The 461,373-nt window shown below is 35.2% G+C and carries 414 protein-coding genes, 8 tRNA genes, 3 rRNA genes, 1 other RNA gene, 2 pseudogenes, 1 CRISPR repeat array and 1 riboswitch (2 of these 430 running past the window's edge); of the genes and pseudogenes, 207 read left to right on the forward strand and 221 right to left on the reverse strand.

Features of this window, described 5'->3' with window-relative positions:
* From D1J36_RS02915 to D1J36_RS02925, 3 genes are all read right to left on the reverse strand, one after another.
* Positions 1-410 carry the 5' portion of a hypothetical protein gene (locus D1J36_RS02915; protein ID WP_154137826.1) on the reverse strand. 28 nt of this gene lie to the left of the window's left edge, so only the first 410 of its 438 coding nucleotides appear in the window; the start codon lies at positions 408-410; its stop codon lies beyond the left edge, outside the window.
* Entirely contained in the window at positions 410-2,038 is a 1,629-nt protein-coding gene (locus D1J36_RS02920; protein WP_014938044.1) for an acyl-CoA carboxylase subunit beta, read from the reverse strand. Before D1J36_RS02920 ends, D1J36_RS02915 begins: the two co-directional genes overlap by 1 nt.
* Positions 2,039-2,144: 106 nt before the next feature.
* On the reverse strand, positions 2,145-3,338 hold the full coding sequence (locus D1J36_RS02925; RefSeq protein ID WP_154137824.1) for an endonuclease/exonuclease/phosphatase family protein: 1,194 nt from the start codon (positions 3,336-3,338) through the stop codon (positions 2,145-2,147).
* A gap of 248 nt (positions 3,339-3,586) precedes the next feature.
* On the opposite strand from D1J36_RS02925, the gene D1J36_RS02930 reads away from it, so the two are divergent.
* The gene (locus D1J36_RS02930; RefSeq protein WP_154137823.1) at positions 3,587-6,394 is read left to right on the forward strand and encodes a carboxypeptidase-like regulatory domain-containing protein; all 2,808 of its coding nucleotides are present in this window, start codon (positions 3,587-3,589) and stop codon (positions 6,392-6,394) included.
* 32 nt (positions 6,395-6,426) lie between these two features.
* Complete coding sequence (locus D1J36_RS02935; RefSeq protein ID WP_154137821.1) at positions 6,427-7,821, forward strand: DUF5689 domain-containing protein; 1,395 nt, start codon at positions 6,427-6,429, stop codon at positions 7,819-7,821.
* A gap of 821 nt (positions 7,822-8,642) precedes the next feature.
* Positions 8,643-9,068: a CRISPR direct-repeat array (repeat unit 46 nt; unit sequence GTTGTGAATTGCTTTCAAAATTACTATCTTTGTGATAGTTCGCAAC).
* A gap of 108 nt (positions 9,069-9,176) precedes the next feature.
* Here the strand turns inward: D1J36_RS02935 and cas2 are convergent.
* From cas2 to cas9, 3 genes are read right to left on the reverse strand one after another with little or no spacing between them, the layout of a single operon-like run.
* Positions 9,177-9,515 (reverse strand): CRISPR-associated endonuclease Cas2, encoded by a 339-nt coding sequence (cas2, locus tag D1J36_RS02940; RefSeq protein WP_004918211.1) that lies wholly within the window; start codon positions 9,513-9,515, stop codon positions 9,177-9,179.
* The gene (gene cas1, locus D1J36_RS02945; RefSeq protein ID WP_154137819.1) at positions 9,505-10,404 is read right to left on the reverse strand and encodes a type II CRISPR-associated endonuclease Cas1; all 900 of its coding nucleotides are present in this window, start codon (positions 10,402-10,404) and stop codon (positions 9,505-9,507) included. Before cas1 ends, cas2 begins: the two co-directional genes overlap by 11 nt.
* Before the next feature lie 12 nt (positions 10,405-10,416).
* Positions 10,417-14,682, reverse strand: coding sequence for a type II CRISPR RNA-guided endonuclease Cas9 (gene cas9, locus D1J36_RS02950; RefSeq protein WP_154137817.1), 4,266 nt, complete (start codon positions 14,680-14,682; stop codon positions 10,417-10,419).
* 253 nt (positions 14,683-14,935) lie between these two features.
* On the opposite strand from cas9, the gene D1J36_RS02955 reads away from it, so the two are divergent.
* The gene (locus D1J36_RS02955; protein WP_154137815.1) at positions 14,936-15,871 is read left to right on the forward strand and encodes an NAD(P)H-dependent flavin oxidoreductase; all 936 of its coding nucleotides are present in this window, start codon (positions 14,936-14,938) and stop codon (positions 15,869-15,871) included.
* A gap of 34 nt (positions 15,872-15,905) precedes the next feature.
* On the opposite strand, the gene D1J36_RS02960 is transcribed toward D1J36_RS02955, so the two are convergent.
* Positions 15,906-16,670: an enoyl-CoA hydratase/isomerase family protein gene (locus D1J36_RS02960; RefSeq protein WP_154137813.1), complete on the reverse strand. Its 765-nt coding sequence runs from the start codon at positions 16,668-16,670 to the stop codon at positions 15,906-15,908.
* 93 nt (positions 16,671-16,763) lie between these two features.
* Between D1J36_RS02960 and radA the strand changes: the two genes are divergently transcribed.
* The 3 genes from radA to D1J36_RS02975 are packed head-to-tail and all read left to right on the forward strand — an operon-like array spanning position 16,764 to position 20,276.
* Positions 16,764-18,113, forward strand: a complete 1,350-nt coding sequence (radA, locus tag D1J36_RS02965) for a DNA repair protein RadA (protein ID WP_079206950.1) — start codon at positions 16,764-16,766, stop codon at positions 18,111-18,113.
* Positions 18,114-18,159: 46 nt separating this feature from the next.
* Positions 18,160-19,812, forward strand: a complete 1,653-nt coding sequence (locus D1J36_RS02970; RefSeq protein ID WP_154137812.1) for an Ig-like domain-containing protein — start codon at positions 18,160-18,162, stop codon at positions 19,810-19,812.
* Positions 19,812-20,276 carry a heme-binding domain-containing protein gene (locus D1J36_RS02975; protein ID WP_154137811.1) on the forward strand — a complete coding sequence of 155 codons (465 nt, stop codon included), beginning with the start codon at positions 19,812-19,814 and terminating at the stop codon, positions 20,274-20,276. Before D1J36_RS02970 ends, D1J36_RS02975 begins: the two co-directional genes overlap by 1 nt.
* A gap of 4 nt (positions 20,277-20,280) precedes the next feature.
* On the opposite strand, the gene D1J36_RS02980 is transcribed toward D1J36_RS02975, so the two are convergent.
* Positions 20,281-21,126 (reverse strand): GLPGLI family protein, encoded by an 846-nt coding sequence (locus D1J36_RS02980; protein ID WP_154137810.1) that lies wholly within the window; start codon positions 21,124-21,126, stop codon positions 20,281-20,283.
* 215 nt (positions 21,127-21,341) lie between these two features.
* Here D1J36_RS02980 and D1J36_RS02985 point away from each other — a divergent pair, with 215 nt between their 5' ends.
* Positions 21,342-22,772 (forward strand): TlpA family protein disulfide reductase, encoded by a 1,431-nt coding sequence (locus D1J36_RS02985; RefSeq protein WP_154137809.1) that lies wholly within the window; start codon positions 21,342-21,344, stop codon positions 22,770-22,772.
* Positions 22,773-22,993: 221 nt separating this feature from the next.
* Positions 22,994-25,183: a TonB-dependent receptor family protein gene (locus D1J36_RS02990; RefSeq protein ID WP_154137808.1), complete on the forward strand. Its 2,190-nt coding sequence runs from the start codon at positions 22,994-22,996 to the stop codon at positions 25,181-25,183.
* Between the two features lie 79 nt (positions 25,184-25,262).
* Here the strand turns inward: D1J36_RS02990 and D1J36_RS02995 are convergent, their stop codons facing one another.
* Positions 25,263-26,126, reverse strand: a complete 864-nt coding sequence (locus tag D1J36_RS02995) for a glycoside hydrolase family 25 protein (protein WP_353954704.1) — start codon at positions 26,124-26,126, stop codon at positions 25,263-25,265.
* A gap of 64 nt (positions 26,127-26,190) precedes the next feature.
* Between D1J36_RS02995 and D1J36_RS03000 the strand changes: the two genes are divergently transcribed.
* Together D1J36_RS03000 and D1J36_RS03005 are read left to right on the forward strand one after the other, a co-directional pair.
* Positions 26,191-26,670 (forward strand): BON domain-containing protein, encoded by a 480-nt coding sequence (locus D1J36_RS03000; RefSeq protein ID WP_154137806.1) that lies wholly within the window; start codon positions 26,191-26,193, stop codon positions 26,668-26,670.
* Between the two features lie 10 nt (positions 26,671-26,680).
* Positions 26,681-27,097: an SH3 domain-containing protein gene (locus D1J36_RS03005; protein WP_004918173.1), complete on the forward strand. Its 417-nt coding sequence runs from the start codon at positions 26,681-26,683 to the stop codon at positions 27,095-27,097.
* A 76-nt stretch (positions 27,098-27,173) separates the two neighbouring features.
* Here the strand turns inward: D1J36_RS03005 and D1J36_RS03010 are convergent, their stop codons facing one another.
* Both D1J36_RS03010 and D1J36_RS03015 read right to left on the reverse strand, forming a co-directional pair.
* Positions 27,174-27,731, reverse strand: a complete 558-nt coding sequence (locus D1J36_RS03010) for a hypothetical protein (RefSeq protein WP_154137805.1) — start codon at positions 27,729-27,731, stop codon at positions 27,174-27,176.
* Positions 27,732-27,742: 11 nt separating this feature from the next.
* Entirely contained in the window at positions 27,743-30,136 is a 2,394-nt protein-coding gene (locus tag D1J36_RS03015) for a thrombospondin type 3 repeat-containing protein (protein ID WP_252339423.1), read from the reverse strand.
* Between the two features lie 115 nt (positions 30,137-30,251).
* Between D1J36_RS03015 and D1J36_RS03020 the strand changes: the two genes are divergently transcribed.
* From D1J36_RS03020 to D1J36_RS03030, 3 genes are read left to right on the forward strand one after another with little or no spacing between them, the layout of a single operon-like run.
* The gene (locus tag D1J36_RS03020) at positions 30,252-31,502 is read left to right on the forward strand and encodes a dicarboxylate/amino acid:cation symporter (RefSeq protein ID WP_154137804.1); all 1,251 of its coding nucleotides are present in this window, start codon (positions 30,252-30,254) and stop codon (positions 31,500-31,502) included.
* Positions 31,503-31,559: 57 nt separating this feature from the next.
* On the forward strand, positions 31,560-32,663 hold the full coding sequence (locus tag D1J36_RS03025; protein ID WP_154137803.1) for an Mrp/NBP35 family ATP-binding protein: 1,104 nt from the start codon (positions 31,560-31,562) through the stop codon (positions 32,661-32,663).
* 33 nt (positions 32,664-32,696) lie between these two features.
* Positions 32,697-32,933 (forward strand): NifU family protein, encoded by a 237-nt coding sequence (locus D1J36_RS03030; protein WP_004918179.1) that lies wholly within the window; start codon positions 32,697-32,699, stop codon positions 32,931-32,933.
* A 62-nt stretch (positions 32,934-32,995) separates the two neighbouring features.
* On the opposite strand, the gene D1J36_RS03035 is transcribed toward D1J36_RS03030, so the two are convergent.
* A complete protein-coding gene (locus D1J36_RS03035) occupies positions 32,996-33,430 on the reverse strand; it encodes an exosortase F system-associated membrane protein (protein ID WP_154137802.1) in 435 nt (144 codons plus the stop codon).
* The gene (gene xrtF, locus D1J36_RS03040; RefSeq protein WP_154137801.1) at positions 33,414-33,941 is read right to left on the reverse strand and encodes an exosortase family protein XrtF; all 528 of its coding nucleotides are present in this window, start codon (positions 33,939-33,941) and stop codon (positions 33,414-33,416) included. The genes D1J36_RS03035 and xrtF overlap by 17 nt, the downstream gene beginning before the upstream one ends.
* 187 nt (positions 33,942-34,128) lie before the next feature.
* Between xrtF and D1J36_RS03045 the strand changes: the two genes are divergently transcribed.
* From D1J36_RS03045 to D1J36_RS03060, 4 genes are all read left to right on the forward strand, one after another.
* Entirely contained in the window at positions 34,129-34,977 is an 849-nt protein-coding gene (locus tag D1J36_RS03045; RefSeq protein ID WP_154137800.1) for a hydroxymethylglutaryl-CoA lyase, read from the forward strand.
* 88 nt (positions 34,978-35,065) lie between these two features.
* Entirely contained in the window at positions 35,066-36,607 is a 1,542-nt protein-coding gene (locus D1J36_RS03050; RefSeq protein WP_154137799.1) for a glycine--tRNA ligase, read from the forward strand.
* Between the two features lie 115 nt (positions 36,608-36,722).
* Entirely contained in the window at positions 36,723-37,943 is a 1,221-nt protein-coding gene (locus tag D1J36_RS03055; RefSeq protein ID WP_154137798.1) for an aminotransferase class V-fold PLP-dependent enzyme, read from the forward strand.
* Positions 37,944-38,089: 146 nt separating this feature from the next.
* Positions 38,090-39,820 carry an erythromycin esterase family protein gene (locus D1J36_RS03060; RefSeq protein WP_154137797.1) on the forward strand — a complete coding sequence of 577 codons (1,731 nt, stop codon included), beginning with the start codon at positions 38,090-38,092 and terminating at the stop codon, positions 39,818-39,820.
* Positions 39,821-39,919: 99 nt separating this feature from the next.
* Here D1J36_RS03060 and D1J36_RS03065 read toward each other — a convergent pair whose 3' ends face one another.
* Positions 39,920-40,405, reverse strand: a complete 486-nt coding sequence (locus tag D1J36_RS03065) for a YkgJ family cysteine cluster protein (protein ID WP_154137796.1) — start codon at positions 40,403-40,405, stop codon at positions 39,920-39,922.
* A 52-nt stretch (positions 40,406-40,457) separates the two neighbouring features.
* Between D1J36_RS03065 and D1J36_RS03070 the strand changes: the two genes are divergently transcribed.
* On the forward strand, positions 40,458-40,907 hold the full coding sequence (locus D1J36_RS03070; protein WP_154137795.1) for a GNAT family N-acetyltransferase: 450 nt from the start codon (positions 40,458-40,460) through the stop codon (positions 40,905-40,907).
* 71 nt (positions 40,908-40,978) lie between these two features.
* Here D1J36_RS03070 and D1J36_RS03075 read toward each other — a convergent pair.
* The 4 genes from D1J36_RS03075 to D1J36_RS03090 form a co-directional block, all read right to left on the reverse strand.
* Positions 40,979-41,050 (reverse strand) — tRNA-Glu (locus D1J36_RS03075).
* A 12-nt stretch (positions 41,051-41,062) separates the two neighbouring features.
* Positions 41,063-41,317, reverse strand: coding sequence for a 30S ribosomal protein S20 (gene rpsT / locus D1J36_RS03080; RefSeq protein WP_038693773.1), 255 nt, complete (start codon positions 41,315-41,317; stop codon positions 41,063-41,065).
* A 79-nt stretch (positions 41,318-41,396) separates the two neighbouring features.
* Positions 41,397-41,468: transfer RNA gene (locus D1J36_RS03085), tRNA-Glu, on the reverse strand.
* Positions 41,469-41,526: 58 nt separating this feature from the next.
* Positions 41,527-42,819 (reverse strand): N-acetylmuramoyl-L-alanine amidase family protein, encoded by a 1,293-nt coding sequence (locus D1J36_RS03090; RefSeq protein WP_154137794.1) that lies wholly within the window; start codon positions 42,817-42,819, stop codon positions 41,527-41,529.
* Between the two features lie 21 nt (positions 42,820-42,840).
* Between D1J36_RS03090 and D1J36_RS03095 the strand changes: the two genes are divergently transcribed.
* From D1J36_RS03095 to D1J36_RS03125, 7 genes are all read left to right on the forward strand, one after another.
* A complete protein-coding gene (locus D1J36_RS03095; protein WP_154137793.1) occupies positions 42,841-45,450 on the forward strand; it encodes a putative LPS assembly protein LptD in 2,610 nt (869 codons plus the stop codon).
* 88 nt (positions 45,451-45,538) lie between these two features.
* Positions 45,539-45,919: a RidA family protein gene (locus tag D1J36_RS03100; RefSeq protein ID WP_014937958.1), complete on the forward strand. Its 381-nt coding sequence runs from the start codon at positions 45,539-45,541 to the stop codon at positions 45,917-45,919.
* Entirely contained in the window at positions 45,920-46,363 is a 444-nt protein-coding gene (locus tag D1J36_RS03105) for a hypothetical protein (protein WP_014937957.1), read from the forward strand.
* A gap of 107 nt (positions 46,364-46,470) precedes the next feature.
* Entirely contained in the window at positions 46,471-47,763 is a 1,293-nt protein-coding gene (gene eno, locus D1J36_RS03110) for a phosphopyruvate hydratase (RefSeq protein ID WP_013446939.1), read from the forward strand.
* Between the two features lie 104 nt (positions 47,764-47,867).
* Positions 47,868-49,154 (forward strand): citrate synthase, encoded by a 1,287-nt coding sequence (locus D1J36_RS03115; RefSeq protein ID WP_154137792.1) that lies wholly within the window; start codon positions 47,868-47,870, stop codon positions 49,152-49,154.
* 218 nt (positions 49,155-49,372) lie between these two features.
* Positions 49,373-50,287 carry a dimethylarginine dimethylaminohydrolase family protein gene (locus D1J36_RS03120; RefSeq protein WP_154137791.1) on the forward strand — a complete coding sequence of 305 codons (915 nt, stop codon included), beginning with the start codon at positions 49,373-49,375 and terminating at the stop codon, positions 50,285-50,287.
* Positions 50,288-50,379: 92 nt separating this feature from the next.
* Positions 50,380-51,462, forward strand: coding sequence for a baeRF3 domain-containing protein (locus D1J36_RS03125; RefSeq protein ID WP_154137790.1), 1,083 nt, complete (start codon positions 50,380-50,382; stop codon positions 51,460-51,462).
* A gap of 79 nt (positions 51,463-51,541) precedes the next feature.
* Here the strand turns inward: D1J36_RS03125 and rplQ are convergent, their stop codons facing one another.
* From rplQ to rplC, 28 genes are all read right to left on the reverse strand, one after another.
* A complete protein-coding gene (gene rplQ / locus D1J36_RS03130; RefSeq protein ID WP_154137789.1) occupies positions 51,542-52,036 on the reverse strand; it encodes a 50S ribosomal protein L17 in 495 nt (164 codons plus the stop codon).
* Between the two features lie 8 nt (positions 52,037-52,044).
* Positions 52,045-53,040 (reverse strand): DNA-directed RNA polymerase subunit alpha, encoded by a 996-nt coding sequence (locus D1J36_RS03135; RefSeq protein WP_004917361.1) that lies wholly within the window; start codon positions 53,038-53,040, stop codon positions 52,045-52,047.
* A gap of 28 nt (positions 53,041-53,068) precedes the next feature.
* Positions 53,069-53,677 (reverse strand): 30S ribosomal protein S4, encoded by a 609-nt coding sequence (gene rpsD / locus D1J36_RS03140; protein WP_154137788.1) that lies wholly within the window; start codon positions 53,675-53,677, stop codon positions 53,069-53,071.
* 19 nt (positions 53,678-53,696) lie between these two features.
* Positions 53,697-54,086, reverse strand: a complete 390-nt coding sequence (rpsK, locus tag D1J36_RS03145) for a 30S ribosomal protein S11 (protein ID WP_004917358.1) — start codon at positions 54,084-54,086, stop codon at positions 53,697-53,699.
* An 11-nt stretch (positions 54,087-54,097) separates the two neighbouring features.
* On the reverse strand, positions 54,098-54,475 hold the full coding sequence (gene rpsM / locus D1J36_RS03150; RefSeq protein ID WP_004917355.1) for a 30S ribosomal protein S13: 378 nt from the start codon (positions 54,473-54,475) through the stop codon (positions 54,098-54,100).
* 17 nt (positions 54,476-54,492) lie between these two features.
* Positions 54,493-54,609 (reverse strand): type B 50S ribosomal protein L36, encoded by a 117-nt coding sequence (gene ykgO / locus D1J36_RS03155; RefSeq protein ID WP_004917354.1) that lies wholly within the window; start codon positions 54,607-54,609, stop codon positions 54,493-54,495.
* A gap of 45 nt (positions 54,610-54,654) precedes the next feature.
* Positions 54,655-54,870: a translation initiation factor IF-1 gene (gene infA / locus D1J36_RS03160; RefSeq protein WP_004917349.1), complete on the reverse strand. Its 216-nt coding sequence runs from the start codon at positions 54,868-54,870 to the stop codon at positions 54,655-54,657.
* 12 nt (positions 54,871-54,882) lie between these two features.
* Entirely contained in the window at positions 54,883-56,262 is a 1,380-nt protein-coding gene (gene secY / locus D1J36_RS03165; RefSeq protein WP_154137787.1) for a preprotein translocase subunit SecY, read from the reverse strand.
* Between the two features lie 8 nt (positions 56,263-56,270).
* A complete protein-coding gene (gene rplO, locus D1J36_RS03170; protein WP_154137786.1) occupies positions 56,271-56,720 on the reverse strand; it encodes a 50S ribosomal protein L15 in 450 nt (149 codons plus the stop codon).
* Between the two features lie 80 nt (positions 56,721-56,800).
* Positions 56,801-56,977 (reverse strand): 50S ribosomal protein L30, encoded by a 177-nt coding sequence (gene rpmD / locus D1J36_RS03175; protein WP_004917345.1) that lies wholly within the window; start codon positions 56,975-56,977, stop codon positions 56,801-56,803.
* Positions 56,978-56,987: 10 nt separating this feature from the next.
* The gene (rpsE, locus tag D1J36_RS03180; RefSeq protein WP_004917344.1) at positions 56,988-57,509 is read right to left on the reverse strand and encodes a 30S ribosomal protein S5; all 522 of its coding nucleotides are present in this window, start codon (positions 57,507-57,509) and stop codon (positions 56,988-56,990) included.
* Between the two features lie 13 nt (positions 57,510-57,522).
* The gene (gene rplR, locus D1J36_RS03185; protein ID WP_052911414.1) at positions 57,523-57,876 is read right to left on the reverse strand and encodes a 50S ribosomal protein L18; all 354 of its coding nucleotides are present in this window, start codon (positions 57,874-57,876) and stop codon (positions 57,523-57,525) included.
* Positions 57,877-57,887: 11 nt separating this feature from the next.
* Positions 57,888-58,433: a 50S ribosomal protein L6 gene (gene rplF / locus D1J36_RS03190; protein ID WP_052911413.1), complete on the reverse strand. Its 546-nt coding sequence runs from the start codon at positions 58,431-58,433 to the stop codon at positions 57,888-57,890.
* 17 nt (positions 58,434-58,450) lie between these two features.
* Positions 58,451-58,849, reverse strand: coding sequence for a 30S ribosomal protein S8 (gene rpsH / locus D1J36_RS03195; RefSeq protein WP_004917338.1), 399 nt, complete (start codon positions 58,847-58,849; stop codon positions 58,451-58,453).
* A gap of 120 nt (positions 58,850-58,969) precedes the next feature.
* Positions 58,970-59,239: a 30S ribosomal protein S14 gene (gene rpsN, locus D1J36_RS03200; protein ID WP_004917337.1), complete on the reverse strand. Its 270-nt coding sequence runs from the start codon at positions 59,237-59,239 to the stop codon at positions 58,970-58,972.
* Between the two features lie 5 nt (positions 59,240-59,244).
* On the reverse strand, positions 59,245-59,796 hold the full coding sequence (rplE, locus tag D1J36_RS03205) for a 50S ribosomal protein L5 (RefSeq protein ID WP_004917335.1): 552 nt from the start codon (positions 59,794-59,796) through the stop codon (positions 59,245-59,247).
* Positions 59,797-59,805: 9 nt separating this feature from the next.
* Positions 59,806-60,126, reverse strand: coding sequence for a 50S ribosomal protein L24 (rplX, locus tag D1J36_RS03210; protein ID WP_014937950.1), 321 nt, complete (start codon positions 60,124-60,126; stop codon positions 59,806-59,808).
* Positions 60,127-60,145: 19 nt separating this feature from the next.
* The gene (rplN, locus tag D1J36_RS03215) at positions 60,146-60,514 is read right to left on the reverse strand and encodes a 50S ribosomal protein L14 (RefSeq protein ID WP_004917332.1); all 369 of its coding nucleotides are present in this window, start codon (positions 60,512-60,514) and stop codon (positions 60,146-60,148) included.
* Positions 60,514-60,768 carry a 30S ribosomal protein S17 gene (gene rpsQ, locus D1J36_RS03220; RefSeq protein WP_004917330.1) on the reverse strand — a complete coding sequence of 85 codons (255 nt, stop codon included), beginning with the start codon at positions 60,766-60,768 and terminating at the stop codon, positions 60,514-60,516. The genes rplN and rpsQ overlap by 1 nt, the downstream gene beginning before the upstream one ends.
* Before the next feature lie 15 nt (positions 60,769-60,783).
* Positions 60,784-60,969: a 50S ribosomal protein L29 gene (gene rpmC / locus D1J36_RS03225; RefSeq protein ID WP_004917328.1), complete on the reverse strand. Its 186-nt coding sequence runs from the start codon at positions 60,967-60,969 to the stop codon at positions 60,784-60,786.
* An 11-nt stretch (positions 60,970-60,980) separates the two neighbouring features.
* Entirely contained in the window at positions 60,981-61,406 is a 426-nt protein-coding gene (rplP, locus tag D1J36_RS03230; protein ID WP_004917326.1) for a 50S ribosomal protein L16, read from the reverse strand.
* 110 nt (positions 61,407-61,516) lie between these two features.
* On the reverse strand, positions 61,517-62,212 hold the full coding sequence (rpsC, locus tag D1J36_RS03235) for a 30S ribosomal protein S3 (protein ID WP_004917324.1): 696 nt from the start codon (positions 62,210-62,212) through the stop codon (positions 61,517-61,519).
* Positions 62,213-62,219: 7 nt separating this feature from the next.
* Complete coding sequence (gene rplV, locus D1J36_RS03240; protein ID WP_014937948.1) at positions 62,220-62,624, reverse strand: 50S ribosomal protein L22; 405 nt, start codon at positions 62,622-62,624, stop codon at positions 62,220-62,222.
* A gap of 5 nt (positions 62,625-62,629) precedes the next feature.
* The gene (rpsS, locus tag D1J36_RS03245) at positions 62,630-62,908 is read right to left on the reverse strand and encodes a 30S ribosomal protein S19 (RefSeq protein ID WP_004917321.1); all 279 of its coding nucleotides are present in this window, start codon (positions 62,906-62,908) and stop codon (positions 62,630-62,632) included.
* Between the two features lie 2 nt (positions 62,909-62,910).
* Positions 62,911-63,732, reverse strand: a complete 822-nt coding sequence (gene rplB, locus D1J36_RS03250; protein ID WP_004917319.1) for a 50S ribosomal protein L2 — start codon at positions 63,730-63,732, stop codon at positions 62,911-62,913.
* 19 nt (positions 63,733-63,751) lie between these two features.
* Entirely contained in the window at positions 63,752-64,042 is a 291-nt protein-coding gene (gene rplW, locus D1J36_RS03255) for a 50S ribosomal protein L23 (protein WP_004917317.1), read from the reverse strand.
* Positions 64,043-64,045: 3 nt separating this feature from the next.
* On the reverse strand, positions 64,046-64,675 hold the full coding sequence (rplD, locus tag D1J36_RS03260; protein WP_064970424.1) for a 50S ribosomal protein L4: 630 nt from the start codon (positions 64,673-64,675) through the stop codon (positions 64,046-64,048).
* Positions 64,666-65,289 (reverse strand): 50S ribosomal protein L3, encoded by a 624-nt coding sequence (gene rplC, locus D1J36_RS03265; protein ID WP_004917312.1) that lies wholly within the window; start codon positions 65,287-65,289, stop codon positions 64,666-64,668. The genes rplD and rplC overlap by 10 nt, the downstream gene beginning before the upstream one ends.
* A gap of 303 nt (positions 65,290-65,592) precedes the next feature.
* On the opposite strand from rplC, the gene D1J36_RS03270 reads away from it, so the two are divergent.
* The 3 genes from D1J36_RS03270 to dhaK all read left to right on the forward strand — a co-directional run bounded on the left by D1J36_RS03270 (position 65,593) and on the right by dhaK (position 68,806).
* Positions 65,593-66,345, forward strand: a complete 753-nt coding sequence (locus tag D1J36_RS03270) for a Rossmann-like and DUF2520 domain-containing protein (RefSeq protein ID WP_154137785.1) — start codon at positions 65,593-65,595, stop codon at positions 66,343-66,345.
* A complete protein-coding gene (locus tag D1J36_RS03275) occupies positions 66,335-66,853 on the forward strand; it encodes a KdsC family phosphatase (RefSeq protein WP_154137784.1) in 519 nt (172 codons plus the stop codon). The genes D1J36_RS03270 and D1J36_RS03275 overlap by 11 nt, the downstream gene beginning before the upstream one ends.
* 135 nt (positions 66,854-66,988) lie before the next feature.
* Complete coding sequence (gene dhaK / locus D1J36_RS03280) at positions 66,989-68,806, forward strand: dihydroxyacetone kinase subunit DhaK (protein ID WP_154137783.1); 1,818 nt, start codon at positions 66,989-66,991, stop codon at positions 68,804-68,806.
* 171 nt (positions 68,807-68,977) lie between these two features.
* On the opposite strand, the gene D1J36_RS03285 is transcribed toward dhaK, so the two are convergent.
* Together D1J36_RS03285 and D1J36_RS03290 are read right to left on the reverse strand one after the other, a co-directional pair.
* On the reverse strand, positions 68,978-70,180 hold the full coding sequence (locus tag D1J36_RS03285; RefSeq protein WP_154137782.1) for a PepSY-associated TM helix domain-containing protein: 1,203 nt from the start codon (positions 70,178-70,180) through the stop codon (positions 68,978-68,980).
* Positions 70,181-70,263: 83 nt separating this feature from the next.
* Positions 70,264-72,396: a TonB-dependent siderophore receptor gene (locus tag D1J36_RS03290; protein ID WP_154137781.1), complete on the reverse strand. Its 2,133-nt coding sequence runs from the start codon at positions 72,394-72,396 to the stop codon at positions 70,264-70,266.
* Positions 72,397-72,512: 116 nt separating this feature from the next.
* Between D1J36_RS03290 and D1J36_RS03295 the strand changes: the two genes are divergently transcribed.
* Positions 72,513-73,091 carry a Maf family protein gene (locus D1J36_RS03295; RefSeq protein WP_154137780.1) on the forward strand — a complete coding sequence of 193 codons (579 nt, stop codon included), beginning with the start codon at positions 72,513-72,515 and terminating at the stop codon, positions 73,089-73,091.
* Positions 73,092-73,155: 64 nt separating this feature from the next.
* Entirely contained in the window at positions 73,156-75,618 is a 2,463-nt protein-coding gene (locus D1J36_RS03300; protein WP_154137884.1) for a tetratricopeptide repeat protein, read from the forward strand.
* Positions 75,619-75,626: 8 nt separating this feature from the next.
* Here D1J36_RS03300 and tsaB read toward each other — a convergent pair whose 3' ends face one another.
* The 6 genes from tsaB to D1J36_RS03330 all read right to left on the reverse strand — a co-directional run bounded on the left by tsaB (position 75,627) and on the right by D1J36_RS03330 (position 81,177).
* Complete coding sequence (gene tsaB, locus D1J36_RS03305) at positions 75,627-76,301, reverse strand: tRNA (adenosine(37)-N6)-threonylcarbamoyltransferase complex dimerization subunit type 1 TsaB (protein ID WP_154137779.1); 675 nt, start codon at positions 76,299-76,301, stop codon at positions 75,627-75,629.
* A gap of 106 nt (positions 76,302-76,407) precedes the next feature.
* The gene (locus D1J36_RS03310) at positions 76,408-77,565 is read right to left on the reverse strand and encodes a porin (protein WP_154137778.1); all 1,158 of its coding nucleotides are present in this window, start codon (positions 77,563-77,565) and stop codon (positions 76,408-76,410) included.
* Between the two features lie 66 nt (positions 77,566-77,631).
* Positions 77,632-78,153 carry a DUF6973 domain-containing protein gene (locus D1J36_RS03315; protein WP_154137777.1) on the reverse strand — a complete coding sequence of 174 codons (522 nt, stop codon included), beginning with the start codon at positions 78,151-78,153 and terminating at the stop codon, positions 77,632-77,634.
* Positions 78,154-78,229: 76 nt separating this feature from the next.
* Complete coding sequence (accD, locus tag D1J36_RS03320; RefSeq protein ID WP_154137776.1) at positions 78,230-79,081, reverse strand: acetyl-CoA carboxylase, carboxyltransferase subunit beta; 852 nt, start codon at positions 79,079-79,081, stop codon at positions 78,230-78,232.
* Positions 79,082-79,192: 111 nt separating this feature from the next.
* Positions 79,193-80,263, reverse strand: a complete 1,071-nt coding sequence (gene fbaA, locus D1J36_RS03325; protein WP_064971212.1) for a class II fructose-bisphosphate aldolase — start codon at positions 80,261-80,263, stop codon at positions 79,193-79,195.
* Positions 80,264-80,310: 47 nt separating this feature from the next.
* Positions 80,311-81,177 (reverse strand): NAD kinase, encoded by an 867-nt coding sequence (locus D1J36_RS03330; protein WP_004917271.1) that lies wholly within the window; start codon positions 81,175-81,177, stop codon positions 80,311-80,313.
* Positions 81,178-81,350: 173 nt separating this feature from the next.
* Between D1J36_RS03330 and D1J36_RS03335 the strand changes: the two genes are divergently transcribed.
* The 4 genes from D1J36_RS03335 to D1J36_RS03350 all read left to right on the forward strand — a co-directional run bounded on the left by D1J36_RS03335 (position 81,351) and on the right by D1J36_RS03350 (position 89,569).
* On the forward strand, positions 81,351-84,026 hold the full coding sequence (locus D1J36_RS03335) for a carboxypeptidase regulatory-like domain-containing protein (protein WP_154137775.1): 2,676 nt from the start codon (positions 81,351-81,353) through the stop codon (positions 84,024-84,026).
* 663 nt (positions 84,027-84,689) lie between these two features.
* Positions 84,690-85,352 carry a hypothetical protein gene (locus D1J36_RS03340; RefSeq protein WP_154137774.1) on the forward strand — a complete coding sequence of 221 codons (663 nt, stop codon included), beginning with the start codon at positions 84,690-84,692 and terminating at the stop codon, positions 85,350-85,352.
* A 19-nt stretch (positions 85,353-85,371) separates the two neighbouring features.
* Positions 85,372-88,716: a hypothetical protein gene (locus tag D1J36_RS03345; protein WP_289202850.1), complete on the forward strand. Its 3,345-nt coding sequence runs from the start codon at positions 85,372-85,374 to the stop codon at positions 88,714-88,716.
* Positions 88,717-88,849: 133 nt separating this feature from the next.
* Positions 88,850-89,569 carry a DNA-binding domain-containing protein gene (locus tag D1J36_RS03350; RefSeq protein WP_154137773.1) on the forward strand — a complete coding sequence of 240 codons (720 nt, stop codon included), beginning with the start codon at positions 88,850-88,852 and terminating at the stop codon, positions 89,567-89,569.
* Positions 89,570-89,651: 82 nt separating this feature from the next.
* Here the strand turns inward: D1J36_RS03350 and D1J36_RS03355 are convergent, their stop codons facing one another.
* Positions 89,652-90,461 carry an alpha/beta hydrolase gene (locus tag D1J36_RS03355; RefSeq protein ID WP_154137772.1) on the reverse strand — a complete coding sequence of 270 codons (810 nt, stop codon included), beginning with the start codon at positions 90,459-90,461 and terminating at the stop codon, positions 89,652-89,654.
* Between the two features lie 355 nt (positions 90,462-90,816).
* On the opposite strand from D1J36_RS03355, the gene D1J36_RS03360 reads away from it, so the two are divergent.
* The 5 genes from D1J36_RS03360 (at position 90,817) to D1J36_RS03380 (ending at position 94,579) form a co-directional block, all read left to right on the forward strand.
* Positions 90,817-91,272, forward strand: coding sequence for a hypothetical protein (locus D1J36_RS03360; RefSeq protein WP_154137771.1), 456 nt, complete (start codon positions 90,817-90,819; stop codon positions 91,270-91,272).
* Between the two features lie 96 nt (positions 91,273-91,368).
* Positions 91,369-92,049: a MotA/TolQ/ExbB proton channel family protein gene (locus tag D1J36_RS03365; RefSeq protein ID WP_013446946.1), complete on the forward strand. Its 681-nt coding sequence runs from the start codon at positions 91,369-91,371 to the stop codon at positions 92,047-92,049.
* Positions 92,050-92,065: 16 nt separating this feature from the next.
* On the forward strand, positions 92,066-92,464 hold the full coding sequence (locus D1J36_RS03370) for an ExbD/TolR family protein (protein ID WP_154137770.1): 399 nt from the start codon (positions 92,066-92,068) through the stop codon (positions 92,462-92,464).
* 4 nt (positions 92,465-92,468) lie between these two features.
* Positions 92,469-93,329 (forward strand): ferric siderophore ABC transporter substrate-binding protein, encoded by an 861-nt coding sequence (locus tag D1J36_RS03375; RefSeq protein WP_154137769.1) that lies wholly within the window; start codon positions 92,469-92,471, stop codon positions 93,327-93,329.
* 41 nt (positions 93,330-93,370) lie between these two features.
* Entirely contained in the window at positions 93,371-94,579 is a 1,209-nt protein-coding gene (locus D1J36_RS03380; protein WP_154137768.1) for an NAD(P)/FAD-dependent oxidoreductase, read from the forward strand.
* Between the two features lie 61 nt (positions 94,580-94,640).
* On the opposite strand, the gene ccsA is transcribed toward D1J36_RS03380, so the two are convergent.
* From ccsA to nrfH, 4 genes are all read right to left on the reverse strand, one after another.
* Positions 94,641-95,435, reverse strand: a complete 795-nt coding sequence (gene ccsA, locus D1J36_RS03385; protein ID WP_154137767.1) for a cytochrome c biogenesis protein CcsA — start codon at positions 95,433-95,435, stop codon at positions 94,641-94,643.
* A 2-nt stretch (positions 95,436-95,437) separates the two neighbouring features.
* Complete coding sequence (locus tag D1J36_RS03390; protein WP_154137766.1) at positions 95,438-96,664, reverse strand: cytochrome c biogenesis protein ResB; 1,227 nt, start codon at positions 96,662-96,664, stop codon at positions 95,438-95,440.
* 77 nt (positions 96,665-96,741) lie between these two features.
* Entirely contained in the window at positions 96,742-98,208 is a 1,467-nt protein-coding gene (gene nrfA / locus D1J36_RS03395) for an ammonia-forming cytochrome c nitrite reductase (RefSeq protein ID WP_154137765.1), read from the reverse strand.
* Positions 98,209-98,230: 22 nt separating this feature from the next.
* Positions 98,231-98,836 (reverse strand): cytochrome c nitrite reductase small subunit, encoded by a 606-nt coding sequence (gene nrfH, locus D1J36_RS03400; RefSeq protein WP_064971004.1) that lies wholly within the window; start codon positions 98,834-98,836, stop codon positions 98,231-98,233.
* A gap of 227 nt (positions 98,837-99,063) precedes the next feature.
* Between nrfH and D1J36_RS03405 the strand changes: the two genes are divergently transcribed.
* The 3 genes from D1J36_RS03405 (at position 99,064) to D1J36_RS03415 (ending at position 102,805) form a co-directional block, all read left to right on the forward strand.
* Positions 99,064-100,386, forward strand: coding sequence for an alginate export family protein (locus D1J36_RS03405; protein WP_154137764.1), 1,323 nt, complete (start codon positions 99,064-99,066; stop codon positions 100,384-100,386).
* 225 nt (positions 100,387-100,611) lie between these two features.
* Positions 100,612-102,276 (forward strand): ABC transporter ATP-binding protein, encoded by a 1,665-nt coding sequence (locus D1J36_RS03410; protein WP_154137763.1) that lies wholly within the window; start codon positions 100,612-100,614, stop codon positions 102,274-102,276.
* A gap of 190 nt (positions 102,277-102,466) precedes the next feature.
* Complete coding sequence (locus tag D1J36_RS03415; protein WP_004917238.1) at positions 102,467-102,805, forward strand: DUF3276 family protein; 339 nt, start codon at positions 102,467-102,469, stop codon at positions 102,803-102,805.
* A 60-nt stretch (positions 102,806-102,865) separates the two neighbouring features.
* Here the strand turns inward: D1J36_RS03415 and D1J36_RS03420 are convergent.
* From D1J36_RS03420 to leuS, 10 genes are all read right to left on the reverse strand, one after another.
* Positions 102,866-102,939: transfer RNA gene (locus D1J36_RS03420), tRNA-His, on the reverse strand.
* 37 nt (positions 102,940-102,976) lie between these two features.
* Positions 102,977-103,696 carry a bacillithiol biosynthesis deacetylase BshB1 gene (bshB1, locus tag D1J36_RS03425; protein ID WP_154137762.1) on the reverse strand — a complete coding sequence of 240 codons (720 nt, stop codon included), beginning with the start codon at positions 103,694-103,696 and terminating at the stop codon, positions 102,977-102,979.
* A 93-nt stretch (positions 103,697-103,789) separates the two neighbouring features.
* Entirely contained in the window at positions 103,790-105,448 is a 1,659-nt protein-coding gene (locus D1J36_RS03430) for a tetratricopeptide repeat protein (protein WP_154137761.1), read from the reverse strand.
* Between the two features lie 86 nt (positions 105,449-105,534).
* Positions 105,535-106,404 (reverse strand): PstS family phosphate ABC transporter substrate-binding protein, encoded by an 870-nt coding sequence (locus tag D1J36_RS03435; protein ID WP_154137760.1) that lies wholly within the window; start codon positions 106,402-106,404, stop codon positions 105,535-105,537.
* Positions 106,397-106,591 carry a C4-dicarboxylate ABC transporter gene (locus tag D1J36_RS03440; RefSeq protein WP_154137759.1) on the reverse strand — a complete coding sequence of 65 codons (195 nt, stop codon included), beginning with the start codon at positions 106,589-106,591 and terminating at the stop codon, positions 106,397-106,399. The genes D1J36_RS03435 and D1J36_RS03440 overlap by 8 nt, the downstream gene beginning before the upstream one ends.
* Before the next feature lie 63 nt (positions 106,592-106,654).
* Positions 106,655-107,500 (reverse strand): energy transducer TonB, encoded by an 846-nt coding sequence (locus D1J36_RS03445; RefSeq protein WP_154137758.1) that lies wholly within the window; start codon positions 107,498-107,500, stop codon positions 106,655-106,657.
* Between the two features lie 28 nt (positions 107,501-107,528).
* The gene (locus D1J36_RS03450; RefSeq protein ID WP_004917230.1) at positions 107,529-108,077 is read right to left on the reverse strand and encodes an ExbD/TolR family protein; all 549 of its coding nucleotides are present in this window, start codon (positions 108,075-108,077) and stop codon (positions 107,529-107,531) included.
* A 9-nt stretch (positions 108,078-108,086) separates the two neighbouring features.
* Positions 108,087-108,689: an ExbD/TolR family protein gene (locus tag D1J36_RS03455; protein WP_153928771.1), complete on the reverse strand. Its 603-nt coding sequence runs from the start codon at positions 108,687-108,689 to the stop codon at positions 108,087-108,089.
* A 107-nt stretch (positions 108,690-108,796) separates the two neighbouring features.
* A complete protein-coding gene (locus tag D1J36_RS03460; RefSeq protein ID WP_064970503.1) occupies positions 108,797-109,663 on the reverse strand; it encodes a MotA/TolQ/ExbB proton channel family protein in 867 nt (288 codons plus the stop codon).
* 266 nt (positions 109,664-109,929) lie between these two features.
* Positions 109,930-112,764, reverse strand: a complete 2,835-nt coding sequence (gene leuS / locus D1J36_RS03465) for a leucine--tRNA ligase (RefSeq protein WP_154137757.1) — start codon at positions 112,762-112,764, stop codon at positions 109,930-109,932.
* Positions 112,765-112,954: 190 nt separating this feature from the next.
* Between leuS and D1J36_RS03470 the strand changes: the two genes are divergently transcribed.
* The 5 genes from D1J36_RS03470 (at position 112,955) to D1J36_RS03490 (ending at position 117,602) form a co-directional block, all read left to right on the forward strand.
* Positions 112,955-113,707 carry a glycosyltransferase family 2 protein gene (locus tag D1J36_RS03470; RefSeq protein ID WP_154137756.1) on the forward strand — a complete coding sequence of 251 codons (753 nt, stop codon included), beginning with the start codon at positions 112,955-112,957 and terminating at the stop codon, positions 113,705-113,707.
* Positions 113,708-113,900: 193 nt separating this feature from the next.
* Positions 113,901-115,424 (forward strand): Do family serine endopeptidase, encoded by a 1,524-nt coding sequence (locus D1J36_RS03475; protein ID WP_154137755.1) that lies wholly within the window; start codon positions 113,901-113,903, stop codon positions 115,422-115,424.
* 138 nt (positions 115,425-115,562) lie between these two features.
* Positions 115,563-116,807: a peptidase U32 family protein gene (locus D1J36_RS03480; RefSeq protein ID WP_154137754.1), complete on the forward strand. Its 1,245-nt coding sequence runs from the start codon at positions 115,563-115,565 to the stop codon at positions 116,805-116,807.
* A 3-nt stretch (positions 116,808-116,810) separates the two neighbouring features.
* Positions 116,811-117,041 (forward strand): ferredoxin, encoded by a 231-nt coding sequence (locus D1J36_RS03485; RefSeq protein WP_004917220.1) that lies wholly within the window; start codon positions 116,811-116,813, stop codon positions 117,039-117,041.
* Between the two features lie 3 nt (positions 117,042-117,044).
* A complete protein-coding gene (locus tag D1J36_RS03490; RefSeq protein WP_154137753.1) occupies positions 117,045-117,602 on the forward strand; it encodes a 5-formyltetrahydrofolate cyclo-ligase in 558 nt (185 codons plus the stop codon).
* Here the strand turns inward: D1J36_RS03490 and D1J36_RS03495 are convergent.
* Together D1J36_RS03495 and D1J36_RS03500 are read right to left on the reverse strand one after the other, a co-directional pair.
* Positions 117,566-118,138: a hypothetical protein gene (locus D1J36_RS03495; RefSeq protein WP_153928776.1), complete on the reverse strand. Its 573-nt coding sequence runs from the start codon at positions 118,136-118,138 to the stop codon at positions 117,566-117,568. The genes D1J36_RS03490 and D1J36_RS03495 overlap by 37 nt on opposite strands.
* 6 nt (positions 118,139-118,144) lie before the next feature.
* Positions 118,145-119,293, reverse strand: a complete 1,149-nt coding sequence (locus tag D1J36_RS03500) for a hypothetical protein (RefSeq protein ID WP_154137752.1) — start codon at positions 119,291-119,293, stop codon at positions 118,145-118,147.
* 125 nt (positions 119,294-119,418) lie between these two features.
* On the opposite strand from D1J36_RS03500, the gene D1J36_RS03505 reads away from it, so the two are divergent.
* Positions 119,419-119,766, forward strand: coding sequence for a hypothetical protein (locus tag D1J36_RS03505; RefSeq protein WP_154137751.1), 348 nt, complete (start codon positions 119,419-119,421; stop codon positions 119,764-119,766).
* A gap of 144 nt (positions 119,767-119,910) precedes the next feature.
* Here the strand turns inward: D1J36_RS03505 and serS are convergent, their stop codons facing one another.
* Together serS and D1J36_RS03515 are read right to left on the reverse strand one after the other, a co-directional pair.
* Positions 119,911-121,179 carry a serine--tRNA ligase gene (gene serS, locus D1J36_RS03510; protein ID WP_154137750.1) on the reverse strand — a complete coding sequence of 423 codons (1,269 nt, stop codon included), beginning with the start codon at positions 121,177-121,179 and terminating at the stop codon, positions 119,911-119,913.
* Positions 121,180-121,227: 48 nt separating this feature from the next.
* Positions 121,228-121,731: a hypothetical protein gene (locus D1J36_RS03515; protein ID WP_109475276.1), complete on the reverse strand. Its 504-nt coding sequence runs from the start codon at positions 121,729-121,731 to the stop codon at positions 121,228-121,230.
* A gap of 74 nt (positions 121,732-121,805) precedes the next feature.
* Here D1J36_RS03515 and tilS point away from each other — a divergent pair, with 74 nt between their 5' ends.
* The 6 genes from tilS to D1J36_RS03545 all read left to right on the forward strand — a co-directional run bounded on the left by tilS (position 121,806) and on the right by D1J36_RS03545 (position 128,836).
* Complete coding sequence (tilS, locus tag D1J36_RS03520) at positions 121,806-123,089, forward strand: tRNA lysidine(34) synthetase TilS (RefSeq protein ID WP_154137748.1); 1,284 nt, start codon at positions 121,806-121,808, stop codon at positions 123,087-123,089.
* Between the two features lie 10 nt (positions 123,090-123,099).
* Positions 123,100-125,172: a protein-disulfide reductase DsbD family protein gene (locus D1J36_RS03525; protein ID WP_154137747.1), complete on the forward strand. Its 2,073-nt coding sequence runs from the start codon at positions 123,100-123,102 to the stop codon at positions 125,170-125,172.
* 223 nt (positions 125,173-125,395) lie between these two features.
* Complete coding sequence (locus tag D1J36_RS03530; RefSeq protein ID WP_154137746.1) at positions 125,396-126,154, forward strand: alpha/beta fold hydrolase; 759 nt, start codon at positions 125,396-125,398, stop codon at positions 126,152-126,154.
* 135 nt (positions 126,155-126,289) lie between these two features.
* The gene (locus D1J36_RS03535; protein ID WP_154137745.1) at positions 126,290-126,766 is read left to right on the forward strand and encodes a hypothetical protein; all 477 of its coding nucleotides are present in this window, start codon (positions 126,290-126,292) and stop codon (positions 126,764-126,766) included.
* A 160-nt stretch (positions 126,767-126,926) separates the two neighbouring features.
* The gene (locus D1J36_RS03540; RefSeq protein WP_154137744.1) at positions 126,927-127,448 is read left to right on the forward strand and encodes a hypothetical protein; all 522 of its coding nucleotides are present in this window, start codon (positions 126,927-126,929) and stop codon (positions 127,446-127,448) included.
* Positions 127,449-127,552: 104 nt separating this feature from the next.
* A complete protein-coding gene (locus tag D1J36_RS03545; protein ID WP_154137743.1) occupies positions 127,553-128,836 on the forward strand; it encodes an NAD-dependent succinate-semialdehyde dehydrogenase in 1,284 nt (427 codons plus the stop codon).
* A 78-nt stretch (positions 128,837-128,914) separates the two neighbouring features.
* Here the strand turns inward: D1J36_RS03545 and pyk are convergent, their stop codons facing one another.
* From pyk to D1J36_RS03605, 12 genes are all read right to left on the reverse strand, one after another.
* The gene (pyk, locus tag D1J36_RS03550) at positions 128,915-130,360 is read right to left on the reverse strand and encodes a pyruvate kinase (protein WP_154137742.1); all 1,446 of its coding nucleotides are present in this window, start codon (positions 130,358-130,360) and stop codon (positions 128,915-128,917) included.
* On the reverse strand, positions 130,353-130,823 hold the full coding sequence (locus D1J36_RS03555) for an IPExxxVDY family protein (RefSeq protein WP_154137741.1): 471 nt from the start codon (positions 130,821-130,823) through the stop codon (positions 130,353-130,355). Before D1J36_RS03555 ends, pyk begins: the two co-directional genes overlap by 8 nt.
* Positions 130,810-131,553: a ribonuclease III family protein gene (locus D1J36_RS03560; RefSeq protein WP_153935636.1), complete on the reverse strand. Its 744-nt coding sequence runs from the start codon at positions 131,551-131,553 to the stop codon at positions 130,810-130,812. The genes D1J36_RS03555 and D1J36_RS03560 overlap by 14 nt, the downstream gene beginning before the upstream one ends.
* 3 nt (positions 131,554-131,556) lie before the next feature.
* A complete protein-coding gene (gene fabF / locus D1J36_RS03565) occupies positions 131,557-132,801 on the reverse strand; it encodes a beta-ketoacyl-ACP synthase II (protein ID WP_014937892.1) in 1,245 nt (414 codons plus the stop codon).
* Between the two features lie 28 nt (positions 132,802-132,829).
* Entirely contained in the window at positions 132,830-133,069 is a 240-nt protein-coding gene (locus tag D1J36_RS03570) for an acyl carrier protein (protein WP_004917181.1), read from the reverse strand.
* A 154-nt stretch (positions 133,070-133,223) separates the two neighbouring features.
* Positions 133,224-133,568 (reverse strand): hypothetical protein, encoded by a 345-nt coding sequence (locus D1J36_RS03575; protein WP_252339427.1) that lies wholly within the window; start codon positions 133,566-133,568, stop codon positions 133,224-133,226.
* A gap of 173 nt (positions 133,569-133,741) precedes the next feature.
* On the reverse strand, positions 133,742-134,113 hold the full coding sequence (locus D1J36_RS03580) for a hypothetical protein (protein ID WP_154137740.1): 372 nt from the start codon (positions 134,111-134,113) through the stop codon (positions 133,742-133,744).
* Positions 134,114-134,423: 310 nt separating this feature from the next.
* On the reverse strand, positions 134,424-134,768 hold the full coding sequence (locus D1J36_RS03585) for a hypothetical protein (RefSeq protein WP_154137739.1): 345 nt from the start codon (positions 134,766-134,768) through the stop codon (positions 134,424-134,426).
* Between the two features lie 305 nt (positions 134,769-135,073).
* Positions 135,074-136,000: a hypothetical protein gene (locus D1J36_RS03590; protein WP_185147748.1), complete on the reverse strand. Its 927-nt coding sequence runs from the start codon at positions 135,998-136,000 to the stop codon at positions 135,074-135,076.
* 32 nt (positions 136,001-136,032) lie between these two features.
* A complete protein-coding gene (locus D1J36_RS03595; protein ID WP_154137737.1) occupies positions 136,033-136,953 on the reverse strand; it encodes a hypothetical protein in 921 nt (306 codons plus the stop codon).
* Between the two features lie 291 nt (positions 136,954-137,244).
* On the reverse strand, positions 137,245-137,748 hold the full coding sequence (locus tag D1J36_RS03600) for a hypothetical protein (RefSeq protein ID WP_154137736.1): 504 nt from the start codon (positions 137,746-137,748) through the stop codon (positions 137,245-137,247).
* 235 nt (positions 137,749-137,983) lie between these two features.
* The gene (locus D1J36_RS03605; RefSeq protein WP_154137735.1) at positions 137,984-139,312 is read right to left on the reverse strand and encodes an oligosaccharide flippase family protein; all 1,329 of its coding nucleotides are present in this window, start codon (positions 139,310-139,312) and stop codon (positions 137,984-137,986) included.
* On the opposite strand from D1J36_RS03605, the gene D1J36_RS03610 reads away from it, so the two are divergent.
* Both D1J36_RS03610 and D1J36_RS03615 read left to right on the forward strand, forming a co-directional pair.
* Positions 139,279-139,776, forward strand: a complete 498-nt coding sequence (locus D1J36_RS03610) for a hypothetical protein (protein ID WP_154137734.1) — start codon at positions 139,279-139,281, stop codon at positions 139,774-139,776. The genes D1J36_RS03605 and D1J36_RS03610 overlap by 34 nt on opposite strands.
* Positions 139,777-139,885: 109 nt before the next feature.
* On the forward strand, positions 139,886-140,635 hold the full coding sequence (locus D1J36_RS03615; protein ID WP_252339429.1) for a GTP cyclohydrolase: 750 nt from the start codon (positions 139,886-139,888) through the stop codon (positions 140,633-140,635).
* Here the strand turns inward: D1J36_RS03615 and D1J36_RS03620 are convergent.
* From D1J36_RS03620 to D1J36_RS03640, 5 genes are all read right to left on the reverse strand, one after another.
* A complete protein-coding gene (locus D1J36_RS03620; protein ID WP_154137732.1) occupies positions 140,598-141,092 on the reverse strand; it encodes a hypothetical protein in 495 nt (164 codons plus the stop codon). The genes D1J36_RS03615 and D1J36_RS03620 overlap by 38 nt on opposite strands.
* 11 nt (positions 141,093-141,103) lie before the next feature.
* A complete protein-coding gene (locus D1J36_RS03625) occupies positions 141,104-141,889 on the reverse strand; it encodes a (Fe-S)-binding protein (RefSeq protein ID WP_154137731.1) in 786 nt (261 codons plus the stop codon).
* A 54-nt stretch (positions 141,890-141,943) separates the two neighbouring features.
* The gene (locus D1J36_RS03630; protein WP_154137730.1) at positions 141,944-143,281 is read right to left on the reverse strand and encodes a (Fe-S)-binding protein; all 1,338 of its coding nucleotides are present in this window, start codon (positions 143,279-143,281) and stop codon (positions 141,944-141,946) included.
* A gap of 14 nt (positions 143,282-143,295) precedes the next feature.
* Positions 143,296-144,234, reverse strand: coding sequence for an MlaD family protein (locus D1J36_RS03635; RefSeq protein ID WP_154137729.1), 939 nt, complete (start codon positions 144,232-144,234; stop codon positions 143,296-143,298).
* Between the two features lie 104 nt (positions 144,235-144,338).
* Entirely contained in the window at positions 144,339-146,465 is a 2,127-nt protein-coding gene (locus D1J36_RS03640; RefSeq protein ID WP_154137728.1) for a peptidylprolyl isomerase, read from the reverse strand.
* Positions 146,466-146,612: 147 nt separating this feature from the next.
* Between D1J36_RS03640 and D1J36_RS03645 the strand changes: the two genes are divergently transcribed.
* Genes D1J36_RS03645 through D1J36_RS03655 form a run of 3 tightly spaced genes read left to right on the forward strand, consistent with a single transcriptional unit; the run spans position 146,613 to position 148,743 of the window.
* Positions 146,613-146,954 carry a phosphomannose isomerase type II C-terminal cupin domain gene (locus tag D1J36_RS03645; protein ID WP_154137727.1) on the forward strand — a complete coding sequence of 114 codons (342 nt, stop codon included), beginning with the start codon at positions 146,613-146,615 and terminating at the stop codon, positions 146,952-146,954.
* 21 nt (positions 146,955-146,975) lie between these two features.
* Positions 146,976-147,734: a glycosyltransferase family 2 protein gene (locus tag D1J36_RS03650; protein WP_154137726.1), complete on the forward strand. Its 759-nt coding sequence runs from the start codon at positions 146,976-146,978 to the stop codon at positions 147,732-147,734.
* On the forward strand, positions 147,712-148,743 hold the full coding sequence (locus D1J36_RS03655) for a hypothetical protein (RefSeq protein WP_154137725.1): 1,032 nt from the start codon (positions 147,712-147,714) through the stop codon (positions 148,741-148,743). Before D1J36_RS03650 ends, D1J36_RS03655 begins: the two co-directional genes overlap by 23 nt.
* A gap of 55 nt (positions 148,744-148,798) precedes the next feature.
* Here the strand turns inward: D1J36_RS03655 and rocD are convergent, their stop codons facing one another.
* The 6 genes from rocD to pdxA all read right to left on the reverse strand — a co-directional run bounded on the left by rocD (position 148,799) and on the right by pdxA (position 154,157).
* Entirely contained in the window at positions 148,799-150,049 is a 1,251-nt protein-coding gene (gene rocD / locus D1J36_RS03660; protein WP_154137724.1) for an ornithine--oxo-acid transaminase, read from the reverse strand.
* A gap of 118 nt (positions 150,050-150,167) precedes the next feature.
* Positions 150,168-151,523: an acetyl-CoA carboxylase biotin carboxylase subunit gene (gene accC, locus D1J36_RS03665; protein WP_154137723.1), complete on the reverse strand. Its 1,356-nt coding sequence runs from the start codon at positions 151,521-151,523 to the stop codon at positions 150,168-150,170.
* An 86-nt stretch (positions 151,524-151,609) separates the two neighbouring features.
* Positions 151,610-152,101, reverse strand: a complete 492-nt coding sequence (gene accB, locus D1J36_RS03670; RefSeq protein ID WP_154137722.1) for an acetyl-CoA carboxylase biotin carboxyl carrier protein — start codon at positions 152,099-152,101, stop codon at positions 151,610-151,612.
* A gap of 94 nt (positions 152,102-152,195) precedes the next feature.
* Positions 152,196-152,399 (reverse strand): 50S ribosomal protein L32, encoded by a 204-nt coding sequence (gene rpmF / locus D1J36_RS03675; protein ID WP_004917152.1) that lies wholly within the window; start codon positions 152,397-152,399, stop codon positions 152,196-152,198.
* 43 nt (positions 152,400-152,442) lie between these two features.
* The gene (locus tag D1J36_RS03680) at positions 152,443-152,982 is read right to left on the reverse strand and encodes a YceD family protein (protein ID WP_154137883.1); all 540 of its coding nucleotides are present in this window, start codon (positions 152,980-152,982) and stop codon (positions 152,443-152,445) included.
* Positions 152,983-153,071: 89 nt separating this feature from the next.
* Positions 153,072-154,157, reverse strand: coding sequence for a 4-hydroxythreonine-4-phosphate dehydrogenase PdxA (pdxA, locus tag D1J36_RS03685; RefSeq protein WP_154137721.1), 1,086 nt, complete (start codon positions 154,155-154,157; stop codon positions 153,072-153,074).
* A gap of 49 nt (positions 154,158-154,206) precedes the next feature.
* On the opposite strand from pdxA, the gene D1J36_RS03690 reads away from it, so the two are divergent.
* From D1J36_RS03690 to D1J36_RS03700, 3 genes are read left to right on the forward strand one after another with little or no spacing between them, the layout of a single operon-like run.
* The gene (locus tag D1J36_RS03690) at positions 154,207-154,788 is read left to right on the forward strand and encodes a riboflavin synthase (protein ID WP_154137720.1); all 582 of its coding nucleotides are present in this window, start codon (positions 154,207-154,209) and stop codon (positions 154,786-154,788) included.
* Complete coding sequence (locus tag D1J36_RS03695; protein ID WP_154137719.1) at positions 154,789-156,243, forward strand: sensor histidine kinase; 1,455 nt, start codon at positions 154,789-154,791, stop codon at positions 156,241-156,243.
* Positions 156,244-156,247: 4 nt separating this feature from the next.
* Positions 156,248-156,955: a tRNA1(Val) (adenine(37)-N6)-methyltransferase gene (locus tag D1J36_RS03700; protein WP_154137718.1), complete on the forward strand. Its 708-nt coding sequence runs from the start codon at positions 156,248-156,250 to the stop codon at positions 156,953-156,955.
* Between the two features lie 9 nt (positions 156,956-156,964).
* On the opposite strand, the gene D1J36_RS03705 is transcribed toward D1J36_RS03700, so the two are convergent.
* Positions 156,965-157,675 (reverse strand): cell division ATP-binding protein FtsE, encoded by a 711-nt coding sequence (locus D1J36_RS03705; protein ID WP_153935618.1) that lies wholly within the window; start codon positions 157,673-157,675, stop codon positions 156,965-156,967.
* A 168-nt stretch (positions 157,676-157,843) separates the two neighbouring features.
* Positions 157,844-157,999, reverse strand: coding sequence for a 50S ribosomal protein L34 (gene rpmH / locus D1J36_RS03710; protein WP_004917131.1), 156 nt, complete (start codon positions 157,997-157,999; stop codon positions 157,844-157,846).
* Between the two features lie 171 nt (positions 158,000-158,170).
* Here rpmH and D1J36_RS03715 point away from each other — a divergent pair, with 171 nt between their 5' ends.
* A complete protein-coding gene (locus tag D1J36_RS03715) occupies positions 158,171-159,175 on the forward strand; it encodes a DHH family phosphoesterase (protein WP_154137717.1) in 1,005 nt (334 codons plus the stop codon).
* A gap of 74 nt (positions 159,176-159,249) precedes the next feature.
* On the opposite strand, the gene D1J36_RS03720 is transcribed toward D1J36_RS03715, so the two are convergent.
* On the reverse strand, positions 159,250-161,382 hold the full coding sequence (locus D1J36_RS03720; RefSeq protein WP_154137716.1) for a S46 family peptidase: 2,133 nt from the start codon (positions 161,380-161,382) through the stop codon (positions 159,250-159,252).
* A 90-nt stretch (positions 161,383-161,472) separates the two neighbouring features.
* Positions 161,473-163,146, reverse strand: coding sequence for a 2-succinyl-5-enolpyruvyl-6-hydroxy-3-cyclohexene-1-carboxylic-acid synthase (gene menD / locus D1J36_RS03725; RefSeq protein ID WP_154137715.1), 1,674 nt, complete (start codon positions 163,144-163,146; stop codon positions 161,473-161,475).
* A gap of 119 nt (positions 163,147-163,265) precedes the next feature.
* Here menD and D1J36_RS03730 point away from each other — a divergent pair, with 119 nt between their 5' ends.
* The gene (locus D1J36_RS03730; protein ID WP_154137714.1) at positions 163,266-163,766 is read left to right on the forward strand and encodes a superoxide dismutase family protein; all 501 of its coding nucleotides are present in this window, start codon (positions 163,266-163,268) and stop codon (positions 163,764-163,766) included.
* Between the two features lie 67 nt (positions 163,767-163,833).
* Positions 163,834-164,265: a nucleoside deaminase gene (locus tag D1J36_RS03735; RefSeq protein WP_154137713.1), complete on the forward strand. Its 432-nt coding sequence runs from the start codon at positions 163,834-163,836 to the stop codon at positions 164,263-164,265.
* Positions 164,266-164,269: 4 nt separating this feature from the next.
* On the opposite strand, the gene msrB is transcribed toward D1J36_RS03735, so the two are convergent.
* The 4 genes from msrB to ssrA all read right to left on the reverse strand — a co-directional run bounded on the left by msrB (position 164,270) and on the right by ssrA (position 170,383).
* Complete coding sequence (gene msrB, locus D1J36_RS03740; RefSeq protein ID WP_154137882.1) at positions 164,270-164,785, reverse strand: peptide-methionine (R)-S-oxide reductase MsrB; 516 nt, start codon at positions 164,783-164,785, stop codon at positions 164,270-164,272.
* Positions 164,786-164,824: 39 nt separating this feature from the next.
* On the reverse strand, positions 164,825-169,057 hold the full coding sequence (locus tag D1J36_RS03745; RefSeq protein ID WP_154137712.1) for a WD40/YVTN/BNR-like repeat-containing protein: 4,233 nt from the start codon (positions 169,055-169,057) through the stop codon (positions 164,825-164,827).
* Positions 169,058-169,070: 13 nt separating this feature from the next.
* On the reverse strand, positions 169,071-169,775 hold the full coding sequence (locus tag D1J36_RS03750; RefSeq protein WP_154137711.1) for a hypothetical protein: 705 nt from the start codon (positions 169,773-169,775) through the stop codon (positions 169,071-169,073).
* Positions 169,776-169,983: 208 nt separating this feature from the next.
* Positions 169,984-170,383: a transfer-messenger RNA gene (ssrA, locus tag D1J36_RS03755) on the reverse strand.
* A 174-nt stretch (positions 170,384-170,557) separates the two neighbouring features.
* Between ssrA and D1J36_RS03760 the strand changes: the two genes are divergently transcribed.
* Positions 170,558-171,298: a carboxypeptidase-like regulatory domain-containing protein gene (locus D1J36_RS03760; protein ID WP_185147747.1), complete on the forward strand. Its 741-nt coding sequence runs from the start codon at positions 170,558-170,560 to the stop codon at positions 171,296-171,298.
* 258 nt (positions 171,299-171,556) lie between these two features.
* Entirely contained in the window at positions 171,557-173,776 is a 2,220-nt protein-coding gene (locus D1J36_RS03765) for a TonB-dependent receptor domain-containing protein (protein WP_154137710.1), read from the forward strand.
* Positions 173,777-173,836: 60 nt separating this feature from the next.
* Here D1J36_RS03765 and D1J36_RS03770 read toward each other — a convergent pair whose 3' ends face one another.
* The 4 genes from D1J36_RS03770 to D1J36_RS03785 all read right to left on the reverse strand — a co-directional run bounded on the left by D1J36_RS03770 (position 173,837) and on the right by D1J36_RS03785 (position 180,069).
* A complete protein-coding gene (locus tag D1J36_RS03770) occupies positions 173,837-176,992 on the reverse strand; it encodes an efflux RND transporter permease subunit (protein ID WP_154137709.1) in 3,156 nt (1,051 codons plus the stop codon).
* Between the two features lie 64 nt (positions 176,993-177,056).
* Positions 177,057-178,112 (reverse strand): efflux RND transporter periplasmic adaptor subunit, encoded by a 1,056-nt coding sequence (locus D1J36_RS03775; RefSeq protein WP_154137708.1) that lies wholly within the window; start codon positions 178,110-178,112, stop codon positions 177,057-177,059.
* A 6-nt stretch (positions 178,113-178,118) separates the two neighbouring features.
* Positions 178,119-179,465 (reverse strand): TolC family protein, encoded by a 1,347-nt coding sequence (locus D1J36_RS03780; RefSeq protein ID WP_154137707.1) that lies wholly within the window; start codon positions 179,463-179,465, stop codon positions 178,119-178,121.
* Positions 179,455-180,069, reverse strand: a complete 615-nt coding sequence (locus D1J36_RS03785) for a TetR/AcrR family transcriptional regulator (RefSeq protein ID WP_154137706.1) — start codon at positions 180,067-180,069, stop codon at positions 179,455-179,457. The genes D1J36_RS03780 and D1J36_RS03785 overlap by 11 nt, the downstream gene beginning before the upstream one ends.
* A 131-nt stretch (positions 180,070-180,200) precedes the next feature.
* Between D1J36_RS03785 and ctlX the strand changes: the two genes are divergently transcribed.
* A complete protein-coding gene (ctlX, locus tag D1J36_RS03790) occupies positions 180,201-181,121 on the forward strand; it encodes a citrulline utilization hydrolase CtlX (protein WP_154137705.1) in 921 nt (306 codons plus the stop codon).
* Positions 181,122-181,183: 62 nt separating this feature from the next.
* Here ctlX and D1J36_RS03795 read toward each other — a convergent pair whose 3' ends face one another.
* From D1J36_RS03795 to prfA, 5 genes are all read right to left on the reverse strand, one after another.
* A complete protein-coding gene (locus D1J36_RS03795) occupies positions 181,184-181,678 on the reverse strand; it encodes a hypothetical protein (protein WP_154137704.1) in 495 nt (164 codons plus the stop codon).
* A gap of 72 nt (positions 181,679-181,750) precedes the next feature.
* On the reverse strand, positions 181,751-182,953 hold the full coding sequence (gene lysA / locus D1J36_RS03800) for a diaminopimelate decarboxylase (RefSeq protein WP_014937860.1): 1,203 nt from the start codon (positions 182,951-182,953) through the stop codon (positions 181,751-181,753).
* Positions 182,954-182,988: 35 nt separating this feature from the next.
* Complete coding sequence (locus D1J36_RS03805; RefSeq protein ID WP_154137703.1) at positions 182,989-183,894, reverse strand: DUF4835 family protein; 906 nt, start codon at positions 183,892-183,894, stop codon at positions 182,989-182,991.
* Between the two features lie 54 nt (positions 183,895-183,948).
* Complete coding sequence (locus tag D1J36_RS03810) at positions 183,949-184,362, reverse strand: RapZ C-terminal domain-containing protein (protein WP_154137702.1); 414 nt, start codon at positions 184,360-184,362, stop codon at positions 183,949-183,951.
* Positions 184,362-185,450 carry a peptide chain release factor 1 gene (gene prfA / locus D1J36_RS03815; RefSeq protein WP_013446962.1) on the reverse strand — a complete coding sequence of 363 codons (1,089 nt, stop codon included), beginning with the start codon at positions 185,448-185,450 and terminating at the stop codon, positions 184,362-184,364. Before prfA ends, D1J36_RS03810 begins: the two co-directional genes overlap by 1 nt.
* 121 nt (positions 185,451-185,571) lie before the next feature.
* On the opposite strand from prfA, the gene D1J36_RS03820 reads away from it, so the two are divergent.
* Positions 185,572-185,994 (forward strand): OsmC family protein, encoded by a 423-nt coding sequence (locus D1J36_RS03820; RefSeq protein WP_154137701.1) that lies wholly within the window; start codon positions 185,572-185,574, stop codon positions 185,992-185,994.
* Positions 185,995-186,043: 49 nt separating this feature from the next.
* On the opposite strand, the gene D1J36_RS03825 is transcribed toward D1J36_RS03820, so the two are convergent.
* From D1J36_RS03825 to smpB, 3 genes are all read right to left on the reverse strand, one after another.
* The gene (locus D1J36_RS03825; protein ID WP_154137700.1) at positions 186,044-186,784 is read right to left on the reverse strand and encodes a YebC/PmpR family DNA-binding transcriptional regulator; all 741 of its coding nucleotides are present in this window, start codon (positions 186,782-186,784) and stop codon (positions 186,044-186,046) included.
* Positions 186,785-186,890: 106 nt separating this feature from the next.
* Positions 186,891-188,357, reverse strand: coding sequence for an OmpA family protein (locus tag D1J36_RS03830; protein WP_154137699.1), 1,467 nt, complete (start codon positions 188,355-188,357; stop codon positions 186,891-186,893).
* Between the two features lie 76 nt (positions 188,358-188,433).
* Entirely contained in the window at positions 188,434-188,892 is a 459-nt protein-coding gene (gene smpB / locus D1J36_RS03835) for an SsrA-binding protein SmpB (protein ID WP_154137698.1), read from the reverse strand.
* A 98-nt stretch (positions 188,893-188,990) separates the two neighbouring features.
* On the opposite strand from smpB, the gene D1J36_RS03840 reads away from it, so the two are divergent.
* From D1J36_RS03840 to D1J36_RS03875, 8 genes are all read left to right on the forward strand, one after another.
* Entirely contained in the window at positions 188,991-190,613 is a 1,623-nt protein-coding gene (locus D1J36_RS03840; protein WP_154137697.1) for an ABC-F family ATP-binding cassette domain-containing protein, read from the forward strand.
* A gap of 84 nt (positions 190,614-190,697) precedes the next feature.
* Positions 190,698-191,228, forward strand: a complete 531-nt coding sequence (locus D1J36_RS03845; protein ID WP_154137696.1) for an RNA methyltransferase — start codon at positions 190,698-190,700, stop codon at positions 191,226-191,228.
* 40 nt (positions 191,229-191,268) lie between these two features.
* Positions 191,269-193,074, forward strand: a complete 1,806-nt coding sequence (locus tag D1J36_RS03850) for a DUF885 domain-containing protein (protein WP_154137695.1) — start codon at positions 191,269-191,271, stop codon at positions 193,072-193,074.
* Positions 193,075-193,172: 98 nt separating this feature from the next.
* Positions 193,173-198,152, forward strand: a complete 4,980-nt coding sequence (locus D1J36_RS03855; RefSeq protein ID WP_154137694.1) for a translocation/assembly module TamB domain-containing protein — start codon at positions 193,173-193,175, stop codon at positions 198,150-198,152.
* A gap of 17 nt (positions 198,153-198,169) precedes the next feature.
* Positions 198,170-200,491, forward strand: coding sequence for a BamA/TamA family outer membrane protein (locus tag D1J36_RS03860; protein WP_154137693.1), 2,322 nt, complete (start codon positions 198,170-198,172; stop codon positions 200,489-200,491).
* A gap of 22 nt (positions 200,492-200,513) precedes the next feature.
* The gene (locus D1J36_RS03865) at positions 200,514-201,422 is read left to right on the forward strand and encodes a YihY/virulence factor BrkB family protein (protein WP_154137692.1); all 909 of its coding nucleotides are present in this window, start codon (positions 200,514-200,516) and stop codon (positions 201,420-201,422) included.
* A 12-nt stretch (positions 201,423-201,434) separates the two neighbouring features.
* Positions 201,435-202,244 carry an SDR family oxidoreductase gene (locus tag D1J36_RS03870; RefSeq protein ID WP_154137691.1) on the forward strand — a complete coding sequence of 270 codons (810 nt, stop codon included), beginning with the start codon at positions 201,435-201,437 and terminating at the stop codon, positions 202,242-202,244.
* An 8-nt stretch (positions 202,245-202,252) separates the two neighbouring features.
* Positions 202,253-203,626, forward strand: coding sequence for an aldehyde dehydrogenase (locus D1J36_RS03875; RefSeq protein ID WP_154137690.1), 1,374 nt, complete (start codon positions 202,253-202,255; stop codon positions 203,624-203,626).
* An 81-nt stretch (positions 203,627-203,707) separates the two neighbouring features.
* On the opposite strand, the gene ftsZ is transcribed toward D1J36_RS03875, so the two are convergent.
* From ftsZ to mraZ, 13 genes are all read right to left on the reverse strand, one after another.
* The gene (gene ftsZ / locus D1J36_RS03880; RefSeq protein ID WP_154137689.1) at positions 203,708-205,513 is read right to left on the reverse strand and encodes a cell division protein FtsZ; all 1,806 of its coding nucleotides are present in this window, start codon (positions 205,511-205,513) and stop codon (positions 203,708-203,710) included.
* 30 nt (positions 205,514-205,543) lie between these two features.
* A complete protein-coding gene (ftsA, locus tag D1J36_RS03885; protein WP_004917047.1) occupies positions 205,544-206,911 on the reverse strand; it encodes a cell division protein FtsA in 1,368 nt (455 codons plus the stop codon).
* A 22-nt stretch (positions 206,912-206,933) separates the two neighbouring features.
* Positions 206,934-207,623, reverse strand: a complete 690-nt coding sequence (locus tag D1J36_RS03890) for a cell division protein FtsQ/DivIB (protein WP_154137688.1) — start codon at positions 207,621-207,623, stop codon at positions 206,934-206,936.
* Positions 207,624-207,704: 81 nt separating this feature from the next.
* On the reverse strand, positions 207,705-209,063 hold the full coding sequence (gene murC, locus D1J36_RS03895) for a UDP-N-acetylmuramate--L-alanine ligase (RefSeq protein ID WP_154137687.1): 1,359 nt from the start codon (positions 209,061-209,063) through the stop codon (positions 207,705-207,707).
* A 2-nt stretch (positions 209,064-209,065) separates the two neighbouring features.
* Entirely contained in the window at positions 209,066-210,193 is a 1,128-nt protein-coding gene (murG, locus tag D1J36_RS03900) for an undecaprenyldiphospho-muramoylpentapeptide beta-N-acetylglucosaminyltransferase (RefSeq protein ID WP_154137686.1), read from the reverse strand.
* Between the two features lie 26 nt (positions 210,194-210,219).
* Positions 210,220-211,461 carry an FtsW/RodA/SpoVE family cell cycle protein gene (locus tag D1J36_RS03905; RefSeq protein ID WP_154137685.1) on the reverse strand — a complete coding sequence of 414 codons (1,242 nt, stop codon included), beginning with the start codon at positions 211,459-211,461 and terminating at the stop codon, positions 210,220-210,222.
* A 6-nt stretch (positions 211,462-211,467) separates the two neighbouring features.
* Positions 211,468-212,793 (reverse strand): UDP-N-acetylmuramoyl-L-alanine--D-glutamate ligase, encoded by a 1,326-nt coding sequence (gene murD, locus D1J36_RS03910; RefSeq protein ID WP_154137684.1) that lies wholly within the window; start codon positions 212,791-212,793, stop codon positions 211,468-211,470.
* Positions 212,794-212,822: 29 nt separating this feature from the next.
* Positions 212,823-214,064: a phospho-N-acetylmuramoyl-pentapeptide-transferase gene (gene mraY / locus D1J36_RS03915; protein ID WP_154137683.1), complete on the reverse strand. Its 1,242-nt coding sequence runs from the start codon at positions 214,062-214,064 to the stop codon at positions 212,823-212,825.
* Positions 214,065-214,097: 33 nt separating this feature from the next.
* Positions 214,098-215,558 carry a UDP-N-acetylmuramoyl-L-alanyl-D-glutamate--2,6-diaminopimelate ligase gene (locus D1J36_RS03920; protein WP_154137682.1) on the reverse strand — a complete coding sequence of 487 codons (1,461 nt, stop codon included), beginning with the start codon at positions 215,556-215,558 and terminating at the stop codon, positions 214,098-214,100.
* 15 nt (positions 215,559-215,573) lie between these two features.
* Positions 215,574-217,565 (reverse strand): penicillin-binding protein, encoded by a 1,992-nt coding sequence (locus tag D1J36_RS03925; protein ID WP_154137681.1) that lies wholly within the window; start codon positions 217,563-217,565, stop codon positions 215,574-215,576.
* Positions 217,555-217,911: an FtsL-like putative cell division protein gene (locus D1J36_RS03930; RefSeq protein ID WP_052911302.1), complete on the reverse strand. Its 357-nt coding sequence runs from the start codon at positions 217,909-217,911 to the stop codon at positions 217,555-217,557. The genes D1J36_RS03925 and D1J36_RS03930 overlap by 11 nt, the downstream gene beginning before the upstream one ends.
* 21 nt (positions 217,912-217,932) lie before the next feature.
* Positions 217,933-218,826 (reverse strand): 16S rRNA (cytosine(1402)-N(4))-methyltransferase RsmH, encoded by an 894-nt coding sequence (gene rsmH / locus D1J36_RS03935; RefSeq protein WP_154137680.1) that lies wholly within the window; start codon positions 218,824-218,826, stop codon positions 217,933-217,935.
* Positions 218,827-218,845: 19 nt separating this feature from the next.
* On the reverse strand, positions 218,846-219,307 hold the full coding sequence (mraZ, locus tag D1J36_RS03940) for a division/cell wall cluster transcriptional repressor MraZ (RefSeq protein WP_154137679.1): 462 nt from the start codon (positions 219,305-219,307) through the stop codon (positions 218,846-218,848).
* Positions 219,308-219,563: 256 nt separating this feature from the next.
* On the opposite strand from mraZ, the gene D1J36_RS03945 reads away from it, so the two are divergent.
* From D1J36_RS03945 to D1J36_RS03955, 3 genes are all read left to right on the forward strand, one after another.
* Positions 219,564-220,328: an alpha/beta fold hydrolase gene (locus D1J36_RS03945; RefSeq protein ID WP_154137678.1), complete on the forward strand. Its 765-nt coding sequence runs from the start codon at positions 219,564-219,566 to the stop codon at positions 220,326-220,328.
* A gap of 67 nt (positions 220,329-220,395) precedes the next feature.
* Positions 220,396-221,022, forward strand: coding sequence for a ribosome biogenesis GTP-binding protein YihA/YsxC (gene yihA / locus D1J36_RS03950; RefSeq protein WP_154137677.1), 627 nt, complete (start codon positions 220,396-220,398; stop codon positions 221,020-221,022).
* Positions 221,015-221,482: a GNAT family N-acetyltransferase gene (locus D1J36_RS03955; RefSeq protein WP_154137676.1), complete on the forward strand. Its 468-nt coding sequence runs from the start codon at positions 221,015-221,017 to the stop codon at positions 221,480-221,482. The genes yihA and D1J36_RS03955 overlap by 8 nt, the downstream gene beginning before the upstream one ends.
* An 8-nt stretch (positions 221,483-221,490) precedes the next feature.
* Here the strand turns inward: D1J36_RS03955 and msrA are convergent, their stop codons facing one another.
* Positions 221,491-222,126: a peptide-methionine (S)-S-oxide reductase MsrA gene (gene msrA, locus D1J36_RS03960; RefSeq protein ID WP_154137675.1), complete on the reverse strand. Its 636-nt coding sequence runs from the start codon at positions 222,124-222,126 to the stop codon at positions 221,491-221,493.
* A gap of 194 nt (positions 222,127-222,320) precedes the next feature.
* On the opposite strand from msrA, the gene lon reads away from it, so the two are divergent.
* Entirely contained in the window at positions 222,321-224,711 is a 2,391-nt protein-coding gene (gene lon / locus D1J36_RS03965) for an endopeptidase La (protein WP_154137674.1), read from the forward strand.
* A gap of 274 nt (positions 224,712-224,985) precedes the next feature.
* Here the strand turns inward: lon and rrf are convergent.
* The 18 genes from rrf to D1J36_RS04055 all read right to left on the reverse strand — a co-directional run bounded on the left by rrf (position 224,986) and on the right by D1J36_RS04055 (position 243,272).
* A 5S ribosomal RNA gene (rrf, locus tag D1J36_RS03970) occupies positions 224,986-225,093 on the reverse strand.
* A gap of 182 nt (positions 225,094-225,275) precedes the next feature.
* Positions 225,276-228,024: ribosomal RNA gene (locus D1J36_RS03975) — 23S ribosomal RNA — on the reverse strand.
* 161 nt (positions 228,025-228,185) lie between these two features.
* A tRNA-Ala gene (locus D1J36_RS03980) sits at positions 228,186-228,259 on the reverse strand.
* Between the two features lie 92 nt (positions 228,260-228,351).
* Positions 228,352-228,425: transfer RNA gene (locus tag D1J36_RS03985), tRNA-Ile, on the reverse strand.
* A 198-nt stretch (positions 228,426-228,623) separates the two neighbouring features.
* A 16S ribosomal RNA gene (locus D1J36_RS03990) occupies positions 228,624-230,140 on the reverse strand.
* The 16S, 23S and 5S rRNA genes sit together here with 2 tRNA genes alongside, the layout of an rRNA operon.
* A gap of 408 nt (positions 230,141-230,548) precedes the next feature.
* Entirely contained in the window at positions 230,549-231,214 is a 666-nt protein-coding gene (locus D1J36_RS03995; RefSeq protein WP_052911020.1) for a hypothetical protein, read from the reverse strand.
* Positions 231,207-232,070, reverse strand: a complete 864-nt coding sequence (rfbD, locus tag D1J36_RS04000) for a dTDP-4-dehydrorhamnose reductase (protein ID WP_154137304.1) — start codon at positions 232,068-232,070, stop codon at positions 231,207-231,209. Before rfbD ends, D1J36_RS03995 begins: the two co-directional genes overlap by 8 nt.
* A gap of 20 nt (positions 232,071-232,090) precedes the next feature.
* Complete coding sequence (locus D1J36_RS04005) at positions 232,091-232,585, reverse strand: acyl-CoA thioesterase (RefSeq protein WP_154137305.1); 495 nt, start codon at positions 232,583-232,585, stop codon at positions 232,091-232,093.
* A gap of 63 nt (positions 232,586-232,648) precedes the next feature.
* Positions 232,649-233,149, reverse strand: a complete 501-nt coding sequence (locus D1J36_RS04010; RefSeq protein ID WP_154137306.1) for an OmpH family outer membrane protein — start codon at positions 233,147-233,149, stop codon at positions 232,649-232,651.
* A gap of 54 nt (positions 233,150-233,203) precedes the next feature.
* Positions 233,204-233,734 carry an OmpH family outer membrane protein gene (locus D1J36_RS04015; protein ID WP_107046632.1) on the reverse strand — a complete coding sequence of 177 codons (531 nt, stop codon included), beginning with the start codon at positions 233,732-233,734 and terminating at the stop codon, positions 233,204-233,206.
* 15 nt (positions 233,735-233,749) lie between these two features.
* On the reverse strand, positions 233,750-236,302 hold the full coding sequence (locus D1J36_RS04020) for a BamA/OMP85 family outer membrane protein (RefSeq protein ID WP_154137307.1): 2,553 nt from the start codon (positions 236,300-236,302) through the stop codon (positions 233,750-233,752).
* Positions 236,303-236,335: 33 nt separating this feature from the next.
* Positions 236,336-237,082, reverse strand: a complete 747-nt coding sequence (locus tag D1J36_RS04025) for an isoprenyl transferase (RefSeq protein ID WP_154137308.1) — start codon at positions 237,080-237,082, stop codon at positions 236,336-236,338.
* A 4-nt stretch (positions 237,083-237,086) separates the two neighbouring features.
* Positions 237,087-237,965, reverse strand: coding sequence for a DUF6089 family protein (locus D1J36_RS04030; RefSeq protein WP_154137309.1), 879 nt, complete (start codon positions 237,963-237,965; stop codon positions 237,087-237,089).
* Between the two features lie 81 nt (positions 237,966-238,046).
* Positions 238,047-239,351, reverse strand: a complete 1,305-nt coding sequence (locus D1J36_RS04035; protein ID WP_154137310.1) for a DUF389 domain-containing protein — start codon at positions 239,349-239,351, stop codon at positions 238,047-238,049.
* Entirely contained in the window at positions 239,351-240,004 is a 654-nt protein-coding gene (locus tag D1J36_RS04040; RefSeq protein WP_154137311.1) for a phosphatidylserine decarboxylase family protein, read from the reverse strand. Before D1J36_RS04040 ends, D1J36_RS04035 begins: the two co-directional genes overlap by 1 nt.
* A gap of 16 nt (positions 240,005-240,020) precedes the next feature.
* Positions 240,021-240,899, reverse strand: a complete 879-nt coding sequence (locus D1J36_RS04045) for a phosphatidate cytidylyltransferase (RefSeq protein WP_154137312.1) — start codon at positions 240,897-240,899, stop codon at positions 240,021-240,023.
* Between the two features lie 21 nt (positions 240,900-240,920).
* Positions 240,921-241,505 carry an LUD domain-containing protein gene (locus D1J36_RS04050; RefSeq protein WP_154137313.1) on the reverse strand — a complete coding sequence of 195 codons (585 nt, stop codon included), beginning with the start codon at positions 241,503-241,505 and terminating at the stop codon, positions 240,921-240,923.
* 105 nt (positions 241,506-241,610) lie between these two features.
* Complete coding sequence (locus tag D1J36_RS04055; RefSeq protein WP_154137314.1) at positions 241,611-243,272, reverse strand: DUF6909 family protein; 1,662 nt, start codon at positions 243,270-243,272, stop codon at positions 241,611-241,613.
* A 167-nt stretch (positions 243,273-243,439) separates the two neighbouring features.
* On the opposite strand from D1J36_RS04055, the gene rlmD reads away from it, so the two are divergent.
* From rlmD to D1J36_RS04070, 3 genes are read left to right on the forward strand one after another with little or no spacing between them, the layout of a single operon-like run.
* Entirely contained in the window at positions 243,440-244,849 is a 1,410-nt protein-coding gene (gene rlmD, locus D1J36_RS04060; RefSeq protein ID WP_154137315.1) for a 23S rRNA (uracil(1939)-C(5))-methyltransferase RlmD, read from the forward strand.
* A 1-nt stretch (position 244,850) separates the two neighbouring features.
* Positions 244,851-245,330 (forward strand): DUF6452 family protein, encoded by a 480-nt coding sequence (locus D1J36_RS04065; RefSeq protein WP_154137316.1) that lies wholly within the window; start codon positions 244,851-244,853, stop codon positions 245,328-245,330.
* Complete coding sequence (locus D1J36_RS04070; RefSeq protein WP_154137317.1) at positions 245,296-245,952, forward strand: DUF6048 family protein; 657 nt, start codon at positions 245,296-245,298, stop codon at positions 245,950-245,952. The genes D1J36_RS04065 and D1J36_RS04070 overlap by 35 nt, the downstream gene beginning before the upstream one ends.
* Positions 245,953-246,449: 497 nt before the next feature.
* Here D1J36_RS04070 and D1J36_RS04075 read toward each other — a convergent pair whose 3' ends face one another.
* Together D1J36_RS04075 and D1J36_RS04080 are read right to left on the reverse strand one after the other, a co-directional pair.
* Entirely contained in the window at positions 246,450-246,836 is a 387-nt protein-coding gene (locus D1J36_RS04075) for an HU family DNA-binding protein (RefSeq protein ID WP_064970029.1), read from the reverse strand.
* 82 nt (positions 246,837-246,918) lie between these two features.
* Complete coding sequence (locus D1J36_RS04080) at positions 246,919-249,003, reverse strand: hypothetical protein (RefSeq protein ID WP_154137318.1); 2,085 nt, start codon at positions 249,001-249,003, stop codon at positions 246,919-246,921.
* A gap of 53 nt (positions 249,004-249,056) precedes the next feature.
* Here D1J36_RS04080 and D1J36_RS04085 point away from each other — a divergent pair, with 53 nt between their 5' ends.
* The gene (locus tag D1J36_RS04085; RefSeq protein WP_154137319.1) at positions 249,057-249,269 is read left to right on the forward strand and encodes a hypothetical protein; all 213 of its coding nucleotides are present in this window, start codon (positions 249,057-249,059) and stop codon (positions 249,267-249,269) included.
* On the opposite strand, the gene D1J36_RS04090 is transcribed toward D1J36_RS04085, so the two are convergent.
* A complete protein-coding gene (locus tag D1J36_RS04090) occupies positions 249,262-249,456 on the reverse strand; it encodes a hypothetical protein (protein WP_153928969.1) in 195 nt (64 codons plus the stop codon). The two genes, D1J36_RS04085 and D1J36_RS04090, sit on opposite strands and share 8 nt — an antisense overlap.
* A gap of 307 nt (positions 249,457-249,763) precedes the next feature.
* Here D1J36_RS04090 and D1J36_RS04095 point away from each other — a divergent pair, with 307 nt between their 5' ends.
* The 5 genes from D1J36_RS04095 to D1J36_RS04115 all read left to right on the forward strand — a co-directional run bounded on the left by D1J36_RS04095 (position 249,764) and on the right by D1J36_RS04115 (position 251,914).
* Positions 249,764-250,387 carry a porin family protein gene (locus D1J36_RS04095; RefSeq protein ID WP_154137320.1) on the forward strand — a complete coding sequence of 208 codons (624 nt, stop codon included), beginning with the start codon at positions 249,764-249,766 and terminating at the stop codon, positions 250,385-250,387.
* A gap of 7 nt (positions 250,388-250,394) precedes the next feature.
* Positions 250,395-250,820, forward strand: coding sequence for a hypothetical protein (locus tag D1J36_RS04100; RefSeq protein ID WP_154137321.1), 426 nt, complete (start codon positions 250,395-250,397; stop codon positions 250,818-250,820).
* A 103-nt stretch (positions 250,821-250,923) separates the two neighbouring features.
* Positions 250,924-251,199: a hypothetical protein gene (locus tag D1J36_RS04105; protein WP_154137322.1), complete on the forward strand. Its 276-nt coding sequence runs from the start codon at positions 250,924-250,926 to the stop codon at positions 251,197-251,199.
* A 56-nt stretch (positions 251,200-251,255) separates the two neighbouring features.
* Positions 251,256-251,585, forward strand: coding sequence for a hypothetical protein (locus D1J36_RS04110; protein ID WP_154137323.1), 330 nt, complete (start codon positions 251,256-251,258; stop codon positions 251,583-251,585).
* Positions 251,586-251,656: 71 nt separating this feature from the next.
* A complete protein-coding gene (locus D1J36_RS04115) occupies positions 251,657-251,914 on the forward strand; it encodes a hypothetical protein (RefSeq protein ID WP_154137324.1) in 258 nt (85 codons plus the stop codon).
* Here D1J36_RS04115 and D1J36_RS04120 read toward each other — a convergent pair.
* Positions 251,898-252,203 (reverse strand): hypothetical protein, encoded by a 306-nt coding sequence (locus D1J36_RS04120; protein WP_154137325.1) that lies wholly within the window; start codon positions 252,201-252,203, stop codon positions 251,898-251,900. The genes D1J36_RS04115 and D1J36_RS04120 overlap by 17 nt on opposite strands.
* A gap of 39 nt (positions 252,204-252,242) precedes the next feature.
* On the opposite strand from D1J36_RS04120, the gene D1J36_RS04125 reads away from it, so the two are divergent.
* The 4 genes from D1J36_RS04125 to D1J36_RS04140 all read left to right on the forward strand — a co-directional run bounded on the left by D1J36_RS04125 (position 252,243) and on the right by D1J36_RS04140 (position 254,410).
* Entirely contained in the window at positions 252,243-253,235 is a 993-nt protein-coding gene (locus D1J36_RS04125; RefSeq protein ID WP_154137326.1) for an IS1595 family transposase, read from the forward strand.
* Entirely contained in the window at positions 253,220-253,450 is a 231-nt protein-coding gene (locus D1J36_RS04130; RefSeq protein WP_154137327.1) for a hypothetical protein, read from the forward strand. The genes D1J36_RS04125 and D1J36_RS04130 overlap by 16 nt, the downstream gene beginning before the upstream one ends.
* 192 nt (positions 253,451-253,642) lie before the next feature.
* The gene (locus D1J36_RS04135; RefSeq protein ID WP_154137328.1) at positions 253,643-254,182 is read left to right on the forward strand and encodes a DUF6934 family protein; all 540 of its coding nucleotides are present in this window, start codon (positions 253,643-253,645) and stop codon (positions 254,180-254,182) included.
* A gap of 66 nt (positions 254,183-254,248) precedes the next feature.
* Positions 254,249-254,410: a hypothetical protein gene (locus tag D1J36_RS04140; RefSeq protein WP_154137329.1), complete on the forward strand. Its 162-nt coding sequence runs from the start codon at positions 254,249-254,251 to the stop codon at positions 254,408-254,410.
* Between the two features lie 869 nt (positions 254,411-255,279).
* On the opposite strand, the gene asd is transcribed toward D1J36_RS04140, so the two are convergent.
* The 5 genes from asd to mutL all read right to left on the reverse strand — a co-directional run bounded on the left by asd (position 255,280) and on the right by mutL (position 260,461).
* Positions 255,280-256,287, reverse strand: coding sequence for an aspartate-semialdehyde dehydrogenase (gene asd, locus D1J36_RS04145; RefSeq protein WP_064968488.1), 1,008 nt, complete (start codon positions 256,285-256,287; stop codon positions 255,280-255,282).
* A 99-nt stretch (positions 256,288-256,386) separates the two neighbouring features.
* On the reverse strand, positions 256,387-256,824 hold the full coding sequence (locus D1J36_RS04150) for a hypothetical protein (RefSeq protein WP_052911005.1): 438 nt from the start codon (positions 256,822-256,824) through the stop codon (positions 256,387-256,389).
* A gap of 97 nt (positions 256,825-256,921) precedes the next feature.
* Complete coding sequence (locus D1J36_RS04155) at positions 256,922-257,902, reverse strand: endonuclease/exonuclease/phosphatase family protein (protein WP_154137330.1); 981 nt, start codon at positions 257,900-257,902, stop codon at positions 256,922-256,924.
* A 12-nt stretch (positions 257,903-257,914) separates the two neighbouring features.
* Positions 257,915-258,649, reverse strand: coding sequence for a rhomboid family intramembrane serine protease (locus tag D1J36_RS04160; RefSeq protein ID WP_052911027.1), 735 nt, complete (start codon positions 258,647-258,649; stop codon positions 257,915-257,917).
* 15 nt (positions 258,650-258,664) lie between these two features.
* The gene (gene mutL / locus D1J36_RS04165) at positions 258,665-260,461 is read right to left on the reverse strand and encodes a DNA mismatch repair endonuclease MutL (protein ID WP_154137331.1); all 1,797 of its coding nucleotides are present in this window, start codon (positions 260,459-260,461) and stop codon (positions 258,665-258,667) included.
* A 231-nt stretch (positions 260,462-260,692) separates the two neighbouring features.
* Here mutL and D1J36_RS04170 point away from each other — a divergent pair, with 231 nt between their 5' ends.
* Genes D1J36_RS04170 through D1J36_RS04180 form a run of 3 tightly spaced genes read left to right on the forward strand, consistent with a single transcriptional unit; the run spans position 260,693 to position 267,520 of the window.
* On the forward strand, positions 260,693-263,851 hold the full coding sequence (locus D1J36_RS04170) for a VPS10 domain-containing protein (protein ID WP_252339430.1): 3,159 nt from the start codon (positions 260,693-260,695) through the stop codon (positions 263,849-263,851).
* A gap of 11 nt (positions 263,852-263,862) precedes the next feature.
* A complete protein-coding gene (locus D1J36_RS04175) occupies positions 263,863-264,396 on the forward strand; it encodes a hypothetical protein (protein WP_154137332.1) in 534 nt (177 codons plus the stop codon).
* 25 nt (positions 264,397-264,421) lie between these two features.
* Positions 264,422-267,520, forward strand: coding sequence for a T9SS type A sorting domain-containing protein (locus D1J36_RS04180; RefSeq protein WP_185147740.1), 3,099 nt, complete (start codon positions 264,422-264,424; stop codon positions 267,518-267,520).
* A 77-nt stretch (positions 267,521-267,597) separates the two neighbouring features.
* On the opposite strand, the gene D1J36_RS04185 is transcribed toward D1J36_RS04180, so the two are convergent.
* Positions 267,598-268,500 (reverse strand): DUF3078 domain-containing protein, encoded by a 903-nt coding sequence (locus D1J36_RS04185; RefSeq protein ID WP_154137334.1) that lies wholly within the window; start codon positions 268,498-268,500, stop codon positions 267,598-267,600.
* 743 nt (positions 268,501-269,243) lie between these two features.
* Here D1J36_RS04185 and D1J36_RS04190 point away from each other — a divergent pair.
* Both D1J36_RS04190 and D1J36_RS04195 read left to right on the forward strand, forming a co-directional pair.
* Positions 269,244-270,434 (forward strand): phosphoglycerate kinase, encoded by a 1,191-nt coding sequence (locus tag D1J36_RS04190; RefSeq protein WP_154137335.1) that lies wholly within the window; start codon positions 269,244-269,246, stop codon positions 270,432-270,434.
* A gap of 59 nt (positions 270,435-270,493) precedes the next feature.
* Entirely contained in the window at positions 270,494-270,994 is a 501-nt protein-coding gene (locus D1J36_RS04195) for a hypothetical protein (RefSeq protein ID WP_014937801.1), read from the forward strand.
* A gap of 54 nt (positions 270,995-271,048) precedes the next feature.
* On the opposite strand, the gene D1J36_RS04200 is transcribed toward D1J36_RS04195, so the two are convergent.
* The gene (locus D1J36_RS04200) at positions 271,049-272,053 is read right to left on the reverse strand and encodes an adenosine deaminase (protein ID WP_154137336.1); all 1,005 of its coding nucleotides are present in this window, start codon (positions 272,051-272,053) and stop codon (positions 271,049-271,051) included.
* Positions 272,054-272,308: 255 nt separating this feature from the next.
* Here D1J36_RS04200 and D1J36_RS04205 point away from each other — a divergent pair, with 255 nt between their 5' ends.
* Together D1J36_RS04205 and D1J36_RS04210 are read left to right on the forward strand one after the other, a co-directional pair.
* Entirely contained in the window at positions 272,309-275,254 is a 2,946-nt protein-coding gene (locus D1J36_RS04205) for a SusC/RagA family TonB-linked outer membrane protein (RefSeq protein ID WP_154137337.1), read from the forward strand.
* Positions 275,255-275,275: 21 nt separating this feature from the next.
* On the forward strand, positions 275,276-276,739 hold the full coding sequence (locus D1J36_RS04210) for a RagB/SusD family nutrient uptake outer membrane protein (RefSeq protein ID WP_154137338.1): 1,464 nt from the start codon (positions 275,276-275,278) through the stop codon (positions 276,737-276,739).
* Positions 276,740-276,810: 71 nt separating this feature from the next.
* On the opposite strand, the gene D1J36_RS04215 is transcribed toward D1J36_RS04210, so the two are convergent.
* The 5 genes from D1J36_RS04215 to D1J36_RS04235 form a co-directional block, all read right to left on the reverse strand.
* Positions 276,811-278,364, reverse strand: coding sequence for a M20/M25/M40 family metallo-hydrolase (locus D1J36_RS04215; protein WP_154137339.1), 1,554 nt, complete (start codon positions 278,362-278,364; stop codon positions 276,811-276,813).
* Positions 278,365-278,501: 137 nt separating this feature from the next.
* On the reverse strand, positions 278,502-279,332 hold the full coding sequence (locus D1J36_RS04220) for a class I SAM-dependent methyltransferase (protein WP_154137340.1): 831 nt from the start codon (positions 279,330-279,332) through the stop codon (positions 278,502-278,504).
* A gap of 60 nt (positions 279,333-279,392) precedes the next feature.
* Entirely contained in the window at positions 279,393-281,255 is a 1,863-nt protein-coding gene (mnmG, locus tag D1J36_RS04225; RefSeq protein ID WP_154137341.1) for a tRNA uridine-5-carboxymethylaminomethyl(34) synthesis enzyme MnmG, read from the reverse strand.
* A 180-nt stretch (positions 281,256-281,435) separates the two neighbouring features.
* Entirely contained in the window at positions 281,436-281,849 is a 414-nt protein-coding gene (ybeY, locus tag D1J36_RS04230; protein WP_154137342.1) for an rRNA maturation RNase YbeY, read from the reverse strand.
* A gap of 14 nt (positions 281,850-281,863) precedes the next feature.
* Positions 281,864-284,029 carry a patatin-like phospholipase family protein gene (locus D1J36_RS04235; protein WP_154137343.1) on the reverse strand — a complete coding sequence of 722 codons (2,166 nt, stop codon included), beginning with the start codon at positions 284,027-284,029 and terminating at the stop codon, positions 281,864-281,866.
* 121 nt (positions 284,030-284,150) lie between these two features.
* Between D1J36_RS04235 and D1J36_RS04240 the strand changes: the two genes are divergently transcribed.
* Both D1J36_RS04240 and pckA read left to right on the forward strand, forming a co-directional pair.
* On the forward strand, positions 284,151-285,053 hold the full coding sequence (locus tag D1J36_RS04240; RefSeq protein WP_154137660.1) for a GYDIA family GHMP kinase: 903 nt from the start codon (positions 284,151-284,153) through the stop codon (positions 285,051-285,053).
* Between the two features lie 134 nt (positions 285,054-285,187).
* Positions 285,188-286,792, forward strand: coding sequence for a phosphoenolpyruvate carboxykinase (ATP) (pckA, locus tag D1J36_RS04245; protein WP_014937789.1), 1,605 nt, complete (start codon positions 285,188-285,190; stop codon positions 286,790-286,792).
* Positions 286,793-286,926: 134 nt separating this feature from the next.
* Here pckA and D1J36_RS04250 read toward each other — a convergent pair whose 3' ends face one another.
* Positions 286,927-287,196: a hypothetical protein gene (locus D1J36_RS04250; RefSeq protein WP_185147741.1), complete on the reverse strand. Its 270-nt coding sequence runs from the start codon at positions 287,194-287,196 to the stop codon at positions 286,927-286,929.
* A gap of 244 nt (positions 287,197-287,440) precedes the next feature.
* Here D1J36_RS04250 and D1J36_RS04255 point away from each other — a divergent pair, with 244 nt between their 5' ends.
* The 5 genes from D1J36_RS04255 (at position 287,441) to D1J36_RS04275 (ending at position 296,012) form a co-directional block, all read left to right on the forward strand.
* Positions 287,441-288,523, forward strand: coding sequence for an efflux RND transporter periplasmic adaptor subunit (locus D1J36_RS04255; protein ID WP_154137345.1), 1,083 nt, complete (start codon positions 287,441-287,443; stop codon positions 288,521-288,523).
* 11 nt (positions 288,524-288,534) lie between these two features.
* A complete protein-coding gene (locus tag D1J36_RS04260) occupies positions 288,535-291,702 on the forward strand; it encodes an efflux RND transporter permease subunit (protein WP_154137346.1) in 3,168 nt (1,055 codons plus the stop codon).
* A complete protein-coding gene (locus D1J36_RS04265) occupies positions 291,692-293,128 on the forward strand; it encodes a TolC family protein (RefSeq protein ID WP_154137347.1) in 1,437 nt (478 codons plus the stop codon). The genes D1J36_RS04260 and D1J36_RS04265 overlap by 11 nt, the downstream gene beginning before the upstream one ends.
* A 43-nt stretch (positions 293,129-293,171) precedes the next feature.
* Entirely contained in the window at positions 293,172-294,554 is a 1,383-nt protein-coding gene (gene glmM, locus D1J36_RS04270) for a phosphoglucosamine mutase (protein ID WP_154137348.1), read from the forward strand.
* Between the two features lie 78 nt (positions 294,555-294,632).
* The gene (locus D1J36_RS04275) at positions 294,633-296,012 is read left to right on the forward strand and encodes a tetratricopeptide repeat protein (protein ID WP_154137349.1); all 1,380 of its coding nucleotides are present in this window, start codon (positions 294,633-294,635) and stop codon (positions 296,010-296,012) included.
* Here the strand turns inward: D1J36_RS04275 and D1J36_RS04280 are convergent.
* Genes D1J36_RS04280 through D1J36_RS04290 form a run of 3 tightly spaced genes read right to left on the reverse strand, consistent with a single transcriptional unit; the run spans position 296,009 to position 298,098 of the window.
* On the reverse strand, positions 296,009-296,227 hold the full coding sequence (locus tag D1J36_RS04280; protein WP_014937782.1) for a DUF3820 family protein: 219 nt from the start codon (positions 296,225-296,227) through the stop codon (positions 296,009-296,011). The genes D1J36_RS04275 and D1J36_RS04280 overlap by 4 nt on opposite strands.
* Entirely contained in the window at positions 296,217-297,335 is a 1,119-nt protein-coding gene (locus tag D1J36_RS04285) for an AI-2E family transporter (RefSeq protein WP_154137350.1), read from the reverse strand. Before D1J36_RS04285 ends, D1J36_RS04280 begins: the two co-directional genes overlap by 11 nt.
* 22 nt (positions 297,336-297,357) lie before the next feature.
* On the reverse strand, positions 297,358-298,098 hold the full coding sequence (locus D1J36_RS04290; protein ID WP_154137351.1) for a hypothetical protein: 741 nt from the start codon (positions 298,096-298,098) through the stop codon (positions 297,358-297,360).
* Positions 298,099-298,142: 44 nt separating this feature from the next.
* Here D1J36_RS04290 and D1J36_RS04295 point away from each other — a divergent pair, with 44 nt between their 5' ends.
* Together D1J36_RS04295 and D1J36_RS04300 are read left to right on the forward strand one after the other, a co-directional pair.
* Positions 298,143-299,120 (forward strand): aminodeoxychorismate synthase component I, encoded by a 978-nt coding sequence (locus D1J36_RS04295; RefSeq protein WP_154137352.1) that lies wholly within the window; start codon positions 298,143-298,145, stop codon positions 299,118-299,120.
* Complete coding sequence (locus D1J36_RS04300) at positions 299,104-299,697, forward strand: aminotransferase class IV (protein WP_154137353.1); 594 nt, start codon at positions 299,104-299,106, stop codon at positions 299,695-299,697. Before D1J36_RS04295 ends, D1J36_RS04300 begins: the two co-directional genes overlap by 17 nt.
* A gap of 51 nt (positions 299,698-299,748) precedes the next feature.
* On the opposite strand, the pseudogene D1J36_RS09900 reads toward D1J36_RS04300, so the two are convergent.
* Together D1J36_RS09900 and D1J36_RS04305 are read right to left on the reverse strand one after the other, a co-directional pair.
* Positions 299,749-299,937: pseudogene (locus D1J36_RS09900) on the reverse strand (DUF6132 family protein).
* A 3-nt stretch (positions 299,938-299,940) separates the two neighbouring features.
* Positions 299,941-300,225: a heavy-metal-associated domain-containing protein gene (locus D1J36_RS04305; protein ID WP_004920483.1), complete on the reverse strand. Its 285-nt coding sequence runs from the start codon at positions 300,223-300,225 to the stop codon at positions 299,941-299,943.
* 117 nt (positions 300,226-300,342) lie between these two features.
* On the opposite strand from D1J36_RS04305, the gene D1J36_RS04310 reads away from it, so the two are divergent.
* Positions 300,343-302,544: a TonB-dependent receptor plug domain-containing protein gene (locus tag D1J36_RS04310; protein ID WP_154137354.1), complete on the forward strand. Its 2,202-nt coding sequence runs from the start codon at positions 300,343-300,345 to the stop codon at positions 302,542-302,544.
* Here the strand turns inward: D1J36_RS04310 and D1J36_RS09885 are convergent.
* From D1J36_RS09885 to D1J36_RS04320, 3 genes are all read right to left on the reverse strand, one after another.
* Positions 302,541-302,675, reverse strand: coding sequence for a hypothetical protein (locus tag D1J36_RS09885; protein ID WP_289202851.1), 135 nt, complete (start codon positions 302,673-302,675; stop codon positions 302,541-302,543). The genes D1J36_RS04310 and D1J36_RS09885 overlap by 4 nt on opposite strands.
* A 299-nt stretch (positions 302,676-302,974) precedes the next feature.
* Positions 302,975-304,249 (reverse strand): DUF6080 domain-containing protein, encoded by a 1,275-nt coding sequence (locus tag D1J36_RS04315; protein WP_154137355.1) that lies wholly within the window; start codon positions 304,247-304,249, stop codon positions 302,975-302,977.
* Positions 304,250-304,288: 39 nt separating this feature from the next.
* Positions 304,289-305,821 carry a protein adenylyltransferase SelO gene (locus tag D1J36_RS04320; protein ID WP_154137356.1) on the reverse strand — a complete coding sequence of 511 codons (1,533 nt, stop codon included), beginning with the start codon at positions 305,819-305,821 and terminating at the stop codon, positions 304,289-304,291.
* 194 nt (positions 305,822-306,015) lie between these two features.
* Between D1J36_RS04320 and D1J36_RS04325 the strand changes: the two genes are divergently transcribed.
* The 15 genes from D1J36_RS04325 to D1J36_RS04395 all read left to right on the forward strand — a co-directional run bounded on the left by D1J36_RS04325 (position 306,016) and on the right by D1J36_RS04395 (position 322,189).
* Complete coding sequence (locus D1J36_RS04325) at positions 306,016-307,212, forward strand: pyridoxal phosphate-dependent aminotransferase (protein WP_052910960.1); 1,197 nt, start codon at positions 306,016-306,018, stop codon at positions 307,210-307,212.
* A gap of 254 nt (positions 307,213-307,466) precedes the next feature.
* On the forward strand, positions 307,467-310,865 hold the full coding sequence (gene ileS, locus D1J36_RS04330) for an isoleucine--tRNA ligase (protein WP_154137357.1): 3,399 nt from the start codon (positions 307,467-307,469) through the stop codon (positions 310,863-310,865).
* 26 nt (positions 310,866-310,891) lie between these two features.
* Positions 310,892-311,272 (forward strand): TraR/DksA family transcriptional regulator, encoded by a 381-nt coding sequence (locus D1J36_RS04335; protein WP_052910958.1) that lies wholly within the window; start codon positions 310,892-310,894, stop codon positions 311,270-311,272.
* 82 nt (positions 311,273-311,354) lie between these two features.
* Positions 311,355-311,993 carry a lipoprotein signal peptidase gene (locus tag D1J36_RS04340; protein WP_154137358.1) on the forward strand — a complete coding sequence of 213 codons (639 nt, stop codon included), beginning with the start codon at positions 311,355-311,357 and terminating at the stop codon, positions 311,991-311,993.
* A gap of 4 nt (positions 311,994-311,997) precedes the next feature.
* Positions 311,998-312,642, forward strand: a complete 645-nt coding sequence (locus D1J36_RS04345; protein WP_154137359.1) for a SanA/YdcF family protein — start codon at positions 311,998-312,000, stop codon at positions 312,640-312,642.
* A gap of 88 nt (positions 312,643-312,730) precedes the next feature.
* Complete coding sequence (locus D1J36_RS04350; RefSeq protein ID WP_154137360.1) at positions 312,731-313,705, forward strand: c-type heme family protein; 975 nt, start codon at positions 312,731-312,733, stop codon at positions 313,703-313,705.
* Positions 313,706-313,908: 203 nt separating this feature from the next.
* Positions 313,909-315,705: a translation elongation factor 4 gene (gene lepA, locus D1J36_RS04355; protein ID WP_004920511.1), complete on the forward strand. Its 1,797-nt coding sequence runs from the start codon at positions 313,909-313,911 to the stop codon at positions 315,703-315,705.
* Between the two features lie 193 nt (positions 315,706-315,898).
* Positions 315,899-316,228, forward strand: a complete 330-nt coding sequence (locus D1J36_RS04360; RefSeq protein WP_038693659.1) for a HesB/IscA family protein — start codon at positions 315,899-315,901, stop codon at positions 316,226-316,228.
* Between the two features lie 33 nt (positions 316,229-316,261).
* Positions 316,262-317,710, forward strand: a complete 1,449-nt coding sequence (gene sufB / locus D1J36_RS04365; protein WP_154137361.1) for a Fe-S cluster assembly protein SufB — start codon at positions 316,262-316,264, stop codon at positions 317,708-317,710.
* A gap of 21 nt (positions 317,711-317,731) precedes the next feature.
* Entirely contained in the window at positions 317,732-318,457 is a 726-nt protein-coding gene (locus D1J36_RS04370) for a copper resistance protein NlpE (RefSeq protein WP_154137362.1), read from the forward strand.
* A gap of 55 nt (positions 318,458-318,512) precedes the next feature.
* A complete protein-coding gene (gene uraH, locus D1J36_RS04375) occupies positions 318,513-318,920 on the forward strand; it encodes a hydroxyisourate hydrolase (RefSeq protein ID WP_004920539.1) in 408 nt (135 codons plus the stop codon).
* Positions 318,921-318,990: 70 nt separating this feature from the next.
* Positions 318,991-319,482, forward strand: a complete 492-nt coding sequence (locus D1J36_RS04380; RefSeq protein WP_014937760.1) for a GlcG/HbpS family heme-binding protein — start codon at positions 318,991-318,993, stop codon at positions 319,480-319,482.
* A 14-nt stretch (positions 319,483-319,496) separates the two neighbouring features.
* A complete protein-coding gene (sufC, locus tag D1J36_RS04385; RefSeq protein ID WP_154137363.1) occupies positions 319,497-320,240 on the forward strand; it encodes a Fe-S cluster assembly ATPase SufC in 744 nt (247 codons plus the stop codon).
* Between the two features lie 47 nt (positions 320,241-320,287).
* Complete coding sequence (sufD, locus tag D1J36_RS04390; RefSeq protein WP_154137364.1) at positions 320,288-321,595, forward strand: Fe-S cluster assembly protein SufD; 1,308 nt, start codon at positions 320,288-320,290, stop codon at positions 321,593-321,595.
* A gap of 66 nt (positions 321,596-321,661) precedes the next feature.
* Positions 321,662-322,189: a hypothetical protein gene (locus D1J36_RS04395; protein ID WP_154137365.1), complete on the forward strand. Its 528-nt coding sequence runs from the start codon at positions 321,662-321,664 to the stop codon at positions 322,187-322,189.
* Here the strand turns inward: D1J36_RS04395 and D1J36_RS04400 are convergent.
* A complete protein-coding gene (locus D1J36_RS04400) occupies positions 322,152-322,913 on the reverse strand; it encodes a type III pantothenate kinase (protein WP_154137366.1) in 762 nt (253 codons plus the stop codon). The two genes, D1J36_RS04395 and D1J36_RS04400, sit on opposite strands and share 38 nt — an antisense overlap.
* Before the next feature lie 27 nt (positions 322,914-322,940).
* Entirely contained in the window at positions 322,941-324,803 is a 1,863-nt protein-coding gene (locus D1J36_RS04405; RefSeq protein WP_154137367.1) for a M1 family metallopeptidase, read from the reverse strand.
* 120 nt (positions 324,804-324,923) lie between these two features.
* Between D1J36_RS04405 and D1J36_RS04410 the strand changes: the two genes are divergently transcribed.
* From D1J36_RS04410 to D1J36_RS04445, 8 genes are all read left to right on the forward strand, one after another.
* The gene (locus D1J36_RS04410; RefSeq protein ID WP_154137368.1) at positions 324,924-325,280 is read left to right on the forward strand and encodes a hypothetical protein; all 357 of its coding nucleotides are present in this window, start codon (positions 324,924-324,926) and stop codon (positions 325,278-325,280) included.
* Between the two features lie 163 nt (positions 325,281-325,443).
* Positions 325,444-326,952: a sensor histidine kinase gene (locus D1J36_RS04415; RefSeq protein WP_154137661.1), complete on the forward strand. Its 1,509-nt coding sequence runs from the start codon at positions 325,444-325,446 to the stop codon at positions 326,950-326,952.
* 17 nt (positions 326,953-326,969) lie between these two features.
* Complete coding sequence (locus D1J36_RS04420; RefSeq protein WP_052910946.1) at positions 326,970-327,656, forward strand: response regulator transcription factor; 687 nt, start codon at positions 326,970-326,972, stop codon at positions 327,654-327,656.
* A gap of 158 nt (positions 327,657-327,814) precedes the next feature.
* A complete protein-coding gene (locus tag D1J36_RS04425; RefSeq protein ID WP_004920566.1) occupies positions 327,815-328,468 on the forward strand; it encodes a DUF4290 domain-containing protein in 654 nt (217 codons plus the stop codon).
* A complete protein-coding gene (gene murA / locus D1J36_RS04430) occupies positions 328,468-329,775 on the forward strand; it encodes a UDP-N-acetylglucosamine 1-carboxyvinyltransferase (protein WP_154137369.1) in 1,308 nt (435 codons plus the stop codon). Before D1J36_RS04425 ends, murA begins: the two co-directional genes overlap by 1 nt.
* 24 nt (positions 329,776-329,799) lie before the next feature.
* Positions 329,800-330,708, forward strand: a complete 909-nt coding sequence (miaA, locus tag D1J36_RS04435) for a tRNA (adenosine(37)-N6)-dimethylallyltransferase MiaA (RefSeq protein ID WP_154137370.1) — start codon at positions 329,800-329,802, stop codon at positions 330,706-330,708.
* A gap of 1 nt (position 330,709) precedes the next feature.
* Positions 330,710-331,267 carry a thioredoxin family protein gene (locus D1J36_RS04440; RefSeq protein ID WP_154137371.1) on the forward strand — a complete coding sequence of 186 codons (558 nt, stop codon included), beginning with the start codon at positions 330,710-330,712 and terminating at the stop codon, positions 331,265-331,267.
* A 28-nt stretch (positions 331,268-331,295) separates the two neighbouring features.
* The gene (locus D1J36_RS04445; protein ID WP_252339431.1) at positions 331,296-331,844 is read left to right on the forward strand and encodes a hypothetical protein; all 549 of its coding nucleotides are present in this window, start codon (positions 331,296-331,298) and stop codon (positions 331,842-331,844) included.
* A 132-nt stretch (positions 331,845-331,976) separates the two neighbouring features.
* On the opposite strand, the gene rpmA is transcribed toward D1J36_RS04445, so the two are convergent.
* Positions 331,977-332,234, reverse strand: a complete 258-nt coding sequence (gene rpmA / locus D1J36_RS04450; RefSeq protein WP_004920580.1) for a 50S ribosomal protein L27 — start codon at positions 332,232-332,234, stop codon at positions 331,977-331,979.
* A gap of 33 nt (positions 332,235-332,267) precedes the next feature.
* Positions 332,268-332,894 (reverse strand): 50S ribosomal protein L21, encoded by a 627-nt coding sequence (rplU, locus tag D1J36_RS04455; protein ID WP_154137372.1) that lies wholly within the window; start codon positions 332,892-332,894, stop codon positions 332,268-332,270.
* Between the two features lie 211 nt (positions 332,895-333,105).
* Here rplU and D1J36_RS04460 point away from each other — a divergent pair, with 211 nt between their 5' ends.
* Complete coding sequence (locus D1J36_RS04460) at positions 333,106-333,786, forward strand: hypothetical protein (RefSeq protein WP_154137373.1); 681 nt, start codon at positions 333,106-333,108, stop codon at positions 333,784-333,786.
* A gap of 71 nt (positions 333,787-333,857) precedes the next feature.
* Here D1J36_RS04460 and murB read toward each other — a convergent pair whose 3' ends face one another.
* From murB to D1J36_RS04490, 6 genes are all read right to left on the reverse strand, one after another.
* Positions 333,858-334,877, reverse strand: a complete 1,020-nt coding sequence (gene murB / locus D1J36_RS04465) for a UDP-N-acetylmuramate dehydrogenase (protein WP_154137374.1) — start codon at positions 334,875-334,877, stop codon at positions 333,858-333,860.
* Between the two features lie 70 nt (positions 334,878-334,947).
* Entirely contained in the window at positions 334,948-335,586 is a 639-nt protein-coding gene (locus D1J36_RS04470) for an MBL fold metallo-hydrolase (protein WP_154137375.1), read from the reverse strand.
* 14 nt (positions 335,587-335,600) lie between these two features.
* On the reverse strand, positions 335,601-337,010 hold the full coding sequence (locus D1J36_RS04475; protein ID WP_154137376.1) for a TolC family protein: 1,410 nt from the start codon (positions 337,008-337,010) through the stop codon (positions 335,601-335,603).
* Positions 336,991-338,295, reverse strand: a complete 1,305-nt coding sequence (locus tag D1J36_RS04480) for an HlyD family secretion protein (protein ID WP_154137377.1) — start codon at positions 338,293-338,295, stop codon at positions 336,991-336,993. The genes D1J36_RS04475 and D1J36_RS04480 overlap by 20 nt, the downstream gene beginning before the upstream one ends.
* Before the next feature lie 10 nt (positions 338,296-338,305).
* Positions 338,306-339,958 carry an ATP-binding cassette domain-containing protein gene (locus D1J36_RS04485; RefSeq protein WP_154137378.1) on the reverse strand — a complete coding sequence of 551 codons (1,653 nt, stop codon included), beginning with the start codon at positions 339,956-339,958 and terminating at the stop codon, positions 338,306-338,308.
* Positions 339,959-340,129: 171 nt separating this feature from the next.
* Positions 340,130-340,603: a glucosaminidase domain-containing protein gene (locus D1J36_RS04490; protein WP_154137379.1), complete on the reverse strand. Its 474-nt coding sequence runs from the start codon at positions 340,601-340,603 to the stop codon at positions 340,130-340,132.
* A gap of 264 nt (positions 340,604-340,867) precedes the next feature.
* Between D1J36_RS04490 and D1J36_RS04495 the strand changes: the two genes are divergently transcribed.
* The 3 genes from D1J36_RS04495 to D1J36_RS04505 are packed head-to-tail and all read left to right on the forward strand — an operon-like array spanning position 340,868 to position 345,108.
* Positions 340,868-342,133 carry a hypothetical protein gene (locus D1J36_RS04495; protein WP_252339432.1) on the forward strand — a complete coding sequence of 422 codons (1,266 nt, stop codon included), beginning with the start codon at positions 340,868-340,870 and terminating at the stop codon, positions 342,131-342,133.
* Positions 342,133-343,791: an MBOAT family O-acyltransferase gene (locus tag D1J36_RS04500; RefSeq protein ID WP_154137381.1), complete on the forward strand. Its 1,659-nt coding sequence runs from the start codon at positions 342,133-342,135 to the stop codon at positions 343,789-343,791. The genes D1J36_RS04495 and D1J36_RS04500 overlap by 1 nt, the downstream gene beginning before the upstream one ends.
* Before the next feature lie 9 nt (positions 343,792-343,800).
* The gene (locus tag D1J36_RS04505; protein ID WP_154137382.1) at positions 343,801-345,108 is read left to right on the forward strand and encodes a GDSL-type esterase/lipase family protein; all 1,308 of its coding nucleotides are present in this window, start codon (positions 343,801-343,803) and stop codon (positions 345,106-345,108) included.
* Between the two features lie 2 nt (positions 345,109-345,110).
* Here the strand turns inward: D1J36_RS04505 and D1J36_RS04510 are convergent, their stop codons facing one another.
* Both D1J36_RS04510 and D1J36_RS04515 read right to left on the reverse strand, forming a co-directional pair.
* Positions 345,111-347,555: a bifunctional UDP-N-acetylmuramoyl-tripeptide:D-alanyl-D-alanine ligase/alanine racemase gene (locus D1J36_RS04510; RefSeq protein ID WP_154137383.1), complete on the reverse strand. Its 2,445-nt coding sequence runs from the start codon at positions 347,553-347,555 to the stop codon at positions 345,111-345,113.
* A gap of 6 nt (positions 347,556-347,561) precedes the next feature.
* Positions 347,562-348,149: a thymidine kinase gene (locus D1J36_RS04515; RefSeq protein WP_004920607.1), complete on the reverse strand. Its 588-nt coding sequence runs from the start codon at positions 348,147-348,149 to the stop codon at positions 347,562-347,564.
* A gap of 63 nt (positions 348,150-348,212) precedes the next feature.
* Between D1J36_RS04515 and D1J36_RS04520 the strand changes: the two genes are divergently transcribed.
* The 4 genes from D1J36_RS04520 to D1J36_RS04535 all read left to right on the forward strand — a co-directional run bounded on the left by D1J36_RS04520 (position 348,213) and on the right by D1J36_RS04535 (position 351,178).
* Positions 348,213-349,067 (forward strand): hypothetical protein, encoded by an 855-nt coding sequence (locus D1J36_RS04520; RefSeq protein ID WP_154137384.1) that lies wholly within the window; start codon positions 348,213-348,215, stop codon positions 349,065-349,067.
* Between the two features lie 3 nt (positions 349,068-349,070).
* Positions 349,071-349,745, forward strand: coding sequence for a 16S rRNA (cytidine(1402)-2'-O)-methyltransferase (gene rsmI, locus D1J36_RS04525; protein WP_154137385.1), 675 nt, complete (start codon positions 349,071-349,073; stop codon positions 349,743-349,745).
* 45 nt (positions 349,746-349,790) lie between these two features.
* Positions 349,791-350,534, forward strand: a complete 744-nt coding sequence (fabG, locus tag D1J36_RS04530) for a 3-oxoacyl-[acyl-carrier-protein] reductase (protein WP_004920615.1) — start codon at positions 349,791-349,793, stop codon at positions 350,532-350,534.
* Positions 350,535-350,773: 239 nt separating this feature from the next.
* A complete protein-coding gene (locus D1J36_RS04535; protein ID WP_244314637.1) occupies positions 350,774-351,178 on the forward strand; it encodes a hypothetical protein in 405 nt (134 codons plus the stop codon).
* Positions 351,179-351,256: 78 nt separating this feature from the next.
* Here the strand turns inward: D1J36_RS04535 and rnr are convergent, their stop codons facing one another.
* The 4 genes from rnr to D1J36_RS04555 form a co-directional block, all read right to left on the reverse strand.
* Positions 351,257-353,422, reverse strand: coding sequence for a ribonuclease R (gene rnr / locus D1J36_RS04540; RefSeq protein WP_154137386.1), 2,166 nt, complete (start codon positions 353,420-353,422; stop codon positions 351,257-351,259).
* 65 nt (positions 353,423-353,487) lie between these two features.
* Positions 353,488-353,919 (reverse strand): ribose 5-phosphate isomerase B, encoded by a 432-nt coding sequence (gene rpiB / locus D1J36_RS04545; RefSeq protein WP_014937722.1) that lies wholly within the window; start codon positions 353,917-353,919, stop codon positions 353,488-353,490.
* An 83-nt stretch (positions 353,920-354,002) separates the two neighbouring features.
* Positions 354,003-355,106, reverse strand: coding sequence for a glycosyltransferase (locus tag D1J36_RS04550; RefSeq protein ID WP_154137387.1), 1,104 nt, complete (start codon positions 355,104-355,106; stop codon positions 354,003-354,005).
* A complete protein-coding gene (locus tag D1J36_RS04555; protein ID WP_154137388.1) occupies positions 355,103-355,315 on the reverse strand; it encodes a YgjV family protein in 213 nt (70 codons plus the stop codon). Before D1J36_RS04555 ends, D1J36_RS04550 begins: the two co-directional genes overlap by 4 nt.
* A gap of 147 nt (positions 355,316-355,462) precedes the next feature.
* On the opposite strand from D1J36_RS04555, the gene D1J36_RS04560 reads away from it, so the two are divergent.
* From D1J36_RS04560 to D1J36_RS04580, 5 genes are all read left to right on the forward strand, one after another.
* Positions 355,463-357,967, forward strand: coding sequence for an ATP-dependent Clp protease ATP-binding subunit (locus D1J36_RS04560; RefSeq protein ID WP_154137389.1), 2,505 nt, complete (start codon positions 355,463-355,465; stop codon positions 357,965-357,967).
* Between the two features lie 73 nt (positions 357,968-358,040).
* A complete protein-coding gene (locus D1J36_RS04565; RefSeq protein WP_154137390.1) occupies positions 358,041-359,006 on the forward strand; it encodes a Gfo/Idh/MocA family protein in 966 nt (321 codons plus the stop codon).
* 21 nt (positions 359,007-359,027) lie between these two features.
* The gene (locus D1J36_RS04570; RefSeq protein WP_154137391.1) at positions 359,028-359,447 is read left to right on the forward strand and encodes a SufE family protein; all 420 of its coding nucleotides are present in this window, start codon (positions 359,028-359,030) and stop codon (positions 359,445-359,447) included.
* Between the two features lie 9 nt (positions 359,448-359,456).
* Positions 359,457-360,419, forward strand: coding sequence for a glycosyltransferase family 9 protein (locus D1J36_RS04575; protein ID WP_154137392.1), 963 nt, complete (start codon positions 359,457-359,459; stop codon positions 360,417-360,419).
* Complete coding sequence (locus D1J36_RS04580) at positions 360,419-361,321, forward strand: glycosyltransferase family 2 protein (protein WP_154137393.1); 903 nt, start codon at positions 360,419-360,421, stop codon at positions 361,319-361,321. The genes D1J36_RS04575 and D1J36_RS04580 overlap by 1 nt, the downstream gene beginning before the upstream one ends.
* Positions 361,322-361,341: 20 nt before the next feature.
* Here the strand turns inward: D1J36_RS04580 and surE are convergent, their stop codons facing one another.
* Positions 361,342-362,109 carry a 5'/3'-nucleotidase SurE gene (gene surE / locus D1J36_RS04585; RefSeq protein WP_154137394.1) on the reverse strand — a complete coding sequence of 256 codons (768 nt, stop codon included), beginning with the start codon at positions 362,107-362,109 and terminating at the stop codon, positions 361,342-361,344.
* Between the two features lie 135 nt (positions 362,110-362,244).
* On the opposite strand from surE, the gene D1J36_RS04590 reads away from it, so the two are divergent.
* The 5 genes and pseudogenes from D1J36_RS04590 to D1J36_RS09905 form a co-directional block, all read left to right on the forward strand.
* The gene (locus D1J36_RS04590) at positions 362,245-364,365 is read left to right on the forward strand and encodes a carboxy terminal-processing peptidase (protein WP_154137395.1); all 2,121 of its coding nucleotides are present in this window, start codon (positions 362,245-362,247) and stop codon (positions 364,363-364,365) included.
* Between the two features lie 74 nt (positions 364,366-364,439).
* On the forward strand, positions 364,440-365,297 hold the full coding sequence (locus D1J36_RS04595) for a mechanosensitive ion channel family protein (RefSeq protein ID WP_154137396.1): 858 nt from the start codon (positions 364,440-364,442) through the stop codon (positions 365,295-365,297).
* 155 nt (positions 365,298-365,452) lie between these two features.
* Positions 365,453-365,833, forward strand: a complete 381-nt coding sequence (locus D1J36_RS04600; RefSeq protein ID WP_154137397.1) for a hypothetical protein — start codon at positions 365,453-365,455, stop codon at positions 365,831-365,833.
* Positions 365,834-366,035: 202 nt separating this feature from the next.
* Positions 366,036-367,643 carry an FISUMP domain-containing protein gene (locus D1J36_RS04605; RefSeq protein ID WP_154137398.1) on the forward strand — a complete coding sequence of 536 codons (1,608 nt, stop codon included), beginning with the start codon at positions 366,036-366,038 and terminating at the stop codon, positions 367,641-367,643.
* 431 nt (positions 367,644-368,074) lie between these two features.
* A pseudogene (locus D1J36_RS09905) lies at positions 368,075-368,410 on the forward strand (hypothetical protein); the annotation flags it as partial.
* Positions 368,411-369,068: 658 nt separating this feature from the next.
* Here D1J36_RS09905 and D1J36_RS04615 read toward each other — a convergent pair.
* The 3 genes from D1J36_RS04615 to D1J36_RS04625 are packed head-to-tail and all read right to left on the reverse strand — an operon-like array spanning position 369,069 to position 370,787.
* Positions 369,069-369,866, reverse strand: coding sequence for a GLPGLI family protein (locus D1J36_RS04615; RefSeq protein ID WP_154137400.1), 798 nt, complete (start codon positions 369,864-369,866; stop codon positions 369,069-369,071).
* A gap of 27 nt (positions 369,867-369,893) precedes the next feature.
* Positions 369,894-370,301, reverse strand: a complete 408-nt coding sequence (locus tag D1J36_RS04620) for a thiol-disulfide oxidoreductase DCC family protein (RefSeq protein WP_154137401.1) — start codon at positions 370,299-370,301, stop codon at positions 369,894-369,896.
* Between the two features lie 6 nt (positions 370,302-370,307).
* On the reverse strand, positions 370,308-370,787 hold the full coding sequence (locus D1J36_RS04625) for a heme-binding domain-containing protein (RefSeq protein ID WP_154137402.1): 480 nt from the start codon (positions 370,785-370,787) through the stop codon (positions 370,308-370,310).
* 104 nt (positions 370,788-370,891) lie between these two features.
* Here D1J36_RS04625 and aroQ point away from each other — a divergent pair, with 104 nt between their 5' ends.
* The 4 genes from aroQ (at position 370,892) to D1J36_RS04645 (ending at position 375,522) form a co-directional block, all read left to right on the forward strand.
* Positions 370,892-371,308: a type II 3-dehydroquinate dehydratase gene (gene aroQ, locus D1J36_RS04630; protein WP_154137403.1), complete on the forward strand. Its 417-nt coding sequence runs from the start codon at positions 370,892-370,894 to the stop codon at positions 371,306-371,308.
* A gap of 100 nt (positions 371,309-371,408) precedes the next feature.
* Positions 371,409-372,689, forward strand: coding sequence for a PSP1 domain-containing protein (locus D1J36_RS04635; protein WP_154137404.1), 1,281 nt, complete (start codon positions 371,409-371,411; stop codon positions 372,687-372,689).
* Positions 372,676-373,146 (forward strand): gliding motility lipoprotein GldH, encoded by a 471-nt coding sequence (locus tag D1J36_RS04640; protein WP_154137405.1) that lies wholly within the window; start codon positions 372,676-372,678, stop codon positions 373,144-373,146. The genes D1J36_RS04635 and D1J36_RS04640 overlap by 14 nt, the downstream gene beginning before the upstream one ends.
* Positions 373,147-373,158: 12 nt before the next feature.
* Complete coding sequence (locus D1J36_RS04645; protein WP_154137406.1) at positions 373,159-375,522, forward strand: penicillin-binding protein 1A; 2,364 nt, start codon at positions 373,159-373,161, stop codon at positions 375,520-375,522.
* A gap of 157 nt (positions 375,523-375,679) precedes the next feature.
* On the opposite strand, the gene D1J36_RS04650 is transcribed toward D1J36_RS04645, so the two are convergent.
* On the reverse strand, positions 375,680-376,216 hold the full coding sequence (locus D1J36_RS04650; RefSeq protein ID WP_154137407.1) for an SPOR domain-containing protein: 537 nt from the start codon (positions 376,214-376,216) through the stop codon (positions 375,680-375,682).
* 214 nt (positions 376,217-376,430) lie between these two features.
* Between D1J36_RS04650 and D1J36_RS04655 the strand changes: the two genes are divergently transcribed.
* From D1J36_RS04655 to D1J36_RS04820, 34 genes are all read left to right on the forward strand, one after another.
* Positions 376,431-377,780: a c-type cytochrome gene (locus D1J36_RS04655; protein ID WP_154137408.1), complete on the forward strand. Its 1,350-nt coding sequence runs from the start codon at positions 376,431-376,433 to the stop codon at positions 377,778-377,780.
* 24 nt (positions 377,781-377,804) lie between these two features.
* Positions 377,805-380,855 (forward strand): TAT-variant-translocated molybdopterin oxidoreductase, encoded by a 3,051-nt coding sequence (locus tag D1J36_RS04660; protein ID WP_154137409.1) that lies wholly within the window; start codon positions 377,805-377,807, stop codon positions 380,853-380,855.
* 17 nt (positions 380,856-380,872) lie between these two features.
* Positions 380,873-382,270, forward strand: coding sequence for an NrfD/PsrC family molybdoenzyme membrane anchor subunit (gene nrfD / locus D1J36_RS04665; RefSeq protein WP_154137410.1), 1,398 nt, complete (start codon positions 380,873-380,875; stop codon positions 382,268-382,270).
* Positions 382,257-382,778, forward strand: a complete 522-nt coding sequence (locus D1J36_RS04670; RefSeq protein ID WP_004916120.1) for a DUF3341 domain-containing protein — start codon at positions 382,257-382,259, stop codon at positions 382,776-382,778. The genes nrfD and D1J36_RS04670 overlap by 14 nt, the downstream gene beginning before the upstream one ends.
* Entirely contained in the window at positions 382,771-383,457 is a 687-nt protein-coding gene (locus tag D1J36_RS04675) for a c-type cytochrome (protein WP_064970138.1), read from the forward strand. The genes D1J36_RS04670 and D1J36_RS04675 overlap by 8 nt, the downstream gene beginning before the upstream one ends.
* A gap of 14 nt (positions 383,458-383,471) precedes the next feature.
* A complete protein-coding gene (locus D1J36_RS04680; RefSeq protein WP_154137411.1) occupies positions 383,472-384,803 on the forward strand; it encodes a quinol:cytochrome C oxidoreductase in 1,332 nt (443 codons plus the stop codon).
* Between the two features lie 85 nt (positions 384,804-384,888).
* Positions 384,889-386,061 carry a hypothetical protein gene (locus D1J36_RS04685; protein ID WP_154137412.1) on the forward strand — a complete coding sequence of 391 codons (1,173 nt, stop codon included), beginning with the start codon at positions 384,889-384,891 and terminating at the stop codon, positions 386,059-386,061.
* 5 nt (positions 386,062-386,066) lie between these two features.
* Complete coding sequence (locus tag D1J36_RS04690; RefSeq protein WP_154137413.1) at positions 386,067-386,603, forward strand: adenine phosphoribosyltransferase; 537 nt, start codon at positions 386,067-386,069, stop codon at positions 386,601-386,603.
* Positions 386,604-386,669: 66 nt separating this feature from the next.
* A complete protein-coding gene (locus D1J36_RS04695; protein WP_064964685.1) occupies positions 386,670-387,383 on the forward strand; it encodes a hypothetical protein in 714 nt (237 codons plus the stop codon).
* A gap of 29 nt (positions 387,384-387,412) precedes the next feature.
* Complete coding sequence (ribH, locus tag D1J36_RS04700; protein ID WP_154137414.1) at positions 387,413-387,898, forward strand: 6,7-dimethyl-8-ribityllumazine synthase; 486 nt, start codon at positions 387,413-387,415, stop codon at positions 387,896-387,898.
* A 17-nt stretch (positions 387,899-387,915) separates the two neighbouring features.
* On the forward strand, positions 387,916-388,770 hold the full coding sequence (gene ypfJ, locus D1J36_RS04705) for a KPN_02809 family neutral zinc metallopeptidase (protein ID WP_154137415.1): 855 nt from the start codon (positions 387,916-387,918) through the stop codon (positions 388,768-388,770).
* 85 nt (positions 388,771-388,855) lie between these two features.
* Positions 388,856-389,194, forward strand: coding sequence for a hypothetical protein (locus D1J36_RS04710; protein ID WP_154137416.1), 339 nt, complete (start codon positions 388,856-388,858; stop codon positions 389,192-389,194).
* Between the two features lie 121 nt (positions 389,195-389,315).
* Positions 389,316-390,410 (forward strand): acyltransferase family protein, encoded by a 1,095-nt coding sequence (locus D1J36_RS04715; RefSeq protein ID WP_154137417.1) that lies wholly within the window; start codon positions 389,316-389,318, stop codon positions 390,408-390,410.
* A gap of 55 nt (positions 390,411-390,465) precedes the next feature.
* Complete coding sequence (locus D1J36_RS04720; RefSeq protein WP_154137418.1) at positions 390,466-391,110, forward strand: DUF4271 domain-containing protein; 645 nt, start codon at positions 390,466-390,468, stop codon at positions 391,108-391,110.
* A gap of 21 nt (positions 391,111-391,131) precedes the next feature.
* Complete coding sequence (locus tag D1J36_RS04725) at positions 391,132-391,875, forward strand: uroporphyrinogen-III synthase (protein ID WP_154137419.1); 744 nt, start codon at positions 391,132-391,134, stop codon at positions 391,873-391,875.
* A 101-nt stretch (positions 391,876-391,976) separates the two neighbouring features.
* Positions 391,977-394,025 (forward strand): S9 family peptidase, encoded by a 2,049-nt coding sequence (locus D1J36_RS04730; protein WP_154137664.1) that lies wholly within the window; start codon positions 391,977-391,979, stop codon positions 394,023-394,025.
* A 274-nt stretch (positions 394,026-394,299) separates the two neighbouring features.
* On the forward strand, positions 394,300-394,536 hold the full coding sequence (rpmB, locus tag D1J36_RS04735; protein WP_004916140.1) for a 50S ribosomal protein L28: 237 nt from the start codon (positions 394,300-394,302) through the stop codon (positions 394,534-394,536).
* A 10-nt stretch (positions 394,537-394,546) separates the two neighbouring features.
* A complete protein-coding gene (rpmG, locus tag D1J36_RS04740) occupies positions 394,547-394,729 on the forward strand; it encodes a 50S ribosomal protein L33 (RefSeq protein ID WP_004916141.1) in 183 nt (60 codons plus the stop codon).
* A 22-nt stretch (positions 394,730-394,751) separates the two neighbouring features.
* On the forward strand, positions 394,752-394,901 hold the full coding sequence (locus D1J36_RS04745; protein WP_004916142.1) for a DUF4295 family protein: 150 nt from the start codon (positions 394,752-394,754) through the stop codon (positions 394,899-394,901).
* A 100-nt stretch (positions 394,902-395,001) separates the two neighbouring features.
* Entirely contained in the window at positions 395,002-395,958 is a 957-nt protein-coding gene (gene ftsY, locus D1J36_RS04750; protein WP_154137420.1) for a signal recognition particle-docking protein FtsY, read from the forward strand.
* Positions 395,959-395,998: 40 nt separating this feature from the next.
* Entirely contained in the window at positions 395,999-396,253 is a 255-nt protein-coding gene (locus D1J36_RS04755) for a GlsB/YeaQ/YmgE family stress response membrane protein (RefSeq protein WP_154137421.1), read from the forward strand.
* Between the two features lie 187 nt (positions 396,254-396,440).
* Entirely contained in the window at positions 396,441-398,960 is a 2,520-nt protein-coding gene (gene topA / locus D1J36_RS04760) for a type I DNA topoisomerase (RefSeq protein WP_154137422.1), read from the forward strand.
* An 11-nt stretch (positions 398,961-398,971) separates the two neighbouring features.
* Entirely contained in the window at positions 398,972-400,036 is a 1,065-nt protein-coding gene (locus D1J36_RS04765; protein WP_154137423.1) for a formimidoylglutamase, read from the forward strand.
* A gap of 1 nt (position 400,037) precedes the next feature.
* Positions 400,038-401,030 carry a glycosyltransferase family 2 protein gene (locus tag D1J36_RS04770; protein ID WP_154137424.1) on the forward strand — a complete coding sequence of 331 codons (993 nt, stop codon included), beginning with the start codon at positions 400,038-400,040 and terminating at the stop codon, positions 401,028-401,030.
* 9 nt (positions 401,031-401,039) lie between these two features.
* Positions 401,040-402,167, forward strand: a complete 1,128-nt coding sequence (locus D1J36_RS04775) for an EpsG family protein (RefSeq protein WP_154137425.1) — start codon at positions 401,040-401,042, stop codon at positions 402,165-402,167.
* A 16-nt stretch (positions 402,168-402,183) separates the two neighbouring features.
* Positions 402,184-403,287, forward strand: coding sequence for a glycosyltransferase family 4 protein (locus tag D1J36_RS04780; RefSeq protein ID WP_154137426.1), 1,104 nt, complete (start codon positions 402,184-402,186; stop codon positions 403,285-403,287).
* Positions 403,288-403,315: 28 nt separating this feature from the next.
* Positions 403,316-404,197, forward strand: coding sequence for a polysaccharide biosynthesis/export family protein (locus D1J36_RS04785; protein ID WP_154137427.1), 882 nt, complete (start codon positions 403,316-403,318; stop codon positions 404,195-404,197).
* Positions 404,198-404,199: 2 nt separating this feature from the next.
* On the forward strand, positions 404,200-406,677 hold the full coding sequence (locus D1J36_RS04790) for an exopolysaccharide transport family protein (RefSeq protein ID WP_154137428.1): 2,478 nt from the start codon (positions 404,200-404,202) through the stop codon (positions 406,675-406,677).
* An 86-nt stretch (positions 406,678-406,763) separates the two neighbouring features.
* Positions 406,764-409,355, forward strand: coding sequence for a DNA mismatch repair protein MutS (mutS, locus tag D1J36_RS04795; RefSeq protein WP_154137429.1), 2,592 nt, complete (start codon positions 406,764-406,766; stop codon positions 409,353-409,355).
* A 6-nt stretch (positions 409,356-409,361) separates the two neighbouring features.
* Complete coding sequence (locus tag D1J36_RS04800) at positions 409,362-409,739, forward strand: DUF2809 domain-containing protein (protein ID WP_154137430.1); 378 nt, start codon at positions 409,362-409,364, stop codon at positions 409,737-409,739.
* A gap of 78 nt (positions 409,740-409,817) precedes the next feature.
* Positions 409,818-410,534, forward strand: coding sequence for a polyprenol monophosphomannose synthase (locus D1J36_RS04805; protein ID WP_153936251.1), 717 nt, complete (start codon positions 409,818-409,820; stop codon positions 410,532-410,534).
* Positions 410,531-410,929 (forward strand): DUF4296 domain-containing protein, encoded by a 399-nt coding sequence (locus tag D1J36_RS04810; RefSeq protein WP_154137431.1) that lies wholly within the window; start codon positions 410,531-410,533, stop codon positions 410,927-410,929. The genes D1J36_RS04805 and D1J36_RS04810 overlap by 4 nt, the downstream gene beginning before the upstream one ends.
* Positions 410,930-410,936: 7 nt before the next feature.
* Positions 410,937-412,073, forward strand: a complete 1,137-nt coding sequence (tgt, locus tag D1J36_RS04815; protein ID WP_014937667.1) for a tRNA guanosine(34) transglycosylase Tgt — start codon at positions 410,937-410,939, stop codon at positions 412,071-412,073.
* Between the two features lie 199 nt (positions 412,074-412,272).
* Entirely contained in the window at positions 412,273-413,367 is a 1,095-nt protein-coding gene (locus tag D1J36_RS04820) for an LptF/LptG family permease (RefSeq protein WP_154137432.1), read from the forward strand.
* On the opposite strand, the gene D1J36_RS04825 is transcribed toward D1J36_RS04820, so the two are convergent.
* Entirely contained in the window at positions 413,361-414,071 is a 711-nt protein-coding gene (locus tag D1J36_RS04825; protein WP_154137433.1) for a biotin--[acetyl-CoA-carboxylase] ligase, read from the reverse strand. The two genes, D1J36_RS04820 and D1J36_RS04825, sit on opposite strands and share 7 nt — an antisense overlap.
* Positions 414,072-414,146: 75 nt before the next feature.
* On the opposite strand from D1J36_RS04825, the gene rsfS reads away from it, so the two are divergent.
* Both rsfS and ftsH read left to right on the forward strand, forming a co-directional pair.
* Entirely contained in the window at positions 414,147-414,515 is a 369-nt protein-coding gene (gene rsfS / locus D1J36_RS04830) for a ribosome silencing factor (RefSeq protein ID WP_014937664.1), read from the forward strand.
* Between the two features lie 15 nt (positions 414,516-414,530).
* The gene (gene ftsH / locus D1J36_RS04835) at positions 414,531-416,519 is read left to right on the forward strand and encodes an ATP-dependent zinc metalloprotease FtsH (protein WP_154137434.1); all 1,989 of its coding nucleotides are present in this window, start codon (positions 414,531-414,533) and stop codon (positions 416,517-416,519) included.
* 61 nt (positions 416,520-416,580) lie between these two features.
* Here ftsH and D1J36_RS04840 read toward each other — a convergent pair whose 3' ends face one another.
* On the reverse strand, positions 416,581-417,885 hold the full coding sequence (locus D1J36_RS04840) for a Na+/H+ antiporter NhaC family protein (protein WP_154137435.1): 1,305 nt from the start codon (positions 417,883-417,885) through the stop codon (positions 416,581-416,583).
* A gap of 74 nt (positions 417,886-417,959) precedes the next feature.
* A riboswitch (SAM-I-IV-variant riboswitch) is annotated at positions 417,960-418,058 on the reverse strand.
* Between the two features lie 136 nt (positions 418,059-418,194).
* Here D1J36_RS04840 and D1J36_RS04845 point away from each other — a divergent pair.
* Together D1J36_RS04845 and D1J36_RS04850 are read left to right on the forward strand one after the other, a co-directional pair.
* The gene (locus tag D1J36_RS04845; RefSeq protein ID WP_154137436.1) at positions 418,195-421,059 is read left to right on the forward strand and encodes a hypothetical protein; all 2,865 of its coding nucleotides are present in this window, start codon (positions 418,195-418,197) and stop codon (positions 421,057-421,059) included.
* A 26-nt stretch (positions 421,060-421,085) separates the two neighbouring features.
* On the forward strand, positions 421,086-421,637 hold the full coding sequence (locus D1J36_RS04850) for a hypothetical protein (protein WP_154137437.1): 552 nt from the start codon (positions 421,086-421,088) through the stop codon (positions 421,635-421,637).
* 72 nt (positions 421,638-421,709) lie between these two features.
* Here D1J36_RS04850 and D1J36_RS04855 read toward each other — a convergent pair whose 3' ends face one another.
* The 5 genes from D1J36_RS04855 to D1J36_RS04875 all read right to left on the reverse strand — a co-directional run bounded on the left by D1J36_RS04855 (position 421,710) and on the right by D1J36_RS04875 (position 427,798).
* The gene (locus D1J36_RS04855; RefSeq protein WP_154137438.1) at positions 421,710-422,066 is read right to left on the reverse strand and encodes a DUF4870 domain-containing protein; all 357 of its coding nucleotides are present in this window, start codon (positions 422,064-422,066) and stop codon (positions 421,710-421,712) included.
* A gap of 92 nt (positions 422,067-422,158) precedes the next feature.
* The gene (locus D1J36_RS04860) at positions 422,159-423,331 is read right to left on the reverse strand and encodes a CapA family protein (RefSeq protein WP_154137439.1); all 1,173 of its coding nucleotides are present in this window, start codon (positions 423,329-423,331) and stop codon (positions 422,159-422,161) included.
* A gap of 110 nt (positions 423,332-423,441) precedes the next feature.
* The gene (locus D1J36_RS04865) at positions 423,442-424,167 is read right to left on the reverse strand and encodes a C40 family peptidase (protein WP_154137440.1); all 726 of its coding nucleotides are present in this window, start codon (positions 424,165-424,167) and stop codon (positions 423,442-423,444) included.
* Positions 424,168-424,396: 229 nt separating this feature from the next.
* On the reverse strand, positions 424,397-426,592 hold the full coding sequence (locus D1J36_RS04870) for a glutamine synthetase III family protein (RefSeq protein WP_154137441.1): 2,196 nt from the start codon (positions 426,590-426,592) through the stop codon (positions 424,397-424,399).
* Positions 426,593-426,688: 96 nt separating this feature from the next.
* Positions 426,689-427,798 carry a DUF3078 domain-containing protein gene (locus tag D1J36_RS04875; RefSeq protein ID WP_154137442.1) on the reverse strand — a complete coding sequence of 370 codons (1,110 nt, stop codon included), beginning with the start codon at positions 427,796-427,798 and terminating at the stop codon, positions 426,689-426,691.
* Between the two features lie 106 nt (positions 427,799-427,904).
* On the opposite strand from D1J36_RS04875, the gene D1J36_RS04880 reads away from it, so the two are divergent.
* The gene (locus tag D1J36_RS04880; RefSeq protein WP_154137665.1) at positions 427,905-428,669 is read left to right on the forward strand and encodes a rhomboid family intramembrane serine protease; all 765 of its coding nucleotides are present in this window, start codon (positions 427,905-427,907) and stop codon (positions 428,667-428,669) included.
* Here the strand turns inward: D1J36_RS04880 and D1J36_RS04885 are convergent, their stop codons facing one another.
* Both D1J36_RS04885 and D1J36_RS04890 read right to left on the reverse strand, forming a co-directional pair.
* A complete protein-coding gene (locus tag D1J36_RS04885) occupies positions 428,670-429,140 on the reverse strand; it encodes a YdeI/OmpD-associated family protein (RefSeq protein WP_154137443.1) in 471 nt (156 codons plus the stop codon).
* Position 429,141: 1 nt separating this feature from the next.
* Positions 429,142-429,849: a DNA alkylation repair protein gene (locus D1J36_RS04890; RefSeq protein WP_154137444.1), complete on the reverse strand. Its 708-nt coding sequence runs from the start codon at positions 429,847-429,849 to the stop codon at positions 429,142-429,144.
* Between the two features lie 45 nt (positions 429,850-429,894).
* Here D1J36_RS04890 and D1J36_RS04895 point away from each other — a divergent pair, with 45 nt between their 5' ends.
* The gene (locus tag D1J36_RS04895) at positions 429,895-430,287 is read left to right on the forward strand and encodes a hypothetical protein (RefSeq protein WP_185147743.1); all 393 of its coding nucleotides are present in this window, start codon (positions 429,895-429,897) and stop codon (positions 430,285-430,287) included.
* 106 nt (positions 430,288-430,393) lie between these two features.
* Positions 430,394-432,760 carry a TonB-dependent receptor domain-containing protein gene (locus tag D1J36_RS04900; protein WP_154137445.1) on the forward strand — a complete coding sequence of 789 codons (2,367 nt, stop codon included), beginning with the start codon at positions 430,394-430,396 and terminating at the stop codon, positions 432,758-432,760.
* Between the two features lie 82 nt (positions 432,761-432,842).
* Here the strand turns inward: D1J36_RS04900 and D1J36_RS04905 are convergent, their stop codons facing one another.
* The 4 genes from D1J36_RS04905 to D1J36_RS04920 all read right to left on the reverse strand — a co-directional run bounded on the left by D1J36_RS04905 (position 432,843) and on the right by D1J36_RS04920 (position 440,772).
* Positions 432,843-436,154, reverse strand: coding sequence for a TonB-dependent receptor (locus tag D1J36_RS04905; RefSeq protein WP_252339335.1), 3,312 nt, complete (start codon positions 436,152-436,154; stop codon positions 432,843-432,845).
* Positions 436,155-436,467: 313 nt separating this feature from the next.
* On the reverse strand, positions 436,468-439,074 hold the full coding sequence (locus D1J36_RS04910) for a TonB-dependent receptor (RefSeq protein WP_154137447.1): 2,607 nt from the start codon (positions 439,072-439,074) through the stop codon (positions 436,468-436,470).
* Positions 439,075-439,301: 227 nt separating this feature from the next.
* Positions 439,302-440,129, reverse strand: coding sequence for a sulfurtransferase (locus tag D1J36_RS04915; protein WP_154137448.1), 828 nt, complete (start codon positions 440,127-440,129; stop codon positions 439,302-439,304).
* A gap of 10 nt (positions 440,130-440,139) precedes the next feature.
* Entirely contained in the window at positions 440,140-440,772 is a 633-nt protein-coding gene (locus D1J36_RS04920; RefSeq protein ID WP_154137449.1) for an NAD(P)H-dependent oxidoreductase, read from the reverse strand.
* Between the two features lie 85 nt (positions 440,773-440,857).
* Between D1J36_RS04920 and D1J36_RS04925 the strand changes: the two genes are divergently transcribed.
* Both D1J36_RS04925 and D1J36_RS04930 read left to right on the forward strand, forming a co-directional pair.
* Positions 440,858-442,468, forward strand: coding sequence for a hypothetical protein (locus tag D1J36_RS04925; protein ID WP_154137450.1), 1,611 nt, complete (start codon positions 440,858-440,860; stop codon positions 442,466-442,468).
* Positions 442,469-442,597: 129 nt separating this feature from the next.
* Entirely contained in the window at positions 442,598-443,368 is a 771-nt protein-coding gene (locus tag D1J36_RS04930) for an NUMOD4 domain-containing protein (protein ID WP_154137451.1), read from the forward strand.
* A 56-nt stretch (positions 443,369-443,424) separates the two neighbouring features.
* On the opposite strand, the gene hflX is transcribed toward D1J36_RS04930, so the two are convergent.
* Both hflX and mnmA read right to left on the reverse strand, forming a co-directional pair.
* Positions 443,425-444,645, reverse strand: a complete 1,221-nt coding sequence (gene hflX, locus D1J36_RS04935) for a GTPase HflX (RefSeq protein ID WP_154137452.1) — start codon at positions 444,643-444,645, stop codon at positions 443,425-443,427.
* A 16-nt stretch (positions 444,646-444,661) separates the two neighbouring features.
* Positions 444,662-445,849, reverse strand: coding sequence for a tRNA 2-thiouridine(34) synthase MnmA (gene mnmA, locus D1J36_RS04940; protein WP_154137453.1), 1,188 nt, complete (start codon positions 445,847-445,849; stop codon positions 444,662-444,664).
* A 146-nt stretch (positions 445,850-445,995) separates the two neighbouring features.
* Between mnmA and D1J36_RS04945 the strand changes: the two genes are divergently transcribed.
* The 3 genes from D1J36_RS04945 (at position 445,996) to feoB (ending at position 448,951) form a co-directional block, all read left to right on the forward strand.
* Positions 445,996-446,532 carry a hypothetical protein gene (locus tag D1J36_RS04945; protein ID WP_154137454.1) on the forward strand — a complete coding sequence of 179 codons (537 nt, stop codon included), beginning with the start codon at positions 445,996-445,998 and terminating at the stop codon, positions 446,530-446,532.
* Between the two features lie 95 nt (positions 446,533-446,627).
* On the forward strand, positions 446,628-446,879 hold the full coding sequence (locus D1J36_RS04950) for a FeoA family protein (protein WP_154137455.1): 252 nt from the start codon (positions 446,628-446,630) through the stop codon (positions 446,877-446,879).
* A 32-nt stretch (positions 446,880-446,911) separates the two neighbouring features.
* Complete coding sequence (feoB, locus tag D1J36_RS04955) at positions 446,912-448,951, forward strand: ferrous iron transport protein B (protein ID WP_154137667.1); 2,040 nt, start codon at positions 446,912-446,914, stop codon at positions 448,949-448,951.
* 271 nt (positions 448,952-449,222) lie between these two features.
* Here feoB and aat read toward each other — a convergent pair whose 3' ends face one another.
* Together aat and D1J36_RS04965 are read right to left on the reverse strand one after the other, a co-directional pair.
* Positions 449,223-449,906 carry a leucyl/phenylalanyl-tRNA--protein transferase gene (aat, locus tag D1J36_RS04960; RefSeq protein ID WP_154137668.1) on the reverse strand — a complete coding sequence of 228 codons (684 nt, stop codon included), beginning with the start codon at positions 449,904-449,906 and terminating at the stop codon, positions 449,223-449,225.
* Between the two features lie 72 nt (positions 449,907-449,978).
* Positions 449,979-450,359, reverse strand: coding sequence for a DUF3127 domain-containing protein (locus D1J36_RS04965; RefSeq protein ID WP_154137456.1), 381 nt, complete (start codon positions 450,357-450,359; stop codon positions 449,979-449,981).
* 249 nt (positions 450,360-450,608) lie between these two features.
* On the opposite strand from D1J36_RS04965, the gene D1J36_RS04970 reads away from it, so the two are divergent.
* From D1J36_RS04970 to D1J36_RS04985, 4 genes are all read left to right on the forward strand, one after another.
* A tRNA-Leu gene (locus D1J36_RS04970) sits at positions 450,609-450,690 on the forward strand.
* Positions 450,691-450,696: 6 nt separating this feature from the next.
* Positions 450,697-450,769, forward strand: a tRNA-Gly gene (locus D1J36_RS04975).
* 10 nt (positions 450,770-450,779) lie between these two features.
* Positions 450,780-450,863, forward strand: a tRNA-Leu gene (locus D1J36_RS04980).
* A gap of 98 nt (positions 450,864-450,961) precedes the next feature.
* Entirely contained in the window at positions 450,962-452,584 is a 1,623-nt protein-coding gene (locus D1J36_RS04985) for a S41 family peptidase (protein ID WP_154137457.1), read from the forward strand.
* A gap of 43 nt (positions 452,585-452,627) precedes the next feature.
* Here D1J36_RS04985 and D1J36_RS04990 read toward each other — a convergent pair whose 3' ends face one another.
* The 3 genes from D1J36_RS04990 to D1J36_RS05000 are packed head-to-tail and all read right to left on the reverse strand — an operon-like array spanning position 452,628 to position 455,124.
* A complete protein-coding gene (locus D1J36_RS04990) occupies positions 452,628-453,374 on the reverse strand; it encodes a LytR/AlgR family response regulator transcription factor (protein WP_154137458.1) in 747 nt (248 codons plus the stop codon).
* Positions 453,375-453,384: 10 nt separating this feature from the next.
* Positions 453,385-454,407: a sensor histidine kinase gene (locus D1J36_RS04995; protein ID WP_154137459.1), complete on the reverse strand. Its 1,023-nt coding sequence runs from the start codon at positions 454,405-454,407 to the stop codon at positions 453,385-453,387.
* A 57-nt stretch (positions 454,408-454,464) separates the two neighbouring features.
* Positions 454,465-455,124, reverse strand: coding sequence for a hypothetical protein (locus D1J36_RS05000; protein ID WP_154137460.1), 660 nt, complete (start codon positions 455,122-455,124; stop codon positions 454,465-454,467).
* 588 nt (positions 455,125-455,712) lie between these two features.
* Here D1J36_RS05000 and D1J36_RS05005 point away from each other — a divergent pair.
* On the forward strand, positions 455,713-455,916 hold the full coding sequence (locus tag D1J36_RS05005; protein ID WP_154137461.1) for a hypothetical protein: 204 nt from the start codon (positions 455,713-455,715) through the stop codon (positions 455,914-455,916).
* Between the two features lie 244 nt (positions 455,917-456,160).
* Here the strand turns inward: D1J36_RS05005 and D1J36_RS05010 are convergent, their stop codons facing one another.
* The 7 genes from D1J36_RS05010 to D1J36_RS05040 form a co-directional block, all read right to left on the reverse strand.
* Positions 456,161-456,829 (reverse strand): hypothetical protein, encoded by a 669-nt coding sequence (locus D1J36_RS05010; RefSeq protein ID WP_154137462.1) that lies wholly within the window; start codon positions 456,827-456,829, stop codon positions 456,161-456,163.
* Positions 456,830-457,178: 349 nt separating this feature from the next.
* Positions 457,179-457,370 carry a hypothetical protein gene (locus tag D1J36_RS05015; RefSeq protein ID WP_154137463.1) on the reverse strand — a complete coding sequence of 64 codons (192 nt, stop codon included), beginning with the start codon at positions 457,368-457,370 and terminating at the stop codon, positions 457,179-457,181.
* 170 nt (positions 457,371-457,540) lie between these two features.
* A complete protein-coding gene (locus D1J36_RS05020; protein ID WP_154137464.1) occupies positions 457,541-457,744 on the reverse strand; it encodes a hypothetical protein in 204 nt (67 codons plus the stop codon).
* On the reverse strand, positions 457,741-459,132 hold the full coding sequence (locus tag D1J36_RS05025) for a radical SAM protein (RefSeq protein ID WP_154137465.1): 1,392 nt from the start codon (positions 459,130-459,132) through the stop codon (positions 457,741-457,743). The genes D1J36_RS05020 and D1J36_RS05025 overlap by 4 nt, the downstream gene beginning before the upstream one ends.
* A complete protein-coding gene (locus D1J36_RS05030; protein ID WP_154137466.1) occupies positions 459,122-459,868 on the reverse strand; it encodes a prolipoprotein diacylglyceryl transferase family protein in 747 nt (248 codons plus the stop codon). Before D1J36_RS05030 ends, D1J36_RS05025 begins: the two co-directional genes overlap by 11 nt.
* A 410-nt stretch (positions 459,869-460,278) precedes the next feature.
* Positions 460,279-460,647, reverse strand: coding sequence for a YraN family protein (locus tag D1J36_RS05035; protein WP_014937641.1), 369 nt, complete (start codon positions 460,645-460,647; stop codon positions 460,279-460,281).
* Between the two features lie 3 nt (positions 460,648-460,650).
* Positions 460,651-461,373, reverse strand: the 3' portion of a protein-coding gene (locus tag D1J36_RS05040; RefSeq protein WP_154137467.1) for a S66 peptidase family protein. Its footprint extends 207 nt past the window's final position; only the last 723 of its 930 coding nucleotides appear in the window; the start codon falls outside the window, past its right edge — the gene reads right to left on this strand; the stop codon is at positions 460,651-460,653.

Below are 461,373 nucleotides of genomic sequence, written 5' to 3' on the forward strand. Positions count from 1 at the left end.
GTACAACAATTGCAAAATTTTTGCATATTAGATTTATTTAATTCGGGCGTACATTTTTGCAAAATATTGTTTTCATCAACAAATAAGCCCGAGAAATAACTAGACTCTCCTGTCCTCACAAAATCTTGCTTTTCATTCTCCGTTAGTGCCACCATCCAAAAGATAGGTTCAGTTTTATCAAGTCGTGATTTAGCCTCACTAAAAACACTATCCCAATCTGAACCTACCTTTGACAGCAAAAACCTAAAGAGCGGCGTATAGTCTAATCCTCTTTCTACGCCTCTCTTCATTTTTCCTTTACCATCTTGTTGACTTTCATATCTTCTATTATAATCTTGTCCAAAGTTATGACGAACACCGTAGGTAGTTGTATTTACTTTTCTAAACAGCTTTTTCTTTTCCTTATTCATTACACTTGAATAACCCCTAAATTAAATTTCTCTGTAATAGGCGAATGATTAGCTGCCTCTATCCCCATAGAAATCCATTTTCGAGTATCTAACGGACTAATGATAGCATCTGTCCACAACCTTGCAGCTGCATAAGTAGCTTCAGTTTGTTTTTGATATTTTTTAGATATTTCTTGTAAAATTTCGTTTCGGTCTTCTTCAGTAATTTCCTTACCTTTCTTTCTAAGTGTAGCTTCTTGTATTTGTGCTAATACTTTAGCCGCTTGAGCACCTCCCATTACCGCAAGGTCTGCCCAAGGCCAAGCCACGATAAGGCGAGGATCGTAAGCCTTACCGCACATAGCATAGTTACCTGCCCCATACGAATTACCTGTAATAATGGTAAACTTAGGCACCACAGAATTAGACACCGCATTTACCATTTTAGCACCATCTTTTATAATGCCACCGTGCTCTGATTTAGACCCCACCATAAAGCCCGTTACATCTTGTAAAAACACTAACGGGATTTTCCTTTGGTTACAGTTTGCAATAAATCGGGTTGCTTTGTCCGCCGAATCGGAATAGATAACACCCCCAAACTGCATTTCTCCCTTACCGCTTTTTACCAGTTTCCTTTGGTTAGCCACAATCCCCACACTCCAGCCATCTATTCTTGCCGTAGCACATATAATAGATTTACCATAATCTGGTTTATATTCCTCATACTCCGATTTGTCCACTAGACATTTTATAATCTCGTAAGTATCGTACTGCTCTGACCTAGCCGCAGGTATAATTCCAAATATATTTTCAGGATTTTCTTTCGGTAAAAAACTTTCCGTTCGGTCAAATCCTGCCTTTTCAAAATCTCCGATAGATTTCATTATGTTTTTAATTCTATCCAAGGCATCTTTATCATCTTTAGCTTTGTAGTCGGTAACTCCAGAAATAGAACAATGCGTAGTAGCTCCTCCCAAAGTTTCGTTATCTATACTTTCTCCTATCGCTGCTTTTACTAGGTAACTTCCCGCTAAAAATATAGAACCTGTTTTATCTACAATCATCGCTTCATCGCTCATAATAGGCAAATACGCCCCTCCTGCAACACAGCTCCCCATCACTGCAGAAATTTGGATAATCCCCATAGCACTCATTTTGGCATTATTTCTAAATATCCTTCCGAAATGCTCTTTATCAGGGAAAATTTCGTCTTGCATAGGCAGATAAACTCCTGCCGAATCTACCAAATAGATAATAGGCAAACGGTTTTCCATCGCAATTTCTTGAGCTCTAAGATTTTTCTTACCCGTAATTGGAAACCACGCTCCAGCCTTTACCGAAGCATCATTAGCCACTACAATACACTGCTTACCAGAAATGTACCCTATCTTAACCACTACACCAGCACTAGGACACCCCCCGTGTTCTTCATACATTTCAAACCCTGCGAAAGCCCCTATCTCTATGCTATCTTTATTATCATCTAAGAGGTAATCTATACGCTCTCTAGCCGTCATTTTACCTTCACTTCTGAGTTTTTCTAAGCGTTTTTCTCCCCCTCCTTTCTTTATTTTAGCTAATAACTGATTGATTTCTGAAAGTTTCAATCGGTTTAAATCTTCATTTTTATTGAATTGCAAATCCATAGGTTTCCTATTTTTTTAGTCCTTAAAGATAATAGTTTTTATGAAAACAAAAAAAGAGGTTGCCCTAAACTAAGACAACCTCTTATTTATTTATAAGATAAGTACTCTAATTAACTTCCTTGTAAAGTATTGTAAACACAGGAAAGTGATCGCTATATCCTCCTGTAAATTTATCCCCATTCCAAGAGCGGAATGGATACCCTTTAAAACTACCTTCCTTGTTGATAAGATAAGCAGGTGCATAAACTTCCGTTCTAAAAATAGAATAAGAAGCATCTTTTGGACTAACCAAATTTTCAGAAACTATAATTTGGTCGAACAAGTTAGGAGCATCGCGATATGCTAAAGACGCCACTCCCTTCTTATACAAAGGATACATTAAGTTTAGATAAGGATATTCTGGGCTTAGCTCTTTGGTACTTCCTACTGCTTTTAAGTAATTCTTCAAACTACTACTAATGGGATCATCATTAAAATCTCCCATAGCTACCAATTTGGTATTAGCATCTAAAGCCCTTACACTATCCATCTGTACTCTTAGCAACTGAGCCGCAGCATTTCTTTTAGGAAGAGAAACGGCTTCACCTCCTCTTCTAGACGGCCAGTGATTGACAAAAAAAGCAACTTTCTCTCCGTCTAAATATCCGGAAACCACCAACAAATCACGAGTATATTCTCTCTTTCCTTCCTCATTGTATATTTTGAGTTCTTTTTTAGTGCTATAAGTAGGGCTGAATCTTCTTTTCTGATAAATAAGTGCTACATCTATCCCCCTGTAATCATAGGAATTATAATGAATTACTCCATAATCAAATTTCTTTAACGCTGGTTGTTTTACCAAATCTTCCACTACTTGGCGATTCTCCACCTCAAGAAGCCCCACCACTACTGGAGCGGTCTTAGTAACCGAAGCTCCTAGCTCAGAAATAACTCTAGCAGCATTAGCTAATTTTTGATTGTAAATACTTGAGTTATAGTTTTTAGCACTCTTCGGCGTAAATTCGTCCGAAGAACCTTGAAAACGTACCACTTTTTTACCTATAAGTTTAGAATCCGACCACTCACCTCGATAATCCTCACGCTCCAAATACTTTACCGAATCTAGTGGTATACTTCTATGGAAACGAGGGTGATTAGGAGCTAGCGTTCCGTCTATATAATCTGCAGACTGAATGGTGTCCCAAAGGTTTTCTACATTATAGAACCCCACAGTTGCCATTCTTTTCAACTTTCCAGTTTGAGAAAAACCAGTAAAAAAAAGTCCCAATACTAATAAAGAGAATATCTTTTTCATCTTCATTTATTTTTTAAGTTTTAATATCAAAGCAAAGTTAGTGATTTTGAGGCGAACAGTAGATTAAAATTAATTTTAATTAACATCGCATAAGACACCAACATCGATAAACCCCTTATCCAATGGCTTATTTATTCAATCGTGATAAAAATCACATATTAAAAATTCTTAATTCTGTTAAAATTTACCAAAAAAATGGGTTAATTTTGTGGATTGAATAATCAACTTATTCAAAAACTAAAAATAAGAATGTTATGATTAAGAAATTATCATTAGTCTCTATGTTCTGTTTATTGCCTGCATCTTATTACTATGCACAAACCACAGTCTATGCGTATGTGAAAGATGCCGATGGAAAACCCATTGAAAATGCAGTAGCCGACCTAAGAGAAGCCAATGACGATGTAAAGGCAGACAAAATTGGATATTTCCAATTTGTAGATTTAAAACCTGGACATTACCAAATGGTAGTAACTCAACCTAACTACGAAACCAAAGTCCTAGAGTTTGATGTTTTTGAAAATGAAAAAAGAAAAGACTTGGGGATTATTACTCTTTTTTCTAACCTTAAAAATTCGGAATTAGGAGTAGTATTGCTAGATGACAATAGCAATATGGACGAATCTTCCTCACAAGCGACATTAGGACTATTACAATCTTCTAGAGATGTGTTTAGTAATATTGCTGCTTTTGATTTAGGTTTCTATTGGTTCAGACCTAGGGGTATAGACGGTAGAAGAAGTGAGGTTATGATGAATGGTATCTCTATGGAAAATGCTGATAATGGTAATGTAGATTATGGCAACTGGGGCGGTCTTAATGAAATTACAAGATACCCTGAAATTGCAGTAAACCACTCCCCTTCTGAATACGCTTTCGGAGGTATTGGCTCTGTGGTCTACAAAAATATGAAAGCAAGTGAATACCGCAAAGGGTTCCAATTTACCCAATCCCTTACCAACAGAAACTATCGTAACAGAACTTCCTTAAGATATTCTTCTGGAATGAATAAAAAAGGTTGGGCTTTTACCATAATGGGAGCTAGAAGATGGGCACAGGAAGGTATACAAGAAGGTACTTTCTATGATGCTTACGGAGCTTACCTAGGAATTGAGAAAAAAGTAAATGACAAACATACACTTACCTTAAACTTAATAGGCTCTCCTTACCGTAGAAGTACTGCTAGCCCTAATACCCAAGAGGTAATAGATTATAATGGCGTACATTACAATGCTTTCTGGGGATGGCAAGATGGCGAAAAGAGAAGTGAAAGAGTAAGACAAGGATTCCAGCCTATATTACAACTTACAGATTACTGGAAAATAAGCAGTAAATCTCAACTTTGGACTACTGTTTCTTACCAATTTGGTAAAGATAAGGTGTCCAGATTAGACTGGTACAACGCTCAGAACCCATCACCTCTATATTACAGAAATCTTCCTAGCTACTTCGCAGGGTTAGCTAATCCTACTGCGTCCGATATAGCTCAGCTGGATATAACTAAAAACAGATGGGAAAGTAACGACCAAAACTACACTCAAATAAACTGGGATAGACTTTATCTTGCTAATAGAAACAGAGAGCAAGCTGTTTACTTCCTAGTAAATGATGTTAATGATGACAAAGTTTGGAATGTAGGAACTCACTTTGTTCATAATTTTTCTGATAAGACGCAGCTATTCATCAACGCTTCTTACAGAAATTATTCATCAGACCAATACAGAGAAGTGAAAGATTTGTTAGGAGCACAATACGCTCTTAACGGAGATCCTTTTGCTGCTACTAACCAGCCTAAACTTTCAGGTTTATTCAACGAAGGTGAAGAAAATACTCATAAAAAAGTAGGAGATAAAATTGGCTACGATTATACCTTCCGAAGACAAGAAACCAAAATAAATCCAGCTCTAAAGTTTAGTGCAGGTAACTTTGATGTTTTTGTATCTGCACTCGCTGCACACATTACTAATAGCAGAGAGGGGCATTTCAACCATTACCTTTACAAAAATGCATTAGGAAAGTCTGAAAACCACGATTATTGGAACTTTGGTCTAAAAGGTCAATTAATCTACAAGTTAGACGGTAGACATTTCTTAGTGTATAACGGTGCTTACTATTCTCAGGCTCCTTACCTAAACAATTTATTCATCAATGCAAGAGCTAATAGTGCCATTGCACCTAACATTAGAAGTGCTGTAGTAGCCGCTAATGATATTAGCTATATGGTATCATCTCCTTTTGTTAAAGTGAGAGCAACAGCATTCCTTATTGACACTCAAAATGACACTAATGTACAACGTTTCTTTGCTGACGGAATCAAGCTAGATGGTGTAGATAGCGAAGGTAATGCTACTAGTGCTAGAAGTGCATTTGTAACCCAAGTAATGTCTAATGTAAACCGTAGAAACATGGGTGGTGAGTTAGGCATAGAGGTTAAAGTTACTCCAACAATTACTGTTAATGGTATCGCAAACTACGGTAAGTACATTTACACTAACAATCCTGAAGTGTATTTTGCTTCAGATGCGGTTGGACTATTCCCTAACGGTAAGTTATACACTAGTTACGGAACTTCTTATATTAAAAACTTTAGACAAGGAGGTACTCCTCAAGAGGCTTACTCTTTAGGTATAAAATATAGTTCTCCAAAGTATTGGTGGGTAGGTGCTAACTGGAACTATCTTGGCAATAACTTCCTTGACCCTTCACCTTTAATTCGTTCCGATTTCTTTGTTAACAACCCTGCAACAGGAACGCCTTACGCTGGTATATCTGAGCAAGAATATAGAAGAGTAAGCGCTCAAGTTAAACTTCCTGTAGCTTACTTCTTCAATATCAACGCTGGTAAGTCTTGGATGTTAGGTAAATATTATGTGCTTATTAGTGCTACCGTAAACAATGTGCTTGACAATACCAAGTATGCTACTGGTGGTTTTGAACAGACAAGAAATGTAAACTTTGCAGACTTTAGAAGAGACTACGATAGAGAGTATCCTAATTTTGCACCTAGATATTTCTTTACTCAAGGTAGAAACTATTTTATCAACCTACAGGTAAGATTCTAAATTTTATTTTTAACAATTTTAATACAATAAAAATGAAAACAACAACATACTTAAAAATTTCGTTAATAGCTTTATCTGGTTTTGGAGCATTAACTTCTTGCGTGCAAGATGACAAATTTGACACACCTGCAATCCAATGCAGCAATCAGTTTGCTGAAGCTAATATTACCATTAAAGATTTTAAAGCATTAGCACCAACTCCTGTTAACTTTGTAAGTAACTATGTTGTTCCTAATGGAACAGATGATGCTCCCGTAATCTTTGAAGGATATGTAGTTTCTTCTGACGAAGGTGGTAACTTCTACAAACAACTAACCATACAAGACAGCCCAGAAAACCCTACTGCAGGTATCCAAGTGGCTATCAATAAAACTTTTCTATACACAGACTATCCAGTGGGATCTCATGTAAGAGTTAAAGCTAATGGTCTTTCTGTAGGTATAGACAGAGGTGTTGTTAAATTAGGATATGTAAACCCTACTGGGCAAATACCAGAAGGTAACATGAGAAACTTCATTACTGGCGTTTGTGGTGGTAATACCATGGATATTAAAACTATTACTCCTAGAGTGGTAAATTCTATCGCAGATGCTATGAAAGATGAATATATTAACACTTTAGTTACTATTAAAAATGTACAGTTTGCTGAAGCTGATGGTAAGGTAACCTATGCGGACGCTGTTAATAACCAAACCGTTGATAGAACTTTAGTAGATAAACTAGACAACTCTGTAATCGTTAGAAACAGTGGGTTTGCACGCTTCGCAGGAACTACTTTACCTACCAAGAGCGGAGACATTACAGTAGTTGTTAGCAAATATAACTCTACATGGCAGTTCTACATCCGTGATTTAAACGATGTTAAGTTTGAACAAGATAGATTCGTAAGTGCTAAAAATGTTTTAGGCGGTGATGCACCTGTATATAGCAAAAGTATAGCAGAAACTTTTGATAATGTTACTACAGCTACCAATTTCAAGAGAATTGCAGATTCTAAATACGTCAACTACTCTGTACTTGGAAATCGTTTCTGGGAGCAAAAAGCATTTAGCGGTAATAACTATATCCAAATAAGTTCATTTAAATCTAACACAAATGTAACTGCTTATTTTATTGTTCCTGCTGAATTTACAGGAGCTTCTAAACTTTCTTTCCAAACGAAAGACGGCTACTACACTGGGGAGACTCTTAAAGTATATTACACAACAAAGTACACTCCTGGTGGAGAAGTAAACAAAGCAGACTTAGTAGATATTACTTCTAAATTTACTTTCTCAAAAGGAAATGTTAATGGCTACGCAGTAGATTGGGTAAACAGTGGGGAATTTACTATTCCTATTACAGGAAAAGGTTACATCATTTTTGAATATGCTGGAACGACTACTGTAACTACAACTATACAGCTAGACAACATTACTTTAAAATAATACATTAAACACTTTATTTTAAAAACTAAAGCTACTTCAATTGAAGTAGCTTTTTTCATTATCTTTGTAATAACCCAATGCTATTATTTTATATATTTGGAGTATGAAAACAAAAGCTTTACTTCTTGGGTTTCTAATTTTAGGAGTGATTGCCCTGTTAAATATCTTTTATATGATATTTACTAGAAAAGGCAGAGGAAAATATAATAGTTTAGACTAACTCCAAAAACAATCAATAATTTGCTTATGGTGTAATTGCTTTCAACTTTTACTATCTTTGTGATAGTTCACAACTTAAATTTGCTTTTTATGAAGTTAGATTTTGATTTCAAAATCAGTTTCAGAAGAATCAAAAAAGGCTTTAAGTTTGTTGCGAAACTTAAAGCCGAGATAAAACAGAAGCTTTTCGGTCTGTTATTCTGAAACAAAGGGGGCTTTATCCTCCTTACTACTAAAAGCAAATTTAGAAATATTTTTTTCAAATGAAGGAGTTTATAAAATTAATTAAAAACATTTTTTCAAAAGAACCATTTGAGCAAGATATAACTGTTAGATTTAGTTTATCTTTAGCGCAAATAATATTTATTATTTTAGCTTTAGCAGGAGTAATATACATCTTCTTAAAATAATCTTATGAGTATAGAAGATATAAATACCTCTTGGACAAAGGAACAGATGAAAGAGTTAAACAAAAAGACCTATTACTAGGTAAAAGCTATTTAAACCATCTGTTTTCTAGTGATGATAAACCATTGCTTTCAGTTTTTATTATCTTTGTGATAGTTCGCAACGGCGTTGTATTATTCATTTCCATAATCTAGGTTGTGAATTGCTTTCAAAATTACTATCTTTGTGATAGTTCGCAACTATTAACATTAACATTATTAACGGAATTTAGTTGTGAATTGCTTTCAAAATTACTATCTTTGTGATAGTTCGCAACGCATTTTGTGAATTTGTCAATATAAAGGTGGTTGTGAATTGCTTTCAAAATTACTATCTTTGTGATAGTTCGCAACAAACGCCCTGACCTGGATTATAATATTTGGGTTGTGAATTGCTTTCAAAATTACTATCTTTGTGATAGTTCGCAACTAAACTCTTCAATATCATTTTTGATAGCAGGTTGTGAATTGCTTTCAAAATTACTATCTTTGTGATAGTTCGCAACATTTTGATTCAATATCAATATCACTTAATTGTTGTGAATTGCTTTCAAAATTACTATCTTTGTGATAGTTCGCAACCTCAAAAAATAAACCCGTTGTTTTTCAATGGGTTTTGCTTTTTATTAGGATTAGATTTTTCACTATTTCTTGTCTATTTTTACTTTAGTAAATCCTTTTTTTCTGTTTCTAAAAAAGTTCTAATTGCTGATAGGTTGGTTTGGGTTCTTCTTTAGCTCTCGCAAAGAAAATTTCTATATCTCCAAACTGTTTATCTGTAATACTCATGATAGCCACCTTACCGTGCTTGGGAAGTATTGATTTTACTCTTTTGATGTGTACTTCTGCATTTTCACGACTTGGACAATGCCTTATATAAATGGAAAATTGGAAAAGGCTAAAGCCATCGTCCTCCAAGCGTTTTCTAAAAAGTTGAGCTGCTTTCCGCATCGCTTTAGTTTCTGTTGGTAAATCATATAGCACCATAACCCACATAACTCTATAAGCATTAAAACGATTAAACTTCATAAAACTCAGGTACAACTATTTGTCTTTTTTCTCCGGTATAACATTTATAAACAGAAACTACACTCGTTTTTACAGCTACGATTAAAGGTCTTAGCTTATTTTCAATTCTCACATCTAAAGTCGCTATATTTAGCATAAATGCTTTAAAATCTTTGGTTAACTCTTCACTTTCAGGGTGATTTTCTAACCATTCCATTACCAAAAAATCTACAAACGGACGGTAAGGTTCCATTAAATCGTCTGCCAAGCAGTAAGGATTATATTTATTCTTATGAAAAATCCCTAATACAGGCAACAGCCCCGTTTCTACTATCGCTCTTGCCACAATGCTTCTCAGCACCGCATAACCAAAGTTAAAAAATTGATTAGGCGAATCGCCAAATCGTTCTCTTAAAAAATCAGGGGCAATCAAATATTTCCAATAATGTTGTGCCGCGATCCCCTCCATATTAGTAGTATCTCCACTTTTCACTTGTTCTTTATACTCCAGCATAGGTTCGTAGTAGTTCCCTAAACGCTTTAAAACTTCTGATTGGTTATTGATTTTACTCTCAACAACTTGTTTCCAAAGGTTTTTCTTTAAAGGCTCGCTGGCTTCAAGCTGATATTTCACCCGTTCAGAATATTCGGAGTGTCCATACAAAGGCAACATAATGCCGTGAGGTAGATGATGAGCATCGCAACTGATAACCACCACATTATTCCCCATCAACTTTTGAATGAGCTGATGAGAAATAGTGATTTGAAAATGATCAAGCATCAATAATCCTAAATCTTCTACAGGGATGCTTCCTTTTTCTACTTTGGTTTCAGGGCAAATGATTTTCATTTGCTGATCTTTGAGCTTAAGGTAGGCAGGATTGCCAATGTAGATAGAACGATAAAGCATAATCCATTATTTTTAATATTCTCCCACTTGAACGATTTTGCCTATATGGTTAATACGAACTTTTTTGATATTCCTTAACCCTTCCAAACTTTTTAATTGAATGTAAGAAATATCTTTTAATTCTTTTTTTCTTTCAACAGTTGTTTCTATATGATGCCTGAAAATAATATCTCTAGCAAAACTATTGCCTACTGGAACCTTGGATATTGCTTGAACTCTGTATAAATGTTTACTGATTAATTCTGCATTATTGTCATCTAATAAATCAAAGTCATTTATATCAAAATCATCATTAGAAAAAACAAACATTTCATTTTGTTTTAAGGAAAACAAAAACTTCCATCCTAAATCTTTATTTAATCCTTTATCAACAACAGGTAACCCTTGACTTGTTCTCACTACTGCCTCATAAAAAGAAACTATATTGTCTTGTAACTTACCTTCTGAATCAAGATATACCGCCAAATGATGATTATTTCCTGTACTCACAAAATCCGCAGGTATAGGATTTCCTTTATCATCTAAAATTTCTTTACCTAAATGGTCTTTTTGGTGATGTAGCGCTTCGGCGTTACTTACTCCTGTAATGGTTACTCGCTTGATGCAAATTCCTTTTTCCTTGTTGAGCCATATCGGATTTTTATCCAAATCTGAAAAGGCTTCTTTGGTATTGCCTCCAAAATCACTTAGGCGTTTTTTCAAGATGGATTGTATGTTTTTATCGATTATTTTATTAATTGATTTAGTGTCAGGAACAATTTGTTTTGAGCTTGGATTAGAACCAACAATTTCTTTTCTGATCGTAAAAATTTCCTCAAAACACGACACTTCTTTCAAGAGTTCACCATTTTTAAGTAATGGTGTTTTTTTGAGTGTTTTTGTATCAAAAGCAACTGCTGGGTTGTTGTCAAATTGAGCTAAATGACAAAGCACCAATTCTTTTTCCTGTACATTGATAATAAGTTGAGCCTGTTCTAAACTAAAATTTTTATTGATTTTAGTAGGCTTATTCATCGGTCTTTTGGATTTCCCATAAACCGTTTCTTTATGCAATTGTCCTCGTGGCGTTAGTTGTTCTTTGGTATTGTGACCTGACTTTTTCTTGGTTTTATTGATGTTTTTGGTGTAAACCTTATTTTTATTTTTAATCGAAACTAAAATGGTTTCTATATGCTTTTTAGCTTCCTCTCTAAAGCTAGGCATTGGCGGAATAAATTTTCGTTTTTTATTTACCACTTCCGTAATGGTGTTTTTAAGTCCGTATAACTTACTCAATTCCAAATCCACCTCATCGCCCTTTAATGAATGTATCGTGTTTAGATTATTAAGATACTGTACATGACTATGGGTTGTAAAAGCCACCGTGAGCGCATCCATTGCATGATGCCTATGGTCGTTTCGTTTTGTCCAATCGGTAATAACTTCTACTTTTTTTGGTTTTTCTTGCCCTATATCATAACGCTCCTCTATCTCTGTCAGCCCTAAAGCTTTGTATTTAGGAAAATTCAATTCTTTCATCACATTGATTAAATCCCAATCTTCACGCAGTCTATCGGTAATACTTCCAGAGGTAACATTCACATCCTTAAATACTTGCTGTAACATCGCCTTTGCTTTTTTAGCAATGTATTGGCTATTACGCAAATCTCTTTCAATAAATCCATCGGGCAGATTTTTTTGAGTCATCAAGAGTTTATTTCTTTTACCTTTGGAAATAGTTCCTTTGGCGTTATTATAAAGCGTTTCTACCCGTTGAATATAATCATCAAGCGTCGTGTTATAATCACTTTCTATAAAATCATAAGCCGTTCGGTCTGCTTTTTTAAGATTGGTTTCCCTAAAAGCTAAAGTTTTATTAGAGAAAGAATCATCAAATAATAATGCCTTCGGAATAATGTGTTCTATATCTATTTTTGATGAAAATAAATCTTCCTTTTTAATTTGTTTACCAGTAAAAACATCTTTATAGGCTAAAGGTGCTAACTCTTCCCATAAACGATAACGAACCACATCGCTTTTAGTAGGATTGGGAATGCCGAAATCTTTAGTAATGAGTTTTTTAATATCTTCATTTCTTCGTGTGGCTTCGTTGATGCCTTTGGTCATTTCAGCTCGTTCCTCTGCACTTTTTTTCAGTTCTCTGGCTAATTCAATACGCACTTCATCAGGCTTGCCATAGGTTTCAATCACTTGATTAACTACATTAACCATTTGGTTAAGTATTTTTTCCACCACAGGATTGCGTAAACTGTTTTTAGGTAAAAGTTCTAATTTATCCAACAATTCTCTATTATCGTTTTCTTCTTTAGTCAAACTATTAGAATGATTATACCCTGCTAATGCACAGGCTTCCGAATAATCGTTTCCGTCTATAAGATACGGAATGATTTTACGCATCGCTTTGGTTGATAAATTTCCGTAATCATCTTGCAAGGACACATTCGCTATCCATTTGGCATATTCGGGAGTAAAGCCAAATTTTTCACAAAGTTTCTTTTTTAAACTGACTGCAGAGTTCCCGTAAATGATTTGGTCTTCTTCGTTGATTTTATCATCTTCCTCGGCAGAATACAACAAATGCCACAATTGATAAGAGGCTTGATTTTCAAATTCTTTTCCGTCTAACTCTGCATTAAAATCTAAAATATTAGCCTGAATACCTATTTGTGAAAACACGGCTTTTAATTCTTCCTTAATCTCTTGAGCGGATTTTTTAGACCAATCAAATCCATAGCCCTCATTCTCTGCAATTTGCTGATAGATATTGAATAAAGCGACATTGGTTCGGTTGCCTTCCAAACCTTCTAGAAAATTCGTTTTGCATTCTTTATCTTTTAAACCTAAAATCTGTAATACTTCTTTTTGTGAGAGATTTCCTCTTAGATTTAATTCCTCAAATAATAATTTTCGCTCATCATCACTTAAAGTCTCCTCTGTTTCCTTTTTATTTTTTGAATCCCTATCACTAATTTTTACTATCTCTAAATTATTGATATTCTGCCATATTTTAAACTCTTGAAACAAGGGTGATGATTTAGGAGCGACACGCCGACCTACCGTTTGCCTTTTGGGTAGTTGGGTGGATTTATTGAGAATAACATTGCCATTTTCGTCTTTTCGTTCTATTTCCCAACTTTCAAATTGGCAGAAACTCAGTAAACCTTTTTGAGATTTTAATTTTCGTTGATAAAAAATGACCACATCACGAATTTGCTCCTTCAAGGCAAGTGTTAATTGTGGGTGAAATTGAGCTTGTGTTTCCCAAATTTGCTCAAATTCATCTAAATAATCTTGACGATAGAAAACTTGGTTCTTTAGTGAAGTATGCGGATTTTTCTGTATTTGTTTCCAAAGGTTTTCGCCTACGGTTTCTTTATTAAAATACAATTCCTTGCTTCTATCTGAAATCGCTCCTAAATACCCGCTGGATTTATTTAAGTCGCTATTGATTTCCTGTAAAACAATCGCTAACAACTCCAAATCTAATTTTCGAGCTAAACCTTCTGCACGCAGTTGGTATTTTTTTAGTTTCAAATCAGCACCTTTTTCAGAGAGCTTAATTCCTTCAATAGCAAAGGGTTCTTTACAAATAGCCCAGGTTTGACTTTTATTTTTTCCTTTCAACTCTTTATACAGTTCATTTAAAAGAACATGAGAGTAAAACTGCCTTTGATATTCCCAAATGCTGTCAAATTCCGCTTGCAAATCCGAGCGATAGAAATCAGGCACATATTTTTTACCTTTTGATAGCAATTCATAGGCGTACTGCCCTGGTGTTAAGCTTTCATCATACAACTTTTTGGCTACAGCCATACCATCAACTGCTTGTCCTTCTTCTTCATTATTTACTTTTCTACTGCTTTTGTAGCCTCGCTTTTTATTAATTGCTAAAAACACACGGGCTAAATCTTCTAATTCTATTCGTTCTCTCGCTGCCTTGGCTCTTAACTCTAATGTTTGGTAAGTCGTGTTTTTACCAATTTCGGTTAGAGATGTATCTTTATCAATCAACTGATTTTTAATCAACAAGTCTATTAAATCTTTTCTTCTGAGTTTATAGCGCTGTAGATTTCTTCTTGCACTTCTTTTAGCTGTTCTATCGGCATTGGTAGATAAGGGTTTCCCTGCTTCAAAATTTGTTTTTTCATCTACTGTTAGAGGATTTACACGAACGCCTAACTTAATAATTTCAGATTTCTCATCCTTTTCTTTTGCTTCTCTAACCAACGCCCAACCGATAGAGTTAGTGCCTAAGTCTAATCCAAGTATGGTTTTCATTTTTAATATATTGATTTTTAAACAATAATAATCTTTATTTTCGTGTATAAAGTTAATAAATATTTTGTCATTATAATATTTATATCTAAATTTGTCGCTGAAAGCAATTCACAATAAGGATTATTCCGTTGTGAGAACATTTATTACGGGGTCTGATAACAGTACCTCGTTTTTTGTTATATGCCCTCCTATAAAAAATCAATTTAATAGATAACCTCAATTTTTGTAACTTTATCGACTAAACATAAAAAATATGAAAAATAGAATTTCAAATCTTTTCAATATACAATATCCTATCATACAAGGTGGTATGGTATGGCATAGCGGTTGGCGGTTAGCTTCTGCTGTTTCTAATGCTGGTGGTCTCGGACTGATTGGTGCCGGAAGTATGTACCCTGATGTTTTAAGAGAACACCTCCAAAAATGCAAAAAAGCCACCAACAAGCCTTTTGGTGTTAATATTCCTATGCTTTATCCTAACTTAGATGAAATCATCAACATCATTATGGAAGAGCAGATTAAAATCGTATTTACCTCAGCAGGAAACCCGAAAACTTACACCGAAACTTTACAAAAAGAAGGTATAAAAGTAGCTCACGTGGTTTCTTCTCTAAAATTTGCAATAAAATGTGAAGAAGCTGGTGTAGATGCTGTTGTTGCTGAAGGATTTGAAGCTGGAGGACATAACGGCAGAGACGAGACTACCACTTTCTGCCTTATCCCTAATGTGAGAAAACATATCAGTACTCCCCTTATTGCTGCAGGAGGCATCGCCACAGGACAACAGATAAAAGCTGCCATGATACTTGGAGCAGACGGTGTACAAATCGGTTCTAGATTTGCAGCCACAACAGAGGCGAGTTCTCATGAGGCATTTAAACAAAAAATAGTGGAGGCTAAAGAGGGAGACACTCAACTTACTTTGAAAGAACTTGCTCCCGTTAGGCTATTAAAAAACAAATTCTTCTACGACCTAGAAAAACTTTATGAAAATGGAAGGGATACAGAAGCTCTGAAACAAGCCTTAGGAAGAGCAAGAGCTAAGAAAGGTATGTTCGAAGGCGATTTAGACGAAGGCGAACTAGAAATAGGACAAGTTTCTGCTCTCATAGATGACATTATCTCGGTAGATGAAGTATTTAAAAGACTCATAAAAGAGTTCAACGAATGTACAGAACCTTTTTTATAGTAAATTTAAAGCTACCCTAGACAGGTAGCTTTTTTTATTTTTTAGCTAATCGTGCTTTAATATTTTGTATATTTTCTTTTGCAGTAGCCTCTAATACTAGACTTGCACTCATTAGAATTCGGTCAGGCATAATGCTGTCAAAATGCTCTGTACCTTCCCAAGATACTTTTTTAATGAGAGCCAATGCATCTGCGCTCCGTTCTGACAACTGCTTTAAAAACGCATCTAGTTTTTCGTCCATAGAAGTTATATTTTCCGAAATGTGATGGTAGATATGATTTCTTTCTGCCCATTCGGCACTTCTAAACTCTGTATCTAGAGACATTGCAGAAAACTGTGATTTCCCTATCTTTCGCTCCACAAACGGACCAATAACGAATGGACCAATACCTAAATTGATTTCTGTAAGTGCTAAGGCAGCTTCTTTTGTTGCGAAGCAATAGTCTGCCGCACAAGCGATGCCTACGCCACCGCCTGTAACCTTACCCTGAACTCTTACAACTACTATTTTGCCACAATTTTTCATTGCATTTAGTACCTTAGCAAATCCTCCAAAAAATCTTTTAGAAGCTTCTAAATTATCAATCTCTAGTAATTCATCAAAGCTCGCACCTGCACAAAACGCTTTTTCTCCGTGAGATTTAAGTAATATTGCCTTTACTTCTTCTTTCGCTCCTTCGGATAAAATAGTTTCAGCAAGTTGTTCTAAAATATGCCTTGGCAAAGAGTTGCTTTTAGGCGTCCCAAAAGTAATATGTGCAATATGATTTTTTATTTCTGAATTTACAAAAGCTTCCATTCTTTATTGACTTTAGATTTATATTCTACGCTCTGCTAATTTAAGAAAATTTATTTTGTAAATTGCGGTTTTATTTTTAATAGACATTCAGAAGTGGCTAAATTAAAAACAGTATATTATTGTCAGAATTGTGGTTCACAACATTCCAAATGGCACGGACAATGCCAAAATTGTGGACAATGGAACACTTTAGTGGAAGAGATTGCAGAAAAAACAACCTCTAAAAATTATGCAGGAGATTTTGGAAGACAACACCTCATCAATATCATAGAAGTAGAAACACAAGCTGAGCAACGCATTAAAACTCCAAGCGAAGAACTTAACAGAGTTTTGGGTGGTGGTATTGTTTTAGGTTCGGTAACTCTTATCGGAGGCGAACCAGGTATAGGGAAATCTACACTACTATTGCAATTAGCCCTTAAAATGAAGAAAAAAATCCTCTATGTTTCTGGGGAAGAAAGTGCCTCTCAAATCAAAATGAGAGCAGATAGACTAACGGAACTCCAAAATCCGAATTGTTTTTTATACACTGAAACTTCAATAGAGAAAATCTTACACGAAGCCAAAAAACTTCAGCCCGATTTTATGATTGTGGACTCTATACAAACCTTACATTCGCAGGTGATGGAGAGTTCCCCAGGCACAGTATCTCAAATTAGAGAATGTGCTTCAGAAGTTATAAAGTTTGCAAAAGCGACCAACACGCCTGTTTTCTTAGTGGGACATATTACTAAAGATGGACAAATAGCTGGACCAAAAGTATTGGAACATATGGTAGATGTAGTTCTTAATTTTGATGGTGATAGAAACCATTTGTTTAGACTTTTAAGAGCAAATAAAAATCGTTTTGGTTCTACTGCGGAGATTGGTATTTATGAGATGATTTCGGCGGGATTGAAAGAAATTAAAAATCCTTCGGAAGTGCTTATTACCAAAAAATCCGAAGAGTTTTCAGGTAATGCGGTGGCAGTAACGCTAGAAGGTAACCGCCCTATGTTGCTAGAAATACAAGCCCTCGTAAGTACAGCCGTGTATGGTACACCACAGAGAAGTTCTACGGGTTTTGATGCTAAAAGGCTCAATATGCTTTTGGCAGTTTTGGAGAAACGCTCTGGCTTTCAACTTGGGGCTAAAGATGTATTTTTAAATATTACTGGAGGTATTAAAACGGACGACCCCGCTCTAGATTTAGCTGTAGTTGCCGCTATCTTATCTTCCAACGAGGATATTGCAGTGTCGGAGCATTATTGTTTTGCAGGGGAAATTGGTCTTAGTGGAGAAATTCGTCCTGTGCCACAAATAGAAAAACGCATCTCCGAAGCCGAAAAACTAGGCTATCATAAAATATTTGTTTCTAAACAAAATAAGATACCAAAGAAAAAACACAATATAAAAATTGTGGAAGTTTCTAAAATAGAAGACTTTCACGAAGAGATATTTTAAGCATTCATCTTGTTTAAAAACCTTACTTTTGCCTAAATAAAAGAAAATGAAAAAAGTTTTTTTTCTGCTTATCCTTAGTCTTATAATGTACTCTTGTGCCAGAGTAGGTGCTCCTGTAGGTGGCAATAAGGATACTTTAGCCCCTCGTTTTTTAGGAGCTAATATAGACAGTTCTAGAACCAAAGTGCCTGTACTTATAAGAGAATTAAGACTAGATTTTGACGAATATGTCAATTTAAAAGATGTTCAGAAGCAGCTCATTATTTCGCCACCTATTAAAAACATAAAGAAGATTATCCCTTCTAATCTTGCTAATAAATATGTGTTGATACAGTGGGGAGATACTCTACAAGCCAATACCACTTACAGCTTTAATTTTGGTAATGCCATTGTAGATAACAACGAAGGTAATATTCTACCATATTTTAATTTTGCTTTTTCTACTGGGGAAAAATTAGATAGTCTCTACCTTGCAGGAACGGCACAAAACGCTCTATCTACGCCTAACAGTGAGGCTCAATCTAAATCTAATATAGTAGTGGGGCTTTATAAGGCTTCGGATAGCATCAATTTTAGAGAAAAACCTTACTACATTACTAAAGCTGATAAAGACGGCTATTTTGAGTTGGAGTATTTAGCTCAAGGCAAATATAAAGTCATCGCTTTTGATGATGAAAATATGAACTCGGTATATGATAAAAGCAAAGAAAATTTAAGCTTTATTAAAGATGAACTTAATGTTACTAAAGGTATTTCTGGGCTTAAACTCACGCTTTATCCACCTAAAAAAGAAGTAAAATATAAAGAAATAAAAGCCATAGACGGAGGTCTCCTTCTCCTTTTTGAAGGCAAACCCGAAAAAGTAGATGTAAAGGAAATTACAGGTCTAGTACAAGATTATAAAGTTTCTCATCAGAAGTTTTCAGATTCCGTAAGGGTTTGGTTTGATGCCCAAAAGGAAAATTTAAGCTCCACCCAAGGGACTAACCTCAAATTCAGTTACGATACAAAAGTTAAAAAAGATGCCGTCCAGATATTCTATCGTACCAATCCTAAGGAAGAATTTACTCTTAAAAATAATGAGGGGCATTTACTTCCGCCCAATCACCCATTTAAGATTACAGCTAATATGGAGTTAAAAGAACTCAACACCCAACAATGGGAACTAAAGGTAGATTCTACTCATCAACAACCTTTTAAAGCAAAAATAGCCGAAACTTCGCCCAATACCATCATTATTGAAAGTGATTTTCAGAAAGAAAAAAAATACCGCCTATTTATTCCAAAAGAAAGTGTAAGTTCTTTCTATAAATCTAATGCTAAACCTTATGTTTTTGAGTTCGAGGCAGACACGCCCCAAAACTATGGCTCTGTAACAATAAGGCTTAAAAATAAACCTTCTGTTCCCTTTTGGATAGAGCTTCTAGACCAACAAAACAAAGTATTATCTAGTAGAAAAACTACCGAAGCAGAACATAAATTCACAGAACTGAAACCTAGCACTTATTATATAAGAATCTTAGTGGATAATAACAGTAACGGTATTTGGGATACCGCCGACTTAGCGACTAATACTCCTGCCGAAGATTACTTTGTTTTCCCTAAGAAAATAGAAGCTAGACAGCTATGGGATTTGGTAGAAGATTGGGAATTGCCCACACAAGAAACTGCAACAGAAAACAATAATAAAGAAAACTAATGAAAAAAATATTTAAAATAGCATTGTGGATTATATTAGGTCTGTTACTGATACAACTTATCCCAATAGACCGCACTAACCCTCCAGTAAACGAAAAGGATAATTTTGTAAGGGTGGAAAATACGCCTAAAGAGATAGAAGTGCTTTTAAAAAAGGCTTGTTACGACTGCCATTCCAACGAAACTAAATACCCTAGTTACGCCTACATTGCACCTATATCTTGGAGCATAAAACACCATATTAACGAAGGAAGAAAGCATCTCAACTTCTCCGTGTGGAATACTTATAATGAGTATCTAAAAAAAGGAGCTTTGGAAGGAAGTATAGAAACTATAAAACGCCACGAAATGCCACTAAAAGGCTATGTAGCACAACACCCAGAAGCACAACTCACCCAAAAACAAAGACAGCTTTTGCAAGATTATTTCCAAAAACTACTAGATGAGGAGGTTTATAAAAAATAATGTATCAGTCTTCTAACTCAATAGGATTGTATCCCTTCTTTTCCGACTCATCTCTTTTTTGTTTTTCTCTCAATGCGGTGGTTTGTTCAGGCGAGAGAACTACACCATCATTTTTCATTGATTGTAATAAGTTCTTCCTAAAATTATCTTTCGTATCCTCTAATTCCTGCTTTGTAACAGATATAGAATTATCATAGCGTTTTTTGTTTATACCTACTATCTTTCCTTTTAAATCTCGACTGGGTAATGATTTTACTAACTCAAAATCGTACTCTTCTTTTTTGTCAGTCATTTTTATAATTAGACCTGGTAGCCCTCCAAACTTATAAGGTCCATAAGGGAAAGGAATTTCAGTAGAGTACCAAGCAATCCAATCTCTACCCTTAAATCTTAACTCTGCTTTTTTACAACTAAAAGAGCTAACTATCTTCGTTTCATTAACTAATTTCCAACTATTGATTTTAGGTTCTTGATAAGAAAGAACAGAAGTTCCTACAGTTCCATAAAAAATAGTTTTATCATTTTCTTGTACGACTAGAAATTTAGAATTTGTTTTTGGAAATGACTTACCACTAAAATTAATAGAATTTGAGCCGCTTCTCATAGCTGTATTCAGCTCACTAGTAAAAATAGAATCGTACTTTAGTAAATTTTCACTAATAAAAAATGAGCGATTATCACTAACCTGAAGAGAAAATAGCTCTTGATAAAGATTTTCAGGATAAAGATTATTAGGTTTAGACTTCAATAGATAAGTAAAACTTCCGCGTAACGAATCGTTTTTATATACTTGTGCATCAATGCATACAAATAACAGCAGTGTTATAGTGAAAATGTATTTTTTAAACATAAAATTAAATCCTTAATTGCTACAAAAATATATTTTATGAAAATAATCAAATACAATAATAGTTAATTTACTTTTGGTGAGTCTTTTTTATTGAAATTCCAAATCACTAATCAGGATAGTGTTCTGTTAAAATAAATGTTAATTTCCTTTACTTATTTTTTAACCGAGTTTTATTAACTACCTTTGTGATTGTAAAAAAATAATCATTTATATCTATGAAAAAATATCTTTTGTTAGTACTTTTTACCATTCTAATGGTATCTTGTTCTAAAAATGAAGTTCAAATTTCAGGAACGCTTAAAAATGCTTCTCCTTTGGACAGGATAGAACTCATCAATGTATCTAGTGCCAGCTCGTTGCCTATTATGAATATAGGAGTAGATGCTAAAGGCAATTTTTCCGCAACGCCAAAAATAGAGGAAGACGGCATCTATCTAATAACCTACGCAAGACAGATGAATTTTATTTATCTTAAAAAAGGAGATAATATCAAAATTACGGCTGACGCTACAGAATTTCCTAGAAAAATGAAAATCTTAGGAGATGGCGAAAAAAACAATGAATTCCTTACTCAAATGCAATCTTATATAGAGGACTACATGAGCAAAATAGATATGCAACTTATGTCTAAGTCTGAAAAAGAGTTCATTGCAGCAGTTAAAAAAATACAAACAGATGTAGATAAAAAAATAGAAGAGGTTAAGTCTAAAACAAAACCAGACTCCGAAGTGGTAGAATGGAAATCAAGCGAGATGAAAGTAACCCTTCTAATGATTACCGAACAATATGCGGCTATGCATGGTGCGGCTACTGGAAACCCTAATTTCAAGCCTTCGGCTGAATTTACAAAATATCAAGATAGTCTAAAAGGAGATGAGAAGAAATGGATAAAAACCTTGCCTACTTATAGAAGCTACCTGCTCATTAAGAATCAAGAAGGTTTTACCAACTTTATGAATACGCTTCAAAACAAAGAAATCTCTACTACAGAAGCCTTTGTTAAATATCTAGAAGGTAAAAAAGATATTGACCAGTACACGAAAGACCACCTAATTGCTTTCGTTGCAACACAATACGATTTACAACCTCAACACCCAAGAATTAAGCAAGTAATGGAAGTGGTTAATAAATCTATTAAAGACAGCCAGATAAAGAAAGAGTTAGAAAAAGTTAAACTCGCTATACAAGGTATTGAAGTTGGGCAGAAAGCTCCTAGCGTTGATTTAGTTAATAATAAAGGAGAAAAAGTTAGTTTATCTAAATATGAGGGTAAACCAAGCGTTTTAGTATTTTATGCTTCTTGGAATCCTTATGTATCCGAAAGTCTTACTCCTTCTGTAAAGCAACTTGCAACTCAATATGGAGGTAAGGTTAATTTGGTAATGATAAATCTAGATGATACTGAAGACCAGTTCAAAAAAACCGAAGTGGCTATGTTTAAAGGATTAAAAGTGGAAAGCCTGTATGCTAAAAACGGTATGAATTCTGAAGCTGCTGATAAATTTGGTATTTATGGATTTAAATTACCGAGTGCTATGGTAATAGATAAAGATGGTAAAGTGGCTAGTCCTGCAGCTATAGGTAATATAGATATGCAGATAGTAGATGCTTTAAACAAACTATCTCAACCTACTGCAAAGAAGTAAAATAATTTTATTTAAAAATAACAAAATCGGGCTATCTCTGTGAGATAGCCCGATTTTGTTATATAAAGATATGACAAAAATCATTGGTCAAAAATTCATTGATTTTCAACAAATTAAATATAACAAACTTTATTTATTTAGAATTATCCTAAATAAATTTTGTGTAATTACTCAGATATTATACCTTTGTCAAAACTTTTAACAATTCTAAATAAAGTGTAATGAAAAAACAACTTTTACCTCTTATAATGTTAGTTTCAGTAGCTTCATTCGCTCAGGAAACTGATTCTATAAAATCTAGAAATATAGATGAGGTTGTTATTCAATCTCAAACTATTTTTACCAATAAAGATAAGAACGAAAAAGCGAGTTCTTTTATCTATATTGGTACTAAAGAATTACAGAAATATAACTACTCTGATGCTAACCGTGTACTTATGGGTAAAACAGGGATACATGTAGTAGAAGAGGAAGGTTTTGGGTTGCGTCCTAACATTATTATTAGAGGAGCTTCTTCGCTTAGGAGTTCATCTATCAATTTAATGGAAGACGGTGTTTTAGCTGCACCTGCTCCTTATGTAGCTCCTGCGGCTTACTACTTCCCTACCATGGGAAGAATGGCTGGTGTAGAAATTCTTAAAAGTAGTGGACAAATCATGTATGGTCCCAATACCATCGGAGGGAGTATGAACATGCTTTCTACTCAAGTACCTAATAAATTTTCAGAGTTTTTAAATGCTTCTTACGGTAATTTTAACACCTATAAAGTGCATACTCATGTAGGAGATAAAATTGGCAAATTCGGATACTTGGTAGAGTATTTTACCAATAATTCAGATGGTTTTAAAGAACTTCCAAATGGTAAAAACACGGGGTTCACACTTAATGATGGTATGATAAAGTTGTTGTATGACAATTCTAATGCGGCTATCCCTAATAAACTTCAGTTTAAGCTTCAGGCTTCTAAACAAAACTCTAACGAAACCTATATGGGAATTTCTAAAGAGGACTTCAATAAAAATGCTTACCAGCGTTACTTATCATCAGAGTTAGATAATATAGAAATCAATCAGCGACAATATTTGCTATCTTATCAAATAGAACCTAGCAAAAAACTTCACTTAAATTTTGATGCTTATAGAAATGAAGTTACAAGAAATTGGTACAAAGTGAATGATGTTAAAGCTGGAGGTAACAAAGTAGGGCTTTCTAATGCTTTAGAAATGGCTGATAACTCTAACGAAATGTTAGCTTTAAAAGGAGCTTATAATGCAGATAATACCATCTATATAAGACATAACGATAGAGACTATATTTCACAAGGGCTTCAGTTCAATGGGCATTATCATTTAGGTAAAACGGGAATGGTTCGCTTTGGAGCGAGATACCACTATGATAGCCAAGACCGTTTTCAAGCAGATGATGAATATCTTTCCACATCACAAGGTTTAGCACTAAAAAAACGAGGAAGTGCAGGCTCTCAAGACAATAGAATAGAAGATGCTAATGCTACAGCCTCTTATGTTCAATATCAGCAAGAGTTTGGAGCTCTTGTTGCCACTGCGGGAGTAAGATATGAAAACATCACTCTAAGACAAATAAACTATGGGCGTTCTGATGCAGATAGAACGGGTAAAGATTTAAAAACTACGACTAACAAAGTAGAGTCTTGGATACCAGGGCTATCCTTACTTTATAAAATAAGTGATGGTTTAAAAGTATTTAGTAGTGTTCACAAAGGATTTTCGCCTCCAGGAATTCAACAAGGACAAAAGGAAGAAAGAAGCTGGAACTACGAACTAGGAACAAGGTTTAATAACAACTTTGTAGACGCTGAATTGATAGGCTACATCAACGATTATTCTAACCTACTAGGTGCAGATACCAATGTTATGGGCGGCAACACAGGGCAAGGCGATTTATACAATGCAGGTGAAGTATTGATAAGAGGTGTAGAAGCACAGTTAAGATATACTATCAGCGGAAAAGATAGTGAAATTAACTTCCCAGTTTCTGTCAATTATACTTACATAGATTCTTCCTTTAAGAAAGATTTCCAATCTCAAGTATTTGGAACAATTAAAGAAGGTGATGCTCTACCATTTATTCCTAAAGAACAACTAAGTATAGAAGCGGGAGCTAACATCAAAAACTTTAGACTTTCTGCTATCTGGAGATACAGAGGTGATTTTAGCAATAAGGTTTGGCAAGGGGCTATACCAGAAGCTAACCTAGTTCCATCTATGAACATACTAGATGCCTCTATTTCTTACAAGGTAAACAGAAATGCAACTGTTTATGCTAACGCTCAAAATTTACTTAACCAAACTTATTTATCTTCTCTTAACCCTTCAGGATATAGACCAGGTATGCCAAGGTTTGTAAATGTGGGTGTAAGAATCAGTCTATAATAAAACGAGCCAATCTAATATAGTTTTTCATTAAAAAGGAAGATAACTACATTGAGTTACCTTCCTTTTTTGATTGAAGCTAATCTAATTTCATTTTATCAAACTCCCAAGAATTTCCATTGAAAACATTGAGATCTACTTTTACATTGATACCTTTTACAATACCTTTTTCTGTAAACTGCCAAAACAACCAATTATCCTCTTCCGAAGGTACTAAGACATGATTGTAATTAGCTAGCCATAAGGGATAACCTTCAAAATCACCCCGTAAATAATCTTTATAAAAATGATAATAGGTGTAGATAATAGGTTTAGCTCCGTAGGCTTCTTCTACTATTTTAAGCCAAGTCTTTACGTCTTCTTTATACTGTTTTACAGATTTTCTTCTAGGTATTTTTTCTATATCTAGTACAGGGCGAAGATCTCCTTTTTCTAGCTTCACTTGGGCTAAAAAATGATTAGCTTGTAAAACAGGATCTTCATCTGGACGATAAAAATGATAAGCTCCTCTTGTATAGTTGTATTTTTTTGCTTGAGTCCAAAAATATTCAAAATGTTTGTCTTTAGAACTATTGCCCATCGTAGCTCTTAATACGATAAAATCAATATTTATAGCATCATTTGCAATACTTAGGCTATCCCACTCTATATCTTCTTTTCTTTGATAATGAGATATATCTATACCAAATACCTTATCCTGATACTCAGCAATGATGGTATTTATTCGTTTAGTCTCTGTAATGGAATTCTCTAGTTTTTTATGCTGATGTTTTTTAAAATACATAGCATAATAGAAAAAGACTTTATTTTTAACATAAATACCTGTACCAATAAGGGCTACAGACATTACAATTAGTAATATCCATCTATAATTTTTTTTTCTGTTTCTCTTACTTATGTTATTTTTTTTTCTAACTTTGGAGTTATATCTTCGTTTTGGCATAACACTTGCAAAACTAAGTATAAATTTGTTATAATTTGCAAACTTAAAAAATCATTAAAAATTTATGAAAAAAATTTTTCAAACAGTAGCATTAGCTATTTTAGTATCTTTTACGGCAGTTTCGTGTAAGAAAAAACCTAACGACGCAGAACTTTCTACCAAAGCTACAGAAGTAGTTAAAGCAAACCCTCAAGCTTCAGTTGAGGTAAAAGATGGGCAAGCTCATTTAAGTGGTGTATTTGCTAGTCAAGCAGAAAAAGACCAAATGATAGCGTCTTTAAAAGCAATACCTGGTATTAAAGATGTTCACGACATGACTACCATAGCAACGCCAGAGCCTGCAGTAGCAGTAAATCAAGTAGATGCAGTAGTTTTACAAAAAGTAAAAGATGCTACTAAAGATTTCCCTAGCGTGAAAGTAGAAGATGTAAATGGAGAACTTACACTAACAGGAAATGTATCTTCTTCAGATGCTAGAAAGATAAAAGAGTCTGTAGATGCTCTTAAAATAGGAAAATACAATAACCAACTTATCGTAAAATAATTAAAATACCATGTCATTAACTGATAAATATTCAAGTGTAGTAGCTGCTGCACAAAACGCAGGAGTACAAGACTTATCTGTAAAAGAGCAAGACGGAATTCTATACATTAGTGGTAGTACACAATCTACAGCAACTAAAGATTTAGTATGGAATGCCCTTGGTGCTATTGACCCAAGTTTCACAGCATCAGACATCAATATTGATGTTCAAGTAAAAGGTTTAGAAGTAGGGGCTAGCCTTACTGTAATCACAGAAAGCTCTAACCTTAACCTTCGCAAAGAACCTTCTACAGAAGCTGAAGTTGTAGGTAAAGCAGCAAAAGGAGAAGCCGTAACTTTAGTAGAGATGACTTCCAACGATTGGTGGAAAGTAAAAACTAAAGATGGTGAAGAAGGTTATGCTTACACAAGATACCTTAAAGCATAAATTTCCTATTTATATAAAAAAAGAAAGCAGTCCAAATTTTTGGACTGCTTTTTTTATTTACCATCATCATGATTGACTATTTCCAAGTCCAAAAACTCCATTCTGTACCATTATATACACAAAGTTGCTCTTTACCTGGTGTATCATCAAAAGCCATCATACCAGGAGCCGGATTTGTGATACTCTTCTGTACATCTCTAAACTTTGGTAACACCAATGCTTTAGTAGTACTTTCTAAAACCAACACTCCTTTAGCTGTACTAGAAGCCGCTCCCATAACAACCTGAGCTCCTGAATTCTCTACCCTACCCGTATTGGTATTAACAGGTATTGTGTTGGTATTATCTGCTAAATAACTCAAGTTTTGCCAGCTATTGTTAACCTTAACTTTTACAGCTTTGTCACTCCTATCTAAAACAAAAGTTCCATTTGGCGAAAACGTATTATCTGTTAAATTAGCTTCCGATACAGCATTAACCCACGGTAATATAATTCCTTTCTTTTCTGAATTATTAAACTCTAACAATACTGATGCTGCAGTAGAGCCTGTATTTAAATTTCCTGTGCCTATATTAACCTGTGCTTTCAAGCAAAAGCTTGAAACAACGGCTATTGTATATATTATCTTTTTCATATTGTGTTTCTCTATTTATTAAAGACTTCTCCTTGAGGGCATCCTTGCTTGTTCATACACTTCCATGCTCTGATAACACTAGGTGATGATTGTGTTTCCACATAAGCTTTTAGGCAGTTTTCGGTTGTATCGTACACCATCATACCTATAACAGGATTTACTATTGCTTGTATTTCAGTTGTACTCATTCTTGTAATTGTAAAGCCTTTGGTACTTGCTTCTAGTGCAATATGCCCTCCTTTTCTAGACATAGGCCAATTATCCGCATCTATATTACCTGATCTTCCTAAAGCAGTTATACCTACTTTAGTATCTAATGGATTTAATACTATTGTAGTATTCTTTAAAGTACAAAAGCATCTATCATTATTTGATACATCATAAGGCGCATTATTATTAACATCTTGCCCTACCGAAAGAGCATCTACATGAGCTACACCCTGTGTTCCGGAAGTATTATTGGTAGCTGTATTTACTATTTCAGGCACACCAAAAGCTGAGCTTAGTTTTGATACAATATCTGTCCCCGTAGTAGATACATTTCCTTTCGCGTTGGCTATGATAGACCATTTTCTAGCAAAAAAAGGTGTTGTCATATCTGCTGCTGCTAGATGAGTCATATTCACATTATCTGAGCCCTCTACTGCATCTGGACAACTATCACCATCTGAATCTAAATCTAAATAATTTGGTAAACCATCACCATCTATATCACAATAAGGTCTAATTGCAAAAGCAACTCCTTGTCCTCCAATCGCATTATTCATCCATTCTAATGTAACATTTAGCATCGTTGCTTCTGTAGTAAATAATGCATTACCATTAGCTGAGCCTGAATTGTTCTGCTTTTGTGTATCTGTATACACCAATGTGTTTGTACCCGCACCTGTTATTGTATAAGTAAGCCCATTGTCTTCTAAAAAAGTAAATGGTGTACCGTTTGTTACAAAAGTAATTTTTTCATTTCCCAAATAGGTAGCCTCTATATCCATGGGAATGATTTGAAATTTCAGCCTAGGATCTGAACTGGTAAATGTTATATTAAAAGATGCCTTTCTATTAACAGGATTTGCTCCATCTCCTTTAGAATATAACCCTTCTTGAAAATTACTACCATCTAAATTATACAAATCTTTTATACCTGAACCTGCCCATGTACTTATATCGTTACCAACAAAAGAAGCATTTCCTGTAAATCCTGAAATAGTTGCAGTATAAGTTACACCATTTAAAGTAGTAGATCTGCTTATAGTACCTGTAGTACTATCTAATGTAGCACCAGACCAATTAAAAAAGACTAATTGCCCTTTATATAAACCTTTCCCAGTAGCACTACTAGTAGGGTTATTGGGTAAATTACAAAAAGTTTTTTCAAGAGAATCAGGAATACCATCATTATCAGCATCTAAATCTATAACATCAGCAACACCATCACCATCTGTATCTACCCCTGGAACTGTAAAAGATTGGCTAGAACTAGAGTTACATACACCCTTACTAGCAACCACAGTATAAGTTGTTTCGTAAGAAATATTTGAAATAACTCCTCCCGCTCCTACTGTAGGACCACTTGGAGAAAAAGTATAGCTATAACTAGAATCGTAATTAGATATTGTTGCACTACCGTTATTATAATAAGTAGCAGGCGTTACTGAAACCACAGGTGTAGGAGGAACCACACAAGATACTTTAATTGCTACATATATCACTGCAGTTCTATTAGCTGGAGCATCATTAGGTGGTGTATAATTAATTGTTAATGTCTTAGTAGGAGCAGACGATTTTTTCCAGCTAATCCACTCTGTACCTTTACCATCTGAGCCACGATAAGTACCTGAAGAATAAGAGGAAGTTGTAATTGTGGCTCCTGCATATCCTCCTGCAACATTTCCTCCATTAGAAACTCCAAAAGCCACACTGCTAAAAGTAGCTCCACCATCCATAGATAAAGAAAAATCATCGTCCCACAACACTCCCGTTACAGTAGATTTATCAGCATCTGTAATTACCAATTCGTCTATCATAACTGCATTTGCGAAATTGAAGGTCACAGAGTTTAAATCATTATTGTAAGCAGAGCTTTCTATTTTAAGAACCTGAGTAGCAATATTAGCCCCATTGAAGTTATTTACTAACCCTCCCGAAGGTTGTATTAACCCTGAGTTGGCAGAAAAAATATTAGATCTACCATAGACAGCACCTTTCGTAACGCCTACATTTACTGCTCCTGTTATAGGGTTATTGGAAGCACTAGCCGTTGCAGTAGGGGTCCCTTCTGTACCTGCAGGTGGTAGCGTTGTAGAACCACTCCCCAAAATATCCCATGTAATCCAACTTTGTGCATTAACAGCTCCAAAAAATAATACTAAGAATAGTTTTAGAGTTAAATGTAAAGACTTTTTCATTTATATATAATTTATTGAACCCCAAGTACAATCAAAAACCTTGCCATAAAATAAAGACTATTTTTAAATCTTCAAAAAAGCCTATATTTGCATTTTAACCTAAAAAATACCATACATGAAAGGACAAAATAAACTCTTTATAGCAATATTACTAGGGCTTATTATAGGAATTGGATTAGGCGGTTTAGTTCACCTACAATATCCTGATAGTGCAGAGGTCTTTTCTAAAAATATAAAGTTACTAGGAACTATCTTTATCAGGCTTGTCCAAATGATTATTGCACCGCTTGTATTTACCACTTTGGTGGTGGGCATAGCCAAAATGAGCGATATAAAAATGATAGGCAGAGTAGGTACTAAAGCAATGCTATGGTTTTTAACGGCTTCTTTGGTTTCTCTAATGATAGGGCTTGTATTTGTAAATTGGCTAGAACCAGGTAAAGTAACTCAACTCCCAGTGCAAGATGTAAGTGCAGCGACAGAAATCGTAAATAATAGCAAAGGCTTCTCGTTAGAGGATTTTGTGAAGCATATCATTCCTAAAAGTTTATTTGAAGCTTTTGCTACTAATGAGGTACTGCAAATAGTGGTGTTTTCAATTATGTTTGGGGTAGCTCTTTCTCAGTTGGGAGAAGCTCATTCTAAACCAATTATTAAGGCTTTTGATATTTGCGCTCATGCTATTCTTAAAATGGTGGGGTATATTATGTGGGTAGCTCCATTGGGAGTACTGGGTGCTATTGCTGCAGTTGTTGCCACTAATGGTTTTGAGATATTTATGGTTTACGCTGTTTACCTAAGAGACTTTTTCTTTGCATTGGGTATCCTTTGGCTAGTCCTATGTGCCGTTGGTTATTTAATACTTGGGAACAGATTGTTTGATTTATTAAAAAGAATCAAAGAGCCATTACTTATTGCATTCTCAACTACCAGCTCTGAAGCTGTTTTTCCGAAACTTGTAGAAGAACTAGAGAAGTTTGGAGCAAACAATAGAATAGTCTCCTTTATCCTACCTTTAGGATATTCGTTTAATTTGGATGGGAGCATGATGTATATGACCTTTGCATCTATCTTTATTGCTCAAATTTATGGAGTAGATATGTCTATTGGGCAACAAATCACAATGCTTTTGGTTCTTATGCTTACTTCCAAAGGGATTGCAGGTGTGCCTCGAGCTAGTTTAGTAATTATTGTAGCTACCTGTTCTATGTTTGGAATTCCACCAGAAGGCATCGCTCTCATATTACCAATAGACCATTTTTGTGATATGGGAAGAAGTATGACTAATGTACTGGGTAATGCGCTAGCAACTTCCGCTGTCTCTAAATGGGAAGGACAGCTAGATGCTCCTACAGAAAACATATAAAAAGAAAAACACTTACAAAAAATAAATCCTTAAATTTGTATTTCTAAAAAGAAAATAATGATAAAAAAAGATAGAGTATTAGCTTTTTTAAAAGAGGTTGAGGTAGATGACTTGGTAAATAATGTCCAAGTTATGGGTAATGATGTCTACATTGATATGACGGCACATTCCCCAGCAATGCATGAGAAAAAAAAGCTAGAAGCAGCAATGAAACAGGCTTTTGCATCTGAGTTTGGGGAAGAGGTCGTTTTAAAGTTGAAAATCGTTTCTCCAGAACCATCTGAAGCTCAACTTAATCAAATTAAAGGGAAAGAAATCCCAGGCATAAAAAACATCATCGCTATTGCCTCTGGAAAAGGAGGTGTAGGAAAGTCTACAGTAGCTGCTAACCTTGCGATATCTTTGGTTAAAATGGGCTTTAAAGTAGGTTTACTAGATGCGGATATCTATGGCCCATCTGTACCTACCATGTTTGATACTGAAGGGCAAAAACCTATTTCTATTGAAGAAAACGGCAGAAATCTAATGAAGCCAATTGAAAATTATGGGGTTAAAATGCTATCCATCGGTTATTTTTCTGGAGCTAATCAAGCGGTAGTATGGAGAGGTCCTATGGCTGCAAAAGCTCTCAACCAAATGCTGAGAGATGCTGCGTGGGGCGAATTGGATTTCTTATTGATAGACCTACCTCCAGGAACGGGTGATATTCATCTTTCTATTATACAAGAAGTACCTGTAACAGGAGCTGTTATTGTAAGCACCCCACAACATATTGCTCTTGCAGATGTTAAGAAAGGTATTGCAATGTTCCAAATGGAAAGTATCAATATTCCAGTTTTAGGTTTAATAGAGAATATGGCTTATTTTACACCAGAAGAATTACCTGATAATAAGTATTATATCTTTGGTAAACAAGGAGCACAATATATGGCGGAAGACTTAGGCATACCTGTATTGGGCGAAATTCCTCTAATCCAAAGTATAAGAGAAGCTGGTGATATAGGAAGACCAGCAGCTTTGCAAGATGGTTCTAAAATTGCAGAAATCTATACAGAAACCACTCAGAAAATGGTAGAGAGCTTAGTGGAAAGAAATAAAAATCTACCTCCTACAGAAGCCGTTAAAATAACTACGATGGCAGGGTGTTCTCCAAAAAAATAATTACCATATTATATTTAAAGAATTAAAATAAAGATGGAAAATAATAGTCTAGAAGTAAGAGTAGAAAATGCACTAGAAAGCATTCGCCCTTTTCTTAACAAAGATGGTGGAGATATAGAGCTCATCAAAATAGAAGACACTGTAGTCTATGTGAAATTACTAGGTAACTGCTCTGGGTGTCCTGTAAGTTTCTCTACAATGAAGCTAGGCGTAGAAAATACAGTTAAAGAAAAGGTTCCTGAAATTACACGAGTAGAAAATGTAGAATAGTTTATAAATTATAAAAAAAGGCTTATCTGTAATAAATTAGATAAGCCTTTTTGTTTTGTAATTTAATTCTTGTTCTTCACATCCATATAATAAAACATTGGAATGATGAGCAATAAAATTATAGGTTGAATAACAAATCTACGAACATAAAAAGCTAAAAGCAATCCTGAGTCAAATTCCGTATAAACTAGATAGAGATAGATAGGAAAAGTAATTAAAAAAACTAATAACATTAAAACACAAGCTAACATTGTCTTTGTTTTATCTTTAAAAAGAAAATAAACAATGATTAGCGAAAAAAATAAATTAAGTATCAGCCTAAAAAGATGTCCTGAAACAAGTTTTCCCCACTGAAAAACAGGGAATACTTTAGCTCCATCCATAGTTTTGAAATAGATTAAAAAAGGGTCATAAAATAGAGTTTCTTCTAAAAAACGAACCCCTATCAAACCAATAATACCGAGTATAACAAATACAAGATTACCTTTGAACTTCATCTTTCAGTACAAAAAATTTAATCCAAATTATCCATAATACAACCACACTTCCGTAAATAATCGCAGGGAATATATAATCATGGGCAGCTTTACCATAAGATGGATATTCAAGTAGCACCACATTTATTCCAACAATCCTAAGTATATTTATGATATACAGAAATATAACTCCTGAAAAAACAAAAATAAAAGTCTTAAAACCTCTATAAAACGCAAAAATAAATGCTATAAAAAGTATTATTACAGATACAGCATTACAACCTTCTACCATTCTAGACACATACTCTCCACCTACATAATACCACAAAGTATTATGCTCTGGTTGAGGTATGGCTTGCGAAGGATAACCTATGTTATTCTGTATCAAAGTACATTGGTTGGCCACATGTACTGACAAGCCATCTAAACCTTCTTGAGTGTTCAAATAAAACTGATAAATTCCCAGCAAGGCTAAATAAACTAATAAAAATCTTAATAGGATTTTTAGTGTGGGTTTAAAATCTTCAAACATAATACACAAAGGTAAATATTATCAGACAAAAACCATTATATATCTTCAAAATTACATTGTAATCTTGAAAGTCAACCCAACTCTAAAATATAATAAATAAATGATTATCAAAATATTAAAATAAAATTTACTTTTAAAAAGTTTTTATTATATTTGGAAACTAGAGTTTATCTCCTAAACCCAAATTATGTTTCTAACAGAATGTCCGCGTGATGCCATGCAAGGTTGGAGTGAGTTTATTCCAACAGATACAAAAATCAATTACCTTAATACTTTAATGGAGGTAGGGTTTGATGTGTTGGACTGTGGTAGCTTTGTTTCTCCTAAAGCCATTCCGCAGATGGCAGACTCTGGGGAAGTACTGGATAATATAGATAAATCTTTATCAAACACCAAACTATCCGTTATTGTAGCTAACATAACAGGAGCAGAGAAAGCGCTTTCTCATTCTAATGTGGATATTTTAGGATTTCCTTTTTCTATATCCGAAACCTTTCAGTTTAGAAACACCAATAAAGACCAAGAAGAAGCATTTAATCAGGTAAAAACCATTTTAGAAATGGTAAAGTCTGAGAATAAAACGTTTAATCTTTACTTTTCTATGGCATTTGGAAATCCATACGGAGAAGATTGGAAATGGGAAGATGTTGCCTTTTGGGCGAACCGATTTTCGGAAATAGGAGTAAAAAATATATTACTTTCAGATACCACAGGGGTAGCCACTGCGGAAAGCATTGCACTTTTATTTGATAAAATTCCTGCGAATCACCCTGATATTAGTTTTGGTGCTCATTTTCATAACAGATACGAAGATTCTTACATTAAACTAAAAGCAGCGTACGATAAAGGTTGCAGACGATTTGATTCGGCTATAAAAGGGATAGGCGGTTGCCCAATGGCTAAAGATGACCTTGTGGGGAATATGCCCACGGAACAGCTTTTCAACTTTATGAATTTAGAAAAGATAGAGATTAAGCAGAATATGCTTCATTTTGAATCTGCTTGGAATATTGCCAAATCTATTTTCCATTTTTAAATATCAATCCATTTTTATCAAATAGAATTTGATTTTACCTCAAAATTAAAATTAAAAAAGTTATTTTTGCAGGTATATTCTAAATATTATGGCTAAGCAAGAAGACGATTTTAAGAAAGTGGTATCCCACGCTAAAGAATATGGGTTTATCTTTCCATCTAGTGAAATATACGACGGACTATCTGCTGTTTATGATTATGGGCAAAATGGTGCCGAACTAAAAAATAATATTAAGCAATATTGGTGGAAAGCCATGACTCAGCTTAATGAAAACATCGTTGGGTTAGACTCTGCTATCCTAATGCACCCTACTACATGGAAGGCTTCTGGGCATGTGGACGCCTTCAACGACCCTTTGATAGACAACAAAGATTCCAAGAAAAGATTTAGAGCCGATGTGCTTATAGAAGACTATTGTGCAAAATTAGAAGATAAGGCGCAGAAAGAAATAGCTAAAGCTCAAAAAAGATTTGGTGCTGATTTTGACGAAGAACAATTTGTAAATACCAACCCTAGAGTTCTAGAGTATAGAGAAAGACAGAAAAGTATTCTTACTAGAATGGCTAAATCTCTTGATAATAATGATTTAGCTGATGTTAAAGCCCTTATAGAAGAACTAGAAATTGCTGACCCTGACACAGGCTCTAAAAACTGGACAGAAGTAAGACAGTTTAACCTAATGTTTGGGACTAAACTAGGAGCTTCCGCGGAAAACGCTATGGAGCTTTACCTAAGACCAGAGACAGCACAAGGTATTTTTGTAAACTTCGCTAATGTACAGAAAACTTCTAGACATAAACTCCCTTTTGGGATTGCTCAAATTGGAAAAGCGTTTAGAAATGAAATTGTAGCTAGACAATTCATTTTCCGTATGAGAGAGTTTGAACAAATGGAAATGCAGTTTTTTGTAGCTCCAGGAACGGAATTGTCATTCTACGAAGAATGGAAACAAAAACGACTTAATTGGCATTTGGCACTTGGATTAGGTACGGAAAATTATAAGTTCCACGACCACGAAAAACTAGCTCATTATGCCAATGCAGCAGCCGATATAGAATTTAAATTCCCATTCGGATTTAAAGAGCTAGAAGGTATCCATTCAAGAACAGACTTTGACCTTTCTGCACACGAGAAATTCTCAGGTAGAAAACTACAATATTTTGACCCAGAAAGAGGCGAAAGCTATGTGCCTTATGTGGTAGAAACTTCTGTAGGATTAGACAGAATGTTCCTAGCCGTGTTCTCTAGCTCTCTTAAAGAAGAGGCTTTAGAAGATGGCTCTACAAGAACGGTATTGTCTTTACCTCCAGCTTTAGCTCCTGTAAAAGCGGCTATTTTGCCATTAGTGAAAAAAGACGGATTACCAGAATTTGCGGAAAAAATCTTCAACGAATTAAAGTACGATTTTAATGTCATATTTGAAGAAAAAGATAGTATTGGTAAGCGTTACAGAAGACAAGATGCCATAGGTACACCTTTCTGTATTACTGTAGACCACGATTCACTCAATGATAATACAGTAACTCTTAGAGAAAGAGATACAATGAAACAAGAAAGAGTATCTGTGGAAGACCTGAGAAAAATTATAGATGATAAAGTAAACTTTAGAACACTTTTATCTAAAATCTAAAATTTAAAATAAATAATTTTTGCATAAAAGCCTTGCCTAAATAATTTGGTAAGGCTTTTTTGTTGTAAACTTAATTCACTACCTTTGAACTTTAATTTAATCTAAATTAGTTAAAATGCTAGACATTAAATATATAAGAAGTCAATTTCCTATTTTATCTCAAAAAGTTAATGGTAAAGATTTGGTTTATTTAGATAACGGGGCATCTTCGCAAAAGCCTATTTCTGTTTTGCAGGCTTGGGAAAATTATTACAAAGAAATCAATGCTAATGTGCATAGAGGCATACATACTTTGAGCCAATTGGCAACCGAAGCTATGGAAAAGGCTCGTAAAAAAGTTCAAACTTTTATCAATTCGAAGCACGATTATGAAATTATTTTCACGAGAGGAACTACGGAATCCATCAACTTAGTCGCTTATGCCCTTACGCCTCATATCAAGCAAGGTGATGAAATCATTATTTCCTACCTAGAACATCACTCTAATATTGTACCTTGGCAGATGCTGTGCCAGAGAACAGGGGCTATACTAAGGGTAATTCCTATGGATGAAAATGGCATACTGCAAATAGATGTTTTAGATGAATGGCTTTCTGAAAAAACAAAATTAGTATCGGTAAATCAAGTATCTAATGCCTTGGGAGTCATCAATCCAATAGAGAAAATTATAGCAAAAACAAGACGATTATCAGACGCTTTAATATTGATAGACGGAGCACAATCAGTGCCACATTTTAAAATAGATGTTCAAAAATTAGACTGTGATTTTTTTGTATTTTCGGGACACAAAATGTACGCTCCTATGGGAACGGGTATTCTTTATGGTAAGGAGAAAGCTCTTAATTCTTTGGCTCCATTTCACGGTGGCGGAGAAATGATAGCCACTTGTTCCTTTGAAGAAACTACCTATGCCGAACTTCCGTTTAGGTTTGAAGCAGGAACGCCTAATGTAGGAGGTAATATTGCACTAGGAGCAGCCGTGGATTTTATGATGACAATAGGTCATAACGATATACAAAACCACGAAAATAAACTAATGCGATATGCTCAAAACCAACTAAAACAAATGGAAGGCGTACATATCTATGCAGAAAAAGCGCCTAGAGTTGGTGCTATTTCTTTCAATCTTGATGGCGTGGGTATAGCTTCTGATGTAGGTATGATTTTAGACAAAATGGGCATAGCCGTAAGAACGGGACACCATTGTACACAGCCTATCATGAAGTTTTTTGATATAGCTGGTACAGTAAGAGCTAGTTTTGCGGTTTATAATACCTTAGAAGAAATAGATATTTTTGTAGAAGGATTGAAAAAAGCACAAAAAATGTTGAGGTGATTTAAGAGTTAGCAGAAATGTTGCCAAATGTTCTCGCAAACATTAGCATTTTTTAACAAAGTTTAAATAAATTTTAAAGTAGGAAATAGAGAGGTTCTTAAAATATTATTTTTTCTTTGAAGCCTAAACTAAAATCAACTCAAATTATGAAGTCAAAAATCTTAATTCTTTCATTATTATCAAACCTTCTTTTTTCACAATCTAGAATGAACCTTGGTTTTGAAAATGTATCCGACAATAATAAAATGTTAAAATGGAGATCAAACAAAAAAAATCAAAGCATTGAAATTGATACTTTAGTTAAATTTGAAGGAAACAGAAGTTTGAAAATTACAGGAGAAAGTATATCATCAGATGATAAAAATGATTTTGCTGTAGTGATGCAAACGATTCCAAAAAAATATCTCAACGGAAAAGAATTTGTGCTTAAAGCAAGGATAAAATCAAAAAGTAATTTTGATGGTGTAGCCTTTCCCTATTTAAGAACATTAGATAAAGACAAAAAAAATGTTTCATTTCTCAATCAGCAAGACAAACCAGTAAAAGGAAATACAGATTGGCAAGAAGTAACAATAAAAATACCTATCCTAGAAAATGTGGAAAATCTAGACTTTGGATTTGTGTATAAAGGAAAAGGGATAGCTTGGTTTGATAAAGTTGAGATACTACTTGACGGAAAACCTATTGAGAAACCTGTAAAGGAATTAACTCCCGAACAGATTACAGCGATAAAAAAATATGTTTATCCGCTAAGTTCATTTGAACCAACTTCGAGTGATAATACTGATCTAGAAATATTAAAGACATTAGTAGGTAATTCTAAAGTAGTCGCTTTGGGAGAAGCGACGCACGGAACAAGCGAGATTTATAAAATGAAGGATAGACTAACTCGCTACTTGGTAAAAAATCACAAATTTGATATTTTTTCGCTCGAAGCATATATGCAACAAGCCTATCTTGCAAATGACTATACCATAAAAAATACTGCAACGCTCAATGAAGCATTGCAAAACCTTGTCTTCTTTGTTTGGAAAACCGAAGAGATGTCTACAATGTTACAATGGATGAAACAATATAATAATGGCTCTCAAAAAATTCTTTTCACAGGTTTTGATATGCAAGATGCTACTGAACCAATAAAGCAGTTATATGAAGCATTTTCGGAAGATAAAGATATTGTCAAAAAAATTGAGAAATTGTCTTCCACTGTTAAAGAATTTGCGTACGAGAATAGAGGAAATATAAAATCTTATATTCTTAAAAAAGAACAAGCAGATATTATTTATCCTATTATTGCAGAATTAAAAACTAAAATAAATGAAAATTCAAAATTTTCTACAAATGATAAATCTTGGCAAACCCAAAATGTTAGAATTATCGAGCAATTATTAGAAAAATCAAGTATTAATCGAGATAAATTTATGGCTGAAAATTTCTTATGGATAAAAGAACATAACCCAAACTCCAAATTCATAATTTCAGCACATAATGGACATGTTAATACTGTGAAAAATAGAATGGGCAAATTTTTGAAAGACAAGTTACAAAATGATTATAAAACTTTCGGATTTGCTTTTTTTGACGGAGAATATACAGCAAGAGGAACTAAAGATAAAATGCTAGCAACACAAACCGCACAAAAACCATATTTGGGAACTTATGAATATTGGATGAATTCTTTAAATGTCCCATACTTTATATTAGACCTAAATGAAATGAAAAAAGACAACGATCTAAGTTGGTTGGTTTCCGATTTGGACTTTAGATCAGTTGGCCACACAAAACCATTAAATGAATTTTATCAAACGGATATTTCTGATAATTATGACTATCTAATTTTCATTAATAAATCAACAAGTGCAAAACGACTTGAATAAAAAAACATTTCTGCCAACATAGCATTTGCAAAAGGAGGAGTAGGGAATGGTAGAAAATTTAGTAATTTTTCATCGAAAAATGCTTTTCCCAGAATGAAATTACTCTATTTTTTCTCGCATTTTCTCAACCCATTTAAAGGCTGCAGGACATATTTCTATATTTTTAATTGTAAGATGATTGATTTGGTAAATCTTCTTTCTATCCGTATGGGGAAACTCTCGGCAGGCTTTGGGACGGACTTCATAAATCATACAAGTATTATCAGAGAACAGAAATGGGCAAGGCAATTGTTGTAATACCCAATCATTATCTTCGTCTATCCTTAGATATTTTTCCTCAAACTGAGTAGGTTTTAGCTTTAAAAATTTGGAAATTCGCTCTATATCTTGTGTTGTAAAAAGAGGCCCCGTGGTTTTACAACAGTTAGCACAAGACAGACAGTCTATCTCATCAAATACTTCATCGTGAATTTCTTTGGTAAGATAATCTAGATTTTTAGGTGGTTTTTTCTTGAGTTTATCTAAGAATTTTTTATGTTCTTTATGCTTCTGTTGAGCATTTTGCCTATTAAGTTCCAAATCCATAGTGCAAATTTACTAAATTTGAACATCACAATTCATAGCATTGATATCAATAATGGAAAGCTTAATCATCAGAGAATATCAAGAAGGAGACAAAGATAATCTTCTCAGTATTTTAAAATTAAATATTCCTCATTTCTTTGCAGAGGAAGAACTAAATGATTTCAAAATATATCTCGAACAAAAAATTGAATACTACTTTGTGGCAGAATACAAGGGTAAAATAGTTGGTTCAGGAGGTATTAACTTAGAACATGCTTCTAAAATTGCAAAAATAAGTTGGGATTTTATAAACCCTCAATACCACGGTTTAGGTATAGGAAGAAAACTTTTAGAATACAGAATTGATATAATAAAAGCAATGCATAAAGATTATAAAATTATAGTGAGAACTTCACAATATGTTTATCCGTTTTATGAGAAGAATGGTTTTGTATTGGAAAGCATTATAAAAGATTACTGGTCACAAGGATTTGATTTGTACTTAATGCAATACAAATTCTAATTATCAATTCAGTTTAAAAACTTATATAAAACAAATAACCTGCAAACCAAATTGATTTGCAGGTTATTTAGTAGCCCGTAGGGGAATCGAACCCCTCTTGCAAGAATGAAAATCTTGAGTCCTAACCGATAGACGAACGGGCCGCTATAATTTCATTAAGCTAACTTGTTAACGTGCTTAGTTAACTTACTTTTTAAATTAGCCGCTTTATTCTTGTGAATAATATTTCTTTTAGCAAGCTTATCTATCAAAGAAATTACCTTAGGCAATTGCTCTGACGCAACTTTTTTATCTTCCTCATTTCTTAATACTTTCACAGCAGTTCTAGTAGTCTTGTGATAGTATCTGTTACGAAGTCTTCTAACTTCATTCTGTCTTATTCTCTTAAGTGCTGATTTATGATTTGCCATAACTTTCTAATAAACTTGGTTGCAAAAATATGCTTTTTTTTTAAATTACCAAAATTATTTTAAAAAAAATTAAATTTAGTAGCCTATAGGGGAATCGAACCCCTGTTGCAAGAATGAAAATCTTGAGTCCTAACCACTAGACGAATAGGCCATTTCAATTTTGGACTGCAAAAATACAGCTTTTTTTGAAATTACAAAATTTTCACCAACTATTTTATAACTTTTTCTACAACAATATTTTTAACACCCTTATTTTCAATAGATTTCATTTCAGAAATAGCTTCCTCCAAAGTAGAGAATTTACCATAGGTATAGTAAAATTTACCACCATTTCGGTTTCTTTCAACATTATTCAATGTTTTAAGTATATAAGAATCATTCCCTAATTTTTTGTCTGTAACAGCCACTTCTAAAGTATAATATCCTTGTGCTAACTTCTGATTAGGTACAAAACCTATAGCCACAGCATTTCTAAAACCGGCATCTTTTGCTGTTTTCACATTAGCATCTTTTATAGAAGCATAATTTGTAGTCCCATAATAATATTTATAGAAATTACCTTCCTTCATTGTAAAAACATAATTAAGCCCTTTCAAAGCAGGATCTCCATCATTAAACTTATCAGCAGAACTCATCAGCAGAACTCTAAAATCATTTTTTAGTGGTTGCTCTTTAGGTTTCTCTGGCACATCATTAAAGCTAGGTCTTCCGCTTGTTTTATCATGAAGCTTTTTATATGCTACTACTGCATTATATATACTTTGAACTATAGCTTTTTGTCCAGAATCTGAAGATAAATAGGCTGCCTCATCATAATTACTAATAAAACCCATCTCTATAAGTACCGAAGGCATAGCATTTAACCTTAATACATGAAGGTTTTTTTGTTTAACTCCCCTAGAAAATCTTTTATCTTTATTCACAAAGTTATCCTCTACAAAACTTCCGAAAATAAGACTTCTTTCCAAATATTTTTGTTGTTGAAGTTTAAGGGCTATCAAAGATTCTGGCGTTTTAGGGTCATAGGAAGCGAATGTTTGTTTGTCTTCTTCATCTAGAAAAATAACATCATTTTCAGACTTCGCTACCTCTAAATTAGCTGCATTTTGATCTGGCCCTTGCACAAAGGTTTCTGTACCATAGGCACTACTTTTTGCAGCGTTGCAATGTATAGAAATAAACAAATCAGCCTTAGAACGGTTAGCTAAATTGGTTCTAGAAGTTAAGTTAGGATATATATCTTCTTTTCTTGTATAAATTATTCTAAGATCTTTGTTTTTTTCTAGCATTTCACCTAACTTCAATACTACTGAAAGAGTAACATCTTTTTCTCTTACTGTCCCCAAATCACTATAACTTCTGTAAGCACCGTGGTCACTCCCACCATGCCCAGCATCGAGAACGATAGTGAATTTTTTCTGAGCCGTTATAGTTACGAATAAAACACTAAAAAAAAGTGCTAAATATTTTTTTATGGGAAATATATATTTAATCGTGTTCATTTTTGATAAATTTTACTAATTTTGAAGCCAAATTTTCAATATAAAGCATTGGCAAAAAACAGCTCCAAAAATACTTTACTTATTTTAATTATCCTAATTTTTAACAATTTTTTAGCACAAAATACTCCTCGTACAAACGCTAAAAATATTGAGGATAAATCTGTAAAAAAGGACAGCCTATCCCCTCGTAAAGAATCCCTCGAGGGTACCGTGAAAATGCAATCCGAAAACCAAAGGAATGACGTTCAAAAGAAAATGACTTACCTTAATAAAAAGGCTAAAGTACAGTATTTGGACATGACTATAGAAGCAGATTACATATCCATAAATTGGGAGAACGGAGATATTTTTGCAAGAGGGGAGCAAGACGAAAATGGGAAAATTATAACTCCCGCTTCCTCTACTCAAGCAGGTAAAAAATACGAATACAACGAGGTTAAGTTTAACTTTAAAAATAAAAAGGCTATTGCCTACAATGCTAGAACCGAAGAACAGGAAGGCGTTATTGTAGCTCAAAAAACAAAAAAGGTAAACGACTCTGTTTTCTTTATGCGAAACGGAGTTTACACTACTGATGAATATTTTTTAAAGAAAAAAGACAGTCTTGCAGACTATCATTTAGCAGCACCTAATATCAAATTGATTAAAGGGAAAAATGCCTCAAGGGTAATTACAGGACCTATACAAATGTACATAGAGCAAGTCCCTACCCCTCTAGTAATGCCATTTGCAATACTCCCCTTTTCTGATAAAAGAACCGCAGGCATCTTAATTCCGAGTTTTGGAGAAAGACAAGATGTAGGTTTTTTCCTGAATAACTTTGGTTATTACCAACCTATAGGTGAACACTTTGATTTAAAAGTCTTCTTAGATTTTTATACCAAAGGAAGTTGGAACATTCGTCCCGAGCTAGGTTATAAGAAAAACTACAAGTATAATGGTGTCTTCTCTGCAGATGTAGGTACTACAGTGCACGGTATAAAAGGACTCAGTACCTACTCTAAATCTAGTACTTATCGTATTACTTGGCGGCATACTCAAGATGCTAAAGCTAATCCATTTTTTAACTTTTCTGCCTCTGTAGATATGGTTAGTAATCGTTTTTACAACAATACAATCAATAACAATTATATCTTCAATCAAGATGTTCTTAGAACACAACAGAACTCCGCCATTAGCATTACCAAAAGATTTCTCAATCTACCTATAAGCATCACAGGAAGTGCCACTTACTCTCAAAATTTCGCCACAGGAGATGTTAATATCAGACTTCCTCAGCTTAATGTAATGATAAACCAATTCTACCTATTCAAGCCTAAAACAGGCGTAAGAACTGGTCTTCTAGAAAATATTTATGTGAACACAAGTCTATCATTGGATAACTACGTAAATACCACTCAAAAACAAGCCTTCACAAAAGATATGTGGAGCAATATGCAAACTGGCGTGAGAGTTCCTGTAGCATTAACTACTAATACTTCTGTAATGAAGTATTTTACACTCTCTTTGGGAGCAAACTTCAATAATGTATTAACTACAAAAACTCTAAACAAAAGCTACAACCCTATAAGTAACACCACAGTAAATACCTATCAAAATAATATTGCTGGGTACTCTACTTTTTCTACTTCTGCTGGTTTACAGACCGTAATTTATGGGCAAGCCAATTTTAGGAAAGGAGCAAGGATACAAGCCATAAGACATATGGTTTCTCCTAGTGTGAGCTTTTCTTATACACCTGACTTTGGTAAATCTAATTGGGGATATTACCGAAACTTTTACGGTGCAGATGGTTCTATAAATTCTTATTCTATATTTGAAGGAAGTATTTTTGGAACCCCCTCCCGTGGGCTATCTCAAACTATCAGCTTTAACATCAATAATAATATTGAAATGAAAGTTCGGTCTAAGACAGACTCTACTGGAGTTAAAAAGATTAAAATATTTGAAAATATCAATATTTCTGGAGGCTATAACTTTGCGGCTGAAAAATTCAAATGGTCAGCTTTCAATATCAGCTCTCAAAACTCACTCTTTAATAATAAGCTGAATATAAACTCTAGCCTTTCATTAGACCCTTATAAAATAGTGTTTAGTTCAGACTCCAACATAGGAGAACGAGTGGATAAGTTTGGATATTTTAACCTTCAAAATTTTAATATTCAACTATCTTATCCTCTAAGTAGTTCTTTATTCGCAAGTAAAGACAAGGACAGCCAAGCAAAGTATAAAACCAAAGGCAGTATAATGCAAGAGAAATATTCTTTTGATGATGATAACTATGCTCATTTTGAACAGCCTTGGACACTAAATATCAATGCCAATTACAACTACTCAAAAGCTCAAACAAGATTTGGTACTAGAGTAGCCTCTATAGGGCTAGATGGTAATATTAAACTAACGCCATTTTGGACCATCAGTGGAAGTACCCATTACGATTTGATCAGTAAAGAACTAGCCTATGGAAGACTAGGTTTCTCTAGAGACCAAAGGAGTTTTACTATCAACTTTAATTGGGTACCTTTCGGAAGATTTAAGGTCTATGATTTCTTCATCGGCATCAAAGCCAACATATTAAGAGACGCAGTAAAATACAGAGAACGTAGTTTCCCACAACAAAGCGATTTTTAATTTTTTAAACACTTCTTTTAACACCAAGAAAAAAACTTTTATATTTGCCCTCTCAAAATTTAAACTAATCCCAAACATCATAAATATCATGAAAACAATTATATCAACCAATAACGCTCCTGCTGCTATAGGTCCTTACTCACAGGCTAATATGGTAAATGGGGTTTTGTATATTTCAGGGCAAATCCCCATCAATCCTAGTAATGGCGAGTTGGTTACAGGAATAGAGAATGAGGCTCATCAAGTAATGAAAAACTTGGAAGCCATACTAAAAGAGGCAGGAATGTCTTTCTCTAATGTCGTAAAATCTACTATTTTCTTGAAAAATATGGATGATTTTGGCCTCGTTAATGATATCTATGCATCTTATCTAGACAGCACACAGCTCCCTGCTAGAGAAACTGTACAGGTAAGTAAATTACCTAAAGACGTGAATGTAGAAATTTCTATGATTGCACACCAATTTTAAATGGACTTTGTTAGAAATACCATAGGAGTTTTATTAGGTCTAACCGCCGCAGGGCTTATCATCACACTAGGAGTTAGGCTGAATCCTTCGTGGATAAATTATAGCACTTTTTCTCCCTTTGAACAATGGGAAAAGGTACTATATTCTGTAAAAAATAAAAACGGATTTTTTATTGCATTGCTTTTCTCCTCTGGTTTAGCTGCCACCATAGGTGGTGTAACCACAGCTATTGTTGTAAAATATGCCAAAGTGGCTTACGCCATTCTAATAGGCTTTATTCTTTTATTTCTAGCGATGCTAGACATCATTATCTTTCCATACCACCCTACTTTTTATAAGATAACTATATTTCTAGTATTCTTTCCATTCTCTTGGTTAGGAGGAAAAATAGTGGAAGTAATTTACAACAAAGGTAAAAAGAAGCGTAGAACTAACACAAACTAAAAACTAGCCTTAACCTCCTCTAAATCCATAAAAATAATCGAATTTATCTTCGCTTTTTTACTTAGAATTAGCTAAATTTGTAGAGTTATTTTTAAAAATATAATACAATGAGTTACATTTCTTACATTGAAGCAAGACAAATTTTAGATTCTCGTGGTAATCCTACTGTAGAGGTAGATGTATTCACAGAAAATGGTGCTATGGGTAGAGCGGCTGTTCCTTCTGGAGCCTCTACAGGAGAGCACGAAGCCGTAGAACTTCGTGATGGTGGTTCAGAATATGTTGGAAAAGGTGTTCTAAAGGCTGTAGAAAATGTAAGGGAAGTTATCGCTCCTGAACTTATAGGTCTTCCTGTTTTTGACCAAAACTTGATAGACCAAGTGATGATAGATTTAGACGGCACTGCTAATAAAGGTAAACTAGGCGCTAATGCTATACTAGGAGTTTCTCTTGCAGCTGCAAAAGCTGCCGCTACCGAGCTTAGAATGCCTCTTTATAAATACATCGGTGGTGTAAACGCAAATACACTACCTGTTCCTATGATGAATGTTATCAATGGGGGTTCTCACTCTGACGCTCCTATTGCATTCCAAGAGTTTATGATTATGCCTGTAAAAGCAGATTCTTTCTCTCATGCTCTAAGAAAAGGAACTGAAATATTCCATAGCTTAAAATCTATCCTTAAAGGAAGAGGATTGTCTACAGCAGTAGGAGACGAAGGTGGTTTTGCACCTACATTCAACGGTACAGAAGATGCTCTTGACACCCTTCTACAAGCAATAGAAAAAGCAGGGTACAAACCAGGTGATGATATTATGCTTGCACTAGACTGTGCTTCTTCAGAATTTTATGTAGATGGAACTTATGATTATAGAAAATTTGAAGGAGACAAAGGTGCTCACAGAAGCAGAGAAGAACAAGTATCTTACCTTGCTGAATTAACTCAAAAATACCCTATCATCTCTATAGAAGACGGTATGCATGAAGACGACTGGCAAGGTTGGAAAATGCTTACAGATAAGATAGGAGATAGAGTACAACTAGTAGGTGATGATTTATTTGTAACCAATGTAGAAAGACTTTCTAGAGGTATTAAAGAAGAGGTGGCTAATTCGATTTTAGTAAAAGTAAACCAAATCGGTTCTTTATCCGAAACTTTAGCAGCGGTACAGATGGCACAACACAACAAATACACTTCTGTAATGTCTCACCGCTCTGGAGAAACTGAAGATGCTACTATTGCTGATTTAGCGGTAGCTTGCAACTGCGGACAAATAAAAACAGGTTCAGCTTCTCGTTCTGATAGAATGGCTAAGTATAACCAACTTTTGAGGATAGAAGAAGCTCTTGGAGAAACAGCAATATTCCCAGGTCTTGATGCCTTTAAAGTAAAAAGATAATACATAAAAACAATCATTATTATAGCATTTATCTTTTGTGATAAGTGCTATTTTTTATTATCTTTATCGCAAAATTTAAGAAAAAAATATAAAATAATTAGATTATGTCTGACAATAAAGTTTTATTAAAGTACGATGGAAAGGAGTATGAATATCCTATCGTAGATAGTGTTTTAGGAGATAGAGGTATTGATATTTCTAAATTAAGAGATGAAACAGGACTTATAACCCTAGATAAAGGCTACAAAAATACAGGTGCTACTATTAGTAAAATCACTTTCCTAGATGGTGACCAAGGAGAGCTATTCTATAGAGGCTATCCTATAGAACAAATCGCAGAGAAGTCTAACTTTACAGAAGTAATGTACTTATTACTTCATGGAGAATTACCTACAGAAGAGCAATTCAAAACTTTTGAAGATAGTATCAAAAACTACAACTGGGTAGCAGAAGAAATGAAAAAGCTGATGGATGCATTCCCTCGCTCTGCGCACCCTATGGGAGTTTTATCTTCTCTTACTTCCGCTCTCACAGCGTTTAATCCTAGAGCAGTAGATGTTAAATCTAAGGAAGATTTAGACCATGCAGCGGTAATGCTTATTGCTAAGTTTTCTCACCTTGCTGCTTGGACTTACAGAAAAAAACAAGGGTTACCTCTTAATCACGGAGATAATAAGTTAAACTATGTAGAAAACTTCTACAAGATGTGTTTCCGTATGCCAAACCAAGAGTTTGAGATGGACCCTGTTATTGTAGATGCCTTAGATAAACTTCTTATTCTTCACGCAGACCATGAGCAAAACTGTTCTACTTCTACAGTAAGAATGGTGGGTTCTGCACACACAGGTTTATTTGCTTCTATTTCTGCTGGAGTTTCTGCCCTTTGGGGACCACTTCACGGTGGAGCTAACCAAGCCGTGATAGAAATGCTAGAGATGATAGAAAAAGATGGTGGAGATGTAGAAAAATATGTAAAGAAAGCTAAGGATAAAGAAGATAGCTTCCGTCTAATGGGCTTCGGACACAGAGTTTACAAAAACTTCGACCCTAGAGCGAAGATTATCAAGAAGGCAGCTGATGATATTCTTGGTAAATTAGGTATCCATGATAAAGCTCTGGATATCGCAATGCAACTTGAGAAAGTAGCTCTAGAAGACGATTACTTTGTAGAAAGAAAACTTTATCCAAACGTAGACTTCTACTCTGGTATCATATACAGAGCTTTAGGAATTCCTACTGAAATGTTTACAGTAATGTTTGCCTTAGGAAGACTACCAGGATGGATTTCTCAATGGAAAGAAATGAGACTTATGGAAGACCCTATCGGAAGACCTAGACAAGTTTACCAAGGTGCTGGAAAAAGAGATTACACTCCAATGAACCAAAGATAATAGTCGGTAAAATATCTCTAAAATATTAAATCTTTCCTTTTTTGTAAAAGGAAAGATTTTTTTATAATACCATAATGCAAATTCTACTATTAGTTTTACACCAACTTTTTCAATTCAACTTTTTTGTTTAAATTGGTTGCGTTAAAAGAGATTCACTCTCTTTGAAATTCTTTATCTCCTTTGAGATATTGATAAATAAACTCAAAAAATAATTCTATATGAAATTAAATATAAAAAACGAAACAGGTAGATTAAAATCAGTTGTTTTAGGGCAGCCACATTCTAATGGTCCAATTCCTACACTAGAAGAAAGCTATGATGCAAAATCTTATCACTCTATAGAAAATAATATTTATCCTAAAGAGGGTGACATCATTAACGAAATGGACGCTTTTGAAGCTGTTTTAAGAAAGTATGATGTAGAAGTTTTTCGTCCAGAAATTATTCAAGATTATAATCAGGTTTTTGCTAGAGATGTTGCTTTCGTTATAGAAGACAGAATGATTATCTCTAATGTAATCCCTGACAGAGCTGATGAACAAGAAGCTTACCGTAAAATATTTGAAAAGGTAGAGTGGCGTAAAATTATTAACCTTCCAGACACAGCTCATATAGAAGGTGGAGATGTTATTGTATGGAATAACTTTATCTTCATAGGAACTTGTTTCAGTGAAGACTACCGAAATTTTAAAACTGCTAGAACCAACGAATATGCTATAGAAACTCTCAAAGAGTACTTCCCTAAAAAAAGAATTTTAGACTTTGATTTAAAGAAAAACGACAGAGTACCATACCAAGGTATACTTCATTTGGACTGTACCTTTAATCCTGTAGGAAAAGACAAATGCATCATTTACAAAGATGGCTTTGTAGATGAGAGCGATTATCATTTAATCTTAGATATTTTTGGAAAAGAAAATTGCTTTGAGGTAACTTCTGAAGAAATGTTTGCAATGTTCCCTAATATTTTCTCTATATCTCCAGAAGTAGTGGTTTCTGATAAAGCTTTTACTAGAATGAATAACCATCTTCGCGACGAATGGGGACTTACAGTAGAAGAAATTCCTTACAGAGAGATTTCTAAAATGGGAGGGCTATTAAGATGCTCTACCATGCCTCTAGTAAGAGAGTAATATACTGCAAACAAACACTTTATGTTAAAAATCATGTGAAGTCACGGGAGTTTGGCACTAATTATGCATAGAATAACAAAAAAAATAAGTCTATGAATTTACAAGTAAAATTGCAAAAATTAGCCAGCGAAGTGTCAAACCCCTGTGTGACTTTATCTCTAAACACACATAGAACTTACCCTGATAACAGGCAAGATGAAATAGTTCTAAAAAACTTAGTAAGAGAAGCCAAAAACAGGTTAGAGGAAAAGTTTAGCAACTCTAGAGAAATCAAAGAAGTTTTAGACAAACTAGAGGCTGTACCTGAAAAGATAAACCATGATTATAATCTAGATGGGCTTCATATTTTTATTTCTAAAGATACAGAAGAAATCATAAAAACAGCCTTCCCTGTAACCAAACACGAGACCTATGTAGACAATACATTTGTGATAAGACCTTTAATACTAGCTGTAAATAGAAGTTTTGAATACCTTATCGTAGTTCTAAAAAAAGATGGAGTCCCATTATATAGAGCCACAAATGATGCCGTTTTAGAGGAAATTAAAAATGAGGATTTTCCATTCCATGAAACACCACTTCATCCTAAAAATGATAAAAGAAAAAGTGATAGTAGCCATGTAGATGATTTGGATAGAGAGTATTTTAATCATGTAGATAAAGCCATTTTAGAAGTGGCAAGAGCTCATTCATTAAAAGTAGTAGTAATCTCTACAGAAGACAATTACAGTAAGTTGCAACAAGTTGCTGATAATAAAGATATTTATTTAGGACATATCGATATAAATTATAATGAGCTAAAAGAACATCAAATAGCAGAAGAAGCTTATAAACTAGTGCGAGAGCATAAAATTCAGCTAAGAAAAAATGCTATTGAAGAGCTAAAAGAAGCTATTTCTCAGTCTCATGTACAAACTGATTTACAAGAGATTTATCGTTCAGCGATAGATGGTAGAGCTGAGCTACTAATTGTAAGAAAAGATTATGAACAACCCGTAAGAATGCTTAATGATAGAGAATTTGAATTAGTAGAAGACAGCAAAGAGGTAGGAGTTGAAGACGACATTATATCTAATATTTCTTGGGAAGTTCTAAGTAAAGGAGGTCGAGTAATATTTACTTCTGATTCATCTTTTGATGAGTTTGGAAATATAGCTTTAAAAGTAAGGTATTAGTAATAATTATAAAAATATAGTAACAAAAAAAACGCTTCCAAAAATTGGAAGCGTTTTTTTATCTTAGATGAATAAATCTTTATTCTTCTACTTTCTCATCATTAGCTGCAGGAGCTTCTTCTTGAGCAGCTACCTCTTCTTTTTTAGTAGCAGGAGCAGCCTTTCTACGACTTCTTCTAGTCGTTTTCTTTTCTACTTCGTTAGGATTGTAAAGCTCATTGAAATCTACAAGCTCTATCATTGCCATATCAGCAGAATCTCCTTGTCTAAATCCAGTTTTAATGATTCTACAATAACCACCGTTTCTCTCTGCAATTTTAGGAGCTATAGTTCTAAAAAGCTCACTAACAGCATATTTATTTTGTAAATAAGAGAAAACTACTCTTCTGTTATGTGTAGTATCTTCTTTAGATTTAGTAAGGATAGGCTCTACATATACTCTCAAAGCCTTAGCTTTAGCTACTGTAGTATTTATTCTTTTATGTTCAATTAGGGAACAAGCCATATTAGAAAGCATAGCTTTTCTATGAGAAGCAGTTCTACCTAAATGATTGAATTTTTTTCCGTGTCTCATTTTAAGGATTATTTATCAGCGTCTAACTTATATTTACTTACATCAAAACCGAAGTTAAGTCCCTTAGAATGAACAAGCTCTTCAAGTTCGGTTAATGATTTCTTTCCGAAGTTTCTAAATTTCATCAAATCAGATTTACTATAAGAAACTAGTTCACCTAGAGTCTCTACTTCAGCTGCTTTCAAGCAGTTAAGAGCCCTAACAGAAAGGTCCATCTCTGCTAGTTTAGACTTAAGTAATTGTCTAGTGTGTAATGTTTCTTCATCATACTGAATAGATGCCTTTACCGCTTCCGTTTCCAATGTAATTCTCTCATCAGAGAACAACATGAAGTGGTATATAAGGATTTTAGAAGCTTCTATTAAAGCATTCTGAGGAGAGATAGAACCGTCAGTTTCTATATCTAGAATTAATTTTTCATAATCCGTTTTCTGCTCTACACGATAGTTTTCTACGCTGTACTTAACCTTTTTTATTGGAGTATAAATAGAGTCAATAGCAATAGTACCGATAGGAGCATTATTTGATTTATTTTGTTCTGAAGGAACATAACCTCTACCTTTATTGATGCTAAAATTCATTTCTAAATTTACATCTTTTGTAAGATTACAAATCACCAATTCAGGATTTAAAACTTCAAAACCAGAAATAAATTTACCTAAATCTCCTGCTGTAAGCTGTTCTAAGTTAGCTATTTTAGCTGTAACTTGCTCAGACGGAGCATTCTCAGACTTAGCCTTTAAGCGAAGCTGTTTTAAGTTTAAAATAATTTCTGTTACATCTTCTATAACTCCTGGAATGGTGGAAAATTCGTGCTCTACGCCTTCTATTTTGATAGATGTAATAGCATAACCTTCTAAAGAAGAGAGCAATACTCTTCTTAAAGCATGACCGACAGTTAATCCATAACCTGGCTCCAAAGGTCTAAATTCAAACTGACCTTGAAACTCTGTGGAGTTAAGTAGGATTACTTTATCGGGTTTTATAAAATTTAAAATTGCCATAGTTTTGGGTTGAGCAAAAATTTGATGATTATTTAGAGTATAGTTCGACGATTAGCTGTTCCTTGATGTCTTCAGGAATTTGGATTCTCTCAGGTACTCCTACGAAAGTTCCTTCCTTAGTTTCATCATTGAACTGTAACCAGTCATAATTAGCTTTTGCAGAAAGAGCAGCCTCTATTACCTCAAGAGATTTAGACTTTTGTCTTACAGCTACTTTATCACCTGATTTTAAAGAGTAAGAAGGTATGTTTACTACCTCTCCATTCACAGTGATATGTCTATGAGATACTAACTGTCTTGCAGCAGCTCTAGTTTTAGCAAATCCTAATCTATAAACTACGTTATCTAATCTAGATTCACAAAGTTGAAGAAGAACTTCACCAGTTACTCCTTTGCTAGCGTGTGCTTTTTTAAACAAGTTAGAGAACTGTCTTTCTAAAATACCATAAGTATATTTAGCTTTTTGTTTTTCAGCTAACTGTACTGCGTATTCAGACTTTTTAGCACCTCTCCTTTTGTTAGGCCCATGCTGTCCTGGTGGCTGGTTTCTTCTCTTCTCGAAGTTTTTATCATCTCCATAGATTGCTGCACCAAACTTTCTAGCAATCTTTGTTTTAGGTCCAATATATCTTGCCATTATTTTTTAAAATTTCGGGTTATACTCTTCTTCTTTTCGGTGGTCTACATCCGTTGTGTGGCATAGGAGTCACATCAACGATTTCACTTACCTCTATTCCAGAGTTGTGAATAGTTCTTATAGCAGACTCTCTACCTGCACCTGGTCCTTTTACAAAAACTTTAACTCTTCTAAGACCAGCTTCGTGAGCTACCTGAGCGCAGTTTTCTGCAGCCATTTGTGCAGCGAAAGGAGTATTTTTCTTAGAACCTCTAAAACCCATTTTACCAGCAGAAGACCAAGAGATTACTTCGCCGTTTTTGTTAGTTAAAGAAATAATGATATTATTGAAAGTGGCTTGGATATGAGCCTCGCCAATCGCTTCAACTTTTACTTTTCTCTTTTTAGTTACTTTAGTTTGTTTTGCCATAATTCTAACGATTATTTACTTGCCTTCTTCTTGTTAGCAACAGTTTTTCTTTTTCCTTTACGGGTTCTAGAATTGTTTTTCGTTCTTTGGCCTCTTAAAGGTAATCCCAGTCTGTGACGTATTCCTCGTTGGCATCCTATGTCCATCAATCTCTTGATGTTCAATTGCACTTCAGAACGCAACTCTCCTTCTACTTTAATGTTTTCAGAGATGTAATTTCTGATTGCAGCCAATTCATCGTCATTCCATTCATTGACTTTCTTGTCTTCGCTGATTCCAGCGTTCTTCAAAATTTCTGACGCGGTGCTTTTTCCAATTCCGTAGATATAGGTAAGCCCTATCACGCCTCTTTTGTTTTTTGGTAAATCAATACCTGCAATTCTCGCCATAATTTAATTTTGCTAAATTAGCCTTGTCTTTGTTTAAATTTAGGGTTCTTTTTGTTAATAATGTACAATCTGCCTTTTCTTCTTACGATTTTGCAGTCTGCACTTCTCTTCTTAATTGATGCTCTTACTTTCATAATGTTTTCTTTATGCTATAGCCTCTAGCTATATAAGCTCTTAAATTAATATCTAAATGTAATTCTTCCTTTAGATAAGTCATACGGAGAAAGCTCCAATTTAACCTTATCACCTGGAAGAAGTTTTATATAATGCATCCTCATTTTACCAGAAATATGAGCTATCAAAACATGCCCATTTTCTAGCTCTACTCTAAACATGGCGTTAGATAGTGCTTCCACTATCACGCCATCTTGTTCTATATGTTTCTGTTTAGCCATAATACTTCTTTCCTATTGGTTAGATGTTCTAGACAACTTAGACTGCATTAACCCATCATAATGATGATTCAACAAATAGGTATTGATTTGCTGTACTGTATCTAGGATAACTCCCACCATAATAAGTAGTGAGGTACCACCAAAAAATAGAGCAAATCTATCTGTTTGAACCAAACTTCCATACACTAAAGCTGGAAGGACTGCAAAGATAGCTAAAAAAATTGCACCTGGCAAAGTAATTTTAGATAAAATATCATCTAAGTAATCTGCAGTCTCTTGTCCAGGTCTTACCTTTGGAATTAAACCTCCATTTCTTTTAAGGTCATCAGCCATCTGATTTACTGGAATTGTAATAGCTGTATAGAAGAATGAGAAGATAATGATAAGTATAGCAAACAATAAGTTGTATTGCCAGCTAAATACATTTTTAAATCCAGCTAGGAAAGTGTTTGTTTCATCTACTTTAGTTAAAAGCCCTGGTACAAACATCAATGCTTGCGCAAAGATAATTGGCATTACTCCAGAAGCATTAACTTTTAATGGAATCCACTGCCTTGCTCCCTGCATAAGGTTTCTTGTATTTCCTCCTCTTGCTTGAGCTCTACTTACATACTGAATAGGTATTTTTCTTACCGCAACAGAAAGTACAATAGCCAATAGAATCACAACTAACCAGAATAAGATTTCTATCAATATCATGATAGTCCCCATACCTCCTTTACCTGTTTGAGCCGTTACCTCTTGTATAAAAGCCATAGGTAAATCGGCTAAAATCCCTACCATAATTAGTATTGATATACCATTACCTATACCTTTATCTGTAATTTTCTCTCCTAACCACATTGCAAATACAGAACCTGCAACTAAAATTACAATACTAGGCAACCAAAACATAATAGAAGAAGGATCTACATAGTACGCTGATGCAAACTGAGAGTAAGGTAAGAATAGCCCCGTGATAGAACCCAAATAAGACGGTGCTTGAACCAAACATACCGCTATTGTTAACCAACGCGTAATTTGGTTAAGAGTATTTCTACCCGATTCACCATCTTTCTGTAATTTCTGTAAATACGGAATAGCCATCCCCATCAGCTGAACAATAATAGAAGCCGAGATATAAGGCATAATACCTAACGCCATAATGGAAGCACGGCTAAACGCACCTCCAGTAAATGACGATAGTAAGTCTAATAATCCCGCTCCCTGTTTACTACCACCTTGATTTTGGTATTGCTCTAAAAGAGTTCCCACCTCTGTCATGTTGATAGCTGGTAGAGATATATAGGATGCGAATCTATACACCAATATCATCCCTAAAGTAAAAAGAATTTTATCCTTTAGCTCTTTAAGGCTCCAAATGTTTTTAAGTGTTTGTATAAATTCTTTCATTGTAAAAATTAAAGGGTAACTACTTTACCTCCTGCTTTATTGATTAGTTCTTCTGCAGATTTAGTAAACTTATTTGCAGAGATAGACACTGCAGATTTAAGCTCTCCTCTTCCCATGATTTTGATTAAATCATTCTTAGAAGCCAAACCATTTTCCACTAAAACCTCTTTAGTGATATCACCTTTGATTCCTTTAGCATCTATAAGAGTTTGGATAGTATCTAAATTGATACCTCTGTAGTCTTTTCTGCTAATGTTGTTAAATCCAAATTTAGGAAGTCTTCTTTGTAAAGGCATTTGTCCTCCTTCAAATCCTATTTTCATAGAGTATCCAGAACGAGACTTTTGTCCTTTATGTCCTTTTGTAGAGGTACCTCCTTTTCCACTTCCTTGTCCTCTACCAATTCTTTTAGAATTATGTGTAGAACCTTTAGCTGGTTTTATGTTATTTAAATTCATTTGTTTTAAATTTAAGATTGAAGATTCAAAACTAGGAGGTCTCATTCAATCACAAAACCTCCTGTTTATTATCTAAATTTCTATTTTTGAACTTCTACTAAGTGCTGTACAGCAGCTACCATACCTAATATAGCAGGTGTAGCCTCGTGCTCTACTACTTGATGTAACTTTCTAAGACCTAAAGCTTCAAGGGTTCTCTTTTGGGTTTTAGTTCTACCAATAGCACTTCTTACTTGTTTTACTTTAATTGTTGCCATTTTTTCAAAATTAACCGTTAAATACTTTACTCAATGTTACACCTCTCATTCTTGCGATTTCTTCTGGTCTTCTGATATCTAACAAAGCTTTGAAAGTTGCCTTTACCACATTGTGTGGGTTAGAAGAACCTTTTGACTTTGAAAGAATGTCGTGTACACCAGCTGATTCTAACACAGCTCTTACCGCACCACCTGCGATAAGCCCTGTACCGTGAGAAGCAGGTCTCAAGAAGATATTAGCTCCACCATATCTAGCTGTAGTTTCGTGCGGAATTGTATGGTTTACAACAGGAACTTTTACTAAGTTTTTCTTAGCATCTTCTACTGCTTTAGAAATTGCAGAAGCCACCTCTTTAGATTTCCCTAGTCCGTAACCTATCACACCATCTTCATTTCCTACCACTACGATTGCTGAGAAGCCGAAAGCTCTACCTCCTTTAGTAACCTTAGTAACTCTATTAACAGCCACTAAACGATCTACTAACTCTAAACCTCCAGGTTTTACTCTTTCTATATTATCTAATCCTAACATAATTTTTTAACTTTTAAAATTTCAAACCTCCCTCTCTAGCACCATCAGCAAGAGCTTTTACTCTACCGTGATACACAAAACCATTTCTATCAAATACTACTTTCTCATACCCTGCAGCAATAGCTTTCTGCGCGATAGCTTTACCAACGGCTGTTGAAATTTCCACTTTTGTTCCTTTAGTATCAAAGCCTTTCTCTCTTGAAGAAGCTTGTACTAAAGTTTTACCTTCTTTATCATCAATAAGTTGAGCATAGATTTCTTTATTACTTTTGAATACAGATAATCTTGGTGCTGCTTGAGTTCCGGAAACTTTTCCTCTAACTCTTCTCTTTATTCTTAATCTTTTCTGTTCTTTACTTAGTGCCATTTTCTTAAATTTTAAGCAGATTTACCAGCCTTTCTTCTAATTTGTTCTCCTACAAATCTAACCCCTTTACCTTTGTATGGCTCAGGTTTTCTGAAAGATCTAATTTTTGCAGCTACCATACCCAATAATTGCTTATCATAAGATGATAAAGTAATGATAGGGTTCTTACCTTTTTCTGTTACAGTCTCTACCTGAACTTCAGAAGGAAGCTCTAGTACTATACCATGAGAGAAACCAAGAGCTAATTCTAATCTTTGTCCTTGATTAGATGCTCTATAACCAACTCCCACAAGCTCTAACTTCTTAGTAAAACCTTCAGAAGTTCCGACTACCATGTTGTTGATTAATGCTCTATAAAGCCCGTGTAGAGCTCTATGTTGTTTAGACTCAGACGGTCTGTTTACTGTAAGTACACCGTCATTTTGTTCTATAGTAATACCCCCTGTAAGTTCCTGAGTAAGTTCTCCTTTAGGACCTTTTACAGTTACCACACCGTCTTTCTCAGTGACAGTAACTCCAGAAGGAATTGTTATAATTGCTTTACCAATTCTTGACATTTTCCTTTTATTAAAAATTAATATACATAGCAGATTACCTCTCCACCTACTTTCTCTAATCTCGCTTTTTTGTCAGTCATTACTCCTTTAGAAGTAGATATAATAGCTACACCTAAGCCATTAAGTACTCTTGGAAGTTCTGCAGAACCTTTGTACTGTCTTAAACCAGGTCTAGAAGCTCTTTGGATAGACTTAATTGCTGGTTTACCAGTTTGTTTATCGTACTTTAAAGCGATTTTAATAGTTCCTTGAACTGCATTGTCTTCAAACTTGTAGTTCAAGATATAACCTTGATCAAATAAGATTTTAGTAATCTCCTTTTTGATTTTCGATGCAGGAATTTCCACCACTTTGTGGCCTGCGCTTTGTGCGTTCCTTACTCTAGTTAGGAAATCTGAAATTGGATCTGTTACCATTTTTCGTTTTTTAAAATTATTGGTTTATGATAATCAGTATTTGAAGGCTTTAAAGTTAAAGGCAAAAGCTAAATATCTTCAAAGCCCTCAAACTTAATTATCTTGATTTGTTAAAAATTATTACCAACTTGCTTTTTTAACTCCAGGTATTAAACCTTGGTTAGCCATTTCTCTAAAAGTTACTCTAGAGATACCGAAAGTTCTCATGTATCCTCTAGGTCTTCCTGTAAGCTTGCAACGGTTGTGCAATCTTACTGGCGAAGCATTTTTAGGTAATTTTTGTAATGCTTCATAATCTCCAGCTTCTTTTAGAGCTTTTCTTTTAGCAGCATATTTAGCAACTAGTGCTTCTCTTTTGCGCTCACGCGCTTTCATTGATTCTTTAGCCATTCTTCTTAGTTCTTTTTAAATGGTAAACCGAAATGAGTTAATAAGGCTTTAGCCTCTTTATCTGTTCTAGCACTTGTTACGAAAGTGATATCCATACCTTGGATTTTTTTCACTTTATCAATAACAATCTCGGGGAAGATAATTTGCTCAGTAATACCTAAGTTATAGTTCCCTCTACCGTCAAAACCATCAGCTTTGATTCCGTTAAAATCTCTAATTCTAGGTAGAGCAGAAGATGTAAGTCTATCTAAAAACTCGTACATTTTATCTGCTCTTAGCGTTACCTTTGCACCAATAGGCATACCTTTTCTTAGTTTGAAAGAAGCTTCATCTTTCTTAGAAAGAGTACCTACAGCTTTTTGTCCGGTAATTGCCGTTAATTCTTCCACTGCATAATCTACGATTTTTTTATCCGCAGTAGCAGCTCCTAAACCTTGGGATACAACGATTTTCTCTAATTTAGGTACTTGCATTACAGACTTATACCCAAACTCTTCCATCATTGCAGGAACAATTTTCTCTTTATATAATTTTTTAGGTCTTGCTATATATTCCATCGTTCTTTATTATAAAGTTTTACCAGTAGTTTTAGCTACTCTTACTTTCTTATCTCCTTCCATTTTATATCCCACTCTAGTAGCTTTTCCGTTTTCATCCATCAAAGCTACATTAGATATATGGAGAGAAGCTTCTTTCTCTACGATACCACCTTGAGGGTTTGCAGCTGAAGGTTTAGTATGTTTTTTAACAATATTTACACCTGCTACTACCACTCTAGGATCTTTACCTTCTTTTCTGATTACCTCAAGAACTTCTCCTTTGCTTCCTTTATTTTTTCCAGTGGTAACGATAACATTATCACCTCTTTTAATTTTAACTTTTGTCATTGTTTTAAAATTTTTAAAATTAAAGTACTTCAGGAGCTAATGAAATAATCTTCATATATTCCTTATCTCTTAATTCACGAGCAACTGGTCCGAAAACACGAGTTCCTCTCATCTCTCCAGCAGCATTTAAAAGAACGCAAGCATTATCATCAAAAGAGATGTAAGATCCATCTTTTCTTCTAACTGCTTTTTTAGTTCTCACTACTACTGCTTTAGATACTTGTCCTTTTTTAGCATTTCCTGTAGGAGTAGAATCTTTGATAGTCACTACGATTTTATCACCCACAGATGCATATCTTCTTTTGGTACCTCCCAAAACTCTGATTACTAATACTTCTTTAGCACCAGTATTATCAGCTACTTTTAATCTTGATTCTGTTTGTAACATTACTTAGCTCTTTCTATGATTCTTACTAATCTCCATCTTTTATTTTTGCTCAAAGGTCTTGTTTCTTGGATAAGAACAGTATCGCCTTCATTACACTCGTTGTTTTCATCGTGTGCGGTATATTTTTTCGTTTTCAAAACGAACTTACCGTACATTGGGTGCTTCATTTTCATAGTCTCACTAACAACAATGGTCTTTTCCATTTTATTGCTCGAAACTACTCCGATTCTTTCTTTTCTTAAATTTCTTTCCATAATAAAATGAAATTCTTATTGTTTGTTAGTTAGTTCAGTTTCAAGTCTTGCGATAGTCTTCCTCAAATCTCTGATTTGGATAGGATTTTCAATTGGGCTAATTCTGTGAGCTAATTTAAGTTTCCCATAAGTAGCTTTCACTTCTACCAATTTACTTTTTAAATCCTCTACGCTTAGATTTTTAATTTCAGCTTTTTTCATTTCTAAAAGATTTATTGAGGTTTAACAAAATCGTTTGCTACTACAAACTTAGTAACTACAGGAAGTTTCTGAGCTGCAAGTCTTAAAGCTTCTTTAGCTACTTCGTAAGGAACACCTCCTACTTCAAACATAATTTTACCTGGCTTCACTACAGCTACCCAATATTCTACAGCACCCTTACCTTTACCCATACGCACCTCTGCAGGTTTTTTAGTAACTGGTTTATCTGGGAATATTTTAATCCACAGCTGTCCTTCTCTCTTCATATATCTAGTTGCAGCGATACGAGCTGCCTCTATTTGTCTTGCAGTAATCCAAGCACCTTCTGTAGCTTTAATACCGAATGTTCCGTAAGCAAGCCTATGTCCTCTGTTGGCATTGCCTTTCATTTTCATTTTATGAACCTTACGGAATTTGGTTCTTCTTGGTTGTAACATAATTTTATATATTAGATGTTAGATGTTAGATGTTAGATTGAAAAAAATTAAATTCAGCTCTTGTAACGGAAGATCTAATTTCTAATTTCTATCTTCTAACTCTAATTAAATTATTTTCTTTCTCTTCTTTTATTACCAGAAGATTTTTTCTGAGTACCTACTAATGGAGAAAGCTCCCTCTTACCATATACTTCTCCTTTCATTATCCATACCTTAACGCCCAATCTACCATAAGTAGTGTGTGCTTCTGCGATATGGTAATCTATATCAGCTCTGAAAGTAGATAACGGAATTCTTCCTTCTTTGAAAGACTCACTTCTTGCCATTTCAGCACCGTTTAATCTTCCTGAAATTTGGATTTTAATTCCCTCTGCTCCCATTCTCATAGCTCCCGCGATAGCCATCTTAACAGCTCTTCTGTAAGAAATTCTGTTTTCAATTTGCTTAGCTACGCTATCTGCTACTAATACAGCATCTAACTCAGGTCTTTTAATTTCAAAGATATTGATTTGAACATCTTTACCAGTAAGTTTCTTTAACTCTTCTTTTAGTTTATCTACTTCCTGACCACCTTTACCGATGATAAGTCCTGGTCTAGCAGTAGTGATAGTTACAGTAACTAACTTAAGGGTTCTATCAATATAAATTCTTGAAATACCACCTTTAGATAATCTTGCCTCAAGATATCTTCTGATTTTGTAGTCTTCTGCGATTCTGTCTCCATAATCGTTTCCTCCAAACCAGTTAGAATCCCATCCTCTGATGATACCTAGTCTATTACCAATTGGATTTGTTTTCTGTCCCATATCTTGATTATTGATTATCTGTTTTTGAACCTAATACTAATGTTACATGGTTAGATCTTTTTCTAATTCTGTAACCTCTACCTTGTGGCGCAGGACGCAATCTTTTCAATTGTCTTGCACTATCTACATATATTTCCTTAATGAAAAGATTAGCTTCTTCTATATCAGCTCCTTCGTTTTTGTTTTGCCAGTTAGCAATTGCAGAAAGAAGAAGTTTTTCTAATTTATTAGAAGCCTCTTTTTTAGAATATCTAAGGATATATAGAGCTTTATCTACATTTTCTCCTCTAATGATATCAGCAACGAGTCTCATTTTTCTTGGAGAAGAAGGGCAATCATTGAGACGGGCTTTTACCACATCTTGATTTGCTGCTTTACGTGCTATTGCACTATCTTGTTTTCTTTTTCCCATAATGATTATCTGCTACCTTTATTTTTATTACCTGAGTGACCTCTAAAAGATCTCGTTGGAGAAAATTCACCTAACTTATGTCCTACCATATTTTCAGTTACATAAACAGGTATGAAAGACTTACCATTATGTACTGCTATAGTTTGACCCACCATGTCTGGAGAAATCATAGATGCTCTAGACCATGTTTTAATTACCGTTTTCTTTCCTGATTCTATATTCGCTTGAACCTTCTTCTCTAATGAATGGTGAATGAAAGGTCCTTTTTTAAGTGATCTTGCCATAATTATTTTCTTTTGGATACGATGTAACGGTTAGACACTTTATTTTTCTTTCTAGTCTTGTAACCTTTAGCTGGTTTACCGTTTCTAGATCTAGGGTGACCTCCTGAAGATCTACCTTCACCACCACCCATTGGGTGATCTACTGGGTTCATTGCTACAGCTCTAGTTCTTGGTCTTCTACCTAACCATCTGCTTCTACCTGCTTTACCAGATACAGTAAGCTGATGGTCTGAGTTAGACACAGAACCAATCATAGCCATACATTCTACTAGAATCATTCTAGATTCTCCTGAAGGCAATTTAACGATAGCAAACTTACCATCTCTAGAAGTAAGTTGTGCAGAAGAACCTGCACTTCTTGCTAAGATAGCTCCTTGTCCAGGTCTAAGCTCTATACAAGAGATAACAGTACCTAGAGGAATATCCTTTAATTTCATTGCATTACCTACATCAGGAGTAGCTGTTTGTCCAGAAACTACAGTTTGCCCTACTTTGATACCGTTAGGAGCAATCATGTATCTCTTTTCTCCATCAGCATACTCTAACAAAGCGATGAACGCAGTTCTGTTTGGATCGTATTCCACAGTTTTTACAGTTGCCTTAACATCAAATTTGTTTCTTTTGAAGTCAATAATTCTGTACTTTCTTTTGTGTCCACCTCCAGTGTAACGCATGGTCATCTTACCAGTATTGTTACGACCGCCTTTCTTTGAAAGACCTACAGTAAGGCTTTTCTCAGGTTTGTTGGTAGTAATCTCTTCAAAATTGTTTACAATTCTGAATCTCTGTCCTGGGGTGATAGGTTTTAATTTTCTAACAGACATTACTATTATTTATAAATTATTAATTAGTTGCAAATACATCAATAAATTCACCTTCTACAAGCTGAACCATTGCTTTTTTCAATTTGTTGGTTTTTCCAACTTGAAGCCCTTTTTTAGTGTACTTAGCAGAAACTTTAGGAGCATAAATCATTGTTCTTACATCTGCTACCTTTACACCATAAGCTTCTTCTACCGCTTGTTTGATTTGGATTTTATTCGCTTTAGTATCTACTAAGAAACTGTAAACGCCTCTCAAATCAGACAAATTAGAAGCCTTTTCCGAAATAATTGGTTTTATGATTACTGACATGATTTATTTTCTTAAATTTTCTTGAAACTTTTCTACTGCACCTTCTAAGAATACAACCTCTCCAGCATTTACTAAGTCATAAGAAGAAATTTCATTGAAATTCATTACTTTAGCCTTAGGTAAATTTCTTGAAGACAAGTACACATTCTTGTTAGCTTCTCCTAGTACAAATAAAGACTTCTTACCTTCTAATCCTAATGCATTTACCACATTGATAAACTCTTTAGTTTTAGGAGTTTCAAAAGAAAAATCTTCTAATACCTTAACACTGTTGTCTCTCATTTTTTGAGAAAGAACAGATTTTTTAGCTAATCTCTTAAGTGCTTTATTTAACTTAAATCTATAATCTCTTGGCTTAGGACCAAAAACTCTACCTCCACCTTTGAATACAGGAGACTTGATATCTCCGTATCTAGCAGAACCAGAACCTTTTTGCTTCTTAAGCTTTTTAGTAGAAGCTGTAATTTCGCTTCTTTCCTTAGCCTTATGAGTTCCTTGACGCTGTGCAGCAAGATACTGCTTTATCTCTAAGTAAACCGCGTGCTGATTTGGCTCTATTCCGAAGATAGCCTCATCTAAAGACACTTTTCTCCCGGTTTCTTTCCCTTGAATATTTAATACTACTAGTTCCATCTTCTGATAATTACATAAGAATTTTTAGCTCCCGGAACAGCACCTTTTACCACTAAAAGATTTTGTTCTTCATCTACTTTTAACACCTGAAGGTTCTGAACAGTTACCTGCTTACCTCCCATTCTACCAGCCATTCTTAAACCCTTGAATACTCTTGATGGGTCTGAACCCGCACCAATAGAACCTGGAGCTCTCAATCTGTTGTGCTGCCCGTGAGTAGCCTGCATTACACCGCCGAAACCATGTCTTTTAACTACCCCTTGAAATCCTTTACCTTTAGAAGTACCTGTAACATCTACATACTCTCCTTCTGAGAATAATTTAACAGTTACCTCATCTCCTACTTGCAAATTATCGAATCCATGGTGGAATTCGTGTAATTTAGCTTTAGGAGTCGAACCAGCCTTTTTAAAATGACCAGCCAATGCCTTACCGACATTCTTCTCACTCTTGTCATCGAAACCTAACTGATAGCCTACATAGCCATCTTTTTCTACGGTTCTGACCTGTAAAACCGAACATGGACCCGCTTGAATAACAGTACAAGGAATATTTTTCCCAGACTCGTCAAACAATGAAGTCATTCCGATTTTTTTTCCAATAATACCTGACATTATTAAAAATTAAAATTGTTATTATTTAATTAAATTTCAATTACTTAAATCAAAAACTCAATATTTACCAATGAGAAAAAGACATACTTTTCCCAAAAATTGAGTGTGCAAATATACAAAGATTTTTTTTACTGACAAACAATAAGTTAAATTTTTATCCCATCCTTAATTTATTTATTATAAAAGATTTACCTCATCGCAAAAACTCCGCTTAAAGTTCAAAAAAATCATTTATTCTGACATGTAATTTGATTACTAAATCTCACCTTTTATAATGTTTTTAGAAATCCTTATATTTGTTGAATGGAAATAGTAATTATAGGTTCTGGCAATGTGGCGTTCCACCTCAACAATGCTTTTCATGAAGCAAACATAAAGGTTTCTCAACTATTTGGACGAAACGAGGAAGCCTTAAAACTCATGTCTGAAACCACAAAAACTCCCTATTCCACCAATGCTCTACAAAATGCCGACCTATACATCATATGTGTAAAAGATGATGTTATAGCGGAAGTTTCACAAATCATTAAAGATGAAAATACATTGGTAGTACACACTTCTGGCTCTATGCCTAAAGATGTATTAGAAGGAAATTACAGAAAGGGGTGCTTTTATCCATTGCAAACTTTTTCTAAAAACAAAGTCCTAGATTACACAGAAATTCCGTTTTTTATAGAGGCTGAAAACATTCAAGATTTAGATATTCTGAAAAATTTAGCTCTCAGAATTTCCCCAAGAGTGCAAGAAGCAGATTATGAGAAAAGAAAATACATACACCTCACCGCCGTATTTGCATGCAACTTCGTTAACCACCTCTATGCTAGAGCAAAAGAGATAGCTGACAGCCAAAATATTCCGTTCAATTACTTCATTCCTCTTATAGAGGAGACTATGGACAAAATCTATTACCTAGACCCGAAGAAAGCCCAAACGGGTCCTGCGGTAAGAAATGATACTAGAGTTTTAGAACTTCACAAGCAATTGATAACAGATGAAACTCAATTAGAGATATACAATTTAATGAACCAATCTATAAAAAAAATGTATGAGTTATAAACAAAATTTAAGTAAAATAAAGGCATTTGTATTTGATGTAGATGGCGTTTTTACTGACGGTAGCGTCTATCTAATGCCCGACGGTAGCATGTGCCGTACAATGAATGTTCTTGATGGCTATGCGGTAGTAAAAGCTGTAAAAAAAGGATACAAAATAGGCATCATTACAGGCGGAGACGACCCTATGGTAAAACATCGCTTGCATTATCTAGGCATCGTAGATTATTACCCTAAAGCCTCAAAAAAAATAATAGATTATGAAGATTTCAAAATCAAACATAATTTAAAAGACGAGGAAGTTTTAACCATGGGGGACGATTTACCTGATATAGAAATGATGAAGGCTTCCGCTATAAGTACTTGCCCACCGAATGCGGTGCCAGAAGTGAAAGCTATTGCAGATTATATTTCGCCTGTTTATGGCGGCAAAGGTGCGGTAAGAGACGTTATAGAGCAAGTATTAAAAACTCAAGGAGATTGGCAAGAAGACGATACTCGTTCAATATAAAAATTACCTTTTGAAACATGAATGTATAAAAAGCTTTAAAGTTATCAGCTAAAATATATTTAATTTTAGACGAGACCTAAAAGAGTTACATTAAAGACATATAACTATAATTTATTAATCATAAATTTTATTTCTATGAAAAAAATTATTAACACACCAGAATCGTTTGTAGTAGAAATGTGCCAAGGTATGGCAAAAGCTCACCCTGAACTAGAGTTTGTAGAAAAGTATAAAATCATAAAGAAAAAAGAAATCAATCAAGAAAAAGTAACCTTGATTTCTGGAGGAGGCTCAGGACATGAACCTGCCCACGCTGGTTTTGTAGGTAATGGTATGTTAGATGCTGCTGTATGTGGGGACATTTTTGCATCACCTTCTCAAATACAGGTCTTTAATGCACTAAAATTAACACAATCTAAGAAAGGTACTCTTATGATTGTTAAAAACTACTCAGGGGATTTAATGAATTTTAATGATGCCGCAAGCCTTGCAAAAGATGAGGGAATAGAAGTAGAGGCCGTTTATGTAGCTGATGACATTGCAGTAAAAGACAGTTTATACACTGTGGGAAGAAGAGGTGTCGCAGGGACAGTATTAGTTCATAAAATAGCAGGTGCTAAAGCAGAACAAGGTGCTAACCTTAAAGAGGTTAAAAGAGTAGCCCAAAAAGTGGCAGATAATGTGAGAAGTTTTGGTTTTGCTTTAACCTCTTGTACTGTTCCAGCAGCAGGAACACCAACCTTTGAGTTAGGTAATGATGAAATGGAGTTTGGCGTAGGCATACATGGTGAACCAGGGAGAAAACGTGAGAAAATTTTAAGTGCTAATGAACTAGCTGAAAGAATAATTCCTGATATAATAGAAGACTTGAAGCTAGAAAAAGAAGAACAAATTGTTCTTTTAGTCAATGGTTTTGGAGGCACACCATTACAAGAATTATATTTATTTAATAACTCTGTAACCAATGTATTAGAGAAAAAAGGCATCAGCATTCATAAAACAATGGTAGGAAACTATATGACTTCTATTGATATGGCAGGTGCATCAATATCTCTTTTACGACTAGATCAAGAGTTATTAGATTTATTAGAGGCTCCTGTATCTACTCCAGCCTTAAACTGGGGCAATCAAATGTCAAATTATGAAAAGTCATGTGTAGATGCTATTGAAGGACTCGCCAAAGTCTTGGGCAACGCACTACCTAAAAACAAAGATACCATTCAAAAAAGCGCTCCCTCTTTGGAAGAAGAAAAAAATAAAGAGATACTCTATCAGGTGGAGGGAACACCAGTCATCAATAATATCATTAACACACCTGGTATGGTGAAACTTATAGACAAAATGGCTGATATTATTATCACTCATGAGGTAGATTTTTGTGAGGCCGACAGAAATGGTGATGGAGATTTTGGTATGAGTATAGCAAAGGGATTTAAACAATTAAAAAAAGATTGGGATACCAGAAAAAAAGGAAATATAGGGGAATTTTTAATGAGCTGCTCTGAAATAATTATGGAGTACTGCGGAGGGGCTTCTGGACCTCTTTGGGGCAACGCTTTTAGATATGCAGGAAAAGCCTCTATCGACAAACAAGAAATAGGCGTTAGCGAACTGGCTGAATTATTACAAGCAGCAGTCATTGGCATACAAGAAACAGGTGAGAGATCTTTTGGGAGAGGAGCAAAAGTGGGAGATAAGACATTGATAGATGCCTTAGTTCCTGCGGCTGATAGCCTAAAAGATTCTGCAGAAAAAAACATAGATTTAATAACTGCCATGAAACTTTCTGCCGATGCCGCAAAAGAAGGTGCTGAAAAAACAAAAGGTTTTGCAGCAAATCTAGGAAGAGCGGGAACCGTGGGAGATAGAAGTATTGGCTATCCAGATGCAGGGGCTTATGGCATTGGGGTTATTTTTTCAGAATTATATGAATTTGCTAAAGATTTTAAGTAAAGGCTCCTGCAGGTTACATTTCCCTATTTATGGTGGTAAAGATGCCGTGAGAGATGTTATAAAAAGGTATTGAAAATTCAAAGAAATTCTCAAAAAGACGATACATATTTAATATAAAAAACATTCAACCCTACCTAGAATTTATATTTCTAAGTAGGGTTGAATTTAGAATTAATTGGCGTTCTGTTTAGCATTTTTTTTCTTATTCCTCCCCCACCAAACTAGAAAGCCCGTAATTGGTAGAGAAGCACAAACAAGACTAACAACAAAAGCCAATATCTTACTCCAGATACCAAATATAGCTCCTACATGAATATCATAATTAGCAGCAATGACCTTTTCTCCCAAGTTTTTATCACTATGACGATGTACTTTTAGTAACTCTCCTGAATTTTCATCAAAAATTACTGAGTGATTTTTATGGTAAGAATATGAAAGTTCTTTCACAAAAACCGAAAAATTTTCATGCTCATGGTCGTCCATGTGTTCGTGTCCGAAATCTAAACTATAAACATACGCATTAGGAAATAACGCCTCCACTTGCTGTGCCATTTTGTCCAAAGTATGTTCGTTTCTCATTTCCTTAGGTGCTACGGTTTTATATTCTGCAAAATAAGGATACTCCGTTTCGCCTCCCGAAAATACAACATAAATTAACGCTTGTACAAAAAAGAAAGAATAAAACACACCCGTAACTGCAATAATGAGAGCCACCAAAGAGGAATAAAATCCTAAAATAGAGTGTAAATCATAGTTTTTTCTTCGCCACGATTTTATGTTTTTCCACTGGAACCAAATGCGTTGCTTTCTTGCTTTTTTGTTTTTGGGCCACCAGAGTATAATCCCCGATATCAGCATAAAAATAAATATCAAGACCGGAATCCCTACTACATAAGTTCCCCAATCTGATTTTAGAAGAAAACTCCAATGGATAAATTTAACGATATTAAAGAAACTGTATTTCTCATCGTAAACCTTTAAAACCTCTCCCGTAAACGGATTAACATAAGCCGTTTTATAGACCACCAACTCATCAAAATAATGCCAAGCCTTCGGATTTTTTTCATAATAGTTGAACTTATACGACTTGGTCTTGTCTAATGGTATTTCTGTCCAATGGATAGGGTAAGGTTCTTTGGTTTGTTCGTTTACCCTCTGTTCTAATACAGACAAAGAAAGCGTTGTTTTGTGTTCAATGTTTTTCTCGTTATGATGGATAACTTCTTTTCTTAGCAAGTTCTCTATTTCATCTTTAAATACATAAATAGCCCCAGTGATGGATACAATAAATACAACCATCCCAACCGATAATCCCAGCCACAAATGCAGTTTTCCTATAATTTTTTTGAAGGTGTTTTTAGATGCTTTTTTCATTCTTAAAGTTTAAAAAGGAAAAGCTAACGATAATAACCTCGCTAACCTTTCCCAAAAAGGATATTGATATGAAAAACTATTTTTTAAAATTTATAACTCAGAGATAGCCTATAGTTTCTAGGAGCTTCCGCCTGATAATAATAGTAACCTCCCCAACCATAATAAGCTCCACTATACAAATACTCATCAGATATATTAAAGGCATTGAGTGTAATTTTTACATTTTTATTTCCCCAGAAAATACCTGCGTCCCATTTACGATAATCTCCTAACTGAGCCTCTCCTTGATTATCCGACCAGCTCCAAGTGGTTCTACCTCCCATAAAAGTAAACCCCAACGATGCTCCAAAACCTCGTAAAACACCATCTTGAAATGCATAATTTAACCAAGTATTAAAGGTATGTTTAGCATATCCTGCTACTTTATCTCCTACTTTTAGGCTAGGCACATTAGATTGGGTTACTTCATTATCTGTCCATGCGTAATTGATGATGGCATTCATACCTTTAAAAAGTTCTCCTTTAACATCAAATTCTAATCCTTTGGCTACGCCCTGCCCTTTAACAATAGAAAATCTTTCTGAAGGACTATTATTAGGATCTGATACCAACTCATTATTTTTGGTAATCTTGTAAATGGAAAGTGTAGAATTCCACTTACCACCAAACCAATCTTTTTTTATCCCTAATTCTATATTTTCACCTGTGATAGGCTCCACTTTACCACCGTTGCGAAGCACTCCCGATTGTGGTAAGAACGACTGGTCGTACAATCCGTATAAAGTCATATTTTCTAATACCGTAGCACTAATCCCAATTCTTGGCGTAAACCTTTGTGCATTTTGCTCTACCCCGTACTGATTTTGCTTTATATCAGTATATCGTCCTGCAAAAGTCAGCCTCAATTTATCTTCCAATAGTCCCACTTCATCTTGAAAATATAGTGCAGAATAGGTTTCTCCCAATTTACTTCCTATTTGGGCTAAAGATTTAGAATGGTCATATACAGGATAACTAATATTGCCATATACAGGATTGTTAATATCAAAAGGCGTAGCGGCATCATCTAAATTTCCACCCTGACTCCAATCTGCCATATATTTTTTATCTGCCATATCCAAACCTGTCAGAATTTTATGTATTACATTGCCTGTTTGAACCGTTCCATTAAGGAATACTTGAGCAAATTTCATTTCATTCAATCCCTTCCAAAAGGTAAGTCTCCTCACCACTTTATCATCATCAGTTACAGCAGAAGGCCAAATACTACTCCCCATTTGGTCATCTCTCATATAAGAAACTTGAGAGGTTAATTTCCAATTATCTGATAGCTGACTTTGGAGATTGATATTCAAATAATGTTCATCTATTCTTGTAGGGTCAATCCCTGGATCTGTTAATGTTTTCTCTCTGTCATACTTAGCAAAACCTTTTTTAGAAAAAACATAAGCAGAACCTACTTCGGACATTTTGCCCTTTTGAAAAATGTACTCCGCCGTAAGAGATGTTTTATCAGAAAGCAAATAGGTTATAGAAGGGTTGATAACATAACGATTGTTAAACTCATGAGGTCTAAAAGAACCTCTATTCTGTGCCATTGTATTCACTCTCACGGCTAGTTTATCCGAAAGTTTAGCATTTACATCTGCATCTGCCCTGTACAGATTAAAACTCCCAGTAGTCAGCGTAAATTGTCCCTTAGGATTATTAGAGAATATAGGCTTTTTGGTTACTATATTATAAATACCGCTTGGCTCACCGTTAGAAATCATAAATCCCGCAGGACCTTTCATAAACTCTATCCTGTCCACATAGCTCATATCCTCCGCTAAAGGTCCCCAATTAGAAGTTACATTAACCCCATTGATAAACGCTGCTGCCCTAGCCCCTCTCATATTAACTCTAGCATACATATCACCCCAATGTTCTAGCCTCATCGCTCCACTAATATTTCTCAAAACGCCATCACTTATACCCAACACTTGCTGGTCTGATAACGCATCTGAAGTAATCACTTGAATATTCTGCGGAATGTCTAACAGTGGGGTATCTAATCTTAACGAACCTGACACATCTTTGGCAGTGTAGTTTTTATAATATTTACTTTTAATAACTACACCCTCTATACCTTTTTCTCTTATAGAATCTTTTGTCTGAGTTTGAGCATTAGAGAGAATACCTCCCACTAGCGAAATGCTTATGATAATTTTTTTCATTGTTAAAAATTTCGGCAAATATAATTATTTAGAATAAATAAAAACAAATAATTTTTATCATGTCTAATTTTATTTCTTAGAAATTTACTTATTATTGCGTACTACAAATCATATCTATGAAATTATATTTAGCATCACAATCTCCAAGAAGGAAAGAGCTTTTAAGCCAATTAGGTTTTGATTTTGATATTGTTTCTATAAATTGTGATGAAATCTATCCAAAAGATTTAGAAATAGACAAGGTAGCTGGTTACCTTTCGGAACTAAAAGCCAATGCATTTCGTCCTCTTTCCGAAGGAGAGGTTTTATTAACTGCAGACACTATTGTTACTTTTGATAATAAAGTTTTAGGGAAACCCAAAAATGAAGCCGAAGCACTAGAAATGCTCAAAAACCTTTCTGGTAATAGTCATGATGTTTATACTTCGGTTTGCATCAAAACTCCTACGAAGTCTTTAACTCTAACCGATAGAGCTACAGTATACTTTTCTCACCTGACCGATGAAGAAATTTCCTACTATATAGAAAACTATAAACCCTACGACAAAGCTGGAGCTTACGGCATACAAGAGTGGCTAGGTATGGCTAAAATAGAAAAGCTAGAAGGTAGTTTTTATACTATCATGGGGCTACCTACTCACTTGGTTTATCAACAATTAAGTGCTTTAAAACACTCTCCTTCTGTGAAAAAGTAGTATTTTTACACAAATTTTCTCAAAGCCTAACAATAAAAGAGGCTTTATGCAGTTAAAACATCAAATGAAAAAGTACAGCTATTTTTTAATTATATTGGCACTTGCCGTTGCATGTTCTCCTAGAAAGAATACTTTTGTTAATAGGAATTATCAAAACTTTTATGCCTATTACAACACCCTATTTAACAGTAAAGATGCTCTAGAAAATGAGCTAAATGCACGTAAAAACAAACATCAGGAGAATTTCTACCAACCTTACATTAAATTACTCACTTTTGATAATGACCACGAAGTAGAAAGTGAAAAAGGCACCTCAGACACACAAAACGCCCCATTTGCGGCAGGAGCTTCCTCTATATCTTATGGCTCCCCTAATAGTAAAAAAGGAATGTCTGTTCTTGAAATATCAGAAGCTAAAGCATTAAAAACTATAGAACAACATTCTATGCTTTTCGATGGGAAAGAAAAAAATAAAAGAATATTTGAGGCTCAACTTATGCTTGCAAAGGCAAGAATGTATCAAGAAAAGTACTTAGAAGCCTTAGACGCTCTTAACTATATTTTTTCTCACATGAAAGAGGACAAAAGATTGCCTCTCGCTAAAACATACGAAGCTAAAATTTTCTCTTTAATGAAGGACCATTACAAAGCCAATGAGATTTTTATGGCTTTAAAAGAGGAGAAACTAAGCAAAAGTAACAAGAAATTATTAAGTCTTTTCTATGCAGAAACTTTGCTTCAATCAGGGCAAAAAGAGGCTGCCGTAGAAGAGTTAGCCCAAGCCTATGCTCTAAATAAAAACAAAAACTTAAGAAGTCGTATCGCCTTTTTAAGAGGACAAATTTTATCTAAATTAGGACGCTACGAAGAAGCTAGAGAAAGCTTTGTAACTGCTTATCAAAAGGCTAATAATTTTGAATTTGAAGTAAAATCTCAAATAGAAATAGCCAAGACTTTCGACAATTCTAAAAAAGAAGACTACGAAAGTCTGAAAACTTATCTAGAAAAAATATCCAAAAAAGGAACTTACGCTTCTAGAAAAAACGAGTTCTACTACGCTTTAGGACTTATGGCAATGAAGGCAGGAAAAGAGGAAGAAGCCAATAAGTTCTTCCAAAAGTCGTTGAAAGAAAAAGTTTCCGATGGACAAATACGAGGGCTTACCTACTATGAAATCGGAAAGAAATATTTAGAAAAAGAGGATTATCTAAGTGCTGGCGTTTATTACGACAGTGCTGTTACCCAAATGACCTATGCTCCTCAAAGAGAAGAATTGAAAATACTTTCTACGGATATTAAAAAAATATCTAAAAACTATTACCTCATCAAAAAGAATGATAGCATCTTAGCTCTTACCAAAATGAATGAGCAACAGAGACTTGCTTACTTTAACCAACAAATAGAAAAACTAAAGGCTAAAGAAGCTAAAGAGGAAGCAGAAAAATTAAAAGCCTCTAAAGAAAAAGAGTTTAAAGTGGCTGATTTTGCTTTGGATAATACCTTTGGTAATAACACAAGAGGATTTGCTGATTTTGGTACTCCTACTAAAGGTTTTTACTTTGATAATCTTACAACCGTATCTAAAGGGCAAGCCAACTTTAAACAAATTTGGGGAGAAAGAGCTCTTGCTGATAATTGGCGTTATTCATCAAAAACCACTTCCATAGAAGACCTCAAAAACGAAGCTCTCGGTAAAACCGAGGTTAAAAATCCAAGAAGATTTGAACCTGAGTTTTATATAGAGAAAATTCCTACTAACGCCCAAGACATAGCTCAACTTAAGCAAGATAGAGATACCGCATCTCTAGGGTTAGGTATGATGTACGAAAATATTTTTTCTAATACCAAACTTGCCACTAAAACACTATTTGACTTAGTAAACGCTCAGCCAAAAGAAGATGTGAAACTTCAAGCGTTGTATCAAATATTTTCTATTAACTACGAGAAAAATCCGCAAGAGGCAGAAAAAGCCAAAAACATTATTATTAGTGAGTTCCCTTACACTCATTATGCAGAATTTGTGAAAAACCCTAAGCGTGGAGGTTTGGGTGTAGCTTCGTCGGAAGTAGAGAACATCTATAAACAAGCCTACCAACTCTACACAGAAGAAAAATATGAGGATAGCAAAGCTCTTATAGAAAAAACAATAGAAGCTTATCCTAAAGACGCTCTAGTACCAAAGTTATCTTTACTTAATGCATTTAACACAGGGAAAACAGTGGGTAAAGAAATCATGATTTTACAGTTGCAACAGATTTCCTTAAACTACGAAAAACTCCCCGAAGGCGAAAAAGCGAAACAAATGTTAGCTTATCTTAGTAGTGATTTAAAAACACCTATCACCGAACAAAGCAAGACAGCACAGCCGAGTGTAAATGTGGTAGTAACTGACGAAACGGCGAAAGACCATGAAGAGGAAGCTCCTAACCTCAATCTAGCCCCTTCTACCGTTCCACCACAAATTAATCTTAACGAACTTAGAAAACAAAAATTACAAAAAGAAAATATTAAAGTTAGTCCAAAATAGTAGGGAGTTTACTTTGCTTTTCGTTTTACACCTTGAAAATCTTTTAAATAAAAAGGTTCAAAGTAAGCAACATCTTCCCATTCTTTGTTCATAGCCTTATTTAAAGATTTCTTGATAAGGTATTCTGCCGAAGGGTAAACCTCTGCCTTATAAGAAGCATTGGGTAAGTTTAAAACTGTTTGTGCCTTGGTCGCCCCATCTCCAACGAAGAGAACTTTGTCGTCTTTATAATCTTCAAACGAAAACTCATCTAGGATTTTGGCTTCCGTTTCCGAAACTACTGCCCCTGTTTTGCCATCAAATACCGAAGTATAAACTTCCATTCTTCTAGCATCTACCATGGGGATTATAAAATCAAATCCTTGACCTATAAAAGGTTCTACCATTGTTTCTAAAGAGTTTACAGCAACCAACGGAATTTTAAGCCCGTAGCAAAACCCCTTAGCCGAAGCTGCCCCTATCCTTAGCCCCGTATAAGACCCAGGTCCCATACCTAATGAAACGGCTTCTATATCTTTTAGAGTTAGTTCTGCTCCTTCTAAAGCCCATTCCACGAAAGTATGCAAACTTTCACTTTGTTTATAATTTTCGGACACTTCTTCACATAAGCAAAGTAACTCTTCCTCTTTAGAGATAGCAACAGAGCAATTTTTAGATGATGTTTCAAGATGTAAAATAACCATCGACTATTTTTCCTACAAATATATGAAATGTCTTTGTGAGATATAAAAAAAGAGTTACTCTTTATTAAAAGCAACTCTTTTTTGTGTTATAAATATTATGATAAATTTACAATGCCTTTAAGAAGTACAGAACACCAACCGAAAACATATTTTGGCTTGTATTAGGCACGTAAGTTTTAACCATTTTATTATGCGTTATATTAGTATTGGAAAAATATCCAAAAAATTTAAAATCTTGGCTTGCAATAGGCTTGTACTCTAAACCTATCATATTAGTTTGATTCTGCCTTAAGCCATTGCCTAAACCATTTTCAGACCTATCATTTGCTCTTTCATAAATGCTTTTGCCTGTAATAATAAATTTTGGAGTTATCTTATAGTCTAATCTCAGTACAGCCGTTTGGAACTGAATATTTTTAGAGAAATAAGGCTCATAATCTGACACTATAGCGGCTCTATATTGGTTAATAACAGAAGAAGCAATATTAGTATAATCTACAGCCATATTGGTATGATGTAAGTCTAAGTAGACTTCTAGGTTATCCGTAACCAATTTATTCCCTAGTGCTACTTGGAAATTTCGCTCCCCTTTAGCAATTTGAGAAGTTGCTACCGAATAGAACGTTTTAAATGTTTTATTAAAAAAATCACCTCTCCAAGTTAAGTTAAATCCCATCGGAATTTTGGCTGCTACTAATCCATTGGTAATATAGTTTCTCTGCTCATGTAATGTTGAGAAGTTATGATTACTAGTATTAAAGGCTTGAACCCTTATACTATTGTTTTCATTTATCTGATAGGCTAGTTTAGCACCCATTGTAAATATATTCTGCTGATTACTAATATAATTAGAGTAAACGTACTCAAAGGTTGGGTTTTTCTCAAACTCCCAACTACCAAAATCATTAGCTTGCTTACCCAAAACTATATTCCACTTATTTGTTTTGCCAAATTTATAATCTATATAGGCAATATCTAAAGAGCTAGTTGCATTATCTAAACTCTGTTGAACTTGAGATCTATTCAATCTATACCTTACTCTGTATTTCAAATTTTCTACCACATTGCCTTGCATCTCAATTCTTGCCTCATTTAACTTAAGAGCATTTTGATTTTGATGAACATCTGTAAACTCTAATGCACTCCTAAAAAGAATATTAACTTCAGTATTCTTACTGAAGGTTTTTAGAATATTAGTAGAGTCTACCTGTCCAAATAAAAAGCTTGTTGGAAAGACTAGGAAGGATAAAAATTTTCTTTTCATTTTTATTTATCTAAAATTTTAATCACTACAAATATACCTCAGCTACAAAATTAATATTTATTATCTTTATGTATAACTTTTATCAATAACATAAACTAACCCATCACCAAAATCCTCTTCTAAACTAGTTATTAACCTTGCATTATTAGCCTTAACTTTCAGTTCTTCCACAAAAAAAGAAGTTTCAAAAAACTGACGATGAATTCCATCCAGCAAACTCATAAAATAATCTCTTCCCACTTTATTATTGTGCAAATCCATTGCTTTCTCTAGCGGTTCATTAGGAAAAAGTTCCTCGTGCATATCTGTAAAGGCTTCGCAAAACGCCAAAGCTTTTTGTGGAGAAGATATTTTACAACAATACATTAGCACCAAACAATTCCAAAAGGCGTGACGAAAGGCATTCCCTTTACCATTAGTACCTGCCGTAAGAGGATATTTTTTCTGAGCAATACGATACGCCTTTAAGCTCGCATAAACAGCCAAAACAAAAAACAACGGTTGCCTTATAAACAACCCTAAAACCTGTAATATTTTGGGGAAAGATAGTTGCCTAAAAGCACTTAAAAACAACAAAGGAGTTTTCATAATGTGTCAAATGTAAAAAATAAACCTCGTTAATTTCTAAAAGTTAACGAGGTTTATCAAAGTATAAACTCTAATTCTATTTATTCATTAGGAGATTCACGGTTTTAGAAACTAGTACTTTTGCTTCTTTCCTGTTTACTATGAAATCTACAAATCCCTTTTCCTTTAAAAACTCTGAAGTTTGGAATCCTTCTGGCAAATCTCTTCCTATAGTTTCTTTAATAACCCTAGGTCCAGCAAAGCCGATTAGAGCTCCTGGTTCAGCCATGATTACATCTGCCGTCATCGCAAACGAAGCTGTAATTCCACCAAAAGTAGGGTCGGTAAGATAAGCAATGTAAGGCAATCCTGCTTCCGAAAGATGCACCAGCTTAGCTTGTACCTTCGCCATTTGCATTAGAGAGTGAGCTGCTTCTTGCATTCTTGCACCTCCCGACTGGCAAATAAGCACATACGGAAGTTTGTTTTTAATAGCGTAATCTATCGCTCTAGTAATTTTTTCCCCCATTACAGAACCTAAAGACCCTCCAATAAAGGCAAAATCCATACAAGAAACCACCATCTCCGTGCCGTTTACTTTACCTACTGCATTTCGGATAGAATCGGTAAGTTTAGTCTTAGCTTTAGCTTCCTTAAGACGGTCAGTATAGGGTTTGGTATCTTTAAACTTAAGGATATCTATACTTTCTACCCTAGCGTCTAACTCCTTAAATTTACCCTCATCAAAAAGAATATCATAATACTCTTTACTTCCTATCCTTACATGGAAACCATCTTCTGGAGATACAAACTGATTGGCCTTAAGCTCATCATATTCTATAATTTTCCCTGTAGGTGTTTTGTGCCAAAGCCCTTTAGGAATGTCTTTTTTCTCCTCTGTAGAAGTAGTAATATTTTTAGCCTTTCTTCTGAACCAATCAAATGCCATAAGCGTTTTGTTTAAATTAAGTTTGATTTCATAACACCGTGTAGGAGTGTTTAATCATATCATTTACATTCCTACACGGTAAAATTGATGTTGCAAAAATACAAGATTTTTTTATTTCAATGTATTAACATTGTTTAAATCTTCAAATGCTTGTTCTAGACGGCTTCTGAAAGTTTCTTCTCCTTTTCTTAACCAAACTCTAGGGTCGTAGAATTTCTTGTTAGGAACATCGTCTCCCTCAGGGTTTCCTATTTGAGTTCTTAGATACTCTACTTTGTTTAACATATAATCTCTAATACCTTCGGTGTAAGCGAACTGAAGGTCAGTATCAATATTCATTTTGATAACACCATAGTCTATCGCTTCTCTTATTTCTTCTAAAGAAGACCCAGACCCTCCGTGGAATACGAAGTTAATTGGCTTTTCTACTGTACCGAATTTCTCTTGTACATATTTTTGTGAGTTCAATAAAATCTCTGGGGTTAATTTCACATTACCTGGCTTATACACACCGTGTACGTTACCAAATGCTGCCGCGATAGTGAATTTATCAGAAATTTGCTTTAAGATTTCGTAAGTATAAGCCACATCTTCTGGCTGAGTGTATAGCTTAGAGTTATCTACATCGGTATTATCTACACCATCTTCTTCTCCTCCTGTAACGCCTATTTCTACCTCTAGTGTCATATCCATTTTAGCCATTCTTTCGAAATACTTAGCTGATATTTCTAAGTTTTCCTCCAAGGTTTCTTCAGAAAGGTCTAACATATGAGAAGAGTAAAGCGACTTACCATTGGCTTTATAAAACGCCTCTCCTGCGTCTAATAGTCCATCTATCCAAGGTAATAATTTCTTAGCACAGTGGTCTGTATGAAGAATAACTGTAGCTCCGTAAGCCTCTGCCAAAGTATGGATATGTTTAGCACCTGCTACCGCTCCTAAGATAGCTGCTTTTTGTCCGTCATTACTAAGACCTTTACCTGCATTATACACCGCACCACCGTTAGAAAACTGAATGATTACGGGTGCATTAAGCTTAGCCGCTGTCTCCATAGTGGCGTTGATGTTACTAGAACCAATAACATTAACCGCTGGTAAAGCAAATTTATTTTCTTTAGCGTACTGAAAAATCTCGCTAACCATTGAACCTGTGGCAACTCCTGCCGGAAAAAGTTTACTCATAGTGTAATGTTTTTACTTTTAATTACTGATTTATTTTTAATTACTTTTTAATTTCGTTTATCTTTTCCCCACAATAGCTTTTGGCGAAGCGTTTCGTAGAAATTGATGCTTTTAGTCATCATTAGTGATACCTCAAAATTGGCTTTCTTCACTATAATTTCATCATCTATACCTACATTATAAAGCCTAGAATCTAAGGAAAATAAAAACTCTGGCACTCTACTTTCTACCGTGAGTTTTATTTCTACATCATCTTTAAGAATAATAGGTCGCACATTCAGGTTATGCGGAGCAATAGGTGTAAGCACAAAATTATCTGCTCTCGGTGAAATAATAGGTCCACCACAACTCAAATTATAAGCCGTAGAACCTGTAGGCGTAGAAACCACTAAACCATCTCCCCAAAATACAGTAAGAAACTCATCATTGATATGAGTATCTATCGTAATCATAGAGGTAGTTTCCTTCCTTGTGATACTCAAATCATTTAGAGCATAAGGGAAATCTATCACGGTATCTTTAGTAGAAACTTCTATCACAGACCTTCTGCTGATTAGCATTTCTCCTTTTAGGATTTTATCTATATTGAGGAAAATCTCCTCCTTTGAGAAACAAGCTAAAAATCCCAAACGACCTGTATTTACACCAATCACGGGAATTTCTAAGTCTTGTATAAAGATAAGGGCATTAAGAATGGTACCATCACCACCAAAACTGAAGAATAAATCTACTCCTGCATTCTTCAGACTTTCCTTATCATTAAAAGTTCTAAAGTTTTTAGAAAAAGCCAAATCTATTGATAAACCTTCGTGCAACACAGACTCTACCCCTCGCTTCTCTAACTCCGAAATAAACTTACTCAAATAAAGAAATGTATCTAAATCTTTCTTTTGGGAGTAAATGGCCGCTTTCATAGATGACTTTCTGAATTAAACTAAATTTGACCCTCCAAAAATACGATTATTTTTTTAATGATTCCTACAAAAAATAAGGCGTTTTCCTTGCGGTTTAAACTTTTTCTCTCATCTTTGTAACAAATCGTAGATGTAACGCTACTTATTACCCAACCACTTAAAACTATACACCAATGACAAGAATTTATTCATTAGTCTTATTCCTGTTTTTCAGTGCTGTACTTTGGGCTCAAATCAGCATCTCTGGGAAAATCACCAATACAGAAGGACAGCCCGTTCCTAGTGCCAGTGTTACCGTAGAAGAAATAGGAAAAAATGCCATTCTTACCTATGCTTTATCAGACAGCAAAGGGGCTTACAAAGTAACCATAAATTCCTCCACAGACAAGGTAAAGCTTACCGTAAAGGCGTTTAATCATCAAACCCAAGTCAAAGAAATTGCTAATAAAACCCAAACGCTTAATTTTAGTCTTTCTCCACAAGCTACGGAAATAAAGGAAGTAAAACTAAAGACGAGAATGATTACCAAAAAAGGCGACACTATTTCTTACGATTTAAAAGCCTTTGAAAGTAAAAACGACCGTACTCTAGCCGATGTTCTAAAGAAAATACCAGGTATAGAAGTTAATAAAGATGGTACTGTACTCTACCAAGGCGAAGCCATCAATAAGTTTTATGTAAATGGTAAAGACCTTATGGAAGGTGGCTACGGAACTATAAACAACGCTCTCCCAAAAGACGCTGTACAAAAGGTAGAAGTAATGGAAAACCATCAACCTGTAAAGATTCTACAAGATAAAATACCTTCGGAGAAAGCCGCCATCAACATCAAACTTAAAAATAAAGTTACCATGACTGGTAGAGGCGAGGTAGGCGTTGGGACTTCCCCTTTATTATGGAACACCAAACTTACACCTATGTTTTTTGGACAAAAGAACCAATGGGTAGTTAATTACAAAGCCAACAACACAGGCGAAAGTGTAGAAAAAGAAGGAAGAATACTCTCTTTCGGTAATCGTTGGGAAGGCGTAAGACGCAATGTAGACCAAGAAAGCTGGATTGGCGTAGAGACCGCTGCAATCCCTGATGTTCCTGAAAGACGCTACCTCTTTAACAATGTGCATTTCTTCTCCGCTAACCTACTTACCAACCCTTTCAAAAACAAAGAATGGGAGCTAAAGGCTAACGCCAGCTACACGAATAACGCCGTAGAAAGAGAAGATTTACAAGAGGTAACCTATGGCACCGAAACCTTTAGTGCTAGAAGGCTTAACCATTTCTACACCAATCAAGCGAAGGGAGAACTCATCTTCACTAAAAATGCCAGGAAAGGATTCTTTAAGAATGTAACGACTTGGAACAGCTTCTGGAGCGAAAGCAATGCCGATGTAAACAAAAAAGAAATCACAGGGAGTAGAGCCGCTATGCAAAATATCTATGCTCCTACCAACTCATTCCAAAACTCTTTAAGTTCTATTATTCCAGTCGGTGAAAAGTTGGTGAATGTGATGTCTTATATTAGTGTTAAAAATGATAGACAAACACTAGAATCTAGCCCTAGCAGCTACTCTCAAAAACTTTTCAATAGCCAAAATTATCAAAGGCTACAACAAAACCTAAACATCAAAAGTACCGAAATCAACCACAGTGCTTCCGTAGGATTTAGTGCAGGAAGATGGACTTTAACCCCAGAGGTAGGTTTAGACATCAATTTCAACCAAATGGAATCGGAGCTTTATGGCATCAATGGTAGTACGCTGTTCCCTTATAACATCAATTACCAAAACAATATGCAGTGGAACGAGCTAAGACCTTCCACCAAACTTTCGGCAAACTATAAAGGCGAACGCTTAAATATTTACCTTAATGCCCCTGTTAATTTCTATGGCATTTCCTACAAAGATTTCTTAAGAAATGGCAGAAATAGAGAGATTAACAAGACAGTGTTTGAGCCTAGTTTCTTTATGAACTACGATTTTGCTTCGTTTTGGAAGATTAGAGGGTACGGAAACCTTAACTATAGCTTTGGTGACTTTGGGTCTATCTACGAAGGAATTATGATGAACACGCCCGATTTCTTTGTAAACAGAGCGCCACAATCTAATGTAATGCCCGAAAATCTTTCCAAGAGCATCGGTTCTACATTAGAGTATAGAAACCCACTTAATAATTTGTTTTTCAACCTAAGATACAGCTATGGTACTCTTAAAAGAAATCTCATTACTTCTGTAACTAGAAATGCAGCCTCATTTATTTCCGAAGTCAAAGAGTTTGATAATACGGCGACCTCTCAATCACAAAGTGCAGAGATAGGAAAGTATTTCCCTAAGTTCAAATCTAACCTATCTTTCAACTTTAGAAATAGTGATTCCGAGAGTATTTCTATGCTCAACAGCAACCTCATCTATAACAAGAATAACAGCCAATCTTTAGGTGCTAAGTTTAACAATACCTTCTTCTCTTGGCTTAGTGTAGATTACAACATCTCTATGGGCTGGAACAAAAACCAAAATGCACAGACCAATACCACTTATAAGTTCTCTAACTGGTCGCATAATTTAGCTGCCTATATCTACCCTCTGGACAACCACACCATAGGTCTAGTTTGGGACGACAACACCTATAAAACATTGGGCGAAAGTGCCTTTAGAAACAGTTTCTATGACCTCTCTTACCAATATACTTGGGCTAAAAAGAAGATAGATTTTGAGCTAAAATGGCTTAACATTACCAACAACAAATTCTATGAAACAGTTACCATAAGTACCCAAGATAACAGTATCCGTAGAAGTTTAGTTTATATAAGACCTAGCCAAGTGATGTTTACCATAAAGTTTAATTTTAAATAAACATTTATACCATCTTAAACAAAGAATACTACCCTACTTTTGGGGTAGTATTTTTTTTATTTTTAACATAAAACATATCCAAAAACTTGCACACTTCCGCAAAAGGTTATAAGTTTGCTTCAGTTTTATGACACACGATACCAATTACATACAAACAAGTATAAAAAAGTACCCGAATTATTTGGCTATCTCAAATAATTTCGTAAACACACACACACACACACACACACACACACACACACACACAAATAGTTTCGTGGGTATGCGTCGTATTATCTAGAAAATCACTTCAACTTTTATCGTTAATTATAAATACAATTCCACCAACTTTCGTTGGGGGCTTTTGGCGTTTACACCATTCTAAATTTAGCTTTCATAAATATAGGCTAAAAGCACCATTGTTTTGTCTCATAACATGGTCGTTTTTGTTAGGTGCTTTTAGCATACAGGGGGGATGTCCTATTCTCTCTGTTTTAGCCTTCCCTCTCGTTTTGTGTGTGTTTAGAGGGGGGAGGCATTTTTTAAGGTTAGAGGTTAGATTTCAGAATTTAGAACTTAGTATAGCCTCATCCCCCCCTTAAACCGAACCTCTAACATCTAAAATCCAATATCTAACCTCTATAATCTTAAACAATTAAATATCAACTTTTAAAATTAAATGTTATGAACAAAAGTATGACCAAATTAAGTATTTTATCCTTTTTAGGATTAGGATTAGTAACTTATGCACAGAAGTATGACGGCAAAGTAGGGATTAATAACACTACTCCTCATGCGACTTTAGAAATCACAAGCAAATCAGCTAATGGAAGTATGACGCTAGAAGGGATTATTATTCCCAATGTAAGTAAGAATAAAGCCCTCCAAATGACTTTAAATACAGACCCAAACCCTAAGATTAAAGAATCAACTTTAATCTATGTGGATGATTTAAGCGACTACAAAGGAACAGATGAAAAGGTGGAAAGTATTGTAGTAAAAGGATACTATTTCTGGGACGGAAAAAAATGGGCAAGCCCAGGAGGAGGAACTTTTGTAAGAAACATCCGTAGAGATAACAGAGCCGTGATAACCGTAGATACCGATGAATTAGGGGAACCTGTAAAAACTCCAGATTATTTTGTGCATCTTACTGGTAATCCCACTCAGTTAAACTTACCACCTGCTAATACAAGTGTAGGAAGGACCTTATGTTTCTATAATCCGAGTTGGAATCTCATTACTATTAACCCTCAACCCATAGGTCAAATGCAAAGTCTAGATGCTGGTATGACTTCTTGTTATATCTCGGACGGAACCATATGGATAAACTCTACAGGTTACTAACAATAAAATACAATTAATTATGAGAAAAAAGATTATTCTTGCAGGGACAATGGTGATAAGTAGCCTTAGCTTTGCTCAAATTAAAACGAATGGTAATGTTTCAGCTAATACCATTCCCTCACAAACTCCATTTTTAGATGCTTCTTCTTCTATTTCGTGGAATAATTCTGTTAATATAGGTAAAGGTTTGGTATTTCCAAGAACCGACCTTACTAAGTTATCTAACTTAGTGGCTACCCCTAATGGGATAGGAGTATCTTACCCTCACCGTTTAGATGGAATGGTAGTATATAATATAGCAACTGGAAAATCTGCAATAGGAAATATAGATGTAGTCCCAGGTTTCTACTATTATGAAAACAAAAGTACTACGCTTAATGGCGGTACTTGGAAATCCTTAGGCAGTGCTACTACCCTAGCAGGAGCAGACGGTAAAAGTGTGCTTAATGGTACTGCAGAGCCATTATCTACTACAGGTACAGTAGGAGATTTCTACATCAATACAGCTACCAACCAAATTTTTGGACCTAAAACTGCTAGTGGTTGGGGGGCAGGAACTTCTCTTGTTGGGCTACAAGGTCCTAGAGGATTAACGGGTGCCACTGGACCTGCTGGTGCCATTGGACCTAAAGGAGATAAAGGGGATACTGGAGCTACTGGACCCGCTGGACCACAAGGTCCTAGAGGATTAACAGGTGCCACTGGTCCTGCCGGTGCCGTTGGACCTAAAGGAGACAAAGGGGATACTGGAGCTACTGGACCCGCTGGACCACAAGGTCCTAGAGGATTAACAGGTGCCACTGGTCCTGCTGGTGCCGTTGGACCTAAAGGAGACAAAGGGGATACTGGAGCTACTGGACCCGCTGGACCACAAGGTCCTAGAGGATTAACAGGTGCCACTGGTCCTGCTGGTGCCGTTGGACCTAAAGGAGACAAAGGGGATACTGGAGCTACTGGACCCGCTGGACCACAAGGTCCTAGAGGATTAACAGGTGCCACTGGTCCTAAAGGAGATACAGGGGTTGTAGGCGGTGTAAACGGTATTACTTATAACTCTAACACTAAGACGGTAGGTTTGCCTGCAGGAACCTCTACAAATCAAGTATTAAAGTGGAATGGTAAAGCTTGGACAGCGCAAACAGATGCAAATACTACTTATGCAAGCTCTACTACCAACACCATTGTTGGAAACCAAATACAAAGAGCAGCTTTAACGGGTGATGTTACAGCTGGAGCCAACAGTAATACTACTACAATAGCCCCTAATGCAGTAACCTCAGCTAAGATAGCCGATGGTACTATTACAGGAGCAGATATTGCGAATGGAACTATTACAGCTAATAAATTAGCACCAGGGGTAATACCAGCGAACACCAATATATACACTAATGATGGGACCTTGTCTGCTAATAGAACTGTAACAATGAATGGGAAAACTCTTAATTTTACAGGAGGTTTATCCACATTTGAAGCTAATTCTTATTATCCTTTAACAATTAATTCTACTAATAGATTAGGTGGTGGTTTACGAATAATGCCTAATGGAGATAATACAAAGAGAGTTGAGTTAAGTGTGAAAGAAAATGGGAATTTTAGAATTTGGGCAGAAGCAGATCGTTTATCAGTGGACAGAACTACGGGAAATGTAGGTATTGGTACTGGTACTCCAGCGGCGAAGTTAGATGTTAATGGAACTCTTCGTATTTCCAATAGTTCTTGGACGAGCAATCAGACTTCTACATTAGAGTTTAGTAATGGTTCTTATAAATCAGGTGCAACTTCACAAATTATAGATCAAATGAATGGTGCTGGAGATGGCGGAGCCAATTTACTATTCTCAACTCAAAGCCCTACACCAGGTACTAATCCAAATTTAACAGAGCCTACAGAGAAGATGAGAATTACAGCAGATGGTAATGTAGGTATTGGTACAGCTTCTCCATCAGAAAAACTACATGCAGTAGGAGGTATTAGGTCTACTGGCTCAACGAATATAGGAGGTTACATAGATTTAGAAAACACCTTGAAAACAGGAGAAACCGAAGGCGCGAGATGGAGAATTTATAATATGACAGATAAACAAACAGGATCTGTATATACTCCAGGCTTACACTTTTGGAATTATTCTCAGTCAAAAACACAGCCAAACTTAGGTTCTAAAATGATACTTTCCGATGAAGGTAATTTAGGGATAGGCTTACCTTCAAGAGAAGCTCCATCTGCAAAATTAGATGTAAATGGTACCACTAGGCTAAGAAATCTACCCAATGGAGATCCTGCAACAGATAAAGTCCTATTAGCAGATGCAAGTGGTAATATCAAACAAGTTGCTTCAACTAATTTTAAAGGACCTAAAGGTGATACTGGTGCTACAGGGGCTACTGGTGCAAGAGGTCCACAGGGACTGCAAGGACCTAAAGGAGACACAGGGGTTGTAGGCGGTGTAAACGGTATTACTTATAACTCTAATACTAAGACGGTAGGTTTGCCTACGGGAACCTCCACAAATCAAGTATTAAAGTGGAATGGTAAAGCTTGGACAGCGCAAACAGATGCAAATACTACTTATGCAAGCTCTACTACCAACACCATTGTTGGAAACCAAATACAAAGAGCAGCTTTAACGGGTGATGTTACAGCTAGAGCCAATAGCAATACTACCACAATAGCCCCTAATGCTGTAACCTCAGCTAAGATAGCCGATGGTACTATTACAGGAGCAGATATTGCGAATGGAACTATTACAGCTAATAAATTAGCACCAGGGGTGATACCTGCAAATACCAATATATACACTAACAATGGTACTTTGTCTGCTAATAGAACAGTAACAATGAATGGGAAAAGTTTAACCTTTAGTGGTAGCAACACTCAAATAAAAGTACCTAATATGCAAGAACGACCAGCAAATGAAAAAGTCTCTGGCGTGGTAATGGCTTCAGACGGTACCCTAAAAAAAGACACTGACTGGTGGAGGTTAGGAGATGGCGAGCCAGACATAGATCGAATTAATTACAAATCCATAGTTTATTTGGATACGGGCATTATGAGAGACAAATTTAATGACACATCATGGCGTTATGATGGTATTGTGTATGATACTGATATGAAAGCGAGGTTTGCTAGGGTACATTTTAGTAGTTTAGCCGATAAAAAAAATTATCTAAAGAAAGTATATGAAAGTATGCTTGATTTTGCTTCGGATGCAGAAGGTGTGGTTTTGCAATACAGCAGTACCTGTATGGAATCTAACCCAGGAAGTGTCCCTTCAGGAGGATATGGAGTAACAATGACTAAAGGGTCAAATGGGGTAAGATTTGGGTGCTATATTCCTGTAACAACTATTATCGCCATCAAATACTAATCTCCAAAAAAAGAAAACAAGCAACTAGACTTTTGGAAATAACGAACAAAAGTAAGTAAATCCTGCAAAGGTTTGCATATAAATACTTTACAGGCTTTTTATAAAAATATTTAACTTAAAAAAAGTATATATTATGAATACACTAAAAGCGTGGTTGCGTCCCAACCTATTGACTAAAGATGACCCTAGCGATTTTGTAGCGGTGCCACTTCTAGGCGGTAGCCTTGGCATTACAGAAATTATAGAAGCCCTCAAAAAAGAGGGTATGGAGATACAAACTGAAACCGCAGTAGATATTATCACCCGTTTTAACCGTAAAGCCTCAGAATTAGTGTTGAACGGTTACAATGTCAATACAGGACTGGTGTATATGCGTCCTGCCATTAAGGGTGTATTTTACGACAAGACTTGGGATAAAGAGAAGCACTCCGTTTATGTCAATGTAAACCAAGGTCTAGACCTTAGAAAGGCAGTAGCAGACACTAAAGTAGAAATCCTCGGTGAGCAATCCAGCCCAATGAGTGTGTTTAGCATCACTGATAAAGCCACAGGCAAGGCAGACGGCACACTTACCAAAGGTAAGAATGCCGAAATCAAAGGTACTTACATTAAAATAGATGGCGATAACCCTAAGAACGGTATCGTCTTCAAAAACCTAGACACTCAAAACGAGGTGAAGTTGGCTAAAGACAATATCGTGCTTAACGAGCCGTCAAGGGTGCTTATTCTTGTGCCTGCAGATTTAGAAACAGGAAATTATGAACTCAGCATCACCACGCAAAGAAGTAGTGGCAACGCCCTACTCAAAGACCCTAGAACCGAGATTTTAGCAACACCTGTGGTGATAGGATAATGGTTTTAATAACATCAATAAAGCCCACCACTCCTCTTTTAGTATCAAAGGAATGGTGGGCTAATTTATTTCAAGGAAACATTTACTTCTGATTTTTGTTTAACATTTTGTTTAGCTTTCCTATAATATTTTGCTCTTCTAGCTTCATACCTTGCATATGTTCTCCCTTTATTTCCATAAATTCTTTAGGCTCATTAGCATTATTAAAAACCACTTTAGCTTGTTCAAAAGGAACCTCTTTGTCTTCTGTACTATGAATTACAAGTACAGAAACCTTATTAATATTTTTTATATCTTCTTTAGAAGAATAAACGTTTACAAAACTACGCTCTAAAAAATCTTTGTACTGAGGTGCATAAGCTCCTGCAATATCACCGAAAGAAGACATACCTCCCTCAAGAATTAATCCTGTAATTTTTTTTGAATTCTCTCTTGTAATATGGGTAGCAATTTGAGTCCCAATAGATAATCCATAAACTAGAATAGGTGTTTTTTTAACTTCCTTCATTTTTAAATACTTTTCAAAGACTACTTTACCATCTTCTGCAATATTTTTATGAGTAGGAGTTCCTGTAGATTTACCGTAACCTCTAAAATCTACCATTACCACTTGAAAATTCGCCTTAACAAACTTTAAAGCGATAGGATAATAATAAGAGATATTTCCTCCCGCTCCATGAAAGAGAAAAATGGTTGCCTTTGGAGACTGCTCTGTTTTGAGCAAGACAGTGTTAATTGTATCTTTATCCACTACAATATTAAGCTCCGAAGTTTTTGTCCATTCGTTCGCACGAAGGTCTTTACGAGGAAAATAAAATTTATCTTCCATCTGAGCATTTACGAAAATGATTTTGGCAACGAGTAAAATCAATAATAAAAATTTTGTTTTCATACCTTTTCTTTTTTATGCAAATATGAATTGGTTTATCAAATATTAAAATTTTAATTACCCGAACTGTAATTTTCAGATGCTAAATCGTAATTAAAATATGCTCATTAGAAGGTAGAGCTACTAATGTCAGCACACCCGACACGGTAATGTCTATCATTCCGATATTAACAAGTCGTACCATACGACATGATAAAGTAGTCTATCCTTATATAAAACATCGTAATACACATCAATAGCCAACCTAGATATAAGGCATGATACTTATCAATCAGTTTTTTAATTGCTTTAGCTTTATTTTCTCTAAAAAAAATTATCTTTGCTAAAACAAAAAAACAGATTTAATTTTCATATCAAAATGAAAGGGATTTTAAAAATCTATCACCCAGAAGAAACACTGAAATATCACTTCAGTAAAACCTATTGCAAATCGGTTCTTAGTAACGATAAAATCTTATTAGAGGTAGAACTCATCACCAGCGAGGACATGGATCATGTAGAAGACGACTCTTTACAGTACCGTTTTCCTCAACTGGCACTTAATATTTCGGACTTCCCCATCGCATCAAAGGCTTTAGAAGGACAAACATTCAACATCAATAATGAAGAAGAACTCTACGCCGAAATCAATTTATACGACGATGATGAAGCAGAGCTTTTAGACAATCAACTTTCGTTTAGCCTTAATGACGAAGGGGTTTTACAACTTATATGGGAAGGCGAAGTTTCAGATTTTTACACTAATTCTGATGAACCGCTTTCCTTTAAACTAAAATGCCACTTTAAGGAGGACTCTATAGAGATAGAGGATTAACAAAAGTAATTCATAACATCACAAACAAGTTGAGAAATTAGCCTAAGTAATATCTCAGGGCTTTTTTCGTTAGTATAACATAAATTTATTTTAAAAATGAACGACAGCATACAAATGGTATCTCAAACCACAAATACAGAAAAGCAAGTCTTTTCTCTATGGGAAATATTATTCGGAGGTGGCATCATCTCTAATGTGATTATGATAGCTATATTCCTACTAGGGATACTCGCTCTGTATATCTTTCTAGAACGCTACTTTTTTATTCGTAGAGCGGCTAAGACCGACCCTAACTTCCTTAATAATATTAAAGATTTCGTCTATGAAGGTAAAATAGACACAGCCATAGATTTGTGCAAGACCTCTAACACCCCTGAAGCTAGAATGATAGAGAAAGGGCTTAGCAGAATAGGTCGCCCCATAAGTGATATTAGCAATGCGATGCAAAGCCAAGGTAACCTAGAAGTGTCTAAGCTTGAGAAAAACCTCAACTTATTAGCTTCTGCTTCTGGTGCTGCTCCTATGTTAGGCTTTTTGGGTACGGTAATCGGTATGATTATGGCGTTTTTTGAAATCTCTAATGTAACAGGAGCTGTAAGCCCTAAACTTTTAGCATCAGGTATTTATACCGCTATGGCAACCACTGCCGCAGGGCTTTTTGTGGGTATTCCAGCTTATTTCTTCTACAATATTCTCGTAACTAAAGTAGACCGTTTAGTGCTTAAAATACAAATTCATGCAGGGGAATTCCTAGATGCTATCAATAAGCCATTATAAACTAAAAATTTAATTTATGGAATTAAAACGCAGAAATAGAGCAAGTGCGGAGTTTAGTATGGCTTCTATGACGGATATTATTTTCCTCTTGCTGATATTTTTTATGATAACCTCCTCTGCTATTAGCCAAAGTGCTATCGAAGTGAAGTTACCACAAGCAGCAGAAGGCTCTCCTGCAGTACAAGACCCTGTTTCGGTTACCATTTCCCCAGAAGGCGACTACTTCATAAACGATAAAGCAGTAAATAAGGAAGCTCTAGAAACTACCCTTAATGCCTTATTGAAAAACGAAACCAAACCGTCTTTTACAATAAGAGCCGATGAAAATACGAGGCACAAAGATGTCGTTTTCGTAATGGAAATCGCCGAAAGAAACCGCTACAATATTGCTATTGCAACCGTACAAGAAAAGTAAACTTATGAGTCAAACCATGAATACATCTGAGAGAAAAGACCAAGTCAAAAGTGCCATCATCACATTTTTGATTAGCCTTTTGGTATTCTTAGCTTTGTATTTTTATTCGTTTACTAGAGAACTGCCAAAGGAGGAAGTCGTAAGCACAATGCTCATCAATTTTGGAGACCAAAACGAGGGTAACCTTCCTGAAGAACCCCAAAACCAAGAGGGTAGTCTATCCGCCACCGAGACTCCAACACCAATACAAGAAATACAACCTACACCTGTAGAACCTCAACCAAAAAAAGAAGTGGTTAAGGAGAAAATCATCACGGGGCAAAATACCAAAACAAGTGCTGAAAAGGTGGAAAAAGCAACTCCCAAACCTACAAAAGAAAGCACAACAAACACCCAAAAGAAAGAAACCACGATACCTAAAAAAAGCAGTACCACTGCACAAAATAAAACCGCGACCAACCAAGGTGATGGCAGAGGTAACGAGGCTATTGGCAACCTCATCAGAGGACGAGGTACCAACAAAGGAGCTCAAGGAAGTTCCCAAAATACTTCTGGAAACGCAGGAGACCCACTAGGTGGCGACAGCAATGGCGATAGTAAAATCGGCATAGACCGAAAGTTAATCGGTTTTATACCTGGAACTATGGGGCGTGGTGGTTCACAGCCGTCTCACCAGTGTTCTGCCTCAGGCACCATTAGCATCTCTTATGTGGTAGATAAAGCGGGCAATGTAATTTCGGCTAGACGAAGTGGGGGTATTACAGACCCTTGCGTTGTAAACACAACCATAGAGTGGGTAAAGAAATATGTGAAAGCCGAGAGAGCTAACACTTCTTCTACTGGCACTTACAAAATCACTTTCTAAAGCCTAATCAAAAGGGATTTTAGGATATAAGGAAATTCAAGATGAATAAACCCAATATAGTTATTATAGGAGGTGGAGCTTCGGGATTTTTTTCTGCAGCTAATATAGACACCTCAAAATACGATGTCTGCATACTAGAACAAAATGCAGAGGTTTTACAGAAAGTAAAAATATCAGGAGGCGGACGCTGTAATGTTACCCACGCTTGTTTTGATGCTAGAGATTTAGTTCAGTTTTACCCAAGAGGTCATAAGGAACTTAGAAGTGTTTTTAGTAAATTTCAACCTGGTGATACTATGGCTTGGTTTTCAGAACGAGGTATTTCGTTGAAGATTGAAAACGATAATAGAATCTTCCCAGAATCTAACCGCTCCCAAACTATTATCGATTGCCTACTTTCCTCTGTGAAAGAGAAAAATATTGAAATCCATACCAAAACTACAGTAAAATCTATCTCTAAGCAAGACCATCAATATCTTATTACTACTAATGGAGAATCTTTCTTAGCAGATATTGTGATTTTCTGCACAGGTAGCTCTCCTAAAGCATTAAGGCTAATGGAAAGCTTAGGACATACTATTGTAAAGCCCGTCCCTTCTTTATTTACCTTTAATATCAAAGACGACTTACTAGAAGGACTTTCAGGCACTAGCTTCCCATCGGCAGAAGTGAGAATACCAGAACTAAAATCCAAAGAAGCAGGCGCTTTACTTATTACCCATTGGGGACTTAGTGGACCTGCCATTTTAAAATTATCCGCTTGGGAAGCTAGAAGATTAAATGACTTAAACTATAACTTTAGTATTGAAGTTAATTTCGTTGGAATTCTACCTAACGATGCCGAAACTCTCATCCAAGAATTTAAACAAAACCACCCAAAGAAAACATTAAGCCAAGGAAAACCTTTTGATATTACCAACCGTTTTTGGCAAAGCGTTTTAGCTATTTCTCGTATCAACTCTGAAAAACAATGGGCTCACCTCTCTGCAAAAGAAATACAAACTATCATAGAAAATCTCTGTAAAAAGAAGCTTTCCGTAACAGGCAAATCTACATTTAAAGAAGAATTTGTAACCGCTGGAGGTGTTTATCTAAAAGAAATTGATTTTAAAAATATGAAATCTAAAATACTTCCTAATTTCTATATTGCAGGGGAAGTTTTAGATATAGATGCCGTTACTGGAGGATTCAACTTTCAGGCTTGTTGGAGCGAAGCATGGCTCATCGCACAAGACCTTAATTCAATATAAAACTAAAAGAACCGAGATGTATATTTTCTCGGTTCTTTTATTATCATTCTGTTCAAAAATTTTATCCTGTATAAGTATGTACACTATTCTGTGCAGTTGGCAGGTAATTAACTCCAAACCAACATACCAACAATAACAAGAATGCCACTATGATGATATAAAACGGCATTGTGCCTTCTTCATTTTTAAACTTAAATCTGTAGTGAATATACACCAAGTATCCTAACCAACTTATAAATGCCCAAGTTTCTTTAGGGTCCCAAGTCCAATAATGTCCCCATGCTTCCTTTGCCCATAATGCTCCAAACAGAAGTCCTAATGTTAAAAAGCTATAACCTACATTTACCAACTGGTTCATCAGCTGTACCGTCTCCCCTACTTGCTCTTTTTTGTAGTAACGGTAAAGCCCAAAAACAGCCACTAATGTTGCCATACCAAACATTGCATAAGCAAATATATACACCACCACATGCGGAATAAACCAAACGCTATGTAAAGCAGGCATCAAAGTTTTATTGATGGTATCAGGGTTAAAATAGGTAATCAGAGTAAAAACTCCTGCCATGACGATAGCATAGTGCAAAATCCATTTTTGTTTGTATAAAAAATACAATACCCAGCCTATTACCGAGATAAAAAAGGCATACCAAATTCTAGTTTCTGCCAAAGTACGCAAAGGCGGTCTCTCTAGGGTCATCCATAAATTGGAAATAAAATATCCTAAAACGATAATCCCCACCAAGTGAAGTCCTAATGCTAAATTAACCAATGGTTTCTTTTTGAAAAATAACAAAACCCCTGAGGTTACCCACAATATCAATAAAGAAAATACAATATAACTAAATACACTCCACATAACTACTTACGATTTTGAAATAAAAAACTAATAGTACCCAACATAAGTATAAAAATACCTATATACACCAACGGTAACCATGGGTCTAGCACCAATTCTAACACACTAATATCTGACCATCGCCCTAAGTTTTCGTTATAGCTCACTTGATAGATTTTCCAACCATTAACTTCTAGCGGCTGATTAACCAATATTTTACCTTCCTCTACTTTTGAGCTTTCTTTTTGGTAAATTAAAACATCGGATTGATATTTTTTAGACTCTGGTGGCGACATTACCAAAGTCCTATTTTCGCTTAATTTAATAGCTTTGGGTGGAAACATAAAGTTTCCACAAGAAATCCACTCTTCTTTTTGCTCCTGTGTTTTTTTATTTTTTACAATAACTTTAGCCGCATTAGTTGCTCCCCACATTGGGTTTTTAGCGTAAGTGTTCTCTCTAACAATAACTGCATTTTGTATGTATTCTACCAGTTTCACCTCCCAATCTTCAAAAGTGTGTTTTGCCCCTACTTTTTCTAACATAAAGCCGTCTGGTTTAGACTTTGGTAAAGTTTCCCCCTTTTCATCTATAAGGAATAGCTTGTTAGGATAAATCTCCATCTCAAACTTCTTGAGTTCAAGTGCTAGTGGTAGCTCTACCACATGTCCATTCTCATCTACTGCTCTCCATTCGGGACGACCATCTTGCAGAGTCATTTTAAGTTTCGTAAGGTCTCCCTGACCTAAAACTCCAGCAAATAAAGCTAACCATAACCCAAAATGATTGAGTAAAAAAGTAATGTTTTTCGCTTGAAAAACCAAGGCTCTCTTGAGAATACTCAACCACAAATTGATCAATAGAATAAAGAAAATCAAGGCAAAATACCATGTAGTCGTAATCTGATTAACCCCCAACTTGTTAAGTGTATTATAATAAGTAGATTCTGGAGCCACATTAAATACGCCCAAACCTATACTCAAAAAGCCTAAAACAATGGTAGTTACAATAGCAAACGGTGAGCTATCTAGCAAACTAATGATTTTCTTCTGCTTGAAGAAATAAAAAATAAGCGTCCATACCAATACAAAGCCTACCCCAGCCCCTATATTATACGGAAACGAAACATACTGCTTAGGAATATTTCCTAAAAAATACTGGAGAAGAACTCCCAGCACCAACAACCCTAAATTGATAATTAAGGCATCTCTAAACTGAGTTCTACTAGTTAATGTATTTTCAAATTTCATATCAATTCTATCTATTTCATAAACATAAAAACTCCCACAACTTCAACTAGAAATGTGGGAGCTTAATATTATTAGTCTTATTTATCTTTTACCAGAACTCCCTTAGCTTTTGCTTTCTTCAACCATTCTGGAACTACGGTTTTCATAAACTGTGCTTTAGCACCTGACTCTTTAGGTATATCTAAACCAATGAATTTTTGTGCTTTAGCTTTAGTACTTACATCTGGCATTACAAACTTACCACTAAGGTTTTTCTTGTTAGCAATATCATTCATCTTCGCTTCAGCTTGTACTGCTAAGTAAAGACCATCTCCCAAAATACGCTGAGATTCTAGTGGTGCATGGAACGCCGCTCCGTGTGATGCAGTAATGAAATCCCATCTCCATTGTGATTTTCTGATAAGGTCTAAAACAGGTTTCATCTCTTGCTCTGTAGCATTATTATCCCAAAGGAATTTAGCCATTAGGTGAACTTTTGCTAACTGCTTTTCTAATCTATTTCTAAGTTGGAATACCATATCTTGTCTTTCGTACACATTCTGAGCAAGAGTAGTTTCAGACTCTCTATGACAAACCTGACAAGTATTATTGATATTAGCCAATGGGCTAGAAATATGGTGGTCTGTATATTTAACTCCTCCTTCTGACTTATATGGCATGTGGCAATCCGCACAAGATACTCCTCTCTGAGCATGGATACCTAAATTATAAACCTCAAAATCTGGGTGCTGAGCTTTTAGAATAGGTGCTTTACTCAACTTATGTACAAAGTCTACATGTTTTGCATTATCATAATACTCCTCCATATTTTCTAGGGACATACCTTTATCCCAAGGGAAAGTAAGGTATTTATTATCTCCTTTAAAGTAATACTCCACATGGCACTGTGCACAGACTAAAGAACGCATCTCTTGGTGTGTTGCCTTCTTAATATCTTTACCCATTCTTTGATAAGCCTCTACCAATGCAGGACGAGTAATAGTTAAATTCATAGTCTTAGGGTCGTGGCAGTCCGCACAACCGATAGGGTTTACCACATCGCTTCCAAGTTGAGACCACTTAGCTTTATAGAAGTTTTCTACTCCCATTTGGTTCATCATTCTAGGCACATCAGGGCTTTTACAAGTCCAACAAGTACCTGGTTGCACATCTGGGTGATTAGCATCAGGAGCACCTGTTCTTAGAGTACCCACCACATCTTTCACTGAATAGAAGTGACCTCTAGGTGCTTTATAATCTTTTGCAAAAGCATATCCCGCCCAAAGGATTACCATTTCTGGTCTTTCTTCTAGCAAGTCATCATCGTTACTACTCATATGTTTAGATCTAAAAGTAGTGTCTGCTGTTTTTGCCCAAGATTCATACTCACGAGGGTAAGCATCTCCCCAAATTTCATTTCTAGACTCAAAATCTTTAATATTATTATTAGCTTTAGAAAGATGCATAGACTCTGCCTTTCTCTGCATAATAGAATTAGCAAGCATCCCCAAACCAAAAATAACCACTCCTAAAATTCCTACAATTAACCAACTCTTGCGTTTCATAACTTTATGTATTATTATTTTTCTACTTGTTTGCTTTTTCTTTTGTCATTTTATTAAGCCACTCAGGCACTGGAGTTTCTGCCAAAGGCACTCTAGCATGAGGTGCAGAATTAAGCCCTCTTACATTACCATGCGGCACATCTCTATGGCATTCCCAACATAGTTTACCTTCGTCTTTATGAGCCATACTTGCTGTTACAGAAGCCGTACCCACCACACTATTCAAATCATTATGACAACGGATACAATTCTCCTGAACTACTGTTTCCCCTGGTTTTCTGATTTTAATCACTTGAGGTTCCATTCTTAGAGAATACATACTGGCATGTCTCATACCGTCCATCGCTTTAAAATAGTACTTTCTGAAGACATTGTCGTGAGGCACATGACAATCATTACAATTAGTTACCCTACCATGAGAAGAGTGAAACCATGTAGAGTACTCCGGAGCCATAATATGGCAGTTTACACAGGCTTTAGGATCATCTGAAAGGTAAGAGTACGCTTTAGAAATGTAAAACACATACATAAATAACCCAAGTGCTACTCCTAATAGTACAGGAAATAACCATCTTTCCTTCCGTCTATTTGTTTTAGACTTACCTTCATAGTTTTCTCTCTTCATCATAGGGGTCTATTTTTAAATTACTAGACAAAGGTAAATAGTATTAAATATTTCTTCCTAATAAAACCACCTAATAATTATCATATTTTTAAAAATTAACCTTAATTAAATAATAAATATTAACTGATAAATATCATTATGACAAATATCACAACAAAATACACTTATTAGAAACTGATTTGATACTAATTTTGTCTAGCATTTGAATTATTAACTTAATAATAAATATTATGAAAACTTATTATTTACCTTTATTGAGTATTTTTCTATTATCTCATTCTCAAATATCAGCTCAGGATTCTTCAAACAAAGACAATACTTTCGACATGTCCTTGCAAATTCGTCCAAGAACCGAGTACAGAAACGGAGCCTACACTCCATTAAACCAAGGTGAGCAGAATGCTTTTCTCACACACAACAGAACAAGACTGAGCATGAATTACTCTAACAAAGACTTATTAAAGGTAAAATTCTCAGTACAAAACATCAATATTTGGGGGCAAGCTAACCAAGTACAGACCGTTGACCCAACAGGAGGAATGTCTATCTACGAAGCATATGCAGACTTAAAGTTATCCGAAAATCTAAGAACTAGAGTAGGACGCCAAATGATAGCTCTAGATGATGATAGAATTTTCGGAAGCCTTGACTGGCACCCTGCAGGAAGAAGCCACGACGCTTTAGCCATAGAATGGAATAAAAACAACACCAGCGTTATTACTTATGCCGCTTTTAACCAGAATTACAAAAACAACAACCTTAATGTAAATAATCCAATAGGTCAATTTTTTACCCCTACAGATGCGCAGCCGTACCAGCACCTTCAGTTGATTCATTTTAAACATCAACTATCCAAAACTTCTTATTTTTCAATATTATTGAATAACCTAGGCTACCGAAACGATTTATTACCTGATACCAAAACACATAACTTACAAACTTTTGGTATGAATTATTTTGGTAAGAAAAACGCTTGGAACGGACATTTCTCATCTTATTATCAAATGGGAAAAAACGCTCAGGGCATTAAAAAATCTGCCTATTTACTTTCTGGTTCATTAGGTTATCAAGTTGCAAAACCTCTCAATCTCAGCATTGGAGCAGATTATCTCTCTGGTGATGACACCAACAAAACCGATAACATTTCTAACTCATTCGACCCACTTTACGGAACTCACCATAAATTCTATGGTTTCATGGATTATTTTTATGTAGGGAACGCTCATAAAAATGTAGGATTGTTAGACACTCATGTTAAGCTATCTGCAAAGGTTAGCCCATCACTAAACCTAGGCTTAAATACTCATTTATTCTATTCTGGAGCTGACATTTACAATAATGATAAAAAGCTATCCTCTTATCTCGGTAACGAATGGGATTTCACTTTTGGATATAATGTAATGCCTAATGTAAGTGTTGTAGGAGGCTATTCTTTCTTCCTAAACACAGAATCATTGAGATATCTTAAAAATAAAAACACAGCCAACTCTTATCAAGATTGGTTCTGGGTAAGTCTAAATGTAAACCCTCAGATTTTAAAAGCTAAATTTTAAGTCAAAATAAAACTTAATACAATCCATAAAAAAGGAGACCTAATGTTAGGTCTCCTTTTATTTTACTTAAAATGATTTTACATCTTATTTCTTAATAAATTTAGAAGAATGTTTATACTAAAATACTATTCTTAACACATTATCTAATTAATGTCATATTTTATCTTTAAAAATAAGTTTCACACAAAATATTTATCATCATTTTTGTCTATTTTTGCCATATAAATGAACTCACTAAAAACACTCAACCCTTATTTTTGGAAACACAAGAAACTTCTTTCTTGGGGGATTTTTTTCATTATAGCAAGTAACTTCTTTGCCATCTACCAAATTCAGTTTATAGGCAAAACCGTGGATATTATTCAAGAGGTTATATCCCAAAAAGACACCACGCAAGAGATTCTTTTTCGCACACTTTTAATTAACGGAAGTATTATCATAGGAGCCTCTGTACTGTCTGGCATTTTTAGATTTATGATGAGACAAACCATTATTGTGGCATCTAGAAAAATAGAATATGAACTAAAAAATAATATCTACCGACAGTACGAAAAATTATCCTTAACTCAATACAAATCTACCACTATAGGAGATTTGCTTAATCGACTAAGTGAAGATGTCGTTGCAGTAAGAATGTATCTAGGTCCTGGGATTATGTATGTCATCAACCTAGTGATACTACTCATTATCACAAGTGTATATATGTTCCAAACCAATCTACAAATGACTCTTTGGACTCTTCTTCCCTTACCTATACTTTCATTCACTATTTACAAAGTAAGCTCTATTATCAATAAAAAGTCCAAAATCATGCAGAAAAGCCAATCCGCTATTTCTACATTTGTACAGGACAGCTTTTCTGGCATTAGAGTAATAAAGTTTTTCAATAAGGAAAAGTACATTCAACAGAATTACAACACTAAGGTAAAACACTATCAAGAAAAAGCATTAGACCTCGCCAAAACAGAAGCCTATTTTTTCACGATAATATTACTAGTCATTGGTTTACTCAATATTATTATACTATACATTGGGGGACAAAAATACATAAAAGGAGAAATGAGCATAGGTGCTATTGCAGATTTCTTTATGTATATCAATATCCTTATATGGCCTTTTTCCATGGTAGGCTGGGTAACCTCAGTAAACCAAAGAGCTGCAGCCTCCATGCAAAGGCTTAATGAGTTTCTTGACAAAAAATCCGAAATTACTAACAAAAATAAAAACCATTATAGCATAAAAGGAGATATAGAATTTCGTAATGTGAGTTACACATACCCTAATACAGGCATTAAAGCACTAAATAATATTAGCTTTAAAATAAAAGCAGGAGAATCTCTTGCTATTATGGGGAAAACAGGCACCGGAAAATCCACCATAGCTCTTCTTCTTTGCCGATTGATAGACCCAGACGAAGGAGATATTTTCATAGATGATATCAATTTAAAAGAACACAATCTAGAGGTTTACAGAAATGCTTTAGGCTACATTCCACAAGAAAGTTATTTATTTTCTGACACCATCGAGAACAATATAGGCTTCGCCATAGACAATCCCAACATAGAAACCATTGAGGAATACGCTAAAAAAGCGGATATTCATAAAAACATTATTGAATTTAAAGACCAATATCAAACCATGGTAGGAGAAAGAGGCGTAATGCTATCTGGAGGACAAAAGCAAAGAATTTGCATCGCTAGAGCTCTTATAAAGAAGCCCACCATACTTATATTTGATGATAGTCTTTCTGCACTAGACACAGAAACTGAAGAAAACATTCTAAAAAATCTAGAAACCCTAGAAACGGAGTGCACCAGAATCATTATCACCCATCGTACATCTAGTGCTAAAAATGCACATCATACATTACATCTTTCCCCGAGCAACTAATTTTCAATATCTTATACTACTTTTTAGCACTCTCAAAAAAGAGAAAAAACTTTATAAAAGTAAATACGAAAACACATAAAATACTGATTAACAAAAAGTAAAGCATAAAATTAAAGTTTTTAAATAATCCTTTGATGATTAGCAGATTTATTTTATATTTGTTACCTAAGATTTCTAAAAAATAGATGAAATGAGTGATTACAAGGAAAAACGAAATGAAAATGAAATTTTCACTAGAGTGTTAAAAGCAGGAAGAAGAACCTATTTCTTTGATGTTCGTGAGACTAAAGCTGGAGACTATTATCTTACCATTACCGAAAGTAAGAAACACTTCCAAGACGGAGGCGAAGCTACATTCGAAAAGCATAAGATTTACCTTTACAAAGAGGATTTCAAAAACTTTTCTGAGATGTTTAATGAAGCGTCAGAGTTTATTATTAGTGAAAAAGGAGAGGATGTAATCTCTGAAAAACACGATAAAGATTTCAAAGGAAGAAATTACACCTTAGATACCCACGAGGAGATTTAAAAACATAAACTTCATAAAAATAAAAAAAACATCTACATTGTGTAGATGTTTTTTTGTTAGGGTGACTGACCGGGATCGAACCGGCGACCTTCAGGACCACAATCTGACGCTCTAACCAACTGAGCTACAATCACCATTTTGTGGGTGCAAATATAGAAATATTTTATCTATTTACAAAATTATTGAATCAAAATTTTTAAAAGCTATCAGTTTTTCAGAAGTAAATCCTTCCGCGTAAGACACTCCAGACAACCTCCCTAAATCCTGAGCTCTATAAGTAAGACTTTCTAGAAAATCTTTAGTAGAGATTGGCGTCATCGGTTCTTCCGAATTAGGATTATAAAATTGCGTTTCGTAAGCTAAACAAGCCTCAATCTTTTTATCCATAAAATCAGATATATCTACCACAAAATCAGGCTTTATAGACTTCCACTGTATATAGTTAAAGATATGCTTAGGTCTCCATACTGGCTGAGTTTCACCAGTATCAACCGTTTCAATTTTAATAAGACCTGATAAAAAACAAGCATCTGAAACCAATTTAGCCGCTTTTGCATGATCTGGATGACGGTCATCTATTGCATTTGCAAAAATAATTTCAGGCTGATATTTCCTTACCATCTTTACAATACGCATTTGATACTCCTCTGTATTACTAAGAAAACCATCTTTCATACCCAAGTTTTCTCGTGCCACAACTCCTAAAATATTTGATGCTCTTTTAGCTTCTTTTGCTCTAGTTTCATTTGTCCCTCTCGTACCTAATTCTCCTTCTGTTAAGTCTACTATCGCTACTTTTTTACCTTGAGAAATAAACTTGGCTAAAGTTCCACCGCATCCTAGCTCAACATCATCAGGATGTGCTCCGATGGCTAAAATATCTACTTTCATATTACAAATATAAGGTTTATTCTAAAAAATAAGAGCTTCTTAAGAAACTAAGAAACTCTTATTTATAATCAATTAAATATTAAAAAACACTAATTATTGGCTAAGTAATTTCAATAAATTTTGAGCATCTTTATACTCAGGGTTTAGCTGAACAGATTTCAATGCGTATTCTTTAGCTTTCTCTTTATTTTTATCTTTTTCTAAATAAGCTACTGCAAAATAAGCATAAGAAAGTGTTTCTTTACCTTGCATTTGCTCCTCTGCAGGTTTCTTATTCATATTATCTATATAAGTCTGATAAGAAATTTTAGCCAACTCGTTATTACCCGCTTGTTGATACGCATACCCTTGGCTATAATAAGCTGGAGCCCAGTCAGGAATTAAGTCTATCATGTTCTGCCAAGTATAAGCTGCCCCATTCCAGTTTTTAGCATCTTGATAAGCCATCGCTAGCTTATAAATATTGTCTGTATTTTTAGGGTCTGCAGCAATAGACTTCTTCAACGCTTCTATCTCTGGATTAGTAGGACCTGCTTCTGCTGCTTTTTTAAGATCAACTCCTCCTGCCATAATTTTAGCCAACTCTGCATCCCATTGCATAGTTTCATCTTTTGCAGCCTTCGCTATTGCTATTTTTTCGCTAGACATTTTCATAAGATTAGCCTTTGTTGACTCATCCTGTGCTTTTTGAGATTGCCCTGCGTAGATTAACCCTAATAAACCTTGGTCTGCAGGCAGTACTCTAGATGCATCTGCCTTAGAAATAAATGTATCTAGATTTTGTTTAGCCTCATCATACTTTTGCTCTCCATATAAGAGATAGGCATTGAGCTTGTACTTAATAACATCTTCAACTTTATTAAAAACCTTATCTAAAACTTCTCTAGATTCTGTATAGTTTCCATTTGCGAAATAAAGCTTGGATACCTCTAACATCGTTACAGGGTCTTCATCAGCATATTTAAGATAATTCAACAAATTACTTGCCGCCGCATCATGCTTTTGATATCTAATGTTATAGTTAGCAAGAGCCTTATATGCTGGAGCATAGGTAGGGTCTACCGCTATAGCTTTGTTAAGATTATCTGTTGCTAATTGCCATTGATTAGCAGCCATCCACAAAGTCGCCATTCTAGTAAATACGGATGCTTTATTTCTAGCTACTACCGCTGCTTTATCATAAGCAGACATCGCTTTACCAGCATCTTTTTTAAGACGATAAGCATCGCCTAAAGAATAATAATAATTAGCGGGCACATTACCTTTCTTTTCTGCTTTTTCTATAGCTTGGCTAATAAATTCTACAGCTAAATCTGGAGCATTATTACTCTCAAACATTGTAAGAGCCTCACCTGCTCTAAATAACACCTCAGGATCTTTTCCTTTAGAATCATTTACAATTTCCTGTATTTCGTTAATTGCAGATTTATTTCCCTTTCCTAACTTAATAGAAGCCAAACCTATTCTATCTAAATATGCTTTTTTATCCAAAGCCAAACCTTTATCAAAGTATTCTTTAGCTTTATCAAAATTAGGTTCGTATTGAGTTAAATAAATGTTTCCTAAATAAAAATAATTTTCCGCAGAAGGAGATTTCTGAAGTAACTGATTGAACACCTCTTTAGCTTTTGCATATTTATGAGCATCCATATTCTGGAGACCTTCTTCTACTGTTTGTGCACCTGCAAAACCGAACATAAAAGCGGCCGCAGCACCTAATACCATTTTCTTTGTCATTTTTATATTTTTCATTTTTAAGGTTATTTATAATTTGGCTTACTTTATTATAAACAACTATCAAGCCATTTTTAAAGTAAAGAGTTGCTAATATAAGAATTTTATCTCATTTGAACTTCTCTTTTATAGATATTGTAAGGCTGTAACCCCTGCTTAGAAACCACTATTTGACCTATTTGAGTACAAGAAAATCTTATGAATCCGTTTCCCACTCCAAAAAAACCTTCATTTGTCAAGAAATAAAGAATCCTTGAGAACGGATACTCCATATTCCTTATATTTGAAAGTTCAGGCTTATATATTTTACCTTTATCATCCATTACTGGTAGTACTTTCACCTTCTCTCTTAACGCTATAGCCTCTGGAGAAAACTCTCTACTTATCGTATTAAGACTTATAACCCCTATTTTATTATTAAATTTATCTATACTGTTTACAATATTTTCATTCCCTTTAATAATAGAATACTTTAAAGCCGAAGGTTTAACCTGAAATTTCTGTGCTATAAAATTAAGATTACTTGCATTGGCTCCATCAAATATGAGGTTCTTATCATCAGAGTTAAGCATTTCTTTAATTTCAGAAACTTTGATATGCTCTCTACTTGAATTTTTAGAAACAACAAATACTACCGCATCTCCCGCAAATTTAGCTGGATTATATTCCAAATCTACTTTTTCTTTGTAAACTTCTTTTTCTTTTTTTGTAAGCTCTCTAGACATCACTATCACTCTAGCATTACCGTCCAGCAAGTCTATAAAAGCCGAATCTTCTTTTTTATAAACAACATCTAGCTTAGCCTCTGGATAAAATGCCATATATCTTTCTGCCAAAGCCTCAGTTACATTTTTAAACGAAGGGTCTGCCACCACCTGAATTTCTCCTTTTTGAGGGTTTTCCGCTTCTTTACCCTTTTTACAGGAAAGCACAACCACCAATAGAAATAATAAATAAACTATTTTTTTATACATCTTTCTTACTCTGCTTTATATTATAGATTGCCCTAAAGACCCTGAAGACACCATAAATTACCATCAAAATACCTAACGGATAGGCAACATAATCATCTAACTGAATTACAAAAAATTTATACACTAGTACCACAACACCTAAAGTAAGGTACATAACACCTGCTAAAATAGATAAATAATTAAACATAACAACAAATATAACAAAAAAGAGAAGCCCTAAAGCTTCTCTTATAATAATTTTAACAGAATTTTAATATTCAAAATTCATTGCCACTGGCATTCTAAATCTTGAACGAACTGGCTCCCCATTTACTTTACCAGGAGTCCATTTCTTTCTGATAGATTTTACAGCTCTTTCTGCCTCTCTGTTAAATGTAGAGTTAGAACCTGTAACTTTTACCTGAGAAAGCGAACCATCTCTCTCTACTACGAAAGTAACCTCAGCTTTTAAAGTACCTTCATCACCTTCCATTACCGAAGTATCAAAAGATTCTTGGAAAGCACTTCTAAATCCGTTAAGACCTCCTCCTGAGAACTCCGCTTCTTGGTCTACCGTTGTATATACTTCAGTAGTACTCACTTGAGGCTTTACCTCTACCGTTGTTCCTTTTCCTGTAGAAGGTGGTGGCGGTGGTGGTGAATAAGACGGTTTTTTAACACCCTCTTGATTTACTAAACCTGTAGTGGTTTCTAATTGCTTAGATATTGGCGGCGGTGGAGTTTCCACTTTAGGAGCTTTTACCGGCTCAGGAACCACATTCTGAATAATTTCAACCTTTTCCTCTTCTACCTTCGGTGGAGGTGGTGGAGGTGGTTCCTCCTCTTTAGGTTGTTCTATAATCTGTTCTTCTTCTGGAAGAATTTCTATAAGATTAGCCTCTACTTCTTGTTTAGGCGGAGCCGTTAACTGTTTAATTTTCATAACAATAAACGGAGTAGCCGCAGCTAAACAGAACAAAGTAGTACCTATAATCATAGACCTTGTAAGAATACTCTTATAGCTTTGTCTCAGGTCATAAGCACCATAGGCTTTATTTCTGTTTTCAAATACAATCTCATCCAAACTTGGATTGTACCCTAAATTTTCATCTGACATATAAAATATGAATTTTAAGGGTTAATTATTATTTTGCAGTTCCTACTTTCTTTTCATAAACAGCTTTCTCCCAGTCTTTAATATCGGTTACCCCATATTGTTCACTTTTAGTGACAGCCATTTCGTCAAGAACGTCTACAAAATTCTTATACACTGCATCATCCGTTGGCTTGATGATAACTGTAAATTTAGTTACATCTTTAGCCCTCTTCTTTGCATCTTCTATTACTTTCGTAATCCCATCTTTATCATAGGTTGTCTCCTGAAGTGTACCTTCATTAAGACCATCTTTATCCGTTTGATGATAAAAAATCTTATTATCCTTACCTATAATTAAAGATATAGAGTTGCTCAAATCAATCTCCGTAGGAGGCGGTTTAGGAGCATCTTTTTTAGGTTTCGCAGGAAGACCTAAATCCATCACATTTGGTTTACTAAAAGTAGTGGTAAACATAAAGAATGTAATGAGTAGAAAACCTAAGTCTACCATCGGAGTCATATCCACTCTAGTGGACTGCTTCTTGGAACGGACTTTGCCGCCCTTTTCGCCCTTATCCTGTACTTGTACTTCTGCCATTTCTATTCTCTATTTACCTCCCTCTTGGGTAGTGATTAACCAAAACTTGTAAAACTCAATATCTCTCAATCCTTCAAATAAATCTTTTACTTTTGGATAGTTAGTGTTGCCATCGCCTTTGATGGCTAACTTATAGTCAGGGTTTATTTTTAAACTTTGCTCTACCCAATCAATAACTTGTTTATTTGTACTGTCCATAGGAATCCCCGTAGGACTCTTAAACGCTTTCTGCTCATCTTCTGATAAGTTTAAGTAGCTTTTTAACTGTGTCATAGGTACTCCTACTGCCTGCACCTTTGTAAACGCTACTTTTTCCTTATCGGTAAAAGAAAGTCCGTACTTCTGTCCCATATTATCTAGAAGCTGAATTCTTTCAGTTCCGTTCTCTACAGGTTGGAAGTAAAATTTCCCATCTGGTGTTACATTTACCGTCATTAGACTGGCATCTGGTAACAATTTTTCAGATATAGAAGATGGCGGTTTTATCTGCTCTACATCAGGCTTTTTAAACTGTGTAGTCAAGATAAAGAAGGTAAGTAGTAAGAATGCAACATCACACATCGCTGTCATATCCGTTACTACACCATGTCTTTTTGGTTTGACTCTCGCCATATTATTAACTCTTTTTTATTTATTAAACTTCTTTTTTTTATTAGAGCTTCGCTAAAATTATTGTTTAGCAGAAGCTCTAAATTTCTCTTTATCAGAATACTAACTTATTAGTTAAACTCAGCGAAAGACTGCTGAATAGACATACCAATCTCGTCTATCTTATAAGTTAATCCGTCTATCTTAGATGTAAAGAAGTTGTAAAGGATAATTGCAATAGCTGATGTACCGATACCTAAAGCCGTGTTAATCAAGGCTTCTGAGATACCAATAGATAAAGCCGCAGCATCTGGAGTACCACCACCAGAACCTAAAGCGAAGAACGCCTTAATCATCCCGATTACCGTACCTAAAAGCGCTACTAATGTTGCTACTGTACCTAATGTAGAAAGAATCATCATATTTTTCTCTAACATAGGCATCTCTAATGTTGTAGCTTCTTCTAAAGCTTTAGTTAAAGCAACCATTTTCTTCTCTTTATCCATAGAGCTATCGTTAGCCAATGCCTTATAAGTAACTAGTCCTTCTTTTACCACATTACCTACAGAACCTTGTTGAGCATCACACTTCTCAATAGCTTCATCAATTTTATTCTGATTAAGAAGACCTCTTATCTCAAGTACAAATTTGTCAAGATTTCCTTTTCCTTGAGCTTTTTTAATAACGAAGAAACGCTCAAAAGAGAAAACGATTACTGTAATCATAAATAAAATTAGGATATGTACCACTGGACCTCCCATGTAGATAATCCCCATGAAAGACTCTGGATGCAATTCCTTAGATGGTATATCTGCAAAAGCTACAGACGCTTGTCCTGCAATCCTTGCATCTTCTTTAAAGTTACCTGGGTTACCTAATATAAAGATGTAAATACTTAACGCAATTACATACAAAATAGGTAGTACTACAGCTGGGTTAAGCCCGCTCTTCTGTCTAGCAATTACTTGCTCCTCTGTGTTTGAAACATTCATTTCCATATTAAACTAAAATTATAATTGTTATTTTTTTCAGGCTGTAAAGTAAAGTTAAAATATTGAAAAATCCAAATATTATCTTTAAACATGGTGTTTTTTTGACATTCTAGACCTTCTGCTTTCTTAAATTAGATTTACTTTTTTTCCTGATTTTTATCATTATTTCATTTATACACCTACTTTTGATTAACTCATAAGAAAAAACAGACCTTATTTTTTTCGATTTAGCAAGTGTTAAATTTTTATTAAAAAACTTATTTTTACTCTATTTAGAATACAATATTGATGATTTTTTTAGGTACTACAATGATTTTTTTGATACTATTACCATCTAAATACTGCAATACTTTATCATTTTCTATTGCTATTTTCTCAATTTCCTCCTTAGATAAATCTGCAGAAAGAGGTAATTTAAATCTCATTTTACCATTAAAACTTACCGGATACTCTATTTCGTCTTCTCTTAGATACTCTTCATTAAGAGCAGGAAACTCTACAAACTCAATAGACTCATTATATCCTAATAATTGCCATAGCTCTTCACAAATGTGAGGTGCGTAAGGAGATATAACAACCGCCAATGGCTCTAAAATCTTTCTTTTATTGGTTTTCAGCTTTTGTAATTCGTTCACTGCTATCATAAACGAAGACACGGAAGTATTAAATGAGAAGTTATCTATATCAAATTTTACTTTCTTTATTAAAGTATGTAGTACTTTGTACTCTTCTTTAGTTGGTTCTTCGTCTGATATATTGACCTCATCTCCATCAAAGTAAAGATTATAAAACTTCTTTAAAAAGCCATAAACTCCCGAAAGCCCTTGTGTATTCCATGGTTTACTTTGTTCTAAAGGACCAAGGAACATTTCGTAAAGTCTTAAACAATCCGCACCATATTCTTCGCAGATGTCGTCTGGATTTACCACATTATATTTAGACTTAGACATTTTTTCTACCTCTCGCTCTGTGATGTACTTATCGTCTTCCAAGATAAACTCTGCGTCTTTGAACTCTGGTCGCCATTGTTTGAAGGCATCAGTATCTAATTCATCGCTCGTTCCTTTTAATAAAGCTACATCTACATGGATTTTTTGAGTTTGATAATCTTTCGCCAAGTTTTTAGAAACAAACTGATTCGTCCCATCTACTCGGAAAACAAAGGCACTCATTCCCAAAATCATTCCTTGGTTGATTAGCTTTTGGAATGGTTCTTCGTGACTGATAAAACCTCTATCTTTTAAAAACATATTCCAAAAACGAGCATATAATAAATGTCCTGTAGCATGTTCGCTTCCTCCTATATATAAATCTACCTGCCCCCAATAGTCAGATTTTTCTTTAGCACAAAAAACTTCATCATTAGTAGAATCCATATACCTTAAGAAATACCACGAACTACCTGCCCAACCAGGCATCGTAGATAACTCCATTGGAAATACCGTTTTATTATCAATTAAATCCACAGAAGTTACTCGCTGATTAACTTCGTCCCACGCGAAATTCTTTGCATTTCCCAACGGTGGGTCTCCATCTTCAGTAGGTAAATATTTCTCTACCTCTGGCAACTCAAGTGGCAAGGCAGACAAAGGCAAAGTATACGGCATCTCCTCTTTATAGTAGATAGGCACTGGCTCTCCCCAATATCTCTGTCTAGAGAAAATAGCATCTCTCTGTCTATAGTTTGTAGTGCCTTTACCTATACCTAAATTTTCTATTTCTTGTATAACCCTCTGTTTTGCATCTTTGTAATTTAATCCATCTAAAAAGTCAGAATTAACACAAGTGCTTTCTTTAGAATCAAAAGACTCTTCTTGAACATCTATATCGGTAGCTACAACTTTTTTAATTGGCAATCCAAAATACTTTGCAAATCTATGGTCTCTATCATCGTGTGCAGGTACTGCCATTACCGCACCCGTACCATAACCCATAAGCACATAGTCTGATATATGTATAGGTATAAGTTCTTTAGTAAATGGGTGGGTTACATAACTCCCTGTAAAAGCCCCAGATACAGACTTGACATCTGCCATTCTATCTCTTTCCGTCTTTTTAGAAGTTTCTTCTATATACTGATTTATAGCATTTTTTTGTTCTTCTGTTGTTAGCTTTTCCACCAAATGATGTTCTGGCGCTAACACCATGAAGCTCACTCCAAAAATAGTGTCTGGACGAGTGGTAAAAACTTCTATACTCTCTCCTTCTAAAAAACCATCTACAGAAAACTGAACTAATGCTCCTTGAGATTTCCCAATCCAATACTCTTGGGAATCTTTAAGAGGTTGTGGCCAATCCAAAGTATTCAATCCTTGTAATAGTCTTTCAGAATATGCCGTAATCCTCATACTCCACTGCATCATTTTTTTCTGAAAGACAGGGTAACCACCTCTTTCGGACTTACCATCTTTTACTTCATCATTAGCTAAAACCGTTCCCAATGCAGGACACCAATTAACCGTAGTTTCTGCACGGTAGGCTAATCTATAATTTAAAAGTATATCTTGTTTATCTTGCTCCGATGCTGAATTCCACTCTTCTGATGTAAATGATAATTCATCGGTTTGCACTGCATTAAGTCCCTCAGTACCCTTAGTTTCAAATTGAGCTATAAGCGTATCAATAGACTCCGCTTTATCTGTATCTTTATTATACCACGAATGAAACAACTGAATAAATATCCATTGAGTCCACTTGTAGTAAGAAGCGTCTGATGTTCTCAGCTCTCTACTCCAATCAAATGAAAACCCAATTTTTCTCAATTGCTCTTCATACCTAGTGATGTTATTTTCCGTAGTTACCGCAGGGTGCTGCCCTGTCTGTATGGCGTATTGTTCCGCAGGAAGTCCAAAAGAGTCATAACCTATTGGGTGAAGTACATTATACCCCTGATGCCTTTTATATCTTGCGTAAATGTCCGATGCTATATACCCCAGTGGATGCCCCACGTGAAGACCCGCCCCAGAAGGATAAGGGAACATATCTAGCACATAAAATTTCGGCTTATTTTTTTCAACACCTGACTTCGGCTCTTGGCTTTTAAAAATTTGGTTATCGTCCCAATATTTTTGCCATTTCTTTTCTATTTCTTGATGATTATAAAACATTCTTCTAGGAGAATTAAAGGTTACAAATTATTTAAACGAACCACAAATTTAATAGTTTGAAATAGAAATAACGATTTTTCAATTAATATTTTTAATTGTATCACTAACAAATAATTTGAATTTACTCCAAAAAAGGCAATTTAAAACTCCCTTATCTTTACTTATCTTTGCAAAAATTAAAAAGTAGGTTATGCCCGAAGTCTCTATTATAACGCCTTGTTACAATGCTTCTAAGTTTTTAAAAGAAACTATAAACTCTGTGCTCAATCAAACCTTTACAAATTGGGAGTGGATTATTTCTGACGATAACTCCAAGGATAATTCAGTAGAGATTATAAAACAGATTAACGACCCAAGAATAAAACTGATAGAATCTAAACAAAACGGTGGAGCAGGAAAGGCTAGAAACCTAGCACTAGAACTAGCAACAGGCAGATATATTACCTTCCTAGATGCTGACGATTTATGGGAAACTAATTTTCTTGAAGAAATGGTATCCTTTATGAAAAGAGAAAATGCAGAACTTGCTTACTCTAACTATGCTAGATGTGATGAAAATTTGACGCCCATCATAGAAGACTTTAAGGCTGACAAAATAGTAACATTCAACAACCTACTAAAAACATGCAGACTTTCCTTACTATCTTCTATGTACGATAGCCAAAGAGTGGGCAAAGAATTCTTCCCTGAAGGCTCTAAAAGAGAAGACCATGTTATGTGGCTTAACCTATTAAAGAAAATTCCGCAAGGAAAGCCACTCCCTAAAACAATGGCAAAATATCGTATGCATAGTAATAGTGTCTCTAGAAAAAAGAGTAACATTATTAAGGACCAATACTTAGTTTATAAAGATTTTATGAATTTTTCTACCTTAAAATCACTCTACTATACGGCGCATTGGGCTTTTAATGGCTTTTTAAAGTACGCTAAATGGTTTAATTAAAATAATCAAACGGAAATTTTGTCATAAAAATTTAACATTATAAAAAATATAATTCCGTTATTTTCATTAAAAACACATAATTATAGTTAAAAATTAGTTAAATACAGGCGAAAAGATTACAAATTAAGAACGGTTTAGAGTATTTTTGCATAGTATTTGTTTAGTACACTTTGAATTTATAAAAATAAATAAAATGAAAAATAATCTAAAAAAACTCATACCTCTAGCTGCCGTAGGCGTAGTTTCTGCAGCAACTACTTTTGGAACTATTGAATATTTTAAAAACGATAACATTGCTGACTCTTCGTATTTCCATACTGCTAAAAATGACAGTCAGTTTACAGGACTTAATGCTGCCGCTTTAGGAGATGATTTCGTAAAAGCAGCCAAAACTACAGTACCTGCCGTGGTAACCATAAAAAATTATCAAAATAACACTAGAACTTCTAGAAGCTCTGAACAAGACCTACTTGACTTTTTCTTTGGCGACCCATTCAACAGAAGTCAAAGACAAAGACAACAACAGCAAGCACCACAAGATATGCCTACTGGTCTAGGTTCTGGGGTGATTATCTCTCCTGACGGATACATCATTTCTAATAATCACGTAGTAGCAGGAGCTAGTAAACTAGAAGTAACCCTAAGCAACAAAAAAACTTATGTAGCTAAGCTTATAGGAAGCGATCCTTCTACCGACATTGCACTATTAAAAATAGAAGATAGCGGACTACCTTACCTTAACTTCGCAAACTCAGATTTGCTAGAAGTGGGACAATGGGTAGTAGCTGTAGGAAATCCTCTAGGACTTAACTCTACCGTAACTGCAGGTATCGTTTCTGCAAAAGGAAGAAGCATTGACCTTTTAAGACAACAATCTAAAACCCCGATTGAAAGCTTTATACAAACAGATGCTGTAATTAACAGAGGTAATAGTGGCGGAGCTTTAGTAAATCTTAATGGAGATTTAGTGGGTATTAACTCTGCTATTTCCTCATCATCTGGATATTATGAAGGATATGGCTTCGCTGTTCCGTCTAACTTAGCAAGAAAAGTTGTAGAAGACATTAAGAAGTTTGGAATAGTACAAAGAGGGTTTCTAGGAATTAGTTCATTAGACTTATCTGACGAGACACAAGTAAAAATATACAACCAGCAGACTAAAAGCAACTTAAAATCAGGAAACGGAATCTACGTTACGGAAATCTCCAATAATAGTGGCGCCGAAGATGCTGGTCTTAAAAAAGGAGATGTCATCGTTCAAATAGATGATAGTAAAATTACTGATTTTGCTGACCTATCTCTAGCTATTGGTAGCAAAAGACCTGGAGATACCGTAATGGTAACTTACCTAAGAGACGGAAAAACTAAAACTGTAAGAGCCACACTAAAAGACCAAAGTGGAAATACAAAAACTAGAACTAAAGCTGACCTTACTGTCGTTGAAAAACTAGGAGCTAAATTCCAATCTTTAAGTGATGAAAACAAAGTCTATTACGGTCTTAGAAGTGGTGTAGTAGTTACAGATATAGACGAAAACAGCCTTCTTGCTAGCAAAACAGGTATTGATAACAACTATATCATCACAGAGGTTAATGGCAAACCCGTTAATTCTCAGAAGGATATAGAAAATATTTTAGAAAACTACAAAGGTATTGTCTCTATAAAATATTTAGATGTTTATGGACGTTTAACTAGTAGAGGATTTAATATGCCTTAGATAGAAAACCATTTAACTAATCCTTATTCTCCCTCTTTTCCTAATGGAAAGGAGGGATCTTTAATATTTATGCCACAACGATAGAACTTAATAGCCTATTATAAAAATTTCTATCTTTGCAAAAATTTTTTTGACCCAATGACTAAAAGCGGAAAAATAGAACTAATGTGTCCTGCAGGAGATTTCACTTCTCTTCAGGCAGCTTTAGATAATGGTGCAGACTCTGTCTATTTCGGTGTAGAACAGCTTAACATGAGAGCTAGAGCTTCTATGAACTTTACCATAGATGACTTACCCGAAATCAGCAGAAGATGCCAAGAAAAAGGTGTAAGAACATACCTTACCCTCAACACTATTATTTATGACCACGATTTATCAATCATAAAAACCCTTTTAGACAAGGCAAAAGAAGCCAACCTTACCGCCGTTATTGCTATGGATCAGGCTGTGATTGCTTACGCAAGGCAGATTGGTATGGAGGTGCATATTTCTACCCAAATTAACATTACCAATATAGAAACTGTAAAATTCTATGCAATGTTTGCAGACACTATGGTAATGAGTAGAGAATTAAGTATCAGCCAAGTAAAAAAGATTTGTACTCAAATAGAAAAGGAGCAAATTAAAGGTCCTTCTGGAAATTTAGTAGAAATAGAAATATTTGGACACGGAGCTTTATGTATGGCAGTTTCTGGGAAGTGTTATCTAAGTCTACATTCACATAATTCTTCTGCTAACCGTGGGGCTTGTAAGCAAAATTGCCGAAAAAAATATACTGTAATAGACCAAGAAAGCGGTTTTGAAATAGAACTTGACAACGAGTATATGATGTCTCCTAAAGACTTATGTACCATCAATTTCTTAGATCAAATTGTAGATGCAGGGGTTAAAGTTCTAAAAATAGAAGGCAGAGGGCGCGCTCCAGAGTATGTAGCCACCGTAACCAAGTGCTATAGAGAAGCCATAGACAGTATAGAAGACGGCTCTTTTTCTCAAGAGAAAGTAGCAGAATGGATGAGGCAGCTAGAAACCGTTTATAATAGAGGTTTTTGGAGTGGCTACTATTTAGGACAAGAACTAGGAGAATGGTCTCCAAACCCAGGCTCTAATGCTACACAAAAGAAACTTTACATAGGCAAAGGCAGACATTATTATCCAAAATCTAGTATTGCCGAGTTTTTAATCGAAGCATACGATTTGAATGTGGGCGATAAAGTTTTAATCCAAGGACCTACCACAGGTTCTCAAGAGTTAGAAATTACCGAAATGATGGTAGATGGAAAGGGCATTAGCGAAAAAGCTACTAAAAGTGAGGTCATCACATTCAAAACCGATTTCCGTGTAAGACCTAGTGACAAGCTTTATAAAATTGTTAAGGCATAACTTATGGTTATTGTTACGCTACAACGAGATAAATGCATTGGGTGCAACTACTGTGCGGAGTTTGCTCCAGAATACTTTAGAATGTCAAAGAAAGATGGTAAGTCTGTTCTGTTAAAATCCACCGATAAAAAAGGATTTCACACAATAAAAGTGCCTCTACCAGAAGCTTTTGAACCTTGCGATAAGGCAGCTAAGGCGTGTCCTGTAAAAATAATTTCTGTAAAAGAAATCTAACTTATGACCAAAGCGGAACTTAGAAAAATTTATCTAGAAAAAAGAAAACAACTTTCTGAAAATACCATAAATGAGCTATCAAAAAAAATAGCTCATTTATTCTTTTTACAATTTAACCCTACTGAAAATCAAAACATTCATTGTTTTATTCCTATAAAGAGGTTTAAGGAAGTTAATACTTTACCTCTTATAGAGTCTTGTTTTTCAAAAAAAATAAATGTATTTGTTCCAAAAATTATAGATACTGAAATGATAGCTATTGAACTGAAAGAAAGCACTCAGCTATCCGAAAACAAATGGGGAATATTGGAACCTTCTGAAAATACTAACGCGAATATAACTCACATTGATTATATCATCACACCTCTACTCTATTGTGATGATAAAGGCAACCGAGTAGGCTACGGAAAAGGCTTCTATGACCAACTTTTCACTACTATACCTCCTACTACAAAAATAGGAGTGAACTTTTTTTCACCTTTAGAAATCATAGACGATTTAAGAAACGAAGATATTTCGTTAGATTACCTTATAACACCTTCGGAGATACTATCTTTCTGAGGAGTGTAAAAATTGAGAAAATAAAACTTAAACTCTTTCTTAAACTTTTCTGGAAAAGGCTTTAGAATATATTGCACATTTCTTTCATAAACTCCTATTGAGGATTTTTTATTATCAAAATATTCTACTTTGACCACTGCCTGATTCAGTGTGTCTTTTTCACTATTTTTTTTCTTAATTTCTAAATTTTGCACCTTAACTGTCTTAACTCTTAGACTTTCTAATTCTTTAAACAGAGGTTTTAGCTTAAGAGTGTCAGGAGTCGCAAAATATTTAAGCAGCTGCGTATGGATTGTGGAGTCTATATCCGTATTCCTGTTACCAGACAAATAGAGAATAGACAAATCCATAACCTCCTGAACTTTTTGCTTAGTAATAGCATTTATAGCTTGTGCACTATCCATCTTAGCAACAGGATAAGAAGTAGCATTAGTTGTATTTCTTACTTTATCTAAATCACTGATTTCTTCCTTCTTTTCACAGGATAAAATCATCAATGCTATTAGAATGAATAATAAGTTTTTAAGTATTTTCATAAGTGTTTACTTTTCGTTATTTGTAATTCTAAATTTTATCATCACTATTTTACCATTCTTCATTTGAGTCCCTATAATTTCTAAATTTTTAAGAGAAGTTGTAGGGGTTGTCATCAAGGTTATATAGCGATCTTTTTCTAATATCTCCACCCCATAAGTTTCATTATCAAACACCTGATAAATTAAAGCATCGTTGCTTATAAGCCTACTTAACCTTTCTCTCTTCTTATTAACATCTTCATCTGCCTTCCTGGAATAATAGTTTAGCATAATAGCATAATCATCAGGCTTTAACTCTATAGTTTCATATTCTGGATAAGTAAGAGCATTCTCCAGATTTCTCACAATAGTATCTGTCTTATAATAAGGAGAAGATATTATCATCATGAGAGATTTTGATTTTGTAGTATATGTTAAAATATCATTCGGCTTTACCTTATGCAAGATAGGAGACTCACCTTCTTTTATGATTTTAACATCAAGGTAGTCGTTAATACTTGTATTTCTATCCGCATCAATAAACTTAAACGAATACTTTTTGGTCAAGATTAAGTCTGAAAAAATAATTCCCACAAGAACTAATAAAAGTATAAGTGTTGCCGAAATCCAAACATAAGAAGATTTAGTAAATTTTAAAGCTCTACTATTATTTTTCAACACCTCATCATTTTCAGCAACTACCTCTAAATCATAATTACTTTTTTGCAAAACAACATTTTTAACCTCATTAACATTATCAACAATTTCCTTAGAATTTATTGTTTTTTCTTGTTCCTGTTGATTATCTAAAACTGACTCATCAATACCATTTTGGAATACTTCCTCATTACTTTCGTCTATCTCACTAAGAATTTCATTAGCAAATAAATGATTTTTCTTAAAATCATACCAATTAGCATAACCCGCATAGCTAGAAAGAAGATTAAGCATATCTATTCTTGGTAATTTCTGTGTAGGAGAACTCTTAAAATAAGTATAAAAAGAGCGTTCACTAATATTTCCTTTCACCTTCTTTCTTAAATCTTCTTGAAAATAAACAATATCAATACCCTTCCATAAGGATATATCTTCCTCTGAAGGTGTATGAGACTCTAAAAAAACCTCCTGAATTTCCGCTTTAAGCTGTTCAAAGTGTAATAAATCTAAATCTGACAAATTTCAAAAATTTAACTTAAACCACTGATTTACAAAAATGTTTATTTGCAAAACTATTTTACAAAGATATTACAATAATTTTTCTAGCACAAATTTATTTCTCACCATATCTTTGCCTTGTTCAAATGAATGAACAGAGTAATAAACAAAAAAGAAACAAATTTAAAAAATTATTTAAAATTATGAAAAAGTCATTATTCGTAGCGGCTGTTGCTGCTTTAACTGTTGTAGCTTGTAAAAAAACTGAAAACGTTGAAACTGCTGCTGTAGATTCTACTGCTGTTGAGGCTGTTGATTCTGCTGCTGCTGTTGTTGATTCTGCTGCTACTGTTGTTGATTCTGCTGCTACTGTAGCTGCTGAAGGTGTTGGTGCTACTGCTGATGCTGCTGCTGACGCTGCTAAAGGTGCTGCTGATGCTGCTAAAGGTGCTGTTGACAACGCTGCTGATAAAGTAAAAGAAGCTGCTCACTAATCTAAAGTGATATACAGACAAACTAAGACACTCTAAATTTAGGGTGTCTTTTTATTTCATTTCAATATAATGATGTGATAAAATAATAGGCTATTTCTTTAATGAGATAGCCTATTTATTTTTTATATTTAAAATGAGTTTTTTTTATATACTCTCAAATCTTGTATACGCTCTTAGCTTTTCTGGAATTTTAATACCTTCTTCCGTTTGATTGTTCTCTAAAAGAGCTGCCATTACTCTAGGTAAAGCCATTGCAGAACCATTTAATGTATGTACTAACTGAGGTTTATCATCTCCTGATTTATATCTACATTTTAATCTATTAGCTTGAAAATTCTCAAAATTAGATACTGAAGATACCTCCAACCATCTCTGCTGAGCCGCACTCCACACCTCAAAATCGTAAGTAAGTGCAGAAGTAAAGCTCATATCACCACCACATAAACGCAAAATTCTAAATGGCAATTCCAAATCTTCTAAAATAGACTTTACATGAGCTACCATCTCATCTAGTGCAGCATAAGAATTTTCTGGCTTTTCTAGTCTTACTATCTCTACCTTTTCAAATTGATGAAGTCGGTTAAGCCCTCTTACATCAGCACCGTAGCTTCCTGCTTCCCTTCTGTAACATTGAGAAAAAGCCGTATTCTTTACAGGAAGTTTTTTCTCCTCCAAGATTACATCTCTATAAATATTGGTTACAGGCACTTCTGCTGTAGGAATAAGGTATAAATTATCCTCATTCACAAAATACATTTGCCCCTCTTTATCAGGAAGTTGCCCCGTACCATAACCAGAGGCTTCATTTACTACATGTGGCGGATTTACCTCTAGGTAACCTGCATCAGTATTTTTATCAAGAAAAAACTGCACCAAAGCCCTTTGTAACCTAGCTCCTTTACCTAAATAGACAGGAAAACCTGCTCCTGCTATTTTCACCCCCAGCTCAAAATCAATTAGATTGTGTTTTTTAGCGAGTTCCCAGTGTGGCAAAGCCTCTGTTCCCATTTCAAAAGTGTCACAAGACTGATACACCACCTCGTTATCATCTGCCGAACTACCTGCTTTTACAATATCTGCTGGTATGTTTGGGATTTGATAAAGAATATTCAGTAGAGATTCCTCCTTTTCTTTCAATAATTGTTGTAAATCCTGCGATTTCTGCTTAAACTCTCCTGTTTTAGTTTTAACCTCCTCTGCTTCTTGCTTCTTCCCTTCCTTCATTAGAAGACCTATCTCTTTGGAAATTTTATTCATTTGAGCTAAATTTTCATCTAACTCATACTGTATTTTCTTTCTTTCGTCATCAGTCGCTATTGCCTCATCTACAAGGTTTAGCTCCTTAAAATTTCTCTTTTTAAGCCCCTCTAAAACACGGCTTTTTTGCTCTCTTAAAAATTGAACTTGTAACATTGATATTTATTTAAAATAAGGAGTTTATATATTCCGCAAAAGTAAGCATTATTTTACGATTGTAATAACATTACTCGCCTGACTTTGCTTAGAAAAAATTTGATTATTATTCCAAAAAATTTCTTTGACTTGAAAAAGACTTGGCTGCCAAGAGTAAATAACTCTCATTGTATCTATTTCTGTGACGGAGGTAGAATCCGTTAGTTTTTTCTTCCAATTAAATGCAATATCCGATTGATAGTATTTTAAACTAGGAGACACCGAATCCTTTAAATTTCTAGTTGCTCCAGAAATATATTGAATATAATAGATAGAATCTACGCCCATCTTCCTAGAAAAACCCGAAGATAGATTAACCGAGCTATACGCTCCTCCCAAATCACTCAAAGTGAAACTAGCTCTATTTTGAGAAGTATTGGTATTAAGCAAATCTCTACCCGAAGTATCTTTTAGAAAAATATCTATCGTTTGGTCTATATACTGTACCTCAGCATCTTCCTTCCTACAAGAAAATACCAACAGTAAAATTATAAAAACTGTGTATCTTTTCATTATCACAAATATACTAAGTTTTAGTGGATTTAGACTTGCTTCTTCACTACCTAATTTTCTTGTATCTTTGGACAATGATTTCCGTGGATTTATTTAAAACTAAACTAAAGGAGCTACTACCTAACTACAGCAAACATCAATTTCTATTAGCAGTAAGTGGTGGAGCAGATTCTATGGTATTGGCTCATCTGATGAAACAAATAGATGCCAAAATAGAAATAGCTCACATCAACTATAAATTGCGAGGCGAAGATTCGGATAAAGACGCTGCATTAGTACAAGAATTCTGCGAGAAGCATCATATTCCGTTTCATTGTTATACCGTTTCGGATAAAGATGAAAAACCTTCGGGGTCTATTCAGCTATGGGCAAGAGAGCTTAGATATCAGTTCTTTAGAAATATTATGAAAAATCGGAGTCTAAGCTACCTCGTAACTGCTCACCACTTAAACGACCAACTAGAAACCTTTATCATCAATCTTTCTAGAGGTAGTGGCATCAAAGGATTAGTGGGTATTCCTAATAACGAAAACCATATTTTACGCCCTTTGCTAGATTTTAGCAAAGAGGAAATTTATCATTTTGCAGAAGCACATTCCGTAGCGTTTAGAGAAGATAAATCTAACCAAAAACAAGATTATCTTAGAAACAAGATAAGACATTCTGTTGTTCCAAAGCTAGGAGAAATCAATCCTGATTTTTTGGATAATTTTAGAAAGAGTATTGATTTTTTATCTGAAGCTAAATCCTTTATAAATCAACAAATTGAAGATAAAACAAAAGAGATTTCAATAAATACTGAAAACGAAACTATTATAAACCGACACGCTTTAGAAAAGGAATCTAGCTTTATTCAGTTTGAGATACTCAATAAATTTGGATTTAGCAATAAAGCGGAAATTAGTAAGATATTTACAGCAGAAACGGGGAAATCGTTTTATTCCAACGAGTACCAATTCCTCATCAATAGGGAACAACTTATTATTAGTAAAAAGGAAACTCTTTCTAATAATGATGAAGAAATCACGCTTCCCAGCGAAAAGGAAATAAAACTAGACCAATGGATAACCTACGAAAAAAAAGAGATTTTAGAATGGAACTTTGATGCAGATCAAATTTCCTTACCTCTAAAATTGAGGCATAAAGAGGCTGGCGACTTCTTTTATCCAAAAGGAATGATGGGGAGAAAAAAGGTTTCTAAATTTTTTAAAGACGAAAAATTGTCTATTTTAGCAAAATCAAAAATTTGGTTGCTGTGTGATAACGAAAATCGTGTTTTAGGCATTATACCTTTGAGACAAGACGGCAGATTTGCCTCTAACGACAAAACAGAAAAAAACATCAAAATTATTTTATAATTAAAAAGCTATGAAACTAAGATACTTATTACTTTTATGGTGGACTATGCTGGCCGTAAGCTTCTCGGCCCAAATAAAAGACCCCGTAAAATTCAAACTAAAAGTTAATGAATTGGGCAACCAAGAATATGAGGCTGTCCTTACCGCCACCCTAGAAAATGGTTGGCATATCTACTCCAAAGATTTACCCGAAGACAGTGGTATTCCTACTGAAATGAAAGTTTCAGGGACGAATATAGTTCCTGTGGGTAAAATTGTAGAAATTGGTAAAAAACACGACGAATTTTCAGAAGCCTTTGGTGCTAGGATTGTTTACTTCTCTAATACAGCCACATTCAAACAGAAATTTAAGCTAAAAGACGCTTCCAAACCTGCCAATGTAAACGTAGAAATTACTTATCAAACTTGTAACGACCGTGTATGTTTAGCTCCTAACACTTTAGAATTTGAGGAAAAAATTAAGGCTAATCTTACAGAAACCAACTCTAAAGAAAATGAACAAACACCATTACAAGAGGTTATTAAGGACACGGTAAATCAAAACACAAATCTAACCTCGGCAGAAAATATAACATCGTCCACACAAGCACTACAAGGAGAAAATTCTCTAAAGGTAGAATCTTTAAATCCTAAAGCACCGCTTACTGACTGCGGCGTAGCAACAGAAGAAGAAAGCTCTAGCAACTGGTGGATTCTTATTTTAGGCTTTATTGGAGGGCTTATTGCGTTATTAACACCTTGCGTTTTCCCTATGATTCCGCTCACGGTTTCATTCTTTACCAAAGGAGCTACCAATAAGGCTAAAGGTAAACGAGATGCTATTATCTATGGAATATTTATTTTGGTAATTTTTATTTTATTGAGTATCCCTTTCCATATTATAGACGGCATTTCTGGGAACATCTTTAATGATATTTCTACCAATGTTTGGCTTAACTTGTTCTTCTTTGGGATATTCTTATTCTTTGCGTTGAGCTTCTTTGGATATTACGATATTACACTCCCAAGCTGGATTGCCAACAAATCTTCAAAAGCGGAAGAAGCTGGTGGGCTAATTGGTATTTTCTTTATGGCTCTTACTTTGGTAATTGTATCATTCTCTTGTACAGGTCCTATACTTGGTAGCTTACTCGGTAGCGCCGTTACTGGTTCTAGTGATGTCCCAATGCTCCTCACCTTTGCTTTAGCTGGTTTTGGGCTGTCTTGGGCTATTGTATTCGGTGCGTTGGCATTGTTCCCTCAAGCGTTACAATCTTTACCAAAGTCTGGTGGCTGGATGAATACCGTAAAAGTAATACTCGGTTTTATAGAGTTAGCTTTGGCTCTTAAATTCCTTTCTAAAGCTGACCTTGTATCTAAAACTTTTTTATTAAAACGAGAGCTTTTCATTGTATTGTGGATTATCATCACCATAGGACTTGTATTATATCTATTTGGAAAAATAAGATTTCCGCACGATGATAAAAACGCCAAAATATCCACCACTCGTAAAGTTTTTGGAGTGCTCGGGATTGGGTTTGTTGTTTATTTAATCCAAGGGCTAGTTCCTTCGGACAGACCTAAATTACAGCTACTAAGTGGTATTTTGCCTCCTATCAATGTAAGCTACTTACACAACGAACAAGAAGGCATCTTGGGTATGCACCCAGAACACGACTTTTTCGTAGCTCTAGAACAAGCTAAAAAGGTAAACAAACCTATACTGATAGATTTCACAGGCTATGGTTGTGAAAACTGTAGAAAAATGGAGGAGTTTGTATGGTCTGAACCTGACATCTTACCTATCTTACAAAATGAAGTTGTCCTAGCGTCCTTATATGTAGATGATAAAGAGGAACTCCCTGAAAACGAACAAATAAAAATAGATATGGGTGGCGGTCAGAAGAAAAAAGTAAAAACAATAGGAGACCGCTGGAGCCTTTTCCAACAAGTGAATTTTAATAATAATTCTCAACCGCATTATGTTTTGGTAACGCCTGACGGAAAGGTCATCAATAAACCTGTATCGGGATATATGCCAAAAGAAGAGTTTAAACAATTCTTAGAATGTGGTGTAAATTGGTTCAAAAAAAATAAAAAGTAATTTAAAAACACAAAATCCCTTCATTAAACTCTAAAGAAGGGGTTTTGTTTGTATAAACGCCCACATTGCGTAAGGGATAGAGCGGATACCCCACAGGGAAGAAGCCGAGGAGCGACAATGACCGAGGAGTAGAAGCGATAGCCCGACCCTAGCCGTGGGAATAGCCTAGGCAAAGGGATACGCCCTTGTTTTTAGTATTATAAAAAATAATTTTCTGCTGAATATGCTTAATTACGAAATTTCTGGTAAGGGGCAAGAGCCTTTGGTCTTGTTGCACGGTTTTTTGGAAAACAATAGTATTTGGAACGATTTGGAGCCGTATTTATCCGAGCATTTTAGCCTAATCAAAATAGATTTACCAGGACACGGAAAATCGGAGGTGATGGGCGATGTCCATACGATGGAACTAATGGCGGAAGAAGTGAAAAAGGTAACTGACCACCTCAGTCTGTCTAAATTTCATATTTTGGGACATTCTATGGGCGGTTATGTAAGTCTTGCTTTTGCAGAAAAATGGCATACGCAACTTAAAAGCCTCACGCTTTTTTTCTCTACTTTCCAAGCTGATGACGATGCTAAAAAGGAACTGAGAAGAAAAAGCTTTAGAATCATACAAGAAAGTTTTTCTACTTATGTAGGAGCTGGCGTTCCGCTTTTGTTCAATCCGAACGAGAGAGAACAGCTGGATTCTAAAATAGAACAAGCTAAGAAAATAGCCCTAAGCACACCTACACAAGGGGCTCTAGCTGCCGTAAAAGGTATGATTGAACGAACAGATAAAAGAAATCTACTTGAACAGATAGAAACCAAAGTACTGGTATTAGCAGGGCGGTACGATGCCGCTGTAAACCACGAAGCATTGCTTAATCTTTTGCCACAAAGAGCATCTATAAAGCACTATCTCCTAGATTGTGGACACAACGGACATTGGGAACTCCCTAAAAATTGTGCGGAAATTATCAATAAAGAATTGATTTGCTAAAAAATTGCTAGTCTGATATTTTATATTTTGAAATACTATCCAGTAAAGTGTCTTCTGATACGCAAAAAAGCGTTAATGGCATTGAAAGCACCATGGCTTCCAAACTGAATGATATATAAATAATATACTTTAATAATGATTACTTTTTCAAAAAAAATTCGTTCTCTAAGAGAACTGGGACTAGCTACCATATTTTATATACTATTTCTGATGTTTATGTGGTGGTATATAGGTTATAATCCTTATTCTACTTTGGGAATATTCCTTTTATACTTTATAGTATATGCTTTACCTGTAATAGTTTTATTTTTCAACTATAAACAACACAGCTCCTACAAGACTTTTAACTTAAAGGAAATTAATAGTGCAGATATAGAAAAAGTACAACTAGTAGGAACAGGACATAAAATAAAAAACTCTCAGAATGCTTATACACTACCTTATTGTATGAACTTTTTTTACCTTAAAATCCATTTGAAAAATAGCTCGACCCCCATTATAATTACCAGTGTAGATGATTATAATGTAGAAAAAAACTTTCACAAACACTTCCCAAATATTAAAATAGAAAGGAAAATAGATGCATTCCCTTTATTACCGAACCAAAAATAAAAACTAATAATTTAACTACTGATAAAGTAATTTATGAGAAATAATCTAATCTATTGGGAACTCCTGCAAGAAAAATAATCCCTTATATACCAAAATACTATCACTAAATATGGAACCATTTTATCAACAATCATATTCGCAGAAATAAAAATAATATAGTATGGATTTAAAAATAACATTAAAAAGTCAACTCTATGCATTAAGAGAGCTTATTATAATAAGTATTGTTTATTTTGGACTTCTGTACTTGTTGTATTCAAATACAGAATTGGATTTGTTTAAAGTGTTGTTCCTATCAACATTTGCTTTTTATTTTATTGTTTTTCTTTTGCCTGTAATGGTATTGCATATTAATTATCTAAACAACAGCTATAAGCAGCTTAGTATTGAGCAAAATAAACTAACCATCAACAATACCGTTTATACAGAAAACGAGATTGATAAGATTAAGATTTATGCAACATCACAACATTTTAGCGATTCCGTTGGAGTATCTGCCTTACCATATAATGATTATTACTACTATATTAGGGTGGATTTAAAAAATGGAGAAAAAATAAATCTGTCCTCTTTGATAGATTATAAAATAGATAAAATAATTACAGAAAACTTTAAATCTATTAAAATAGATAAAAACTCTTCTTCTTTTGTTTCTCTACTAATAATTAAATCATACAGGTAAATAATTATACAGGTCAACTGGATAAACTATAAATCTAACTTTTTATACTTAAATTTGTAGCTTTCTCCCCTTAAATAGGGGCTTCAATTTAAAAATAAACAAGAATGATTGATAAAATTGACCTTGCTAACACCGAATTTAACCAATGGAAAAACCACTCTTTTCAAGAGAGACAAATATTATTTAAAAACTTAGCAGATATATTAGACGAGCAGAAAAACACTTATGCTAATATCATTACCACAGAAATGAATAAACCCATTTCTCAAGCCTTATCGGAGGTAGAAAAATCAGCAATGATGACTCGTTTCTACGCCAATATAGACGCTGATGTACTAGCTCCAGAACATATCGAAACAGACTTTAATATTAGCCAAGTTCACCATACGCCTCTAGGGGTAATTTTAGGTGTAATGCCTTGGAATTTTCCTTTTTGGCAGGTACTTCGTTTTGCAGTACCTACTATTTTAGCAGGAAATACCATTATCGTAAAACACGCGTCCATTTGTACCCAAAGTGGAGATGCCATAGAGGAGGCTTTTCTAAAAGCAGGTTTTCCTAAAGGTGTATTCCAACATTTAAAAGTAGGGCATCAAGACATCGAAACTATACTAAAGCACCCCGCTGTACAAGGTGTAAGCCTTACAGGCAGTGATTTAGCAGGGAGTAGTGTAGCTTCCATAGCGGGAAGAGAAATCAAAAAATCAGTTTTAGAACTTGGTGGTAGCGATGCGTTTATCGTTCTAGAAGGTGCTGATTTAGAACAAGCGGCAGAAGTAGGTGCTTTAGCAAGATTACAAAACTGTGGACAAACTTGTGTCGCTGCCAAAAGATTTATCATTCACCATAATATAGCCAATGCTTTCTTAGAATTGTTTACTAAAGCTTATCAAAAGTATCAACCATCAGACCCTCTAAATCCCAACACCATATTGTCGGGTATGGCAAGAAAAGACCTCGCTGATGAACTAGAACAACAATATCAAAAAGCTGTTGCTAACGGAGCAGAAATCATCATTCCCTTAGAACGATTGTCTGATAAAGAATTTAAACCAGGGCTTATCTTAGTAAAAAAAGGAAATCCTATTTTAGCCGAAGAATTATTTGGACCTCTCGGTATGGTAATGATAGCTCAAACCGATGATGAAGTTCTAGACTTAGCCAATGATATTCCATTTGGATTAGGAAACTCCGTCTGGACTAAAGACCAAAACAAAGCCCTTGATTTTGCTCTAAAACTAAATTCTGGCACTGTGGCTATCAATTCTATGACCAAATCCGACCCAAGACTTCCGTTTGGTGGAGCTAAAAAATCAGGCTATGGGACAGAATTATCTGCTTTAGCCCTTAAAGAGTTTACTTACCCTAAAACCATCGTAGGAAATTAAAATCAAATTTCATCATCTAAATAAAAAACCATCAGACATAAAATCTGATGGTTTATTTTTTATCCTTATAGCATTACTCTATATGGTAGAAAGCCTTAGTGTATTGGTTTTTCCACCATTATGTACTGGCATTGCATTAAGATTAACCACAAAATCTCCTTTTTCTACAAAACCATAATTGCAAGTAAGCATATTAACTTGTATCACGGTTTCGTCTGTAGTTTTCTCCATATCATAGTGGAATGCTCTAACGCCCCAAAGTAGGTTAAGCATCGTAAGCACCCTTCTATTGGCACTATAAACAATAATGTGTGAGTTTGGCCTATGTGCAGAAATTTGGAAAGCTGTATAACCAGAATGAGTAAGCGTAATAATAGCCTCTGCTCCTGAACTTTGTGCTATATTAACCGCTGATAAACAAATTTTATCCGTGATAAATCTTTCATCTAAACAACTTATCTGATTATCTAAAATACTATTTCTGTCGTAGTAGTAGTTAGTCGTTTCTATACTCTTTACTATTTTAGACATATTCTTCACCACATCTACAGGATAACGCCCTACGGAAGTTTCTCCAGACAGCATCACCGCATCAGCACCGTCTAACACCGAGTTTGCCACATCATTTACCTCCGCTCTAGTAGGTGTAAGGCTTGTAATCATAGTCTCCATCATTTGAGTAGCAATAATTACAGGCTTAGCATAGGCTCTTGCTTTTTTAACTAAAGTCTTTTGAATTACAGGAACTTCCTCCATAGGCACCTCTACACCTAAATCTCCACGAGCCACCATAATCCCATCACACTCCATGAGAATTTCGTCTATATTTTTCACCCCTTCAGGCTTCTCTATTTTAGCGATAATAGGTGTCTTAAAGTTATTTGTTGGGTGATTCTTAATAAGTTCCTTTAAATCTTTTATATCCTGCGCATGACGAACAAACGACAATGCAATCCAGTCTAACTCTAAGTCTAAAATAAAGTTAGCATCTTTAATATCCTTCTCTGTAAGGGCTGGAAGCGATACATTGGTATTAGGAAGGTTAACCCCTTTTTTAGAACTTAATGGTCCTCCTTGTATCGTTTTAGCACGAACAGTATCTTTTAGATTCGTTTCTATAACTTCAAGAACTAATTTACCATCATCTATTAAGATTCTTTCCCCTACTTTTACATCTTGTGGAAACTGTTGGTAAGTCATATATACCCTAGTTGAATCTCCTTCTACATTTTCATTAGTAAAAGTAAGAATATCCCCAGGATTAAGATAAGAGCCTTCTTTTACAACTCCTACTCTTAGTTTTGGACCTTGTAAATCTCCTAATATCGAAACTGAGTAACCATATTCCTGATTGATTTCTCTTATCAGCTCCACATTTCTTCTCACCAAATCATAATCTGCGTGAGAAAAATTTATTCTAAAAACATCTACACCTGCTTTAACCAACTCCAACATCGTTTCTTTGGAAGATGATGCCGGTCCTAATGTTGCTATTATTTTCGTTTTCTTTAATTTCTTATTCATAGTACTGAATGGTTTGATAGAGTTCTTGCTCTGGGCTTAATGATATTTCTTGTATAGGAAACACTAAGCTACTAGGCAACAAAATTACAGAAAAATCATATAAAAAATCCTTTGTTAACAGAATATAATCTACATCTCTATACTCTGGTAACAAATAGACCTCCTCCACTAGATTTGAAAACAAATCATAATGACCTCTGTCCTCTAGTCTAGTATCATAATATTTATTCGCTATAAAAGTGTATGTACATTTAGTAATTTCATCATAAGTTTGATACTGTACAAACAAATACAAGCGTCCTCCTTTTTTTAAAATAAAATCCTTCTCTCTGCTAAACTTAAAGCTATTTAGGAGGTTGATATTAAAAAACAATTCATAATCTTGTATTTTTCGAGAAAGTCTTAATAATCCTATTGAGATTTCTTCTTCCTCTAGATCAAGAAATATTTTATTGTCTTTCAATTATCTTTTCTTTTTTGTTTAATGTATAAAATGCTCTTTGTGCAGCCTTTTCTTCCGATTTTTTCTTAGAAGTTTCCGTAGCACTAGCCACTTTACTACCACCTACAAAAATATAGGTTTTAAACATCTTTACTTTACTTGGTAAAAACTCTTCCTCGGTTTTGTAGTCTATCTTAATTTTATTCTTTTGACTCCACTCTAACAACAAGCTCTTATAACTTATAATTTTATTTTCAAGTTTAAGCATTTCCGAATGAGTAAGAATCTTAGATAACACCACTTTTTGACATTTTTCGTAGCCAAAATCCATATAAATAGCTCCAACCAAAGCCTCTAAGAGATTTCCCGACAGGTCTGCTCCAAACTTAGAACCATTTTTCAAAACTAGAGAAGTCAAATTTAGCTTTTCTCCTATCTGATTAAGGTTCTTCCTATTAACAATCTTAGATTTCATCTGGGTTAGAAACCCCTCGCTCTCCTGTGGATACTGCCTGTAAAGATAATAGGAAACGATACTCCCCAAAACTGCATCTCCTAAGAACTCCAATCTATCATAATTGAGCTGACTAGAAGGGCTTTTGAGAGAAAAAGCCTCCTGATACCAAGAGACTTCTTTAGGCTGTATACCTAATATTTTTTTCAATTCTTTTACTATAAAAGTCTCTCTTTGTGTATATTTTGGCTTCTTTCGTCTAGCTAAAATCCTGTTGAAATAGCGTCCGATTTTCATTCTTTAGACTTTCTTGAATAGCACACACGCATTGTGTCCACCGAAGCCAAAAGTGTTGCTCATTGCAACATCAACCTTTTTTTCTACCGCTTTATTAAAAGTAAAATCAAGACGACTATCTATTTTTTCATCGTCTGTAAAATGGTTAATTGTAGGTGGAACAACATCGTGAATAATAGTTCCTATGGCAGCAATAGCTTCTACAACACCCGCAGCTCCTAGCAAATGCCCCGTCATAGACTTTGTAGAATTGATTTGTATATCAAAGGCGTGGTCGCCAAGTAATCTAGAAATTGCGTTAGATTCTGCAATATCTCCTAATGGCGTAGATGTCCCATGCATATTGATGTGATCTACCTCATCAGCAGTCACGCCTGCATCTTCTAAACAGTTCTTCATTACCAAATAAGCTCCCAATCCTTCTGGGTGTGGTGCCGTCATATGATGTGCATCTGCACTCATACCCCCACCTTTAAGCTCTGCATAGATGGTAGCCCCTCTTCTCTTAGCGTGTTCATACTCTTCTAAGATAATACACCCCGCACCTTCTCCTAGAACAAAACCATCTCTGTCTTTATCAAAAGGTCTAGAAGCTGTTTTAGGGTCGTCATTTCTTGTAGAAAGTGCCATCATCGCATTAAAGCCACCCACTCCACTTGCCGTTACTGCAGCCTCGGAACCTCCGCAAACAATAACATCAGCTTTACCAAGCTGGATTAACATTTTAGAGTCTATGATTGCATTAGCAGAAGACGCACAAGCCGATACCGTAGTATAGTTAGGTCCGTGGAAACCATATTCAATAGAAATATGCCCTGGTGTAATATCCGCAATCATTTTAGGAATAAAAAACGGATTAAATCTAGGAATATCCGACTTTGCCCAGTCTAAAACTTCCTTCTCAAAAGTTTCTAGTCCACCAATACCAGACCCCCATACAACCCCTACTCTGTTTTTATCAACCTCTGTACTAGTTATACCAGAGTGTTCTATAGCTTCTCTAGCGGCTACAATTCCCAATTGAGTATTTCTATCCATTTTCTTTGACTCTTTTCTGTCAAAAAAATCTAATGGATTGAAGTTTTTAACCTCGCAAGCAAATTTAGTTTTAAAATTAGTGGCATCGAAAAGAGTAATTGGAGCAGCACCGCTCTCACCTTTTACAAGGTTTTCCCAATATTCTTTAGCATTATTTCCAATAGGTGTAATAGCACCAAATCCGGTAACAACTACTCTTTTCAATTCCATAAATTTAAGTTTTTGATAAAAATACTAATTATTTATTTACCACTTCTTCTACATAAGCAATTGCGTGCCCTACTGTAGTGATTTTCTCCGCTTGATCATCAGGGATTTGGATATTGAATTCTTTTTCAAATTCCATAATAAGCTCCACAGTATCTAGCGAATCTGCTCCTAAATCATTAGTGAAACTAGCTTCTGGAGTTACTTCTGTTTCCTCCACATCTAACTTATCTGCGATAATCGCTTTTACTCTTGATGCAATGTCTGACATAATATTACGTTTTTAAAAATTATTATTCGGTGCAAATATATGAAATTTCATATCAAATTATATTCTTTTTGAAAAAATTTAAGGTAGTTTAGGTAGAGTAGGTGGGTGGATAGAAAGCCTCTATACCCTTGATGGAGAATATAGAGGCTGTGATTTAGAAACTGTAGCCCAACCTTAGATGGAGGTCTATCTCGCCATAGTTACGATTATTAAACTCGTGTCGGAAACCTAGCCCTGCTCCTACCTCATAATGCAAGTTGTTGCCTAAGTTACGCCTAATCCCCCATTTGGGAACAATAGAAATACTACTATAATCTGTGTAATTTGAACTAAAAGACTTTTCTGGTCTGTAAGATACCCCCACGGTTAGGAAATTAGCTGCATTGGACGAAGTATCTCGCCCTCTCTCCGCTCTTTTTTTGATGTTGTAGTAGTATCTTGATTCTACAGACGCATCTAGAAACCAGCCTGTACCTGTACCTACATACCATTTGGGCATTACTCCTAATTCGGTGCGTAGTGCGAGTTGGTCTGCCAGACCTATTTAGGTATTCACCCACGCTCCCACAAATCCTATCTGCACATTGTAGGCGGTGGGTTCTACTTTCCCTCCTTCTTGCCCAAAGCAAAGAGTGGAGGCTAATCCTATTAAAAGTGTTAATTATTGTCTTTTTAATCAATTATTGTCCTAAATATATGGTCTGCAGAATATAGTTTATAGTAATTACTCCCTATTTTCTTTACTATTATATAAACCTGTCTTCTATCTGCATTGTCATTTTTAATAATTTTTGACAAACAAGTTCTATTTATGATTTTTTTGTTGAATTTTTTAACTTTTTTTACATTATAGATACCATACTGAAAATGAATTTTCTTTGTATCATTTACATCTATTTCAAAATAATTTATCTTCTTTTTATGCTCATAATGCTTATCCTTCGTATTATCAAATTCTATATAAACTGTATCACTTACCTTTCTTTGAGAAGAGAAAAGCACAGGCATAATACCTATAATTATAATTATCAATCGCTTTTTCATTTTTCTTACATTTAAGGACAGCTTCGTGATGCTGAGTTATACCAATTATTATATGTATTCTGAACATTGAGTTGATTTGTAGCTCCAAGATTGTTCCAAGCAGTTGTTCCCTGCAAACCTACCCAAGCAATTGCCTCTGCTTGTGAATCCATGATAGAATTTATCAATTTATATAGATCCAAGACTATTTAAAGTTCTCATTCCAAATTAGTACATACAAATTTTCATTTCTATTATCACATCTAAACCCCACATATTCTTTTATTTCCTTATTTCTATATCTTAAAAAAAACTATATTAGCATAAGGTCTTAATTTATTGGAGTACCCAAATTTACATAATATTTTTTCTCAATTAAAAAATAGCCTCCACCATATCTTAAACTCTCAAAGTTACTAAACATTTTTCCTTTTTCTTTAGGTATTTTATGGTAATCTCTAATCCTATATATTTTATTATTAATTCTAGGGTTGTAAGAGACTCTTTTAACCTTATATACATATGTATTATTATCCAAATTTATTTTCAAATAGGAAGTTGATTTATTATTTATTAAACAAAAAATATCTTTTCTGTCTATTTTTATTATTTGTGATTTAACCCCCTGAATACTAAAAATTAATACAACACCTATATAAACTGCTATTTTTTCCATAGATTATATAATATAAATTTCTTTTTGTATCCAAAGAATACAAACTTTTATCTCCTTTAAGAACTGTACAAACTACTTGGCTTTATATTTCATATCAGAATATTTATTTCTTTTATTTTTCAAAACCATTATGGAACTGGCTCCATATATTTAAGTTAACAAATTCATCTTTAATTTTAAAGTAATTATTCCTAAATTCATAATACTTAAATTATTGAGAATTATTTTCATCTGATTGAATAAATGTGGTATAATTACTAGGCTTTAAGGACAATTTTACAAAATAAAAGCACGTGTATTGTGTATTATTTTTCCCATAACCAATAGTTTTCCACCCAAGTTGTTTCATATAAATCTCTCTCAGATTTTGGCAATAAATTCCAAGCTCTCGTATCTTTCAATCCCATCCAAACAACTGTTTTATATTCAATATCAGAATATTTATTTCCATAGACTTGCTTTAAGAAGTTAACCATTATTTCCACATAATGCTTTCCCATCATGTTATGTTGAGCAGCCGCATCATCTTTTGTATACCTCACATAATAATCAAAAAGTCCAGGATAATTATGATGAAGCAAATCAGATGTTATTTTATTTACGTCAATATTACCATGAGTTGAACCAAGTGATAATAATTTACGATAAATTTCTGCATGAATCATTTCGTGCATAAATGTATCCAAAATAATTATCTTAGGAATATTCTCCCAATCTTTGTCTCTATTAAAAATTATTTTTATCCAATAATTTGAAGGTGGTTCGGTTTCTGCAAGATGATTAGAATTACTTACTAAACCTACATCAAACATTAAGTGTGCCACAGAAGCATCTGTAATAAATTTTTTCAAATATTGTTGAAAATTAGTAGCAGTTTTTGCTTGATTATAAATATTATTTAATTTGATATTATTTTTAAATCTTAAAGTAGGTTTAACAATATTAGGATTATTCCAATCATTTAACAATTCAGAAAGAATAGAATGGTTTGTGTCTTCATATGGTAAAAGAATATTTTGAAAATCAAACCATGTAGTTGTAGGATTTATTTCAAATAATTTATCATAAAATGAATTGAATTTGTTAACAAGTATACCAGAGTTTGGTTTGGGATTCTTATACCATATTTCTCTTAAAAAGTTATAGAAAAATACTGCTTTATGACCATTACTATACTCTAGATTTTCCAAAATTGAATTAGTTACATCTGGATGAGACTGCATATAATCCATATGTTCCTTTTGAAGAACTATTCCATAATCTGTCACGCTTTAAAAACAGCTCTTGGATAAGTGTTATAAGAATAGATATTGATATTAGGATTCATTAGATACCAAGGAGTATTATTAGAGACACCACTACCACCACTATCTCCACTCCCCGGCCTACCACCTTCTCCACCACTACCTTCTCCGCTAGAAGCACCACCACCTCCAACATATATGTAAAAACATTTTGTAGATGTAATAGTACCATGGCAAGAACAATTAGGATCATCTATTTCGTAAATTAAACACATAAGCTCCAACATGCTATTAGGAGTTATATTTTTATTTGAATCATCTTCTACTAACTTTATTGTTTTGGTGGTTTTAGTAGAATCCAAAGGGATATCTGAAAACAAGTCGCCAGGAACATTAATGAACTTTTTAAAACCAAAAGCTCTATTATTGATAAAAATAATATTTGCCATTATATTCTCTCTAATGTCTTTTGAAATGGATTTATTGTAAACCATTCCGTATAATGTACTATTATCCATATTTTCTAAATAGGTAATTTCATTATTCCTGTTTATAGAAGCAACTATATAGGACGACATAAAGAAGCCATCTTGTGTAAGTGGAATAATAATTCTTTGTTCAGAATTAACAATATTATCCGAATCACCAAATACCCCCAAACCCATATTTTTTGGAACTTTATCTATTATTACCTTATCCCAAACTGGAACAGCTTTAGTGTCTTTAAGTTTTGCAACAAAACCTTTTTTCTCATTTTCCTCTTTTAAAATTTTCAACCATCTATCACCTCCTCTAACATTACTAAGTTTGGATTCCGCATTTAAAAAAAAATCGGACTTTTGTGCTGTATCATCTACATCATAAATTGTTAGCTCTTGCCTACACGAATTAACTATAAGAATCAAAATCACAAAGAGAAATAATAACACGTTTCTTTTCATTTTTACATTTTTATATTCTTTCCTACCCTATTTAGGTTTTCAGCTTTCCCTTTCTAGCATAGGCTCTTCGGATAGAGGGCACTGGTTTTATTTTACACCTTTTAGGGTCTAATTTACACCCTATAGGGTCTGTTTTGGAGGTTGCAGGGTCTAAAATAGAGCCTACAGGGTTCAGTTAAGACCTTACAGAGGTAAATCTAGTGGTGGTAAGGTCTAAATTAAAGCCTCCCAACTCTATTTTTAGCCTTGTAAGGTCTTCGTTTGCCCCTTTAGCCTTCATTATACTATTATCTAGGCTTTATTTTCTTCGTCTTTGGTATTGGTAGTACCGCTAGTGGCGACTGCTCTGGTCTGATAATGGGTGCTAAGATCTTTGTAAATACTGGTAGTCCCTGCTTGGTTTTGGGTGGCTAAGAATTTTACATAACGGTAGTAAGATACTGCAGCGGTGTAGTTGTCGTAATCCAAAAGTGTTTTGGTGTCTGTCATCATTTCTATCACTCGGTCTAGTTTCTTTAGAGGGGCTTCTAGCTGGGTTCTTGCGAGATAGTCTTTATCAAATTCTGCCTTGTCTATGGTAGGCGGCACTGTGCTAGGGTCTTGCTCCATATAGAGTTTGCATTTGTCTACCAGCACCTTGTTTTTGTCTGCTATACGCCCATATTGCCTTCTTTCTTCTGGAGAGAGGTTGATTGCCTTGGATTGGATAACGCCGAGTATCGCTCCGATGGCATCATCTATCGTTTTGAGTTCTTGTGCCGAAAATTCTACTGAAATTAAATTGTCAATTGCCATTTCTTTTGTTTTTTTGGTGTTAAAAATATACGAATTACACTATTTCTCAAATATAAAAATAACAATAAGTCAAAATCATTGCATTTCTATCGTTGAGTGTGAACCAAATTTACATACTTGCATTTATATACGCAATACCTCGCCGTATTTTTTTTAATATTAAGCACTCCAAACCGCTTAGACATTAAACCAAACGATAAAAAAAAGCGATAAATTGAACAAAAACTAAGACTTTTTAGCGTTTTATTAGATATTTTACAACCACTCCACTATAAAGAACTCCTGAAAAAAAGACGGCTAATAGGTGGGCGTACCCTACCCCTAAAATCCCCAAATAGGGTTGTAAGGCAAAGATGAGGAGGACGAGCAATACTACCGACAGCGTGGAAATGATAAGATGCAACCTCGTCTTTTCAATCGCAAAGACCAAATTGCTAAACAGCGTCCTAAGCATCATACCTATCACCGCCGCTCCTAAGAAAATATTAAATAAGTGAGTTTGCCCTAAATATTGAGTTCCAAAAAGACTCATAATCTCATTGGCATAAGCTGTTCCCAAGCCCAAAATCAATACTGATAGCGCCGAGAATAAGACTAAATATTGAGTAATGTACCTTTTGATAAATGCTTTATCTTGATGGCGTTTGCATAGTTTAGGGTAATCGTTATGAATGAACACTCGTGATAGGAAAATTAAATTTAACGGTATGAGCGAAGCCGTTTTGTATTCCGCCAAGACCCCCTCACTAAACAACACCCCAATCATAAATATATCCGTAAGCAAAAACAACTCTTGCATAAGGCTCGCAGCGGCGGTAGAAAGGTTAAATCGCCAAAGTGATTTTACCGAGAGTGGTTCCAGTTCTACTTTTCTGAACTTCCTAAACCCCAAAAAGAATATAAAGTAAGGCGACAAACACAAGGCTAAGACATAACCCCTAAGCCCTAACAACGGTGTAAGCCCCAATGCCAACGCCAACAAGGCAACACTACTGACAATCTCCAAAAGAGCAAATTTCCTATTACGGAAAGAGGCTCTACAAGAGGCTTTATACACTTCCAAAAAGAATAATCCCACAAGCCTTACCAAGAACCACAACACCAAAAAAAAGACTTCTAATCGTTGCCCAAACATTACCAATGCAAGTATGAAGACCAACGCATTTATAACCAACTGCCCCAACAAACCGTAGTATAATGAATAAGCTTCTAGGTTTTTAAAATCGGTTGAGTGGTCCAGCTGACTGCCGTATTTTAGCAATCCTTGATAAGTCCCCAACCCCACAAAAGGAATAAAAAAAGAAATAAAATTTTGAGCCTTAAACACCATTCCCAAATCTTCTTTCAGTAATACTCTAGCTACATAAATATTAACGATAAGCAATACTAATTTAGAAATTAGCATCGCTGAAGCCGTCCAAAAACCGTCGTTCTTGAAAAAAGATTTTAGAAAAAGTGTATTTGATTTTAAGACTTTTAATACTGACAAAATAGCTGTAATTTTGTTTCGGTAAAAATAATAACTTACAGATGACTTTCCTAAACATAGCCCATCAAAAATCAAAAAAGATGTATTATTTCTTTGTAGGGTTCATCGTACTCACTTTGATAAGCCATGTCTTTAGGACGAGTAGCATTCCATTTTTCATCTATGCAATGTACTCCGCTCCCGTCCCTATACAGAATGACTTTTCGTTTTTTGTGATAAAGAAAAGCGACGGCAAAATTTTCAATCATCCCGAAATATGGAATCATCATAAACGAATCGTGTTCTACTATTCGTCAAGAACTTGGGAGCAACTTTTAGGTCAAGACAGCCCAGAAATCGCATTCCACAAAAAAGTCTATCCTTCCGCTGATAAAAATTACTTAAATACACATTATCCCAAATGGCTCTTTAGATACGTACAACAAGTGGAAGGTAAGAAGTTAGACCACATCACTTTATACAAAGTAACTGTAAACTACGACGAACATAATAAATACTCCGTAAAAAATGTTGAAAAAATATTTACGCAAGGGCAATAGTTCCATTAGAGATTTAGCCAATTACCAGGCTTTAATTAAAAGAAGTATACTTTTATGCTTTGGTTTGTCGTTCTTATTTAGAAGTTACTCCTCTACATTAAATTTTCAGATGGAAAACCCTTCATTCCAAATTTCAGGAGGCGATTTTTTAACGAGTTTATATAATTATTTCGGCATCAATTATTTTGTCTTTGCACACCCTATTTATAGCATTGTATTTGCCGTTTTACTATTTATATTTTGGGTACTAAGTTTCATATTCCCCAATAAAAAAGCTATCCCTATTTTATTCTATATCTTTTTCTTGATTTATGCCATTGGGTTTAATTCAAATATGGGGTTTCTCTCTAGCTATCTTAAAGGGTTTATCATTATAGGCTTTATATTTTTTGTTATTTCTCCCATCAATTTTAATCTTATGTGGGAAGGATTAAGATATTATACTTGTTGGATTTACTTTTCTGCTTTCCTCTGGAAGTTTATACATAGAGCTATGTTTATGCCTAGATTTGGAGAAATGTCTTTTAAAGACAACTTCTCTTGGTATATCTTCACCAATCCTGATAGTATTTTAAGTAAATTCTACCTTTTCTGTATTGAACACTCTTGGATTCTCAACATTGGGGATAAACTTGTATTCTTATTTGAGGGTCTTTATTTTATTGGATTTTTTACAAAAAAATACGATGCCTTTTTAGGTTGGGGCATCGTAGGACTTCATTTATTTTTGTACTTTTTTAGCGATACGCTTTTTGTGGAAATATGGGTTTTAGGGCTGCTCTTTATTTCAAAATCGCAGTGGAGCAATATCTCTCAACTTCCTAAGACTCTACATAAACACCTGCCCAACTTCTCTTAAGCGGCAAAAGAAAGTCTGACAAAAAAGCCACATAAGTTGATTTAGAAAAGTCAAATACTTCTATCTCTTGAGAGAGTTTGCCCTCTTTTAACGCCGAACGGAACTCTTGTAATTTCATGGTTTTCACTTCGCCATTTTCCACGAAACAAGCCTTCATTCGGTCAAATAATCCTAGTTGATAAGTAGTATCTATCTCTCTCATCACACCATTAAGAGCATCTATAGAACACCCCGAAGCCACCTCTTGTTCCTCATCTATACTAATGATGATAAATTGATTTTTTTCAATTTTAAAAGACGATGACAATGGTTTACCGTGTGCCGCCCAAACGGAAAGAAAGTCAAAAAGTTTTTCTGTAATTTCTTTACTTTCCTTAGGTAAAAAAGGTCTAGAGGCTGGATAAATAAGCACTCTATAATCGTTAGTTTCTACTATATTAGATTCTTCTATTTTCATAAAACAAGTTTCTACAAATCCTCTGCTTCTGCTAAAAGCTCTACAATATCTTTAACTTCTACTTCGGTGTTTTTATTAAAATGCTTTACACCGTCCGTCATCATCGTATTACAGAAAGGACAACCCGTCGCAATAACATCAGGTGTTTTCGCTAAAGCCTCTTCTGTTCTTTCTATGTTTATGTCTTTGTTTCCTTTTTCTGGTTCTTTAAACATCTGTGCTCCTCCTGCTCCGCAACACAATCCGTTTTGTTTGCAACGCTTCATTTCAACCAACTCTGCATCTAATTTTTTAAGGAGTTCTCTAGGTGCTTCATACTCGTTATTGGCTCTACCGAGGTAACAAGGGTCGTGGAAAGTGATTTTCTTACCTTCAAACTTACCGCCTTCTATCTTCAGTCTTCCCTCCTCCATAAGCTGCTTTAAGAACTGTGTGTGATGTAGCACTTGATAGCTCCCGCCAAGGCTAGGATACTCATTCTTTAATGTATTAAAACAGTGCGGACAAGCCGTTACTATTTTCTTTACTTCATAAGCATTAAGGATTTCTATATTGGTAAGAGCCATCATTTGGAAAACAAACTCGTTCCCTGCTCTCTTAGCTGGGTCTCCCGTACAACTTTCCTCTTGCCCTAACACCGCAAACTCTACCCCTATTTTGTGGAGGATTTTACAAAAGGCTTTGGTGATTTTTTTAGCTCTATCATCAAAACTTCCTGCACAGCCTACCCAAAACAAAACTTCGGGAGCTTTACCTTCGGCAGCGTATTCTGCCATTGTTTTTATTTTGAATTCCATTTATTTGTAATCTAGATTAAAACTATTTTATTTTGCTTCTTGACGGTAGAACTATTAGTCCTCATTAGCCCAATTAAGTCTATCTGCCTGATTATATTGCCAAGGCGCGGCGTTGTTCTCCACATTGGTCATCATCAAATTAAGCTCTTGTGGTGCCGCTGACTGCTCCATTACCAAAAATCTTCTCATCTCAAAAATAATAGACAATGGGTCTATGAGTACAGGACAAGCCTCCACACAAGCATTACAAGAGGTACACGCCCAAAGTTCTTCACGAGTAATATAGTCGTCTAGTAATTTTTTACCATCATCTACAAACTTTCCATTCTTGTTGATGTTTTGTCCTACTTCTTCCAAACGATCTCTTGTAGACATCATTATTTTTCTAGGAGATAATTTTTTTCCCGTTAAATTAGCTGGACAAACCGCAGTACACCTTCCACACTCGGTACAGGTATAAGCATTTAGCAACTGTACTTGGTTTAAATCAAAAATATCCTCTGCTCCAAACTTCGCTGGTGGTTCAGCCCCATCTGGCGAAGCTGCATAAGGGTCTGCATTAGGATCCATCATTAGCTTAATTTCCTTCGTAACAGAATCCAAATTATTAAATGCTCCCTTAGGTTTAAGATTGGCAAACCAAGTATTAGGAAATGCAAAAATAATGTGCAAATGCTTGGAATAGTAAAGGTAATTCATAAAGAATAAAATCCCTAATATATGTACCCACCAAGCACTTCTTTCAACGAAAATAAGAAAAGAACTATCAAAACGAAACACCTCCATAATAGGTACTAAAAATGTTCCGCTCACAGGGAACGCTCCTAAATGATGATAACCTTCTACTCCACGAGTCTGTAAAATAGAGTCTGCTGCATTCATTTTAAGAAATGCCATCATAAGCACAAACTCAATTACTAAAATCCAGTTAGCGTCATTCTTAGGCCAACCTAACATTTCTTTCATATTGAAACGCTTTACAGACAACACATTCCTTCTTACAAAAAATATAGCTACTGCAACTAAGACCAGCAGAGCCATAATTTCTAAAGTGCCAGTAAACAGAGCATATAGCGTTTCTCCCATTACACTCGCTAGAAATCTGTGTGTCCCCAAAAGTCCATCAACTATTATTTCTAACATTTCCATATTGATGACCAAGAAGCCAACATATACCAAAACGTGCAGAGCCCCAGCCACTGGTCTTGCTCCCATTTTACTTTGACCTAAGGCTACATTTGCCATAGTACGCCATCTTTTAGGCTTATTATCAGTTCTATCAATGGCTTTACCAAGTTTGATATTACGATAAATCTCTTTTAAACTCTTAATAAATAGACCAAAGCCTACCACCAAACAAATAAGGAACAATATATTATCTATGTACTGCATTGTAACTGTTTTTTCTATTTCCCAAACACAGAGATGTTGATGTAGCGTTTCGGGTTATTTTTGATATCCTCTATCAACCCATTAAGGTTTTTTGAAGTCTGATTAAGATTATTATAGAGCTGTTCATCTTTAGCTATCTTACCTAAAGACCCCTCTCCGTTTTGTATTCCAGAAATTAACGTATTTAACTTATCAGAAGTAAGGCTTAACTTACTTATGGCATCATTCAACTTATTAACATCTAATTTCTCCGCTACATTGCCGTATTTGTCTAATGTTGTCTTTGCACTCACTGTTGCCAAATTTGCATTATCTAACATTTTTTGTATCTTAGGGTCTGTGCTAGAAAGCATTTGGTTGGTCTGAAGAGAGGTTTGCCTAAATGATTCTACTGTACGGTTAAGACTTTGTAACAACTGCTTGATTTCTCTCCTATTTTGCTCGTCCATAATTTTATTGGTACTCGCAAGAGTAGAGTCTAAGTTGGTTAGGACATGAGACAACTGGTCTTTAACAGGTTTAACTTCAGAAGATAGACTATTAAATACCGACTGCTGAAGCACTCCCATCAGAGTATCTCCATTCTTAGCTTGCTCACCATCATATACCAAATTAACCCTAACCTCCTTACCAGACATCAGTCCTGGTTCAAATATCTCTACCGTAGATTTTTTAGAGAAATCAAACTTATTATCTACCGTAATTTTAACTACAAAGTAAATATGTCCGTCAGCTGCTTTAACAGGCTTTATCTCTTTTACTTGTCCAACCTTCAGCCCATTTATGGATACCGCATTAGATGCAGAAAGCCCCTGTACATTGTCGTATTTCACATAATATATATCGTCTGTAGAAAACACATTCCTCCCTTTCATAAACTGATACAGGAGTACAAAACCTACAATAGCCAATATTGCAATAAGCCCCGCTTTTAATTCTTTAGAAAACTTCATTTTGTTACATTAGGTTCAACTAAGCAAAGATAAGATTTTTAATTTTTAACATCAAAAAAGCGACTATAAAGTCGCTTTTTAATCATATTTATATTAAATCTAAATTATTGCTCTTGAGTTTTATTATAAACTTCAATTCTATAATCTTTTATATCTGCATTATCCTGAAGGCTCTTCAGTAAGCTCTGTGTAAACATTTGAGCATTCTGTTGCTCTAACATTTGCACAAACTGCTTAGCATCTCCTGGCTGCTTATTCTCTGCCACCCTTTTCTTAACCACAACATAAACACCAGTATTACCTTCTATTGGTTTAGAAACTTTATTAGGAGCCACACCAAAAGCCGCACCCGCTACCTTAGGTTCCATTGCCATACCTAAACTAGGAGTTAGCATATTTATCTGTCCGCTCTCTTTAACCATTCCAAACTGTTTAGCTATTTGATCCAATGACGAAGACTTAGAAGCATTTAATTTTTCAACGATTTTCTTAGCCAATAACTGATTTCTTACTATTGGTTCTATTTGCTCTCTTACTGACTCTGGATCTGCCAATCCCGCTTCTTGTTTTCCATTAAGATAAGCTACTACATAATCTCCGTTACTTGTAGTAAAGATATTTGTATCTCCCTTATTCGTGTCTTTATTGAAAGCCCAAGCCAAAACTTCTTCATCTTTATCTGTACCTAAACCTTGTATCTGTCCTTGAAAACGACTTACCATTTTAGGATTAGCAAACTGATAGTTGCTCTTCTTAGCTAAATTAGCAAACTCATTAAAAGATTTACCTTGAATCTGCTGTATAAAATTATTTGCTTGTGCGTAAACTTTATTCTGTGTTTCTTTAGAAGCTCTTATATCTTTAGCTAAGTTAGCTATTTTATAAACAGGCATCTTATTTTCATTTACCATAACATGGTATCCAAATTGAGTCTCCACAACACCTACTGCACCTTTAGGATTAGACTCTACCCAATCTGCAAAAGGCTTTACAAAACCACTCTTACCAGGAAGAACCCATTGTAACATTCCCCCTTGTTGTGCAGACCCTTTATCAGCTGACAATGACACAAACTGAGCAAATTTAGCAGGATCCGCCTTTACTTGAGCAGCGATGCTATCCGCTAACTTTTTAGCTTCCTCTTTAGTTCTTTTTATCGAAGGATCTTGCTTAGCTACATCTGTACCTGCAAAAGCAATCAGAATATGCTTAGGTAAAGTTGCCTCACTTTTACCTGCTAATTTAGTCACATAGTATTTACCTCCTGATTTATATGGACCGTAAACTTGACCTACAGTAGCTGTCTTCACAAAAGCCTGCGCTTCTTGTGGCACTTCTTGCTCTGACACAAAACCATACTTAACGGGAGCTTCTGAATTTATTTCCACAAACATAGAGTCACTAGGAGAGTTTAAGAAGTTCTCTCCCTCGCCGTTATAAAGTTTTTTTAACTCTTTTAGTATCAAGCTATCATCCATCGCACTAGGTTTGGCAGGAAACAAAACTACTCCTAAATTTCTGCTTGCCTCTGCCTTAAATGCAACAGGGTGCTTCTTGATAAAATTAGCCAAATCTTCAGAGGTTACTTTTACAGGATTCTTTTGTGCAAATGTATTGTAATCTATTTTCACAAAATCTATATCCGCCACCTGATCTCTATTTTTCATGATAAGCTCAGCTTCTTTTTTGCCTACCGTAATACCATTAGTTACGTTAGCAAAAAGCTGACGAGCCATCATTCTGTACTCTATTGTTTTTCTGATATTAAGCCACTGATTATACTCCTGTACTCTACCACTTTCTCTAAGCCCTTCTATTTCCTTTTTAATTTCGGTTAGCTTAAAGTTTCCTTTAGCATCAAAATTTTGAGGATTTTGTGAAAACATTGGGTCGTACTGCAACTGATTCCAAAAGAAATCTTCAGTAAGTTCTAATCCCATTTTCTCAAACTGTTGTTTGATAAGTTTAGACTGTACCAAAGTTTGCCAAGCCTGCTCTTCCAATCCTACCAAAGGTTGACCTTGGCTTTCCGCTTGATTACGCATTAGCATAAGTTGCTCATTATACTCGTCCCTAGTAATTTCCTCACCATTTACTTTACCAAGAATGTTAGGATCTTTACCAAAAACCTTATCTAAACTATCTGGATTTACCAAAAATGCTAGTAGTGCAATAGCAATAAAACCTATCAATATCCAAGGTCTTTTTCTAATTTCTCCTAAAACTGCCATTTCTAATATTTAGTTTTTAAAATCAATTTGCGAAAATACACATTTTTAGAATAATATAAAACATTATTTTCTTTTATTTTTCTCCCAAAACTTTAGGAAATAAACAAATTTATTTACTTTTGTGTCTTCAATCTTAAAGAGAACTGTATGGAAATAGGAGAAAGACCTTGGGGAAAGTATTTTGTATTGGCTGATATGCCACATTACAAACTAAAACGTGTGGAAGTATTATCTGGACAGCGCCTCTCTTACCAATACCACAACAAGAGACAAGAAGCTTGGACTATTATACAAGGAACAGCTAAGGTAACTTTAGATGACATAGAAACTATTTATAAATATGGTGAAACCGTTGTTATACCTTTAGGAGCAAAACATAGAATAGAAAATACAGGTAATGATCTGCTTGTTTTCATAGAAGTACAAACAGGGACTTACTTTGGAGAGGACGATATTGTAAGACTACAAGACGATTACGCAAGAGAGTAAATTAAAATAGGGTAAAAAAACATGTTAAAGTCATTCAAAATTTCCGTAGTTCTTAATACTTATAACTCTGAGAAGTATTTAGACCGTGTTTTAAGTGCTGTTAGAGATGTTGATGAAATTTTGATATGTGACATGTATAGCCAAGATAACACCGTTGAAATTGCTAAAAAGTTTGGGGCTAAAATCATTTATCATGATAATACAGGGTATGTAGAGCCCGCAAGAAATTTTGCAATACAAAGTGCTAAAAATGAATGGGTTTTACTACTAGATTCAGACGAATTAATCACCCCTTATTTAAAGGATAAAATAAAATATTTAATAACTCATCCTGAATACTCAGCATATTATTTTCCTAGAAAAAATTATTTTTTGGGGAGGTGGATGAGATCTGTCTATCCAGATTATGTGTGTAGATTATTTAGAAAAAACGATATTGATTGGCCTAAAGAAATTCATTCTCAACCTAAAATTAACGGAAAAATAGAAAAACTCAGTTACAAAGATACAGCAAACGCTATAGAACATCTAGCCGACGAAAATGTCTCTTTGCTATTAAACAAGACAAACCAATATACAACTGCAGAAATCACTAAGAGAAAAGCTCAGAACATAACCCTACTAAAACTTATTTTTTCCCCTTCACTTTGGTTTTTTAAATTCTATTTTCTAAAAGGTGGTGTAAGAGATGGTATCCCAGGTTTTATTTTTTCAGTATTAAAAACCCATTATAAATTTATAACATTAGCAAAACTATATGAATCAAAATACAAAAGGTAAAACCATTCTTTTAGGAGCACCTAAAACATACAATATTAGCGTCCAAATTATAGAGAATTTAAAGGCTATTGGTTTTAATGTTATTGATGCATCTTTTGAACAAAAATACAAGTACAAATCTGTTAAGGACAGACTAGTTAATTTTTTTAGAAAGACATTTTTAAATGATAAAAATTACAAAAATATACTAAGATTTAATGTCCATAGAGATAAAATCATAAAAGAAATAAATGATGCAAAGCCTATAGACTACGCTTTATTCATTCGTCCAGATTTATTTCCAATAGACTTCATTCAAAGTATTCGCTCACAAGTAGGAACTTCGATAGCGTACCAATGGGATGGTATGAATCGATTCGAACATATCAAAAATTACATTCACTTATTTGACCGTTTTTTTGTTTTTGATGAAGTAGATTTAAAGGACGGTTTTTTACCTACTACTAACTTTTATTTTGACTATCATAATTTAGAAACAGCAAACGCTCCCTCCAATATTGTTTATTTTATCGGAACCTATGTAAAAGACAGATACCAAATTCTCCCTTCTATTGTAAAGGAAATTTACAAAGCTGGGTTCACGCCTAATATCAACATCTGTAATGGTGATAAAAAACAAATAGATGAACAAAAATATAAAGGTATCAAAGTGATTACTGATATAGTATCTTTTGAAGATAATTTAAAACAAGTAAAATCTTGCGATGTATTACTAGATTTACTCAACAACATACACAATGGACTTTCTTTTAGAGTATTTGAATCAATAGGCTATCAAAAAAAATTACTTACCAATAATCCATATGTAAAACAGTTTGATTTTTATAATGAAAATAACATTTTTGTATTTGATGAAAATAATCTAAATCTAATACCTGAATTTCTACAAAAACCATATCAACCTTTGCCTCATTCTATTAGAGAGAAGTACAGCTTTTCTAATTGGATTAGGTATATTTTAGATATAGAACCTTACCAATCCATAGATTTACCAAAGTTTATTCCATAAAAAAGACGAGGTTAACACTCGTCTTTTCTATATAAATACCTATCTAAACAGGTAATCAAAATTTAAACTCTAATACTGTTTTTTCTATAATAGCAACGCACTCCATTAGTTGCTCCTCTGTAATTACCAAAGGCGGAGCTAAACGGATAATATTACCATGTGTAGGCTTCGCTAGTAATCCATTTTTAGCTAAATCTAAACAAAGATTCCATGCTGTTGGACTATCTTGGCTATCGTTGATAAGAATAGCATTTAATAATCCTTTTCCTCTTACTTTATAGATTAAATCTGTTTTTGCTATAATTTTCTCTATTTCTGCTCGGAATATTTTACCCAACCTTTCTGCTCTTTCAGATAATTTCTCCTCCTGAACTACATCCAAAGCTGCTATTGCTACAGCACATGCCAAAGGGTTACCTCCAAAAGTAGAACCATGCTGCCCTGGGTGGATGACCTTCATAATATTATCATTCGCTAAAACAGCAGATACTGGATACATTCCTCCAGACAATGCTTTACCTAAGATTAAAATATCTGGCTGCACCTCTTCGTGATGACATGCTATTAGCTTACCCGTTCTAGCAATACCTGTTTGCACTTCGTCTGCAATAAACAATACATTATGCTTTTTACAAAGTTCTTGTGCTTTCTTCAAGAAACCTTCTGTAGGTACATATACCCCAGCTTCACCCTGTATAGGCTCTACCAAAAATCCAGCTATATTTTCAGCCTCTTCTTCTAATACTTTTTGTAAAGCATCTAAATCATCATAAGGTATTCTTATAAACCCTGGTGTAAATGGTCCATAATTACTATGTGCATCAGGGTCGTTAGAAAAAGAAACTATCGTTGTAGTTCTTCCGTGGAAATTATTCTCACAAACAATAATTTTAGCATTATTACCTTGAACGCCTTTTACTTCATAAGCCCATTTTCTCGCAAGTTTTATAGCTGTTTCTACGGCTTCTGCACCAGAGTTCATAGGCAATACTTTATCAAAACCTAAAAGCTTAGTTATCTTCTCTTCATAGATTCCTAGTTTAGAATTATAGAACGCACGAGAGGTTAATGACAGCACCTTAGCTTGTTCCACCAAAGCATTTACAATTTTAGGATGAGAATGCCCTTGATTAACTGCCGAATAAGCAGAAAGGAAATCATAATACTGTTTTCCTTCTACATCCCATACCAAAACACCCTCTCCTCTGTCTAAAACCACTGGTAGTGGATGATAGTTGTGAGCACCATGACGATCCTCCAAATCTATAAAATACTGAGCTGTTTTCAAATTTTTGTTATTTGACATATTACTATTTTTAAATAAATACAAGTATATCGGCAAATTTAATGATTTTTTATTTAAGTAGTTTTTGCCGCTCTTTATGAAAAAAACCCTAAAAAGTTATTTCTAGGGGCTAAACAAATTACATATTTTCGTAATCTTTATTCATTTTAAAGGTCTCCATAAACTTGGTAGTATAATTACCAGCTACAAAGTCTGGATCATCCATCAACTGCCTATGGAAGGATACTGTAGTTTTAACTCCCTCTATATAAAACTCTTCTAAAGCTCTCTTCATTTTAGCAATAGCTTCTTCTCTAGTTTGAGCCGTAGTAATTAGTTTAGCTATCATAGAGTCATAATTAGATGGTATGGTATAACCAGAGTAAACATGAGTATCTACTCTTATCCCGTGTCCTCCTGGAATATTAAGACTAGTAATTTTTCCTGGAGATGGTCTAAAGTCTTGATAAGGATCTTCCGCATTAATCCTACATTCTATTGAGTGTAGTTTAGGATAATGATTTACACCAGATATAGGCGCTCCTGCTGCTAGAAGAATTTGCTCTCTAATAAGGTCATAATCAATAACCTGTTCTGTAATAGGATGTTCTACTTGGATACGAGTATTCATCTCCATAAAGTAGAAATTCCTGTGTTTGTCTACCAAAAACTCTATAGTACCTACCCCTTCATAACCAATATATTCTGCTGCCTTTACAGCTGCTTCTCCCATTTTCTCACGAAGCTCATCAGTCATAAAAGGAGACGGCGTTTCCTCTGTTAATTTTTGATTTCTTCTTTGAATAGAACAATCTCTTTCAGAAAGATGACAAGCTTTACCATACTGGTCTCCTGCCACTTGTATTTCAATATGTCTAGGCTCTTCTATGAGTTTTTCCATGTACATACCGCCGTTACCGAAAGCAGCCACAGCCTCTTGCACAGCAGAATCCCAGTGGTTTCTAAGTTCTTCTGCTTTCCAAACGGCACGCATACCTTTACCACCTCCTCCAGCTGTTGCCTTTATCATTACTGGATAACCAATTTTTTCTGCAATTTTCGCTGCCTCTTCATAAGAGCCTATCAAACCATCAGAACCTGGTACACAAGGTATCCCCGCAGCCTTCATAGTTGCTTTAGCAGTAGCCTTGTCACCCATTTTTTCTATTTGCTCTGGGCTTGCCCCTATGAACTTGATATTATTTTTCTGACAAATTCTAGAAAAATTAGCGTTTTCTGACAAAAAACCATATCCTGGGTGGATAGCATCAGCATTAGTAATCTCGGCTGCAGCAAGTATATTAGGTATACTCAAGTAGGAGTCTTTACTAGTAGGAGGTCCTATACAAACCGCTTCATCTGCAAACCTCACATGCAGACTATCTTTATCTGCCGTAGAATAAACTGCAACGGTTTTAATCCCCATCTCTCTACAAGTACGGAGAATCCTCATTGCAATCTCTCCACGATTGGCTATTAATATTTTTTTAAACATTTTATTAAGAAACTTTAAATTAAAAATAAATTACCCCATATCAACAGAGCAAACTATGACACTTTTTTGACTTAAAATTTCTCTACTTAAGACGGATCAACAAGGAATAGTGGCTGATCATACTCCACAGGAGTTGCATCATCTACCAATATTTTAACTATCTTACCACTTACCTCACTCTCTATTTGGTTAAATAGTTTCATAGCTTCTATAACGCAAACTACCTTCCCTTCAGACACAGAATCTCCCACATTTACAAAAACATCTTTATCTGGCGATGGCTTTCTATAGAAAGTACCTATCATTGGTGATTTAATAGCGATATATTTACTATCATCATCTGCTTTACCCTCCTGAGCTACAGGAGCAGATGGTGAAGATACTGCCGCAGGAGCTACTGGCGATGCCACAGGCGAAACTGCAGGAGATTGTGGTAAAGATTGCTGAACGTAAGTTATATTCTCATTAGAGCCAGGATTTTTAATATTTATTTCGTAATCCTTTGTTTTGTATTTAACCTCAGCTACTTCCGACTTAGAAACAAACTTAATGAGGTTTTGTAAATCTTTTAAATCCATAAGATAATTTTTAGCACCCAAATATAATAACAAAAACCACTCAATCCAAAAAAAAGAGCGGTTTTATGCATAAAATAATTTCTACTACAGTAGTCTAGTTTTCTTCTGTAGTTTCTACATTTTTCTCCATTACTACCTTTCCTCTGTAGTAAAGTTTTCCTTCGTGCCAGTGAGCTCTATGATAAAGATGTAACTCTCCTGTAGTAGCATCTTTAGCTAACTGAGGAACTACTGCTTTGTAGTGAGTTCTTCTTTTATCTCTTCTGGTTGACGACTGTCTTCTCTTAGGATGTGCCATTATTACTGTTTTTTATTTTTCTATATTATGTTAATACTCTTCTCTATTTATTTTTCAACTTGCTTAATGCCTGCCATCTAGGATCTATATCTTCATCAGATTTTTCTTCTTCCAATTCATCTAAGACTTTAGGACTATACCTCTCTAACAAAGCCTCATACTCTTCATTCCCCTCTACCTCTGGTGAAATTTTCTTCATTGGAACAGATAAAATCACCGCCTCGTAAACTAATTGAGCCACATTAAAATGATAATCACTTGAAGGAATTGTAATAACTTCCTCGTTACTATCATCATACTCTTCTCCAAACTTCACTAAAACTTTGAGTTCATGTTCTATTTCATAAGGAAAATCATTTCCACTTATATCACAAATCAAAGTTACTTCTCCTGATACTTTCACCCAAAACTCTAAAAAAGTGGTATGTTTTTCTAATAAAACATCTACCAAAATCTTAGGTTCACTAAAATCTACATTTGCATTAAATAAGCTAAAGAACTCTTTATCTATCTCAAACTCAAACTGGTGTTTACCATTTTTTAAGCCCGAGAAAACAATATCATATTTTCTAAATTTATCCATAAAAATGGTCTGCAAAAATAAGTGTTTTTTTTTATATAACAAAATCTACATTACAAATTAAACAGAACCGATGTTTTTTCCTCTATTTTTTAAACATCTTCATCTGGCAAATCTTCGTCTACGCCATTATTTCCACTTCTTTTAACTTTCAGCTTATTCTCCATAAGAGATTGATATTCGCTCCTATTTTGGAAAATTTTTATCCCTGTAAATACAGCTTCCTCAAAAGAGCTATGATCAGCCATATTTTTTCCTGCTATATCATAAGCTGTCCCATGGTCTGGAGAAGTTCTTATAAAAGGTAAACCCGCCGTATAATTTACTCCCTCCTCATACGCCAAAGTTTTAAATGGTGCTAAACCTTGGTCATGATACATCGCTAAAACAGCATCAAAAGCTTTATATTTTTGTGGCTGAAAGAAACTATCTGCAGGATAAGGTCCGAACGCCAAAACACCATTATCAAAAGCCTCTTTTATTGCTGGAATGATAATTTCTTGCTCCTCTTTGCCTATCGCTCCACCGTCTCCAGCATGTGGATTAAGCCCTAAAACTGCTATTTTGGGTTTAGCAATACAAAAATCTTCCACCAATGTGGCATTTAATATATTTAGGTAGTTTTTTATCTTTTCTTTGCTAATGTTTTGAGCCACTTCCGAAATTGGGATATGATGCGTTACCACGGCTACTTTTAAATCTTCGGTTACTAAAAACATCAATCCTTTCTTCCCAAATTTATCTTCTAGAAAACCTGTATGCCCTGCATGCTTGAATCCATGTTTTAGCATTTCGTCTTTATTGATAGGTGCTGTTACTAAAACATCTACCTCTCCTTCCCTCAAAGCCTCTGTAGCCGCTTCCAAAGAATCTATCGCCATTCTTGTGGATTCCTCCGTAGGTTCTCCTAAATTTACATTAACATTATCTTTCCAAAGATTAACAATATTAATTTTACCAGCAGACGCTTCTGTGGCTTTATTGATATAATTAAAGTTAGTCTGAATTTTAAATATATTTTTTTGATAAGAAAAAAGTTTCCCTGAACCAAATATCACAGGAGTAAAAAAATCGGTAATAGATTTATCCTTTAATGTTTTTAGAATAATTTCAGGACCTATACCGTTAAAATCTCCTATGGAAATCCCTACTCTAGGTTTGTGATGTTTTACACTCATTTTACTTATCTTTGTTTTCTAAAGTTACAAATTTAATAAATTATTTAATATGTTCACAGGAATTATAGAGGCTACGGGAATTGTTGAAAAAATACGTAAAGAAGGGAATAATATACACTTTACCCTATCTTGTCCCTTTACGCAAGAACTCAAAATAGACCAAAGCCTTGCTCATAATGGTTGTTGCCTAACCGTGGTGGACATCAATGAAAACCTCTATACCGTAACAGCCATCAATGAAACTTTGGAAAAAACCAATCTTTCCCAGTGGCAAGAAGGCAGCATAATCAATCTAGAACGATGTACTATGATGAACGGAAGACTAGATGGACACATTGTGCAAGGACATGTAGATGGAGTAGGAACCGTAGAGTCCATAGAAGAAACTAACGGGAGCCACATCATTACAATATCTTATATTTCTGATTTTGTAACTGTTCCACAAGGTTCTATTACCATTAACGGCATTAGCCTAACAGTCGCCAAAAGTATGGATAAAAAATTCTCTGTCGCTATTATTCCTTACACTTGGGAACACACCAATCTAAAACATATTAAAACAGGAGAACTCGTTAATCTTGAGTTTGATATTATCGGAAAATATGTTGCTAAACTAATGAATTTAAAATAGATGTCACAAAAAAGCTATAGTGGTTTCAGTATAAGAAATAGAATTTTCTTCGGTTTTCTACTTATATGTATTTTAAGTATAGTAGGCTCTACCTTTATATCTTATATGATACTGAGACAAAGTGCTCTAACTCAAAACAAAATAGAAATACAGCAAACAGCAGAAGTACTTACCGCCTCTTTAGATTATGCTGTGAGTAGAGAAACCGTAACTCCAAAAAACATTAAAAAAGTTCTAGACAACAAAATCAAAGAGATTGCCGACATCAATAAGCACGATATCATTATCTATGATTTAGAAGGCAATTTTCTTTTGTCAAATAAAAATAGTTCCCTAGTAAAGGATAAAAGAATACCAAACGAGCTCTTAAAAAAAATTATTTCCTCTGATGCAAGAATAGATATACAAACCTACGATGACACTCTCAACAATCAAGTAACTTCATCTTATTTGGTCTTAAAGAATAATATTTTTGAACCTATTGGAATTGTCTACTACCCTTCCTATCACAGTAATATTTCTTACTATGATTTAATAGACAAATACATATATAATATATTTATCATCAATATATTACTAGTTCTAACCAGTATTATTCTTAGCTGGTTTATCTCTAGAAGAGTTACTAGAAGCCTTACTAAAATTTCTGAATTTCTATCTAAAATCAATCTATTTAATAAAGAACTAAAACCCATAAGATACAATAGAAATGACGAGTTAAGCATCTTAGTAAAATCCTACAACAGTATGATTTTCCAGATAGATGCTCAAAAAGAACGCCTTACACATATCGAAAAAGAAAGTGCATGGAGAGAAATGGCAAAACAAGTTGCCCATGAGGTTAAAAACCCACTAACTCCTATGAAACTGCTTATGCAAAGCTTTGAAAGAAGATTTGATGCCAATGCTCCTGATATAGAACAAAAGGTAAAAGAGCTCAGCGACTCTATGATTACTCAAATAGATATTATTTCCAAAGTAGCTACAGCTTTCTCTGAGTTTGCAAAACTACCTGAAAAAGAAGATCAACCTCTTAATTTAAACGAAGAAATCAAAAATATTATCACCATCTTTGATAGCAAGAACATTTTCTTCCATTCTAATAGACCTAATATTATTTTTCCTTTAGACAAGAGCTTCTTTACCAGAATATTAAACAACCTTATTACCAACGCCATACAAGCGGAATCTGAAAAAAGAAAGCTAATCATCAATATAGATTTAGAGGAGCGATATAATTACATAAGATTCACTGTAGAAGACAATGGGGAAGGAATGAGCGAGGAAAAAATGGGAAAAATTTTTGAACCAAATTTCACCTCTAAATCTAGCGGAATGGGACTAGGACTTACCATGGTAAAAAAAATGATTGAAGAGTACAAAGGAAATATTAAGGTAGAGTCTACGCTAGATAAAGGGACTAAATTTACCATTACTATTCCTAAAAACATTTAGTCTAATGCCAAAAGATTTAAAACCTTTTCGTTTCAAAAATTTCTCTATAAAACAAAATACTAGCGTTTTTAGAGTTGGTACGGACGCCGTTCTATTGGGAGCATTAGCAACAGTAGACAATATTAAAACCGCGCTTGAAGTAGGCTGCGGCACAGGTATTATCAGCCTAATGATAGCCCAACGAAACCCTAACTGCTCCATCATCGCCATTGATATTGACGAAAACGCCTCTAATCTAGCACAAGAAAACTTTGATAACTCCGTCTATCAAGAACGACTTAAATCCATCAATATTAATTTTAAGGAATATCAACCCAACCAAAAGTTTGAGCTTATCTTTTCTAATCCTCCATATTTTGAAACTAACACTTCTGATAAAGACAAAATAGCGAGGCAAAGGCTCACTCTAGATTTTGAAGATTTAATTAGAAAAAGCTCTCAACTTCTGTCAAAAGATGGGCTTTTCGCGGTCATTATTCCTAGCGAATATGAGAACCTTTTTATTGAAACTTGTAAAACACATTCGCTTTTCCTACAAAGAAGAGTTAACATAAAAGGAATCGAACACAATCCTAAAAAACGAGTTATATTAGAGTTTTCTTTTTCTAAAAATGAAATAAAAGATGAGGATTTTATTATAGAAAAAAGTCCGAGACAATACTCGGACCAATATTTAGAAGCCACAAAGGACTTTCACATTTTCAATTCTTAAGGATATATATTACTCAAACAACTCCTCTGTAGCCATTACTGAAACCTTACCTGCACTACATTTAATAGCCTCTCCAGGGAAATTTTGTATCATATGATAATCATGTGTTGCCATAAGTACCGCCGCCCCATTCTCTTGAGCCACTTGCTTCAGTAAAGTCATAATATCATTAGAGGTTTCTGGATCCAAATTCCCCGTAGGTTCATCAGCCAAAATAAGCTGCGGATGATTAAGCAAAGCTCTCGCTATCGCTACCCTCTGTTGCTCTCCACCAGATAATTCGTGTGGCATTTTATGCTTTTTGGTTTTCATACCCACACTCGCCAATACCTCATCTATTCTCACCTCCATCTTTGCCTTATCGCTCCAACCTGTTGCTTGAAGTACAAAACGAAGGTTTTTCTCTACGCTCCTATCCGTAAGAAGCTGGAAATCCTGAAATACAATCCCCAATTTTCTCCTAAGATTAGGAATATCCGATGTTTTAAGACTTGCCAAATCAAACCCTGCCACAGTCCCCTTACCTTCTTTTAGAGGAAGATGTCCGTAAAGAACCTTAAGTAAGGAGCTTTTGCCTGAACCCGTTTTACCTATAAGATAACAAAAACCACCTTTTTTAATTTCAAGGTCAACACCGTCTAAAACTGTAAAGTTTTTTTGGACTATTTTAGCATTCTTAAGACTTATGATACTACCTCCTTCTTCGTTTCTATGTGGCATTTTGGATATTTTTAATTTGAATCTCAAAAATAAATAAAACTTTTGAGGTTCAAACCAATTTTAGGAAATTTTAACAATAAAAAGTGCTTGAAAAAAGTTTTCAAGCACTTTTTATACAGTAAAGTAAAATAGCACAGACATCTGCATCAACAGATATCATACATACTACTATCTTTTAGCACGAGATACACTCACTGTTAATCTTTTTCTCCCTTTAGCTCTTCTAGCCGCTAATACGCGTCTACCATTAGGCGTTGACATTCTCTCACGGAATCCGTGCTTATTTCTCTTTTTTCTTTCTGATGGTTGAAATGTTCTTTTCATCACAGTCTTTATTATAGGTCAGTAATATTCTTTCTTTTTTGAGACTGCAAAGATAAATATTTTTTTAAAATATACAAACCTCAACACAAAAATATTTTTTTATTCTTGTATTTACATCTCATTTTAATTTGGCTTATCTATCTTTGCAATCTCATCAAAAAAGAACAAAAAATGTTTAATTCACAAGAAATTAAAGCTATACAAAACTTGATAACGCCTGATAATAAAATTGTTATCATCACTCATTATAACCCAGACGGAGATGCCATAGGCTCTAGTTTGGGACTAAAACATTTTTTAGCAACTCTAAATGTGGAGGCGGAAGTTATTGTCCCTAATGACTTTCCAAAATTTCTTAAATGGATGCCCGAAGCTAAAAAAATTACCATTGCAGAGTATAAAAAGAAAAAAGCTTTTGAACTGATAAGAGATGCTGATGTTATTTTTTGTCTAGATTTCAACACTCTTTCTCGTATTGATATTGTAGGAGAATGGGTAAGCAAATCTCCTGCTACTAAAATTTTAATAGACCACCATCAACAACCTGATGCTTTTGACTTCGTCTACTCTGATACGAGTATCCCCGCAACTTCTCAAATGGTATTTCATTTTATAGAGGCTTTAGAAGGCACTCAAAAACTCAACCAATCCATTGCAGAATGCCTCTACACAGGAATTATGACTGATACAGGCGGATTTAGGTTTAGATCTACCAGTGCTACCACTCATAGAATTATCGCTCAACTGATAGAACACGGTGCAGATCCTGCTAATATAACTTCAAACACTTGGGATACCAATACTATTTCAAGACTCAACCTATTATCTTTAATATTAGGTAGAATAGAATTGATAAAAAACGGAGAAATCGCCATTCTTTGGCTCAAACGCTCTGAATTACAAATGTATGGTTTCCAAAAGGGAGATACCGAAGGTTTTGTAAACTATGGACTTAGTTTACTTGGTGTAAAAGTTTCCGCTTTCTTTATGGAAGACCTTTATGAGGATTTTATAAAAATTTCATTTAGAAGTAAAGATACTGCTGATGTTAACCAGTTTGCTAGACAATATTTTAACGGAGGTGGACACATAAATGCTGCAGGAGGAAAATACCACAAAAGTATAGAAGACACCATACAAGACTTTAAAGAAATAGCCTTGCAATGGGATATTTAGCACATATAAAAAGCAGAACAAATATGAAAATTTGTTCTGCTTTTATTAAATTTAATCCGACTTTAGTAAGTAACTTATTTTACTAATTTCATTTCTTGTATTAGGTTTTTAGCACCTGCGTATTTATCTATTACCCAAAGTACAAATCTTACATCTACATTTATAGTTTTCTGTAATTTAGGCTCAAATACGATATCTCCACTTAGAGCTTCGCTATTTCCATCAAAGGCAATACCTATTAAATGTCCATTAGCATCTATCACTGGAGAACCTGAATTTCCTCCTGTAATATCATTATCAGATAAGAAGTTTACAGGCATATATCCTGCCTTATCTGCATAGATACCATAGTCTTTATTTTTGTATAGTTTTAATACTCTTTGTGGTAAATCAAACTCCTCGTCTCCTTTTTTGTACTTAGCGATAAGACCTTCCATATTAGTGTAGTAGTTACTAGTAACGCCGTGATAAAGTCTATCTGAACGGAACGGAAGTGTATCTACTTTACCATAAGTTAAACGCATCGTAGAGTTAGCATCTGGGTAATATTTTTTCTCTGGAAGAGCTTTTCTAAGACCGTCTAAGAATAGTCTAGTATTCTTATCAAAAGCCTCCTCTACTTTTACATAAGTTTCTGCTTGAAGTCTTTGGTCTGTAACATAAGCATTAGCCCATTGGTAGAGTTTATCTCCATCAATTTTAAATCTATCTGGGTTGTTAAGGAATTGAGTGGCAGATTGCTTATTAGCAAATATAGAAGCATAAGCTAGATTAGCAAGTTCAGAAGCATTAGCATCAGCTAAAGTTTTAGCTTGAGCCTCTTTTTTCACTCTTACTTGATATAGGCTTACGAGCTTACTAAGCATCTCTCCTTCTAGCTGAACATTAAAATGCTCGTAGTAACTATTTATTGCTTTTTCAAGCTCTGGTTTCATTTTGTCTTGTCCAGCTTTATCTTGGTCTGCATAAGTTTTAAATAAACTTCCTAAACGGTAAGCTACACCTATATACTTAGCATTTCTTTGAAGAATGGCATTGTAGTTTTTCTCTACATTTCTATCAGATACTTGGTTGTAGTAAGCCTTTATTTCGTTGAGTACATTACCATAAGTAGCATCATTTTCTGGCTGCACTGCCCATTGTAGGTATTTGTTTTCTAAATTTTGCTTTTCTCCGATAGTCCCATTTTTGTTAACAGCTTCTATAGTCCCAGCTCTGTTTTTCCAATAGTTGGCCACAGAAGCATATTGTGAAGCATAGCCTAATCTTGTAGCATCATCTTTATCCATATACTTTTTCATGATGTCCATAGCGGCTTTAGAGCCTTCTACCCACGCTGGATAATCTTTATTAACAAGTTGAGAGATACCGTAAGAAGTTAAATATCTATTAGTTCTCCCTGGGTAACCCATTATCATTGCAAAATCCCCTGGCTTCACTCCTTTTAGAGAGATAGGAAGGAAATGTTTTGGTTTAAGAGGAACATTATTCACGTTGTATTCAGATGGATTTCCGTTTTTGTCTGCATACACACGGAAGATACTAAAATCCGCTGTATGTCTAGGCCACTCCCAGTTGTCTGTATCTCCACCATATTTACCCAAAGATGCAGGAGGTGTACCTACCAAACGAACATCGGTATAATCTCTGTACACGAAGTAATAGAACTCGTTACCATTAAAGAAATCCTTAATAACAACAGTATATTTACCATTTTCAGAATTTTCTTTTTTGATAGCCTCATATTCAGCTTTTATAATAGCTTCTCTTTCAGAAGCAGTCATATCATTATTAAGTTTAGAGTTGATACGCTCTGTAGCATCTCCCATTCTTTCCAAAAATCTTACATAAAGCCCTTTAGCATTAAGTTCTTCAGACTTTTTCATTGCCCAAAAACCATTAGTTAAATGGTCTTTTTTAGGTGTAGAAAGTGCTGCTATAGCACCATATCCACAGTGGTGATTGGTAAAAATCATACCTTCTGGAGATACAATTTCACCTGTACAAAAACCTCCAAAACTTACAATAGCATCTTTAAGGCTGGAGTTATTAACAGAGTAAATTTCTTCAGGTGTTAAACGAAGCCCTTGCTTCTGCATATCCACACCATTTAATCTTTTAACTAGCATCAGAAGCCACATACCTTCGTCTGCTTTCGCTTGTAGGAAACTCAACAAAAATGTGAGTCCAAGAAACAATCTTTTCATGTTCGATTTATAATTTTAAATATTTAAAAAGTTCGATGGGCTAAAATTAAGCATTTCAAAATAAAACAACAAATTGAGGAAATACACTCATCAATCTAGTTTTAAACTTTTAAAATATGCTTTAAGCACCTCTTCCGAAGAAGCATTTTTGGTATAAATTTCCAATATTTTAGGCTTAGCATCAGGGGAGAAGAAATGAGGTAAACTTCGTTCTACGGTTACCAAATCTTCCGCTCTGAAATACGAAAACCCAAAATGTTTGGCAATAGTTTCGGCATTCTTAGAGTGTTTAGTAGCGATAAACTCGTCCATTGCATTAGTAGTATCAGGTCCTGGTATGATACGGAAAATATTACCCTCTCCATTATTGAGTATAATAATCCTAGTATAAGGCGGAATATAAGGGTTCCAAAGTCCATTGATGTCATAGAAAAAGCTAATATCTCCCGTGATGAGAAGCGTAGGCTTTTCGTTAGCAATAGCAAAACCCATAGCCGTAGAAGTACAACCATCTATACCGCTAGTTCCTCTGTTACAGTAGATTGTATTTTGATACTGAAAATCAAATAACTGAGCATACCTTATAGCTGAACTATTAGAAATGTGGATATTGTATTCTTTTGGTGTGTTTTGGGCGATAATTTCAAAGCATTTAAAATCGGAAAACGGTGCTAAAGAAACATATTCTTCATGCTTAGCATCTAATTTGTTTTTAAGACCTTCCCAAAGATTAAAATAGGTTCTTGGCTCTAGATTGATACCTTGTATAAGTTTTTTAAAGAACTCTTCTGCTTTGGTTTTAATTTTTCTATTAAGCACAAAGTAGGTATCTGGATGCCAATGTTCATCTATATGCCAATGGTTTTTGATTTGAGATTTTCGTAGAAAATGTTTTATCTTTTTAGAAACTACATTTTGCCCAATAGTAATAAGTAAATCTGGAGCATAGTTTGGAAAATCTTTCTCCTCTAAATTGAAAATATAACGGTCTATATGCCCAAAAAACTTCTCGTTGTGAAGGTTAGAGTTAACCTCCGTTAAAACCACCGCTGTATGATTTTTAACTAACTGAGAAAGATAGGTTTCTAGCTCTGGATTTTTATCTAAAGTCCCCGTAAGAATCATTATTTTTTTGGAAGTATTCCATTCTGCTACTAAAGTACTGTCTAGCTCAAAACTATTGTTTTTGCTCTCTTTTTCTACGGTAGGCATTACAGGAATTTCGGATACCAAATTGTACAAAGGTTCCTCTAAAGGAATGTTAATATGCACAGGACCTTGCTTCTCTAAGCAAAGTTCTATGGCCGTTTTAATGGTTTTAAAATTATGTTCATCGGCTTCTTCGTGGCTATCCTCCAAAAGTTGAAAATCACCATAAGAATGCTGTTGAAAAATCTGATTTTGTCTAATGGTTTGTCCATCAAAAATATCAGTATAATCAGAAGGTCTATCGGCGGTTAGCAATAATAAAGGAACATTTTGATAGAAAGCTTCTACCACCGCAGGGTAATAATTAGCCACCGCAGAACCACTAGTACAAGACAAAGCCACAGGCTTCTTCTGACTCTTTGCCATACCTAATGCTACAAATCCTGCACTTCTTTCATCCACTATGCTATAAGCATTAAATTCTTCAAACTCCGTAAAATGTATTGCCATTGGAGCATTTCTAGAACCAGGAGAAATTACAATGTTACTAATGCCATATTGAGATAGCAAATGTGCTAAAATTTGTATACTGCGTTTAGAGGTATATTGTTTCATAGAAAAACTTAAAAAACTTTATGCAAAGGTAAGGTATTTTTGAGGTAAGGAAGAATGTAGTGCCGTGTAAATATTATATTTATAATATTTTTTTTAACTTTATCAAAAAATTTAATCAAATGAAAAAACTAAGTTTGTTATTAGGAAGTGTTTTAGCTCTAACCTCTTGTGTTACAAGTAAAACCTATACCATACAATCTAAAAGTAATACCAATACAAAAGGTACAGCTACTTTTACCCAAAAAGCTAAAACAGTTACTTTGAATATAGATGTTCACAACCTAACGCCTGGTAAACACGCCATTCATATTCACGAGTTTGGAGATTGCTCAGCTAAAGATGGTTCTTCTGCTGGTGGACACTGGAACCCTACAGGACACCACCATGGGAAGTGGGATACCGAACATTTCCACATGGGAGATATAGGAAACCTCAATGCCGATAAAAACGGTCACGCAACGCTTACATTTAGCACAGATAAATGGTGTTTGGGCTGTAAAGACGAAACTAAAAACCTTTACAATAAATCTATTATCATCCACGCTGGAGAAGACGATTACCGTACTCAACCCACAGGTAATGCAGGTGGAAGAGTGGGCTGTGTAGAGATAAAGGAATAATTAGAATACAATATTTTTAGGCGAAGTGATAACAAAAGGATTACTTCGCCTTTTGTTTATAACAGATATGTTTACAGACGAATACTTTATGCGAATGGCCTTTCAGGAGGCTCTAAATGCGTTTGAAAAAGACGAAGTGCCTGTGGGCTGTGTAATTGTACACAATGAGAGAGTAATTGCTAGAGGTTACAATCTTACAGAAACTCTAAACGATGTTACTGCCCATGCAGAAATGCAGTCTATAACTTCTGCGGCTAACGCTCTGGGAGGTAAATATCTTAAAGACTGTACTATGTATGTTACACTAGAACCTTGTACTATGTGTGCGGGAGCTTTATTTTGGTCTCAAATTTCTAGAGTGGTTATAGGTGCTAGAGATGAGCATAGAGGTTTTCTAAATCAAAACATCAACCTTCATCCTAAAACCCAAATTACCATTGGTATTATGGAAGACGATTGCCGTAATCTAGTAAAAGAGTTTTTTAAATCTAAGAGGTAATAAGTTATTCTCCCTCAGGAACAAAATCTAAACTTATAGAATTCATACAATAGCGTATGCCTGTGGGCGGAGGTCCATCATTAAATACATGCCCTAAATGAGCTTCACATCTCTTGCATAAAACTTCGGTACGCTCCATACCGTGAGAAGAATCTCTTTTGTAGATAACCCCTTCTTTATTCACTTCAAAGAAACTTGGCCAGCCGCAGGAGGAGGCAAACTTATAGTCTGACTTAAACAAATGGTTGCCACAAGCTGCACAATAGTAGTTTCCCTTTTTATCAAAGTCGTTATATATACCTGTAAAAGGTCTTTCTGTTGCAGCTTCTCTAGCAATAGAATAAAGCTCTGACGAAAGTACCTTATGCCATTCTTCATTGGACAACTTTACTGGAGTAGAGTCTGTATGAGAATAGTAAGGATTATGCTTTATAGATTGTGGCTTTTCCATATTAGAGTTTTTGGGTAAACATTGTAGTAAAGAAAAAATCCCTACTAATGAGATAATTATTGATTTCATCATCACAAAAGTAGAGATTTTTAGTAATATATCACATCTTTATAAGCCAAACTTCTGCATAAGGTAAGTATTGACTTGCTGGACTTCCTCATCGCTTAGCTGTCGGTCGTAGATGAGCACTTCTCCGATTTCACCTTGCCAAACCCGCTTGGTGTCGTTGCGGTCTTTGGAGACTTTACTCACTTTGGCGGCGGGTTTTCCATTCGCCACCCTAAGGGTATAAAGGGTGAGTTGGGAGGTATTGAAATTGGTGGAGAAGTAGCTGGCCGGTTGGTTGTTAATCATGGTAAGTCCATCATCAAGTGGAAAAAACAATTCACTATCTCTCATAAAGGAAGAAGATAATATAGGACCTAATCTTCCGCCACTATGAAAATCGGTGGCATCGCTTCCCAAAATAAAGCTAAAGTTGCTTTTGGTATCCGCATGGAGCTTGGAAACCACAAAAAAGGTTTTGCCTTCATAGGTGGTGTTAAGCTGAATATGCGCATCGCTGTAATCCGATTTTATGTTGATTATCTTTTGGTTATTGTTCCCCGAATTTTTGATTTCAAAAGCGGAGGGATTGATGATATCATAAGCCGATTTTGCAGCATAGTCCAATACGACTTTATTGTTAAGGTCTGCTCCGTCGGCATTTATGCGGGCAATGAGCCCTGGTATGGAAGACGGAAGGTCTTGGACCTCGGTATTCAAGGCATACTTGGTCATAAGATAATCGTTCACTTGTGCCATTTCCTCATCGGTAAGGGATTTATCGAAAACAATCACCTCGGCGACTTCGCCTCTCCAAGTACGATCAGAAAATCCTCGGTCTTTGGAAATGTATCTTACCCTTGCTCCGGTTTTGCCATCGGCCACACGCATAGCGTACACGGAGAGCTTATCCGTATAAAAATTGGTGTTGAAAAAATTTCGGTTAATCCCGTTGATTTGGGTTCTTCCGTTATTAGCAGAATTGAACCGCTGTCTGTCGGACATATAGGCTGAACTAAAGATGCTGCCCAATCGTCCATTGCTATGAAAATCAGCGCTTCCATTATCCCCTAATAGGAAGTTGAAAGCATTATTGGCATTCGGGTTGAGCTTGGAAACCACAAAAAAGGTTTTGCCTTCGTAGGTTTTCCCTAAATCAATATAGCTGTTATTGGCTTTAAAACTTAGTACTGGCTTTCCGTTGTGGAGGTCGGGTGTTTTTTCCAAACTCATTCCAGCGGTATTAACGAGGCTATACACTTCGCCCGTTACTCGGTCGGTTACGGTTTGGTTTTGCATATTAGTTCTATCGGCATCTACCCATACGGATATATTGCCAATAAGCTCCTTCATCACATTTGGAGCATCACAAGCACAGTAAGGGTACACCGTGAAAAAATCGGGGAAGGTCTGGGTATAGTTTTGCCCTTCGCTATCGGTTAAAGTTAGTTTTACGCCAAACTTTCCGTATTTATTATAGACCACGGAAGGCTTATCGGTTTCGGCATTGTTTACTTGTGCTGCTCCGGGGAATTCCCACTGGCGGCTCACAATCGTTTTACCGTAATACAGTGAAATATTATTTGGTTCAAAAACAAAATCTTTAACCACGGTGGTTTTCTTCGGCGATTCGATGTTGATTTTAACCACGTTCATTTTAGCTAAAACATCATCAGGGAGTTTTCTGGTCCAAATCCCGCTTCCGCTGGTCGCCATAAAAAATTCGCCCGTACGGTATTGGATTTTGGGTTCCAAGATGTTGAGGTTAAAAGGCAAATCCTCACTGTATTCTTTCCAAGTACCATCAATATAATAATGCACTTTGGACTGGTTATTTCCGAAAAGAAAAATCACATCGGTTCCCCTTACATTTAGGATATGCTTGTAATTACGGTTAGTATTGGGGTTATCAATATTTTGAAAGGTGCTTCCGCCATCATTACTCACTTTTAAAACATTGTTTCCTGTAGTGTAGGTTCTCAACACATAAATGGTTTTGGGGTCGTTATCCACAATCGCCAAACTCATATTATTGGCAAAAGGCGTTGTTTTTTCTTCCCAATTTTTTCCTCCGTCGGTAGAAGCATACAACTTGTTATTCACTATTAAATACTGATACAAAGGATTAGAGAAAGACACCATATACTGCTGTGGGGCAGTGTCTTTCGAGGTAGTCATTTCCTTTAACAGATACACTTTATTATCCTTATAATTGTAAACTTGTAAGTTGAATTTACCCAAAACCTTTTCTTCTTTGGTCTGCGTAAAATAATACATATTCCCGTTGTGATCTCTTTGGGTATAGTAAGGGAGCCCTCTTCCCGCATAGGGTTCCGAAGGGATTGGGTCTAACTTATACGCTGGAGAGTAAGAGGTATTAACTTCGGGCGAAGCAATGATGCCCGAGAAATCCGAAAAGAAGAAATGCCTTTCGTCATTACCCGGAAGAACATACCCCGTAGAACTTTCGCCACCGCCTAAGTGCTTGAATACGCCTTTACCGTAGGTAGACACATGATAGCTGTCGCCGTTGTGGTACATACCGCCTCCCATATTGGTATTATACTCTCCAAGGTCAAAGCCCCAATAGTCGCCTCCCAGTCCGAAAGTTCGGACTTCGTCCATTGTTTCAAAGAAATCGTTGGAGTAGTTGATGCCTCCATCGGTAGTGAGCCAAGTATCCACGCTACCATCGGCGTTGGTCTGCTGATAAAAGGTCTGCATATCGGGGTGCAACGACTTAGGTCCCCAATAGCCTCCGAAATATTTAAACGTTTGCCCACCATCTCTCGAAATATAGGCATTAAGCCCTCCCACGATAATGGTATTGGCATTAGTTGGTGAGGCAATGATGGCACAGTTGTAAAACCCTTGCGTGTAGCTTCCCGTAGGCTGGAAAGGGAAAGTGGCTAAGTTGATATTGTTGGAGTTGTTGTAGCCTCTTGTTCCTGCTCCGGGACCGTTAGGGTTAGGGAGCGTCCAATTTTCCCCTGCATCATTGCTTCGGTACACGCCCCAATACCCATTATCTCTTGAGGTTTGGTTGGCAATAATGTACGCATACACCACTTGGTCATCAGCGGGGGTTATGGCAAGTCTTGCACCCCAAACATTAGCCATTTTTGTAGCAGGTTCGTACCAACCTTTTCCTTCGGTACCTTTTTTCACCCAAGTTTCGCCGCCGTCGGTGGACTTGTAGAAATACATAAAATTGGTGGCAGCATCATAGGCTACTGCATAAAACTCATTATCGGAGTTAGGGCGTTTAACAATATCCGTAACACAAAGCGGAAGTTTTACTTCGTACTGGTAGCTTACCGACGAGCCGCTTCCCGTTTGTTTTAGTTTTACAATCCCTCGGTTGGTTGCCATTAGGACATTGTCATTTATGGCGTTACCATCGGTAGCAACACTAATGATTTTAGACACATTATTCCCTATGCCTGCATATCGGGTTAGATTATTAAAGTTGGTAAGAATCGTCCAAGTAACGCCGCCGTCCCGTGAGATATAGAGCCCGTGAGCCCCTCCTACAAAAATGACCTTCTCGTCCGAAGCCGAAAAACTTAGGGCGCTAATTTCCTTAATATCGTAGCCTTTAGTGGCTAAGTGCCACATTTTGCCCTTGTTGTGAGAAATATAGACCGTGCCACTTTCTACTGCACACACAGTATGGTTGGGATTGGTGGGCGATTGGGCAAAGGCTCTTACATTGGCTTGGCTGACCACATTGTTCTGCCCCGTATTAGAAAGCAACTGAACGGGACCATAGTAGTGCCACCCCGAAAAAGTGGCGTGATAAGGTATTTCAGAACTGTCATAGATATTAGATGAGGTACTACTAGCTGCTATACCAAAACTCCTTAAAACTCTTCTTAGTAAAGGTGTTTTAGGTCTTTGTGAAAAAGTTTGGTTAAGCTCTTGAGTGGAAGGATAGTCTATATAACCCTTCTCATTGATGTAAGGTTGTATCTCTCTACGCCACTCGAGGTATTCTTTTTCATATTCACTACGGAATTCTTTTTTGATAGGACTACTCTCTTGTCTAGCGTTAGATAACCAAGGTGATTTTTGTACTTTATTTGGATTGGAAGCTTTCATTTTTTTGATTTCTTCCAAGGTCTCAGCATCAAAGTCTAAAGAGGTATTTGCTCTATAAATATCATATAAGGAATCTACAACGAATACATTAGGTTTGCTTTTCTGCATTTCTTTGTAAAATGCAGGAATTTCATCATTTTGTGCTTTTAAGATTCCTACCAAACATAGAAAGATAGAAAATAAATATCTAAACATGCTTCTTTATCTTTTATTTGTATTGAACTAATAGGCTTACAGGAGTATCATTACCTCCCACATCATAAGTGAAGTTGAAATTGCAACAGTCATTATAAGTTGCTACAATTTCTGCAGTGTAGCTACCTGCTGGAAGCTCTTTTATGGTTAATAGCTGCATATTGCCATAGTAGTCTGTAATACCATCAGATAAGAAGGTGTTAGATGCTTTATCTATAATTTCCGAAGTATTATCTGCAATCTTAGTAAGTTTCAACTTGAACAACGGAGCAAAAGCTGAACTTCTTCCTTTGAAGTTTATAGTGCCGTTAAACTGTACTTGCCTACTTTCATTTAGAGTAAATTGCACGGTAGTATTAGGTATAGTAGTCTCTACAGAGCCTTGAGTTACAGAAATACTGCTTGAACTCCTAGTATCCTTAAAATAGGCATAATTTTGAGCGGCAGGATTTCCCTGACTGATAGACACCCAAGAAGCTCCATTCCAAAAAAAGAATGCGTTTTCTTGAGTATTAAATATCAGTTGCCCTTTCTCATTTCCAGAAGTTGGATTTTGGGATACTCTAGGTACTAGAATACCAGCGGAAGAATCTGGTGCATCAGGATTTTTGGTTACAATATCTAAGGTAGCTTTAGGATAAGGTGTGTTAATTCCTACTTGAGAAAATGCACCTGTAGATATTGAGATTAAGAATAAAGAAAATGCATATTTTTTCATAGATTGTTTTTTTAAAAAAAGGGGTGCAAATTTATGACAAATAGTTTAAATAGGCTAAACCGAGCTTCTTTCATTTATCTGCTTGAAAAGATTTAATGCATGACACCTCTTGTAAAATAATTAACTTACGCATCCAAATACCCTAAAAATTTCTGCTAGAAATAGGAAATAAAAAAAGAGAACTTTAAAAAGTTCCCTTTAGTTTAATTAGTGGAGCTGGAGGGATTCGAACCCTCGTCCAAACAAGCAATACGCAAGCTTTCTACATGCTTAGTCTATTTTTAGTTTTCGTCATAAAGCAGACAACAGACCGCCAACTTTATGCTTATCTTTTAAGATTTTCGTCCTTTAGCCAAAGCTTCTAAAGGCTTATTTCTGCATTTCCTATGCCTCATACTCGGACGCCGCAGAACAGAGCTTCCGTGAGACATCTTGTTTCCTTACTATACTTCGGGAAAAGGCTTATCCTACTAATGCTTCGGATTAAGCAGCAAGAGCAAACTCTTCGTTGCCAGTTAAACTTTGTAGCAAGGGATTAAAGAGATCGCGCTACGGTTCTCTGCATGCTTACTTACCTACTGACCTTGCTGTCGAAACCAGTCAGCCCCCGTAAACTTTAGTCCGCAAAGATAGTAATTTTTCTGTTTAAGGAATAATCTTTAACCTAAGTTTATATGATAACCGTTAAATAGTCTTAAAGTCTATTAACCTGCTGTTAAACCAACAACTCTATATTACTTTTTGAATTACATTTGAAAACTACATAACTTTATATTAAAACGATGATGAAAACTCTATATGTTATCCTTCCTTTATTGCTCAATCAATCTTTGTTTTCTCAAAAGATAATCACTGGGAAAGTCGTTAATGAAAATCATATTCCTTTAGGCAATACGCTTGTCATCAATATAGCCACCAATCAGCAAAGCACTACGGATAACAATGGAGCCTTTAATATCCGTGCTTCCGAAGACGAAGAACTAAGATTTGTAAAATACGGCTATGAAAGGGTGGCTTATAAAGTATCTCCCAAAAGTTTTAACAACGAATTAAACATAACGCTACTCCCCTCCTACAAAGAAATAGAAGAAGTGAAGCTAAGTATAAAGACCACAGGCAACATAAAAGAAGACCTAAAACAATTTAAACCCAATAAAAATTTGGAGCAACTAAAGTTGGATTTATTTATTGACTATAAGAAAACACCTTACAGCTATTACCGAAAATCAAAACTAGAAAATCCTATGCTTTTTACCCAACCCAAAGGAGAAGGATTCTCTTTAGGGAAAGTAAATAATAAATGGACGCTACTAGATTTGCTTCAAATTCTGGATAAAGAGTTGGGAGAAGACTACTTTAAGGAACTCAATATAAACTATGACGAAAAAGATGCCTTCATTTATTTTGTGCTTAAAGATTTCGACACGAAAGATATTTTAAAATATGGGAGATTCACCCCTAACGACCTAGTTCAGTTTATGATTTTAGCAGAACAAAAACGACCTCTTTTTCAAAAAAAATAAGTATTCCCTAGGCAACCTTTTATAATTTCTTGCGTCTTACTCTATAGAAAGTCTAAACAGATTTATTTTTTTTACACAGATAATCAAATAGTTAAAATATATTACGCAAAATACATACTACTTTGTATTGCATAATAGTAATTTATTTATAATCTTTGTACCAGAAAATAAAACTAATAATCTTAAACAAAAGAGTCGAGTTTTACATTCATTTAAACTAATAACCACCACTCGGCTCTTTTTTAAAAAACAAAAGCTATGAAAAAGACTTATTTTTTACTCGGAATTTTGGTTTCTACAACCGTATTTTCACAAACTACTGCGAAAACCGATTCTACTAAAACTAAAAAACTAGAAGAAGTTACGCTCACTAAGAAATTTATTCAGCAAAAATCTGATAGAATGGTGTACAATGTAGCAGCATCTCCTGCAGCTAAAGGGAATACGGTTTTGGAACTTCTGCAAAAAACACCAACCGTTACTACTACAGATGGGAAAGAGTTTAAAATTTTAGGAAAGTCTAACACCACCATCTTCATCAACGGAAGAAAAGCAAATATGAATACTGATGCTTTGCTAGCTCTACTAAAAAACACTCCTTCTGAAAACATTTCTAAGATAGAAGTTATTAGCCTTCCTGGTAGCGAGTACAATGTGGAAGGAGACACAGGCATCATTAACATCGTTATGAAAAAGAAGAATACCGATGGTTTTAATGGAGTTCTAAGAATGGAAAACGAACAAGCATTTTATAATAATACTTCGTCTAACCTCAGCTTAAACTACAGAAAAAATAAACTCGGCATAAGCACAAGCTTAGGGTATGGCGAAGACAACTATAAACAAAAGTTTACGATAGAGAACGGAACCTCTATAACCAAAACTCTTAGCCTTGTGGATATTGATATGCCTTCTCAAAGAACTAATTTCAATATTACCGCAGATTATGAACTTACTGAAAAGAGTAACTTAAACTTCAGTTTTAATTCTGGGCTTTCTTTTCAGAAAGAAGGCAAAACTACTTCTAACAACCAAGACTTCATCAATGGAAATTTATTCCAAATACGCCCATCGGAAGGCCTAGAGAAAGAAAACACTCAAAATTTCTCTACCGCTCTTAACTATGATTTAAAAACAGATAAAAATGGGAGCACTCTAAAAATCAACCTATCTCACCTCAAGTTTAACCGAGAAAACAATAGCAATTTTCTATTTTATTCTGGAGTAGACAATAATGCCGTTTCTCTTAACTCGGCTATGAATCAAGAGGCACCTCAAAACATCAATAATACCTCTGGATTTTTAGATTATATTTGGAAACTCAAAGATAATTCTACTCTATCCATAGGTGGAAACTTTAGCACTACCAAAACAGATAACAATACTATTTTTGATATTGCCGCTTCGGATTTAGTATTTTATAGAAATAATGCACTGAGTAACCATTTTATTTATCAAGAAAATATAGGTGCTTTCTATACTAATTACGAGAGAAATTTTGGCGAAAAACTTTCTACAAAAGTAGGCTTACGATACGAAATGACTGCTACAAAAGGTGATGTGGAAGGAAAAAATGACCCTTATTATCATTTCAAAAATAATTACAGTAACTTACTTCCGTTCCTTAATTTAGCTTATCAGGCTAATGACAATCATTCTATCAGCTACTCTTTTTCTAGCCGAGTACGAAGACCTTCGTTTTGGGAGCTCAACCCTGTAAGAATGTACTCAACGGAAACTAACTTTGTGCAAAACAACCCCTTTATGAAAGCATCTACCAGCTACAACCAACAGCTAATGTATATGTTTAAAAGTACTTATTTCCTAAGTCTTAGCCAAAACTATACTAAAGATGCAACCACCCAAATACCTTTACAAAAAACCAATGGCAACATTACGGAGCTGAGATATATAAGAACTAACTATGGTAACAAAAACCAGCTATCTGCAAGTATAGGTATGCAAAAAGCTTTCTTTAATGGTAGATGGATGGGAAGTTTTAACGCTACTGGAGTTTATACTCGTTTTAGTGGTAGTGTAAGCAAAGACCCTTTAACTCAAGAAGTTTTCCCTACTTATATTGTGGATAGAACTACCGAATATCTAGTATTAAGTTCTAACAACCAAATTGCTCTTAACAAAGCCAAAAATCTTTGGTTAGATGTAGATTACTTTTGGGTTTCTAAACAAAAAATGGAAATAGGAACTATCGGTGCTCTACAAAGGCTAGACCTTTCCATAAAAAAGAATTGGGAAAACTGGACTTTTCGTTTTACGGTGAATGATGTTTTCAATACAATGGGATACATTCATATAAAAAACCAACAAGAGAATGGATATATCAGTGATGTTACCCAAAGACAATATAACCAAACTTATGCTCTTTCGGTTACTTATAATTTCGGAAACCAAAAGGTTAAGAAAGTAAAGAAAAACGAAAATTCTAATAATGACATTCAAAATAGAACTGGGAAATAAGTTTTATATTTAATCTTAAATAAAAAGAGGCTTCATGAATGAAGCCTCTTTTTTGTTATTTTAAAACTCTATCTCATCTTCTGGATGAAGGTGTTCATAATCCGCTTTCATTAAAGCGTCATAATCTTTTTTGTCTTCCTTAGCGAGTTTTCTTTCTATTTTTACTACAATTAAATATACCACTGGAACAATTACTAATGTAAGGAATAATGATGATAACAACCCTCCGATAATCACAATAGCCAAACCGTTATTCATCTCCGCTGCTGCTCCCGAAGCCATCGCGATAGGAAGCATACCAAACACCATCGCTATCGTAGTCATCAAAATAGGACGAAGTCTAGCGTGGTTGGCTTGTATTAAAGCATTTTCTATGGTTTCACCTTGCTCTAATCTATGGTTAGCAAAATCTACCAAGAGAATGGCATTCTTCGCTACCAAACCAATCAACATAATAATCCCTAAAATGGTAAAGATATTTAAACTCTGATTGGTAAGTGCCAATGCCCACAACGCTCCAATAAAGGAAAGAGGAATAGAAAATAATACAATAAACGGTTTTACAAAGTCGTCATAAAGCACCACCATAATCATATACACTAATAATATCGCCGCTAGTAATGCATATCCCAAAGAACCAAAACCTTCACTTTGGTTTTCCATATTACCACCCCATACCCATTTTACGCTGGCAGGTTTCTTTACATTCTCCAGCTTAGCAAGCCATTCGTTAGCCACAGCTCCCATACTTTTACCTATGGTCTGAGCTTGTATAGTAACGGCTGGAGAACGGTCGTATCTCTCCAAAACTGCAGGACCAGAAGAGAAATCAACCATAGCAAATTGTGATAGTTTTATTCTCTGTCCTTGAGCATTGGTAAACTCAATATTTCTCACATCATCTATGCTACCTCTTTTAGATTCGTCTAAGATGATATTGATGTCGTATTCACTATTTCCTGTACGGAATTTATTATCGGTATTTCCACTAAAAGCCGTTCTCAATGTCTGCCCTACGGTTGCCACATTAAGACCTAGAGCCGTCATTTTATCTCTATCCACACTCACCGAAATTTCTGGGTTACCTTCTTCTACACTCAGCTTTACTTCCGTAGCTCCTTCTATAGATTTCAGTACTTTTTCTGCTTCTTTAGCATAGCCTAGAGCTTCGTCTAATGTTGTACCCATTACTGTCATCTGCAGCGGCGCTTGTTCTGCTCCCATAAGCCCCATAGGCACAGTAGTTACTTTTGCACCAACCAAAATAGGCTCTAGTTCTCGTTTTATTTTTGCTGCAAAAACATTACTCGGCTCACTTCTTTTAGATTTATCTATAAGTTTAACATTAATTTCTGATTTATACGGCGTGGACTGTACTGCTCCCATACCACCACTAGATTGCCCCACCGTAGTAATCATCGTAGCTACATTAGAGTTTTTAGCAAGATAGTTTTCTGCCTTTTGAGTCATAAAGTTGGTTTGCTCTATAGAAACATCTTTTGGCATTTCTATTTGAACCAAAAACTCTCCTTTATCAGTTCTAGGGAAAAAGTCTGACCCAATATAGCCCATTACGAGCAAGGCGATAGAACTTACGAAAAGTAAAAAGGTTACAACAAAGGTTTTAATTTTATTATTAAGACACCATTTAAGTAAATCTGTTACAAAATGAGTGAACTTAGTTAAACCATCTTCAAATGTGTAAATCACCTTACCAAAGATAGAATCTTTGCTAATCAGCTCAAGTTTACCAAAACGAGAGAACAACCAAGGTACTACGGTGAACGATACTAATAAAGACAACATTGTAGCGATAACTACCGTTACACAAAACTGTCTAATAATATCGGATACCAAACCACTACTTAAGGCTATAGGTAAAAACACCACCACAATTACCAAAGTAATAGCGGTAACGGTAAAGCCTATTTCTTTAGCTCCATCATACGCTGCACGAACTTTATTTTTACCCATCTCCATATGACGGTGGATATTTTCTATTACCACAATGGCATCGTCTACCAATATCCCTACTACCAAAGATAACGCGAGTAAACTCATCAAGTTGAGGGAGAACCCAAACAACGCTATCCCTATAAATGTTGCAATAAGAGAGGTTGGAATAGCCACCATTACGATAAGAGCATTCCTAAAACTATGCAAGAAAAACAACATCACAAACGCCACCAACGCCACCGCAATAAGTAAATCCTTCAACACCGAATCCGCCGCCGCAAGTGTGAATACCGAAGTATCATTAGCCAAATTGATTTTAAGCCCTTGGTCTTTATATTGTTCTTCTATAACTTTCATTTTCTTCTGAACCAACTCACTCATTGTAACGGCGTTGGCATCAGTTTGTTTCTGAACTTGAAGTAACAAGGTGTTCTGTTGATTGATACGAGCAATTTTATCTACCTTTTTCTGAGTATCTTGTACTTCGGCAACATCAGAAAGTTTAATATTAATACCATTCATAGAAGCAATGGTAAGGTTTCTAAGTTCTTCTACCGAAGCTATTTTCCCTGAAAGACGGATAAGTGTAGAATTATCTCTAGTCTGCAAATTTCCTGTTGGGAAATCTAGGTTAGATGCCGTAATTATCTGAACCACCTGCGGAATGCTAAGCCCATAACCTTGTAATTTACTAGGGTCTAAATTGATACGAATTTCTCGCTCTTGCCCTCCTACAATATTTACCTTAGCGACACCTGAGATTCTAGAAAATTCTGGTTGAATTTTTTGGTCTATCAAATCATAAAGCTCATTTTCAGATAAGTTGGCAGTAACCCCCATACTTACAACAGGTAAGTCTGAAAGCGAAAACTGTGATAACGAAGGCTCTTTAACTCCATCAGGAAGATTTGACCTAATGGCATTGATTTTCCTTTGGGTATCATTCATTGCAAAGTCTGTATTGACATCATTATTAAACTGAATGATAACAATGGAAAGACTTTCGTAAGATTTAGTTTGTATTTTCTTCACCCCTTCTAGTGCAGAAACGGCATCTTCTATTTTTTTAGACACTGTATTCTCTACCTCGGTAGGAGATGCCCCTGGATATATGGTAGCCACAGTAACTACCTTTACTTCAAACTTAGGTACTAACTCATAATTAAGTTGTTTATAACTAAACAATCCTCCTATGAGAAGTAATGACAAGATTACAATAACTAGACTGGGTCTTTTTATGGATACTTCTGCTAATTTCATCTTATATTCCTCTATTAAGTCATTAAAAAATCAAAAAACGCATTGATTTCTTAAATCCAAATGATTATTTTAATACTTTAACTTTAGCACCATCTACTAAGTTGATTTGCCCACTAGTTACTACCATATCTCCTGCATTAAGTCCTCCTGTAACCTCTACTTTATCACCATAGTTAGCACCACTTTGGATTTTAGTAAGATGAGCGACACCGTTTCTTACCACAAAAACTAAATTATCACTCACACCACCTACAAAAGCATTTCTTGGAATACTCAAAATTTCTTTTGCTCCGGTTCTGTCAAATGTTGCCGTTCCGTACATTCCTGCTTTCAAAATATTAGAAGCATTATTGATTGTAATCTCTACAGGAAATTTAAGAGCTCCATTAGATGCAGGTGCAATAAAGGATACTTGTCCATCTATCTCGGTATCCACCACACTAGGTTTTACTTTTACTGTGTTACCAACCGATAGTTGTGTTACTTGAGACTCATCTACCTCTACTTTTAGTTTAAGTGATGAAATATCCACCACTTGTACAATAGGTGTTCCTACCCCCACAACGCTACCTAGTTCTACCATTTTTTGATTAACGATACCATTCACTTTAGACACGACATTAGTATCGCCAGACATAAGTTGAGCCGACTGTACCTGCGCTCTAGCATTTTTCACCTGCAATCTCGCTTGATCTAGTTGTAGTGCTGTTACTCCACCTGTTTTATAAGCGGCTTCAAAACGGTTAAGTGCCGAAATAGCTTGGTCTAAATTAGCTTGAGCATTGCTTACATTCACATTTATTTTATCTCCTTTGAGTTTGGCTATTACTTGCCCCACTCTCACATAGCTGCCTTCCTTTACATAAAGAGCTACCAACTGTCCCCCCATCTCTGCCGAAATATTAGCCTGTGTTTTTGCCAAAAAAGTACCATTAACACTAAAAGCACCTCCTATTTCCGCTCTTTTCACAGCTTCTGCTTTTACCGCTATTTCGTTATTTTTTTCTGCTACGATATTTACCTGTTCTTGGTTCTTAGCTTTATTTTTTTGAAGAATAAAGAAAAAGCCCACAGCTACGCCTACTACCGCTATAATAGATAATAATGTTTTTTTATTCATGATAATTTATTTTTCTGTTAAAGTTCTTAGTTTACCTTGTGATTTTAGGAGCTCTATTTCCGCTAATTTATAATCTAGCTTAGATTTTGTAAGGTTATTTTTCGCATCAGCCAAATCTCTTTCCGCTCCCAAAATATCGTTAAGCGTAGCCAAGCCATACTGATAATTTGCCCTTGTATTCGCCATAACTTCTTCTGCCAGCTTTACGTTATTCTCTTGGTTTTTAATGGTAATACTGCTATTTTCCAATTGAGTTTTTGCATTCTTATAAGCTAAATCTAATCCCAATTGCGTTTCCTTTAAGTCGGCTTGTGCCTTTTCAATATCTATTTTATCTTTTTCTATTTTTGATTTGGTGGAAAATCCATTAAAAACAGGAATACTAATATTGAGACCTATTGAGGCCATATCCGACCAATAGACCTTATCTTTTTCCCCGTGCCACCAAGGCATTTTAGCACCTTGCCCTAGCCAACCATAGTTGGCAATTAGAGTTGCCGTTGGATAATATTCAGATTCCGAAGCTTTTTTCTTCCAGTTAAGTAGTTCTAGCTGTTTCTTCAACACCTTAAGCTCTGTTCTTTCAGAAAAATCCGAGTTAGAACTTTCCGAAATAAGTACAGACGGCTCAAAACTCTGCTCTGGAAGCTCTATCTCTTGCTCCATCTGCATACCTATCATAAATTTAAGTGCATTTTTACTTAACTGCACAGCATTGATAAGCTGTTGCTGATTTGCCTTTACATTATTAAACGAAACCAAAGCCCTATCATAATCTATTTTCTTTACTAAACCAGCATCATATAATCCCTTAATAATCTTAACTGTTTGCTCTACAATTTTTAGGTTATCTTGCAGATTTTGCAACATTTGCTCCGTCTGATAAACTTGATAATAGGCATTAGCCACCTTTTCTATAATCTGCTCCTCCGTAAGTTGTGCATTGATGAGATAAAATTCTTTAGTAGATTTAGCCGCTTTTAACCCCGTAAAAACCGTTTGGTTAAAAAGCACTTGCTGAAGCTGAGCCATATGGGTAGATTGCCATCTTTGTCCTAATGTAAGCCTCATATTTTGAGTAGGATTCATAAAATTAGGCATAATAACCTCCTGTAACAAAGGGTTATAGGTTGTATTATTATTGATGGTTATCTTTGGAAAAGCATTCGCTTTAACCTCAGCAATTTCAGCATCACCTCTTTTTATGTTTAGCCTAGCCTTTTCGGCATCCGCTTTATGCTCCATAGCGTGATTTATAGCTTCAGACAGAGACAACATTCTTGACTCCTGAGCCGAAAAAGCACCCTGAAAAAATAAAGCCACAAGACCTATAATTTTAATGCTATTTTTCATTGTTATATGTTAGTTGATTTAAAAATTCTTTTCCTTTTGGTGTTACTATAGCGTTGAGATAAAACCTAACCACCCCCTGACAATAGTTACTCCTACCTATCTTTTGTTCCTCTTCAAAAAGAGGAGAGCTATCAAACGCAAACATCAGTTCTAAAAAATACTTAGCATAGGTTTCTATATCAAAGTCTTTTTCATAAAGCCCTTGTTCTCTGCCTTTAATAACATTATGCTTAAGTATCTCGTAAATACCTTTATAGACATTCACAATGTGTATATTGTAGATTTCTGGGTAATATTTGATGAGCTGTCTTACGAAAACAGTCCTGTTATTCTCAGAAATCTGCTCTATCTTAGTCTCTCTTAAAAGCATTTTTTCTATTGGGTTTAGACTTTTCTCTTCCTCTGCTTTAAGCTGCTCTAAAAGTTGCTTCAACAGAAAGTCTAACACCTCTTCCAGCAACACTTCCTTGTTCTTATAGTTTTGGTATAGTGTTTTTTTAGATATAGAAAATGCCTTAGCTATATCGTCCATAGTGAGGGATTTAGCTCCGTTCTGAACAAAAAGCTCTGAGACTTTTTTCAAAAAAATAATTCTATCTTCCATAATTTTAACGCTGCAAATATAGAATAAAAAACTAGAAAATAAAAAAAGTTTCCAAGTTTATTCACCTGCCTCATTTTAATTACATAGATTTTTCAGTCCTGAAAAAACATTATCTTTGTGAAAAATATTTTATGCAAACCACCAATACTGTTTTAATGATAGAGCCTGTGGCATTTGGCTACAATGCACAAACCGCAGAAAATAATTATTTTCAAGTTAATTCCGAAAATGCAGATACTCAATCTAAAGCTTTACAAGAGTTTAAAAATTTTGTGGAAAAACTTCGTTCTAAAGGTATCACTGTTGTAAGCATACAAGACACTTTAGAGCCACACACACCTGACTCTATTTTTCCAAACAACTGGGTAAGCTTTGGTGCAGATGGGAGAGTAACCCTCTACCCTATGTATGCTCCTAACAGAAGAGACGAACGCCGTATGGATATTTTAGAAAACCTTAAAAACCAAGGGTTCAAAATAAATGAAGTTGTAGATTTAACCTCTTCTGAAAAAGACAATGTTTTTCTAGAAGGTACCGGCAGTATTATTTTTGACCATGATAATAAATTGGCTTATGGCTCAGTTTCGCTAAGGTTAGACGAAAAGCTTTTCCGTGAGTTTTGTGAGAAGTTCGGTTATACGCCTATAGTTTTCCATTCTTACCAAACGGCTGGTACGGAGAGATTGCCTATCTACCACACTAATGTGATGATGTGTGTTGCAGACCGCTTTGTAGTTATCTGCCTAGATTGTATTGACGACCTTCAGGAACGCCAAAATGTAATAGATACAATAAAAAAATCAGGGAAAGAAATTATAGAAATATCTGAAGAGCAAATGCAAAATTTTGCTGGAAACATGCTTCAGGTACACAATGATGAAGGAAAGAAATTTTTGGTAATGAGCCAAAGTGCGTATCAATCTCTTTCTCCTAATCAGATAGAAAGTATAGAAAAATACTCAGAAATTATTTACTCTGACCTTAATACTATAGAAACCAACGGTGGCGGTAGTGCAAGATGTATGTTGGCAGAAGTTTTCTTACCCAAATAAAAACAAGAAGGTTATTAAAATAAATAAGGCGAAAATCTAGAGTTGATTTTCGCCTTATTTATTTATAACCCATAAGTATCGTAAGATTCTGGACTGAATAAAGTCTTAATTTTTATATTAGACTTAACTGGAATACCGTTACAGGTTGCTGGCTTCCAATTTTTTTTAACACGCTTTATTGCATACTTTATATCGGTTTGAAAATAATCGTCATTCTTTAATCTTGGAAGTACCTCTATTTTGCCTACTTTTCCTTTTTCATCTATTTCTAAATTGATAGAGAACAGCCCTTTGGCATAGTAAGTATCTTTATCCAAATAAGCCACCAAATACTTCGCTAAGTCTTTAGAAAAAAGTGCATCTCCTCCTTCAAATCTAGAATGTTCATAATTTAAAGAACACTTATTATCCGTTATAAATATTGGTTTACTTATTCTAACAAGAATGTGAGTATCTGTACCTCCAAAGAAATTATACCCTTCCTGCATATCCTCTATATCCTGTCCAAATGCAGCAGTTGAAATCAAATAAAATAATAATAGAACTAACTTTTTCATACATCCTTCTCTCTTCAAAATTCTTAGTGTAAAGGTACAAAAAATGCCGCTCTAAAAACGGCATTTTACTTATTAAATTACCTCTATTTGATTTCTTAATAAGTCTTCAAACTCATCTCTTTTTCTTATCAAGTGAGCCTTACCATCTAACCAAAATACCTCTGCAGGCTTAAGTCTAGAGTTAAAATTAGAACTCATCTCAAAACCATAAGCTCCTGCATTTCTGAATACTAAAATATCACCTTCTCTCACTTCGTTTATTTTCCTATCCCAAGCAAATGTATCCGTTTCGCAGATATTTCCTACCACAGTATAAATTCGCTCTGGTCCATTAGGATTGGACAAATTTTCTATTTTATGATAAGAATCATAAAACATTGGACGAATCAAATGGTTGAATCCAGAATTAACTCCAACAAACACCGTTGCTGTGGTTTGTTTAATTACATTAGATTTCACTAAGAAATGCCCACATTTCCCTACTAAAAATTTACCTGGTTCAAACCAAAGTTGAAGTTCTTTACCTTGCTCTTCGTTAAATTTAGCTAAAGCCTTTTCTACTTTTTTACCAAGGCTTTTAACATCAGTCTCCATATCTCCCTCTTGATAAGGAATTTTAAAACCGCTCCCCATATCTATATACTTAAGATTAGGGAAATGCTCTGCCAATTCAAACATAATTTCTAGACCTTGTAAGAATACATCAGGGTCTTTAATTTCGCTTCCTGTATGCATATGAAGCCCCTCTACATTAAGCCCTGTGGTCTTAGCTACTCTCTCAATATGACGCATCTGGTGAATAGAAATTCCAAATTTGGAATCTATATGACCTGTAGAAATTTTATAATTCCCTCCTGCAAAAATATGTGGATTTACCCTTACAAAAATAGGGTAAGAACCTCCAAATTTAGTTCCAAACTGCTCTAGGATAGAAATATTATCAATATTGATATGCACGCCTAATTCTACTGCCTCTTCTACCTCCGATATATCTACAGAGTTAGGTGTAAACAAAATCCTATCTTTAGAAAAACCTGCCTTCAAGCCTAGTTTAACTTCGTTAATAGACACACAATCTAAAGAAGCTCCTAACTTTTCTACATATTTAAGTATATTGATATTTGTAAGTGCCTTAGCTGCATAGAAAAATCTCGTTTTCTCCGAAAACGAAGAAGTTAATTTTTCATACTGTTGCTTAATAGACTCTGCATCATATACATACACAGGTGTACCGAATTCTTCTGCTACACTCAGCAAATTCTGATTAGTTATCATAACATTATAATTATTGTAAAGTTATTGTATTTGGTTTACTTCCATTTGTCCCACTTACCATCTATATCTTTGGGAGCAAATACAGACATAAGACTCTTAAGCTCTGTCATATTTACGGAAGCATTGTTACCACTATTGAAAATATTATAGATTTCGTCCTTTTTTGTATCAATAAAAATATTGAAAGGATAATTCATTTGAAACCCATTTTCATAAGTTCTAAGATTTAGCAAAGCGTCAGCCACAGCTTTTTTAGAATTACTATTGGTATTTAGGTTGTACATATTATCCAAGCCTTGACGATGATATTGATAAAACGCCTGTCTAAAAGCAGAAAAGTCTGATTTTAGGATATTATCTATTAATGCCCCTCGTGTCCTTTGCCCTTCCATCTGTGACCACCCTTTATAATTTTGATTTTGTGAATTTTGAGCAATTTTTTGTGATTTTTCAAACCAAGGTTCGCCACCTTTATTTTGGAAAGAATCTGCATCGTAACCCAAAATAAGGTAAACATAGAAGCTGACCACATCTATTAAATTTTTGCCTGAAAACTGTCTTTCATTAAAAATTAAATTCTCGTTTTCGGCATATTCAAAACTAAAGTTAGTGTCGTTGATATTGAGAAGAGGACTTTCGTATTGTGTACTAAACACGGGACGAGTAGATTGCACCACCAAACTACCTCTAAACGAATTATTACCCGTTCTTTCCGAGATAATAATGGCAAAGTTGCATTTTATTTTTTCAAAATTTTGAAGTTTTTTTCCTGTCCAGCTGGTATTGTTTATAAACTCTCTTAAGTTTTTTTCTAGCGTCTTAAATACTTGTGTATTGCTCCCTCCTACCTGTGCAAAATTAATCTGCACATTAGCTTGAAGCTCTTGCCCAAAAGCCAAAGCCCCAAAAAGAATTCCAAAAAAAGCGATTATTTTTTTCATATCAAAAACTTATAAACCAAGTATCTTTAACGCTTAAAAAGAGAATATATTTTCTTAGTTAAGGTGAGGTTGCTCGTTATGCCTCAAACACACTTCCGCTTGAGGATATTTTTCTCTGATGAAATCTGCGGTTTTAATCGCTGCATACACAGAACGATGTTGACCTCCCGTGCAACCAAATGAAACTTGTAAACTTTCGAATCCTCTTGCTAAATAATCTTCTATGTTTATAGAAATGATTTTTTGTGCCAAATCCAAAAACTGAGGCATTTTAGTTTTTTCTTCTAGATAGAGTTGTACCTCCTGCTCTGCTCCTGTTTTAGCCTTATACTCTTCTTGTCTACCAGGGTTTAAGATGCCTCTACAGTCAAACACAAAACCGCCTCCATTGTCTGTGTCATCTTTCGGGATGCCACCTTTTTTATAAGAAAAGCTATATACTTTTACCTTTAATTTGTTCTGTTCCATTACCCTATATTTTCTTCCTCGCCTTTCATTTTTTCTGCATTTTCTGCCATGATTAAGGCATCTAGCATCTCTTGAATATCACCATTCATAAAATTATCCAAGTTGTAAATAGACTTGTTAATTCTATGGTCTGTAACTCGCCCTTGAGGATAGTTATATGTTCTAATTTTAGCCGAACGGTCTCCCGTAGAAACCATCGTTTTTCTTTGAGCCGCAATATCTCCTTGTACTTTTTGCAACTCTATATCGTAAAGTTTTGTTCTAAGCATTTCCATTGCTAACTCTCTGTTTGCCAACTGAGAACGAGCTTGCTGACACACCACTACAATACCTGTAGGTTTGTGCGTAAGCTGTACCTTAGTTTCTACTTTGTTTACATTCTGCCCTCCAGCACCTCCAGAACGAGAAGTTTGCATTTCTATATCAGCAGGGTTGATTTCCACATCTACCTCTTCAGCTTCAGGCAATACCGCCACCGTAATTGCAGAAGTATGTACTCGCCCTTGAGATTCTGTCTCTGGAACTCTTTGCACACGGTGCACACCAGATTCAAACTTCATAATCCCGTAAACACCGTCTCCTTCCACTCGCATAATGAGTTCTTTATATCCTTTTGATGCTTCGTTAGAATCAGTTACTTCATGCTTCCACCCCTTAGATTTAAAATACATAGTGTACATTCTGTAAACATCTTCAACAAAGATAGCTGATTCATCTCCTCCTGTTCCCGCACGAAGTTCTACCATTACATTTTTATCATCTGCAGGATCTTTTGGAATGAGTAAATATTTTAACTCTTCCTCTATTGAAGGAATACGATCTATCGCCTCTTGCTTCTCCATTTTAGCAAGGTCTACCAAATCTTTATCAGAACCGTCAGCTATAATTTCATCTGCCTCTTTTATGGCATTGAGTGCAGTAGAATATTCATCAAAAACCTTTACTATTTTCCCCAAATCACTGTATTCTTTATTAAGTGAGGAATATCTTTTTTGGTCAGAAATTACATCAGGCTGAATAATCAAATCCGCTACTTCATTATAGCGTTGTTTTATGGCTTCTAATTTTGGTATTAAACTCTTTGACATTGTTCTCTAAACTATTAGTGAGCAAAGATAAGGATTTTTTTATGTAGTAAGAGATACTAAACACTATTACATTTCTAAGAAAAATAATTATCTTTACAAGCATAACTAATCATTTTGAAAAATGAAAATAACTCTCAACAGAATTAATGACGATTTTTTATTTGAATGTACTAATAGTGCGGGCAATAGTATACTTCTAGATAATACCTCTCAACCTAATCCCAAAGGCGTTTCTCCTATGGAAACCATGTTAATGGCAGTGGCAGGCTGTAGTGGAATAGATATGGTTTCTATCCTAAAAAAACAAAGACAAAATTTAACGAGTTTTAAAGCTGAAGTGGAAGGAACAAGAGTACCTATTGATGATGCTAAGCCTTTTAAAGCAATCTCCGTGAAATTTTTATTGGAAGGAGAAATCGACGAAAAGAAAGCTTTGAAAGCTGCTCAGCTTTCTTTTGAAAAGTATTGTTCAGTATCCAAAACTTTAGAACCCAATGTCAGCATTGATTATGAAGTTTATCTCAATGGCTCACTCCTTTCGTAAACGAGAAATAAAAAAGACTACCTATATTCTAAGTAGCCTTTTTTCTATTTTACAGTTTCTGCATTAGTTCATCTGTAATTTCCATATTATGATATACATTCTGTACATCGTCATCTTCCTCAAACCTTTGTAACATTTTCATATTCGCAATAAATTGCTCTTCTGATACAGATTTGCTAACATTAGGTATCCTCTGTAATTCTGCATTCTTAACTTCTATCCCCAGTTCATCTAACTTATGAGATAAAGATCCAAAATCCTCAAACGCTGTAGTTACTATAACTTCTGTTTCATCAGAGTCTATATCTTCTGCACCTCCGTCTATCATTTCCATCTCAAACTCTTCCCAATCCATCTTTATCAAAGATTTTTCTAGCGTAAATATCCCCTTTCTATCGAATAGGAAAGAAAGCTCTCCATTCTTCCCAAGGTTACCATCAAATTTATTAAAGATAGCTCTTACATTAGCCACAGTTCTAGTTGAGTTATTAGTAGTACATTCTACAAAAAATGCAACTCCACCTTGTCCGTATCCTTCGTAAGTAATCTCTTCGTAATTCTCAGCATCTGCACCACTTGCCTTTTTAATGGCTCTTTCTACATTATCTTTAGGCATATTAGCCCCTTTAGCATTTTGTATGCACCTTCTCAACGCAGGGTTAGAATCTGGATCTGGACCTCCTGCCTTTACAGCTAATGCAATATCTTTTCCTATTTTAGAAAAAGTTTTTGCCATTTTATCCCAACGAGCCATCTTAGAGGCTTTTCTATATTCAAATGCGCGTCCCATAATTATAATAACATTTAGATGTGCAAAAATACTAATTTTAATACAATAAAAAAACGCCCTCTTACAAGAAGAGGACGCTTTTCTATTTAAGATTAGAAAATACTAATTATTTTCTTTTCTTTTTTACTACTTTTTTCTTCACTACTGGAAGATCAGACTTCTGAAGAGCTCCCCAAGCAGCTGCATCAACAGCTTCTACAACAACCTTTCTGTCTTTCATTCTTTCTTCGTTAGAAGCAGATGCAGGAACTGTAGCTTCAGCAGAACCAACTCCTTTAGATTTTAACTGAGATGGGTTAACACCTCTAGCTTCTAAAGCAGCTACTACAGATGCAGCTCTTTCTCTAGAAAGTTTCAAGTTATAGTTAGCATTACCTTTAACATCTGTGTGACCTACCACTAAGAAAGTACCTCCGTTAGAAGACTTAATTACTTCAGCAGCTTGATCTAACTTAGGGTTAGACTCAGTTCTGATAGATGCTTTATTAAAGTTAAAGAATATTCCATTCAATGCTCCAGTAGCTTCAGTTGCAAATGCAGACTGTGGCTTAGGACAACCATCGTATTGTGGAAGACCAGGAACTGTAGGACATTTATCATCTTTATCTAGTACCCCATCTCCATCTGTATCTGGCCAAGGACAACCGTTATTTTCAGCTGGTCCCGCAACTTCTGGACATGCATCATCTTTATCTAGTACTCCATCTCCATCTGTATCTGGCCAAGGACAACCGTTGTTTTCAACTGGTCCTGCAACTTCTGGACACTTATCATCTTTATCAGCTATACCATCTCCATCTGTATCTGGACATCCTTTAAGTTCTGGTAAACCTGGTGTATCTGGACATGCATCATCTTTATCTAACACTCCATCTTTATCTCTATCTCTGTTACCAAATCTAAAGTTTAATGAAGCTGACGCTTGCCAAAAGTTAGCTAACCCAGATTTATCTGTTGGAGTAGATACATAATCTCCTTGGATACCAAGACCAAAGTTCTTAGTTAACCAAATGTTAGTACCTAAACCAGTTGCTAAAGCGAAATGATCTGCTCTTCTTTGAGTGTATGCCTTATTTTCGCTATAACCTGCATAAGTTACACCATTGTAATTATCAGTTACAGGGAATGTAACACCTGTATAGTCATGTCTCAAGTAGTTAGCACCTACTCTTACATATGGGTCAAACCAAGAATCTTCGTTTCCAAAAAGAAGACCAGCAAATTTAAGCTGAAGACCAAGACCAGTCATCAACATAAATTCTTTACCCATTCCAATTCTCTTATTGTCAACATTACCTACTGAAGTTTGCCAGTCAAGAACTAACGCCTTGTTTAAGTTTCTAGCAACTGTAAGTTTAGACAATGGTGGAGTGATTGTAAAGTTATTGATATTGTACAATCTCTTTCCTGTAAATGCTGTTTTAAAAACATCTCCAGCACTTCCTCCAGCAGCTACATGGTTCACTCCGTGAGCACCAACACCTATTAACCAAGGATTGCTAGTAGTCTGAGCAGAAACAGTAGTAGCAACAGTAAGTGCTAATGCTGAAATTCCTAATTTTAGATTTTTCATAGAATTAAATAATTAAATAATTGATAATGCAAATTAAATATATTTTTTTGTTACTGCCAAAATTTTAGCTATTTTTTTATTTTTTTTTGAATACACGATTCAATTTAACTTTTGTCTCTCTCTCCTTAATCGCTTCTCTTTTATCGTAAAGTTTTTTACCTCTTGCTAATGCAATCAAAACTTTAGCTTTACCTCTATCATTGATATAAACCTTCAATGGCACTATGGTATTCCCTATATCTTTCATCTTCTTACTCCACTTATCCAGCTCTCTTTTATGAAGAAGCAACTTTCGTTCTCGCTTTATTTTATGATTATAGAAAGTCCCTAATTTGTATTCATCTATTGTCATATTGATAATATAGAGTTCTCCTTCTATAAATTGACAAAAACTTTCTGTGATAGATGCCTTAGAAGACCTCAAGGCCTTAATCTCCGTACCTGTTAAAACAATTCCTGCTTCAATCTGTTCTAAAATTTCGTACTCAAAACGAGCTCTCTTATTGGAAATACTGACTGTCCTCTGAATCTTCATCTCGCCCTAATTAAATGCAATTACCATACCAATACACCAAAAACAAAAGGTTGTATTTTAAAAATTCTTCTTATTTTTGTGCAAATTTACAAAACTATATGTTAACAGTATCAAATCTATCTTTACAATTCGGGAAAAGAGTTCTTTTCGACGAGGTTAATATAAAATTCACTAAAGGAAATTGCTACGGTATCATCGGTGCTAATGGTGCCGGAAAATCTACTTTCCTAAAAATACTTAGCGGTAAACAAGACCCTACTACAGGTAATGTGTCTTTAGAACCAGGCAAGAGAATGTCGGTGCTAGAGCAAGATCACTTCGCATACGACCAATACACAGTGCTAGAAACCGTTTTAAGAGGTAATAAAAAACTCTTTGAAATCAAAGAGGAAATGGACGCTCTATATGCTAAACCTGACTTTTCTGATGAAGACGGTATAAAAGCTGGGGAACTAGGTGTTATTTATGATGAGATGGGTGGTTGGAATGCTGAAGCTGACGCCCAAACTATGCTTTCTAATGTTGGTATCAAAGAGGATATGCACTACCAAATGATGAGTGAGTTAGAAAACAAAGATAAAGTAAGAGTATTACTTGCTCAAGCTCTATTCGGTAGTCCTGATGTACTCATATTAGACGAGCCTACTAACGACTTAGATATTGATACTATATCTTGGCTAGAAGATTTCCTTGCTGATTATGAAAACACGGTCATCGTAGTATCTCACGACAGACACTTCCTAGATGCTGTTTGTACTCACATTGGAGATTTAGACTATTCTAAACTTAATCTTTATACAGGTAACTATTCATTTTGGTATCAAGCCTCTCAATTAGCTACGAAACAAAGACAACAAGCTAATAAAAAAGCAGAGGAAAAGAAAAAAGAACTTCAGGAATTTATTGCTAGATTCTCTTCCAATGTAGCTAAAGCAAAACAAGCTACCGCTAGAAAGAAAATGCTAGACAAACTTAACATTGAAGATATAAAACCTACTTCCAGAAGATACCCTGCCATTATTTTTGAACAAGAAAGAGAAGCAGGAGACCAAATTCTAGAAATTAAGGATTTAGAAAAAACCAAAGACGGAGAGTTACTATTCTCAGGGATAGACCTCAACTTAAAAAAAGGAGATAAGGTAGCGGTCTTATCTAAAAACTCTCTAGCTATTACTGAATTTTTCCAAATTATTTCTGGAAACTCTGAAGCGGATAAAGGTTCTTATCAATGGGGCGTAACCACTTCACAGTCCTATATGCCTTTGGATAATACTGAGTTTTTCCAAGAAGACATCAACCTAGTGGATTGGCTAAGACAGTTTACCAAAAACGACGAAGAAAGACACGAAGAATATATGAGAGGCTTCTTAGGAAAAATGCTTTTCTCTGGAGACGAGGCTCTTAAATCTTGTAAAGTTCTTTCTGGAGGAGAAAAGATGCGTTGTATGTTCAGTAGAATGATGCTTCAAAGAGCTAACATTTTACTATTAGACGAACCGACCAACCACTTAGACCTAGAGAGTATTACTACACTTAACAACTCTTTGGTAGCGTTTAAAGGAACATTACTTTTAGCATCTCATGACCACGAAATGCTAGAGACTGTTTGTAACCGCATCATAGAATTGACTCCTAAAGGTATTATCGATAGGCACATGACTTATGATGAATATCTTCAGGATAAAAAAGTAAAAGAACTAAGACAACAGATGTACTCTTAAGAGTAAAAAGGATAATGACAATAGGAAGAGAGGGCTGTAATTTGGTAGATTTCAGTCCTCTTTTTCAATAATAAAGATAGAACTATGACAAAAAAATTAAAACTAGAAGAACTAGGCAGAATTGATATAGAAACTTTTAAAAAAACTTCTAAAACACCTCTCGTGGTTGTTTTAGACAATATTAGAAGTATGCACAATGTTGGTGCTTTATTTAGAACTGCCGATGCGTTCTTAATAGAAAAAATCGTACTCTGTGGCATCACACCACAACCACCTCACAGAGAAATACACAAAGCCGCATTGGGTGCTACCGAAAGTGTAGATTGGATTTATCAAAAAGACATCTCAGAAGCTATAAAAGAACTAAAAACACAAGGTTATAACATCATTGGGGTAGAACAAACCACAGATAGTATCTCTCTATCCGATTTTGAAATAAATCCTAACCAAAAGTACGCTTTAGTCTTAGGAAACGAGGTTGAAGGTCTATCTGACGAAGCCCTTCCTTTATACGATAACTTTATAGAAATACCACAGCTCGGCACCAAACATTCGCTTAATGTAAGTGTTTGTGGAGGTATCGTAATATGGTCTTTTTTTAAAGCCTTAGTATAAAATTTTTAATTACTTTTGCTTGATATATAATTTATTAAATATGAATACCACAAAGTTTTTTTCAAAGTTTATCATATTATCCTCCGTTATACTAACTTTATTTTCATGTAAAAAAGGAGATACACCTTTTGTTGTAAATACCACACCTAAAACCAGCTTAGACAGCATAGCGGAGGAATACTATGAAGGTTACCTTCAGTTTCATCCATTAGAAGCCACCGCACAAGGCGACCCAAGATACAACGATAAATTACCTAGCTTGGAAAAAACTAAAATTACGGAAGAGATTGCTTTCTACAGTGATATGATTAAAAAGCTAGAAGCCGTAGATTATGAAGCTCTTCCTGATGATAAAAAAACAGTTTTTAATGTACTAGATTATTTATTAAAAGATTTAGTAGAAGGCTATGCCTATCATCCAGAATATATACCGTTTACACAATTTTCGGGACTTCCGTTAGACTTTCCTCTTTTGGGAAGTGGGAGCGGAAATCAGCCATTCAAAACGGTAGAAGACTATGATAACTGGCTAAAAAGAATGCAAGAATTTCCTAAATGGATGGAGATAGCTCAAGAGAATTTCAAACTAGGTATCAAAAATAATATTGTTTTACCAAAAAGTCTAGTGGTAAAGATGATTCCTCAAATGAGAGCAGAAGAAATTATATCTAAAGATTCCAACAAAAACATATTTTATAAGCCTCTTAAAAATTTCCCCATTAGCTTTAGTAATGCAGAGAGAAATCGTATTACTAAAAACTATCAGGAGGTAATTATATCCAAAATCATTCCTGCTTATCAGAAAATGGGCGATTTTCTTGAGCAAGAATATTTACCAAAAGCAAGAACTACAGACGGCTACAATACTCTACCAAAAGGTAAGGAAATCTACAATTATCATGTAAAACGCTGGACAACTACCAACCAAACACCAGAAGAAATACATAATACCGGATTAAAAGAAGTTGCTAGAATAAGAGGCGAAATGGAAAAAGTAAAAGAAGAACTGAAGTTCAATGGAACCTTAGAGGATTTTTTGATTCATTTAAAATCTGACCCTAAGGCAATGCCTTACCAAACGTCTCAAGAAATTTTAGATGGGTTTAATGCTATCTTATCAAAGATTGAGCCTAAGCTAAAAACGATGTTTAATAATGTTCCGAAGACAGGTTTTGAAATTAGACAAACCGAAAAATTTAGAGAGGCATCTGCTAGTGCAGAATATCAACCTGGAACTCCAGACGGAAAAAGAAACGGTATTTTCTACATTCCCATTCCGAATCCTAAAGCCTTTAATGTAACTTCTGGTATGGAGTCTCTTTTCCTTCACGAAGCTATTCCTGGGCATCATTATCAAATTGCTTTACAACAAGAGAATCTTAATTTACCAAAATTTATGCGTTTTGGTTGGATAGGTGCTTATGGCGAAGGTTGGGCGCTCTATTGTGAGGCTTTAGGAAAAGAATTGGGACTTTATACTAACCCTTATCAAAAAATGGGAGCTTTAAGTGATGAAATGATGAGAGCTATTAGGCTCGTTATAGACACTGGATTGCATACTGGAAAACTCAATAGAGAAGAGGCTATAAAATATTTTCTAAGTAATGTAGCATACGATGAAGCTGGTGCTACAGCGGAGGTAGAACGTTATATGTCTATGCCAGGACAAGCTCTAAGCTATAAGACTGGAGCATTAAAGATACAAGCACTAAGAGCTAAATATGAAAAAGATTTAGGCACTAAATTCAACTTAGCGAAATTCCATGATGAGCTCTTAAATCAAGGTTGTCTTCCTCTACAAGTTCTTGAAAGAAAAATGGAAGTCTGGGCAAAAAACCAAAAATAGAGGTGTAATGTATAAATAGAGGTTTGTATTTTTAAAGACTCTTACAACCATCATTTTTAACACAAAATTTAGTTAGAAACTTTATTAAATTTGATTCATTGAAAAATAGTATAAAAAACACACTTAGAATAGGAGCTATTATTTTAGGAAGCGTTGTTATAATATTAAGTATACTAGTACTTAGCCTTAATATTCCTGTCGTTCAGAACTTCGTTAAAGACCGTGTTGTAAGTTATGTTGAAACTAAAATAAAAACTCCTATAAGTCTAAAAAGAGTTTACATTAGCTTCCCTAATAAGTTAGGACTAGAAGAACTTTATTTAGAAGAAAAAAATAAGGATACACTAGTACATATCAACAAGTTAGATGTTGGTTTAGATATTTTTCAGCTTTTGCAAAACAAAGCAGACTTCACATCTATTGAATTAGATGGACTTAGAGCCAATGTAAAAAGAGACGAACAAGGGCGTTTTAATTTCGATTATATACTGGACGCTTTCGCTAGCAACAAAGACGAAGAAAAACAAGATTCTAAGCCTTTCATTCTATCTCTAAATAAAATAAAATTACAACGCGTTAATGTCAATTTTAATGATTTTCAGCAAGGAAACCATCTGAAAATAGAATTCAATAATTTCGAAACAAAAGTTAAAGACTTTAATCTTGAAGAAAATATTTATGCCCTCAATGGGCTTACTGCTGATGATCTCAAACTAAAATTAAAACAAGAGATATTAAAGGAAGCTATAAAAGAAACTGCAAAAACAATAGATAGTCTTTCAGCCAAAAAACCGATGCAGATAAAACTAGATTTTCTGCGTTTTACCAATTTTGATGTAGACTATGCAGACAATACTACTCAATCTTATTTCAAGGTTTTATTTAAAGAACTATCTGGGGATTTTAATAATATAGATTTACCTGAAAATAAATATGATATAGACCAAATTAAACTTCTAGGTGCCAAAATAAATGTGGATCTCAAAAGTTCCTCTCAAAACAAATCTTTACAAGATGAGCTTCCAGAAAACCCTGCAAAAGTCAAGAGTAAAACTCCCAATGTAAAACTTAATTTGTTCGCTTTAGATGATGTAATGTTATCCTATAATGATAATTCAAAAAAGCATCAACAAGGATTTGATGCTAATCATTTAAACTTCAAAAAACTCAATGTAAATATTAGAGATTTTAGAATGTTGAATGAAGAGCTGACTGGTTCCGTAAAAAAAGTAGAACTTTACGAAAAGAGCGGACTTGCAGTAAAGAATTTCAAAACCGACTTCGCGTACAAGAAAAATATAGCATACCTTAAAAATCTGCTTTTGGAAACCAACAACAGTATTCTTAGAGACGAAGCTGTAATTACCTATAATTCTCCGCAACAACTGTCTAGTAACATAGGCTCTGCTGGGCTAGCCATTAACCTTAGAAACTCTAAAATAGGCTTCAGTGATTTGTATTTATTTGCTCCTGATTTAAAGAAAAATGAGATACTTAAACAATATCCCAAATCAGTGCTAAACATAGATGCTAACTTAAGAGGTAAAGTAAATGATTTAAATATAAACACATTACACATTAGTGGTTTAGGTAGTACAATATTGGATATTTCGGGACAAATAAAAAATGTAACTAATCTTAATTTACTAAATTACAATATCGCCATTAACGAGTTAAAGACAACCCAAAAAGATATACAAAACTTAGCTCCTAGAAATAGTATCCCCTCAAACATTGAACTACCTCAAACTATTTCTTTAAAAGGCACTGCTAGAGGCAGTACTTCCTCTGTTTTATCCCACCTGAAGATAAATACCAGCTTAGGAGACCTTAGACTAGATGCCTATGCTAACCTTAAACCCAAAAATGGAGAAAAATACACCATCTTAGCAGAAGCGGAAAAACTCGTTCTAGGAAAATTATTAAGGAATAAAGATTTAGGAATATTTTCAGGAGAAATAAAAGCAAATGGAGTAGGGTTTAACCCTAAAACGTCCCAAACATCAATCAACGGAAATATTAAAAAATTTGACTTTAAAGGCTATCGCTATACAGGTGTTAATCTCAAAGGGAGTCTAATGACAGGGAGATTAACTGCTCATATTATGTCTAAAGACCCTAATGCTAATTTAGATCTTAAGCTAGCAGGCAACCTCAACAAAACTTCGAATATAAAACTCAACGGAAATATTGAATTGCTAAATCCATATAAGCTAAATTTATATAAAGAACCGCTAGCCATATCAGGTAAAATAGATAGTGATTTTAGTAATATTAACCCAGATTTTCTCAACGGCTATATTCTTTTAGAGAATTTTAAAATCACACACAAAGACCAAACTTTACCTTTACAAGAAATTAAACTTGAAGCATTATCTAACCCTAATGAAAACAAAGTAAATTTAAAATCTCAAGTTGTAGATGCCTCTATACAAGGCAAATATAAACTTACCCAAATTTCTGATGTTTTCCTAAAAACACTTAATAATTACTATGAATTTAGCCCTGCCTCTAAGTACAAAAAGAACTTAGAACCTAACCAGCACTTCACGTTGAATGCTAAAGTAAAAGATGACAATCTTCTAAGAATATTTGTACCTGATTTAAAATATTTTGATGGAGGAGATATAACAGGTGCTTTTGATTCAAATCAACAAAAGATAGAGTTTCAGGCGGATTTCCCAGTAGTAGAATATGCAGAATATAAACTTAGTGGGCTATCACTTAACATAAACAACAGTCAAGAAGAACTAAGATATAGACTCGGTCTAACAGAGGTAACTAATGAAAATTTAGCCTTACATCAACTCGATTTGAATGGAACCATTAACAATAATAATATCGGAATTAACTTTAGCACTAAAGACTCCAAAGGGACAGAGCAATATGCGTTAGCTGGTATATTTAGAAATGAAAAAAACATCAATAAATTTAGTTTTATTCCGCAAGGTTTAATGCTCAACTATGATAAATGGCAGGTAGAAGAGCAAAATGTTATCGGCTTTGGAAAGGAAGGTATATTTGCTGATAACTTTAATCTTACCAAAGGAAACTCTTCCATTTCGTTGCAAAGCCAAGAACAAAAATTAGGTAGCCCATTAAATATCTCCATCTCTAATTTTAAAGTAGAAGATATTACAGAGATGGTAAAAAAAGACAGTCTTATTGCTAGTGGCTCTGTTAATGGTAATGCATTAGTCTCTACTTTTAAGCCCAATTTAAAGGTAGATGCAGACCTAAATATATCTAACCTAAAGCTAAAAGGAAACAGAGTAGGAAATCTAGATATAAAAGCCAATACCAAAGTGATTGACTTAATTGATACCAAAATTGCTCTTACAGGAGAAGGCAATGATGTACAATTAGAAGGTAACTATCACCTCAAAAAAGGGGACTTAGGATTTATTTTAAACCTTAATAATCTTTCCACTAAAACTTTAGAGGCGTTTGCCTTAGGTAATATAAAAAATGGAGAGGGCTATTTTAGTGGAAAACTAAACATCAATGGTACGGCTCAAAAACCTCAAATAAGAGGTGGGATAAAATTCAATAATGTAGGGCTAGAGATTGCTAAAACAGGAACTGTTTTTAAAAATATTGAAGATGAAATAAGGTTTTCAGGACAAAATATTGTTTTTGAACAATTTAAATTGCGTGATACAGAAAATAACAATTTACTCATAAACGGAGATATACAAACCGAATATTTCAAGAAATATGCTTTCAATCTTGATGTTAATGCCAAAGATTTTAAGCTAGTAAATTCTGAAAAAGATAATGATAAAATGATGTACGGTGTACTCTCTCTAGATACCAATCTAAGGATAAGAGGTAATTTGGATTTGCCAAAAGTGGACGGGACATTATCTGTAACCGATGCCACAGATTTTACCTTTATACTCCCTCAAAGTACTCCTACGAAACAAGATAGAGAAGGTATTGTTGAATTTGTAGACAAAGCTAAATTTGGATTGGCTAAAAATGAGGCAGCAGACACTTTAAGCTCCAAAAATCAACTTAAAGGTATGGATATCTCGGTTAATATAGATATAGATAAAAATGCGAAAATGTCTCTAGTTATAGATAAAGCCAATGGCGATTTTGTAAAACTACAGGGGCAAGCACAGCTCACAGGAGGTGTATCTCCTTCCGGAAGAACCACTCTCGTAGGTGTCTATGAGGTACATTCTGGAGCCTATGAGATGTCCGTGAATATGCTCAGAAGAAAATTTGAAATAAAAAAAGGAAGTACCATTACATGGAACGGAGAACCTACTGAAGCCGATATGAATATAACTGCAATTTATACCACAGAAACGGCTCCTCTAGATTTGGTACAGCAACAGTTGGCAGGACTTAGCCCAAGAGAGCTTAATCAGTATAAACAACGTATTCCTTTTAATACCCACCTCATTATGAAAGGTGAACTCATGAAGCCCGAAATCTCTTTTGACATTACAACAGAGGATAAGAACGCCGCAGTAAGTTCTACCGTAATATTAAATACAGAGCAAAGACTAGCTCAGCTTCGTCAAGAAACTTCAGAGTTAAACAAACAGGTCTTTGCCCTTCTACTCCTCAATCGTTTTATTGGAGAAAACCCTTTTGAAACGAGTTCAGGAATATCCGCTGAATCAATGGCAAAACAAAGTGTTAGTAGAATTTTAAGCCAAAGTTTAAACGATTTAGCTGGAGATTTAATTGCTGGTGTAGAACTTAATTTTGATCTAGAATCGTCAGATGATTATTCTACTGGAGAAAGAACCTCAAGAACAGACCTAAATGTAGCTTTGAGTAAAAAATTACTTAATGATAGGCTCAAGGTATCTTTAGGTAGTAATTTTGGATTAGAAGGAGCTACTAGACCTGGAGAACAAGCCTCTAATATAGCAGGAGATATTATGGTAGATTATATGCTTTCTAAAGACGGTAGATATCTTCTAAGAACTTACAGAAAAAACCAATATCAAGTAGCTCTACAAGGGCAAGTTATAGAAACAGGATTAGGCTTTGTAATCACTCTGGATTACAACGACCTTAGAGAAATTTTAAAAAAGAAAAAGAATAAAAAACAATAGAATATCTTTCTTCAAAAATGAAACATATAATCAAACAATATTCAATATTCATACACATTGTTTATATCAGTATTTTTATAGTAGGCTGCTCTGGAGCTTCTACCCTTAAAGAAGGAGAAATTTTATATACTGGAGCTAAAATCAAAATAAAATCAGAACAATTGGACAAAAACGATATTTCTGAGCTGAAAAAAGGTACGGAGAGCAAACTTTCTCCTAAACCTAATGCTTCATTTTTAGGAATGCGTCCTAGATTGTATTTTTATAAATGGGCAGGAGAAACTAAACAAAATAAAGGTCTGCGATATTGGATTAAAAATAAACTAGGAGAAAAACCTATTCTTCTACAAGATGTAGATAGAGAGTTTAATAAAGAAATTACCGTTAATTATGCAGAAAATATTGGCTATTTTAATACTAAAGTAAGATATGATACCCTCACAAAAGGTAGAACTGCTAAGGTTTTATATACTATAACTCCTTACAATAGATATTTTATAGATACCGTAAACTTCCTGTCTTCCACCAATGAAGAGGTAGTAGAAGATATAAAAGCAACACAAAAACAAAGCCTAATAAAACCACAAGAACCCTATAATCTCGAAATAATAAAAAATGAGAGATTCCGTATAGATACTTATATGAAGGAGAATGGATATTATTATTTTAGTCCAGATAACATCATTATTCAAGCGGATAGCACTGTAGGAAACAATAAAGTTGCAGTCAATGTAAAACTAAAAGACCAAACTCCAGAACTTAGCAAAAAAAAGTTTAGTATAGATAAAGTAATTATTTACCCCGATTATAGCATACAAAATGTAGAGAAAGGAAATATTACCATTCCCACTACGACTGACGGTCTAGAAGTTTACAAAGACATGTACATTATAGACCCTGAAAAAAAATTTAAACCACAAGTTTTTGATAGGACTATGTACTTTCACTCAGGTGAAATTTATAACAGAAGAGACCATAACCTTACGCTTAAAAGACTTATAAATCTAGGTGTTTTTAAGTTTGTGAAAAATCAGTTTATCATTTCAGATTCTCTAAATAATAAGTTTGATGTGTACTATCTACTCACCCCAAACAATTTTCAATCACTCCGTATCGAAGCATTAGGTAAGACTAATTCTGCAAACTTTAACGGCGGAGAGATAAATATCAATTGGCTTCATAGAAACTTATTTAGAGGTGCTGAACAGCTAAGAATTACTTCTTATGGAGGTATGGACGTACAAGCTGGAGGTCCTAGAGCTTTCAGTAATATATTGAGATTTGGAGGCAACGCTCAACTTACTTTCCCAAGGATTATAGCTCCTTTTAAGTTTCATACCAGTTCAGAATTTGTTCCAAGGACACAAATAAATCTAGGATACGACTATCAGCGAAGAACAGGACAGTATACTCTACATAACTTTAGTACCTCTTTTGGCTATTTGTGGAAAGAAAATGCACAGAGAGAGCACGACCTTAAAATATTTAGTGCTACTTATGTTAACCCTCAGAATATTTCAGATGAATATAAATCCCTAGCAAAGAGCTATCCTAGTTTAGCTAGAGCAATAGAAAGACAGTTAGTTTTTGGACCTATGTACCAATATACATACACCAATACCATCATACCTAGAACACACCAATTCTACTTTCGTGGTATAGCCGACTTATCAGCCAATCTTACAGGATTACTGTCCAATGCAAATGCAAAAGAAGGAAGACAAAAAACCATACTAGGTGTACCCTTTAGCCAGTATGCAAAATTGGATACAGACTTTCGTTACTACTATAATATAAACTCTAAAAATGTTTTAGCTGCAAGGCTAATGATGGGATTAGCTTACCCTTACGGCAATTCTATTACAGTACCTTTTTCTAGACAATTTTTTGTAGGAGGAAGTAATAGTATCAGAGCCTTTAGAGCTAGAACACTAGGTCCAGGTAGTTATGACCCAAGAAACCAACAAGGTAGTTTCTTTTTAGACCAAGCTGGAGATATTAGACTGGAAACTAACCTAGAATATCGTTTAAACATCTATCGTTTTCTTAATTTAGGTTTATTTTTAGACGCTGGTAACATTTGGCTTATCAATGATGACCCTACTCGCCCAGGTGCCAAATTTAGTAAAGACTGGACTTCCGAAATTGCCGTAGGAGGAGGCTTAGGGCTTCGATTTGATTTTAATATATTTGTACTAAGGACAGATCTTGCCATTCCTTTAAGAGTACCTTATTATAGTAAAGATGAACGATGGAGGTTTAATCATATTGATTTTAACAACTCTTCTTGGAGAAGAGATAATCTAATCCTAAACATAGCCATCGGCTATCCTTTTTAGAAATTTAGATAAAAAGACCATTATGAAAAAGAATTTTAAATTTTATTGGGAAACTATAAAAAAAGCCGTTACAGAATGGAGTAGCTCTAACGCTGATAGAGATGCTGCAGGAATTGCCTACTATGCCATATTTTCCATACCTGGATTACTTATCATTTTAATTTGGCTTATGGGATTTATTTTTGGTGATGCTAATTTCCAACAGAAAATACAAGAAGAAGTAACCCAAGCTATGGGTTCAGACACTGCAAAAAGTTTAGATGATATTCTAAAATCCTCAATGATAGACCAAGACGGAATCATCATGAGAATTATTGGGGTTGCAACACTCATTTTTGGTGCTACCACTTTATTTTTTCAGCTTCAAAAATCACTCAATGAGTTATGGGATGTAAAAGCAGAGCCCAAAAGAGCTTTATTAAAATTCTTGACAGACCGCGCTAACTCGTTAGGCATGATACTCATTATTGGCTTTCTAATGATGATTACAATGATTTTATCTACACTTATAGGGCTAACTAATGATTTTATCTCTCAACACCTAGGGCTAGAGACCTACTATATTATACAAATCATAAATATACTTGTGGGTTTCCTTATTGTTGTTCTACTGTTTGCTCTTATGTTTAAAGTCCTTCCCGATGTCCAACTCTCTTGGCATTCTGTATGGGTAGGCTCATTCATTACTGCTTTTTTGTTTACCTTAGGTAAATCTCTATTAAGTCTTTACTTCAGCCATTTTAAACCTACATCTGCTTTCGGAGCAGCTGGTTCCGTTATTCTAATTATGATGTGGATAAATTATACTTGCAGACTCATCTTTTTTGGAGCAGTATTTACCAAAGTTTATACCTACCGTAAAGGACTAAAAATACAACCATCTCTACATGCCGAATGGACTTCTGACAGAAGAGAGCCTTCTTCATACTAACTATTTCAAGGTATGAACAAAAAATTTCAGCATAAAAATATCCTCATCACAGGAGGCGCTAGCGGCATCGGGAAAATTATGGCTAGGCTTTCGTTGGAGAAAGGTGCTAAAGTGATTATTTGGGATATTGACCAAGTAAAAATTGATGAAACTATCCTCCAGTTTTCATCACTAGGTTCTATCTTCGGATATAAGGTAGATGTTTCCAATTATGACGAAGTACAACACATCGCCACAAAAACTAAACAAAAGATTGGTAATATTGATATTCTAATTAACAATGCAGGGATTGTGGTAGGCAAATATTTCCACGAACATTCTCAAAAGGATATTTTAAAAACCATAGAAATCAATACCATTGCACCTATGGTAATTACTAATCTATTTTTACAGGATATGCTCACACAAAATTCAGGACATATCTGCAACATTGCCTCTTCGGCAGGATTGGTATCTAATCCCAAAATGTCCGTATATGCAGGGAGCAAATGGGCTGTTGTTGGTTGGTCTGACAGCCTTAGGTTAGAAATGAAACAGTTGAAAAAAAACATCAAAGTAACCACCATTATGCCTTACTACATCAACACTGGAATGTTTGATGGTGTAAAATCCGTTCTACCTATATTAGACCCTGAAAAAGCGGCTAAAACTATCATCAGTGCTATAGAAAATAACAGAAAAATGGTAACGCTTCCTAGGTATATCTATCGTTTAACTCGTATAGGTCAAGGACTATTTCCTCTTCGTTTTTTTGATTGGTTTGCAGGAAGTTTACTAGGAATCTATAAAACAATGGCTGACTTTAAAGGTCATAAAAAATAATTATACCAATGGAAACTTCAAAAGCCGAAATATCAGTACTCGTCCAAAAACAAAAAGCATTTTTTGCGACTCAACAAACCAAAGCTATTGATTTTAGACTAAAGCAATTATCTCTACTAAAACAAGCCATACTAAAGTATCAACCCGAAATAGAAGAAGCCTTATGGAAAGATTTACACAAATCTAAAGAAGAGGTTTACCTTACAGAAATTAGCATTGTTCTCAACGAAATTAATTATCATTTAAAAAAAATAAAAAATTGGGCTCGCCCTAAGAGGATTTGGTCGCCCATTTCGGTACTTCCTGCATCTAGCTGTATCATCTACGAACCTTTGGGTGTGACCCTTATTATCTCTCCGTGGAATTACCCATTCCAACTTCTTATCAATCCTCTTGTAGGAGCCATTTCCTCTGGCTGTTGTGCTTTACTAAAAACCTCTCCTGACGCTCCACATCTTGCTAATGTAGTGGAGAAAATGCTAACAGAATATTTTCCAAAAGAGTACATTACCCTCGTTAAAGGTGGACGAGAAACCAACACCTACTTGTTAGAGGAACGTTTTGATTTTATTTTCTTTACAGGAAGTCCATCTCTAGGAAAAGTGGTTATGAAAGCGGCGGCAGAAAATTTAACGCCCATTGTTTTAGAATTGGGTGGTAAAAGCCCTTGTATTGTGGATAAAGATGCAAACCTTAACCTTGCTGCTAAAAGAATTGCGTGGGGAAAACTCATCAATGCTGGACAAACTTGCATCGCCCCAGATTATCTTTGGGTACACCGTTCAGTAAAAAAAGAGCTTCTTGAAAAAATAGCTTACCACATTAAAGAAATGTATGGTTCTGATGTTAAATCTAGCCCTTTTTACCCTCGTATTGTAAATGATAAATCAGTAGAAAGGCTTTCTAAGTTTCTTAATGAAGGAAATATCTATTTAGGTGGAGAAGTAGATTCCAGCCAAAAATACATCGCTCCAACTATTATAGATAATGTAGAGCCTCACTTCGCTATTATGCAAGAGGAAATTTTTGGACCATTGTTACCTGTAATGACATTTGACCATATTGATGAACCTATCTCGTACATCAACCAACATGAAAAGCCATTAGCATTGTATTATTTTGGTAAAACTAAAACTGCTAAAGAGGTAATTTCAAAAACAAGTTCGGGTGGAGGTTGTATCAACGATACACTTATGCATATTGCCAATCATCATCTTCCTTTCGGTGGTGTTGGGAATAGTGGTATGGGCAAGTACCACGGAAAGTACAGTTTTCTAGCCTTCAGTAATGAAAGAGCTATCGTAAAAACGCCTACATTTTTAGACCTTCCGTTCAAGTATGTTCCATTTAAGTTTTTTGAATGGGTAAAGAAAATGATATAGTTTTGCTAATAAAAAAACCTCAGAATAAATATTTATTCTGAGGTTTTTAAAGAAGTCAATCAAGTATCAAAAATGTAGAAACTAATCTACATCTTTATTCAAAAATTTGTTTTCTCTAAGTTCTACTCTGCCATTGTTATCAGCTAAAAAACTACTGATACGCTCATCAGAAGGGCTATCATCTAACTTAATGTTTTTTCTTCTGAAAGCAGGTACTGTTTCAAAAGTATTTTCCTCATCTACATTTTGGTAACGAGAATTAAATTCTTTTAGCTTATTTCTTCTCTCCTGTACTTTAGAGTCTTCTACTTTTTTCTCTATAAAAGTAAAAAGCGTTTCCTCTTGAGCTATTTCTTCATTACGAAATATAGATTTTTCTTCTACTTCATGAATTACTTGAGGCTCTTGAGACGCAACAGTATTAGATACCGTTTTTACTTCCTCTTCAAAAGCAGGCTCTTCTTCTTTTATTTTAAAGCTGAACTCTACAGGTTTTTCATCTAAGAATAAAGATTTGGTAGGTTGTATGCTACTTTCGTCTTTTGATTCAAAAGTAAAAGATATTCCTTTTGGTTCTTCGTATCCTTCATCATAAGAGAATAAATCTAATTCATTACTTCCTTCTTCAAACTCTTCATTAACCTCTTCAACATAGGTCATTGGTTGCACTTCTTGAACCGCTAACTGCTCTCCGCTTAATCTATTTGCTGAAAATTGTGGTGAAGAAAAATCATCTTCTTCATCTAGCTTCACGATGTTTTTCTCTGTAGCAACAGAACCTAACCCTGCATTCTTAGCATCAGAAGAAATTTTAAATGGAGATTCTCTTCTAACTGAATTTGCCGTTTCGTGTAAAGGTACCTTAACTACTTCCGTAGGACCTGCATTGATGTGGTTTTCATTAGTAAATCCCGTAGCAATTACCAATACTCTAATAGCATCACCAAGTTCTTCATCTGTACCTACACCAAAGATAATGTTAGCTGTATTTCCTGCCTCGTTTTGGATATAATCGTTGATAAGACCAATTTCGTCCATCGTAGCTTCAGAAGCCTCATCAGAACCACTCTGAATAAGAAGCAACACATCTTGAGCTCCTGTAATTTTGTTATCATTAAGAAGCGGAGAGTCTAATGCCTTTTTAACAGCTTCTTCTGCTCTCTTCTCACCTGTAGCACTTCCTGTGGACATCAAGGCTGTACCTGAATTCTGCAATACTGATTTAGCATCACGGAAGTCAATATTGATAACAAAAGACCCCGTAATTACCTCTGCCATACCTTTGGCTGCATTGGTAAGCACCTCATCTGCCTTAGAAAAACCTTGTTTAAATCCTAAGTTACCAAACTGTTGTCTTAGTTTATCGTTGTTTATCACAATGAGAGAATCCACATTATTTCTTAGTTTCTCTAGTCCTGCTTCAGCTTGGTCTAACCTTCTTTTTCCTTCGAAAGAAAACGGAACTGTAACGATAGCGACCGTCAAAATCCCCATTTCCTTCGCCGCCTTAGCAATAATAGGTGCTGCACCCGTACCTGTACCACCGCCCATACCAGCGGTAATGAACACCATTTTGGTATTTTGTCCTAGAGTGCTTTTTATCTCGTCTATACTTTCTATTGCAGCCTTTTCTCCCACTTCTGGGTCTGCACCAGCACCTAAGCCTTCTGTAGTTGTGATACCTAACTGAACTTTATTAGAAACGGGATTGTTATTTAGTGTTTGTGCATCTGTATTACAAATGACAAAATCTACACCGTGAATCCCTCTTTCATACATATGTTTTAAGGCATTGTTTCCTCCACCACCTACACCTATCACCTTGATAATAGATGAGTTGCCTTTTGGTAAATCAAATTCAAAACCTGTTTTATTGGTATTTTCCATTACTTCATTTTAAATGACTAAATTACTTAATTATTCCGATTCCTCAAAGAATTTTTTTATCTTTTCTAAGATGTTTTGCCCTATAGTAGGCTTTTTAGAGGCATTTTGCTGAACCACAGTCTCATTATGAGTTGGTTTATCACTATCTAAAATTTTATCTTCTTGGTTGGTTTCATCAGAAACTGTTTGGCTAGAAACAGATACTTCTTCCTGAACTAAAGAATTAGTTTTTTTATCTCTAATAGACAAACTTTCCATTAAAAGCCCTATAGATGTTGCAAATTCAGGGCTTTTTAAATGCTGGTTTTTATCGTTCGAAATATATTCATTAGCGTAACCTATACGGCTATCAAACCCTGTGATATAATTTGCGAGTTGTCTCAGATGTTTTAGATTAGAACCACCACCTGTAAGCACAATCCCTGCAATGAGTTTTCTTTTTTTCTCGTGTGCTCCATAGGCTTTAAGTTCAGTGTTTACCATCTCCAAAATTTCTTCCACTCTAGCATGAATAATTTTAGCCAATGTTTTTAGAGAAATTTCTTTTTCAGTTCTTCCATGAAGCCCAGGAATGGTAACAAAAGTACTCTCCTTCTCCAATTCTGGAACAGCAGACCCAAAACGAACTTTAAGTTGCTCCGCGTGTTTTTCTATAATAGAACAGCCATCTTTAATATCTTCGGTAATAATACCTCCTCCGTAAGGGATAACACAAGTATGACGGATAATATTATCCTTAAATATTGCAATATCAGTAGTACCACCACCTATATCTACAATAGCTACTCCAGCCTCCTTTTCTTCCTTAGTCAAAACCGCTTCGGACGATGCTAACGGTTCCAAAGTAAGCGACTCCATCTCTAGCCCAGCTTCTTTAACGCATCTGCTGATATTTTTAATGCTACTCATCTGCCCTACCACCACATGGAAATTAGCTTCAAGGCGTTTCCCGTGCATTCCTATTGGCTCTTGGATTTCGCCCTCCGAGTCTACCTTATATTCTTGTGGAAGTACATGGATAATCTCTTCGCCAGGAAGCATCACCAATTTCTTAACTTGATTTTTAAGCTCTTCTATATCCTCCTCTGTGATGTATTGGTCTGGATTTTCTCGCATAATATAATCCGAGTGTTGCAAAGAACGGATATGTTTACCTGCAATCCCCACCGTTACCTTAGTAATAGGTACGCCTGCACTTTTTTGAGCCTCGCTAACAGCTGTTTTAATGGAATTGATGGTTTGGGCAATGTTGTTTACAATCCCTTTATGTACACCTAAACTAGGTGCCACACCTACTCCCATAACCTCTATCTTACCGTACTGATTACGACGACCAACGATAGCAACAATCTTGGTGGTCCCAATGTCTAATCCTACTGAATACTCTTGGCTTTCCATTTATTTTGATTTGAATTTGATTTTATTTGTTCTTTTCTTCTTCTTTATCTGTTTCTTCTTTGTAACCTTTACTAAGTGTAGTTACAATCTGATTATCATATTTCAATGATATTTTGGTGTATTTATCAGATGGTTGATAAACCAAATACTTTTCTACAAACGCTTTGAAACCTTTTACTTTGAAATCTATATTTTCCAAGCTTCCTAGTTCTACTCTGTAGTTTTCTTCATTGGCAATAAGATAATAATTTTCTCTCTCTTTTACAATACCAATGAAAAACTTCTTACTAAAGTCGTCTTGATTTATCTTTTTTACCAGTTCTATCAATTGAGGATATTCCTCTGGTTGCACATTACCACTTATGAGCATACACGATGCTGAATAGTTACGATTGATAGGAAATTCCACCCCTTTCTCATCTACATAAAACTCTTTCTTCCCTTTGCTTAGCCTAAACACAGGAACTCTTTGCACAATATCTAAATGTAATATACCATCAAGGCTAAGATAAACATTGGCACTATCTACCGCGGAATATTCTGTGATTTTTCGTTCCAATTTGGGTATATCAATATCTCCAACTTTATTGGTAGTATTGGCTTTTTTAACAATGCTTTCTATTTCTTTCTCATCAATAAAATAGACTGGTTTTTCTCCTTGAATAATATTAACAGCCACTTTATCCATAGAGGCATTATTAAATCTTTTCATTGAAAAGTTTAACAAAAATCCCAGTAGGATAATCGTAACAGCTATTTTTAATATTCTGTATTTGTTTTTCATTTTAAAGTTCTATGCTTCCTTTAACCAGCTTACAATACCATCATAAAGCGTGTCTATATCTCCTGCACCTACCGTAAGTAAAATATCAAAGTTTTTATTTTTAATTTTACCAAAAGCCTCCGACAAACTAGAAACCTCTTTGTCTGCCAATGTTACTTTTTCTAACAACCAATCTGAACTAACACCCTCAAAATCCTTCTGTAGTTCTCTCGCAGGATAAATATCTAAAAGCACCAACTCGTCTCCTTGCGACAGACTTTTAGCAAAGTCATCTGCAAAATCTCGCGTTCTACTGAACAAGTGCGGTTGGAACACTACCAAAAGTTTCTTATCTGGATAGAATGTTCGTATAGAGCCAATTACCGCATTAAGCTCCGTAGGATGATGGGCATAATCGTCTATATAAATCTTTCCGTTAGGGAAAATATGCTTGGTATATCTCCTTTTAATGCCTTTAAATTTAGCCAAAGCCTCTTTTAAATCTTCTAAAGAAACACCTATTTTATGCAAAACAGCCAGTGCTGCCGTGGCATTTTCCACATTATGAATGCCTGGTATTTCCCAACTAAAGCGTTGAGTTTCCCCATCTGGAGTATAGAAATTAAACGATATAGAGTCTCCCTCCAATCTCAACTCATCTGAATAATAGTCAGCCTTTTCGTTCACAGCATAGGTAGTCGCGTTTCTATCCAAGTTTATACTTTTTCGTACAAAAAGCTGACGCTCCTCCGATACCAAATGAGCAAAATCTCTAAAGCCTTTTTCTATGGTGGTTTTATCCCCATAAATGTCCAAATGGTCTGCATCTGTAGAAGTTATAATTGCCCAATCTGGAGCCAAGTTAAGAAAACTTCTATCATATTCATCGGCTTCCACTACAGAATAATCGTTACCATTAAATATAAAATTAGACCCAAAGTTTTCGGCAATACCTCCCAAAAATCCAGAAAATGACAAATTAACTTCCTTACAAAGATGGGCTACCAAGCTAGAAGTAGTGGTTTTACCGTGAGTTCCTGCAACAGCGATGCACTCGGTTTCACTAGTAATAAGTCCTAAAACCTTCGCTCGTTTAAGTACCGTAAAGCCTTTTTCTTGGAAAAAATCTAAAATGCCTAATTGTTTAATTGCTGGCGTATAAATTACTAAAGTGTCTTCGGGTTTAAAGACTTTTATTTGCTCATCAATACTATCTTCAAAACTGATTTTTATCCCTTCCGAAATAAGTGCTGAAGTTAGTTTAGTAGAAGTTTTATCATAGCCTAAAACCGTTTTCCCAATGGAATGGAAATATCTCGCCAAAGCAGACATACCTATCCCTCCAATGCCTATGAAATAAAAATTTTGATATGTACTAATATTTTGCATTTCTATTTAAAAACTTTAATTATTTCATCTACAATTTCCTCTGTCGCCTTTGGTTTTGCGAAATAAGATAGGTTTTGCCCCATTTCCTTTCGTAAATTTTCGTTGCTACAAATTTCTGAAAGTGTATTCCAAAAACGCTCTTTCATCTCCACATCTTTTACCATTCTTGCTGCATTTTTCTCAACTAAAACCATTGCATTTTTGGTCTGATGATCCTCTGCTGCGAAGGGAAGAGGCACCAATAAAATAGGCTTCTTAACTACCGCTAACTCCGAAATAGCAATCGCACCTGCTCTGGACACAATCACATCTGCCGCAGAATAAGCTAATGCCATATCTGTGATAAATTCCTTTAGTTGGATTGTATCTTCTTCTAAATTAACCTTATCTTTAATCGTTTGATATTCTGTTTTTCCTGTTTGCCAAATCAGTTGCCAACCTTCCTTTTTAATCCTTTCCAAATTTTCTAACCAGCCATTATTAAGTGTTCTAGACCCCAACGAGCCTCCTACGGAAAGAATACTCAATTTATTAGGGTCTAACCCTAACTTTTCTTTAGCCGTAGCAGTATCTGTAAGCCCTTCCATTAAAGATTGTCTAATAGGATTTCCTGAAAAAACAGTTTGGGTTTTTGGAAAAAAGTGAGCCATATCAGGATACGCCGTAAAAACAACCTTAGCTTTCTTTCCTAAGAAAAGATTTGTTTTCCCAGGTAGAGAGTTTTGCTCCTGAACAAAAGTAGGCACCCCCAAACGAGAAGCCATATATAAAGCTGGACCACTGGCAAATCCGCCTGTACCTATTGCCACATGAGGTTTAAAATCTTTTATTATGCGATTAGCTTTTCTAACACTAGAAATAATCTTGAAAGGTAGTTTAAAATTTGCTAAAAGGCTACTCCTATTAAATCCTGAAATATTAAGTCCTTCTATTCTAAACCCAGCTTGAGGCACTTTCTCCATCTCCATCTTATTCTCTGCCCCAATGAACAAAAATTCCGCTTTAGGAAATCGTCTTTGTATCTCTTGAGCAATGGCTATCGCAGGGAAAATATGCCCTCCCGTACCACCACCACTCATTAAAACTCGAGGTGCAAAATCTTGATTGATATGATGTATATTTTCTGACATTTTATTCTTTAATATTAAATTAGCTTTTAGGCAATATCATTTATTTCCTCGATGTTTTGTTTTTTACCAATGCCTTCTTCATCATAAATTTGTATCCTAGAGCTAATATTGAGTATTAAACCTAATTGAGCGTAAGTTACTAACATAGAAGTACCTCCGTAACTTATCAGTGGTAAAGGCTGTCCCGTTACAGGAATGAGATTAAGTGCCACCATAATATTAGCACTGAGCTGAATGAAAATCATAATTCCTAAAGAAATAACCAATAGAGAACCAAAGAAAGCCCTAGTTCTACTCGCTATAATTAGTATTCTTATAATGATAATAAAATACATACCTAGTAAAACCATTGCTCCTATCACACCATATTCTTCTACAATAATGGCAAAAATAAAGTCTGATGCCGACTGCGGTAACCTCTGTTTAAGAGCACTTTTGCCTGGTCCTTTACCTGTAATACCTCCGTGTACTATAGCTGCCTTAGCGTGCATCACTTGATAATTTTTAGCCTTTACTGCATCTCTTTCGGCACTATCTAATTGTGCGTCTTTTGAGGAGGAGAAAGATTCTACCCTACTTATCCAAGTATGAACACGGTTGTTAGGCATTAAATTAGTGTTCAATGCTACCAAAATAAAAATAATAGACGCTAGGCCCGACAAAGAGACAAACCCTGCAATATATTTCCAAGGGAATTGCCCTATTATAAGGACAATTAGTGAAGTAGCTAAAATCATCAGTGCTGTAGAACCATTATCTTTAGCCACTAAAATAAATACCAATAGTATAGGTCCAAAAACATACATAATGTTTTCTATGGGAAGCCTCTGTCTTTGAATATTTTTAGTTAAATAACGGCATAGATAGATAACTAACATCAAAGCTGCCAACGCTGACGGCTGAAATGAAATTGCAGTACCTGGTATTTTAAGCCATCTAGAAGCACTCGCCCCATCTATGGTTTGCCCTGTAAAAATAGTAACTCCTAAAAGAATTACGGAAATTACAAGAAGTATGGAACTCAACTTTCCTATGAATTCATATTTTATCGCTCCGATGACTCTCATCAAAAATAACCCTAAAGCAATGAACATCACATGCTTGATAAGGTGGCTGGTGGTTGTTCCTGTATTTACAATGTACTCTAAATTAGAACTCGCCGAATAAACAGGAAGTATAGAGAATACAGAAATAAGAATTACTGTAATCCACAGCACTCTGTCTCCTTTTAGATATTCTATTTTTTTATTTACTTCTGTATGCTCCATTATTTATTATTTTAAAACCTCAGCTTTAAACTTTTCACCTCTATCTTCGTAATTTTCAAATAAATCAAAACTTGCACAACACGGCGAAAGCAGTACAGCATCTCCTGCCTCTGCTATGGATTTTGAAATTTTAATAGCTTCCTCCATACTAGAGGTATTATAGATAAACTCTTTTTTATCTCTAAAGAAATCTATAATCTTTTGGTTATCTATACCTAAACAAACAATTGCTTTTACTTTCTTCTTAACTAATTCTTCTATTTCGGTGTAATCATTGCCTTTATCCACTCCTCCTACAATCCAAACGGTAGGCTGTGTCATACTTTCTAAAGCGTAATAAGTAGCGTTTACATTAGTCGCTTTACTATCGTTGATAAATTTAACTCCATTCAGATTAGCTATTTCCTGTAACCTATGGTCTACAGCTTGGAAAGTCATCAATGAATTTCTAATACTTTCATTGCTAATATTAAGTATTTTACCCGCTATAGATGCTGCTAAGCTATTAGCCACATTATGATTTCCGATAAGAGCTAAATCTCTAATTTTCATAGTAAACTCATCTTGAAGTTTTACCACAATGTTTTCATCGTCCATATATCCACCCTCTGCTAGAGTTTCTTTTATGGAGAATGGCACTTTTTTAACCTTTAAATCTAACTCTTGAAGAATTTTTTGACTCATTTCATCATCTTTATTATAGATGAAAAAATTATCATATTCTTGATTTTCAGTAATTCGGAATTTAGCTAAAGCGTACTCCTCATAATTATAATTGTATTGGTCTAAATGGTCTTGACTCAAATTAAGAAGCAACGAAATGTATGGTCTAAAATTTTGAATATCATCTAACTGAAAACTACTGATTTCCAAAACATAATAATCAAAAGATTCATCGGCTACTTGTTTAGCAAAACTCTTCCCTATATTGCCTCCCAAACCTACATTCATCCCATTATCTTTAAGGATATGATAGATGAGAGAAGTAGTAGTAGTTTTACCATTACTACCCGTAATTGCCACAATTTTGGCATTAGTAAATTCCGATGCAAATTCTATTTCGGAAGACAGCCTTATTCCTTTCTGATTGATTTTAAATACAATATCTGCCTTTTTAGGAATACCTGGGCTTTTGACCACCCAATCGGCATTTAAAATTCGCTCTTCATCGTGCTGACCTTCTTCAAATTCTATATTGTTCTCTATCAGTTGTTTTTTGTATTCTTCTTTTATGCTTCCTCTATCGGATACAAAAACCTCCATACCTTTCTTTTTAGCAAGGTAGGCTGCCCCAAAACCACTTTCTCCAGCTCCTAAAACTACTATTTTCATAGATTCCTTAATGTTTTTATTGAAAATATTTATCTGATTTTAAGTGTAATTAAACATATAATTGCTAAAACTACCCCTATGATTATCATTCTATTAACAATCTTACTTTCGTGGTAACCACTCTTTTGATAATGATGATGAAGAGGAGACATTTTAAACAATCGGTTATTTTGAGCATATTCTAATCCATACTTTTTCTTTCTGTATTTGAATACTGCTACCTGAAGCATTACCGATAAGTTTTCAATTAAAAAGATTCCACATAGCACAGGTATCAATAATTCTTTTCTTAGAATAACGGATAAAACCGCAATAACTCCGCCTAACATTAAACTCCCCGTATCACCCATAAATACTTGAGCAGGATAGGTATTATACCAAAAGAAACCAATAACCGCTCCTACCATCGCTACCGCAAAAATGGTAGTTTCTCCCATATTAGGCAGGAACATAATATTGAGATAATCTGCAAAGATGATATTCCCCGAAACATACGCAAAGAAAGCTAATGTGAGTAAAATAACCGCACTCGTACCTGCGGCTAAACCATCTATCCCATCGGTAATATTAGCTCCATTGGAAACAGCTGTAACAATAAATATCGCCATCGGAATGAAAACCACCCAAGCCCATTCTTCCGCCTCTTGCTCATCCATCCAGAAGAGAATACCACTATAATCAAACTCGTTATTTTTAATCATTGGTACGGTAGAAATCACTTTTTTTTCTTCCTTCATAAAGTTCTGTTCTACATTGTTGCGATTAATCTCTTTTGCGTCTGCATATTTTCTTTTAACGGTAATATCAGAATTAAAAAACATTGTAACACCAACAATTAGTCCTAAACCAACTTGACCTATGACTTTAAATTTACCACTTAAACCGTCTTTATTCTTTTTTATTTTCTTAAGATAATCATCTATAAAGCCTATTGCTCCCATCCAAAGCACAGATACAATGAGTAGAATAATGTAAATATTCGTAATCTTAGTAAAAAGTAATACAGGTATTAAGGTGGCTATAATGATGATAAGCCCTCCCATAGTAGGAGTGCCTTCTTTTTGTTTTTGCCCATCTAACCCTAAATCTCTCACCAACTCTCCCATCTGTTTTCTACGAAGAAAATTGATGATTTTTTTACCATAAACCAATGCAATAATAAGCGACAACAGAACCGCCATAGCAGCCCTAAAAGAAATGTACCTCAACAGGTTAAGACCTGGTATATGTATGCCGTTAGCCGTAAGATATTCGTATAAGTAGTATAACATATTTGTATTTCTTATTTTTAAATTATTGTTTTTCTATTTACTCATCATTTTACACAATTCTAATATCACCTCTTTATCATCAAAGTGATGTTTTACCCCATTAACCTCCTGATAAGTTTCGTGACCTTTCCCCGCCACGAGTATAATATCTTTTGGCTCTGCAAATTTTATAGCCATTTTAATAGCTTCTCTTCTGTCTGGAACTACCGTATATTTACTAAAACATTGTGGCTCCACGCCCGCCTCTATCTCTTGGATAATGGTGTTAGGGTCTTCTGTTCTAGGATTATCTGATGTAATAATTGCTAGAGTAGATTTCTGTGTGGCTATTTTACCCATTTCTGGGCGTTTGCTATGGTCTCTATCACCACCACAACCAAACACACTAATCAACCTTTCGTTTTTAGTTCGTATTTCGTTGATGGAATCTAGAATATTCTCTAAAGCATCTGGCGTGTGTGCATAATCTACCACAAAAAAGATTCCTCCTTCTGACTTTATCGTTTCAAACCTACCATTAACTCTTTTCAGTTGGGAAATTGCCGTAAGTATTTCCACTTCATCAAACCCTAGCTCTCTCGCTATACCGAATACTAAAAGCAAATTATAGACATTAAACTTCCCTGTCAGGCTCGTCCAAACTTCTTTACCATTAAAATTGAGCAACATTCCGTTAAAATCCACCTCTAACAATCGCCCATGATAATCGCTTAAAGTTTTTAACGCATAGGTTTTCTTTTTAGCCTTGGTGTTTTGGAGCATTACCAATCCGTTTTTATCATCTAAATTAGTAATTGCCACCGCAGAATCTGGCAAGTTATCAAAAAATAATTTTTTGGTATTAAGGTATTCCAAAAAAGTTTTATGATAGTCTAAATGGTCATGAGTAATATTGGTAAAACCTGCCACTTTAAAATGTAAACCTTCCGTTCTATTTTGATGAATACCGTGAGAAGAAACTTCCATAAAGGCATACTCACAACCCTGTGCCACGGCTTTTGCCAATAGTTCATTAAGTTTAACCACATCTGGTGTAGTGTGTGTAGATGGGAAAACTTCGTCACCAATCCTATACTCCACCGTAGAAATAAGTGCAGACGAATAGCCCAAATTCTTAAACACATCAAAAAGCAAGGTAGATACAGATGTTTTACCATTAGTCCCTGTAACTCCTACCAGATTAAGCTTTTCCGAAGGATTACCATAGAAATTAGATGCTAATTGCCCCAATGCTTTAGACGAATTTTTCACTTTAATATAAGTGATGGTTTCATCTAAAACTTCAGGTAAATCTTCCAATACAATAACTTTAGTTTCTTTTTCTATTGCAGAGCCAATAAACTGGTGCCCATCTGAAACACTCCCTTTGATAGCTACATAAAGGCTTTTTGCTTCTGCCTTTCTACTATCAAAAATAATAGAGTTTACCTCAATGTCTAATGCACCGATGGTTTCTAAAACTGGTATATTATGTAATAACTCTCTGAGTAACATTTTTATTTTCAATTTTTATTTTTGTAGTGTAAGATAAATTTTTTGGTCTTTTTTTATGATAGTTCCCTCTTTAGGAAACTGCTCCAAAACTTTACCTACACCTTTATAATCTACACGATACCCCAAATTCTCCAACTGAGGGATAACTTCTCTACCTGCCATACCCACTAATGCAGGCATCTGCTGACGGTTTATTGCTATCTTTACCTTAGGAGCGGTCATCTTATTTAAATTCACTTTTTTATCTTGGAGCATTTCTTTTTCCACATTCAGTGGTGTTTTTAAGAAAGTTTTTCCTGCTATTTCCTTAAACACCGGAGCCGCCACCGTACCTCCATAAAACCCAATAGAAGTATCAGGCTGGTTAACCATAACAATACAAGTATATTTTGGATTATCCGAAGGATAAAACCCTGCAAAAGATGCCTGATATTTCATTGGTCCAGCTTTCCAGTATTCAAATCTTGCCGTGCCTGTTTTTCCTGCCATTTTAAGGTTAGGTGTAAAGATACTTTTTGCTGTACCTTTTTCTACCGCTTTAGTAAGAGCATCTGTCATCATTTTTATGGCTTTATCTGATGCCATCTTATTTACCATTACCTCTGGTTTGGCTTCGTATGTAATCTTACCGTCTTTCATTATTTTGTCTATGAAAAGAGGCTTTACCATTTTACCATTATTAGCAATACCATTATAAAATGTAGCTAACTGCAACAATGTAAAGTTGGACGAATATCCATAAGACAAAGACGCCAAAGTAGCTTTGTTCCACCTCTTATCTTCTGGAGTAACTATCTTTGGTTTTGTAATCCCTGGAAGTTCTATATCCATCTTATCAAACATCTTCCATCTTTTAAGATGATTAAGGAATACCTCTGGCTTATCCGCATAATATTTAGTAATGAGTTTTGCCGTACCCACATTACTTGATTTTGCCAAAACATCACTAATCTCATAAGTTCCTCCACCGTGTCCGTCAGAAATTCTTTGCTTAGCGTAAGTCCATACTCCACCACCTACATTTACGGTTGTATTTTCATCTATAAAACCGTCGTCCATCGCTGCCAAAAGAGACACTACCTTGAAAGTAGAACCTGGTTCCGTAGCATTTTTTATAGCATAGTTATATGAATCTACATAAACCCCACTTTCTTTTTTTCTGAGATTTACCATTGCTCTTACCTTTCCCGTTTGGGTTTCCATAACGATGACCGTCCCATGGTCTGCATTAAAACTTATTAGCTGCTTCTCCAGTGCAGAATGAGCAATATCTTGTATCCTTAAATCAAGAGTAGTATAGACATCTTGCCCATCAACAGGTTCTTTAGCCTTCCAATGGTCAATAGGTTTCCACTGGGTGGAATTAACCCTTTGTTCCAGTCTTGAACCGTCTTTGCCCGATAGATATTCGCTAAACGCTCCTTCTAGTCCAGATTTATAGGCTTCGTTATCCATACCTATAGTTCCAGAACCTATTTTTGCGGTAGCCAATTCTCGCTTGTATTTTCTATCAATGATAAAACCGCCCTTATTTTTACCCTTATTAAAGATAGGAAACTTTCTTATACGGTCGTACTCATCAAAATCTAAATCTCTTTTAAGAGAATAATACTGATTACCTTTTTTCCTTTGAGCATCAAAATTTTCCCTAAAGTAATGCTTAGGTTTCCCAAACATTTTGCTTAAAGAATCGGTAAGAGCTCCTATATTTTTACTATACAGAGTATCTTTTATAGTCTTAAAATCTATATAAACATCATACCTCATAACTGTAGTAGCAAGTATAGAACCATCTGATGCATACAAATTTCCTCGTGCCGCCTTTAACGTTGCTTCTCTATAGTTTTTGTTAATATAATCCTCTTCTATCTCCTGAACATTAGTATTTTGCAATAAGAAAATACGAATAATAAAAGTGATAAACAAAAAGAAGGCAGCACCTCCAAAAAGATACCCCCACACTAAAGTTTTATTTCTTTTCTTATCAAATTCGTTCTTAGTTTGCATTAGTAGAATCTAATTTTATAATCAATTTATGAGGATGATTTTCTAATGGTACTAAAGAATCCTTAACTACTTCTTTCCCCAATTCGCTCTCTAATTTTATTTTGATTAATTTACTTTGTGCATACGCATTTCTAGATTTATACTCCTCTGTTTGCTCTTTCAAAGTATTAATTTGCTTTATTTTTTTGCTCGCTAAATGGTTGGTATAGATAATCCCTGCCATCATTACAGCTAATAATATAAAATACTTGTAATGAGCCTGTATCTCATCACGATTTAAGAAATTACCCTTAACAATATCACTAAAGGTTAGTTTCTTTTTTTTATATGTTTGTTTTTTAGCCATCTCTAACTTTCAAAAAAACATTTATACCTTAATACCTACCCTCATTTTAGCACTTCTCGCTCTAGAGTTAGCCTCAATTTCTTCCTCCGTAGGAACAAATGCTTTGGATTGTAACAATTCAAACGCTTTGGTATAATTCCCATAAATATCTCTTTCAGGCTCACCATCAAACATTCCATTCTTCAAGAAACGCTTTACCAACCTATCTTCCAAAGAATGGTAAGATATTACGACTAATCTTCCACCAGGTTTTAGAATTCTGTAAGCCTGTTCTAACATTTCCTTTAAAGCCTCCAATTCTTGATTAACCTCAATTCTTATCGCTTGAAATAACTGCGCAAAAAATTTATTCTGCTTATGTGGAGGAATATATTTAAAAACACTTTTTAAATCTTCTGTTGTCTTAATCGGTTTTGATTTTCTGTAATGAACTAACTCTCTCGCCAATCTTCTCGCTTCCCTTAACTCTCCATAATGATAAAATATATCAGCTAAATGCTCTTCCTCGTACTCATTAACCACCTTTTGAGCGTTTAAACCTTGCATTACATTCATTCTCATATCTAGCGGCGCATCACTCCTTGTAGAGAACCCTCTTTCCGCTGCATCAAACTGATGAGAAGACACTCCCAAATCAGCCAATATCCCATCTACTTGGGTAACCCCATACAACATAAGAGAGTTTTCTAAAAATCTAAAATTTTGATTGATAAGTGTAAAACGCTCATCGTCTAATTTATTTTCTAAAGCATCTAAGTCTTGATCAAAACCAAAGTGCCTCCCAGCAGGAGACAACCTAGAAATAATTTCCCTAGAGTGTCCACCACCTCCAAAAGTACAATCTATATAAACCCCATCTGCATTTTGCACAAGAGCATCTACACTTTCCTTTAATAAAACCGACTGATGATACATCTTCTTAATTTACTATAATTTACAAACCTTCCCAATCACTCCCCATTACTTCCTCTGCCAAGCTAGCAAAGTCTTCTTCTTTTATTGCTATATTTTCTTCGTAGGATTTTTTATCCCATATTTCAAAAAAATCTCCCACACCAGAAATCACTATTTCTTTTTCCATACCAGCAAAGTCTTTTAAATCTTTAGGTATCTGCACTCTATCCGATTTATCCACCTCCACCGCCTTTACTCCCGCAGTGAAAACTCTTATGAAATCTACATTTTTCTTTACAAACCTATTCAGTTTATTTAGTCGCCCCATTAGAGACTCCCAAGTACTCACAGGATAAACTTCTAAACATTTCTGAAACACCGCTCTCTTTATCACAAAATCCTTCCCATGAGTTTCCGACAAAAGCTTCGCCAACGCTGAAGGCAACTTTATTCTGCCCTTATCGTCTATCTTACACTCATATGTTTCAAAGAAATAATTCATCGGATACAAAAATAGATAATATTTTCTAAAAATTTCCACTTTTTACCACTTTTTAACTCATTGTGGATAAGTTTTATCTAATCCAACAAATCCACATAACCATCTGATTATCTAAATATAACAAAACATTTCATACATCTCTAATAAAACCTCAATCACACAGAAATTTCTAAGTATAAAAAAGTAAAACATTATGATTTTTATATCGTTTGTTTAATCTTTAATTTGTATTTTTGCAAGGCTTAGTAGTGTTTTTATGATTTTTAAAACTAAAAAAGAAAAGAAGTTCAATTTTATTGAAGAGGGAGAGGGACACCCTTTGGTACTCCTGCATGGACTTATGGGAGGACTGAGCAATTTTGATGATATGGTAAAATTCTTTTCTGAAAAAGGGTATAAAGTCTATGTCCCAGAACTACCTATATATGACCTTCCTGTTCTGAACACGAATTTAACTGCTATTTCAAAATTCGTTGCAAAGTTTATAAAAGAGGAAGTTAAAGAGCCTGTTACTATTGTAGGCAACTCTATGGGAGGACATATAGGGCTTATCCTTACACTATCAAAACCTGAACTTGTTAAAAACTTAGTTCTTACAGGAAGTTCAGGATTGTACGAAAAATCTTTTGGAGATAGTTTCCCTAGAAAAGGAGATAAAGAGTATATTAGAAAAAAAACACAAGAAGTTTTCTATGACCCTGTCGTAGCTACAGACCAACTAGTAGATGAGGTATTTTCTGTAGTTAATGATAGAATGAAAGGTATTAAAACCGTAATGCTAGCCAGAAGTGCTATAAAGCACAATATGATAAAAGATTTACCTAAGATTACTTGTCCAACCTGCATTATTTGGGGCAAACAAGACAATGTAACTCCTCCGGAGGTAGCGGTTGATATGCACAAATATATCCCTAATTCAGATTTGTACTGGATAGATAAATGCGGACACGCAGCTATGATGGAAAAACCACAAGAGTTCAACGAAATTCTCCTCTCTTGGCTCAAGAAGGTTAATAAATAAGAACTAAAAAAATAGAGGAAGCCTAAATGCTTCCTTTTTTATTATTTAAAATTTAATACTAATAAAAATGATTTCTATAAAAAATGCCGAGTTTGTTAAAAGTAGCCAAAAGTGGCAAGAATGCCCCGAAGCTAATCTTCCAGAATATGCATTTATAGGGCGTTCTAATGTGGGAAAATCCTCACTAATCAATGCCATTACAGGAAATAAAAATTTAGCTAAAACCTCCCAAACTCCTGGAAAAACTCAACTCATCAATCATTTCATTATCAACGAAGAGTGGTATTTAACCGATCTTCCAGGTTATGGCTACGCCAAAGTTTCTAAAACCCAAAGAAAAGATTTTGAAAAACTAATTACCAATTATATCCTCAACCGAAAAAATTTGGTAAATCTTTTCATTCTTGTAGATATAAGACATACGCCTCAAAAAATAGATTTGGAATTTATTGAATGGTGTGGCGAAAGTGGCATTCCGTTTTCTATTGTTTTCACAAAAGAAGACAAACTAAAGCCTAATGCCGCTAAAAGAAATGTAGAAGACTACACCAAAAAACTACTAGAAAATTGGGAAGAAGCTCCACAAATGTACATTACTTCCGCCGAAAAGAAAACAGGCACAGAAGCTATTCTAGAATACATAGAACAAACTAACCTATTTTTACAGCAGAATAAAGTTAACTTTAATGAATAATATCAATACTACAGATTTGACTTGGCATATTAAAGCCTTTGATGAGCTTTCTGCTTTGGTGCTTTATAAAATCATGGTTGCTAGGCAAGAGGTGTTTATTATAGAGCAAGATGTAAAATATCAAGACGCTGATAACACAGACCAAAAAGCCTTTCATATATGGGCAGAGAATAGTGAAGGGCAACTATTAGCTTATTGTAGAATCTTCCCTGAAGGTGTAAAATACAACGAAACCTCAATAGGAAGAGTACTCACTACCTCTCTTGGAAGAGGAAAAGGCATAGGAAGACAACTCGTATCTTACGCCATAGAAGCCATAGAGAATATATATAAAACTTCCCGAATCAGAATATCTGCCCAAGACTATCTTTTGAAATTCTATTCAGAATACGGTTTTTCTGATACTGGTAAAAAATATTTAGAAGATAATTTACCACATACAGAAATGGTTCGACAGTAATTTTAATATTACTTCAACCAACCTAAAGCTTCGAAATGAGCTTTAAATTTAGCTACTTTTGGTCCCACCACGGCACTACAATAAGGCTGGGTGGGATTTTCTTTATAGTACCCTTGATGATAACTTTCTGCTTTCCAAAACTTTTTAAAAGGAGCAAGTTCTGTAACATAAGTACCACTCCATTTTCCTGTTGTCTCAGATGTTTTTATAGCCTGTTCCGCTTTTTGTTTTTCCTCTTCTGAACGATAGAAAATCACCGAACGATATTGTGTTCCTATGTCCTCCCCTTGTCGGTTAAGTTGAGTTGGGTCGTGTAGAAAAAAGAATACCTCCATCAGTTGTTCAAAAGAGATTTCATTAGGTCTATAAGCTATCTGTACCACTTCCGCATGTCCTGTTTCTCCTGTACACACCTCTTCATAAGTTGGGTTTTCTTTATGACCTCCTGAGTAGCCAGACTCTACCATTTCTACTCCTTTTAGCATATTGAAACAACTTTCCACACACCAAAAACAACCACCTCCTATGGTTAAGTATTCTATATTTTCCATATTCTCCTTTTTATTTAAAGAAACTTGTGTTTGGTTATTTTTACAATCAACCAAACTTATAAAACTCACCAAAAGTATTAAAAAATTCTTCATCAAAACAAGTTTTCATTTTGTTAATAGCCAATTTCTATCTTAAAACCTATACCCAAAATTGGCATAGGAATTGGGACTATAAAGCACTGCTTTAATTCTACTTATTTAAAAGCAAATTAAAGACAAAAATAACTAGTACAAAAACAAAAAAGCGACAGTTTGTCACTTTTAACATTTATTGAAGCCATAAAGATATGATTGATATTGAAGAACTTTCTCTAGACGGACTTTTAAATGAAAATTTCAGTTTCGTAACTGAAGAAATTCAAGAAAAAGCAGAAAATACAGAGCAAAACTTATTTCCTATCCTTCCTGTAAGAGATATGGTGATGTTTCCTAAAATTATTATGCCTATTACTGCAGGGAGAGAAAAATCTATAAAATTATTACAAGATGCACAGCTTAATAACGAAGTTATAGGCATCATTTCTCAAAAAAATGCTAAAGAGCAAAATCCTACCGAGAAAGACTTATACAAAGTAGGAACTACTGCCAAAATACTTAAAATCATTAAACTTCCCGATGGTAATATCACCGCAATTATGCGAGGTGTCGGAAGGTTTAAACTAAATAAACTTGTACAAAAAGAGCCTTTCTTAAAAGCTGAAATAGAAAAACTAAACGAAACTTCTACCAAAAGCAAAGAAGAGTACGAAGCTCTTATAGAAAACATTAAAGAGTTAGCTCTTAAAATTATAGAGCTAGACCCACAAATTCCTAACTCGGCAAGGTTTGCAATTACAAATATTGAATCTCAAGAGGAACTCCTCAATTACATCTGTGCTAATGCAAAATTTACCGCAGAGGAAAAACAAAAGTTATTAGAAACCAAGAGCTTTTTAGTTCGTGCAAAAAAATGTTACGAACTGATGCACGATGAGTTTAATAAATTAGAACTCCGCAACATTATCCATCAAAAAACTACAAGGGAGATGGATAAAAACCAAAGAGAATATTTTCTGAATCAACAAATAAAAGCCATACAAGAAGAGCTTGGCGGTGGTCCAGAAAACGATGCCGCAGAACTCCAAGAGAAAGCAAAAAAAATAAAGTGGAGTGAGGAGATAGAACAACATTTCCAAAAAGAAATACATCGCCTTAACAGACAAAACCCTCATTCTCCAGACTACAATGTACAAAGGAACTATCTTGATTTTTTCACAGATTTACCTTGGGAACACTACTCCAAAGATATATTTGATTTGAATAGAGCCGAAAATGTACTCAACTCCGAACATTTCGGTATGGAAGATGTTAAAAAACGGATTCTAGAATACATTGCCGTTCTCAAGTTAAAAAACAATATGAAATCGCCTATCCTTTGCCTTGTAGGACCTCCAGGCGTGGGGAAAACCTCATTAGGAAAATCCGTAGCAGATGCTTTGGGAAGAAAATACATCAGAATTTCTCTAGGAGGACTACATGACGAAAGCGAAATTAGAGGACACCGAAAAACCTACATCGGTGCTATGGCAGGACGCATACTCCAATCCATCAAAAAGGCAAGCACCTCTAATCCAGTTATCGTATTAGACGAAATAGATAAAATAGGTCAAGGCATACACGGAGATCCTTCCTCTGCCCTGCTAGAAGTCCTAGATCCAGAACAAAACAAAACCTTCTACGATAACTTCCTAGAGATAGGGTATGATTTGTCTAAAGTCATGTTTATTGCAACTGCCAATAGTCTAAATACCATTCAAAGACCACTATTGGATAGAATGGAGGTCATTCAGCTTTCAGGCTATACCGTAGAAGAAAAAGTACAAATTGCAAAAAAACACTTAATAAAAAAGCAAATCGCAGAAAACGGATTAAAAAACACCCAACTAAAACTAGGAGTTAAAGAAATCACTCATATCATAGAATCTCACACTAGAGAAAGTGGTGTGAGAAATTTAGAGAAAAAAATAGCCAAAATAGCACGATGGGTTGCTCTACAAATTACAATGGAAAAAGAGTATAATCCTAGAATCAACATTGCTACCATTGACGAAATATTAGGCGTTCCTATCAAAAAAAATCTATCTGAAATGCTAGATGTTCCTGGTGTAGTTACAGGTCTAGCGTGGACGAGCGTAGGAGGCGATATTCTTTTTATCGAAAGTATTTTATCCGAAGGAAAAGGAAATCTCACTATGACGGGTAATCTAGGAAATGTAATGAAAGAATCTGCCACCATTGCACTAGAATACATCAAAGCAAAGCACCAAAGCCTAGGAATAGAACAAGAAACTCTATCCAAAAACAACATACACCTACACATTCCCGAAGGAGCCACACCAAAAGACGGTCCTTCAGCAGGTATAGCTATGCTGACCTCAATGGTCTCTAGCTTCAAAAATAAAAAAGTAAGACCTCATATCGCTATGACAGGCGAAATTACACTAAGAGGTAAAGTGCTCCCAGTAGGAGGTATTAAAGAAAAGCTATTAGCCGCATCTAGGTCAGGCATCAAAGAAGTTATCTTATGTGAAGACAATAAGAAAGACTACGAAGAGATAAAGGATAAGTCTTTAAATAGCCTAAAAATTCATTATGTAAACACAATGGAGCAAGTCATTACCCTTGCATTAGAAAGTTAAAATTAGAGGTAAAGTTTATATTATTTTAGCATAAAAACTCGTTCCATCATTCTGTGGAGTGAGTTTTTTTTTTGGCGTGTCCCTTGTCCAAGGCTAAAGCCCTTGCTAAGGTCGGTCTACGGGCAGTCGCTATCTCACAAAGCCCACACCTATCCCTTACACCTTTGTAAGATGAGCTCCAACAATGCCCTTCGCCCTCACGCAACATTACCTATCACAACACTCCAACAAAAAAAGCCTCTAGCAGTATTGCTAGAGGCTTTTCAAAAATAAAAACTGGCGGCGACCTACTCTCCCACTTTCGTAGTACCATCGGCGCTGGTGGGCTTAACTTCTGTGTTCGGAATGGGAACAGGTGAGCCCCACCGCTAAAACCACCCTAAAGGTCTTTATAAGAGATTAGAGGTTCGATATTAGAACTTAGAGTTTGAAAACGGTTGTTGTAACCATTTCTATTATACTAACGTCCAATATCTTTAATCTAACGTCTATTTTATCGGTAATTTTCATCACAAAGACAAAACCTTGCTCGCACTTATAAGGCTTCTTTAACATAACCCATTAGGCTATAAATCTACGGGTAATTAGTACTACTCGGCTATGCTGTTACCAACTTTACACCTGTAGCCTATCAACGTGGTCATCTCCCACGACCCTTAAAAGATGTCTCATCTTGAGGCAGGTTTCGCACTTATATGCCTTCAGTGCTTATCCTTACCAAACTTAGCTACTCTGCGGTGCGCCTGGCGGCACAACAGATACACCAGAGGTTTGTTCAAATCGGTCCTCTCGTACTAGATTCAAGCCCTCTCAAACATCTAACGCCCGCAATAGATAGAGACCGAACTGTCTCACGACGTTCTGAACCCAGCTCGCGTGCCACTTTAATGGGCGAACAGCCCAACCCTTGGGACCTTCTCCAGCCCCAGGATGTGACGAGCCGACATCGAGGTGCCGAACCTCCCCGTCGATGTGAGCTCTTGGGGGAGACTAGCCTGTTATCCCCGGAGTACCTTTTATCCTATGAGCGATGGCCCTTCCATACGGAACCACCGGATCACTATGTCCTGCTTTCGCACCTGATCGACTTGTAGGTCTCACAGTCAAGCACCCTTATGCCATTACACTCTACGCACGGTTACCAAGCGTGCTGAGGGTACCTTTGAAAGCCTCCGTTACTCTTTTGGAGGCGACCACCCCAGTCAAACTACCCACCACGCAATGTCCTCGTTTCCGAGTTAGGCTCTAAGTAAACAAAGGGTGGTATTTCAACAACGGCTCCACCAACACTAGCGTGCCAGCTTCATAGCCTCCCACCTATCCTACACATTGTTTACTCAAAGTCAATACGAAGTTATAGTAAAGGTTCACAGGGTCTTTTCGTCCCATTGCGGGTAATCGGCATCTTCACCGATACTACAATTTCACCGAGCTCGTGGCTGAGACAGTGCCCAGATCGTTACACCATTCGTGCAGGTCGGAACTTACCCGACAAGGAATTTCGCTACCTTAGGACCGTTATAGTTACGGCCGCCGTTTACTGGGGCTTCAGTTAATGCCTTCGCTTACGCTAAGCACCTTCCTTAACCTTCCAGCACCGGGCAGGTGTCAGACCCTATACAGCATCTTTCGATTTAGCAGAGTCCTGTGTTTTTGATAAACAGTCGCCTGGGCCTCTTCACTGCGGCCAACATTACTGTTGGCGTCTCTTCTTCCGAAGTTACGAGACTATTTTGCCTAGTTCCTTAGCCACGACTCACTCGAGCACCTTAGGATTCTCTCCTCGACTACCTGTGTCGGTTTTGGTACGGGTTGCTTCACTTCGGCTTTTCTTGGAACTGCTTTCCCTACAACAACTTCGCCCGTAGGCTAGGTCTCAACTATTCCGTCAGTCTTCAGTAAGTACGGCAATCCGTCCCCTTTTAGTGTGAGCAAGTATGGGAATATTAACCCATTGTCCATCCACTTCCCCTTTCGGGTACGCGTTAGGTCCCGACTAACCCTCAGCTGATTAGCATGGCTGAGGAAACCTTAGTCTTTCGGTGAGGGGGTTTCTCGCCCCCTTTATCGTTACTTATGCCTACATTTTCTTTTCTATAAGCTCCACAATACCTCACGATACTGCTTCTGCGCCGATAGAATGCTCTCCTACCGATGTATTAATACATCCCATAGCTTCGGTAATATGCTTATGCCCGATTATTATCCATGCCGGACCGCTCGACTAGTGAGCTGTTACGCACTCTTTAAATGAATGGCTGCTTCCAAGCCAACATCCTAGCTGTCAATGCAGTCCAACCGCGTTATTTCAACTTAGCATATATTTAGGGACCTTAGCTGTTGGTCCGGGTTCTTTCCCTCTCGGACATGGACCTTAGCACCCATGCCCTCACTGCTGATGAACATTTATTAGCATTCGGAGTTTGTCAGGAATTGGTAGGCGGTGAAACCCCCGCATCCAATCAGTAGCTCTACCTCTAATAAACTTAACATCAACGCTGCACCTAAATGCATTTCGGAGAGTACGAGCTATCTCCCAGTTTGATTGGCCTTTCACCCCTACCCACAGGTCATCCGAAGACTTTTCAACGTCAACCGGTTCGGTCCTCCACTTTGTGTTACCAAAGCTTCAACCTGCCCATGGGTAGATCACAAGGTTTCGCGTCTAATCCTACTAACTATTCGCCCTATTCAGACTCGCTTTCGCTTCGGCTCCGTAACTTAATTACTTAACCTCGCTAGTAAAATTAACTCGTAGGCTCATTATGCAAAAGGCACGCCGTCACAGCACTAAGCTGCTCCGACCGCTTGTAGGCGTACGGTTTCAGGTTCTCTTTCACCCTTCTATTCGAAGTGCTTTTCACCTTTCCTTCACAGTACTTGTTCACTATCGGTCTTTCAGGAGTATTTAGCCTTGGAGGATGGTCCCCCCATATTCAGACAGGATTTCACGTGTCCCGCCCTACTCTTTTATCACTTATGTATGCCTTTCATGTACGGGGCTATCACCCTCTATGGCCACTCTTTCCAAAGTGTTCTATTAAACATATAAAAGCTTTTGGGCTAATCCGCTTTCGCTCGCCACTACTTACGGAATCTCTTCGATTTCTTTTCCTCCGGGTACTTAGATGTTTCAGTTCTCCGGGTTTGCTCTGCTTACGCAGTAATACATCTTCAATGTATTGGGTTGCCCCATTCGGATATCTACGGATCAATTCGTGTGTGCCAATCCCCGTAGCTTTTCGCAGCTTACCACGTCCTTCGTCGCCTCTGAAAGCCTAGGCATCCGCCATACGCCCTTAACGATTTCTTTCCTAATATTTTTGGTTACTCAAGCACTTATAAGTGCTCGGTTTTCTCTTTGTGATGTCTTTTACCGTTAATGTCAATGTGCTTTACGCTCGCTAAATATTTAATGAACTGATGTTGTGTTTGGCTCCATCTGTCACTTTTAAATTAAATATCTAACCCTAGTGGAGAATAAGGGAGTCGAACCCTTGACCTCCTGCGTGCAAGGCAGGCGCTCTAGCCAGCTGAGCTAATTCCCCCATTAGTGTAGATGTTAGATTTCAGATGTTAGATTTTAGACATTCAACTTCTTCTAAATTCTAACTTCTAGTATCCAACCTCTATTAATTAGTAGTCTCGGGCAGGCTCGAACTGCCGACCTCTACATTATCAGTGTAGCGCTCTAACCAGCTGAGCTACGAGACTGTCTTAGATGTCAGAGTTTAGATTGTTAGAATTTAGATTCTCATCCTTATTTCTAACTTCCAACTTCTAGTTTCTAATCTCTTTCTTATCCCTGATACTAATCTTAGGGGTTATTTCTTTATATACCAACCAGTAAAAAAACCAAAGCTACTTTAAGTAAGCTTTCTTATTTTTGTTTATACTCCAAATGAGTCTCTAAAATGAGATGTTCCAGCCGCACCTTCCGGTACGGCTACCTTGTTACGACTTAGCCCTAGTTACTAGTTTTACCCTAGGCAGCTCCTTTTACGGTCACCGACTTCAGGTACCCCCAGCTTCCATGGCTTGACGGGCGGTGTGTACAAGGCCCGGGAACGTATTCACCGCGCCATGGCTGATGCGCGATTACTAGCGATTCCAGCTTCATAGAGTCGAGTTGCAGACTCCAATCCGAACTGAGACCGGCTTTCGAGATTTGCATCACTTCGCAGTGTAGCTGCCCTCTGTACCGGCCATTGTATCACGTGTGTGGCCCAAGGCGTAAGGGCCGTGATGATTTGACGTCATCCCCACCTTCCTCTCTACTTGCGTAGGCAGTCTCACTAGAGTCCCCAACTTAATGATGGCAACTAGTGACAGGGGTTGCGCTCGTTGCAGGACTTAACCTAACACCTCACGGCACGAGCTGACGACAACCATGCAGCACCTTGAAAATTGTCCGAAGAAAACCGTATTTCTACAGCTGTCAATTCCCATTTAAGCCTTGGTAAGGTTCCTCGCGTATCATCGAATTAAACCACATGATCCACCGCTTGTGCGGGCCCCCGTCAATTCCTTTGAGTTTCAACCTTGCGGTCGTACTCCCCAGGTGGCTAACTTATCACTTTCGCTTAGTCTCTGAACCCTAAAGCCCAAAAACGAGTTAGCATCGTTTACGGCGTGGACTACCAGGGTATCTAATCCTGTTCGCTCCCCACGCTTTCGTCCCTCAGCGTCAGTTATAACTTGGTAACCTGCCTTCGCAATCGGTGTTCTGAGTAATATCTATGCATTTCACCGCTACACTACTCATTCCAGCTACCTCAACTATACTCAAGACTAGCAGTATCAACGGCAGTTCTACAGTTAAGCTGTAGGCTTTCACCACTGACTTACTAGCCCGCCTGCGGACCCTTTAAACCCAATAAATCCGGATAACGCTCGCACCCTCCGTATTACCGCGGCTGCTGGCACGGAGTTAGCCGGTGCTTATTCGTACAGTACCTTCAGCTACCCTCACGAGGGTAGGTTTATCCCTGTACAAAAGAAGTTTACAACCCATAGGGCCGTCGTCCTTCACGCGGGATGGCTGGATCAGGCTTGCACCCATTGTCCAATATTCCTCACTGCTGCCTCCCGTAGGAGTCTGGTCCGTGTCTCAGTACCAGTGTGGGGGATCACCCTCTCAGGCCCCCTAAAGATCATTGACTTGGTGAGCCGTTACCTCACCAACTATCTAATCTTGCGCGTGCCCATCCTTATCCACCGGAGTTTTCAATATTAACTGATGCCAATCAATATATTATGGGGTATTAATCTTCCTTTCGAAAGGCTATCCCCCAGATAAGGGCAGGTTGCACACGTGTTCCGCACCCGTACGCCGCTCTCAAGTATCCGAAGATACTCTACCGCTCGGCTTGCATGTGTTAGGCCTCCCGCTAGCGTTCATCCTGAGCCAGGATCAAACTCTCCATTGTATATTTTTCCTGTCTCACTCAAAGTTTTGTTACGCTTTGGTTTTTTCCTTACTTGGTTGTTATAGTATCTTTCAATGTTCTCTATTCTTCTCGCTAAATCCCTCACTGATTACCTCAGTTCCGATTTGCGAGTGCAAAAGTAAAAAGTTTTTTTTAATTGACCAAATGTTTTTTGAAAAAATTTTTAAATATTTTTTCTCAACACCGCTAAACACCTCTCGCAACACTCCTCCTTATTCTTAAGGCTTATTACTACTAAGTATTTAATCTAATCAATCTACTCCTACTCTCTCGTATCGAGGCTGCAAAAATACATATTCTTCGGAATTAACTCCAAATGTTTTATACACTTTTTTTATCTATCATATATAATTATCTGATATACAAATTGAAAAAATTTTAGAAACTCTAATAAGATGTATAGAAATTTAATAAATAATTGGCATAAGCCTCATCTAATCTTTCTAAATCTCCTGTCTTTAGATTGAGAAAACCGTCTTTTCCCCTAAGTGAAGTATCGGATACATTAAAATATAATGAGTTATTAGTTCCTGTTTTCGTTGGAAGTTTTATCCTAGAACCAAGAAATCCACCTACTGAAACATCTATTGGCTTTTCTGTTAAATTTATTTTATAATAAGATTTTGGTAAAAGCGTTAATTTTTTATCTTCTATTTTTAATTTCTGAGCTTTGTCTCCTATATTAAATAGATAAACTTCATCATGAACCCTTGTTATATTTTCTACATTTATAGAGTATAATAATACTGTATAGTATTGTTTATTTTTAGCTTTTAGCCCATCTATAGTTTCAGGAAATATAATTTGATAAGCATTAGCTCCTATAAATTTAGCCTTATTGTATATTGCTACATAATTAACTTTGTCGTCCGTAGATGCATTAGCTACTTCTAGTTTACCTAAATAATGTGCTTTTTCAATATCTTCTTGGATAAGTCTAAAGAATGATTTATCTGTACTTTCTATTTTATCTTTAATTTCCACTAGGTCGTATCGTTGAGAAAAACCAGCGACTGATAAACATAGACTAAGAGCTAAAATAATTTTATTCATCTTCTTTAAGGATTTCTATACAAGCCTCTAAACTGGGTTGCCAATACTTTATTTCTATTTGATAATCTTTTTCTATTTTATCTAAAGCAAAGGTACTTCTATGTGGTCTCTTAGCTGGAGTAGGATATTCCTCTGTTGGAATAGGATTTAGTTTAATATTACTTTTTGAGAATTCTTTAATTTTTGTAGCAAACTCGTACCAAGTAGTCTCTGAATAGTTAGAGAAATGATAGATACCCATTTTTTTTGAAGGTGTTTCTATGATTTTCATTACAGCTTCTGCCAAATCATTGGCATTAGTTGGCTGACCGAATTGGTCGTTTACTATATTTAATTCATCTTTTTGAGAAAAAAGGTGAAGCATTGTTTTTACAAAGTTTTTATTAAACTCAGAGTAAAGCCAAGAAGTACGAATGACTATTGTATTAGGATTATTCTCTAAAGCCAATTCCTCCCCTCTAAGTTTAGACTTCCCATAAACTCCAAGAGGATTGGTAAAATCATCTTCTGAATAAGGCAAATTTGTGTCTCCATCAAAAACATAATCGGTGCTGATGTGTATCAATAATACTTGATTTTCCTGACAAACTTTTGCTAGATTTCCCACTCCATTAGCGTTGATATTATAGGCTTTTTCTTGCTCCTGCTCCGCCAAATCTACAGCAGTGTATGCCGCAGCATTGATACAGACCGATGGTTTTTCCTCATTAAAAATATCTAAAACAGCTCCTTCATCTGTTATATCCAACTCTTTTGAAGTTTTAAATACAAAGTTATATTGTGGATAGTTCTCTTCTAACTTTTTGAAACAATTACCTAATTGTCCTCCTGCTCCTGTAACTAAAATTTTACTCATATCTTATCTAATATATTACACTATATCCCCACAAATTTATTTATTTTTCTCAAGTTATCAACTCTTTCTTGGAATGTTTTTTCCGATATTTCTACCAAGAATTCACCAAACTGTTCCATAATTTCTGGAGTGTGTTCTTGTGATTTTCTTGTTTTAAGATTAAAGTGAATAACCTTTACCCATAATACAGCGTAAACTAAATCAGAATCCAAAGCTTTCATTAAAATTTCTACTAAAGCTGTTCTTTTATCCATCATAATGGTTTTACTTGTAATTTTAGCTTTAGTATTAGCTTTTATTTCTCTTAGATATGCTATTTGATTTTCTATAGCAATCCAAGTGCAGCCCGTTTTTTGTGCATATTCTTGATAGGTAAATCCGTAGTTATCTTCCACATGATCTTCTCTTGCATTGAGCATATACTCCAAATATTTTACATTATTAAGATGCCCTATTGGATCACAATCTGCGAAACGAATTTTAACTATACTCTCAAACTCTTTTAATTCTCCCATATTTATATATTTAAATAAAAAAACCACTCAAAAAGAGTGGCTTTATAGATATTTTCAACTTAATTAAAGTCCTAATTCTTTTTTAACAGCTGCAGTAGCATCAGCTCCTCCTTTATAGATTAACCCCATAGTGTTAGAGTCAAAAATAAAGTCCCAACCATTAGCTTTAGCTGCTTTTTCTGTAGCTTCCATAAATTTCTTATCTATAGGAGCGTAAGCTGCTTGTTGCTTCTCTGTATAATCTTTCTGAGCAGCTTCTGACATTTGCTGAATATTCTGTTGTTTCTTCTGCAACTCTCCTTCTTTAGCTGTTCTCTGAGCTTCAGTCATTGTAGCTGCTGCTTTTTGGTAAGCTGCAACCTCTTCTTGCCAAGCTTGTGCTTGTTTCTGAATTTCTACTTGTTTTGCCTTAAATACACTTAATAATTGTTCATCTGCTTTTTTCTTTTCAGGCATCATGCTCAAAATAGCTTCTACATCTACTGTAGCTATTTTTTGTGCCTTTGCAACTCCCATAGATACAAACATCATTACCGCTGCAAACAATACGCTTAATTTTTTCATAATAATAAATAAAGTTTAATTTTTATAGTTTTTTATTTCTCTCTGCAATTATACTTATTTTTTTTGATTTTTAAGTAAAATATCCAATACTTTATCGGTATAATCGTACTTTTTATCAGTAAAGAGTATATTTGCGTCGTTACCTTTATCAAGAACTATGCCTAAACCATTTTTATCACTAACTTGCTTTATAGCATTCCAAATTTGATCTTGAAAAGGCTTAGTTAGAGATGTTCTCAACTTATTAACCTCTCCATCCGTTCCAAATCTTTTAGAGATAAGTCCTTTAAGCTCTTTTTCTAAATCTAAGACTTCTTTTTCTCTTGTCTTTAGTTGCTCTCCTACAAGAAGTACTTTTTCATTTTCAAATGATGTTTTTTTAGCTTCGTAATTGGTCTGCATTTGGCTAATTTCAGTTTGCCAAGTTTGCACTTGTGTTTCCAATCTTTTTTCTGCCTCTTTATATTGAGGAAACTTCTCCAAAATATATCGTGTATCTACAACTCCTATCTTCTGTGCTTTAATACCAAAGCTTAGAAACAACAGACTGAGAACAAAAGCTATTTTTTTAAAAAAACTTATCATCTTTTCAATATTGAATTATAATGGTTGGTTCATTAAGAAGTGGGTATTCCAACCCGAAGGTTGTGTACCTCCTATAGTTTTGTCAAATCCGTAAGCAAAGTCGAATCCAATCAAACCAAAAGCTCCCATAAATACTCTAATACCAACACCTACAGAGCGTTTCAACTGGAATGGATTGTAAGTTGAAAAGTTATTCCAAGTATTACCTCCTTCAGCAAAAGTAAGTGCATAGATTTTAGCTGTTTGGTTCATTGAGATTGGATACCTTAATTCTACCGCAAAACGGTTATATAAAGTACCTCCACCTGTTGGGGTAACATCTTCTGTTAATCCACCTGTCATAGATGCGTTCTGATAACCACGCAATGGTATAAGTTCTCTACCGTCAAACCTTCCCGCAAAAAGCCCCACACCACCTAAATAAAATCTCTCAAAAGGAGGTGCTCCTAATTGTCTATTGTATCCGTCCATAAAGCCCATTTCTGCAGTAGAACGTAATACTAGTTTACCAACAACCGTATTATAGGTTTCGGCTCTAAGTTTTACTTTGTAAAATTCTAACCAATTGTATTTTGCCGCAGTGGACATAGTACTATAATCTTTATTCGAAAATAAAGAATATGGTGGTGTAAACTTTACAGAAGCTTCTATATTAGACCCTTGCGTAGGGAAATGAGGATCAAATCCTGCTGAGTTCCTACTAAGTGATATATTAAATGCAAAGTTGTTTGCAGAACCATTATTTACTTGCTCTGACCCGAACTGGAATGGGAAGTTATTAAAATTATAGCCCTGATAAGAAATCCCTGTATAAAGAGAGAAATTATAATCTGGCCATAATAGTCTTCTTGTTAAACCTACATTCGCAGAGAATATATTTAACCTTTGACTACCTCCTGTGAGATCTGCATATTTTACTATGGAGTTATTTAAACTTATAGATAAAGCAGTTGGACGGCTACCAAACAACCAAGGTTCTGTAAAAGCAAAACTATAATTTTGGAAGAATTGCCCTGCCTGTGCTTGTAACGATAATACTTGCCCATCTCCTTGAGGAACAGGTTTAAAATCTTTACCTCTCAAGAAATTTCTAAGAGAAAAGTTATTAAACGTTAGCCCCAAAGTCCCTATAAATGAGTTACCTCCATAACCTGCTTGTAGCTGTACTTGCGAAGAACCTTTTTCTACCAAATTCCAAGCAACATCTACAGTATTATTTTGTGGATTTGGTTTGATGTCATATTTAATTTGTTGAGGGTCAAAAAACTGCATCCCTGCTAAATCAAAGTAAGTTCCTTTAATATCTCTTTTGGAAAATAAATTCCCTGGTCTTGTTTGTAGAGAACGAAGCACTACATGGTCATGTGTAGTCGTATTACCACTCCATGTTACCCTATCCCAAGAGGCTTTTTCGCCCTCCTTAATTCTTATTTCTAAGTCTATAGAGTCTCCCTTGATTGCTTTTTCTACAGGCGTTACTTGGGAGAAAAGATAACCATTGTTAAGGTATAAAGACTTGATATCTGAATCATCTTCTTTACCACCATCTTCACCTACTTTTTTATTAAATCCTACGGCATCATAAATATCTCCTTTTTTATACCCTAATACCTTTTGTAAAAACTCTGTACTATAAGCTGTATTTCCAATGAAATTAATGTCTCCGATATAGTATTTTTTACCTTCGTTGAGTTTTACATTGATTTCATAATTGTTGTTTTTATTTCTCCAAACCGAATCAGAAACAATTACCGCATCACGATAACCTAAAGAGTTATAATAGGTTACTAAGTTTTTCTTATCTTCTTCGTATTTCTCTTTAACAAACTTAGATGATTTTAATATTCCTAATAAAAATCTCTTTTGCTTAGTCTCTTTAAATGCTTTTTTTCTAAGTTTTTTAGATGAAATATTCTCGTTTCCTTCAAAAGTAATACGGTCTATTTTTATACGCTTCCCCCTTTGTACCTCTATCGTCCAGTCCATCATATTAGGGTCTTTAGGGTTTGCAGTATTCTTTACATTCACCTTAGCGTCAGAGAAACCTTTATCTATCTGCTGTTTGGCAATATTGTGTTTTACCGAGTTTATTAAGTCATTAGTGATTTTTACCCCAGGTTTTAAATCATTATCTTTTATGATTTTTTCAGCCTTAGATTTACTAACTTTCTTATCTATCCCTACTACTTTTACTTCTCCTAAATCTTTTAGGTCTTCTAATAAAAACCTAAGTACAATATTTTGTCCATCTACACTTTGTACATAGACTTCTACTTCGGAGAAATATTTAGAGTTCCAAAGTTTTTTTATAGCCTCACTAATCTTTTGCCCAGGCACTTCTATCTGCTCTCCTTTTCTAAGTCCTGTAAATCTTAAAACCTGATCTGCACTATATTTTTTGACGCCATCTACCACTATATCTTTCAAAATATAGTTTCCTTGTAAGTCATCTACCTGAGTTGTACTCTCACTTTGTACTCCTTGTTGAGGATTTGTCTTAGGCACCTCTTGTCCAAATAAATGAGCTGACGCTGCAAATAAAAGAACTGGTAAAAATTTATATCTCATTATATAAAATCTATTCTTTTTTCAATTAAAATATTAAGGAGCTACCTGCTCACTAGTTTTGCCGTATCGTCTCTCCTTGTTTTGGTAATCTACGATACATTGGAAGAAGTCGTCTTTAGAGAAATCTGGCCATAGAATATCTAAAAACTGTAGTTCTGCATAAGCTATTTGCCATAAAAGGAAATTGCTTATCCTCACTTCTCCACTCGTTCTAATCAATAAATCTACATCTGGAATGTCTTTAGTAAACAAGTTCTGACTTATAGTTTCTTCTGAGATAGCCTCTACCGATAACTCTCCATTTTTAACTTCAGTAGCAATTTTTTTCACCGCCGTTAAAATCTCATGTCTAGAACCGTAGCTCAGAGCCAAAACTAAATTTCCGTTAGTATTATTCTTGGTTAAATCTACTACATTTAGCAACTGATCTTTAACCAAAGAAGGCAATCTTTCCACATCGCCTATAACATGCATTCTCAACCCTTTATTGAATATATCTTCCGCCTCTGCTAATAAAGTTTCTGATAACAAATTCATAAGCGTATCTACCTCATCGGAAGGTCGACCCCAATTTTCCGTAGAAAAGGTGTATAATGTAAGGTAAGGTACACCTATCTCATTACAGGCATTGATAGCATTTCTCACCGCTTCAATAGCACTCTTATGCCCAAAGGTTCTTTCTTGTCCCTTAGATTTTGCCCATCTCCCATTGCCATCCATTATAATGGCGATGTGTTGAGGCAGTTGATTTTTATCAATTTTATTCTTTATTTCTGACATTTTCTTAATCACAATAACATGGTGGACGTCCAAAAGAGTAGGATATACCTACAGTAACTGTATTTACCCAATCGTTAGAATTTAAATTCCCTACTCTTTTCGATTCCACATAAGGTTTTATAATTGCATTTATTTCTTCTTCTGAAAGCACTGTATTTCCTCCTCTTATCGCTTTTACTGCTTCTTTATCGTAAAGAACTCTTACTTGGCTTTCTTTCATATTGCTGTAATCAATATTATCCGTAAAGGTAGGACGGAAAGTTACCTCTCCAAACAAAGCCCAATTATAGTTAAACTTATACTTTAATCCTATCCCAAAAGGAATAGACATTGTCAATTTATTAGCTACAGCCCGTTGCCCTTCAGGATAATCTTCGATTGCAGGAGGCATAAAAGTTCCTGTAGCATCTACTAGCTGATAATCAGAAAAATCTAATGTAGTATTAACACTTGAATAAAGCATAGCTCCTATACCACCGAAGATGTAAGGACTGAGCATAGGTGATTTCTGCTCGTTATTAACTGGTAAAAACTGATACTCAAAAACGGATTCTAAGGATAGTACTGTGTTATTACCTGAATTATTTCTAATTCTACGATATTCCTCTTTCGCTAAATGGTCTTGAAACTTAACATTTGAATAAGATAAATTAAATCTAAGCCCTTGATAAGGATTAAAATTCATCTTATAAAAACCTCCTAAATTAACTGGAGGCCCATAAATATCACTAAAAGTTGAAAAATCTGAAAGTAAATAATTAGTCTTACCAATATCCCCCACAAGGTTACTCACCCCCGCATAAATACCAATCTCATGCTTTTGAGCAAAAGATAGGGTAGACGTTGTAAAAGTACATAACAGACCGAAAATTATTTTCTTCATAATTTATTGTTTTTGAGTAAAACAATGTGCAAATATAAACCTTTTTAAAGTTAAGCCAATCTTAAAGAAGCGTTAAAAAAACTATTGGGTATTGTAAATAATTTCTAGTTTTGGATTATTAACTCTCACTTTAAGCCATTCGTTAATTTTGGTCTTCTCCGCTTCTCTAATAGGAGCTTCTGCACTTATAAGCATCACATTCTTTTTAATTATAGACGAATCCGTAACCTCATCCATAATGCTGAACGCAAACTTCTTTATATTATTATTTTGAACCTTAAGCTCTTTAAATATTTGCTCGGTTTCTTTTTTATGAGCGTTGATACTATCACTCCTCATTACTAAAAACTTTTTGAGCTGTTGCTCCGAATCATTAGCAGGAACAATATTATTCTGCCCATTAGCCGATGGCACAAAATTAAACCCTTGTTTTATAACTAATTTCACACCCTCCAAGTCGTAATTATTAGCCTTCTTTTTGAGTGCTTTCATACTCTCTTCACTTAGCTTTTCTCCACCGTAAGTTAGTTCTATTTCGCCATTCTCATAACTAATTTTCTTACTTAAAAGAAAATTGTTTTGAAATACAGCCTCACCGCTAATAAAGCGAGAGGCATTTCGTTCAAACTTGTTTTTATTTACCATCACATAACCAAAGTAAGTGCTTGGTATCAAAGTAAGAACGACTAAAAACCACATGATTTTCCTAGAGCGTTTCTCTATCCTCTCATCTTTGAAATGATAACGAGGAAAATCCACTACCTTAAGCACAATAAAGGTTGCTAAAGCGATATAAACCGTATTGATGAGATATAAATATAAAGCTCCAAAAAAATACGAAAACTGCAATGTTGCCAGCCCATATCCTGCCGTACACAAAGGAGGCATAAGTGCCGTAGCAATGGCTACTCCTGGTATTACATTACCTTTGAGTTTGCTATAAGTAGCCACAATACCTGCTAAACCTCCGAAAAAGGCTATAAGTACATCGTAAATATTAGGAGAAGTTCTCGCCAATATTTCCGAATAGGCATCACTAATAGGAGAAACTAGAAAATAAATCGTGGAAGTTACCAAGCCAACACCAGAAGCGAAAGCATAGTTTTTAATTGCTGTTTTCAGCATCCAAGGGTCGTTAATCCCAACGGAAAAACCAATCCCCATAATAGGACCCATAAGTGGTGATATAAGCATCGCTCCTATAATCACCGCAGTAGAGTTCATATTAAGCCCCAAACAAACTATAAATATGGCAAAAATTAAAATCCACAGATTAGTCCCTTTAAAAGGAATATTTGTAGCTATGTTTTCTTTAACATTATTAAATGTCTCTTGCTGAGAAAGAAGGCTGAAAACTTCTTTTAGTTTAGTTAGTTTTTCTAACATTAGCTTTTTAGTTTGGCAATAACATCTAAACCTCCCTTGGTTTTATCTCCTATTTTGCAAAGTATCTCCGTATCTAGTGGTAAAAATACATCCATACGAGAACCAAATTTAATAAATCCAAACTCGTGCCCTGCTTTGGCTGCATCTCCTTCGTTACAGTAGAATACAATCCTCCTTGCAACATAACCCGCAATCTGACGGAACACAACATTAGACCCTAAAAGAGTTTTAACAGCAACCGTAGTTCTCTCGTTTTCGGTAGAAGATTTCTCGTGCCACGCTACCAAATATTTACCTGGGTGGTATTTTTTGTAAACCACCTCTCCGCTTACGGGATAACGACAAATATGTACATTAAGTGGCGACATAAATATAGAGACCTGAATGCACTTCCCTTTTAAGAATTCATTTTCTTCTACTTCTTTTATCATTACTACTTTACCGTCCACAGGTGCTATTACATTTTCTCTGTGTTCTAAAATAGTTCTACTAGGCACTCTAAAAAACCATAAAACCAATCCTAAAATAACCAAAAGAGGAAGTATAATAACCAGAGCCCAACCCTTTAAAAAATAAATAGACAAGCCGCTTACTATAGCCACCACGCTTCCCACCACAAGTAATGTTCCTTTAGATTCTTTGTGTAATTTCATTATTATCAGTTTATTATTAAAATAACTTTTCTATCGCAAAATATAAATATAATACTGGTGCACATACCATAAAGCTGTCCAGCCTATCTAAAATTCCTCCATGCCCCGGAATGATATTCCCACTATCTTTAACTCCGAAAGTTCGTTTTAATTGACTTTCCAACAAATCTCCCATAGGTGCAAATACAGAGACTAACACTCCCACCAATATCCAATTACCTCTAAGTTCCGTATAATTTTGCTCTATAAAAAAACCTAACAACATTGTGGATAATACTCCGCCAATAAAGCCTTCCCAAGTCTTCTTAGGACTTATCTTAGGAGCCATTTTATGTCTACCCAATAATCTTCCAAAAACATAAGCAAAGGAATCACTGCTCCAAATAAGAACAAACATCCAAAATACTTCCATAGAAAAGGATTCTGGTAAACCTTTAATAAAGGTAGGTAAACCCAATGCAAAAGAAAACGGTATCACGGTATAAATAACAGCAAAGATGAGTTTGCCATTTTCATAGTAAAGTTCTTTAGGATAACGGAACAATGTTACCGCCGCAATAGGCAGTAATGATAATCCTAGTATTTCCGATAGTGTAATATTAGCATAAAAACTATTATAGAAGTATTTCATACTAAAGCGATAATACACAAGAAGAACGGCTGGGAAAACCAACCATTTCCAAAAAGTATTATCAAACTTCATCATTCTCACACATTCCCACACGCCTACAAATAATAGAAATGTGATTAGTCCAAAATAGAGTTGCTCCGCGCCTACCACATATTTACCTAATAAATTATTGATAGTAATAGCTCCATAAGGCGTTGTACAAGCAATTATCACAAGTGCATAAACACCACCAAATATTATACGGAGTAATAAATTTTTATCCAAAACAGAATTGATTTAGTTAATTTAATCTTCCAGCAAAAGAAGAAAAAGTTTAGTATTCTTTTTTTGAGGGTCATCTAAGTGTGATTGTCCTCCACTTATTGAAGTTAGATTTTTAAGAGTACTCTTTCTTCTCTTTACTTTCATCATTGCTTCGTTAAGATTGGTTACTATCTGAGAAACAGTTGCCATAATAACAATTTTCTCTGGAAGTCTAGAAGAATTATAGTGTAAGATATTATTGTGAGAAAGCATTATTTTACCATCATAAGCGATAAGATATTCACAAGTGATAAAAGCGGCATCGTTAAAAAGCTCTAAACTTTCCGTAGAAGATACCCCTATCACATTTAAGAAATCTCTAAGGTTTTCATCGCAACAGAAAATAGAGGACATACCCTCCAACTTTACAATTTGATTGAGTGTTTTAAGAGCTTCCGCCTCGTCTGCACAATAATTGAAAATTCCTCCAGAATGTGTAAACAACTGGGCAAATTTATAATCTAAATCTGCAGAACTAAGCTTATCACCTAATTTTATAACATCAGGCTTTGCTGTTTCTTCTTCCGTATTAAAAATTTTACCGACAATGTTCTTAAACCAACTCAAATCAACAGAGGCTTTTTTAATTTAATTAACAAAAATAGTAAATATTTATTATATATAGCATTAAAAATTAAATTCTCAATCTTTAATGAAACTATACTAAAAGCCTTAATTCAATATTTTTTCTAAAATCCTCAATGTGATAAGGTAGGTAGGCTTAACACCTGTAAGCCCCAATCCTCCCGAAGAAAGGGTACTACCAGTTTCTAAAGGGTTATCCGAAGCATAGTAAGCATAACATACAAACAAATCTGGACTGATATGATTTCTTATTTTAGAAGCCACCTGTATAGCTTTTTGATAATGAGCTCCTTCCATCTCAAGACCTATGGCTTTCCAAGAGGTAGTCATAAAGAATGAAAGAATATCCTTATTTTGCAGCGAAGTCCCTAATACCGTAATCATAGACCCTTGAAATGCCTTTAGTTCATCATCTTGAAAATCGGAGAGGCTTAATGCGTTTTCAAAAGGGTAATTATCTGCTGTTCCTTCAAAAATATGAGAGGTAGGTATCATAATATCCCCTTTTTTGCCTTCCAAAATCCCTGCTTTACCCATAATAGAAATGGAACGAACTGGCATAAAACACATTTCGTCTCCTACTTTAAAAGGTTTTAAAAGTTCGTCCATAACTTCAAAGGCTTGTTCGCCAAAGGCATAATCAAACACCAAAATCACATCTTCTTTACCGATAGCTTTTCCTTGAAAAGGCGTATTCTCCGAAGAAAATTTCTTTAAATCTATAATTTGAACATCTATATTACTTCCACTTTGGTCGTCTATATAGATAAGCCCTTTTGATAAGGCATAGTCCGAAACTTTTTTTCTTAGATTGGCATCGTTGCTAATGCTTTCGTATAGAGAATAATCTACACTACCTTTATTCTTGATATTAAGAGCATCATTGGCGTAAAGCATATTTTTAACACTGTGCATATTGGCACTGATGATATGCAAAGGTCTTTTGTGTAAGTTGTTATTTACCAAAACTTCCTTAACCTTGTTCGCCCATTTTTCGCCAAAGAAATGATGCCCCACACGCTCCTGAAGTATCGCACTAAAGAAGATTTCTCTCGCTCGTTCTTGTCGCCAATCTGCTAAACTTACCTCACCCATGTTATAGATGATTTTGAATAATCGGTCTGGATTTTTCTCATCACCAAACTTTTCGTAGGCATCTAAAGTTTCCTCAAAGGTTCTTCCCAAAAAGGCAGAAAGCTGTATCAAAGCGACTTCTTTTTCTTTTCGTGTAAATTTCTTTTCGCCTTTGGCTACCTCTTCTATTGCCTTCCAAATACGGCGAGGTGTACCTCCTTTTTCTAAATCAAAGCCGATGTTTCTTATTTTATCTGCCTCTATGTAGAAGAAAGTTAAGTGGGTGAGTATATCGTAAATTTCCGACCTTCCTAGAAGTACCTCAATATTCATTTGATGAGCATCTATCCTATAGCAGTTTCGCCTTCTCTTTTTAGGAACGATAGGCTGAAAACTTGCTTTGTGAAAGCCCTCATCTGAAGTTAAATGTATAAAAGCACATTCTTCTATACCTTCTGGTAAACGGTCTAGCACATAGAGTAACCCATCTAGCTCCACCTTTTTAGGCGAAGACATAGAACCGTAAATTTCGGGCTGTATAACCATCAACAAATCTCTAAGGCTTTCTCCTGACACGCCTCCTGGCTTGAAAAAACCTCTGTAAAATAAGTGTCTCATACTCACAAACAACCTCTCAATAGCCTCCGTTGTTTCTCTTGCTCTAGACTTTACCATAGTGTTAAAAAAAGAATAAATTAAACTGCAAACTTACATAATTTTCCAAATTTATAAGTCTTTAGCTTAATTATCCACAGTAATATTGGTCTCTGTATGCCTTTTTTGATTTTCTTTTTAGCAGTCTATTTTAAAACCTTATTTTTGCATCAATTAGTTTTATAATTATGGGGAGAAAGCATAAAAACATCATTATAGAAAACCTAAAGTTAGTATCAGCAGGAGCTAAAGGCGTTGCTGTGGGAAAAACCACCGAGGGCAAAACGGTGTTGGTTTCGGGAGCAGTCCCAGGTGATACGGTAAACGCTAGAGTAAAAAAATCTAAAAAGCAATACTACGAAGCCGAAGCTGTAGAGATTGTAGAATTTTCTCAAGATAGGGTAGAGGCTCAATGCAAACACTTTGGGGTATGTGGTGGTTGCAAATGGCAAAACTTGTCTTACGAAAAACAACTGGAATTTAAGCAGTCCGAAGTTCTTAATAATCTCAAAAGAATTGGTGGATTAACCGATTTTGAGTCTTTACCGATTTTAGGCTCTCCGCAAGAGTATTTCTATAGAAACAAGATGGAATTTTCTTTCTCTAATGCGAGATGGCTGACTTCCGAAGAGATACTTAATGGAGCGGATATTGACAATAAAAACGCTTTAGGTTTCCATATTCCTGGTATGTGGAGTAAGATTTTGGATTTAAAAGAATGTGTCCTACAAGAAACACCTTCTAACGAAATAAGACTTGCTGTAAAAAATTATGCCGATGCCCACCAGCTAGAGTTTTTTGATGTTAAAAATCAAGAAGGATTTTTAAGAACGCTAATGCTAAGACAAAACTCCAAAGGCGAGTGGATGGTGCTGTTTCAATTCTACAAAGAACAAAAGGAAGAACGAGAAGCCTTATTTGAATATCTCCTCAACGCTTTCCCTCAAATCAAAACTTTGGTGTATGCCATTAACCCTAAACCTAACGACTCCATCTATGACCTAGAGGTGGAAACCTACTACGGCGATGGTTTTTTAATCGAAGAAATGGAAGATTTACAATTTAAAATAGGTCCTAAATCTTTCTTTCAAACCAATTACCAACAAGCCTTAGCCCTTTACCAAAAGACACTAGAATTTGCCGATTTAAAAGGGAACGAAGTGGTGTACGACCTCTACACAGGCACAGGGACTATTGCACAGTTTGTAGCGAGAAAATCCAAGCAAGTGATTGGGATTGAGTCTGTACCAGAAGCCATAGCTGCCGCTAAGGAACACGCTAAGCATAACGGTCTAGACAACTGCACCTTCTACTGTGGGGATATGAAAGATATTTTTACTGATGAATTTTTAGCTCAACACCCTAAGGCAGATGTCTTAATTACCGACCCTCCTAGAGACGGAATGCATCAAAAGGTAGTAGAACAAATCCTAAAATTAGCTCCAGATAAAATAGTCTATGTAAGTTGTAACTCTGCCACACAAGCAAGAGATTTGGCTCTAATGAAAGAACATTATCGTGTGGAGAAAATCCTTCCTGTGGATATGTTCCCACAAACGCATCACATAGAAAATATTGCCCTACTAAAAAAGATTTAAAATGAAATTATTCAAACTTGTTTTTATTTTAGGAATGGTACTTTCTCTCGCCTCTTGTGGAAGCGATGACGATATTTGTGAAAGTGGACTAAGCTCTCCTAGAATGAAACTTAAATTTAAAGACAGCTCTAACAAACTCTACCAACCAGATACCCTTATTATTGGGGTAAAACTGACAGGGGAGGAGAACATTAAAACGGTGGTTTCTGCTCTAAAACCAGATTCGGTACTCGTGCCATTGAGAGTAGATGACACCAATTTTACAGACCTCTACATTAGTACCAGTACCAAAGGAACGCCCTCTAAAGTAAGGGTGCTTTACACACCAGTTTCAGAATATGTTTCTCCTGCTTGTGGTATGCGAAGGCTCTACAACGACCTTTCGGCTGTTTTGGAAAATGCCACCCCTGTTAAAAATATAGAACTCAACGAAAAGAATGTCCACGATGAAAATAAAACCCATCTTTATCTTATTTTTTAGTGTTTTTTTCCTAAACCTATCTGCCCAAGACAAAGACAGCCTAAAAACAAAATGGAAATATCAGCCTAACGCTATGGTGGGTGTTAATGTTTTAGGGGCTGGGCTTTCAGTATTTTCTAAGCAAAAGAACATTCAGTTTTTTGTTTCAAGCGAAATTAAAGGCAAGCTCAACGGAATTATAGAAGGTGGCTACGCCCAAAACATCTATGATAAAAATGCTTATAATGCGACTACTTCGGGGATTTTTGGCAAGCTAGGAGCCTTCTATATGATGGTAACCGATGCCGAAGACCGTCGTAATGGATTCTATGCAGGAGGTAAACTCGCTACTGCTTTTTATCAACAAACCTACCTCGCCATTCCGACCAAAGGCTCTCTAGGGCAAGTCTTTACAACTAGTTTGCCCACTTCTCGGCAATCCTCTTATTGGGTAGAGGCTACCGTGGGCGGAAGGGTAAGGCTTTTTAATTCTAACTTCTTTATAGATGTTAATGCACAACCTAAATATCTGCTTTATACCACAAAACAAGACGGCGTTTTCCCTATGGTTGTCCCTGGATTTGGGCGAAGCTCTGGCAAGTTTAATATGGGATTTGCGTGGAATTTAGCGTATTATTTTTAGACCTACTCCCGACCTAAGGAAACGAAGATGTTAAGAAAACGACATTGTTCTTTTGTCTTGAAACAAAAGAAGCAAAAATTCAAGACTGTAACCCCTTTGGCTAAACCTCATTACTAAAGGCTAAAATCCCCAAAACTCGCTCCAACGCTTTTGTCCACATCTTTGCTCAAACAATGGGTATTTTTTTAACGCCTTCGTTTTCTAGTCTTGACCTTTTGGTACTTTTAAGGTCAAGCTAAAAGTATAGACAGAAAGATAAATAATATTGTTCTTTTGCCTTGAAACAAAAGTACAAGCATATACATATACAGTGCTTCTGCTTTGCCCTCACTACTGATGTTCTCTTAAAGTATAGTTGAGACTACTAAAAAACATAGCTAGGTTTTAACAAAAACATCACTAGGTTTTAAGCAAAACATAGCTACCTTTTGGGTAAAAGATAGCTATGTTTTTTAATACTCCTAAATATAAGTAGTTCAGGGGGCTTGTAAAAAGACTTATTTCTTCTTCTCAAAACCCGCTGCCTTCATACTGTCTAAAATGCGTTTACCAGGGCGGTAGTTTACACCTACCGATTTAATAAGACTTTGATTAAAATCTTTCTCTGTTGCCGCACCACCACTGCTTAGAGTAGGATAAAGCGTTCCCAATTTCTCCAAACGAACGATTTTGCTATCTGCCAAAGCATTTTGTATCACATTCTCTAAAGCGATGATGACCGCCTTAATATCTGCCTCACTTAGAGCAGAAAATTTCTCGATTTGCTTGGTAAGGTCGTCTATACCTACCTCTCCGTCGGTAGTAACACTGGCATACCATTTTTTATCACCTCCACCAGCAACTCCTGGTTGAACTCTTTCAATAACTTTGTACTTGATTGACATATCTTTTATTTTATGGTTTATTTTTTCTCTGTTAAAAAAATCCCCCATCGTGCTAAAACACACAATAGGGGAAAGTGTTAAACTATTTTACTAATAAAGCTTCTAGCTTCTGTAAACGAGCCTCCAACTCCTTATTTTTATTTTCCAAGGTTTCTATTCTTGCATCTTTCGCTTTTAAGACCTTGTCTTGCTCTATACTATGCAGGTACAATTCCTCTATCTTTTCTACATTGGTAAGTTGTGTTGCCATAAGGTCTATATAACCTTGTTTTTTGATAGCTTCCGCAGACTGATACCCTGGCAAATGCCCGTTAGTTTTTACAAAATTTTCTACTTGGCTAAGGGTTTTAAAGCTGTAATCTGCTTTAATGCTAGAAGTACCTGTATAATACTTTTGGAAGACATAGTCTGGGAAAAGAGTAGCCCCATTGGTTCCCATAAAAGCGGTAGCTTTTACTTTACCTGCAACTTCTAGTTTTTCGGTTGGAGCATTTACCCCAATACCCACATTGCCATCAGCTGAAATTCTCATTTTTTCTGTAGGTAATGTGAGGTTAGGGTCTGTACCTGATATTGGGCTTTGTGTTTTGAAAACCAAATTAGAACCTCCAGCTCCGCCTCCGTTCATTTGATCTACAATTTGGCTGGTTGCTATATTACTGTTAATCTTGAGACTTCCGTTCATAAACTGAAAAATAGTTTCTTGATTCCCAGACCACTTCATATTTCTCACCGTTACAGTATCCCCAAAAGAGTTTTCTCCAAAATTGGTGTAGATAGCATAGTTATTATTCTGTGCATTACGAACATTAGATATGTACAATCCGTATAAATCTTTCACTACAGCATTGGTATCCAAATTAGTATATATATCTATTCCTCTTAAATTTTCTACACTACCTTCTGATTCAACACTAATAGCAGAACGAAAACCATATAAATTCTTTGAAGTAGATTTGCTACGAGCATAAGTATAGTTAAAGTTACCATATACATTATTTGCATTTCCGTAATGCCCTATTGCATTGGACGAACCTACCAAATTTTGTGTTACTGTTACATTTGCAGGAATTGTAATTCCTGAAGAAACCCCATACAAATCCGTTATATTTGCTGTACCAGTAGTATCCCCCATCGCATTTACCGTTGTTCTCATACCCATCAAGGTACCTACACTAGAACCATTATTTGTGGTTCCTATAACACTACCGTACATAGTATTAGCTACACCATCATTTACAGCTGCTACAGATATCCCTCTAATAGTGTTTGTTACCGTAGGCGTTATATTATCCGTACTTGAGCCATTCTGAGCTCCAAAAAGCCCTCCTATTATACTGCTTATATTCGCATTAGAACCATGATAAGCCCGTGAATATGTAGCTGTAATAGAATTCAATTCAGAGGTTACATCTTGGTTGGTTTCTAGAAAAGTGAGGTTACCATGATAAGCATTTTTTAGTGTAGGATTACTAGCAACATGAGACTCTAATACTTCAAAACCATTGTTTTTAAAGTAATACACATCTGTATTGCTACTAGCAGATATTTGTGTACTTGTTTTAGGCAATGCATCTGAAGTAGCTAAAAACTGAAAAGGAGTGGAATCACCATCTACATGATATCTTGAGGAACCAAATTCAGGTGTTGTAGGCCATACCGCATGTTCTTTAGTATAGTTACCTAAATTGAAATTAAACTTACGATTTCTATAAGTAATAGAATCATTTTGTGTAGATGCTGGTATCAAATAAGTTTCCGTATCACTTCCATTAACTCTCTGAGCCCAAAGGTTATTTCCTATAGTACTCCCAGCACTTTTAACCCACTTGGTTCCATTCCAAAAATAATAACCTTTCTCTGTAATATCTGCTACTTTAGCATCTACTGGTGTGGTAGTATAATCTGCCAAGTTATCCACATAGATAAGAGTAGATTCCTTAATATTGGTATTTCCTCCCATTTGAAAGGCTTTGTTCTTACTTACATTTGGGATAATCAGTCCCTCTAAAGTGTTGTTAGAATTAGCAGATTTGCTTTTAATATCTAAGGTAGCATCGGGAAAATTAGTATTAATACCTACCTTTCCGCTGTAATCTTGTCCGTAAGCCACTAGACCTAGACCTAAAAAGGCGAGTACGCTTAATTTTGTTGTTCTTGTTGTCATAAAATTTAATTTTAGGTAACTATATAGATTTTTACACTAAAAGAAATAGTAAAATGATAAATGATAAAAAACAAAGAGTAGAAAAAGCGATTAACCTTTTATTAGAAGAGTTAAAAGGTCTTAATATTGAAACAGCAAAGTATGTACTTCAGGTTATCGAAGTACACTTAAATAGAAATTCAACAGTAAATACTGAAATATCAGATATTGATAAAGTGAAAATACTTGATGAAGATATGGATTATTTTAAAAACTGTTTTAAATAGGAATTCTGTCTCTCAAAATTGAAAGTGTATTTTGATTTTCTTTTAGTAATTTTTTCAATTCTTTCATGTCAGAATCATGCATTGGTTTTTGTAGAAGTAATTTTTTCACTTCCATATTGATAGCTTGATTTTGATGAAGAACTGCTGAAATCATTCGTAAAAGTTCATCCATTTCTTTTTTATCCATAAGTTAAAATATTTACCACAAAAGTATAAAAATAAATCACAAATTTTATATCTTTGCAGGAGTTAATTATCGGAAAAGAAAGCGTTAGCTTTTATTTTGTTGTCCTGAAATCTGGAAAATTTCACAATACAACGCAAAATAAACAGACTGACCTTACACCTCTGTATGGTGTGGGTTTGTCTCGTTTATGTTGTATTGGCATTCCAGAGCCACAGGGCAGTAAACTAAGACTATCAACCCACACTTTCTTAATTTAAAATCATTATTAAACTTCTGCTAGGGTTGGGTGGATTTAAAAATTCATCTTATGAAAAAAGTATTATTGTTAGCAGCAGCTATCACAGCAAATTTTTATTCTGCACAAACGGATAGCTACGGATTGAAAGCGGGATTGAACATATCATCGCTAAGTACAAATATCGGAAATGAGTATAATTCATTTTACTCAGTAGAACTTGATAGTAGAAGTAAGGTAGGAGTTTATTTAGGAGCTTATATTGAGAGGAAATATACTGAGAAAAGCTCTTTAAATGCAGAAGCTCTTTTGTCTTTTCAAGGTGCGAGATTATCACAAACACAAAAAATTTCTATACCTAGTTTTGGATATGGAAGCTCTAAATATAATAATTCTATGGTAATGAGTGTAAATTTTACTCAACTCAATATCCCAGTTTATTATAAGTATAAGACCAACGAGAGATTTGCAATTCACGGAGGAGGATATTTAGGGCTAACATTATCTTCCAGTATTGAAGGATTAACACTAAAGAATAACACTCTTGATTTGGGACTAATTGCAGGAGCATCTTATGCTATTAACAATAAGTTCAGTGCTGAAGCTAGATATAATTTAGGATTACTAAATCTGGATGAATACTATAAATTTAAGAATAGAACTTTTCAATTAGGAATTTCATATCAATTAAAATAATAGAACTATGAGAAAAATACTATTTTTATTTGTTGCGATAGCCTTGTTACAAAATTGTAGCAGAGATAGGGAAAACGAAACTTCTAATCCAATAAAAAAATCGCAGTTTTTCAATCCACCAAGTTGGATACACGGAAAATGGGGAAATGGTAATGTGGTATTATTCAAATTTACTAATGATGATTTCTTTACAAGTTCAATAAGTTATAAAGGGCTACTGCAATCAACTCGTAGCATTGGAGGTACAGCAGTAGTAGATGAAGATATTTCTAATAGTCATTATGATTTTACAATAAAGCTGGGAAATCCTGGAGGAAGTGGACCTGTATCCGAAGGAGAATATCAGTTTAGAAGAGTTTCTTCTACAAAAATAGAATGGGTGAATAATCCCGCAGGTAATGATGATTCTTATTATTTAACCAAAATACAATAATTTCTTTTATTTAATGAAAAAGTTAGTTTTAGCAATAGGATTTGCAGTTTTGTGTGCTTCCTGTGAAAAAGAAAACCATACGTCAACTGAGGAAGATTTCGATATGGTAGAAGTAGAAAATATAAGTAGTCAGGAAAATGGAGATGAATTAGAAGACGGGACTTATTCTTCTGACATTGATTGCTATAATCCAAATACAGGACATTCTTCAACTTACACATTAGATGTAAAAGTAAGAAATGGAAGATTGACAGAAATAGAATGGGAAAATGGTGGTTGGTTAGATGAATCTCATTTTACTGCCCCAGATATTTCAGACGGCACAGCATCTTTCACGGATGATGAAGGACGAGAATTTACGGTAACACTAACAGAATAAAATTTATGAAACAGTTTATTACATTTACAATTTGTTTAATAGGTTTATCGCTGACATTGTTTTCCTGCAAAAATAACGATGATGACATTGAATCTACTCCATTAGAGGGCGTATGGAAGTTGCAAAATATACCAAGTGGGTCAAGACTTACATTTGAAAAACAAAATTGGAAATTAGAATCAGGAACAGTCAGAATTACAGGAACTTTTACTTTGTCTGGAAATACAATAAATGCCGTTGTTGTAAATCGTTCTGGTTCTGGCAGTAGTGCATTACAACCAGATGAATTTACTGGTAATATCGCAATTGAAGGTAATAAAGCAACCTTTACTAACTTTAGTGGTAATTGGTATGCTATATTTTCAACTTGGTATCAGAAGCAATAAATAATTATAATAAAATCTTGAGAGAGGAGTAATAGTTGGTATTCCTTTCTTTTTATCACAAAAAATAAATTATGAATATAGAAGGATTTTTAACATTTTTCAAAGGGGATAAGGAATATAAATCCCCATCTACATCTGAAATAATAGAAACACTAGACAGGATGGGTATAAATACAGACCATCATTGTCTTATTAGAAAACAAGTGTCAGTTATAGTAAATGATGCTTCAAACTTAAATTTAGATGAAAATGAATCAGATTCAGAGTTTGAAAAAACTTTAAAGAAAGAAATAAAAGAAGGTAAAAGATCTATTACTTTGGTAGTTTAAACTGTTTGCTAAAATGTAAGTATAGCTTTTGTTCTTCTATATACTCTTGCGAATTTAAATTTAACTTGATAAAATTTTTAGGTTCATCAGAGAAGGCGTGTATTAATTCAACAGCTTCATCAATATTCTTTATAGGAATGGTTAAATCACATTCAGTATAAATATTATTATTTATCAGCCATATATAGCTATAATCTTTTGATGAAATTCCAACAAAATTTGGTAACTCTTTATGAAGAACTATATCTGTTAATTTTCTTAAGTAATTTGAAATTTGATCTTTTGTCATAAAAGTTTCTATTAAATAAGCCACAAAGATATAACAATTATGTTAGGTTTAAACATAAAATCGGTACTTGAATTGATACAAACCTTTTCTTCTGAAGAGGTTTGTATTCGGTATTTAGAAACTTTAAGGTGGGGTAATGTCCCTATAAGCCCTTTTGACGAAACCTCAAAAGTTTATAAATGTAAAAACAATCAGTACACTAGTAAGTATTTTAATGTTAAAACTGATACAATGTTTGAGAACTCAAAAATCAAATTACAAAAGTGGTTTTTAGCTATATGGTTGGTAACTTCTCATAAGAGAGGTATTAGTTCAGTACAGTTAGCAAAGGATATTGGAGTTACTCAAAAAACAGCTTGGTTTATGTTACATAGAATTAGAGCGTGTTTTAGAATTGAGAATGATAATGAGCTAGAGGGTATTGTAGAAGCAGATGAGACCTTTATAGGAGGTAAAAATAAAAACCGACACAAAGACAAAAAAGTACAACACTCACAAGGCAGAAGTTTCAAAGACAAAGTTCCTGTTATGGGGATACTTGAAAGAGGAGAACACGAAATAGTAGAAAGACCTCACAAGGTTATTCCAAACAAAACTATTAAAGAAAAAGTAGTTTACAGAATAAGTAAAATAAATGCTTATGTGGTAGATGATACTAAAAGAAAAAGTATTCAACCAATTATTTACAACTATGTAAAGTCAAATACAAAGTTGATAACAGATGAATGGTGGGCATATCAAGGATTAAATACCGAATACAATCATAAAATAGTAGACCATTCCAAAAAAGAGTATGTAAGTTGGCAAGATAATACAGTACATACCAACAATATTGAGGGGAGTTGGCGTTTACTGAAAGGTGCGGTTAGTGGCACATACAATCATGTATCTAAAAAACATCTTCAAAAGTATGTTGATGAATTTGTTTACAGATTTAATTTGAGAAGAGTCTCAGATCAAGAAAAATTCAGATATTTGCTGTTAAATTCAAATGTTAGGACGAAGTACGAAGAATTATGTCAAAAAGTGTAAAACTTAAAGAAAAGAATATAAGACATACTGTTATAGATGGTAAAGAGTATTTCTATGTAGAAGACATCAAAAAACATAATGACATTGCAATAATAGACTTTGGTAAAACTATCTATGTAAATAATATACTACTCATCAAAGCAGAATTTGTTAAAGCTTTATCAGATTTTGATATAAAGATAAAAAGAGCATTGAACTTTAAACCTAAATCTTAATCTAAAAATTAATGTTTTTGCGTATATCAAAAGTTAGTTTTATCTTTGTTGGTAGATAATTTGGTAGCATTAAGATTGAGCTGAATTGAAATTAAGGTTTATTTCAGTTTCAACTTCTCACAGGGTCTGCCATTGTAGGATTTTTTTTCTAATTTTTTTTAATTTTGCCACCGTTCATTAAATTTAAACAGATTGCAAAATAATAACCACTACAAAACAGAATTAACTTTAAACGAAGAAAGACTACAATATTTATTCGTGAGTACAGGTACTAGAAGTATAATCAAAGCGATTGAATATTCCCCAATAACCATTATAGGAAAACAAACAGTTTATAATTTAGGTTTTGGTGATTATGACGAAGCAACCAAAAATATTATTGATGATTCTAACAGTAATAATGGTGATATGTATACAGTATTTAATACTGTACTTCAAACTGTTCCAATGTTTTTTAAAACAAAACCAGATTGCGTTCTTTATGTCTGTGGAAGTGATTCAACAGATGACTTTACAAAAAAATGTAAACCTAATTGTAAAAAGAAATGTGTCGACTCTTGTAAATTAGAGAACCGAAGGATCAAAATATATCGTTATTTTGTTGATAAACACTTTATTCAATTAAGTAAAGAATATATTTTTTTTGGAAAAAATCGCAAAGAAGGAAATTCTTTTGTCCAATATATTCCAGGTAAAGAATATCACGATATTTTGGTTTACAAGAAAAAATAAGTAACTTTGCACATTGAATTGATATATTTTATATATTTGATTAGTTAATCATTAAAGTTAGCAGTTATGAAAACAATAAAAAAAGAAAAAAAGATTGTTAGCAGTCCATCAGATCTAAAAGTTAAGCTAAAATCAGTGGCTGCTAATATCAGAGATAAACAATTATTTCAAACTAAAATTGAAGCTGCTAGGAGATCTCTAGAAGGGTTTAATACGTTACCAATTTAAAAATACAAGATAAATAGAATTTAGGTAGTCTATTTAGTATTATTTTTTATTATTAATGACGAACAAAAACCTCCTATAATATCCGTTCGGTAAATAGCAGATTAAAAATTGTAATTTAAAAAGAGGACTAAAAAATTTAGCCCTCTTTTATTTTTTTAAGTAAGTTTGTGTAAAGATATATATAGTTACCTAATTTTAAATTGTTTGTAATAAGTTTAAAAATTGTTGTTGTACCTTATATTAAAAGTAGCTTTCCTTATATATTGATTATCTTGAGGCATAGAACAAAAAGAGGTTTTATTCAAAACATCTATTGAATGAGTTTTGATATAAAAATGCCTTCCCCCTCTAAACACACACAAAACGAGGAGGAAGGCTAAAACAGAAAGAAAGCGAAAACTCTCTATCTGAATACTAAAAGCACCTAACAAGAACGACCATGTTATGAGACAAAACAATGGTGCTTTTAGCATGTATTTATGAAAGCTAAATTTAGAATAGGATAAACGCAAAAAGCCCCCAACAAAAGTTGGCGGAACTCTATTTGTAATTAACGATAAAAGTCTAAAAAATTTTCTAGATAATAGGACGCATATACACGAAACTATCTGTGTGTGTTTACACAATTATTTGGAACTACCAAATTTTTGTGTAAGTTTTTTTCACTTTTTTGTATGTAGCTGGTATTGCGAGTCATAAAACTGTGACAAACATATCACCTTTTGTGGAAGTATGCAAGTTTTTAGAACATTTTTAAATATTTAGTAACTCAATTGTAAGTTTATCGGCTTTAATCTTATGGCCAATCGGCATAAAAAAATCTTTTAGCAAACCGCTAAAAGATTTTTTTATCACTTTGTATTTATCATCTAAACCAACTGATGTTTTACCAAATATTCTGCAATTTGTACCGCGTTGGTAGCCGCTCCTTTTCTTAGGTTATCTGCTACAATCCAACAGTTAAGCGTGTTAGGTTGAGAGCTATCTCTTCTTAATCTACCCACAAAAACATCATCTTTACCTTCGGAGTATCTTGCCATAGGATACAGATTTTGGCTCAAATCGTCCTGAAGCGTTACGCCGCTAGTGTTGGCTAGTATTTGTTTTACCTCATCTAAATCAAAATCGTTTTCAAACTCTATGTTTACGCTTTCAGAATGTCCACCTTGCACAGGCACTCTTACCGCTGTAGCCGTGAGGTTAAAGCTATCATCTCCCATAATTTTCTTAGGCTCACGCATTAGTTTAAGCTCTTCTTTGGTGTAGCCTTCATCAGAAAACACATCGCAATGTGGCAAAGCATTTTTGAATATTTCATAAGGGTAAACCTTCGGAACTGATGCTTCCCCACCTTCTACGGAAGTTCTAATTTCATCATTAAGCTGGTCAACCGCCGCCTTACCTGTCCCTGTAACCGACTGATAGGTGGATACCACCACTCTCTTTATTTTGTACTTTTTATGCAACGGATTAAGCACCATTACCAACTGAATTGTAGAACAGTTTGGATTAGCAATAATCTTATCGTCTTTGGTTAAAACCTCTGCATTTATTTCTGGAACTACCAATTTTTTAGTAGGGTCCATTCGCCACGCTGAAGAGTTATCCACCACAAAAGAACCCACTTCTGCAAACTTAGGAGCCCACTCCAAAGAAGTACCACCACCTGCGGAAAATATCGCAATGGCAGGTTGCTTTGCTACGGCATCTTCCATAGACACAATAGGATATTCTGCTCCTTTAAATTTTATCTTTTTTCCAACTGATTTTTCAGACGCTACGGGAATAAGCTCCGTTACAGGAAAATCTCTTTCTTCCAACACTTTAAGCATCACTTGTCCCACCATACCTGTAGCACCTACTACTGCTATTTTCATATCTAATTTATTCTTTATTTGTTTTAGCACCAACGCTCTAAAACACCGTAATTATTGATTTTTTAGAGCGTTGATTTAATTATTTTTAAACCTAACTTTTTACCCCAAAAGTCTATCAAAAGGGAACCTCAACAAGAATAAAACTACCGCTAACAGCCCCATAATAACAATACCAAAGTTAAGAGTTTCAGAAGTTTTAATTTTCTTGTTTACTATCGTCATCAGTACAGCGGCTACCAACATCGTTACAGGGTGTTCTACATAAGAAAACCTTAAAACGGCATCTTTCATAATGCCTCCCATACCTATTTCTTTAAGGTAGAACAAAAACTGGGATTTAAAAAACAACATTCCCAAACCTATAAGAAACTGTGTGTGAAACAAAATCATTGTAAATAAGCTGGACTTTCTAAGTAACTTGGATACTTTACCAGAATAGCCAAACATAGCCACCAAAAGTGCTACCACAAATACTGCCGCCGCTAATAAAACTAAATAAGCAAACCCTCTATGAGCGTGCAAAATCATATTTTCCATAACTATCTATTTTTCGGTAGCAAATATAGAAAAAAATCCCAACGAATACCGCTGAGATTTAGTAGAATTGGTGGTTATTCTTCTTATCAAAAATATTTTAGTAACTAAATTCTCCAATGATAGGGTAGTGGTCAGACAGTTCTCTGCTTCTATTCGTTTTCAGAGAAACAGGTTTTATTTCTTTAGTTGAAAAGAGATAATCTATCCTTATCGGAAATTTATAATCGTGAAAAGTAGTTCCTAAGCCTTTGCCTACTTCTAAGAAGCTGTCCGTCATATTTTGGCTTAGATAATAATACTCATAAGAATTAGGAACGGCATTAAAATCACCACCTAAAATCACAGGATAAGGCGATTTTTCTACTGCGTGTCTTATCTGCTCTACTTGAGTCTGGTGAGCTTTAAAGACAGGTAAAAATCGTGCTATTAAACTTTTGGCTTTTTCTTCGGAAACAGTAAGATTCGTGCTTGGTTTTACCATATCTTTATTTAACTCAAAAGGCTTTAAATAAACATTTATAAATCTTATCCGTTTGCCTTTAATTTCGGTGTCTATATAACCCGCATAGCCATTATCTGCATCAATTAGAATTCTCCCAGATTCTATTATCGGTGTTTTAGAATAGAACTCCAAAATGTCTATTTCTTTTCTGTAAGGCATACTTTCTATCTCTTCTTTAAAATCTCCTTTCTCTTGTATTAGAATAATATCAGGAGAGAAAGATTCTAGATGATAGTCTATATTAGCGATACCAGCTTCTGCGGCTTTAATATTAAAACTAACCACCTTGAAATCAAAAGCGTTTTTATTTTCTGTGGAATAGTTAACCCATCTCCTGATAGGCGTTAAAAGCAATGCTAAAGCCAATAGAAAAAATAAACCTCTCTTTTTCCAACTCAAAATCCAAAACAAACATAACAGACAATAGCCTAAAACTAAAATAGGGAAGGCTAAAGACAAAAAATTAAGTTCTGCAAATATTCTTGGCGGAATGTAGGCATTCATCATACACAAATAGAGCAATGCCAAAAGCCCTAAATGTATAATAAATACAATTATTCTAAGAATTTTCATCATTTATCGGGGCTATTACTGTATTCTGAAACGGTTTCTACTCCACATTTTTATAAGAATATATCCTACTAATGCTCCGCCTAAATGGGCAAAATGTGCCACATTATCTCCCGCCATTTGGGTAAACCCTAAATAAATAGACCCTGCTATAATGATTGGAAATAGTATTTTAGCCTTTATTGGGAATGGTATAAACAAAATCATAATCCCTGCATTAGGGTAAGCCACTGCGAAAGCCGCTAACACACCAAATATCGCTCCAGAAGCACCTACCATTGGCGTTATTAAAAATTGTTGTAATTGTGCTACCTCATCACTTCTTCCGAAAATAGCTCCTATGTTTAAAGAAGGATTGTTAAGATTAGCTCCTCTAAACACCGAGGCTAAATCTACACCTTGCTGATGCAGACTGCTCGTAAGCTGATAGAAGTGATAATAGTTCCAAACATTAAATAGAATGAACGCTCCCAACCCACTAAAAAAGTAGAGTGTAAGGTATTTCTTCTCACCTAAAACCCTTTCTAAAACAGAACCAAAGCTCCATAAACCTATCATATTAAACAAAAGATGCGTAAACCCTCCGTGCATAAACATATGTGTAATGATTTGCCAAGACCTAAAGTTAGGCGACAAAGGGAAATAGGCAGGTAAGAAATTCTCTATTCCTGCTGGTAAAAAGTAACCTAGTATAAATACAACCACATTGATGATGATAAGGTTTCTAGTGATTGGTGGTATATTCTGAAACATCATTTTTTAGTTTTATCAATTTTTAATTTTATTCTTCAAGTCTTCCAGTGGCAGGGCAATGTAACATTTTTTTCCTGATGATGTATATTCAGGAAACCCCAAATCCGAGAAGTCTTTTATCATCTGCTCTACTTCGGTTTTATAGAAGAAATCAAAGCGAGATTTAGCGTTAAGCTTCGTCCATTGATTTTCATAGTAAGCCATAAACTCTTCCTCGGTTTTATAGTCTAACACTTCAAATAGTTTCTCCAAAAACTCATTGACTTGCTTCTCCTTCAATCCGTTAGGTACGGCGTTTATTCTCAAAACATTGTCGTCCCCAAGTTCCATTTCAAAGCCTAATTGCGGCAAATATTTCTTTATGGAACGGTATTTATTTTTCTCCATTTCGTTGAGCAGATACTCTATGGAAAAAAGTAATTTTTGACCTACGCCTGTTTCTTTTTTCTGTTTTCTTCGCTCGCTAACAACCACAGAGTGCATTCTCCCCAAATCTAGCATAAGCGTATCTTCTCCTCGGTTATAAAGCCAATAGCCATTAGGTAATCTCATTAAATCCTCATCAAAGTCTTCATCTTCAAATAAATTGATTTTAGAAGGCTCTGCCGTGGTAATATTTTGGCTATAAAACTCTGTAAGAGCAATGCTTTCAGAAGGTTTTACACGCTCTTGCTGAAACGGATTATAATCTCTATCTACCTGTATAGACGGTGCTTTGTAGGTACTATTACTAATGGACGGCGTAGCTTTAGGATAATGACTTTGCAAACCTAAAAGCTGACTTTGGTTTTCATCTTTATCAAAATCTAAACTAGGGGACACATTATAAACACCCAAAGATTTTTTTATCGTAGAGCGAATAAGAGCGAAAATAAGGGCTTCGTCCTCAAATTTAATTTCGGTTTTTTGTGGGTGTATGTTTACATCTATTTTCTCTGGGTCTATTTCTAAATATAAGAAAAACGACGGATTGTAGCCCTGCTGAAGTAGCCCATCAAACGCTTCCTGAACTGCCTTGTTAAGATAAGCACTTCTAAAAAACCGACCATTAACAAAGAAAAATTGCTCTCCTCTTGATTTCTTAGCTCCTTCTGGTTTTGCAACATAACCATTAAGTTTTACCCAATCTAAATCTTCTTTTATAGGAATAAGTAAAGGCTGAAGTTTCCTACCAAATATATCTACAATTCTCTGTAAAAGACTTGCCTTTCTGAGTTTGAAGATTTCCTCATCGTTATGATAAAGCGAAAATTCTATATCCTCATGAGCCAATGCCACTCTATGAAATTCATCTATAATATGTCTAAACTCTACATTGTTAGACTTTAAAAATTTACGCCTAGCAGGTACATTATAAAATAAATTTTTAACTGCAAAATTAGACCCTTCCGAAGTTTGTACAGCCTCCTGAAATTGCAATTCTCCGCCTTCTATATAGATATTAGTACCTACAACATCTTCCTCTTTTTTAGTTTTCAGCTCTACTTGTGCCACCGCCGCTATGGAGGCTAAGGCTTCGCCTCTAAAACCCTTAGTAGCAATCTTAAAAATATCTTCGGTAGCGTAGATTTTAGAAGTGGCGTGGCGTTCAAAAGCCATTCTTGCGTCAGTTTCGGACATTCCCACACCATTATCTACTACTTGTATCAAGTTTTTGCCAGCTTCTCTTATGATGAGTTCTACCTTAGTTGCCTTAGCATCTATAGCATTCTCTATCAACTCCTTTACTACAGAAGCTGGTCTTTGCACCACCTCACCTGCTGCAATTTGGTTGGCTACATAATCTGGTAAAAGTCTAATAATATCTGCCATAAACTCACTTTATCCGCCCCAAAAATAGGCATAAGATTTTTAGCAAAAAAACGTATTTATTTTGATTTTTATTATTTAATAATAATATTAAGTATTTAATATTAAATCATCAAAATGAATTATATAAAATATAAAAAGTAAAAAATCTTTTATGAATAGGGAATTATTATCATATTTTACCTCTAAAAAAATCTTTAATAAAATTACTAACTTTGTAAAAAATTACAAAGAATGCATTATAAAAACTATTTTCTAATAGCAAGTCTTTGTGCTATTACACTTTTCAAAGCTCAAAATCAAGCAGAACTCTACGACCCTTACACTCCAGAAAATTTCTCTGTGAGCAAGGAAGACCCTGCGTGGTTACAACTTATTATAGATAACCCTAGTGGTATTAATTTTTTTGAAATGGAAAAAAAGTTTGGCGAATGGCTAGACAACGACCCTGATGCTAGAAGAAAAACTCCAGAGAAAAAACCTGCCGTAAACTTCTACAGAAGATGGCAAAGAGCTTACAGACCTTTTGTAAATAGCAATGGCGAGATTGTACTTCCTACCAAAAAAGATTATTTCGCCAGATTAGATAAGCAAAATCTAGGAAATAATCAAAAACAAATCAGGAGAAGTAAACGAGAGCTAACCACTTTTAACACCAGCTATACCTCAACAAAAAAATGGCGTAATATAGGTCCTAATTCTACTGCAAGAAACACGCCTAATCCTGACTCAGAAGGAAGATATTATGTAGAATCTTATGATTACCATGCTAATGTTTTTAGAATAGATGTATTCAAAAAAGACCCTAATATACTCTATTCTGGAGCGGAAACTGGAGCCGTATTCAAAACCATAGACAAAGGGCTAAATTGGACAGCTTGCGCTCCCTCTTATAACTTCGGAACTAATATCACTGCCATTAGAATAGACCCACAAGATTCAAACACCGTATGGGTAGGCTCTACTTCTGGATTGTTTGTAAGTAGTGATGGAGGAAATAATTTTAGAAGAATAGAAAATATTACTACTACTGTAAACAGTATAAGAATCAGTGATGATAGGAAAACCGTAACTGTAACTACAGGAGAACAACATAAATTTAATGGTAGTCGCCCTAATACAAAAGTAGATGGTTTCTTTATTTCGGAAGACGGAGGGGTATCATTCCGCAAAGTCATGAGTGGGATTTTCTACGATCATGCACTAAAGCCTAATAATTCTAACACAGTTTATCTCTATGGAAGAAAAAATACCAATTGGCACTCCATGTTATATATTTCTTATGATGGTGGTAGAAATTTCGCAACAGAGGTAGAAGTAGCTCCATTAGCCAGACCAGGACGATTAGCTGTAAGCGATGCAACTGGGGGAGAAGACTATCTTTACGCTTTAGTTAATGTGGATATGGCTGGGTATAACTATGGGCAACCGCGTATTTTACAAAGTAAAAATGGAGGACTAAGTTGGACTGATAAAACCACAATTACAGGCAACCGTAATGAATATCAAAATACCTTCTGCCCATCACTTGACGGAAGACAAGGTGGACAAGGCTACTACGATATGATGATAGGTGTTTCTGGAACTAATCCTGAACATGTTATTTTTGGATTATGTAGTGCTTATCGCTCATTAGATGGAGGGTCTGGAGGATACTATGAAAATGCCATTGGTGGTTACTGTTTCGGAAATTTTAGAATACATGCCGATATGCAAGACATTGCTATCTCAGGGGACGAAGTTTGGATTGCCAACGATGGAGGTATTAAATACTCTAATAATTTCTTTAAAAAAGATAGTAATGGCAAGATCACAGGAGAAGACCGAATAAAAGGTATTTATGCGAGTGATTATTATGGGTTTGGACAAGGTTGGAATGAGGATGTAATGGTAGGAGGCAGATGGCACAATGGAGATGCCGTAATGATGGAAAACTATGAAAACGGAAAAGCGGTCTATGTAGGAGGCGTAGAGCAAGCTACAGGTTATGTGATGGTAAGCAACCCTAAAAAAGTCTATTTCTCTGATGCAGGGATGTTTATTATGCCTGATAGAATAAATGGTCGCGTAGAAAATCCTCCTCTTATTTTTCTCAAACAACCTTACGAAACTTTGAGGGCTAATGGATTTTTTGGAACAGATCCTCGCTATGCCAAAAGGATTTTATACCATCCTAAAAAAGATGTTTGGAATGCCTCTATGCAAATTTGGGAAACACCTGATGAAGGGCAGACCTTTAAAATGTTACATGATGCCAAAGACAACATATCTAATGTAGAATTTGCCCGTTCTAACCCCAATGTCATCTATGCTTGTGGACAAAATTTCATTTATAAATCTATAGATAATGGTATTACATGGAAGCAAATCAATATGCCTCAGTTAAATGGTTTTTTTCCAAATATTACCATAGATCCTAAAGACGAAAATAAAATATGGATAGTACAAAGCTATACTTCAGGTGGAGTAGCTTATAGCGAAAACGGTGGAGAAACTTGGGTAAAACCATTAGAAAATAATCCCACTATGAATAAAATCGCCTTCCGTTGGGTAGTATTAGCAGGCGATGAAACCAATGGCGTTTATTTAGGATCTGATGAAGGCTCTTATGTCTATTACAAAGATGATACTATGAACGATTGGATAGATTACTCACAAGGATTGCCACCAGCAGCAAGGCTCACTCGTTTGGTACCCTTCTTCAAAGAAGGAAAACTAAGAGCAGCGACCTCTCAAGGTATATGGGAAATTCCTCTATATAGAGAAACCTTTAAGCCTATAGCACAACCAATAGCAGTAGACCTGTCCAACGGAAATTTAACCAACTCCAATCTACCTGTTCAGTTTGAATCTTACTCTATTGTCAACCAGAATGGTGCTACTTGGGAGTGGTCGTTTAATCCAGAACCTTACTCTGTGAGTAATAAAACAGCGAGAAATCCAAGAGTAGTATTTAAATATAACGGAAACTATGATGTTACTTTAAAAGTAAAAACACTTCAAGGAGAACATTCACGTACTATACCTAGTATGATTACCGTAACCAATGGAGAAACTAGACCTATTGTACCAGAAACTCCTGTTGCACCAGAAAAGAAAGTATGCATAAAACCACCATACCTCAGTATCGGTCTGCCTACTAAAGTCATGATTTCTACTCTTAATCATGGTGATCAAACACCAAAGGATTCCAAAGGCGGATTTATAAAACTAATGTCAACCAATAAACCTTTTGTTATTACAAGGCTCACAACGGAAGAAAGAGACCAAATAACCGATCCTAAAGAGGGTATGCTCATATGGAACATCTCTAAGCAATGCTTGGAGCTGTATAAAGACTTTGGTTCCGGCGTAATGAAATGGGAATGTATTACCCAAGGTTGTAACGAATAAAAAATAATGATATGAAGATAGTATTTACCGGCATTGTATCTATTTTGTTAAATCATTGGTCTATTGCACAAGTGGCGATAGACAAAAGCACTTTAAGAAGTACAAGCTCTATTTTGGAGTTCAACGATATGAAAGAAACTAATGGCTCTGCTAAAGGCATTATACTACCAACATTATCAGACCATTCTTTGGTACAGCAGGGCGCTTTATGGTTTGATTTACAAAACCAAAAAGTGATGTATAAATCTGCTACAGCAAATGTCCCCCTTACAACTGCAGCTCCTAATCCAGCAGTTGTTTCTACCTATACAGGAACAGAAAATACGGGAATAGAAGGAGTGATCATTAGACGTACTACAGAAAATTCTTCCTCTGACGACCCTGCGGTTTTGAAATTAGACAGTAAAAGTACTGCTTTACTACTACCTTATATCAACGATGTAACTACCGATTTGGCAAGCCCCGAAGCGGGTACTATTGCTTACGATGGAAAGAGCAAATCTTTAGCTATTTTCAATGGTGAACATTGGTATTTTTGGAATTAATATTAAACCCTATAATATAAATTATATGTACAAAAAAGTATTATTATTAACCTGTTTTTATGCCTCATTACTGATGGGGCAGCAGCAAGAACTCTACGACCCCTACACCCCAGAGTATTTCTCGGTAGGTAAGGACGACCCTGCATGGTTGAAACTCATTGTAGATAACCCAAGTGGGGTAAATTTCTTTGAAATGGAGAAAAAGTTTGGCGAGTGGCTAGAAAAAGATCCTGATGCTAGAAGAAAAACTCCAGAGAAAAAACCAGCTGTAAACTTTTACAGAAGATGGCAAAAGGCATACAGACCTTTTGTAAATGGCAACGGTGAGATTGTACTCCCTACCCAAAAGGATTATTTCGCAAGATTAGACAGGCAAAACCAAAGAAGTAATCAACTACATGTTAAAAACCAACGAGGTGGTTTAACTACTTTGGGAACAACTCCCACAAATACAAAAAAGTGGCGTAGCGTAGGACCATTTACTACTGCTAGAAATACACCAAATCCTGATACACAGGGAAGATATTATGTAGAATCTTATGACTCTCATGCTAATGTCTTTAGGATAGATGTTTCTAAAAGCAACCCTAACGTTCTCTATTCTGGAGCAGAAACTGGAGCAGTATTTAAAACAGTAGATAAAGGACTAAATTGGACGGCCTGTGCCCCCGATTACAACTTTGGTGAGAATATAACCGCTATCAGAATAGATCCTAACAATGCAGATATTGTATGGGTAGGTTCTACTTCAGGACTATTTGTAAGTAAAGATGGAGGAAATTCTTTTGAAAGAATTAGTAATATTACAACTACTGTAAATAGTATAAGAGTAAGCGATGACAGCAAAATAATTACTGTTGCTACAGGAGAACAACATAAATTTGGAGGAAGTAACATCAACAGACAAAAAGATGGTTTTTACATATCGGAAAATGGAGGCTCTACTTTCCGTAAAGTAATAAACGGTATTTTCTATGACCATGAGTTAAAACCCAAAGACTCTAAAGTAGTCTATCTACTCGGAAGGAAAGATTTCAATTGGTATTCTACACTTCATATATCCTACGATGGTGGAAAAACCTTTAATAAAGAAGTTACCATAATACCCTCGGCTAAGATAGGTCGTTTGGCTGTAAGCGATGCCCCAAACGGAGAAAGCTATCTCTATGCACTTATTAATATAGAAAAACAAAACTATTCTTATGGTCAGCCTCATATTTTACAAAGCAAGGATAGTGGGCTCAATTGGACGGATAAAACAACCATAACAGATGAAAGATACGACTATAAAAACACTTTTTGCCCATCGATAGACGGAAAACAAGGGGGGCAAGGTTACTATGATATGATGATAGGCGTTTCAGGAAACAATCCCGAACATGTCATATATGGTATTTGTAGTGCTTATCGTTCTCTAGACGGAGGAGCAGGAGGTTACAAGGATATTACCATAGGAGGTTACTGTAATGGTAATTTTTCTATACACCCAGATATGCAGGACATTGCTATTGCGGGAGATGAAGTTTGGATAGCCAACGATGGAGGTATTAAATATTCCAACAACTTCTTTAAAAAAGATGATAATGGTAAAATCACAGGAGAAAATCGTGTTAAAGGTATCTATGCTAGTGATTATTATGGATTTGGACAAGGGTGGAACGAAGATGTGATGGTTGGTGGAAGATGGCATAATGGCGATGCAGTGATGATGAAAAGTTATGGTGAAGGTAAAGCCGTTTATGTAGGAGGAGTAGAGCAGGCGACAGGTTATGTGATGGTAAGTAACCCTAAAAAAGTTTATTTTTCTGATGCTGGTATGTTTACTATGCCAAGCAATATTGATGGTAAAGTAGTTTCACATTGGTCAGTATTTAATCAAAAAGCTCCTTATGAAACATTAAGATCTAATGGATTCTTTGGTACAGATCCTCGCTACGCACAAAGAATTTTATATCACCCTAAGCGAGATGTATGGAATGCTTCCATGCAAATTTGGGAAACACCAGATGAAGGGCAAACATTTAACTTAATTTTTGATGCTAACGATAATATTTCCAATGTAGAATTTGCCCGCTCTAATCCAAATGTCATCTACGCTTGTGGACAGTATCACATACACAAATCTGTAGATAATGGGAAAAATTGGGAACAATTACAAATGCCTACTTATGATGGTTTTTTCCCAAACATTACGATAGATCCTAAAGACGAAAATAAAATATGGCTAGTAAAAGCCTACAATCCTGGTCTCGTATATCATAGCTCAGACGGCGGACAAACTTGGAAAAATGCCTTAGAAAACGATGCAGAAATGAAAAATATAGCTTTCCGTTGGGTAGTATTAGCAGGCGATGAATATAATGGCGTTTATTTAGGCACAGATGTAGGTTCTGCCGTTTACTACAAAGACGACACTATGGATAAATGGATCAACTATTCCGATGGTTTACCTCCTGCGGCAAGGCTTACCCGTTTAGTGCCTTTTTTTAAAGAGGGGAAACTAAGAGCGGCAACCTCTCAAGGAATATGGGAAATACCTTTATATAGAGAAAATTTTGTACCTGTGGCTCAACCATTAGCCACCAATATCAGTAAGGCTCAATTAGCAAATGCCGATATGACGGTAGAGTTTGAATCTTATTCTATTGTGAACCAAAATGGAGCTACTTGGGAATGGTCATTTAATCCTCAACCTCATTATGTGAGTGATAAAAATGCCAGAAACCCTAAAGTGATTTTCAAATACAACGGCGAGTATGATGTTACTCTAAAAGTAACTACTCCTGAAGGCACACACAGCAAAACCATCGAAAAAATGATTGTGGTAAACAATGGAGTTCTTGGGACTAACGAAACGCAAGAAGCAAGCACCCCTAAGAAAATCACAGTGTATCCTACCTTATTGAACCAAGGTGAGGCGCTTCGCGTTAAATTAGGCGAACCGAGAGAGAAAGCCCAATTCCAGATTTACAGTGCCAGCGGTGCTTTGGTGAAAACGGTAGAAATAGACGCCAACGCTTCTAAGGAAATCACCGTTCCAACGCAAGGATTACAAAAGGGAGTTTACCTCTTCCAATATTCTACTTACAGCTATGTACAGCGTGGTAAATTTATTGTAAAATAAATATCCATATAGTAGTAAAATCGCCCTCTATTATGATAACAGAGGGCGATTTAATTATAAACTTAGCCTTATAATATTTATTTCCAACTTCTGTTGTCTTTAATATCAGATCTTTTTACTCCTTTATTGATATTATAAGCAAAACCAACACCTAAAGTTTGTCTCATCTGAGTTTTTCTGATTTGATTGTGGTCGTATAATAAATCAAGTGTAATTACTGAAGAAACATACTTATTAATCTTCATATTAAGTACTCCGTTGTATCCTAACACCAATCTTTCAGGGTGATTAAGGTAATCAGAAAATACAGAAGCTGTATTAATAAGCGACATATTCTCCATCAGTTGTATCTTATAAATAGCTGTTCCCAAGAAACCAAACTGGAATAGAGAAGAATCTCCATCATGTTTTAAACCAAAATTACCTGCTCTTTGTAAATCTTTATCCAATACCAAAGTCCATCTTGCGTTAGCAGGTCTTAATGTTGCTGTAAAGTTTTCATTAGGTCTGTAAGTAAAACCTGCACCAACCATTACATAACCTGGCGCCATAAAATTAGATATTTTTTTAGCAGAAGGGTCATTACCATTCTCATATCCAGGAGCAAACTGAGTTTGTAAACTAGCTCCAGCAGATGCATACCAATTTTGAGAAATCTTTCTACCATAGTTAGAAGAAAGGTTGATAACATCTTGAGTTTTTCTAGTACCTACACCTTTAGTATTATTTTGTCCATAACCTAATACCACTATGTTCTCCCAAAGGTCTTTACCTTTTTCATAAGTCATATTATAGTTAGTACCTGCTAGCCAACCCACATTATTAGCTCCACCACCTACCCAGTTAGAGAAGGCCGCTTGGTTAAGCATAAGTGTGTTTTGCCCTACTATAGACCAATGTTTAGTACTATCTGATACCGTTTCTTGTGCTGATGCTACCGTACTCACAACAGCCAACGCCATAAAAAGTGTCTTTTTCATTCTGTATTATTTTCGAGGAGGCAAAAGTACAAAAACCTTTTTTAAAATATACAATTGTATTTTATTTTCAACTACTTAGCTAATATATTTTTAAAATTTTATTATACTAATCACACTTGTATGACCTGTAAAAATTCATATTTTAATTTTACTCACAATTACAAATAGGTTATATCTAATATTATCAATATTGATAATCAGTCATATAAATAATTCATACACCTGTAAATATCACAATTACAAATAAATATTTCTATATGGATAAGTATGTTAATATCTTTTAATTCTATTGTGGATAAGATATAAAAACTAAGTCTTAGAATTTTAAAATATTTTTCATATTGCTACATTTTGAAACATTATCCAAATCAAATTTTATTTTTTTGAGGGAAGATTTTTAAAGTTTTTCCATGTAATAATTATCCCAAACCATACTAGTTTATAATTATCCACATTATGTTAGTAAGCACTCAAAAAGGTTAATTTATAAGTCTTTACATTGTCTATAAAATGTTAATTAAGTACCTATGATGTGTGATGAAAAATAAGCGAAATATTTATCCACAAAATCACAACACTTAACAACATACAACAATCTTCTTTTTATAAATATATATCTAAAAAATAATGTTATTGATGAATGTTGCTCGTGTGGATTGTGAAATATTTGTGGCTAAAATTTTAGTTTTTCAGACAGATAAATCTTAAATTTGTGAGTCGTTAAAAATTAAATAGAAGTAATTATGAAAACCATTAAAGACTATAATTTCCAAGGGAAAAGAGCCGTTATAAGAGTGGATTTTAATGTACCTCAAAACGAAAAACTAGAAGTTACAGATAATACTAGAATACAAGCCGCAAAGCCTAGTATAGATAAAATACTTAACGATGGTGGTTCGGTGGTTATCCTAACCCATCTAGGGCGCCCTAAAGGACAAGCAAACGAGCAGTTTTCTCTAAAACATATTCTTCCAGAAGTTTCTAAAGTATTAGGTAGAGAAGTTAAGTTTTGTCCCGTAACAGTAGGAGAGGAGGCAGAAAAAATGACCGCCGAATTAAAAGCAGGAGAAGTATTATTGATGGAGAATGTGCGTTTCTACGAAGGAGAAGAAAAAGGAGATAAAGCCTTTGCAGAATCACTTTCTAAATTAGGAGATGCTTATGTAAATGATGCCTTTGGTACTGCCCACAGAGAACATGCTTCTACGGCGGTTATTGCAGAGTTTTTTCCTTCAACTAAGTTTTTCGGTTTGTTGATGGAGAAGGAGCTAGAAGCTATAGATAAAGTATTAGGTTCTGGAGAAAGACCAGTAACTGCTATACTTGGAGGTTCTAAAGTTTCTACCAAAATTACCATTATAGAAAATATATTACCAGCCGTAGATAACCTTATTATAGGAGGAGGTATGGCATTTACATTTATTAAAGCCCAAGGAGGACAAATAGGAAATTCTTTGGTAGAAGAAGATAAGATGAGCCTAGCTTTAGAAATTTTACAAAAAGCAGAACAGCAGAATGTAAAAGTTTATCTACCCGTAGATGTGATAGCTGCGGATAGTTTTAGCAACGAGGCAGAAACTCAAGAAGTAGATTCTAACGAAATACTAGAAGGTTGGATGGGCTTAGATGTAGGAGCAAGAACTAGAGCACTTAATAATGATGTTATTATGAATTCTAGAACGATACTTTGGAATGGTCCATTAGGAGTATTTGAAATGTCTAATTTCTCTGCGGGTACAGAAGCCTTAGGAGACAGCATTGCAGAGGCAACTAAACAAGGTGCATTCTCATTAGTAGGTGGAGGAGATAGTGTGGCATTCGTAAAGCAGTTTAATTATTCTGATAAAGTATCTTATGTTTCTACAGGAGGCGGAGCTATGTTAGAGTCATTAGAAGGGTTAGAGCTTCCAGGGGTAGCAGCTATCAATAAATAATAAAAAAGGAATACTTTTTGTAATAACAGAGACAAATTAATTTAATTAAATAAAAAACTATGAAAAAATCAATTTTAAGTTTAGTATTGGTAGGAGCAGCATTAGCTTTCACTTCTTGTTGTAAAGATAAATGTGAAAAAAGTTGCAAAGAAACTTGCGAAAAGAAAGAAGCTGTTGCTAGTGATAGCGCTAAAGTAGAAAACCAAGAAGTTGCTACAGTAGTTGCTGAAAATGTTTTAACTCAAAATGTAGGTAAGTATCCTAAAGATTTAGGACTTCTTGATAAGAGTGATTTATCTGAAAGAATTAAAACATTAACAGGAGATAAATACGCTGAAATTGTAGCTAACTTTAATGTAGAAACACCAGTAGTATCTGAAAATGATGTATATAAAACTACAGGTTGTAAAAAGAATAGTTGTTCGGATTATATGACTACTATTTTATACGATAAGAAAAATGATAACCTTAATGTACTAGTTACAAGCAACGATGCTGTAGTTAAAGAATACAATGAGAAAGGAAAAATAAATTATACAGAAACATTAAAGTCTAAATAATTTATCTTATCACTGAAAATAAAATAGACCTCAGAAATGAGGTCTATTGTGTTATTAAACACTAAAATTCTCTACTTGGGAAAGATATTTATGTTTTTCAGTTTCTGGGAGGAAAGAGTATTTAAAACTATTACTTACTAGAGTTTTAATATCATTTTGGTTTAAATCTAAGGCATTTGCAGTTTGTATAAAGTTTTCGTTGAGATAACCTCCAAAGTAAGCAGGGTCATCAGAATTAACGGTAACTTTAAGCCCTAACTCAAGCATTTTTTTAAGTGGGTGGCTATCTAGATTTTCTACCACTTTAAGCTCCAAGTTAGAGAGCGGACATACCGTGAGAGCCATTTCGGTTTCTACCAATCTATTTATCAACTTTTCATCAGATAAGCAGTTATTTCCGTGGTCTATTCTTTTTATTTTGATAAGGTCTAGAGCTTCCCATATATATTCAGCTGGACCTTCCTCTCCAGCGTGAGCTACAGGGATATAACCTTCCTTTACAGAGGCTTCAAAAACTCTTTGGAATTTAGAAGGTGGGTTACCTCTTTCCGAAGAATCTAATCCCACAGCAGTGATTAGAGGTTTGTAAGGAAGAGATTGCTCCAGAGTTTCAAAAGCATCTTCTTCAGAAAGATGTCTTAGATAACTCATTATGAGTAGGGAAGAGATGCCATATTTGCTTTGAGCTTCCTCTCTTGCTTTTTGGATACCACCGATAACTGTCCCAAACGAAACGCCTCTTTTAGTGTGGGTTTGAGGGTCGAACATAATTTCTGTATGCACAATGTTTTCTTCTGCACACTTATTAAAATAAGCCATTGTAAGTTCGTAGAAGTCTTGCTCGTGGAGAAGCACACTTGCCCCTGCATAATAAATATCTAAAAAGTCTTGAAGACAAGAAAACTGATAGGCTTTCTTGACTTCCTCTACCGTTTGATAAGGAATTTTAACTTGGTTTCTTTGGGCTATTTTGAACATTAGTTCTGGTTGAAAACTTCCTTCGATATGGAGGTGAAGTTCTGCCTTGGGTATTTTTTTAATGTATTCTGTGATGTTCATAATATTTTATTTTAAATAAAAAAGGGAACAAATGTAGTGATTTTGAGTATTTATATTATTAAAAAACTGATATTATTACTTTATTTCACTGACTTTTGTACTTGTTTTTTTGGAAAAATTAAATAGTGATGAGCGAAAGTATTGTAAGTACAGTGATTTAGCGATAAATAAAAATTTGCATAATAGACACATAATGTATAAATTGCGACAGCTTAATTTTATAATAGGAACTGTATTAACATAAATTTTGACATTATGAAGAAAACAATTATTACTGTTTTTTCTTTGTCGTTGGTGCTTTGTGGAAACGAAGTCTATGGACAAAGGAAAAAAGATTCTACGAAAACAAGAGAAATTGAGGAAGTAGTAGTAGTGGCTTATGGTAAGCAAAGGAAAGAAACGGTAGTAGGAGCAAATGCCGAAATTAAAGCAAAAGATTTAGCTCAAAGGTCTTTAACTAACGTGGCTCAAGCTCTAGATGGGGCTACACCTGGGGTGCAAGTTTCTACAAGTACGGGACAACCTGGAAGTGGTCCAGCAATTACAATCAGAGGATTTAGTTCTATAGGCTCAAATAATAGTCCTTTGTTTATAGTAGATGGAACTGTTTATAACGGAAATATAGCCAATATAAACCCTGATGATATAGAATCATTAAATATATTAAAAGATGCGGCTTCAACTTCTTTATATGGATCTAGTGCGGCTAATGGAGTAGTTATGATTACTACTAAAAAGGGAAAAAGAGGAAAATCTCAGTTTAATTTTAGTGCAAGTACTGGTATCTCTATGAGGTCTATTCCTGAATATGATCGATTGAATGCAGCTCAGTATTATCCAATAGTATGGGAAGCTATAAGAAATGGGCAAATTTATAGCCCTAGTAATTCAATGTCATTAGCGGATGCTAATGCGTACGCTTCTAGAACATTGATACCTGATGTTCTGAAGAATAATGTATATAATGTTGCTGATGATCAATTAGTAATAGATGGAGTTTTAAACCCTAATGCATCTTTAAAATATGATGATTTAGATTGGCAAAAGGAATTTTTTAAGGTAGGTATGAGACAAAACTATGATTTCAATTATAGTGGAGGAACAGATAAAACTACTTACTATGCATCATTTGGATATCTTAAGGAAGATGCTTACGCTTTGAGTTCAGACTATGAAAGAATTTCAGCTAGATTAAATATAGATACTCAAGTTAAAGATTGGTTTAAGGTAGGTACTAATTTGGCTTATTCAAATTCATTTTCTAACCAAGCTATAGATGGAGTAGATAATAATAATTCTTATGTTAATCCATTTAATTGGACTAGAAATATAGGACCTATTTATAGTGTTTATGCCCATGACCCAATCACTGGAGGATATATATATGATAAAGAAGGTAATCGTATCTATGATGCAGGAGATAAGAGAGGAGCAGGTGCAGCTGGAGGTAGACATGTCATTCAAGAAACATTACTGAATAGAAATTATGATAAAATATATAATGTTAACTCAAGGTTTTTTGGAGAGTTTAAATTGTTACCAGAATTAACATTTACTACCAATGTAGGTTATGACTTGAGAAATTATAAAGGAATAGCCTATCGTAATAAAATTATAGGTGATGCAGTACCTAATGGGGCGGCATCAAGAACTGTTACAGAATCACGTACAATTACCTTTAATCAGTTACTTAATTATGATAAATCTTTTGGACGTCATAATTTGAATGTATTATTGGGACACGAAAATATTTCTTACAAATATGAGTATGTTTATGGTCGTAAGACAAATCAGGTAGTTGATGGGAATGATGAGTTAGTTAATTTTGTAACACCTACCAATTTAACTTCTTATGATATGATTTTACCTAAGGAATCCTACTTTTCTAGGTTAAACTATGATTATAGCAGAAAGTATTTACTTTCTGCCTCTATTAGAAGGGATGGATCTGCTAGATTTCATAAAGATATCCGTTGGGCTACATTTTGGTCATTAGGGGCAGGATGGAGAATAGACCAAGAGAATTTCTTAAAGGGTAATTCTACAATAAGTCAATTAAAGCTTAGAGGATCTTATGGGCAAGTGGGTAATGATGGTAGTTATAGTACAGATGTATCTTATTATGCTTGGCAACCTCTCTATAGTTTAGGTTATAACAATGGAGATTATGCAGGAGTAATGATAAATAGTGTAGGTAATCCACAGTTAACATGGGAGAGCAATACACAATTAGATTTTGCTTTAGAGTTTGGTTTATTTAATAATAGAGTAACAGGTAGTGTAGAATATTATAAGAGAGGAACAGATGGCCTTATCTTATCTGTGCCAAAACCAGAATCTTCAGGTATTAGTACTCGAGATGAAAATACAGGAGCTTTAGTAAACTCGGGGATAGAGATAGCACTTAATATGGATATCATTAGAACAAATAACTTCAAATGGAATCTAAATATTAATGCTTCCACTCTAAATAATGAAATTACTAAATTTCCTCAGGAGGAAAGAATAGTTGGAACTAAAAAATATATGGTAGGAAAATCTATATATGACTACTGGTTAAGACAATGGTATGGAGTAGATCCTGCCGATGGTATGGGGTTATTCTATGCTTCCGATGAAGCTATAGCTAAAGGAGGAACTACTCTTAGAGAAATAAATGGAGTAAAAGTAACTACAAACCATAATGATGCAAAGTATGACTATTCGGGAAGTGCTATTCCTAAGCTTTTCGGTAGTTTCGGAACTATGTTTAAGTATAAATCAGTCTCTTTATCAGCATTATTCACTTACCAATTAGGGGGTAAGACTTATGATACTAATTATGCAGGTCTTATGAGTGCTTATCCTCAGGGAGATGCACTTAGTACAGATATACTTAGGAGATGGCAAAATCCAGGAGATATAACAGATGTACCTAGATTAGATGCATCTAATTATCAAAGTGTAGGAGTAGGTTCTAGCAGATGGTTAGTTAGTTCAGATTATATTACTTTAAGACAAGTAACATTATCTTATGATATGCCTAGAGAGATTGTAAATCCGATAGGAGTTAACAATCTTAAGATATTTGTTAATGGAGAAAATATATGGTCGAAAACGGCTAGAAAAGGTTTAGAACCCGCACAAAGTTTTACAGGTGTCACAGCTAATAGATTCACACCTGCTAGAATTATTAGTTTTGGTTTTTCTACTAATTTTTAATTTTTTAATAAGCATACAACAATGAAAAAATTTTTAATATATACGTGTTTTTTAGGAGCATTTTTAACTGCAGAATCTTGTAGAGACTCTTATCTTGACACAGTTCCTACTAGTGATATTTCAGCAGAAAGCATTACTCAAACAGCAGATAACATGATGCTTTCTATAAATGGTATGCATAGAAGTATGTATACTAGACAGGATAGCCAAGGACAATCAGGGCAATCAGGTATTATGATTATAATGGATGCCTTAGGGGATGATTTAGTATTTCCTAGCGTGGGTAATAGTTGGTATATATCTTCTGTAAGATGGTTGGGTCATCAAGATGAAAATTCTTCTGATGCTCTATATCCTTGGAAGTTTTATTATAAACTTATAAGAAATGCTAATGTTTTGATAAAAGATGGTAATGATGCTTCAGGGAGTGAAGTTACTAAAAAGAACGCTCTAGGTCAAGCTTATGCCTTTAGAGCATTTTGTCATTTTCAATTAGTACAATTATATGCTAAGAGATATGATGGAACACCCAATCCTAAGGGTATTCCATTAAGATTAGAACCTACTGATGATCCACTAGCAAGATCTTCAGTAGAGGAAGTTTATAAACAAATTAATGCTGATTTAGATAAATCAATAGAGCTTTTAAACGGAATTAGTAGAGTACATAAGTCACACTTTAATGTTGAAGTAGTAAGAGGTATCAAAGCAAGAGTAGCACTGGTTTTAGGAAATTACAAAGAGGCTGCCGAGCAGGCAAAACTAGCAAGACAAGGTTTTACTTTAATGAGCAATAGTACTTACAAGGCTGGTTTTAACAGCTTAGATAATCCAGAATGGATTTGGGGTAGCTCTATTAAAGAAGATCAAACAGCCTATTTTGCTAATTTCGGGGCTTATATGTCTAGAAATTTTAGTTCTACTAATATCAGACAGAATCCAAAGGCTATGAATAAGTTGCTTTACAGCAAATTTCCTAGCACAGATGTGAGAACGCAAGTAGTGGATCCTACAGGAAAACACCTAAGTTTAAGTTTACCTTCCAATTTTGCTAAGTACCCTTATACCAGTCAAAAATTCTTAGCAGTAGGTACTGGAGATAGTAGAATGGATGTGCCTTATATGAGAGCTGCTGAAATGTATTTAATAGAAGCAGAGGCTCTAGCAAGATTAGGCAAAGAACCTGAATCTAAGGTTGTATTTACCGAATTTTCTAAAAACAGAAATCCAGCTTATGTAGCTACTACTGCTACAGGAGAAGCTTATATCAACGAAATATTAGACAGCCGCCGTATAGAACTGTGGGGAGAAGGCTTTAGATTTTTAGATTTAAAGAGACTTAACCAACCTCTTAACAGAACAGGCAGCAATCATAATAGTGTTGTAGTTAATAATGTATTTGAGGTATCAGCAGGGGACTCTCGTTGGACTTTCTTGATACCTAGAAGGGAGTTAAATGCAAATCCTCTTCTCGAACAGAATTAATGTTATAAAAAAACACCCTAAATTTTTAGGGTGTTTTTATTTTATAACACTTATAAAAGCTATGATTATCGTTAAAACCCTCCTTTACGAGTAGGCTCTTTAATTTCAGGCCATTCGTATTGTTTTCCTGTAGTTGGGTTGATTGGTAAAACCATCTTTTCACGATTGCTTTGTTCAGGGTCTTCACTCGCCATATAGGTCATTGTAGCGATGAGTGCCACATTGTGCTTTAAATCATCAAAAACTATTTTATCGTAAGTATCTCTATTGGTATGCCAAGTATAAGTACCGTATGACCAGTTTAAAGAGCCTAGCATAAAGGCTGGTACACCAGCGGCTACAAAAGAAACATGGTCGCTACTTCCGCCACTTGCAGAGCCAGGGAAGGTGTATTTTAATTCCTTTTTGATGTATTCAGGTGCAGGAGCAATCCATTTTTGGAGGTAATTGTAGGCGTGCACAAAGCCCGAACCATTGATGTATTGTATCCTACCAGTACCGTTGTCTTGGTTAAAAACAGCTTGTATTTTAGGTAATTTATCTTTGTTATCCGATACGAAAGCACGGCTGCCATTTAGCCCTTGTTCCTCGCTTCCCCATAGACCAACTATAATAGTTCTTTTAGGGTTAGGATAGTATTTTTTGAGGATACGAGCTACCTCCATCATAGTAATAACGCCAGTACCATTATCCACCGCACCAGATGCACCGTCCCAAGAATCTATGTGGGCAGACAAGATAACATATTCGTCTTTATGAGTAGTACCAGGGAGCTCTGCTATTGTATTGAAAGTTTTAGCAGTGCCGTGGTTTTTACTTTGAACATTTAGATTGATTTTAGGGCGGTCGCCATATTGTACCATTCTGTAAAGCTGACCATAATCTTCTAACGCAATATCTACAACAGGAATTTTAGATGTGGTAGCATTGAAAATTCTACTAACCCCAAACCCACCACTCCAAGTGGAGGTAACGATGCCTACTGCACCTGCTTCCTCGATAGGTTTCTGAATAGTGCGTGCTGTATGGTCAATGGTTTTCATAGAAGCAGCCCACTCTTTATTTCTTTTTTCAGATTCTTCCTTATATTTTTTGTAGGATTCTTCTGTAGCATATTCTTTCCAGTTATAATCAGGTCTTCCGCTAGGTTCGTATGGGCTAATCATTACAATTTTTCCCTTTACCCCTTTTAAAAAAGTATCAAACTCGGCTTTGGTTTTAAATACAGGCATTGTAATAAGTTCTGCTTCCACTCCATTTTTTGTTGTAGCAGGGCTGAATGCCAGTTGTCTCCCTTCCAAAGATTTGATGTAAGGCTGTGTAAGGGTGATTTGAGAAGTACCTCTTTCCCAAGAACGCCACTCGCCCCAAGGTTCATTTTTTGCTGAAATTCCCCAAGATTTGAATTGGTTTACCGCCCAATTGTGAGCTTGTTGCATTTTTGGGCTTCCTACCAATCTTGGTCCTATTTTATCAATTAGCTCGTATCCTAGTTTTTCTAATTGAGAATTTTGATAGGTTTCATTTATCATTTTTTCTACAATAGGGTGGGAGGTTTGAGCGAAGGCTACTGTCGTGATAGAAAACAACAAAGTAGCACTCATAGATTTTAAAGTACACTTCATAGTCTTTAGTTTAAAATTACTCCGTGAAAATAAGAATTATTTTTTAGAGGTTATAATAGCTTCTGCATAATAAATTTTAAACTAAACCAAAAAACGGCAAAAAAACGACTTTAATAAATAGGGTAAAAATCCATTTTCTAATTTTTTTTGACTATATATATCAAACTAGAAAAACCTCCCGTTTTTGATGCTTTAAAATTAGAAATTGCTCCGTAGATACCTCCAAAAAGCCAAAAAAGTTTATTTTTTTTGTATTTTTCGCTAAGTATAGAAATATAAAACGCATCAAGTAGGAGAGGTGCTATTTTTTTTATTTTAAGTTGTTCTTGTTGCATTAGTGTTTCCATTCCTTCTCTTGAGAAATGAAATAGGTGTCTAGGTACATCATAAGCAGCCCAAAAATCTTGGTATCTTTCGGCATCGTAAGATTTATAATTGGGAACAGCAATAATGAGTGTTCCATCAGGTTTTAATTTTTGCTTGAATAAATCTAGTATTTCTTTCTGATTTTCTATATGTTCAAATACGTGCCATAGGCTTATAATGTCTAATGTATTATCTTCTATTTCGTTCAGAGAGTCTATAAATTTTGTTTTAGAACTTTTTTTCTTAGCGAAGTTTCTAGCTTTTTCGTTGGGTTCGTATCCGTAAGTAATGTATTTATTTTCTAGGGATTTTATAAATTCACCTGCTCCACAACCGTAGTCTAAAATTTTACAGTCTTTAGAATCAGGGGAGGAAAGATTTTCCCTGACAATTCTAGCTTTGTATTTAATGTTGAAACTTTGTATAAATTTATAAACAAATTCCTTTAAACTACCACTGTCCTGATGATGGGAAATGTACTTATCACTCTCATAATATTTACCGATGTTTTCAGGTACGGGATATGTTTTTAAGATACCTTTGATAGAGGTTTCTTTAATTTCAAAAATCTCTTGAGAAAGAAAATGGTCTTTTATCTTCATATAAATTCTAATAAAAACTCGTTGAATGTTTCACGTGAAACATTCAACGAATGTAAATATCTATCTTCCTAAAAATATAAGTAACACATTGATGTCAGCAGGAGAAACGCCACTTATTCTAGAGGCTTGTGCTATGGTTTTAGGTCTTATATTATTGAGTTTTTGTTTAGCTTCGGCAGAAAGACTATTGATTTTTGTAAAATCAAAATCTTCGGGGATTTTGATGTTTTCCAATCTGTGTAATTTGGCTACATTTTCTTTTTCTTTTTCTATGTAACCTCTATACTTTATATTGATTTCTGCTTGTTCTCTTACTTCGTCCGAATAGTTTTTGCTTGTATTTTTTATATCTTCTATCTCTTCCAAAAGCTCTAACTTCATATTAGGTCTGGTAAGAATTTGTGAGGCACGGTAGGCTTGGTCTACAGGAGAAGATTCTATACTTTCAAGTATAGGGTTAATTTGTTTTGGTTTTAAGGAATAATCCTTTAAGAAGTCTTCTAATTCTTCGCTTTTCTTTATTTTATCTTCAACTTTTTGTAGTCTTTCTTCTTTTGCAAGACCTAGTTTATAAGATTTTTCTGTTAAACGAATGTCTGCATTGTCTTGTCTAAGTAACAATCTATATTCTGCACGAGAGGTAAACATTCTATAAGGTTCCTCTGTACCTTTGGTGATGAGGTCGTCTATAAGTACACCTATATAAGCCTCATCTCTGTTGAGAATAAAGGCTTCTTTTTCGTGTACTTTATTGTGAGCGTTGATACCTGCTATAAGCCCTTGTCCTGCGGCTTCTTCGTAACCAGTAGTTCCATTGATTTGCCCTGCAAAATAAAGGTTTTCTATGATTTTGGTTTCTAGGGTATGATTAAGTTGTGTAGGAGGGAAATAGTCGTATTCTATAGCATATCCTGGACGGAATACTTTTACATTCTCAAAACCAGGAATGTGTTTCATAGCCTTTATTTGTATGTCTTCGGGTAGGGAAGAGCTGAAACCGTTTACATAGATTTCAATGGTTTTCCAACCTTCGGGTTCTACAAATAGTTGATGTCTGTTTCGTTCTGCAAAACGATTGATTTTATCCTCTATACTTGGGCAATATCTAGGTCCGAGGCTTTGTATAGTCCCGTTGAACATAGGGCTTCTGTCAAACCCTGAACGGAGTATATCGTGTACAATTTCGTTGGTGTAAGTAATGTGGCAAGAGCGTTGTTTGGTAAGTTTTGGCGTGTCTAGATAGGAGAATTTTTGAGGATTTTCATCTCCGGGTTGTTCTTCCATTTTGGAGTAATCCAGTGTTCTTCCGTCCACTCTAGGAGGAGTTCCTGTTTTCATTCTTCCTGCGGTAAATCCTAAATCTACAAGCTGCTCGGTAATGCCGAAGGCTTTTGGTTCGCCCATTCTTCCGCCGCCGAGTTGTTTGTCGCCAACGTGGATAAGTCCATTAAGGAATGTGCCATTGGTTAATACTACGGATTTTCCTTTTATCTCTATCCCAAGTGAAGTGATGACCCCTGCAACTTTGTTCCCTTCTATGATGAGCTGTTTTACCATATCTTGGAAGAAGTCTAGGTTAGGTGTGTTTTCTAGGGCTAATCTCCATTCTTCTGCGAAGAGCATACGGTCGTTTTGAGTTCTAGGCGACCACATTGCAGGTCCTTTGGATAGGTTGAGCATTTTGAATTGTATGGCAGATTTATCTGCTACAATACCACTATAACCTCCCATAGCGTCTATTTCTCTTACGATTTGCCCTTTGGCGATACCTCCCATAGCTGGGTTGCAACTCATTTTGCCTATGGTTTCCATATTCATCGTAATGAGGAGTGTTTTGGAGCCTAGATTGGCTGCTGCTGCGGCTGCTTCGCAACCTGCGTGTCCTGCTCCTACTACTATAACATCATATACTTCGTTTATCATTATATGTATTTGTTTCTTATCTAAATTTAAAATGTTTCACGTGAAACATTTTTGTTTTTCACAGTTTTTGTAACTAGCCCCGATGGTAGCGGATACCCCGCAGTGAAGCCGCGGAACGAAGTGGAGCGGCGAAGCGAGGAGTATGAGCGTACAGCGGGAAATAGCTTCTAAAAAAGACAATTATTTTAAAAATAGATTGATATAATGGTCTTCTTTGTTTCGCATTTCTTTGATGTCTTCTTCTGTTTTGTCTTTGTATCCGCAGAGATGTAGAACGCCGTGAGCTAATACTCTCAGGAATTCTGACTGATAGTCTTTGGATAGGGTAGAGGCATTGTCTGAAATGCGCGGCAAAGATACAAAAATATCGCCTGATATGGTGTTTCCTCTAACATAGTCGAAAGTAATAATATCAGTGTAATAATCGTGTTGTAAATGTTCTTGATTTATTTTGAGTAGATACTCGTCATCACAAAATATATAGTTTATCTTACCTAGTTTTTTGTGTTCTGATAAGATGATTTGCTCTAACCATTTGCTGATGTCAGTAGATATACTAATGGGCTCTATTTCTTCAAAAAAGAATTGTATCATTTTTAATTAAGTTTTTAAAACCAATGTCCTAATATGACATTAAACACTCCTTTGTTTTTGTTTAGTGGATTGCTGTAATTTATTTTTATTTGTCCAAAAGGTGATTTGTATCCTGCAGTAATACCTAATCCTTTATGATTGATATTAAGCATATCCTTCAGATTGATTTCATTGAAAAGATTGGCCATACCGAAATGAGCGATAATGAAATAGCTTTTCTGTATCTTAAACTGAAAATTATTGGTTGCAGTTAATAGATTTGGGCTACTTGTATATCCGAAATAATGCCCTTGCATTTGTGCAAAATTACCTAGTTTTTGTTCAAAAATACCACCTATACGGTACTGATAGAAGTAAGATAAATCCTCGTGGTTTGTCGTAAATCCTCCAAAAAGACTTAGATTATAGGTAAGCCAACTGCTGATAGGGAAATTCATTCTAAGGTCTGCCTTTACTTGTATGGGAGTAATTTCGGAGTTTTTGTCGCTAAATAGATTTAATATTTTACCTTCAGCATCTAGGTAGAAACCTCTGGTAGGGAAGTTTTTGTCGTCCTGTGTATCACTCTTTATGAAAAAGTAAGGGTTGATAAAGTTTTTTATTTCGTTAATATAGGGATTATTCGTTTTAAAATAATCGTGGCTAAGCCCTCCCCCTATAGCATATCTGTCCCTCCATATAGAGTGGATAAATACTTCGTTTCTTAGCCAAGTCCAATCCTCCGTAATAGTACCCGTATTGTTTTTGAGGTTTAGTTTCATTCCTGAAGAGGAAACTCCAAGCCCTGGTATATAGCCATTATCCATAAAATAGTTAAAGTAATATCTAGGGCTATCTCCCACTACAACATCTAATGATACAGTAGAGTTGGGAAGTAGTAGTCTTCTAGCAGTAGCATTGATGAGTAGCCCTGTTTTAAATAACTCATCGTAGTGTAACCCAAACTTTAGATAATATCTGCTTTGGTCTTCATCTACTGTAACTTGGAGTGTATTTTTGCCGTTATTTTGGATAATATCATAATTGATGAGGTTATAATTATTGGTAGCATATAGTTTATCTATCATTTTATTGATGCTTCCATAAGATTGCAACGATGGTACCTTCAGATTCATTTTACCCTGTAAATACGAACGGCTAAATACCTTATTATTTATCACCTCCAAACTATCTATTTTGTAAATGTTAGAATAAATAGGGCTAGATGCTACTCTTAGTTGGGTGTGTTTCCGTTTAGGGAGTTTAGATAGTATATCGATATATTTTTGAGCTTCTTCGTAGCCTAGTTTTAGTATTTTTTCTTTATCTCCGTAGCTGGTGGCATTCATACCGTCTAGCTTTGGGTGTATGTTGATGTCAATGTATTGATATTGATTTTTAGTTTCATTCTGTATCCCAAAATCTATCACTTGGTTGAGGATACTAATGGCACTTTGCAAATCTTCCCTTTTAGCTAAACCTTGACTTAAATCTACCCCTATGATAATATCCATTCCTTTCTCTTTGAGAGGTTGTGCAGGGTAGTTGATGGTCATAGCACCATCTATATAAAGGCTATCACCTATCTTAACAGGGTCCATAAGCGAAGGATAGGCAGAACTCGCCATAATAGCTTTAATTAAATCTCCTTTTTCAAAGATTTTCATCTTACCACTTTCAAGGTTTGTGGTAACACACATAAATGGAATAGGAAGTTGAGCAAAGTCTTCTACATTAGAAACATTCTTAAATAAATCTTTAAGCATATAAATGTTCTTCTGTCCTGTAGAAATAGCCTTAGGGAGTACATTTATTTTACCATTTTTTATGGGGATATTCAGAAGGTATTTGTCTGTGGTTTTGCTGAAAAAGGAAGTTTCTTTTCTGTTTTTTTCGTTAGCAATGATGTCGTAAAAATCGGTATTGGTTATTATTTTCTCAATATCGTTTCCTGTATATCCAGAAGCGTATAGTCCACCCACAATAGCTCCCATACTCGTCCCTGAGATATAATCTACCTTTACACCTAACGAGTCTAAAACTTTAAGAACCCCCACGTGAGCAAAACCTTTAGCGCCGCCACCTGCCAAAACAAGCCCTATTTTTGGCTTTTTTGGAGTGTTTAGATTATCCTTTACTTGAGATTTGTAAGTAAAAAATGTAAGTAGTAAACTCAGCCATAATACTTTTTTCATAAGCATAAAGGTTATGTGTTAGATAATAAACCAATGAACAAATATAACAATATATCAACTAATAATTGAGGCAAAATAAAGTTTACTTGTTTTAAAACTGGATAATTAGAATTAACTTTGCCTTATGATGGAACATTATTTTTCACCAGGAAAATTACTCATCACTTCCGAATATGTTGTTTTAGACGGTGCTAAAGCTCTGGCATTGCCTACCAAAATGGGGCAAGATTTGTGGGTGGAAGAAAAAGAGGATAACAATGCTAAAATCTTTTGGGAAACTTATCATCAAAACCAGTTGTGGCTGTCTATAGAGATAGACTATCGTAAGTGGAAAATTATTTCTACCAATTTAAGGACTAATGCCGAATTTATTCTAAAGGTATTAAAGTATCTAGAATCTATTTCGTTAGAAAAGTTTAAAAAAGGAGTTTCCTATCATATCAAAACTAATCTTCAGTTTCCTGCCAATTATGGTCTGGGGAGTAGCTCTACGCTTATGGCTAACTTAGCAAAATGGGCAAAAGTAGATGCTTTTCTTCTTAACGAGAAGACATTGGGAGGTAGTGGCTACGATGTAGCAGTAGCGTTAGAAGAACAATCTATATTGTACCAGCTAAAGCCTTTTAGGGAAGTTGTACCTGTGCTTTTTTCACCTAAATTTAAAGACGATTTACTCTTCGTACATCTAAACCAAAAGCAAGATAGTAGAGAAGGTATTGCTCTGTATAAAACAAGAGAAAAGTCTAAAAAGAATATAGACTTTTTTTCAGAACTTACTGATGCGGTGCTAGAAGCAGATAGTTTAGCAGAGTTCTCAAAATTGATGAAAGTACACGAGCAAAAACTTTCTGAATTTTTAGGGATACCTACGGTAAGAGAACTCTATTTTTCGGATTATCCAGGGTTCATAAAAAGTTTAGGAGCTTGGGGTGGAGATTTTATTATGGCAGAGAATTTTTCTAGGGCAGAGACTTACTTTAGGGAGAAAGGTTTTTCTGATATTTTTAATTTTTCGGATATAATTTTATGATAATCAGTAGTTTATTTTTAAGTTGCATTTTCTGACTAATATCATTATCTTTAACGCACCGTTCCTCTTACGGAATAAGTAAATTTGTGAACCGAAAAATAAAATCATAAATTATATATAATTACACATCACCTATGAAAAATTTAAAGATTATCCAAGAGTTGCACAATTTAGGGATTACAGGTTATCATGAAGTCGTGTATAATCCTAGTTACGAAGAACTGCATAAAGCAGAGGTTTCTGATAAGAACAAAGGCTTTGAAAAAGGAGCTCAAACAGAATCAGGAGCAGTAGCCGTTAAAACAGGAATTTTTACAGGAAGATCTCCTAAGGATAGATATATCGTATTAGATGATACCACTAAAGATACAATACATTGGGATGGTAATGTTAATAGACCTACCTCTCCAGAGGTTTTTGCACATTGTAAAGATTTGGTACTTCAGCAGCTTTCTACCTCTAAAAAACTTTATGTAGTAGATGCTTTCTGTGGAACTAACCCTGATACTAGACTTAAAGTAAGATTTGTAATGGAGGTGGCTTGGCAAGCACACTTTGTTACCAATATGTTCATCAGACCATCTGTTCACGAGTTAGAAAACTTCGGAGAGCCTGATTTTGTTGTGATGAACGGTTCTAAAACAACTAACCCTGATTGGGAAAAGCAAGGTCTAAACTCTGAAAACTTCGTGATGTTTAACCTTACAGAAAAAATCCAAATTATAGGAGGTACTTGGTACGGTGGAGAGATGAAAAAAGGTATGTTTGCGATGATGAACTACTACCTACCACTTAAAGGTATGGCATCTATGCACTGTTCTGCCAATGTGGGAGAAAAAGGAGATGTAGCATTATTCTTTGGTCTTTCTGGAACAGGTAAAACAACGCTTTCTGCAGACCCAAAAAGATATCTAATAGGTGATGATGAGCACGGTTGGGATAACAACGGAGTGTTCAACTACGAAGGTGGTTGCTATGCTAAAGTTATCGACCTTACAGAAGAAAAAGAGCCAGACATCTTTAGAGCTATTAAAAGAGATGCATTGCTAGAGAATGTTGTGGTAAATGAATACGGTGAGATAGATTACAAAGACGGTTCTATTACAGAAAATACTAGAGTTTCTTATCCTATCTACCATATCAATAAGATAGTACTTCCTTCTAAAGCAGGACACGCTAGTAAGATTATTTATCTATCTGCTGATGCCTTTGGAGTATTGCCTCCAGTATCTATACTTTCAGAAGACCAAGCGCAATATCACTTCTTGTGTGGATATACTTCTAAACTAGCAGGAACAGAGAGAGGTATTACAGAACCTACACCTTCGTTCTCGCCAGCGTTTGGGGAAGCATTCCTTACTTTACACCCAACAATGTATTCTAAAACATTGATTAGCAAAATGAAAGAACATGGTGCTAAGGCTTATTTAGTAAACACTGGGTGGAATGGTACAGGTAAGAGAATTTCATTAAAAGATACAAGAGCTATCATTGATGCTATTTTAGATGGTTCCATAGATAATGCACCTAAGAGCGTAGTTCCTGTAATGAATTTAGAAATTCCTACTTCGTTACCTAATGTTTCTGAAGGTATCCTAGACCCAAGAGATACTTACGCTACACCAGCAGAATGGGAAGAAAAAGCAAAATCTCTAGCAGCTAAGTATATTAAGAATTTTGAACAATATACAGATACCGAAGAAGGTAAGAGATTAGTAGCGGCAGGACCTCAGTTATAAATTTTTACTAGAAATATTTTGAGTGAGAATAGAGTGGTTAATCTAATTGGCCACTCTATTTTCTTGTTATTAAAATATCAATAGTCAATTATGATATGTTAAAGTTTGTTAATACACATTGTAATAAGAAATCTCTAATTACCTTTGCTCACTGAAATGAAAAAGTATTTAGCCCTTTTATTAGTCGTTTTGATTACTTTATTTTCCTCGTGGAAGATAGAGGCAAACTCTATGATGCTACCAATTGGTAAAGAGGTAGGTACAACATTGGCTAAATTTTCTAAAAAACACACATCTCTTATTGAGAAAGACTTATCCGAGGATACCGTTAGTTTAATAGCCTCTTTAGTGGAGATAGATGAAGATTTCAGCTCTTTTATTTCCAGTACGATTAAGGAAGTCATTTTTTACGTTCTACTTTCTGTAGTTCTCTTTAAGATAGCTAAAATACTGTACAGAGATACCTCTGTTTTTTCTTATCTAAAGGTAAAACGCTATATCTTCATTCGTTCTATTAGAATTTGATTTGTTTTTTTATTGTAAAAATTATCGTGTATACCCGTATTTTGATATACGGATATACTCTCTTTCTATCAAACCAAGTTTGATGAGAATCATAATTTTCTAATAACTTAACAAATTAACGAAATGAATAAAATCACACTTTTATCAGTACTAATAATTTTAAATCTATCCTCTTGCAAGTCAGAAGATAAAGATAAAAAAGAAGAGATGCCTATTTATCCAACAACTCAACCCCTAAAAATGGATACTAATATCTCCAAAGATTTTGTAGCTCAAATACAATCCCAAAAAAATATAGAAATAAGAGCTCAAGGGAAGGGTTTTTTGGATAAAATCTATGTGGACGAAGGTCAGTATGTAAAAGCAGGACAAGTTCTGTTCAGAATAATGCCACAAGTCTATGAAGCTGAATTCATGAAAACAAGAGCTGAGGTAGAACAAGCTAGAATAGAATACCAAAACGCAAGTATTTTGGCTGGGAATAATATTGTTTCCAAAAATGAAAAAGCTTTGGCTAAAGCTAAACTAGATGCCGCGAGTGCAGAAATGAGAATGGCTCAGTTACATTTGTCTTTTACCACTATCAGAGCACCATTTTCTGGGGTTATCAATAGAATTCCTCTCAAATTAGGAAGTCTTATAGAAGAAGGAGATTTATTAACGAGTCTTTCAGATAATACCAATGTCTATGCTTATTTTAATGTTTCTGAACCAGAATATTTGAGTTATCAAACCAATGCTGATGAGAGAAGCAAGCAGCAAGTAACTCTAGTTATGGCAAATGGTCAAGAGCACCCAGAGAAAGGTTTTATCCAAAATATAGAAGGAGAGTTTAATAATGAAACAGGTAACATAGCCTTCCGTGCTAAGTTTCCTAACTCGGATTTGCTTTTAAGAAACGGACAAACAGGAAAAGTAAGAATGGAGATTCCCGTGAAGAATGCACTTATTATCCCACAAAAGGCAACCTATGAAATTCAGGATCAGAAATATGTTTTTGTTGTAGATAAAAATGGTAAAGTAGAATCTAGAAATATTAAAGTTACTTATTCTTTACCAGATATTTATGTGGTGAGTTCAGGGCTTTCTGCGGGTGACAAAATATTATTAGAAGGAGTACAAAAGGTAAGAGATAATGATGTTGTAAAAACTCAGTTTCAAAATCCTAGAGAGGTATTAAAAACTCTAAAACTTAATGCCAACTAAAATATTAAGCTATGTTTAAAACATTCATAAAGAGACCTGTACTATCAATAGTAATTTCTCTTATTATAGTATTTTTGGGGGTATTATCTCTATTAAGTTTACCTATTACCCAATTTCCGTCTATCTCGCCACCTAAAGTAAATATTACGGCAGAGTATCCAGGTGCTAATAATGAACTTTTGGTAAAATCAGTAGTAATCCCTTTAGAACAAGCTCTAAATGGGGTGCAAGGTATGAAATACATTACCTCTGATGCAGGGAATGATGGGGTAGCCTCCATACAAGTAGTTTTTAATTTGGGTACAGACCCTAACTTAGCTGCTGTAAATGTGCAGAATAGAGTTTCTTCTGCCATTAACAAATTGCCTCCTTTGGTGGTACGAGAAGGGGTTAAAATTACGAGGGAAGAACCTAATATGTTGATGTATGTTAACCTCTATAGCGATGACCCTAAAGCCGACCAAAAGTTTTTATTCAACTATGCAGATATTAACATTCTACCAGAATTAAGAAGGGTTAATGGTGTTGGTTTTGCTGATATACTTGGGACAAGAGAGTATGCGATGCGTATTTGGCTAAAACCTGACAGACTTACTGCATATAATATTTCTACTGATGAGGTGATGGAAGCTCTTAGTTCTCAAAGTTTAGAAGCTTCTCCAGGTAGAACAGGAGAAAGTTCTGGGAAGCGTTCACAAGCATTTGAGTATGTACTAAAGTATCCTGGGCGTTTTGATAATGAAAAAGACTATGGTAATATCATTGTAAAAGCAAATTCTAATGGAGAGTTTGTAAGATTGAAAGATGTAGCAGATGTAGAATTCGGAAGTTCAATGTATGATATCTACTCTACTCTTAATGGTAAACCTTCTGCAGCAATTACAATTAAGCAATCTTACGGTTCTAATGCCAGTGAGGTAATTAAAAATGTAAAAACATTGCTAGAAGAACTCAATAAAACCTCTTTCCCTAAAGGAATGCATTATGAGATAAGTTATGATGTTTCTCGTTTCTTAGATGCCTCTATGGAGAAGGTAGTTCATACCTTATTCGAAGCCTTTGTATTAGTAGGGATAGTTGTTTTTATCTTTTTGGGTGATTGGCGTTCTACACTTATACCAGCTTTGGCAGTACCAGTGTCTTTAATAGGTGCTTTTGCAGTGATGTCCTCCTTTGGGATAACGGTAAATATGATTACTCTTTTCGCATTAGTAATGGCGATAGGTGTGGTAGTAGATGATGCCATTGTGGTTATAGAAGCTGTACACGCAAAGATGGAAGAAAAGCACTTATCACCATTAGAAGCGACGCAAGAAGCAATGGGAGAAATAAGTGGAGCTATTATAGCAATTACTTTGGTTATGGCAGCGGTATTTATTCCTGTGGCGTTTATGAGTGGTCCGGTAGGGGTATTTTATCGACAGTTTTCTATCACTATGGCATCGTCTATCATTCTTTCTGGGATAGTGGCTCTTACACTTACGCCGGCATTATGTGCTTTAATTCTTAAAAATAATCATGGTAAAGAGAGAAAGAAGACGCCTATCAATAGATTTATAGATGGATTTAATAGAGTATTTGCCAAAGGAACAAAAAGATATGAAAACCTTTTGTATAAGACTGTAAGTAAAAAATGGATTACATTAGGCGGATTATCAGTATTTTGTTTTTTGGTATATTTCCTTAATAATGGGCTTCCGTCAGGATTTATACCTAACGAAGACCAAGGAATGATTTATGCCATCGTGCAAACACCTCCAGGCTCTACCATAGAAAGAACCAACCAACAGGCTCTAAAAATACAGAAAATAGCAGAAGGAATAGACGGGGTAAAATCTGTATCATCATTAGCTGGATATGAAATTTTATCCGAAGGTACAGGAGCTAACTCAGGAACTTGTTTAATCAACCTTAAAAATTGGGACGAAAGAGATAAATCTGCTACCGAAATTATAGAAGAACTAGAGGAGAAATGTAAAGATATAGGTGGTTCTAATATTGAGTTTTTTCAGCCACCATCTATACCAGGTTATGGTGCAGCAGGAGGATTTGAATTGAGATTGCTGGATAAAACAGGAAGTAACGATTATGCCAAAATGGAGGAGGTCAGTCGTAATTTTGTAAAGGAGCTAAGTAAAAGACCAGAACTTGCGTCTGTATTTACATTTTACTCTGCTAGTTTCCCACAATATATGTTGAGAGTAGATAATGATATTGCAGAACAAAAAGGGGTAAGTATAGGCAATGCAATGGATAATCTATCCACTCTAATAGGGTCTAACTACGAAACAGGATTTATCCGTTTTGGTAAACCTTATAAGGTTATTGTTCAGGCTGCACCTCAGTACAGAGCTTTACCTCAGGATATTATGAATCTTTATGTTAAAAATGATAAAGAGGAAATGGTACCTTACTCAGATTTCATGCATATGGAGAAAGTTTATGGTATGAGTGAGATTACGAGACATAATATGTACAATTCTGCACAGATAAGTGGCTATCCTTCGGAAGGTTACAGTAGTGGACAAGCCATAGAAGCTATAAAAGAAACAGCAGATAAAACCCTGCCTAGAGGTTATGGGATAGATTGGGCTGGGATATCCAAAGATGAGGTAGGTAGAGGTAATGAGGCGGTTTACATATTTCTAATTTGTTTAGGATTTGTATATCTCATATTATCAGCTCAGTATGAGAGTTTTATTCTTCCATTACCTGTAATATTGTGTTTACCAGCAGGTATTTTTGGAGCGTTTTTATTCCTTAAACTTTTTGGTTTAGAAAATAATATCTATGCACAAGTTGCTCTAGTAATGTTGATAGGTTTATTGGGTAAAAATGCAGTACTTATAGTAGAATATGCAGTGCAGAGAAAAAACGAAGGTGCTACAATATTCAAAGCGGCTATAGAAGGAGCTGTGATGCGTTTTCGTCCTATTTTAATGACATCTTTTGCATTTATTGCGGGGCTTATTCCTTTAGCTTTGGCAACGGGTCCAGGAGCAATAGGTAATAGAACGATAGGAACTGCAGCGGCAGGAGGTATGTTTATTGGGACAATATTTGGCGTAGTACTTATCCCTGGCTTATATCTTATTTTTGGTAAAATAGCAAGAAAAAATGAGTTGGCAGAATATGAAGACCTTAATCCATTAACAGAAGAAATTGAAGATGAAAACTAAACTAAAATATATATCATTGGTAGTCGGTAGCTTAGTGCTAGTTAATTGTAAAGCGCCGACGCCATTACAAGTAAAAGATAATGTAAAAGAGACTCTACCAGAAAGTTATACAAAAGATGAAGTTTCTAATAAAAGTACAGGGACTCCACCTTGGAGAGAATTTTTTACGGATCCTCATTTAGTTTCTTTAATAGAAACGGCTCTTAATAACAATCAAGAGTTACTAATTACATTACAAGAGATAGAAAAAGCCAAAAGTAGTGTAATGTATAGAAACGGAAGATTGCTTCCCTCAGTTTCTGTGGAGGCAGCTGCTGGCGTTAAAAAAGTAGGGCGTTACACTAGTGAAGGTGCAGGAGATGCATCTACACAAATGGAAGAAGGAAAGCCAATTCCAGACCCATTGGGTAATTTTGGAATAGGTTTACAAGCAGATTGGGAGGTGGATATTTGGAATAAACTCAGAACAGAAAAAAAATCTGCAATAGCTCACTATTTAGCTACAGTAGAAGGTAAGAATTTTGTGCTTTCAAGTTTGATAGCAGAAGTGGCACAAAGCTATTATGAACTTTTAGCTTTGGATAGTCAATACTCTTACCTTAAAAAATATATTGAGCTTCAAAGAAAAGCCTTGGAGGTTTCTAAAATTCAGAAACAGGCGGCTGCAACTACAGAGTTATCAGTTAAAAAATTTGAAGCTGAATTAGCAAAATCATCAGCGAATTTATACACAGTTCAGCAAAGCATTTTAGAGAAAGAAAATGACATCAATTTGTTACTAGGAAGATTTTACCAGCCTATTCCTCGTTCAAGTTCAGAATTTTTAGATCTTGTACCACAGTCTATTAAAACAGGTATTCCTTCGGAGTTACTGGCTAATAGGCCAGATGTTAAACAAGCAGAGCTAGAGTTAGAGGCAGCCAAGTTAGATGTAGAAGCTGCTAGAAAAGAGTTTTACCCTTCTTTAAATATTACTTTTGGAGCTGGTTTAGAGGCTTTTAAACCGAGTTACTTCACTCATTTTCCAGAGTCTTTAGCTTATAATATAGTGGGAGATTTGGTTGGACCGCTAATTAACAAATCAGCGATAAAAGCAAAATTTAATACGGCGAATGCATCTCAACTACAGGCTTTGTATGAGTATAATAAAACGCTTATTAAAGCTTATATGGAAGTCTCTAATAATTTGAATAAAATTAAAAATTACCAACAGTATTTTGATTTAAAACACACTCAAAGCAAAGATTTAGACGAGGCGATAGGGATTTCAAACCTTCTGTTTACTAATGCTAGGGCAGATTATATGGAGGTTTTGATGACGCAAAGAGATGCCTTAGATGCCAAAATGGAACTCATAGAAGCTAAAAATACACAACTGAATGCAACGGTATACCTCTACAAAAGTTTGGGAGGTGGATGGAAATAAGGCTTAATATTTTTATTATCTTTGCAGGTATAAAATTTAGGCTATGGCACTTATAAAATCTATATCAGGAATTAGAGGTACAATTGGCGGAAAAATAGATGAAAACTTAACGCCACTAGATGTCGTAAAGTTCACTTCCGCTTTCGGAACTTGGCTTCAGAATACCAAACATAAGAAAGACTTAACCTTAGTCTTAGGTCGAGATGCTAGGATTTCTGGAGGTATGGTATCCTCTTTGGTTACAGCCACTTTGCAAGGGTTGGGGATTCATGTTGTAGATTTAGGACTTTCTACTACGCCTACAGTGGAGGTTATGGTGCCAGAGTTGAATGCAGATGGAGGTATTATTCTTACCGCTTCCCATAATCCAAAACAATGGAATGCCCTTAAATTACTTAACGAAAAGGGAGAGTTCATTAGTGGTAAAGATGGAGCAGAGGTACTTTCGATAGCAGAAAGAGAAGATTTCAATTATGCTGATGTGGATAGTTTAGGAAGCTATGAAACTCGTGATGACGCGTTTGATATTCACATCAAAAAAATATTGGCATTACCAATGGTAGATGCACAAGCAGTTAAAGCTAAGAAGTTTAAAGTAGTTTTAGATGCCGTTAATTCTACGGGCGGAATAGCCATTCCACTTCTTTTAGAGGAGTTGGGTTGCGAAGTTGTAAAACTCTATTGTGAACCTAATGGGCATTTTCCTCATAATCCTGAGCCTTTAAAAGAACATCTCACCGATATATGTGAATTGGTTAAAAAGGAAGGAGCGGATTTAGGAATTGTAGTTGACCCAGATGTAGATAGATTAGCTCTTATAGACGAGAATGGGGAAATGTTTGGAGAAGAATACACGCTAGTAGCCGTGGCAGATTATCTTTTAAGAAAGAAAAAAGGAGTAGCTATTTCTAACCTTTCTTCTAGTCGTGCATTGAGAGATGTGGCTCAAAGTTTAGGGTCTTCTTATTTTGCGAGTGCTGTGGGAGAGGTTAATGTAGTTACTTTAATGAAAGAGAAAAATGCCGTAATAGGTGGAGAAGGTAACGGCGGAATAATCTATCCAGATTTACATTATGGTAGAGATTCTTTGGTAGGAGTAGCTTTATTTTTAACTCACTTGGCTAAAGAGAATAAAACAGTATCTGAGCTTAGACAAACCTATCCTGCCTATTTTATGGGTAAAAAGAAGATAGAACTTACACCAGATATCAATGTAGATGCTCTTTTGGAACAAATGACGGAGCGTTATAAAAATGAAGAAATATCCACTGTAGATGGTGTTAAAATAGATTTCCCTAATAATTGGGTACACCTAAGAAAATCTAATACAGAGCCTATCATTAGAATCTATACAGAAGCTCAATCTCAACAAGAAGCAGATGAATTAGCAGATAGAATTATAGAGGAGATTAAAGGTTTGATATAAAGAAGATTAAATAAAGTTAAATTATTTATTGGTTTAGCATTCTTTTTGATAAGGAAAACAACAAAGTTTTAAATTAATTTGGAAGAGTTTTTTGAAAATGAACTGGCAAAGCAGTTCGAAGAAATGATAGAAAATAACGAGGAACGCTACTTCGATACGGATGACTTAGAGGAAATCATCATCCACTATTTGGAGTTGGGTGATACCACCTATGCTGAACTTGCCGTTAATTTTGCATTAAAAATTCATCCTAATTCCTTAGATATTAAGACTAAAAAACTAGAAGTTCTTTTAGAATTACAACAGTATAGAGAGGCTAAAGAGCTTATTAACGAACTAAGGGAAGCGTCTTTAGAAAATACAGATTTCTTAGTTTGTTGTGCTAAATATTATTCTAATTTAGGCAATCCTAGAAGGGCGATAGATTACTGTCTTAAGGCTTTAGTACTGAAAGAAGAGGAGAATTTTCTGCATAATTTCATCGCTGATGAATATGTAAATTTAGAGGACCCTTCTAATGCTTTAATACATTATAAAAAAGCCCTCAACCACGACCCTTATGACGACTATGCTTTAGAAAATGTAATGATTTGTTTTTATAAGTTAAATAAAAATGATGATGCTATAAAATTCCTTAACCATTACATAGAAGAATTTCCTTTTTCAGAAACGGCTTGGTTTGAGTATGGTCAGTTTTATTTTAATAGAAAAAACTACGAAGAAGCCATACGAGGGTTTGATTATCTTTTAGCCATTAATTCTAATTCTGTTGGGGTTTATGCCAATAAGGCAGCCTGTTATGAGGCGATGCAAGAGTGGGATAAAGCTGTAGAGGTGTATGAAGAAATGCTAGAGTTAGAATATACTAAGGCGTATACTTACTACAAAATAGGTTTGTGTCATAAGGAAAACAAAAAGCCTTTGCAAGCTCTAAAATCCTTTCAGAAATCTTTAGTAGAAGACCCTCAGTTTTACCTTTCTATGATGGAACAATCTTTCTTATATGAAGAAATGGGGCAGATGAAAGAGGCGCTTCATTTCGCTAAAGAGGCGACCGCTCTTAATGAAACCAATGTAGACTATCAGAAAAGGTTGGCATTTTTGTATATAGATTCGGAGCTTTTTGAAGAAAGTTTGCCATGTTTAGAAAAAATGGTAGAGGCAGAATCTGATAGATTTTATAATTGGTATGCTTATACCGAAGTACTGATGTTGGTAGGACAGTATAATAAAGCCTTAGAAACCTTACAAAAAGCTATTTCTTTACACAAAGATAGAGCCGAGTTTTACTATCAAATGAGTAATGTGTTATTTAATCTTGGTAGAGAGGAGGAGGCTAGAGATTATTTAGCTACGGCATTGGTAATGGAGCCAAGTCTCGCGCAAGATATGTTACAAAAATACCCATTTATTCGAGATGAGGTAAAAAGGGTAAAAGCCAATAAGAAAGAAAGCTAGAGGCTCTTTCTTATTGGTTTTAGTAGTTCTTCTAATCCATTGATTTTAATTTCATAAACGGTAGCTAGTTGCATACCTAGTTTATTCTTAGGAAAACCACCATTTCTCATAAACCACTCTAAATAGGCCACGGGGAGATCTGCTAAGATGTAGTTCTTATATTTACCAAAAGGCATTTTAGTAAGGCAGATTTCTTTTAGAATTTCAGGATTCATTGGTGGTAGTTTCAGTGTTTTTATTTTCTGTGGGAGATATACCTGCTAGAGCTTCTTCATCGGAAGCGATAACTACGTTATCCTCATCAGAAAATTCATCTCTATATATTTGTATTAGAAGTAAAGTTACAGAGACTAAAATTGGTCCAAACACCAATCCCATAAACCCAAAAAGATTCATTCCTAAGATGATGCCAAACACCGTATTAAGGGGGTGTATATCTTCTAATTTTTTGAGTAATGTAAATCTTAGTACATTATCTATAAGTCCCACTACAACAAGACAATAGATCGCCAATCCTACACCCGAAACAGTGTCGCCTTCAGCAATCATAAACAGAGCTACAGGAACATAAATAAGAGCACCACCAACAATAGGTATCATAGAGGCAATGGTGGTAAGAGCAAATAAAAGTATAACGCTAGGAGCTCCAAAGATAAGATAGCCTATCAATGCTGCAAGACCTTGCCCAAAAGCCACAACAGGAATTCCTATGGCGTTGGCAATAATCATTTTTCTTATTTTTTCGCTGATGAGGTTAATATTGGCTCTTTTAAGAGGGGCCGCATTGGTTAAAATACGCTCAAAAATTCTAGGTTTTACTAACATAAAATAGAGAAGGAAGTAGGTAGAGGCAACAACGGTAACAGTATTGAGTGTACTGCTAAGAATAGTAGTAGATAATTGTCCTGCTGTTTCTTTTACTTTATCTAGATTTTCTTTACTTAGAATATCTATTTGTACTTCAGAAAGGATATAAGAGTGTATTTTGTCTAAAAAATCATTAAACCTGCCCATATAGGCTTGAGCATTACCCAATTTTTCTATAAGAGTATCAATTAAAAAATAGAGAGGTAAGATAAGGATAACTACCGTAGCTAGCATAATAACTAAGGCAGAAGCCCAAGGTTTCCAATTCTTTTTTTCTATGAGATAAAGATTGTATTTCCGTGAAATTACATAAAGCGTTATAGCACCTAATAAAGAAGGTAGGAACATTGCTAACTGATAGGCCATCAATAAAAATAATGTGACGATGATGATGATGAGGGCTATTTGTTTAATTTTAGTATTGCTTATAGCATCATTATATTTATTGTTACTCATTGATTATTATTTATATAATTAGTTATGATTGATGTATTACTTTAATTTTAAATATCTGTTTATATAGAGTATAAATCATTGCATTCCAAAAAGGGAAGGTTAATAAGCCTCCTATACCTAATGCGAAAAACCCTGCGTAGCTAAATATAAATGCAACTAAAGCTCCTACAAATACAGTAGTGAAATTAGCTTTAAAAGCCATAAAATTAAGATGAATACTAGTAAAAATACCCACCCTTAGAAAATACATCAGGGGAGCTGCAAATAGTGTAAGAAATACCCAAAGTACAGGTAAAGGCTGAAGCATTCCTGCATAAGAATAAATCATGGACCAAAATAAATGATAGCCAAAAAATCTAAAGAAAGAATAGCCATTATAGCCAATAGTTAAATCTGATGTGGAAGGGATTTCTCCTAAATCAATCTTTTTATAAATTTCGTAAAAGCCTATATTCAAAGGATATAATAGTGATTTTACTATCATTATAGAAAATACAAAATGCTGGAAAGAAGTATTCTCCATCAGCTCCGCTAGAGTTTGGGAAATTAAGGTATAATTTCCAGAAAATAACTTTCGGAAAGATTCCATTTCAGTTTCCAAACCAAAATAGCTAAATAGTCCAACAGCAAAAGTCATCAGTAGTCCAAAATACAAAACAGAAAATAGTATTTGGAAGCCTATGGTTTTTTGCCAATAGCCGAAAGCGTCCTGTAAAATCTGGCTGATGTTATTCACTTTATTAAACTCTGGGCTAGAACTCATATAATTTATTTTGCACAAAAATAAGCATTCTTTATTTTTGCCAAATGTTTTCTACAGAAAATCAGTTCGCTTTGATGGATAAACTCTCTTTGGAGAGTATTCCATTCTTTTTCATCATAGATTTTATGATGACTAGAATAGAAGTATTTACTTTAGAAAATTTGGAACAATCAGGGCTTAATGTGGATTTTCCAAACTTTAAAATAAAATCAATTCCCAATATTCCCAAACCTTATCATTATGATTGGGAAGTGTTTCCAGAAACGAAAGAAGAGTATCTCAAAGGTTTTCGTATAGTGCAGGAGCATTTAAAAAAAGGAAATTCCTATTTGACTAATTACACTAGAAAAACTGAAATAAAAACCAATCTTTCTTTAGAAGAAATTTTCTATTTCTCTAATGCCAAATACAAAATACTTTATCCCAATCAGTTTGTTTGTTTTTCTCCTGAAACTTTTGTGGAGGTAAAGAATAATAAAATAGTCACTCACCCAATGAAAGGAACGATAGACGCTTCCTTAGAAAACGCTGCAGAGATTTTAAAAAACGATATTAAAGAAAAGGCAGAGCATTACACGGTGGTAGATTTACTTAGAAATGACCTAAGTCAAGTAGCGGATAATGTTCAGGTTAAAGAGTTTCAGCGGATAGATTTTATTAAAACTCAACAGCGAAATTTATATGCAATGAGTTCCGAGATAGAAGGTGTGCTAAAACCTCAATTTAGAAATAAAATAGGCAGTTTAATGCAGAAACTACTTCCCGCGGGCTCTATATTAGGAGCTCCAAAGCCTAAAACAAAAGAAATTATATTAGAGGCAGAAGGCTACAACAGAGGTTTCTATACTGGTATTTGCGGTTGGTTTGATGGGACGGATTTGGACTCTTGTGTGATGATAAGATTTATAGAAGCGGAAGGAGAAACTTTATTTTTTAAAAGTGGCGGAGGTATTACTCACTTAAGCAATCCTGACGACGAATATCAAGAGATGAAAAACAAAATTTATGTGCCAATTTATTGAAAGCATTTGTTGGGAACACGGTAAGTTCTACCTAGTTGATTTACACCAAGAAAGAGTGGATAGTTCTTTTCAGAGGTTTAATAGAAGTTCGGTTGTTGATTTGGAGAAAATCCTTAGAAGTGTGGAGATTAAAACTCCACAGAAGCATAAAATAAGAGTGGTTTATGATTTAGAAGGGTATTATGAGGTAGAGGCTCTTCCTTATCAACCGCCTAAACTTAGCTCTTTTGAAATAGTGGAAGCTCCCGAAATAGATTATAGTCTTAAATATAAAGATAGGAGTAGTTTAAATCAATTAAAGGAAAATTCTAATGCTTCAGAAATTATTATTACTCAAAAAGGACATATTACAGATACTACTTTTTCCAATCTTATTTTCCTTAAAAATGAGGAATGGTTTACTCCAAAATCTTACTTGTTGAATGGTGTTCAGAGACAGAATTTGCTTCAAAAAAAACAGGCTAAAGAAGTAGAAATAACTTTAGATAATCTATCAGAATATTCTTATTTTAAAATAATTAATGCTATGAATTGTTTTGAAAAAGCTCCGATGTTTTCAATAGATTTAATAAAATAAAGCCTTGCAATTTCTGTTTAGAGATTTCAAGGCTTTGGGATTAATATGGATTTATTTTTTGAATAGAGATAGAAACAAAGCTCCCATTACTCCTCCATACAGCGTACTGTTGATAGGCTTAGAGGTAATAGCACAAGTGCCAGTACTACAGCCTACAAACTTTCAATACAGATAGCCACCTACGGCACCTATTATTGCTCCTATAATGCTTAGCTTATGCTTTTTAATAAAATCTATCATTTCTTACTCTACAGGGTCGCTCATTCTACCAATGGCACAGCTTACAAAAGATTTGGCTTTCTTTAGTATAGTATTATTTCCTTTTTCAGGATAGCCTAAACTAGACAATTTATCAACAAGAGAAGCACGGTCTATTGCTCCCGTAACTGTAACCGTTTCGGTATCTTTATCTATGGTAATAGTTTCTATGTTTTCTATTTTAAGAATGGCTTTTTTAATACTGTTCATACAGCCACCGCATTTTATGTTTTCTACTTCTATGTTGTGGGTTGTTGTGTTGTTTGACATCGCTTTATTTTTTTATTAGGTTAATAAATAATTCCAAATCGGTCTTAGGAGAGATGCTATTATAGCAAGGTTCTAAAGTTTTTAATTTTAAAAATCTTAAGCAAAGATAGGATTTTAATGATTATAAATTTATTAAATGGACTTTTTTCTCTACGGAAATCCTTTTTAAATCATTTAAAAAAAAATTTTATTTTCGTCAAAATAAAAATTATAGTAGGTATTCTTAAATTAAAAAGTAAAATGAAAAAGAAACTAATAACGCCGTGTGTATTATTTGTAAGTACATTTGGTTTTACACAAGAACTCAAGACAGATTCTGTTGCAAAAGCTAAGGAAATTCAAGAAGTTATTATTAAATCTCAACGCAAGAAGCAGTATAATGACCACGCTGCCTATACCTTTGATAAAGCAGCTCTGGAGAAAGCTAATAATGCTAAGGATTTGTTGGTAACACTTCCAGAGTTGGTACACGACCCTGTAAGTAATTCTACCCAAAGTATCCGTGGTGGGAAAACCTTGTTCCTCATCAATGGTATAGAAGCTACTGAAGCCCAAATAAGGAGTGTTGCCCCAACTAATGTGGTACGAGTGGAGTACTATGATATTCCTCCTGCTCGTTGGGCAAACCGTGCCGATGTGGTCGTAAATATGATTACTAGAAATCCAGAATTAGGCTACTCTTACGGGGCAGATGTTACTTCTGCTCTTACTACGGGTTTCTTGAACGGAATGGTCTATGCCAATTATACCAAAGGTAAAAATGATTTTGGGCTAGAATATAATCTGAATGTTAGGGAGTATAATAACAGACGGACAAAAAAGCTACGAAATTATAGCATCAATGGTGTAGATTATTCTTCGGAGGGCTTAGGAAGAGATGCTTTTGGTTATACAAACCAAGATATAGCCTTGCGTTATACCCGTGTAGAACCAGAGAAATACACTTTCCAAGCTAAGTTTAATATTAATCCATTTACTTATCACAATCAAGGAGAGACCTCTAATATATTTACTCAAGGTGGTGTGGTAAATAGGCATCAAGCGGTGGAGCATTCTAATCAAAAATATACTAATCCAACTTTAGACCTCTATTATTCTAGAAATTTGGGTGCAAAAGATGAATTGATAGTCAATTTTGTGGGCTCTCATTACAAGACGAACTCTACAAAGTATAATAGAGAATGGAATGTAGCTACCAATGCTGAAGTTTTCCTCAATGAAATGAAACTGAATGCCTCACAAACAGGAATTGTAGGAGAGATTGCCCATAGCCATCAGTTTGAAAAGGGTAAATTAACGAGTGGTTACCGTTTAACCAATACTAATGTGGATAATCAGCTTAATAATATACTAGGAGCTTCTCAATTTGAAGTAAACTATTTGGAGCAGTATTTTTATACAGAGTATAATGGGAAATGGGATAAATTCAGCTATCGTTTGGGTATAGGTGCTAATAATATACAGAATAAAACAGCCACTAATTTTACTAATGATTGGGCATTAACGCCAAAGTTGGTTCTGTCTTATGCGTTAGGCAAACAGGCGTTCCGTTTTTCTAGTAGTTATAAAAATGCGAACCCAGATGGAGAAATGATGAGCCCTAACTTGGTGCAGAGTGCACCTAACTTATTCCATTCGGGAAATCCTGACTTAAAGCCTCAAAGGCAGTTTAATAACCAACTGAATTATTCCTTTAATACTAATTATTTTGATTTGAATACTAAAGCATTTTATAATGTTGTTAAAGGGTATTTTGCTTCTGTTTATAAAGAAAATACAGCATTCAATGGCTATGTTCTTAACTATCAAAACGCACCGTATTACAGAGAGGCAGGTCTTGGGATTACAGGTTCTATTAAGCCCTTTGCTAGTGATTTGTTGGTGATACATTTGTATTTTCAGCCTACTTCTATGCTAATGGAAACACAGGAAGGGCACAAGGCAAAGGTAAGCTATGTACGGAATAATTTCACACTCACTTCTAAGTATAAACAATGGAGTTTGTTTTATCAATTTAATGTTCCTGTGTATAGGATCAGTGGTTCTTTTCTTAGCAAAAACGAGAATTCTAACCATTTTTCCTTGTCTTATCAGTTAGGAAATTGGAAACTATCTACAGGAATGTATTTTATGGGAATGCCTGCACAATATGAAACGAAAGCATTAGATTTTAGCCCAGTACAGAGCGAGGCTAAAACCCAGATTTTTGATAATAAAAATATGTTTGTGCTAGGAGCGTCTTATGATTTTTCTTTAGGGAAGAAACTACAAATACAAAAGAAACTAGATAACCAGACCAGCGGAGCGGTAACTTTCTAGAGAGGGCGATAGAATGCTTTAAAGTTAGGGTAGCGAAGTTGGTTTTGCTGCCCTAATTTTTGTTGGGGGGTTCTTGTTCCGCTGAAATGCGTGAGGTGTGCTGTAATGATGGCGATTTTTGGGTGTTTCAATGCGGTGTATTAAATTATTCTCAAAAAAATGAGTTCCTACTGTTCATTCTTCTATTCCTACGGGCTGTTTTTGTGTTCCTCCAGGTTTTTTTGCGTTCCTCATTGCTATTCTTGCATTCCTCAGAGTCGTTTTTGTATTCCTACTGCCCATTCTTCTATTCCTCATTACTATTCTTGTCTTCCTCAGAGCCGTTGTTTAGCTCCTCACCGTTGTTTTTGTCTTCTTACGGACTGTTTTTATGTTCCTACTAGTTATGGGCGGATTTTCTTGCGTTGATTTTTGGGCTTTTTATTCTAAGCTACTTCTCACTATAGTACATTTCTAAGAATGAGAGGAACTCGTTCATTCTATAAAAGTTATTGAGGGCTAAAAAGAGTATCATCACCCCTAAAAACAACTGAAGCCCTAGGGTGGCATTGGTATTTTTTCGGTAAGAATGTAAAAGCCACCCCAAAATTAGAGGAATAACGAATACAAAATGCCCTCCGTAGATGTAGGAGGTATGCAGCCCGAATTTTAGGACACAATGTATCATAATATCTACAAGAAAAGACAACATCAGAACTTGAACGAGCGGCTTCTTGAACCCTCTTAAATATCCCCAAAGAACGAGTACAAACAGCAACCCCACAAATATATAAGAGAAGTAGGTGGTATAGACTTCCATAAATAAGGCTTTGTAGTGGAAGTTATGTTTGTTGTGATAATCTCTGATAATAAAACTAGGGAATAACACATTGCCACCCCAAAACCAAGAAACTACCATATCCCAAATAGGCACGAGTTTCGGTTGCGAAAATTTTTCGTACTGTTGTCCTGTTTTATCTAAAAATGCAGAAAACTGAAAATTCATTCGGTACATAAAAAGTAGTAAAAATACCCCTACCGAAAGTCCTACCTTTGCCACCGCATTCGCTAAGTGTTTGATGTTGTTGTACCATTTCCTTTCAAACAAAATAGGAATGTAGACTTTAACAATATTGGTAATGGTAAGCCCTCCTATCGCCAAGCTACTTAGGCATAGCATTCCCCAAGAGAGCGTTCTTCTTTGTGTGAGCCTCAAGGCAGCATAGTAGGTAAATCCGCTTAGAAACAAAAGACTGTAAGTGTAGGTTTCTGGCGTGAAGGACAGCATAATATTGGTACTAAACAAGCCAAAAAATACCACTAAAATAAGACTACTAGCCAATGATAGCTGAATGATGTTTTTAAGATATTTAAAAATAAAAACCATTGTCCAACTAATGGCTAGGCTACTCAATAGAGCAAGGCTTAGCCTAAAGAGATGATTTTTATGTCCGCTAGAAACCCAAAGGGAGAACTCTCTAATGGCATCAAAAAAATAGTTGGATAGAGGGTGTCTTTCGTACCCGCCACCTGTCATTACAATAGCTCTATTGTCAAAACTAAAATAGGCGTCCCAAGGGATTCTGTCATCAAATACAATGGTGGAAGTTAAGGCAATATGCCCCGCCAAAATACCATACGCCACAAGAAAGAAAATAAACAAAGCCCACTCCACCCACGAGCTAGGGCAACTTTGTTTTAGAATGCCATAAAATTTAGATTTCATTACAGTTTTACCAAAATTTCCGCAAAAATACTCTAATTGTTAAGAACTGCAAGACAAAGTAGAGCAACCTACCACCTCGTCGTATTTTTTTGGTCTTTTAACGCTCCATTCTGGGAATGTTTCTTGGTAAGGATTTTTAAGAGCGGTAAGGAGTTGGTTAAAGTAGCTGATGTTCCCTTTATTAAGTTCCTCTATACACTCGTGTAGGAGGTAGTTTCTAAGGGTAAATTTGGGGTTGTTTTGGCTCATTAGAGCAAGTCTTTCGTTGGGAGAAATTTTGTTTAAAGCCAATCGGTTTTGGTAGGAATTTATCCATTGATTGAGGCGTTGTAGGTCTTCCGTATGGAGAGATTTATAAGAAATATCCTGCCAGTTGATTAGATGAACATCTTTCTCCAATGCATTGAAAAATAAAGTGTAGTCCAACTTTAGCGAAGCCATTAGATTTTGCCAATCTGTAAAGAAATCTACATCGGTATCTTTCATAAAAGTATCCAATCCCATTTTAGAACACATCATTTGGTCGTATTGATTCCAAAAATCAGTGCCAAAATCTTCTAAAGTTTGCTCAATAAAATCTACATCGTTTATTAGAGGAAATAAAGCATTGCCTAGTTGCCAAAGATTCCATTGTGCCATTTCGGCTTGTCTTCCAAAAGCATAACGCCTATTGGGTAAATCGGTAGTATTGGGTGTAAAGTTCAAATCGTATTCATCTAACATAGAGAATGGTCCGTAGTCTATACTAAGCCCGAGGATACTCATATTATCGGTATTCATCACACCGTGGGTAAAGCCTACTCTTTGCCATTCTACCATAAGGTTGGCGGTTGTTTCAGCAATTTTTTTGAAAAACTGATGATAAGGTTGAGGTTCATCTGTTTTTATTTCACAGAAATAGTGTTGAATACAGAAGTCGGCTAGATTTTTCAGAGTATCTATTTCGTTTTGGGCAGCCAATAGCTGGAAGTGTCCAAATCTTACAAATGAGGGAGCGGTGCGTATAACTACTGCTCCTTTCTCTTGTTTAGGGTTGCCATTGTAGAGTATATCTCTTGTTACCATTTCTCCTGTTTCGGCGAGAGAGAGGGCTCTAGTAGTAGGCACACCTAGATGATGCATTGCTTCGCTCATTAGATATTCTCTCACAGAGGAACGAAGTACGGCTCGCCCATCTGCAAATCTAGAGTAGGGCGTTGCTCCTGCACCTTTCCATTGGATTTCGGTGGTTTCTCCGCTAGTGTTTTGTATCTCTCCAGCCAATATTGCTCTGCCGTCCCCCAGTTGCCCTGCCCATTGCCCAAACTGATGCCCAGCGTAAGCAGTAGCATAGGTTCTGATGTTTTTGGGTAAATCTTGGGCAGCTAAAAAAGCCTCGTCTTCGGGTTCAAAAGAACCTAAACCTATGTCGTTAGAAAGCTCTTGATTGAAAGCGATAGTTTTGTAGTTAGTAAATAAGGCAGGTTCTACCGTAGCAAAAAGCATTTTTGGAGTTTGTCTTTGCATGGTATCACCAGAAAAATCGCCAGGGAATTGGTCTAAAAAAGGTTGAGTGATGAGGTGTATGTTCATTTAATTTATATCAAAAATAATGGGGTAAAGTTAAGGGATTTAATTATTTTTTTTAATCTCCCTAACATTTTAGTTGATTAGTTATTTTTTGCCAGAGGTTGTAAAGTCGTTAATTAAAAGCAAAAACGCCACTCTGTCTATTTCATAAATCATCAGTAAATGCTTACTTTTGTGGCAAAAATAAATCATTAGCAATGCCAAAAATATCAAACAGAGCAGCCAATATGCCTGCTTCCCCTATCCGAAAATTAGTACCTTACGCTTTAGCAGCAAAACAAAGAGGAACTAAAGTCTATCACCTTAATATAGGACAGCCCGATATAGAAACGCCAGAAACAGCACTCGCAGAACTGCAAAAGATTGACTTAAAGGTGCTAGAATATTCACTTTCAGAGGGTAACTTAGAGTATAGAAAGGCTTTAGAGAACTATTACCATAGCTTGGGTTTTACAGACTTAACAACAGATAATTTTATTGTTACCAATGGTGGTTCGGAAGCGTTGAACTTCGCACTTTCTACTTTATGTGATGAGGGAGATGAAATCATCATTCCAGAGCCTTATTATGCCAATTATAACGGTTTTTCTAACCATATCAATGCTAAAGTAGTAGCGGTGCCGTCTTCCATAGAGAGCGGTTTTGCACTACCGAGCATAGAAGAATTTGAGAAAAAAATTACCGATAAAACCAGAGCGATACTTATTTGTAACCCAGGCAACCCAACAGGTTATCTTTACACCAAAGAAGAGTTGAAAAGATTAGCCGAAATTGCCCTTAAACACGACATTGTAGTTATTTCCGATGAGGTGTACCGTGAATATGTTTATGATGGAGAGAAACAGACTTCGATGTTGGAGTTTCCTGAACTAGCAGAGAATTGTATCATCATAGACTCCGAGTCTAAAAGATACTCTATGTGTGGGGTAAGGATTGGTTTTATGGTTACTCGCTCTAAAGTGATTAAAGACGCTGCGATGAAGTTTGCTCAAGCAAGGTTAAGTCCTGTATTGCTAGGACAGATTATTGCAGCGAAGGCTCACCAGAACGACACGGCTTATATCCAAAGTGTGAGAGAAGAATACACTAAAAGAAGAAACCTTTTAGTACAACTACTTAACGAGATACCTGGGGTTAATTGTCCGATGCCAAAAGGAGCGTTTTATTGTATGGCAGAACTTCCTATAGACGATGCCGATAAATTTGCACAATGGCTATTAGAGTCTTACTCTCATAACAACGAAACCATTATGGTGGCTCCAGCTGGAGGGTTTTATTCTAACCCAGAGTTAGGTAAAAAACAAGTGAGAATAGCCTATGTTCTCAAAGAAGAAGATTTGAAGAGAAGTGCAGAATTGCTTAAAGATGCGCTAGAAAAATACCAAGCTTTATAGATAAGATTTTAGTTTACAAAAGCCGAGAGTTGTTCAGACTTTCGGCTTTTTTATTTTATCTTCCTTAGATTGAAAATAGGAGGAAATTGAATTTGAACTCGTCTAAGTGTTTTACTAGGGTGTTAGGGTGTTTTTCAATCGGTAGTAACTTTTTTATAAATAATGAGAAACGGCAGGTCTTGTATAGATTTTATTATCAGTATTTTTTTGTATTTTAGCGAACTATTTTTAGAAAAAGCAAATTTTTTATTGAGATGAGTAAATTTACAGAATACAAAGGGCTTAATCTTACGGATATATCAGCACAAGTAGCCGATTTTTGGAAAAAGGATAATACATTTCAGAAGTCGGTGGAGATTAGAAAGGGTAAACCAGAGTTCGTGTTTTACGAAGGACCACCTTCCGCTAACGGTATGCCAGGAATTCACCACGTAATGGCGAGAGCCTTAAAAGACATTTTCTGTAGATACCAAACTCAAAAAGGGAAACAAGTATTTCGTAAAGCGGGTTGGGATACTCACGGACTGCCAGTAGAGCTGGGGGTAGAGAAAGAATTAGGTATTACCAAAGAAGATATAGGTAAGAAAATTTCGGTGGAAGACTACAATCAGGCGTGCCGAAATGCCGTAATGAAGTACACCGATGTTTGGAACGACCTAACTGAAAAGATAGGCTATTGGGTAGATTTAGAAGACCCATACATTACCTATAAGCCTAAGTATATGGAGACGGTTTGGTGGCTTTTAAAGCAGCTTTACACCAAAAATTTGCTTTATAAAGGCTATACCATTCAGCCATATTCCCCTAAGGCGGGTACAGGGCTTTCATCTCACGAGCTTAATCAGCCGGGGACTTACCGTGATGTAAGTGATACCACCATTGTGGCTCAATTCAAAGTAAAACAACTTTCGGATAGCGTGGCTTCTAAGATAGGTCAGCAAAGTGGGGATATCCACATTCTTGCTTGGACGACCACGCCTTGGACGCTTCCGTCTAATACGGCTTTGGCAGTAGGTAAAGAGGTAGAATATGTCTTGGTGAAAACCTTTAATCAATACACTTTTGAACCAATCCAAATCGTTCTTGCAAAGGTACTTCTTGAGAAAAACTTTGGTAAAAAATATTTTGAAGCTACAGATGAAGATTTGGCTAAATATCAATCCGAAGATAAACAAATCCCTTATCAAGTGTTAGGGCATTTTTCGGGTGCAGATTTAGCAGGAACGCAATACGAACAGTTGGTGCCGTGGTTTTTACCATACGAAAATCCAGACCAAGCCTTCCGTGTGATTGTAGGGGATTTTGTAACCACAGAGGACGGGACAGGGATAGTACACATTGCACCTACCTTTGGTGCTGATGACGCCCGTGTCGCAAAAGAAAACGGAATACCTCCGATGCTCATCAAAGATGAAAACGATAACCTAGTGCCTTTAGTAGATTTACAAGGGAAATTTGTTAAAGGAGAGGCGGTGCCAGAGCTATTTAGTGGTAAATACATCAAAAATGAATACTATGATAATGGTGCTGCCCCAGAGAAATCTTGGGACGTAGAAATGGCAATCCTCCTTAAAACAGAAAATAAAGCATTTAAGGTAGAGAAATACCTCCACTCTTATCCTCACTGTTGGAGAACGGATAAACCAGTATTGTACTATCCGTTAGACTCTTGGTTTGTTAAGATGACTTCGGTTAAGGAGCGTCTAGTAGAACTAAATAAAGAAATCAATTGGAAGCCGAAAGCTACTGGAGAGGGGCGTTTTGCCAACTGGCTAGAAAATGTGAACGATTGGAACCTCTCTCGTTCTAGATATTGGGGAATCCCGTTGCCGATATGGAGAACAGAAGACCTAAAGGAAGAGAAAATCATAGGTTCGGTAGAAGAGTTGGTAAATGAAATCAACAAGTCCGTAGCAGCAGGAGTGATGGCGGAAAACCCTTTCAAAGATTTTGAAATAGGGAATATAAGTGAAGAAAACTATGCTAAGATAGATTTACACAAAAATATTGTGGACGAGGTGGTGCTAGTGTCCGAAACGGGTAAACCGATGAGAAGAGAATCCGACTTGATAGATGTTTGGTTTGATTCTGGGGCGATGCCTTATGCACAGCTACACTATCCTTTTGAAAATAAGGAACTCATAGAGCAGAACAAAGCGTTCCCTGCAGATTTTATCGCGGAAGGGGTGGACCAAACTCGTGGTTGGTTCTACACACTACACGCCATTGCAACTAGCGTTTTTGACTCTGTGGCGTACAAAAATGTGGTGTCCAATGGTCTTGTGTTAGACAAAAACGGACAAAAAATGTCTAAACGATTGGGAAATGCAGTAGACCCATTTGATACTTTAGCGAAGTACGGTCCAGACGCCACCAGATGGTATATGATTTCCAATGCAAACCCTTGGGAAAACCTTAAATTTGATATTGATGGTGTAGATGAGGTGAGAAGAAAGTTCTTCGGAACACTTTACAATACTTATTCATTCTTTGCACTTTACGCCAATGTAGATGGCTTTAAATATGCCGAGAAAGAGGTGGAAAACAGACCAGAGATAGACCGTTGGATTCTTTCGGAACTTAATATATTAGTAAAAGAAGTTACCGAGTTCTATAACGATTACGAGCCAACCAAAGTCGCTAGAGCCATCAATACCTTTGTTAATGATAATTTGAGTAACTGGTATGTAAGGCTTTGTCGCCGTCGTTTCTGGAAAGGAGATTATACCGAAGATAAAATTTCGGCTTATCAAACGCTTTACACTTGTTTAGAAACAGTGGCGAAAATATCAGCACCAATCGCTCCATTCTTTATGGATAGGCTTTATCAAGACTTGAATAAAGTGACCCAAAGAGATACGGCAGAAAGCGTGCATCTTACGGATTTCCCTGTAGCTAATGAAGGTGCGATAGACATCAATTTAGTAGAAAAAACACACTTAGCACAACAGATTACCTCGATGGTATTTTCACTAAGAAAGAAAGAAAATATCAAGGTAAGACAGCCATTGCAGAAAGTAATGGTGCCTGTTCTAGATAAGAAAACGGAAGAGCAGATTGTGGCTGTTTCGGACTTAATTAAACAAGAGGTGAATGTAAAAGAGCTGCAAATCATCAATGATAAAGAGGCAGAGGGACTTATCGTAAAACAAATAAAGCCTAACTTTAAGACTTTAGGTCCTAAATTGGGTAAAGATATGAAGACGGTAGCCCAAGAGATTTCAGCGTTTGATAATGCTCAAATTTCCACTTTGGAGAAGGAAGGTAAGGTAATGGTTGGAGCTTATGAGATTTGCCTAGAAGATGTGGAAATATCGACTAAAGATATTCCAGGTTGGACGGTAGCTAGCGAAGGTAAAATCACAGTAGCGTTAGATTTAACGATAACCGACGAGCTTAGGTCCGAAGGTGTAGCTAGGGAGTTTATCAATCGTATTCAGAACCTTAGAAAAGAAAAAGAGTTTGAGCTCACAGATAAAATTAAGATACAGTTAACACAAGATTGTCCATATTTGCAGGAAATTTTGAACAACGAGCAGTACATCGCTTCGGAAGTGCTTTCTGAAAAAATAGAAGTTTTAGAAGCGTTAAACACAGGTGATGAGCTAGAAATAGACGAAGTGAAGTTCACTGTAAATATTGAAAGAAATTAGAATACTTACATCATATTTTGATTATTATGGAACAAGAAAGACAAAGATATAGCGATGCCGATTTGAAAGAGTTTAAAGAACTTATAGAAGGCAAAATAGAAAAGGCAGAGAAGGATTTGGCGTTGATTAGACAAAACTTTATCAACGACCAAAATAATGGTACAGATGATACTTCGCCTACATTTAAGGCTTTTGAAGAAGGGGCAGAGACTTTAAGCAAAGAACAAAACGCTATTCTTGCGGTAAGACAGGAGAAATTTATCAGAGACCTTAGGAATGCTCTTGTTAGAATAGAAAACAAAACCTACGGAATTTGTAGAGTTACAGGTAACCTAATAGGTAAGGAAAGACTGAAAGCTGTGCCTCACGCCACTTTAAGCATAGAGGCTAAAAATATGCAACGGTAATTGCAGAAAAGTTAAACACTAGCTGTGTATCACAAGAAATCTTTTTTGTGATACACGGCATTTTTGATTAAATAAAACATAAATGAAGAAGATAGTATTCGTAACCATTTTGGTATTGCTTTTAGACCAACTCTCCAAAATCTATATTAAAACTAATTTTGAACTCAACGAATCTGTGAGGGTTTTGCCAGGTTTTAGATTGACCTTTGTAGAAAATCCAGGTATGGCATATGGTTTACAATTCGGAGGACTTATTGGTAAATATTTTTTGGTAATTACTAGAGTAGTTCTTATTGGAGTGATGGTTCATATCTTTAGAAAATGGCTTAAAGAGGGGGCGTCTAGTTACAGACTTATACCTATGGCAATGATATTTGCAGGAGCGATAGGGAACTTAATAGATGGCATGTTTTATGGGCTTATCTTTGATACAGGAACGGTGTTTGATGACAGTATAGGGCGATGGATAGGCTACGATGGGGTTTCTCATATCATTGCTTTTGGGCAAGGTTATTCTCATTTTATGAAAGGCTGTGTGGTAGATATGTTTCATTTTGATATGATTGATTGGTATGTGCCAGAAAATTATCCTGTAATTGGTGGCACTAGAATTCAGTTTTTTAAATATATTTTCAATGTGGCAGATGCTGCTATTACAGTTGGTGTGAGTATATTGTTTTTGTTCAGAAGAAAAGCCTTTCCTAACGGATTAGAGTTTTAAGTAGATGAAAAAACTAGGGAAAGTTCTACTGGTTACATGTGTTTTATCCATCGTTAGTATAGTAACGGTAATATTGTGGTGTAATTATATTATTAAAAGCCAGTCCGAAAATTATATCTTCAACAATATTTCTGATGTACCAACTAAAAAAGTTGGACTTGTTCTAGGAACGAGCAAATATCTCCAAAACGGTATTCCTAACTATTACTTTAAATACAGAATAGATGCGGCAGCGGAGCTTTATAAAAATGGCAAAGTACAGTATTTTATTGTAAGTGGAGACAATTCTCGTAAAGACTACAACGAAACCGAAGATATGAAGCTAGATTTAATGGCTCACGGCATTCCTGAAAATCATATTTATCAAGACTTCGCGGGATTTAGAACGTTAGATTCCGTAATAAGAGCAGAAGATATCTTTGGTCAAAAGACATTTATCATCATTTCACAAAAATTTCATAACGAACGAGCGGTTTATTTGGCTAGAAAAAACGGCTTAGAAGCGTATGGGTATAATGCTCAAGATGTAAATACCTATGCAGGATTTAAAACCCAAGTCAGAGAATACTTCGCAAGGGTAAAAGTCTTTTATGATTTACTATTGGGGGTAGAGCCTAAATTCAGTGGAGATAAAGAGTTGATTCCGTAGTATTTAGTTTGTGTAACATAGGTTACATTGGGAATCGTATTTTATTGTTACCTTTGAGGATAAGTTTAATTTATCAAAAGGTAAAATAATGAGAAAAATAGGTGGTTATATAGGTGTTGTACTCTTGGCTTTAGTGGTAAGTTGTGATTCCAAAAACAGCAGTAAAGAACTTGATAAACCAGATTTAGCTAGTAATAATACTAAAGATGAGGTAGCAGAAGCATATAATTTAATGAAAACAAATTGCTACTCGTGCCATCACCCATCTGCTTTGCCTACGGAGAGAGTGGCACCACCTATGTTAGCGGTAAAGGCTCATTATATGGAAGCTACTGGTAGTAGAGAGCAATTTATAGCAAAAATGCAGGAATTTATTGCTAAGCCCTCTGCGGAGGCTTCTATAATGCCAAATGCGGTAGAGAAATTCGGATTAATGCCTTACCAAGAATATAAAAAGGAAGATATAGAGAAAATAGCAGGTTTCTTGTTTGATTATAAAATTCCCGAACCAGAATGGTTTAAAGAGCATTATCAGAAAGAAAAAGGTAAAGTTTTTGAGCAAAAAGGATTGGATATTCCAGCCACAGCGAAAACCCAACAAGAAATAGGTTTGGAGTATGCCCTAGAAACCAAGCAACTCTTAGGGAAAAATCTACAGCAAAAACTTAAACAAGAAGGAGCTGAACAAGCCTTGGATTTTTGCAATATCAATGCTATTCCCTTAACACAACAAGTGGCGGATAAGCACAATATTTTCATAAAAAGAGCATCAGATAAACCAAGGAATCCAAATAATAAAGCTACAAAAGAAGAGCTTAAAGTGATTATGGATTATAAAAAACAATTGGCAAATGAAAAGACTTTAGCTCCTGTGATGGAAGGTAATCATCTGTATGTGCCAATACTTACTAATGAGATGTGTCTTAAATGCCACGGAGTGCAGTCCTCTGATATAGCTCCTAAAGTGTCTGATAAAATAAAAAAGCTATACCCAAAAGATATGGCTACAGGATATAAACAGAATGAATTGAGGGGTGTTTTTAGTATAAAACTTTCAGAATAATAATTTTTTCATAGTACTATAATGGGAGGCCAGAGACATTTTAATCACTTTTTGTCTTTGGCTTTTTTGTTTGGTTTTTACAGAAAAATAATTTAGGAATTTCTCTTAGAGAAACAAAGTCGCAGAAGACTCATACTAAAGAAGTACTTTTTTTGAGAAAATTGATATAAATCAATATCTTTGCAGACTACGAATTCGTTTTCATGAAGAATATAAGAAACTTTTGCATTATAGCCCATATAGACCACGGTAAATCTACCTTGGCAGATAGGCTTTTAGAATATACCAATACAGTAACACAAAGAGAACTCCAAGCCCAAACCCTAGACGATATGGATTTGGAGAAAGAGCGAGGAATTACCATAAAATCTCACGCCATACAAATGGACTACGAATATAAGGGTGAAAAATATGTTCTTAACCTTATTGATACGCCAGGGCACGTGGATTTTTCCTACGAAGTATCTAGGTCTATAGCAGCGTGTGAGGGGGCATTACTGATTGTAGATGCGGCACAGAGCATTCAGGCACAAACAATTTCTAATCTTTATTTGGCGTTAGAAAATGATTTGGAGATTATCCCTGTACTTAATAAAATTGACTTGCCATCTGCAAACCCAGAAGAAGTTACAGATGAAATAATGAATTTATTGGGCTGTGAGTACGAAGATGTTCTAAGAGTTTCAGGGAAAACAGGAGAAGGCGTACACGAGCTTTTAGAGCAGATTGTGGAAAGGATACCAGCTCCTAAGGGAGAGCCAGATGCTCCGCTACAAGCCCTAATTTTTGATTCCGTTTATAACCCTTTTAGAGGGATAGAAGCCTATTTTAAGGTAGTTAATGGCAAGATAAGAAAAGGCGAGAAAGTTAAGTTTATGGCTACCGATAAAACCTACGAGGCAGATGAGGTAGGGACACTAAAACTGAAACAACAGCCAAAACAAGAAATCAAGTGTGGAGATGTAGGCTATATTATTTCTGGGATTAAAGATGCCAGAGAGGTTAAAGTGGGAGATACTATTACAAGTGTAGAAAATCCTGCTACTGCTCCGATAGAAGGTTTTGAAGAGGTGAAACCAATGGTTTTTGCTGGGATTTATCCAGTAGAAAGTGAGGATTTTGAAGAACTAAGAACCTCCTTAGAAAAACTTAGGTTAAATGATGCTTCTTTAGTTTTTGAACCAGAAAGTTCAGCGGCTTTAGGATTTGGTTTTAGATGTGGATTCTTGGGTATGCTCCATATGGAAATTGTTCAGGAAAGGTTAGATAGAGAATTCAATATGAATGTTATCACTACGGTTCCCAACGTATCCTATCACGGATATAGCAAGAAAGAACCGGAAGTGCCAATCCTTATCAATAATCCTTCGGAAATGATGGACCCAACGGTAATGGATAGAGTGGAAGAACCTTATATTAAAGCTTCTATCATTACCAAATCCGATTTCGTAGGAGCGGTGATGACGCTTTGTATAGAAAAACGAGGAGAAATTGTTAATCAAAGCTATCTAACTTCCGATAGAGTAGAGCTTGTCTTTAATATGCCTCTTGCAGAGGTGGTTTTTGATTTCTATGACAGATTAAAATCCATTTCTAAAGGTTATGCTTCCTTTGATTATCACCCAATAGGTTTCCGTGCTTCTAAATTAGTTAAGATGGATATTCTTATCAACGGAGATATGGTAGATGCATTGTCTTCTCTCATACACCAAGACAATGCCTATGGTATTGGTAAAAAAATGTGTGAGAAGCTGAGAGAGCTTATACCGAGACAACAGTTTGATATAGCAGTACAAGCGGCTTTAGGAACAAAAGTTATTGCTAGAGAAACCATAAAAGCCTTAAGAAAAGATGTAACAGCAAAATGTTATGGAGGAGATATTTCAAGAAAAAGAAAACTCTTAGAGAAGCAGAAGGAAGGTAAAAAGAAAATGAAGCAGATAGGAAGAGTAGAAGTTCCACAATCAGCGTTTATGGCGGTACTAAAACTGAATGATTAAACTTCATTAAGGATAGTTTAAAATAGAACCTAACTTAGCTATTTATAATAAGCTGGTTAGGTTTTTTTATTTTGAATAATCTGAATTTTAAGAAATCATCAATCAAGGTAATAGTCAAAAAGGAAAAATGATTTTTGTCAGTCCATAAATTAGTTCGTATTTTTGTTGGCGAAAATCATTCTAAATAAATACAATGATAAAAGTATCAGACCAAGCTAAAGATAAAGCTGTTCAGCTTATGGCAGAAGATGGGTTTAATCCTAGTGAAGATTTCATTAGGGTAGGCGTTAAGAGTGGAGGCTGTTCAGGGTTAGAATATGTGTTGAAATTCGATAATCAGACCACGGATACAGACCAAATATTTGAAGATAACGGAATTAAAATAGTAATAGACAAAAAATCAATTCTCTATTTAGCAGGGACAACTTTGGAATATTCTGGAGGTCTTAACGGGAAAGGGTTTGTGTTTAACAATCCAAATGCTGCTAGAACTTGTGGTTGTGGAGAGAGTTTTTCGCTTTAGAAAAGAAAAAATAGGAGTAATTTTATAGAAATTATGGCAAAATATACAGAAGACGATTTAAGGGAAGACCTTAAAAATAAAGAATACGAAGCAGGTTTTTATACGGATATAGAATACGAAGATTTCCCTACGGGGCTTAATGAAGATATTATTCGTCAGATTTCAGCAAAGAAAAATGAACCAGAATGGATGACAGAATGGAGGCTGGAGTCTTTCCGTATTTGGCAAAAAATGGAAGAGCCAGACTGGGCAAATGTAAAGTATGAAAAGCCAGACTTCCAAGCCATAAAATATTATGCCGCTCCTAAAAAGAAACCGGAATTAGCAAGTCTAGATGAGGTAGATCCAGAGTTATTAAAAACTTTTGAGAAGTTAGGCATCTCTTTAGATGAGCAGAAAAGACTTACAGGTGTTGCTGTAGATGTGGTGATGGATTCCGTTTCGGTAAAGACCACTTTCCAAGAAACTTTAAAAGAAAAGGGTATTATTTTTTGTTCCATATCAGAAGCGATACAGGAGTATCCTGACCTAGTTAAAAAGTATATTGGTAAAGTAGTGCCAAGAGGAGATAATTTCTATGTGGCACTTAACTCGGCGGTGTTTTCAGATGGCTCTTTCTGTTACATACCTAAAGGCGTAAAATGTCCTATGGAACTTTCCACTTATTTCCGTATCAACCAAGCGGGAACAGGGCAGTTTGAAAGAACTTTAGTAGTGGCAGATGAGGGAAGTTATGTATCTTATTTGGAAGGATGTACCGCACCGTCTAGAGATGAAAATCAGCTCCACGCTGCGGTGGTAGAGCTTATCGCGATGGAAGGTGCTGAAATCAAGTACTCTACTGTTCAAAACTGGTATCCAGGAGACGAAAACGGCAAAGGAGGAGTGTTCAACTTTGTTACTAAAAGAGGACTTTGTGAGAAAAACGCTAAAATCTCTTGGACACAAGTAGAAACAGGTTCGGCGGTAACTTGGAAATATCCTAGTTGTATTTTGAAGGGTGATAATTCTATCGGAGAATTTTATTCTATCGCCGTAACCAACAATCATCAGTGGGCAGATACAGGGACGAAGATGATACACATCGGGAAGAATACTAAATCTACCATCATCTCTAAAGGAATTTCCGCAGGTAAGTCCAACAATTCTTACAGAGGATTAGTAAAAGTAATGCCTTCGGCAAAAGGAGCTAGAAATTTCTCCCAGTGCGACTCCCTTTTAATGGGTAACGAATGTGGTGCGCACACCTTCCCTTATATTGAAATTAAAGACCCTTCGGCACAGCTAGAACACGAGGCTACCACCAGCAAAATAGGCGAAGACCAAATTTTCTATTGTAACCAAAGAGGTTTGGATACTGAAAAAGCTATCGCCCTTATCGTAAACGGATTTAGCAAAGAGGTACTTAACAAACTCCCGATGGAGTTTGCTATAGAAGCTCAAAAGCTTCTAGAAATTAGTTTAGAGGGTAGTGTAGGATAATTCATTTATATATTGAGTAAAATGAAATATATTATAGGAACTAGTTTTTTAGTTTTAGCTTTATTTTCAAGTTGTAATAAGACTGAAAAGGCAGCTAATCAAGAAACTGTAGAAAAACAAAAAACAGATACTCTAACTTCAATTTCGAGCGAAATGTATCAGGGGATAATCCCTTGTGCAGATTGTGACGGTATCTTTACTACCATTACTTTGGCTCCAGACCAAACCTTTGATAAAACCGACTATTACTTAGGTAAAAATGAATATTTCACCGAAGAAGGCTCCTACACCGTAGATGCTTCCACGGGGATTTATGCGTTATCTTCTAACAATGATAAGGCTACTCAACATTATCAAAGGGAAGAAGGTAAGTTAGTCCTTTTAAACGATAAAAAGGAGAAAAACACAGGAGCTAATGCTCATACTTATGAGTTAGAACAACTTTCTAACGATGATTACCACTTTACCCCAACTCCCGTGGAGGGCTTCCTCATCATAGGGCACGAGGTGAGCTCTTTCAGACCAGCCAATTCGGCTAAAGTCTATTGGATAGAAGACCCTTCGGGCGAGTTACAGAAGAGATATGAAGCAATAGTAAAGGATAAAAAGATACCTTACTTTCCTGTAAAGGCAAATTTGGTTTTAGAAAAAGATACCAAAAAAGCGGAGGGCTTTGCCGAAGATTATGATGGGGTAGTAGTAGTGAAGAAACTACTAGATTTAAAGCTGATTTCTGTGGGAAATTAGGATAGGAAAGACGATGATAATTAAATAAACAAAAATTAAATTAAAACATTACATTATGAAAAAAGTAGCGTTATGGTTAGCATTCCTATTTACAGGAATTCTTTTCGCACAAGAAGTCAAGTATCAGTTGTCTAGTCATATTTTAGACATTACTCAAGGAAAACCAGCTCCAGGAGTAAGCATTACCTTGTCTAAACAAAATAAAAATGGTGTTTGGGTAAAGGTAGATGAAAAGGTAACAGATGAAAACGGGAGGATTAAGAATTTTCTAAAAGAAGAAAAAGGAGTAAGCCATCAGGGGATATACAAACTTACCTATCATACTACACCGTATTTTGAGAAGTTAGGGCAGCAGAGTTTTTATCCGTTTGTAGAAGTTGTTTTTGAGCTAAAGGACAACAGCCACTATCATGTACCTATTACCTTAAGCCCTTACGGATATTCTACTTATAGAGGAAACTAAAACAAAGAGCAGAAGCTCATTAGAAAAGTTAATCCTTACTTCAATATTGCAGATTATGAAAAAAAGTATAATGGTTTTAGTAGGTTTATTGTTGGTTCAGTTTTCTTTAGCACAATATACCGAACAAGGGACTTCGCTCAATCAAGAGGGAGCTTTAGAACTGGCAAAGCAAGCCCACATAGAAGCTCGTAAATTAGGTAAAAAGGTATCCGTAGCAGTCCTAAACAATTCGGGCGTAAGTCTTTTATTATTGAAAGGCGACCAAGTAGGACCTCATAATACCGAAGCCTCTAGGAGAAAGGCTTACACTTCGCTTTCCACCAAAACCCCTAGTTTTGAATTGATGCAGAAGGCAGCCAGTAATCCTACGGCACAAAACTTAAATACTTTGCCAGAGCTTCTACTTTTAGGAGGAGGCGTACCCGTTTGGAAAGATGGGGAGCTGATTGGGAGTCTAGGGGTTTCTGGAGCTGGTGGTGGAGAGCAAGACCATAATGTGGCCAAGAAGGCGGTTGAGAATATGGGCTACGAGATAACCAATATAAAAATTAACAATAAATAAAATTATATATAGAAATGTTAAATATAAAAAACTTATATGCTAGGATAGAGGACGGAGCGGAAATCCTTAAAGGGATTAACTTAGAAATAAAACCGGGTGAGGTACACGCCATTATGGGACCTAACGGAGCTGGGAAATCTACCCTTTCTTCTGTAATTGCAGGAAAGGAAGACTACGAAGTTACCGATGGAGAAATTCTTTTTGAAGGGGAAAATATAGTAGAAGATGCTCCAGAAGAGAGAGCTCATAAGGGGATTTTCCTTTCGTTCCAGTATCCAGTAGAGATACCAGGAGTTTCGGTAACCAATTTCATCAAGGCAGCCATCAACGAAACCAGAAAGGCTAACGGGCTGGAGGATATGCCTGCGAAAGAAATGTTGGCTCTTATCCGTGAAAAATCAGAACTTTTAGGGATAAAGAAAGACTTCCTTTCTCGCTCCCTTAACGAAGGTTTCTCTGGAGGAGAGAAGAAAAGAAACGAAATTTTCCAAATGATGATGCTTAATCCTAAACTTGCCATCTTAGATGAAACCGATTCTGGACTAGATATTGATGCGTTAAGAATTGTATCCGAAGGGGTTAATCATTTCAAAAATGAGGGGAATGCCGTGCTTCTAATCACTCATTATCAGAGATTGCTTAACTACATTCAGCCAGATTTTGTGCATGTGTTGGCAGACGGTAAGATTATTAAAACGGGAGATAAAACTTTAGCTTTAGAGTTAGAAGAAAAAGGATACGATTGGTTATTAGGTTAATCCTAAAGAGCTTTAAAATCAAAGTTTTAATCTAAAAAAAATAGACTATGTCTTTATACGAACAAATAAAAGAAAATCACCATATCTTTTCCGAAAAAAAGCCTTTATCACAATGGGAAGATACTAGGCGTAATGCTTTATCTCAGTTTGATAAGTTAGGGTTTCCTTCCAAGAAAGATGAGGAATATAAATATACCAATCTAAAGGAAATTATAGAAAAGCAATATCAGTTTTTACCACAAGAGGAACATCATATTTCTGAAGAAGAGCTGAAAGCTTTGCATCTAGGTGAAGAAGATTTTGACTGGGTGGTTCTCGTTAATGGGAAATTGCGTCCGGAACTTTCTAAGATTTCAGATAAAAATATTAAGGTACTTGCCCTAGACGAGGCTCTTTCTAATGGAGAGAGTGAGGCTTTATTCCGTCCTTATTTTAATACTATTGCCAATGAGAGTTGGGCGTTTCCAAATCTTAATTTAGCATTTGCTCATTTGGGAGTAGCACTTTATGTGCCTAAAAATACGGTGGTAGAAAAGCCTATACATATTTTCTATATTTCGCAAAATCAATCGGAAAACACCTTCTATAATCCGAGAAATATACTGGTGGTAGAAGCGGGTAGCCAAATAGAGGTTATAGAAAGTCATCATAATTTTGATACTTCGTTTACCTTTACCAATAGTCTTACTGAAATTTTTACTAAACCTAACGCTAAAGCAGATTGGCATAAGTTACAGAACGATACAGATACTTCGTATCTGGTAGACCATACCTTTGTGAAGCAAGAGAAGGATAGTTTAGCTACGGTAAATACTTTCTCTTTCGGAGGGAAGTTGGTACGTAACAACCTAGATTTTATTCAGGAAGGAGAAAATATCAACTCTTTTATGAATGGAATTACCATTATTGGTAAAGACCAGCTAGTTGACCATCATACCGCAGTACACCATAATCAGCCTAATTGCGAAAGCTATCAGAATTACAAGGGTGTATTTAAGGATAATGCTCACGGAGTGTTTAATGGGAAAGTATTTGTAGATAAAATAGCTCAAAAAACCAATGCTTATCAGCAGAATAATAATATTCTACTAAGCGAGGGTGCTACTATAGATTCTAAACCTCAGTTGGAGATTTTTGCAGATGATGTTAAATGTTCTCACGGTTGTACGGTGGGGCAGCTTAATGAAGATGCTTTGTTCTACCTTCGTGCTAGAGGAATTTCTAAAAATGAGGCACAAGCATTATTGCTTTACGCCTTTGCAAATGATGCAATGGAAAACATAGATATAGAGCCTCTAAAACTAAAAATATCCAAGCTCTTAGCTGAAAAATTAGAAGTGAATATAGAGTTCTAAAAATAAACAAAGGTCTTATCAAAATATTTTGATAAGGCTTTTTTCTAATAAGTATAAGAAACAAGAATGGACTTAAATAAAATAGAATTTCACATAGATGCTTACAAAACACATGGGCAGATTTTAGATGCGGCATCTTTTGTAGTTAGAGCATTTGGGTTAGAGCATTTTAATTTTGCAGGATTTGATTTTAGAGAAGAGATGGACGCTAGGTCTATTGTACTTACTACGGAGGGAGAACTGTCCCAACCACAGAAAGTTAAAATACCTAAAAATCTTTTTGATTTTGATTTTAATTTAGTTCTCAATCTTATAGCACATGAAATGCTACATGTGAGACAAAAGGCACAGGAAACATTAGTAGAGGATAAAAATGAAAGGGAATTCCAAGCCTATTATGAAACTTTATTTCATAAAGTATTTCCCCAGATACCTGATGCACCAGACTTCAATAGGAAACAATTTGCTGATAAAGCACTAGAGTACTACCGAAGAATGGGAGAAGGCTCGGCTTTACAAGAAAAATATTATTCCCAAAAAGAAGAGGTGGAAGCTCTTAAGAGAGAGCTTTCCCAAGAAAATAAAGACCTTTAAGGGTATGCAACCTATCGGCTATATGGATTTTGTCTGATAAAGGCTTATAGACATGAGAAACGCCGCCTGTAGCTATTACAAAGGCCTCTTCTCCTATTTCTCGGTTGATTCTCTCTATAAAACCTTCTACCATACCTAGATACCCATACACCATACCACTTTGCATACAACTTACAGTATCTAATCCTAGAACGGATTTAGGAGCTTGTAGCTCTATCTCTGGGAGCTGTGCAGTATCTTGTATTAAACTTTTAAGAGAGGTAATAATTCCAGGAGCAATAATAGCACCCAAAGTTTCACCATTGTGAGAAATACAACTAGCCGTAAGTGCAGTGCCAAAATCAAAAATTATCTTTGATTTATTAGGATAGAGATGATGAGCTGCAACTAAATTTGCGTAGATGTCGGTACCCATTTGTTTGGACTTTGGTTTAACTTCAGAGGGTGTATTTCTATCTACCAAAATAGGTTTTAGCTGGTGTATCTTTTCTAATGCCCTTACAATATCGTTGGTCATTTGTGGTACAACGGAGCCTATTATCAGTTGGTCTATTTCTTCAGGTTTGATGTCATAAGATTGATAATGCATCAGAAACTGAACAAAAAGTTCGTCTTTAGTTCGGTAGGGTTTAGTGTTAATAACCCACGAGAGGCTACATTCTTCATTATTAAATAACCCAAAACGGATATTGGTATTTCCTATGTTGACTACAATGGTTTTCATAATGATAATTATTTTTCAGCAGAGAAACTATTTTACTTCTAAAAAGTTATCTTCTGGATTTACATCTGCTAATCTTTGTGAAAAATCAATACCTAGAACGGAAATCTGTTCTTTGGTAAAAGGTATTTCAAAAGTATATTCTAAGGAAGTCCAATTCCAATAATCCAAAGTAGTGAAATTGCCTAAAAAGTCAGATTTTTTAGGTGTTCTCATCATATTTAATGGGATATGGTAAGAAGTTATCTTTTTATCTTTGGTAAGTACTCCAAAATCTATAGGCATAGGAACTCCGCCTTTTTTTACTAAAGTAATGGTAGTAGAGTTTGGGTTATACTTTACTTCTTTTATGGCGTAGTCTATGGTTTTGGTGGTGTTAATCCAGTAATGTTTAAACCATTTTAAATCCATACCAGATATTTTTTGAGCAAGATGGAGAAAATCTCTATCAGTAGGGTGTTTTAGATGCCATTCATCATAGTATTTTAGTAGTGTGGTCTTCAGAAGGTCTTCTCCCATAATATAGCCTAGCTGCACTAAGAAAAGCTCTCCTTTAGTATAGGACGCTACGGAGTAGGCTGTGCCGTCGTCGTGATGGTCAGCAAACCAAACAGCAGGTTCTTCTTTTCCTGTTTTTACAAACTTTCTATAACCTTCTAAAGCACCTACAAAAGGGTTTGGCCAAGCCTCTTTAGGAGGGAAAAGCTGATACATAGCAAAGTCTTCGGCGTAAGAAGTAAAACCTTCGTCTAGCCAAGGTGTAGTACTTTCGTTGGTTGCTAACATCTGCTGATACCAAGAGTGTGCACCTTCGTGAGCCATTAGCCCAACTAGGCTTTCTAAACTTTTGGCTTCTCCTAATATCATAGTACACATACCATACTCCATACCACCATCGCCACCTTGAACGAACGAATAGCTAGGGTAAACATAGCGACCGAAGTTAGCATTCATAATTTGAAAGAACTTATTAACATAAGGTTTAGCTTGTTTCCAATACTCGGTTTTTTCATTTTTTTGATAAACGAAATAGACTTTCGGTCCATCAGGTACAATAAATTCCTCTACGGAATAGTCTGGGTCTGCTGCCCAAGCAAAGTCTAGAATATTTTTTGCTGTCCAATTCCAAGTCGCTTTACCATTAGCATCTGTTTTAGGTTTAGACTGCAAAGAGTAACCTTTAACTTCGGTAGGGTTTGTAAGTGTTCCGCCTGCACCTATAACATAGCTAGGGTCTATTTTGATATTGATGTTATAATCCGAAAAAGGAGCGTGGAATTCTCTCCCGATATAATCAAAAGTTGCCCAGCCATCGTAATCGTATTCTGCTAGTTTTGGGTACCATTGGGTCATAGTCATTTCTACGCCTTCTCTGTTTTGTCTTCCAGCTCTTCGGATTTGATAAGGGATATTAGCGTCCCAATCCATAGTGAAAGTAGTCGTAGAGTTTGGCTTTATAGGTTGATTAAGATAGACCTTCATAATGGTTTCTTGAACTTCAAACTGGAGTTCCTTTCCATTTTGTTTAATCCAATTTATTTTTTGGTTGCCCTCTTTCCCTTCGGGAATAGAAGCTAATCTAGAAACTACTTTTCCTGCTTTATTTTTTTCTACTAGCCTTTTATCGGCATTATCGCCTTGGTTTCTCACTCTTTCATCCATCATAGAGTTTGGTTTAAAGGCATTCCAATAGAGATGAAAGTAAACCTCCTTTAGCTCATCAGGAGAATTGTTGGTATAAGTAACGGACTGCTTGCCGTGGTAAGTGTAGCTATTAACATCTACATCAATATCCATATTGTAGCTAGCGTATTGCTGGTAATATTTACCTTTTTGTGCATATCCCAACGAGGTTAAAAAAAGCGATAATGATAGAAAAAAAAATTTTTTCATTTTTCCGATAATTTTTTAGTCTTCAAATATAACAAAATCTCATTTATTCATTATTTGAATGGATTTTTAGTGAAAAAAGGTAACTTTGCAAGCGTAATAAAGACAACAAAATATTAAATTATGGCTACAGAACAAGAGCTTTGGGGTAGGGTGGAACAGTTTTTTGTAGAGCATTTTCAGAGTGAACGCAATCCGCCATTAGAAACGATATTATTTCTTATAGGCGTTCAGGAATTGGGTGGTGGAAAACAAAAATATACCAAAGACGATAAGCTAAATCTTCTCCACATAGCGGTGTGTAGACTATTGGAGCCGTTTGGTTATTATAAATTTAAAGAGTACGATGCGGAAGGCTGGCCTCACTACGATGAGTTAGAGCCTCTGCCTGAGCTAAAACCTAATGAGCAAAGTATTCTTATGAAAAAAGCAATTATACAATATTTTATAGATGAGAATTTGCTAGAACAAGAAAGTTAGAGGTGCGAAACTCATAATAATCTGTTAAAAAACTCGTTTTTAAGATAAAATTTCTAAAAAACGAGTTTTATTGTTTTTTTGTTGATAAGAAATATTTAATTTTAACATCTGAAAAATAACCTGAAAAGTGCGTAACAAATTTATTCCTATTATATCTATTTTGATGACGATTTCTCTATTGGTGTTCGTCAGTTTTCAATTTTATTGGCTTAAGGAATATTATAGCTCTATTGAAGAAGAATTCGCAGGCAAGGTGCAGAAAGTTTTGGAACGCTCCACGCAAGATATTTCTAATATCGAGATAGATAAATATTTAAAGGAATATGAAGGCTTCCAAGCTTCTATAAATGAGGATAAAAACAAGCCTACTCTAAATATTATCAGGCAAGTACAAGATTCGGCAGATAAAAAACTTATTTCCTTTAGTAGAAGTATTATAGAACCTCAGAAAATACCAGTTTCCTCTAAAGGGGACACTTTGGAAAGGGTTAAAGTCTATGCCGATGAAGGTATTTATCGTTTGAAAGGAGCAGGGCGTACAACAGAATTGCTTACGGCACAACTGAGTAAAGACATCAATGATAATACTTTTACTTTCAGAGATTTTGCTAAACTAAATGCGAGTAATTTGCCCATACACAAAAGGGTAAGCGGTAAGGAGATAGATTCGGTACTCTCTAAGGAGTTTCAAAAAATAGGTATTAGTGCTAAGTTTGGTTATGGTGTGCTAGATAAAAATAAAAAACTAACCACTATTGCTGATGAGGTTTACCTTGAAAATCAGTCTAAAGCTAATTATAGTTTTCCACTTTTTACCGATAAAGAGGAGCAACCTATTTACACCTTGTCGCTTGTTTTTCCAGATAAAAAATACTCTTTACTAAGAGATAATCTGCCATTACTTTTAGGAACTGTTTTTTCACTTTTAACTATTGTATTTATTTACATTATTTCCATCAACTATATGTTGAGACAGAAAAAAATAGCAGAAGTAAAAACAGACTTTCTTAATAATATGTCTCATGAGTTCAAAACGCCTTTAGCTACAATTTCGGTAGCTACGGACTCTTTAGCAAACGATAAAATAGCGAGTGATCCAATTAAAGTGAAATATTACTCTGGACTCATAAAGCAAGAAAATCTCCGAATGAAAAAACAGGTGGAGAATGTCCTCAATATGTCAAAGTTAGAGAGGAACGAAATGAAACTTTTCTTGCGAGAAACCAATTTGAGAGAGTTGATAAGAAACATTGCTAATTCTGTTAGGTTGATAGTAAACGAAAGAGGCGGAACGCTTACAGAAGATTTTAAGGCGGAGCGCTATAATCTAAAAGTAGATGAGTTCCATTTATCTAATACGCTTATCAATCTGTTGGATAACGCAAATAAATATTCGCCAGATAAGCCCGAAATTAAAATTGCTACCCGCAACGAGGGAAATTATTATGTGATAGAAATTTCGGATAAAGGTATGGGAATGGAGCCTCAAAATAAAACCAAAATATTTGAGAAGTTCTTTAGAGAAGAAACAGGGAATGTACATAATGTAAAAGGTCAAGGTTTGGGGCTTTCCTATGTTAAGAAAATAATAGAACTTCACAAAGGACAAATTAGTGTAGAAACCCAAAAAGGAAAAGGAAGTACCTTTATTGTAAAACTTCCAATGATTTAATTATAAAAAATTAAGCTATGAGCAACAGGATATTACTAGTAGAAGATGACCAAAGTTTCGGAGCGGTGCTTAAAGATTACCTAAGCATAAACAACTTTGAAGTTACCCTTGCTACAGACGGTGAGGAAGGTCTTAAAGAATATACAAATAACGATTTTGATATTTGTATATTTGATGTTATGATGCCTAAAAAAGACGGCTTCACATTAGCAGAAGATGTTAAGAAATTAGGGAAAAATATTCCAATTATCTTCCTAACAGCACGAAATTTAAGAGAGGACATCTTGAAGGGTTATCAGTTAGGAGCAGACGATTATATAACAAAACCTTTTGATACAGAGTTGTTACTTTATAAAATCAAGGCGATTTTATCCAGAAGTACTTCTTTGGAAGAAGAAGAGCAAGAGCAATTTAGCATTAGCAATATAGAGTTTGACTCTATGTTGAGACAGCTTAAAGTACACGATAAAGAATATAAACTTTCTCCAAAAGAGAACGAGCTTTTGAAGTTGCTTTGTCTCCACAGAAATGACTTTATGCCTAGAGATTTAGCACTTCGTAAAATATGGAAAAAAGAAAACTATTTTACCGCTAGAAGTATGGATGTATATATCGCTAAATTAAGAAAATTGCTTAAAGATGATGATGGTCTAGAAATCATCAATGTACACGGAGAAGGGTTTAGGCTTCTAGTTAAAAATTAAATTAAATAGCTGGTTCAAAATAATTGTGAATCAGCTTTTTTGTTAAAGCAAATAGAGTTCTGCGGGTGATAAATAAAGTAGTTAATCATCGCCTCATAAAACTCGCTCAGACATAAAAAGAGATTTATATCAATACAAAATTTCATTATCTTTGCGAAATGGAATACAATACCCAAAAGACAAACTTACAATTACCCGAATATGGGAGAATTATACAAGAACTTGTAGAATATTGCAAGACACTCCCTTCCAAGGAAGAAAGAAATAAAGTTGCCAAAGCTATTGTTGATTTTATGGGGCAGAGAAATCCGCAACTTCGAGACGAGGAAAACTACGCACACAAGCTTTGGGATCATTTGTATATTATTTCAGGTTACGATTTAGATGTAGATGCACCATATCCTTTTCCTACGCCAGAGGAAATCAATCAGAAACCTAAAAAGATGGATTACCCTAAGCTACAAGGAGACTATAAATTCTATGGTAAAAGCATTTTGCAACTTATAGAAAGAGCTTTAGAACTAGAAGATGGTGATGAGAAAGAGGCTCTTATAGAGGTAATTGCTAATAACATGAAAAAGTCTTACAATGTTTATAATAAAGAACATGTACAAGACGATGTTATCTTCCGCCATTTAAAGGAACTTTCTGAAAATAGATTAGATTTAACAGGGATAGATTCTTTAGAAAAGAGTAAAATCTATTATAACTCTAATAAGAATAACCCTAAATATCAAAATAAACATCAGAATAATAACGGGAATAATAGAAGAAAATATAACTCTAACAATAAATACAAAAGAAAATCATAATGAGTGGTGCTTTTCAAATCAGAGGCGGTAAAAGACTTCATGGCGAAATTACGCCCCAAGGAGCTAAAAATGAAGCTCTACAAATATTATGTGCTGTTTTATTAACAGATCAAGAAGTAAGAATAAAAAATATACCTGATATACAAGATGTTAATAAGCTAATTGGTATATTGGGAGACCTAGGTGTTAAGGTAACCAAAAATGGAAAAGGGGACTATACCTTCAAGGCTGATAGTCTTAATTTAGATTATCTTAAATCCGAAGAATTTAAAAAAGAAGGAGCTAGACTTAGAGGCTCTATTATGCTTTTAGGTCCTATGTTGGCGAGGTTTGGGGAAGGTTATATGCCAACTCCAGGAGGAGACAAGATAGGAAGAAGAAGATTAGATACTCATTTTCAAGGATTTGTTGAGCTTGGCGCAGAGTTTCACTTTAATGATGTAGAGAGTTTTTATAGTTTAAAAGCAAAGTCTTTACAAGGAAAATTTATCCTTTTAGAAGAAGCATCAGTAACAGGTACGGCTAATATTATTATGGCGGCTGTATTAGCGAAAGGTAAAACTAGAATCTACAATGCCGCTTGTGAGCCTTATTTACAACAGCTTTGTAAAATGCTCAACCGAATGGGAGCTCAAATTTCGGGTATCGGCTCGAATTTATTAACCATAGAAGGTGTTTCATATTTACATGGTACAGAACACACTATGTTGCCGGATATGGTAGAAATAGGCTCTTGGATAGGGTTGGCAGCAATGACGAAGTCCGAAATCACCATTAAAGATGTTCATTGGAACCAGTTGGGGATTATTCCAAATACTTTTAGAAAATTGGGTATTCAGCTAGAGAAAAGCGGCGAAGATATTTATATCCCAGCACAAGAACATTACAAAATACAGAAGTTTATAGACGGCTCTATTTTAACCATTTCTGATGCACCTTGGCCAGGTTTTACACCAGATTTGCTGTCTATTATGTTGGTGGTAGCAACCCAAGCTAAAGGAAGTGTATTGATACATCAAAAAATGTTTGAATCTCGATTGTTCTTTGTGGACAAACTGATAGATATGGGAGCTCAGATTATCCTTTGCGACCCACACCGAGCTACGGTTATCGGTCTTAATCAAGAAACACCACTTAGAGGTACAGTGATGACTTCCCCTGATATTCGTGCAGGAAATGCACTTTTGGTAGCGGCACTTTCGGCGGAAGGTAAATCTATCATTCATAACATAGAGCAGATAGACCGAGGTTACGAAAATATAGATGGCAGACTTAAAGCCTTAGGAGCAGATATAGAGCGTATATAATAGTCAGAAAATACTTTTGTCATCTTGGCTAGAACACTTATATCTGTTGTAGGTCCTACGGGAATAGGTAAAACCGAATTGGCAATAAAAATAGCCCAGTTTTTCGGTACTGAAATTTTATCCTGCGACTCACGACAGTTTTTTAAAGAAATGCCCATTGGTACAGCCGCTCCTTCTAAGGAGGAGTTAGCTGTTGTGCCACATCATTTTATAGGGCATTTATCTATTACAGAAGATTATTCTATCGGTCGATACGAAAAGGAAGCCTTGGCTTTATTAGATAAGCTGTTTCAGCAATATAAAGTCGTGGTAATGGTAGGCGGTAGTGGTATGTACGAGAAGGCGGTAGTGGAAGGTCTTAATGATTTGCCAGAAGCTAACGAAGATTATATTAAAGAACTTGAACAAATCCTTAATAAAGAAGGGATAGAAGCCTTACAGAAACAGTTAGAAGTACAAGATGAGGTCTATTATCAGCAAGTGGATAAAGATAACCCTAGACGCTTGATAAGGGCTTTAGATATTATTAAACAAACAGGGAAACCTTATTCTGAAATTATAGCAGAAACCAAGCCTCAAAGAAACTTTAATACTATTAGGATTGTACTCACGGCACCCAGAGAAATTATCTATGAAAGAATCAACCAAAGGGTCGATAGAATGATGGAGAAGGGCTTGCTAGATGAGGTTAAAGGTTTACTTCAATATCAAGATAGAGTAGCTTTAAATACAGTGGGTTATACAGAGTTGTTTAATTACTTGAATGGCGATTGGGAATTAGATTTTGCCGTTTCCGAAATTAAGAAAAACTCTAGACGCTACGCAAAACGCCAAATGACTTGGAACCGAAAACTTCCTCATCTGATAGAACTTCCGTACCAATATTCTAACGAGGAATTAGTATCTTTGCTTAATAACTTAAATTTAAAATAAAATGGCTAGAACACCGTCTAATATGTTGGATTTAGGCACTAAAGCTCCTTTTTTTGAGCTTCCTAATCCTGCTAAAAATAACGAATTACAATCTTTAGAAAATTTAAAAGGAGAGAAAGGGACATTGGTAGTTTTTATGTGTAACCACTGCCCGTTTGTGATTCATATGATAGATAAATTGGCAGAACTTTATGAAGATTATAAAGCTAAAGGAATCGAGTTTATTGCAATTAATTCTAATGATATAGAGAACTATCCTGCGGATTCACCAGAGCTAATGATTGATTTTGCTGAAGAGCACGGCGTTAATTTCCCTTATTTATTTGACGAAAGTCAAGCTATTGCTAAAGCCTACGATGCAGCGTGTACTCCAGATTTTTATTTCTTTGATGAAAAATTAGACTTAGTATATAGAGGTCAGATGGACGACTCACGCCCAGGCAATCAGCACGAAGTAACTGGAGAGGATTTAATTCTTGCTTTTGAAAACCTTTTAGCAGAACAACCACAGGAAGAACTGCAAAAACCTAGTTTAGGTTGTAATATTAAATGGAAGTAAAATATTAGTTTAGAAAGCATCTGTAAAAGTGAAAAATCGAAGCAGAGTAATTGCGTTGGGATTGTTATTTCTAGTTGTGGGAGGATTTATTGTTTATAAATTAAATAAAGACTTTTTGCTTTTGTGGAATAGTAATTCAATAAAAGTAACTACTGACAGTCCATTAACAAAGGATAAGGTGAAAATTGAATTTGGTAATGGTGTTAATTCAATTAATCGTACAACAGATGCTGAACTTTTCAGTAGGAGAGAGAAATACACTGTTTTGTATGATGGTAAGATTAAAGATAAAATGATGAATGAATATGGAGAGAATGATTTTTTAATAACCTATGATAACAAGTATTATTTCTCTTTCCGACAGTTTAAACTTAATAGAAGACACCAACACGACTATAAGTTCCATTTTTACCCTAAAGGCGATAAAATATACATTGCTGTTGATATAAAAGGGCAAGATGCAATGCAATTTGAGAGACCTATGATTGATATTAAATTAGAGGATAAATATATATGTAATACTCCAATTGATAGTGCTGGAGGTATTTATAATATGACTGAGCTAGAAAAAGAGTAGATATTAAGTGCTAGTTTCAAGGTGATTTTTATTTTTTAATACTCTCATAATTACAAAGCAAAAACCCGATTCAAAAACTTTGAATCGGGTTTTTTAACAAATTAAAACTTTATAAAAAAGTTATTTTTCTTATTAAGCGTTAGGCTCTACAGATACAAAAGATCTGTTGTTAGCTTTTTTCTTAAATACCACTGTACCATCTACTAATGCAAACAAAGTGTGGTCTTTACCAATCCCTACATTTTCTCCAGGGTGGTGTTGTGTACCTCTTTGTCTTACAATAATATTTCCAGCGATAGCTTCTTGCCCTCCGAAAATCTTCACACCTAATCTTTTAGAGTGAGATTCTCTACCGTTTTTGGAACTACCAACTCCTTTCTTGTGTGCCATTTTGTTTTAAAGTTTTTTAGGTTGAAAAAATACTTAGGCTTTTCCGCCTTTTAGTTGTCCTTTAAGAGCTTCTAACTCTTCAAACTTTCCATCAGCAGCTAGTTGTGCTTGTTGAGGCCAAGTTGTAGGATCCATAGCTGCATATACAGCACCGTTAGGATCTAAGATGGCTTCTAGCTCCTCTTTAGTTTTCTTTGCTAAATCAGCAAAAGAAGTAATACCTGCTCCTGCGAAAAGCTCCGCTACTTTAGGACCAATACCCTCAATTAGAGTAAGGTCATCTCCTTTTTTAGAAGATTTTTTTGCAGTAGCTTTGGTTTCTGTTTTTGCAGAAGATTTTTTAGCACCATCAAAACCTGTTATAGAAACAATTTTGATTTGAGTAAGAGATTGTCTATGCCCGTTTTTCTTAGCATAACCTTTTCTTCTTTTCTTTTTGAAAACGATAACTTTATCAGCTTTCAAATGCTCAATAATTTCCGCTTCTACAGCGATACCACTTACAGCTGGGGCGCCTACTACTGTTGCTCCGTTTACGGTAAGAAGTACTTTATCAAAAGTTACTTTGTCTCCTTTCTCACCAGAAAGACGGTTTACAAACAATTTTTGGTCTTGCTCAACTTTGTATTGAAGCCCTGCTATCTCTACGATTGCAAACATTGTTATAAATATTTATTAGTTAGTTAAGGGTGCAAAATTAAGTATTTTTTTTGAAATATAGATGTTTAACTCAAAAAAAGTGAGAGTTAACTTTAAAATAAGTTTGCAATATAAATATTAAATCTACTGATAGGATAAAAAAATGAGTGTGAGAAGATAATGATATTGCTAAATAATTATAAATTTGTGTCGGAGAAAATAAAAAAAAGTTATGTCTAAACTGGCGAAAATTTTAAAGGGTTTGCTGGCTTTGCTAGTTCTAAACTCGTGTGCGTCTATGATGTTGAATGACAAAAGTATTCAGCCGAGTGAAATTAGTAATCTAGGAAATTTTGAAACTATTTCAATGATTAGGTTGATTAAGAAAGGTAACCAATCTGAGCCGAGCGATTCGTTGTCAAACTTGTCTTCAAAAATTATGGATTCGATTATTTGGAGTTCAAGTAGCCCCAAAATTACAACTAAGTTTAATCTAACTGATGAAAAATTAAAGAAGAGAGTTGAGGATGATATTCTAAAAACAATGCTTCATATTAGAGATACCCGAAAGTTAGACCATATCAAGACGACCCCAGCTATGGATTCTATTGTGAAAGCACAAAATCAAAGATTTGCGTTATGTGTGGTTAATACAGGCTTTGATAGAAGGAAAGGTAATTATGGTAACCAAATTGCGAAAGGGGTAGGGATAGGTATTTTAACTATGGGAATGTACACACCCGTTCCTATAAAAGCTAATACTGCCGTATATGCAATGATATTTGATGCGGAAAAAAGTACAGTTGTATTCTATAATACGATACCTTTTGTTGAAAAATCGCCAACGGATAAAAAGAATTTGGGTCAACTATACAGCAAACTTTTTGAAGGTTTCTTCTACAAAAAAGAATAAAAAGTATTATTCTTATATAAAGAAAAGGTGTTTTTAGAATTTTCTAAAACACCTTTTTGTTTTTTATGCTATTAGATAATATTAACCTCTCGTTCTAGAGTAATCCCAAAGGTGTTTTTTACAGAAGAGATGATTTCAGATGAAAAATGATAGATTTCTTCACCTGTAGCATTTCCTGTGGCGTTGATGATGACAAGTGCTTGCAAATGATGGGTCGCTACATTGCCTACTTGTTTGCCTTTCCAACCTGTTTGTTCTATTAGCCAACCTGCAGGAACTTTGGTGTGGCTACCTTGTGGATAACCGGGAAGGTTAGGAAATTGTTTTTGTAAATTTTGATAATCCTCTGTGCTGATACTCGGGTTTTTGAAAAAACTACCTGCATTACCTATCTCTTTAGGGTTAGGAAGTTTAGATGTCCTGATGTTTATGACTGCCTGTGCCACTTCTTGTATGTTAGGCTGGGTAACATTTAGACTAGAAAGCTTTTGTTGTATAGCGCCGTAGTCTGTTCTAATGATGTGGTTTCTTTTTGTTAGTCTAAAGCTGACTTCTAGTATAACATACTTCCCCTTGCCCTCTCGTTTAAAAAAGGAATCTCTATATCCAAAATTGCATTTCTCCTTATTAAAGGTTTCTACCTCTAGGGTTTCTAGGTTGAGAACTTGGCAAGACTCAAAATGGTCTTTAATTTCCACGCCGTATGCCCCTATGTTTTGGATAGGGCAAGTGCCTACATTACCTGGTATTAGAGAGAGGTTCTCCAGCCCACCATAGTTTTTCTCTAGGCTGTATTGTACAAACTGATGCCAATTTTCTCCTGCTTGTGCTGTGAGTAATACTTCATTATCGTTTAGGTGTTGTTCTTTGATACCTTTTAGGTTGAGTAAGATGGTAAGTCCATTAAAATCCTTTGTTAATAAGATATTACTCCCACCACCTAAGAATAATATAGGTAAACCTTTAATCTCATCTAGCTTTAGGACAGAGGTTAGCTCCTCCAAACTACCGACTTCTGCAAAGTATTTAGAAAATGCTTCTACCCCAAAGGTGTTATGGTTTTTAAGAGAATAATTGGTCTTAAGTTGCATAATTAAAAGTTTACAATCCTTTCACAAAGATATTAAAACTACATTAAACCATCGGTTGTTTGTAGTAAACTTACTTTAAAAACGGATTGTATTGTTGTTCAAAACCGATGTTGGTACTCGGTCCGTGTCCGCTATAAACTTGGGTGTTTGGTGGTAAGGTGAGTAGTTTGGTTTTAATGCTTTCAATGAGTTGTTCGTAATTGCCTTTATATAAATCGGTTCTACCAATGCTACCTTGGAAAAGTACATCGCCAGAAATTACCCAGTTTTGCTCCTTGTGGTAGAAGCTAATGCTCCCAGGTGAATGCCCAGGCGTATGTAATATGTGTAGAGTATCAGCTCCTAGGTGGAGTGTTTCGTCTTCATCTAGGAAGATTACTTGTCCTACAAAGGGTAGCATATTAAATCCATACTGCCTTGCGGTAAGAGGGGCTCTATCTAGAAGTTCTTGGTCTAACTGGTGCATTAGCACAGGTACTTGGTAGGTGTCAAATGCCCACTGTAATCCTGCGATATGGTCTATATGAGCGTGGGTGAGCAGAATGTTTTTAACCGTTAAGTTCTGTGAGGTTATAAATTCGGATAACGCTAAAGTTTCGTTTGCGGTGAAATTACCTGGGTCTATAATGAAGGCTTGTCTATCTTCGTTATAAACTACATAGGTGTTTTCTGAAAAGGGATTGAAGGTAAATGTTTTGATATTAAGCATAATGAAATTTGTTTTTAGGGTTGAGTATTCATATTCATTTGGAATAGTTTAACCCCGTTATAGGATTTCATAATTTTGTTTTCGGTGTTGTAAATTTTCTTTTGGATATCCAAAAGCTTAGACTCTCTAGAGTTGAGTATAAATAATGAACTTTCTCCGTTTTTAAATTTAATCTCTTCTCCTTTTACCAGTTTGTTGTAATTGTCGTAATACTCTTTGTAGAGCTCTAGCTGTTTGGTATAGCCTTCAAAATCATTCTTATAAACTTCTAACTTGGTAAAGAGTTCTTGTTTTTTCATTTTCAAATCTTCCTCGTTTTGGAGTTTTTTTAGTTTGATGATTTCGTAGTCTGCTCTAGCCTCTCTCATAAAAATAGGGACTTCTAGCTTGAGACCGTATTGGAAATTATTATTAAATAGAGGGAATACCTCGGCAGGCTTGCTAGGTTTATTAAAGAGATTATAGCTGAAGTCTATCTTTGGGAGGAAGCTCTGCCACTTTAATTTTTTCTCTACATTTAGAAACTCATCTTTGTGTAGATAGTACTTTAGGGCTCTATGTTGCGAACTAAGGTTTTCCTCTATATAGTTTTTCATCATAGGGTAGTCTGCTACTTTTTCTGAACTAAATACCTCTAGAGGATATACAGACGGAGGTAATGTTACCGATTGGTTATCTTTCCAGAGAAAAAGCTCAAGCTGTTCCATAGTGTTTTTATAATCCAATGATGCCTGCTGATAACCTAGTAGAAATTCTTGATACAGAGTTTTGGCTTCGGTTACGCCTATGGACGCCATTTCGCCATAGTCATAAGATTTTTTTATCATTTCTAACCTTTCCTCGCTTATATTGAGTCTTTCTTTATAAACAGTAATGATTTGATATTGCTTTACCCACTCCCAATACATATTTTCGGCATCTACCAAAATCTCGTTGATGAGAGTGGTTTGTTCAGCTTCTGTCATTTTATACAGGGCTTCGGCTTGGTGCAAAACGGCTCTTCTTTTATCATAAACAAGCCCTTTGCCTAAAGGTATATTAACGCCTACATTGTATAGCTCGCCAGAGGTTGTGCTGTTGTCTAGTTTTTTTCCAGAGATATTGCTCACGCCACCTACTACATTCATTCCGTACCATAGTGGGATATCTACTTCAAGCCCTTTTTTATCATAATAGATGGTATTGTCAATATTTTTTTGTCCTAAAGCTCCCGACAATATAGGGTCAAAATTTCCTTTGGCTTTTAGGATTTCGTTTTTAGCTATTTCTTTACCATAGCGGTATCTTTTGATAACAGGGTGATGTGTAGACACGGCGGAGAGATATTCGCCTAATGAAAATGAGAGACTACCTCCTTGTGCAGACAAGCAATAGGAGAAAACCCAAAAAACAAGATATAGTGTTTTATTTTTTATTTTTTTCATCTTTTTGTTTGTTTGCGATGTAGTAATCAGGAGGGAAGCCGTTGATGTTACGCCATATCTCGTACCAGATAGGTACATCGTTTAGGAGGATAATACCTTTTGAACCTGCTCCCATTTTGATATTTGGTGGCCACTTTTTGTCGCCACTTTCTACCACTACCACTTTGAACATTCCGTTTTGGGAAATATTGTTTTCTACAGCGATTATTTTACCAGGGAAAGTCCCATAACTTGAATTGGGCCACCCAGAGAATACAATGGCAGGGAAGCCATCAAAGGTACAGCGGATTTTCTGCCCTTCCTGTAATAGCGGTAAATCTACTGGAGATACATAAAATTCTACGGCGTACTTTACCGATTTTGGAACAATAATACCTATGTTTTCGCCCTCTTTTATAATCTCGCCAATCCCTGTTTTGCTGAGCTGGGTAATTTGTCCGTCTTGAGTAGCAATAATGTAGTACTGCCCCTGTCTTACTTTATAGTTGGTAACTTGGGTTTGTAGTTTGGCTATTTCGCCATCACTTCCTGCTACCTGTCCCATACTTTGGAAACGCTCGCCTTCTAGTTTGCTTATTTTTTCGTTATAGTCTTGTATAGTCGCATTTTGCTCTACTTGTAGAGAAAGGATTTCTTGCTGAGCTTCGGCAAGTTTGTTTTCTATACTATTTTTCTTTGCTAGGGCATTTTGGTAAGATACATTTCTCCTTTGGAAATCTGTTAAAGAGACAAGCCCTTGTTTGTACATTTCTTCTTGTCTTCTGTACTGGTCTTCTGCTATTCTAAACTCATTGTTAGCGGCTTGAAGTTCAGCATTGGTTGCATTGATTTTAAAGTTGAGCTGTTGCAGTTTTATTCTGATTTGGTTCAGTTTGAGTTCTCTAGCAGCATTCATAGCATCTAGCTGCCCTCCAATGGTTTTTATTTTTGCAGAGTAGTAATCTCTTACATTGTCTTTCGCATTGATTTGGTCTTCTGCTCTTTGAACCAATAGAGGGTCCATATAGTCTTCCTTTATTTCGGAAATTCTAAGAAGGGTATCTCCTTTTTTTACTTGGTCACCGTTTTTTACATACCAGTGTATAATTTTCCCAGGTATTGGAGATTGTATGCTTTGGGGTCTTTGTTCTTGGTAAAGCCCACTTACATAGCCATTGGTATGGATATTCTGTGTCCATGGGAGTAATAGTAATAAAAGCAGAATGCCAAGCCCAATAAAAAACCATTTTTTGATGTTGGTTTTTTGGTGTATTCGGTAGATTTTATCGTGAGATTTGTAGTTCATCTTTGCGTTTTTATTTTATGACTTCTAGTTTCCCTTTATTCATAGATAAATGATGTTGGCTTGCTTTAATCAAATATTTATCTTGAGAGATGATAATATAGGTTCTGTGCTGAGCTGTTTTTTGGATATATTCTATCAGTTTAGGTTTAATGTTCTCGCCTAAGCCTTCTAATGGCTCTTTTAGAAGCACTAATTTTTTATCTCCAATTAAAGCTCTTAGAAGCATAATGATTTTTTTTGTACTGTAAGGGAGCTGATAATTAACATCATTAACTACACTAAGTAAGTCGTTTGAGAAGTAATGGCTGTCTATACCTATTTCTTTTGCCAATGCGACTACATCATCTAGTTTTATATTTTCATTGCCTACGGATATGTTTTCAAAAATAGTTCCTTTAAAAATACCTCGTTCGTCTATCATTAGCCCTAGTTTACTTCGGTAGATATTCATATCGATGTTTTCTATCCCTACACCATTGATGAAAATATTCCCTTGAGTAGGAATATAAAAACCTGCTATTAAGTTAAGGAGTAAGCTCTTACCAGAAGCGGTGTCTCCAGAAATTACGGTAATGGCATTAGCTGTAACATCAAAGCTTATATTTTCTAGTTTATTGGTTTTGCCATCAAAGGAATAGTTAACTCTATTGAAACTAATATCAACTCCAGCATTGCTGTTGTGGTAGATGTTGTGTTTACCACTGTTTTCCGTCTTTAATTCGGTAATTTTATCTAGCTTTGCTAGGGCTGTAATGGTGTCATAATAACTTTCTAAACTTTTTATTAGTTTTTCTACTGCGCTTAATAGTAGCAAAATAACAATTTCTACTGCCATAAATGCACCAATGTTCAGTTTTTGGTTGATGAGTAAATACACGCCAATAGACAACATTACTAGTGTAATGATAACCTTAAAAAATATAACTAATTTGTACTGGAATTTTAGAACATGAAAATGTTGTGTACGGTAGTCTAAATACGGCAATACCCTTTTATCAGTTTCTTCTAAATGAATATTTGAGTTAGAACTTACTTTAAATATTTTAATTGCTGATGATAAATCCTCCAGCCAAGCTGCTAGATGATATTTGCTATCGCTTTCTTTGAGGCTGGTTTCTATACCTTGTTTCATTGTAAGTTTAAATAAAACAACAATGCCTATGATGAGAAAAATACCAAAGACCAAAAACCAAACATGATAAAGAGATAATAGTATAACTCCAAAAATAATCTGTATAATAGATGTAGGAATGCTCAATAGCATTTTGGAGAATGATTTTTGTAAATTCTGTGTATCAAAAAAACGATTGATAAGCTCAGGAAGATGATAATTGTTTACCGAATAGAGGTCTATATCGGGTAATTTTTTAGCGATTTTGAAAGTATAGTCCACAAATATCTTTTGTTGGATTTTCTCTATAATCATCATTACCTTTATTTGAAAGTAGCCAGTCAGCCAAGTGCCTAACACTACAAACGCAATCAGTAGATAGATAGAGGTAACCATAGTAGCTCCGAAGGCATAGCTAATAATGGCTTGTATGCCTAGAGGAATACTCAAATATACCAGTCCGCTAAGGATACCATATAAATAAATATTGACAATATCTTTCCTTTCTAGCTTTATTAGGTTGAGTAATAGTTCGTTTAGTTTTTTATTCATAAACTACTTTATTTATTTTTAATAAAAATTAAAGGCTCATTTATAAAAAAACATCCTAAAAATAATAATTCGGATGTTTTTGTTTGTTATTTATTTTATCTAAAAATTAAGTGGCTAATATATGTCTTAGCCAATAAATTACCAAATAAATAATTAGAATTTAGAAGTCTCTTAAAGATCTGATAGATTAAACTTGTTATACACAAGCGTTATTCTGCGAATCCATTCTTTAGGCTGGGTAGAATAACCGTTGTTAGCAATGGTTTTTACCCAAAGAGAGAAGTCGTTTTTACCTTTTAAGTCTGAATAGTATTTTTTTCGCGTTAGCATTTTACAAAAGGCATCAAAGCTCTCCTCTTTAGAACTGAATTGTTTGTACTTAGAGGCTTTCTGATGATTTTTACCTACAATCCCAAAATGGTTGTTGAGTTGCTTTGAGTTTTTGCAACTACCACCACCAGTTTCTACAAATGCGATGGACATAATTACAGAGGCAGGAATTTCATACTTTTTTGATAACTCAGTTACCAAGTTTTTGTTGCTTTTAATGTACTGATGTGTAGCTTGTGCTTTCACAGGAAATGAGAATAGACACAGTAATACACCAACAATAATAGTTCTAATATAAGAAGTGTGTTGTTTCATAATTATAAATAATTTGTGGGCAAATTTACAAATCAAAATTATAAGAGGGTGATTTTTAACAAAAAATAACATTTTTAGATTAGAGAAAAAGTTTATGATTTTTAGTGAAAATATTCTTATTTTAAGTTGTGTAGCGATTAAAAAAAAGCATTACTTTAGCGGCGTTTTTTTAAAGAAAAATTCACCTTGAAATCAAACAAAAATTATAGAGTTTTTAGATTAGTTTTTTCAAGTTTTGTAATCTATTTGTCGGCTTCGGTAGTTATGAAAATCACAGGTTTTCATTGGCAGCCTTTGGATAATATAAACTTGGTTTCGGAGTTGTTCCGTTCTGAAAAAACAACAGAGCGTGTGGGACAAAAGGAAGTCCATCATTCGCCGGCGGCCACTCCGCAAATACAAGAAGTGAATTTGGATTTGTATCAAAAGCCAGATTTAATTACTAATTTTTTAGCCAACTCTCCTCAACCAGCACTCCCAAAGTTTGTGGAAAAATTGGAGAAACTGAAGAAACAAAAGAAAGGCAAAGTAAGAATTGCGTTCTTTGGGGATAGTATGATAGAGGGAGATCTAATGACACAGACTTTAAGGAGGCTTCTACAAACCGAGTTCGGAGGTAAAGGTGTAGGCTTTGTGCCAATGTACTCCAATGTTGCAGGGTTCAGAACAACGGCAATGGTGTCTGGAAAAGGCTGGAAAGACACTCATTTTATGATTAAAGGAGCGGATAACCTCTACTTATCGGGGCATAGGTTCGAAGGATTAGGTACGGGTTCCTACGAGGATAAAACAATACAAAGTACCGATGTAGTAACCAAGGCGTTGCTATTTGGGAAAATAAATGATGCTGCTATAGTTGCCAACGGTACTCCATTAGTGTTGTCTGGAATAGATAAGGTCAATCGTATAGTGCTTTCTAATGATAACAATAGTAGAGTATCGGTACAGTCTAAAACAAGTTCTTTGCCTTTATTCGGGGTTAGTTTTGAGTCCGAAAATGGTGTTTTTGTAGATAACTTCTCGTTTAGAGGGATTACTGGGGTTGAGCTTGGGAAGATAGATAAGGAAATATATAATGCCGTTCAGAAGAATAATCCTTATGATTTGGTAATTCTTCAATATGGAGTGAATTTAATGTTCCGCCCAAAGGATACCAATTATGAATATTACGAGAAAATGATGTCGCCTGTATTAGAAAAACTGAAAAAAGAGATGCCTAATACCGAGTTTCTGTTAATAGGTAGTGCCGACAGAGCGTTTAGGTATAATGGGGAGTACAAAACAGCGGTGGGATTGCCTAACTTGCTGAAACTTCAGGCAGAACTCGCTTTAAAGTACAATATGGCTTTCTATAATAATTTTGCGACTATGGGGGGCGAAAATAGTATTGTTAAGTGGGCTAATGCCACACCACCGCTGGCAAACAAAGATTATATACACCCTAATGCTAAAGGTGCAGAAGTATTGGGACAAAAGCTATATGATGCCATTATAAAAGATTATCAAAAAAATAGAAAAAGGGATAAATAATGAATGTAGAACAGTTTTTAGCGTCCTTTGATTGGGCTGCTTTTGGGAATCAATTTTTATACGATAGTAAAAATCCGCTCCTGTTTAATAATGGGTTTTTCGTTTACTTTTTCTCATTATTTATACTCTTGTTCTTTGCTCTAAGGCATCAGCATCAAGCAAGGCGTTATGTATTTTGTTTGTTTTCTTTATACTTTTTCTATAAAGCCAGTGGTTGGTTTGTAGGGTTGGTTATTTTGTCTGCTATTGTAGATTTTTTCTTGTCTAATGCTATTTACAAAGCGAAACAGAAGTCGGCTAAAACAGGTTTACTTGTTCTTAGTATTATATTCAATTTAGGAATGTTGTTTTACTTTAAGTACACCAATTTCTTTATTAGTATTTCTAATGAATGGCTTAATACAGACTTTAATCCGCTGAATATTTTGCTTCCCATAGGGATTTCTTTTTATACTTTTGAAAACCTTAGTTATACCATAGATGTTTATAGAGGCGATTTTAAACCAGCCTCCAAATTTTCGGATTACCTTTTGTTTTTGGCATTTTTCCCAAAACTGATGATGGGACCTATTGTAAGAGCTCACGATTTTGTACCACAAATCAACGAGCCTTATGTAATTTCCGAGAAAGACTTTGCTAAAGGCTTTTATTTGATTATTTCTGGATTGATAAAAAAACTAATCATTTCAGATTTTATCACGCTAAATTTTGTAGATTATGTCTTTGATAATCCTGCACTGCATACAGGGTTAGAAAACCTTTTTGCGGTCTATGGTTACGCTATGGTTATCTATTGTGATTTTAGCGGATATAGTGATATTGCCATAGGAATAGCCTTGTGGCTAGGCTTTAAGATACCACCGAATTTCCTATCGCCTTATCAAAGTAAAAATATTACAGAGTTCTGGAGACGTTGGCATATGTCCCTTTCCTCTTGGCTTAAAGATTATCTTTATATCCCGTTGGGTGGTAATCGTAAGTTTTCCGTAGCATCGTTTCTATTTGTTTCGTTGTTTTTGGTAGGAGTCTTTCTAATGGGGGTGAATTTATTCCACTTATCTTATGCTTATTCCGGTGGATTATCCGCAGCGATGTTACTCATCTTTTTGTTGCCTGCACTCATTACTCGAGATTCTAAGGGTATTGCGGCTAACTTTAATCTATTGACCACAATGCTTTTAGGGGGATTTTGGCACGGAGCGAGTTGGAACTTTATTATCTGGGGAGCCATTCACGGAGTAGGTTTGGGTATTCATAAAATATGGATGTTACTTACAGGCAAAGCTCTTAAAAAGGTTAATAATACCTTTATCTATAAGGTAATTATGGGGCTGGTAACTTTCCATTTTGTGTGTTTTGGTTGGGTGTTTTTTAAGGCGGAAGACTTTGAAATCGCAAAGGCGATGTTATCCCAAATCTTCTATAATTTTGATGTTTCTGTCTTTATGCCTTTCTATGAAAATTATCAAGAAGTGCTTTGGATGATTGGCTTTGCAATGCTCATTCATCTAATACCTGATGGGTTGGTAGATAAGTTGCTAGACAAGCCCAAAACAATTCCTTTGGTGTTTTATATAATGGTGTTTTTCTGCTTTCTGTTGCTTTATGGCTTTTTTAAATCCTCGGAGCAGGTAATGCCGATTTATTTACAATTTTAAAGACAGAAAATGAGTAAAAATAAAAATCGTTTTTTATACCTTTTGTGTGCTATTTCAATATGGTTTGGGGCAAACGCCCAAATAACCAATGCTGAAAATTTAGAACCTTTTGTAACCAAACTAAAACGAAACGAAGCCGTAACACAGATTTTATTTATCGGTGATTCGCATATACAAGCCGATTGGCTCACAGGATACCTTCGTAATAAATTTCAAGAAGAATATGGCAATGCAGGGCGAGGTCTGGTGTTTCCCTATGCGGTAGCTAATTCTAATGGACCAGAAGATATATCGGCGTACAGTAATACAACTTGGGAGAACTTTAGATTGGTTTATGAACAAGATATTTTTCCGAAAATGGGAGCTTCAGGATTTGTGATTGGGAATAAAGTTCCTTCCATTTTGGAAATAAATCTCGGCCCCGAAGATACATTCACTAAGGTAGTTATTTTCAATGATAGTATAATGAAGGGAGAGCCTTTTGAACTAATGAAATCTAACGAAAGTTTAAAAGGTTTTATAAAAAAGGATAAAAAAGTATTCTCTTATATTGTAAAAGCAGAGGATACATTTCCAGAGATAGCTTCTAAATTCTATACCACCACCACAAGGTTAAATCAGCTCAATCAATCCAAAAAGCCTATTGCTAATCAGCCCTATTCTGTGGAACAAGTAGAGATTAGCTATGACTTTTCCTTTGAAAACCAGTTAAAAAGTTTATCAAAGTCTACCTTTTGTGAACTAAATACAGTCGTGAATTTGTCTGAACCAAATACTCGCCTTTTGTTGAAAACGAATGCTAAAAATGGTAATGTTTTCTATGGCTTTCAATTTTTGAATAACAATACCAAAGGGGTTGTATTTAATACGGTAGGCGTTAATGGAGCTACCTATGCTGATTTTTTAAAATATCCGTTACAGTTGCAACAGTTAAAGTCGATTCAACCAGATATTGCGATTATAGCTTTGGGTACTAATGAGTCTTTAGGAGCTATAGGTGAGGAAGAGTTTAAGCGAAATGCAATAAATCTTATTTCCGAGCTAAGAAAAGACACGCAGCTCCCAATCTTGTTAATATCACCACCAGACAATAAACTGAAAGGTGATAAAGCAGAACTTATCACTAAGTGGATTGTTCAAGTTGCTACTCAAGAAAAAGTAGCGTTTTACGATTTGAATAAAGCGTTGGGCGGAAGAGGCTATTTTCAAAAAGCACTGAACAATAAAGATGCTAATAAAGACGGCGTACACTTTTTGAAGGCGGGTTACGAAAAGCAAGCACAAAAGATTTACGCAGCTTTAAAAGCATTGTTTTAGAGTTAATCTTTAATATAAACTCTTTTCACTCGTCTAGAAATAGAGGTGAGTACTTCGTAAGGTATCGTTTGTGAATACATTGCGAAGTCTTCTAGAGAAGGCTTTTCGTGGAAGATAATCACCTCGTCGCCCTCTTTGGCAGGGAGGTCAGAAATATCCACCATCATCATATCCATACAAACACTGCCTACAATAGGGCATAAAGTGTTTTTAATACCAATGTAGCCCACGCCATTGCTTAACAGGCGAGGGACGCCGTCTGCATAACCAACAGGTATGGTGGCTATCCTTGTATTTTTAGAGGCTTTATAGCGTCTGCCGTAGCTTACACTATCGTTAGGTTGGATTTCTGAAATTTGAGAAATAACAGATTTGAATGCCACTACAGGATTTAATAAAGGCTGAATTTCGGGCGAAGCGGAAATGCCCATCATACCGATGCCAATTCTTACCATATCCATTTGATAATCTGTGTAGTTGGTAATTCCTGCCGAATTGAGGATATGCCTTAGTGGTTTATAGTTTAAGTCCTTGATGATGTTTTGTGAAAGTCTATCAAATTTTTGGCACTGTCCTAGAGTATAGTCTTTTTCCTGAGGAATGTCAGAACTAGAAAGATGGCTGAAAATACTTTCTACCTTTACATTCATTTGGTTTAAGTATTCTTTTAATTGGTCTATCTCATCTTCTTTAAAACCAAGACGATGCATGCCTGTTTCTAGTTTGATGTGAATAGGATACCTTCCCTCGTAACCGTTTTGTTTTAGCTGCTTATGAAATAGTTCTAAAACTCTGAAGCTGTATATATTAGGCTCTAGATTATATTCTATAATGGTATTATAACTATGTTGTTCTGGATTCATTACCACGATGGGAATCGTAATTCCGTTTTTACGAAGCTCTACACCTTCGTCTGCAACGGCAACGCCTAAATAATCTATGTGGTGATGTTGTAGAAACTCTGCTATTTCGTGACCACCTAGTCCGTAAGAGTAAGCTTTAACCATTGCCATAATTTTAGTTTCGGGCTTTAGCAATGATTTGTGAACATTGATGTTATGGAGTAGGTTGTTTAGATTGACCTCTAGTATCGTATCGTGCTTTTGTAGTTCTAGATAAGTTTTTACTTGTTCTATTTCAAACTTTCTTGCTCCTTTGAGGAGGATAAGCTCATTTTCTAAATCTTTAAAATCTTGATTGTTAAATAATTCATTAGTAGTATTAAAACTAAAACTTTCAGTATTTAGAAACTGTTGATACTGACTAATTTCCTCACCAATTAAGAAAACTTTATTAAAGTTTTGCTCATTGATAAGACTTGCGACTTCTTGGTATAGATTGTCTGCGTCTGATTTTTCTGTAAAATCAGTGATGATTAAAGATTTCTTTGGTTTTTGGTAACTTTTAATAAATTCAAAAGCGATTTTGAGAGAGTCTAAATCTAGATTAAAAGAATCGTTGATGATGAGGTTATTTTTAATGCCATTAACGCTTTCTAGCCTCATTTCCACCGCTTTTAGATTGTTAATTTTTTCTATCATTTTCTCTGTAGAGAATCCCAACAGATGCATCACGGCTATGATGGCTAAAACGTTGGATAAAGTTGCCTCGTCTCTTTGCTGAGCTGGGAAAGAGAAAGATTTATCAAAGCATTGAACAGTAATGGGTTGTTGTCGGTCCTTCCAATTAGAAGAAATGTAGATATTGTTATCCTTATTAAATCCGTATGATATTAAATTTTTACTTGAATATAGTGTGTTTATTTTATTACTAACTAGAGTATTATCGCCATTAAATATGATGCTTTCAGAATCTTTAAAAAGACTTATTTTCTCGTCTACGAGATGCTCTTCAGATTTAAAATTAGAAATATGAGCCGAGCCAATATGAGTTAAAACGCCTATTTTAGGAGAAAAGATGCTTTCTAGAGTTTTCATTTCATTGGGTTCGGAAATTCCCACTTCAAAAATCCCTACTTTGTGTTCTGGTTTTATATTTAGGAGAGATAAAGGCAGACCAATTTGAGAGTTAAAACTCTTTGGGCTTTTAACGCATCTAATGTCTTCGGATAGGCATTGGTAGAGCCATTCTTTAACGATGGTTTTGCCGTTGCTACCTGTAATCCCGATGGTTTGTATATTGTGAGATTTAAGATGTAGATGGGCTAATTTTTGTAAAAATTTTACGGTGTCATCTACAATGAGCCACGAGAGATGTTCGTTATCCAAAGTTTTATGTTCAGAAACAATGAGGTCTATGCCCTTTTCTATCGCAGAAGCAATATATTTTTCGCCGTTATTTTTTTTTGTTTTAATGGCTACGAATCCTGTGTTTTTAGGAGAATAGATAATGCGGCTATCAAAGGCAAAATGTTTAATAATTTTGTTGCCATCACCAATAAGTTTTGCTCCTGTGATTTCGGCAATTTGCTTCGCAGTGTAGTTCATAAGCTGTTAGGATTTCTTATTTAAAAACTCATCTACAAAAACGCGTCTGCTTACGGCTTCGTAGCTTTCAGTTTCACCTAGTTCTACTAAATCTTGACTAGTAGAAGTTCTCATAGAGTAATTAGCAAGGTTGCCTGTTCTTTTACAGATGGCGTGTACTTTAGTAACATATTCTGCTGTTGCCATAAGATAGGGCATAGGTCCAAAAGGTCTGCCTTTAAAATCCATATCAAGCCCCGCAATTACTACCCTAACTCCGTTGTTTGCTAGTTGGTTGGCTACTTCCACGATGCCTTGGTCAAAAAACTGAGCTTCATCTATACCTACCACATCACAATTAGAACCTAGTAATAAGATTTCGTTAGGCGTATCCACCGCTGTACTTCTTATTTTATTTCTGTTATGGGAAACCACATCTTCCTCGGAATATCGGGTATCTAGTTTAGGTTTAAAAATCTCCACATTAAGTCCTGCCATCTCTGCCCTACGAAGCCTACGAATGAGTTCTTCGGTCTTTCCAGAAAACATAGAACCGCAGATGACCTCCATCCATCCACTTTGTTTTGCGTGATTGATTGTATTTTCTAAAAACATTTGTTATTTTAGCCGTAAAAATAAAGCACCCCAAAATTAAGGATTTTTTAATAACGAAACATTATGGTAAACTTCAATTATACGGAAGAAAAAGTGTGGGAAGAATGTAAAGCCTTGTTAGATAATCTATCAGCAATAAATAATTCCGAAGATTTTTTAGAAAAAGAAAACTTAGTATCTTCTCTCTATGAGAATCTTATTTTTCTTAAAAAACTTAAAGATTATGAGGTAGAATTAAGTTTAAATGAGGTTAATAAAATTGATGATAATCAAGAGGAAAAAACTATTTTTGAAGAGTTGCCTGTTATAGAAGATAAAACTAATCATCATACAGAAATAGAGGAGTTACACGAAGTAGAGTTAGAAATAAAAACACCAGCTTCTACTGAAGTTGTAGAAGAATTAAAATTTGAATTTGCTAATGCCAAGGAAGAAGAACTTGAAGTATTGGAGTTAAAGCCAATGCAAGAAGAGCCAGTGGAAGAGGTAGAGACACAAAGTACAGAAGAGCAACAAGAGGAAAATCAAGAAACAGCAGAGGAAATATCCGAAGAACAAGATAAAAAAATAAAGTTAGCACATATTAAGGGGCTTTCGGTACAGTCTCTATTTGATGAAGAAACTATTACAGAACCCAAACAAGAAGCTGTGGTTTCAGAAGAAGTAGAACCTTTGGTAACACCGAGTAAACCTAGACAAGATTTTAAACTTGATTTTAACGACCGATTGGCTTTCCTAAAGGTATTATTTGATAATAGCCAAGTGGATATGAACGAAGTCATCAAAAAGTTGAATTCTTTTGATAATATAGAACAAGCTAGAGAATACCTTAGTGATGTTTACTACGAAAGAAATTGGGGTAAGGTAGATGAGTATGCTCAGAGGTTGTGGGCATTGGTAGAGAATAAATTTTTGTAGTGTATGTCAGGTACTTTATATTTTGTTCCTACGCCTGTTGGGAATTTGGAGGACATGACTTTTAGGGCAATTAAAACACTCAAAGAGATAGACTATATCCTCTGCGAAGACACCCGAACTTCGGGAGTGTTGCTGAAACATTACGAGATAGCCAAACCACTAAAATCCTACCATTTACACAACGAACATCAAGCGACTGATAAAGTGATACAAGACTTACAAAATGGCGTGAATATCGCTTTGATAACGGATGCGGGAACGCCAGGTATATCAGACCCAGGCTATCTTTTAGCAAAAGCCTGTGCTGACAATGATATAGAAATGATTTGTCTGCCAGGAGCAACAGCACTTGTCCCCGCTTTGGTAGTGTCTGGTTTGCCTAATAATGAATTTGTATTCGCGGGTTTTCTTCCACCTAAAAAAGGAAGGCAAACTAAACTCAAGCAATTAGCAGAGGAAAAAAGAACAGTAGTATTGTACGAAAGTCCACATAAAATTAACACCACATTAGAACAGATTAAAACCTTTTTTGGTGAACATACGAGGGTAAGCCTCAGTAGAGAAATTTCCAAAAAATTCGAGGAAACTAAAAGAGGCAGTATAGACGAACTAATTGCATTCTCTCAATCTAAAACTTTAAAGGGAGAAATCGTTTTAGTGATTAATAATAGCATTTAGAAAAATATCATTACTTTTGACTAGAAACAAAAAATAAAATTATATATGAGATTATTAGAAGGAAAAGTAGCCCTTATTACAGGAGCTACCAGAGGTATAGGAAAAGGCATTGCTGAGATTTTCGCAGCACAAGGAGCACAGGTAGCATTCACTTATGCAGGGTCTGTGGATAAGGCACAAGCCCTAGAGGCAGAACTTAATAAGACAACCAAAGCTAAGGCTTACCAAAGTGATGCTTCGGATTACGAAGGTTCTCAAAAGCTCGTAGAAGAAGTTTTAGCAGAATTTGGTAAAATAGATATTTTGGTTAATAATGCAGGGATTACCAAAGACAACCTAATGTTGCGTATGTCCAAAGAAGATTGGGATACCATTATCAAGGTTAATTTAGACTCGGTATTCAACCTAACGAAAGCTGTTATCAAACCAATGATGAAAGCAAGAGGAGGCTCTATCATCAATATGACTTCCGTGGTGGGTATCAAAGGAAATGCAGGTCAGGCGAATTATGCAGCCTCTAAAGCTGGAGTAATCGGATTTACTAAATCTATTGCGTTAGAGTTAGGCTCTAGAAATATCCGTTGCAACGCTATCGCTCCAGGTTTTATAGAAACAGAAATGACGGCAGCGTTAGACGAAAAAACAGTGCAAGGCTGGAGAGAAACCATTCCGTTGAAAAGAGGAGGTCAGCCAGAAGATGTGGCTAATGCGTGCGTATTTCTAGGCAGCGAGTTATCTAGTTATGTTACAGGGCAGGTGCTTAATGTAGATGGCGGAATGCTTACTTAGAAAGTTATTTTGTAAATAAATTTTGGGCGTGCCCCTCTCCTTAGCTTTACCCTAGGCTAGGGTCGGTCTTCGGGCAGTCGCTATTTTACGATAAAGGTTCGGAGCGAAGCCCCGAACCTTTATCGTAAAATGAGCTCCCACAATGCCCTTCGCCCTCACGCAAAAAAAGTGAAATTATAGTTAATTAGAAGTGATAATTATTATATTTGTGGGTGAAAGTGTTTGATATATTTTGGTTTATGAAGTTTATTATACTATTATTCACAATACTTAGTTGTACTTCGCCAAGTAAATTTGAGCAGTCGGTAATTGGAGAATACGCCTCACCTAAGAATGGTTATTTCAATAAAGTGAGGTATGGTAGTTTTGTGCTAGACCTTAATCTCGAGCTGAAACAAGATGGCACTTATATATTAACTTCGTGTGCTCAAATTACCACAGGAAAATGGAGGCAAGAAGGTAATTTTATCCTTTTAGAATGTTTAGATAGAAAATTCATTATAGATAGTGTGAACCATAACGAAGCCTACGCTAAAGGAAAAATCTGTAACGATATAGAAAAATATGAAATTAAAGATTTTGGTTTGTACAAGGAGGAATTGGTGGGTAATAGACTAGTTAAGTTTGTATTGCTCAAAAAATAGACGTAGAAGAAACTTGGGATATATTTAAAGTAAAAAGGGCTATCTTATTATTGGAGAGATAACCCTTTAGTATTAAAATTAGTTTTCAGCCTTTTTTATGATTTTAAAATCTAATTGTTTTTGGATGAGATTAGCTTTCATCACTTTAATTTTAACGGTGTCTCCTAGTTGATAACTATTGCCTGTTCTACCACCATAGACAGCGTGGGTTTTGGCATCGTACTGATAAGAATCATCCATTAAATCTCTTAGTTTTATTAAGCCCTCGGCACCATTTTCAGGAATTTGAACCCAGAAACCAAATTCGGCAACGCCAGAAATAACGCCAGTAAACACTTCGCCAAGATGTTTCTCCATAAACTTAACTTGCATAAATTTAATAGAATCTCTTTCGGCATCTGCAGCTAGGCGTTCCATTGCAGAACAGTGTTTAGATTTTTCTTCGTATTCTGCTTTGTCGGGAGATTTGCCTTGGTCTAGATAATGCTGTAATAGTCGGTGGGCTATAAGGTCGGGGTAACGGCGGATAGGAGAAGTAAAGTGGGTATAATACTCAAACCCTAAACCATAGTGTCCTATTGGCTCGGTAGAATAAACGGCTTTACTCATAGAACGCATTGCGAGGGTTTCAATCATATTTTCTTCGCCTTTACCTTTAACAGATTTTAAAAGCTCGTTCATACTCTCCGCTACCTTTTGAGAGTTAGCAAGGTTCATTTTATAACCAAAAGTGGCTACAAAATCCCTTAGTGCTTCTAATTTGGTTGGGTCTGGGTCGTCGTGTACTCTATAAATAAAGGTTTTGCCAGTAGGGCTCCCTTTTTTGTTAAGAGAAATAAACTCAGATACTTTTCTGTTGGCGAGGAGCATAAATTCTTCTATAAGATGATTGGAGTCTTTGCTTACCTTGAAATAAACGCCTATAGGTTCGTTGTTTTTGTCTAAGTTAAATCTGACTTCACTTCGGTCAAAAGTAATTGCCCCTTTTCTAATACGCTCTTCTCTAAGGATTTTAGCGAGTTTGTCTAGGGTTAAAATTTCATCAGCCAAATCTCCTTTGCCTGTTTCTATACGTTCTTGAGCTTCTTCGTAGGTAAACCTTCTGTCAGAGTGTATTACGGTGCGTCCAAACCATTGTTTCTTTATTTCAGCCTTATCATTGAGTTCAAACACGGCGGAGAAGGTGTATTTGTCCTCATTAGGACGAAGTGAGCAAACCTCATTACTAAGTACTTCAGGAAGCATAGGTACCACTCTATCTACTAAATATACAGAAGTGGCTCTCTGATAGGCTTCTTGGTCTAGTAATGTGTTGGGAACAACATAATGAGATACATCGGCAATATGTACCCCAATTTCCCAGTTTCCATTCTCTAACTTTCTTATGGAAAGAGCATCGTCAAAGTCTTTAGCATCTTTTGGGTCTATGGTAAAGGTACAAATACCTCTCATATCCCATCTTTTTTTTACCTCGTCGTCTCTTATCTCTCGGTCTATGGCATCTGCTTCTTGCTCTACTTCCTCTGGGAAAGCATAAGGAAGACCATATTCTGCTAATATAGAATGTATTTCGGTTTCATGGCTACCAGGAGTTCCTAACACTTTAACGATTTCTCCGTGAGGATTTTTCTCGGTAGGGTTCCATTCTACCATTTTTACCACTACTTTATCGCCATCTTTAGCTCCGTTGATTTTGTTTCGTGGTACAAAAATATCTGTGTTGATTTGCTTTTTATCACAAACCACAAATCCAAAATCTTTATGCTTTATAAACTCGAAAGTTCCTACAAATTCTTTACGGTTTCTTTCTAGTACTTCTATTACGGAGCCTTCTAGCTTTTTTGATTTGAAGTGATAGGTTACAATAAGAACTTTGTCTCCTTGTAGGGCATCTTTTACATTTTTGGAGTGGATAAAAATATCCTCCTCTAAACCTTCTACTCTCACATAGGCATTGCCAGAGTGGTTAAAATCTATAAATCCTGTAAGAGTGTCTTTTATTTTAAGGTCTATAATATACTTGCCTTTTTCTACTTCTTTTATTCTCTCGTCTGCTAAGAGTTTGTGTAAGGCTTGTATAACCTGTTCTCTCTGGCGAGGGTTTTTGTAGTCTATACCATCAGCTATCTGCTTATAATTATATATTTTAGCAGATTGTTTGTTCATAAAACTAAGGATTTGCCTTCCTAAATCCTTTAATTTTCCCTCATTTTTTTTTGATATGTATTTTTTTTTCTTTGCCATTTTTGATATATATTTTTATGATTAAGAACTTGTTAGAGGGGCGTGATGGTAAATTTTGTTAAACTTTAGCAAGATGCTATTTTAGACACTCTATTCTGGTGTCTCCCTCCTTCAAACTCGGTATTTAAAAATGTTTTGATGATTTCTAGTGCCAGTTCTTTTGAAATAAAACGAGCTGGAACGGCTACCATATTGCAATTATTATGCTGTCTAGCTAAGGCTCCAAGTTCTGGCATCCAACACAACGCACATCTGATGCCTTGGTGTTTGTTAGCAGTAAGCTGTACACCTTGCCCACTACCACAAATGAGTATGCCCATTTCGTTTTCACCGTTTTCTACAGAACTTGCTGCAGGATGTACAAAATCTGGATAATCTACGGAGTCGGCAGAATTTGTGCCAAAGTCGGTAATATGGTATTCGTTGGCTAATTCTTTTTTGATAAACTCCTTGTATTCAAACCCAGCGTGGTCGCAAGCGATAGCAATTTTTTTCATTTTTAAAATAAATTTTTATTAGACTTCCCACAAAAATAGCATTTAAAAATGAAAACTTACGAATTTATATCGTACAAATGTTTTTATACGAAATTTGATTCTGTAATTACCTGATGATAAAGTGAAAGGATTTTCTCCTCGTCCTTTTCCCAACATAGGGCTTCGGCGGCTTTTTCTAGTTCAGATTGATAGTGTAGTCGTCCCTTTTCTAGCACACGGGTTATGGCTTCGGCAAGTACTTTTGGGTCGTGAGAATCTATCATTTCTCCCACTTTAAAATTGTTATAAACTCTCTTCATTTCGGGGAAGTTTATCATCACGAGCGGAACTCTACTCTGTATATAATCTGCCACTTTGTTTGGTAGAGAGTAGAGGTAGCTTACGCCTCCGTTTTCTTCAATACTAAGACCGACATCTGCCGTTTGAGTGAGTTTCCTTAGCTCTGTGGGGTGTAATTTTCCTAGAAACGAAACTTTATGGTTTAGATTTAATTTTTTTGCCAATGCTTCATATTCTTCCCTTTTGGGGCCATCTCCAGCAATTTTAAAAATGACATTATCAAGATAGTTTAAAGCTCGTATAGCTTTATCTATGCCTCTAGACTGGTTGATGGCTCCTTGATATAAAATCACTTTTGGAGTGTTTTGAGGTATGGTGATAGGTGTAGTGATTTTTCTAGGTATATTTCTCACTACAACAGGATTTACAGGATAGCGTTCTCTAAACCATTGGACGTAGCTTTCGCTTTCTGTCATCATATATTTGATTTTAGGAAGCGAATATCGTTCTACCAATTGCCAAATTTTTTGCGTCCATCTTCCTTTAATGGCTGGCATTTCGGTGAAAATTTCGTGACTATCAAAAATAAGAGGAATACTTAATTTTTTGGAAACCCAAAGGTTGGGGAGTATGGCATCTATATCGTTAGCGTGTAAGATGGTATTTTTGTCCGCTTTTTTTAGTAATTCGGTATAAAGTTTTTTATTGAACTCAAGGTATGCTCCACGGAGATTTTTCGATTTGATGTGTATCCTACTAAAAGGATAAGGGCGCTCCATTGCTCCATTTTCTCCCCAATCATTTCCGATGAGCTCTATTTTGTAGTTGTTGTCATGAAGGGTCTGACAAACTTTTTCTATCCTTTGGTCCGTGTATAAATTACTGAAAGCAGAAACAATTACTTTCATTGTTTTTTCGCTAGAAAAAGGTAGTATATCTGAACTAGGGAAATAAGGATGTTGGTAATAGTAACAGGTAAGCTGTCTATTAGGAAACCATACGCTACGAATAGTAGGCAGCCAATTAGGTTTACCAATCTTATCTTGTTAATTTCTTTTAGTAAAAAACTGATAGCAACAAAGGCAGACGCTAAATAGCCTATATATTCAGGATTCATAGTTTTATTTTTTTTGCAAAATTAAGAAAAATATGCCATAAAGTCATTTTTTATCTTTGGTAAAGTATTTGTAACTTTGGACGAGTCTAAATAAACATTTTGACAAATATATCACAGGGTTTGTTTAGGAATCAATGACGAACAATTATGATGAGTAATAAATTTTCGGGAGGATTGGATAAAGTCCTCAAAGCGAGTGCTAAAGAAGCAAAAAGATTAGAAAGCGAATTTCTTAATACCGAACATCTCCTTTTAGGGATTATCAAAACGGATAATTCTGCTAAGGAAATCTTACAGAATTTACAGGTAGATTTAACCCAGATAAGAAGAAAGATAGAGGCTTTAAACTCCTTAGGTTCCAATGTGTTTCCACCAAAAGAAATGGAGGTAATACCATTTACTAAAATGGCAGATTATGCACTTAAAAGAGCGGATTTAGAAAGTAAAAGTTATCGTTCAGAACATATCAATACCGTTCATTTACTATTGGGTATTCTTTACAAAATGGAAGACCCTACAACCCAAATTCTAGAAAGTTATGATGTGGACTATGAGGCGGTTACTAAAGAATATCGCACAATGTTGGAGCAAAACGGGATTTTGCCTAAAATGAGTAGTGCCTATGACGATAATGAAGAAAGAGAGAGTTTTGGGCAATCTAATAAACCGACTAGTAATATCGGAACTGCAAAAAGTAAAACACCTACCTTAGATAATTTCGGTAGAGATTTAACGGCTTTAGCTAAAGAAGGAAGGCTAGACCCAGTAATTGGCAGAGAAAAAGAGATTGAACGAGTATCACAAATTCTGTCCAGAAGAAAGAAAAATAATCCACTTCTCATTGGGGAGCCTGGTGTGGGGAAATCTGCTATTGCGGAAGGTTTGGCATTAAGGATACATCAGAAAAGAGTTTCTCGTGTGTTGTATAACAAGCGTGTAATTACCTTAGATTTAGCTAGTTTGGTGGCAGGGACTAAGTACAGAGGTCAGTTTGAGGAAAGAATGAAAGCAATTATGACAGAGCTTGAAAAAAATAGAGATGTCATTTTGTTCATAGACGAGTTGCATACTATTGTAGGAGCGGGAGGTTCTACGGGAAGTTTAGATGCGTCTAATATGTTCAAACCTGCGTTGGCAAGGGGAGAAATACAATGCATTGGAGCCACTACTTTAGATGAATATAGACAGCATATAGAGAAAGATGGTGCTTTGGAAAGGCGTTTCCAAAAAGTAATGGTAGAGCCGACTTCCATAGAAGAAACCATTCAGATTTTGTATCAAATTAAAGATAAGTACGAAGAACATCACAATGTAATTTATACAGATGATGCCATCAAGGCTTGTGTTAATCTTACTTCTAGATACATCACAGATAGATTTTTACCAGACAAAGCCATAGATGCTATGGATGAAGCGGGTTCTAGGGTTTACATTAAAAATATGAAAGTCCCTACCGAACTTGTAGATTTTGAAGCCAAAATAGAAGAAGTTAAAGACCTTAAACAAAAAGCAGTTAAGGCTCAAGACTATCTAGAAGCGAGAAGGCTTAAAGATGAAGAAGAGCGTTTACAGATAGAGCTTAATTTGGTTCAGGAAGAATGGGATAGACATGTAAAAGAGATGAAAGAAACGGTTACGGAGGAGAATGTAGCAGAAGTAGTATCAATGATGAGTGGCGTTCCTGTAACTAAAGTCGGCAAAAATGAACTTGATAAACTTGCCGAAATGGACAAAAATCTTAATGGCAAGGTAATCGGTCAAGAAGAAGCCGTTAAAAAAGTAGTAAAATCTATCCAAAGAAATAGAACAGGACTAAAAGACCCTAACCGACCTATTGGTACTTTTATTTTCCTAGGAACTACAGGAGTTGGTAAAACAGAGTTAGCAAAAGTAATGGCGAAAGAATTGTTCAACTCCGAAGATGCACTCATAAGAATAGATATGAGCGAATATATGGAGAAATTTGCGGTGTCTAGACTTGTAGGTGCGCCTCCAGGATATGTGGGTTACGAAGAAGGCGGACAACTTACAGAAGCTGTTAGAAGAAAGCCTTATTCGGTAGTGCTTTTAGATGAGATAGAAAAAGCTCATTCTGATGTATTTAATCTATTGTTACAGATTTTAGATGAAGGGTTCGTAACCGATAGTTTGGGTAGAAAAATAGACTTTAGAAACACGATTGTAATTCTGACCTCTAACATTGGTACTCGCCAACTGAAAGACTTTGGTGATGGTGTAGGCTTCGGAACTTCGGCAAAGAAATCCAGCACCGATGCTCACGCAAGAAGCACGATAGAATCGGCTCTTAAAAAGGCATTTGCTCCAGAGTTTTTAAATAGAATAGATGATATTATTATTTTCAACGCTTTAGAGAAAGAAGATATTAAGAAAATTATAGATCTAGAACTTAATAAACTTTACCAAAGATTAAGCAAACTAGGTTATACCGTAAGTCTTACAGAGGAAGCCAAGGACTTTATTGCTGAGAAAGGTTGGGATAAAGACTTCGGTGCTAGACCACTGAAAAGAGCGGTGCAAAAGTACATAGAAGATTTACTAGCCGAACTTTTGGTAACAAAACAATTAAGCGAAGGCGAAAGTGTAGTCTTAAAACTAAATGAAGCTAAAGACGCTTTAGAAAAACAAAATTAAATAATTGATGTAGGTAAAATCCACTAAACACAAGGTTTAGTGGATTTTGCTTTTTGAAATTTGAAATAGAGCTATGATAAATATTGCTATTCTTGGGCTAGGGTTTATGGGAAAAAAATACCTCACGGCCATTGAGGGAATTGATGAAGCACAAGTTTCTGCAATCATAGACGATTCGGCTACTGAAAACATAGAGAATATACCTTATTTTAAATCTTTAGATGATTTTTTATGCTCAGAAATTAAGATGGATTTAGTGGTAATATCAACACCAAACTATCTGCATTTTTCCCAAGCAAAAATACTGTTAGAACACGGTTATCATATTTTAATAGAGAAGCCGTTTTGTCTAAAAGGTTCTGAGATGGAAACCTTAATTAAAATTGCTCAAGAAAAGCAACTGAAAATATTTTTTTCCACTCCTAATAGGTTTTCTCCTGCTTTGGCGTGGTTGAAAAAGATTCAGTCCGAAAATATTCTAGGACAACCGTACCTTGTTCAAGTCAATTGCTTTTGGAATAGAGACCAAAGATACTACACGCCACAATCGTGGAAGGGTAGAAAAGAGTTAGATGGAGGAACTTTATATACTCAGTTTTTTCATTTTTTAGACTTAATACTTTTTACCTTCGGAAAGGCAGAACTACTATCAAGCTATATGGATACTTTTAGACATTGCTCTCTGGTGGAGATAGAAGATACAGGGGTACTCACTCTAAAGTTAGCAACGGGAGGTTTAGTTAATCTTAATTTCACTACGGCAGTTTGGGATAAAAATATGGAAACCTCTATGAGTATTATCGCTGAAAATGGGAGTGTTAAAATTTCTGGGCAGTACTTTGATGAAGTAAGTATTTGTAATCTTAAAAACTATAAATTTAGTTTAAATGAGATTGTTGATAATGAGTGCTCTAATTTGCAATTAAATTTAAAATGTGCATTAAAAAAACTTTCCGATACAGAATGTGATTTGGAAGAAATGCTTTATCATCAGAATTTAATTTCTTTGGTGGAGGATATATATAGAAACTCAAAATAAAAAACTTCTTATCTTTGTGATATGACTATAAAGGAAAAACAACAAGAATTGATAGAAGAGTTAGCTTTCTTAGATGATTGGGAGCAAAAATACGAGTATATTATAGATTTAGGCAAAGAGCTTAAAGGGCTTTCCGAAGATAAAAAGCAGGAAGAAAATTTGATAAAAGGTTGTCAGTCCAAAGTATGGTTAGATGCGTCTTTCAGAGATGGAAAGGTATCTTTTGAGGCGGACTCAGATGGTATTTTGCCTAAAGGGATTATAGCAATGTTACTTTCTGTGTATAATGAACACTCTCCTCAAGAAATTCTAGATTCCGATTTTGAATTTATTTCAGAGATAGGACTTCAGGAGTTTCTGTCTCCTTCTCGTGCCAATGGTCTAGCCTCAATGATAAAACAAATTAAATTCTATGCTTTGGCATTCCAAGCCAAGGTCTAATAAAAAGAGATGACGATACTAGCTTACCGTTTTTCTGCCTTTGGAGATGTGGCGATGATAGTGCCTGTGCTTAGAGAATTTTTAGAGCAAAATCCTCAGGTAGAGGTAATTATGGTCTCTCGTAAAAACTTCGCTGATTTATTTAACGGAATAGAGAGGCTTAAATTTCACGGAGCAAATTTAGAAGAATATAAAGGTTTTTGGGGGTTAAAGAAGCTTCACAGAGAGCTGTTGAGTATTTACAAAATAGATGTAGTTGCTGATTTGCACGATGTTATTAGGTCTAAAATCTTGAACCGATTTTTTAGACTAAAAGGAACTCCTGTATTCAAGATAGATAAAGGTAAGGAGCAAAAGAAAAAACTTACAGATGTTTGGAATTTAGATAAACGACAACTCAAATTAACCACAGAACGCTATGCAGATGTTTTTAGAGCTATAGGATTTGAGGTTAAATTATCTCATCAGTATCAAGTTCAAGTGGTTGATAAAAGAGGTGTTGGTTTTGCACCGTTTGCACAGCATCAAGGGAAAATGCTTCCGTTAGAAAAATCTTTTGAGCTAGCAAAGATGATAGCAAAACAAAAGCCACTTTTCTTATTCGGAGGAGGAGCAAAGGAAGTGGAAATTTTGAGCCAATGGGAAAAAGAAATCCCAAATACAAAAAGCGTTGCAGGACAACTTTCATTAAAGGAAGAATTAGAGAAAATTGCAGGGTTAGAAGTGATGATTTCCATGGATTCTGCTAATATGCACTTAGCAAGTTTGGTGGGGACTCGTTGCATTTCGGTGTGGGCGGCTACACATCCTTTTGCAGGCTTTTTAGGGTATGGTCAAAAGGAAGAAGATGTTGTTCAAGTGAAAGACCTTACTTGTCGACCTTGTTCGATTTTTGGAGATAAAGCCTGTTATAGAGGCGATTGGGCTTGTTTGGAAGAAATAGATGTACAAAAAATTATAGATAAAATTTAATGATATCTATCTGTATCCCTATCTACAATACCGAAGTTACCACGTTAGTAACCGCTTTGAAATCCGAAATAAAAGAGAACTATCTAAATGCAGAAATCGTTTTAATAGACGATGCTTCTGATGAGCGTTACAGAGAGCTAAATAAACCTCTGGAAACTGTTGTGGATACAATGGTTTGGCTTCCTAAAAATATGGGAAGAGCTAGAATAAGAAATTTGTTTTTGAAGTATGCTAAAGGGAAGTATTTGTTATTTTTAGATGGCGATGGCAAGGTCGTATCTAATCAATTCATTCGGAATTATCAAAAATTCATTGCTGAAAAAAAAGATGCAAAAGTAGTCTATGGAGGAAGGTGTATTCAAAAAGAAGAACCTTCAGTAGAGAGATATTTGAGGTGGAAATTCGCTAATGAAAGGGAGAACTTGCCTTTATTTCAACGAGAAAAAAATAGATATTTGTCTTTTCAGACCAATAATTTCCTTATAGAAATAGATACTTTTTCACAATGTTTGTTTGATGAACAACTTACAGGCTATGGCTATGAAGATTTAGTTTTTGCGAAAGATTTAAAGGATAAAGGCGTAGATGTTTTCCATATAGATAATCCTATCTTAAATATTGATTTAGAAACTAATGATGTTTATCTAAAAAAAGTGGAAGACTCTATAAACAACCTTTGTCTTTTGTTGAAAAAATCTCCTAAAAAAGTAGAAGATATTAAACTTATCAAAGCGTATCATGTGGTAAAGAAACTAAAATTAAACTCCATTTTATCAAGACTTTTTTCATCTCTTGGAAAAGAGTTTCTCCGAGAAAAATTGCTTAACGGAAAGGCTAGTCTCAGGTACTTAGATGTGTATAAATTGGGATTATTATTAGAAAAAATAAATCCCTCCGTTTAAGAAGGGATTATTTATGAAGTTTAGGAATTTAGTATTTCTTTCAGATGTTCCAAATGTTCGTAAGCGGTAAGGTCAAATTTCACAGGAACTACAGAAATATAACCTTCGGCTAGAGCGTTTTCATCGGCATCCTTGTTGGTATCCATATTATTAAAATAACCAGTAAGCCAATAATATTTTTTACCGTGAGGGTTTACTCTTTCATCAAAACTTTCTTCCCATTTTGCGTGGGCTTGTTTACAAACTTTAATACCTTTTATATCCTCCTTTTTCAGATTGGGTATGTTTACATTCAGCACCATACCTTTAGGCATAGGGTTTTCTAAGGATTTTCTAACGATGGTTTGGATAAATTCTTTGGCTTGAGAAAAATCTGCTTCCCAACTGAAATCTAAAAGTGAAAACCCAATAGCAGGAAGTCCCTCCACACCAGCCTCTACAGCAGCAGACATAGTCCCTGAATATATTACATTGATGGAAGAATTAGCTCCGTGATTGATGCCCGAAACTACAATATCAGGTTTGCGGGTAAGGATCTTATCCAATGCGAATTTTACGCAGTCCACAGGAGTACCGCTAAGAGCATAGTCTTTCTGTGGTCCTTCCATGGAAATTTCTTCGTAGGTAAGGGTAGAGTTGATGGTGATGGCGTGTCCTTTTCCAGATTGAGGAGAGTTAGGTGCTACCACAACTACATCTCCAATTTCGTTCATAAACGAAACGAGGTTGCGTATGCCAGGAGCGGTAATTCCATCGTCATTGGTAACCAATATAAGAGGCTTTTTCATAATTTGTAACAAATTTTCACAAAAATAACCAAAAAAAATAGAGCAATGAAAAATAAGTATTAAATTTGGCATTCCTATTGCGTTTCAGTAGCGGAAAAAAGGGTTGTTTTAATTATTAAAATAAAGTATAGTTTTATGTTTAAAAAAATAAAAATTAATACACTATTATTATTTGTTCCACTTACCACTTTAATATTTTGCTTTAACTCACCTAAGAATGATGATGAGAAAATGCAGACTATTATGATGAGTGTTCGTAATACACTGTCTTACCTACATTATAGCCCAAAGCCTATCAATGATGCGTATTCGCAAGATGTTTACAATAAATATTTTGAAAAGATAGACCCATTTAAGCGTTACTTCCTGAAGTCTGATATGCAGGAGTTTGAAAAACATAAAACCAAATTAGACGACTATCTTAACCAAGGAGATTTAACTTTTTATAAACTTACTACCGACCGTCTTTACCAGCGTATGGAGGAGCTAGATGGCATTACTCAAGAAATTTTTAGTAAGCCTATTGATTTGAACGAAGATGAGGTATTGGTTTTAGAACCAAAAGATAAAGAGTCTCCAGTTGATAAGGCAGATTTAACCAAGGAGTGGAAGAGGTATATTAAATACAATATTCTACAAGAAATGGAAGTGATGAGCAATAGAGAGGAGCGAAGAAAAAAACTCAAAGACTCTCTTATTGCTAATAAACTGAAGGATACTGTAACACTAAAAATTCTTTCTCCAGAAGAGAAAAAAATAAAAGCGACTGAGGAGATTAAAGACTTGATGTCTAATATGTTCAAGAGATTCCAAAAGAGAAAAAAAATGGATTGGTTCTCTGTTTATATGAATGCTTACACAGAAGTTTTTGACCCGCATACTAACTACTATTCTCCTAAGGATAAAGAAGATTTTGATATGCAGTTTAAAGGTTCATTTATAGGGATAGGGGCGGTGATACAAGAGAAAAAAGGAGGTATATTCCTTGGTGCTCTTACCGTAGGAGCTCCTGCTTGGAAGTCTAAACAACTCACCGAAGGCGATAAACTCATTAAAGTAAAACCTTCTCCTAAAGAGGAAGCTATTAGTGTCAATGGTATGTTGGTGGACGAGGTAGTAAGATACATAAGAGGTAAAAAAGACACACCTGTTACGCTTACTGTAATAAAGAAAGACGGAACGATAAAAGATGTTACCCTTATTAGAGATGAGGTACAGATAGAGGACACATTTGCTAGAAGTTTAGTTATCAATACAGCTAAAGGCGAGAAAATAGGTTATATTTATTTACCGAGCTTTAATGCCGATTTTGGAGATGCTAAGGGCAGAAATGCATCTGATGATGTAAAAGCCGAAATAACAAAACTCAAGAAAGAAGGGGTGGCTCGTCTTATTTTGGATTTGAGAAATAATGGAGGAGGCTCACTTTCTGAAGTGGTAGATATGATGGGATTGTTTATGAACAATGGTCCTGTAGTACAAATAAAAGATGGAAATGGTAAGACGGAAGTCTATAAAAATAAAACAAACGCTCCTGTATGGGACGGACCTTTGTTAATTATGCAAAACGAGTTGTCGGCTTCGGCATCTGAAATTTTGGCAGGAGCAATGAAGGCTTACGGTAGAGCAGTTATCTTTGGCTCGCCTAGTTCTTACGGAAAGGGAACGGTGCAAACTTTTGTAGATTTGAATAGATTTTTAAACACTTCTGACGATTTTGGAGCATTGAAACTTACCATACAGAAGTTTTATGGTATAGACGGAGCATCTAATCAGCGTAAGGGGATTACTTCGGATATTAGCCTTAAAGACTTCTTCTCTTATGCCGAAATAGGGGAGCGTTATCAGGACTATGCTTTGGCGTGGGATAAAATTGGGACTACAGATTTTAAACCACTTAACCAGCTTAATATCGCGGCTTTAGTTAAACGAAGCCAAGAGAGAATGGCTAATAACAGCACCTATCAGTTGTTACAAGAGTCTGCTCAATGGAAAGAAAGTTTGGATAAAGAGAAATCTATTACCATCAATCAATCTAAGTTTAGTGATTTGATGAAGAAAAGAAAGCAGGAAATCGAGCGTTTTAAAGCATTGGATAAGTATAATAATGGACTGAAATTTACCCTCCATAAAGAAGAACTAATGAGAGGGAAAAAAGATACCGCTTTTGCTCATAAGAGTAATGCGTGGCTCAAAGGTTTAAAGAAAGACCTCTTTTTGCAAGAGGGAGTTAATGTCGTTTTGGATATAAAATAAATTTTTTGAGGATAATTGCTATGGGGGAGTATTATATCATTTTACTCCCCTATGCTTTTATAAAAATATAAAATATGAGAGAAAATGTCAATCAAATTACAGACGATGTAAATCTTACACTCAAACAAATTTTAGAATACGAGATTTTTTCTTTAGGAAAGTACAGTTTAAGCGTTTACGAAATTGCGGCAGCAGTTATCGTGATACTTATCGGGATTCTGATAGTTAAAGTTACCCGTAAGGTGATTTATAGGTCGGATAGGTTAGATTTGGGTAAGAAATTTGCGTTTTCGCAGATATTGCAGTATGCGATTTTTATCATTACATTTTTTATTGCGATGAAGGCTTTAGGCATCAATATTTCTCCTTTGCTGGTAGGTTCTGGGGCGATATTGGTGGGGATAGGTTTGGGGCTTCAGAATTTGTTTTTGGATTTTATTTCTGGGGTCATTATACTAGTGGACAGGACGATAAAGGTGGGAGATGTAATAGATATAGATGGTATTGTAGGGCGAGTGGACCAAATACATATGAGAACGACCTCCATTATTACAAGAGATAATAAGAGTATGATTTTTCCTAACTCGGTGCTTACCAAAGAAAAGCTAATTAATTTTTCGCACACAGATGAGATGGTTCGTTTTGATATAGAGGTGGGGGTGCATTACGATACGGATATAGACCTTGCAACCCGTATTCTTATGGAAGCAGCTATGGAAAACGATTTTGTTTTCAAAAATGAGTTATATCAACCCGTAGTTCGGTTAGAAAACTTTGGGGACAGCTCATTGGATTTAAAATTATTCTACTTTTCTAAAGAGTTGTTCAGAGCTCCACAAACCAAAAACGAAATCAGAAGGCTTATTTTAGCCAAGTTTAGAGAGAACGGTATTGTCATTCCTTATCCTATTAGGACAGTGGAGTTTCCTTAATATATTATGAAATGTAAAATTTTTCTCCAAAATTTGCACAGTGTATAGAATGTTATAATTTTGTGTCGTGTATTCTGTTTGGTTACCAACGATATAGAAGATATAGTTTGTTAATATTTTACTGAGTATAATACTTATAAATTTCAATTTATTTTATGAAAATAAATAAAATAGTTTTAGGAGCTTTTTTAGGCTTTGGTCTGTCGGTATACGGGCAGTACAACGGGCGTGTAGGGATTAACACCATAGAGCCGCAGGCGACTTTAGACATCTCTAAAGTAGCTTTGGCGAATTTGCCCAAGGGGCGGGCACAAGGCGTGATGCTTCCCAACATTAAGACCTCGGAGCGAAACGTTTTTACTGGAGTAAAGGCGGGTACTATGATTTATAATACCACTAAAAATTGTATTGATTGGTACAATGGCACTCAATGGTCTTGTTTGGACGGCTCTCAAGCCGATATTCCGCCGGTTGTATCGTCCGCTTTTGAGAGTGGAGACAAACAGAGGATTTCGGTTCCTGATGCAAAACGATAGCTGTATTTGCGGAATTTTAGCTTCCTCTTACGGCAAGCAATTATAACGGTCAGACGAGTAGCATCGGTGTGCGTAGCATTAAGGATTAGCGTGGCGTTTTCGGAGGTTGGCTATGGTCTTACCGTAGGAGTTCCTAAACGGCACGCGTGAAAAAACAGCAAGCAAGAAAATAAAGTATAAACCATAAATAAAGAATAGAAAAATGAAAATAAAAATACCCTTAGGCGTTTTGGCTTTTTTAGGCTTTGGTCTGTCGGTGTATGGGCAGTACGAGAAGCGTGTGGGCATTAACACACCCACACCTCAAGCCACTTTGGAAATAGCTAAAATAGAGTTGGGAAATTTGCCCAGTGGTCAGGTGCAGGGCGTGATATTTCCCAAGTTAGAAACCTCAGAACGCAATACCTTTACCAGCAATGCAAAGGTAGGAATGATGATTTACAACCTCACCAAAAAGTGCATTGATTGGTACAATGGCACCCAATGGTCTTGCACGGACGGCACTCAAGCCGATATTCCGCCTACGGTGGTTGAGGTTCCGTCCAGTCTCCAAATTAAAGGCACTGATAAGCGGATTGCATCGGTTTACGATGCAGATTTTCTCCCGTTCACTACCCCTACGCAAGCGGCGAATTGGAACACCTCAATCCCTGCGGACGGAGCGTCCGAAACTATGACGATTGATTATCAAGGGAAGCTAACGACCAGCGGCTACGAGGTTCAGATTCCTGTGGTAGCTACGGGCTCGGGAACTTTGCCGGCTTATAGTGTTGGGACTTGGGTTTCTCCTGCGTACACTCAAAACGGAGTGGGGCGAATGGTGGTTCTATCTTGGGGAGAGCAGTCTTTTACTACGAGTACCCGTTGGATTACGGCTTCGGTGAAGGCGTTGGGTGGCGATTTATTGGTGAAGAAGTTGGACATCAACGGTGGATTGGGAGCGGATATGAGCGGTAATTTGATGGCGTCTTTTCCGCTTCCGGGGACAACGGAAACATTTGAACTAAGGGCGATAGCCGCCGTTCCAGATAGGTATTTTGATAAGAAAACCAATACATATGCAGGAGACGATGCAAGCAGTTCTACTTGGGCAGCCAATGAATACGAGCATCAGATGCTGTATGTCCCGATAAAGGGCTGGGACGGCAAAATATGGTTGAATATGAACTTAGGAGCCGACTATGCCAAGGCTGGAGGAAGCGACTTTGATTTGAACGCTGCCTACACTAAGACCGACCATAAAGCCTACGGCTCCCTCTTCCAATGGCAGCGGAAAGCAGACGGGCACGAGCTTATCAACTGGACCTCTTCCACAAGTGGTACGCCTAAATATAATACTCCCACCTCTGCTTTATCTAATTCTTGGACGAACCCAGGTAGCAGGAATTTTATCGTAGGTCATGGTTCAAATTATTATAGTTGGGTAGATATTACCTTAAATAATGCAGATACTCAAAAAGATTTATGGCAGTCAGGGCAATCCAATAACCCTTGTCCTGTGGGGTATCATGTGCCTACGCACAACGAGCAAATCGCTTTACATAATGCCATTACGGGACAGAGTTTAGGTAATAGTTCCTCTTATTCTTCGGCGATGTGGAACGAGCAAGTGCTCCGCCTGCCTGCCAGTGGTTTCTACGGCTACGGCTATGGCTTGCTCAGCAGTCATAGCAGCGGCGGCCACTTGTGGAGCAGCGAGCAGAGGTATAGCGACAGCTCGTGGGAGCTATCGTTCAGTAGCGACTATAGCACCGCGGGCTACCACAAAGGTCGTGCCCACGGCTATGGCGTCCGTTGTATCAAGGATTAGCTGGGAGCGTTTCTTGTCTTGTGAGGGGCATTGCCCAAAACGGGACGCGTGAAAACAATTTGCAGGAAGCGGTTGCCTAACCGCACACCTGCAGGAGTGCCAAACAAGAAATAGTATAAATGTTAAAACAGAAATAGACAATGAAAATAAAGAAACACTTCAGCCTTTTGGCTTTCTTAGGCTTTGCCCTATGGGCATACGGGCAGTACGAAAAGCGTGTGGGCATTAACACCACCCAACCCAAAGCCACTTTGGAGGTGGCAGAGGTGCCGATTGATGAGAATAATAAGAAAAAACCTCAAGGCGTTATTTTCCCTCATATCAGTACCGCAGAACGGAACACCTTTACAAATGTACCCGAAGGCACAATGATTTATAACACCACCAAAAACTGCATCGACTGGTACGATGGGGCGGTATGGAAATGCACCAACGGCACACAGGTAGATGTGGCGTTTACTCCTTCGGAAAAGTGTTTAAGCCTCGTGTACGACCGCTGTTTCGGGAAGACCACTTTGGAATGTTTGGGCTACGGAGCCGATGTAAGGGAACACGATTTTATATACTGTGAAATTCAAGGACCGGACGGCAGAAGATGGCTCAACAATAACCTCGGAGCAGAATATGCACGAGTGGGTTCTTCGGTATTTGACCCGACAAAACAAGCGACTTCTAAAACCGACCATAATGCGTACGGCTCTTTGTTCCAGTGGCAGCGTAAACCAGACGGGCACGAGTTGGTTAATTGGAGTGGAGCAGTAAGTGGGACTATGAAGTATGGGTATAACCCTATGCCTTCTGCCTCGTGGACTACACCTGGGGACAACCGCTCAATGGGAAATGCTGGGATTGTGTCGTGGGTTAAAGATGCGGTTAATACATCAGGAATTATGAATTTATGGAATGCAGATGGCGAGAACAATCCCTGCCCCGACGGCTATCGTGTGCCTACCAATACAGAGCATCAGACTTTAGTAACATTTATTCCTGACCTATGGAGTGAAACCACGATGAAATTGCCTGCAGCGGGGTATCGTGGCTGGGGCATTTCGTCCATTGCTTTAGGAAGTACGGGGGCAGTAGGGCATTATTGGAGCAATAAAGGTAATATTGATACTTCTTATAGCCTCAAATTTACTTCAACTGGCACAGAGGGTAGCCGTTCAGAATATAGAGCTAATGGTTTCAGCGTAAGATGTATCAAAAATTAGAACAGGGGGTATTAATACCCTATCAATTTGGGTAGATTTATGTCTTTTTTTAAGAGAGATTGAACCCAATTTACAACCCCTCTCAAAGTGCCTATAATAGAGGTATTAAAAAACGTAAGCATCTTTTTGGTAAAAGATGCTTACGTTTTGCCCAAAACCTAGTTACGTTTTTGTGAAAACCTGCTTATGTTTTTACAGAAACTTGGGCAGGAGTTTATTTTAGTTCTATCGGGTTGTTATTTTTTGCAGATTCTTCTTTGCTTTTTTCTTCCATTCTTCTTTTTGTGTTGGCGTCCATTTCAATCCTTATTGGTCCGCCACTTCTGTTAATGAACGAGAGAGGGTCTTCTTTAAACCTTTGTTCTATTTTTTGATAATCTTTCTTTTTAACCTCTATCGGTGCTGAACGATAGGAGAAAGAGGCAGGAGCTGCTATCTTCTTACTTTCTTTAAGGTCAAAGCTATAATCTCCTTTGGTATCTTCTACCTTTACAATAAGACCAGGAAGACCAAAAAATTTGTAAGGTCCGTCGGGCATTGGGATTTCTGTAGTAAACCAAGCGAGCCAAGTCCTGCCACCGTAGGTGGTTTTTGCCTTTTGGGTTTCATAATTACCTATTTTAGCGGTCTCGGGTAAAATTTCCCAAGTGGTAGGGTTGTTTTCTGTATAGCTGTAAGTATCGGCAGCAATACGGTTTTTAAAGGTGATGTTTTGGGAGGTATAATTTTTTTCTATGGAAAAATTGACGGCGGTGCGGTAGTTATCCATAGCTCCTCTATCAAAATTGAAATTTCTAGTTTCTCTCATTCTAGAAAATAGAGAGTCTCTTTGCATTCTTTTTTCGGAATAGAAGATGGATTTTTGAGCCTCAACATCTAGAAATACAGTTTCTGTCTTAGTTTGCGTTCTATTGGTAGAATCTGGCTTGAAACTCATTTCATAAACAAAACGAGTGGCTTGTGCTGCTAAAACCTGAGTGGCTAGTGCTAGAATTAAAAAGTAAAATCTCATAATGTGTAATTGTGATTTAAGTTTGTGCTATTTGATGAATTTCTTTTGTTCTTCGCTAGAAAGGAGCAAACAATGCTTACGGGCAATATTCATTCTGTTTTTGGCAACGAGGTCGTACATTTTGTTCCTAACGAATGTGGGAACAGCCTTGCCAATATTTAACAGCCTAAACTTACCGCCCAAAATACGACCTATTTTAATAACGGCATCAGACTTAGTAAGGTAAAATGCATTGGGTTTCCAAAGATAAAGCGTTGAAAAGTTAGAGGTAGGCAGATTTCTGTCCTTTAAAAAACTTTGCCCAAAGGAAGATTGCAGTGCCACAAACCTAAAGTTATCATTTTTGTCATTCTTAAGTACCCATTGCACCCATCGGTTACAGACGCCACAATCTCCGTCGTAAAAAAGGTAATATTTAGAAAAATCTAAATTCATATCGTTTTAATCTTCGTCCTCGTTTCCATTTGTGTTGGTATCAGAGGTCTTACCAATAGACTGCTTTAGGAAGTTTAGCAACTCTTGCTTTTGCCCATCAGAAAGTTTTGCTTCAGAATGTACCAGTAGGTAAGACTCTAGTGGCATACCTCCCTTTTCTATTTCTTCTATAGACTCTTCTATTTTTTCAGCTTGCTTTTCTGGGCTATAGGTTGCAAATGTAGAGAAATTAAGGCGCTTTCTTCCGTCATCTATATGCTCTTTTACAAACCAAGCTACAGGTTGTATATTGGTGTACCAAGGGTATTTGGTTTCGTTAGAATGGCAGTCATAACAAGCACTTTTAAGGATGTTTGCGGTAGACTCTGGCATTTTTTTAATTTGAACAAAATCCATCCCTTTGTCTACAGGCGGATTGGTTTTATCTATTTGAAAGAATTGGAGAATTACTCCAGCGGCTAATAAAGCCAACGCTACTTTTTTCATTTTATAAGTTTTATAAGTTGAGGAAGTAAAGTTATAAAAAATATGCCGTAAAATGATTTTTATGAAAACTTTTTGTAAGTTTATCCCCAATAATTAGAATGATGATGAAAATATTAATTATTAATGGAGCAAACCTCAATCTTTTAGGAACTAGAGAACCAGATATTTACGGATATATTTCTATGGAAGAAGTGTTGGCTAATTTGAAAGAAAAATTTGTGAAATATAAAATTGATTATTTTCAATCCAATCTAGAAGGTGAAATCATCAATAGAATTCAGAATGAAGACTACGATGCTTTGGTGATTAACCCTGGGGCATTCACGCACTACTCTTATGCTATTGCCGATGCACTTAAAAATCTTAAGAAACCTAAAGTAGAAATACATATTAGTAATATTTACCAAAGAGAAGAGTTTAGGCAGAAGTCTGTTACAGCAGCTTATACAGATGGTATTCTATCAGGTTTTGGTATTAAAGGTTACCAGTTAGCAGTAGCTGCAGTCGTAGATTTGATGTAACTTACTTTAGTATTTCACCAAAAATATAGTAGGCTATTAGCTGAAATAGTGCTATGAAATAAATTTATATTAAATTTGCAAGAATTAAAAAATGTAAATTATGAGTTGTGGATGTGGAGCATCTGGAAACTCTACTCATACTTGTGGGACAAAATCAGCCTCAGGGTGTGCTAGTGTAGACACCTGCGGCAATAGTTATAAATTAAGTGTTTTTGATTGGCTTTCAAATATAAAGCCGCCAGCACCTTCCCAAAATGAATTTGTAGAGGTAAGATTTAAAAACGAAAGGAAATGCTTTTTTAGGAATGTTCATAACCTTCCGCTTAGTATAGGGAGTGTGGTAACGGTAGAAGCAAATCCAGGTCATGATGTAGGGGTTGTAAGCCTTACTGGCGAATTGGTAAAAATCCAAATGAAGAAGAAAAAGGCAAATTCTGAAGAATGTCTTAAGATATATAGAGTAGCCAATCAGAAGGATATAGATGCGTGGCAAGCTATTAGAAACAAAGAGGAAGAAGTAAAGTTAGAAGCAAGAAAAATAGCGAGAAACCTTAACCTACAAATGAAAATTTCTGATGTGGAATTTCAGGGTGATGGTACTAAAGCTACCTTTTACTATACTGCTGAAGGCAGAGTAGACTTTAGACAACTGATTAAGGAGTACGCCACAATGTTCCGTACTAAAATAGATATGAAGCAGATTGGCTACCGTCAAGAAGCTTCTAAAGTTGGAGGAATAGGTTCTTGCGGAAGAGAGCTTTGTTGTTCTACTTGGCTTACAGATTTTCGTTCGGTGAATACCAATGCGGCTCGTTATCAACAGTTGAGTATCAATCCTCAAAAGTTGGCTGGGCAATGTGGTAAGCTTAAATGTTGTCTCAATTTTGAGCTAGATAGCTACCTAGATGCCTTAGATGCATTTCCTTCTACTAATACTACCATCAATACCGAAAAAGGTAAAGCGTTTTGCATCAAAATAGATGTTTTCAAAAAGAAAATGTGGTTTGCTTATGTAGAAAACTCTATGATGTGGTATGATTTAGATGTAGATGAAGTGAAAAAACTTATTAAGCAGAATAAAGAAGGTAAACAAGCTCAGCCTTTAGAAGAACTTAAAAGTCAAACGCTTCCAAAAGAGGTGCAGAGTGTGGATCTTATTCAAGAAGATAGCATAGATAGATTTGAGAAAAAAGATAATGCTAAGAGAAAAAATAGAAGGAGAAATAGTAATAATGAAGGAGGAAAATCTCAGAGCAATAATAAAAACCCTCAGAATAATCCAAATAAAGAGGCTGGAAGTGGTGAGACTAAGAAGCCTCGTCCAAAATATAAAAATAAAAGAAAACCTAACCCAAGAAATACAGATAATGACAAAGGTTAATGTTTTTTGGATAATGTTAGCGTTGTTCTCTTTAACTTCTTGCTCATCGTTTGGAGATGAAGAGGTTAAGATGAATGACCTTAATGGAGTGTGGCATAAAAATAACCCGCAAAAATTTGAGTTTGAAATAAAAGATGCTCAGAATCCTAAAAATATTATCTTTGTTATACGAAATAATAATGATTATCCTTTCAGTAACCTCTATCTCATTAGTAAGATAAGTAAGGGGAATAAGGTTTTAGGGAAGATAGACACCCTAAACTATGTGTTAGCAATGCCAAATGGAGAGTGGGTAGGCCGTGGTTTTGGTTCTACAAAGGAGGCATTATTTCAATATAAGGTTAATTATAAATTTCCTGAAAATGGAGTCTACAACATAGAGCTTAAACAAGCGATGAGAAAAGATACTTTAAAGGGAATAGAAGATATAGGGGTAACAATCCAATCATTAAAATAGAATTTAATTAAGATGACTTCTGATAAAAATCAAAAACAAACCTTTCCTCTTCCTCCTAAAAAGAAGAAGAATAACGGATATAAAAAATGGATTAAGCTAATATGGCTAGGTTTAGTAGGCTTTGTAGTAGGTGTAGCAGCTTTGTTTTTTGCAACCTCTCAAGGTCTTTTAGGAGAAATGCCAGATGTACAAGATTTGGAGAATCCTGATATTTATGTAGCTTCGGAGATTATCTCTTCAGATGGGGTAACTTTAGGTAAATTTGAAATGGAGAAAACAGATCCTATTACCTATAAGGATATGCCTCCTCATTTAATTTATGCTCTACAAGCTAAAGAAGATGAGAGATTTAAGGAGCATTCAGGGATAGATTTAAAGTCCATACTTAGGGCTATTCGTTTTGGAGGGGATAGAGGTGGAGGTTCTACCATTACTCAGCAGTTAGCGAAACTTTTATTTACTAAAAAAGCATCTACTAATAAGTTTAGAAGGGTTACTCAAAAACTTAAAGAATGGGTAGTAGCAGTAAGTCTTGAAAAGCGTTATACCAAAGAGGAAATCATTACGATGTACTTCAATAAGTTTGATTTTACATACAACGCTCATGGTATAGAAATGGCGTCAAAGATTTATTTTAATAAGAAAACAAAAGATTTAACACTTCCTGAAGCTGCTATGTTTGTAGCGATGTTGGAAGCACCTGTGGCTAATAATCCGCTTCGTAATGAGGAACGAGCTAAGAAGAGGAGAGATGTGGTACTTAAGCAGATGCTAGAAACAGGCTACATAGACCAAGCAACTTACGAAAAGGCAATAGCACAGCCATTGGTGGTGAATTATACTCCAATTAAAAATATTACAGAAGGAAATTCTGCTTATTATAAGTATTATCTTAGAAAAGAAATCGCTCAGTATCTAAAAGATTATGAGAAAAAGACAGGTAAGTCGGTTAATTTGTTTAGAGATGGGCTCAAGATTTATGTAACATTAGATTCTAGAATGCAGAAGTATGCAGAGGAAGCTATTAAAGAGCATTTAACTCAACTACAAAAATCTTTTGATGCAGAGCAGAGAAGAAACCCTAGCCGACCGTTCTATAAGGTAAGTAAAGACCGTCAAAATAGAATTATGATGAGGGCAGTTAAGCGCACGGGGCGCTATCAGCAGCTTTTAGCATCAGGTATGCCAGAAGACTCTATCATTATGGAGTTTCATAAGCCTACTAAGCTAACTAGATTTACTTGGGATGGAGAGGAAGAAGTTGAAATGTCTCCTTGGGACTCAATTCGTTACCATAAACAAATTGCACAGGCTGGATTAATGTCTATGGATCCATCTACGGGAGATATTAAAGCTTGGGTAGGAGGTATAGATTGGCAACATTTTCAGTATGACCATGTAAGACAAGGCAAAAGACAGGTGGGGTCAACATTCAAACCATTTGTTTATGCTGCTGCTATTATGAATTTGGGAATGACACCTTGTACACCTATTTCTAATGCAACATATACCAAGGGAAGCTGGAGAGTTTTAGGTTCTGGAGGTTCGCTTACTCTTAGAGATGCTTTAGCTCATTCTAAAAACCCTGTAGCTGCAAGGCTTATAGAATCTGTGGGAGTAGATAATGTAATTCAGTTAGCTAGAGATTTAGGAGTTGAGAGTGATATTCCTAGAAATAATACAATTGCATTAGGTTCTTCTGAGATTACAATATACGAAATGCTCGGAGCTTACAGTACTTTTGCTAACTTTGGTAACTATGTAAAACCTGAGATGATATGGCGTATAGAAGATGCCAATGGTAGAGTAATAACAGAAGTGAAATCTGAGTTAAAAGAAATAATGAATGAGAAGTATGCTTATTCTATGATTGATTTGATGAAAGGTGTGTCTGCTTACGGTACGGCATCGGGAGAGTTAAGAAGAAAAGGCATTAGTGCAGGTGTTGAAATCGCCGCTAAAACAGGTACAACTAACGATAACTCAGATGGTTGGTTTATAGGAATGGTGCCGAAATTAGCCACAGGTGTTTGGGTTGGTTGGGAAGATAGAGATACCCACTTCTGGAGTACAGGTGAGGGGCAAGGTGCTAAGATGGCATTACCGATATGGGCTTTATTTATGAAGAAAGTATGGGCGAATAAGAGCTTAAATATATCTCCAGAGGAAAAATTTGTAAAACCTTCGGATTGGACTAACGGTTGTGATGACCTTAGAGGTATGGGAGGCTATGGCGACGAAGGAGGCTTACAGACAATAGACCAGCTGAGAAATCCTAAACCGGTGGAATCTAAACCTAAAGGCTCTTCTACAGGACGGGAAGAAAATATAAATGAAAAGCTGAATACTTCCGAGGAAATAGATTTTAATCAATAAGAACATCTTAAAAAAACGCTCCTTTTTAGGAGCGTTTTTTTATTGATTGCTATAACAATTTTACTTTACACAATATTATCATTAGAGTATTAAAAAAGTAAAAACCCGTTTTGAAGTTCATTCAAACGGGTTTTTATTTATTTGTTATTACCTTTTTTTAAAGGGCATCAGTACAGAAAATCATGTATCTCACAGGAGTGGCAGATTTAAAGTAACTTCTTATATTTCTTAAATCACTTGCAGCAGCTTCTTTAGTAAAATAACTACCTGCTAATACTTTGTAATTTGGTCTAAGAGAAGCATCTAGTTGTACTTTTATATATGGGAATCTTCTTCTAAAGTATTGAGCAACTTCGTCCGCTTCATCCTTACTTTTTACTACCACGAGTTGTATTTTGTAACCTAATATTCTAGGATTCTTTCTGCAAATTTCAGCGTTAGATAAATTTTTATTAACGTTTGTTGTGTTAGAAGAAACAGTATAGTCAGATTTCTCTGTTTTCTTCACCGTACCTTCTTTTGTAGCACATCCTTTTTCTAAATTATCTAGCAGAGAGCTAATGTTTTTATCAGTAGTAATACTAAGCTCTATGCCTTCTAGTGTATCTTTTTTTATAACGGTATTTTGTGCATTACAAAAAGAAAAGGCTAGAAAGAATAAAGCATAAAAATTTGAGTTTATTAATTTTTTCATTTGAAAGTGTTAAAAATATTCGGCAAAAATACTAAAAGTAAAAAATATACCAAGTGCCAAAATTTAAAAAGATGATCTAATAGTTTAGAATAATTATAAATTAGTTAAATATGATAATTTACACCCATTCTAGTCTGTTAAATTTGTGTTAATGTCTTATTTTTGCCCAACTGAATATAAAATTCATTTTTATTAATAACCCAAGATTATATAAATGATTAGTTGGAGAAAGCATTACAAAAAGGGATTGATAGCTATAGGATTATTGCTATCAACTAGTGCTTCTGTGTACTCACAGGATGCTGCAAGTGGCGACCCAAAGAATGGGGAAACGCTTTTTAAAACCAATTGTGCTGCCTGTCATGCGTTAGATAAACAAATGGTAGGTCCTGCTCTGGGAGGTGTAGTTGATAGACTTAAAACCGAACAAGGGTTAGGTACAGATTGGTTACATAAGTGGATAAAAGACAACAAGGCTCTCAGGACATCGGGAGACAAGTACGCTAATGAAGTCTTTGAAAAGTTCAACAAGACGGAAATGACTACATTTCCAGGGCTTTCAGAAAAAGATATTGATGATATCTTAGCGTATACAACCAATCCACCTGTTGCTGAGCAACCTGCTGCTGATGCGGCAACGGAGGCTAATAATCTAGATGCTATAAAGAAAGCTCAACAAGAGCGTAGTAATACTACTATTGTTTTAGTGTCATTATTGTTTATTGCGGCACTACTAGTTTGGTTATTGCTAAGACTTAGACAGTTGGTTAAACTTAGCCAAAGTGATGAGCTGTCAGAGCTTAACGCTACAAGAACCCAATCTTTTGGTGAACTTTATCAGAAGTATCACTATGTAGGTAAGGGTATTTTAGCAGTATTGGCTGTATTGGCGGTTTATGGTGTTTGGAACTGGCTGATGTGGGTAGGTGTTTATAAAGGGTATAAGCCTGAGCAGCCTATCTATTTCTCTCACAAAATTCATGCGGGTGAAAATAAGATAGACTGTCAGTTGTGTCACTCAAGTGCTAAGTATGGTAAGGTTTCAGAAATTCCATCACTTAATGTTTGTATGAACTGTCATAAGAACATTTCAGAATATAAAGGTAGCTACATTGAACCTGGTAAATCTAAAGAATTCTATACTGCTGAGATTAAAAAGATTTACGCTGCAGTAGGTTGGGATGAAACTACTCAGTCTTATACAGGTAAAACTCAACCTGTGGAATGGGTAAGAATCCACAATATGCCTGATTTTGTTTACTTTAATCACGCACAGCACGTGGTAGCTGGAGAGGCGGCTATTAAAAAGGCTAAAAATGTAGATGTGGTTTGTAAGGCTTGTCACGGTGCTATAGATACTATGAATGTGGCTAAAATGGCAAATGATTTCACTATGGGATGGTGTATCGACTGTCATAGAAGTACAGAAGTAGATATGAATAACGATTACAACAAAGAGTATTTCAAAAACTTACATGATAAGTTGAAAAAACAGTACGGCGAAGGCACTAAAATTACAGTAGATGCTATCGGTGGACTAGAGTGTGGTAAATGTCATTATTAATAACAGAAAACTAGAAGTATCAAAATGGCTTCAAATAAAATACAATTCAGAAGTATTCACGAATTAAAAGACCCAACGCTTAATAATAAGTTGGCTCAAAAGGAGTTTCAGAACGAAATTCCAGTAGATGAGTTCTTAGGCAATGATGATAAGATGAATAATTCCGGAACGAGTAGAAGAGACTTTCTTAAGCTATTAGGATTCTCTACTGCTGCGGTTACTTTAGCTGCGTGTGAGTCTCCGGTAATCAAAACAATTCCTTATGTTGTAAAACCTCATAATATTATTCCAGGGGTGCCTAACTACTTTGCGTCTTCATTCTTTGATGGGTATGATTTTGCGAGTGTTTTGGTGAAAACAAGAGAAGGAAGGCCTATCAAAATAGAACCGAATCCAGTAGCTGGTTCTTTGGGTAAAACTAACGCTAGAGTTCAGGCAGGATTACTATCACTATATGATAATGATAAATTAAAACAGCCGAAACTAGACGGTAAAGATGAAACTTTTGATAAAGTAGATGATTTTGTTATCAAAGGATTGGAGGAAGCTAAGGCTTCAAACAAGAAAATTGTTTTATTATCTCACTCTTTTGCAAGTCCTACTTTTAAGAAGTTATTTGGAGATTTCAAAGCAAAATATCCTAACGCAGAGTTAGTAACATATGATGCTATACCTTACGCTTCAGCTTTAGATGCAGCAGAGGAAGTTTTCGGACAAAGAGCGTTACCTGTTTATGATTTGTCTCAGACTGAATTGGTGGTATCTTTCCAAGCAGACTTCTTGGGCGATTATAATGCGGGGTCTTTAGAAACTTCTTATGCGGCTGCTAGAAAACCAGGTGCCAATATGCTTCGTCATATTCAAGTGGAGTCTAACATGTCTCTTACTGGAGCTAATGCAGATACTAGGTTGAGAATGAAGCCTAGTGAGGTGTATAAGACATTGGTAGAGGTTTACAATGGGCTTAATGGTTCTACTTCTAACCAAGTAGCTGCTAAGATTGTTGCAGAACTTAAGGCAAAAGGAAGCAAAGCTGTTGTATTTGCAGATGGTTCTAAAGCTGCTTATGTTTTAGCTCATTTGATTAATCAGAAATTAGCTTCTGTAGCGTTTACAGGAAAGGCTAATTATCTAAAAGAATATAACGCTCAGAGATTTAACGAGTTTATAACTTGGCTTAACTCTGGTCAGGTAGGAGTACTTATTTCTAATAATGTTAACCCTATCTATTCTCACAAAACAGGTGCTAAGCTTAAGGAAGCTATTAAGAAAGTACCTTATCATGTAGCTGTAACACAGAAGAAAGATGAGATGTATCAAGTAGCTAAAGCAGCTATTCCTGTTGCTAATTGGCTAGAGTCTTGGGGAGATATAATGCCTGAGACAGGAGCATACTCTTTAATGCAGCCTACAATTCAGAAAATTTATAAATCAAGACAGATAGAAGAGTCTTTATTGGTTTGGACTAATGGTAAAAACCATCCTGCTAATAACTATTATGCTTATCTTAAAGCTAATGCTTCTACCATTTTAGGAGAGACTTCTTTCAATAAAGGTTTATATAATGCATTTAATAGTGTTGCTGCAGGTAGTACTTTATCGTATGCAGGAGGTAATGCAGGTGGAGCAGTAGCAGAATTATCACAATTCAAATCAAGTGATTTAGAATTGGTGCTTTATACAAAAACTTCTATGGGAGACGGTACTCAAGCCAATAACCCTTGGCTACAAGAGTTACCAGACCCTATTTCTAGATTATCGTGGGATAACTATTTAACGGTATCTCCTAAAGACGCGGAAAGACTAGGGTTAGAAAACGAGCTTAACGGAAGAATGCAGTTAGATGGTTCCAAAGTTAATGTTACCGTTAATGGAGTTACTATAGAAAATGTACCTGTATTCATTCAACCAGGACAAGCAGATGGTTCTGTTGGGTTGGCTTTAGGATACGGTAAAAAAGACTCAGGAAAGGTAGCTGAGACAGGTGTTAATGCTTATCCTTTATTTGATGGATATAACTTAGCAGTTTCTAATGTTAAAATAGAGAAAGTTTTTGGTGAGCACGAATTTGCTGGAATGCAGCTTCAAAACACTCTAATGGGTCGTTATGAAATTGCTAGAGAAGTTTCTTTAGATACTTTCCTTAATGTTCCTTTTGATGATCACCTTAAAGGTTGGAATAAACCTTTGGAATACCACACTATCAATGGTGCTTTACCAGCAGGTAAAATTACGCTTTGGGATGCTTATGATGATACAGATGGTCCACACTTTAATTTATCAGTAGACTTAAATGCTTGTACTGGTTGTGGAGCTTGTGTAATTGCATGTCAAGCAGAAAACAATACGCCAGTAGTAGGTAAAGAAGAGGTAAGAATGTCTAGAGATATGTACTGGTTGAGAATAGACCGTTACTACTCTGCAAAAGAGAAAATTGAGGTTAAAGAAGGTATAGACAGAGGTCTAGATGTTCCTAACCTTTATGATATTCTTATCCAGCCAAATGAAAGTCCAGATGTGATTTTCCAACCAGTGATGTGTCAGCACTGTAACCATGCACCTTGTGAAACGGTTTGTCCAGTAGCTGCGACTTCTCATGGTAAACAAGGGCAAAACCAAATGGCTTACAACAGATGTATTGGTACTAGATATTGTGCAAACAACTGTCCGTACAAAGTAAGAAGATTCAACTGGTTTACTTACAACTTGAACGATAAGTTTGACTTCAATATGAATAATGACTTAGGAAGAATGGTACTTAATCCAGATGTTGTAGTAAGAACTAGAGGGGTTATGGAGAAGTGTTCTATGTGTATCCAAATGACACAAAGTACAATTCTAGAAGCTAAGAAAGATGGCAGAAAAGTACAAGATGGAGAGTTCCAGACAGCTTGTTCTAAGGCTTGTTCTACAGGAGCAATGACTTTCGGTGATATGAATGATAAGTCTTCTAAAGTAAGAGAGTTATTCAAAGATGAAAGAAGATACTTCTTACTAGAGGAGATAGGAACTAAACCGAATGTATTCTATCATACTAAAGTTAGAAATAGAAAAGAAGAAGAAAATAAAATTTAATTATAAATAGGTAAAAAATGTCAGGACATTACGAAGCTCCAATTAGGGAACCTTTAATTATAGGGCATAAGACTTATCACGATATTACAGAAGATATCATAAAGCCTATAGAAGAAAGAGCAGGTAAGTTATGGTGGGCGTCTTTATACGCAGCCTTAGTGTTATTCATTTATGGGTTTGGCTGTATAGCTTATACCATTGGTACTGGTATCGGTGCTTGGGGACTCAACAGAACTATCAACTGGGGTTGGGATATTACCAACTTCGTATGGTGGGTAGGTATCGGGCACGCAGGTACACTTATATCAGCTGTACTCTTACTATTTAGACAAAGATGGAGAATGTCTGTAAACCGTTCCGCTGAAGCGATGACTATCTTCGCGGTAGTTCAGGCAGCTATTTTCCCAGTGATACATATGGGTAGAGTTTGGGTTGGTTATTGGGTGTTCCCGTTACCTAACCAGTTTGGTTCTCTTTGGACAAACTTTAACTCTCCTTTACTTTGGGACGTATTTGCTATCTCTACTTATTTCTCTGTATCGGTAGTATTCTGGTTTATGGGACTTATTCCTGACTTTGCAATGATTAGAGATAGAGCTAAAACCCCATTTACTAAGAAAATATATACAATATTGGCTTTTGGTTGGGGTGGTAAAGCTAAGCACTGGCAAAGATTTGAAGAACTATCACTTGTGTTAGCAGGTTTGGCAACACCTTTGGTATTCTCGGTACACACTACGGTATCTTTTGACTTTGCTACTTCGGTAATTAAAGGTTGGCACTCCACTATTTATCCTCCTTACTTTGTAGCAGGAGCTATCTTCTCAGGATTTGCAATGGTACAAACTCTATTATTAGTAGCTAGAAAAGTATGCCACTTAGAGGAATATATCACAATGTATCATATCGAGATAATGAACATCGTTATCATTGTAACAGGTGGTATGGTAACTGTAGCTTATGCAGCAGAATATTTCATCGCTTGGTATTCTGGAAGCCGTTACGAAGACTTTGCATACTTAACACCAGGAGCAGCTACAGGACCTTATTGGTGGGCGTTCTGGGCACTAATTATATGTAACTTAGTGATTCCTGCATTATTCTGGTTCAAGAGAGTAAGAACTAATATTTTTGCAACATTTATTATTGCATTAGTAATTAACATAGGTATGTGGTTTGAGCGTTTTGATATCATTGTTATTAACCTTTCTAGAGACTATCTACCTGGTTCTTGGACAATGTTTAAACCAACCATTATTGATGTGGGCGTTTATTTAGGAACTATCGGGTTCTTCTCTGTATTGTTCTTATTATACGCTAGAACATTCCCTGTAATTGCACAGGCTGAATTGAAGAGTATTTTGAAAATTTCAGGTGAAACTTATAAAGCAAAAGAAGGAGATGAGCACCACTAAAAGAATATATGGACTTTACGGCGATGATGATGATTTAATGCACGGCGTAAAGGCTTTCAGAGAAAGAGGTATTGAAATAGAGGAGGTTTATACCCCTTTTCCAGTACACGGTTTAGATAAGGCACTAGGTTTAAAGAAAACTAGAATTTCAGATGCCGCATTCATCTACGCAGTTTATGGTGTGATGATAGGAGCTCTTACAACATGGTATACTATGAACCATGATTGGCCTCAAAACATAGGTGGTAAGCCAGCTTTTGACTGGGCTCATAACATGCCAGCTTTTGTGGTACCAATGTTTGAGTTAATGGTATTTTGTTCGGCTCACTTGATGTCTCTTACTTTCTTATTTAGAAATAAGATGTACCCAGGAGCTAAGCCACAAAACCCAGATCCAAGAACTACAGATGATAAGTTTATGATGGAGTTTGTGTCTTCTGATGTAGAGACTATTAAACAACTTCTTATAGACACAGGAGTAGAAGAAATAACTGTAAAAGATGCTTAAAATGAAGAAAAATATTTTTAAATTATCAGGTATCTTTGGTGTGTTAGCAATAGTTTTGAATTCTTGCGGACCTAAAGAAAATCCACCATTGGTGTATTTCCCAGATATGTATTTTCCAGTGGCCTATGATCCGCTAATGAAAGCAGCAGATCCTTATTCTAAGCATGAGAATGAAATTCCTGCTTTTGTTAAGAATAATGGTGCTACGGCTTTAACAACAGTAGAGGGAACTGTATCTCAGAATCCAGAAGGTTTAGCAGAAAGCACTCCTGGTGCTACAATGACAGCAGATGAATATAATGCAGGGTATGATGCATCAAAAGCAATAGTGGAGTCTCCACTAAATCCAGCAAATAAAGCTAAAGATTTAGCAAGAGGGAAGCATTTATATGAAATAACTTGTGCTGCTTGTCATGGTACAGCTGGAGATGGACAAGGACCAATAGTTCAGTCTGGAGCTTACTTGGGAGTGCCTAAATACGCAGATAGACAAATTACAGTAGGATCTGTTCACTATGTATTAACTTATGGTAGAAATGCTATGGGATCTTATGCAGGGCAGCTAAAGCCAGGTGATAGATGGAGAGTTTCTATGTATGTAATGGATGCATTTAAAGGAGCAGCATTGCCTGCACCTGCAACAGCATCTGCAGATCAAACAAAAAACAATACTAAATAATAAAACTAAAGAAAATGTATAGTTTTTCACCAAAATTAAGATTATATTCTATCGTATTCATCATTTTGGGATTGGTGCTTTTCGGTGCGGGGTATTTTATGAATCATGGAATAGATGATGCTAAAATAGAGCATATGATGGAAGCAGTACATGCTTCAGGACACCATAATCCTACTCATTCTAGTGAACTTGTAGGTCCTCAGGATCATGCAGCTCATTTGGAACACGCAAAAATGCAAGTGCACAATCAGCCTTTAGCAGCTATTCACTCTGTGGCGGTTTTCTTCTTCGGACTTAGTTGCTGTGTAATGTTTTTCTACTCAGTTCAGCATGCGGCTCATGCAGGGTGGTCTATTATCATTACTAGAGTAATGGAGGCGATTGGAGCTTACATTCCTTACGGTGGAGCGATTCTTATCATTATAATGATTTTAAATGTAACTCATAATGGGCATCTTTTCCATTGGATGGATCCTGAACTTACAGATCCAAACAGCCCTCATTTTGATGTTATTTTATACGAAAAGAAGAAGTTTTTAAATATTCCTTTCTATGTTGTAAGAAATATTGTATATGTACTTGGAGCTTCTTTCTTCGCTTGGAAACTTAGATCTATGTCTAAGAAAGTAGATGAAACTAAATCTTTAAGAGACTACCAAATGCTTTATAGATGGAGTGTGGGGTATATTGCTTTCTTTGGATTTGCTTCTGCTTTATGGGCATGGGATTGGTTGATGTCTATAGACCCTCACTGGTACTCTACTATGTATATTTGGTATTCTATGGTGAGTTGTTTAGCAAGTGCTATAGCTGCTATTATCCTTGTGAGTGTTTATCTTAAGAAAAATGGTTTCTTACCTCAGTTTAATGATAATCATTTACATGATTTAGGTAAGTATCTTTTTGCTACGAGTATGCTATGGACTTATACTTGGTTTGCACAGTTTATGCTTTATTGGTATGCAAACGTACCTGAAGAAGTAAACTATTTCTTTGGAAGATTTGAGTACTATGCGCCAACTTTCTTACCAATGTTAATCCTTAACTTCTTAATACCTCTATTAGTAATGGTAAGTAGTAGTATTAAGAGAAACTATAAAGTGGTAACTACTATGGCGGTGATTGTAATTATTGGGCACATTGTAGATTACTTCAATATGGTAATGCCAGGAACAGTAGGTCCTCACTGGAATAACTTTACAGTTCTATTGCTAGTTTTAGGTTCTGTTTTGTTTGTAGTAGGTTTATTCGTATTCGTAACTATGACACAACTTTCTAAAATGAAGCTTATTCCTAAAGGAAACCCATACCTACATGAATCTGAAATTTATGAATATCCTTTCTAATTAGGAAAAGACTATAAAATAAAATTAAAATCCCGATGTATTTGTCGGGATTTTATTATTTTTGTGAAGATATAAATATTAAATAATGAATAGATTAAAACTATTACCAATACTTTTCTTGCTCTTCTTTACAGGTTGTAAAAAAGATCAGGTAGATGGTAGTAATATAAGAGCATTTCAGTCAAGTATCAATGATATGTCTTCGTCTTTAACTACGCTTGAGCAAGTCAAGTTTAATGAAGCTCTTTACATTCTCAAAACATTTGGAGTAGAGGCAGATGGAGATATACAAGAGTTGAATGCATTGTCAAAATTACTTGATGGTAAAAAAGTGCCTGAAATTTTAGCGATGGCTAATGAAGTAGCAGCTAAAAATGAGTTAGAATGGTCTAGTACCTCGCCACCATCTTTAGGAAATATGAATATTTTTCAAAGTCAAGAGCCTGCGGCTATAGACCCCAACGATGTTAAGGCTTCGTCTATTAGCTTACAGATAAATCCTGTTTCTGTTGATAGTGTATTAGGAGCTAAGGCTTTACAAGTTGTTCCAAGGTTGCTAGATACAAGAGGTAATTTAGTAGACTTTTCTAATGCGGGGTTAGAGACAACATTGGAGATTTACAGCAATGATATAAAGCTATTAACTTCTAAAAGGCTGATGACGGATAATAATTTTAAAGGTTTTTACGTAAACCTAGCATCTATCCCTCAAGAAAAAGTAACAGGTGGAGTAATAGATATTAAAGTAACTGTAAGAACGGCACAGAAGTTTTTACAAATGGCAAGACGAGGAATGTCTATAAATTCTAAAGTTTTAAAACAGCCGGTAGTTGATGAAACTACACCTACAGAAAGTATAGATGGAGAAATACAAGAACAACAAGATGAAACAATAATTCAACCAAAAGAAAATACTTCCAAAGTTAAGGCTGAGCCTAAGTCTGTAGTTAGCAAATTTTTAAATAATTTGGGGAGTAATAATTTAAGAGCAGCTTATGAGATTTCTTCAAATCCAAAATGGGGTTCTTATGACCAGTTTTCTAATCCAACATCTGGTTTTGGATCTGTGAAAAATATTACAGTAAAAAGTATTTCAACCCAATCTAGCTCTGATAACTCTGCAATAGTAAATGCAAGTTACAATGTAACTGATAATAATGGTAATACTTCGGCATTAGAGGTTACTTATACACTTAAATCAGATGGAAATAGTTGGAAAATTACAAACTATAAAATTAATTCTACACAAAAACAATAGTGCTAATGGCAACTCAAGAACTCATTAAAAAATTAGAACAAACCATTGATAATATTCCAAACTTCCCTAAAGAAGGGATACAGTTTAAGGATATCACACCTATTTTTCTTAATCCAGAACTTTATGAAGAAGTCATAGATGATTTGGTAGAGTTCAGTAAAGGTAAGGTAGATGTAGTTTGTGGTATAGAGAGCAGGGGCTTCCTTTTTGGGATAGCTGTGGCGGTAAAGCTAGGAGTTCCTTTTGTTTTAATTCGTAAGAAGGGTAAGCTTCCTCCACCTTTTATTTCTCAAAAATACGATTTAGAGTACGGCTCATCAGAGATAGAAATGAAAGAGGGACAGTTAAAAGCTGGTGATAGAGTTCTAATTCACGATGACCTTTTAGCAACAGGTGGAACTACTGAAGCTGCAGCAAAACTAGTGGAGAAACAAGGGGCAAAAGCAGTACAATTTAGTTTCTTAATTGGGCTTAAAGCTCTTGGAGGAGAGGCAAAATTAAAGAAATTCAATTCAGAAATTTATCAGTTGTTAGAATACTAAAGCACAGATTAAGTTTTGTGTATCAGAAAAGAAAAAACTAAATTTGCGGACTAAATAATAATCAAAATGTCAGGAAAATACAATAAATTAAGTGAAGAGCAGATAAAAGAAGGAAAAGAAACTGTGGAGATATTTCAGGAGCTAGATCAAACTGCACTAAAATCTGAAAAATTTTTGGAGAAGTATTCTAAATACTTGGTTGGTGTATTTGCTTTGGTGTTAGTGTCTATATTGGGATATTTTGCTTATCAACAATTTATAGTAGCTCCTAAAAATGAGGAAGCTACAAAAGGATATTTAGCAGCGCAGAAAAACCTATCGGAGGGGAATAATGAGCTTGCATTAGGTGGTAAATCTGCGGCTAATCCAGGTTTTTTAGGAACCTACCAAGAGTTTTCAGGTACTAAGGCAGGAAAACTTTCAGCATATAATGCAGGTCTTCTTAAATTTAAAGAAGGGAAATATCAAGAAGCTTACGATTTGTTAGATGCATTCAAGTCAGATAATAAAATATTGATGGCACTAAAATACGGTGCTATGGGAGATTGCTTGTCTAACCTTAATAAAGCTGATGATGCTATGGCACAGTATGATAAAGCATCATCTACATCTGATGACCCATTCACATCTTATTACTTCACAAGAAAAGCAGGCTTGGTGGCAATTTCTCTAAAGAAAAATGCTGATGCTAAAAAATATTTTGAAGCCATTGATGAGAAATATCAAGACTATGATGGTGGTGCTTCAGATGCTTATATAGAAATGGTAAAATATTACTAAATTTACATCATAACTCTAAAATAAAAAATATGGCAACTATTAATCTTTCTGATTATAAGCCACTCGATATTAAAAATGCCGATGAGTTCAACATCGGCATTGTTGTCTCTGAGTGGAACGATTTTGTAACTTTCAATCTCCGCGATGCAGCTGTAGAAACCCTACTTAAAGAAGGAGTGAAGAAAGACAAAATAAAAATTTACTATGTACCAGGTGCTTTTGAACTTAGTTATGCAGCCATGAGACTTTGTGCTAAACAACGCTACTTTGATGCTATTATAGCAATAGGGTGCATTATCAGAGGAGAAACACCTCATTTTGATTATGTTTGCCAAGGCGTTACACAAGGCATTACAGCATGTAATACACAAACAGATACCCCAACAATATTCTGTGTGCTTACAGATGATACCAAAGAACAATCTATAGCACGAAGTGGAGGGAATTTGGGTAACAAAGGTGTAGAGGCTGCTGTTACAGCTCTAAAAATGGTAGATTTTAAGAAAAATATTTAATCTAGATTAGCACTAAAATGAGATGGACTAATAATAGAGGTGATAATGTAGAGGACCGAAGAGGGAGAGGAGGTATGGTTGTAGGCGGTGGTCTAGGCATAGGAACCTTAATCATAGCTGCTATTGTATTTTTTCTAGGGGGCGACCCTTCTTCAATTATAGGAAGCGGTGGTCTGGGAAGTACTCAACAAACGGAGCAGAGAGAATTAACCCAAGAGGAATTACAAGTAAGAGAATTTATTGAGATGTTAATTTTTGAAAATGATACTACTTGGCAGAAAATTTTTTCGGAAAATGGAATGCAATATAGGAAGCCTAAAGTAGTACTTTTTGAAAGCGTAACACAATCAGGGTGTGGGACAGCACAGTCTGAAATGGGACCTTTCTACTGTCCTGCTGATGAAACTATCTATATGGATATGAGTTTTTTCTCAGAGCTTCAGAGTAGATTTGGTGCTAAGGTTACCGAATTTTCTGTAGCCTATGTTTTGGCACATGAGGTAGGGCATCATGTACAGACCATTTTAGGAACTACTGAAAAAGTAAATTCACTTAGAGCTAGTGGAAAGTACTCGGAAGCAGAGATGAATAGAGTATCTGTGGCTACAGAGCTTCAAGCTGATTTCTATGCAGGGCTTTGGGCAAAAAAAACAGATGAAAGAGAAGGTATTTTAACGCCAGGAGATATAGAAAGTGCAATTAGTGCTGCTGAAGCTGTGGGAGACGATAATATTCAAAAAAGAGGACAAGGTTATGTTAACCAAGAAAGCTTTACTCATGGTAGTTCTGCTCAAAGGAAAGAATGGTTTATGAAAGGGTATGAGACTGGTGATATTCGTCAAGGAAATACCTTTGATGTCTTGCTAAAGTAATTTATGAAAACATTAACTAAATTTTAGTATTGTTTGGGTAAAGTAGGTCTGGTTTTTGATATTATACTAAACAAATAATATTAAAATGAAAAAAATACTTATCGCAATGTCATTCGTACTAGGATTGAGTACAGCTTACTCTCAACAAGTACAAGGTTCAGTAACATCTAAAGCTCAAGAAAAAGTTATAAAAAAGGAGCAAAAGATGCAAAGTCAGAAAAAAGATTTCAAAAAGGAATACTCTGAATCTGCTGAAAAAGGTAAAGAAGGGAAAGAGGCTTTTGAAAAAGGTGAAAAAGGAGAACATAAAGGGAGGTTAAAAGCTGATGGTACACCAGATAAACGCTACAAAGAAAACCGTAAACTTAAAAAAGACGGTACCCCAGATAAGCGTTTTAAAGGTAAAGAAAATGATAAAGAATAGGGAGCTATTTCTTTAAAAAGAGTAAGGTTCGGTTGTGAAACAGCCGAACTTTTTTGTGTGCATATATTTCATTCCTGTATTTTTAAGATGTATCTTTGAGGTGTTAATTAAATGCTGGAAAATGAAAAGAGATTTATATATTGATTTTGCAAAAGGCTTAGCAACTTTATCCATTATCTTTATCCATACCACTTTTTGGAGCGGTCAGTATTATATTCCTACGGAACTTAGAGTGTTGTCATTGTTATTTGATGTTCCTATTTTCTTTGCACTTAGTGGTCTTACCTCTGGCGGGAATGTAGAAAAAACACTTTATAGGCTACTTAAACTCCAGGTAACCTATATGATTTTTGTAACACTGCTATTTTTTGTAGACTATTTTTTTAAAGTTTTTGGGCTTTACTTTTTTGGTTTAGAGAGTTTGAAAAACTTTTATGCTACTTTTGGGAGCAAGTTTGCACCACAGTCTATAGCTTATTTTCCTCAATGGGAAAATTTAGGGAACTGGTATTTGCACCAATATTCTACTTGTGATACTTTTCCAGTGGTGATGGGTAGCTTTTGGTATCTTAAAGTCTATTATATTTTAACGGTACTTGGGGTGCTAATACTCAGGTTTTTCCATCAACATATCAATTGGTTTATAGCCCTATGTTTTGGCTTAACTTTATTGTTTAATGTCTTTCCGTATTATTATCCAACAGGTCAGGTAGGGTATGTTTCTTTTTATCTTGGTGTATTTCTCGTGGCTTATAAAATGAGAGGCAAAAGAATAAAAAATAGTCATATTCCTCTACTGTATGGAGCTTTAGCACTAGTTTTAGTTTGGCTGTTTTGGTTCTATGGAACGGATATTTTCTATAAAATAAATAAACAAAAATTCCCGCCAAAAATACCGTATATTGTATGGTCTTTTCTTTCGTTAATAACGGTGTTTGTACTTTATAATAGGCTTAAGATTACTAAAGATAATTTTATAAACTATATTGGTAAGAATGCTATTTTCTACTATTTTGCACAAGGTATTAGTTCATCGTTGGTTTATTTTATGGTAGTTCCTTTGCAGGATAATATCCACTGGGGAGTTTTAATTTTAATGGTTTATTTGGTTAATGTAGTTTTGGCTATACTCATTGCAGAGCTGCTTAAAAAAATAGATGCTTTAGGCTGGAATACTTTAACTTGGCTGAGAAGAAAGACGGCAAGTGCTGGTTAGATAAAATTTACTTTTGTGGAAATCTAATAAAGAGTATTTTTGCAAAAAAATAATCTTGATAAGAATTGTAGAAAATAAAGATTGGATTATATACTCTCTTTTAGGAGTTGGTTTTTTGTATGTAGTGATGTTTCGTGTTCTTTTAAGAGATATAAGTTTAATTAAATTTTTCACTCTTAAAGAAGAATTTGCTAATAATACCATTCAATCTTGGGTTGTAACTAGTGTGGGGTTTATTATTTTAGTGACTGTAGCGTTATCTAATATTCTTCCTATAAACCCACGCTTATTTGCTGAATATTTTAATGTTTTTGGGTATACTCCTAATAAAGTAGGTAGTATTATTTTAGCATTAGTTTTTCTATTTTTTTTTAGAACCGTATCTACCTATTTCTTTTTGGCAAGTATAGGAGAGGTAGAGAGATGGAAGAGTTTTTATTTTTTAGCTACAAAATTCTTTTTAGGCTATAGTTTAGCTCTAATAGTACTGGTACTCGTGCAGAATTATTTCCCCATAGAAACAGAATGGATGATATACGTGTATGCCGTCTTTTTCTGTATGTCTTTTATTTTTAAAAACTTGGTCTATCTGTTTCATCATAAGACCATCTTGCCAGATGAATGGTATTATAAAATTTTGTATATTTGCACGCTCCAAATTTTACCTTTTTTGGTAGTTGGGAAATTTTTATTCTTTTAATCAATTTTTAGGATTTTAAAAATGTCAAAAATTAAATCTATTCTAATATCTCAGCCTCAACCTGCGGAATCATCTCCTTATTTAGAACTTGCGAAAAAGGAAAAAATAGAAATAGATTTTCGTCCATTCATTTATGTTCAGGGGGCAGATGCCAAAGATTTGAGAACACAAAAAATAGATCTCTCTAAGTATACAGGAATTATTTTTACTAGTAGAAATGCAATAGACCACTACTTTCGTTTAGCTGAAGAGATGCGTTTTTCGGTTCCTGATTCTATGCGATATATTTGCCAGTCAGAGGCTATCGCTAATTATTTGCAGAAACACATCGTTTATAGAAAAAGGAAAATTAGTTTTGGTGAAAAATTGCCTACAGATATAATTCCTTTACTCAAGAAATATCCATCAGAGAAGTATCTTTTACCTTCTTCTGATATTCTCAATGATGGGATAACTAAGGTTTTGGACGAATCTGGAGTGGATTGGACCAGAGCTATTATGTACCGTACGGTTAATAGCGATTTGTCTGATTTGAATATAAATAACTATGATGTATTAGTGTTTTTCAGCCCACAAGGAATAAAATCTTTGGTAGAGAACTTTAAAGATTATAAAAAATCTAAGTTTAAAGTAGCTGTTTTTGGTAACTCTACTAAAGCAGAAGCGGAAAAAGCTGGATTAACGGTAGATATTATGGCTCCTACCAAAGAAAATCCGTCTATGACAATGGCGATAGAAAACTTCATCAAAAAAGCCAATAAGTAGGAGATAAAATAGATAATATAACATATTAAACCCATTATAAAAGGTCATCATCTTTCAATGTAACGAAATGAAGATGACCTTTTTAGTAAAAATATAAAATGATGCAACCACCTAAAGCAATAAAAAAAACACAGAAGTTAGTTATTCATAACGATGAAAGGATAGACCCTTATTTTTGGTTAAACCAGAGAGATACTCCAGAGGTTTTAGAATATCTTGAGCAAGAAAATGCTTATACAGAATTTATATTAAAGGATACCGAAGATTTTCAAAAAGAACTTTTTGAGGAAATGAAAGCGAGGTATAAAGAAGAAGATGCCTCGTTGCCGTATTTTTTTAATGAGTATTGGTATATTGTAAGATTTGAAAAAGGGAAAGATTATCCACTCTTTTTCAGAAAGTATCAAACATTGGAAGCGAAGGAAGAACTTTTGCTAGATGCTAATCAACTAGCGGAAGGTAAGAAGTTTTTAGATGTGGGGAGTATGGTGGTGAGTCCTAATAACCAATTAGCTACTTATTCTACAGACGAAACAGGGAGACGTATTTACAGTATTTTTATTAAAAATTTGGAAACGGGAGCAGTCTCCAACGAAGTTATAGAAAACACCACAGGTAAAGCTGTTTGGGCTAATGATAACGAGCATTTTTTCTATATCAGAAAAGATAAAAGTCTTAGAGCATATCAAATTTTTAGACATAAACTAGGCACTTCTCCTAGCGAGGACGTTTTAGTTTTCCACGAAAAAGATACTTCATTTGATATTAATTTATTTAAAACTAAATCTTTAGAATATATATTTATTGCCAGTTCTAGTACGGTTTCAGATGAGCATCGTTTTATTCCAGCTGATGATGTGTTTGCACCGTGGCAAATTGTTCAAACTAGGGAAGAAGGCTTAGAGTATGCGGTAGAGCATTATCAGAATCATTTTTATATCATTACCAATGAGGGAGAAGCAACCAATTTTAAATTAGTGAAAACACCAGTAGCTAAGCCGCAGAAAGAAAATTGGCAAACGATAATTCCTCACAGAGAGGATACTTTGTTAGAAGGTTTTGAAATTTTCAAAGATTACCTCGTGGTGGAAGAGCGTAGAGAAGGTTTGCTTCAAATTAGCATCAGGCATTGGGAAACGGGTGAACAATACTATCTTCCGTTTCAAGAGGAAACCTATACGGCGTATATTGGATTGAATTTAGATTTTAATTCAACAAAATTAAGATATGGGTATTCATCTCTTGTTCAGCCATCTGCTACTTTTGAATTTGATATGACGCATCAAACCCAAATACTTCTTAAAGAGCAAGAAATTTTGGGTGGTAAATTCTTGAAAGAAAACTATACTTCGGAGAGGTTATGGGCGTCTTCAAGAGATGGTGTTACTAAAATACCTATATCTTTAGTTTATAGAAAAGATACGGTGCTTTCTCAGGATACACCATTATTACTTTATGGTTATGGAAGTTATGGTCATACCATAGATGCTTCATTTTCTAGAGGGAGATTGTCGTTACTAGATAGAGGTTTTGTGTTTGCTATTGCGCACATTAGAGGAGGAGAATATTTGGGTAGAGAATGGTATGAAAAAGGAAAGTTACTTCACAAAAAAAATACCTTTTACGATTTTATAGACTGTGCCAAATTTTTAATTGAGAAAAACTACACTTCTTCAAAACATCTTTACGCTATGGGAGGTAGTGCAGGAGGATTATTGGTAGGGACAGTTATTAACGAAGAACCTAACCTTTTTAATGGGGCGGTTGCACAAGTTCCGTTTGTAGATGTGGTTACCACGATGCTAGACGAAGAAATCCCTTTAACAACAGGTGAGTTTGACGAATGGGGAAATCCTAAAGAAGAGCAGTATTATCATTATATGAAGTCTTACTCTCCATATGATAATGTCAAGGCTCAAAGTTATCCGCATTTGCTAGTAACTACAGGATACCACGATAGTCAGGTGCAATATTGGGAGCCTGCAAAGTGGGTGGCAAAACTGCGAGATATGAAAAAAGACCAAAATCTTTTGGTTTTTAAAACTGATTTTTCTTCGGGGCACGGAGGGGCTAGTGGTCGATTTGAATCACTAAAGGAAGATGCTTTAGAGTATGCTTTTTTAATGAAGTTAGAAGGCTTGAGTAAATAAACTATATAATAAAAAAACCTTCGGAATATTTTATCTGAAGGTTATTAGTGTGTATAATATCATTTTGTTGTACTAAACTTACTGAAAACTTTGGTTTAGAATTTAGAATGTGCATTTAACATAGCATTTTTTGTGCCAAAAAAATATGCAGATGAGTAAAATCTAATGAAAGTGCTGGTTTTGAGAATTAATTTAGAAAAATATTTGGCTATGTCAAAAAAACTTCTTTATTTTGCACTCTCAAATATTTAGTAGTAAAAAAGAACATCGAGATATGTCAAGAATTTGCCAAATAACAGGAAAGCGTGCAATGGTAGGAAACCATGTTTCTCACGCTAATAACAAAACGAAGCGTCGTTTTGAGATTAACTTATTAGAGAAGAAGTTTTACCTTCCTGAGCAAGAGAAACATATTACACTTAAAGTTTCTGCTCACGGATTGAGAGTAATTAACAAGATTGGAATTGAGGAGGCTGTGGAAAGAGCAACTCGTAACGGATTTATCAAATAATTAAGAAATCATGGCAAAAAAAGGGAATAGAGTCCAAGTGATTTTGGAATGTACAGAGCATAAAGAAAGTGGTGTTGCTGGAATGAGCAGATACATCACGACTAAGAATAAGAAGAATACAACAGAAAGATTAGAGCTTAAAAAGTATAATCCTGTTCTTAAAAAGTATACACTTCATAAAGAAATCAAGTAATCATCTTTAAAGATATTTTACAATGGCAAAAAAAGTAGTAGCAACCCTACAAACATCTTCTAAGAAGATGACAAAAGTAGTGAAAATGGTAAAGTCTCCTAAAACAGGAGCTTATGTTTTCGAAGAGAAAGTAATGAATGCAGATGATGTAGATGCTTATTTAAAAAAATAAGTATTATTCATTCTAGTATAAGAAATATAAAAGCTATCCAAATAATTTATTTGGGTAGTTTTTTTATATATTTGTTTCTGTTAATCGTACACAAAAATATATGAGTTGGTTTAAAAAAATATTCAAAAAAGAAGAGAAAGAAACTTTAGATAGAGGGTTAGAAAAGTCAAGTCAAGGCTTTTTTGAAAAAATATCCAAAGCAGTCATAGGGAAAAGTAAGGTAGATGATGAAGTTTTAGATGATTTGGAAGAGGTTCTTATTGCATCAGATGTAGGAGCTCAGACAACTATCAAGATTATCGAACGAATTGAAGATAGAGTTGCTAGGGATAAGTATGTTGGTGTAGATGAACTACATAAGCTTCTTAAAGAAGAAATTACAGCATTGCTTTTAGAAAATCCTCATGCTGATACGGGGAATATAGATGAGGCTAAAAAACCTTACGTAATAATGGTGGTGGGAGTCAATGGAGTAGGTAAAACAACTACGATAGGTAAATTAGCACATCAGTTTAAAACACAGGGTAAAAAAGTGGTGCTAGGAGCAGCAGATACTTTTAGAGCGGCGGCGGTGGACCAGCTGGTGATATGGAGTGAGCGAGTAGGTGTACCTATTGTAAAGCAAAATATGGGTTCTGACCCCGCTTCTGTTGCCTTTGATACAGTGCAATCCGCAGTAGCTCAAAATGCTGATGTAGTACTTATAGATACAGCTGGGAGGCTTCATAATAAAGTAAACCTAATGAATGAACTGTCTAAGATAAAAAGAGTAATGCAGAAATTAATTCCTGATGCTCCACATGAGGTTTTGTTGGTGTTAGACGGTTCTACAGGGCAAAATGCATTTGAACAAGCTAAGCAGTTTACTGCGGCAACAGAAGTTAATGCTCTTGCGGTTACAAAATTAGATGGTACAGCAAAAGGAGGAGTGGTTATTGGTATTTCTGATCAATTTCAAGTTCCTGTAAAATATATAGGGGTGGGAGAGAAGATGGAAGACTTGCAGTTATTTAATGGCACGGAGTTTGTTGACTCTTTCTTCAAGAAAAAGAGTTGATACTCAAAAAATAAACACTAAATCTTAAAACTATTAAATTATGGGAATTTTATCTTGGCTATTATTTGGTCTTATTGCAGGTGCTATTGCTAAAGCTATTCATCCGGGGGAGGATCCTGGAGGGTGGTTAGTAACTATTGTTATTGGTATTTTGGGAAGTATGTTAGGAGGCTGGTTGGGCTCTATGCTTTTTAACATAGATGTTACAGGCTTTAATCTTAAAAGTTTCTTTGTAGCAGTAGGAGGAGCATTAATTTTATTAATGTTTTATTCAAAAGTGATAGCTAAAAAGTAGAAATACTTGTCTAAAGTTGTATAATTATATTTTGATATAGTTAATTATTGAATGCCTGCTAAAGCAGGCATTTTTTGATATTCATATGAATTTTAATTTAAAATAAGAGAATATTGTATAGTAATTAAGCAGTAATAAGTAGCTATTTATTAAAAAGTTTATACTTTTGCAAAAAAATAAAAAACACATGCCCAAAAACTTAGTCATCGTAGAGTCTCCTGCAAAGGCGAAAACTATCCAAAAATATTTAGGTAAAGATTTTGAAGTATTGTCTAGTTTTGGACACATTAGGGATTTGCCTAAAAAAGGGATGGGGGTTAACCTTAATACCTTTACTCCAGAGTATGAGGTGTCTACGGACAAAAAGAAGTTGGTATCGGATTTAAAAGCAGCAGCGAAGAAAGCGGATATGGTATGGCTAGCATCTGATGAGGACCGAGAGGGAGAAGCTATTGCTTGGCATTTGGCTCAAGAGCTTAAGTTAAAGGATGAAAAAATAAAAAGAATTGTATTCCACGAAATTACTAAAAATGCAATTCTAAAAGCTATAGAAAATCCTAGAAATATAGACAAAAACTTAGTGAATGCTCAACAGGCTAGGCGTGTTTTGGACAGGATAGTAGGTTTTGAAATGTCTCCCGTGCTTTGGAAGAAAGTAAAAACGGGGCTTTCAGCAGGCAGGGTTCAGTCGGTTGCGGTTAGGCTTATTGTCGAAAAAGAAAAGGAAATACAAGACTTTGTTCCTAATTCCTATTATAAAACAGAAGGGAAATTTTTGAACGCTGATAATCAAGAAATATCAGCTCAGTTGAAAAAAAGCTTTTTTGAAGAGTCAGAGGCAAAAGAATTTTTAACCTTATCAAAGAATACAGAGTTTAAAGTCCTCAATATAGAAAAAAAACCAGGTAAAAGAACCGCTTCTGCACCTTTTACGACTTCAACTTTACAACAAGAAGCGAGTAACCGTCTAGGTTATGGGGTTACTACTACGATGAGGGTGGCTCAGCGATTATATGAGGAAGGATATATTACCTATATGAGAACCGACTCGGTTAATTTATCTCAAGAGGCTATAGAGGGAGCCAAAGAACAAATTATCAAAGAATTTGGGCAGGAATACTCTGAGCCGAGAAACTATACTACTAAATCATCTTCTGCACAGGAAGCTCACGAGGCTATTCGTCCTACGGATTTCAAACTAAAAACAGTTGCGGGAGATACTCAACTTAATAGACTTTATCAGCTTATCTATAAGAGAACGCTGGCTAGCCAAATGGCAAATGCTCAAATAGAAAAAACCGTTATAGAGATAGGTAATCCAAAGTTGCCGTATAATTTTGAAGCTCAGGGGGAGGTTATTGTATTTGATGGTTTTTTAAAGGTTTATGGTATATTAAAATCGGAGGAAGAAGATGCAGAGGATACCGAAAAAACTTTACCAAAGGTAAGTGTTGGGGAGAGTTTAACTTATCAAAATATCATTTCCGTTCAGAAATTCACTCGCCCACCTGCACGATATACAGAGGCGGGGCTTGTGAAGAAACTTGAAGAATTGGGTATTGGTAGGCCTTCTACTTACGCTCCAACCATACAAACCATACAAAATAGAGAGTATGTAGATAAAAAAGAGATTGCTCCGCAGGAAAGGGAAGTGATTAAACTTAGCCTTACTTCAAATAAGATAGATAGAAAGGTTTTAACCGAAAATTACGGTGGAGATAAAAATAAATTTGTACCTACGGATATAGGTATTGTAGTTAATGATTTCTTGACTGAAAATTTTGCGGAAGTTTTAGACTACGGTTTTACCGCTAAAGTTGAACAAGATTTTGATGATATTGCAAATGGTGATGAAAAATGGAAGGAGGTGCTTTCAGGGTTTTATGAAAAATTCCATCATAAAATAGAAGATGTAGAGGAAAATGCAGAGAGAGCAAATGGGGAAAGAATTTTAGGGGAAGACCCTAAAACGGGAAAGACTGTTTTAGTAAGAATTGGTAGATATGGGGCAATGGCCCAGTTAGGAGATAGCGATGATAACCCTCCTGTTTATTCTTCTTTATTGCCTCACCAAAATATCAATACAATTACATTAGAAGAGGCTTTAGACTTATTTAAAGTACCTTTTGATTTAGAGAAGGTAGATGGTAAGGCTGTTTCCGTAGGGGTAGGGCGTTTTGGACCTTATGTGAAGTGGGGCGAAACTTACATTAGTATTCCTAAAGATGAAGACCCATTATCTGTAAATCAAAAAAGAGCTGAAGAGCTGATTAGAGAAAAACAGAAAGCAGATGCTCCTATAGCAACATTTAAAGGAGAGCTGGTAACTAAAGGGACAGGGCGTTTTGGACCTTTCTTGAAGTATAAAAATATTTTTGTAAATGTTCCTAAAAAATATGATTTTGAAAATCTTACTCAAGATGATATTGTGGAACTCATAGAGGCTAAGTTAGAGAAAGAAGCCAACCGTTACATTAAACAATGGGAAAAAGAAGGTATTTCTATAGAAAACGGAAGGTGGGGACCATTTATCAAATTTAACAAAACTAATTTCAAAATTCCTAAAAACGGAGATGAGAAATATACTGCTGAAGAGCTTAAAGAAATATCTTTAGAGGAGGTTAAGAAATGGATTGTAGCACAGGATAAAAATGCCTTTGCAGAGAAAAAAACAACTATAAAGAAAACCGTAACTAAGAAAAAATAGCATAAATACTAATGACTATTGAAGAGATTGTAAAGCCTTTTCCTTTAGGAGATTATAAACCTTGGCAACTGGGTAGTTTGGTATGTAGTGAGATAAAAGAAGGTGGAGTTGTGCTATTATTTTGCTCTGATGATAGAGGGGCAGGTGGTTCTGCGGTGGCGAAGGATTTTAGTGCAGTAAGAAAATGCTTATATCAACTTTCTAAGAATGATTTTGGTTTTCCCATTTGTGATTTAGGAGATTTAATATCAGGAAAATCATTGGAAGACACTCAGTATATTGTTGCTGAAATTGTTTCTAAATGTATCGCTGAAGGTGCATTACCTATAATTATTGGGGGGAGCAATGATTTGGCTCTTTCGTTATATACTGCGGTAAAAAATCATAAAGAGAAAATTTCTTATACACAAATTAACTCGTTTATACATTTAGAAGATGTGAAAGAAAGTATCAACGAGCGAAATTTTGTATCAAAAATATTGAGCGAACCTTCACTGAAGAATTATTATCATTTAGGCTATCAAAAACATTTGAATGAACCTCATTCGGTTTCTGTACTTAAAGAGATAGATTTTGAAGTGTTAAGGCTAGCTGATATGATGAATAGCACAGATTTGGCGGAGCCTTTCTTAAGAAGGGCAGAAGTGGTAAGTCTTAGTGCTGATGCGGTGGAGAGTTTTAGTGGAGAGTTTTCTTTTCACGCTCAAGTTAACGGGTTGAATAAGAGGGAAATTTGTGCCTATATGAAAGAAATAGGCTTAGGTGAAAACTTAAGGGCTTTTGGTTTGTTTAATGTAAATATAGAGGCCTCTCATTTAATTTACAATCAACTTATTGCCCAAATGATTTGGTATTTTTTAGAAGGTCTTAGCATACAGAAAACTCACCCTAGAGAACGCCAGTACGAAAATTATTTAGTGGTAATCAATAACCAGGATTATACCTTTAAGAGAGATACTTTTAGTGGATTATGGTATTTTGGAAATAACAATGATATTTTAAAATGTTTGCCTTGTGCTGAGAAGGATTATCATAATGCTAAAAAGGGGCTTTTAAACCCTAGGTTTTTAAAATAGTATGAAGAAAGTTTCCGTTATTGTTCCTGTTTATAATGTCGAACGCTTTTTAAAAAAGTGTTTGAATTCTTTGGTCAACCAAACATTAGAGGATATTGAAATTATCGTGGTAAATGATGGAAGCAAAGATGGCTCTCAGTCTATTATTACTGAGTATGAAGATAAGTATCCTAATAAAATAAAGGCATTCCAAAAGGAAAATGGTGGATTGAGCGATGCTAGAAATTTTGGTTTAGAACAGGCGAATGGTGAGTATATAGGCTTTGTAGATAGCGACGATTTTGTGAGAGAAACAATGTTCGAAGAGATGTATCATCTTGCAACGAAACACCAAGCAGAAATGGTAATATGTAATCTACAAAAAGTGAATGAAGCTGGAGAGGTCACTCAGTTACTTACACAAGTACCTAATATGCCCGAAAAAATAGTTCTAGAAGAACATTTTTCCGTTTTCTCTGATATGAGCTACTTTGCTTGTAATAAATTGTTTCATCGTAGTTTATTTCAGAATAAAAGATTTAAAAAAGGAGTTCATTTTGAGGATATACAACTTATTCCTCAATTATTGTTAGAGTGTAAAGTTATTGCCCAAACTCAAACCTATCATTATCAATATTTAGAACGAACGGATTCTATCACTAAAACCCATACAGAGAACGGTTTGGATATTTTAAGAGCGGTAGAAGATGTGGAAAATGCTTTTGAAAACTCACTCTATAAGCATAAAAAAGAAGAGCTAAAAGGATTTCAAATTTTAGAGGGTTTTTATACTTTTCTAGCCTATTTAGCATTTGTTAAAGATGAGCAGGTATATCATAAATTATCCGAAGAACTAAAAAGATTTCTGTTTAAGAAAAGGATTTTCAAGAAAGAAATACTTAGTTATCGTAGATTTGGAAAGAATTATCTCGTATCTTTGCCGGTCAAGAAACAGGTTTATTATCTGTTTTATTTGTTAGGGTTAGATAAAATTTTGAGAAGGCTAATTCACTAATAATAAACAATGAATATTGTTTTTTTACATCCTATATTTACCATTATAACTATAATTTTAATAGCTTATAGTTTTTTGGAGGTTTATAATTATAAAAATTATAAATCAGTCTGGGTGGTAGTATTTGTGATGATTCTTTTAGTGGGTTTTAGGGCATGGGTAGGAGCAGATTATGGAGCTTATGTACAGATGTATGAGTATTTTGGTCAGAGTACAGCATATTCAACAGTCTATAATAAAGCTCTTTTTTCAGGTAATGAGAGATTAGATGTAGAATGGCTTTATGTTTTGGTAGGAAAATATGTTTATGATTTTGGAGTTCCGTTTTTTGTTTTTACATTCGTAATAGCTTTATTATCAATAGTTCCAAAATATTTCACATTTGAAAATGCAGTAGTTTATCCATCATTGAGCTTATTGCTTTATATGTTCCCTTCTTATTTTACAGCAGATGGAGGGCATATGCGACAGGCGGTATCGATGTCTATTCTTATTTTTTCTTTTTATTTCATTAAAAAACGAAATTTACCGTTGTTTTTATTGATGATTTATTTGGCAATGGGGTTTCATAAATCTGCTGCTATTTTTATTTTAGCTTATTGGATTGCTTTAATCCCAATGACTAAAACAAGAATTATTCTTGTTTTGGTGGTTAGTGCTATTTTATCTCCATTTCAAGTGTATCAATATTTTTCCTTGTTTGATACATTAGCGCCTGCTGAAGTTTATGAGGGGTTTTCTGCATATGAAACGATAGAAAATAGTGAAACAACGGGAAGAATAAGCTTTACGGATATGATTATTGTCTTCTATAGTTATTTTCTAGTAACTTATAATGAGGAGGCGTGCGAAAAAATTCCTTATTACGAATATATGAGAAATATAGCGTTGTTTGGAATGTGCTTGTACTTTATATTCAGAGGAAGTCCAATATTCTCTTCAAGATTAGCTATGATATATATGATTTTTATAGTAATGGCTTTGCCTAATATTATTGCTTCAGTAGAGGATGAAAAACATAAAAAATATTTACATTTAATAATTGTTTGTTTTGCTATTTTTTATTATTTTGTATACGGTAGTTTTCAGGCTACTAGAGCAAGATATACTTGGGATTATAGCAATTATTTGTGGTAGGTATTAAATTTGAAATATGGCATATCTAGATTATTTAATTATACAACTGGGGATACCTTTATTTTATATAAAGTTAGTAGGTTCTATTTTTGTGTCTTTGGTATTATGTTTTTTTTCTATTCCCATCATACTCAAAATTTCTAAAAGGAAAAATTTAATGGATGAGCCTGGGGTTAGGAGCTCTCATGTGCGAAAAATTCCTAATTTGGGAGGAATAGCTATATTTTATGCTATAGGAATAGCTACCCCAATGTTTGGATATGAACTGTTTGATTTGTATAAATTTTTATTTCCTACTCTGATAATTCTATTGTATGTTGGTGTAATGGATGATATTGTAATTATGCGAGCGTATAAAAAATTATTTATTCAGATATTCGTAGCTTCACTAATGGTAATAGGTTCTGATGTAAGGATAAGAAGTCTGTTTGGACTCTTTGGTATTTATGAATTGCCTTATTTTGTAAGCATTCTGTTTACTATTGTTACCATTATAATCATTATAAATTCGTTCAACTTGATAGATGGAATAGATGGCTTGGCTGGAACATATACTATTATTTGTTGCTTATTGTTTGGAGCTAGTTACTATAGGTTGGGAGAGTATAACTATCCCATGATTATTCTGTGTGCTTCGATAATAGGAGCTTTAATAGGCTTTTTATATTATAATTTATCAAGTAGTAGGAGTAAAAAGATATTCATGGGGGACACGGGCTCAATGATAGTGGGTTTTTTATTAGCATTTACTGCAATATATTTTATAAATATTTTTACAGCAAGTGGTGGAAGAAGCTTATATCACTTACCAACGGCACCTGTCATTGCATTTGCAATACTAATTTTACCAATGGTGGATACACTTAATGTAATTTTGATAAGGCTTTTCAATAAAAAATCGCCTATGGAAGCAGATAAAAATCACATCCATCATAAGCTTTTAGACCTCGGATTATCACATAAAAAATCAACTTTTTATATCCTATGTTACTATATGTTTACGATAATAGTAGTCTATTTTTTTAGACATATAAATATAAACCTACTTCTTGTCTTTGTTTTGATGCTAGGTTTTATAGGAGCATATATACCTAGGTTTATTCTAAAATTGAGAAATTAAAACTTACTTTTGTATAAATATCTTTTCTATGAAAAATATAAAACTATATCTATTATTGTCAATTATATCTCTGTTTTTAGTATCCTGTCTAACGACTAAGGAAGTGAGATACCAGCAACCTAATGAACATCTTGTACTTAATGAAGAGGGGTTGATACCGTATAGTAATGAAGTTTATCGAATAACTAAAGCAGATATTCTTAATCTTAATATAGTAACCACTCCTAAAGGAGATGCGGCTCAGTTTTACTCCCGTTTTAACACTTCTGGTGGTGAAAATGGAGCAGGAGGAAATATAGGAGGTGCAGGAGCTGTCTCTGGAGGAGGAGCTGGTATTGCTGGAGGAAGAATGAGTGGCAATAGTAATTTTTATTTTAATGGATTAAAGATAAACTCTAGAGGAAACATAGATATAATGGGGATAGGAGAAATAAAAGCCGTAGGTAGGACTATTGAAGATATAGAGGCAGAAATACAAACTCGTGTTAACGAAAATTTTGTTGAAGGTAAATCTCAAGTAAGACTTAATACAGATGGGATTACTTATTACATATTGAGTGATATAGAGGAGATGGGAGCTCTTACTGGAGAGAAAAAATCTTACACCTCAATGTTAAGTATAACAGAAGCTTTAGCTCAAAATGGTGGGCTTAATAGAACCATAGATAAAAAACATGTTGTTTTACAAAGAAAATATCCAGAAGGTATTAAAAGAGTTACACTAGATTTAACGAGAGATGATATTATGAACTCTCCATATTATTGGATTCAAAATGGAGATATGGTTTATCTCAATACTCGTTCTAAAAGTTTATATGGGTTTGGTAAAGAGCCTTTGCAAACTTTAACTACAGGCGTTTCTCTTATAACTACAGCACTTTCTGTGTATTTATTAATTTCAAGATTTTAGATATGATACCAGAAAAAGTAGGACAAAAAACACCTAGTACACAACCTGAAAAGTCTAAAGTTGGAACATTTGACTTCTTTAATCTTGAATTTTTTATAAAGAAGGTGCTAAAAAATTGGTATTGGTTTTTGTTATTAGGTATATTAGGTTATGCTATTAGTTATATCTATAAAAAATACTATATACAATACACTTATGAGTCTAGTATATCTTTGAGTGTTTCTAATAATACAGCAAGTTATTTGGCGCCTAGTAATCAGTCTATTAACTTTATATGGGGGCAAGGAGGAAATCAAGACGGATTGTATGTGAAAAAATTACTTTTATCAAGAACACATAACGAATTTATTACTAGAAAACTTGAGTTATACATTGATTATAGCACTTCAGGTAAGCTAAAAAGCACATTTTTAGATAAGAATGAATCTCCCTTCTTTTTAGAAATAGATAAAGAGCACTTTCAGGCGATAAATATTCCAATCACATTTATTCCTAAAGGTAATTCTTATACAGTTAATTTGCCAGAGGATTTACCTAACTACTTATATAGTTATAAAACTGAAGACTTTCATCCTTTAAAAGAAACATATAAAAAAGAGGTTCAAAAAAATATAAAATTAAACGAGTGGTATGAGTCTCCTTATTTTAGGTTTAGATTGATAAAAAATCCGGTACAACCTAGTATTGATTATAATAACATAACAGTTGTTTTAAGTAGCATAGATCAAAAAGTAAGGGAAAATATAGGCAGTATCAATATAGAGTTTGATAAGGAGCTTCCTTCTATAATGTCTGTGTCGAAGAGAGGAGCCAACTTAAACACTACAGTTAACTTTTTAAATAACTCTATTAAAGAGCTTATAGAAAAAAGAAAGCAGGATAAGAGTTTAGTAGACAAAAATACAGTTGCATTTATAAAGAGAAATTTAGATAGTGTAAAAATAAAGTTAGACTCTTCTGCACAAAGCCTTAATGGAGTTAGGATTGGAGAAAATATCGTTGATGTTGAAGGAGGTGTAAGCTCCATAATGGAAAAAATAAAGGAGGTTGAAAAGAGAAAGGCAGAGCTACTTACCCGAATTTCAGCACTTAATAGTATCCGAAACTCTATGAATAAAAATTTAGATGAGGTGATCAATATCAATGCTGCTGGAATAGAAGATGGTAATTTTATGGGTTCTGTTAGTGAGCTAAAAGCTCTTATACAAAAAAGGGAGGAGATGAGGACTATTTATACGCCAAACTCTGAACCTATGAAAGAAATTAATCGTCTTATTAAAGAGGCGAGAGGCAAGTCGTCTGGAGTTGTGGGGAACTATTACAGTATGTATTTGAGTGATATCGAAAAATTAGATGCAGAACTCTTACAATACGAGAGAGAGATAAGAAGGTTTCCTCTTAAGGAACAGAAGCTAATTGATGCAGAGAGAGGCTACTCAATTAACGAAACTACATATAATGCATTACTGTCGGAACAGGCAAAAGCAGAGATGCGTCTTGCTGTAGGACAGTCTGATATAACGGTCTTAGATTGGGCTAAAAATCTTGGGCAGGGTCCAGTAGGACCTAATACCTCTATGTTTGGAGTAGCACTTATTGGAGGATTGTTATCTATTCCATTTATAATATTACTTATTAGTTCTCTTTTAGATAATAAGATAAGAAGTGTTAAGGAAGTGGTAAAAGCAACCAAAATACCTTTATTAGGGGTTATTGGTAAAAATACTAATGAGAATAATCTTACAGTGATAGAGCAATCTAAATCTTCTGTTGCAGAGTCATTTAGAGGAGTTAGGTCTAATTTGAGGTTTTTGTATGACGACGGAGTAGAAGGTGGAAAAGTGATATTGGTAACTTCTTCTATTAGTGGAGAGGGCAAAACATATACCTCAATAAATATAGCCTCTGTTTTAGCTTTAAGCGGTAAGAAAACCATATTATTAGGAATGGATTTGAGGAAACCTAAGATTTTTGGGGATTTTGAAATCAATAATAAGTGCGGAATTTCTAATTTCCTGACAGGGGAGATACCAGTGGAGCAAATTATAAATAAAACTAAGATATCTACATTAGATGTAGCGACCTCTGGACCAATTCCACCTAACCCTTCAGAGCTATTGATGAGTGACAGAAATACACAGTTTATAGAAGAGCTTAGAAAATCCTATGATTTTATTATTATAGATTCTCCTCCAGTAGGTCTAGTGGCAGATTCTTTTGAATTGATGAAATATACAGATGCTAATATTTATGTTGTACGCCATGAATATACGGAGAAGTTTATGCTTAAAATGATTATAGAAAAATATCATAATCAAGAGGTTAAACATTTGGGGTTGGTGTATAATGACTACCCTTCTAACCAAGGGTATGGCTATGGGTACGGCTATGGTTATTTTGATGAGGATAAAAACTATCAAGAACCTATACTTGTAAGGTGGAGAAATAAATTAAAATCAATTTTTAATAAGAAAGGTTAATATTGAAAAGGCTACTTCTAATTTTGGGAGTAGCCTTTTTTAACCCATAATGTTTTGTTATTTTTGCTGTTCAAATTGGGATAGATATGGCAAAAACAAAGAAAGAAACTCCTCTAATGCAACAATACAATAGTATTAAAGCTAAATACTCTGATGCGATATTACTTTTCAGAGTAGGAGATTTCTATGAAACCTTTGGAGCAGATGCCATTAAAACATCTCAAATTTTGGGTATTGTTCTTACTAAAAGAAACAATGGTGGAGATGGTCAGAGTATAGAACTAGCGGGGTTTCCACATCATTCTTTAGACTCCTATCTTCCGAAATTGGTAAGGGCGGGTCTTAGAGTAGCGATATGCGACCAATTAGAAGATCCTAAATCGGTAAAAGGTATTGTTAAAAGAGGTGTTACGGAATTGGTAACTCCAGGAGTTACATTTAATGACCAAGTTCTTAACTCCAAGAAAAATAATTTTTTACTTGCCCTTCATAAAGAGAAAGAAAAATATGGTGTGGCTTTAGTAGATATTTCCACTGGAGAATTTTTGTTAGGAGAGGACAATTTAGAAAAGTTACTGCACATCATCAATACTTTTGAACCTAGCGAAATTATTTACCAAAGGACTCAAGAAATTCCTAGTCAAATTAAAAATAAAAGCGTTTTTAAAATGGAAGACTGGGCATTTCAGTATCACTTTGCCTATGAAAAGCTCACGCAACACTTTAAAACTAATTCTCTTAAAGGTTTCGGAGTTGAAGACTATAAACTAGGTATTACGGCAGCTGGAGCTATTTTTGCCTATTTGGTAGAGGATACGCATCATAATTTGCTCAATCATATTACTCAGATAAAACTTATTCCACAGGAAGATTATTTAATGATGGATCAGTTTACGCTGAGAAATTTGGAAGTGGTATTTCCTACACATCAAAACGGGAAAAGTCTTTTGGATATTATAGACAGAACAGCCACTCCAATGGGAGGAAGGCTTTTGAGGAGAAGATTGATATTGCCACTTAAATCTGTAAATGAAATTAACAGAAGACTCTCTTTAGTTGAATTTTTGAATAACGAGGAGCGGCTAAGACTAGATGTTGCAACAAGGCTTAAAGGTATTTCGGACTTAGACCGATTGATGGGTAAGCTAGCGGCAGAGAAAATATCACCTAAAGAACTAGGCTATCTTAGACAAAGTTTAGTTTATATTTCCGAGATAAAATCGTTGTTGCATCAATATCCTGATGTTTTGGCGTGGCTTAATCCACTTAATCATTTGGAGGAAGTTATCAATACTTTAGAGAGTAACCTAAATGAGGAACTACCTGTAAACTTAGCCAAAGGCAATGTGATTAAGTTGGGTGTTTCTGACGAGCTAGACCGTTTGAGAGGTTTGCAGAACTCTGGTAAAGATTACCTAGACGAGATGTGCCAAAGGGAAATAGAAAGAACGGGCATTGCTAGTCTGAAAATCAATTTTAATAATGTTTTTGGCTATTATATAGAAGTTAGAAACACGCATAAAGACAAAGTTCCTGAAGAATGGATTAGAAAACAAACGCTAGTCAATGCCGAGAGGTACATTACAACAGAACTGAAGGAATACGAAGACCAAATTTTAGGAGCAGAAGAGCGTATAAGTGTTTTAGAGCAGGAACTTTATAGAAAGGTATGTCAAGAGGTACTTGTTTATATAGACCAAATTCAGGAAAACGCACAGCTTATCGCACAGCTAGATGTGGCGGTTGGGCTATCAGAGTTGTCTGTGGAAAAAGGCTACATTAAACCAATCCTTAACGATGGTTTTAGTATAGAACTCAAAGAAGCAAGACACCCTATTATAGAAAATGCTCTGCCGTTAGGCGAAAAATACATTCCTAACGATTTGTTTTTAGACCGAGAGGAGCAGCAGATTATTATGGTAACTGGTCCCAATATGGCGGGTAAATCGGCGATATTGAGGCAAACGGCGGTTATTTGTCTTTTGGCACAAATCGGGAGTTTTGTCCCAGCTAAATATGCTTCTATTGGCATTTTAGATAAGATATTTACAAGGGTGGGAGCAACGGACAATCTCTCTGCGGGAGAATCAACCTTTATGGTGGAAATGAACGAAGCCGCTAATATCCTCAATAATATTTCCGACCGAAGTTTAATTCTTTTAGATGAAATAGGGCGAGGTACTTCCACTTATGATGGCGTTTCTATTGCTTGGGCTATTGCGGAATATTTGCATCAGCACCCAACCAAACCTAAGACTTTATTCGCCACCCACTACCACGAGTTGAATGAAATGACCAATAATTTTGAAAGGATTAAAAACTTTCATATTTCAATTAAAGAGCATAAGGGGAACATTATTTTCCTAAGGAAGTTGGTGTCTGGTGGTAGCGAACATAGCTTTGGTATCCATGTGGCAAAATTGGCAGGAATGCCTGCTACGGTAGTTAATAGAGCTAACGAAATTCTGAAAACTTTGGAAAACAATCGTTCACAGAATGATACAAAAGAATCTATTAAAAGGGTAACGGAAGAAAATTTGCAACTCTCGTTCTTCCAATTAGACGACCCAGTTTTAGAAAATATCAGAGAGGAACTTACTAGGATAGACATCAATACACTCACGCCTATAGAAGCAATGATGAAGCTCAATGCAATCAAAAATATGATAGGCAAATAATATAAAATGAGACCAAGGTTTAGTCTTTTCTGGTTTGCTATTACCCTATTGTTATTTTTAACAGAGGTAATAATTGCGGTTTGGCTTAAATCCTGTTATTTTATTAGAGCATATCTAGGAGATGTACTAGTGGTAATTCTTATTTATACCTTTGTCTTAACTTTCTTTAAAATCAAAGAAAAAGCTCAACTGATTGTAGGGATATTTCTATTTTCTGTTTTAGTAGAGGTATTACAATATTTTAGCATTGCAGAGAAGCTAGGGTTTAGAGAAGATAGTGTAGGGCATATTGTTATTGGGAACTCTTTCTCTTGGTTAGACATATTGTGTTATGCGGTGGGGTGTGCTTTTATTTTTGTATTTGTTAAAATGAAGGATAAATAACAGAACTTGCGATTTCCCCACAAACCACTTTTTCCTAATTAAAAAAGACTTAACTTTGCGGATTATTAGTTTTTTTGAATGAAAAAAATCGTTGTCATTCCTACCTATAACGAAAAAGAAAATATACAATCCATTATTCAAGCGGTGATGGATTTGGGGGGAGGTTTTCATATTTTGGTCGTAGATGATTCCTCTCCCGATGGTACAGCAGATATTGTTCGTTCTATGCAGAGGCTTTTTGAGGGTAGGCTTCATTTAACCGTAAGAAAAGTAAAAGATGGTTTGGGCAAGGCTTATTTGCACGGCTTTCGTTGGGCAATAGAGCAGGGCTATGATTTTATTTTTGAGATGGACGCCGATTTTTCTCACAATCCAAAAGATTTACCTAGACTTTATGAGGCGTGTTTAGAGGCGGATATGTCGGTAGGTTCTCGTTATTCTCAAGGGGTTAATGTGGTTAATTGGCCTATGGGAAGGGTTTTGCTATCTTATTTTGCGTCTAAATATGTAAGGTTTATTTTAGGTTTACCCGTGCACGATACTACGGCAGGGTTTGTCTGTTTCAGAAAAGACACACTTCTAAAAATCGGGTTAGATAAGGTAAAACTAAAAGGTTATGGCTTTCAGGTGGAAATGAAATACAGAGTATTCAAAAAAGGTTTAAAAATAAAAGAAGTTCCTATTATTTTTACCGATAGAACCAAAGGCGAGTCTAAAATGAATGGCGGAATCATTAAAGAAGCAGTAATAGGTGTACTTAATCTAAGATGGAAGGCTTTAATAGGAAGATTATGAGTAGGTTGATTGGGCTTTTTTTGGTGATGATTTTCGTGGTAGCTTGTAGGCATTCGGTTGAAGCTCCCAAGAATCTATTATCCAAAGAAGAAATGGCACAGATAGTAGCAGACTTTGCTGTTTATACACAGTCTTCCGATTTTACTAGAAATGTAGATATGGAGGAAGTCAGTCGTTTTGTGATGAATAAAAACAAAGCTAAAGGCAAAGCATTTGAAGACAGTTTTAAATATTATTTGTACAAACCGTCCGATGTAGATAAAATCTACGATATGGCTCAAGACATATTACTTAAAGACTCGGATTTAGAAGAGTATATTAAGAAGAAAGAAGGAGAAAATAAAAATCAAAATAAAGAAGAAAAAGTTAATGCAGGAGATTTACAACAACAATAGCAACGCAATGTCAAAACCATTTTTTAGTATAGAAAAAACTACCGAATCTAAGGCTAGAGCAGGAGTAATTAGTACCGCTCATGGAGAAATCCAAACGCCTATTTTTATGCCTGTGGGTACGGTAGCATCGGTAAAAACACTACATCAAAGAGAAATAAGAGACGATGTTAAGGCACAAATTATTTTAGGTAACACCTATCATCTTTACCTAAGGCCAGGTATGGAAGTGATGGAGAAAGCAGGAGGACTACATCGTTTTATGAACTGGGAGCGTCCTATCCTTACAGATTCTGGAGGTTATCAGGTCTTTTCTCTTTCAAAAAGCAGAAAGATGACGGAGGAAGGGGTTAAGTTTAAATCTCATATTGATGGAAGCTACCACTTCATTTCTCCAGAAAAGTCTATGGAAATACAAAGGCAGATAGGAGCCGATATTTTTATGGCGTTTGATGAGTGTACACCTTACCCTTGTGAGTATAATCAAGCCAAAGCCTCTATGGAACTCACCCACAGGTGGCTTAAGCGTTGTATAGAATGGACAGAAAATAATGCCGAATTGTACGGGCATAAGCAGCGCTTATTTCCGATAGTTCAAGGCTCTACTTATTCTGATTTAAGAAAGATTTCCGCTGAAGTTATTTCAGAGGCAGGGGCTGAAGGTAATGCCATCGGAGGGCTTTCGGTAGGGGAGCCAGAAGAAGAAATGTACCGAATTACCAACGAGGTTACCGATATTCTTCCGAAAGAAAAACCAAGATATTTAATGGGCGTAGGCACACCGTGGAATATTTTGGAAAGCATAGGTTTGGGAGTGGATATGATGGATTGTGTGATGCCAACTAGAAACGCCCGAAACGGAATGCTATTCACTTGGCAAGGCGTTATGAATATGAAAAACCAAAAATGGAAAGAAGATTTTTCTCCGTTAGATGAGATGGGGACGAGCTTTGTGGACAAAGAGTATTCTAAGGCTTATGTAAGGCATCTTTTTGTAGCTAAAGAATATTTAGGTAAGCAGATTGCTTCTATACACAACTTGGCATTCTATTTAGATTTGGTAAAGGTGGCTAGAGAGCATATCTTAGCAGGGGATTTCTACGAGTGGAAGGAGCAGATTGTACCAGTTTTAAAACAAAGGCTTTAGTGAGTTTACGACTTTTAGTAAGGTTAGGGCGTTTCCCTCTCCAGGGCTAAAGTCCAACGGCTAGGGTCGGGCTATCGCTCATACGCCTTCGGTCATTGCCGCTCCGCTTCGCTCCGCGGCTTCTTCCCTTCGGGGTATCCGCTCTATCCCTAACGCGGTGGCAGCCAAAACAAAAACAGAGAAAAGTAAGAATTAAATTATGAAAATAATAGACGCCTATATCATCAAGAAATTTTTAGGGACATTAGTTTTTATGCTAGTGTTACTATCTATTATTGTGATAGTGGTGGATATACAAGCCAAAGCGCCAAACATAGAGAAAAGTGGTTACACGGTGGGGTACTTTTTATTACACTTCTATCCGTTTTGGATGATATATCTTATCCTTACCTTTATGTCTATTTTGGTGTTTATTTCCGTCATTTACTTTTCATCTCGTATGGCGGATAATACCGAAATTGTAGCCATTGTAAGTAGCGGAGCTAGTTTTCATAGATTTGCAAGACCATACTTTATGGTAGCAGTTGGGATAGCATTGTTTATGTTGATGCTTAACCACTTTGCCTTGCCTTGGGCTAATGTTAAAAAGAACGAACTGATGGTCTTTACCGAAAGTCAGGTAAGGCAAGAGGAAAAGAATAGGAGTGTTGCTATCTCGGCTCAGATGTCGCCAACAGAATATGTATTTATAGGCTCTTATCACAGAAAGGAAGCAAGAGGCTCGGATTACCTTTACCAAAAATTTGATAACAACAACAAACTCATACATCAGATTAGAGGTGATTATGTCTCTTGGGACGAAAAGAAACAAGCCTTTTCCATCACTTCTTTCTACGAAAAAAAAGCAGGTAAAAACGAAACTGAAAAGTTAAGCAATGGTACGCAGACCTACCAGAGCTTTGGTTATCCACCAGAAGAGCTTTTTCCAGACGAGCTTTTAGGTGAGAACAAAACAACACCAGAGCTGGTGAAATTCATCAATAGAGAGAAAATAAAAGGCAACGGTAACATCAACACCTATCTCAATGAGCTTCACGCCCGCACCTCAATGCCTGTTTCTATAATTATTTTAACTATTTTAGGTTTAGCTCTGGCGTCCGAAAAAAAGAGAGGAGGGATAGGAGTCAACCTTGCTGTGGGGATAGCTTTGGCATTTGTGTTTATTTTCTCATTTGAGGCACTTAAAGTGGTTTCATCTAGTAAAATACTCACGCCTTTCGTAGCGATGTGGATGCCTAATTTTGTATTTGCTCCACTTGCTTTGATACTATATTTCAGAAGGGCTCGTCAGTAGAGCATTTGGATTTCCTTGTGGTAAAACTTGTGTAGCCGCTCATCTTCTAGTTCTACCCAAAGATGCCCACTAGCATCTGCTTTTCGGATAATGCCATTTTGTCTTACGCCTTTAATGTCAAACACGCATACCTCGTCTTTTTTGAAAAGAGTATTATTAAGTATCTCTAGAATTTGAGTTTCCGTTTTTGGTTGGGCTATTTCATTAGCGAAAAATTCAAATAACTCTTTAGCAAGTAGATGAGGTTCAAAAGAGCGGTGAGTTTGCGTATAGATAGACCCTGCTTTCGGGAAATGCTCAAAGTTTTGCTGTAATACATTGATGCCAATGCCAATGACTAAACAGTTATTTTTCTTTTCAAGAAGAATACCTGATATTTTCTTTTGATTGAGTATAATATCATTTGGCCACTTGATTTTTGGCTGAATTTGGGTCAAATTGGCAATAAAATCTCTCACGATAATGGCGGTATAATAATTGATGATAGAAATTGCAAATGGAAATCTATCCAAAGAAATTGCGAGGCTGATAGCAATGTTTTCGTTAGGATTTATTTTCCAGGAATTGCCGTATTGTCCCTTTCCTCGAGTTTGGTTAAGTGTGTAGACGCCTACCAAGTCTTCTTTCTGAAGAATAGAGGGAACAAAACTGATAATCTCATCATTGGTAGAATTACATTTGGTAAGGTGATGTAAGATTTTCATAATGGGCAAAATTACGGTGTTAAAGTAGATAAAATAAATAAAAAACAATTAAATTTGCAGATAATACATTTTTGAATGAGTAATACAAACGATAAACAAGAGTTGATAGACACTATCATTAGAGCAATACAAGATACTAAGGGAGAAGATATCCAAGTTCTTAATTTAACTAAAATAGAAAATGCCGTAGCAGATTATTTTGTTATTTGTAGTGGAAACTCTAACACTCAAGTGTCTGCCATTGCAGGGAATATAGAGAAAACAGTGCGTAACGAGCTTAAAGAACGCCCTTGGCATACCGAAGGTGCAGAAAATGCGTTGTGGGTATTGGTAGATTATGTATCTGTAGTGGTGCATGTTTTCCAAAAGCATATTAGAGAATACTATGAAATAGAAGAGCTTTGGGGAGATGCAGAAGTAAAGAAAATAGAAGATTTAAATTAAATTTCAAGAAAAAATATGGATAAAAATAAAGGGTTCAACTGGTTCTACTTACTTATTTTTGGTGCTTTGGCGGTTTTGTTTTTGCCAAAGTTGTTTTCTTCGTCTAATACAAAAACCATTAACGAAGACGAGTTTTTTAATATGATGAAAGCAGGCAAGGTAGAGAACCTAGTATTGATGAGAGATTCTAAAGAGGGGCAAGTTTTCTTAACCAAAGCGGCAAGAACAGCTTCTAAAGATGCATCTAAGCAAGCGGATAATCCGCTTATGGCGTTACAACCGTCGCCAGATTTTAAATTTGCTTTTGGAGATTTACAATATTTTCAGCAGAGATATGATGCTATAAAGAAAGAAAACCCTCAGGTAAAAACTTCTATGGACTTTGATGATTCTGAATCGCCAATGCAGAGTTTGTTATTCCAAGCGTTGTTTTGGATAGGGATTATGTTTTTGTTCTATTTTGTTATCTTTAGAAAGATGGCTGGAGGCAGTGGTGCTGGTGGTCAGATTTTTAATATAGGGAAATCTAGAGCTAAACTTTTTGATGAAAAAGATAAAGTACAGGTAACTTTCAAAGATGTTGCAGGATTAGAAGGGGCTAAAGAAGAGGTACAAGAAGTAGTGGATTTCCTTAAAAATGCAGAGAAATACACCAAATTAGGAGGGAAAATTCCTAAAGGAGTACTTCTTGTAGGACCTCCAGGAACAGGTAAAACTTTATTGGCTAAAGCCGTGGCTGGGGAAGCTAAAGTGCCTTTCTTTTCGTTGTCTGGTTCGGATTTCGTAGAAATGTTTGTGGGTGTTGGTGCTTCTAGAGTGAGAGATTTATTTGCTCAAGCTAAAGCAAAATCGCCAGCCATTATATTTATAGATGAGATAGATGCTATTGGTAGAGCTAGAGGTAGAGGTGCTTTTACGGGAGGAAATGATGAAAGAGAAAATACGCTGAACCAACTTCTAACAGAAATGGACGGTTTCGGTACAGATACTAATGTGATAGTGATGGCAGCAACCAACCGTGCAGATATTTTGGATAAAGCATTGATGCGTGCAGGAAGGTTCGACCGTTCTATCTATGTAGATTTACCTGAATTACACGAGAGAAAACAGATATTTAATGTTCATTTAGCTAAAATAAAACTAGACAATACTGTAGAGGTAGAGTTTTTGGCAAAGCAAACGCCTGGTTTTAGTGGTGCAGATATTGCGAATGTGTGTAATGAGGCAGCATTAGTAGCAGCAAGAAAAGGACATGAAGCGGTAGGAAAACAAGATTTCTTAGATGCAGTGGACAGAATTATAGGTGGATTAGAGAAGAAAAATAAAGCAATTAAGCCTTCCGAGAAGAGAAGGGTAGCGTTCCACGAAGCTGGGCATGCGAGTATTAGTTGGTTAGTAGAACACGCAGCACCGTTGCTTAAGGTAACTATTGTTCCTAGAGGGCGTTCTCTAGGTGCAGCTTGGTATCTTCCAGAGGAAAGACAGCTTACTACTACAGAGCAGATGCTAGACGAAATGTGTGCAACTCTAGGTGGTAGAGCAGCAGAGCAAGTAGTATTTGGAACCATCTCTACGGGAGCATTGTCTGATTTGGAAAGAGTTACGAAACAAGCTCAAGCAATGGTTACTATTTATGGTTTAAATGATAAAGTAGGTAATATTTCTTATTATGATAGTTCAGGGCAGCAAGAATACAACTTTGGAAAGCCTTATTCTGAACAAACGGCTAAAATGATAGATGAGGAAATTTCTAAAATTATTGAAGGTCAATACCAAAGAGCTATCAATATTTTGAACGAAAATAGAGATAAACTAGATGCATTGGCGGATAAGCTCCTTGAGAAAGAAGTTATCTTCCGTGAAGATTTAGAAGCGATATTTGGCAAGAGAGCATGGGACCCAGAGCTTACCGAGACTCCCGTTTCATCTACAGAAAATATTAAGAAAGATGATGAGCCAGTGGTGATTGATAATGATGAAGAAAAACAAGAGCTAAATCAATAATAGAAAATTAAATAAAAAAACAGACCGCCTTATCAAAAAAAGGCGGTCTGTTTTTTGTTTTTTATGTTTGTGCCTTCTTCTCCTCTTTAGAAAAGAAAATCCAAAGGAGTACACATAAAAGTAATAAAATAGGATAAAAAGTATAGCTTACTAAGTTAAAATAATCAATACGGTTGTTACTTAGTCCAATAATGATAAGTATTTGAGCTCCATAAGGGAGAAGCCCTTGTATAACACAAGAAAAAATATCCAGTACAGATGCCATAAATCTAGGAGCTATCTTATAGTGCGTGCTTATATTTTTTGCAATTTTACCTGAAATAATAATAGCGATTGTATTATTGGCAGTGGCCATATCTACAAGGCTTACAAGTGTGCCTACTCCCAGTAAAGCAGATTTTCTTCCTGAAATAATTTTCTTTATTCTGTTAAGAAGAAATTCCATTCCTCCTGCTTTTTCAACTAAAGCAGCTAAGCCTCCTGTAAAAAAGGAAAGTATAAAAATCTCTTGCATACTGGTGAAACCTTCATATATTTTTTTACTAATTTCTAGCATCCCAAAATCCAAAATAAAAAAACCTAGAAAACTACTAAATAAAACGCCTAGTAGAAGCACTAAAAAAACATTAATGCCCATAAGCGAAAGGAGGATTACTAATAGATATGGTAGTATTAGAAATAGCTGATAGGTATTAACTGGAGAGGTGCTAGATGTGATGTTGCTGGTAGGAGTATTTGTATTTGCTAATACAATATACAGTACACAGGTAACGATAGCAGCAGGGATAGCTATTTTGAGATTAGTTCTAAATTTATCTTTCATTTCACAACCTAGTGTTTGGGTAGCGGCTATGGTAGTATCCGAAATTACGGATAGGTTATCCCCCAGCATAGCTCCACCTAACAGTGCCGCTCCTAATAGATTAATATCTATCCCTTTATCAGCAAACCCAACTACCACAGAACCTAGAGCTACAATAGTTCCTACAGAAGTTCCTGATGATATAGAAATAAAAGATGCAATTATAAAAACACCTACAGGTATATATGAAAAAGGGATAATATTAACTCCTAAATTTACAATGATATCTACACTTCCTATAGATTTTGATACCAAGGCAAAAGCTCCAGCAAGAAGATAAATAATACACATATTGAGTATCTTGTGGTCGCCACAACCATTTAGGAAAGTATCTATTTTTTCATTAAAAGACTCTTTAAATAAAATGAAAGCCACTACAATACCTGCCATCACAGCAATGGGAGAAGGCAAAGCGTAAAAATCGTTAAAATAAATACCACTGCCAATAAAGGTAAATACGAATACCAATAGAGGTACAACAGAGATAACAGAAGTTTTTTTCATTTCACAATACAGTTTTTTTAATCTGTATCAATCAATGAACCTTCTTAATTCAAGAAAAATAATGCGGAATACTTAAAGACAACATTTTTTCCTTTATTTAAGGCTTATCATTTTCAGCACCTTGCTTGTTGTTGCAGGTTGCTACCTTTCTACTAAGGTTCTTGATAAATACAGTAGTGCAAATATAATAAAAATAAATTTTATTCGTGAAAAAGTTAGTTTTAGCATAATATTTACATTGCCCACTCCTAGGTATACATTGTGGTATATTAAAATAATACTTATGTTTGCACAAAAATTACACACACTATGATAAAAAGACTACTAAGTTTGACCTTAGTCATACTTCCTTTGCTTATTCTAGCACAATTACAGAGTTTTACAGTTAATCTCACAGGAACTCCAGAAACTTGTCCTAACAACGGTACTCTTTCTTGGACGACGAGTGGAACCATCGCTAACTCTACTCTAACCTACACTATTTATAATACCGCTAATTTAACAACTCCAGTTGAAACTACCAGTTTGTTAACTTTTACTGGGCTTCCTGCAGGTACTTATAGAGTAGTAGCCACACAAACTCTAAGTGGTACTACACAAAGCAACCAAGCTACAAGTAACAACTTTACGATTAATAATCAGAAACCAAGAGAAATGATTGTATGGGCGTTTAATACCAACTCTGAGGTATGTGGAAATGATGGTTCAATTAGAATAGATGTTTATGAGGGAAGAGCGCCTTATCGTTATCAGATTTTAGATAATAATAATAATGTAAGTATAGAGGCTGAGACAAGTACAAATACTCATACTTTTGAAGGGCTTAGTGCTGGTAATTATAAATATAGAGTTATAGATGCTTGTGGGACAGGTCTGGTAGGCGAAAGAAGTGTTGGTAGAGGAGTAAGTAACTTTACAAAAATAAGATATAGAAGTGTTAATAGTAGCGACTGTTTAGGTTACCAGTTAATATTTATGGATCTTGATTTAAAAGGGGCTAAATTCCCATTACAAATTTCGGTTAGCTATACCAATCCAGAAACGGGACAAATAGTAACACTTAATGGTACAGATACAACAATGCCTGTCATTCCTAGATTTAGTGGTGTTACTAAATTACCGCTTACTATAGTAACTACAGATGGATGTGGAAGGACTGTTACACAAACTGATGAGTTTGATTTTACCAGTGGATATTCTGTCATACCTCAGCCTGCTTACAAAGCAGCGTGTGGGGGTCGGTATTTGTCATTTGAAATACATCCAGGATTAGAATATAAAAACTCTGTAAATACATTTAAAATAGAGTTTATAGAGTCTCCTAGCGGATTTGACCCAACTGTATATAATAGCTCTCATGGACAGTTAATGAAATCTCATTACTATGGAAATGAAAATCAGCCTATTCCCTTTGGAACATATCGCTATAAAATTATAGATGAGTGTGGAGTAGAATTAGAAAAAACAATGGTAATTAAAGCAGAGTTTGATTTTACTCTTTGGAATAGGCAAAGCTGTAATACTGGTTTAGTTCTTATTGAAGGTAATACTATTTATGATTTTAATAATACCAAAATCACATCTGCCCCTCAGGCATTTATAAATCAATATGGTCCACTGCCTTATACGATTCCTGAAGATCGTTTTGAGATTGTTGATGGTCATCGTAAACAATTTGTTTTAAATGATATTCCTCCAGGGCAATATACACTCTCCTCTGGTACTGATTGTAATAATTTGACTGTAAGTAGATCAATAGATGCCCCTATACAAAATATCCGTGAGGCATCTCCTGAGGTAGAGTTTGACTGTAGTGGTAAGTTTCGTTTTAATAAATATACTTTCTATCAACGTTATTTCCCAGAACAGGGAGGATGGGGAACTTCACCTACGAATATTGATGTTCCTGGGGAGAAACCAAATTATTGGGTAGCTTATGGTAGTCTTTGGGAGCGACGTTCTCCAGGTTTATACAGAGCAATCCAAATAGTAGCAATTCCTACTGTAGAAAATAATGTGTATAAAAACACTTGGTGTGACCATATAGTTCTTAAAGAGTTTGAAGTAGTAGATGTGGGCTCCTTAACTTTTTCTAATGCCTATGCGTTTGAGTGTGCTAATGGTACTTATGATGTTGTTTTGCAAGCTAAAGGAACCGCTCCTTTAACTTATGTTATAGTATCTTCAGAGGCTAATGATGCTGCAATAATTAAAAATAACGGCACTAATCCTATATTTGAAGGGCTTGCGGGAGGTACTTATTTCTTCCGTGTATATGATCAGTGTGGTAATTTCCAAACAAGAAAGCTGGATATTGCTAAGCTAGGTCGTCCAGGTATTCGTATGGCACCTGTATGCCCAACAAATGAGTTAAGTCTTGTAGTAGATGGTCTAGACTATCTAAAATACGAATGGACAAAAGAAGGAGAACCTAATAATATCTTATCTACTACCAATGTGCTAAGCCTTGGAGAATATACAGCAGATAAAGCGGGTGTTTATCACGTGCGCCTTAGTACTAATTCTCCTACCAGCTGTATCAATAGTACCTTGGATTTAAAACTTACAGTAGATGCACTTACCGCAGCAAATGCAGGAACAGGTCAAACCGTTAATCTTGCTTATGATGAAGCTATGGGAACTAGCATTAACCTTTTTGATTATTTGAAAGGAAACTATGATGGCTTTGGAACTTGGACAGAAACCACCATTCCGTCAAGTAGTCTTTTGGTAGGTAACCAATGGAAAGTTAGTTCAGCACAATCAGGGACTTATAGTTTTAAATATACAGTTACAGGGGCTTGTGGAGGCACGGCTGATACTGCAGAAGTGACTATTAACTTAGCAAAAGTTTGTTACAAAAAGCCAATTATAAGTACAGCAGGAGACGCACTCCCTACAAGAGTAGGGATAAGTTCACTTGCTAGATTGGGAGTAGATGCAAAAGGGGAGAACTGGCCAATGGTAAGAGAGGGCGGTTGGATAGCCTTAGAATCTAATACTAAAGGATTTGTGGTAAACAGAGTTGCATTTGACAGTAATGGGCTTCCTGTAGGTATTCCACCAGCTAACTTTGTAGCAGGTATGATGGTATATGACACTACCAACAACTGTCTAAAAATTTATAACGGTAGAATTTGGAGTTGTTTCTCAACGCAAACTTGCCCAGAGTAATTTTATAATATACAAATAGAAAAACAATGAAAATTAAATTATCAATATTTTTTATAGGCTTATCTATATTGACGTTTGGTCAAGTAGCCTTAGGTAAAGAGGAAATATCTAACTCATCTGTATCACTAGAATTTGGAACACAATACAGAGGGTTTATTCTTCCTTATGTAACGTCTTTGTCTTCTGTATCCAATGCAGTTCCAGGGACAGTGGTAATGGATAGTTCTGATGGAATAGTGAAATATGCACGCCATAATGGAGATTGGAAAGAGCTTACTTTTAACACCACGCATACTTTTGGAGGTGTAACGGTGGATACCACAGGTAAAGTAGATACAAGTCTGCAAAAGACTAAGGCAGAACAAACCGAAGCTTCTGTAATTATAGGAGCTAATACCAGTAATCAACCTTCGGGAATATTGGTGCTGTCAGATAATAATAAAGCAATGATTTTACCTAAGATGGATTCTCCACATTTGAAAATTATCAATCCTGCTCCAGGTATGATGGCATACGACACAAAAACGAACCAGTTGGCGGTATTCAATGGTACTGTATGGACATTTTGGAAGGATTAGAATATTAAGTAAAAAAAACAAAAAAAAGAGTTTACTATAGTAATAAGTAAACTCTTTTTTTATTGTTTTAAGCTAAATAAATCTAATAGTTAAAGGATATCTTATAGATTGATTATCTTTAGATTTAATAGCTTGTATAATAGGTACTATAATCATAAGAAGTGCTATAATAGATATGAATAAAAAACCTATCAGAATAAAGCATAAAGGTATAGATACCAAAATGGCTAGAAACATAGTGATTTGAAAGTTAATAACCTCTTTGCCTTGTTCATTTATTCCCTGTATTTCATCTTTTTTGAATGCCCAAATTAAGATAGGAGCTATAAGTCCACCAAATCCTGTAATAAGATTAAATAATTGAGATAAATGTAGTAGGAACAACATATCTTTGTCTTCTTTCATTTGAGAAAAATTAAGGCTTTCCATTTTTATAAAGTTTTTTACGAAAGTAACTAATTTATTTGATATTGAATAATCTTATAAAACTATTTAATAGCTGAAAATGATGCAAGAAGCTGTTAATTGTATTTTGGGAGGATAAATCCGTTGCTGAATTCTAAGTTTGTTTCTGGAAAGTCTAGTTCTGTGAGTTCTTTTATTTTATGAAATGCTCTCTGTTCGCTATCTAATATAGGACCACCTTTCCCTGTCTGAATTCCACTTATTACTTTCACTTTTACCAACTCTCCATTGGGTGCAAGCTGAATTCTGAGCATAGGTGCTAGAGCATTATCTCCTTTGAGGTTAAATTGTCCGTAAGTGCAAAAATTTCCTAAACTATAAGCTATAAATTTATTTTTATACATCTCTACAGCTCTTATCACATGAGGACCGTGTCCTAATACCACATCTGCTCCTGCGTCTATCATTTGGTGAGCAAATTCGTAGACATTCCCTCTATTTTGCTTATAAAAAAACTCTCTTTTTCTAGTGACTCTTTGGTGTTTAGCACCTTCTGCTCCACCATGAAAACTTACAATAACAAAGTCATTATTTTTTCTAAGTTCCTTAACTATAGATATAGCGGTTTCTAGGTCATTCATATCTTGCGAGCCAGTATGAGGAGCAAATGCAGCAAATCCAACCTTTTTATTATTGACTATTAGTTGAGTGTAGGGTTGAGCCTTAGATCCTGCAAAAGCTATTTCTAACCGACATAATGTGTTTTGAGACGACTCTATCCCTACTTGTCCAAAATCTGCCATGTGATTGTTAGCTAGACTCAAAAGGTTAAATCCGTAGTCCTTGTAAATTTTAGCCATTTCAGTAGGTTGGCGAAAACAGAAAATATTATTTCCTTTTCCTTTAGGAATACCTCCTGAATCTAAAAATACACCTTCAACATTGGCAAAAGCAACATCTGTATGCTTTATGAAAGGTTTAAATTCAGCCATTAGTTCTTCACCACCATTAGGAGGAAGAAAAGAAGGGTCAGGGAAATTAGAACCAAACATGACATCTCCCACCGCAATAATACTCAAACTATCTTGATTTTGAACGGTTGCAGGGGGCGATATATTTGGCTCTATGTTATTTACTTGTGTAGTATTTGTTTTAGTTGAAAGCGCTACTTTATTATGCTTTGAACTCGCTAAAATGTAATATATAGAAAAACCTAATAGTAATAATCCTATTGTACCCCATAGGCTTTGTTTCCAAATTTTCATAGATTTATATTCAATAATGTTCATGGGGTAAATATAATAGATTTTTAAAAGATAGATGCTATTTTATTAGCATAAAAAAAATCCGATACATATTTTGTACCGGATTTATATTATTTCAAAAAAGTATTTAATTCTTATAAAGAAGCTGCTTGTATGTCTTGTTTTTTCTGTTGTGCTATTACCATTTCAGGTGTTAATATTCTTTTAGCGAATCTAAATCTAGCTCTCCAGTAATTGCTGTTTAACGAAGAAAAACTCACTCCTTGAGAACTGGAAGCGTGTATAAATTTCACGTCGCCTTCCTCGGTTATTTCATGAACAATAGCAACATGAGAAATCCTACCTCTTCCTTGTGAGAAAAATAATAAATCTCCTTTCTGTAATTCTTCTTTTGATACTATCTCACCCTCTTGTGCCTGTGCCGCAGCTACTCTAGGAAGGCTTATGCCAGTAACCTCATTAAATACAGATAGTACAAAAGCAGAGCAGTCTATCCCGCTTCTACTTGTTCCTCCATAACGGTAGGGAGTTCCTAAATAGGTGCTTGCTTGGCTAAGAATTTCGTCTATTGTTTGTGAATGTCTAATAGCCTTCTCTATTTCGGCTTTAGTTTCTAAATTATTTACTTTGGCTAAAGTTGTTTTTACTGCAACATAGTTAGCTTCGTTTTCATCTTGATAAAGAGATTGTTTTGCCGAAGTTAAACTTGCTTTACTTATCCTAGGTACTTTGGTATTAGATTTGTATTCAGATGCATTAGCGTTAGAAGGAGTAGCTGTAACTACATAGTTACTAACACACGACTGTAAGGAAAAAGTGGCTAAAACTAATAAAATGTATACTAAATTTTTGTTTTTCATTTTCGATGATTTAGTTGGTTTCTTCCAATAAAGAATAATTTCTTTTTGAAAAGGACCCCACAAAGGTAAATAATCTAGAGGAACCTCTTTTTAATGTGTTACAGAGAATTCTATGTTTTAACAGTTTTTAACATTATTGTAAGATTTGTTAAAATAAAAAACCACAGAAATTCCTTGTTTTAGGTTTTTCTGTGGTCTTGATTTGTTAATATATTTTAACACCTTTGCTTTATCTTGTAAAGAGGAGTTCTCTGTATTTTGTCATTGGCCAAAGCTCATCATCTACCATCATTTCCAATTCGTCTGAAGCCTCACGAATACTATCAAATAAAGGCTTTACTTTTGAGCAATAAGCTTCCGCTTGTTTCATACCATGTAATTCTTTAGCTTTAGCTTTTTCTGAAAGAAGTTCATCTACGCCTAGTTTTATTTTGGATACATTTTTAGAAATTTCGGAGATGAGGTTTAGTTGCTCTTTTGCGAGAATCTTGTACTCTTTTTCAGGGAAGATTTCTTTTAATCCTTTAACATTTTCTATTAGTCTATTTTGATAGTTAAGTGCGGCAGGGATAATATGATTTCTTGCAATATCTCCTAATACTCTAGCTTCAATGTCTATTACGGTAGAATATTTTTCTATCTTGATTTCGTTTCTCGCTTGGAACTCTCTTTTTGAATAAATTCCGAGTTCTTCATAAAGTTGTACAAACTTATCGTTTAATTCATTTTTAAGAGCTTCAGGTGTAGTTTTTAAATTGTTAAGACCTCTTTTCTTTGCTTCTTTTTCCCATTCTTCAGAATAGCCATCGCCTTCAAAAATGATATTTTTAGACTGTTTTACATATTCTCTTAATACATTAAATATCGCTTCATCTTTTTTAAGACCTTTTTCAATCAGCGCATCTACTTCTTTTTTGAAAACGCCTAGTTGTTTAGCCATAATTACATTCATTACCGTCATTGGTTCGGCACAGTTTGCAGAAGAACCTACGGCACGAAGTTCGAATTTATTTCCTGTAAAAGCGAATGGAGAGGTTCTGTTTCTATCGGTATTGTCCAATAAAATCATTGGGATTTTCCCTACAACATTTAGTTTTAAATCTGTTTTTTCTTCAGGAGATAATTTTCCGAAAGTTACTTTTTCAAGTTCGTCGAGAACGCCTGAAAGCTGACTTCCTATGAAAGCGGAAATAATGGCAGGTGGGGCTTCGTTTGCTCCTAAACGGTGGTCGTTACTTGCAGAAGCGATGCTTGCTCTAAGTAAATCTGCATAGTCATGAACGGCTTTTAAGGTATTTACAAAAAATGTTAAAAATTGTAAGTTCTTTTTAGGGTTTTTACCTGGGCTTAAAAGGTTTTCTCCAGTATCTGTGCTTAGAGACCAGTTATTATGTTTTCCGCTACCATTAACTCCAGCGAAAGGCTTTTCGTGGAATAAAATATGGAAGTGATGTTTGTGTGCTACTCTCGCCATAACATCCATCAAAAGTGAGTTGTGGTCCACAGCGACATTGGCTTCTTCAAACATCGGAGCGAGTTCAAATTGGTTAGGAGCTACCTCGTTGTGTCTTGTGGTAACGGGTATCCCTAGTTTCATACATTCTATTTCTAGCTCTTTCATAAAGTTCATTACTCTAGTAGGAATAGAACCAAAGTAATGGTCGTCTAACTGCTGACCTTTGGCAGGAGAGTGTCCTAAAAGAGTTTTTCCTGTAATTACAAGGTCTGGTCTAGATTGGTAAAGAGCGGTATCTACTAAGAAATATTCTTGTTCCCAGCCAAGAGTGGCAGTAACTTTATTTACATTTTTATCAAAATAAGCTTTACATACCTCAGTTGCTGCCATATCTATAGCGTGTAGAGCTTTTAGAAGAGGTGTTTTGTAATCCAGAGTTTCTCCTGTATAAGAAATAAAAATAGAAGGAATACATAAGGTAGTCCCCATAATAAAAGCTGGAGAGGTTGGGTCCCAAGCGGTGTAGCCTCTAGCTTCAAAAGTGTTTCTTATACCTCCGTTAGGGAAGGAAGAAGCGTCTGGCTCTTGCTGGATAAGCATACTTCCGTTAAATCTCTCAATAGCTCTACCGTCTCCTATAGGAGTGAAAAAGCTATCGTGCTTTTCTGCTGTAGCACCTGTAAGTGGCTGAAACCAATGTGTATAGTGTGTAACACCTTTGTTCATAGCCCAATCTTTCATGGCTACTGCAACTTGGTCTGCAATGTGGTGTTCTATTTTAGAACCCATTTTCATCGCGTCTAAAATAGAATTGAAAGCCTCTTTGGTTAAGTATTTTCTCATAGTTTCTACGGAAAATACATTTTGGCAAAATAAATCTGATAATTTAGTAGGTACATCTATAGCATTAGATCTTCTATAGTCCCTAAATGGAAGCTCTGATAAAGCTTTAAATCTTAAAGTTGACATATTTTGTAATTTTACATGGGGCTAAATTACAAAAAAATCAATTAAAAATAAATAAACCCCTATTAAATTTAGGGGGTTAATGTGTAAAAAGTGTGTTTATTTGAATTCGTATGGCTTTAAAATCTTTTTTTGAGGTACTTTTTTCTTTTCGTCTGCTCCAAAATTATAGGTAAGTCCTATACCTAAGGTTTGTTTCATTTGTAATTTTTGTATTTGGTCGTGGTCATATAGTAGATTAACCATTACCACGGTGGTAATAAATTTGCTAAATTTGAGATTGAGCGTACCCGTATAATTAATATCTACTCTTTCTGAATGGTGCAGATAATTGGTAAAGAATCCTATTTGATTCACTAGATTGACGTCTTTATAAACTTTAAGTCTATACAAAGCGGTGAGCATCGCACCGAGCTCTGTTCTTACTGATTGCCCATCTCTTTCCAAACCATATCGTCCTGCCCTTTGCAGTTTTTCGTCTAAAACAAAGGTAAGCTTTGTATTTGCAGGACGGAATACCACTTGAAAGTTTTCATTAGGATTATAAGAAATACCCATACCCGCATTTATGTATCCGGGAGCCATAAATTTTGAAATCCTATTTTCATATACAGGCTTTGGAGTAATTGCGTAGTTGTACCCTGGCATAAATTGAGTTAGAAACTGAATCCCCATAGAGAGGTAATAGTTTCTACCTATCTCATAGCCGTAGTTACTCATAATATTGAGGTAATCATCAGTTTTTCTTGCAACTTGGTTTTGAGTTGAAACCATACCGTATCCCATTCTTACAATGTTTTCCCAGTAATGGTTTCTGTTTTTATAACTTAGATTGTAGTCTATATTTCCTATTACCCCAATGCTGTTATTACCCCCAGAGTTCCAGTTAGAAAAGCTAGATTGGTTAAAGACCAAAGTATTCTGTCCCCAAAAATACCATTTCTGAGGAGTGTCCATTCTTAGAAATTTATAGGGAGTTACAGGGATATCTTCTTTGATGTTTTTAGGTGGAGACGGGGAAATTAGGGTGTCTATTTTATAGGATTTAAGGGCAATTAAATGCTCTTTACTAAAGCTATCTATATCTATGATATTGGATCCCCAATGCTTGTTGCTTATAGAATCTATTAGCTTTTTATTATGCTGTATTTGTCCTAGTACAAAAGTATGACAAATTGATAAAATAAAAAGGGCTAAATGTTTTAGCATTAGTAATTTATTTATAATTTTAGTACAAAAATAGGACAGTTTTTCTATTTACGAAAAATAAAGTCTCTTTTTTTGGTTTGGCAAAACATTTGTGAGGAAAACCGACATGTTTAAAAATGAATCTTTTCGCTCTATAAAAGTACCAATTGTAGTATTATCAGCTATATGGTTGGGATTTTTATTACAATCTATGGACTTAGTGGAGCATTGTCAGGGAGCGCTAATTCCGTTAGCTCCAGAAGGGCTAAAGGGTGTTTTGTTTTCTCCTTTTTTACATTCTGGCTTAGAGCATATATGGAGTAACTCTGTTCCTCTAGGTGTTTTACTTTTTTTATTGTACGAGTTTTACCCTAAAATAGCAAATGTTATTTTCTTATTGGGTTGGTTGTCTACTGGGTTTTTAGTTTGGCTTACACCTCAGGTAGACTTATTTACAGGAGAAATGCATTATACCTGTATTATAGGTGCTAGTGGTATAGTCTATATGTTGGCTTTCTTCTTATTCTTTAGTGGAATTTTTAGATGGAATATGAAATTACTCACCATCTCTCTCCTTGTAGCTTTGTATTATGGAAGTTTAATTTGGGGAATTTTTCCTGAAGAATTCTTTTCTCAACTAGACCAGCCCAGCCAAATCTCATGGCAGTCTCATTTAGTAGGAGCGGTAGTGGGCGTTGTTTTAGCTTTTATGTATAGAAAACAAGGCGAAAAGAAACGCCGATTTATATGGCAGTACCCTAATTATTATAGTGAAAAAGACGATAAGCTTTGGCAAGCCTACAAAGCAGAACACCCCGAAGATTTTGAGGAGCTCCCAAAGCTGAATGAACCTGATATATGGGAAGAACTTAATAGATTGCGTAGACAGTAGCTATTTATTTTTGGTTTCCTCTAAAATAATAGAAGTTAGTTGCTGTTTTCTTCTTTCTTTAGTTTCTTCTTTTTTGGCAGAAGTAATCCATAGCATTAGCTCTTTTTTTCGAGTGTACGACACCTTGTCATAAGCTAATTTTACTTCAGGATAAGCATTAAATATAGTTAATACTTCCTCTGGTATAACAACAACTCGTTCCTCTAAATCTTGCTGAAGGCTTACCTCTACAGTGTCTCCAAAGGTTTTATTTAATGATGCTCTAATTTCTTTAGTTAAAATTAAAAAATGGTAGGATTTGCCCATTTTAGCAAGACTTCCTCGGTATGGCACTTTATTGTCAAATAGCACTTTTACCTTTACTTGCCCTTTCTTTCCAAAAAGTTCCTCGGTGGAAAAAGGGAAGACAACATAGCCAGCATTGTCTGTTCCGTGTTGGATAATTTCTGCGGTGAAGTTAATAGTTTCCATATTAAATATTTCCTTTTAGAAAATCTTGTCTTAGAGGTTCATCTAGTTTTTCTATGGCATATCTTAGAGTAGTTCTTGGCATAGCGGTATAATGCTGTTTGAGGAACTCTAATAATACTTCTTCATTTCTTTTGCCTAGTTCTCTTAACATCCAGCCATTAGCTTTATGCATTAAGTCGTGAGGGTGGTTAAGGTGTTTCAAGATGAGTTTTTGAGGGAGAGAATACTGCTTTTTTCGTATGTAATAAAGCATTGATACTACTGCAATTCTATTATGCCACAGATTTTTAGAATTAGCTAGACTGTCTAAAAGATATTCAGCATCGTTATCAAAACAATATCTGCCCAAAAGTTTATAAGCGGAAGTATCTACCAAATCCCAATTATTAACGCCTTCAAGGTTTGATAAATAAAAATCTATCAACTCTTTTCGTTTTGAAGATGTTTTTTCAAATTTTAACACGAGCATAAGCAGTGCAGTCAATCTATGTTCATGTATTTTTGACTGTAGGAGTTGCTTAATATCTTCCAAAGAAACTGTTTGCCAAAAAGCTTTTGCAACTTGCCTTTGGTCTGGTACGGTAACACCAATAAATAGGTCTCTCTCGGCATATTCTCCTTTATTAGCTTTAAAATATTTAAGACTAAATGTAGCTCTTTGCTTGTCGGATAAATCTTTGAGGGCTTGTTTAATTTCTTGTAAAATCATTTTGCAAATGTAGTAGATTATAGGATACACTCATTTAAAAAAATAATGACTATATTTGTTCTGCTAATGAGTAAAAAAGTCTGCATATTGTTTTTGCTACTGTGTTTAGGTATTTTTATTTTTCCTAAGCAGAATGGTTATGCAAGTATGACGAAAGTGGTGCAAGTAGAGTCTTCTAACTGTTGTGGAGAGAAGCATTCTAAGGAGTGTTGTTCTACTCATTCTAAAGGAGAAAATCAGCATCAAAACCCTTGTGGAACGGATTGTAATAAATGCCCTAATGTTTATTCATTTAATCAATTAGTCTATTCCTTGGATACCACTCAATGGGTGGCTTTATGTCATTTAAAATTTCATAAAAAACCAAATACTCATTATTTCAGATTTATTCCTACTAAGCCTTTAGTAGAGATTTGGCAACCACCCAAAATAGGTTAATTTATTAAGTGTTTTTTAGGTAAGATAATCCTAAAAATAGCAGTTAAAATATCGTTTCGTTAAATAATGAAATGATAATGTTTCGTATAAATTAAACCTAAAATCAATGAAAAATAGATTAAAAGGAGCAATGCTAATTGTTCTAATATTGGTGTTTGCAAATCATATAAAAGCACAAATTCAAAATCCTAAGACAGAAACTGCCATAGTATTAGGTAACTGTGGTATGTGTAAGGCAACCATAGAAAAAGCAGCTAATGAGGAAAATATAGTGGAAGCTGTTTGGGATAAAGAAAAGAAAATCCTTACTTATACTTATGATTCTAAAAAGACTTCAAAAGAAAAAATTCTTAAAAAAATCGCAGAAGTAGGGTATGATAATGAGTTGTATAGAGCAGATAAGGATACTTATAAGAAGCTACCCCAATGCTGTTTATACACTAGAAGACTTTCTAATACTACACCAAAATCCGAGGAAGATTCCATTCAGAAAGATAACCATCATCACGACCATCATCAAAAAGCGAAGCAAATAGATGAGGTTGTGGTTACCAAAGTAGGAGAGGCTACATCACTAAATAAAAAAGAAGTGGGTTTAACGTTTAATATTTCTTCTAAAGAGCTTCTAAAAGCCGCTTGTTGTAATCTCTCCGAAAGTTTTGAGACTAATGCAACGGTAGATGTGGCTTTTACCAACGCTGTAACAGGGACAAAACAACTTAGAATGCTAGGTTTGGAGCAAAAATATACCAGTCTTACCAAGGAACTTTTGCCCGAAATAAGAGGGCTAGCAACTGCTTATGGGCTTAATTTTATTCCTGGTAGATGGATTGGTGGCATACAGCTTACCAAAGGAGGAAGTACTGTGGTTAGTGGCTACGAGGGCATTACAGGGCAAATTAACACAGAGTTAGTCAAGTTTAACCAAACTCCAAAAACAGAACTTAATTTCTTTGCTGATGAAAATGGGCGTACAGAGTTTAACCTCGTTAATACTTCGTTGCTTTCTGAACATTGGAATCAGTCTATTCTAGTACACGCTAATGGAACTTTTCCAGAAATGGACAGAAATAAAGATGGATTTTTAGACCAACCTAAAGGTCATCAACTTAATGTAACTTACCTGTTGAACTATACTGATTTAGACCATACAGGCTGGGGAAATCATTTAGGACTGAATGTGGTTAAAGATGAAAGGAAGGCTGGACAGGTTGGTTATGATTGGACAAAAACTCAAGACCAACAAAATCTTTATGGTGTAGGTGTTGATATTTCTAGGTTCCAAATTTGGAATAAAACAGGTTATGTTTTTAAAGGAAAGCCTTATCAAAGCTTAGGATTTATCAATCAGTTTACCTATCATCAGCAGGATAGCTTTTTCGGAAAGAGAACTTATTTTGGAAAACAGCAATCTTTCTATTCCAATTTAATTTTTGAAAGTATTATTGGAAATACTAATCATAAATATAAAGTAGGAGGGAGCTTTTTGTATGATGCTTATAATGAAGATTATTTAGCTCAAAATTTTATAAGAACGGAGCGAGTGGCAGGGGCTTTTGCAGAATATACACTCACGGGAGCAGCTTATACTTTGGTGGCAGGATTGAGGTCCGATTTCCATAATTTGGCAGGGACACAACTTTCTCCTAGATTGAATTTTAAGTATGATATTAACGATAAAACCATTGTAAGGCTAAGTGCAGGAAGAGGATTTAGAACGGCTAATATCTTTGCGGAAAATCAAAACTTTTTTGCCTCTAATAGGGCAATAGAGGTACTGAATCCTAACGGAAAAGTTTACGGACTTTCTCCAGAAATAGCATGGAATTACGGGCTAAGTTTGCAGAAAGAGTTTAAACTTTTTAAGAGAAAGGCTTCATGGGTAACAGATGTTTTTCGCACCGATTTTCAAAATCAAGTAATAGTAGATTTAGACTATTCTCCTCAAAAAATGCTTTTTTATAATTTAGAAGGCAAGTCTAGGGCATTGGCTTTCCAGACCCAGCTGGATTTTAGCCCAGCCAACAGATTAGATTTTAGGCTGGCTTATAAGTATTATGATGTATGGGCAGATTATCTAGAGGGAAGACGGGAAGTTCCATTTATGGCAAAACACAGAGGGTTTATCAATGTGGCATATTCTACGGTAAAAAATAGTAAACAGGCTTACTGGAATTTAGATGCTACTTTGCAGTGGGTTGGCGTTCAAAGGTTGCCTAATACTTACCAAAACCCAGAAGAATACCAAAACAAAGCGTTTACGAAGCCTTACGCTCTACTGAATGCTCAAATATCAAGGTTTTTTAATCGTAATATTAGATTGTATTTAGGGGCAGAAAACTTAACTTCCTATACTCAAAAACGCCCAATCATAGATGTTAAAAATCCTTTTGGTAAATCCTTTGACGGTGGAATGATTTATGCACCCATTATGCCTACCAACTTTTATACGGGTATAGATGTGAGTTTTTAAGTAAAATGAATATAATAACTCTTAAAAATAAAAAGCCGATACACTTGTGTATCGGCTTTTTTATCTAATAAAGTAGACCTTTTTAGAAAGTATATTTAAATCCTAGTACAGCACTCCATGTAGTAAATCTGCTGCTTACAGGTCTATAAGGAGAAGATACTAAATCTTTACCATCTCTTTCCATTTGGAAGTTAGGATTTGCGGTTAGAGTTCTATCAGCAACTCTTAAGATAGCAGCTCCATAAGAACTTATGTTATAATCTTGAACGCCCCATCTAGAGTTAAGCATATTTCCAAAATTGATTATATCACAAGTAATCTGGATTTTATCTCCTTTTCTTACCATATTTGTAAATAAGTTTTGAGTAAGTCTTATATCAAAACGGTTTAACCAAGGTAAAAGAAACTCGTTGCGAGGTAATATTTGCCCTCTGTATTTTTCTAGACCATTATCAGCAACAAACTTATCGAATGCTTTTCTTTGTTGGTCAGCAGTAAATACAACAGCTCCTCCACTTGTAATATCAACAAATTTCATGTCTGCTGTATTTTTTGGAATGTAAAGAAGGTCATTAGAAATACCATCTCCATTCACATCATTAGCATAGTAGTAAGAGAATCTACCCTGATGTCCTCCAGTATAATAAACTCCTAAAGTAGTTCCTTTAATAGTGTAGCTAAGATTTGCAACTACTCTATGAGGAATAGCGAATGCAGAAGTGCTTAAGAATTGCTGGTTAGGAGTATCTACCGTTGGAGAACCACCCCAAGCTGAAGAAGCACTAGAGCCAGAGTTTGAAGAAACTTCTTTAGCCTCTGAGTAAGTATAGAATACTGAACCAGATAATCCGTTCCAAGGTCTTAAAGTAGCACCAACAGTAGCAGAGAATGCATAACCTTTTGTTCTTGTGTTTGTAAGTACAGTAGCAGCATTACCTCCAATAGCAGAGTTGTACTGATAAGATGCTTTGTTAGGATAAAACACTCTGTCTACTCCAGCGTAGGTCATTCTAACATCAGATTCTTTTCTATTAGCTCCAAACTGGAATACCGCATTTACATCTCTAGTGTAAAGGATATCAGAAGATAGTGTTAAGTAAGTATTAGGAATTTTATAGTCTACTCCTAAACTAGATCTCCATACAGATGGCATCTTGAAGTTTTCATCAACTAGAGAGAATGTATTTGGTACACCATCTTTTGGAGTTTGAATAAATACATTCTCAGCACCTCTAGGTACATTTTTTAGGTGATAGTAAATATCTCCAGGTTGGAATCTTACATTTCCTATCCAGCTTGCAACATCTGCGTAAGAACCTGGTTCCACTGTATTTTGGAGAACACCAGCATTGGTTGGCATATTGGTAAACCATACGAAAGGAACTCTACCCGTGAAGATACCTGTACCTCCTCTAATAACTAATGAGCGATCTCCGTTTACATCATAATTGAATCCAAAACGAGGAGAAAGCATCACTCTTGATTTTGGCCACTTCCCTGAGTTGTATGTTCTTTCCTCACCATTAACGCCTAAAAGTTTGAGATTGTCAATAGCTTCATTAGGAGTTAATTTATTAAGATAAAGTGGTAACTCAGCTCTTAAACCTACTGTGAAGTTAAAACGGTCATTAAGTGTTACTTTATCTTGAACATAAGCAGATGCTAATCCAAAATTAATTCTAGAGTAAGTGTCTTGCCCTTGATAAGGGTAAGTAAGACCAAACATAATAGGTGCAACTTCAGCTGAAGTACCTGTTTTTAAGAAATCTTCTACAGAGGCATATCTGTAATACCCTGTACCCATTCTAGTAAATGAGTTTCCGAATTTTTGAAGTTCAAAAGCAACCCCTCCTGTAACAGAGTGTTTCCCTGAAATATAAGTTAAGTTGTTTATGAATGAATAGTTCTTGTTTACAACATCATTTAAATACGAGAATAATTCTGTTCCAAAACTAATATAGTTACCTCCTGTTGAAGAACCATCCCAAATATCAACAAATGGGAATAAAGACTTAGAAGGTGTTGTTCTTGTATCTTGAATATTTGAGTAAGTAAATAAGAACTTATTTGATAATTTAGAAGTGAATGTGGAGTTAAGCTCGGCAGTTAATGATTGTACTTTATTGTTAAATCCATAATTACCATTCTCGAAAGTCATGGCTCTGTCGCTCACACGTCCCCAAGCTGATCTAGGAGAAGGTCCAGATGTAGGGTTAGCGGTTTGCATAGAGTTACCATCTAAAATATTGTACCTAATGGCAAATTTATGTTTATCGCTAATGTTCCAATCTAATCTTACTAAAAGTTTATCTCCTGTTTGCATTGCTTCGTTAGCATAGCCTTGATATCTACCTGGGTCGTATCCCCATGTGTTAATTAAGTGATTTCTGACAGCAATTAGGTCACTTTCTTTAACTCTTGAGATGTTTGAAACAGGGTTAGATACACCATCTTGAGATGCCTTCCATAAGTTTGCTCCAGATGCATTTGCTCCTGTTGAGGTCTCCCTTTCTGCACTAACAAAGAAGAATAATTTGTTTTTTACTATCGGTCCTCCTATGGTAAGACCATTTGTGATTTTTGCTCCAGATAATCTGTCTATATTTTCACCGTTTATTCTCCAGCCATTAAGTTCTTTTGCATTATAATATCCGTATAAAGATCCTTGGAATTTATTTGTTCCCGATTTTGTAACAGCATTTATCCCTGCTCCAGTAAATCCTGATTGGGTAACATCAAAAGGAGCAATGTTAACCGTGATTTCTTGAATGGCGTCCAAAGAAATAGGCTGAGCACTACCACCAGGTAGAGGGTTACCACTAAGCCCAAACCCATTATTAAAGTTAGCACCATCTATCTGTAGATTGTTATATCTAGAGTCTCTACCGGCGAAAGAAGTACCATTAGATTGAGGTGTTAATCTAGTAAACTCTGTAATACTACGAGAAGATTGTGGAAGTTCCTGAATTTGTTTTAATCCAACATTAACGCCTGCACCGGCTTTATTACCACTTTTTCCTTTACCTCCAGAAAGTACTACTTCTTGGATAGTCTTAGTTTTGGTGTTTTCTCCCAAAGTAGCATTTAAAACATAAGGTCTGTCAAGTTCAATATAAACATCCTCGTAAACTGTTGGTGCTTGACCAGGATATTGTATTTCAACTTTATAAGGACCTCCTACTCTCATGTTAGGAAGGTTAAAACTTCCAGAGTTACTTGATTTAGCCGAATAGACAGTTCCTGAAGGGATGTGTGTAGCTTTGATGTTAGCACTGGTGGATTTTTGACCTGAAACAGTAGTTACCACCCCAGTCATACTTCCTGTAGTTACCTGAGCTTGCATCGTTCCATAACCACAAAACGCTATAGCAGCGATTAAAACGGTCTTTTTCATTGACCCCATGTTCTTTACCATGACAAAATGTATTTTAAAGTAAGTTTTTCGGTGACAAATATCGTTAATTATTCTTTAACTAATTTTAACTTTATGTTAATTTTTAAATTGAATTAAATAAAATGATTTTTTATTAAAATGTTGTTTTTTAGTGTTTTATGTAATATGAATTTACCTTGACTACTTTGTTAAATAATTGATGAATTATATAAGATTTTGGCTCTCTCAAGAAAGTAAGTAATCTATTTGATAATAAAAACAAAAAAACCAATGCATATGCATTGGTTTTTCACTATTTAAGGTTTTTATTTTCTTAGAATGTAAAGCTCACAGAAGCAGACCATGTTCTTCCGAAACCAAAAAATACTTCATTAGAGGTGTCTAAACCTTTGTAAGTGTTGTTTTTCAGATAAGCATCATACTGTTGCTGTGCAGTAACTCCAGTAGTGGTGTTGTCTTTAAAGTCAGCCACTGTTTTAGCATGATTGTTAGTTCTTGCTTCAGCAATGTAAGTGGTATCAAAAACATTATAGACATTACCTCTGAAAGTAAATGCGTTTCTATTATTTAGCTTTAACTTATAAGAAAGCCCTAAGTCCATCAGGTTATAGCTAGGTAGTTTAAGAGAACCCTTATGGTTAGCTACAGTAAAGTTGCTAGGATTGATATCAGCATATAAATTGTCTACATATCTCCAGTCAGCGTTTAAAGATAAATCTTCTACTGGTCTAATTGCTAATCCTAAGCTGGTTGTTAATTGAGCGGAGTTTCCTACTTTTACATTATCTAGATAAAGGGTAATTTGGTCTACAGCTTTATTATTAGCTCCTAGAATAGGTGAGTTACTATCATCAAAATAACTTGCAGAAACATTTCCTTTATACTGCCAGTTTCCTGCAGAGAACATACCAACTAGTGATATTAACTTGGAAACTTTATATTCCATATCTACCTCTATACCCTTGTGTACTTGGGTAACACCAAAGATACTCGCTGTACCTTGTATAGTTTGTGTTTTACCACTAGCATCTGTTAATACAGGATAGTTTCCTTGAGCATCAGGTGCTACGTTATAATTATATAGGCTGAATGTATTTCTGTTAGAAATAACTCTATTACCCCAGTAGGTTCTATAAAGGTTTAAGTTAGCATTAAAGTTGTTAGATCTGAAACTATATCCTACCTCTGTTCCAAATATTTTTTCATTAGTAAGATTAGGATTTAGATAGTTTCTGTTGTTAGGGTACACTGCATCAAAAAATGGCTGACGCTCATAGTATCCAACATTAGCAAACACATTGTGGTTTTCGTTGATATTGTAGTTAGCACCTGTTTTTACATTAAAACCAATAAGGTTGTTAAATCCTGTTTTGGTTTTCATTGCAGAATCAGGGTTTGTAGTTACCGCTAATGTTCCTGGTAGTAAAAAGTGGTCTATTCTTTGGAATGATTGGTTAGACAAGGAACCTTGGAAGAATGCAGATAGTTTATCACTAGTATATTCTAACTGACCAAACACACCTCCCCAAAGAACTTCACCATCATTGTTATAAGAAATAGCCTCATGGTTTATTTTGGCAAAAGGATTCCAAGGTGCTCTATCCGTGTAAGTTGTTGTAAGTTGTCTAGTAGGATTAGCTAAGCTCTTATTAGATGTATCTGTATAGTAATTAGCTCCTAACAAATCGTTTAGTACTTGATAGTGCATTCCCTTATAATATCTACCATCTAAACCAACACTCATTTTTAAATTAGAATTAAATTTGTGAGTGAAGTTGGTTAAGAAACCATACCAGTCATGTTGATTGATACCAGATCTTCTAAGAATTTTAGGAGAACTAGGGTTAGCAGAGTTATCCGCTACCATTTGATCTATATTTAATTGACCATTAGTCATTCTATATCCTTCTAAATTTCTTGCAATAAGAGGGCTGGTTCCACCACCACCTCTTCCCCAAGAGCCGTAGATTACAGTTGCTAAATCATTGTTAGAATTAATCTTCCAGTTCCAGTTAAACATGGCTACTGGTTTGTGGTAATAGTTTACCCACCAAGCATATTTTTCTCCATCAAGATAACCCCAGTCAGCGTTGTAGCGTCTGTTAGGTTTTCCATCTGTGCTATATTTTATATAGTCAGCAATGGTAATTTGATTTCTCCTTTGTTCGTGCCATTGCGGAGCACCTGTAATTGTAAATTGGAAATCGTGAGCTTTATTAGGTTGAAATCCTAATGCGAAGTAGTAGTTATATCCTTCAAAATCAGTTCCATCAGCATACATTGCCCCCGCCGTTCTACTCATTAAGAAAGAAGAAGACCATCCTTTTTCATTTTTACCTGTGTTGTATGAAAATAAAGACTTGTGATAACCGTCATTACCTATTCCAACACTCACTATTCCCTGTTGTTTTTTGTCAGCTGCTCGTGAAACAATGTTGATAGTTCCCCCCACAGAAGCGATAGCTAACTTGGAAGCACCAAGACCTCTTTGGACTTGCATTGCAGATGTAACATCAGAAAGCCCAGCCCAGTTAGACCAGTATACTTTGCCGTTTTCCATATCGTTAACAGGCATACCGTTAATCATTACAGCAATGTTTTCTTGAGCAAAACCTCTAATGTTTATTCTAGAGTCTCCAAAACCACCACCACTCTTTGTTGCATAAACAGATGGTGTGGAGTTAAGAATTTCAGGGAACTCTTGGTTACCCAATTTTTCTACGATTTTAGACTCTTTAATAGTGGAAACAGCTACAGGTGTTTTTCTGTCTTTGGCAATGTCTGCTACCCCTGTAAGAACTACGGTCTCAATATCTTTAGACCTTGCTGAATCTTTTACCGACTGTGCGAAATAAACGCTTGCAGTAGAGAGTGTTACTACGGCTGTAAACGCCGTCTTTCTTAAAGCATTAATTTTCATAAGATTTATTATATCTAAAAATAAGTTTTTCGGCGGCAAATATCGTTAATTATTTTTTAACTAATTTTAACTTTATGCTATTTTTTTTAATTGAATTTAAGAAAAAGGTATATTTAAATTTAAATAATTGATTTTCAATATTTTGTTTGGTGTATTTTTTATTGAGTTAAATTATGTATAGTATAATTTTATCCTCCCTTTTTTGTTAAAAAGTTAACAGAAAAAGTCTAAATAGTTTCAATAGGAAGGTTATTTCGGCTCCATTCACTCCAAGAACCTACATAAAGCATGGGTGGTTGCAATCCAGCATGAGACATCGCGAGAAGTGTATGACATGCGGTAACTCCCGAACCACAGTGTACTACTACTTTATTTAAATCTCTCTCTTTGAGTAGAGTGTTGTAAAGTATTTTTAATTCTTCAGTAGTTTTAAACAGACCTTCAGAGGTTAAATTTTCACTAAAGGGGATATTGATTGCATTCGGGATATGTCCAGCGATGAGGTCAATAGGTTCAGCGATTCCCTTATATCTCGTGGTGTCTCTTACATCTATAATGGTATAACTTGGGTCTTTATATATATCTTTCATAAAAGAAATATCAGCTAAAGGGAGTTGCCACTGGTCTACTTTAATGGTATCTTCTGAGGGGTTAGGTTTTATGATTTCTGCTGATATAGAATAGTGGTTTTGCTTGGCATGAGCCAACCCTCCACTAAGTACCTGAACCTTTTCAATGCCCACAGCATTCAACATCCACCAGAATCTAGCGGCAGCATTTGCTCCGTTTTGGTCGTCATAGATAACAATGTGGCTTTTCTTGGTAATACCTAAGTTACGAATTAATTCTAAGAATTTATCTATAGGAGGTAACGGGTGTCTGCCTCCTATAGCGGGGTTTATGGGAACCTCTGCTAAATCTTTATCTAAATCTACATATAATGCATCTTTAAGATGCTCCTCCGAGTATTTATTAAAATTATTACCTACATTTATTAGGATAATATTTGAGGCGTCTAAATTTTGTAGTTCTTCTACTGAAATAATAGGAGACATTAGAGGAATATTATTTAATGTATTGAAATAAATCTTCAGAAGGTTTTCTTACTTTTTTACCATGTTGAAATAAATCATCGTGAGCTCTATAACCTAATGCTAAACATACCGTAGGGATTTCCTTAGAAGAGTCTATGTCTAAAATTTCTGCTACTTTATGAGCGTCGAATCCCTCCATAGGGCAAGTATCTACTCCCTCTAAAGCGGCTGAGAATATAAAGTTGCTTAGTAATATATAAGCTTGTTTTTCATTCCAATAAGGTAGAGTTTCGCTGTTGTGCCTATTGATATAGCCTTCTACACTATTTCTGAAAGGCTGTAATGCTTCTAATGGAGCTTGACGCTCTTTGGAAATTAGGTTAAAGTAACTATCTACATAATTTTTCTCTAATTCTTTTTTAGAAATAATGACTAATAAATGCGAACAAGTAGAAGTCTGCGAAGGATTATAAAAAGCTGAAGCCAAATCTTCTTTTTTTGAAGGGGAAGAAATAACTAAAACTCTATAAGGTTGCAGCCCTAGAGAACTTGCAGATAGTCTACCTGCTTCTAATATACGACTTAGAATATCCTCTGTAACTTTTTTTTCAGTATCAAATTTTTTTACAGAGTAGCGTTTGTTGAGTGCGTCTATATAATTCATTTAGCAAATATATAAACATTTCTGTAAAAGCACAGTTATTTGTATTTCTCATTTACACCTATATTTGCAGACATAAAATACAAAAATGCAGAATCTAAAAACCTTTTTTTATTTTCTATGCCTACTGTGTTATACCATAGGCTTTGCACAAGATAAAGAATATGTGTTGCATGATGTGGCTACTAAGAAAACAGTTATAAAAAAAGATTCACTTTCTGCAGTTAAGTTTTTAGATTCATTGGTAGAAAATAAGTATTACTTCACAAAGCTACTCAAAGCAGAAAAAACTGGTAACAGGGTTGATATTTATTTTGATAAAGGGCAAAATTATCAGCAAGTTTTAGTAAAGTTACCAGATTCTATAGCGAGTGAATTAGGCTTGAAAGGTACATTTGTCACCACGAATCTAGATTCTCTAAAAAATACTATCAATAAAGCTTATTTAGAAAAAGGCTTTGCATTTAATCGGGTTAAATCTAATTTTTTAGGTTTAGATAACAATGGGAAACCAATAGCTAGTATTTCTATAATTAAAGATAAAAAAAGAGTAATAGATGCTTTCAAAATAAAAGGCTACGATAAAGTGCCAAAACGATTTGTTTATAATTTAGAAAAGGAGTTTAAAGGAAAACTGCACCACTCTACCCAACTGATGGCTATACATAAACGTCTGCAAAATCATAGTTTTGTTCTGTTAGAAAGACCACCTCAGACACTATTTACGCCAGACTCCACCCAAGTGTTTTTATTTTTACAAAAAAAGAAAAACAATAGTTTTGATGGTGTTTTAGGATTTGGTAATAACCAGTCCGAAAAACTAACACTTAATGGGATACTTAACTTTAACCTAAAAAACATATTTAATAGCTTTGAAACCCTAAATCTTTTTTGGCAAAGGACGCCTAATAGTGGGCAAACCTTTGATGTAGGTATAGAGGTACCTTATTTGTTTAATTCTGATATAGGTACTCAGTTTAAAATGTCTGTTTTTAGGCAAGATTCTACTTTTGCTCATGTTAAAATTCAGCCGAGTTTATATTACCAGTGGAAATTTAGACATAAGATTGGTGTTAGAGGGAGTTTTGAATTGTCTTCGGTACTTTCTGAAACCTACAGTTTGGCAAGAGAATTTAGCCGAAAAGGTGTGGGGCTTTGGTATGACTACACTGAAAATAGCGACAATGAACTAATGCCATACCTTATGAAAATAAATGCTGAAGCGGATATACTGAATACTCAATATACAGATAGTAAGTCTTCGCAGTGGCGTTATAAAATTTTTGCAGAACGAAATATTAACCTCAAGGGGAAACATTACCTCAATTTGCATTTCAATTCCGCTCGGTTGCAGACCAGAGAAGCATTGTCTGTAAATGAGTTGTATAGGATAGGCGGTTGGAACTCGTTAAGAGGTTTCAACGAAGAAAGTTTGCTCACGAACGCCTATTTATATGGTGGTGCAGAGTATCGTTATTTGGTAGGGCAGCAAGCTTTTTTTGATGTTTTTGGGCAACTGGCTCAAGTAAGGGCTTCTAGCAGTAGTATTCATAACTATTTTTATAGCGTAGGTACAGGGTTTAATTTTAGATTACCTCTCGGTATTATGAGTTTTCAAATCTCTAATGGTACGGCTTTTGGTAGTCCTTTTAGGTTTAAAGATGTTAAAATACATTGGGGATTAGTAACTAGATTTTAAACAAGTGATTAAATAAAGGGTTGAGGTAAGAATTAAAAATTGTATCTTTGTAGCCCTTTTTTAATTCTGAAAAATATTTACAGTACACTATTCATAAGGAGTTTTCCGTTATACAGATAGTTGAAAAATATGAACAATAACGAGTTTGGTAAAGAAGTTTGGAAGCCTATTGAGTTTGATTTTGAATTTACTAACGATTGTAGATTTGAAGTTTCTAACTTAGGGAGAGTGAGAAGTTTTAATAAGGTTTCACAAGGCAGGATTTTAAATGGTTCTACTACTGGAGGATACAAAATAATTAGGCTTAAATTATATAGACCAAGAACAGAAAAAGAGCAGCAAAAGTTTGATGAACTTAAAGCCGAAATCTCAAATCTGTATAAGAAAAGAAGGGAGTATATAAAAAAATATAATGATATAGCAAGCTTTGAAGCGACAACATTGTTGTTAGAAAAAAAGAAGAAACAGCTAAGTCAAAAATTAGCAAGAAATTTAAAGAAGCGAACCATTAACCATCATTTTTTAATACATCGTTTGGTAGCGACCTATTTTCTGCCGAAGCCAAAATCGGAGGAAACTGTTGTAGGACATTTAGATTTTGATAAAACTAATAATACGGTGAGTAATCTTAAATGGATGACTCCTGAAGAAAATCAAGCTCATCAAAATAATAGTCCTAAAGTAATAGCAGAAAGAAAGTGGCGTAAATACAGAGGAAGCAATCGTACAAAGGGAATGAAATTAACTTCTACCCAAGTTATACATATCAAAACTCAACTGAAAAGAAATCGTCCAGTTAAGCAAATTGCAAAGCAATTTGATATTTCAACTATGCAAGTTTGGCGGATTAGAAGCGGAGAAAATTGGGCTCATATCAAAATTCCAGAATCACATAGTTAAAAACATACTTTTAATAAAAAACTCGTTTTGAAAATCATCAAAACGAGTTTTTTAGTTTATTCTTCCATTTCGGCATCATTGTCATAATACTGAAAAAGGAAATCGTTATAAGGAAATCTAGAAATATGTATGCGATGTACTTCATCATAGATAAGTTTTTTCATCTCTGGGAAGTTTTCCTTCGTTAATGCCGAAATAAAAACAGTCGGAAATTTAGATTTCGCCATCCAAGTTTTTTTCCACTCGTCTAGCGATATGTTTTTCTTGGTAGAAGGCGTTAAATCGTCTTCGTCCTTTTTCTCATAGGAGAAGTCATCTATCTTATTAAAAATCATAATAGCGGGCTTCCTATGGGCATCTATCTCCTGTAAAATCTGATTTACAGACTCTATGTGGTCTTCAAAACTCTCGTGCGAAATATCTACCACATGTACCAATAGGTCAGCTTCTCTCACTTCATCAAGTGTGGATTTGAAACTTTCCACCAATTGGGTAGGAAGTTTTCGGATAAAACCAACGGTGTCTGTCAATAGGAAAGGTAAGTTGCCAATCACTACTTTTCTTACCGTGGTGTCTAGTGTTGCAAAGAGTTTGTTTTCTGCAAATACTTCCGATTTGGATATGGCATTCATTAGAGTAGATTTGCCCACATTGGTATAGCCCACCAAAGCCACACGTACCATTTTTCCTCGGTTATTTCTTTGGGTTGCCATTTGTTTATCAATGGTCTTTAGTTTTTCTTTTAGTAAAGAAATTCTATCTCTAATGATTCTTCGGTCGGTTTCAATTTCGGTTTCCCCAGGTCCACGCATTCCGATACCACCTCGCTGACGCTCTAAGTGCGTCCACATACGAGTAAGTCTAGGGAGTAGATACTCGTATTGTGCAAGTTCTACCTGTGTTCTAGCATAAGAAGTTTGAGCTCTTTGGGCGAAGATATCCAAAATCAAATTCGTACGGTCTAGGATTTTCACTTCCATTTCCCTTTCTAAGTTTTTGAGCTGCGAAGGCGAAAGTTCATCATCGAAAATAACTGTTCCTACTTCGTTTTCCTTTACAAAATCTCTTATTTCCTCCATTTTTCCTTTACCTACAAAGGTTCTGGAGTCTGGTTGAGAAAGTTTTTGGGTGAAGCGCTTTTCTACCGTAGCTCCTGCGGTATAGGCTAAAAATTCTAGTTCGTCTAGATATTCGGTAAGTTTATCTTCGTCTTGGTCTTTGGTAATTAAGCCTACCAAAACGGCTTTTTCATATAAATGTTCCTTTTTTTCTAACATAAATTTAATTCTTTGATTAAGAAATTACACCGCTTCCCACCAATTCATCTTCTAAATACCAAGCGGCAAATTGCCCTTCTGCTACGGCAGATTGTGGTTTTTCAAACTCTATGTATAGTCCTTCTTCGTATTTGTGCAAAGTGGCTTTTTCCAATGGTTGGCGGTAGCGTATCCTTGCCATCACAGCCATAGTTTCGTTGTTTTTCAGTTCCAAATCTTCTCTTACCCAATGGATATCGGAAGGTTCTATTTTAATTACCTTCTGGAATAAGCCTGGAAAATTTTTGCCTTCTCCTACAAAGATGAGGTTTTCTTTAACATCTCTAGAAATGATAAAACAACTCTCCTTATGTCCACCAATGCCTAGACCTTTACTTTGCCCGATGGTGAAAAACTGAGCTCCTTGGTGTTTACCAATACTCTTACCATCGGATTTTTGATAAGTAATTTTTTGAGAAAGATGCTTTAGCTCTTCGTACTTATCGTTAAAGTGAGGAAGAGACTGATGATAGGCTTTAAAATCTTTAAAGATTTCTATGATTTCGCCTTCCTTTGGTTTTAGCTGTTGTTGTAAAAATTGAGGTAGGCTTACTTTTCCTATAAAACATAACCCTTGGGAGTCTTTTTTGTTAGCAGTTACTAGTCCTATTTCTTTAGCTATTTCCCTTACTTCTGGCTTAGTAAGTTCTCCAATGGGGAATAGTGCTTTAGAAAGTTGCTCCTGATTAAGTTGGCATAGGAAATAGCTTTGGTCTTTGTTGTGGTCTTTCCCTGCTAAAAGACGATAGGTGGTAGTTCCGTTATCATCTTCCGTAGTACCTAATCTTGCGTAATGCCCAGTAGCTACTTTATCTGCTCCTAAAGAAAGAGCAGTTTTCATAAATACATCAAATTTAACTTCTCTGTTGCATAAAACATCAGGGTTAGGAGTTCTTCCTTTCTCGTATTCTTCAAACATATAATCTACAATACGCTCTTTGTAGAGTTCGCTCATATCTATTACTTGAAACGGAATGCCTAGTTTTTGGGCAACCAGTAGAGCATCATTACTATCTTCAACCCAAGGGCATTCGTCTTCCAGCGTTACCGAAGCATCGTTCCAATTTCTCATAAATAAGCCGATGACTTCGTGCCCTTGTTGCTGCAAAAGGTACGCCGCTACACTGCTATCTACACCGCCTGATAAACCTACAACTACTTTCATTTTGATGATTTAAAAATTATAATTATTTCTTATATAAATCCGAAATAATGCTGCAAAGTTACAATTTTTAACCTTGTTTTTAGTAAAACGAAAATGCCAGCACGAAATTTGTAATGTTGAGAGATAAATTAAATTTCTTAAATATTATGAAGTATTTATTAGCTCTAGGGTTAGGTGTAGTTTCAGTATTTGGTTTTTCTCAAATTCAGACTGCTGAAAGAGTAGATTTAGGTAACAAATGGACTTTTGGCGGATATGCTGGGCTTGGTGGTGCTTTGAGTGGTGGAGGTAGAGCAACCTCATTATTTGTTTCTCCTAGAGTGGGGTACATGGTGTCTCCTAATTTTGAAGTAGGTATGGCGAGTAATCTTACATGGACTAATGCTTCTAGTTTTTCTAATACCATGATTGGTGTAGGTCCTTTTGCTAATTATTATTTTGATAGGCAATTTTTTGTGCAAGGTCTATATCAGCATCACTTCATCAATCTTAAAAATAAGATAAACAACGAAAAATATTCAACAAACGAACCTGCTTTGTATCTAGGAGGAGGTTATATGCAACGCTTGGGGAATAATGCTTATATGCAAATAGGAGGTATGTATAATGTGCTTTATAACAAAGATAAAAGCTACTTTAGTAATGCTTTTGTGCCTAATGTTGGGATAGTGTTTGGGCTGTAAATTGCTTTACTGATGATTATCATTTTGGTTTTAGCATAAATTATTATTTAGATTTGGTTTAAATAATTATATTTGCAGTCTAAAACTGAAATCTATTGAAATCCATAGCAGAAGATAAGTTGAATATATTTCCCAAGCATACTTATGGTAGGGTTTTGGGCTATGATGATAGCCAATTAGAAATGCCTACAAAAATTATGGAAATGGGTTTGCTACCCGATACTGTATTTAAAGTGCTTTATCAAGCTCCTTTCAATGGACCTTTATACATTGAATTTGGAGAGGAAAAAAATCGTATCGCTCTTAGAGAAGAAGAAGCGGCTTATATTCTAGTGGAACTAATGTAAAGTTTCAGGGCTTGTCAAAACTAAAATACCCAATGATGAAGGAAGATAAGACCACCAAAAAAGTACTCTTAGTAGGAAATCCTAATGTAGGAAAATCCACTATATTTAATAAACTTTGTAATCTTCAGCAAAAAACAGGTAACTATGCTGGGGTTACGGTGTCTAGCCATTCGGGAACTTATATTTTTAATAACGAGACAGTGCAAGTTACAGACTTGCCTGGGGCTTACAGTATTTATCCTTCATCAGAAGACGAGGCGGTTTTTAGTCAGTTTCTCCTTAGTAATAGAGAAGATTACTCTGGGATTATTTATATTTTAGAGGCAATTAGTATTAAAAGAGGATTGCTATTATTTCAGCAGATACAAGATTTAGGCATACCTGTTTTGTTGGTGGTTAATCAGATAGACCAAGCGGAGAAAAAGGGGATTAAGTTAGACATTGCACTTCTAGAAAAAAGCTTAGGCGTTAAGGTTTTAGCCACAAATGCTAAAAAGAATGCAGGGTTAGGCAGTATCAAAGAGGCGATTTATCAAAATTTATTTAGGGTTTCAAAAGAAAATGCGTTTAAGATTCCTAGCGAACAATCAGGCTTAATACAGAAATTATCACTTCAAATTCAAGAAAACAATCATTATAAAGTATGGACTTTGTTAGCGTCTGAGGAATATCTTGGAGAAGTTAAAAGTATTAAACAAAAGCTTGATAGCAAAGATACTAAATGTGTTATTCCTAAAAGATTACAGGTTAAAGAGACGATAAGGAGGTATCAAACGATAGAGCCTATTGTAGCTGAGGTTATATCTAGAACTCCTCAAACAACAGAGAGTTTTACCGAAAAGCTAGATAAATTGCTCGTGCATAAGGTTTTCGGGTATCTTATTTTTGGTGTTTTGTTGATGATTATCTTCCAAAGTGTATTTTTTCTTGCGGATTATCCAATGACGTGGATAGATGAGGCTTTTGCATGGTTGGCAGAAAAATCAGCGGAGATATTACCCGAAGGACCAATCAATAGTTTAGTTTCTAGTGGGATAATACCAGGGCTTGGTGGCATTATTATCTTTGCACCACAGATAGGTATTCTTCTCTATTTTCTCTATTTGCTGGAGGATTCTGGCTATATGGCAAGAGTGGTTTTTCTTATGGATAGGCTGTTGAGACCTTTTGGGCTGAATGGTAAAAGTATTGTACCTTTAGTATCTGGGACAGCCTGTGCGATACCTGCGATTATGTCCACTAGAAATATTGAAAATATTAAGGAACGCCTTATTACTATTTTAGTAACACCGTTTATGACTTGTGCTGCAAGGCTGCCAGTGTATAGTATTATTATTACCTTAGTTATTCCAGACAACTATTTTCTAGGTGTGAGTTATAGAGCGATGGCTCTGATGGGTATGTATCTTTTAGGCTTTGTTACGGCTCTTTTGGCATCTTTAGTATTGAAAAAAATTATTAAGACAAAAGAAAAGTCTTTCCTTGTTATGGATTTGCCTACTTATAAAGTGCCTCTTTTTGGGTATGATTTAAAGTTGGTTTTAGGCAAAGTTTGGGATTTTATTACAGGAGCGGGTAAGGTTATCTTTTCGGTGAGTATCATATTGTGGGTTTTAAGTTATTTTGGACCAAAGCAATCGGCAGATGAATGGATAAGTACCGATGTAGCTTTAGAAAATTCTTATCTTTCTAAAATGGGTAAAACCATAGAACCAGCGATTAGTCCACTAGGATATGATTGGAAAATGGGAGTAGGAATAATCACTAGTTTTGCAGCAAGAGAAGTATTTGTGGGAACAATGTCTACCCTGTATAGTTTAGATGAAGATGTGGAAGAAGGTACTATTGTCCAGAAAATGCAACAAGATACAAAGGCTAACGGAGAAAAAGTATTTAGCTTTGCTACTGGGCTTTCCATATTATTATTTTACGCTTTCGCGATGCAGTGCATCTCTACTATAGCAGTGGTTTATAGAGAAACTAAAAGCTGGAAATGGACTTTGATTCAAATCGTAGGAATGTCAGGATTGGCATATGTAGCATCTTTAATAGTGTATCAAATATTCAAGTAAACTAAACTATGAATGCACTTTGGTTACAATATATTATTATTTTACTTGTTTTTTTAATGGCGAGTTATTCTCTTTTTAAAGTGGTAAAAAAAAGTGTTTCTCCTACCAAATTCAAAAGCAAACGAACCCATTGCGACAAAGATTGTGGCTGTTCTTGAGTTATTTAAGTGTTAAATAAAATTTATTTTCAAGAAAAATAGCGAAACTATTGTTTTGTATTGATTAAAATAGTAAATTTGCAGTCTTTCATTTTTACTTTTTATTAGATTTATTAGGATTGCTGTGTGTAACTATTTAGTTCACACAGCTTTTTATTTTTAATTTGAGGGTCTAAAATATCAAGGAAAATATCCTTTCTTATGAGTGTTGCTCCAAGGCTTTCTAAATGTTGGGAATAAACCTGGCAGTCTATCAGTCTTACTTGATTGCAATATTTCTCAGCAAAATAGATAAGTCCGGCTTTAGAGGCGTTGCTTACCTTGCTGAACATGCTTTCTCCACAGAATATATTATGAGTCATTATACCATAAAATCCACCTACGAGAATGTTATTCTGATAAACTTCTATACTTTTTGCAATACCTAGTTGGTGTAATCTAAGATAGGTTTCTATCATTTGCTCAGTAATCCAAGTTCCGTCTTGCTCGGAGCGTTTTATGTGAGCACAATTTTTAATAACGGCTTCAAAGTTGTGATTTTCTTTAAACTCAAAACAATTACTTTTCATAATTTTCCTCATAGATTTAGATATTTTTATCTGTCTAGGAAATAATACAAACCTTTCTAGCGGAGACCACCAAAGGATTTCTTCTCCTTCATTAAACCATGGGAAAATGCCATTTTGATAAGCTAATAGTACTCTTTTAGGAGAAAGGTCGCCACCAATAGCTACAATGTCTTCTTTTTGATAATAGGGATTAGGAAAAACGATAGTTTCTTTAGGTAAAAGAATCATAAGGAGTAAGGGTTGAAATAATAATCCCACCTATTTAAAATGGTGGGATTGTATTAGATAGTATTATTTTAATTAAAATGGTAAATCGTCATCTTCGTCCTCAAAAGGATTTTCGTTAGATGATGAGGTTGTTTGTGGAGCGTTCATAGCTTGTGTGGGTTCGTTTTGATAGCCAGAACCTTCGGTTTTTTCTATTCTCCAGCCAACGATAGAGTTAAAGTACTTTACTTCACCTTGAGGGCTTGTCCACTCTCTACCTCTAATGTTGATGCCTATTTTCACGGCATCACCTTCGGAAAAAGGTTCTAAAGCATGAACTTTTTCTTGTAAAAATTCTATATTGATAGGTTGTGGGTATTGTTCTTGGGTTAGTAAAACTAATTCTCTTTTCTGAAACCCACTTGGAAATGTTTGTGTTTCTCCTATTTTTTTAATTGTACCTTGTAACTCCATTGTTTTAAAATGTATTTTAAATAGACGGTAAAGATAAGAATAAAAAATAAATATTTTATAAAATTCGGGTTTTGGCTTTTCTTTTTATTGCTTATTTGTGTTGATTATCAAATCAGTAAAAATAATATTGTAAAAATTGACAAAAAAACTTGGATAGAATTGAAAAAAGTTTCTATATTTGCAACCACAAAAGAGGAGTTATCTCTTCTTGAGTAGAGTAAAAGTTTTTACATAGTTTTTTAAACATCTGCGGATGTGGTGTAATTGGTAGCCACGCTAGACTTAGGATCTAGTGCCGAGAGGCGTGGGGGTTCGAGTCCCTTCATCCGCACTGTTTGCGAAAATAGCTCAGTTGGTAGAGCGCAACCTTGCCAAGGTTGAGGTCGCGGGTTCGAACCCCGTTTTTCGCTCTGTCTATATGCCCTGGTGGTGGAACTGGTAGACACGCAGGACTTAAAATCCTGTGCCTCTTTTGGCGTGCGGGTTCAAGTCCCGCCTGGGGTACTAAACCGTTGTTAATCTTTTTGATTTTCAACGGTTTTTTGTTTTGTGACTTCTCATTATGAAAAAAGTTTACTTTTGTTTTTTAAGAAAATAAATGTATGCATTCAAAGGTAAGTTATATTGTATTGCTAGTGATTGTGCTAGTGAGTTGTAATTCGCTAGATAGATATAATCGACGTATAGAAACGCCTATTCCCAAAGAGAAATTGATAAAGGATATTAATTATGTGGAAAGGATTTTGTTTAAAAATCACCCTAAAATAGATTGGTATATAGACCAAAAGGCATTGCATTATTCTTTTGATTCTTTGAGAAGAACTATAGATAGACCGTTAACTCCAAAGGAGTTTTATTTAAAAATAACACCTGTGGTGGCTAAGATAAAACAAGGTCATATCACGATGAAGCCTCTCCTTAAAACTTATTCAAGTTCAGAAAGAAGTAAATACAAGGAATCCAAAAATCCTTTGAGCGGGTTAAGCTATTATTACGAAAATGGGCGACTATTTATAGAGAAAAATACCAAAAAAGAGGCTGATGTTCTTCTTAGAGGCATGGAAATTGTTTCGGTTAATGGTATAACTCCTCAAGAATTATATGAAAAATATAGAGCGGGGCTTACCTCAGATGGTTATAATCAAACCTTTATTCCTTACTATTTTGCGAGTATGATTAATCGTTTTTATCTAAATGAGTTAGGTTTTGTAGATAGTCTAGAGATAAAAGCAAAATGCTCGGATAGTTTAGTGTTTTTTAATGCTAAAAGGAAATTTAAAAAGACAATTCACAAAAAAGTAAAACCTAAAGAACAAAATAAAGACACTCTTTCTAAAATTAAAAATGAGGTTGACCAATTGACGAAAGAGGAAAAAATAGCCAAAAGATTAGAGCAGAGAAAGACTAATAAGAAAAAAAGAATTTATGGCTATGATACTGATGAAAAAGTTTATATAAATGACTTATCTTTCCCTGTAAAAGGAGATTCTAGTATAGCTGTTATTAAAATCAGAAGTTTTTCTTCGGGTCGTAAGAAGGCTTATGACGAAATTTTTAAGATATTAAAAGAGCGTGAAGTTAGACACTTAGTGTTAGACCTTAGAAATAATTTAGGAGGTCGTATTTCTCAAATATACCACTTATCAAAATACTTGTCTCAAAAGGAGTTTCGTATGGCTGATGACCCCATAGTAACAAATAAAATGGTGTATCTTAATTACTTTAGAGGCGGGAATATCGTGAGTAAAATATTGCTTTCTCCCATTACTATTCCTCTTTTTCTTAAAAATACAATTTCTACTTATAAAGATACTAACGGATACTGGCGTACTCCAATTAAACAATCACGAAAAACACAGCCTAAAGCACTTAATTATGCCAATAAAGTTTATGTGTTAATCAATGGTAAGAGTTTTTCTGCCTCTAGTATCATTAGTGCGTATCTCAAATCTTTGCCAAATGTAACTTTAATAGGAGAGGAGACAGGTGGTGCACATAATGGTACAGTAGCAGGTATGATGCCTAGATTTGAATTACCATATTCAAAACTAAATATAAGGTTTGGACTGCTTAGTATAGAGCCTACTTATAAAGTGGATAAAGAGGGAAGGGGGGTAATGCCTAATATTGAGTTTAAAGAAAAAGCTGAAAATATTATCGAAGAAGATGATAGAATGTTAAACTTTGTGCTTTATGATTTAATTCCTCAATTTTCTATTCAGTAACTAGGATTTTTTTATAGTCATCTATTATAACTTTATTAAACGGTTAAAATCCTCCTTCCAGCCAAGATTTAAAGTGTTTTACTCGCTCTCTGCTTATTGTAATTTCTTGCTCGAACGGGTGATTGAGTTCCACTTTATAATATGGGGAAGTATGGATATTTTTAATATGCTCTAAATTGATGATGAATTGTCTATTAACCCTAAAAAATTTCTTTAAATCTAACAATTTTTCTAATTCATCTAAAGTAAATTCCGTAGGATAAGCTCGGCTCTCAGTTTGAGCATAAACAATTTTGTTTTCGCTGTAGAAACAGCTAATATTATCTATATTTAATACCTTTAAATTATATCCTACTTTAGCTACGACTCTTGTGAGTTTAGGTGTTTCCTTTTGGATAAGTTCTTTAAAATTTAGTTGTTCGTAGCCTTGTTCTTTTGGAAGAAAAGAATGAAACTTCTCTATCGCTTGCTCTAAATCCTCTTGTGAAAAAGGCTTTAGTAAATAATCAATAGAGTTAAGCTTAAACGCCTTTAAAGTATATTGGTCAAACGCCGTAGTATAAATAATGAAACTTTTGGTAGGCACTTGTTCAAAAATATCAAAAGACAGCCCATCACCTAACATAATATCCGAAAAAATAAGGTCGGGGTGTGGGTGTGTTTTAAAATAATCAACGCCTTCCTCTACCGAAGATAAAGTTGCTACCACTTCTATCTCTGGAAACTTCTCTAACATTCGTTTTAGCTTTCTTGCAGCAAGTTGTTCGTCTTCTATAATAATTGCTTTCATTTTTTTAATATTATATCAAAGGGATTTCTACACGAAAAATAGTTTCATTTTTAATAATATTCACTTCCTTATGCGTGAGTAAGGCGTAACGTTGCTGAATGTTCTTTAATCCAACTCCTGTACCACCTGCAGGCATCTCTCTTACTTGTAAATTATTTTCTACCATCAAATAAGACGAGGAGGTATAAACCTTAATATTCAACGGTTTTTGAATGGTAGCAAAGTTGTGTTTAATCACATTCTCCAACAATAATTGTAAGGACAATGGCACTACTAAATGATTTTCAAAGTTGGGATTTATATCAAAACTAAAATTAACACTGTCTTCAAAACGGGTTTTAAGAAGTTCGGCATAGGTTTTTGCAAAGCTGATTTCTTCGGCAACGCTTACTGTTTTTTTGTCCCTTTGTTCCAAAACATAGCGGTATATTTTAGACATATCTTCCGTAAACTTTTGAGCTTTTGGTGGGTTTTCCTCAATCAACGCTGTTAAGACATTTAAAGAGTTAAACAGAAAATGCGGGTCTAACTGAGTCTTTAAACTTTGAAACTGTGCCTCCGAGGCTTTGGCTAATTGTTCCTGCACTTCTATTTTCTCTTGAGTACTTTGTTGCAAGGCTTTCATAAAACCATAGGCGTGAAGAATAGAAGATATCAACAAAACAAAAATAATCATAAATAAATTTACAGAATGTGATTTGGCACTAAAGTAATCCTCTGCGGGCATTCCTTGAATAATTACAAAATTGAAATAATTAAGCCCATAAGCAAGAATAATATTAACAATAATCACGATTATTCCCCCAAAAAGCCTAAGTTTAAGTTGGGTCGTCCAATTGTATTTTTTATCTAAAAACTCGTTTAGCAAGCCATTAGTAATACCAAACCCAAATGTATATAGAAGCGATATTGCCCAACTAATAAAAAAGTTATGAATTGTTTTTTCAGGTGTAGCAAATAAAAAGAAGAAAAGAGCAGAAAGTACGCTTACAATAAACAAAGTGCGTATATTTTTAAAGGAAAATGTTTTCATAAGTTAAATTTTGAAAAAGATGGTGAGGAAGAACTTTCCTCACCAAAATATTTATATTTACTTCAAAGATAAGAAATACTGTGCCTCTTTCTTACCCCAATGAGGTAATAGTTTTTGCTCGGCTTCTTGAGTTTCAAACTGTTTTAAAGCTTTTTCAAATAGTTTTAAACCAAGTTCCTTACTTCCACCATGTTCTTTTGGTATATGATACACCGTTTCAGCTTCTAGTAAAGTAATTCTCGGATTATTAGGACTAAGTTTTTTAGCCTTCGCTAAATTTTCACCATAAGATTTGCCATCAGTCGCATAATATTTCTGTGGATTTATCATCATTCTCAATCCATTGATGCGAGCTTTAAGAATATAAATCTCTGCATTTTCAGGCGAAAGAGCCTCTGCCTTTTTCATCCATTCTTCAGCTTGGTTAGCTAAGGTTTCTAACTTGGTTTTATCGGCATAATTACCTCTGAAGCCTTCCATTACACTATTGTAACTCGCATAATAGTAAGGCAACCACTGGTTAGGATTTTCTTCGGCTATTTTCGCAAATGCTTTAGTTACAGGAGCCAACTCTTGGGCGTTTTTGGATTGTTCCATCTGAACAATGCTCTTTTGTAGTTGAGATTGATAATCGGTTTGTGCGTGTGCAAAACCTGTGCTAACTACTACGGCTAAAACAGCGACCCATTTCTTTGTGTTTAGAACTTTGTTTTTCATAATAAGATATTTTTTTGTTAAACTTTCTGATGCAAATGTAAAACGGACATTTGCCCTAAAGAAAAATATCTTACTGAATGGTAATATTGAGTAACTGAACTGTAAAACTTACCTATTTAAGCTCTATGTGAGGGATTTCAAAACCATTTTAAGGAATTTTAATGATGTGTGTTCTGTTTTTTTGAATTATATTCAATTTTATGGATAAAAACCACTCATTCTTCTATCGCCCCAAGTTGTTTTCCTGTTTTTTTATCAACAATTTTTGTTGCCCATTGTTATTATTCTTTCGCCCTACCTCATTTTTGTATCGCCCCTCGTCATTATTAAGTCGCCCCACCTTGTTGGTCTATCGCCCCAGATATTTTTTTGTTTCCCCCAGTTGATTTTTGTTTTGCCCCCAATGTTTTTTTTGGTGTTTTTAACGAAATGGTTGAGGAAGGTGGTTTTGCCCGTTCTGGTTTTTTCTGTGAGAAAGAGGCTTTGGTTGGTGTGTTCGGCTAAATCGAATAGCTGCGGGTTCATATAAAAAACTCGGTAATGGGGCGAAGGGAAGGCTTGTTGAGAGGCCACTTATTAAATTCAAGGATGAAGAAAATATTGGTTTGGACGGTAGGGCTTTTGTTAGGGGGAACGGCTTGCCAATCCCGAGATAAGACGCAGGCTTTGAAAGGGCGGTTGCCGAAGGATGTGGGGCACATGAAAATCGAACACGATAGTTTGAGTCTCTCTTGGCAGGGGCATGAAGATGAAGTGAAAAAAGGATTTAGCGAGCAAACTTTAAAGCCATAATCATAAAGGTAAATGAAGGGGGGATATGGGTCTCGTAATGTTATGGGGCCAACGGTAAGAAAAGAATACCAAGAAAAATGATACTTTAGTATCGTATAAAAAATGAGTGAAAACGGTTGGCGTATTGCCTAAGGCGGGGCTTCTTAGTGCCCAACTTCAACTGAAATCACTCTTCGAAAGTAAACAAAATTTTATAAAAAACAACTTCAACCCGCTTTTGGCAATACCTTGTTGGTGGTAATGCTTATTTGTCAAGCTCCATTTTGCTTTTATTTTTTGATTTCAATCGTCTGTTCCAATGTACAATGTAAACCGTTCCTAAAATTGTCGGCATAATCCAAACTAATGTTGTTCCAATATGTAATCCAGCAACTAAAAAGGCGGTTACAGAAGCTATCAATGCTCCCATCATTCGTCCTAAATGACTAATTAACCAAGCATCTTTCTTTTCGGTAAAAACCTGAAAAGTTTGAAAATCTCTTATTGTCATAAACACTCCAAAGCCACCAAAGAAAAGATATAATATACTATTTTCAACTTTCTGAATCATTCCAATAATTCCAAGTATTAACATTCCAATTGAAACTAAAAGCATTATTCCAGATACTAATTTATCAATCCAGTCTGCTTTGGTTTTAGTCTTACTCTTTAATGTCAATGCTCGGTTTCCTGCCAGAATCAGATAAATTGTAAATATTCCGATTAGAAATAAAAATAAATTTTCGTGATTGGGCATTCTGGCTACAATAAGTGAGACCAATGAACTTATTATCATTGTGTATGAAAATATCTTCCCCGTTCTTTTGTGATTAAAACCTCCTTTTTTCACGAAAATACTTATCATTCCTGTTATTAAACCAAGTCCTCCAAAAAATGCGTGAATATAAATAAGTATCTTAATTGTTTGTTCCATACTTTTTAATTATTTAGTTGTTTTTAATTTGTGTTGGGATTGAACAGTATTACTACCAACTTTCTAGTTACAGGAGCCAACTCTTGGGCATTTTTGGATTGTTCCATCTGAACAATGCTCTTTTGTAGTTGAGATTGATAATCGGTTTATGCGTGTGCAAAACCTGTGCTAACTACTACGGCTAAAACCGCAACCCATTTCTTTGTGTTTAAAACTTTGTTTTTCATAATAAGATATTTTTTTGTTAAACTTTCTGATGCAAATGTAAAACGGACCTTTGCCCTAAAGAAAAATATCTTACTGAACGGTAGTTTTAAATGAGTGAACGGTTATTTCTCATTAAAAACAGTTAAAAAAATCCTCCACAAATGCCAATACCTATTATGATATATACTCCTGCTAGAATAAAAAATATATTAGCCACTTTAGGACTTTTTTTTCTCAAAAGAAACCCTATAATACTAAATAATAACGGAGGTCCAAACATTATTGTCATAATAAGGGCAACTAATCCATTTAAATTACCTTCTAATATTGTCATATTTATCTAACTAATTCCTATAAAATTATTTCATCATCAAAGATATGTTACGAACCTCATCTTCCAAATCTACTCTTATAAATTAAGATATTTTGTTAAACTTTCTGGCACAAATTATTTACCTTAGAAAAAATGGTGTTTTAAGCAGTTATTATCCCATTAAAAACAGGTTATTTAAATCCTCCACAGATACCAATACCTATTATAAGTAATACGAAAAATAATATAAAATATCCCCATATTAAATTAAAAAAGACTTTAGCTGCTTTAGGGTTCTGTTTTTTTACCAAGATGCCTATAATACCAAAAAGTATAGCTGGGCTTGATATCGCCAAGAGGGCTGCTATAATATAGGGCAATCCTTCTAATGTCATATTTCTTTTTTTAATTGGTTCAAATAGTCTACCTTTTCATCTCTGTAAAACAAATTCATAGTTTCAAAAGGTATAATGGTATTATCTTTATTTACAATGTGTACGCAAGATTTTTTTATGGCACGAACATCAAAATTATAAGCATCAATAAATTGCATAATAATAATTCTGAATAGATTATCGTACCCTAAATTAGGAGCCTCTACAAAAGGAAGACAGCACAAAAGACTATGCAATTTAGATGACGCCTTATCGGTAGATGTCCCTGTGCTAAATATCTCAAACATTTTTTGATGCAGTGCTTCATCTTGCTCATACACAATGGTATTTTTACTATTATCCAGCAAGTCTGTAGGGTTAATATATCTTGTAAGTGGAATATTATTTCCATTCAGTTTTAATACATAGCCCATCGCCAATGCATCTGGGTTGCACGGAACAGGAATTAAATCATCTGGGGTAAATATATCCGTCTGTTCCAATATCTTTCTACGAACTTCTGTGAGCGTAATTCGGTCAGTTTCATGATTAAAGTGTTCCAATCTTCCTGCTATCTGTGTAGGCTGAAAAGTAACTCCTCTTACACATTTTTGTTTAAGCCCATACTCTATTATCTTACCCATTTCATCATCATTAAGCCCTTTTTGTAGGGTAACTACTAAAGTAGTTGAGAGGTTTAATTCGTTTAAATGTTCTATTGCTTTTTCTCTAATTTTCTTTAGAGTAGCCCCTCGTAATGATAATAAAGCCTCTTCTTTAAAAGAATCAAACTGTAAATAAATTTCAAAGTCAGGAGCATAGCTTTTTAAACGTTTTGCAAATTCGAAATCTTTAGCTATACTAATCCCGTTGGTATTTACCATAAGATGTTTTATCGGCAGCGTTTTGGCGTAATCCAATATCTCAAAAAATTGAGGGTGTATTGTAGGCTCTCCACCACTTATCTGCACCACATCAGGCTCCTTCTCATTTCTAACGATGGTATCTAACATCGCTTTTACTTCTTCTAAAGTTCTATGCCTACCATAAGTAGGAGACGAACCTGCGTAGCAAGTAGGACAGGTTAAATTACAACGGTCTGTTATTTCCACAACTGTAAGACACGAATGTTGTTCATAGTCGGGGCATAACCCACAATCGTAGGGACAGCCATGATGGGTTTTAGTATTAAACTTATATGGCATTTCCGAAGGTTTGTTATAGTTCCTGATATTCTTATAATACGCTATATCATCAGCAATCAACACTTTGGAATTGCCGTGTTCGGGACATCTTTTAAGCATATAAACCTTGTGGTCTTCAAACACAATTTTAGCATCAATACGCTTTAAACATTCAGGACACAAACTAAGGGTATAGTCGTAATAAGTGTATTTTCTAGTAGGCATTTTTTATTATTTTTTTAATGGTAGGGTAGTAATAAATCCAACAAACTATGCAAAGCCATTGGATACTGCTTAAACCTAAAGTATAGAAAATATTAGGCTTAATAAATTCAATTATAAATCGAAAACCAAAATAAGACAACATAAATATTTTGAATAACAATCCGTTCTCCTTTTGTAAAGTTACTTTATTTTTTCTCAAAAATAGAAAAAGAAGCACCAAAAATATTATTTCATATAAAGAGATAGGGTGTCTATAGAGCCCGTCTCCCAAATCCATTCCTGTAAAAAATTTGGTTTCTGTCCCATAAGTAAATTCATTAACTCCAGTAAGAAAACAACCAACTCGCCCAATAATAATTCCAACTATAATAGGAAAGGTAAATAGGTCTCCCGAAGATTGTTTTTCCTTGATTATCTTTTTCATTACTTCAACCCCAATAAGTCCGCCAAATAATCCGCCCATAATCGTCTTGGTGTTGAATAACTGGATTAGTTGATTAGGACTGAAATCAATCAAAACTGGGTTCTCTAAAAAGCCAATTAGCCGAGAGCCTAAGAAAGCTCCAATAGTAGCTCCCAAAATGATAGAAATTCTATTTTGGCTGGGTATAGTGTCCTGCACCGACTTTCTCAACCATACATAATATCTAAAGCCAACAAAAAACGCTAAATACTCCAAAATCAAATGGATATTTATTTTTACTCCAAATAGTACAGGTTCAAAAGGTATGGTCAATTTTTATTATTTTTAGAAAAGTTACTTCCCAAAGGTACATATTTTAGACAAAAGTCAAACCTAAAATAAGCTGCCCAGCTGTATTTTAAAACCATTTTAAGGAATTTTAATGATGTGTGTTCTATTTTTTTTGAATTATGTTCAATTTTATGGATAAAAACCATTCATTCTTCTATCGCCCTAAGTTGTTTTCCTGTTTTTTATCAACAATTTTTGTTGCCCATTGTCATTATTCTTTCGCCCTACCTCATTTTTGTATCGCCCCTCGTCATTATTAAGTCGCCCCACCTTGTTGGTCTATCGCCCCAGATATTTTTTTGTTTCCCCCAGTTGATTTTTGTTTTGCCCCAATATTTTTGGGGTGTATTGAAGATGTAATTATTTTTTTTGGTAAAAATAGCCTTCGTAACCTAACCATCTATACTTTCAAAGGCATTTTCTATATGAGTAATTTCAAATGCGTCTTGAGTTGTCTTTATAATAGAAATAATATCAAATCTTACTTCCACATTCTTGGGATAGCTTTGTAGAAATTCGTTGGTGGCAGAGATAATGAGTTTTATTTTTCGCCTGTTCACCGCTTCGTGAGGCTCTACCAAAGTACTGTGTTGCCTTGCTTTAACTTCTGCTACCACCAAAGTATTATCTTTTTCGGCAACAATGTCTAGTTCTGCTTTAAGGTATCTGTAGTTTCTTGCTATGATATTATAGCCCTTTTGTTCCAAGAAAAATACGGCTTGATTTTCGGCTTCTTTTCCAAAATCATTATGCTCCGCCATTATTTATAGATAAAAAAGTTCTGCTTTTTCAGAGGTAATTTCAAGACGAACCGAAGCTCCCAAAATAAGCGGTAAATTATGATAGATATGCCCATTAGGAAACTGATACATCATAGGGATTTTATATTTCTCTAATCTTTGTTTTACAATTTCATAAGCAATGCTATCAAAGCTGTCTTCATAGTTTGGATTATCGGTTTCGGAGCCCATATTCGTCATACCACCTATAATAAGCCCTTTTATTTTTCTAAATGCTCCAGCAAGTTCTAGCCCCATCAACATTCTATCAAGAGCGTAAAAGTTTTCGCCTATATCTTCTATAAAAAGGATTTTATCTTTAAAATTAAAGGAATATGGACTTCCCAACAAGGCATAAACCAAGGCTAAATTTCCACCTATTAAAATGCCTTCTGCAACACCTTCTTTATTAAATGAGTGTGGTGTGATTTTATATTTAGGAAGTGTTCCCTCAAGAACATCAAAAATAAGCTGATAACTTTCTTCCGATACCCCAAACGAAGCAGTTTTAAGTGTTTGCCCGTGTATGCTAGCAAATCCGTTTTTTAGAAGATAGCTTTGGATTACAGTATTGTCCGAATAACCTATATACCATTTAGGATTCTCTCTGAAAGCAGATAACTTAATCTTTTTAATGAGATGCTGACAGCCATAGCCTCCTCTAGTTGCCCATACGGCTGAAAGCTCCGTGTTAGAAAACGCCCAATT

The organism is Riemerella anatipestifer (genome assembly GCF_009670965.2).
Lineage (GTDB): Bacteria > Bacteroidota > Bacteroidia > Flavobacteriales > Weeksellaceae > Riemerella > Riemerella anatipestifer_B.

What these genes read in the sequence shown, in the direction of transcription:
- D1J36_RS02920 (WP_014938044.1), bottom strand. Translation starts at nt 2,038, where the DNA reads ATGGATTTGCAATTCAATAAAAATGAAGATTTAAACCGATTGAAACTT.
- D1J36_RS02925 (WP_154137824.1), bottom strand. Translation starts at nt 3,338, where the DNA reads ATGAAGATGAAAAAGATATTCTCTTTATTAGTATTGGGACTTTTTTTT.
- D1J36_RS02930 (WP_154137823.1), top strand. Translation starts at nt 3,587, where the DNA reads ATGATTAAGAAATTATCATTAGTCTCTATGTTCTGTTTATTGCCTGCA.
- D1J36_RS02935 (WP_154137821.1), top strand. Translation starts at nt 6,427, where the DNA reads ATGAAAACAACAACATACTTAAAAATTTCGTTAATAGCTTTATCTGGT.
- cas2 (WP_004918211.1), bottom strand. Translation starts at nt 9,515, where the DNA reads ATGAAGTTTAATCGTTTTAATGCTTATAGAGTTATGTGGGTTATGGTG.
- cas1 (WP_154137819.1), bottom strand. Translation starts at nt 10,404, where the DNA reads ATGCTTTATCGTTCTATCTACATTGGCAATCCTGCCTACCTTAAGCTC.
- cas9 (WP_154137817.1), bottom strand. Translation starts at nt 14,682, where the DNA reads ATGAAAACCATACTTGGATTAGACTTAGGCACTAACTCTATCGGTTGG.
- D1J36_RS02955 (WP_154137815.1), top strand. Translation starts at nt 14,936, where the DNA reads ATGAAAAATAGAATTTCAAATCTTTTCAATATACAATATCCTATCATA.
- D1J36_RS02960 (WP_154137813.1), bottom strand. Translation starts at nt 16,670, where the DNA reads ATGGAAGCTTTTGTAAATTCAGAAATAAAAAATCATATTGCACATATT.
- D1J36_RS02970 (WP_154137812.1), top strand. Translation starts at nt 18,160, where the DNA reads ATGAAAAAAGTTTTTTTTCTGCTTATCCTTAGTCTTATAATGTACTCT.
- D1J36_RS02975 (WP_154137811.1), top strand. Translation starts at nt 19,812, where the DNA reads ATGAAAAAAATATTTAAAATAGCATTGTGGATTATATTAGGTCTGTTA.
- D1J36_RS02980 (WP_154137810.1), bottom strand. Translation starts at nt 21,126, where the DNA reads ATGTTTAAAAAATACATTTTCACTATAACACTGCTGTTATTTGTATGC.
- D1J36_RS02985 (WP_154137809.1), top strand. Translation starts at nt 21,342, where the DNA reads ATGAAAAAATATCTTTTGTTAGTACTTTTTACCATTCTAATGGTATCT.
- D1J36_RS02990 (WP_154137808.1), top strand. Translation starts at nt 22,994, where the DNA reads ATGAAAAAACAACTTTTACCTCTTATAATGTTAGTTTCAGTAGCTTCA.
- D1J36_RS02995 (WP_353954704.1), bottom strand. Translation starts at nt 26,126, where the DNA reads ATGCCAAAACGAAGATATAACTCCAAAGTTAGAAAAAAAAATAACATA.
- D1J36_RS03000 (WP_154137806.1), top strand. Translation starts at nt 26,191, where the DNA reads ATGAAAAAAATTTTTCAAACAGTAGCATTAGCTATTTTAGTATCTTTT.
- D1J36_RS03005 (WP_004918173.1), top strand. Translation starts at nt 26,681, where the DNA reads ATGTCATTAACTGATAAATATTCAAGTGTAGTAGCTGCTGCACAAAAC.
- D1J36_RS03010 (WP_154137805.1), bottom strand. Translation starts at nt 27,731, where the DNA reads ATGAAAAAGATAATATATACAATAGCCGTTGTTTCAAGCTTTTGCTTG.
- D1J36_RS03015 (WP_252339423.1), bottom strand. Translation starts at nt 30,136, where the DNA reads ATGAAAAAGTCTTTACATTTAACTCTAAAACTATTCTTAGTATTATTT.
- D1J36_RS03020 (WP_154137804.1), top strand. Translation starts at nt 30,252, where the DNA reads ATGAAAGGACAAAATAAACTCTTTATAGCAATATTACTAGGGCTTATT.
- D1J36_RS03025 (WP_154137803.1), top strand. Translation starts at nt 31,560, where the DNA reads ATGATAAAAAAAGATAGAGTATTAGCTTTTTTAAAAGAGGTTGAGGTA.
- D1J36_RS03030 (WP_004918179.1), top strand. Translation starts at nt 32,697, where the DNA reads ATGGAAAATAATAGTCTAGAAGTAAGAGTAGAAAATGCACTAGAAAGC.
- D1J36_RS03035 (WP_154137802.1), bottom strand. Translation starts at nt 33,430, where the DNA reads ATGAAGTTCAAAGGTAATCTTGTATTTGTTATACTCGGTATTATTGGT.
- xrtF (WP_154137801.1), bottom strand. Translation starts at nt 33,941, where the DNA reads ATGTTTGAAGATTTTAAACCCACACTAAAAATCCTATTAAGATTTTTA.
- D1J36_RS03045 (WP_154137800.1), top strand. Translation starts at nt 34,129, where the DNA reads ATGTTTCTAACAGAATGTCCGCGTGATGCCATGCAAGGTTGGAGTGAG.
- D1J36_RS03050 (WP_154137799.1), top strand. Translation starts at nt 35,066, where the DNA reads ATGGCTAAGCAAGAAGACGATTTTAAGAAAGTGGTATCCCACGCTAAA.
- D1J36_RS03055 (WP_154137798.1), top strand. Translation starts at nt 36,723, where the DNA reads ATGCTAGACATTAAATATATAAGAAGTCAATTTCCTATTTTATCTCAA.
- D1J36_RS03060 (WP_154137797.1), top strand. Translation starts at nt 38,090, where the DNA reads ATGAAGTCAAAAATCTTAATTCTTTCATTATTATCAAACCTTCTTTTT.
- D1J36_RS03065 (WP_154137796.1), bottom strand. Translation starts at nt 40,405, where the DNA reads ATGGATTTGGAACTTAATAGGCAAAATGCTCAACAGAAGCATAAAGAA.
- D1J36_RS03070 (WP_154137795.1), top strand. Translation starts at nt 40,458, where the DNA reads ATGGAAAGCTTAATCATCAGAGAATATCAAGAAGGAGACAAAGATAAT.
- rpsT (WP_038693773.1), bottom strand. Translation starts at nt 41,317, where the DNA reads ATGGCAAATCATAAATCAGCACTTAAGAGAATAAGACAGAATGAAGTT.
- D1J36_RS03090 (WP_154137794.1), bottom strand. Translation starts at nt 42,819, where the DNA reads ATGAACACGATTAAATATATATTTCCCATAAAAAAATATTTAGCACTT.
- D1J36_RS03100 (WP_014937958.1), top strand. Translation starts at nt 45,539, where the DNA reads ATGAAAACAATTATATCAACCAATAACGCTCCTGCTGCTATAGGTCCT.
- D1J36_RS03105 (WP_014937957.1), top strand. Translation starts at nt 45,920, where the DNA reads ATGGACTTTGTTAGAAATACCATAGGAGTTTTATTAGGTCTAACCGCC.
- eno (WP_013446939.1), top strand. Translation starts at nt 46,471, where the DNA reads ATGAGTTACATTTCTTACATTGAAGCAAGACAAATTTTAGATTCTCGT.
- D1J36_RS03115 (WP_154137792.1), top strand. Translation starts at nt 47,868, where the DNA reads ATGTCTGACAATAAAGTTTTATTAAAGTACGATGGAAAGGAGTATGAA.
- D1J36_RS03120 (WP_154137791.1), top strand. Translation starts at nt 49,373, where the DNA reads ATGAAATTAAATATAAAAAACGAAACAGGTAGATTAAAATCAGTTGTT.
- D1J36_RS03125 (WP_154137790.1), top strand. Translation starts at nt 50,380, where the DNA reads ATGAATTTACAAGTAAAATTGCAAAAATTAGCCAGCGAAGTGTCAAAC.
- rplQ (WP_154137789.1), bottom strand. Translation starts at nt 52,036, where the DNA reads ATGAGACACGGAAAAAAATTCAATCATTTAGGTAGAACTGCTTCTCAT.
- D1J36_RS03135 (WP_004917361.1), bottom strand. Translation starts at nt 53,040, where the DNA reads ATGGCAATTTTAAATTTTATAAAACCCGATAAAGTAATCCTACTTAAC.
- rpsD (WP_154137788.1), bottom strand. Translation starts at nt 53,677, where the DNA reads ATGGCAAGATATATTGGACCTAAAACAAAGATTGCTAGAAAGTTTGGT.
- rpsK (WP_004917358.1), bottom strand. Translation starts at nt 54,086, where the DNA reads ATGGCAAAACAAACTAAAGTAACTAAAAAGAGAAAAGTAAAAGTTGAA.
- rpsM (WP_004917355.1), bottom strand. Translation starts at nt 54,475, where the DNA reads ATGGCGAGAATTGCAGGTATTGATTTACCAAAAAACAAAAGAGGCGTG.
- ykgO (WP_004917354.1), bottom strand. Translation starts at nt 54,609, where the DNA reads ATGAAAGTAAGAGCATCAATTAAGAAGAGAAGTGCAGACTGCAAAATC.
- infA (WP_004917349.1), bottom strand. Translation starts at nt 54,870, where the DNA reads ATGGCTAAACAGAAACATATAGAACAAGATGGCGTGATAGTGGAAGCA.
- secY (WP_154137787.1), bottom strand. Translation starts at nt 56,262, where the DNA reads ATGAAAGAATTTATACAAACACTTAAAAACATTTGGAGCCTTAAAGAG.
- rplO (WP_154137786.1), bottom strand. Translation starts at nt 56,720, where the DNA reads ATGAATTTAAATAACATAAAACCAGCTAAAGGTTCTACACATAATTCT.
- rpmD (WP_004917345.1), bottom strand. Translation starts at nt 56,977, where the DNA reads ATGGCAACAATTAAAGTAAAACAAGTAAGAAGTGCTATTGGTAGAACT.
- rpsE (WP_004917344.1), bottom strand. Translation starts at nt 57,509, where the DNA reads ATGTTAGGATTAGATAATATAGAAAGAGTAAAACCTGGAGGTTTAGAG.
- rplR (WP_052911414.1), bottom strand. Translation starts at nt 57,876, where the DNA reads ATGGCACTAAGTAAAGAACAGAAAAGATTAAGAATAAAGAGAAGAGTT.
- rplF (WP_052911413.1), bottom strand. Translation starts at nt 58,433, where the DNA reads ATGTCAAGAATTGGTAAAGCAATTATAACAATTCCTTCTGGAGTTACT.
- rpsH (WP_004917338.1), bottom strand. Translation starts at nt 58,849, where the DNA reads ATGGTAACAGATCCAATTTCAGATTTCCTAACTAGAGTAAGGAACGCA.
- rpsN (WP_004917337.1), bottom strand. Translation starts at nt 59,239, where the DNA reads ATGGCTAAAGAATCAATGAAAGCGCGTGAGCGCAAAAGAGAAGCACTA.
- rplE (WP_004917335.1), bottom strand. Translation starts at nt 59,796, where the DNA reads ATGGAATATATAGCAAGACCTAAAAAATTATATAAAGAGAAAATTGTT.
- rplX (WP_014937950.1), bottom strand. Translation starts at nt 60,126, where the DNA reads ATGACAAAAGTTAAAATTAAAAGAGGTGATAATGTTATCGTTACCACT.
- rplN (WP_004917332.1), bottom strand. Translation starts at nt 60,514, where the DNA reads ATGTTACAAACAGAATCAAGATTAAAAGTAGCTGATAATACTGGTGCT.
- rpsQ (WP_004917330.1), bottom strand. Translation starts at nt 60,768, where the DNA reads ATGGAAAGAAATTTAAGAAAAGAAAGAATCGGAGTAGTTTCGAGCAAT.
- rpmC (WP_004917328.1), bottom strand. Translation starts at nt 60,969, where the DNA reads ATGAAAAAAGCTGAAATTAAAAATCTAAGCGTAGAGGATTTAAAAAGT.
- rplP (WP_004917326.1), bottom strand. Translation starts at nt 61,406, where the DNA reads ATGTTACAACCAAGAAGAACCAAATTCCGTAAGGTTCATAAAATGAAA.
- rpsC (WP_004917324.1), bottom strand. Translation starts at nt 62,212, where the DNA reads ATGGGACAGAAAACAAATCCAATTGGTAATAGACTAGGTATCATCAGA.
- rplV (WP_014937948.1), bottom strand. Translation starts at nt 62,624, where the DNA reads ATGGGAAAAAGAAAACAAGATAGTGCAATAGCACGTAAAGCAGCAAAT.
- rpsS (WP_004917321.1), bottom strand. Translation starts at nt 62,908, where the DNA reads ATGGCAAGATCACTTAAAAAAGGACCTTTCATTCACCATTCATTAGAG.
- rplB (WP_004917319.1), bottom strand. Translation starts at nt 63,732, where the DNA reads ATGTCTGTTAGAAAATTAAAACCTATCACCCCAGGACAGAGATTCAGA.
- rplW (WP_004917317.1), bottom strand. Translation starts at nt 64,042, where the DNA reads ATGTCAGTAATCATAAAACCAATTATTTCGGAAAAGGCTTCTAATTTG.
- rplD (WP_064970424.1), bottom strand. Translation starts at nt 64,675, where the DNA reads ATGGAACTAGTAGTATTAAATATTCAAGGGAAAGAAACCGGGAGAAAA.
- rplC (WP_004917312.1), bottom strand. Translation starts at nt 65,289, where the DNA reads ATGTCAGGTATTATTGGAAAAAAAATCGGAATGACTTCATTGTTTGAC.
- D1J36_RS03270 (WP_154137785.1), top strand. Translation starts at nt 65,593, where the DNA reads ATGGAAATAGTAATTATAGGTTCTGGCAATGTGGCGTTCCACCTCAAC.
- D1J36_RS03275 (WP_154137784.1), top strand. Translation starts at nt 66,335, where the DNA reads ATGAGTTATAAACAAAATTTAAGTAAAATAAAGGCATTTGTATTTGAT.
- dhaK (WP_154137783.1), top strand. Translation starts at nt 66,989, where the DNA reads ATGAAAAAAATTATTAACACACCAGAATCGTTTGTAGTAGAAATGTGC.
- D1J36_RS03285 (WP_154137782.1), bottom strand. Translation starts at nt 70,180, where the DNA reads ATGAAAAAAGCATCTAAAAACACCTTCAAAAAAATTATAGGAAAACTG.
- D1J36_RS03290 (WP_154137781.1), bottom strand. Translation starts at nt 72,396, where the DNA reads ATGAAAAAAATTATCATAAGCATTTCGCTAGTGGGAGGTATTCTCTCT.
- D1J36_RS03295 (WP_154137780.1), top strand. Translation starts at nt 72,513, where the DNA reads ATGAAATTATATTTAGCATCACAATCTCCAAGAAGGAAAGAGCTTTTA.
- D1J36_RS03300 (WP_154137884.1), top strand. Translation starts at nt 73,156, where the DNA reads ATGAAAAAGTACAGCTATTTTTTAATTATATTGGCACTTGCCGTTGCA.
- tsaB (WP_154137779.1), bottom strand. Translation starts at nt 76,301, where the DNA reads ATGGTTATTTTACATCTTGAAACATCATCTAAAAATTGCTCTGTTGCT.
- D1J36_RS03310 (WP_154137778.1), bottom strand. Translation starts at nt 77,565, where the DNA reads ATGAAAAGAAAATTTTTATCCTTCCTAGTCTTTCCAACAAGCTTTTTA.
- D1J36_RS03315 (WP_154137777.1), bottom strand. Translation starts at nt 78,153, where the DNA reads ATGAAAACTCCTTTGTTGTTTTTAAGTGCTTTTAGGCAACTATCTTTC.
- accD (WP_154137776.1), bottom strand. Translation starts at nt 79,081, where the DNA reads ATGGCATTTGATTGGTTCAGAAGAAAGGCTAAAAATATTACTACTTCT.
- fbaA (WP_064971212.1), bottom strand. Translation starts at nt 80,263, where the DNA reads ATGAGTAAACTTTTTCCGGCAGGAGTTGCCACAGGTTCAATGGTTAGC.
- D1J36_RS03330 (WP_004917271.1), bottom strand. Translation starts at nt 81,177, where the DNA reads ATGAAAGCGGCCATTTACTCCCAAAAGAAAGATTTAGATACATTTCTT.
- D1J36_RS03335 (WP_154137775.1), top strand. Translation starts at nt 81,351, where the DNA reads ATGACAAGAATTTATTCATTAGTCTTATTCCTGTTTTTCAGTGCTGTA.
- D1J36_RS03340 (WP_154137774.1), top strand. Translation starts at nt 84,690, where the DNA reads ATGAACAAAAGTATGACCAAATTAAGTATTTTATCCTTTTTAGGATTA.
- D1J36_RS03345 (WP_289202850.1), top strand. Translation starts at nt 85,372, where the DNA reads ATGAGAAAAAAGATTATTCTTGCAGGGACAATGGTGATAAGTAGCCTT.
- D1J36_RS03350 (WP_154137773.1), top strand. Translation starts at nt 88,850, where the DNA reads ATGAATACACTAAAAGCGTGGTTGCGTCCCAACCTATTGACTAAAGAT.
- D1J36_RS03355 (WP_154137772.1), bottom strand. Translation starts at nt 90,461, where the DNA reads ATGAAAACAAAATTTTTATTATTGATTTTACTCGTTGCCAAAATCATT.
- D1J36_RS03360 (WP_154137771.1), top strand. Translation starts at nt 90,817, where the DNA reads ATGAAAGGGATTTTAAAAATCTATCACCCAGAAGAAACACTGAAATAT.
- D1J36_RS03365 (WP_013446946.1), top strand. Translation starts at nt 91,369, where the DNA reads ATGAACGACAGCATACAAATGGTATCTCAAACCACAAATACAGAAAAG.
- D1J36_RS03370 (WP_154137770.1), top strand. Translation starts at nt 92,066, where the DNA reads ATGGAATTAAAACGCAGAAATAGAGCAAGTGCGGAGTTTAGTATGGCT.
- D1J36_RS03375 (WP_154137769.1), top strand. Translation starts at nt 92,469, where the DNA reads ATGAGTCAAACCATGAATACATCTGAGAGAAAAGACCAAGTCAAAAGT.
- D1J36_RS03380 (WP_154137768.1), top strand. Translation starts at nt 93,371, where the DNA reads ATGAATAAACCCAATATAGTTATTATAGGAGGTGGAGCTTCGGGATTT.
- ccsA (WP_154137767.1), bottom strand. Translation starts at nt 95,435, where the DNA reads ATGTGGAGTGTATTTAGTTATATTGTATTTTCTTTATTGATATTGTGG.
- D1J36_RS03390 (WP_154137766.1), bottom strand. Translation starts at nt 96,664, where the DNA reads ATGAAATTTGAAAATACATTAACTAGTAGAACTCAGTTTAGAGATGCC.
- nrfA (WP_154137765.1), bottom strand. Translation starts at nt 98,208, where the DNA reads ATGAAACGCAAGAGTTGGTTAATTGTAGGAATTTTAGGAGTGGTTATT.
- nrfH (WP_064971004.1), bottom strand. Translation starts at nt 98,836, where the DNA reads ATGATGAAGAGAGAAAACTATGAAGGTAAGTCTAAAACAAATAGACGG.
- D1J36_RS03405 (WP_154137764.1), top strand. Translation starts at nt 99,064, where the DNA reads ATGAAAACTTATTATTTACCTTTATTGAGTATTTTTCTATTATCTCAT.
- D1J36_RS03410 (WP_154137763.1), top strand. Translation starts at nt 100,612, where the DNA reads ATGAACTCACTAAAAACACTCAACCCTTATTTTTGGAAACACAAGAAA.
- D1J36_RS03415 (WP_004917238.1), top strand. Translation starts at nt 102,467, where the DNA reads ATGAGTGATTACAAGGAAAAACGAAATGAAAATGAAATTTTCACTAGA.
- bshB1 (WP_154137762.1), bottom strand. Translation starts at nt 103,696, where the DNA reads ATGAAAGTAGATATTTTAGCCATCGGAGCACATCCTGATGATGTTGAG.
- D1J36_RS03430 (WP_154137761.1), bottom strand. Translation starts at nt 105,448, where the DNA reads ATGAAAAATATAAAAATGACAAAGAAAATGGTATTAGGTGCTGCGGCC.
- D1J36_RS03435 (WP_154137760.1), bottom strand. Translation starts at nt 106,404, where the DNA reads ATGTATAAAAAAATAGTTTATTTATTATTTCTATTGGTGGTTGTGCTT.
- D1J36_RS03440 (WP_154137759.1), bottom strand. Translation starts at nt 106,591, where the DNA reads ATGTTTAATTATTTATCTATTTTAGCAGGTGTTATGTACCTTACTTTA.
- D1J36_RS03445 (WP_154137758.1), bottom strand. Translation starts at nt 107,500, where the DNA reads ATGTCAGATGAAAATTTAGGGTACAATCCAAGTTTGGATGAGATTGTA.
- D1J36_RS03450 (WP_004917230.1), bottom strand. Translation starts at nt 108,077, where the DNA reads ATGGCAGAAGTACAAGTACAGGATAAGGGCGAAAAGGGCGGCAAAGTC.
- D1J36_RS03455 (WP_153928771.1), bottom strand. Translation starts at nt 108,689, where the DNA reads ATGGCGAGAGTCAAACCAAAAAGACATGGTGTAGTAACGGATATGACA.
- D1J36_RS03460 (WP_064970503.1), bottom strand. Translation starts at nt 109,663, where the DNA reads ATGGAAATGAATGTTTCAAACACAGAGGAGCAAGTAATTGCTAGACAG.
- leuS (WP_154137757.1), bottom strand. Translation starts at nt 112,764, where the DNA reads ATGTTTTATAATCATCAAGAAATAGAAAAGAAATGGCAAAAATATTGG.
- D1J36_RS03470 (WP_154137756.1), top strand. Translation starts at nt 112,955, where the DNA reads ATGCCCGAAGTCTCTATTATAACGCCTTGTTACAATGCTTCTAAGTTT.
- D1J36_RS03475 (WP_154137755.1), top strand. Translation starts at nt 113,901, where the DNA reads ATGAAAAATAATCTAAAAAAACTCATACCTCTAGCTGCCGTAGGCGTA.
- D1J36_RS03480 (WP_154137754.1), top strand. Translation starts at nt 115,563, where the DNA reads ATGACTAAAAGCGGAAAAATAGAACTAATGTGTCCTGCAGGAGATTTC.
- D1J36_RS03485 (WP_004917220.1), top strand. Translation starts at nt 116,811, where the DNA reads ATGGTTATTGTTACGCTACAACGAGATAAATGCATTGGGTGCAACTAC.
- D1J36_RS03490 (WP_154137753.1), top strand. Translation starts at nt 117,045, where the DNA reads ATGACCAAAGCGGAACTTAGAAAAATTTATCTAGAAAAAAGAAAACAA.
- D1J36_RS03495 (WP_153928776.1), bottom strand. Translation starts at nt 118,138, where the DNA reads ATGAAAATACTTAAAAACTTATTATTCATTCTAATAGCATTGATGATT.
- D1J36_RS03505 (WP_154137751.1), top strand. Translation starts at nt 119,419, where the DNA reads ATGAATGAACAGAGTAATAAACAAAAAAGAAACAAATTTAAAAAATTA.
- serS (WP_154137750.1), bottom strand. Translation starts at nt 121,179, where the DNA reads ATGTTACAAGTTCAATTTTTAAGAGAGCAAAAAAGCCGTGTTTTAGAG.
- D1J36_RS03515 (WP_109475276.1), bottom strand. Translation starts at nt 121,731, where the DNA reads ATGAAAAGATACACAGTTTTTATAATTTTACTGTTGGTATTTTCTTGT.
- tilS (WP_154137748.1), top strand. Translation starts at nt 121,806, where the DNA reads ATGATTTCCGTGGATTTATTTAAAACTAAACTAAAGGAGCTACTACCT.
- D1J36_RS03525 (WP_154137747.1), top strand. Translation starts at nt 123,100, where the DNA reads ATGAAACTAAGATACTTATTACTTTTATGGTGGACTATGCTGGCCGTA.
- D1J36_RS03530 (WP_154137746.1), top strand. Translation starts at nt 125,396, where the DNA reads ATGCTTAATTACGAAATTTCTGGTAAGGGGCAAGAGCCTTTGGTCTTG.
- D1J36_RS03535 (WP_154137745.1), top strand. Translation starts at nt 126,290, where the DNA reads ATGATTACTTTTTCAAAAAAAATTCGTTCTCTAAGAGAACTGGGACTA.
- D1J36_RS03540 (WP_154137744.1), top strand. Translation starts at nt 126,927, where the DNA reads ATGGATTTAAAAATAACATTAAAAAGTCAACTCTATGCATTAAGAGAG.
- D1J36_RS03545 (WP_154137743.1), top strand. Translation starts at nt 127,553, where the DNA reads ATGATTGATAAAATTGACCTTGCTAACACCGAATTTAACCAATGGAAA.
- pyk (WP_154137742.1), bottom strand. Translation starts at nt 130,360, where the DNA reads ATGAATAAGAAATTAAAGAAAACGAAAATAATAGCAACATTAGGACCG.
- D1J36_RS03560 (WP_153935636.1), bottom strand. Translation starts at nt 131,553, where the DNA reads ATGAAAATCGGACGCTATTTCAACAGGATTTTAGCTAGACGAAAGAAG.
- fabF (WP_014937892.1), bottom strand. Translation starts at nt 132,801, where the DNA reads ATGGAATTGAAAAGAGTAGTTGTTACCGGATTTGGTGCTATTACACCT.
- D1J36_RS03570 (WP_004917181.1), bottom strand. Translation starts at nt 133,069, where the DNA reads ATGTCAGACATTGCATCAAGAGTAAAAGCGATTATCGCAGATAAGTTA.
- D1J36_RS03575 (WP_252339427.1), bottom strand. Translation starts at nt 133,568, where the DNA reads ATGCCCAAATGGTATGTAGGTACAGGTACAGGCTGGTTTCTAGATGCG.
- D1J36_RS03580 (WP_154137740.1), bottom strand. Translation starts at nt 134,113, where the DNA reads ATGAAAAAGCGATTGATAATTATAATTATAGGTATTATGCCTGTGCTT.
- D1J36_RS03585 (WP_154137739.1), bottom strand. Translation starts at nt 134,768, where the DNA reads ATGGAAAAAATAGCAGTTTATATAGGTGTTGTATTAATTTTTAGTATT.
- D1J36_RS03590 (WP_185147748.1), bottom strand. Translation starts at nt 136,000, where the DNA reads ATGGATTATATGCAGTCTCATCCAGATGTAACTAATTCAATTTTGGAA.
- D1J36_RS03595 (WP_154137737.1), bottom strand. Translation starts at nt 136,953, where the DNA reads ATGAAAAGAAACGTGTTATTATTTCTCTTTGTGATTTTGATTCTTATA.
- D1J36_RS03600 (WP_154137736.1), bottom strand. Translation starts at nt 137,748, where the DNA reads ATGGCAATTGACAATTTAATTTCAGTAGAATTTTCGGCACAAGAACTC.
- D1J36_RS03610 (WP_154137734.1), top strand. Translation starts at nt 139,279, where the DNA reads ATGACTTTCCTAAACATAGCCCATCAAAAATCAAAAAAGATGTATTAT.
- D1J36_RS03615 (WP_252339429.1), top strand. Translation starts at nt 139,886, where the DNA reads ATGGAAAACCCTTCATTCCAAATTTCAGGAGGCGATTTTTTAACGAGT.
- D1J36_RS03620 (WP_154137732.1), bottom strand. Translation starts at nt 141,092, where the DNA reads ATGAAAATAGAAGAATCTAATATAGTAGAAACTAACGATTATAGAGTG.
- D1J36_RS03625 (WP_154137731.1), bottom strand. Translation starts at nt 141,889, where the DNA reads ATGGAATTCAAAATAAAAACAATGGCAGAATACGCTGCCGAAGGTAAA.
- D1J36_RS03630 (WP_154137730.1), bottom strand. Translation starts at nt 143,281, where the DNA reads ATGCAGTACATAGATAATATATTGTTCCTTATTTGTTTGGTGGTAGGC.
- D1J36_RS03635 (WP_154137729.1), bottom strand. Translation starts at nt 144,234, where the DNA reads ATGAAGTTTTCTAAAGAATTAAAAGCGGGGCTTATTGCAATATTGGCT.
- D1J36_RS03640 (WP_154137728.1), bottom strand. Translation starts at nt 146,465, where the DNA reads ATGGCAGTTTTAGGAGAAATTAGAAAAAGACCTTGGATATTGATAGGT.
- D1J36_RS03645 (WP_154137727.1), top strand. Translation starts at nt 146,613, where the DNA reads ATGGAAATAGGAGAAAGACCTTGGGGAAAGTATTTTGTATTGGCTGAT.
- D1J36_RS03650 (WP_154137726.1), top strand. Translation starts at nt 146,976, where the DNA reads ATGTTAAAGTCATTCAAAATTTCCGTAGTTCTTAATACTTATAACTCT.
- D1J36_RS03655 (WP_154137725.1), top strand. Translation starts at nt 147,712, where the DNA reads ATGAATCAAAATACAAAAGGTAAAACCATTCTTTTAGGAGCACCTAAA.
- rocD (WP_154137724.1), bottom strand. Translation starts at nt 150,049, where the DNA reads ATGTCAAATAACAAAAATTTGAAAACAGCTCAGTATTTTATAGATTTG.
- accC (WP_154137723.1), bottom strand. Translation starts at nt 151,523, where the DNA reads ATGTTTAAAAAAATATTAATAGCCAATCGTGGAGAGATTGCAATGAGG.
- accB (WP_154137722.1), bottom strand. Translation starts at nt 152,101, where the DNA reads ATGGATTTAAAAGATTTACAAAACCTCATTAAGTTTGTTTCTAAGTCG.
- rpmF (WP_004917152.1), bottom strand. Translation starts at nt 152,399, where the DNA reads ATGGCACATCCTAAGAGAAGACAGTCGTCAACCAGAAGAGATAAAAGA.
- D1J36_RS03680 (WP_154137883.1), bottom strand. Translation starts at nt 152,982, where the DNA reads ATGGATAAATTTAGAAAATATGATATTGTTTTCTCGGGCTTAAAAAAT.
- pdxA (WP_154137721.1), bottom strand. Translation starts at nt 154,157, where the DNA reads ATGAGTGTAAAACATCACAAACCTAGAGTAGGGATTTCCATAGGAGAT.
- D1J36_RS03690 (WP_154137720.1), top strand. Translation starts at nt 154,207, where the DNA reads ATGTTCACAGGAATTATAGAGGCTACGGGAATTGTTGAAAAAATACGT.
- D1J36_RS03695 (WP_154137719.1), top strand. Translation starts at nt 154,789, where the DNA reads ATGTCACAAAAAAGCTATAGTGGTTTCAGTATAAGAAATAGAATTTTC.
- D1J36_RS03700 (WP_154137718.1), top strand. Translation starts at nt 156,248, where the DNA reads ATGCCAAAAGATTTAAAACCTTTTCGTTTCAAAAATTTCTCTATAAAA.
- D1J36_RS03705 (WP_153935618.1), bottom strand. Translation starts at nt 157,675, where the DNA reads ATGCCACATAGAAACGAAGAAGGAGGTAGTATCATAAGTCTTAAGAAT.
- rpmH (WP_004917131.1), bottom strand. Translation starts at nt 157,999, where the DNA reads ATGAAAAGAACATTTCAACCATCAGAAAGAAAAAAGAGAAATAAGCAC.
- D1J36_RS03715 (WP_154137717.1), top strand. Translation starts at nt 158,171, where the DNA reads ATGTTTAATTCACAAGAAATTAAAGCTATACAAAACTTGATAACGCCT.
- D1J36_RS03720 (WP_154137716.1), bottom strand. Translation starts at nt 161,382, where the DNA reads ATGAAAAGATTGTTTCTTGGACTCACATTTTTGTTGAGTTTCCTACAA.
- menD (WP_154137715.1), bottom strand. Translation starts at nt 163,146, where the DNA reads ATGAAACAATATACCTCTAAACGCAGTATACAAATTTTAGCACATTTG.
- D1J36_RS03730 (WP_154137714.1), top strand. Translation starts at nt 163,266, where the DNA reads ATGAAAAAACTAAGTTTGTTATTAGGAAGTGTTTTAGCTCTAACCTCT.
- D1J36_RS03735 (WP_154137713.1), top strand. Translation starts at nt 163,834, where the DNA reads ATGTTTACAGACGAATACTTTATGCGAATGGCCTTTCAGGAGGCTCTA.
- msrB (WP_154137882.1), bottom strand. Translation starts at nt 164,785, where the DNA reads ATGAAATCAATAATTATCTCATTAGTAGGGATTTTTTCTTTACTACAA.
- D1J36_RS03745 (WP_154137712.1), bottom strand. Translation starts at nt 169,057, where the DNA reads ATGTTTAGATATTTATTTTCTATCTTTCTATGTTTGGTAGGAATCTTA.
- D1J36_RS03750 (WP_154137711.1), bottom strand. Translation starts at nt 169,775, where the DNA reads ATGAAAAAATATGCATTTTCTTTATTCTTAATCTCAATATCTACAGGT.
- D1J36_RS03760 (WP_185147747.1), top strand. Translation starts at nt 170,558, where the DNA reads ATGATGAAAACTCTATATGTTATCCTTCCTTTATTGCTCAATCAATCT.
- D1J36_RS03765 (WP_154137710.1), top strand. Translation starts at nt 171,557, where the DNA reads ATGAAAAAGACTTATTTTTTACTCGGAATTTTGGTTTCTACAACCGTA.
- D1J36_RS03770 (WP_154137709.1), bottom strand. Translation starts at nt 176,992, where the DNA reads ATGAAATTAGCAGAAGTATCCATAAAAAGACCCAGTCTAGTTATTGTA.
- D1J36_RS03775 (WP_154137708.1), bottom strand. Translation starts at nt 178,112, where the DNA reads ATGAATAAAAAAACATTATTATCTATTATAGCGGTAGTAGGCGTAGCT.
- D1J36_RS03780 (WP_154137707.1), bottom strand. Translation starts at nt 179,465, where the DNA reads ATGAAAAATAGCATTAAAATTATAGGTCTTGTGGCTTTATTTTTTCAG.
- D1J36_RS03785 (WP_154137706.1), bottom strand. Translation starts at nt 180,069, where the DNA reads ATGGAAGATAGAATTATTTTTTTGAAAAAAGTCTCAGAGCTTTTTGTT.
- ctlX (WP_154137705.1), top strand. Translation starts at nt 180,201, where the DNA reads ATGCAAACCACCAATACTGTTTTAATGATAGAGCCTGTGGCATTTGGC.
- D1J36_RS03795 (WP_154137704.1), bottom strand. Translation starts at nt 181,678, where the DNA reads ATGAAAAAGTTAGTTCTATTATTATTTTATTTGATTTCAACTGCTGCA.
- lysA (WP_014937860.1), bottom strand. Translation starts at nt 182,953, where the DNA reads ATGATAACTAATCAGAATTTGCTGAGTGTAGCAGAAGAATTCGGTACA.
- D1J36_RS03805 (WP_154137703.1), bottom strand. Translation starts at nt 183,894, where the DNA reads ATGAAAAAAATAATCGCTTTTTTTGGAATTCTTTTTGGGGCTTTGGCT.
- D1J36_RS03810 (WP_154137702.1), bottom strand. Translation starts at nt 184,362, where the DNA reads ATGGAACAGAACAAATTAAAGGTAAAAGTATATAGCTTTTCTTATAAA.
- prfA (WP_013446962.1), bottom strand. Translation starts at nt 185,450, where the DNA reads ATGTCAAAGAGTTTAATACCAAAATTAGAAGCCATAAAACAACGCTAT.
- D1J36_RS03820 (WP_154137701.1), top strand. Translation starts at nt 185,572, where the DNA reads ATGAAAATAACTCTCAACAGAATTAATGACGATTTTTTATTTGAATGT.
- D1J36_RS03825 (WP_154137700.1), bottom strand. Translation starts at nt 186,784, where the DNA reads ATGGGACGCGCATTTGAATATAGAAAAGCCTCTAAGATGGCTCGTTGG.
- D1J36_RS03830 (WP_154137699.1), bottom strand. Translation starts at nt 188,357, where the DNA reads ATGAAAAATCTAAAATTAGGAATTTCAGCATTAGCACTTACTGTTGCT.
- smpB (WP_154137698.1), bottom strand. Translation starts at nt 188,892, where the DNA reads ATGAAGATTCAGAGGACAGTCAGTATTTCCAATAAGAGAGCTCGTTTT.
- D1J36_RS03840 (WP_154137697.1), top strand. Translation starts at nt 188,991, where the DNA reads ATGTTAACAGTATCAAATCTATCTTTACAATTCGGGAAAAGAGTTCTT.
- D1J36_RS03845 (WP_154137696.1), top strand. Translation starts at nt 190,698, where the DNA reads ATGACAAAAAAATTAAAACTAGAAGAACTAGGCAGAATTGATATAGAA.
- D1J36_RS03850 (WP_154137695.1), top strand. Translation starts at nt 191,269, where the DNA reads ATGAATACCACAAAGTTTTTTTCAAAGTTTATCATATTATCCTCCGTT.
- D1J36_RS03860 (WP_154137693.1), top strand. Translation starts at nt 198,170, where the DNA reads ATGAAACATATAATCAAACAATATTCAATATTCATACACATTGTTTAT.
- D1J36_RS03865 (WP_154137692.1), top strand. Translation starts at nt 200,514, where the DNA reads ATGAAAAAGAATTTTAAATTTTATTGGGAAACTATAAAAAAAGCCGTT.
- D1J36_RS03870 (WP_154137691.1), top strand. Translation starts at nt 201,435, where the DNA reads ATGAACAAAAAATTTCAGCATAAAAATATCCTCATCACAGGAGGCGCT.
- D1J36_RS03875 (WP_154137690.1), top strand. Translation starts at nt 202,253, where the DNA reads ATGGAAACTTCAAAAGCCGAAATATCAGTACTCGTCCAAAAACAAAAA.
- ftsZ (WP_154137689.1), bottom strand. Translation starts at nt 205,513, where the DNA reads ATGGAAAATACCAATAAAACAGGTTTTGAATTTGATTTACCAAAAGGC.
- ftsA (WP_004917047.1), bottom strand. Translation starts at nt 206,911, where the DNA reads ATGGAAAGCCAAGAGTATTCAGTAGGATTAGACATTGGGACCACCAAG.
- D1J36_RS03890 (WP_154137688.1), bottom strand. Translation starts at nt 207,623, where the DNA reads ATGAAAAGATTTAATAATGCCTCTATGGATAAAGTGGCTGTTAATATT.
- murC (WP_154137687.1), bottom strand. Translation starts at nt 209,063, where the DNA reads ATGCAAAATATTAGTACATATCAAAATTTTTATTTCATAGGCATTGGA.
- murG (WP_154137686.1), bottom strand. Translation starts at nt 210,193, where the DNA reads ATGTCAGAAAATATACATCATATCAATCAAGATTTTGCACCTCGAGTT.
- D1J36_RS03905 (WP_154137685.1), bottom strand. Translation starts at nt 211,461, where the DNA reads ATGGAGCATACAGAAGTAAATAAAAAAATAGAATATCTAAAAGGAGAC.
- murD (WP_154137684.1), bottom strand. Translation starts at nt 212,793, where the DNA reads ATGAAAATAGTAGTTTTAGGAGCTGGAGAAAGTGGTTTTGGGGCAGCC.
- mraY (WP_154137683.1), bottom strand. Translation starts at nt 214,064, where the DNA reads ATGTTATACTACTTATACGAATATCTTACGGCTAACGGCATACATATA.
- D1J36_RS03920 (WP_154137682.1), bottom strand. Translation starts at nt 215,558, where the DNA reads ATGTTACTCAGAGAGTTATTACATAATATACCAGTTTTAGAAACCATC.
- D1J36_RS03925 (WP_154137681.1), bottom strand. Translation starts at nt 217,565, where the DNA reads ATGCAAACTAAGAACGAATTTGATAAGAAAAGAAATAAAACTTTAGTG.
- D1J36_RS03930 (WP_052911302.1), bottom strand. Translation starts at nt 217,911, where the DNA reads ATGGCTAAAAAACAAACATATAAAAAAAAGAAACTAACCTTTAGTGAT.
- rsmH (WP_154137680.1), bottom strand. Translation starts at nt 218,826, where the DNA reads ATGTATCATCAGTCGGTTTTATTAAAGGAAAGTGTAGATGCTCTTGTG.
- mraZ (WP_154137679.1), bottom strand. Translation starts at nt 219,307, where the DNA reads ATGAATTATTTCTTTGAAACATATGAGTGTAAGATAGACGATAAGGGC.
- D1J36_RS03945 (WP_154137678.1), top strand. Translation starts at nt 219,564, where the DNA reads ATGATTTTTAAAACTAAAAAAGAAAAGAAGTTCAATTTTATTGAAGAG.
- yihA (WP_154137677.1), top strand. Translation starts at nt 220,396, where the DNA reads ATGATTTCTATAAAAAATGCCGAGTTTGTTAAAAGTAGCCAAAAGTGG.
- D1J36_RS03955 (WP_154137676.1), top strand. Translation starts at nt 221,015, where the DNA reads ATGAATAATATCAATACTACAGATTTGACTTGGCATATTAAAGCCTTT.
- msrA (WP_154137675.1), bottom strand. Translation starts at nt 222,126, where the DNA reads ATGAAGAATTTTTTAATACTTTTGGTGAGTTTTATAAGTTTGGTTGAT.
- lon (WP_154137674.1), top strand. Translation starts at nt 222,321, where the DNA reads ATGATTGATATTGAAGAACTTTCTCTAGACGGACTTTTAAATGAAAAT.
- D1J36_RS03995 (WP_052911020.1), bottom strand. Translation starts at nt 231,214, where the DNA reads ATGAATAAAATTATTTTAGCTCTTAGTCTATGTTTATCAGTCGCTGGT.
- rfbD (WP_154137304.1), bottom strand. Translation starts at nt 232,070, where the DNA reads ATGAGTAAAATTTTAGTTACAGGAGCAGGAGGACAATTAGGTAATTGT.
- D1J36_RS04005 (WP_154137305.1), bottom strand. Translation starts at nt 232,585, where the DNA reads ATGGGAGAATTAAAAGAGTTTGAGAGTATAGTTAAAATTCGTTTCGCA.
- D1J36_RS04010 (WP_154137306.1), bottom strand. Translation starts at nt 233,149, where the DNA reads ATGAAAAAATTAAGCGTATTGTTTGCAGCGGTAATGATGTTTGTATCT.
- D1J36_RS04015 (WP_107046632.1), bottom strand. Translation starts at nt 233,734, where the DNA reads ATGATAAGTTTTTTTAAAAAAATAGCTTTTGTTCTCAGTCTGTTGTTT.
- D1J36_RS04020 (WP_154137307.1), bottom strand. Translation starts at nt 236,302, where the DNA reads ATGAGATATAAATTTTTACCAGTTCTTTTATTTGCAGCGTCAGCTCAT.
- D1J36_RS04025 (WP_154137308.1), bottom strand. Translation starts at nt 237,082, where the DNA reads ATGTCAGAAATAAAGAATAAAATTGATAAAAATCAACTGCCTCAACAC.
- D1J36_RS04030 (WP_154137309.1), bottom strand. Translation starts at nt 237,965, where the DNA reads ATGAAGAAAATAATTTTCGGTCTGTTATGTACTTTTACAACGTCTACC.
- D1J36_RS04035 (WP_154137310.1), bottom strand. Translation starts at nt 239,351, where the DNA reads ATGTTAGAAAAACTAACTAAACTAAAAGAAGTTTTCAGCCTTCTTTCT.
- D1J36_RS04040 (WP_154137311.1), bottom strand. Translation starts at nt 240,004, where the DNA reads ATGAAATTACACAAAGAATCTAAAGGAACATTACTTGTGGTGGGAAGC.
- D1J36_RS04055 (WP_154137314.1), bottom strand. Translation starts at nt 243,272, where the DNA reads ATGGTAAAGTCTAGAGCAAGAGAAACAACGGAGGCTATTGAGAGGTTG.
- rlmD (WP_154137315.1), top strand. Translation starts at nt 243,440, where the DNA reads ATGGGGAGAAAGCATAAAAACATCATTATAGAAAACCTAAAGTTAGTA.
- D1J36_RS04065 (WP_154137316.1), top strand. Translation starts at nt 244,851, where the DNA reads ATGAAATTATTCAAACTTGTTTTTATTTTAGGAATGGTACTTTCTCTC.
- D1J36_RS04070 (WP_154137317.1), top strand. Translation starts at nt 245,296, where the DNA reads ATGAAAATAAAACCCATCTTTATCTTATTTTTTAGTGTTTTTTTCCTA.
- D1J36_RS04075 (WP_064970029.1), bottom strand. Translation starts at nt 246,836, where the DNA reads ATGTCAATCAAGTACAAAGTTATTGAAAGAGTTCAACCAGGAGTTGCT.
- D1J36_RS04080 (WP_154137318.1), bottom strand. Translation starts at nt 249,003, where the DNA reads ATGACAACAAGAACAACAAAATTAAGCGTACTCGCCTTTTTAGGTCTA.
- D1J36_RS04085 (WP_154137319.1), top strand. Translation starts at nt 249,057, where the DNA reads ATGATAAATGATAAAAAACAAAGAGTAGAAAAAGCGATTAACCTTTTA.
- D1J36_RS04090 (WP_153928969.1), bottom strand. Translation starts at nt 249,456, where the DNA reads ATGGATAAAAAAGAAATGGATGAACTTTTACGAATGATTTCAGCAGTT.
- D1J36_RS04095 (WP_154137320.1), top strand. Translation starts at nt 249,764, where the DNA reads ATGAAAAAAGTATTATTGTTAGCAGCAGCTATCACAGCAAATTTTTAT.
- D1J36_RS04100 (WP_154137321.1), top strand. Translation starts at nt 250,395, where the DNA reads ATGAGAAAAATACTATTTTTATTTGTTGCGATAGCCTTGTTACAAAAT.
- D1J36_RS04105 (WP_154137322.1), top strand. Translation starts at nt 250,924, where the DNA reads ATGGTAGAAGTAGAAAATATAAGTAGTCAGGAAAATGGAGATGAATTA.
- D1J36_RS04115 (WP_154137324.1), top strand. Translation starts at nt 251,657, where the DNA reads ATGAATATAGAAGGATTTTTAACATTTTTCAAAGGGGATAAGGAATAT.
- D1J36_RS04120 (WP_154137325.1), bottom strand. Translation starts at nt 252,203, where the DNA reads ATGACAAAAGATCAAATTTCAAATTACTTAAGAAAATTAACAGATATA.
- D1J36_RS04125 (WP_154137326.1), top strand. Translation starts at nt 252,243, where the DNA reads ATGTTAGGTTTAAACATAAAATCGGTACTTGAATTGATACAAACCTTT.
- D1J36_RS04130 (WP_154137327.1), top strand. Translation starts at nt 253,220, where the DNA reads ATGTCAAAAAGTGTAAAACTTAAAGAAAAGAATATAAGACATACTGTT.
- D1J36_RS04140 (WP_154137329.1), top strand. Translation starts at nt 254,249, where the DNA reads ATGAAAACAATAAAAAAAGAAAAAAAGATTGTTAGCAGTCCATCAGAT.
- asd (WP_064968488.1), bottom strand. Translation starts at nt 256,287, where the DNA reads ATGAAAATAGCAGTAGTAGGTGCTACAGGTATGGTGGGACAAGTGATG.
- D1J36_RS04150 (WP_052911005.1), bottom strand. Translation starts at nt 256,824, where the DNA reads ATGGAAAATATGATTTTGCACGCTCATAGAGGGTTTGCTTATTTAGTT.
- D1J36_RS04155 (WP_154137330.1), bottom strand. Translation starts at nt 257,902, where the DNA reads ATGATGAAAATTCTTAGAATAATTGTATTTATTATACATTTAGGGCTT.
- D1J36_RS04160 (WP_052911027.1), bottom strand. Translation starts at nt 258,649, where the DNA reads ATGTTTCAGAATATACCACCAATCACTAGAAACCTTATCATCATCAAT.
- mutL (WP_154137331.1), bottom strand. Translation starts at nt 260,461, where the DNA reads ATGGCAGATATTATTAGACTTTTACCAGATTATGTAGCCAACCAAATT.
- D1J36_RS04170 (WP_252339430.1), top strand. Translation starts at nt 260,693, where the DNA reads ATGCATTATAAAAACTATTTTCTAATAGCAAGTCTTTGTGCTATTACA.
- D1J36_RS04175 (WP_154137332.1), top strand. Translation starts at nt 263,863, where the DNA reads ATGAAGATAGTATTTACCGGCATTGTATCTATTTTGTTAAATCATTGG.
- D1J36_RS04180 (WP_185147740.1), top strand. Translation starts at nt 264,422, where the DNA reads ATGTACAAAAAAGTATTATTATTAACCTGTTTTTATGCCTCATTACTG.
- D1J36_RS04185 (WP_154137334.1), bottom strand. Translation starts at nt 268,500, where the DNA reads ATGAAAAAGACACTTTTTATGGCGTTGGCTGTTGTGAGTACGGTAGCA.
- D1J36_RS04190 (WP_154137335.1), top strand. Translation starts at nt 269,244, where the DNA reads ATGAAAACCATTAAAGACTATAATTTCCAAGGGAAAAGAGCCGTTATA.
- D1J36_RS04195 (WP_014937801.1), top strand. Translation starts at nt 270,494, where the DNA reads ATGAAAAAATCAATTTTAAGTTTAGTATTGGTAGGAGCAGCATTAGCT.
- D1J36_RS04200 (WP_154137336.1), bottom strand. Translation starts at nt 272,053, where the DNA reads ATGAACATCACAGAATACATTAAAAAAATACCCAAGGCAGAACTTCAC.
- D1J36_RS04205 (WP_154137337.1), top strand. Translation starts at nt 272,309, where the DNA reads ATGAAGAAAACAATTATTACTGTTTTTTCTTTGTCGTTGGTGCTTTGT.
- D1J36_RS04210 (WP_154137338.1), top strand. Translation starts at nt 275,276, where the DNA reads ATGAAAAAATTTTTAATATATACGTGTTTTTTAGGAGCATTTTTAACT.
- D1J36_RS04215 (WP_154137339.1), bottom strand. Translation starts at nt 278,364, where the DNA reads ATGAAGTGTACTTTAAAATCTATGAGTGCTACTTTGTTGTTTTCTATC.
- D1J36_RS04220 (WP_154137340.1), bottom strand. Translation starts at nt 279,332, where the DNA reads ATGAAGATAAAAGACCATTTTCTTTCTCAAGAGATTTTTGAAATTAAA.
- mnmG (WP_154137341.1), bottom strand. Translation starts at nt 281,255, where the DNA reads ATGATAAACGAAGTATATGATGTTATAGTAGTAGGAGCAGGACACGCA.
- ybeY (WP_154137342.1), bottom strand. Translation starts at nt 281,849, where the DNA reads ATGATACAATTCTTTTTTGAAGAAATAGAGCCCATTAGTATATCTACT.
- D1J36_RS04235 (WP_154137343.1), bottom strand. Translation starts at nt 284,029, where the DNA reads ATGCTTATGAAAAAAGTATTATGGCTGAGTTTACTACTTACATTTTTT.
- D1J36_RS04240 (WP_154137660.1), top strand. Translation starts at nt 284,151, where the DNA reads ATGGAACATTATTTTTCACCAGGAAAATTACTCATCACTTCCGAATAT.
- pckA (WP_014937789.1), top strand. Translation starts at nt 285,188, where the DNA reads ATGAAAAATTTAAAGATTATCCAAGAGTTGCACAATTTAGGGATTACA.
- D1J36_RS04250 (WP_185147741.1), bottom strand. Translation starts at nt 287,196, where the DNA reads ATGACTTCCTTAATCGTACTGGAAATAAAAGAGCTGAAATCTTCATCT.
- D1J36_RS04255 (WP_154137345.1), top strand. Translation starts at nt 287,441, where the DNA reads ATGAATAAAATCACACTTTTATCAGTACTAATAATTTTAAATCTATCC.
- D1J36_RS04260 (WP_154137346.1), top strand. Translation starts at nt 288,535, where the DNA reads ATGTTTAAAACATTCATAAAGAGACCTGTACTATCAATAGTAATTTCT.
- D1J36_RS04265 (WP_154137347.1), top strand. Translation starts at nt 291,692, where the DNA reads ATGAAAACTAAACTAAAATATATATCATTGGTAGTCGGTAGCTTAGTG.
- glmM (WP_154137348.1), top strand. Translation starts at nt 293,172, where the DNA reads ATGGCACTTATAAAATCTATATCAGGAATTAGAGGTACAATTGGCGGA.
- D1J36_RS04280 (WP_014937782.1), bottom strand. Translation starts at nt 296,227, where the DNA reads ATGAATCCTGAAATTCTAAAAGAAATCTGCCTTACTAAAATGCCTTTT.
- D1J36_RS04285 (WP_154137350.1), bottom strand. Translation starts at nt 297,335, where the DNA reads ATGAGTAACAATAAATATAATGATGCTATAAGCAATACTAAAATTAAA.
- D1J36_RS04290 (WP_154137351.1), bottom strand. Translation starts at nt 298,098, where the DNA reads ATGAGTTCTAGCCCAGAGTTTAATAAAGTGAATAACATCAGCCAGATT.
- D1J36_RS04295 (WP_154137352.1), top strand. Translation starts at nt 298,143, where the DNA reads ATGTTTTCTACAGAAAATCAGTTCGCTTTGATGGATAAACTCTCTTTG.
- D1J36_RS04300 (WP_154137353.1), top strand. Translation starts at nt 299,104, where the DNA reads ATGTGCCAATTTATTGAAAGCATTTGTTGGGAACACGGTAAGTTCTAC.
- D1J36_RS04305 (WP_004920483.1), bottom strand. Translation starts at nt 300,225, where the DNA reads ATGTCAAACAACACAACAACCCACAACATAGAAGTAGAAAACATAAAA.
- D1J36_RS04310 (WP_154137354.1), top strand. Translation starts at nt 300,343, where the DNA reads ATGATTATAAATTTATTAAATGGACTTTTTTCTCTACGGAAATCCTTT.
- D1J36_RS04315 (WP_154137355.1), bottom strand. Translation starts at nt 304,249, where the DNA reads ATGAAATCTAAATTTTATGGCATTCTAAAACAAAGTTGCCCTAGCTCG.
- D1J36_RS04320 (WP_154137356.1), bottom strand. Translation starts at nt 305,821, where the DNA reads ATGAACATACACCTCATCACTCAACCTTTTTTAGACCAATTCCCTGGC.
- D1J36_RS04325 (WP_052910960.1), top strand. Translation starts at nt 306,016, where the DNA reads ATGCCAAAAATATCAAACAGAGCAGCCAATATGCCTGCTTCCCCTATC.
- ileS (WP_154137357.1), top strand. Translation starts at nt 307,467, where the DNA reads ATGAGTAAATTTACAGAATACAAAGGGCTTAATCTTACGGATATATCA.
- D1J36_RS04335 (WP_052910958.1), top strand. Translation starts at nt 310,892, where the DNA reads ATGGAACAAGAAAGACAAAGATATAGCGATGCCGATTTGAAAGAGTTT.
- D1J36_RS04340 (WP_154137358.1), top strand. Translation starts at nt 311,355, where the DNA reads ATGAAGAAGATAGTATTCGTAACCATTTTGGTATTGCTTTTAGACCAA.
- D1J36_RS04345 (WP_154137359.1), top strand. Translation starts at nt 311,998, where the DNA reads ATGAAAAAACTAGGGAAAGTTCTACTGGTTACATGTGTTTTATCCATC.
- D1J36_RS04350 (WP_154137360.1), top strand. Translation starts at nt 312,731, where the DNA reads ATGAGAAAAATAGGTGGTTATATAGGTGTTGTACTCTTGGCTTTAGTG.
- lepA (WP_004920511.1), top strand. Translation starts at nt 313,909, where the DNA reads ATGAAGAATATAAGAAACTTTTGCATTATAGCCCATATAGACCACGGT.
- D1J36_RS04360 (WP_038693659.1), top strand. Translation starts at nt 315,899, where the DNA reads ATGATAAAAGTATCAGACCAAGCTAAAGATAAAGCTGTTCAGCTTATG.
- sufB (WP_154137361.1), top strand. Translation starts at nt 316,262, where the DNA reads ATGGCAAAATATACAGAAGACGATTTAAGGGAAGACCTTAAAAATAAA.
- D1J36_RS04370 (WP_154137362.1), top strand. Translation starts at nt 317,732, where the DNA reads ATGAAATATATTATAGGAACTAGTTTTTTAGTTTTAGCTTTATTTTCA.
- uraH (WP_004920539.1), top strand. Translation starts at nt 318,513, where the DNA reads ATGAAAAAAGTAGCGTTATGGTTAGCATTCCTATTTACAGGAATTCTT.
- D1J36_RS04380 (WP_014937760.1), top strand. Translation starts at nt 318,991, where the DNA reads ATGGTTTTAGTAGGTTTATTGTTGGTTCAGTTTTCTTTAGCACAATAT.
- sufC (WP_154137363.1), top strand. Translation starts at nt 319,497, where the DNA reads ATGTTAAATATAAAAAACTTATATGCTAGGATAGAGGACGGAGCGGAA.
- sufD (WP_154137364.1), top strand. Translation starts at nt 320,288, where the DNA reads ATGTCTTTATACGAACAAATAAAAGAAAATCACCATATCTTTTCCGAA.
- D1J36_RS04395 (WP_154137365.1), top strand. Translation starts at nt 321,662, where the DNA reads ATGGACTTAAATAAAATAGAATTTCACATAGATGCTTACAAAACACAT.
- D1J36_RS04400 (WP_154137366.1), bottom strand. Translation starts at nt 322,913, where the DNA reads ATGAAAACCATTGTAGTCAACATAGGAAATACCAATATCCGTTTTGGG.
- D1J36_RS04405 (WP_154137367.1), bottom strand. Translation starts at nt 324,803, where the DNA reads ATGAAAAAATTTTTTTTTCTATCATTATCGCTTTTTTTAACCTCGTTG.
- D1J36_RS04410 (WP_154137368.1), top strand. Translation starts at nt 324,924, where the DNA reads ATGGCTACAGAACAAGAGCTTTGGGGTAGGGTGGAACAGTTTTTTGTA.
- D1J36_RS04415 (WP_154137661.1), top strand. Translation starts at nt 325,444, where the DNA reads ATGACGATTTCTCTATTGGTGTTCGTCAGTTTTCAATTTTATTGGCTT.
- D1J36_RS04420 (WP_052910946.1), top strand. Translation starts at nt 326,970, where the DNA reads ATGAGCAACAGGATATTACTAGTAGAAGATGACCAAAGTTTCGGAGCG.
- D1J36_RS04425 (WP_004920566.1), top strand. Translation starts at nt 327,815, where the DNA reads ATGGAATACAATACCCAAAAGACAAACTTACAATTACCCGAATATGGG.
- murA (WP_154137369.1), top strand. Translation starts at nt 328,468, where the DNA reads ATGAGTGGTGCTTTTCAAATCAGAGGCGGTAAAAGACTTCATGGCGAA.
- D1J36_RS04440 (WP_154137371.1), top strand. Translation starts at nt 330,710, where the DNA reads ATGGCTAGAACACCGTCTAATATGTTGGATTTAGGCACTAAAGCTCCT.
- rpmA (WP_004920580.1), bottom strand. Translation starts at nt 332,234, where the DNA reads ATGGCACACAAGAAAGGAGTTGGTAGTTCCAAAAACGGTAGAGAATCT.
- rplU (WP_154137372.1), bottom strand. Translation starts at nt 332,894, where the DNA reads ATGTTTGCAATCGTAGAGATAGCAGGGCTTCAATACAAAGTTGAGCAA.
- D1J36_RS04460 (WP_154137373.1), top strand. Translation starts at nt 333,106, where the DNA reads ATGTCTAAACTGGCGAAAATTTTAAAGGGTTTGCTGGCTTTGCTAGTT.
- murB (WP_154137374.1), bottom strand. Translation starts at nt 334,877, where the DNA reads ATGCAACTTAAGACCAATTATTCTCTTAAAAACCATAACACCTTTGGG.
- D1J36_RS04470 (WP_154137375.1), bottom strand. Translation starts at nt 335,586, where the DNA reads ATGCTTAATATCAAAACATTTACCTTCAATCCCTTTTCAGAAAACACC.
- D1J36_RS04475 (WP_154137376.1), bottom strand. Translation starts at nt 337,010, where the DNA reads ATGAAAAAAATAAAAAATAAAACACTATATCTTGTTTTTTGGGTTTTC.
- D1J36_RS04480 (WP_154137377.1), bottom strand. Translation starts at nt 338,295, where the DNA reads ATGAACTACAAATCTCACGATAAAATCTACCGAATACACCAAAAAACC.
- D1J36_RS04485 (WP_154137378.1), bottom strand. Translation starts at nt 339,958, where the DNA reads ATGAATAAAAAACTAAACGAACTATTACTCAACCTAATAAAGCTAGAA.
- D1J36_RS04490 (WP_154137379.1), bottom strand. Translation starts at nt 340,603, where the DNA reads ATGAAACAACACACTTCTTATATTAGAACTATTATTGTTGGTGTATTA.
- D1J36_RS04495 (WP_252339432.1), top strand. Translation starts at nt 340,868, where the DNA reads ATGAAAATCACAGGTTTTCATTGGCAGCCTTTGGATAATATAAACTTG.
- D1J36_RS04500 (WP_154137381.1), top strand. Translation starts at nt 342,133, where the DNA reads ATGAATGTAGAACAGTTTTTAGCGTCCTTTGATTGGGCTGCTTTTGGG.
- D1J36_RS04505 (WP_154137382.1), top strand. Translation starts at nt 343,801, where the DNA reads ATGAGTAAAAATAAAAATCGTTTTTTATACCTTTTGTGTGCTATTTCA.
- D1J36_RS04510 (WP_154137383.1), bottom strand. Translation starts at nt 347,555, where the DNA reads ATGAACTACACTGCGAAGCAAATTGCCGAAATCACAGGAGCAAAACTT.
- D1J36_RS04515 (WP_004920607.1), bottom strand. Translation starts at nt 348,149, where the DNA reads ATGTTTTTAGAAAATACAATCAATCACGCAAAACAAAGTGGATGGATG.
- D1J36_RS04520 (WP_154137384.1), top strand. Translation starts at nt 348,213, where the DNA reads ATGGTAAACTTCAATTATACGGAAGAAAAAGTGTGGGAAGAATGTAAA.
- rsmI (WP_154137385.1), top strand. Translation starts at nt 349,071, where the DNA reads ATGTCAGGTACTTTATATTTTGTTCCTACGCCTGTTGGGAATTTGGAG.
- fabG (WP_004920615.1), top strand. Translation starts at nt 349,791, where the DNA reads ATGAGATTATTAGAAGGAAAAGTAGCCCTTATTACAGGAGCTACCAGA.
- D1J36_RS04535 (WP_244314637.1), top strand. Translation starts at nt 350,774, where the DNA reads ATGAAGTTTATTATACTATTATTCACAATACTTAGTTGTACTTCGCCA.
- rnr (WP_154137386.1), bottom strand. Translation starts at nt 353,422, where the DNA reads ATGGCAAAGAAAAAAAAATACATATCAAAAAAAAATGAGGGAAAATTA.
- rpiB (WP_014937722.1), bottom strand. Translation starts at nt 353,919, where the DNA reads ATGAAAAAAATTGCTATCGCTTGCGACCACGCTGGGTTTGAATACAAG.
- D1J36_RS04550 (WP_154137387.1), bottom strand. Translation starts at nt 355,106, where the DNA reads ATGAAAGTAATTGTTTCTGCTTTCAGTAATTTATACACGGACCAAAGG.
- D1J36_RS04555 (WP_154137388.1), bottom strand. Translation starts at nt 355,315, where the DNA reads ATGAATCCTGAATATATAGGCTATTTAGCGTCTGCCTTTGTTGCTATC.
- D1J36_RS04560 (WP_154137389.1), top strand. Translation starts at nt 355,463, where the DNA reads ATGATGAGTAATAAATTTTCGGGAGGATTGGATAAAGTCCTCAAAGCG.
- D1J36_RS04565 (WP_154137390.1), top strand. Translation starts at nt 358,041, where the DNA reads ATGATAAATATTGCTATTCTTGGGCTAGGGTTTATGGGAAAAAAATAC.
- D1J36_RS04570 (WP_154137391.1), top strand. Translation starts at nt 359,028, where the DNA reads ATGACTATAAAGGAAAAACAACAAGAATTGATAGAAGAGTTAGCTTTC.
- D1J36_RS04575 (WP_154137392.1), top strand. Translation starts at nt 359,457, where the DNA reads ATGACGATACTAGCTTACCGTTTTTCTGCCTTTGGAGATGTGGCGATG.
- D1J36_RS04580 (WP_154137393.1), top strand. Translation starts at nt 360,419, where the DNA reads ATGATATCTATCTGTATCCCTATCTACAATACCGAAGTTACCACGTTA.
- surE (WP_154137394.1), bottom strand. Translation starts at nt 362,109, where the DNA reads ATGAAAAAGCCTCTTATATTGGTTACCAATGACGATGGAATTACCGCT.
- D1J36_RS04590 (WP_154137395.1), top strand. Translation starts at nt 362,245, where the DNA reads ATGTTTAAAAAAATAAAAATTAATACACTATTATTATTTGTTCCACTT.
- D1J36_RS04595 (WP_154137396.1), top strand. Translation starts at nt 364,440, where the DNA reads ATGAGAGAAAATGTCAATCAAATTACAGACGATGTAAATCTTACACTC.
- D1J36_RS04600 (WP_154137397.1), top strand. Translation starts at nt 365,453, where the DNA reads ATGAAAATAAATAAAATAGTTTTAGGAGCTTTTTTAGGCTTTGGTCTG.
- D1J36_RS04605 (WP_154137398.1), top strand. Translation starts at nt 366,036, where the DNA reads ATGAAAATAAAAATACCCTTAGGCGTTTTGGCTTTTTTAGGCTTTGGT.
- D1J36_RS04615 (WP_154137400.1), bottom strand. Translation starts at nt 369,866, where the DNA reads ATGAGATTTTACTTTTTAATTCTAGCACTAGCCACTCAGGTTTTAGCA.
- D1J36_RS04620 (WP_154137401.1), bottom strand. Translation starts at nt 370,301, where the DNA reads ATGAATTTAGATTTTTCTAAATATTACCTTTTTTACGACGGAGATTGT.
- D1J36_RS04625 (WP_154137402.1), bottom strand. Translation starts at nt 370,787, where the DNA reads ATGAAAAAAGTAGCGTTGGCTTTATTAGCCGCTGGAGTAATTCTCCAA.
- aroQ (WP_154137403.1), top strand. Translation starts at nt 370,892, where the DNA reads ATGAAAATATTAATTATTAATGGAGCAAACCTCAATCTTTTAGGAACT.
- D1J36_RS04635 (WP_154137404.1), top strand. Translation starts at nt 371,409, where the DNA reads ATGAGTTGTGGATGTGGAGCATCTGGAAACTCTACTCATACTTGTGGG.
- D1J36_RS04640 (WP_154137405.1), top strand. Translation starts at nt 372,676, where the DNA reads ATGACAAAGGTTAATGTTTTTTGGATAATGTTAGCGTTGTTCTCTTTA.
- D1J36_RS04645 (WP_154137406.1), top strand. Translation starts at nt 373,159, where the DNA reads ATGACTTCTGATAAAAATCAAAAACAAACCTTTCCTCTTCCTCCTAAA.
- D1J36_RS04650 (WP_154137407.1), bottom strand. Translation starts at nt 376,216, where the DNA reads ATGAAAAAATTAATAAACTCAAATTTTTATGCTTTATTCTTTCTAGCC.
- D1J36_RS04655 (WP_154137408.1), top strand. Translation starts at nt 376,431, where the DNA reads ATGATTAGTTGGAGAAAGCATTACAAAAAGGGATTGATAGCTATAGGA.
- D1J36_RS04660 (WP_154137409.1), top strand. Translation starts at nt 377,805, where the DNA reads ATGGCTTCAAATAAAATACAATTCAGAAGTATTCACGAATTAAAAGAC.
- nrfD (WP_154137410.1), top strand. Translation starts at nt 380,873, where the DNA reads ATGTCAGGACATTACGAAGCTCCAATTAGGGAACCTTTAATTATAGGG.
- D1J36_RS04670 (WP_004916120.1), top strand. Translation starts at nt 382,257, where the DNA reads ATGAGCACCACTAAAAGAATATATGGACTTTACGGCGATGATGATGAT.
- D1J36_RS04675 (WP_064970138.1), top strand. Translation starts at nt 382,771, where the DNA reads ATGCTTAAAATGAAGAAAAATATTTTTAAATTATCAGGTATCTTTGGT.
- D1J36_RS04680 (WP_154137411.1), top strand. Translation starts at nt 383,472, where the DNA reads ATGTATAGTTTTTCACCAAAATTAAGATTATATTCTATCGTATTCATC.
- D1J36_RS04685 (WP_154137412.1), top strand. Translation starts at nt 384,889, where the DNA reads ATGAATAGATTAAAACTATTACCAATACTTTTCTTGCTCTTCTTTACA.
- D1J36_RS04690 (WP_154137413.1), top strand. Translation starts at nt 386,067, where the DNA reads ATGGCAACTCAAGAACTCATTAAAAAATTAGAACAAACCATTGATAAT.
- D1J36_RS04695 (WP_064964685.1), top strand. Translation starts at nt 386,670, where the DNA reads ATGTCAGGAAAATACAATAAATTAAGTGAAGAGCAGATAAAAGAAGGA.
- ribH (WP_154137414.1), top strand. Translation starts at nt 387,413, where the DNA reads ATGGCAACTATTAATCTTTCTGATTATAAGCCACTCGATATTAAAAAT.
- ypfJ (WP_154137415.1), top strand. Translation starts at nt 387,916, where the DNA reads ATGAGATGGACTAATAATAGAGGTGATAATGTAGAGGACCGAAGAGGG.
- D1J36_RS04710 (WP_154137416.1), top strand. Translation starts at nt 388,856, where the DNA reads ATGAAAAAAATACTTATCGCAATGTCATTCGTACTAGGATTGAGTACA.
- D1J36_RS04715 (WP_154137417.1), top strand. Translation starts at nt 389,316, where the DNA reads ATGAAAAGAGATTTATATATTGATTTTGCAAAAGGCTTAGCAACTTTA.
- D1J36_RS04725 (WP_154137419.1), top strand. Translation starts at nt 391,132, where the DNA reads ATGTCAAAAATTAAATCTATTCTAATATCTCAGCCTCAACCTGCGGAA.
- D1J36_RS04730 (WP_154137664.1), top strand. Translation starts at nt 391,977, where the DNA reads ATGCAACCACCTAAAGCAATAAAAAAAACACAGAAGTTAGTTATTCAT.
- rpmB (WP_004916140.1), top strand. Translation starts at nt 394,300, where the DNA reads ATGTCAAGAATTTGCCAAATAACAGGAAAGCGTGCAATGGTAGGAAAC.
- rpmG (WP_004916141.1), top strand. Translation starts at nt 394,547, where the DNA reads ATGGCAAAAAAAGGGAATAGAGTCCAAGTGATTTTGGAATGTACAGAG.
- D1J36_RS04745 (WP_004916142.1), top strand. Translation starts at nt 394,752, where the DNA reads ATGGCAAAAAAAGTAGTAGCAACCCTACAAACATCTTCTAAGAAGATG.
- ftsY (WP_154137420.1), top strand. Translation starts at nt 395,002, where the DNA reads ATGAGTTGGTTTAAAAAAATATTCAAAAAAGAAGAGAAAGAAACTTTA.
- D1J36_RS04755 (WP_154137421.1), top strand. Translation starts at nt 395,999, where the DNA reads ATGGGAATTTTATCTTGGCTATTATTTGGTCTTATTGCAGGTGCTATT.
- topA (WP_154137422.1), top strand. Translation starts at nt 396,441, where the DNA reads ATGCCCAAAAACTTAGTCATCGTAGAGTCTCCTGCAAAGGCGAAAACT.
- D1J36_RS04765 (WP_154137423.1), top strand. Translation starts at nt 398,972, where the DNA reads ATGACTATTGAAGAGATTGTAAAGCCTTTTCCTTTAGGAGATTATAAA.
- D1J36_RS04770 (WP_154137424.1), top strand. Translation starts at nt 400,038, where the DNA reads ATGAAGAAAGTTTCCGTTATTGTTCCTGTTTATAATGTCGAACGCTTT.
- D1J36_RS04775 (WP_154137425.1), top strand. Translation starts at nt 401,040, where the DNA reads ATGAATATTGTTTTTTTACATCCTATATTTACCATTATAACTATAATT.
- D1J36_RS04780 (WP_154137426.1), top strand. Translation starts at nt 402,184, where the DNA reads ATGGCATATCTAGATTATTTAATTATACAACTGGGGATACCTTTATTT.
- D1J36_RS04785 (WP_154137427.1), top strand. Translation starts at nt 403,316, where the DNA reads ATGAAAAATATAAAACTATATCTATTATTGTCAATTATATCTCTGTTT.
- D1J36_RS04790 (WP_154137428.1), top strand. Translation starts at nt 404,200, where the DNA reads ATGATACCAGAAAAAGTAGGACAAAAAACACCTAGTACACAACCTGAA.
- mutS (WP_154137429.1), top strand. Translation starts at nt 406,764, where the DNA reads ATGGCAAAAACAAAGAAAGAAACTCCTCTAATGCAACAATACAATAGT.
- D1J36_RS04800 (WP_154137430.1), top strand. Translation starts at nt 409,362, where the DNA reads ATGAGACCAAGGTTTAGTCTTTTCTGGTTTGCTATTACCCTATTGTTA.
- D1J36_RS04805 (WP_153936251.1), top strand. Translation starts at nt 409,818, where the DNA reads ATGAAAAAAATCGTTGTCATTCCTACCTATAACGAAAAAGAAAATATA.
- D1J36_RS04810 (WP_154137431.1), top strand. Translation starts at nt 410,531, where the DNA reads ATGAGTAGGTTGATTGGGCTTTTTTTGGTGATGATTTTCGTGGTAGCT.
- tgt (WP_014937667.1), top strand. Translation starts at nt 410,937, where the DNA reads ATGTCAAAACCATTTTTTAGTATAGAAAAAACTACCGAATCTAAGGCT.
- D1J36_RS04820 (WP_154137432.1), top strand. Translation starts at nt 412,273, where the DNA reads ATGAAAATAATAGACGCCTATATCATCAAGAAATTTTTAGGGACATTA.
- D1J36_RS04825 (WP_154137433.1), bottom strand. Translation starts at nt 414,071, where the DNA reads ATGAAAATCTTACATCACCTTACCAAATGTAATTCTACCAATGATGAG.
- rsfS (WP_014937664.1), top strand. Translation starts at nt 414,147, where the DNA reads ATGAGTAATACAAACGATAAACAAGAGTTGATAGACACTATCATTAGA.
- ftsH (WP_154137434.1), top strand. Translation starts at nt 414,531, where the DNA reads ATGGATAAAAATAAAGGGTTCAACTGGTTCTACTTACTTATTTTTGGT.
- D1J36_RS04840 (WP_154137435.1), bottom strand. Translation starts at nt 417,885, where the DNA reads ATGAAAAAAACTTCTGTTATCTCTGTTGTACCTCTATTGGTATTCGTA.
- D1J36_RS04845 (WP_154137436.1), top strand. Translation starts at nt 418,195, where the DNA reads ATGATAAAAAGACTACTAAGTTTGACCTTAGTCATACTTCCTTTGCTT.
- D1J36_RS04850 (WP_154137437.1), top strand. Translation starts at nt 421,086, where the DNA reads ATGAAAATTAAATTATCAATATTTTTTATAGGCTTATCTATATTGACG.
- D1J36_RS04855 (WP_154137438.1), bottom strand. Translation starts at nt 422,066, where the DNA reads ATGGAAAGCCTTAATTTTTCTCAAATGAAAGAAGACAAAGATATGTTG.
- D1J36_RS04860 (WP_154137439.1), bottom strand. Translation starts at nt 423,331, where the DNA reads ATGAACATTATTGAATATAAATCTATGAAAATTTGGAAACAAAGCCTA.
- D1J36_RS04865 (WP_154137440.1), bottom strand. Translation starts at nt 424,167, where the DNA reads ATGAAAAACAAAAATTTAGTATACATTTTATTAGTTTTAGCCACTTTT.
- D1J36_RS04870 (WP_154137441.1), bottom strand. Translation starts at nt 426,592, where the DNA reads ATGTCAACTTTAAGATTTAAAGCTTTATCAGAGCTTCCATTTAGGGAC.
- D1J36_RS04875 (WP_154137442.1), bottom strand. Translation starts at nt 427,798, where the DNA reads ATGCTAAAACATTTAGCCCTTTTTATTTTATCAATTTGTCATACTTTT.
- D1J36_RS04880 (WP_154137665.1), top strand. Translation starts at nt 427,905, where the DNA reads ATGTTTAAAAATGAATCTTTTCGCTCTATAAAAGTACCAATTGTAGTA.
- D1J36_RS04885 (WP_154137443.1), bottom strand. Translation starts at nt 429,140, where the DNA reads ATGGAAACTATTAACTTCACCGCAGAAATTATCCAACACGGAACAGAC.
- D1J36_RS04890 (WP_154137444.1), bottom strand. Translation starts at nt 429,849, where the DNA reads ATGATTTTACAAGAAATTAAACAAGCCCTCAAAGATTTATCCGACAAG.
- D1J36_RS04895 (WP_185147743.1), top strand. Translation starts at nt 429,895, where the DNA reads ATGACTATATTTGTTCTGCTAATGAGTAAAAAAGTCTGCATATTGTTT.
- D1J36_RS04900 (WP_154137445.1), top strand. Translation starts at nt 430,394, where the DNA reads ATGAAAAATAGATTAAAAGGAGCAATGCTAATTGTTCTAATATTGGTG.
- D1J36_RS04905 (WP_252339335.1), bottom strand. Translation starts at nt 436,154, where the DNA reads ATGAAAAAGACCGTTTTAATCGCTGCTATAGCGTTTTGTGGTTATGGA.
- D1J36_RS04910 (WP_154137447.1), bottom strand. Translation starts at nt 439,074, where the DNA reads ATGAAAATTAATGCTTTAAGAAAGACGGCGTTTACAGCCGTAGTAACA.
- D1J36_RS04915 (WP_154137448.1), bottom strand. Translation starts at nt 440,129, where the DNA reads ATGTCTCCTATTATTTCAGTAGAAGAACTACAAAATTTAGACGCCTCA.
- D1J36_RS04920 (WP_154137449.1), bottom strand. Translation starts at nt 440,772, where the DNA reads ATGAATTATATAGACGCACTCAACAAACGCTACTCTGTAAAAAAATTT.
- D1J36_RS04925 (WP_154137450.1), top strand. Translation starts at nt 440,858, where the DNA reads ATGCAGAATCTAAAAACCTTTTTTTATTTTCTATGCCTACTGTGTTAT.
- D1J36_RS04930 (WP_154137451.1), top strand. Translation starts at nt 442,598, where the DNA reads ATGAACAATAACGAGTTTGGTAAAGAAGTTTGGAAGCCTATTGAGTTT.
- hflX (WP_154137452.1), bottom strand. Translation starts at nt 444,645, where the DNA reads ATGTTAGAAAAAAAGGAACATTTATATGAAAAAGCCGTTTTGGTAGGC.
- mnmA (WP_154137453.1), bottom strand. Translation starts at nt 445,849, where the DNA reads ATGAAAGTAGTTGTAGGTTTATCAGGCGGTGTAGATAGCAGTGTAGCG.
- D1J36_RS04945 (WP_154137454.1), top strand. Translation starts at nt 445,996, where the DNA reads ATGAAGTATTTATTAGCTCTAGGGTTAGGTGTAGTTTCAGTATTTGGT.
- feoB (WP_154137667.1), top strand. Translation starts at nt 446,912, where the DNA reads ATGATGAAGGAAGATAAGACCACCAAAAAAGTACTCTTAGTAGGAAAT.
- aat (WP_154137668.1), bottom strand. Translation starts at nt 449,906, where the DNA reads ATGATTCTTTTACCTAAAGAAACTATCGTTTTTCCTAATCCCTATTAT.
- D1J36_RS04965 (WP_154137456.1), bottom strand. Translation starts at nt 450,359, where the DNA reads ATGGAGTTACAAGGTACAATTAAAAAAATAGGAGAAACACAAACATTT.
- D1J36_RS04985 (WP_154137457.1), top strand. Translation starts at nt 450,962, where the DNA reads ATGCATTCAAAGGTAAGTTATATTGTATTGCTAGTGATTGTGCTAGTG.
- D1J36_RS04990 (WP_154137458.1), bottom strand. Translation starts at nt 453,374, where the DNA reads ATGAAAGCAATTATTATAGAAGACGAACAACTTGCTGCAAGAAAGCTA.
- D1J36_RS04995 (WP_154137459.1), bottom strand. Translation starts at nt 454,407, where the DNA reads ATGAAAACATTTTCCTTTAAAAATATACGCACTTTGTTTATTGTAAGC.
- D1J36_RS05000 (WP_154137460.1), bottom strand. Translation starts at nt 455,124, where the DNA reads ATGAAAAACAAAGTTCTAAACACAAAGAAATGGGTCGCTGTTTTAGCC.
- D1J36_RS05005 (WP_154137461.1), top strand. Translation starts at nt 455,713, where the DNA reads ATGAAGAAAATATTGGTTTGGACGGTAGGGCTTTTGTTAGGGGGAACG.
- D1J36_RS05010 (WP_154137462.1), bottom strand. Translation starts at nt 456,829, where the DNA reads ATGGAACAAACAATTAAGATACTTATTTATATTCACGCATTTTTTGGA.
- D1J36_RS05015 (WP_154137463.1), bottom strand. Translation starts at nt 457,370, where the DNA reads ATGACAATATTAGAAGGTAATTTAAATGGATTAGTTGCCCTTATTATG.
- D1J36_RS05020 (WP_154137464.1), bottom strand. Translation starts at nt 457,744, where the DNA reads ATGACATTAGAAGGATTGCCCTATATTATAGCAGCCCTCTTGGCGATA.
- D1J36_RS05025 (WP_154137465.1), bottom strand. Translation starts at nt 459,132, where the DNA reads ATGCCTACTAGAAAATACACTTATTACGACTATACCCTTAGTTTGTGT.
- D1J36_RS05035 (WP_014937641.1), bottom strand. Translation starts at nt 460,647, where the DNA reads ATGGCGGAGCATAATGATTTTGGAAAAGAAGCCGAAAATCAAGCCGTA.